This window comes from Clostridium sp. 7_2_43FAA (assembly GCF_000158375.2).
GTDB lineage: Bacteria > Bacillota > Clostridia > Clostridiales > Clostridiaceae > Clostridium > Clostridium tertium.
In genome coordinates this window covers 2,551,742-2,881,660 of record NZ_JH815222.1, presented here as the reverse complement: position 1 = coordinate 2,881,660, position 329,919 = coordinate 2,551,742, and the positions used below count along the sequence as shown (strand labels likewise).

260 protein-coding genes and 7 pseudogenes are annotated in these 329,919 nt (G+C 27.7%); 230 read left to right on the top strand and 37 right to left on the bottom strand.

Annotated features, from left to right (window positions below):
* Positions 1 to 298: 298 nt before the first annotated feature.
* Positions 299 to 868, bottom strand: coding sequence for a hypothetical protein (locus CSBG_RS14745; RefSeq protein ID WP_008680785.1), 570 nt, complete (start codon positions 866 to 868; stop codon positions 299 to 301).
* A 557-nt stretch (positions 869 to 1,425) separates the two neighbouring features.
* Between CSBG_RS14745 and CSBG_RS14740 the strand changes: the two genes are divergently transcribed.
* The 5 genes from CSBG_RS14740 (at position 1,426) to CSBG_RS14720 (ending at position 11,337) form a co-directional block, all read left to right on the top strand.
* A complete protein-coding gene (locus CSBG_RS14740) occupies positions 1,426 to 2,385 on the top strand; it encodes an ABC transporter permease subunit (RefSeq protein WP_008680784.1) in 960 nt (319 codons plus the stop codon).
* 19 nt (positions 2,386 to 2,404) lie between these two features.
* Positions 2,405 to 3,367 carry a carbohydrate ABC transporter permease gene (locus CSBG_RS14735; protein ID WP_008680783.1) on the top strand — a complete coding sequence of 321 codons (963 nt, stop codon included), beginning with the start codon at positions 2,405 to 2,407 and terminating at the stop codon, positions 3,365 to 3,367.
* An 85-nt stretch (positions 3,368 to 3,452) separates the two neighbouring features.
* Positions 3,453 to 6,584: an alpha-mannosidase gene (locus CSBG_RS14730; protein ID WP_008680782.1), complete on the top strand. Its 3,132-nt coding sequence runs from the start codon at positions 3,453 to 3,455 to the stop codon at positions 6,582 to 6,584.
* A 161-nt stretch (positions 6,585 to 6,745) separates the two neighbouring features.
* A complete protein-coding gene (locus tag CSBG_RS14725) occupies positions 6,746 to 9,262 on the top strand; it encodes an FN3 associated domain-containing protein (RefSeq protein WP_008680781.1) in 2,517 nt (838 codons plus the stop codon).
* Between the two features lie 113 nt (positions 9,263 to 9,375).
* Positions 9,376 to 11,337, top strand: a complete 1,962-nt coding sequence (locus CSBG_RS14720; RefSeq protein WP_008680780.1) for a glycoside hydrolase family 20 zincin-like fold domain-containing protein — start codon at positions 9,376 to 9,378, stop codon at positions 11,335 to 11,337.
* Between the two features lie 68 nt (positions 11,338 to 11,405).
* On the opposite strand, the gene CSBG_RS14715 is transcribed toward CSBG_RS14720, so the two are convergent.
* Entirely contained in the window at positions 11,406 to 12,119 is a 714-nt protein-coding gene (locus CSBG_RS14715; RefSeq protein ID WP_008680779.1) for a GntR family transcriptional regulator, read from the bottom strand.
* A 313-nt stretch (positions 12,120 to 12,432) separates the two neighbouring features.
* On the opposite strand from CSBG_RS14715, the gene CSBG_RS14710 reads away from it, so the two are divergent.
* From CSBG_RS14710 to uidA, 8 genes are all read left to right on the top strand, one after another.
* On the top strand, positions 12,433 to 13,851 hold the full coding sequence (locus tag CSBG_RS14710; RefSeq protein WP_008680777.1) for a glycoside hydrolase family 1 protein: 1,419 nt from the start codon (positions 12,433 to 12,435) through the stop codon (positions 13,849 to 13,851).
* Between the two features lie 55 nt (positions 13,852 to 13,906).
* Complete coding sequence (locus CSBG_RS14705; RefSeq protein ID WP_235840746.1) at positions 13,907 to 14,824, top strand: ROK family protein; 918 nt, start codon at positions 13,907 to 13,909, stop codon at positions 14,822 to 14,824.
* Positions 14,825 to 15,151: 327 nt separating this feature from the next.
* On the top strand, positions 15,152 to 15,697 hold the full coding sequence (locus CSBG_RS17830) for a 3'-5' exonuclease (protein WP_167507312.1): 546 nt from the start codon (positions 15,152 to 15,154) through the stop codon (positions 15,695 to 15,697).
* Between the two features lie 234 nt (positions 15,698 to 15,931).
* Positions 15,932 to 16,120 (top strand): hypothetical protein, encoded by a 189-nt coding sequence (locus tag CSBG_RS17825; RefSeq protein ID WP_051005297.1) that lies wholly within the window; start codon positions 15,932 to 15,934, stop codon positions 16,118 to 16,120.
* Positions 16,121 to 16,288: 168 nt separating this feature from the next.
* Positions 16,289 to 16,672 carry a hypothetical protein gene (locus CSBG_RS17820; RefSeq protein WP_143327213.1) on the top strand — a complete coding sequence of 128 codons (384 nt, stop codon included), beginning with the start codon at positions 16,289 to 16,291 and terminating at the stop codon, positions 16,670 to 16,672.
* 441 nt (positions 16,673 to 17,113) lie between these two features.
* The gene (locus CSBG_RS14695; protein WP_008680775.1) at positions 17,114 to 17,959 is read left to right on the top strand and encodes an HAD family hydrolase; all 846 of its coding nucleotides are present in this window, start codon (positions 17,114 to 17,116) and stop codon (positions 17,957 to 17,959) included.
* Positions 17,960 to 17,995: 36 nt separating this feature from the next.
* A complete protein-coding gene (locus CSBG_RS14690) occupies positions 17,996 to 19,021 on the top strand; it encodes a sugar kinase (RefSeq protein WP_008680774.1) in 1,026 nt (341 codons plus the stop codon).
* 65 nt (positions 19,022 to 19,086) lie between these two features.
* Positions 19,087 to 20,886 carry a beta-glucuronidase gene (gene uidA / locus CSBG_RS14685; RefSeq protein ID WP_008680773.1) on the top strand — a complete coding sequence of 600 codons (1,800 nt, stop codon included), beginning with the start codon at positions 19,087 to 19,089 and terminating at the stop codon, positions 20,884 to 20,886.
* Between the two features lie 81 nt (positions 20,887 to 20,967).
* On the opposite strand, the pseudogene CSBG_RS18125 reads toward uidA, so the two are convergent.
* Positions 20,968 to 22,241 (bottom strand): annotated as a pseudogene (locus CSBG_RS18125) (IS3 family transposase).
* 181 nt (positions 22,242 to 22,422) lie between these two features.
* On the opposite strand from CSBG_RS18125, the gene CSBG_RS14670 reads away from it, so the two are divergent.
* The 17 genes and pseudogenes from CSBG_RS14670 (at position 22,423) to bsh (ending at position 38,378) form a co-directional block, all read left to right on the top strand.
* Positions 22,423 to 23,109 carry a GntR family transcriptional regulator gene (locus CSBG_RS14670; RefSeq protein ID WP_008680769.1) on the top strand — a complete coding sequence of 229 codons (687 nt, stop codon included), beginning with the start codon at positions 22,423 to 22,425 and terminating at the stop codon, positions 23,107 to 23,109.
* A 217-nt stretch (positions 23,110 to 23,326) separates the two neighbouring features.
* Positions 23,327 to 24,178 carry an SDR family oxidoreductase gene (locus CSBG_RS14665; RefSeq protein WP_008680767.1) on the top strand — a complete coding sequence of 284 codons (852 nt, stop codon included), beginning with the start codon at positions 23,327 to 23,329 and terminating at the stop codon, positions 24,176 to 24,178.
* A 14-nt stretch (positions 24,179 to 24,192) separates the two neighbouring features.
* Positions 24,193 to 24,801 carry a bifunctional 4-hydroxy-2-oxoglutarate aldolase/2-dehydro-3-deoxy-phosphogluconate aldolase gene (gene eda, locus CSBG_RS14660; protein ID WP_008680766.1) on the top strand — a complete coding sequence of 203 codons (609 nt, stop codon included), beginning with the start codon at positions 24,193 to 24,195 and terminating at the stop codon, positions 24,799 to 24,801.
* 90 nt (positions 24,802 to 24,891) lie between these two features.
* The gene (gene uxuA / locus CSBG_RS14655; RefSeq protein WP_008680764.1) at positions 24,892 to 25,947 is read left to right on the top strand and encodes a mannonate dehydratase; all 1,056 of its coding nucleotides are present in this window, start codon (positions 24,892 to 24,894) and stop codon (positions 25,945 to 25,947) included.
* Between the two features lie 18 nt (positions 25,948 to 25,965).
* On the top strand, positions 25,966 to 27,366 hold the full coding sequence (uxaC, locus tag CSBG_RS14650; RefSeq protein ID WP_008680763.1) for a glucuronate isomerase: 1,401 nt from the start codon (positions 25,966 to 25,968) through the stop codon (positions 27,364 to 27,366).
* A gap of 124 nt (positions 27,367 to 27,490) precedes the next feature.
* A complete protein-coding gene (locus CSBG_RS14645) occupies positions 27,491 to 28,879 on the top strand; it encodes an MFS transporter (protein ID WP_008680761.1) in 1,389 nt (462 codons plus the stop codon).
* 76 nt (positions 28,880 to 28,955) lie between these two features.
* Positions 28,956 to 30,725 carry a glycoside hydrolase family 3 N-terminal domain-containing protein gene (locus CSBG_RS14640; protein ID WP_008680760.1) on the top strand — a complete coding sequence of 590 codons (1,770 nt, stop codon included), beginning with the start codon at positions 28,956 to 28,958 and terminating at the stop codon, positions 30,723 to 30,725.
* A gap of 1,743 nt (positions 30,726 to 32,468) precedes the next feature.
* Positions 32,469 to 32,795, top strand: a complete 327-nt coding sequence (locus CSBG_RS14635) for a sigma factor-like helix-turn-helix DNA-binding protein (RefSeq protein WP_008680758.1) — start codon at positions 32,469 to 32,471, stop codon at positions 32,793 to 32,795.
* A gap of 307 nt (positions 32,796 to 33,102) precedes the next feature.
* Positions 33,103 to 33,321: a recombinase family protein gene (locus tag CSBG_RS18850; RefSeq protein ID WP_235840747.1), complete on the top strand. Its 219-nt coding sequence runs from the start codon at positions 33,103 to 33,105 to the stop codon at positions 33,319 to 33,321.
* Positions 33,322 to 33,486: 165 nt separating this feature from the next.
* Complete coding sequence (locus CSBG_RS18845) at positions 33,487 to 33,723, top strand: hypothetical protein (RefSeq protein ID WP_235840748.1); 237 nt, start codon at positions 33,487 to 33,489, stop codon at positions 33,721 to 33,723.
* A gap of 106 nt (positions 33,724 to 33,829) precedes the next feature.
* The gene (locus CSBG_RS18840) at positions 33,830 to 34,465 is read left to right on the top strand and encodes a recombinase family protein (RefSeq protein ID WP_235840749.1); all 636 of its coding nucleotides are present in this window, start codon (positions 33,830 to 33,832) and stop codon (positions 34,463 to 34,465) included.
* Between the two features lie 7 nt (positions 34,466 to 34,472).
* Positions 34,473 to 34,745 carry a DUF4368 domain-containing protein gene (locus tag CSBG_RS18835; RefSeq protein WP_235840750.1) on the top strand — a complete coding sequence of 91 codons (273 nt, stop codon included), beginning with the start codon at positions 34,473 to 34,475 and terminating at the stop codon, positions 34,743 to 34,745.
* Between the two features lie 74 nt (positions 34,746 to 34,819).
* A pseudogene (locus tag CSBG_RS14625) lies at positions 34,820 to 35,403 on the top strand (ATP-binding cassette domain-containing protein); the annotation flags it as partial.
* On the top strand, positions 35,403 to 35,669 hold the full coding sequence (locus tag CSBG_RS18830) for a hypothetical protein (protein ID WP_035285473.1): 267 nt from the start codon (positions 35,403 to 35,405) through the stop codon (positions 35,667 to 35,669). The pseudogene CSBG_RS14625 and the gene CSBG_RS18830, both read left to right, overlap by 1 nt.
* Before the next feature lie 311 nt (positions 35,670 to 35,980).
* Complete coding sequence (locus tag CSBG_RS18825; RefSeq protein ID WP_242825283.1) at positions 35,981 to 36,151, top strand: hypothetical protein; 171 nt, start codon at positions 35,981 to 35,983, stop codon at positions 36,149 to 36,151.
* On the top strand, positions 36,148 to 36,879 hold the full coding sequence (locus CSBG_RS14610; protein ID WP_008680756.1) for a lantibiotic immunity ABC transporter MutG family permease subunit: 732 nt from the start codon (positions 36,148 to 36,150) through the stop codon (positions 36,877 to 36,879). Before CSBG_RS18825 ends, CSBG_RS14610 begins: the two co-directional genes overlap by 4 nt.
* Positions 36,880 to 37,385: 506 nt before the next feature.
* On the top strand, positions 37,386 to 38,378 hold the full coding sequence (bsh, locus tag CSBG_RS14605; protein WP_008680754.1) for a choloylglycine hydrolase: 993 nt from the start codon (positions 37,386 to 37,388) through the stop codon (positions 38,376 to 38,378).
* A gap of 578 nt (positions 38,379 to 38,956) precedes the next feature.
* Here bsh and CSBG_RS18820 read toward each other — a convergent pair.
* The gene (locus CSBG_RS18820) at positions 38,957 to 39,586 is read right to left on the bottom strand and encodes a hypothetical protein (RefSeq protein ID WP_008680752.1); all 630 of its coding nucleotides are present in this window, start codon (positions 39,584 to 39,586) and stop codon (positions 38,957 to 38,959) included.
* 850 nt (positions 39,587 to 40,436) lie between these two features.
* Between CSBG_RS18820 and CSBG_RS14595 the strand changes: the two genes are divergently transcribed.
* The 22 genes from CSBG_RS14595 (at position 40,437) to CSBG_RS14485 (ending at position 69,138) form a co-directional block, all read left to right on the top strand.
* Positions 40,437 to 41,819, top strand: coding sequence for an ABC transporter substrate-binding protein (locus CSBG_RS14595; protein ID WP_008680750.1), 1,383 nt, complete (start codon positions 40,437 to 40,439; stop codon positions 41,817 to 41,819).
* A 64-nt stretch (positions 41,820 to 41,883) separates the two neighbouring features.
* A complete protein-coding gene (locus CSBG_RS14590) occupies positions 41,884 to 42,780 on the top strand; it encodes a sugar ABC transporter permease (protein WP_008680748.1) in 897 nt (298 codons plus the stop codon).
* A gap of 22 nt (positions 42,781 to 42,802) precedes the next feature.
* A complete protein-coding gene (locus tag CSBG_RS14585) occupies positions 42,803 to 43,630 on the top strand; it encodes a carbohydrate ABC transporter permease (RefSeq protein WP_008680747.1) in 828 nt (275 codons plus the stop codon).
* Positions 43,631 to 43,644: 14 nt separating this feature from the next.
* Positions 43,645 to 44,730 carry a glycoside hydrolase family 130 protein gene (locus CSBG_RS14580; protein ID WP_008680746.1) on the top strand — a complete coding sequence of 362 codons (1,086 nt, stop codon included), beginning with the start codon at positions 43,645 to 43,647 and terminating at the stop codon, positions 44,728 to 44,730.
* Positions 44,731 to 45,037: 307 nt separating this feature from the next.
* Complete coding sequence (locus CSBG_RS14575; RefSeq protein ID WP_008680745.1) at positions 45,038 to 46,078, top strand: LacI family DNA-binding transcriptional regulator; 1,041 nt, start codon at positions 45,038 to 45,040, stop codon at positions 46,076 to 46,078.
* A gap of 16 nt (positions 46,079 to 46,094) precedes the next feature.
* Positions 46,095 to 46,484, top strand: coding sequence for a cytidine deaminase (locus CSBG_RS14570; protein WP_008680744.1), 390 nt, complete (start codon positions 46,095 to 46,097; stop codon positions 46,482 to 46,484).
* Positions 46,485 to 46,534: 50 nt separating this feature from the next.
* The gene (locus CSBG_RS14565; RefSeq protein WP_008680743.1) at positions 46,535 to 47,452 is read left to right on the top strand and encodes a DUF1861 family protein; all 918 of its coding nucleotides are present in this window, start codon (positions 46,535 to 46,537) and stop codon (positions 47,450 to 47,452) included.
* Between the two features lie 11 nt (positions 47,453 to 47,463).
* Positions 47,464 to 49,050 carry an alpha-glucosidase gene (locus CSBG_RS14560; protein WP_008680741.1) on the top strand — a complete coding sequence of 529 codons (1,587 nt, stop codon included), beginning with the start codon at positions 47,464 to 47,466 and terminating at the stop codon, positions 49,048 to 49,050.
* Positions 49,051 to 49,353: 303 nt separating this feature from the next.
* Positions 49,354 to 50,589, top strand: coding sequence for an MFS transporter (locus CSBG_RS14555; RefSeq protein WP_099345795.1), 1,236 nt, complete (start codon positions 49,354 to 49,356; stop codon positions 50,587 to 50,589).
* A 306-nt stretch (positions 50,590 to 50,895) separates the two neighbouring features.
* On the top strand, positions 50,896 to 51,624 hold the full coding sequence (locus tag CSBG_RS14550) for a LytTR family DNA-binding domain-containing protein (protein ID WP_008680739.1): 729 nt from the start codon (positions 50,896 to 50,898) through the stop codon (positions 51,622 to 51,624).
* Between the two features lie 606 nt (positions 51,625 to 52,230).
* A complete protein-coding gene (locus CSBG_RS18390) occupies positions 52,231 to 52,875 on the top strand; it encodes a hypothetical protein (protein ID WP_143327214.1) in 645 nt (214 codons plus the stop codon).
* A gap of 296 nt (positions 52,876 to 53,171) precedes the next feature.
* The gene (locus tag CSBG_RS17815; RefSeq protein WP_051005295.1) at positions 53,172 to 55,271 is read left to right on the top strand and encodes a hybrid sensor histidine kinase/response regulator; all 2,100 of its coding nucleotides are present in this window, start codon (positions 53,172 to 53,174) and stop codon (positions 55,269 to 55,271) included.
* A 70-nt stretch (positions 55,272 to 55,341) separates the two neighbouring features.
* The gene (locus CSBG_RS14535; protein ID WP_008680736.1) at positions 55,342 to 55,746 is read left to right on the top strand and encodes a hypothetical protein; all 405 of its coding nucleotides are present in this window, start codon (positions 55,342 to 55,344) and stop codon (positions 55,744 to 55,746) included.
* A gap of 10 nt (positions 55,747 to 55,756) precedes the next feature.
* On the top strand, positions 55,757 to 56,617 hold the full coding sequence (locus tag CSBG_RS14530; protein ID WP_147568011.1) for an EAL domain-containing protein: 861 nt from the start codon (positions 55,757 to 55,759) through the stop codon (positions 56,615 to 56,617).
* 521 nt (positions 56,618 to 57,138) lie between these two features.
* Positions 57,139 to 57,942, top strand: a complete 804-nt coding sequence (locus CSBG_RS14525; RefSeq protein ID WP_035285466.1) for an HAD family hydrolase — start codon at positions 57,139 to 57,141, stop codon at positions 57,940 to 57,942.
* Positions 57,943 to 58,128: 186 nt separating this feature from the next.
* On the top strand, positions 58,129 to 59,037 hold the full coding sequence (locus CSBG_RS14520; protein ID WP_008680726.1) for a Gfo/Idh/MocA family oxidoreductase: 909 nt from the start codon (positions 58,129 to 58,131) through the stop codon (positions 59,035 to 59,037).
* Between the two features lie 434 nt (positions 59,038 to 59,471).
* Positions 59,472 to 60,599 (top strand): ABC transporter ATP-binding protein, encoded by a 1,128-nt coding sequence (locus tag CSBG_RS14515; protein ID WP_008680725.1) that lies wholly within the window; start codon positions 59,472 to 59,474, stop codon positions 60,597 to 60,599.
* The gene (locus CSBG_RS14510) at positions 60,599 to 62,182 is read left to right on the top strand and encodes a glycine betaine ABC transporter substrate-binding protein (protein ID WP_008680724.1); all 1,584 of its coding nucleotides are present in this window, start codon (positions 60,599 to 60,601) and stop codon (positions 62,180 to 62,182) included. The genes CSBG_RS14515 and CSBG_RS14510 overlap by 1 nt, the downstream gene beginning before the upstream one ends.
* Before the next feature lie 217 nt (positions 62,183 to 62,399).
* Positions 62,400 to 62,981, top strand: coding sequence for an ATP-binding protein (locus CSBG_RS14505; protein WP_008680723.1), 582 nt, complete (start codon positions 62,400 to 62,402; stop codon positions 62,979 to 62,981).
* Between the two features lie 285 nt (positions 62,982 to 63,266).
* Positions 63,267 to 65,855: a glycoside hydrolase family 3 N-terminal domain-containing protein gene (locus CSBG_RS14495; protein WP_008680722.1), complete on the top strand. Its 2,589-nt coding sequence runs from the start codon at positions 63,267 to 63,269 to the stop codon at positions 65,853 to 65,855.
* A 465-nt stretch (positions 65,856 to 66,320) separates the two neighbouring features.
* Positions 66,321 to 68,183 (top strand): FAD-dependent oxidoreductase, encoded by a 1,863-nt coding sequence (locus CSBG_RS14490; RefSeq protein ID WP_035286022.1) that lies wholly within the window; start codon positions 66,321 to 66,323, stop codon positions 68,181 to 68,183.
* 307 nt (positions 68,184 to 68,490) lie between these two features.
* Positions 68,491 to 69,138: a histidine phosphatase family protein gene (locus CSBG_RS14485; protein ID WP_008680719.1), complete on the top strand. Its 648-nt coding sequence runs from the start codon at positions 68,491 to 68,493 to the stop codon at positions 69,136 to 69,138.
* A 321-nt stretch (positions 69,139 to 69,459) separates the two neighbouring features.
* On the opposite strand, the gene CSBG_RS14480 is transcribed toward CSBG_RS14485, so the two are convergent.
* Complete coding sequence (locus CSBG_RS14480) at positions 69,460 to 70,467, bottom strand: AraC family transcriptional regulator (RefSeq protein WP_008680718.1); 1,008 nt, start codon at positions 70,465 to 70,467, stop codon at positions 69,460 to 69,462.
* A gap of 485 nt (positions 70,468 to 70,952) precedes the next feature.
* Between CSBG_RS14480 and CSBG_RS14475 the strand changes: the two genes are divergently transcribed.
* The 7 genes from CSBG_RS14475 (at position 70,953) to CSBG_RS14445 (ending at position 85,647) form a co-directional block, all read left to right on the top strand.
* Positions 70,953 to 71,900, top strand: coding sequence for an iron-hydroxamate ABC transporter substrate-binding protein (locus CSBG_RS14475; RefSeq protein WP_008680716.1), 948 nt, complete (start codon positions 70,953 to 70,955; stop codon positions 71,898 to 71,900).
* Positions 71,887 to 72,879 (top strand): iron ABC transporter permease, encoded by a 993-nt coding sequence (locus CSBG_RS14470; protein WP_008680714.1) that lies wholly within the window; start codon positions 71,887 to 71,889, stop codon positions 72,877 to 72,879. Before CSBG_RS14475 ends, CSBG_RS14470 begins: the two co-directional genes overlap by 14 nt.
* Complete coding sequence (locus tag CSBG_RS14465; protein WP_008680712.1) at positions 72,879 to 73,886, top strand: iron ABC transporter permease; 1,008 nt, start codon at positions 72,879 to 72,881, stop codon at positions 73,884 to 73,886. The genes CSBG_RS14470 and CSBG_RS14465 overlap by 1 nt, the downstream gene beginning before the upstream one ends.
* A gap of 2 nt (positions 73,887 to 73,888) precedes the next feature.
* Positions 73,889 to 74,689 (top strand): ABC transporter ATP-binding protein, encoded by an 801-nt coding sequence (locus CSBG_RS14460; protein WP_008680711.1) that lies wholly within the window; start codon positions 73,889 to 73,891, stop codon positions 74,687 to 74,689.
* Positions 74,679 to 76,232 carry an MFS transporter gene (locus CSBG_RS14455; protein WP_008680710.1) on the top strand — a complete coding sequence of 518 codons (1,554 nt, stop codon included), beginning with the start codon at positions 74,679 to 74,681 and terminating at the stop codon, positions 76,230 to 76,232. The genes CSBG_RS14460 and CSBG_RS14455 overlap by 11 nt, the downstream gene beginning before the upstream one ends.
* Positions 76,233 to 76,545: 313 nt before the next feature.
* Positions 76,546 to 83,238, top strand: a complete 6,693-nt coding sequence (locus CSBG_RS14450) for an endo-alpha-N-acetylgalactosaminidase family protein (RefSeq protein ID WP_008680709.1) — start codon at positions 76,546 to 76,548, stop codon at positions 83,236 to 83,238.
* An 813-nt stretch (positions 83,239 to 84,051) separates the two neighbouring features.
* The gene (locus tag CSBG_RS14445; protein ID WP_008680708.1) at positions 84,052 to 85,647 is read left to right on the top strand and encodes a peptide chain release factor 3; all 1,596 of its coding nucleotides are present in this window, start codon (positions 84,052 to 84,054) and stop codon (positions 85,645 to 85,647) included.
* A 184-nt stretch (positions 85,648 to 85,831) separates the two neighbouring features.
* On the opposite strand, the gene CSBG_RS14440 is transcribed toward CSBG_RS14445, so the two are convergent.
* Complete coding sequence (locus tag CSBG_RS14440) at positions 85,832 to 86,878, bottom strand: acyltransferase family protein (RefSeq protein ID WP_008680707.1); 1,047 nt, start codon at positions 86,876 to 86,878, stop codon at positions 85,832 to 85,834.
* Between the two features lie 195 nt (positions 86,879 to 87,073).
* Here CSBG_RS14440 and CSBG_RS14435 point away from each other — a divergent pair, with 195 nt between their 5' ends.
* Together CSBG_RS14435 and CSBG_RS14430 are read left to right on the top strand one after the other, a co-directional pair.
* A complete protein-coding gene (locus CSBG_RS14435) occupies positions 87,074 to 90,076 on the top strand; it encodes a cell wall-binding repeat-containing protein (RefSeq protein ID WP_008680706.1) in 3,003 nt (1,000 codons plus the stop codon).
* A 179-nt stretch (positions 90,077 to 90,255) separates the two neighbouring features.
* Positions 90,256 to 91,437, top strand: a complete 1,182-nt coding sequence (locus tag CSBG_RS14430) for a DegT/DnrJ/EryC1/StrS aminotransferase family protein (protein WP_035286018.1) — start codon at positions 90,256 to 90,258, stop codon at positions 91,435 to 91,437.
* Between the two features lie 265 nt (positions 91,438 to 91,702).
* Here the strand turns inward: CSBG_RS14430 and CSBG_RS18620 are convergent, their stop codons facing one another.
* Positions 91,703 to 92,386, bottom strand: a complete 684-nt coding sequence (locus CSBG_RS18620; RefSeq protein WP_167507311.1) for an O-antigen ligase family protein — start codon at positions 92,384 to 92,386, stop codon at positions 91,703 to 91,705.
* Positions 92,387 to 92,450: 64 nt separating this feature from the next.
* Between CSBG_RS18620 and CSBG_RS18615 the strand changes: the two genes are divergently transcribed.
* From CSBG_RS18615 to CSBG_RS14415, 3 genes are all read left to right on the top strand, one after another.
* Positions 92,451 to 92,726, top strand: coding sequence for a hypothetical protein (locus CSBG_RS18615; protein ID WP_167507310.1), 276 nt, complete (start codon positions 92,451 to 92,453; stop codon positions 92,724 to 92,726).
* Between the two features lie 383 nt (positions 92,727 to 93,109).
* Complete coding sequence (locus CSBG_RS14420; protein WP_008680703.1) at positions 93,110 to 94,288, top strand: DegT/DnrJ/EryC1/StrS family aminotransferase; 1,179 nt, start codon at positions 93,110 to 93,112, stop codon at positions 94,286 to 94,288.
* A gap of 148 nt (positions 94,289 to 94,436) precedes the next feature.
* Positions 94,437 to 95,753 (top strand): nucleotide sugar dehydrogenase, encoded by a 1,317-nt coding sequence (locus CSBG_RS14415; RefSeq protein WP_008680701.1) that lies wholly within the window; start codon positions 94,437 to 94,439, stop codon positions 95,751 to 95,753.
* Between the two features lie 58 nt (positions 95,754 to 95,811).
* Here the strand turns inward: CSBG_RS14415 and CSBG_RS14410 are convergent, their stop codons facing one another.
* Complete coding sequence (locus tag CSBG_RS14410) at positions 95,812 to 96,654, bottom strand: Cof-type HAD-IIB family hydrolase (protein WP_008680699.1); 843 nt, start codon at positions 96,652 to 96,654, stop codon at positions 95,812 to 95,814.
* Positions 96,655 to 96,842: 188 nt separating this feature from the next.
* Here CSBG_RS14410 and CSBG_RS14405 point away from each other — a divergent pair, with 188 nt between their 5' ends.
* Positions 96,843 to 97,409: a sigma-70 family RNA polymerase sigma factor gene (locus CSBG_RS14405; RefSeq protein ID WP_008680697.1), complete on the top strand. Its 567-nt coding sequence runs from the start codon at positions 96,843 to 96,845 to the stop codon at positions 97,407 to 97,409.
* Positions 97,410 to 97,683: 274 nt separating this feature from the next.
* Here the strand turns inward: CSBG_RS14405 and CSBG_RS14400 are convergent, their stop codons facing one another.
* On the bottom strand, positions 97,684 to 98,271 hold the full coding sequence (locus CSBG_RS14400) for a sigma-70 family RNA polymerase sigma factor (protein WP_008680695.1): 588 nt from the start codon (positions 98,269 to 98,271) through the stop codon (positions 97,684 to 97,686).
* 277 nt (positions 98,272 to 98,548) lie between these two features.
* Between CSBG_RS14400 and CSBG_RS18115 the strand changes: the two are divergent.
* The 21 genes and pseudogenes from CSBG_RS18115 to CSBG_RS14300 all read left to right on the top strand — a co-directional run.
* Positions 98,549 to 99,085, top strand: a pseudogene (locus CSBG_RS18115) (sugar phosphate nucleotidyltransferase); the annotation flags it as partial.
* Between the two features lie 253 nt (positions 99,086 to 99,338).
* Positions 99,339 to 100,649: an HRDC domain-containing protein gene (locus CSBG_RS18815; protein WP_008680693.1), complete on the top strand. Its 1,311-nt coding sequence runs from the start codon at positions 99,339 to 99,341 to the stop codon at positions 100,647 to 100,649.
* A 412-nt stretch (positions 100,650 to 101,061) separates the two neighbouring features.
* A complete protein-coding gene (locus tag CSBG_RS14390) occupies positions 101,062 to 101,712 on the top strand; it encodes a conserved phage C-terminal domain-containing protein (protein ID WP_008680691.1) in 651 nt (216 codons plus the stop codon).
* Positions 101,713 to 102,186: 474 nt separating this feature from the next.
* Positions 102,187 to 107,037: a discoidin domain-containing protein gene (locus tag CSBG_RS14385; RefSeq protein WP_008680690.1), complete on the top strand. Its 4,851-nt coding sequence runs from the start codon at positions 102,187 to 102,189 to the stop codon at positions 107,035 to 107,037.
* A gap of 561 nt (positions 107,038 to 107,598) precedes the next feature.
* Positions 107,599 to 107,820 (top strand): DUF1659 domain-containing protein, encoded by a 222-nt coding sequence (locus CSBG_RS14380; RefSeq protein ID WP_008680689.1) that lies wholly within the window; start codon positions 107,599 to 107,601, stop codon positions 107,818 to 107,820.
* Positions 107,821 to 107,980: 160 nt separating this feature from the next.
* On the top strand, positions 107,981 to 108,199 hold the full coding sequence (locus CSBG_RS14375; RefSeq protein WP_008680687.1) for a DUF2922 domain-containing protein: 219 nt from the start codon (positions 107,981 to 107,983) through the stop codon (positions 108,197 to 108,199).
* A gap of 609 nt (positions 108,200 to 108,808) precedes the next feature.
* On the top strand, positions 108,809 to 110,101 hold the full coding sequence (locus CSBG_RS14370; protein WP_008680686.1) for a glycosyltransferase family 4 protein: 1,293 nt from the start codon (positions 108,809 to 108,811) through the stop codon (positions 110,099 to 110,101).
* Entirely contained in the window at positions 110,055 to 111,383 is a 1,329-nt protein-coding gene (locus CSBG_RS14365) for a glycosyltransferase (RefSeq protein WP_008680685.1), read from the top strand. The genes CSBG_RS14370 and CSBG_RS14365 overlap by 47 nt, the downstream gene beginning before the upstream one ends.
* A gap of 2 nt (positions 111,384 to 111,385) precedes the next feature.
* On the top strand, positions 111,386 to 112,189 hold the full coding sequence (locus CSBG_RS14360) for an ABC transporter permease (RefSeq protein WP_008680684.1): 804 nt from the start codon (positions 111,386 to 111,388) through the stop codon (positions 112,187 to 112,189).
* A gap of 18 nt (positions 112,190 to 112,207) precedes the next feature.
* On the top strand, positions 112,208 to 114,520 hold the full coding sequence (gene tagH / locus CSBG_RS19050) for a teichoic acids export ABC transporter ATP-binding subunit TagH (protein WP_008680683.1): 2,313 nt from the start codon (positions 112,208 to 112,210) through the stop codon (positions 114,518 to 114,520).
* A 123-nt stretch (positions 114,521 to 114,643) separates the two neighbouring features.
* A complete protein-coding gene (locus CSBG_RS14350) occupies positions 114,644 to 116,071 on the top strand; it encodes a hypothetical protein (protein ID WP_008680682.1) in 1,428 nt (475 codons plus the stop codon).
* A 26-nt stretch (positions 116,072 to 116,097) separates the two neighbouring features.
* On the top strand, positions 116,098 to 117,324 hold the full coding sequence (locus CSBG_RS14345; RefSeq protein WP_008680681.1) for a nucleotide sugar dehydrogenase: 1,227 nt from the start codon (positions 116,098 to 116,100) through the stop codon (positions 117,322 to 117,324).
* Positions 117,325 to 117,407: 83 nt separating this feature from the next.
* Positions 117,408 to 118,133, top strand: coding sequence for a DUF6270 domain-containing protein (locus CSBG_RS14340; RefSeq protein WP_008680680.1), 726 nt, complete (start codon positions 117,408 to 117,410; stop codon positions 118,131 to 118,133).
* A gap of 11 nt (positions 118,134 to 118,144) precedes the next feature.
* Entirely contained in the window at positions 118,145 to 118,411 is a 267-nt protein-coding gene (locus tag CSBG_RS14335) for a hypothetical protein (protein ID WP_008680678.1), read from the top strand.
* Between the two features lie 18 nt (positions 118,412 to 118,429).
* The gene (locus tag CSBG_RS17810; protein WP_008680676.1) at positions 118,430 to 121,846 is read left to right on the top strand and encodes a glycosyltransferase; all 3,417 of its coding nucleotides are present in this window, start codon (positions 118,430 to 118,432) and stop codon (positions 121,844 to 121,846) included.
* Positions 121,847 to 121,858: 12 nt separating this feature from the next.
* Entirely contained in the window at positions 121,859 to 122,827 is a 969-nt protein-coding gene (locus tag CSBG_RS14325; protein ID WP_008680674.1) for a glycosyltransferase, read from the top strand.
* Positions 122,828 to 122,937: 110 nt separating this feature from the next.
* The gene (locus CSBG_RS14320; RefSeq protein WP_008680672.1) at positions 122,938 to 125,619 is read left to right on the top strand and encodes a heparinase II/III family protein; all 2,682 of its coding nucleotides are present in this window, start codon (positions 122,938 to 122,940) and stop codon (positions 125,617 to 125,619) included.
* A gap of 111 nt (positions 125,620 to 125,730) precedes the next feature.
* Positions 125,731 to 127,518 (top strand): hypothetical protein, encoded by a 1,788-nt coding sequence (locus tag CSBG_RS14315; protein ID WP_008680670.1) that lies wholly within the window; start codon positions 125,731 to 125,733, stop codon positions 127,516 to 127,518.
* 258 nt (positions 127,519 to 127,776) lie between these two features.
* Positions 127,777 to 128,898: a UDP-N-acetylglucosamine 2-epimerase (non-hydrolyzing) gene (gene wecB, locus CSBG_RS14310; protein ID WP_008680669.1), complete on the top strand. Its 1,122-nt coding sequence runs from the start codon at positions 127,777 to 127,779 to the stop codon at positions 128,896 to 128,898.
* A 225-nt stretch (positions 128,899 to 129,123) separates the two neighbouring features.
* A complete protein-coding gene (locus tag CSBG_RS14305) occupies positions 129,124 to 129,840 on the top strand; it encodes a hypothetical protein (protein ID WP_008680657.1) in 717 nt (238 codons plus the stop codon).
* A gap of 188 nt (positions 129,841 to 130,028) precedes the next feature.
* On the top strand, positions 130,029 to 130,976 hold the full coding sequence (locus tag CSBG_RS14300) for an LPXTG cell wall anchor domain-containing protein (RefSeq protein WP_008680646.1): 948 nt from the start codon (positions 130,029 to 130,031) through the stop codon (positions 130,974 to 130,976).
* A 250-nt stretch (positions 130,977 to 131,226) separates the two neighbouring features.
* Here the strand turns inward: CSBG_RS14300 and CSBG_RS14295 are convergent, their stop codons facing one another.
* On the bottom strand, positions 131,227 to 132,420 hold the full coding sequence (locus CSBG_RS14295) for an ROK family transcriptional regulator (protein ID WP_008680645.1): 1,194 nt from the start codon (positions 132,418 to 132,420) through the stop codon (positions 131,227 to 131,229).
* A gap of 706 nt (positions 132,421 to 133,126) precedes the next feature.
* Between CSBG_RS14295 and CSBG_RS14290 the strand changes: the two genes are divergently transcribed.
* The 10 genes from CSBG_RS14290 to CSBG_RS14245 all read left to right on the top strand — a co-directional run bounded on the left by CSBG_RS14290 (position 133,127) and on the right by CSBG_RS14245 (position 143,105).
* On the top strand, positions 133,127 to 134,479 hold the full coding sequence (locus CSBG_RS14290) for a PTS sugar transporter subunit IIC (RefSeq protein ID WP_008680644.1): 1,353 nt from the start codon (positions 133,127 to 133,129) through the stop codon (positions 134,477 to 134,479).
* A complete protein-coding gene (locus tag CSBG_RS14285; protein WP_008680643.1) occupies positions 134,480 to 136,261 on the top strand; it encodes a beta-galactosidase family protein in 1,782 nt (593 codons plus the stop codon).
* A 112-nt stretch (positions 136,262 to 136,373) separates the two neighbouring features.
* Complete coding sequence (locus tag CSBG_RS14280) at positions 136,374 to 137,693, top strand: PTS sugar transporter subunit IIC (RefSeq protein ID WP_008680642.1); 1,320 nt, start codon at positions 136,374 to 136,376, stop codon at positions 137,691 to 137,693.
* Positions 137,694 to 137,850: 157 nt separating this feature from the next.
* The gene (locus CSBG_RS14275) at positions 137,851 to 138,750 is read left to right on the top strand and encodes a PEP phosphonomutase (RefSeq protein ID WP_008680641.1); all 900 of its coding nucleotides are present in this window, start codon (positions 137,851 to 137,853) and stop codon (positions 138,748 to 138,750) included.
* 115 nt (positions 138,751 to 138,865) lie between these two features.
* Positions 138,866 to 139,183, top strand: coding sequence for a PTS sugar transporter subunit IIB (locus tag CSBG_RS14270; protein ID WP_008680640.1), 318 nt, complete (start codon positions 138,866 to 138,868; stop codon positions 139,181 to 139,183).
* A 36-nt stretch (positions 139,184 to 139,219) separates the two neighbouring features.
* The gene (locus CSBG_RS14265) at positions 139,220 to 139,540 is read left to right on the top strand and encodes a PTS lactose/cellobiose transporter subunit IIA (RefSeq protein WP_008680639.1); all 321 of its coding nucleotides are present in this window, start codon (positions 139,220 to 139,222) and stop codon (positions 139,538 to 139,540) included.
* 503 nt (positions 139,541 to 140,043) lie between these two features.
* Entirely contained in the window at positions 140,044 to 140,253 is a 210-nt protein-coding gene (locus tag CSBG_RS14260) for a hypothetical protein (protein WP_035285458.1), read from the top strand.
* Positions 140,234 to 140,563 (top strand): PRD domain-containing protein, encoded by a 330-nt coding sequence (locus CSBG_RS14255; protein ID WP_051005294.1) that lies wholly within the window; start codon positions 140,234 to 140,236, stop codon positions 140,561 to 140,563. The genes CSBG_RS14260 and CSBG_RS14255 overlap by 20 nt, the downstream gene beginning before the upstream one ends.
* 223 nt (positions 140,564 to 140,786) lie before the next feature.
* Positions 140,787 to 141,926: a cysteine desulfurase NifS gene (nifS, locus tag CSBG_RS14250; RefSeq protein ID WP_198007874.1), complete on the top strand. Its 1,140-nt coding sequence runs from the start codon at positions 140,787 to 140,789 to the stop codon at positions 141,924 to 141,926.
* Between the two features lie 108 nt (positions 141,927 to 142,034).
* Positions 142,035 to 143,105 (top strand): XdhC/CoxI family protein, encoded by a 1,071-nt coding sequence (locus CSBG_RS14245; RefSeq protein ID WP_008680636.1) that lies wholly within the window; start codon positions 142,035 to 142,037, stop codon positions 143,103 to 143,105.
* Positions 143,106 to 143,320: 215 nt separating this feature from the next.
* Here CSBG_RS14245 and CSBG_RS14240 read toward each other — a convergent pair whose 3' ends face one another.
* From CSBG_RS14240 to CSBG_RS14225, 4 genes are read right to left on the bottom strand one after another with little or no spacing between them, the layout of a single operon-like run.
* Positions 143,321 to 143,779, bottom strand: coding sequence for a YhcH/YjgK/YiaL family protein (locus CSBG_RS14240; protein ID WP_008680635.1), 459 nt, complete (start codon positions 143,777 to 143,779; stop codon positions 143,321 to 143,323).
* Positions 143,769 to 144,743: an ROK family protein gene (locus CSBG_RS14235; protein ID WP_008680634.1), complete on the bottom strand. Its 975-nt coding sequence runs from the start codon at positions 144,741 to 144,743 to the stop codon at positions 143,769 to 143,771. Before CSBG_RS14235 ends, CSBG_RS14240 begins: the two co-directional genes overlap by 11 nt.
* A complete protein-coding gene (locus CSBG_RS14230; RefSeq protein ID WP_008680633.1) occupies positions 144,736 to 145,449 on the bottom strand; it encodes an N-acetylmannosamine-6-phosphate 2-epimerase in 714 nt (237 codons plus the stop codon). The genes CSBG_RS14235 and CSBG_RS14230 overlap by 8 nt, the downstream gene beginning before the upstream one ends.
* A gap of 15 nt (positions 145,450 to 145,464) precedes the next feature.
* A complete protein-coding gene (locus CSBG_RS14225; RefSeq protein ID WP_008680632.1) occupies positions 145,465 to 146,178 on the bottom strand; it encodes a GDSL-type esterase/lipase family protein in 714 nt (237 codons plus the stop codon).
* Positions 146,179 to 146,358: 180 nt separating this feature from the next.
* Here CSBG_RS14225 and CSBG_RS14220 point away from each other — a divergent pair, with 180 nt between their 5' ends.
* From CSBG_RS14220 to CSBG_RS14115, 22 genes are all read left to right on the top strand, one after another.
* Complete coding sequence (locus tag CSBG_RS14220) at positions 146,359 to 147,234, top strand: helix-turn-helix domain-containing protein (protein WP_008680631.1); 876 nt, start codon at positions 146,359 to 146,361, stop codon at positions 147,232 to 147,234.
* A 327-nt stretch (positions 147,235 to 147,561) separates the two neighbouring features.
* Positions 147,562 to 148,899 (top strand): sugar ABC transporter substrate-binding protein, encoded by a 1,338-nt coding sequence (locus CSBG_RS14215; RefSeq protein WP_008680629.1) that lies wholly within the window; start codon positions 147,562 to 147,564, stop codon positions 148,897 to 148,899.
* Between the two features lie 96 nt (positions 148,900 to 148,995).
* Entirely contained in the window at positions 148,996 to 149,883 is an 888-nt protein-coding gene (locus tag CSBG_RS14210) for a sugar ABC transporter permease (protein ID WP_008680627.1), read from the top strand.
* Complete coding sequence (locus tag CSBG_RS14205) at positions 149,883 to 150,716, top strand: carbohydrate ABC transporter permease (protein ID WP_008680625.1); 834 nt, start codon at positions 149,883 to 149,885, stop codon at positions 150,714 to 150,716. Before CSBG_RS14210 ends, CSBG_RS14205 begins: the two co-directional genes overlap by 1 nt.
* Positions 150,717 to 150,741: 25 nt before the next feature.
* The gene (locus CSBG_RS14200; RefSeq protein ID WP_008680622.1) at positions 150,742 to 151,851 is read left to right on the top strand and encodes a Gfo/Idh/MocA family oxidoreductase; all 1,110 of its coding nucleotides are present in this window, start codon (positions 150,742 to 150,744) and stop codon (positions 151,849 to 151,851) included.
* 57 nt (positions 151,852 to 151,908) lie between these two features.
* Positions 151,909 to 154,236, top strand: coding sequence for a sialidase domain-containing protein (locus CSBG_RS14195; RefSeq protein WP_008680620.1), 2,328 nt, complete (start codon positions 151,909 to 151,911; stop codon positions 154,234 to 154,236).
* A 30-nt stretch (positions 154,237 to 154,266) separates the two neighbouring features.
* On the top strand, positions 154,267 to 155,181 hold the full coding sequence (locus CSBG_RS14190) for a dihydrodipicolinate synthase family protein (RefSeq protein WP_008680619.1): 915 nt from the start codon (positions 154,267 to 154,269) through the stop codon (positions 155,179 to 155,181).
* A gap of 202 nt (positions 155,182 to 155,383) precedes the next feature.
* On the top strand, positions 155,384 to 159,469 hold the full coding sequence (locus CSBG_RS14185; protein ID WP_008680617.1) for an immunoglobulin-like domain-containing protein: 4,086 nt from the start codon (positions 155,384 to 155,386) through the stop codon (positions 159,467 to 159,469).
* A 521-nt stretch (positions 159,470 to 159,990) separates the two neighbouring features.
* Entirely contained in the window at positions 159,991 to 162,906 is a 2,916-nt protein-coding gene (locus tag CSBG_RS14180) for a polysaccharide lyase family 8 super-sandwich domain-containing protein (RefSeq protein ID WP_008680615.1), read from the top strand.
* Between the two features lie 84 nt (positions 162,907 to 162,990).
* Positions 162,991 to 163,611 (top strand): bifunctional 4-hydroxy-2-oxoglutarate aldolase/2-dehydro-3-deoxy-phosphogluconate aldolase, encoded by a 621-nt coding sequence (locus tag CSBG_RS14175; protein WP_008680614.1) that lies wholly within the window; start codon positions 162,991 to 162,993, stop codon positions 163,609 to 163,611.
* A gap of 66 nt (positions 163,612 to 163,677) precedes the next feature.
* Positions 163,678 to 164,619: a sugar kinase gene (locus tag CSBG_RS14170; protein ID WP_008680612.1), complete on the top strand. Its 942-nt coding sequence runs from the start codon at positions 163,678 to 163,680 to the stop codon at positions 164,617 to 164,619.
* Between the two features lie 149 nt (positions 164,620 to 164,768).
* A complete protein-coding gene (kduI, locus tag CSBG_RS14165; protein WP_008680611.1) occupies positions 164,769 to 165,599 on the top strand; it encodes a 5-dehydro-4-deoxy-D-glucuronate isomerase in 831 nt (276 codons plus the stop codon).
* Positions 165,600 to 165,619: 20 nt separating this feature from the next.
* Positions 165,620 to 166,417: a gluconate 5-dehydrogenase gene (locus CSBG_RS14160; protein WP_008680610.1), complete on the top strand. Its 798-nt coding sequence runs from the start codon at positions 165,620 to 165,622 to the stop codon at positions 166,415 to 166,417.
* Between the two features lie 91 nt (positions 166,418 to 166,508).
* Positions 166,509 to 167,252 carry a GntR family transcriptional regulator gene (locus tag CSBG_RS14155; protein ID WP_008680609.1) on the top strand — a complete coding sequence of 248 codons (744 nt, stop codon included), beginning with the start codon at positions 166,509 to 166,511 and terminating at the stop codon, positions 167,250 to 167,252.
* Between the two features lie 31 nt (positions 167,253 to 167,283).
* On the top strand, positions 167,284 to 168,471 hold the full coding sequence (locus CSBG_RS14150; RefSeq protein ID WP_008680608.1) for a glycoside hydrolase family 88 protein: 1,188 nt from the start codon (positions 167,284 to 167,286) through the stop codon (positions 168,469 to 168,471).
* Positions 168,472 to 168,509: 38 nt separating this feature from the next.
* Entirely contained in the window at positions 168,510 to 169,010 is a 501-nt protein-coding gene (locus tag CSBG_RS14145; RefSeq protein WP_008680607.1) for a PTS sugar transporter subunit IIB, read from the top strand.
* 16 nt (positions 169,011 to 169,026) lie between these two features.
* Positions 169,027 to 169,833, top strand: coding sequence for a PTS sugar transporter subunit IIC (locus tag CSBG_RS14140; protein WP_008680606.1), 807 nt, complete (start codon positions 169,027 to 169,029; stop codon positions 169,831 to 169,833).
* Positions 169,823 to 170,638, top strand: coding sequence for a PTS system mannose/fructose/sorbose family transporter subunit IID (locus CSBG_RS14135; protein ID WP_008680604.1), 816 nt, complete (start codon positions 169,823 to 169,825; stop codon positions 170,636 to 170,638). The genes CSBG_RS14140 and CSBG_RS14135 overlap by 11 nt, the downstream gene beginning before the upstream one ends.
* Before the next feature lie 11 nt (positions 170,639 to 170,649).
* Positions 170,650 to 171,060 carry a PTS sugar transporter gene (locus CSBG_RS14130; RefSeq protein ID WP_008680602.1) on the top strand — a complete coding sequence of 137 codons (411 nt, stop codon included), beginning with the start codon at positions 170,650 to 170,652 and terminating at the stop codon, positions 171,058 to 171,060.
* Positions 171,061 to 171,062: 2 nt separating this feature from the next.
* Entirely contained in the window at positions 171,063 to 171,335 is a 273-nt protein-coding gene (locus CSBG_RS14125) for a preprotein translocase subunit YajC (RefSeq protein WP_008680600.1), read from the top strand.
* 12 nt (positions 171,336 to 171,347) lie between these two features.
* Complete coding sequence (locus CSBG_RS14120; protein ID WP_008680599.1) at positions 171,348 to 173,333, top strand: heparinase II/III family protein; 1,986 nt, start codon at positions 171,348 to 171,350, stop codon at positions 173,331 to 173,333.
* A gap of 38 nt (positions 173,334 to 173,371) precedes the next feature.
* A complete protein-coding gene (locus CSBG_RS14115) occupies positions 173,372 to 174,166 on the top strand; it encodes a hypothetical protein (RefSeq protein ID WP_008680598.1) in 795 nt (264 codons plus the stop codon).
* Between the two features lie 243 nt (positions 174,167 to 174,409).
* On the opposite strand, the gene CSBG_RS14110 is transcribed toward CSBG_RS14115, so the two are convergent.
* On the bottom strand, positions 174,410 to 174,562 hold the full coding sequence (locus CSBG_RS14110; protein WP_008680595.1) for a zinc-ribbon domain-containing protein: 153 nt from the start codon (positions 174,560 to 174,562) through the stop codon (positions 174,410 to 174,412).
* Between the two features lie 256 nt (positions 174,563 to 174,818).
* Here CSBG_RS14110 and CSBG_RS18105 point away from each other — a divergent pair.
* The 22 genes and pseudogenes from CSBG_RS18105 to CSBG_RS14005 all read left to right on the top strand — a co-directional run.
* A pseudogene (locus CSBG_RS18105) lies at positions 174,819 to 174,977 on the top strand (family 1 glycosylhydrolase); the annotation flags it as partial.
* 693 nt (positions 174,978 to 175,670) lie between these two features.
* The gene (locus CSBG_RS14105; protein ID WP_008680593.1) at positions 175,671 to 180,935 is read left to right on the top strand and encodes a beta-N-acetylglucosaminidase domain-containing protein; all 5,265 of its coding nucleotides are present in this window, start codon (positions 175,671 to 175,673) and stop codon (positions 180,933 to 180,935) included.
* A 469-nt stretch (positions 180,936 to 181,404) separates the two neighbouring features.
* Positions 181,405 to 185,829, top strand: coding sequence for a glycoside hydrolase family 2 TIM barrel-domain containing protein (locus CSBG_RS14100; RefSeq protein ID WP_008680591.1), 4,425 nt, complete (start codon positions 181,405 to 181,407; stop codon positions 185,827 to 185,829).
* Between the two features lie 332 nt (positions 185,830 to 186,161).
* Positions 186,162 to 186,773: a Wzz/FepE/Etk N-terminal domain-containing protein gene (locus tag CSBG_RS14095; RefSeq protein WP_008680589.1), complete on the top strand. Its 612-nt coding sequence runs from the start codon at positions 186,162 to 186,164 to the stop codon at positions 186,771 to 186,773.
* Positions 186,774 to 186,932: 159 nt separating this feature from the next.
* Positions 186,933 to 187,528 (top strand): annotated as a pseudogene (locus CSBG_RS14090) (sugar transferase).
* A gap of 13 nt (positions 187,529 to 187,541) precedes the next feature.
* On the top strand, positions 187,542 to 188,864 hold the full coding sequence (locus CSBG_RS14085; protein WP_008680586.1) for a UDP-glucose/GDP-mannose dehydrogenase family protein: 1,323 nt from the start codon (positions 187,542 to 187,544) through the stop codon (positions 188,862 to 188,864).
* A gap of 46 nt (positions 188,865 to 188,910) precedes the next feature.
* Positions 188,911 to 189,405 (top strand): PssD/Cps14F family polysaccharide biosynthesis glycosyltransferase, encoded by a 495-nt coding sequence (gene pssD / locus CSBG_RS14080; protein ID WP_051005292.1) that lies wholly within the window; start codon positions 188,911 to 188,913, stop codon positions 189,403 to 189,405.
* Positions 189,365 to 190,210: an ATP-grasp fold amidoligase family protein gene (locus CSBG_RS14075; protein WP_008680584.1), complete on the top strand. Its 846-nt coding sequence runs from the start codon at positions 189,365 to 189,367 to the stop codon at positions 190,208 to 190,210. Before pssD ends, CSBG_RS14075 begins: the two co-directional genes overlap by 41 nt.
* 156 nt (positions 190,211 to 190,366) lie before the next feature.
* Positions 190,367 to 191,068, top strand: a complete 702-nt coding sequence (locus CSBG_RS14070) for a glycosyltransferase (RefSeq protein WP_008680583.1) — start codon at positions 190,367 to 190,369, stop codon at positions 191,066 to 191,068.
* Positions 191,069 to 191,080: 12 nt separating this feature from the next.
* Positions 191,081 to 192,052, top strand: coding sequence for a glycosyltransferase (locus CSBG_RS14065; RefSeq protein ID WP_008680581.1), 972 nt, complete (start codon positions 191,081 to 191,083; stop codon positions 192,050 to 192,052).
* A 203-nt stretch (positions 192,053 to 192,255) separates the two neighbouring features.
* Positions 192,256 to 193,713: an oligosaccharide flippase family protein gene (locus CSBG_RS14060; protein ID WP_008680579.1), complete on the top strand. Its 1,458-nt coding sequence runs from the start codon at positions 192,256 to 192,258 to the stop codon at positions 193,711 to 193,713.
* A 36-nt stretch (positions 193,714 to 193,749) separates the two neighbouring features.
* The gene (gene pssE, locus CSBG_RS14055; RefSeq protein ID WP_008680576.1) at positions 193,750 to 194,229 is read left to right on the top strand and encodes a PssE/Cps14G family polysaccharide biosynthesis glycosyltransferase; all 480 of its coding nucleotides are present in this window, start codon (positions 193,750 to 193,752) and stop codon (positions 194,227 to 194,229) included.
* A 55-nt stretch (positions 194,230 to 194,284) separates the two neighbouring features.
* Positions 194,285 to 195,367 carry a glycosyltransferase gene (locus CSBG_RS14050; protein WP_008680574.1) on the top strand — a complete coding sequence of 361 codons (1,083 nt, stop codon included), beginning with the start codon at positions 194,285 to 194,287 and terminating at the stop codon, positions 195,365 to 195,367.
* A 14-nt stretch (positions 195,368 to 195,381) separates the two neighbouring features.
* Positions 195,382 to 196,542 (top strand): hypothetical protein, encoded by a 1,161-nt coding sequence (locus CSBG_RS14045; RefSeq protein WP_008680572.1) that lies wholly within the window; start codon positions 195,382 to 195,384, stop codon positions 196,540 to 196,542.
* 354 nt (positions 196,543 to 196,896) lie between these two features.
* Positions 196,897 to 198,201: an extracellular solute-binding protein gene (locus CSBG_RS14040; RefSeq protein ID WP_008680570.1), complete on the top strand. Its 1,305-nt coding sequence runs from the start codon at positions 196,897 to 196,899 to the stop codon at positions 198,199 to 198,201.
* Positions 198,202 to 198,288: 87 nt separating this feature from the next.
* Positions 198,289 to 199,185 (top strand): sugar ABC transporter permease, encoded by an 897-nt coding sequence (locus CSBG_RS14035; RefSeq protein WP_008680568.1) that lies wholly within the window; start codon positions 198,289 to 198,291, stop codon positions 199,183 to 199,185.
* Entirely contained in the window at positions 199,178 to 200,038 is an 861-nt protein-coding gene (locus CSBG_RS14030) for a carbohydrate ABC transporter permease (protein WP_008680565.1), read from the top strand. Before CSBG_RS14035 ends, CSBG_RS14030 begins: the two co-directional genes overlap by 8 nt.
* 188 nt (positions 200,039 to 200,226) lie before the next feature.
* Entirely contained in the window at positions 200,227 to 203,616 is a 3,390-nt protein-coding gene (locus CSBG_RS14025) for a glycoside hydrolase family 2 TIM barrel-domain containing protein (RefSeq protein ID WP_035285987.1), read from the top strand.
* A gap of 88 nt (positions 203,617 to 203,704) precedes the next feature.
* Positions 203,705 to 205,273: a response regulator gene (locus CSBG_RS14020; protein ID WP_008680562.1), complete on the top strand. Its 1,569-nt coding sequence runs from the start codon at positions 203,705 to 203,707 to the stop codon at positions 205,271 to 205,273.
* Positions 205,248 to 206,999 (top strand): sensor histidine kinase, encoded by a 1,752-nt coding sequence (locus tag CSBG_RS14015; protein WP_008680560.1) that lies wholly within the window; start codon positions 205,248 to 205,250, stop codon positions 206,997 to 206,999. The genes CSBG_RS14020 and CSBG_RS14015 overlap by 26 nt, the downstream gene beginning before the upstream one ends.
* Positions 207,000 to 207,212: 213 nt before the next feature.
* Entirely contained in the window at positions 207,213 to 207,530 is a 318-nt protein-coding gene (locus CSBG_RS14010; protein ID WP_035285446.1) for a nucleotidyltransferase domain-containing protein, read from the top strand.
* 10 nt (positions 207,531 to 207,540) lie between these two features.
* On the top strand, positions 207,541 to 207,912 hold the full coding sequence (locus CSBG_RS14005) for an HI0074 family nucleotidyltransferase substrate-binding subunit (RefSeq protein ID WP_242825282.1): 372 nt from the start codon (positions 207,541 to 207,543) through the stop codon (positions 207,910 to 207,912).
* A gap of 58 nt (positions 207,913 to 207,970) precedes the next feature.
* Here CSBG_RS14005 and CSBG_RS18100 read toward each other — a convergent pair whose 3' ends face one another.
* A complete protein-coding gene (locus tag CSBG_RS18100; RefSeq protein WP_276508069.1) occupies positions 207,971 to 208,165 on the bottom strand; it encodes an NINE protein in 195 nt (64 codons plus the stop codon).
* A gap of 300 nt (positions 208,166 to 208,465) precedes the next feature.
* Between CSBG_RS18100 and CSBG_RS13995 the strand changes: the two genes are divergently transcribed.
* The 15 genes from CSBG_RS13995 (at position 208,466) to CSBG_RS13925 (ending at position 226,592) form a co-directional block, all read left to right on the top strand.
* Complete coding sequence (locus CSBG_RS13995) at positions 208,466 to 210,385, top strand: BglG family transcription antiterminator (RefSeq protein ID WP_008680559.1); 1,920 nt, start codon at positions 208,466 to 208,468, stop codon at positions 210,383 to 210,385.
* Between the two features lie 13 nt (positions 210,386 to 210,398).
* Positions 210,399 to 210,674 carry a PTS sugar transporter subunit IIB gene (locus tag CSBG_RS13990; RefSeq protein WP_008680557.1) on the top strand — a complete coding sequence of 92 codons (276 nt, stop codon included), beginning with the start codon at positions 210,399 to 210,401 and terminating at the stop codon, positions 210,672 to 210,674.
* A 145-nt stretch (positions 210,675 to 210,819) separates the two neighbouring features.
* Entirely contained in the window at positions 210,820 to 211,944 is a 1,125-nt protein-coding gene (locus tag CSBG_RS13985) for a PTS ascorbate transporter subunit IIC (protein WP_242825281.1), read from the top strand.
* 6 nt (positions 211,945 to 211,950) lie between these two features.
* On the top strand, positions 211,951 to 212,691 hold the full coding sequence (locus CSBG_RS13980; protein ID WP_008680554.1) for an SIS domain-containing protein: 741 nt from the start codon (positions 211,951 to 211,953) through the stop codon (positions 212,689 to 212,691).
* Between the two features lie 276 nt (positions 212,692 to 212,967).
* Positions 212,968 to 213,894, top strand: a complete 927-nt coding sequence (gene yhfZ, locus CSBG_RS13975; protein WP_008680552.1) for a GntR family transcriptional regulator YhfZ — start codon at positions 212,968 to 212,970, stop codon at positions 213,892 to 213,894.
* Between the two features lie 50 nt (positions 213,895 to 213,944).
* Entirely contained in the window at positions 213,945 to 214,289 is a 345-nt protein-coding gene (locus CSBG_RS13970) for a PRD domain-containing protein (RefSeq protein WP_008680549.1), read from the top strand.
* A 373-nt stretch (positions 214,290 to 214,662) separates the two neighbouring features.
* On the top strand, positions 214,663 to 215,019 hold the full coding sequence (locus tag CSBG_RS13965; RefSeq protein WP_008680548.1) for a DUF2620 domain-containing protein: 357 nt from the start codon (positions 214,663 to 214,665) through the stop codon (positions 215,017 to 215,019).
* A 291-nt stretch (positions 215,020 to 215,310) separates the two neighbouring features.
* On the top strand, positions 215,311 to 216,597 hold the full coding sequence (locus CSBG_RS13960; protein WP_008680546.1) for a YhfT family protein: 1,287 nt from the start codon (positions 215,311 to 215,313) through the stop codon (positions 216,595 to 216,597).
* Positions 216,598 to 216,913: 316 nt separating this feature from the next.
* On the top strand, positions 216,914 to 217,789 hold the full coding sequence (locus tag CSBG_RS13955) for a TatD family hydrolase (protein ID WP_008680543.1): 876 nt from the start codon (positions 216,914 to 216,916) through the stop codon (positions 217,787 to 217,789).
* An 11-nt stretch (positions 217,790 to 217,800) separates the two neighbouring features.
* Positions 217,801 to 218,910 carry an aminotransferase class V-fold PLP-dependent enzyme gene (locus tag CSBG_RS13950; RefSeq protein WP_008680542.1) on the top strand — a complete coding sequence of 370 codons (1,110 nt, stop codon included), beginning with the start codon at positions 217,801 to 217,803 and terminating at the stop codon, positions 218,908 to 218,910.
* A gap of 12 nt (positions 218,911 to 218,922) precedes the next feature.
* Entirely contained in the window at positions 218,923 to 220,086 is a 1,164-nt protein-coding gene (locus CSBG_RS13945; RefSeq protein ID WP_008680540.1) for a YhfX family PLP-dependent enzyme, read from the top strand.
* Positions 220,087 to 220,468: 382 nt separating this feature from the next.
* Positions 220,469 to 221,677, top strand: a complete 1,209-nt coding sequence (locus tag CSBG_RS13940) for a phosphopentomutase (RefSeq protein WP_008680538.1) — start codon at positions 220,469 to 220,471, stop codon at positions 221,675 to 221,677.
* Positions 221,678 to 221,930: 253 nt separating this feature from the next.
* On the top strand, positions 221,931 to 223,217 hold the full coding sequence (locus tag CSBG_RS13935; protein ID WP_008680534.1) for an amidase family protein: 1,287 nt from the start codon (positions 221,931 to 221,933) through the stop codon (positions 223,215 to 223,217).
* A 302-nt stretch (positions 223,218 to 223,519) separates the two neighbouring features.
* Complete coding sequence (locus tag CSBG_RS13930; protein WP_008680532.1) at positions 223,520 to 224,923, top strand: MBOAT family O-acyltransferase; 1,404 nt, start codon at positions 223,520 to 223,522, stop codon at positions 224,921 to 224,923.
* A gap of 28 nt (positions 224,924 to 224,951) precedes the next feature.
* A complete protein-coding gene (locus CSBG_RS13925; protein ID WP_008680530.1) occupies positions 224,952 to 226,592 on the top strand; it encodes a hypothetical protein in 1,641 nt (546 codons plus the stop codon).
* Positions 226,593 to 226,653: 61 nt separating this feature from the next.
* Here CSBG_RS13925 and CSBG_RS13920 read toward each other — a convergent pair whose 3' ends face one another.
* Positions 226,654 to 227,613 (bottom strand): LCP family protein, encoded by a 960-nt coding sequence (locus tag CSBG_RS13920; RefSeq protein ID WP_008680528.1) that lies wholly within the window; start codon positions 227,611 to 227,613, stop codon positions 226,654 to 226,656.
* A gap of 182 nt (positions 227,614 to 227,795) precedes the next feature.
* On the opposite strand from CSBG_RS13920, the gene CSBG_RS13915 reads away from it, so the two are divergent.
* The 8 genes from CSBG_RS13915 (at position 227,796) to CSBG_RS13880 (ending at position 238,363) form a co-directional block, all read left to right on the top strand.
* Positions 227,796 to 230,102, top strand: coding sequence for a cell wall-binding repeat-containing protein (locus tag CSBG_RS13915; protein ID WP_008680526.1), 2,307 nt, complete (start codon positions 227,796 to 227,798; stop codon positions 230,100 to 230,102).
* A 419-nt stretch (positions 230,103 to 230,521) separates the two neighbouring features.
* A complete protein-coding gene (locus tag CSBG_RS13910; protein WP_242825291.1) occupies positions 230,522 to 231,157 on the top strand; it encodes a sugar transferase in 636 nt (211 codons plus the stop codon).
* Between the two features lie 29 nt (positions 231,158 to 231,186).
* On the top strand, positions 231,187 to 232,227 hold the full coding sequence (locus CSBG_RS13905) for a mannose-1-phosphate guanylyltransferase (protein WP_008680523.1): 1,041 nt from the start codon (positions 231,187 to 231,189) through the stop codon (positions 232,225 to 232,227).
* A 17-nt stretch (positions 232,228 to 232,244) separates the two neighbouring features.
* Positions 232,245 to 233,375, top strand: a complete 1,131-nt coding sequence (locus CSBG_RS13900) for a glycosyltransferase (RefSeq protein WP_008680521.1) — start codon at positions 232,245 to 232,247, stop codon at positions 233,373 to 233,375.
* Between the two features lie 2 nt (positions 233,376 to 233,377).
* Positions 233,378 to 234,478 carry a glycosyltransferase family 1 protein gene (locus CSBG_RS13895; RefSeq protein WP_008680518.1) on the top strand — a complete coding sequence of 367 codons (1,101 nt, stop codon included), beginning with the start codon at positions 233,378 to 233,380 and terminating at the stop codon, positions 234,476 to 234,478.
* Positions 234,479 to 234,513: 35 nt separating this feature from the next.
* Positions 234,514 to 235,842 (top strand): O-antigen polymerase, encoded by a 1,329-nt coding sequence (locus CSBG_RS13890; RefSeq protein WP_008680516.1) that lies wholly within the window; start codon positions 234,514 to 234,516, stop codon positions 235,840 to 235,842.
* A gap of 46 nt (positions 235,843 to 235,888) precedes the next feature.
* Entirely contained in the window at positions 235,889 to 236,884 is a 996-nt protein-coding gene (locus tag CSBG_RS13885) for a glycosyltransferase (RefSeq protein WP_008680514.1), read from the top strand.
* A gap of 24 nt (positions 236,885 to 236,908) precedes the next feature.
* Positions 236,909 to 238,363, top strand: a complete 1,455-nt coding sequence (locus CSBG_RS13880) for a lipopolysaccharide biosynthesis protein (RefSeq protein ID WP_008680512.1) — start codon at positions 236,909 to 236,911, stop codon at positions 238,361 to 238,363.
* A gap of 193 nt (positions 238,364 to 238,556) precedes the next feature.
* Here CSBG_RS13880 and CSBG_RS18810 read toward each other — a convergent pair.
* Positions 238,557 to 238,734, bottom strand: a pseudogene (locus CSBG_RS18810) (IS6 family transposase); the annotation flags it as partial.
* 121 nt (positions 238,735 to 238,855) lie between these two features.
* On the opposite strand from CSBG_RS18810, the gene CSBG_RS13875 reads away from it, so the two are divergent.
* Together CSBG_RS13875 and CSBG_RS13870 are read left to right on the top strand one after the other, a co-directional pair.
* Positions 238,856 to 239,566 carry a WbqC family protein gene (locus CSBG_RS13875; RefSeq protein ID WP_008680511.1) on the top strand — a complete coding sequence of 237 codons (711 nt, stop codon included), beginning with the start codon at positions 238,856 to 238,858 and terminating at the stop codon, positions 239,564 to 239,566.
* Positions 239,566 to 240,519 (top strand): hypothetical protein, encoded by a 954-nt coding sequence (locus tag CSBG_RS13870; RefSeq protein ID WP_008680510.1) that lies wholly within the window; start codon positions 239,566 to 239,568, stop codon positions 240,517 to 240,519. The genes CSBG_RS13875 and CSBG_RS13870 overlap by 1 nt, the downstream gene beginning before the upstream one ends.
* Positions 240,520 to 240,839: 320 nt before the next feature.
* Here CSBG_RS13870 and CSBG_RS18380 read toward each other — a convergent pair.
* Positions 240,840 to 240,935 (bottom strand): annotated as a pseudogene (locus tag CSBG_RS18380) (IS6 family transposase); the annotation flags it as partial.
* 123 nt (positions 240,936 to 241,058) lie between these two features.
* Between CSBG_RS18380 and CSBG_RS13865 the strand changes: the two are divergent.
* Genes CSBG_RS13865 through rfbB form a run of 4 tightly spaced genes read left to right on the top strand, consistent with a single transcriptional unit; the run spans position 241,059 to position 245,108 of the window.
* Positions 241,059 to 242,069 carry an NAD(P)-dependent oxidoreductase gene (locus CSBG_RS13865; RefSeq protein ID WP_008680509.1) on the top strand — a complete coding sequence of 337 codons (1,011 nt, stop codon included), beginning with the start codon at positions 241,059 to 241,061 and terminating at the stop codon, positions 242,067 to 242,069.
* Positions 242,059 to 243,171, top strand: coding sequence for a DegT/DnrJ/EryC1/StrS family aminotransferase (locus CSBG_RS13860; RefSeq protein ID WP_008680508.1), 1,113 nt, complete (start codon positions 242,059 to 242,061; stop codon positions 243,169 to 243,171). The genes CSBG_RS13865 and CSBG_RS13860 overlap by 11 nt, the downstream gene beginning before the upstream one ends.
* 12 nt (positions 243,172 to 243,183) lie before the next feature.
* Positions 243,184 to 244,053: a glucose-1-phosphate thymidylyltransferase RfbA gene (rfbA, locus tag CSBG_RS13855; RefSeq protein ID WP_008680507.1), complete on the top strand. Its 870-nt coding sequence runs from the start codon at positions 243,184 to 243,186 to the stop codon at positions 244,051 to 244,053.
* 5 nt (positions 244,054 to 244,058) lie between these two features.
* Positions 244,059 to 245,108, top strand: a complete 1,050-nt coding sequence (gene rfbB / locus CSBG_RS13850; RefSeq protein ID WP_008680506.1) for a dTDP-glucose 4,6-dehydratase — start codon at positions 244,059 to 244,061, stop codon at positions 245,106 to 245,108.
* 33 nt (positions 245,109 to 245,141) lie between these two features.
* Here rfbB and CSBG_RS13845 read toward each other — a convergent pair whose 3' ends face one another.
* Positions 245,142 to 246,146 carry an LCP family protein gene (locus CSBG_RS13845; RefSeq protein ID WP_008680505.1) on the bottom strand — a complete coding sequence of 335 codons (1,005 nt, stop codon included), beginning with the start codon at positions 246,144 to 246,146 and terminating at the stop codon, positions 245,142 to 245,144.
* 86 nt (positions 246,147 to 246,232) lie between these two features.
* Positions 246,233 to 247,786, bottom strand: coding sequence for a cell wall-binding repeat-containing protein (locus CSBG_RS13840; RefSeq protein ID WP_008680504.1), 1,554 nt, complete (start codon positions 247,784 to 247,786; stop codon positions 246,233 to 246,235).
* 195 nt (positions 247,787 to 247,981) lie between these two features.
* On the opposite strand from CSBG_RS13840, the gene CSBG_RS13835 reads away from it, so the two are divergent.
* Positions 247,982 to 249,850 carry a cell wall-binding repeat-containing protein gene (locus tag CSBG_RS13835; RefSeq protein ID WP_242825280.1) on the top strand — a complete coding sequence of 623 codons (1,869 nt, stop codon included), beginning with the start codon at positions 247,982 to 247,984 and terminating at the stop codon, positions 249,848 to 249,850.
* 170 nt (positions 249,851 to 250,020) lie between these two features.
* On the opposite strand, the gene CSBG_RS13830 is transcribed toward CSBG_RS13835, so the two are convergent.
* Positions 250,021 to 251,007: a hypothetical protein gene (locus tag CSBG_RS13830; RefSeq protein ID WP_008680499.1), complete on the bottom strand. Its 987-nt coding sequence runs from the start codon at positions 251,005 to 251,007 to the stop codon at positions 250,021 to 250,023.
* The gene (locus CSBG_RS13825) at positions 250,955 to 251,797 is read right to left on the bottom strand and encodes a hypothetical protein (protein ID WP_008680496.1); all 843 of its coding nucleotides are present in this window, start codon (positions 251,795 to 251,797) and stop codon (positions 250,955 to 250,957) included. Before CSBG_RS13825 ends, CSBG_RS13830 begins: the two co-directional genes overlap by 53 nt.
* Before the next feature lie 176 nt (positions 251,798 to 251,973).
* Between CSBG_RS13825 and CSBG_RS13820 the strand changes: the two genes are divergently transcribed.
* From CSBG_RS13820 to CSBG_RS13805, 4 genes are all read left to right on the top strand, one after another.
* Positions 251,974 to 253,398, top strand: a complete 1,425-nt coding sequence (locus CSBG_RS13820) for an oligosaccharide flippase family protein (RefSeq protein WP_008680495.1) — start codon at positions 251,974 to 251,976, stop codon at positions 253,396 to 253,398.
* A gap of 111 nt (positions 253,399 to 253,509) precedes the next feature.
* The gene (locus tag CSBG_RS13815; RefSeq protein WP_008680494.1) at positions 253,510 to 255,378 is read left to right on the top strand and encodes a nucleoside-diphosphate sugar epimerase/dehydratase; all 1,869 of its coding nucleotides are present in this window, start codon (positions 253,510 to 253,512) and stop codon (positions 255,376 to 255,378) included.
* A gap of 18 nt (positions 255,379 to 255,396) precedes the next feature.
* Positions 255,397 to 256,002, top strand: coding sequence for a sugar transferase (locus CSBG_RS13810; RefSeq protein ID WP_008680493.1), 606 nt, complete (start codon positions 255,397 to 255,399; stop codon positions 256,000 to 256,002).
* A 14-nt stretch (positions 256,003 to 256,016) separates the two neighbouring features.
* Entirely contained in the window at positions 256,017 to 257,126 is a 1,110-nt protein-coding gene (locus tag CSBG_RS13805) for a Gfo/Idh/MocA family oxidoreductase (protein WP_008680492.1), read from the top strand.
* 94 nt (positions 257,127 to 257,220) lie between these two features.
* Here CSBG_RS13805 and CSBG_RS13800 read toward each other — a convergent pair whose 3' ends face one another.
* A complete protein-coding gene (locus tag CSBG_RS13800) occupies positions 257,221 to 258,633 on the bottom strand; it encodes an O-antigen ligase family protein (protein WP_008680491.1) in 1,413 nt (470 codons plus the stop codon).
* Between the two features lie 363 nt (positions 258,634 to 258,996).
* Here CSBG_RS13800 and CSBG_RS13795 point away from each other — a divergent pair, with 363 nt between their 5' ends.
* Genes CSBG_RS13795 through CSBG_RS13780 form a run of 4 tightly spaced genes read left to right on the top strand, consistent with a single transcriptional unit; the run spans position 258,997 to position 261,887 of the window.
* A complete protein-coding gene (locus CSBG_RS13795) occupies positions 258,997 to 259,578 on the top strand; it encodes a hypothetical protein (RefSeq protein WP_008680490.1) in 582 nt (193 codons plus the stop codon).
* A gap of 21 nt (positions 259,579 to 259,599) precedes the next feature.
* The gene (locus tag CSBG_RS13790; RefSeq protein WP_008680489.1) at positions 259,600 to 259,983 is read left to right on the top strand and encodes a GntR family transcriptional regulator; all 384 of its coding nucleotides are present in this window, start codon (positions 259,600 to 259,602) and stop codon (positions 259,981 to 259,983) included.
* Between the two features lies 1 nt (position 259,984).
* Positions 259,985 to 260,881 (top strand): ABC transporter ATP-binding protein, encoded by an 897-nt coding sequence (locus CSBG_RS13785; protein WP_008680488.1) that lies wholly within the window; start codon positions 259,985 to 259,987, stop codon positions 260,879 to 260,881.
* Positions 260,862 to 261,887, top strand: coding sequence for a hypothetical protein (locus tag CSBG_RS13780; RefSeq protein WP_008680487.1), 1,026 nt, complete (start codon positions 260,862 to 260,864; stop codon positions 261,885 to 261,887). The genes CSBG_RS13785 and CSBG_RS13780 overlap by 20 nt, the downstream gene beginning before the upstream one ends.
* A 124-nt stretch (positions 261,888 to 262,011) precedes the next feature.
* Here the strand turns inward: CSBG_RS13780 and brnQ are convergent, their stop codons facing one another.
* Positions 262,012 to 263,283, bottom strand: coding sequence for a branched-chain amino acid transport system II carrier protein (brnQ, locus tag CSBG_RS13775; protein WP_008680485.1), 1,272 nt, complete (start codon positions 263,281 to 263,283; stop codon positions 262,012 to 262,014).
* Positions 263,284 to 263,701: 418 nt separating this feature from the next.
* Between brnQ and CSBG_RS13770 the strand changes: the two genes are divergently transcribed.
* The 7 genes from CSBG_RS13770 to CSBG_RS13740 all read left to right on the top strand — a co-directional run bounded on the left by CSBG_RS13770 (position 263,702) and on the right by CSBG_RS13740 (position 270,026).
* Positions 263,702 to 264,856, top strand: a complete 1,155-nt coding sequence (locus CSBG_RS13770; RefSeq protein ID WP_008680484.1) for a glycosyltransferase — start codon at positions 263,702 to 263,704, stop codon at positions 264,854 to 264,856.
* 61 nt (positions 264,857 to 264,917) lie between these two features.
* Positions 264,918 to 265,940 (top strand): glycosyltransferase family 2 protein, encoded by a 1,023-nt coding sequence (locus CSBG_RS13765; protein ID WP_008680482.1) that lies wholly within the window; start codon positions 264,918 to 264,920, stop codon positions 265,938 to 265,940.
* Between the two features lie 30 nt (positions 265,941 to 265,970).
* A complete protein-coding gene (locus CSBG_RS13760) occupies positions 265,971 to 267,080 on the top strand; it encodes a glycosyltransferase (RefSeq protein ID WP_008680480.1) in 1,110 nt (369 codons plus the stop codon).
* Positions 267,081 to 267,117: 37 nt separating this feature from the next.
* Positions 267,118 to 268,008, top strand: coding sequence for a UDP-3-O-(3-hydroxymyristoyl)glucosamine N-acyltransferase (locus CSBG_RS13755; RefSeq protein ID WP_008680479.1), 891 nt, complete (start codon positions 267,118 to 267,120; stop codon positions 268,006 to 268,008).
* 179 nt (positions 268,009 to 268,187) lie between these two features.
* Positions 268,188 to 269,057 carry a UTP--glucose-1-phosphate uridylyltransferase GalU gene (gene galU, locus CSBG_RS13750; protein ID WP_008680476.1) on the top strand — a complete coding sequence of 290 codons (870 nt, stop codon included), beginning with the start codon at positions 268,188 to 268,190 and terminating at the stop codon, positions 269,055 to 269,057.
* A gap of 118 nt (positions 269,058 to 269,175) precedes the next feature.
* Complete coding sequence (locus CSBG_RS13745) at positions 269,176 to 269,547, top strand: hypothetical protein (RefSeq protein WP_008680475.1); 372 nt, start codon at positions 269,176 to 269,178, stop codon at positions 269,545 to 269,547.
* 62 nt (positions 269,548 to 269,609) lie between these two features.
* Positions 269,610 to 270,026 carry a hypothetical protein gene (locus CSBG_RS13740; RefSeq protein WP_147568008.1) on the top strand — a complete coding sequence of 139 codons (417 nt, stop codon included), beginning with the start codon at positions 269,610 to 269,612 and terminating at the stop codon, positions 270,024 to 270,026.
* A 114-nt stretch (positions 270,027 to 270,140) separates the two neighbouring features.
* Here the strand turns inward: CSBG_RS13740 and trpS are convergent, their stop codons facing one another.
* From trpS to CSBG_RS13725, 4 genes are all read right to left on the bottom strand, one after another.
* A complete protein-coding gene (gene trpS / locus CSBG_RS13735) occupies positions 270,141 to 271,151 on the bottom strand; it encodes a tryptophan--tRNA ligase (RefSeq protein ID WP_008680469.1) in 1,011 nt (336 codons plus the stop codon).
* A gap of 393 nt (positions 271,152 to 271,544) precedes the next feature.
* Positions 271,545 to 271,691 (bottom strand): hypothetical protein, encoded by a 147-nt coding sequence (locus CSBG_RS18375; protein WP_008680467.1) that lies wholly within the window; start codon positions 271,689 to 271,691, stop codon positions 271,545 to 271,547.
* A 139-nt stretch (positions 271,692 to 271,830) separates the two neighbouring features.
* Positions 271,831 to 271,986: a zinc-ribbon domain-containing protein gene (locus CSBG_RS13730; RefSeq protein ID WP_008680466.1), complete on the bottom strand. Its 156-nt coding sequence runs from the start codon at positions 271,984 to 271,986 to the stop codon at positions 271,831 to 271,833.
* A gap of 169 nt (positions 271,987 to 272,155) precedes the next feature.
* Entirely contained in the window at positions 272,156 to 273,250 is a 1,095-nt protein-coding gene (locus CSBG_RS13725; RefSeq protein ID WP_008680464.1) for an endospore germination permease, read from the bottom strand.
* Positions 273,251 to 273,581: 331 nt separating this feature from the next.
* Between CSBG_RS13725 and CSBG_RS13720 the strand changes: the two genes are divergently transcribed.
* The 5 genes from CSBG_RS13720 (at position 273,582) to tyrS (ending at position 279,545) form a co-directional block, all read left to right on the top strand.
* Positions 273,582 to 274,997 carry a spore germination protein gene (locus CSBG_RS13720; RefSeq protein WP_008680463.1) on the top strand — a complete coding sequence of 472 codons (1,416 nt, stop codon included), beginning with the start codon at positions 273,582 to 273,584 and terminating at the stop codon, positions 274,995 to 274,997.
* Positions 274,994 to 276,112 (top strand): Ger(x)C family spore germination protein, encoded by a 1,119-nt coding sequence (locus CSBG_RS13715; RefSeq protein ID WP_008680461.1) that lies wholly within the window; start codon positions 274,994 to 274,996, stop codon positions 276,110 to 276,112. Before CSBG_RS13720 ends, CSBG_RS13715 begins: the two co-directional genes overlap by 4 nt.
* 127 nt (positions 276,113 to 276,239) lie before the next feature.
* Positions 276,240 to 277,319: a diguanylate cyclase gene (locus CSBG_RS13710; RefSeq protein ID WP_008680459.1), complete on the top strand. Its 1,080-nt coding sequence runs from the start codon at positions 276,240 to 276,242 to the stop codon at positions 277,317 to 277,319.
* 125 nt (positions 277,320 to 277,444) lie between these two features.
* Positions 277,445 to 277,858 carry a hypothetical protein gene (locus CSBG_RS13705; RefSeq protein WP_008680457.1) on the top strand — a complete coding sequence of 138 codons (414 nt, stop codon included), beginning with the start codon at positions 277,445 to 277,447 and terminating at the stop codon, positions 277,856 to 277,858.
* Positions 277,859 to 278,324: 466 nt separating this feature from the next.
* Complete coding sequence (gene tyrS / locus CSBG_RS13700; RefSeq protein WP_008680455.1) at positions 278,325 to 279,545, top strand: tyrosine--tRNA ligase; 1,221 nt, start codon at positions 278,325 to 278,327, stop codon at positions 279,543 to 279,545.
* 108 nt (positions 279,546 to 279,653) lie between these two features.
* Here tyrS and CSBG_RS13695 read toward each other — a convergent pair whose 3' ends face one another.
* The 4 genes from CSBG_RS13695 to CSBG_RS13680 form a co-directional block, all read right to left on the bottom strand.
* Positions 279,654 to 281,105 carry a HAMP domain-containing sensor histidine kinase gene (locus CSBG_RS13695; protein WP_008680453.1) on the bottom strand — a complete coding sequence of 484 codons (1,452 nt, stop codon included), beginning with the start codon at positions 281,103 to 281,105 and terminating at the stop codon, positions 279,654 to 279,656.
* A 2-nt stretch (positions 281,106 to 281,107) separates the two neighbouring features.
* Positions 281,108 to 281,791, bottom strand: coding sequence for a response regulator transcription factor (locus tag CSBG_RS13690; protein ID WP_008680452.1), 684 nt, complete (start codon positions 281,789 to 281,791; stop codon positions 281,108 to 281,110).
* A 276-nt stretch (positions 281,792 to 282,067) separates the two neighbouring features.
* Positions 282,068 to 283,147 carry a tetratricopeptide repeat protein gene (locus CSBG_RS13685; RefSeq protein WP_008680449.1) on the bottom strand — a complete coding sequence of 360 codons (1,080 nt, stop codon included), beginning with the start codon at positions 283,145 to 283,147 and terminating at the stop codon, positions 282,068 to 282,070.
* Between the two features lie 24 nt (positions 283,148 to 283,171).
* The gene (locus CSBG_RS13680; RefSeq protein ID WP_008680447.1) at positions 283,172 to 284,194 is read right to left on the bottom strand and encodes an Ig-like domain-containing protein; all 1,023 of its coding nucleotides are present in this window, start codon (positions 284,192 to 284,194) and stop codon (positions 283,172 to 283,174) included.
* A 189-nt stretch (positions 284,195 to 284,383) separates the two neighbouring features.
* Here CSBG_RS13680 and CSBG_RS13675 point away from each other — a divergent pair, with 189 nt between their 5' ends.
* The 16 genes from CSBG_RS13675 (at position 284,384) to CSBG_RS13600 (ending at position 300,528) form a co-directional block, all read left to right on the top strand.
* Entirely contained in the window at positions 284,384 to 286,420 is a 2,037-nt protein-coding gene (locus tag CSBG_RS13675) for a hypothetical protein (protein ID WP_008680446.1), read from the top strand.
* A 22-nt stretch (positions 286,421 to 286,442) separates the two neighbouring features.
* Positions 286,443 to 286,697, top strand: coding sequence for an EscU/YscU/HrcU family type III secretion system export apparatus switch protein (locus tag CSBG_RS13670; protein WP_008680445.1), 255 nt, complete (start codon positions 286,443 to 286,445; stop codon positions 286,695 to 286,697).
* A gap of 128 nt (positions 286,698 to 286,825) precedes the next feature.
* On the top strand, positions 286,826 to 287,512 hold the full coding sequence (locus tag CSBG_RS13665) for a metallophosphoesterase (protein ID WP_008680444.1): 687 nt from the start codon (positions 286,826 to 286,828) through the stop codon (positions 287,510 to 287,512).
* Between the two features lie 273 nt (positions 287,513 to 287,785).
* A complete protein-coding gene (locus CSBG_RS13660) occupies positions 287,786 to 288,007 on the top strand; it encodes a ferrous iron transport protein A (protein WP_008680443.1) in 222 nt (73 codons plus the stop codon).
* Between the two features lie 12 nt (positions 288,008 to 288,019).
* Positions 288,020 to 289,900, top strand: a complete 1,881-nt coding sequence (feoB, locus tag CSBG_RS13655; RefSeq protein WP_008680441.1) for a ferrous iron transport protein B — start codon at positions 288,020 to 288,022, stop codon at positions 289,898 to 289,900.
* Between the two features lie 209 nt (positions 289,901 to 290,109).
* Positions 290,110 to 290,748, top strand: a complete 639-nt coding sequence (locus tag CSBG_RS13650) for a DUF3793 family protein (RefSeq protein ID WP_008680440.1) — start codon at positions 290,110 to 290,112, stop codon at positions 290,746 to 290,748.
* Between the two features lie 317 nt (positions 290,749 to 291,065).
* Entirely contained in the window at positions 291,066 to 291,344 is a 279-nt protein-coding gene (locus tag CSBG_RS13645; RefSeq protein WP_008680438.1) for a DUF2325 domain-containing protein, read from the top strand.
* Positions 291,345 to 291,468: 124 nt separating this feature from the next.
* Positions 291,469 to 293,223 (top strand): ABC transporter ATP-binding protein/permease, encoded by a 1,755-nt coding sequence (locus CSBG_RS13640; RefSeq protein WP_035285434.1) that lies wholly within the window; start codon positions 291,469 to 291,471, stop codon positions 293,221 to 293,223.
* 2 nt (positions 293,224 to 293,225) lie between these two features.
* Positions 293,226 to 294,896: an ABC transporter ATP-binding protein gene (locus CSBG_RS13635; RefSeq protein ID WP_035285431.1), complete on the top strand. Its 1,671-nt coding sequence runs from the start codon at positions 293,226 to 293,228 to the stop codon at positions 294,894 to 294,896.
* 89 nt (positions 294,897 to 294,985) lie between these two features.
* Positions 294,986 to 295,276 carry a nitrous oxide-stimulated promoter family protein gene (locus CSBG_RS13630; protein WP_008680436.1) on the top strand — a complete coding sequence of 97 codons (291 nt, stop codon included), beginning with the start codon at positions 294,986 to 294,988 and terminating at the stop codon, positions 295,274 to 295,276.
* Positions 295,277 to 295,307: 31 nt separating this feature from the next.
* Positions 295,308 to 295,718, top strand: a complete 411-nt coding sequence (locus CSBG_RS13625) for a YbaN family protein (protein WP_008680434.1) — start codon at positions 295,308 to 295,310, stop codon at positions 295,716 to 295,718.
* An 11-nt stretch (positions 295,719 to 295,729) separates the two neighbouring features.
* Positions 295,730 to 296,053 carry a hypothetical protein gene (locus CSBG_RS13620; RefSeq protein ID WP_008680433.1) on the top strand — a complete coding sequence of 108 codons (324 nt, stop codon included), beginning with the start codon at positions 295,730 to 295,732 and terminating at the stop codon, positions 296,051 to 296,053.
* A 302-nt stretch (positions 296,054 to 296,355) separates the two neighbouring features.
* A complete protein-coding gene (locus CSBG_RS13615; protein ID WP_008680432.1) occupies positions 296,356 to 296,592 on the top strand; it encodes a glutaredoxin domain-containing protein in 237 nt (78 codons plus the stop codon).
* Between the two features lie 192 nt (positions 296,593 to 296,784).
* Positions 296,785 to 297,438, top strand: coding sequence for a Crp/Fnr family transcriptional regulator (locus CSBG_RS13610; RefSeq protein ID WP_008680431.1), 654 nt, complete (start codon positions 296,785 to 296,787; stop codon positions 297,436 to 297,438).
* A 113-nt stretch (positions 297,439 to 297,551) separates the two neighbouring features.
* Positions 297,552 to 297,827: a metalloregulator ArsR/SmtB family transcription factor gene (locus CSBG_RS13605; protein ID WP_008680430.1), complete on the top strand. Its 276-nt coding sequence runs from the start codon at positions 297,552 to 297,554 to the stop codon at positions 297,825 to 297,827.
* Positions 297,828 to 298,056: 229 nt separating this feature from the next.
* Positions 298,057 to 300,528: a CoA-disulfide reductase gene (locus CSBG_RS13600; protein WP_008680429.1), complete on the top strand. Its 2,472-nt coding sequence runs from the start codon at positions 298,057 to 298,059 to the stop codon at positions 300,526 to 300,528.
* Positions 300,529 to 300,714: 186 nt separating this feature from the next.
* On the opposite strand, the gene CSBG_RS13595 is transcribed toward CSBG_RS13600, so the two are convergent.
* Positions 300,715 to 301,689, bottom strand: a complete 975-nt coding sequence (locus CSBG_RS13595; protein ID WP_008680428.1) for a methyl-accepting chemotaxis protein — start codon at positions 301,687 to 301,689, stop codon at positions 300,715 to 300,717.
* A 1-nt stretch (position 301,690) separates the two neighbouring features.
* Positions 301,691 to 302,416: a DUF2225 domain-containing protein gene (locus CSBG_RS13590; RefSeq protein ID WP_008680426.1), complete on the bottom strand. Its 726-nt coding sequence runs from the start codon at positions 302,414 to 302,416 to the stop codon at positions 301,691 to 301,693.
* Positions 302,417 to 302,779: 363 nt separating this feature from the next.
* Between CSBG_RS13590 and CSBG_RS13585 the strand changes: the two genes are divergently transcribed.
* The 18 genes from CSBG_RS13585 (at position 302,780) to CSBG_RS13500 (ending at position 321,389) form a co-directional block, all read left to right on the top strand.
* On the top strand, positions 302,780 to 303,571 hold the full coding sequence (locus CSBG_RS13585) for a GTP pyrophosphokinase family protein (RefSeq protein WP_008680425.1): 792 nt from the start codon (positions 302,780 to 302,782) through the stop codon (positions 303,569 to 303,571).
* Between the two features lie 208 nt (positions 303,572 to 303,779).
* Positions 303,780 to 304,715, top strand: a complete 936-nt coding sequence (locus tag CSBG_RS13580) for an iron chelate uptake ABC transporter family permease subunit (RefSeq protein WP_008680422.1) — start codon at positions 303,780 to 303,782, stop codon at positions 304,713 to 304,715.
* On the top strand, positions 304,715 to 305,668 hold the full coding sequence (locus tag CSBG_RS13575; protein WP_008680420.1) for an iron chelate uptake ABC transporter family permease subunit: 954 nt from the start codon (positions 304,715 to 304,717) through the stop codon (positions 305,666 to 305,668). Before CSBG_RS13580 ends, CSBG_RS13575 begins: the two co-directional genes overlap by 1 nt.
* Positions 305,665 to 306,420, top strand: a complete 756-nt coding sequence (locus CSBG_RS13570; protein ID WP_008680417.1) for an ATP-binding cassette domain-containing protein — start codon at positions 305,665 to 305,667, stop codon at positions 306,418 to 306,420. The genes CSBG_RS13575 and CSBG_RS13570 overlap by 4 nt, the downstream gene beginning before the upstream one ends.
* Before the next feature lie 59 nt (positions 306,421 to 306,479).
* On the top strand, positions 306,480 to 307,433 hold the full coding sequence (locus CSBG_RS13565) for an ABC transporter substrate-binding protein (RefSeq protein WP_008680416.1): 954 nt from the start codon (positions 306,480 to 306,482) through the stop codon (positions 307,431 to 307,433).
* 274 nt (positions 307,434 to 307,707) lie between these two features.
* Positions 307,708 to 308,256, top strand: a complete 549-nt coding sequence (locus tag CSBG_RS13560; RefSeq protein WP_008680413.1) for an NADH peroxidase — start codon at positions 307,708 to 307,710, stop codon at positions 308,254 to 308,256.
* Between the two features lie 249 nt (positions 308,257 to 308,505).
* Entirely contained in the window at positions 308,506 to 309,933 is a 1,428-nt protein-coding gene (cls, locus tag CSBG_RS13555; RefSeq protein ID WP_008680410.1) for a cardiolipin synthase, read from the top strand.
* Between the two features lie 346 nt (positions 309,934 to 310,279).
* The gene (aroF, locus tag CSBG_RS13550) at positions 310,280 to 311,293 is read left to right on the top strand and encodes a 3-deoxy-7-phosphoheptulonate synthase (protein WP_008680408.1); all 1,014 of its coding nucleotides are present in this window, start codon (positions 310,280 to 310,282) and stop codon (positions 311,291 to 311,293) included.
* Positions 311,294 to 311,596: 303 nt separating this feature from the next.
* Complete coding sequence (gene aroB, locus CSBG_RS13545; protein WP_008680405.1) at positions 311,597 to 312,649, top strand: 3-dehydroquinate synthase; 1,053 nt, start codon at positions 311,597 to 311,599, stop codon at positions 312,647 to 312,649.
* 275 nt (positions 312,650 to 312,924) lie between these two features.
* On the top strand, positions 312,925 to 314,220 hold the full coding sequence (gene aroA, locus CSBG_RS13540) for a 3-phosphoshikimate 1-carboxyvinyltransferase (RefSeq protein ID WP_008680403.1): 1,296 nt from the start codon (positions 312,925 to 312,927) through the stop codon (positions 314,218 to 314,220).
* Positions 314,198 to 315,277, top strand: coding sequence for a chorismate synthase (aroC, locus tag CSBG_RS13535; protein ID WP_008680400.1), 1,080 nt, complete (start codon positions 314,198 to 314,200; stop codon positions 315,275 to 315,277). Before aroA ends, aroC begins: the two co-directional genes overlap by 23 nt.
* Before the next feature lie 3 nt (positions 315,278 to 315,280).
* On the top strand, positions 315,281 to 316,408 hold the full coding sequence (gene pheA / locus CSBG_RS13530) for a prephenate dehydratase (RefSeq protein ID WP_008680398.1): 1,128 nt from the start codon (positions 315,281 to 315,283) through the stop codon (positions 316,406 to 316,408).
* Positions 316,409 to 316,817: 409 nt separating this feature from the next.
* The gene (locus CSBG_RS13525; RefSeq protein ID WP_008680397.1) at positions 316,818 to 317,234 is read left to right on the top strand and encodes a GNAT family N-acetyltransferase; all 417 of its coding nucleotides are present in this window, start codon (positions 316,818 to 316,820) and stop codon (positions 317,232 to 317,234) included.
* A gap of 173 nt (positions 317,235 to 317,407) precedes the next feature.
* Positions 317,408 to 318,217 (top strand): shikimate dehydrogenase, encoded by an 810-nt coding sequence (gene aroE, locus CSBG_RS13520; RefSeq protein ID WP_008680395.1) that lies wholly within the window; start codon positions 317,408 to 317,410, stop codon positions 318,215 to 318,217.
* Positions 318,218 to 318,233: 16 nt separating this feature from the next.
* A complete protein-coding gene (locus tag CSBG_RS13515; protein ID WP_008680393.1) occupies positions 318,234 to 318,725 on the top strand; it encodes a shikimate kinase in 492 nt (163 codons plus the stop codon).
* A gap of 26 nt (positions 318,726 to 318,751) precedes the next feature.
* Positions 318,752 to 319,192, top strand: a complete 441-nt coding sequence (aroQ, locus tag CSBG_RS13510) for a type II 3-dehydroquinate dehydratase (protein ID WP_008680391.1) — start codon at positions 318,752 to 318,754, stop codon at positions 319,190 to 319,192.
* Positions 319,193 to 319,399: 207 nt separating this feature from the next.
* On the top strand, positions 319,400 to 320,410 hold the full coding sequence (gene aroF / locus CSBG_RS13505) for a 3-deoxy-7-phosphoheptulonate synthase (protein ID WP_008680389.1): 1,011 nt from the start codon (positions 319,400 to 319,402) through the stop codon (positions 320,408 to 320,410).
* Between the two features lie 145 nt (positions 320,411 to 320,555).
* Positions 320,556 to 321,389, top strand: coding sequence for a prephenate dehydrogenase (locus CSBG_RS13500; protein ID WP_008680387.1), 834 nt, complete (start codon positions 320,556 to 320,558; stop codon positions 321,387 to 321,389).
* Between the two features lie 162 nt (positions 321,390 to 321,551).
* Here CSBG_RS13500 and CSBG_RS13495 read toward each other — a convergent pair whose 3' ends face one another.
* On the bottom strand, positions 321,552 to 322,598 hold the full coding sequence (locus CSBG_RS13495) for an HD-GYP domain-containing protein (protein WP_008680385.1): 1,047 nt from the start codon (positions 322,596 to 322,598) through the stop codon (positions 321,552 to 321,554).
* Positions 322,599 to 322,872: 274 nt separating this feature from the next.
* Here CSBG_RS13495 and CSBG_RS13490 point away from each other — a divergent pair, with 274 nt between their 5' ends.
* Both CSBG_RS13490 and CSBG_RS13485 read left to right on the top strand, forming a co-directional pair.
* Positions 322,873 to 323,433, top strand: a complete 561-nt coding sequence (locus tag CSBG_RS13490) for a CYTH domain-containing protein (protein WP_008680382.1) — start codon at positions 322,873 to 322,875, stop codon at positions 323,431 to 323,433.
* Positions 323,434 to 323,529: 96 nt separating this feature from the next.
* Positions 323,530 to 324,345, top strand: coding sequence for a ZIP family metal transporter (locus CSBG_RS13485; protein WP_008680380.1), 816 nt, complete (start codon positions 323,530 to 323,532; stop codon positions 324,343 to 324,345).
* Between the two features lie 123 nt (positions 324,346 to 324,468).
* Here CSBG_RS13485 and fba read toward each other — a convergent pair whose 3' ends face one another.
* Complete coding sequence (fba, locus tag CSBG_RS13480; protein ID WP_008680378.1) at positions 324,469 to 325,332, bottom strand: class II fructose-1,6-bisphosphate aldolase; 864 nt, start codon at positions 325,330 to 325,332, stop codon at positions 324,469 to 324,471.
* Between the two features lie 334 nt (positions 325,333 to 325,666).
* Here fba and CSBG_RS13475 point away from each other — a divergent pair, with 334 nt between their 5' ends.
* From CSBG_RS13475 to CSBG_RS13460, 4 genes are all read left to right on the top strand, one after another.
* A complete protein-coding gene (locus CSBG_RS13475) occupies positions 325,667 to 326,521 on the top strand; it encodes a MurR/RpiR family transcriptional regulator (RefSeq protein WP_008680376.1) in 855 nt (284 codons plus the stop codon).
* Between the two features lie 34 nt (positions 326,522 to 326,555).
* The gene (gene murQ / locus CSBG_RS13470) at positions 326,556 to 327,458 is read left to right on the top strand and encodes an N-acetylmuramic acid 6-phosphate etherase (protein ID WP_008680373.1); all 903 of its coding nucleotides are present in this window, start codon (positions 326,556 to 326,558) and stop codon (positions 327,456 to 327,458) included.
* Positions 327,459 to 327,475: 17 nt separating this feature from the next.
* On the top strand, positions 327,476 to 328,900 hold the full coding sequence (locus CSBG_RS13465) for a PTS transporter subunit EIIC (protein WP_008680370.1): 1,425 nt from the start codon (positions 327,476 to 327,478) through the stop codon (positions 328,898 to 328,900).
* Positions 328,901 to 328,968: 68 nt separating this feature from the next.
* Positions 328,969 to 329,919 (top strand): serine hydrolase (locus CSBG_RS13460; RefSeq protein WP_008680367.1); only part of this gene is annotated, 951 nt, incomplete at its 3' end.

Genomic DNA, 329,919 nt, shown 5'->3' with positions numbered 1-329,919 from the left:
TAAATAAATGTGTTTACTTAGCAACAATGGAGATATTAGAAAAATGGACCCAACCTATACATAATTGGGGAGCTACGCTAGCGGAGCTTTCAATAGTATTTGAAGATCAATTAAAAGATGAATTAGCTTAGAAGCTTGTACTTTTTATAAATTATATGCATACTATTTGATTTTTTTGAAATACTAAAAAAGGTAATAAGAAACATTATTAGTATTTCTTAAATATAAAAAAATATTACTGGAAATGAAAATTTCCAGTAATATTAAAACAATAAAAATAATAATTACACAGAATTATCTATTCTCTCTCGCATACTAATTTTATAAAAATATTCACTTTATTTTTCTCAATTAGTCTATCTAAGTCTTCTTTTGATAAGAATCCCAGTCTTTCCATGCTTAAACCGCTTCCGCCATCATTGCCATGAAATAAATATACTTCATCCCCTATATCTATTTGTCTATTTCCACTAAAATAATAATTTGTTAATTTAGATATATCTTCTTCTATTTCTAAATTAGTATATGCCCCACCAGACATTAGTTTTATTTTATTTTCTTGTATATTTATTGATAGATTAGTATCTTCTATTTTATCCTCTGTTGGTCCATATGCCATACCAAATATCATTTCTTCTTTTACTTTCTCTTTATTTTTATAAATTTCATATACTATCTTCAGTTCATAGTTTTTATCTTTAGGTAAGTTTTTCAAATCATATTTAAATGCTCTGTTTCCAGTTAGTAATAATATTTCATTTTGTTCATCTGTAAATTCTTTAGATTTAATTGTAAAATAGTTATTTTGGGTGCATCCACTAATAATTAAGGCACTCAAAATCGCAATTAAGACCAATACTTTTTTCATTTTTTCCCACCTCAGTAATTTATGTTTTTTTTAGTTATATTATTTGCAAAAAATTGTTTACTCTTAAATAAAATAAATAGTTTAATATTACTTATTTCTTAGATTAAAAATTCTGTTTCATATTTAAATTTGCATTATAATACAATGATTCTTTACTTTGATTATATTATACTAACATATTTTACAAATTTATTCCAATAAGCATTTTCCAAGCTATATTTTTATATATAAAGTCACACAGCAATTCGCACCTATGTATTCACAGAGATAACAGATTTAATATTTTTTGAAATACATGTGATTTTGGTTGTAATTTTAATTTAATTAACATATTTTGCACCCAGAAAAAGAACCTGTTGGTAAATTTTAATGTCTTTTTTAGTTTTTTATTTAAAAAATGAGTCTGTTGGTTATACACAAGTACATTTTTATTCAGCCGAAAAATAGAAACTTTAATTTATTCACTAAATCTAAAGTATTTCAACTTTAAAGGTAAAAGGCTTGTATGATATATTTTAAGTAGTTAAAGAAACGTTTACAGAAAAGGGGTTGGAGCAATGTCTAAAGTTAAGAAGTTAGATAAAAAGAGAAATAAGTCAATATTTAAAAAGCTAAAAGAGAATGGAGAATTTTTACTTTTAACATTACCAGGGACATTATGGTTTTTAGTATTTGCATATTTGCCTATGATAGGTATAATTATTGCTTTTAAAAATTGGAGAATTAGCGGTGGATTTATAGAAAGTTTAATAAAAAGTGAATGGGTAGGATTTGATAATTTCAAATTTCTATTTAATAGTAGTGATGCTTGGCTAATTACAAGAAATACAGTTTTATATAATATTGTTTTTATAATTTTAGGTATAGTACTTCCTGTTACATTAGCAATTTTATTAAAGGAACTGTTAAATAAAAGATTATCTAAGTTTTATCAAAGCTCTATGTTCTTACCTTACTTTTTATCATGGGTTGTTGTAAGTTACTGTTTATTTGCATTTTTAAGTCCAGAAAAAGGATATGTAAATGGAATTATAACAGCTTTAGGTGGAGAAAAAATATCTTGGTACACTGAGTCTAAATATTGGATTGTAATAATAATATTTATGAGTCAATGGAAGGCTGTTGGATATGGTACAGTTGTATACTTAGCATCTATATGTGGAATAGACAAGTCATATTATGAAGCATCTATGATAGATGGAGCAAGTAAATGGCAACAAATAAAATATATTACCATTCCATCATTAAAACCAGTTTTGATAATAATGTTTATAACAGCAGTAGGAGGAATGTTTAGAGCTGATTTTGGATTGTTCTATCAACTCCCAAAAAATTCTGGAGCTTTATATCCAGTAACAAATGTTATAGATACGTATGTTTATAGAGGTTTAACTAACTTAGGGAATATAGGAATGAGTTCAGCAGCTGCATTATATCAATCCTTTGTAGGACTTATTTTGATATTAGTTACTAATGGAATTGTTAGAAAAGTAGATAATGAAAATGCATTTTTCTAGAGTAAAGGCGGTGTAAAATATGGCATATAAATTTAAAAATATTTTTGATACTAATAAAGAACAAAATGAAGCAGAAGATCATTCGAATAAATTTAACTCAATTTCAAAAAAAACAAATATGATTTTAAATGTATTATTTGGAATCTTAGCAGCATTATGTATAGTACCATTTCTATTTGTTTTAATAATTTCGTTGACTAGTGAGAGCTCCTTACAAGCAAATGGATATAGATTTTGGCCAGAGGAGTGGAGTCTAGAAGCATATAAATATATATTTGAATCTGGAAGCAATATAATTAGAGCCTATGGAGTAACTATTGTAGTCACAATTACTGGAACAATACTTGGATTAATTATAATGACAACTTATGCTTATGCGTTATCAAGAAAGAATTTTGCATATAGAAAGTTTTTTACTAAGTTAATATTTATTCCTATGTTATTTTCAGGTGGTATGGTTTCATCATATTTAGTTGTAACAAGATTTTTAGGACTTAAAAATAATATATTAGCTCTTATACTACCTATTTGTGTCAGTTCATTTCACATTATAATTTTGAGAACATTCTTTAAAACTACTGTACCAGATGCAATTATAGAATCTGCAAAAATAGATGGAGCTTCAGAGTTTTTACTATTCTTAAGAATAGTTTTACCAATATCACTTCCAGCAATAGCAACAATAGCTTTATTTTTAACACTAGGATTTTGGAATGATTGGTTTAATGCAATGCTATATATAGATAAAAATAGTTTAATACCATTGCAATATTTACTTATAAAGTTAGAAACATCAATAGAGTTTCTGGTGAATAATTCTCAATCTATTGGTTTAAATGCAACTGAAGCAGTATCAAAAATGCCAAAAGAAACAGTAAAGATGGCAATAGTTGTTATAACTACTTTACCAATTATTTTTGCTTATCCATTTTTCCAAAAATATTTTGTTAGTGGATTAACGGTTGGAGCAGTAAAGGAGTAAATTTAATGAATGATTGGGTTGTAAAGTTAATAATATAGTAATAAAAGTGTAAGTTAAAATATTTAATATTCATAGGAGAAAAGTTATGTTTTATTTATTAGAAAGAATTGAAAAGACTTGTAATGAAATTGCTAAAAATGTATATAGAAATGAAATAAGCCTTGAAAATTATATGTATATCGATGGAAATTATCATAACATAGATTTAATAAAGGATGCTCCAAAAGAGCGATGGAGAGAGTTTAAAAGTGGAGATTTATGGGGAGGCAAAGATTGTCATGGATGGTTTAAGTGCTCTGTAGAAGTTCCAAATAACTTTGAAGGGAAAGTAATAGCCCTTAACTTTCATACTTTTGATGAAGGATGGGATGCTACAAATCCTCAATTTATCTTATATGTTAATGGAGAAGAAATTCAAGGGTTAGATATAAATCATAGAGAGGTAATTTTAACGCATAATGCAGTTGCAGGCACAAAGTATGATATAGATTTACATGCATATGCAGGAATGCTTGCTGATAAAAAAGCTACATTATATGGAAAGTTAGTAGAAGTAGATATGGATTCTAGAGAGTTATATTGGAATCTAAAAGTCCCTGTTGATGTATGCAAAGAGTTAGATAAAGAAGATAAAAATAGAATAGATATGATAACTGTTTTGAATGAGGCTATCAATTTAATTGATTTAAGAAGACCTAAATCAAAAGAATATGATGAAAGTATTAAGGAAGCAAATAACTTCTTAAATGAAAAGTTTTATGGAGAATTATGTGGACATGAAGATGTAATTGCAACTTGTGTAGGACATACTCATATAGATGTAGCTTGGCTTTGGACTGTTGCACAAACAAGAGAAAAAGTTGCTAGGAGCTTTTCAACAGTATTGAAACTAATGGAAGAGTATCCAGAGTATATATTTATGTCATCTCAACCACAGCTTTATAAGATGTTAAAGGAAGATCATCCTAAAATATATGAAAAAGTAAAGGAAAAAATTAAAGAAGGAGTTTGGGAGCCAGAAGGATCTATGTGGCTTGAAGCAGATTGTAATGTTACATCAGGAGAGTCACTAGTAAGACAAATACTTCATGGTAAAAGATTTTTTAAAGAAGAATTCAACGTAGATAATAAAATATTATGGTTACCAGATGTTTTTGGTTATTCAGCAGCATTACCTCAAATACTTAAGAAATCAAATATAGATTATTTCATGACAACTAAAATAGCATGGAATCAATTTAATAAAATTCCAAATGACACATTTATGTGGAGAGGTATAGATGGAAGTGAAGTACTAACGCATTTTATAACAACTACAGGTCCAGGACAAGATAGAGAATCTCACTTCACAACATATAATGGACATATTCAGCCAGATGCAATAATGGGATCGTGGAGAAGATATCAAAATAAGAATATAAATAACGATGTACTAGTTTCCTTTGGATGGGGAGATGGTGGTGGTGGTGCTACTATCGAAATGCTTGAAAATGGTAGAAGATTAGCAAAGGGGATACCAGGTGCTCCAAGAGTTAAAATGGGAACATCCTTAGATTATTTTAAAAGATTAGAAGAAAAAGTATCAGGAAATAAAGAGTTAAAAAAATGGGTTGGAGAATTATATCTTGAATACCATAGAGGTACTTATACTTCAATGGCGAGAAATAAAAGAGATAATAGAAAATGTGAAAATTTATATACAGCAGCAGAAAAGCTTAATTCTCTATCAATGCTATTAGGTAATGAATATCCTCAAGAAAATATTAATAATTCATGGGAAAAAGTGCTTCTAAATCAATTCCATGATATTATTCCAGGATCATCTATTAAAGAAGTTTATGATGTTACACAAGTTGAGTATAAGGAGTTATTAGAAAATGTAGATAATTTAATAGAAAATAGCATGGATAATATACTTTCAGAAATAAATCTTGAGGAGAGAAGTGTAGTAGTTTCTAATACTTTAGGTTTTGAGAGAAATGATATTGCAACATTTGAAATTCCAAAAGATATAAAAAATCCAGCAGTAATTGATGAAGATGATTTAGAGATTGTGTGTCAAAAAATAGATGGAAATAAAGCAATATTTTTTGCAAAGGCGATTCCTGCAAATGGATATAAATCATTTAGAATTGTAGAAGCAACTAAAGAAACAAATGAATTAGTTAAGCTTTCGAAAGAAGAAGCGGAAAATAAATTTTTCAAGATTATATTTGATAATCAAGGACAAATTACATCATTTATAAATAAAGAAGTAAATAGAGAAATATTAAAAGATGGAGCAATAGGTAATGAACTTCAAGCTTTTGAAGATAAGCCAATGTGCTTTGATAACTGGGATATAGATATATATTATAAAGAAAAAATGTGGAAAATAAATGATGTTCAAAATATTGAAGTTATAGAACAAGGACCAGTAAGAAGCACATTAAAGGTAGAAAGAAAATTCTTAGAATCAAAGATAATTCAAAAGATTCATATTTATAATGATATCGAAAGAATAGATTTTGAAACCTTTGCAGATTGGAAAGAAAAAGATGTATTAGTTAAGGCAGCTTTCCCAGTAGAAATTAATGCTAAGGAAGCTACTTACGAAATTCAATATGGAAATGTAACTAGACCAACACATAACAATACATCTTGGGATGTTGCAGCATTTGAAGTTTGTGGTCATAAATGGGCTGATTTATCAGAAGGTGATTTTGGAGTTTCATTATTAAATGATTCTAAATATGGCCATGACATAAAAGACGGAAACATGAGATTGACATTATTAAAATCAACATGTGATCCAAACCCAGATGCAGATAAGGAAGAGCATTTCTTCACATATTCAATATATCCTCATACTGGAACATGGAAAGAAGCAAAAACAGTTAATCAAGCTTATCAATTAAATACACCTTTATTTACAAAAGTTTGTGAAGAAAATAAAGGAATTTTAGATAATAAATTAAGCTTGGCTAGTGTAAATAAAGATAATGTTATGATTGAAGTTATAAAGAAGGCCGAAGATAGTGATGATTTAATAATTAGACTATATGAATTCCATAACAAGAGAACAAATGTAGATTTAAGTTTCTTTAAAAATATAGAAAGTGCTGTTGAGTGTAACTTATTAGAAGATGATCTATCAAGTGTAAATATAAATGGAAATAGTATTAACTTTATAATAAAGCCTTTTGAAATAAAGACATTAAAAGTTAGGTTGAGATAATTTAAATAAATTCAAAATAATTGAGGTAATATTATATCATGATTTTTATAAAATTAAGATATTTTATTACCTTTAATATTTAACATTACTTATAAAAATAAGGAGAAAGTAATCAGTAGTATAGAGTTTAATATATTCTATCTAGTGAAAAAGTATTAAGTATGAGTTTAACAAGTAAAAAATTAAAGACACCAACAATAGTAAATATATATAACTTTATAAGAAAGACGGTATATCCAAGTGGAGAGTTTGTTGAAGATGATTTTAAAACAATAATATATCAATTAGAAATTTTGAAGCAATACGGATTGCCAGCAACATATGCACTAAAATATGATGCATTAATAGATAAAAGGTTTAGTGATTTGATAAAAGAAAGTATTGATGAATATGACGAAGTTGGTGTTTGGTGGGAAATTGATAAGCAACTAGCAGAAAAAGCAGGAGTTAAATGGAAGGGAAAGACTCCAGTAGATGATCATGTAAATATAGGATATTCATTAGGATATTCAAAAGAAGATAGATTAAAAATGGTAGATGTATATATGGAAGATTTCAAATCAATTTTTGGGTATTATCCCAAATCAGTAGGGTCTTGGGTAATGGATATTATAACTTTAACGTATTTTAAAGAAAAATATAATGTTGAAGCCGCTGCTTTATGCAGAGATCAAATTGGTACAGATGGATTTACACTTTGGGGAGGATATTATAACCAAGGATATTATCCAAGTAAATTAAATGAATATATACCATCTCAAAGTAAGGAGATGCAATTGGATTTACCAATATTTAGAATGCTCGGACCTGATCCAATTTATGCTTTTGAAGATGGATTAAGAAAATCTATAAATGGTGTTTATACTATGGAGCCAGCTTGCGTAATAGGACAAACTAAAGAGTGGATTGAATGGTTATTTGATAGATATATAAATGAACCAGTTTTAGGATTTTCATATATACAAACAGGACAGGAAAATACTTTTTTATGGAATACAATGAAAAAAGGATATGAACTCCAAATTCCATATATAGCAAAGCTTGCAAAAGAGAAAAAAGTAAGAGTTGAAACTTTAAAAGAATCAGGAAAATGGTTTAAGAAAAAATACTTAGTTACACCACCTACTACTATCACAATATCTAAGGACTGGAATAAAGATGATTTAAGAACAGCGTGGTATAATAGTAGATTTTATAGAATAAGTTTTCTTTGGGAAAAAAATAGTCTTTCTATAAGAGACTTGCATTTATTTAATGAAAATTATAAGTCAAGATATTATGAAAGTACTTTGGAAGACAATGAGAGTGTTTTTGATTCACTTCCTATATTAAATGCTCATTATTGGAGCGATAAAAATTTAAGAGCATCAATAGATTTAGTAAAAATAGATAGCAATAATGATATAAATAAAATAATTGGAGAAGAACCAAAGTTTTCAATAATAGATGAATTTTCATATGAAGTAATTTGGGAAACAAGTGAAGGTTCAACAATAAATATAATATGCAAAGATTCAGAAATTGTATTTAGGGAAAATATATTTGAAGAAAATAGATACAAAGAAAATGTATTTAAGAAAAATAGATATAAAGATAATACATTGAAAGAAAATTGCTACAAAGATAATCAGAAAAAATTTGCATTGTACTTTAATAGAATTCCTGTAGTGAAGAATGTATATAAAAAAGAATTAGTGTGTATGCACAATGGTTTTGAGTACTCTTTACATTTATCTAAGGGAGAGTTTATATTAAATGGAAATTCTAAATTAGAGAATTCTGAATTGTTTATTGTTTCAGAAGAAAATGAGATATCTTTATTAATTTCTAAGGATGAAAGAATAATAAATGAAGAAATCTTTACTAAGGATTATTTGAAAAATTCAGATGAAGTTGATAACTATATTCCAAAATATCAAAGAATAAAAAGTAAGTCTAAAATAATGCCAAGAGCATTAAAACCTGAAATTTCACCTAAAAATATTGTGTTAAAGGAACCAATTAATAAAAAAGTTGATATATATAATCCAAATAAAACTGGTGAAATTACATATACATTAGATGGAAGTGAGCCAAATATTCAATCATTATTATATACAGAGCCAATAGTAATAGAGAAGAGTACAACAATTAAAGCAAGGGCTTTTAAGGATGGCTTTAAAGAAAGTGAAGTAGAAGAAGGTAGTCTATATAAATCATTAGGGATTAAGGATATAAAGACATTTACAAATCCAGTAGAAATAGAAAAATATAATAAAAATGGTGTTTATGATTTAATAGATGGGGAAAAGGGAAGTAATGATTATACAGATGGACGTTGGCTTGGATACCATGATGATTTGGATGTAATTATAGATTTAGGAGAAGAAAGAAACATAAGCAAAATAACTGTAGGTTTTTTACAAGATACTAGAGCATGGATTTATTATCCTAGATTTGTAGATTTTAAGTATTCAGTTGATGGAAAAGAATTTAATGATATTGAAAGAATTTATTATAGAAATTCAATACCAAGAAAAGAAGTTGCTGTAGATAATATAAGTTCAATTTTTAATATCGATATAAAGATTAGGTATATAAGAATCTTTGCTAAGAATGAAGAAGTATGTCCTAGTTGGAGCATTATGGCAGGTGAAGGGCCAGCGTTTATGTTTGTTGACGAAATTACTGTGGAGTAATCGGTTTAAAATATATTAATGGTTTCAGAATAGAGTTATGAAATTACTAAGTAATAAATATAAATTTTATTGATTAAAAAGATGTTTATTGACTAAAAAGGGAGATGGTGAAAATGAACTTAATACCAATGCCTAGAAAGATACAATATATTAAAAAAGAATTTAAATTAAAAAAAGAAGTTAATATAATTTTAGATTACAACTGTTCTTTTGATGATTTGAACTCTGCAATATTGTTGCAAGAAGAAATAAATAATACTTTTGGATTTAAAGTAAATATAACAAAGGCTTTAAATTATCATATTTATAATACTTTTATATGTCTAAAGAAAAAGTCTTCAATGGAGGATGAGGAATATAAGTTATCAATAAAAAAAGATAATATTGAAATAAATGCCTCTACTTCTAAAGGATTATTTTATGGAATTCAGACATTAATACAAATAATAAGAGAGTATGGATATAGTTTACCAGGAGTAATAATAGAAGATAAACCTTATTTTAAACATAGAGGATTTTATCATGATGTTACTAGGGGAAAAGTTCCGAAGCTAGAAACTTTAATGAACTTAGTAGATAAAGCATCATTTTATAAGATAAATGAACTTCAGTTGTATATTGAGCACACCTTTGCATTTAAAGGGATGAGCGAAGTTTGGATAGATAAAGATCCATTAACTTCAGAAGAAATAATTTTATTAGATAGGTATTGTAAAAATAAGCATATAGAACTTATACCATCTATATCTACCTTTGGGCATTTATACGAAGTTTTAAGAACTAAATCCTTTAAGAATTTATGCGAATTAACAGAAACAACAAAACCTGAATATTCCTTTGTAGATAGAATGGCTCATCATACATTAAATGTAACTAATGAAGATAGTATAAAATTAGTTGGAAATATGCTAGAACAGTTTATACCTTTATTTTCATCTAATAAGTTTAATATATGTTGTGATGAAACCTTTGATTTAGGGAAAGGGAAAAGTAGTAAGGAGTCTGATAGACTAGGGATTGGAAAGCTTTATGTTGATTTTCTTAATAAAGTTATTTCTATAGTAAAAGAATATGATAAGGAAATAATGTTTTGGGGAGATGTTATATTAAATCACCCAGATTTAATAAATACTATAGATAAAGATGCAATTTGCCTAAATTGGAATTACTGGTGTGGTGTTGAAGAAAAGGATACAAAAATAATTGCAGAAAGTGGAAGGAAACAATATGTATGTCCTGGAGTAGGGGGATGGAGTCACTTAATGAATTTAATGGACAATGCATTTGAAAATATATATAGAATGATTTCATATGGAGTAAAGTATGATGCAATAGGGGTACTTAATACAAATTGGGGAGATTATGGACATATAAATTTATTATCTAGTTCTATTCCAGGAATGATATATGGAGCTGCTTTATCATGGAATCCTAGTATAGAAAAAGATTTTAATAAAATGTATAAAGATATTTCTATTTTAGAATTTGGAGATAGTAGTGGGACACTAGTTTCATTATTAGCAGAACTAAGTAAATGTCAGGAGTTTGGATGGTCTGAGTTAGTAATATGGAAGGAAAAGTTTAATACAAATGAACACATCAAAAATGAACTTATAAGGAAAATGAAAACAGCAAAAATTCATGAACTAAAGGAACAGCAGGAAAAAATATTAAAAATAGAAGAAAAGTTAGAAAATTTATCACATGATACAAAATATACAAAATCAAAGGAAATTATACAAGAGTTTATAGTTGCAGCTAGAGGTATCTTAATAATAAATAAAATAATGATAGTAATAATAAATAATGAAATATACAAGGGTAAGCTTGATGATAATGTGAATAGTATAAATATTAGCATAAATAATAAGATAATAAAGGGGTATAGTGATATAAATAATGATGTAATAAAAGAAAGCATTAGTATGAATAATAACTTTAAACAATTGGCAGAGAGTTTTGAAGAATGGTTTTATGAGTATTCAACTATATGGAGAAAAACAAATAAAGAAAGTGAATTATATAGAATAAGAGATGTAATAAAATATACTTGTAGTTATTTACGGGATATATAGCATAAAAAATTTCTACTTATTTAGGCCCAAGGGGAATTCCCCTTAGGGCTTTTAAAATTGAAGTTAGTTTATACTCTTACTGAAAAAGAGGTGAATTGGAATTTATCATATCTATGCCTAGCAATGGAATATTCAAATGCTTTTCCATTATTTATATAAGCAATTTGCTCAACTTCTAAAACAGGATCATGATTACCTAAATTTAAGTACTTAATATCTTCTTTATTGCTTTTATCTGAACGAATAATTTTATTTGCACTACTTATTTTTAATTTTAAGGTACTTTCTATATAATCATATATTGAATGTTCTAAAATACTATGGTTAATTCCAGTGATTAGTGTAGCATCCATAAAGGTTTTTTCAAGGACTACAGGCTCATTATTAATATATCTCACCCTTAATATTTCATATACAGGAGAGTTTTCATCTATATTTAATTTGTTAGATAAATTAGTATCAGCAAATATTAATTTGAAATCTAAAACTTTTGTTTTTACATTACCATGAGATAGCCTAGTTAATCCATTTAAATCTCTATCAAATATATTTATCTTTGAATTATCAGGTAGTTTATCCATTATAAAAGTTCCGTGTCCACGTTTTCTATATATAATGCCATCTAAAACCAATAAATCTAATGCTTTTTTCATAGTCATTCTACTACAATTAAATTCATTGCAAAGGCTAATTTCATCAGGTATTTGATTATTTTTATCACTGTAGACTCCATTTTCAATTCGAAGTTTAATTTCATCACTTATTTCTTTATATTTAGGCATATTAGATATCCTTTCACTTTTAATTATTATATAAATATATTACTATAAATTATAATTTTATCAAGATAAAACTATAGCCAATAATTTTAATTGTCTAGACAAATGATAAAATTGGCTATATAATTATTATAGGATAAAGTTATAAAATTTAATTTAGATATTAAATTTCAGTATTTATACTGATTTTAAATGAAGTATTAGGAAAATAAAAATAAAGCTTATGAATTTAAGTTTTTAATGAAAACGATAATAAATAATAAAAATTTACTAATAAAAAATAAAGAGTATTTACAGATTTAAGGGAGGCGTTGTAATGAAAAACAAATTTACATTTCCAGAAGGATTTTGGTGGGGATCAGCAACTTCAGGTCCACAAAGCGAAGGGAGCTTTAATAAAAAGCATAAAAGCGTGTTTGATTATTGGTATGAAGTAGAGCCAGAAGCATTTTTTGATAAAGTTGGACCAGAGGTTACATCTAATTTTTATAATAGTTATAAAACAGATTTACAAATGCTTAAGGAAATAGGATTAAATAGTTTTAGAACATCAATTCAATGGACAAGACTTATAAAGGATCTTGAAACTGGAGAACCAGATGAAGACGCAATTAGATTTTATAATGATGTTATAGATGAAACTATAAAAAATGGAATGATACCTGTAATGAACTTACATCATTTTGATTTACCGGTAGAACTTTATGATAAATATGGTGGATGGGAATCAAAGCATGTTGTAGATTTATTTGTAAAGTTTGCAGAAACAGCATTTAAGCTTTTTGCTGATAAGGTAAAGTTTTGGACAACTTTCAATGAACCAATAGTAGTTGTAGAAGGACAATATTTATATAAGTTTCATTATCCTAAAGTTGTTGATGGAAGAAAAGCAATGCAAGTTTTATATAATATAAATTTAGCATCAGCAAAAGCTATAAAATTATTTAAAGACAATAAATATGATAAGAATGGATCTCAAATAGGAGTAATATTAAATTTAACACCATCATATCCAAGAGATATAAATAATCCTGAAGATGTTAAGGCAGCAAAAATAGCAGATGCATTCTTCAATAGATCATTCCTTGATCCAGCAATAAAAGGAGAATTTCCAAGGGATTTAGTAGAAATTCTAAAAAATGATAATGTATTATGGGAGTCTAATGAAGAAGAGCTTAAGATAATAAAGGAAAATACTATAGATTTCCTTGGAGTGAACTATTACTTCCCACGTAGAATAAAATCAAAGGAAAATGTGGAAATTTCTAGTGAATCTGTGGATAAATCATCTGAGTGGATGCCAGATAAATACTTTGATAATTATGAAATGCCAGGAAGAAGAATGAATCCTTATAGAGGATGGGAAATATATCCTAAAGCAATGTATGATATAGCAACTAATATAAGGGACAATTACAATAATATTCCATGGTTTATTTCTGAAAATGGAATGGGAGTAGAAGGTGAAGAAAAGTATATTAATGAAGATGGAGTTATAGAAGATGATTATAGAATAGAATTCTTAAAAGAGCATTTAGAAAATCTTCATAAGGGAATAGAAGAAGGATCAAATTGCTTTGGATATCATACATGGACTCCTATTGATTGTTGGTCTTGGTGTAATGCATATAAAAATAGATATGGATTTATAGCTTTAAATTTAAAAACACAAGAAAAAACAATAAAAAAATCAGGAAGATGGATAAAAGAAGTTTCTGAAAATAATGGATTTTAGATAGCCCCATGGGCATTTCTCCTAAGGTAAGGTAAATAGAAAATATGAAGAGGGTATGAAAGAAATGAAAAATAGTTCAATAAGTAATGATAAATACATAATAGGAATAGACATTGGTGGAACAAATATTAGAGCTGCATTATTAGATGAAGAAAGAAATATTATAGAAAAGATAAAAATAGAAAATCGAGTAAAAAAAGGACCTGAATATAACCTAGATAAGATTATAAATCATATCAATAGTAACTGGAAAGATAGAAATATAAAAGGAATTGGAGTTGGAAGTCCAGGACCTTTAGATATTAAAAATGGAATTATATTAAAAGCGCCTAATTTACAAGGATGGGATAACTTTAATGTAAAGAAATATTTTGAAGAAAAAACATCACTAAAAACAGAAGTAAATAATGATGCTAATGTTGCAGGACTTGCTGAAGCTATGATTGGATCTGCAAAAGGAGCTGAAAGTGTTTTTTATATTACAGTTTCAACAGGTGTTGGTGGTGCTTTAATAATTGATAATAAAATTATAAATGGTGCAAATAGCTTTGCAGGAGAAATATGTAACCTAATAATAAATGAAGATAAATACAGCCATTCAGGACTAGTTCAAGGTGGACTTGAAGGACAATGTAGTGGGCCTAATATATCTAGACAAGCAACTGATTTATTAGGAAAACACATAGATACACCAGAAGTTTTTGAGTTATATAAAAATAATGATAATTCAATAAAAAGCTTAATTAATGGAGTATGTGAAAATTTATCTATAGGAATTTCAAACATAATATCAGTTGTTGATCCAGAAGTTATAGTCCTTGGAGGTTCTGTAATTTTATATAATAAAGAATTACTAGAAGTAATAACTAAAAAAGTTAAAGAAAAAGTAATTAATAAAGATGCTGTAGACATAAGAATAGCAGAAATTGGAGATGATGCTGGACTTAGAGGAGCAGGTTTCTTAATTATCTAATTAAATTTTACTGCAATATAAAGAGATTAATACAAAGAAAGTTAATATAAATATAAGAAAGGTTGTCCGTCAAGGGCAACCTTTTAAACTAATAATTGGCTCTGTTTTAAACTAATGTTGATATTGGACAATAAAAAAATGAACAATTGATTGTCCGTTTTTAATTCGCAGTAATTTAAGATTGTGCATCAGAATCTAATTGTCAGATTGAAATTGTGCTCCCAGCTAAGGGAAATTAGCCTAACAGTGGAAATCCTGGCTGAATAATGTCTAGCCAGCCACAAGTAGCGAGTCTTGAGTTGGCATGTGTTACAGCCTAAGAGAGGTTTGTTTAGTACATATAAAATACAGGTAAATTATGATGAAATTAAGAATTTAAAAAATCGCTATATTGCATTTGATGTCGAAACAACAGGATTAAGTCCAATTAACGATAAAATTATCGAAGTCGGAGCAGTTTTATTTGAAAATGGTGAAATAATTAAAAAGTACAGTTATTTGGTTAATTTGGAAGTTGTTATCCCAGCAAGTGCTACAGCGGTTAACCATATTACAAATGAAATGATACAAGATGCTACTAAAGAAGATACTGTTTATGCTGAATTAGTTAAATTTTTAGACGACGCATTAAAAGAACAAACAGTTATATGTGCACATAATGCTACATTCGATATGAAATTTATTTCTGAAACATTAATGCGCTTGGGTTATGATGGAAAAATTCATTATGTAGATACACTTTCACTTTCGCGTAATTTATTCAAAGGTTTGCATAATTATAAACAAGATACTGTTGCAACGCATTTTGAACTTGTGAATTTTCAATCACATAGAGCTGTTTCAGATGCTGAAATTTGTGGTAGGATTCTTTGAAATTTACTTCAGATAAAAAGAAAAGATGCAAGAAAAAAAGATTAAAGCGTTTGAAAAAAATAAGCCATCTGATGAAGAAATGGAAGTGTGTGCTTACGTTCAAAATTGTATTGAAAAAAAGGGGTGACTCCAAATGGTTAGGATTTTATAAGAATAGCAGTAATTATGTTGATATAAGTTATCTTTATTATGTTTTAAAATTTAAATGTGCAAAGAAATAAAAATAGTCCCTCTATGTTAAATCAATTATCATATACTGATGTAGGTATTTTTGTAGGTATTTTATTGGAATCAGCTAAAAAAAGAAAAAAAGAATCAGATAATACTCATATCAATGAGAGTGTTATATCTTCAAGTAGAGAACCACAAATTGCAATAAAAGATGTTATTATTAACCATATCCATGATAGAGTTCCATTATAAGATATTCTTAATAAAAATAATTTTGACAAAGGTTTTATAGATGGCTATTCATTATGGAAACAAGGTGATAATTTACGAAAAGAAGGAGAATTAGAATCAGCAATTAAATTGTTTGACCTAGCTAGATATAATGGTTATAATGCACCTGCTCTGTATACTTCTTATGCGATGGCATTTCGTAAGCTAAAAGATTATGAAAATGAAATAGATATTTTGAATGAATGTATTGAACATATAAGAAACAATAGTACAAAGGTTAGTAAATTTGAAGTACGACGTGATAAAGTTATTCAATTATTATATAAACAGAAAGAAGCTGAGAAAAGAAAATTAGAGAATGAAAATTTGAAAACTGAAAAATCAATAGTTTTTAGTAATTCTCTTTTAAGATCAAATGGACGTGCAATTTTACAGTTGACTGATGATATGGTTTTGATCAAAATATATGATATGGTAGCTCAAGCTGTAAGAAAAACAGGAGTAAACTCTAAGGGTATCCGAGATGCAGCAAAAGGTGTTCAAAAGCATGCAGGAGGCTATATATGGAAATAAGCGGATTAAGAGTAAGTTTATATAAATAAGAAATACCACATATCTAAGAATTCTTGCAACAGATATGTGGTATTTCTTATTTATAATATTGAATGCTTTTTATGACAAAAAAAGAGGAGTTTAGATCCAAAATGATAATTTGAATGCTAAATGTAGTAGTTGGGAAAGAAGGATATTAACTAAAAAATGACTAGTTGTAAAATGAACCATTATATTTTTTTACAAACAAATGGAGAGGTATTCAAAAATCATTGAAATAAAAATACTAATATGCTAGTATACTAATATGAGGAACTTATTTTTATAAGATTAGCCTATAAGCAAAGTGTTAATTTAAAGAAAAGATAAGCTTAAATAGTTTTTATAAAATATAAATCTACACACAGAGTTATTAAGAAAAGCTATGGACGGTCTTAAAATAATTAATAGTAGGTGAAAGTAATGAGTAGTATTTTAGAAAAATTTAATAAACAAAAGGAGTTTCTTATTTGCATAGATTCTGATGGATGTGCAATAGATACTATGGATATAAAGCATATAAAATGTTTTGGACCTTGTATGATTACAGAGTGGAATCTTGAAGAATGGAGAAAGTCTATATTAGATAGCTGGAATGAAGTTAATCTTTATACGTTAACTAGAGGAATAAATAGATTTAAGGGATTAGCAGTAGCCCTTACGGAAATTAATGATAAATATATAAAAATTGAAGGGTTAGATGAGTTTTTAAAGTGGACAGATGAAACTTTAGAGCTTTCTAATGAGTCTTTAGAAGAAGAACTAAAGAAAACCAATAATACTTGTATAAGAAAAGCTTTAGAATGGTCAAGAGCTGTTAATAAATCAATAGACTTATTAAGTGAAGAGGAAAAATCTCCATTTGAAGGTGTAAAGGAAGCAATAATAGAAGCCAAGAAAATTGCGGATATAGCAATAGTATCATCTGCAAATGAAAAGGCAGTATTAGATGAATGGAGCAATAATGGGCTTTTGGAAAGTGTTGATATAGTTTTAACCCAAAATATTGGACCAAAGGCTTACTGTATAAGTAAGCTTATTGAAAAAGGATATAATAGAAGAAATGTTTTAATGGTGGGTGATGCTTTGGGAGATCTTAAAGCAGCTGAATCAAATGAAGTTTTATATTATCCAATAATGGTTAAAAAGGAAAAGGAGTCTTGGAATAGATTTACTATAGAGGCTTTGAAAAAATTTGTTGATAATTCATATATAGGGGAGTATCAAGAGAAGGTTATAAATGAATTTAAATCAAATTTATCTAAATAAAAATCATATATAATTTAAGTAAAGGGTGGAGTTAAGGTGAAAAACATAGAGTTCAAAAGTAAAAAGATATTAGGTTTTGGAGAAATAATGTTAAGGCTTACTCCTCCTAATAATCAAAAAATAATACAATCAGATTCTTTTGAAGCTGTATATTCTGGAGGAGAAGCAAATGTAATAGCAAGTCTTGCTATACTAGGCCATGATACTAAATTTATAACAAAGCTACCAGATAATTATTTGGGGAAAAAAGTTATAAGTAAGTTTAGAAGTTATAATGTCAATGTAGAGGATATCATAATAGGAGAAGGCAGATTAGGCGTATATTATTCAGAAATTGGACATGGTCTTAGAAGTACTGAAGTTATATATGATAGAAAGTATTCAGCCATTTCTATGGCAAAAAAAGAAGAATTTAATATAAAAAATATGCTAAAAGGTGTTGGATTAGTTCATTTATCAGGAATAACACCAGCTTTAAGTAGTAATTTGAAGGAATTTATAATTGATATTGTGAAGGAGTGTAAAAACCAAGGGATATTGGTTTCTTATGACTCAAATTATAGGTCAAAGCTTTGGTCTATAGATGAAGCAAGGGAAGTATTGGAAGAAATATTACCTTATATAGATTTTGCTTTTTTAGGCTATCTAGATATGATAAATATACTTAAATTTGAGGATGAAAATTTAGAATTTGAAGAAAGATTAAAGTATCACTATGAAAATTTATTTAAAAAGTATCCAAATTTAAGATTTGCATCATGCACTAAGAGAACTGTAAATTCAATAAATAATAATACTTTACAGGGATATTTATTTGATGGAAATAACTTATTTAAATCAAATAAGTATACATTTGATATATTAGACAGAGTTGGTGGTGGAGATGCTTTTACAGCAGGAATACTTCATGGAGTTTTAAATGAAATGGAAAATGAGAGAATCGTTGAATTTGGGACATGTGCAAGTGTGTTAAAGCATTCAATAATAGGAGATATAAATATTATTGATGAAGATACGATTAATTCATTTATTGATAATGGTTTATGCAATGTTAAAAGATAAAAAAATTTTTTATAGCTAATAATAAAAATATAAATAAATTATGATAAATTTTAGGAGGGGTTATTATGTTATATCCAATAATTACAGAATCAAGACAATTAATAGATTTAAATGGTATATGGAGATTCAAATTAGACAAGGGTAACAGTCTTACAAAGGAGTGGAAGAACACGCCTCTAAAAGAAACAATGGAAATGGCTGTTCCAGCATCATACAATGACTTAGTAGAAAGTCAAGAAGTAAGAGACCATGTGGGCTGGGTATGGTATGAAAGAAATTTTATTATTCCTAAATTTTTAATGAATGAAAGAATAGTGCTAAGATTTGGGTCAGTGACTCATGAAGCAAAAGTATATTTAAACGGAGAATTATTAGTTGAGCATAAGGGTGGATTTACTCCTTTTGAAGCAGAAATAAATAATTTACTAATACAAGGTGAAAATAGATTAACTGTTGCTGTAAATAATATAATCGATGAAACTACTTTACCAGTTGGGTTAGTAAAAGAAGTAGAGATTGATGGAAAAAAAGTTATTAAGAATTCAGTTAACTTTGACTTTTTCAATTATGCAGGAATACATAGACCTGTAAAAATATATACAACTCCAAAGAATTATGTAGAAGACATAACTATTGTTACTGATTTTGAAGAAGCAACAGGATATGTTAATTATGAAATTAAAACAGTAGGAGAAGGTAATATTAGTGTATCAATAATTGATGAAGATAATAATGTAGTTTCAGAAGGAACAGGAAAGTGTGGAAAACTAGTTATAGATAATGTTAAGTTATGGGAACCTATGAATTCATATCTATATAAATTAAAAGTTGAGTTATTAAACAATGATTCTATAACTGATACTTACTTAGAAGAGTTTGGTGTAAGAACAGTTGAAGTTAAAGAAGGAAAGTTCTTAATTAACAATAAACCATTCTATTTTAAAGGTTTTGGTAAGCATGAAGATTCCTATATTAATGGAAGAGGAATGAATGAAGCTGTTAATATTAAAGATTTCAATTTAATGAAATGGATTGGGGCGAATTCTTTTAGAACAGCACATTATCCTTATTCAGAAGAAATAATGAGGCTTGCTGATAGAGAAGGTATAGTTGTAATTGATGAAACACCAGCTGTAGGGGTACACTTAAACTTTATGGCTACTGGATTTGGTGGTGATGCAGCTAAAAGAGATACATGGAAAGAAATTAGAACTAAAGAGGCGCATGAACAAGTTTTAAGAGAATTAGTAGCAAGGGACAAAAATCATCCATGTGTTGTGATGTGGTCTGTAGCAAATGAGCCTGATTCTGATTCGGAAGGAGCAAAAGAATATTTTGAGCCATTAATAAAATTAACTAAAGAATTAGATCCTCAAAAGAGACCAGTTACTGTAGTTACGTACTTAATGTCTACTCCAGATAAGTGTAAGGTTGGAGATATAGTAGATGTATTATGTTTAAATAGATATTATGGATGGTATGTTGCAGGTGGAGATTTAGAAGAAGCAAAAAGAATGCTTGATGCTGAATTAAAGGCATGGGAAGAGAGATGTCCTAATACCCCAATCATGTTTACTGAATATGGTGCAGATACTGTTGCAGGTTTACATGATACTGTTCCGGTTATGTTTACTGAAGAATATCAAGTAGAATATTATAAAGCTAACCATGAAGTTGTAGATAAATGCAAAAACTTTGTTGGAGAACAAACATGGAATTTTGCAGATTTTGCTACAAGTCAAGGTATTATAAGAGTTCAAGGTAATAAGAAAGGTATATTTACTAGAGAAAGAAAGCCTAAAATGATAGCTCATGCATTACGTGAAAGATGGACTAATATACCAGAATTTGGTTATAAAAAATAAAATAATATTAGTTTAAAATAAAAAAATAAGTATATTATATAAACTGTACCCTTTGTCAAGGACAGTTTAAAAAAGAGTAGACTAATTTAGAAGATGATTCTTGTATTGAACAGGAGTCATCTTTTTTTTATTCCATTGTTCTCTGAAATTATTATAATATTCTATGTATGCATCTATTTCTTTAACTGAATATTCAAAAGTTTCACACTATTTAATAGATATTTCATCTTTTAAATGTCCCAAAAATTATTCCTGAGGGGCGTTATCCCAACAGTTACCACGTCTAGACATAGATTGACCTAACTTATATTTTTTTACTTTATTTTGAAATATTGGACTTGTATAATGCACTCCTTGATCTGAATGTATAAATGAATCTGCTCTAAGGATATTACTATTATTTTTGATTAGTTTTATTTATTGTATAAATTACTATATCTATTTTAAGGCTTTTTGAAATATTATAGGATAAAACCTCATTAGTAGAAGCATCTAAAATGGTCGATAAATAAGTCTTCTGACCATTTTTGAAAAACAAATAAGATATATCCGTTAGCAAGACTTTGCCATGAGATTCTTGCTTGAATTCTCTACTTAAGAAATTAGGTAAGATGGTGTGTTCTTTTGTAGCTTTCATCATTCTTCTTATACGTTTTAAATTGTAATTAATATTAAAAACATTACTAAGTATCATTTTGATTTTCCTAGCACCCTTTTTACGATTTTTAAAGTTATATGCTTTTAAAATATTTTCTATTCTTTCTAAATCTATAACCTTGTTAGATTTACGTTTTTGCACAGTAACATTTGAGAAGTGCTTATAATACCATGAACGTGAAACTCCTGAAATATTACATAAGTAACTAAGCATATTTTTCAATTTATATTTAGTAATTATGGATTTTATAATTTTGAACTTGCACTTGCAGATACTATTATTTCTTTTGTTTCACACCCATTTCTAACCTTTCTAACTTTTTTAGAAGTTCATTCTCTGCTTGTAAAAGCTTTAGTTTTGCTTGTAGTTTTTCATATTTTTCTTCCAATGATAAGTCTTTTTCAGTAGGACTTCCAGTATTAAATTTCCTAGTATCTTATAGTTGTTCGCTACCATTTCTTCGAAAAGAGGAGAACTATATACTATCTGCTAATTGGATTCTTTTCAAACCAATTACATTAATATCAAACTCACCTTCTGCAAATATATCTCTTGGGAATTTACCTTTTTCATTCTCAGCAATAAATAATCTTTTAAATTCATCAGTATATGTAATTGCTTTTTCATTAACATTTTTAACATATTTATTTTTAGACAGTAATTCTATATCTTTATTTGAAAATAATTTCTTACTCATTCATATTTACTCCTAACATTATAACTTTATTATAAATAGAAAAAAACTATAGGGTAGACTCTTTTTTATTATGTCTAACTTTATAGGAGACATTTTATTATGCACCTAATTTTTTTTATGTTATAATGTAATATACTAGTGTACTAGGTTGAAGATAAATATTATTAGGGGGTAAATTAAATTGATTCTTTATGATAAACTAGATAAAGAAACTGGAAAAGACTATGTGTATAGAGTATTAAAGGATAATATCATGTGTTTAGAGCTAAAGCCTGGTGAACTATTAAGTGAATCCGATTTAGCGAAAAAACTAAATGTGTCAAGAACACCTATAAGGGAAGTATTAATAAAGCTTAAAGCTGAAAAATTAATAGAAGTTAAGCCACAGGCAGGAACTTATGTATCACTAATTGATTGGAATTTAATAGAAGAGGCTATTTTTATTAGATATAATTTAGAAAAAGAAGCATTAAGAGAAGCATGTGAAAATTTTTCAGAAGATACATTAATGGAAATGGAAAAATGCTTATTTGCACAAAATTTAATTGCACAAAAAGGTGATAATTTATTAGAGTTTCATAATTTAGATAAAGAGTTTCATAAGCTATTATTTGTTGGTATAAACAAGACAAATGTATGGGAATCAATTTGTAATATAAGTACTCATTATAATAGAATGAGATTATTAGCTGAAATGAAATTAAATAAAGCATTTTTAGTAGATCAACACATAACGTATTTAGATATTATTAAAAATAAAAACGTTGATATTATTGACAAGGTTGTATCAAAGCATATAAAAGATCCAGTGGAACAATGGGAAAAAATAATAAAAGAAAATTCAGAAATAGCTAGTTATATAGTTTAATATAATAATTTATAAAAAATTTATATAAAAATTTTTAAAATAATAAATTTAGTTGTGAAAATTAGAAATTATAGTATAAGAGAAGGTCGTATATATTGAATTTAATATTATATGACTTTTTTTGTATAAAAAAATTTAAATGTTTTCAAAAATTTATTGCAATTCATATATTAATATGCTAGTATACAAGTATAGTAGTTGCAAGGAGGAATACAAAATGAAATTACCTTTTAATATTGATTTAAAAAATAAAGTTTGTGTTGTAACAGGTGGAACAGGAATTCTTTGCGGAGCAATGGCTGATGCACTTGCAGAGTGTGGCGGGAAAATTGCAATTTTGGCATTAGGTCAAGAGGCTTGTGATAATAAAGCAAAAGAAATAAATGAAAAGGGCGGAACAGCAATTGGTATTGAAGCCAATGTTTTAGATAAAGAAAGTTTAAGAAAGGCACATGAAATAATTCTTAAAGAATTTGGGACAGTTGATATATTAATAAATGGTGCTGGAGGAAATCATCCAAAAGGAACTACAACTAAGGAATACTTAGAAGTTGAAGACTTAGAAAATGAAGATTTAACTACATTCTTTGATTTAGATCCAAAAGGTGTGGAGTTTGTATTTAATTTAAACTTTTTAGGAACATTACTTCCATCACAAGAATTTAGCAAGGATATGATAAATAAGGAAGGTGCTACAATAATTAATATATCATCAATGAATGCATTTACACCACTTACAAAAATCCCAGCTTATTCAGGTGCAAAGGCAGCTGTAAGTAACTTTACTCAATGGCTTGCGGTTCATATGTCTAAAGTTGGAGTTAGAGTTAATGCAATAGCACCAGGCTTCTTTGTAACAGATCAAAATAGAAAATTATTATTTAATGAAGATGGAACAGCAACTCCGAGAACAGAAAAGATATTAAATAGTACACCAATGAGAAGATTTGGTGAAGCTGATGAATTAATAGGAACATTATTATACTTAGTTTCTCAAGAAGCATCAGGATTTGTAAATGGAGTAGTTATTCCAGTAGATGGAGCGTTCTCAGCATATTCAGGAGTATAGGAGGATAAGAGAATATGATTTTAAGTGAATTAAAGGCAAATGGAATTGTAGCTGTAGTTAGAGGTAAAAGCCATGAAGAAGCTAGAGGCTACATGGAAGCTTGCTTAAGAGGAGGAATTAAATCGTTGGAACTTACTTATACAATCCCAAATGTATGTGAACTTATAAAAGAATATAGCTCACATTCAGAAGCATTAATTGGTGTTGGAAGTGTTTTAAATGCTAAGATGGCTTCCGACGCAATTGAAGCAGGGGCTAAGTATGTTGTAAGTCCAGGATATAGTGAAGAAGTTGACAAGGTATGTAAAGAAATGCAAGTTCTTTATTTGCCAGGTTGTATGACCGTAAGTGAAATAATGAAAGCTATGGATGCTGGAAATAAGATGATTAAATTATTCCCAGGAGATGTTTTTGGTGCTAAGTATGTAAAAGCAATTAAAGCACCTATTCCAAATGTTGAAATAATGCCAACAGGAGGAGTTTCAGTTGATAATATTGAAGAGTGGTTTGCAAATGGAGTTTCTTGCGTTGGAGTTGGAAGTTCATTAATTAAAGGATCACTTGAAGATATAGAAAATATAGCAAAAGCTTTTATGAAAAAGATGGACAAAATTAGAGCTTAAATTTTTTTAGCAAAACTGGTATACTAGTATTCGTAAGGTGTGCCAAGAGTTTTAAAAAGTAGTGATTTATTTATTAGAGGAGGAAAAATCATGGAAATGACATTCAGATGGTATGGCAAAGATGATCCAGTTAAAATTGAATACATCAAGCAAATACCAGGAATGAAGGGAATCGTTACGGCTATATATGATATTCCTGTTGGAGAAGTATGGCCGCTTGAAAGAATTTTAGAATTAAAAAATGAAATAGAAAGTAATGGCTTAAAGCTTTCTGTAATAGAAAGTGTACCTGTACATGAAGATATAAAACTTGGGTTACCAACAAGAGATAAATATATAGATAACTATATACAAACAATTAGAAATTTAGCAGAGGCTGGTATAGATACAATATGCTATAACTTTATGCCAGTATTTGATTGGACAAGATCTGATTTAAATTATGAATTAGAAGATGGATCAACATGCCTAATATATGATGAAGAACAAGTTAAAAAGATGGATCCAGCTTTAGGTGAATTAGAGTTACCAGGATGGGATACTTCTTATGGTGAAGGTGGACTTAAAGGTTTATTAGAACAATATAAGGATATAGATGAAGAAATACTATGGAGCAATTTAAATTACTTTATACAAAGAATAATGAAGGTTGCTGATGAAGTAAGAATGAAAATGGCAATACATCCGGATGATCCACCATGGGGAATATTTGGATTACCAAGAATTATAACTAATTTTGAAAACTTAAAGAGATTTATAGATTTATATGATAGTCCTTATCATGGAATTACATTATGTACAGGCTCTTTAGGTTGTACAAAAGTTAATGATATGGTTAAGATGATTAACTATTTTGGTAAGGAAAGAAATAGAATACACTTTACTCATCTTAGAAATGTAAAAATTACTGGAGATAGTAGCTTTAACGAAGTAGCTCATTTATCAGAAGCAGGATCTTTAGATTTCTATGAAATAGTTAAGGCATACTGTGATTATGACTTTACAGGTCCATATAGACCAGACCATGGAAGAATGATTTGGGGAGAAACTGGTAGACCAGGATATGGATTATATGATAGAGCATTAGGTGCAGTGTATATTAACGGATTAATTGAGGCAATTAATAAAAATAAAAAGAATAATTAAATTTAAGGGGATAAAAGAATGAAGAAGTTTATGGATAAAGACTTTTTACTAGAAAATGAAGTATCGAAAGTTTTGTACCATAATTATGCTTCAAAGGTGCCAGTGTTTGATTATCACTGTCACCTAGTTCCTATGGAAATAGCCACAGATCATGAGTTTAAAAATGTAACAGAAATGTGGCTATACCATGACCACTACAAGTGGAGAGCTATGAGAAGCTTTGGTATAGATGAAAAATATATAACTGGAAATGCAAGTGATTATGATAAGTTTTATCAATTTGCAAAGATGATGCCATATTTAATTGGAAATCCTATTTATCATTGGTCACATTTAGAACTTAAGAGATTCTTTGACGTTGAAGAAACATTAAGTGAAAAAACAGCAGATATTATTTGGGAGAAATGTAACAAGGCAATAAAAGAAAATAAATTAACAGCAAAGAAGTTAATTGAAATGGAAAACGTAGTTTATATTGGAACTACAGATGATCCTATAGATGATTTAAAGTACCATAAGCAAATAAAAGAAGATGATAATTTTAAATGTTCAGTTAATCCAAGCTTTAGACCTGAAAAGGCAATGAAGATACAAAACAAAGGATTTAAGGAGTATATAGATAAGTTATCAGAAGTTAGTAATATTGAAATTAAATCATTTAATGATTTGGAAGTGGCTCTAGAAGTTAGATTAGATTATTTTTATGAAAATGGATGTATGATTACTGATCATAGCTTAGAAAGAGTTGTTTTTTATAATTATTCATGTGAAGAAATTAACAAGATTTTTATTAAAGCTTTAAATGGTGAATACATAACGAATGAAGAAGCATCAAAATATTCTATTGCATTGTTAATAGCTTTAGGAAAGATGTATTCAGAAAGAAAGATGATAATGCAACTTCATATAGGAGCATTAAGAAATAATAATACAAGAATGTTTAATAGGATAGGAGTAGATGCAGGATTTGATAGTATTGATGATGGTGAAATAGCATATTCGCTTTCAAGAATACTTGATGAATTAGATAAAGAAGATAAACTTCCAAAGACAATTTTATATTGCTTAAACCCTAAAGATAATGAAGTGATTGGAACGATGATAGGTAATTTCCAAGGCGGTAATATAGCAGGAAAAATCCAATTTGGGTCAGGCTGGTGGTTTAATGACCAAAAAGATGGTATGGAAAGACAGATGATGGCATTATCACAACTTGGTCTTATAAGTCAATTTGTGGGAATGGTAACTGATTCAAGAAGCTTTTTATCATATACAAGACATGAATATTTTAGAAGAATATTATGTAATTACTTAGGTAGTTTAGTTGAGTCTGGTCAATATCCTTATGATGAAGAAATACTAGGTGAAATTGTAGAAAACATTTGTTATAAAAATTCAGCAAAGTATTTTGAAAGATAAATTATTAAGAATATAGAATGGAAAATCTATATAAATTAAATTTCCATTCTATATAAAGAGATTATAAAAGTTTTAATGTAAATGAATTCATGGAGAAGAATTATTTTGGGAGGATGGATTAATTATGATTCTTGATTTGATAAGTAAAAAAGAAGAACAAGTGAAATCGTTTAATATTGGTGATAAGGTTGGATATGCACTTGGTGACTTTGGCTGTGCAGCATTCTTTGCCTTTGTAAGTAGTTATTTAATGGTATTCTATACAGATGTTTTAGGGATTAGTGCAGCAGCTGTTGGAACATTATTTGTTGTAGCTAGAATATGGGATGCTATAAATGATCCTATAATGGGAGTACTAGTAGATAAAGTAGGCACTTCAAAACATGGTAAATTTAGACCATATGTCGTTAAATTTGGTTTCCCTATGGTTATAGTTGGAATATTAGCTTTTACTGCAATTCCAGGATTACCAGAAGCTATGAAATTGCCTTACGCTTATGTAACATATATTTTATTCGGTATGCTATATACAGCAGTTAATATACCTTATGGTTCATTAGCATCAGTAATGAGTAATGATCCAAATGAAAGAACAGCATTATCAACATTTAGAAATATTGGATCTATGGGAGCAAATCTTTTAGTAATGTTCTTTGTTCCAAAGACAATTTTCAATGCTCAAGGTGCAGTAACAGCAGAAGGATTTATGACTTGTGCAGTAGTACTTGCTATAATTTCATCAATATCATTCTTATTAAACTTCAGATTAACAAGAGAAAGAATTGTTCATCAGGCTAGCAAAAGCAAAAAGAATATGGGAGAAACTTTAAAGGGATTAGTAAAAAATAGAGCATTTATGGGGGTAGCCTTAGCTTCATTTGCCATGATGGTAGGGATGTTAACGGTCAATACATTAAACGTTTACTTATTTAAAGATTATTTCAAAGCACCAAACCTAACTGCATTTGGTGGAATGGTTGGTATGCTTGCTAGTTTTGTAGTTATTCCTTTTGCAGGAACTATTGTTAAAAAGATAGGTAAAAAAGAAACTGCAGTTTTAGGGGCTATAATACCAACGGTAATTTATGTAGGAATGTTATTTATACCAAACTTAACAGCTTTACTTTATATAATATTATCTTTTGTAGCTGGATTAGGATCAGGATTAATTAATACAATTATATGGGCATTAGTTGGTGATGCTATTGATTACCAAGAATATATTACTGGTGAAAGAAATGAAGGAACAGTTTATTCATCATATTCATTAGCTAGAAAATTAGCTCAAGCTATATCAGGTGGTATTGGTGGATTTACATTATCTATACTTGGATATCAATCTGGTTCTGTAGAACAAAGTGCTTCAGTTGGATTAGGAATAAAAAACATAGCCATTGGTGGAGCTGCAATCGGGTATGTGGCAACTGCTTTAATCCTGGTATTTATATATAACCTTTCTAAGAAGAAAGTTGAGGAAATGAATAAGGAATTAGAAGAAAGAAGATTAGCTTAATAAAATTAAAAAATAAATAAAAAATAATAAATGTATGTGTACTTAGAAAATTCTGGAATATAGGGAGGAAACTCAAATGGTAAATTTAAAAGTAAAACCTTATAATTTAGATGAAGAATCTATAAGATGGGTAGAAGATACAATTAATAATATGTCTATAGAGGAAAAAATAGGACAACTATTTGTAAATATGGGGGCAAGCCGTGATGAAGAGTATTTAAAAAGTATTTTAGATAACTATCACATTGGAGCTGTTCGTTATAATCCAGGTAAGGCAGAAGAAGTATATGAGCAAAATAGAATATTACAAGAAAATTCTAAAATTCCATTATTAATAGCAGCAAATACAGAGATGGGAGGAAATGGAGCATGTACAGATGGTACTTATGTTGGTAATGAAGTAAAAATTGCTGCAACTCAAGATTCACATTATGCTTATGAATTAGGAAGAATATCAGGGATTGAAGCATCTGCTATAGGATGTAACTGGAGTTTTGCTCCAATCGTTGATATAAATAGAAACTGGAGAAATCCAATAATATCTACTAGAACTTGGTCAGCAGATGTTGAACAAACTTTAGAATTATCTTTACAATATATGAAGGGGATAATGGAATCAGGAATTTTACCAGCAGCTAAACATTTCCCTGGAGATGGTATAGATGAAAGAGATCAACATTTATCATTTGCACCAAATACTTTAACAGTAGAAGAATGGGATAATACTTTTGGAAAAGTATATTCAGGTTTAATTGAAGCTGGTCTTCCATCAATAATGGCAGGACATATTGCTTTACCACAATATGTAAAGAAATTTAATCCAGAAGCTACAATTCAAGAAATGAATATGCCGGCAACTTTAAGTAAGTATGTATTAACAGATTTATTAAAGGGTCAAATGGGATTCAATGGTTTAGTTGTAACAGATGCATCTCATATGGTTGCTATGACTTCAGCTATGAAGCGTAAAGATATGTTACCTACTGCAATTGCAGCTGGTAGTGACTTATTCTTATTCTTCAACGATCCAGATGAAGATTTCCAATGGATGATGGAAGGATACAAAAATGGGGTTATAACTGAAGAAAGACTTAATGATGCATTAAGCAGAATACTAGGGTTAAAAGCTTCTTTAGGATTACATAAGAAAGCAAAAACTGAAATATTACAACCAAAAGAAGAAGCAATGGCTAAGATTGGGTTAGAAGAAAATAAGAAAGCAGCTTTAGAAATAGCTGACAAAGGTATAACTTTAGTTAAAAATAATCAAGAAATATTCCCTATTTCAGCAGATAAGACTAAGAAAGTATTACTTGTAAATGCAAAAGGATTTGAAGGTGGATTTGGTAAGTTTATATCTCTTATGCAAGGAGTTCAAAAAGGACCTATAGATATAATGAAAGAGTTATTAGTAGAAGAAGGATTCGAAGTAGAAATATATGAATCACCAATAGATAAGATTATGAAGTTACCAAAGGAAGAAATGGGTGCAGCACTTGGTAATGTTTATGCTGGTAAACGTCCAATAGCTGAATTAACATCTAAATATGATTTAATAATAAATATAGCTGATGTAGGAGCGAGTGTTGATCAGCGTCTTCAATGGCCACCAAGTAAAGGTACTCCAGATATTCCGTTTTATGTTAATGAAATACCTACTATTTTTGTTTCAGTACAATGTCCATTCCACTTAGCTGATGTACCACAAGTTAAAACTTATATAAATACTTATGATAATAAAGATTATACTCTTAAAGCATTAGTTGATAAGATGGTGGGACGTTCTGAATTTAAGGGTGTAAGTCCAGTAGATGCTTTTTGTGGATTAGAAGATACTAGATATTAAAAATTTTCTTTATTATTTAATTTATAATATAAAGTTATAGGAAAAATATATATACTAAAATTCTATACTTAATCCGTTTGAATACATATGTTCCATTGGGACGTTTCTCCGAAAAAGGACATCTATATGGTGTCCTTTTTTGTTATGTGCGTCCAGCATGGGCGCCTACTAATTGGTGAAAGTCCGCAATGGGGGCTGATAGTGACAACCATATAGCTTAAGACAAGGGTGTCCATAGTGAAGTGGAATATTAAGGAAGTTGGCGGCAAACCTTTGGTCTTAGGTACACAAATCACATTTGAGGTTTGATTCTTTGGGTAAGTTTGAATAACAAAGCGAAGCCCAATAACTATCAGAAAACAGATAAAGTATATATGGCAGATAGGTGAAGGGAAAGTACGCGTTCTTACCTGGGGAAATCTGATGAACACATCAATAGATATATGATAATTCTTAATTCATAACCTATAGTGATATATAACTGAATTATCAGACGTCAGCAGATGTCATAGTATTTCGCTAAACGCGTTAGCGAAGGAAAGACAGAACAGTAGGAGGTTTACAACTTTGGATAAATCAAAGAAACCACAAAGAAAGCAGAAAACTCAATATAGAGACTAAGTAGTGGAAGTAGAAGTGAAACTTCAGGGTAAATCAAAAGTGGCGAGTAATTCTGGGGTTTTAGCAAATAGGGAAACGTAAACGATGAACTGTATAATAAATAAGTGAAGTTTTTACTAAAATTGATTATTTAATATATATATTATAGATAGCTTTATATGAAAAAAATATATATAAAATAAACGTAAAAAGAATAAGAAAGATGCTTAAAGAAAATAGTAATGAAGGTTGTATAGGAGAAAAAGTTTTAAAAATTGATTGAGAGAATATAAAGGTAATAGGTAAGAGTGGAGAAGGGTGTATTTATATTAAATCAATAAAAAATATAATAGAGGATAAAGAGTATCTATTTATATGAATTAATTATCAGCAATTATACTTCCATTAAGAGTATTTAAAATAATGATGAGAAAGAAAAGTTTAAAGAATTATTAAACTAAAATTATATAATTGAGAGTTTATTGATTACTTAAAATATTAAATCGCAATAGTTGAAATTTAATTTTTAAGAAAATGATAGGTTATAAAAGAGATGTAAAAGCTATATTGAAAGCTGGAGCAAAGATATGAGGGATATTATTATATGAATATTGAGCACAATTTCAAGAGAATATTTATGCAATGAAAGAAAGTGATGATCTATAGGTGAAAGAAAAATTTAATAAAAATGTTTTGAAAATAAAATATCAACTCCAGAAGAATATATATAAGCCTACAAAGTATATTTTGAAAAAATCAAAAATAAAATTATAAAATTGTACTGCGAACTGTTACATGTATTAGAGAAGTGCTTTGTGTATAGATAGTAAGTAAATTAAAGGATAATATCAAAATAAGCGGGTACAGAAGAAAAAAATAAATATGCAATAAAAAAGTTTGTACAAGCAGTAAGTTTTGTACGAGCTTTTTTGTTTTTATTTTATTAAAAAAATTTTGAAATTTGTATTCAAATTACACTTTGTTGTTGAGTATTGATGCGTAAAGAGGGATATATACCGATTACGTTAATGGAAGAAAGGAGTGTGATTATGAAACCGGCTTCTTTTAAAACAGTAATACGTTTGCAATTTGATACATTAGCAAAAAGAGTAGTCTATTGTACAGTGAAGAATTGAAAAAGAATTGGGGCGTAGAGCAAAACATGAAATACCTTTTTCAGAAATTTCAGATATCATAGTTGAAACCTTCCCTATGGAAGATGATTATGAAATGATTGAGAAAATCATTTTCAGTGTTTGTGGTATTTCTGTTTCAGTCCAAGAGGGAGAGCTTGCTGAAGCATTAAAAAAACTTCTAGAAATGAAACGGAATGTAATATTGTTGTCCTATTTTGAAGAGTATCCAGACAGTGCGATTGCTAAAATTATGGATATTACAAGAAATGGTGTTTTCAAAAGTAGGCAGACAGCATTAAAACTGATGAAGGAAATATTACAGGAGGAGAAGTAAATGGTTAAAGATGTAGATAAATGTCCAAGTTATCATCTTATTCAGAAGAAGCTATTAAGAAATATCTTAAAAATATAGGTAATCCTTATTGTTTTAAATATGGGAACATCATTGTAGAATTAGAGTTTACACAGAATGGGAAATTCATTGCTCCTTCTCTTGTCAATTACTTTCAAAGTTTAAAAAATTGCTGAAATGATGAAAAAATATGGTGAAATATTTTTGTGAGATAAGGCTTTTCTAGATAGGAGTATATATGCCAAGAATTAGAAAAATCGAAAGCAAGAGAAGCAAGAATGAGCGAGTTGTGTGGAGGGGGATAGCCTATATCCGCTTATCTAAAGATGATGGAAATGACGAAAGTTTAAGTGTTATAAATCGGAAGAAGATTATCCAAGAATATTTGGAAAAGTTCTTTAAAGATGAATATACAATTGTTGATGTTTATGTAGACGATGGAATAAGTGGCAAAACAGATGATAGCAGTGCATCTTTTTTTCGTATGGTTGATGATGTAAAGTTATGACTTGCTAATTGTATTATATGTAAAACACTAGCAAGAACATTTAGAAACTATGCAGACAAAGGATATTATCTGGAAGAGTTTTTCCCTCTTTATAAAACGAGGTTCATCTGTTTAGGAAGTCTAGCATTTGATACTTATAAGAATCCAGAATCTATAACAGATGGTATGGATGTGCTAATTACAGGACTTATGAATGATGGATATGCGGCTAGAACTTCCAATGATGTAAGACGTACATTCAATATGAAGCGTAGTAATGGAGAGTTTATTGGTGCTTTTGCTCCTTATGGATATAAGAAAGACCCAGAAAATAAGAATGCACTTATTATAGATGAAGAGCCAGCGGAGGTTATTCGAAATATTTATCACTGGTATGTAGAAGATGGTATGAGTAAAAAATAGGTATTGTTAAGTATTTAAATGAGCTAGGAATATTTACGTCAACTGATTATAAGCACATAGTAAAGGGGTGAATATTAAAACACCTCAGCAAGCTAAAAATGATGGTATGTGGGGGATTTCAACAATATGCACGATTTTGAAAAATAGAATGTATATTGGTGATATGATACAAGGAAAACAACGTATCATTAGCTATAAGGTGCATAAGTTAATAGCTACACCAGAAGATGAATGGTTTATTGTAGAAAATACACATGAGCCAATTGTGAGTCATGAACTCTTTGAAAAAGCTCAGTTACTATCAAAGCGAGATACTCGTACAGCTCCAAAGCAAAATAAAGTCTATCTATTTTCAGGATTCTTACGTTGTGTAGATTGTGATATAAGTATGACAAAGAAGACTAATCGTAAGAAAGTGGCAGCTGGTACTGTTAAGAGTTATGTATATTATGTATTTAGTACTAATGCCTTTAAAAGTAGGACTATGTGTAGTAGACACAGAATTAGTCTTGGAGATTTGACAGAAGCAGTTCTAAAAACAATACAAATGCAAGTATCGCTGATAGGAAATATGGAAAAGATTATTGATGAAATAAATCAACAGCCAGCTGTTAGCAACAAATCTTTTCATCTTGAAAAACAGTTGAATGATAAGGAGAAAGAGCTGGAAAAAATGATTAATGTGATAGATGGTTTGTATATAGATTGGAAATATGGAGATATAACTAGAACTGAAATATAAGTTTGAATTGAAAGCTAAAGAAATAGAAGTGTTAATCGCTAATTTAAAACTAGAAGTGGATATTGCTTCAAAGGGAGTTGGAAGTAACGCCCCATATTTAAAAAGGTTTTTAAAGTATGAAAATATAAAAGAATTAAATCGTGGAATCTTGGGTGAGTTGATAGATACAATCTATGTTTATGAAAATAAAAAGATTACGGTTAAATTTAATTTTGAAGACCAACATCAAAGAATGTTGGAATTTATAGAAAGTAACAGAATCGAATCTGAAAAAGAATAATGAATATAAATTCTTAATCTTATAACAAATCTACAAAGTCTGTCTAACAGCTTTATCTATATAATTATCTTTCCAATGGTGCAGGGAAATCTACCTTATTAAAGATGATTACAGGAATTGTTAGACCCACATCAGGTGAAATATTATTCAATAATCATGATTGGACACGAAAAGACTTGTTAAATATTAGTTCATTGATTGAATCACCACTACTATATGAGAACTTAACCGCATTTGAAAATTTAAAAGTTCGTGCAATACTTTTAGGTATTCCACTAAAGAAATGTAGTGAAGTTTTAGAAAAAATGGACTTAATGGATACAAAAAATAAAAAAGTATCGGATTTCTCATTAGGAATGAAGCAAAGGTTGGGAATTGCATTAGCACTATTAAATAATCCTAAATTACTTGTTTTAGATGAGCCTACAAATGGACTAGATCCTTTTGAAATTGAAGATTAAGAAAAATGATTCGAAGCTTAGCATACTCAGGAATTTCTATTATTATATCTAGCCATATTTTAAGCGAAATACAACAAGTTGCTGATGATATTGGAATGATATAAGATGGAAGACTAATATATGAAGGTTCAATTGATACAAGTGAAGATTTGGAGCGATTGTTTATGGATATTATCAGAAAGGAGCGTAAAGACTAATGTTACAATCAGATTTAAAAGCAGAAAATTTAAAATTTAAGCACTCACTATTCAGAAAACTAACCATATTAATACCATTAGTTTTAACTTTAATAGCTATGATTTTCATGTTTGTTGGTATTGGTTTAGGAGGCTTTTCAAGTTCTATAGTTTGTAATTGGAGTATGCCCATTGCATCATTATCAATTATATTTTTATGTCATCAAGTGAATAACAAAGAAAAAAACATCAATACAGAACGCTTTATAGTTTACCTATTGATCTAAAGAAAATATTTATTTCAAAGGCGATTTTGATAGCACTTAACATTTTATTAATATCATTTATATCTATTATCTCTGAATTTGTATTATCAGGATTTTCAGTAGCAATTGGGTATATTGGATATTATATTTTAGGATATATTCTATTATGGTTTTCTTTATTATGGCAGATACCCTTATGCTTATTTTTAGATCAAAAAGTAGGTTTTATTGCTTCTATGATATTAAGTTTATTCTTAAGTGCTTTCGGCGGATTATTCTTTGCATTGACTCCTTTATTTTGGATTTTTCCATAGAGCTGGACTGCTAGATTGATGACTACATTATTTGGAGTTTTACCAAACGGATTATTAGTTGAATCAGGTTCAAGATATATTTTAAGTTTAGGACAAAGTTCATTTTTAGTGTTAATTTCTATATTTATTGTAGTTGCATTTACCGTCTTGTTTTCAGTTTGGTATGGAAAGCAGGTGTATCGTAAATGATAATTTTGAGAGAGTTCAGTTCTAATTTTATCAAACTAAAACGAACTCCCCTTCTTTTATTACATTTGTTAACACCTATAGTGATTACATTTTTATTTCTATACTATTACACTATTGCAGGATATCGCATCATTACTGACGTGAGGGTATTTTTTATTATATTACAGATGAGTTATCCAATTTTTATAGGTATTTCTGTATTTGCATTTACTCAATTGGAAAGAAATATAAACGCTATTCAAAATACTCTAGGACTAGTGCAATCACGAATAAGTATGTACCTAGGGAAACTATTATTTATATTATTTCTATCAGCGATAAATTTAATATTGTATGAATTATGTTTTTATATTGGTGTCAATTTATTTTTAGATATGGATGCATTTTCATTGAATTTATATATTGATATATTTCTAATATTCTTACTCAGTAATTTGTCTATATACTCATTACATTTATCAGTTGCTTTTCGATTCGGTTCTACTGTCTCTGTGTTACTAGGAATAGCTGGTACAATTCTAGCAGGTTACTTTCAAACTGCTATCGGAGATAAAATTTGGCCAATCATTCCTTGGGAATTCAGTATCAGATTTTTAGAAAACTATTTTAATTTTTTTAATTCACCTATTATTTCTGGAATTATTTCTATGATTATTTTGACTTCCATTATTCTGATTTTATCAATTTTATGGTTCAACAGATGGGAAGGGAGAATGACACAAGAGTAAAATACAAGTAAAGATTATGTTGAAACAAAGAAAGGGAATGTATATATTTATGAAGAAAAAGTTATATAGAATTGATTTATATTGCATAATATTAAATAAACTTTAAATAGAGACAGGTACTACAGTAAATATAAGATAGCTGTATTACCTGTTTTAATTTTTATATTTTAATAATTAATTTCCTGATAAATTCCTATTTATCAAGTAGTTTGAAATAAACCTAACTCGTCTTATAATACAATTCACAATTAATTCATATTTTTATTATATATTAATTATATGTAATGTTTGCATAAAAATATAAATATAAATATTAATGTTATATTTTTTATTACTTTGAATAATAAATAAACACCTAATTAAAACAGAGCCTAATAATTAAATAAAGTAATAATAAATTAAATTAAGTATTTTAGGGGAATATAAATAAAGCAAAAATAATACAAGTAAAGATAATACAAATAAAAATATAAAAGAAAATCATAGAAGTATATAGGAGGAGCGATATGTGTACAGCTTTAACTTTAGAAACAAAAGAAGGGTATCATTTATTTGGAAGGAATATGGATATAGAGGTTTCTTTTAATCAATCAGTAGCACTTGTTCCAAGAAATTTTACCTATAAAAATAGAGCTACAAATGAAATGGAAAATACTAAATATGCAATGATTGGAATGGGAACTATAATAGATGAACATCCATGTTATGCTGAAGCAATGAATGAAAAAGGATTGGCTTGTGCTGGATTAAACTTTCCTAGATATTCTTATTGGGAAGAAGATGTTGTAGATGGAAAAATAAATATTGTTCCATATGATTTAATATTATGGGCTTTAGGAAACTTTGAATGTATTGAAGATTTAAGGGGACATTTAGAAAATCTAAATTTAGTAGCAAGGCCTGTAAATGAAAATGTACCTTTACCAGCGCTTCACTGGATTATATATGATGCCAAAGGTGAATGTTTAGTTGTAGAAAAGACAAAGGGTGGGCTTAGTATATTTGAAAATAAGATAGGAATTTTAACTAATGCTCCAACCTTTGATTGGCATATGACTAACTTGACCCAATATATGGGTGTATCTTCGCATCAACCATCAGAAATAAAATGGGGAGATGTAGAATTAAAAGCTTTGGGTCAAGGTGCAGGAGGAAGAGGTCTGCCAGGAGATTTTTCATCACCATCAAGATTTGTAAAAGCTACTTTTTTAAGAAGTAATGCAGTAGTTGGAGATGATTATATATCAGCAATTAATGAATTTTTTCATATATTAAATTCAGTAGCAATGGTAAAAGGATCAGTTGTTACTCCACAAAACCTTAACGATATAACACAATATACTTCCTGTATGCTTCAAGAAAAAGGAATCTACTATTATAATACTTATAATAATAGTACAATAAATGCAATTGATATGAATAAAGAAAATTTAGATGCCAAAGAAATAAAGATATTTGAATATAGAGATAAGCCTTTTGTAAATTTTGAAAATAGATAGAATTAATAAATTTAGCTAAAGTTCATGCGAATAATAAAGAAATTCAAAAACTCCATATAGCTACTTGAGTAATAAGTGGGTAAGAAGCAAAAGAAGTAAAAGCTATTGAAAACAAATATATTGTAGAATGTAGTTTATAAATGAGTTATGGCAATCTTAAATTAGCCTTCAACATATTTAAATATAAGAAATTTAAAGTTAGCGTAATATGAATTTATTGTGATCAAGTTATTTTTATACAGTATTTTAATAAGAAAATTTAATATTAGGGAGAGTAGAGGGATTGTGTAGAACAAACCTATCTACTCTCCCTAAATGCTTTATAGAAATAATTATTTCGCTAAATTAAATTTTCAAGATAAAATAGATTGTACATAAATTGATGTTGATAAACTGATTTCCTTTAGAAAAGAATGAAATTTTACATGGATTAATATATAGAAATAAACCAATGGTAAATTCTTAGGAACTCTAATAAACGATTGATTTATTAAAATGTTTACAATGGACTGATAGTAATAAAAAATGGAAGCTGTAAATATTAAAAAGAGCTTAAAAACTAAATAACTAAATAACTCTTAGTCTACTTGTCTTCCACCCCATTCTACAACGGAAAAACCTATTCTTTCAAATTGCTTTAATTCTTGTTTTTTAATTTCTATAGGCTTTTTCAATGGTTTATAAATCATCATAACTCGTAAAATTGAATCTGGTTTTGGAGTTATTTCTAGTTTGGCATAATTAGTATATTCTTCTCCTGCAAAAGATATAAGATTATATTTATTTTGTTGAAGAATAGGAAGCCAATAAACTATAAATTCATTATATTCTTTTGGTGTTAAGCCTATATATTCTAGTTTTTCTTGTAGAAAATCTTTTGTATCCTCATCTTTTACAACAAATCCTTCTGAAATATTTAAGTCTACATTTGGATTTCCTTCCCAAAATAAATAAGAATATTCCTTATTATCTTCTAAGTTAGTTAATGTACCGTCTGGTTTAGCATCAACAGTCCATCCATTGTTGTAAGTAGGATAAGTAGAAGTAAGTTCCCCATCATAGTTTAATTTAACATTAATAGTTTCTTCTTCTGTTGGATATAAGTAAATTACTGGTTTACCGTCAGCTCCATATTCAGAACAGCCAAATAAAAATAGTGTAGAAAATGATAATAAGGCAAGTGATAGAGTTGATTTAAAAGATTGCATAAGAACATCTCCTTAATATAAATTTGATATAAAATAGGTATAATTTGATAATGTAATAAGATTTAACGATAAATTTATCTTTGGTTATTCATTTTTATAAGTTTTCTTATGATAATTGTAGGCATTAATAAAATAGAGAATAGAGGTAACTAGCTTAATGATTATTAGAAATATAGAATCACTTGGATTTCTTATGGCTATATAAAGAATAAAATTTATCATAAAACATAATCCCGATATTAGCCATAGATTTCTTTTTAATTTGAGGTTTTTAATTTTTACCTCCTATAAATTTATATGTAATAAATAAAATTAGGGTTATAGTTAATAATAAGTCAACTATTAATAAAATATATTTAGAGATTATTTATTTTGTTGTGTATTTGATTTTATATATTTATACGAAAGTTTTTAAAGAAAGGGTTTCTTTATACAATTATATAGGAAATAAGTGGAAAAGTATAGTTGTAATATACAAAACTTATGAAAAGATGTTTTGTAATTTTATATTCATTATTTATTTTATTTGATGTAGTTACTGTGTTATTAAAATCAGTAACTAAATTTTCTGATTTTTTAGAAGTATCACTTGAATCACCTTAAATGTATAAAACAAAGGTAATTTAAAAAAATAAGGAAATAAATTTATAAAGTTAGGGAAATTAAAGTAAATTAGCATTGAAATTAAAGTTAAATAAATTTAAAATAATAATTGAAAGGTTTACAAAAAGAGGTTTTACTAAAATTCTAGTAATAATTTTTAGTATTTAAATCAAATTTATAGTTAAACTTAAATATGCATAATTAATAATAAGTTAAATTTAAAGTAAATTAAAGGGAGGATTTTTTTATGAGTAAAATTACTAAGATTATATCAGCACTAGCTTTATCCACTATGATGGTAACTTCATTAGTTGGATGCTCAGGTGGAAATAGTGAGGGAGCTTCATCAGGAGATACTATAACAGTAAACTTCTGGACAGCACCTCAAAAAGTTCAATATGATTTTTGGACAAGTAAAGCAGAAACATTTAATGCTACTAATACCAAGGTAGGAGATAAAGTTGTAAAACTTGAAGTTCAACAAATGCCTGAAACACCATCATCAGAAGCTGGAATACAAAATGCGCTAGCAACAGGAACAGCACCAGCGATTTCAGAAAATATAAACAGGGGATTTGCTACAACATTAGCACAATCAGAAGCAGTTTACTCATTAGAAAATGAAGATTGGTTTAAAGATATAGTGAAAAGCAGAGCATTAGAATCAGTAATGCCAGGTTGGGAAATTGAAGGAAGTCAATATGTAATTCCAATGTATGTTAATCCAATGGTATTACAATGGAATACAAAAGCTTTAAAAGAGTTAGGATTTGATAAAGCACCAGAAACTAAAGCAGAATTTGATAGCGTAATTGCTAAGTTTAATGAAAATAAGGATAAGATGTCAGCTATAGGAGTGACACATGTATTCTATAGAAACTCTTTAATTAGACCAGATCAATGGTGGGACAGATCATCAGATTTCCAAAATATCTACTTAGCATTTAGTGGCGGAAAGTCATGGGTAGAGGGAAATAAGTTAGTTTTAGATAAAGAATTTGCAAAGGAATCATTTGAATTCTTTGGATCATTAGGTAACACACTATTAACATCAGAAGTACCTAATATATGGGCAGAAGAAAATCCACAAGTTTTATTCACAATAGCAGCTCCATGGGAAATTCAAGCTTTAAGAGAAGGCGGAAAAGTTTATGGAGAAAATTATACTTATGGTCCAATGATAGTGAAAAATCAAGGAGATACACCTTATAACTATGCAGATGCAAAGGGACTAGTTTTATATAAAGCAGATAATATCACAGATGAAATTCATCAAGGTGCTATAGAATTTATGAAATGGTTATATAATGAAGAAAATTCAGCAAAAACAGATTTAGAATGGTTAGAAGCTACTACAATGTTACCAGTAAGAGGAGACTTATTAGAAAATGAAGAGTTTTCTAAGTATTTAGCAGAAAATGAAGAGTTAAAGGCTTTAGCTGGACAAGTAGAATATGCTATTCCAGGTATGCCACACGATAAAATGGCACAAATACAAGAAGCGTTAGGTAATAGCTTAGCTGCATACTTAGAAACTACATTATCATCAGATGCTTTAACTGTAACTGATGCTACAAAGTATGTAGATGAAGCATTTGATGCAATGAAACAAGCTGGTGGCTTAGAATAGTTTATTATAATAAAGCAAAGATGAGAAATTTATCTTTGCTTTATTTGTAAAGGAGTGGCACTAAATGAAGAATAAAATAGAAAGTTTAAAAAATAAGGGCGGATTTTTAGGATGGCTATTTAACATACCATATTTGGCATATTCAATTATTTTCTTTTTAATCCCATTAGTATGGGCATTTTGGTTGTCTATGACAGATTGGAACTTAATGTCTAAGAATAAAAATTTCGTAGGGTTAGATAACTTTAAATTATTATTTACTGATCCAAGAATTAAAGCAGCATTTATAAATTCATTTAAATATTTAATACCTATTGTTATTTTTACTGTAGCAATAGCAATTGTTATAGCATTATTAGTTCATAAGTTACCAGATAAGGTTAAAGGAATCACATCAGTATTATTTTTTATACCTTACTTAACTTCAGGTGTTGCGATATCAGTAGTTGTAAGATATTTCTTTAGTTATAATTCAGCATTAAATGTTTTCTTGAGAGAAAAAGGAATTAATATAGATTGGTTCAGAGATCCAAAGTGGGCATTTATAATAGTTGTTGGAATAGTAGTTTGGAAAATGTCAGGTTATTATGCACTATTTATATTATCAGCATTAGAATCTATTTCAGATGATGTACATGATGCATGTAAGATAGATGGAGCAACTGGGATAAGAAAGTTTATAAGTGTGACATTACCAATGATTATACCAACTTTAACAACAGTAGTCGTATTAGCAGCTGGTCTTGCATTTGGTATTTTTACAGAGCCATATTTATTAACAGGTGGAGGACCAAACTTAGCAACAACTACATGGCAACTTGAAATTTATAATACGTCATTTACTAATTTCCAATCAGGATATGGTGCAGCTATTGCAATAGCTAATGCAGTGCATATCTTTGTATCAATTAAGATAATCACATTTATAATGGAAAAGATTAATAAAAAGTATGGTATGTAAATATTAAGTTGGAGGATAAGTTATGAAAAAGAAGTTAAATATAAAAACTATTTTAGTAATAGTAGCAACTATTATAATACTAGGAATTTCATTATTCCCATACTTCTATATGATAATTCAATCACTAGCACCATGGGATCAAACAGATAAAGTATTTATTCCAAGTGGGATTACATTAAAAAGCTATGAATATTTATTAGGGGGAAGCGGTGGAGCAAGCGCAGGTATGTGGATAAAAGCATTACTAAATTCCTTTATAGTTTCTGCTCCTACTGCAATAGTTTCAGTATTAGTAGGATTATTAGTTGGTTATTCAGTTTCTAAGATGAAGAATTTTAGAGGCGAAAAGTTAGTAATGAATTCATTATTATTTCAAATGTTTTTCCCTGTAATAATATTACTTGTTCCTAGATATATGATATCAAAACCATTAACAAACACATATTTAGGAATGATATTACCGTTATCAGTATCAATTTGGGGTATATTTATGTATATAAATTATCTTAAGTCATTACCAGATGCAGTATTTGAAGCTGCTAGAATTGATGGAGCTTCAGAACTGAAAATATTATGGCATATTGCCTTTCCAGTAACAAAATCAGTTACTACTATAGTGTTTTTATCAACATTTATGACAAGATGGTCAGAACTTATGTGGGATATGCTTATATCACCAAAGATAAATATGCAAACATTAAATGTATTGATTTCAACACAATTTAAGCCAATGGGAAATTTACCAGGACCTATGTATGCAGCATCAGTAATATTAACATTACCAATAGTAATCATGTTCTTATGCTTCTCTAAATATTTTAAAGAGGGTATAAACTTTATGTTAAAGTAAAAGGAGAATTAGATATGACAAATAATATAGTAGTTAAAAGAAGTGAAAGAAATCCACTAATAAAGCCTAGTGATGTCAAACCTAGCAGAGAAGATTTTAAGGTTGATGGTGTATTTAATTGTGGAGTATGTAAATATAAAGATGAATATATATTACTTTGTAGAGTAGCAGAGTCAGTTAAAGTAGAAAATGAAGACGATGTTAAGATACCAGTGGTAGTTAATAAAGATGGAAAAGATGTTATAGATATTATTTCATTCAATAAAAAGATAGATACACAATATGACTATTCAGACTCCCGTTCTTTATGGACTTTAAATAGTAAAGGAGCTAAAAAAATAGCTTATTTAACCTCTTTATCTCATATTAGAATAGCTAGATCAAAAGATGGAGAAAATTTTGAAATTGATGATGAAGCATTTATAAAACCAATTGCTTCAGAAGAAGAGTGGGGAATAGAGGATCCAAGAATAACTAAGATAGAAGATACTTATTATATAAATTATACATCGGTTACTAGGAATGGAGCTGCGACATCTTTAGTATCAACAAAAGATTTTGAGAGTTATGAAAGATATGGAATTATATTTGCACCAGAAAATAAGGATGTAACAATATTCCCAGAAAAGATAAATGGAAAGTATATGACATTTAATAGACCAGTACCTTCAGCAATTGGAGGACCTGATATGTGGATTGCTGAGTCATTAGATTTAATACACTGGGGAAAGCAAAAACATTTTTATGGAGTTTCTAATGAAGAATCTTGGGAAAATGGAAGAGTTGGTGGAGGAGCAGTACCTTTCTTAACAGAGAAAGGATGGATAAAGATTTATCATGCAGCAGATAAAAATGATAAATATTGTCTAGGTGCCTTTTTATTAGATAAAAATGATCCAAGCAAAATATTGGGTAAAACAGAAAAAGCAATATTAGAGCCAGAAGCTGACTATGAAAAAGAAGGATTCTTTGGAAATGTAGTATTCACATGTGGATGTATTTATGAAGACGGAATCGTAAAAATTTATTATGGAGCCGCAGATGATAAAGTTTGTAGAGCAGATATAGAAATTGAAGAAATTTTCAAGTTAATTAAATAATACATATTGGCTATTACAAAAAAAGAATAAGTTGTAGTAGCCAATATTTATAAAGAAAAGTAAATTATGATTCCTAATCTTAATCTTTTTAAGTTGTAGTAATATATAGAAATAGTAAAATAAATTATAAATAAGGTAGAAAGTAGCACATATTAATTTATATCTAAAAATATTATAAAAAGTTATTAATATATTAAAAACTAATTAATAAAACATGGGCAAAATGTAGATTTAAATGAAGGATTAATATATCAATATAGAGAATTATTTAATTAGAATCAATAATGAGATTATTAGGAGATTGAGTATGGGAAAAATAACGATGAAGGATATAGCAGAAAGATTAGATATTTCAATAAATGCAGTATCATTAGCATTAAATAGTAAAGCTGGAGTTAGTGAAGAAACTAGAAAACAGGTTTTAGATGTAGCAGAAGAATTAGGATATTTAGATAAATCGCCTAAATTTGTAAAATCATTTGCTAATAAGAATATTTGCGTTATTATAAAGAAATATTATTTTGAGGATAATACATTTTATTCAAAAATAATGATGGGTATTGGAGAAGAATCAAGACGCAAAGGGTACGATATAATTACATGCTTAATAAATGAAACAGAAGAAAGTATTCCAAGCTGTATAGAAAGTAAGAAAGTATGCGGGATAATAGTTATAGGAACTATAGAAGATGAGTATCTAGTAAAATTAAAAAATTATAAGATACCTGTAGTGCTTGTAGATCATACATCACTATTAGAAAGCACAGATAGCATATTAACTGACAATAAGTTAGGAAGTTTTAATATAACAAAGTTACTTATAGAAAAAGGTTATAAAGATATAGGCTTTTTTGGAGACTTAGAGTATTCACTAAGTATTAAGGAAAGATTTTTTGGATATAGAGAGGCTATAAAGAAGTTCTTAAAGTTTAATAATTTTAAAGAAGCAGAAGTGTTTATAGAGGAGCAATCTGTATTATACGATGTTGAGCAAAATATAATAGATAAGAATATTGAAGGAATTAAGGAAAGAATAAATAGAATTAATAAAATTCCAGAAGCTTTTGTATGTTCTAACGATAATGCTGCAATAGCACTAATAACTTCTTTGAAAGAGTTAGGTTATATGGTTCCAAAAGATATAGCTGTAGTTGGTTTTGATGATATAGTATTAAGTTCGCTTATAGAGCCAAAGCTCACGACTGTTAGAGTTGAAAAGGATTTTATGGGAAGAAAAGCAGTAGATAGATTACTTTGGAGAATTGAAAATAAAAAAGATCCAGATGAAAAAACAATACTTAGTGTAGAAGTAATTGAAAGAGATTCAGTTGGAAATAAAAATATTTAATTTGCCGGAGGTAATTATGGATTTTGATAAATTAATTGAATATGCAAAAGAAGTGCTTAAGCCAAGAAGACTTTCAAATTGTGTAGAAGTTGGAGGAGTGGCAGCTGCAATACTAACTACATCAGGTAATTTATACAGAGGTGTTTGTATAGATACAGCTTGTTCAATGGGGTTTTGTGCCGAGCATTCGGCTGCATCAGCAATGATTACTAATGGAGAAAGTGAAATAGAAAAATTAGTAGCAATAAATTGGGATGGAAGTGTTATTCCACCATGTGGAAGATGTAGAGAATTTATAATGCAAATTAATGATAAAAATAAAAATGCAGAGATAATGGTAAAAGAAGATATAGTAGTTAAGCTAAAGGAACTTCTTCCATATGACTGGAGAGAAAGTGCTAATTAAAATCAATAAAAGAAGTTATATAATTAACTACCTAGTGGAGGAGTAAAGATATGAATATTAAGGAAACATGTTCAACACTATTAGAAAAATATTTAAAAAATAATTCAAATATATATAATGTAGAAAAATTAAAATTTATTAATGTAGGGGAAAACGATGTTTATAATATATCAGCTCCTTTTAAAGATAATATGAAAACAATTATTGCAGGTAGAGTAGAAGCTAGAGATAGTGAAGATTCTACTGTTTGTTTTTTTGAAAATATAGGCGATAGTTGGTCACCTGTAGAAGGATACCCAAAATTTAAGCTTCAAGATCCATTTTTTACACGAATAAATGATGAGTTAATATTTGGAGGAGTTGAAGTATTTCCACATCCTGAATTAGAAAATACTTTGAAGTGGAGAACTATTTTTTATAAAGGAAAAGATGTATGTTCACTAGAAAAATTCTTTGTTGGCCCAGATGGAATGAAGGATTTAAGACTAGTTCAAGTAAAGAATAACAAAATTGGAATTCTTACAAGACCACAAGGGGAAAAAGGCGGTAGAGGTAAAATTGGATTTGCTACAATAGATAATTTAGATGATTTAAATATAAATATTATAAATGAAGCTCCTTTACTAGAAGATTTATTCATTGATGAAGAATGGGGAGGAGCTAATGAAGCAAGATCTTTAGATGATTCTACACTAGGAATTCTTGGCCATGTTGCTTGTTTCGATGAGGATGGCAATAGGCATTATTATCCTATGACTTTTAAGCTAAATATAAATACATTGGAAGTAAAGAACCAAAAAATTATAGCAATTAGAAAAAATTTCAAACCAGGTGAAGCAAAACGAGCAGATTTAGAAGATGTAGTTTTCAGTGGTGGATTAGTTTTAAATGGAGATAAAGCAGTTCTTTATGCAGGAATCAGTGATGCAGAAGCTCAATTAATAGAAATAGATAATCCATTTAAGTAAGGAGAATTATCATGAGGAAAATATGGTGGAAAGAAACTGTTTTTTATGAAATTTATATGCCGAGCTTTAAGGATGGCAATAATGATGGAATAGGTGATTTTAAAGGGATAACTTCAAAATTAGATTACCTACATAAACTTGGAGTTAAGGGGATTTGGTTAACTCCGTTTTATCCATCACCTAAGGTTGATAACGGGTATGATATATCGGATTACTATAATATAGATAAAGATTATGGAACTCTAGAAGATTTTAAAGACCTTTTAGAAAAAGCGCATAAATTAGATATTAAAGTAATAGGCGATATAGTACTTAATCATACTTCAAGTGAACATCCTTGGTTTAAGGAGTCAAAAAGCTCAAAGGATAATGAAAAGAGGGACTTTTATATATGGAGAAAAGATAAGCCTAACAATTGGGAATCATTTTTCGGTGAAGATGCATGGGAATATGATAATGTAACTCAAGAATATTATTATCATGCTTTTGCAAAAGAGCAAGTAGATTTAAATTGGGCTAATCCAAAGGTTTATGATGAGATGATAAAGGTTTTAAGATTTTGGTTAGATCTTGGAGTTGATGGATTTAGATTTGATGTAATTAATTTCCTAACTGTTAATGAAGATTTATCAAATAATAATCCTTACGATGAAAAAGGTGAGCAAATTCATAAATTTGATAAGGACCAAAATGGAGTATTGGATATAATTAAAAAGCTTGCAAAAGATATTAAAAGTATAAAGAAAGATGCATTTCTTGTTGGTGAAGTTGGTTCAGAAGATTTAGATGAATTAATAGATTACTCAGGGAAAGATCTTTTAGATGTAGTTTTTAATTTCAATTTAGGAAGCATGGAGAACTTTTCAACAGAAAAAATATATAAGGAAATTATTGGAATGGATAATAGATATTCAGAAGATCAAATTCCAACTATATTTTTCAATAGTCATGATATGGAAAGAAGTATATCAAGATTTAATTCGAATGGAGATAAAGATGGCATAGAGAGAGCTATGGCAGCACTTTTATTAACTTCTTATGGAGTACCTTTTATGTATTTTGGAGAAGAAATTGGAATGAAGAATTTATTTTGTAAAGAAATAAGCAAGATGAATGATATACAAGGAGTTACAAAATACAATATAGAGATAAATAACGGGAAAAGTGAAAAAGAAGCATTGGAAAGCGCAAATAAAAGTTCGAGAGATAAATCTAGAAGTCCTATGCAATGGGATAATAGCAAATATTATGGTTTTTCACAAGTAGAACCTTGGATTAATATTGATGATAAAAAAGATATTGAAACTGTTGAGATGTGCGAAAGTAATGAAAATAGCTTGTTAAAAATATATAGAAAGTTAATTAAGCTTAGGTATGACAATCAATGCTTATTATATGGCAGATATAATAATGTATGTTTAGAAGATGATATAATTTCTTTTGAAAGAAAATTAAATGATGAAGTAATAAAAGTTATAATTAACTTTAGCGAAAATATTTATGAAGAAGATATTAATGGAAACATTTTGTATAGCTTAAGCAAGGAAGTGGACAAGATTTCTTTAGCACCATATGAGTTTGCAATAATAAAGTGTTAAAATAATTCTATAAATCATTAAAGTACAAAAGAATTTCAGAAATAATTAAAGTACTAAAATAATTAGATATAAGTATCTGTATAGAGATAGCAAATATTAAAAATAATAGATTAATTTAACTACTTTATAATGAAAAATGAGAGCACCAAATAAGAGAAATTACGTCTTATTTGGTGCTATTTATTTTTAGAATATAAGAGTAAAATAGTAAATTAAAGTTTGGATAAATAACATCTATTTTTAATTAAGTTATTTAAAGTAACTAGTTATTTAATTAAAGTTATATAGGTAGTAAGCTAATTTATGAAGAGTAAAAAAAGGGAAGGAAGAATTAAAATAATGGAGAACTTATCTAAAAAATTTTCAAATTATCTCCTTATTTCTTCTTTAGGGGGAAATATCCTTGGGAGTATATTTGTTCTTTTCTTAAGTTCCATAAAAGGCTTTAATGCTAAAGAAATAAGCTTAATTGTAGGAACAACACCACTAATAATATTCCCAATATTTTTTTTATGGGGAAGTTTGTTGGACAAATATCAAAGGGTAGTAGGATTTAGTAAATTAGTAAATTTATCAAATATAATAACTATAGGATTATTAATTATAACAAATAATTTTATATTGTTTTTTATCATTAATATAATAAGATCTATTTTACTTCAGCCTAGTGGGACATTAAATGACAAGTACATGTTAAATATCTCTAGTACTAATAAAGGTACTTATGGGAAGATAAGAGTACGTTCAACTATAGGATATGGCTTGGCAGGGATAATATGTCCTATAGCCATAAGAATTGGTGATGTATATTTAGCGATAATAGTTGGAATGATTTTAATTTCTTTTAGTATTATATTATTAAGTAAAGTACCAGAAATAAGTGATAATCATGTATCAATAAATAAAAATATCAAAAATGATAAAGGAAATACTTTTAAGTCTTTATTTGATCTTATAAAAAACAAAATGTATCTTAAATATCTAATAATAATATCTATTATTTGGGGAACGCAAAATGCAGCTTCAGGATATGGAATTCAAATCATGATGATTGATTTAAATGTATCTAAAGTTATTATAGGATTAATTCCTTTTATAATGGTTATTTTTGAAGTTATATTTCTATTAGTATTTGATAAGGTTAGGATTTTAAGAAAAAATGATTTAGCACTATTAATAGCATTAGTAATTTTAGTTTTTAGGTGGAGTATTATGTTCTTTGCTAAATCATATATATTGATATTAATAATTACTATGCTTCATGGGATAGTAACGGGAATAGTATTACAAATTCAGAATAAAATAATTGGCAAGGTTGTCTCATCAAATCAGCACTTTTTAGCATTTATGCTTATAAGTTCTTTATCCACAACAATACTACCAAGTTTATTAAATTTAATAACTGGAGATTTGTATGGTAAGTTTGGGATAAAAGTATTTGGATTTGTATATTTAGTGCTATCATTAATAGCTAGTTTTGTATTAATATATAATGCTTTAAAAAATAGAAAATTAAAATCTTATGAAATAAAAAATTAAAATAAAAATAATAATGGAAAAGACAATTATACAGTGATATATATAAATAAAAAATAGACTGTAAAAACTATTTAACAGTCTATTTTTATTTAACATTATAAGAAGAAAATATATAAAAATGGATATAATTATGTTAAATTATTAATATATATTATGTTTATATAAAGTTAAATAATGTTAAATACTATCATTTTATAATATATATCATCAAATAATATGAGTGAAATAGTTTGAAAAATTTAATAAAAAGTAAGGCTTTACTTGATAGTAGATTAATCTAAATTATATTAAAAGGAGATTGGTAATATGGTGAGGATTGCAATATGTGATGATCAAGATATTTTCCAAGGAACTATAAAAAATAAATTGAATTTGCTATTAAAAAAAGAATGCATTAAAGCACAAATAGATTGCTACGATTCTGGAGATAAATTGATAAAATTTTTAAAAGAAAATAAAGGTATATATGATATTTTATTTTTGGATATATTAATGAGTGATATAAATGGGTTGGACGTAGCAAAAGAAATTAGAACCTTCGACAACAGAATGCAAATAATATTTTTAACTAGTTCTAGTGATTACATATTGCAGGGGTATGATGTCGAAGCACTTGGATATTTAATAAAAGGACAAGAAGATAAAAAACTTGAAGAAGTCTTATTAAAAGCAATAGAGAAGACTGACAAAAATTATGATGACTATATTATGATTAAATCAGGAAGTTTTATAAGAACAATATGCTTGAAAAACATAGAATTTATTGAGGTAAGAAATAGAACAATTACAATTAATACGGATTATGAAACTATAGATTTTAATGGAAAAATGGAAGATATGCAAAATGAATTATTATGTAAAAATTTTATATTAAGCCATAGATCTTATTTGGTTAATGTGAGAAAAATAAAACATATAGGTACAAGCAGTATAGAATTAAAGTCTGGAAAAGAAGTTTTACTAAGTAGGTTAAGGAGTAAAGGGGTAAAAAAAGCATATCTAGATTATATTTTTGAATATAATAAGGAGGAATAAATGGATTTTAAAAATGTATTAATTAATATGTTATTAGGAGTAATAACAAGTATAGTTATAATGAAAGACAACAGTAAACTATATAATTGTCATAAAATTGATAAAAGAAAAATTTTAAAGTTCATATTATTATTTCTTTTTAATTCAATAATTTTTACATTATATAATCTATTTAATAATAAAGTAATTATAGGATTTTATTTAATAATATTAATAGAATCATTAATATTACATAATTACAAATGGAGCATAGCTTATTTATCTAATGGATTATCATATCTAATATTTACAATTATAGAGTTAGTATTATTTTTTATAAAAAAAATTTCAGTTCCTTTTTATACTTATAATTTATATGTTAATAATGATAATATTATAATAAGCAGGATTTTTATATTTTTAATATCCTATATTATTAGTGATATTTTAATAAATAAATATAAATATATAATTATCAAAATATTTAATAATATAAAAAATATTAGACAAATTTTTATATTATTAAGTATATGCTTATCATTAGATATTATAATAAAGATATATTTATATGAGAATTTAATAGATAATGAAGGATTAATTTATATAATATTATTATGCTTATTTATTATGTACATAAATTTATTTAAGTTAAGAGATTTATATAGTATTGCTATATTGGAAGAAAAAAATATGTTATTAGAAACTAATCATTTAATGCAAAAAAAATATTATGAAATATATAAAAATAGATATAAGAAATATAAAGTTTTTAAGCATGACATAAAAAATCATTTATTATCCATAAAGATATTATTTACTAGAAAAGATTATAATAGTATTGAAAAATACATAGAAAATTTAGAAGGAAAGCTAAGTAATATAAATAAGATATATTATACAAATAACTTAGTTATAGATTCTATTTTACATAACATTGAAGAAATATGTAAGGTAAAATCTATTAAATTAGTTTTTGAAGGAAGTATATATAATAGTAATAAAATAATAGATTTAGCTGATTTATTAATGAAGACTATGTATATATGTATTAATTTAATAGAAAATGGAGATTATGAAAAAAAAATAGAGTGTCAATTAAAGAGTGTAGAGAGGCAATATTGTTTTTATATAAAATTATCTACTTTTACTAATGAATATAATGAATTAGAAAGCAAAATAGTAAATGAATTAGATCAAAAAGCAAAAGAATTAAAAGCTATAATAAATTATAACAAGGAAAATTATAAATTTGCAATTAAGTGTATGTTGTAGAAAGGATAAAAAGTATTAAAGCTTTTTATCTTTTTTACATTTCACGTCAAAAAAATATCTTTTTATGTTCTGATTATGTTCTTAAATTATATACATGATATAATTAATCTGTATAGGAGTTGTATAAATTTAATTTCCCTAAAATAAAACAAACCAGTTATTTCATCCATAATAAATATTACAGCTCCTACAAATTCGATTTTAGAAATACTATAATTATTTAATATACTAATTAAGTGATAGGGAAGTTTAATTATATTTAACTGAAGTAAATTATTACTTAAAGGATAATAATGATGAATTTTAAAAAGATAGGAAAAGAATTTTATAAAAAGAATATAATAAAATTTTCAATATTAATAATAATAATAATTTTAATTATACTTATAAGGATTTATATTAATTACATAAAAAGTATATTAATTGAAGATGCGTATAGGTTTGTAAAAACTACATCAGTAAAAGAGTCTAGCTCTATATCTAATTTATTTAATATAAGAAAAGAAATATTAAAATCAATATTAATATCGAATTCAGATATATTAAGTGATTCTAATAATAATAAAGAAGAGCTGGCAGCTTTATTGAAAGATGAAGCCACACTAAGAGGGTTCAAAAGGATAGGTATATCAGATATAGATGGTAACGCAATTACTACAGATGATAAGCGGTATTCTATTAAGGATAGATGGGATTTTAAAGAAGTAATGTCGGGAAAAGGTCCTGTTTACTATAAAACAAGAGATAAAATTGATAATAGCATAGTTGTTATTAGTACAATGCCAATAATTAATAATGGAGCTATAAAAGGTATTTTATTTGCAACAGATAGTATAGAAAATTTAATTAATTTATCTAATATAGAAAATTATTTTGGGCAAGTATCAACATATGTAGTTGATTCTAAGGGAGATATTCTAGTTATAAATAATGATGCTGTGTTTCTTAAAAATGAAAATATGTTTAATATGCTTTTAGAACAAAATAGTATAGATGTGGCTGAGGAAATAATTAGCGATATGGATTATGGAGAAGATGATATAGAAATTGTTAGCCATAAAAATAAAAAATATTATTTGGGATATTCAAAAATAGAAAATTCGATGGATTTATATGTAGTAGTTTCTTTATCTAAAAACTCAGTATTAGCAAACTCAAATAAAATATTAATATCTAGTATATTGTTAGTTGTAGCAATAATGATTGTAACTATATCAGCATTTATTTTATTAATAAGATATAATCAAAAATATGTTCAATTAGAAGAAGCTAATTTAGCTAAAAGAATATTTTTAGCTACTATAAGCCATGAGATTAGGACTCCATTGTATGGAATAATGGGATTGACTTCGGCTACAATAAAATTAAGTGACAGTAATTTAAAGGTTAAAGAATATCTTAAGAAAATAGATGTATTATCAAATCATTTATTAAGTTTACTTAATGATGTTATAGATATTTCTAAGATAGAAGCAAGGGTAATAAGAATAGAAAAACAAAAAGTAAAGATTAATAATATTTTGAGTGATATTAATGTCATTATCAAAGATAAAACAAATGAAAAAAATCAAAATTATAAAATAGTTACAGAGGGGATAGATGATCTAACTATAATAGGAGATGAACTAAAACTTAAACAGATTATATTAAATTTATTAATAAATGCAATTAAATATACTTCAAATGAAGGTACTATATCATTATTCATAAAACTAATAAATAAAGACTTAGATGGAAATGTAAAAATTATGTTTAGGGTAAGTGATAATGGTATTGGTATGAGTGAAGAATTTATGGAGAAAATGTTTTTACCATTTGCGCAAGAAGATAATTCCAATAGCAGACAATTTGGTGGAAGTGGATTAGGGCTATCCATATGCAAGGAGTTTATAGAGGCAATGGGGGGAGAACTGATAGTAGAAAGTAAATTAGGATATGGAAGTATATTTACGTTTAATTTAGAATTTAAGCAATATATGAATGAGCAAGAAGAAGATAATATACAAGATATTGATGAAAAGCTATTAAAAGATAAGAATATTCTATTAGTAGAAGATAATGAGATAAATCGAATGATAACAAAGGAAATTTTGACAGAATTAGGGTTGAATGTGAAGTGTGCTACAAATGGGGAAGAAGCGATAGGAATGTTTTATAAATCAGAAGTTAATTATTATAGCTATATACTAATGGATATTAAAATTCCCATTATTGATGGATATAAGGCAACTAAAATAATAAGAAGTTTTAAAAGAGAAGATTCAAAATCAATAAAAATAATAGCTATGTCTGCTAATGATTTTAAAGAAGATAAAGAAGAAGCCATAAATTCAGGTATGGATTTGTATACTTCAAAACCAATAAATAGAGAAGGCATAATTAAAGCTTTACTATAAATATTCTAGTTTAAGATATTTATTGAAATATATAAATGTATTACAGAAAATTTGTTGTTGGGGTGATAAAATGCATGAGGGAGTTATAATATTTATAATTTCATGTTTATTTATTGTAACATTATTAATAAGTTTAATACTAATTATAATAGAAATTATAATTAAAAGAAAAGTAATAATGAATTATGATGATTTTATTAGAATAATAGATAAAGATATAAAGAAGTTAGATATTAATATAAATCTAAAAGAATTGTTAGACAAATACGAATATGAAAAAGTAAAAGTTTCAAGTGATAATATTAATAAATCAAAAAATTCTAATATAAATCAAATAGAACTATTTGAAAGAAGAAAACAGAAGCAAATGAGTAATTATAAGAATACCTTAGAGATAACTTCATATGAAAATGATATTAATAATAAAAATAATACTGATAAAGAAAAAGGAAAATTTATTGATATAATATTATAGATGAAAAAAGGTGATATGGTTGATTGAATTTGTTATAATCTTCTTGCTAATATTAGTTATATTATTATTCATTAGTTATATTTATAGAGATATTTTTAAAAAATATTATAAAAGGGAAATTTATTTACATAGTGCTTTAAGAAATAATGAATTTGATATATATATTCAACCAAAATATAGTTTAAAAAGTGAATCTATAGTTGGGGCTGAATGTTTAGTTAGAGTGAATAGTAAAAATAAAAGGGTGATTAACACAGAAAGGTTTGTTTACATATTAGAAAAAGATAAGTCCATAATAGAGCTTGATCTTTATATTTTGGAAGAAGCTTGCAAAATTATTAATAGATGGTCAGATAATAAGTTTAAATTAGTTCCTATATCAGTAAATGTATCGAGAGTAACTTTAATTGAAGATGATACCTTCATAACAAAATTAAATGATATTATAAATAATTATAATATAGATACTAGATTTTTAGAAATAGAAGTAACGGAAAGAGTAATGCTCAAAGATACAAACAAGATAATTTCTGTTATAAAAGAAATAAAGGATTTAGGAATAAAGGTATCTTTAGATGATTTTGGATCTGGATACTCATCATTAACTATATTAAAGAATCTTCCAATAGATACAATAAAACTAGATAAATTATTTTTAGATAAGAAAGATATATCAGAAAAAGGGAAAATAGTTATAGAAAGTATTATTAATATGGCCAATAGGTTAGGCTTAGAAGTTGTTGCTGAAGGAGTAGAATACTTTGAGCAAGCACAAGTCCTAAAAAATTTAGGTTGTGAAATTGTACAAGGATATTTGTATGGACGTCCTATAAATATAAGCGATTTTGAGAAGTTAGAAATATTTAATTAGAAAAGAATATGTTAATAAATAACTGATATATGATACATAAATGGAAGTGAAATCTCTAGGATAATACCCTAGGGATTTTTTATTAATATTTTTATAAGTTGCAATAAGTAGGAAAGGTTAGCCATAGCATTAGAGATATCATGTATGATAAGTATTTTATAATAATTAGAAGATAAAGATCTGTAAGAAATATAAGGATTATTATGATAAATTATTAGATTATATAGATATATTAAGCAAGAGATTATATAGATATATTAAGCAAGCGTTAAAAATTAAAATATGTAATAAAATTTAATTTTAGGCATACTTGAGAGCAAATATAAGAAAACTTTTAAAGTAAATAAGTATATGATATTATATACTAAAAAGTTAAGATATAAGTTAATAAAAAATTGAAGAATACGCAAATTGAAATTTAAGTTTTAAATAATATATAGTTACATAGTAAATGAAACAGGACTTTATATAAATTAATAGCTATATAAATTTATTTGGTCACAGAATTACAAGGGGGAAGAATGATGAATAACAAGGGAATAGTTTTTTTTGATGTAGATGGAACTTTAATAGATTGGAGAAAAGGTATATATGCTCCAACAAATGCTACAAAGGAAGCTATAAATAAATTAAAGGCAAATGGTTATTTAACTGTTTTAGCAACAGGAAGACCTAAGAGTTCTATTACTAATGAAATAGTTGATTTAGGTTTAAATGGTTATATAGCATCTAATGGAGCTTATGCAGAAATTGAAAATGAATTAATATTTAATGAATGTATAAATAATAAAAAGCTTGAGGATATACTAAGTTTTCTTGAAGAGAATGATATAGTATACATTTTAGAGGGACAAGAAAATAATTATGTATTAGATATAAATAATGAAAAAGTTAGAGATCTTGTAATTAAAGCTAATCTTGGAATAGAAAACTTTACAGAAGATTGGGAAAAAGATACTGTAAAAACAAGCAAAATAATAGCTATAGGAAAAGATATAAACTCTTATAAGTTAGTTTGTGATAAATACAAAGATGAAGGCCTTGCATTTATGGCAAATCAATTTGGTGATACATTTGAAATATATGTATCAAAATACACAAAAGGTTATGGAGTTGATCATCTACTAGAAAAGCTAGGAATAGATAGAGAAAATGCTTATGCCTTTGGAGATGGAGAAAATGATATAGAAATGTTCCAGGTTGTAAAGCATGGTATAGCTATGGGAGGATATCATAAGGGGTTAGAGGAGCATGCCTTTAATTTTACAGAGGATGTTGAAAATGAAGGTATAGCAAAGGGATTAAAGAAGTTAGAATTAATATAAACAAAATGTATATTATATAGAATTTGATAAATAAGATTAATTATATAGTTATATTATCTAGGCTTAATTATATTACCAATGAAATTATATCAAATATTATTTAGATTTAAGTTATCATAGAAGAATTATAATGTATAATAAATAGTAATATTATACAAATTATTATGCTATATATGGAGGGAGTTTATGAGACTTGCAATAATTGGTTTAGGGGCAATAGCTAAAAAAGCTTATTTACCTATTTTAACAGTAAAAGAAGATGTGGAACTTTTAATTTCCACTAGAAATAAGGCTGTGTTAGAAGAAATATCAAATAAGTATAACATAGATAGAGCATATACTAATATTGAAAATTTATTAAAAGAAGATATAGATGCAGCAATAATTTCAACACATGCAGATGGACACTATGAAATAGCTAAAAAATTAATAAAACAAGGTATTAGTGTATATATAGACAAGCCTATTAGTTTTAATTTTGAAGAAGCTAAAGAGATAGAGAGTTTAGCAAAAGAACGTAATGTTATTGCTATGGTTGGATTCAATAGAAGATTTTGTCCTAAGGTTAAAGAACTTAAGGGCAGAGGAAAAGCAGATATAATTGTAATGCAAAAAAATAGGGAATATCCACCTGGTGATATAAGAAGGTTTATTGTGGAAGATTTTATACATGTTGTGGATACATTAAGATTTTTAATGGATGAAGAAGTTAAAAATATTGATGTTAATTATCTAAAGGATGGAAATGATCTTCACAATGTAGTGGTAACATTAAAAGGTAATGATACAACTGCAGTTGGAATAATGAATAGGACTGCAGGGATAACTGAAGAAAATATTGAATATATGATAAAAGGAAATAAATATATTGTTGAAGATTTAGTTGATACTATAGAAGTGAACAATAGTGGTAGAACAAAGACTAGCTTTGGAGGTTGGGATCCAACATTATATAAAAGAGGCTTTGAAGATATAATAGATCATTTTATAGAATCAGTAAAAAATAAATCTATTCCAAATCCAGCAATAAGTGATTCTGTAAGAACGCATGAAATTTGTGAGAATATAGTTAAGTTTATAACTACTAATGAATAGATAAAACTATTAAAAATGAATATTAAAAGTAAGATAATAGAAGAAATGTATAAGTAGATTTATAAAAAGACTAACTAGAATTTAAATTTTAGTTAGTCTTTTTATAATTTTATTCTTTCGTTTTTTAAGTGAACATATATATGCAAGATTGTATTAATTTTAATGAATATACGGGAGGTGAAATAAGAAAAGTTAAGTACGTTTGCTTATTATATAAAAGTAATATATAGTAAAGAAATATTTGGGGATAAAATATTTTAAATTTAAAGAATCCATTTGCGGTAAACTAGAATATAACTAGCTTTGTATAAGAAATGGATTGATAAAATCAACAATTTAAAAGATACAATAAATACCAAATATTCATAAAATGATTTGACAATCTGACAACTTAGTGTTAGTATAAGGTTGTTACTGAGTTTAGGAGGTAATTTATGATTGAATTTAGAAATGTTAAAAAAAGCTATAAGAATAACGTTATATTAGAAGATTTTAATTTAAATATAGAGGATGGAAATCTAGTAGTTTTAATAGGATCAAGTGGTTGTGGTAAAACTACTTTATTAAAAATGATAAATAGATTAATAGAATCTACTTCAGGAGAAATATTAGTTAATGGGAAAAATATAAAAGAAATGGATCCAATATTACTTAGAAGAAGTATTGGTTATGTAATTCAACAAACAGGTTTATTTCCACACATGACAGTAAAAGAAAATATTGAAATAATACCTAAGCTTATGGGAAAAACTCAAGAGGAAATTGATCAAAAGACAATAGATTTATTAAATATGGTTGGATTAGATCCGGAAAAGTATAGTGATAGATATCCAGTAGAATTAAGTGGTGGACAACAGCAAAGAGTTGGAGTTGCAAGAGCTTTTGCAGCTGATGCTGAAATAATATTAATGGACGAGCCTTTTAGTGCATTGGACCCAATAACAAGAACAGAGCTTCAAGAAGAGTTATTTAATATTCAAAAGGAATATAGAAAGACTATAGTTTTCGTAACTCATGATATGGATGAAGCTATAAACTTAGCAGATAAGATATGTATATTAAAAGAAGGAAAAATACTTCAATATGATACTCCAGAAAATATATTAAAAAATCCAGCAGGAGAATATGTTGAAGAATTTGTTGGTAAAAATAAGATTTGGACAAAACCAGAAATGATTAAAGCGGAAGATGTTATGATATCAAAACCAGTAACAGTTAGTCCAAAGAGAAACTTGCTTCAAGCAAGAGAGATAATGAGAGAAAAGAAAGTAGATAGTTTACTTGTAATAAATAAACTAGGTACATTATTAGGATATATTACATTGGAAAATATTCAAAAGATAGAAGAAAAAAATAAATTAGTTGAAGAAGTTATGAATAAAGAGCCTATATGGGTTTCAGGAGATACTAGCTTACCAGAGTTATTAGAAGTATTCAATAATTTAAAGAAAGGATACTTACCAGTTTGTGATGAAGCTTATAGATTGTTAGGATTAGTAACAAGAAGTAGTTTAATATCAGTTTTAAGTAGTCAATACATTGAGATGGGAGGCGATAATTAATGAGTACTTTTATGGAACAATTAATGACAAAGAAATCGGAAATTCTATCTCTTTTATTAGAGCACGTACAACTTACAGTTATAGCAGTTTTAGTAGCAGTAGTAATTGGTGTACCTTTAGGTATATTTATAACTAAGAATAAAAAGCTAGCTAGTGGCGTAATTGGATTTGCAAATTTAACTCAAGCTATACCAAGTTTAGCTATATTAGGTTTCTTGATACCTGTTATAGGTATAGGATCAGCACCAGCTATAACAATGGTAGTGCTATATTCAATGTTACCTATAATAAAAAATACTTATACAGGTATTACAAATATAAATCCAGATATGCTAGAAGCAGCAAAAGGCTTAGGTATGACTAGTGGACAAACTCTTAAGCTTATAAAGATTCCTCTAGCAATGCCAGTTATGATGGCAGGTATAAGAATGGCAGCAGTTACGGCTGTTGGACTTATGACAATAGCAGCCTTTGTAGGGGCAGGTGGTCTTGGATATTTAGTATTCTCAGGTATCCAAACAGTAGATAATAACCTTATACTATTTGGTGCGATTCCAGCAGCTATTTTAGCTTTAGTAATAGACTGGATAACAGGAAAAATAGAAGCAGCTACAATGCCAAATGGAATTAGAAAATCAGATGGAACTATGAAGGTAAAAAGAAATAGTTCAAATAAAAATAAAAAGAGAAATATAATTATAGCTTCAGTTTTAGCAGTGATTGTTATAGGTGGAGTAATAGGTACAAGTATTATAAATAGAAATGAAAAGAAAATAACAATAGCATCTAAAAATTATACAGAGCAACTTATTGTAGGAAATATATTATCAGAGTTAGTTAAAGCAAATACAGATATAAAAGTAGAAGAAAAGTTTAACTTAGGTGGAAGCCAAGTAACCTTTAATGCATTAAAATCAGGAGCAGCAGATGTATATGTAGAATATTTAGGAACTGGTTATGTAAATATACTTAATATTTCAGAACCAAATTCAAATAGAGAAGAAGTTTATAATATAGTTCAAGAAAGATTTAAGAATGATTATAATATAGAATTATTAAACCCATTAGGTTTTAATAACACATATGCAATGGCAATTACCAAAGAAACAGCAGAAAAGTATAACTTAAAGACAGTTTCAGATTTAGCAAAGGTTGCAGGAGACTTAGTAATAGGGCCAACAATAGAATTCCCTAATAGGGAAGATGGTTTAATAGGTTTAGAAAAGGCTTATAATATGAAGTTCAAGCAAGTTAAACCTGTTGATGGAGGTTTAAGATATACAGCTTTAGTAAATAATGAAACACAAGTTATAGATGCATTTACAACAGATGGTTTAATTGACAAATTTCAATTAGTTGTGTTAGAAGATGATAAAGAATTCTTTCCACCATATGATGCAGTTCCAATTATAAGAGAGGATACTTTAAAGGAGTTTCCAGAATTAAAGAATATATTAGGAAAGCTAGATGGAAAATTAACAGAAGAAAAAATGAGAAAATTAAACTATGAAGTCGATATAAATAAAAGAGACGTAAAAACTGTTGCTATAGAATTCTTAAAATCAGAAGGGCTGATTGAATAGGGAAGAGGTAATAGTGAAAAAGTGAAAGAATTCCGCTTCAAGGTGGGATTCTTTTTTTATAAAAAGATAACGAAATTTAGGTTTCACAATTATTACTAATTATAAAACATGAATATTACCTTCAATATACATTGAAATTTATGTCGATTGTTGATATAATTAAAATCTATTTTGAAAAATTATTTAGTTTTATATAGAAATTTTTGGAGGGTTTGCAATGCCAAAGAGAATTGCCATTTTAGGTGGACCAAGATGTGGGAAAACTACATTAATACAACAACTTTATGTGGATTTGAAAATTAGAGATTTAAATGTAGGTGTAGCAACAGAGTATAGTACAGATTACCTAAGAGATAAAGGTATGATAGAAAACATAGCTGAACAATATGGAATTTATTTAGGACAACTTCATTTAGAAGAGAGCTTAAATGACTTCGATTATGCATTAACAGACTATGCAACATTTGTACCATACATATATGCTAGATTTATGCTTGGTGATAAGAAAAGAACAACAAAAGAAATAGAAATATTAAAAGATCTTTATGTGTTAGCTTTAAGAGATTTACCAAAGTATGATCACATATTCTTTGTGCCAAGAGAATTTGGTTATTCAAAAGATGGAGTAAGATGGCAGGATGAAGAAGTAGCACAAGCAGTGGACAAGGCTATCTTAAGCTTTTTAGAAGCAGAAAATGTTAGGTATACGGAAATAACAGGATCAACAAAAGAAAGAGCAGAAAAAATATTAGATATTGTGGGAATTTCTCAGGAAATAAATCTAGATATGGCGAAGTAAAAGATTCCTCTTAGAGGGATCTTTTTTTGTGCGCAAAAATAATTAGATTATTTGAAAATAGAATTTGAAATATAAGTTTATGAAATGAAAATTCAAGAATATTGTTGTTTAAGGTAATATTTAAAATCTTAGCAAATATACAATATTTTTATGCAATAAAGCTTTTTAATAAAAAAGATGTCGTAAAAACAAATATGAAAACGGTTGAAATGATAAGGGAGATTGGTATAATTTATGTAAAAGGTGAAATGAAATTTCACTTGTTAAGGGGGATGAGAAAGTAGTATGAAAAAGAAAAAAATAGTAGCAATTTTGAGTGCCTTAGCTGTTACAAGCACTTTAGTATTAGGGAATATTAAGATGGTACATGCAAATACTTTAAATTCAAAAGCTGAGGCAGAGAAAATTGTAAGTCAAATGACTTTAGAGGAAAAAATAGGGCAAATGTTAATGCCTGATTTTAGACAATGGAAACAAGAAGGACAAGCCGCGGTTCAAGATCTGACAGAAATGAATGATGAAGTGGCAGAAATTATAGATGAATTTGACCTAGGTGGAGTTATATTATTTGCTCAAAACGTAAAAACAACGGAGCAAACAACTAAATTAATTCATGACATGCAGCAAGTTGCAATAAATGATCAAGATGGGAATCTACCATTATTAACAACAATAGACCAAGAAGGAGGAATTGTTACAAGATTAGGAACAGGAACAAACTTTCCAGGAAACATGGCTATAGGTGCAACTAAAAATGAACAAAGTTCTTATGACACAGGATTAGTAATAGGAAGAGAATTAAATTCATTAGGAATAAATGTTAATTTTGCTCCATCAGTAGATATTAATAATAATCCATTAAATCCTGTTATAGGACTAAGATCATTTTCGAGCAATCCGGATTTAGTTGCAAAGCTTGGAGTTAAAATGATAAAAGGAATTCAAGAAAATGGTGTATCAGTAGCAGCTAAACACTTCCCAGGGCATGGAGATACAGCAACAGATTCTCATTATGGTTTACCAAAAGTTGACAAATCACTTGAAGAATTAAAAGAAGCTGAGTTAAAACCATTTCAAGCCGCTATAGATAATGGTGTTGATATGATAATGACAGCTCATATTCAATTTCCACAAATTGAAAAAGATACCTATACGTCTATAAAGGATGGACAAGAGATACAGATTCCAGCAACTTTATCAGATGACATATTAACAGGATTGCTAAGAGAAGACATGAATTTTGACGGTGTTATCATAACAGATGCTCTGAATATGGCTGCAATTTCAGAAAATTTTGGAGAAGTTGAAACTGTAAAAATTGCATTTGATGCTGGTGTTGATATAGCTTTAATGCCAACTATTTTAAGAAGTAAAGCGGATGTTCCAAAGCTTAGAGCAATAGTTGAAGGAGTTAAGGAAGCTGTTGCTAAAGGAGAAATATCAGAAGAAAGAATAAATGAATCAGCAGCTAGAGTAGTTAAGCTAAAAATAGATAGAGGAATAATTAACGTTGCAAATGATAATAGAACAGCCGAAGAAAAAATTGAAAATGCAAAAAGTGTGGTTGGTTCCAAGGAAAATAGAGATGTTGAAAGACGAGTTTCAGCAGAAGCTATAACTGTAGTTAAAAATGAAAATAATGTGTTACCTCTAAATCCTAAAGAAGGAGAAAAAGTTTTACTTGTAGCTCCATATGATAATGAATTACCAGGTATGAAATTTGGATTAAATAGACTTATGAAAGAAGGAAAAGTTGATTCAGTCGAATTAGATACCTATTGCTATTTGAAAGAGAATGAAATAACAGATGAATTAAAAAGTAAAATTGATGAAGCAGATTACGTAATAGTTTTATCAGAAATGGGAAATTACACACATTTAAATAGTACCCATTGGATAACAGCAATACCAAATGCAGTAACTTCTTATGCAAATGAATTAAATAAAGATTCAGTAGTTGTAAGTATTGGTAAGCCGTATGATGTAGCTGCACATAAAAATGCAAAAGCAGAAGTAATAGCTTATGGATATAAAGGCATGGATCCAACGGAAGCAGATGGAGGATTATCACCAGTACAAGCTTTTGGACCAAATATCCCAGCAGCAATAGAAGTTGTCTTTGGAGGATCAGAAGCAAGAGGAACATTACCAGTTAGTATTCCAACAGTTAATGAAAATGGAGTAGCTAACTTAGATGTAAATGCTTTTGAATATGGATATGGTATAACGAATTTAACATCGGTAGGAACAACTACAATTGAAGCACCAGCAGAAGTTAAATCAGGTGAAGAAATAGAAGTAAAAGTTAATATAAATGAAATAGAAGGCTTAAAATCAGAAAATTACTTGGAAAAAATAAACTTTAATAGTGATGCTTTTGAAGTAGTATCAGTAAAATCAGCTGATGAAAATGTTGAAGTGAAAAATGTAGAAGTAAAAGATTCTGAAATAAATGTATCCTTAAGTGATAAATCTATAGAAAAATCCATTGAGTCACAAACAAGTTTAGTAGTGACATTAAAAGCAATTGCAGAAGAAGGGCAAGATATTAATATTATTCATTCTGTAGAAATTGTAGATTCAAAAGACAGAACATTTAATACAACATTGGAAAATAGATATATTAATATTATAAAAGTAGAAGCTCCAGAAGAAGAAAATAAACCAGGGAATGAAGAAAATAAGCCGGATGATGGCAATAAGCCAGGGAATGAAGAAAAGCCAGGAGATACGAATAAACCAGAAACAAATAATAATAATGGAGGCAAGTTACCAAACACAGGAGCTGTAGTTACACCAATAGCAACAGGGGCTCTAGGTTTAGCAATGACTGCTTTAGGATTTGTTTTGAACAAAAAAAGAAATAAAAAGTAATTAATATAAAATCAAGGCAAAGGACCTAACTAAACGTGAGGTCCTTTACTTTTAATTAAAATACTATATAATAATAAGACAAGCACATGGTAAAAAGGTAACGGACATACTAGAAAATCTAAATTATTATACAAGTAGTATTTATTAAAAAAATATTAACAAGAAAATAAAATTTATAAACCAAAAACTGTTAATAAATAAAAGATAATTGTTGATAATTTTCAGATTTTTCGAATTTATAAAAATGTTTAATGGCTACTTAAATAGTAGTCTTTTTTGTTTATTAAAGTAGATATTAAAACAAAAAGTATTAAACATATTGATTTAAATTGTTAAATAATCTACAATGATTTTGTGCATATAATACGCAAATAACATGTATGTAAACAATTAAATAAAAGTAATGAAAAATTTTTTATCAAATATTGTTAAAAATATAACTTAACGAGGGTTGGTGTGTTAATAATGATGATTTTAGAGCACGGAAAAATTGGGAATTTAACATTAAAGAACAGAATTGTAATGGCTCCAATGGGAATTGATTATGTTGATGAGGATTTCGGATTCTCTGAAAGATCAATTGATTATTATGTAGCTAGAGCAGAAGGTGGGACAGGCTTAATCATGACTGGAGCTACTTTAGTTACAAGTGAATTCCAAAAACCTAATAGTATGTTCTTGTTAGACAATGAGGATAAAATAGATAGAATAAAAAAATTAGCAGATAAAATACATTCTTTTGGTTCAAAACTATGTATTCAACTTTCTTTAGGAGCTGGAAATATAGGATATGTAGGTAAAAATAATCCTCCATTTTCAATAGAAGAAATACATAAGCAAGTAGAAGCTTTTGGAAGAGCAGCAGCTTTAGCTAAAAGAGCTGGAGTGGATGCTATTGAAGTTCATGGGTATGGTGGATATTTAATTGATCAATTCCAAACAGAATTATGGAATTCTAGAGAAGACGAATATGGTGGTAGCTTTGAAGGAAGAATGAGAATATCTCTAGAAATAATTGAAGCAGTTAAAAAAAGTTGTGGAGAAGATTATCCTATAATTTATAAGTTTTCACCAACTCATCTTATAAGAGGAGGAAGAGAACTTGAAGAAGGAGTTAAGATGGCAAAATTCCTTGAAAATTTAGGAGTTTCTGCTCTTCATGTAGATATAGGATGTCATGCTTGCTGGCAAAATGCAATCCCAACAATATATCAAGAACCAGCGTTACATGAAAAATATATACAAGCTGTAAAAGAGGAAGTTAGTATCCCTGTTATTGGACATGGAAAGATGGGATACCCTGAAGTAGCAGAGAGAATAGTATCTAAGGGTATAGCCGATTTTGTAGCATTAGGACATTATTTACTAGCTGATCCTGAGTGGGTAAATAATGTGAAAGAAAACAGATCAGAAGATATTGTGCCATGTATTGGATGTAATGAATGTATGTTTTCAATACTTTCTGGTGAGCCAGTATCCTGTGGTGTTAATCCAAGATGCGGAAGAGAAGGGGAAAAGTTATCTGAAGCTGAAGTTAAAAAATCGGTACTTATTGTTGGAGGCGGTCCAGGAGGATTGGAAGCAGCAATAGTTGCAGCTAAAAGAGGACATAAGGTTACTCTATGGGAAAAAGGAGAAAAACTTGGCGGTAATTTAATACCAGCATCTGTACCAAAATTTAAAGATGACTTAAAGAGATTGATTAGGTATTATGAAATACAAATGGATAAGCTTGGAGTTAATGTAGTTACTGAAAAAAATAGTACCTCTAATGAAATACTTGAAGAAAATCCAGATGTAGTAATCCTTGGAACTGGAAGTACTCCTTTAGTACCAAGACTTCCAGGTATAAATGGTAGCAATGTACATGCAGCTATAGATGTACTTTCAAATAATATTAATCTGGGAGAAAATGTTATTATTGCAGGCGGTGGATTTGTTGGCTGTGAAACTGCTGTACATTTAGCAGAGCAAGGCAAAGAAGTAACTATTATTGAAATGAAAGAGCGTATTTTAGCAGAGCCTATGCCATTTAACAATTTATTAGCTTTAAGCTCAATGGTAGCAGAAAATGGAATTAATATTTTAGCTAGCACAAAATTAGTTGAAATAAAAGACAATGAAGTTATTGTTGAAAAAGTAGATGGCACTATAGAAAATATTGTTTGCGATTCTGTAGTTCTTGCCCTAGGGTTTAAATCTCAAGAAAATATTAAAGCTGAACTTGAAGGAAAAATAAAAGATATAAGAGTTATAGGAGATGCATTAGCACCACGTAAGGTTAAACATGCAGTTAATGAAGGCTTTGAAGTAGCAAGAGTAATATAGATTAATAATACAAATTTATCAGATAGGAGCTAATGAAAAATTAGCTCCTTTACTTTTAATCATATTACTATATAATAGTAAGACAAGCATATAGTAGTAATGGCTAAAGGCCATACTAGAAAAGCTAGAAATTATTGTACAAGTATAAATTATCAAGAAGTTATCAACAGAAAAATAAAAATTATAAACTGAAAATTGTGAGTAAATTAATATTAATTGTTGATAATTTTCAGATTTTTAAGAATAAAGTTAAAATAGAATCAAATTTTTTTATATAAATAAAACTATAAGAATTTATGGAGGGTATATGACTAAACTATATTTAACAAGACATGGAGAAACAGAATGGAATGAAAAAGGAATAATGCAAGGTTGGGGAGATTCCCCTTTAACAGAGCTTGGAATTAAACAAGCTGAATGGCTGAGAGATAGAATTAAGGATACACATATAGATGTTATATATGCTAGCCCAATAGGAAGAGCCTTTAATACTGCAAAAATAGTTAAAGGAGATAGAAATATTCCTTTATCTACTCACGATGGACTTAAAGAAATTAGAATAGGTGGATGGGAAGGCTTAAATCAAGAAGAAATGAAAAGCCTAAGTGAAGAAAACTACTATAACTTTTGGAATGTTCCATCAAAATATATTCCAACAGGAGATGGAGAAAGTTTTTATGAAGTTAAGGAAAGAGCTTTCAAATCAATTAATGAAATATTAGAAAAAGAAAAAGGGAAAAATATCTTAATTGTAACTCATACTATTACCTTAAAGTCTTACTTATGTGAGCTGGAAAAAAGAGACATAGATACATTATGGGATCCGCCATTTATAAAGCAAACAAGTCTTACAGAAATAAATTTCACAGAGGATGGTTATGAAATGCCATTAGTTGCTTGTATGAAACATCATGAATACGCAAAAAAGGAATTTAATGAATTTAAATCTAAATAAATAATTTCACAAACAATCTTTTAAAACAGAAAGATATATTATGAAAATATAATCACCAACACGTTTTTAAAACAGAATAGTATGCAATAAAAATTTAGGAAACTATAATCTTTAAAAAAGAATAAGATAAAATTATATATGATTTAAAAACTTAAATGTAGAGATATACTTAACTTAATACTTGGGTTAAAAAATAAAATGATAATAGTAAGGTTAAGAATATCTTGATGCATTTTCACACATCTCATACAACGAGGATAACAAATGAGGAAGAAAATGAATAATCTTATTTAAGAAGCTAAGAGAGCAATAAATTATAATTTATTGCTCTTTTATTTTTCTAAAGGCCAGTGGTGTTTTCCCATGAACTTTTTTAAACATTTTTACAAAGTTCCCACAGTAGTTATAGCCTATCATTTTAGAGATTTCCTCAATACTTAAATCTGTTGTAGATAATAAGTTTTCGGCAATTGTCATTCTAATTGAGTTAGTGTATTGGCTAATTGACATATGGTATTTTGCTGAAAATCCTGCTTTTAATTTTTGTTCATTTAAAAATACCATCTTACTTAAGCTCTTTATAGTTGGTGGATTGCAAGCTTCCATTGTCAAAATTTCGTAAGCTCTTTGTATTGCATTAGAATCTGAAGCAGTTAGAGTAACTTTTCTATTTTTTCCTATAATGATTTCCCCATAATTTAATTGATTTGTAAAAGCATTTTCTGGAGAAGAGTGAACTTCCTTTGATATTAATGCAATAGATTCTAAAATTTTGCTCTCTAAATATATTGGAGTTAGTTCATCAGCTTGGGATAAGCTTCTTAACTGCTGAATAATGGTTGCAATTTCAAGCGGAAGATATCTATATGTATAATTGAAAATAAAGTTATTAAAATCAATAATATTAGAAAAACTAGGTTTAAGAACTTCATCAAAGTATTTTTTATAAATTGTTATTTCTGCTCCATGAAAGTGTTGGCCTTTCTTCCAAACTTGAGTTCCTTTCAAATTTTTTTCTACAACAAAAAATGAAGATGGAGTAAATGATGAAACGGGATTATTCTCTATTTTGAATTTTGTCACTCCTGTATAAACAGTTCCAAGCCTCATTATCTCATCTTGATGATTAAAAGAAAGAGAAAAATCTTGAGCAATAGTATAATCACCAATTCCAAAGTCATAATATCCTTCACGACTATATTTAATAAAATATCCAAGTTCAGGCCTGTCCTCATTTTTGTATATAGTGTAGTTACTCATAGGGTATGAAGAAAAGGTCATATTATTTAATACCATATTTTGAAATTCATGAGTAGATCTTGATATCATTTGTTTTTCATCCCCCTAGTTATATTTGTACATTTAAAAGTAAATAAATTTTTCATAAAACTTTTTCTTTAGGTAATAATATAAATAAATTTTCAAAGAATTTATTTAGTGAAAAGTTAAAAGTAATTTATAGTTAAAAGCGAAAATTTATAGCAAAAAGTTAAGGGTGTTGTATTCAGTAAAGCTTAAAAGAGTTCATAATTATTATAGCAGAAAATCTGCTTATTTTTATATAAAAATTATTCTATTAGATGATAAAATTATTAAATTAGTTGCAAACCTTGTATTGAGAATGAATCTCATATACAATTGGCAATGTAATAAATAAGATTAATTAATCAAAGCAATCAATAAGACTAATCAAAAAGGTAATAAAAAAGTAATAAAAAGCAATAATAAGATTTACAAAACAAAATAATAATAAGGTTTCTTAAATTATCGTAAGATAATGATTTAATAAATCTTAGAATATATGGAGGTAAGTTATGAAGAAGAATTTATTAAAAACATTAGTAGTTTCTTGTGTTACTGCATTTATGCTTGTAGGATGCGGAAATGGTGCTACAGCTGAAAATAAGTCAGAAGATAAAAAAGTAACAGTAACAGATGTTAGAGGAGAAGTTGAAATTCCGGCAGAACCTCAAAGAATAGTAGATTTAAGTGGAAACAGTGATATTTTATCAATTTTAGGATATAAGGTAATAGGAACTGCAAATAGTGATGCTTATGATTACACTAAGTTCCCTTCATATTTAGAAGAAACATTAAAGGGTGCTGAAATCTTAGGATATAGCATGCAAGATACAATGGATGTTGAAGCTATAATGAACTTAAACCCAGATTTAATAGTTATATCAACAGTTCAAGAAAAAATGTATGATCAATTAAGTGAAATTGCTCCAACAGTTATGATTCAATTAGAAGCATTAAACTGGAAAGATGATGTTAAGGCATTTGCAAAGGTATTTAATAAAGAAGCAGAAGCAAATAAGTGGCTTGCAGATTATGAAGCAAAGGCTAAGGAAGCAGGCGATAAGATTAAAGCAGAATATGGCGAAGATACATCATATCTTTCATTCTTAGCTAGTGGTGGACAGTTCTTCATATTTGATGGTGCAGGATTTGGTAGCGTATTATATGAAGATATGGGACTTAAGAAACCAGAAGGAATGCCAGCACAAAGTGATATAAGCTTACCAGTTGTTACATACGAAGGTTTAGCAGCAATAAAATCAGATTATATATTCTTAATAGCAACAAAAGAAGATTTAGCTCAATTAGAAAGCAATGCTATTTGGAACAACCTACCAGCAGTTAAAGCGGGTAAAGTAGTAGTGTTAGATTCATCACCATACTTTAACCAAGGTTATAGCTCAATAGGTAGAGAATTATTAGTAGATGAGATAGGTGAAATGTTAAATGAAACAAAATAAGAGACATACAGTAATTTTTACAATAATTAGTATGTTACTCTTAGTAATAGGACTGGTTCTAGCTGTAAGGTTAGGATCCGTCCATATTTCCTTTTCAGACATTTGGGATAGTATCTTTAATTATAGTGAAACATTAGAACTTATGTTAGTTAGAGATGTAAGAATTCCAAGAGCATTATCAGTATTATTTACAGGGGGAATATTAGGGGTAACAGGTGCAATGATACAAGGGGTTACTAGAAATCCTATAGCAGAACCATCAATATTAGGTGTAAGCCAAGGAGCAACTTTAGTAATAGCAATTTTCTATGCACTAGGAATAACAATAAGTACAAGAAATGTTATGATAGCATCTTTTATTGGAGCACTTATAACAGGTCTTATAGTTTTAGCTTTTATATCAAAAAAAGCAAATAATAATTCAATTGCAAAGATACTTTTAGCAGGAACAGCCTTAAGCACATTCTTCATTTCATTAACAACAATAGTTGGACTTTTATCTAATCAATCACAAATGATAGGATTTTGGGTATCTGGAGGATTTAGAAATGCAGGATGGGCAGATTTTAAATTAGTATTTTTTGTTGGAGTTATAGGACTTATTATAGCAATTTTATTATCATCAAAGATAAATATTTTAAATCTTGGAGATGATGTTGCAATTGGACTTGGTGAAAATCCAGAAAAAATAAGATTTGCAACACTTATGGTTATGATACCAATGTGTGCAGCAGCAGTTGCAGTAGGAAAAAACATAGCCTTTGTTGGGCTTATAGTTCCTCAAATAGTTAGAAAAATACTAGGAGAGGATTATAGAAAAAACATACCATGCTCATTTTTAGTTGGTGCAGTACTTTTAACATATGCAGATATAGCAGCAAGAATGCTTTTAGATCCTTATGAAACTCCAATTGGAGTATTTACAGCACTTATAGGAATACCATTTTTCATATCATTAGTTAGAAAGGAGAGAGGATAATGAAGAAAAAAAGATTTAAACTAGTTTTAGTAATTTTAATAGCATTATTACTTGTCTCCTTTTTAATTACATTGTGCTGGGGTACATATAAGGTAACTCCATTAGAAGTAATAAATACGATACTTGGTAATGGAACAAAACTTCAAAATACAGCAGTTTTAACTTTAAGACTTCCAAGAATGCTTGTTGGAATATTTGTTGCCATAGGATTATCAACAGCAGGATGTATACTTCAAACAATAACTAAAAATGATTTAGCTGATACTGGAATAATAGGAATAAATGCAGGAGCTGCAGTTGCCGCAGTAATATTTATTTCATTTAAAACAGCAAATTACTATAGTGAACTTGGATCACTTTCTATATTTGTACTTCCATTTATGGCTATAGTTGGAGCTGCAATATCAGCAATTTTACTATATATGCTATCTAGCAAAAATGGAATAAAGCCAAATAGACTTCTTTTAATTGGTATAGGAATGAATGTAGCACTTAATGCATTTATAACTTTCGTTACATTTAGAGGTGGTGCTGGAGATTATAATAGAGTATTAGTTTGGACATCAGGAAGTTTATGGGGTTCAAGCTGGAGTTATGCAAAAGTGATAATTCCAATAATAACAGTGTTATTTATAATAGTTTTATTAAATTATAAAAAGTTAGATGTTTTAAATCTTTCTGATGAGCTATCAATATCACTTGGATTAAACATAGAAAAGGAAAGAAAGAAATTTTTAACTTATGTAGTTATATTAGCAGGAACTGCAACAGCATTTGCAGGAAACATTGGTTTCTTAGGTCTTGTTTCACCTCATATTGCAAGGAAGCTAGTTGGACCATATCATAAGAATTTTATTGCAATATCAGCAATTATAAGTACTATTATAATTCTTCTTGCAGATGCAGTTTCAAGAAATCTATTTTCTCCAATTGAAATTCCAGTTGGGATTACAGTATCAATATTTGGAGTACCATATTTTATTTATTTAATGATGAAGGAGAAATAATTATGGAAGCTATTAGTGTAAAGAACTTAAGTGTTGCATATGAAAGCAATGTAATAATTGAAAATATGAATCTTTGTATCCCAAAAGGAAAAATCAGTATTATAATTGGAGCAAATGGATGTGGAAAATCCACACTTCTAAAAACTATAGCAAGAATAAACAAGCTAAAGAACGGGGATATCTTTATAAACAATAAAAATATAAAGAAGGTAAAAGAAAAAGACATAGCAAGAGAAGTGGCATTTCTTCCTCAAGGACCAGTATGTCCAAGTGGTCTTACAGTAAGAGAACTTGTAGCATATGGAAGATTTCCACATCAAAAAATGATAGGTGGATTAAACTCACATGACAAAGAAGTTATCGACTGGGCAATAGAAGAAACAGGACTTTCAGAATTTGCAGATAGAGAAGTTGAAAACTTATCTGGAGGACAAAGACAAAGAGCATGGATAGCCATGACTTTGGCTCAAGAAACAGAAATTATCATGTTAGATGAGCCAACTACATATTTAGATATGTCATATCAACTTGAGGTATTAGAAGTATTAGAAAAATTAAATAAAGAAAAGCAAATTACAGTAGTAATAGTTCTTCATGAGCTTAACAATGCTTGTAGATTTGCAAATAATATAATTGGTCTTAAAAAAGGAAAAGTTATTTGTGAAGGAAGACCAATAGATGTAATAACAAAAGAATCATTGAAAGAAATATATGGGGTAGAAGCACATCTTCAAGTTAGTGAAAATGGTGAATACCCAATATGTATGGAATATGAACTTCTAAGGGGTGACTATGAAAAATAAAAATTTTATAATAATAGTTATAGGGCAAATTATATCTTTATTTGGTAATGCAATTCAAAGATTTAGTATGTCTCTATATCTACTAGAATTTACAGGTAGTACAGCTACCTTTGCAAATATATTAGCAATATCAACGATACCATATATTTTATTTGCACCTATTGCTGGAATGTTATCAGATCGTGTAAATAAGAAAAAGATAATGGTTTACTTAGATTTTTTCTGCTCATTCTTAATTGGAGGATATGCAATAATACTACTTAATGGTAGAGACCATGAAGTAATTGTTGCTATAGTGATGTTTATGCTATCTATATGTTTTACTTTATATGGACCAGCAGTTACGTCATCAATTCCTCAAATAGTTGAAGAAGATAAGTTAACAAGTGCTAATGGTGTAATAAATCAAGTAGGGTCAATAGTGAACTTTGCAGGACCAATACTTGCAGGTGTTCTTTATGGAATAGTTGGAATAAAAGCAATAGTTATAATAAATGCTATAAGCTTTTTTGCATCTGCAATAATGGAATTATTCTTAGATATTCCAGATTTAGTGGTAAGTGAAGAAGTAGAAATTAATGAAAAAGTAAAAGTAGATGAAGCTGTAGCAGAATCAAAACTAGAATTAAATGATGTAGTTACTTATGAAAAAAATATAGTAACTACAGAATTAGCGACGACTATGTTAGATTCAAGAACTTCAGAATTAGAGGAAAGAGTAGCAGCATCCCTGAGATCCGAAGAAAATGAAGAAGTTACAGTTATATCTGAAAATGCAAAAGATATCATAAAAGGAAACAAAGAAGTGGTAACAGTTTCTGAAGTCATAAAAGAAAATAAAAAAGCAACAATGGTATCTGAAAATATAAAGGGAACTGCAAAGAGGGAAGAAAAGATACTATCAATTGAGTTTATAAAAAATTCATTTATAGATATGGGTAAAACCTTCAAGTATTTATCAAAAGAGAAAAAAGTTGTTCTTGGAATTATAGCTTCATATGCATTATGTAATATATTTTTAGTTCCAGTATTAACAATTCTAGCACCATACTTCATAAACATTTTCTTAGGGCTACCTTCAGAAATATATGGAATAGTAGAAGGTATATGTGTCTTGGGAATGATATTAGGTGGATTCTGGATAAGTGTAAAACCAAATATGTTTAAAATAAAAAAGGTTCACTATACATATTTGCCAATGGTTGCAGGTGTTATATTAATGTCAACATTAGATGGAATAAAAGCAAATAACTACACAATAGCATTCCTATTTGCAATTGGTGGACTTGCAATAATGATGTCACTTTCATTATCAAATGTATTAACACTAACATTTATACAAAAAGAAGTACCACTAGAAATGCTAGGAAGAGTTTCAGCTTTTTCAACAGCAGTAGCAACAATAAGTGTAGCACCAGGACAATTGCTATATGGACAAATAATAGATACTGGAATGCCGATAGGCTTAATATTACTTATAACAGCAATAGCAAATATTGTACTTGTGATGTTTGTTAAGTGGAATGTAAGAGAAATAAATTAAAATAAAGTAATAGATAATTAAAAAATAGCTCTAATTGGACATGAACTTACTTGGTTTATGTTCAATCAGAGCTATTTTTAATGTTAAATAATGAACCAAAGTTCTCAAAATAGATAGATAAATTAGCAAGATACTAATATATATTCATTAAAAACTAATATATAATGGATTTATACTTTATGTAAAAACATACAAATGTAGTATATTTTTACATATTACAAAAATAAAAGAAAAATGTAATGAGGTGGTAAAAATATAAAAAGAAGGGTGAAGAGTAATAATTACAAATTTAATAGAAGGGAAGGGTGTATTTATGGTTAATATCCTAAAAGGAAGTAAGAAAAGACTTTGGGCTGGAGTAATAGCCATTGCTGTATTTTGTACATGTATATTTCCATCTTTACATGTTTTAGCAGCACCAAAAACAATGGCACATATAAAGGCTGGAAGTGGTAATGGTAATGGGCATTTTGGGAGTGCAAACCCAGAATTATTTGTATTATCAGATAAAAAGGACATTAGAGATGAGTCAATTAGCTTTCAGATGAAAGTTGGAAGTGAAAAAAACGATACAAGATTTCGTTTTGTAACAAAATATGTAGATGATAATCATTGGGGATATGTTGCATATGACGGAGCAACTGGATGGTTTATAGAATATAAGAATGGTAATAAAGGAGGATATCCAGGAATTACAGGGCTCCCAGGATTAAATCAAAATGATATCGTAAACATTAGTGCAGTATATGTGGAAAATGGACTTAAATTAAAAGTAGAGAATGAGATAAGTGGTGAGAGTGGAGAAGTACTAATTAATACAGCTGATTTTATTAGTTTAAAAAATGAAGCAGGAAAGATTGGATTTGGTGCAGCTGCATATGGAACTGCTTACACTGATATCTATTTTTCAGATGTAACAGTTGGAAGCGATAAGTATACAAATTACAATGCTTGGACATTATATAAAGATAACCTTACAGGTCAAGTATGGGAACCATCAGTAGTAGTTACAGATAAAGAAGATCCAGAAGAACCATCTGAACAAGGTGAAAAGTGGTTTAAGTTGACAGGTGGATCTAACAATGGCGGTGGACATGCTTATGGTAATCCAGCTGCAGCAGCACCAGTTTTATTACTTAATAATAGTAGAAAAATGGAAGAGGCAGGGGAACTTTCCCTAAAATTAAAACCAAGTAATAACTGGGGAGTATTTTACAGTTATGTAGACGATAACAATTGGCTGTATATAGGACATGATTCAAGTAGTAAGTGGTATTATCAATATAAGTTAAATGGTAGTGAATCTTACCCAAAGATTTCAGGTCTCCCAGAGCCTGTAGAGGGTCAAGAATTACAAATGTCTGTATCCTTAAATCGTGAGACATTATCAGTAACTGTTAATGGAACTACAGTTAGAGTTACTAATCAAGCTTTAATTTCATTTGCTGAAAAGACTTCCGGAAAAGGAAGATTTGGTGTAAAAACAAATGGAGCAACATCAATTTCTTTTGCAGATATGAAATATAATGATACAAACACTATGGAAGATAAGTGGGGATTTGCAGCAGAACGTCAAGGGCAAAAAGTGGAAGAAGAGTATTCAAAGCTTGTGCCTGTATCAGGAACTGTTTTAAATAAAGATGGGAATCCAATCCCTGAAGCAGTTATACGCATAGGAGCAAACTCAGCTAATAGTGATGTAAATGGAAGGTATCAGTTAGATGGCTTAGAAATTGGAGAACATAATATGGCTGTTACAAAGCCAGGTTATGAGGCATATTCTAAAGTTATAAATATTGAAGATAAAAACAATGTAATAGATATTATATTAGAAGAAAAGGCAGGATTGGATTTAACACAATATGATAGTATCGCATCAGAAACAATGAAAGTATATATTGGAAAAACATTCCCAGTTGTGGCTAGATATCAAATTCTTAAAGATGGGGGAGAGGTTAAAGACCAATATTTCCGTGGTAACGAAACTAAACTTAATACTGTAGCAATCAATGGTATAAAAATTGAACCAACTGTTACAGTTGCAGAAGAAGGAAAAGATTTTAGAGTATATTCAATGCATGTTGAAAACACTGAAAACAACATAAATTTAGATATGAAAATCAAAGTAAGTGTAGAAGGAAATAATTTAACATGGGAAGTAACAGAGCTTAATAAGGCTGAAGGATCTGCAAAGATTGCAACTATTGATGTTCCACAATTAAATCTTTTAACAGTAGATGCTGTAGAAGAAGGTGCTAATTTTGCAGGAGCACAAACATCTACAACTACAACATCAAGTGGTGACGTATTTATTGATTTTGAAAATGGATTTGTTCCATCAAAAACAGATTCTTATTTATATGGATTCCTTACAAATAGCAAGTTAAGCGCAGGTCTTTTCAGTAATTCAGAAGCTGAAGGAGATAAGCGTGTTTTAAGAAACAATGGTGCAGATACAATGAGTCTTACAAGTGCACCATGGTACTATGAATTAGGAGATAAAAACGGACAAAAGGCGGCAGCAAAATATGAAGAATATCCAGTAAGTGATTTACCATGTACAAAAGTTGCTATTGCAGCAGATAAAAATGGAGATGGAGATATTGATTGGAATGATGGAGCCCTTGCATTCCGTGATATTATGAATATTCCTTATGGATCAGAAGTAATTAAGGATATGGTTAACTATCGTATTGTTATGAACTTTGCAAGTATGGCATCTAACCCTTACTTAACAACAGCTGATAATATTAAGAAAGTATATCTTGCAACAGATGGACTTCCACAATCAGTTATGTTAAAAGGATATGGAAATGAAGGCCATGATTCTGCCAATTCAGAATATGCAGATATTGCAGAACGTGAAGGTGGAGTAGAAGATTTCCAAGATTTAATTAAAATTGCACACGATTATAACACAGAAATTGGTGTTCACGTTAATGCCCAAGAAATATATCCAGAAGCACCTTCATTTAATGAAAATATGTTACAAAAGCCATTAACAAATGGATGGGGCTGGCTAGATCAGTCTCATGTAATTGATAAGCTTTGGGATTTATCAAGTGAAGCAAGATGGAAACGTCTTGTACAATTCTATGACCGTATAAATGAAACAAGCTTCTATAATAGAGAATGGCCATTAGCAGTAGGAAATTCTGAAGGCGAAGTAACTGCGACTAAAGAAGAAATTAAAGCAGATGCTGAAAGTCGTGAAAATAATATGGACTTCATTTATCTTGATGTATGGTATCAAGATGCATGGGAAACAAGAAATATTGCAAAAGAAATTAATTCTCTTGGCTGGAGATTCACAACAGAATTTAGTGCACAAGGTGAGTATGACTCAACATGGCAACATTGGTCAACAGATGCAGTTTATGGTGGTGCAACTTCAAAAGGATTTAATAGTGATATTATCCGTTTCATCAGAAATGACCATAGAGATTCTCAAGTGTTAAATTATCCTGCATTTGGAGGAACAGCAGATAATCCATTACTTGGAGGTTACAGATTGTATGGATTTGAAGGATGGGGTGGAGATAAAGATTACAACAACTACATCTTACAAACATTTAATCAAAACCTACCTACTAAGTTCTTACAACATTATATTGTAACCGATTGGGAAAATTATGAAAAAGGACAATCACCTGTAGGAAATCATGAAAAAGAAATTAAATTGAGAAATGATGCAGGAGATGAAGTTGTTGTAACAAGAAATGAAGAACAAAGAAGTGATGATAACATTGAGCGTACAATTACTTTAAATGGAAAAGTAGTATTAGATGATGTGACATATTTATTGCCATGGACAGAAGAAGATGGAACAGAAAAATTATATCATTGGAATTTAGATGGAGGAGAAACAACATGGGAACTTCCAAAAGGATGGGAAGGCCTTGGAAATGTTGTAATGTATGAATTATCTGACCAAGGACGTATAAATGAAATAAGTGTTCCTGTAACTAATGGTGCTATAACTTTAGAAGCTAAAGCAGCAACAGCATATGTATTAGTAAAAGGTTCAGAAATTAAAGAACTAAAAAATGATTTTGGTGAAGCAGATTATGTAGTAGATCCAGGATTTAATGGATATGCTGAAGGAGAAAAATTATCTTCTAATGAGTGGTCAGGAGATATTGAAGATGAATCAGTTGTAATAGAAAAGGCAAATACAGGAGATCAAAGACTGGCGTTTAATAATCCTTCTGAAGATGTATCTGTAACTACAACTATTTCAGGATTAAAAAAGAACACAAACTATGTAGCAGAAGTATATGTAGAAAATAACAGTGATGAAAAGGCAACTATAGAAGTAAATACAGGAAAAGAAATAGTTTCTAATTACACTGAACGTTCTATTTTAAATAACTATGTAAAATCTGACCAAAAGAATGGAAGTAAAATGCAACGTATGCAAATTTCATTCACAGCCAAAAATGAGACAGCTGAATTAACTTTAGCTAGAGCAGCTGGAGAAGGCTCTGCTTATATGGATGATATTCGTATAGTAGAAAAAACACTAAATAACTTCCAAAAAGATGGAACATTTAAGCAGGATTTTGAAACAGTAGTACAAGGATTATATCCATTTGTATTAAGTTCTGCACAAGGAATTTCAGATCCAGGAACACATTTATCACAATTAAATGAACCATATACACAAGCTGGATGGAATGGAAGAGTAATTAGTGATGTAATTTCAGGAAACTGGTCACTAAAACATCATAGTGCAAATACAGGAATAATTTATCAAACAATTCCACAAAATTTCCGCTTTGAAGCAGGTAAAGTATACAATGTTGAATTTGATTATCAATCAGGACCAGATAAAGCATATGCTATGGTTATTGGAGATGGAACAAATTATACAGCTCCTTCAGGAGAACAATATCTTGAAGTAGCTCGTGGAGAGACAAAGCATGTAAAAATGCAGGTAATTGGTAATGGAAGTGGACAAACTTGGATTGGTCTTTATCAAAATGCAAGTAAAGCAGGCAGTGGTGCTATGGGACAAACAGATTTTGTTCTAGATAACCTTGTGATTAAAGAAGATAAAGATGCTATTGCAGTTACATTATCAAGTACAAATCTTTATAAGGGTGAGACTGCTACAATATATGGAAGTGGTCTAGATAAAATCGAGTGGAATTCAAGTGATGAAAAAGTAGCAGTTGTAGATAAAGATGCTAATATAGTAAAAGCATTAGCAGCAGGAAATACAACTATTACAGCAACACTTCCAGATGGAAAAGAAGTTGTATTTGAAATGAAAATCATAGACGATGTTGTAATAGATATTCCAAGGGAAGAATTAAGTGGAATAAGCTCTAGTGCAAATACAGAAGAGGCAACAGGAGAACCAGCAGGAAGTGGAGTAGCATCCGCAGCTACAGATGGAAATTCTTCTACTTACTGGCATTCAAATTGGAGTACTACAGGCTTTGTTGTAAATAAAGAAAATCCAGCAATCTTAAATATAGATTTAGGTAATGAAATGAAAATTGGTGGATTTAAATTCCAACAAAGACCAAGTTCAAATAATGGTATTGTACAACAATTCAAATATGAAGTATTAGATTCAGAAGGAAATGTTTTAGAAACTTCAGATTCTATTACTGCTTTAGATTCAGAGATGCAAGGTGGATCATGGATAACTTCTAAGTTTAAAGAAACACATACTGTAAAAACAATTAAGATTTATGTAGAAAAGGGTAGAGGTAACTTTGCAGCTATAGCAGAAGTTGCACCAATTATCTTACAAAAGGTAGCAGATACAGCAACTTTAGAAGATGTAACAATGAATATAGGTGGAAAAGTTACATTAACTCCAAAGCATGCAGAAAATACTGTTTTAAAAGGTATTGTATGGAGCTCTTCTGATGAAAAAATAGTAAAAGTAAATCAAAATGGTCTTTTAACATCATTAAAGTCAGGAACTGCTAAGGTTAAAATAACAAATGCAGCAGGTCTAATGGCAGAGGCTACAGTAACTGTTGAAAAGGAGAAATTAGATTATACTGAATTAGAAAAGGCTATTAAAAATTCAGAAAAGCTTGATTTAACTAAATATCAAGACGGAGCTGAAAAAGATACATTTGTAAAAGTATTAGAAAATGCAAAAGCTTTAGTAGATAATGCAGCTTCACAAGAGGAAATTGATAATGTGGTAAAAGCTCTTACAGAAGCACAATCAGCATTAAAATTACTAGATGTAGAAGATGTAGATAGAAGTGAATTAGGCAATGTGATTGCAGAATACGAAAAGCTTGACCTAAATAAATATAAAGATGGAGCAGAGAAAGATGACTTTATAAATGCATTGAAAGCAGCAAAAGATGCATATGATAAAGCATCAACACAAATAGAAGTAGATAATGCTCTATCAGTATTAAAAACAGCTAAAGGTAATTTAATAGAATTACCAGAAGAAGAAAATATTGATAGAAGCGAATTAGGAATTGCAATTGCAGAATACGAAAAGATTGACTTAGATAAATATAAAGATGGAGCAGAGAAAGATGCCTTTATAAATGCATTGAAAGCAGCAAAAGATGCATATGATAAAGCATCAACACAAATAGAAATAGATAATGCTCTATCAGCATTAAAGACAGCTAAAAATAATCTAGTAGAAGTAGAAACAGAAGAACCAGAAGCTTCTAAGGTGGATAAATCTAAGTTAGAAAAATTCTACAAAGAAATCCTAGAATATTATAAAGAAACAAACCATTCAAAAGAAAACTGGAAAAAATATCAGGATGCATTAAAAATAGCAGATAAAGTTATTAATAATAAAGATGCAACACAAGAAGAAGTAGATAATGCTTTAAATTCTCTTATTAATATTACAAAGTTAATGAATAAGGAGCTTGGTAATCCTTCTGATGTTCCAGAGTTACCTGAAACAGGTTCAAGAGTATCTAGTACAATAATAGTAGTTTTAGCAATAGGAATAGTTGCTATTGGTGGGATTATGTTTTTTAGAAAAAAGAAACAAGTTTAGAAGTATAAAATAAATAAAATCCATGCACTAGACTAATGTCTATGTGTATGGATTTTTTATTTAACTTTAAGAATTTAAATGAGTGCTGTATATAATGTAGTAAAGCATATAGATCTGTTTTAAAAACGTGTTGGTACTATAATTACTAAAAGAAATGTGAAATAATATTAAATTATATGGAATAGGTTTATCAGCATCTGTTTTAAAATAATGTTGGTGACATAATTTTAAAATGAAACACGAAATAATATTATATTATATTATATTATATTATATGTAATAAGATTATCGAAAACTGTTTAAAAACGTGTTGATGAAATGAATTTAATAAAAAGAAAGATGAAATAAGAGTATATTATGTGAAATAATACTATTAGAGTCTGTTTTAAAATAATGTTGGTATAATTTCTAAAAGAAGATAAATATAAATTTAGTTTTATAAATATTTATCTTATAAATATAAGGAATTAATTATTATATGTAGTAGAAAGCTAATAACTAAATTCCACCAACACGTTTTTAAAACACAATAAGATAGCTATTATTAATGAAGAGTGAAAGGGGAAAAAGTAAAAAGTTAATGAAAAAATCCCTAAGGGGTTTTTGAATAGAAAGTGATTAGCACCTATAGTTTAAGTTTTGCATAGCAAAACCACCTCAATTCTTTCATTCTTTAATTTTTCCATTCTTTCATTTGTAAATTGCTTTGCAATTAATAACAAATTTTCATTTTAAATTATTAAACTTTAGGGTATAATGAATAACTAGAGAAATAGAGATAAAACTTAATTTAATTTTAAGGAGGAAGCTACTTTGGCAGATTATATAAATGAAATAGAAAAGAGAAGAACTTTTGCTATTATATCTCACCCAGATGCAGGTAAAACAACTTTAACAGAAAAGTTCTTGTTATATGGAGGAGCAATAAGGCTTGCAGGTTCAGTTAAAGCAAGAAAAGCTTCTACTCATGCAGTATCAGACTGGATGGAAATAGAAAAGCAAAGAGGGATTTCAGTTACTTCCTCAGTAATGCAATTTAACTACAAAGGACATTGTATTAACATATTAGATACACCAGGTCACCAAGATTTCTCAGAAGATACATATAGAACTCTTATGGCAGCAGATAGTGCTGTTATGGTAGTAGATGGAGCAAAAGGTATAGAAGATCAAACAAGAAAGCTATTCCATGTTGCATCTCTTAGAGAAATGCCTATATTTACATTTATTAATAAGATGGATAGAGAATCTAAAGATCCATTTGAACTATTAGAAGAAATAGAAAATGAACTTGGAATAAAGACATATCCAATGAACTGGCCAATAGGTTCTGGTAAGGATTTTAAAGGGGTTTATGAAAGAGATAATAATAGAATCATAGCATTCTCTGCAGGAAATCACGGTCAAAGTGCAGTAGATGCTGTTGAAGGTTCAGTAGATGATCCTAAGTTTAGAGAAATATTAGGAGAAGCTCTACACGATAAGTTAATGGAAGATATAGAACTTTTAGATATAGCTGGAGATGAGCTTGATTTAGAAAAAGTTAAATCTGGAGAATTAACACCTGTATTCTTTGGATCAGCTTTAACAAACTTTGGTGTTGAGCCATTCTTAGAGCATTTCTTAGAAATGACAACAGCACCACTTCCAAGAAACTCAAGCATAGGAGAAATAGATCCATTTGATGATAACTTCTCTGCTTTTGTATTCAAGATTCAAGCAAATATGAATAAGGCTCATAGAGATAGAATTGCATTTATGAGAATTTGTTCTGGTAAATTTGAAAAAGGTGAAGATGTTTATCATATGCAAGGTGGAAAGAAAATTAAGCTTGCTCAACCACAACAATTCATGGCTCAAGATAGAGAAATAGTTGAAGAAGCATATGCAGGAGATATAATTGGGGTATTTGACCCAGGTATATTCTCAATAGGTGATACATTATGTGCACCATCAAAGAAGTTTAAGTTCGAAGGTATTCCAACATTTGCGCCAGAACATTTTGCAAGAGTAAGACCAGTAGATACAATGAAGAGAAAACAATTCGTAAAGGGTGTTACTCAAATAGCTCAAGAAGGAGCAATTCAAGTATTTAGAGAACTATTTATAGGAATGGAAGAAATAATAGTTGGAGTTGTTGGTGTACTTCAATTTGAAGTTCTAGAATATAGATTAAAAAATGAATACAACGTTGATATAAAGATGGATAGACTTCCATTTAGATATGTTAGATGGATAGAAAACAAAGATGTAGATATGGAAAAACTAAACTTAACTTCAGATACAAAGAAAGTTAAGGATTTTAAAGATAGAAATATCCTTATATTTCAAAATGACTGGGGTATTAGTTGGGCATTAGATCATAATAAAGGATTAATATTATCTGGCGTTGGTAAGAGTGATGAATAAGATATAAATAAAAAAGATGGCTAAATGGTTTAGTCATCTTTTTTTTCTTCCTATAAATAATATGAAAATTAATGTAACTATATAAGTAATATAAAATTATAGTAATATAAAAATTTAAGTAATTAATCAAATATTTTATTTAAATATATACTGTAGTATTTTATATAATATATGTTAAAAAGTATCAGATTATATACTTATTTAGTAAGGGGATTTTCTTTATAAAATATGAAATTAGTATGCATACTATAAAAATTATTATTGAAATAATAGGTACTGTAATTATTGGATATTTAATTGAATCTGTTAATATACCTATCTTAGTAAAGAATTTAATAAATAAATCATGCATTAAAAACACACCAAATGAGCATGAAGATAATATTGATATAAATTTGATTTTTCTATCAGTAAACTTAATCTTATCAAATACATCTTTTAAGAATAAGAATATTCCTATGCTATAAAAAAACATATTTATAGTAAATATTCCTTGCCATGAGTCAACTGGCTTTGAATATTTTAATGATGAATATTGTGTCACTACAATAGTAAATAAGAGACCTGAAAAACCTAAAAAGTAGATAAGTTTCTTAGTTGTCTTTTTTAAATCATAATTAGTTAAATAAAAACCTAGCAAGAAATATAATATATAAGCTCTTGGCATAAATATATACATCTTATTTATATTTTCTGAAATAAAGTTAAAGGGAAAATAATTAGATAGTGTTGGTACTACAACTGAAATAATAGCTCCAATTATTAAAAAATACTCTATTTGTTTTTTATTTCCATGTGATGTTATTATCCTCAAAACTGGAGTTATTATATATAAGCCTATTATCATGTAAAGAAACCATAAATGATAATTAGTTTGTCCTTTCAAAATTGAAATTATAATGTACTTGATATTTTCTAAGTTCAAAGGAAAGCTTATTAAATATATGCTACTCCAAAATAAAAGAGCAACTACCATTCTTGGTAAGTATTTAGTATAGATATTTCTAGTTGTAATATTCTTTTTAGGGCTTAATATAAACATACCACTTAACATAATAAATATTTGAACACAACATCTAGCAATAGAATTATAAATGTTTATTATAGCCCAATTGACAGAGTTGATATCTATTATAGTCCATATTAAGCCAGAAACATGTAGTATAACTACTAGAAAAGCAGATGAAATTCTAAGAATATCTGCAGAAATTATTCTATTATTTGTAAACAATTGTACCACCTCAAAACAATATTATTTTAATAAGTAATCAATGTCAATATAAAAAAATACAGTGTAAACTTTTTGTTTTGACATTCAAATATTAAGATATTATTAAAAAAGTATAAAAATGTATATTTATAGAGCAAAAGGTTGAAATAAATAACATAAGTTGATAAGCTATATAAGTGAGGGGGAGGTGAGAAGGTGTCATTTAAAAAAATAAAAAAGATAGTGGCGCAACTAGTTATAGTAGCATTTATAGTCCCAAATATAAGTGCAAAAGCAATAATAAATAATCCAGGTTCAGTTATTGAAGAAAAAAGTAGCAATAAGGAAACTGATTCAATAACTAATAATGCAAAATCTTCTCAAGATAATGAGAAAGAAGATTCAAAGAAGGATAATAGCAATGGAGAAGAGCTTTTAACTGATGAAAAAGATTCAGCTAAAGATAATGAAGCTCAAAATAGTATTTCAAATAATTCTTCAGATGAAAAAACTTCAGTTGAGCAGAGTAAAACTGAAAGTAATAAAAAAGTAGAAGAAATTAAAGAAAATTCTGAGACGTCAAATAAGGAAGATTCTATTAAAGAAGAAGCTAATAAAAAGGAATCTGCTAATACTTTAAAAGGTACTAAATATAAGAAAGTAAAAGTAATAAATCCTGCATTAAGAAGTTACTCTGTAATTTCTTCAGAAAATTTAGAGAGAGAAGAGTTTAAATTAAAGCAAGAGGCTTTAGAGAACTTAGAAGTTTTAGAGCCAATGACTGATAAGAATTACGAGTTAACTATTGCTAATTCTGATGGAAGCTATGAGTTTGTTGAAGCTTATGATGATTTAGATGAAGCTGTTAATGCAGCTAAAAGTCTGGATCCTTCTACAAAAGAAAATCAAGATCCAGCAGTAATAAATTATTCTGGACAAGTTGTTTACTCAACAAATCAAATGGCAAGAGTAATAAAATATAGTAACAATAGTGTGATTTCTGGAACAGTAAATATGTATACAGAACCTAGTTTGCAAAATGAAAATGCATTTACTTATGTAAATCCAGGGTATATGGATGATGCACCAATTTTAGATGTAAGTGGTACATCAGCAAAAGTAATGATAAATGGATATGAAGGTTGGATAAATAACAACAAAGCTTCAGGTACATATGATATGCTTGTAGTGCCTTTAAGCCAAGTAAAAAATCCAAGCTATTATACAGTTCAAAATGGTGAACTAGTTCATTTCATAAGTTATGATTTAACTGGAGTTACAGGATATAATAAGATTTTAGGAAAAGCACCATTTTTCTTAAAAGAAGGTGTTAGATATCTAAGCTACGATGGAAAGTACTTCTATCAATACAATCATAATAGCCAAACTGACATAGCAAATAAACTAGATATTTTAATAAAGGATTATAGATCAGGAATAAGATCTAATTCTATTAATAGTGGAAGTCCATATTATATTTACTATTTAAATTTACCATTTAGAAGTCAAACCGTATATTCAGCAAACGATTTAAATAGATATATAAATGCATTTATTAATGGAGAAATTGATGGCATAAAGAGAGCAGGATCAAAACTTAAAGATTTAGGACAAGTCTTTAAAGATACTGAAAGTACTTATGGAGTAAATGCACTATTAGCATTAGGTGTTTCTATTAATGAATCAGCTTACGGAATGTCAACAATTGCTCAAACTAAAAATAATCTTTTTGGATTAAAAGCATACGATTCAGCTCCAGGAGAATCAGCAGATAGTTTTGCTACTCCAAAAGATTCAGTAATAGACTTTACAAAAAATTATATCTCAAGAGGATATGCAGATCCAGCAGATTGGAGATATTTTGGAGGTTTCTTAGGAAATAAAAATAGAGGAACAAATGTTAAGTATGCTTCAGATCCCTTCTGGGGAGAAAAAGCAACAAGCTTTGCTTATGAAATAGACAAGTATCTTTCAGGTGGAAATAGCAACTTAAAAGATACGAATTCTAAGCAAATTGGTGTTGCAACTTCAAATACTTCAGTAATAAAGAAAGATGGAACATTATTATATAATGTAACTAATGATACTAATCAATATGGTGGTTATATAAATACACCATTTGTAGTATCAAACTTACAACAAGTAACTATAAGTGGTAAAACTTATTATGAAATAAATCCAGAAAGAAATACTCCAATAGGATTGGGTGGACCTGATAATAAATATCATGGAAGCTATAACTGGAACGATAGAGGATATATTTTAGCAAGTAATGTAAGTATGACAAATGAATACTTACCACCTATTGAAGTTAAATCTGGATTAAATAGATACTCAACAGCTGTAGAATTAAGTAAAAGCTCATTTAGTTCAGCAGAGACAATAGTTATTTCAAATGGTTATGCTATACCAGATGGATTAGCAGCTACACCAATTGCTTCATATTATAAAGGACCTTTATTATTAGTTGAAAAGAGTTCAATACCATCAGCAACTCAAAATGAAATAAAGAGACTTAAAGCTAAAAATGTAATAATAGTTGGTGGAACAGGAGTAGTAACTCCAGCTGTTGAAAATCAATTACGTAATTTAGGTATTACTAAAATTACAAGATTAGGTGGAATAAATAGATATGAAACAGCTCTTCAAGTTGCTAAATACATTGATCAAAATCTTTATGATGTAGAAAATGTGGTTATATCAAATGGATATGGAGAAGCAGATTCACTATCAATAGCGCCAGTATCAGGTAGAGATAGGATGCCTATAATATTAGTAGAATCAAATAGTATTCCAAGTAGTGTAAATAGCTGGTTAAAGTCAGAAGAGTTAAATAATGCATACTTAATAGGTGGAACTGGAGTGTTAAGTAATAATGTTTTAAATCAAATAAATTCAATGACTAAACAAGATATTACTGGTAATAGATTAGGCGGAGCAAATAGATATGAAACAAATGCTAAAGTTATAGAAAGATTCTATGGAAATGTACTAAATAAGGTTTATGTTACAGAAGGATTAGAATTAGCAGATGCATTGACTTCTGGTCCGGTTGCAGCAGTTAATGAATCACCAGTAGTAATAGCTGAAGCTCAATTAACTAGTACTCAAAAATCAGTATTAGATAAAAAGACAACTAACACAATTATACAAGTTGGTGGAGTAGTTCCTAAAACAGCTATAAACGAACTTAGAAAACTATTAAGTAGATCACAGTAGCATAAATAAAAATAGATAGTTTTAATTAAAGCAAAAGAAGGTAAGAAGATACAAAAAATTTTCAAGCCTTCTTTTATTATACATAACTTTAAATATATTAGCTTGAACTTTGATACCTATAAATATATAATTTAAACTATACTGATAAAATTGTGAAAGGGTTGAAAACAATGGAAAATATAAAAAAGATACCATTTTCTCCTCCAGATATAACTGAAGCAGAAATTAATGCAGTAGTAGAAGTTTTAAGATCAGGATGGATAACGTCAGGACCAACACTTGCAAAATTTGAAGAAGAATTAGCACAGTATTGTGAAGCAAATAAAGCTGTAGCATTAAATAGTGCAACAGCAGCAATGGAGCTTATATTAAAGGTTTTTGATATAAAGGAAGGAGATGAGATAATAACAACTCCTTACACATATACAGCGACAGCAAGTGTAGCAGTTCATAGAGGTATAAAACCTATATTTTGTGATGTAGCAAAGGATTCTTTCTTTATTGACTATGATAAAATAGGAGATTTAATAACAGAAAAAACAAAAGTCATAATGCCTGTTGATTTCGCAGGAGTACCTTGTGATTATGATAGAATAAAAGAAGTTTTAAAAGAAAAAAATAGAGAAGATATAATAATAATTGTAGATTCAGCTCATGCCTTTGGAGCAAAATATAAAGGTCAAAGAGTTGGAGCACAATGTGATTTCCATACATTCTCTTTTCATGCAGTTAAAAACTTTACAACTGCTGAAGGGGGAGCAATAACATATAATGATAATAACTTCAAAGGAAGGAAAAACTTATTTCAAGACTTTAAATTTACTTCATTACATGGACAATCAAAAGATGCATTATCCAAGATGAAGGCTGGAGCTTGGGAGTATGACATAATTACAGATGGTTTTAAATGCAATATGACAGATATAAATGCAGCCATTGGTAGAGTTCAATTAACAAGATATAAAGATATGCTAAAGTATAGAAAAGAAATTTTTAATACTTATACAAAAATATTAGAAAAAGAAGATTTTTCTATAATTCCAGTTACTGAATATGGTGAAGGTACAGAAAGTTCATATCACATATATCCATTAAGAATAAAAGGATTTAATGAAGAAAAGAGAAATGTACTTATTCAAAGATTAGCAGAAAAGGGAATTTCAACAAACGTTCATTTTAAGCCATTACCAATGTTTACACTTTATAGAAATCTAGGTTATAAAATACAAGATTATCCAAATGCATATGCTCAATATGCAAATGAAATTTCCCTACCTGTTTATAGTACATTAGAATTAAGTGATGTGGAATATATTGCAATTGAATTAATTAAAGAAGTTAAAAACATAACGACTAAGTAATTTTATGATATAAAAATAAAAAGCTAAGCTTTAAAATATAAAATAAATTTATATTTTAAAGTCTTAGCTTTTTTGAACTTAGTATTTTATATGATGAAGCTTTTAAGACGAAGTTTGTAATGATAAAGCTTTATATAACGAAAGTTCTATGACAAAGCGTTTATGACAAAGCGTTTATGACAAAATGTGTAATAAATGTTGTTACTCTCATCTAAAATAGAAATAAGATGTATACTACAAATTATAGTAGAAGGTTATAATAGAGTTATTCCTTATCTAAAATAGCAACAAGATATCCAGTATAAACCCAGAATATTATAGATATAAAACTTATTATATAAATTAAACTACTTTCCATAAGATTAATTACAGGAATTCCAAAAACAAGAGTTAATAAGACAGAGAAAAAATATTTTTCAGTTTTTGAATTTATTTTATCTATCTTTCTAATTAAAAACAAAAAAGTGCAAGATATAAACAAAATAATTAAAGCAGTTGCAACTAGTCCGTTTACAGTAGCAATTTCAATATAAATATTATGAAGTCCACCAGCTTCAACACCCCTTAGTTCATGCTGTTGGTTAGCTATTAATGTAGATATTTTATTTGAATTTCCAATACCCACTAGAGGGAAAAATTTTATTATAGGCCATGCAGCTTGCCATATATACTCTCTGCCAGTAAAGATATAATGTAATGTAGTATTACTCAATTTAAATAAAAATGGTATTATAAGCGTTGGAGAAAATAACATTAATAACCTGATCCATACATTTTTAAATTTTACAAAAATCAATATGAATATTAAAGATAACACTAATAATAAGGCACTTCTTCCTCCAGATATAAGTAATGTTACTAACTGCAATATTGCATTGAAGCAATAAAAAATCTTTATCTTATTTGAGTGAGTACTTAATAAAATATATAAACTTATAATAAAAGACATTCCCGCAGCTATTCCAAGAGAATTTTCATTAGAAAATAGTCCACTAAAACTTATAGTTGTACTAATGCCATTACTAAAGGTTAGAACTCTTTCTATGGATTTATTACTAAATATAATAATTAATGAAATAAAAGATAAAATAAAAGTTATAAATGTGTATAAATATGAAAAAATATTTAATTCCTTAATAAGAACACTTTTACTTTTATATGTATCAATAGAAAAAATACTTGCTAGTATTATTAAGTTTACTAGCCAAATTTTTAGATTTTCAGATGTTGGATACCTAAAAAGATTAAGAGCTAATGTTAATATCAGAAACAAGTATAAAAAAAACTGAAAATAATAAACCTTATTTTTTCTAAAGATAATATCAAATATACTAGTGATAATGAGTAAAAGTCCCCAAGCTAAACAAAGTTTATTTAATAACTTAATTCCATAGAAATCATTTAATACTGTAGAAAAAGATAGGGCTACAAATAAATATAGCATCTTAAAATAAAATTTATTTGATAAAATGTTATAGAACTTATTCAGATAAACCTTCAAAATTTTCAACTCCTTTTACAATTAAAAATATAATAATTTATTATAATTTTAACATTTAGTTACACAATAGTCTAAGAATTTCAATTAAAAAAGTTTGTATCTATAAATAAATGTGGTAAAATATTAATATTAGTTTTATATTTAAATAAAAATATAAAGGAGCGTATAACAATGAATATACCTTTAATAGATTTAAAAGCTCAATATGAATCATTAGCAGAAGATTTAGATAAGGCTGCATTAGGAGTATTATCTTCAGCTAATTACATAATGGGAAAAACAGTAACAGATTTTGAAAAAGAATTTGCAGACTTCATAGGAGTTAAACATGCAATATCAGTAGGAAATGGAACAGATGCTTTAGTATTAGCTCTTAAATCAATGGGAATAGGAGAAGGAGATGAAGTAATAACAACTCCATTTACTTTTTTTGCAACAGCAGAGACTATTTCAGCAGTGGGAGCAACTCCAGTATTTGTAGATGTAGATAAAGAAACTTTTAATATAGATGTAACAAAAATAGAAGAAAAAATAACTTCAAAAACAAAAGCAATAATGCCTGTACATATATTTGGCCAATCTGCTGATATGGATGAAATAAATGAAATTGCTAAAAAACATAATTTATATGTAATAGAAGATGCTTGTCAAGCTGTAGGTGGAAAATATAAAGGAAGAAAGATAGGCACATTAGGGGATGTTGCTTGCTTCTCATTCTTCCCAACAAAGAACTTAGGTTGTGCTGGCGATGGTGGAATGATAGTAACAGATAATGATGAAATAGCTATTATCGCAAGAGCATTAAGAACTCATGGAAGTGGTGAAAATGGTCAAAAGGCATATAATCTTTTAAATAATATAGAAGAAGAAATTAAAACTGCTGAAGGCGCAAATGATACAGTTTATAATCCACTTAAATACTATAACTATTTAATAGGATATAATACAAGATTAGATGCAATTCAAGCAGCGATATTAAGTGTAAAATTAAAAGAAATAGATAGCTGGAATGCAAAAAGAAGAGAAATAGTTCAGCTTTATAATGAAGCTTTACAGAATAGTGATTTAGTAACTCCAGTAGCAAGAGATTACAATGATCATGTATATCATATGTATATCTTACAATCTGAAAACAGAGAAGAAGTTTTAACTAAGTTAAAAGAAGCTGGAATTGCAACAGGAGTATACTATCCAGTGCCATTACACCTTCAAAAGGTTTATAAGAATTTAGAATACAAAGAAGGAGATATGCCTGTATCTGAATACTTATCACATAGAACTTTTGCTATACCTGTATATCCAGAGTTAACAAAAGAACAAATTGATTATATAATTAGCAAAATTAAATAATATGTAAGTTGAAATAAAAAAATTAATTGAAAATGTAGTAAAATATAATAATTAATTAAAATATAGAAACTTATATAATCTAAAAATAAAAATATAACAATTTTATAATATCAATTATCAAGTTTTTAATTGATTAGGAGGAAAAATAATGTCAGTTTTAAAAGATGAATTATTACAAAAAATAAATAATAAAACTGCAAAAGTTGGTGTAGTAGGTCTAGGTTATGTTGGATTACCTTTAGCAGTTGAAAAAGCAAATGCAGGATATCAAACAATAGGGTTTGATGTTCAAGATCAAAAGGTAGAAATGGTTAATAAAGGTCAAAACTATATTGGAGATGTTGTAGATGATGAATTAAAAGAATTAACAGAAAAAGGGCTTTTAAGAGCAACTACAGATTTTAGCTTTATAAGAGATGTAGATACAGTTTGTATTTGTGTACCAACTCCACTTGATTTATATAAGCAACCAGATTTATCATACGTTGTAAACTCAACAAAAGATGTTGCAAAGTATTTACATAAAGGTATGATAGTAATATTAGAAAGTACTACTTATCCAGGAACTACTGAAGAAGTACTTAAGCCAATATTAGAAGAAAGTGGATTAAAGTGTGGAGAAGATTTCTTCTTAGCATTCTCTCCAGAAAGAGTAGACCCAGGTAACAAGAGCTACAATACTAAAAATACTCCAAAAGTAGTTGGTGGATGTACAGCAGAGTGTACAGAAATAGCAGCTGCTTTATATGAAAATGTGTTAGAAGGAGAAATTCATAAAGTTTCTTCACCAGCAGTAGCTGAAATGGAAAAGATATTAGAAAATACATTTAGAAACATAAACATAGGTTTAGCAAATGAAATGGCTATTTTATGTAACAGAATGGGTATAGATGTATGGGAAGTTATAGATGCTGCTAAAACTAAGCCATATGGATTTATGCCATTTTACCCAGGCCCAGGACTTGGTGGACACTGTATTCCATTAGATCCTTTCTACTTAGAATGGAAGGCTAAAGAATATGATTACCACACTAAGCTTATCGAAACATCAGGAATCATCAACGATTCTATGCCAGATTTCGTTTTAGAAAATATCATGAAGATATTAAATAAGCACAAAAAGGCTTTAAATGGATCAAAAGTACTAGTTATGGGGTTAGCATATAAGAATGATATTGATGACTACAGAGAATCACCATCATTTAAAGTTATAGAACTATTAGAAAAGAATGGTGCAGAAGTTATAGTTAACGATCCTTTCTGTGATACTGCTAAATATAAAGGAAAAACTTATTATTCAGTAGATTGGAAAGAAGTTATAGATGAAGCAGATATGGTAGTTATAACAACAGGTCATAGTGTTTATGACTATGAGCAAATAGTTGATAGAGCTAAAGTTGTTTACGATACAAGAAATGCAACTAAAGAGGTTGTTAATAATAGAGAAAAGATTTATAAATTATAATTTAAAATTTTTTAAAAAGCTATGAGAAAACTCATAGCTTTTTATTAAGTTATTAAGTTTATTTTAAGACAAACATTTCAATTGCTTTAGCCACACCATCATTATTATTAGTATCGGTAACAAAATCTGCAATATCTTTTACCATTTGAAGGCCATTTCCCATAGCAACACTAACTCCAGCAAATTTAAGCATTGAAATATCATTTTCAGAATCACCTATACACATAACTTCTTCTGGATTTATATTAAAAGTATCAGCTAAATGCGCAACTGCATTTCCTTTAGAAGTAGTTCCAACCATAACTTCAAAGTTATCAGTTCCAGAACTAACAACATGAAGTCTATCACCAAATGTTTCTTTAAGTTCATCTTTAGCTGCCCATAAGTTATCCTTATTTTCAGCTTCCTCAATAACAATACCTTTAAGAATTTTTCCGTCAAAGTTATTTATTGTTTCAATAACATCACTATTAACTATAAATTTAACTTTTTTATCATCTGGTAAATCCTTATTCATTATAGTATAAGCATGAGTTGCAGGAACTTCATCCTCCCTAATAAGTGTATCCCAACTATTAAAGTTAACAGTTAATCCATGCTTCTTAACGATTTTATAAATTTCAATAGCTATATTTTTAGGAATAGGATTTTCTAAAATAGCTATATCATCATATTTATGTTTTATATATGCTCCATTAGAGCCTATAACTGGAGAATCAATTCCAATTAAATCAGCGTAATATCTTGCAGAACAAAAAAGTCTTCCAGTAGTAATAGCAATCTTAACGCCTAAGCTATTTGCCTTTTTTAGAGCTTCCTTATTTCTTTCACTAATTTCATGTTTGCTATTTAATAAAGTTCCATCCATATCGATGCAAATTAATTTTATATTATGGTTCATATGTATCTCCTTCCAAGAAAATAAATTAAGTAAAAAACAACTCTTTATATCTAGTATAATCTATAATGCAAAAAAATGAAAATTTTATTGAAATAAAATTTCACTGTCAAAAATTGCGATAAGAAATTATAGCATGACGAACGTGCGTTTGATATAATTTAATTATAAATTATTGAGGAGATGAATTTATGAATCAATTAATAGTGAGGGCTAAACATGGGGATAAAAAGTCAATGGAAGAAATATTAAAAAACTTTGAACCACTAGTTTACAAAACTTCAATTAGCTATTATATTTACGGGTATAGTGAAGAGGATATTAAGCAAATAGCGAGGCTTACAATTATTGAATCCGTAGAAAAATTTAATACTGATTTAAGTGATTCTTTTCCTGCTTATGTACAAAAATGCATAAAAAATAAGATGTACAAAGAAATAGAAAAAGCAACTAATAAGTACTATGAGAATAAGCTAAATAGAGAAATAACCAATTCAATAGACATAGAAGAAATCATAGATAAAGATACAGATGTTTTAGAAGAGTGTATTAAAAAGGAGTTGAGTGGCATTCTATTTAAATCCATAGAGAAGCTTAATAAAGAAGAAAAAGCTTTACTTAATACTATTTATGTACAAGGTATAACTTTAAAAGAGTATTCTAAAAGAACAAATATCGAATACCATAAGCTTAGATATATGAAGGATAAAATAATGGAAAAGCTAAGAAATGATTCAAATCTATTAAAAATAAGATAGCATTAAAAAAAGATAGTAGTAAAATATAAAAACTACAAAGGTAACAGGAGACAATGATAAAGCTATGGATAAAACTTTAAAATTCAGCATTAGATATAATATTATTTATAATAAAAAAGCCAATATTAAAAGGTTTGATTATTATTTGAATTTATTTAAGATTAACGTAAACTTTTATAATTTTTTATACAATGAAATATAAAAAGGACTATTGAAAGAAAAATCAATAGTCCTTTTTACTTTATATAATAATAATTATGTTTAAAGATAATTATTAATAAAAATTAAGCATCATATTTTTAAGCTTTTTCAGAGCTCTTTTTTTTAAGCAACAACAATAGTAATAATCCGTTTCTTTTAATGCACAATATCGAGATAGATTAGGTTTATCATTTGATATATACAAAAAGTCAATAAGCTCTCTTTCTTCATAATCAAGCTTTTTTAAAGCTAAATGAAGATTTTCATTTACAGCACTTTTAATAACAGTATCTTCAACATTTATATTTTCATCTATTATACTGTCTCCAAGTTCACTTCCCTCCTCATTAACATTATTTAAACTAAATTCAGAATTATATTTAATTTGACTTCTGCAAAGATACTTATAACCATTTTTTATTGCCCAAAGGGCATAAGATGGAAACTTATCAACATTCTTAGATAAATCAAAAACATCTATAACATGAAGCAAATTTATAACACCGATTTGAACAATATCTTCAAAGGATTTATTCTTTAGATAAATTGTTTTAGCTTCTTTTATAATTAATGGATAATACATCTTTATAATTTCTTCTTTTGAACTAGAGTCATTATTTTTAGCTTTTAATAACAAATCTCTCATTAACAAATCTTCCATAAAATTTTCTCCTCCGCCTTTATAAGTTCTTTCATTAAGTAAATATCTTTGAAAAAGAAAAATTGAGAAAAAAATATAAGAAATTTTTTGCCAAAAAAGTACAAAAAATAAGAATAATTATTTCATTCAAGTTAATTTCATTATAAGATTAATTAAAGGACAATTAAAATATAAAGGGATTTGCTTATTTAAAACCTTAATTTAATATTTGTGTATATATTACATATTACCTATTTATTTACTTATATTGTGTCTAAAAGTGTAGAAGGAAATAGAACATGCTGTTCGATGTGCTAAAACTTTTGTTGGAAATGAGCCTTTTGCAGTACTACTAGGTGATGACATAGTTTATAATGATGAAAATCCATGTTTAAATTAACTTATTAATTGTTATAACGAGTATAAAACATCTGTATTAGGTGTACAAGAAGTTAGCAGTGAAAATGTATCAAAGTATGGAATAGTTGGCGGAATTAATATTGAAGATAGAATTTACAAGTTTAAAGAATTAGTAGAGAAACCAAGTATAGATAAAGCACCATCAAATATTGCTATACTGGGTAGATATATTATAACACCTAAAATATTTGAAATATTAGAAGAAACAAAGCCAGGTAAAGGTGGAGAAATTCAATTAACTGATACTTTATTAAAACTTTTAGAAGAAGAAGCTATATATGCTTACAGCTTTGAGAGAAGAAGATATGATGTTGGCGATAAGCAAGGTCTTTTAGAAGCTAATATTGAATATGCATTAAGAAGTGAGAATTTAAGAGAAGGATTTACGGAATATTTAAGAGCATTAGATTTATAGAAATTTTTGAGTTCTAGGGGAAATACTACTAGGATTAGAAAAGGAAGTTGCTAATAGTTCAAGGGAGTCGCGTTCTGCGACGTCCTTGAACTTTTTTATTGTAAGCATAAAAATAGGTTGAAATAAAGTTATATAAAATTTTTAAATACTAGTAAAAATAAAATTGGTAAAATATTGATTGGGATGTATGAATATATATATTTATAAAGTATAATTTATATATACTTAAATTAATTTTTATGAGAGGTACAAAATGGCTTTATTCAACAAACTAGATAAACCTATATTTTTAAAGGAAGAAAGTGAAGCAAAATATTATATTTCTAAACTACAGGAATTACATAGTAGAGCACCAGAAGGGATAAAGGGAAGAATAGAAAAAGAATTAAAGATTGCAACTCTTGGAGAATTTGGAGAAAAGAATATAGCTTTTGAGCTGGAAAATAGTGGAATACCAATGTGCATATTGCATGATATATGCTTAGAAACTAATGAATTATCTGCACAAATTGATTATATAGTTGTAACAAGAAAAGTCATATTTATAATTGAATGTAAGAACCTTATAGGAAATATAGAAATAAACTCACAAGGAAATTTCATAAGAACTTATAATTTTAATGGTAAGCTTATAAAAGAAGGAATATATTCTCCAATAACTCAAAATGAAAGGCATTTGGAAGTGTTAAAGAGAATAAAGAAAGAGTCTAAAAGTAATTTTATTTCTAAGATGCTTTTTGATAAATATTTTAATGATAATTATAAATCACTAGTAGTACTAGCAAATCCTAAAACTGTTTTAAATTCAAGATATGCTAAGAAGGAAATTAAGGATAAGGTTATTAAAGCAGATCAACTTATTAATTACATTAAAGAGGTTAACTCTAAATCAGATTTAATGTCTTTAAGTGATAAAGAAATGAAAGAGGTTGCAGATAGATTACTAGCATTACATAAATCTAATAAATTAAGTTTCTTGAAAAAGTATCGTGAGTTAACTGAATTAGTTGATAGTTATGATAATAGAGATAACTTTGAAGTTAAGGATATAAGTGAAATAATAATTAATAGTAATGAAATAATAAAAGAAAATATTATTGATAGTGTAAAAGATGATATTATAAATAATATTACAAGCAATAGTACGGGCTGGAATAATAAAAGTAATAAAAAGGATAATAAAAGCATCAACACCATAAGAAATAATATAGATAATAAAAATAATTATGTAAGTAATGATATAAATATAAACACAACTAATATTTATATAAATAATGGTATTTCAAATAATAGCGTGATTAATAGTAGTTCATCTATTAAAAATATTTATAATAATGCTAATTCATTTAATGAAGAAAAACTAATAAAGAAATTAAAAGAATTTAGACTTCAAATGAGTAGAGCAGAAAATACAAAACCATATATTATTTTTAGTGATAAGCAGATGACTAATTTATTAGAAAAGATGCCTAAGACAAAATCAGAACTTAAAGAAGTTTCAGGTTTTGGAGAAGTGAAGGTAGAAAAATACGGTGAAGTTATTTTGAAAATTTTAAATGAATAAATTTAAAAATTTCTCAAAGTCTTAAATGCAGGATGTTTTACCAGCATAAAATTATTCTATTAAATAGACTGTACATGCTTCTTTATCAATTTGTTTACATATTGGAGAGAAGACTATTTAGTGAATTTTTTGAAGGATTTTATTAAAAATTCAAGGACCTAACGTTTCGTTAGGTCCTTTATTAATTAAGAGAAACATGGAATATGGAAATCTATATTTTATACATATGCATATTCAATCTTTTTTTAGTGTAAAAACTTAATTTAAAAATATTTTTATAAATTTTAAAAGTTTTAAAAAAACTGCATATGCAATAAATAAATTATTTTGAAAAATTTTCTCAATTTTATTTTTATCTAGATATTTACTTAATAACAAGTTATTTAAAAGTAATATTTAGGGGGATTTTAATATGCAATATTCATTTTTAGGTTTTTCAGTAAAAAAGATTATGGAGTTTGGTTTAGGTATTAAAGATTTAGCTGTTCTTAGATATTTTGATGATTTTAGAGAAAGTGGAAGAATGAATTATGAAATTATTGAAGGTGAAAAGTATAATGATGATGAGGTTAGCTATAAAAATTACGTAAGGCTATCTACAGAAAAGGATAAGGGGTCAGCATCAAAATGTTCATCAAAGACTAATATACTAAAGGATTCATCTACTATAGATACTAATTTATATAAATATATAAAAGAGGCTAGTGAAATAATTTCATATTTGAATTTAAGCCTTGGAACAAAATATAAGGAAAAGAACAAGGGAACTTTAACTTCAATTAATAAGAGAATTAATGAGGGATATAATGTTGATTACTTTAAATCTGTTATTAGTAAAAAGGTGAAGAAATGGAAATGTACTAAGTTCGAGCAATATTTAAATCAGCAGACTTTATTTGGAGATAAGTTTGAAGTATATCTAAATCAAAATATTATCAAGGAAGAAAAAAGTAATAAAGGTTATGTAGATTACAGAGAGCCTAGAAAGTTAAGGTTTAATAACTTCAAGGGAAGGGATTACGATTACGATGATTTAGAAAAGAAATTATTAGGGTGGGAGTGATATTAATGGTTTGATATAGAAGGGAGAGTGGCGATACAAACTCACAAGAGCTATAGCATGTGATGATATATCAAGATATTGTTAAATTTAGTGTTAAAAATATAAGTTTATTGCTTTTTTACTTTACATATATTTCCAAGAAGGATTTCTTTATGTTATTATTTAAATGATTAATTAGTATAATATTTACATATATAACTTTATATGTTATGTAAATGTTCAGAAAAGCGTGTTACCTTAAGAGGGCATAAGCTAACTTATTCATTATGTGAGTAGGTTAGCTTTTTTTATAAATTTAATGCATTTTATCAAAATAATTTTCAAAGGTAACACATTTAAAATAGTGAAGGGAGGTAGATAAAAATTTCTATTTATCATGGTTGGTTACTATTAATACTATAAGATACTCTGACAGTTAAGTTATTTACTCCTAATGTTTATAAAAATAAAATTTAATCAAGGGGGAAAAGAATAATGAGAAATAAGAGGTATAATATTTCGAAAAGAATATTACCACTATTCATAGCATTTACTATGATGTTTTCTTTTGTACCTGTAAGGGCAGAGGAAAATACTACAGAAGTAAAACGAGAAAATTTAGCTTTAGGGAAAAGTGCTACTGCATCTGGATATGAAGGTGGAAGTACATTTACTGCAGATAAAGTTATCGATGGAAAAGTGGATAGACCAGCTGATATTAATAAAGCAGGAAGCTCAAGATGGGCATCAAATCTTAATGCTGTTAATCCATGGATAACAATTGATTTAAATGAAGTTAAAGCTTTTGACGAAGTTGTAATCGAATGGGAAAGAAGAAATGTAAATTCATACAAAGTAGAAGTATCAAATGATAATATTACTTGGGCTAATATTCATAAGAGCACAACTAAAAATGAGTTAAGAGAAGTTTTAGATGTTGGTTCACAAAAGGCAAGGTATGTAAAGATAACTATAGAAAATTATTCTTCAACACAAGAAGGAAGTAATATTATTTGGAATACAGTAGCTATGTATGAAGTTGAAATATATAATAATAAACCAGAAGAACCGGAAGTACCAGAAGTGCCAGAGGTTATAGTACCAGCAGCTGGAGAAAATGTTGCATTAAGTAAAAATGCAACTTCATCAAGCAATGAGACTAATACACTAACACCTGATAAAGCAGTAGATGGTTTAAAATCAAAGGCTTCCAGATGGGCAAGTGCTGTATCATCAAATCCACAATGGATTACAGTTGATTTAGGTGCTAAGACTCAAATAGAAAATCTAGTTATAGAATGGGAAAGAAAAAATGCTACAGAATATAGAGTACAGGTTTCTGATAATAATGAGAATTGGACTGATATATATGCAGCTAAATCTGCACCAACTAAAAATAGGCAAGAAATTAATTTAGATAAAGCCATTGCTACTAGATATGTAAGAGTTTATGTAGACAAACATATTGCAGATGCTGATGGTGTTAATTGGAATAATGTATCTATATATGAAATTGAAATTTACAATGGTGGAATTCCAAAGGGATTTGATGAAATTACAAATTCCATAAATGTTAGAGAGCTTACAATTGATGATGAAGTATTACCAATGCCAGAAGTACAAGATGGATATGAAATTTCATTTGTTGGAGCTGATTATGAAGAAGTTATTGGTTCTGATATGAAAATAAATAGACCTTTAGTAGATACAAAAGTTCGTGTTAACTTTGAAGTAAAACAAGGAGATAAAAAGGCTTATACTCCTGATATAGAAGTATTAGTACCTGGAGCACATGAAGCTACAGGAAATAATGCTCCAACAGTTATTCCAGAACTTAGAGAGTGGCTTGGGGGATCTGGTAACTTTGAAATTAATAATGGATCAAGAATAGTTATTGCACCTTCTTCAGAAGCAGAATTAATTGAATCTATGAATGTTTTTGCAGAAGACTATAAAGATGTAGTTGGAAGAGAAATTGAAGTAGTAGTTTCAGACTCACCAAAAAATGGTGATTTCTATTTTGAATTAAATAATAAACGTCCAGAGCTTAGAACAGAAGGATATTATATGGAAATTGGGGATTTTGTTAAAGTTGAGTCTAATGAAGCAGAAGCAGCATTCCTTTCAACAAGAACAATATTACAAATATTAAAGCAAAATGGGACAACTATTCCACAAGGAATTACAAGAGATTATCCATTATCAGATGTAAGAGGATTTATGTTAGATGTAGGAAGAAAACCTATTACATTAGATTTCTTATATGATACTGTAAAGCTTATGTCTTGGTATAAAATGAACGATTTCCAAGTTCATTTAAACGATAACTATATTTTCTTAGAAGATTATTCTAAGAATGGAGAAGATCCAATGGATGCCTATGCAGGATTCAGATTAGAATCAGATATTAAAGAAGGTGGAAATAATGGTTTAAATAAAGCAGATTTAACTAGTAAAGACACTTTCTATACTAAAGATGAATTTAGGACTTTTATTAAAGATTCAAGAGAGATTGGAGTAAATATAGTTCCAGAATTCGATACTCCAGCACATTCTTTATCATTTACAAAAGTACGTCCTGATTTGAAAATGGGAAACGTAGGACGTCAAGCAGATCACTTAGATGTTACTAATCCTGGTTCTTTAGAGTTTGTTAAAGGATTATGGGATGAATATTTAGATGGAGAAAATCCAGTATTTGATTCTGAAACTATTGTAAATGTAGGAACAGATGAATATGATGCAAAATATACAGAAGAGTTTAGAAAATTTACAGATGATTTATTAGGATATATGCAAGATGAGAAAGATAGAACAGTTAGATTATGGGGAAGTTTATCAGCAAGACCTGGAAATACACCAGTACGTTCAGAAAATGTTCAAATGAATATTTGGAATAATGGATGGTCAGACCCTTCAGATATGTTTAAAGCAGGCTATGATTTAATTAATACTGAAGATGGCAAGCTATATATAGTTCCAGATGCAGGATATTATTATGACTATTTAAACTCAAGTTATATATATAATAATTATGAAGTTAGCAAATTTGGAAATGGAGATGTAATTCCAGCAGGTTCACCACAAATGATTGGAGGAACATTTGCAGTTTGGAATGATATGGTTGATAAAAAAGCTAATGGAATAGTTGAATTAGATATTTATGATAGAATATTACCTGCCGTTCAAGCTATATCAGAAAAGATGTGGGGATTAGCAGAAGATAAGACTTATGCTGAGTTCCAAGAAGTTGCAGCTAAGGTTTCAAATGCTCCAAATTCTAATCCAAGATATAAAGTAGAATCTAAAACAGAAAAGGTTTTAGATTACAACTTTAAAGGTGCTTCAAAAGGTATAGTACCTGATAATTCTGGAAATGGATATAATTCAGTGGCTCTTAATAACTCAACTATTAAAAATGGAGTATTAAAATTAAATGGAAGCAATAGTTATTTAGAAAATTCTATAGAAAATATAGGACCAAACTATACAGTTTCATTAAGTGTAAAACGTGATGAAAATAGTAATAATGAAGAGCAAGTTCTTTTTGAATCTGAAAAGGGATCTTTTAAGGCAGTTCAAAAAGAAACTGGAAAAGTAGGATTCTCAAGAGAATTCTATGATTACTCATTTGATTATGAACTACCTAAAGGAGAATGGGTAGATATATCAATAGTAGGAAGAATGACTAAAACAGAACTTTATGTTAATGGAGAATATGTTGATGAAGTTAGTAAAACTAGTGAGGCTAGACATAATGGAACCTTTGTATTCCCATTAGAAAAAGTAGGTAGTGAAACAAAGGCGTTTAATGGTGAAATAAAATCATTAAAAGTTTATAATGTTGCTAACAATGTTGCAGATGAAACAGTAATTCCACAAGAAACTATGAAAGCATCAGCAACAAGTGAGCATCCAAATGTAGGTTCAGAAGGATTAGCATCTTTCGCTATCGATGGAAAACCAGGAACTATATGGCACACAAATTATGATACGCCTGTGCAATTACCACAAAGTATAACATTAGATTTAGGAAAAGCTTACACTATTAATAAATTTTCTTATCTTCCAAGAAGTAATGGAGGCAATGGTACAATCACTAAGTATGAGCTTCAAGTAAGCACAAATGGAACTGATTTTACAACAGTTTCAGATGGTTCTTGGGCAAAAGATGCAACTTTAAAAGTAGTTAATTTTGATGAAGTTCCTAATGTAACACATGTAAGATTGGTTGCAAAAGAAGGAGCAGGTGGATTTGCAACAGCTGCTGAGTTAAACGTGCATAAGGTTAAAGAAGTTACTCCAGAACCAAAACCAGAAGTAGATAAAACTGCTTTAAAAACAACTATAGACTATGCTAATGAAGTTGTTGCAGAAGGTTTACTAAATGGGGTAGTACCAGTTGTAGTAAAAGATTTCAATGCTGCATTAGAAGAAGCTAAAGCTATTTATGAAAATGAAGATTCTACAGAAGAAGAAGTAGATGAAGTCTTCAAGAGATTAGTTAATGTTATTTGGATGCTTGAATATAAGCAAGGAAACAAAGAAGCATTGAAAGCACTTGTAGATTCAGCTAAAGGTTTAGTTGAAAAAGTATATACCGCTGATTCTTGGGCTGTTTTACAAGTAGCTATTGAAGCTGCCGATGCAGTGCTTGCAGATGAAAATGCAATGCAAGAAGAAATAGATGAAATTTTAGATTCTTTGAAATCAGCTGTAGATGGTTTAGTTAAAATTGAAGTTAAGAAAGAAGCACTTGAAAACTTAGTAAATAAATTAGAAAAACTAGATAAGAAGGTATATACCGAATCAACTTGGACACCATTTGAGAATGCATTAAAAACAGCTAAAGAAGTTTTAGCTAATACAGATGCAATTCAAGAAGAAGTAGACTCAGCATATAATACATTATTAAAATCTTCTCTAGATTTAAGATTAATACCAGATAAATCTAAACTTGAAGATTTAATAAATAAAGCAAAAGCAGTAGATTTATCAAAATATACAGAGAAAAGTGCTAATGAGTTAAAGATTCAATTAGCAAGGGCGAGTGAAGTTTTTGCTAATGAAGAGGCAACTCAAGAAGAAATAAATAAGGCAACAAGATCATTAGATACAGCTTTAAATGATTTAATAGCTAAGGGTGATGAAAATGGTGGATCTGAAAATAATGGAAACGGAAATGGAAGCGGAACAGAAACACCAAGTGATTCAAACAAAACACCTGATAATGGTGGTAAATTACCAGCTACAGGAGTTGAATCTGGACCTTGGACAATGGTTGCTTTTATAAGCATTATTATAGGATCAGCACTTATTTATAGAAAACGATATAATAGGATTTAAATAACTAATAAGTTAATAAAAATAGAAGCAAGAGATATTATTGAGATGGTCGAAGCTCATCTAATAACAAAAGAGACAAAAAAGTTTTCCTTTAATATCTACTAAAACTCAAGGGGGACGCGTTTTTCGCGAGCCCCTTTATGTTGCACAGAATAAAAGCGGTATAAATATATAAAGTTTTATCAATGTAGCGAAAAATGATATTAAGATTTATAGACCTTAGGAGCATTGTCCTTAGGGATTATTTTTATAGATTTATAAAGTTATCTGCTTTTATTTTATATAAAGTAAAAATAGGAAATGATATTAGTATATTGAGGTTTCTTAAATTCTGAACCCTTCATTAGAGATATTAGTATATTAAAATGCTTTCAAAGCTAACTTCTGTTTCTTAATAAAAATGGAAGTTAGCTTTTTAATTTACAGGTTAAATTTAAATCCTCCTATTATTATGTATGAAGATATTGTTAAATTTTAATATTTATTTAAATAAAATAAATTATAGAAAAATTTTAAAAAATATTAAAAGCCGCATATATAGTAAATGAGGAGGTGATTAGTATGGCAAACTCAGTTTTAGTAGGAAATGCTTTAGAAATTAACTATCAAGTTGGTGTTGATTCTAAAGGAAAAGATGTATTCAATAAGCAAAGCTTTAAGAATGTATCTGTAGATGCAACAGATGATAAATTAGTAGAGTTATCAGATGCAGTTGAAAAGCTTATGGATTACACAGTAAGTACAATTAAGAAGCAACAAACCTTTATGCTAATAAGAAAATAGTTAGATTTGTAACTTAATTATTATTAAGACAAGCTCTCAGTAATGAAATTTGATTTATGAGATTAGTACTAGCTTATGAATGAGGGGTTAGAGGTAAAGTAATTAGAGATAAAGAGAAGTTGCAAAAGTAAGCTTAAAATTGGGGAAAGGGGGATTTAAGATGATAGAAAGAACTGCTAGAATGGCTTTTAAAGATGTTGCAGGCAAAAAAACAAATTTGACTATTAAGGATGTTAAGCAAGATGTTTTAGATGCAGATATTTCAGCTCTTATGAATTCTGTAATAACTAATAAGTTATTACAAACAGAATCAGGAGATCTTATTGAAATGTTAGAAGCACATGTAATAACAAAAGAAACAAAGAAAGTTGATCTTTAATATAGTAAAACTCAAGGGGGTCGCGAAACGCGACCTCCTTTATATTTGCAACAAATAAATAATATTTAAATTTATATTAATTAAATAAAGTAAAATAATATTTTCTTTCTTTATATCAATATTTTTTGTGTAATTAGGTATTAATTTTAGTATTACTTATGATGCTGTTAATAATGAAGTATATAAAAGTTTAAAACAAAATTATATATGATTATAATTTTTGAAATAAAATAATCTTAAAAAGTAATATTGGATAATTTTTTAGAAAAATTTAGAATGTTGTAATTAAAATTTTGTAAAATAGTAGGAAAATTGAATTATTTATATAAAAATAATGATATAAATATGGTATAATATTTTTCATTGAAATAATGTATTAAATGTAGTTAAAAAAAAGAGTATTTTAATTGAAAAAAAATAAGGAATTCTTATATAATAAGAGAAAAATATATTATAAATATCTATTATTTATGGTTAGTTTGTTTCTGTAATTTAATTTATATAATTTAATTTATGTAAAAAGAGTAGGTTCTTTGAGATTTATTATGATAAATGAATATAATAGTTCGTACAAAATTGAATTATATACTTAGGAGTAAAGTTGAGATAATGAATAAAGTAAAAGAAAAAGTTTTAATAATATCTGAAGTCTTTTATCCTGAAATAGGGAGTGGGGCTAATAGGATAACTAATTTAGTAATTGAATTAAAAAAAAATGGGTATATGGTTGATGTAGTAACCTCAGAACCTTCTTATCCTAATAAAGATATTTATAAAGAAGATGGATATAGGGATTTAGAAAAAGAAAATGATATATATACAGGTTCTAATATACATAGAGTTAGGACAAGCAAAGTGAAGAGGACTACTAACTTTTTTATAAGATTATATATATATATTAATTTCTTTTTTAAAAGTATATTTTCAATAATTTTTAGACGGTCAAAATACAACTTAGTTATAGCTACTATACCATCTCCTTTTTCTGGAGTTTTAGGTATAATAGCAAAAATTAGGTTTAGATGTAAGTTTATATTAGACATAAGAGATTTATGGCCAGAATGTATAAAAAATGTAGGATTATTTAGAAAAAATAAATTTTTGTTGAAAATTGCATACGTATTAGAGAAAGTAATTTTTAAATTTACAGATTCAATTGTAATTAATAGCAATGGTTTTAAAGAATATATAAATAAAAATAAGTATAAAAAAAGAGTAGTATTTATTCCAAATGGGTTACAGGTTAGTGAAATTGAGAGATATGAGAAAATAAGAAGGAAAACAAATAAGCATAGGAAATTTACTGTTATATATACAGGGATGATAGGATTACCTCAAAATGTGACATCACTTGTAAGGGTTGCTAGAAATTTGAGACATATTGAAGATATAGAATTTAAAATTATAGGTACAGGAATACAAAGAGAAAAAGTCTTAGAGCTAATAGATCACTATGATTTGAAGAATATAAGGGTATATAATCCAATGCCTAAAAATAAAGTTGTTGAAGAAGTAGCTAAATGTCATATAGGGTTAGCTCACCTGAGAAAAGATAGTGCCTTTGATTTGGTAATACCAGGAAAAATAATTGATTATATGGGAATAGGAATACCTATAGTGGCAGGGGTTGAAGGATATGCTGCAAAAGTTATAAATGATAGTGAATCTGGTTTAGTTGTTGAACCAGATGATTATGTTGGATTATCTAAGGCTATTATGAAAATCTATAATGATAAGAAATCATATGAGTATTATTCAAAAAATGGTATGAATTATTGTTTAAATAATTTTTGTGTTGAAAATAATTTGATTAAATATATAGATTTAATTGAAAGAGTTACAAGGAGAAATGATTATGTCAAAAAAAATAGGGATGTTTGTATGGAATCACTTCACCAATGATGCAAGAGTATTAAGAGAATGTACTGCTTTAGCTGAAAAGGGATATGATGTTAAGCTTATAGCTATTCATGATTCAAAGCAAAAAGATTTAAAGAAAAATGAAAATAGAAATGGCTTTAATATAGTAAGAGTAAATAGATATCCTAAATACATATTGCTGGTTAATAAAGCTATCAGTTTAATTAAGAGAAATAAGATTCTTACATTACCGTTACTAGTTCTTATTGGGTTGATTTTTTATTTTAATCAAATAATTGGACTGGCTGTATTGTTATTTATGGGAATAATGTCTCTTAAAAAGATAAGAGGTTTTTTAATAAAAACACATATATTTCTAGGTATGATAATTGAAGGATTAAAATTTAATGCTGATGTATATCATAGCAATGATTTAAATACCCTTCCTCAAGGGATAATATGTAGTAAGATTTTTAGAAGAAGATACCTAGTGTATGATTCACATGAGGTTCAAAGCTCTAGAACTGGATATGGAAAGCAAGCATATTACATAGAAAAAATATTGATTAAGTTTATTGATAAAATGATTATGACCAATAGAACAAGGGCAGAATATGTTAAGGAATTATATAATATAGAATTGCCGGAGATTGTACATAATTATCCATTTTACACTAAAGATGATTCTATAGAAAATAAATATGATATGTATTCCATGTTAGATATTCCAACTGATAAGCCAATATTACTTTATCAAGGTGGAATTCAAGTTGGAAGAGGCCTTGATAAAATTGTAGAAGCTATAGACAAGTTCAATGATGGAATAACTGTTTTTATAGGAGATGGAAAGTTGAAGCCTGAGATAGTAAAAATGGTAGCAGACAGACAACTCAATGAAAAAGTAAGGTTTGTAGATAAAGTTCCAGTAGATGAATTAAAATATTATACTGCTAATGCTTATTTAGGCTTTCAAGTTTTAAATAATGTTTGCTTTAATCATTACTCTGCATGTTCAAATAAACTTTTTGAATATATGATGAGTAAAGTTCCGGTAGTAGCGTGTAATTTTCCAGAGATAAAAAAGGTAGTTCAAGAAGAACAAATAGGATTAGTTGTGGATTCTCATGATCCAAATGAAATAGCAAATGCTGTGAATGTATTATTAGAAAATAAAGAATTACATTCAATGTTTAGTGAAAACTGCACAAAGGCAAGAGAAAAGTATAATTGGAATAATGAAAAAGAAAATTTTATAAATATATATGATAACTTATTATATAAGAAAAATATAAATATAGAAGAAAATATAAATATAGGTGTATAAATATGAGAGATTTATTATTTATTTTAAGGGAGCATAAGGCTAATTTTTATAAAATTTATAAACTAGCGTTATATGATTTTATAACTCCATTAAGGGATACGTATCTTGGAGCTTTATGGATAATATTGAGCCCATTATCACAAATTGGGGTTTACTGGTTTGTTTTTGGGCTAGGAATAAGAAACGGAAAGCCGATAGATGGACATCCTTTTTTACTTTGGATGCTAGCGGGATTAATACCATGGTTTTATATAAGTGCTTCAATAAGTGCTGGGACATTAGCTATATATTCTAAAGCAGCAATAATAACTAAAATGAAATTTCCAACTAGTATAATACCGACGAATACTATATTAACTCAGTTATTAAATAATATACCTTTGATATTCATAATGATATTGAGTTATGTTTTTAATGGGTATAAGGCAACTATTTATTATATTCAAATACCGTATTATATAATAGCTGCAACATTACTTTTAATAGGAATATCACTTATTACATCAGCATTAGTTATGGCTGTAAGAGACATAAATAGATTAGTAGGAACAGTGTTAAGATTTATGTTTTACTTAACACCTATTTTGTGGACTACTATAAATTTACCACCAATAGGATTAAAAATTATAAGATTAAATCCATTTATATATATAATAGAGGGATTTAGAAATACTTTCTTATACAACAAGTGGTTTTTTGAGGATGTTAAATTTACAGTATATTATTGGTTAGTAACTATAATAACAATTTTAATTGGGGCTATGATTCATATGAAGTTTAGGAATAGATTTTCAGATTTAGTCTAGCATACAAGGGGATAAGATATGGAGGAAAATAAATATTCAATTATAGCTAAAAATATTAGCAAAGGGTATAAAATGTATTCTAGCCCTAAGCAAAAGTTATTAGATTTAATTTTACCAAAAGGAGCAGGAAAAACTTTTTATGCTCTTAAAGATATATCATTTAATGTTGAAAAAGGAGATGTAGTAGGTTTATTAGGTCTTAATGGTTCTGGAAAATCAACATTATCTAATATTCTTGGTGGAGTATCCATGCCAACAAATGGAGAAATTGAAATTAATGGTGAAGCTTCGCTTATAGCAATAGGAATTGGTATGAATAATTTTTTATCAGGAATAGAAAACATAGAATTAAAAGCTCTTATGATGGGATATAAAAAAGATGAGATAGAAGAAATAAAGCAAGAAATTATAGATTTTGCAGATATAGGTGAATTTATAAATCAACCTCTTAGAACATATTCAAGTGGTATGAGAGCAAGACTTGGTTTTGCTATATCAGTTTATACTAATCCAGATATTTTAGTAATAGATGAGGCTTTATCTGTTGGTGACCCTACATTTACACAAAAGTGTTTAGATAAAATGAATGAGTTTAAGAAAAGTGGAAAAACTATATTTTTTGTTAGTCACTCATTGCCTCAAATAAAACAATTTTGTAATAAGGCAATATGGCTTGAATATGGCAGGCTTAGAGAATATGGAGATGTAGATTCTGTATTACCTAAGTATCAGAAATATATAAATGAAATAAATAAAATGAGTGAAGCTCAGAAAGTAGAATACAAAAAGAATGTTTTGAAAAATCAAGAACACTCATTATTAAAGGATTTTAAACTTGTAGATAATAACTTAAAAAAGTTTGTGCCAAAGGGAAAAGTAATAAAAAGTGTTACGCTTATAAATAATGAAAATATTGTTAAAGAAGAATTTTTTAACATAGATTTAAGTACTTTTTCATTTGGGTTTATACCTTCTATTATAAGGAAAAGATATGAAAATGCTATTTTTATCCTAATACTACAAATTCTTAATTTTCTTATAGTATCATTTCCTTATTCAATAATCACTAATTTTATTGTAACTGGAATTGTATCCATATTTACATCAAGGGGATATATAGATTACTTAATAGAAGAGAAAAAATTCATTCCATATAACATATGGGAAAAAATTAATAGTAATGAAGGTAAAAAAGTAAAAAATAAAATTCACAATCAAAATAAAGTGAAGAAATTGATAGCAATAGCCTCTATTTTATTTGTTGCTTTTGCCTCTGTTTTTTCAGTAAGTTATACAATAAAAAAGGATTTTGCTATTTTAAATAGTGAAAAAATTAATGTGAAAGATTATATGATAATAGTAACATCTAATGTAAAAAATGAAGAGACTATTGATAGTTTATTAATTTTAAACTCTAAGGGAAGTGAGAGCTTAAATGGAGTAGTATATCCAGGGAAAATACAAGTTTCTTATAAGAATAATACGGATCAATTGTCTAAATTAGCTAATCTCAAAGATATAGATGGATTGAAAAAAATATTAGAGAATAATTTTAAAGTTAAGGTATCTGATTATATTGTTATAAATAAAGAGGATTTAAGAAATAAAGATGCTAAATATATAGAAATATATGAAGAAATTCTATCAAATATATTAACTTTAGAAGATAAAGATTTTGAAAAGAAAGTTGATGAAATAATAGGGAAATATCCTCAAATTAATAAAGAGTTATTAAATGATTTTTATAATGATTTTAATAATAAACAAGTTAGCATAACTGAAGTAAAATATAAAACTGTATTACTTAGAGATTTAGTAGAAGTGGCTGTTCTACAAGCATTAGATATGACAGATAAAGGGGAATATGAATTTATAACAATAGATACTAGGATTTTACAAAATAACTCTATTATCAAGAATATAAATAAGAAATATGAGGAATATTTAAATGAAAGTCCTAAAGATGAAGTTATAGAAAATGAAGCAACAGATGTTAGAAATGACTTATATGAAGATATAGATGAACCTATTTTGAATAATCAATGGGAAGCACCACCAAGCAATAGTGGAGGAACAACCGAAATACCGCCAAGCAACAGTGGAGGAGAATCAACCGAAGTGCCGCCAAGCAACAATGGAGGAGGAACAACTGAAATCCCGCCAAGTAACAATGGAGGAGAAACAACTGAAACACCGCCAAGTAATAATGGAGAGGGAACAACTGAAACGCCGCCAAGCAACAATGGAGAAGGAACAACTGAAATCCCACCAAGTGGTGATGAGAATGTTGGAGGTGTAGAAATCCCACCAAGTAATAATGAAAATAGCTAGCAAGCAGCAATGAGGGAACTGAAGCTTAGGTAGTGAATCCTAATAATTTAGATTAATACAATAATATTTAACATAATAATAAAATAAGTCAACAATTATTAATATAAAGGAATAGTGTGAATTATGACTATGGTTAGCTATGGAGCCAGAATAGTAGATGATAACTTAAATAATGATATATCATTTTTTATAGATAAATCACTACTTAGTATAATTAGTGATTTTAAAGTTATAAAAGATATATTTGATAATTATAATAAATTTATAACATTAAAAGATATTAATAACATAGAAGGAAAATTAGTTATAAATCTTTTAAATGAGATAAAATACTTATTTAATTATAAAGATATATTTGTATCAGAAGAAGAATATAAAGATTCAGTAAAAAAGAAGAATATTAACTTTAATAAAATTGATCCATTAAAGCTTGATTATAGAATATATGAAGAAGCAATAAAGATAGTAACAAATAAATTTCTTAAAAATATAAATGTTGAAGATATAATACTATTAGATTTTAGATTAGATGAAAAGCAGTATATTAAAGATAATGAAAAAGTAGAGTTGTTGGATAATGAAAGAATTTTAATTGGTAATATTAATAAACACTTGGAAAAAATATCTTATATTTTTAAAGAGATAGTACCAGGAATAAATATTAAAACAATAGATTCTGGATTATATATAAGCGATGTAGATAAAAGAGAAATAGAATTCGAAGAAAATTTATTAAAAGATATTAACAATATTATTAAGGATTTTAAAACCACAAAAAAGGGCTTCAATAATGAAAAAATCCATAATAGTAATTTGGGAATAAGATATTATTTTAAGAAAGCTCTTTTTAATAATAGAGATAAATTGATAATAGTATTTTCAGCTTTTTCTAATGATAAGCCTAAATATAATTATATAAATACATTAAGCACATATGATTGCAATAAGCTTTATATATTGGATAACTACGGTAGCAAGGGGACATATTATCTGGGACTTAATGGTAGTTTGAATATTGAAACAGCTGTAATGTCACTAATATGTAAGATAGTATCTGAAAATAATATAAAGTTCACAAATATAATAAGCGTAGGATCTTCTAAAGGGGGGACATCAGCTCTATATTATGGAATGAAATATAATTTTGGAAACATAATAATTGGAGCACCTCAATACAAAATAGGAACTTATTTATGTGATTTAAGTATTAAAACTTATGCAGATGAGATTTTTGGGGATAGAAGTATTGCAAATAGAATAAAATATGATAATTTGATAAGACTAATTTCTAATAATAAATCAAAGATATATCTATTAACAAGCGATGGAGATAATCAATATGATAGAGTTTTAAAAAGTTTTGAATATGTTTCAGAAGAATTAAAGCTTAATTTAACAATAGATAAATGTGAAATAACTCATCACAATGATATTGCAAAAGAATTTCCAAATTATTTAGAGAGTAAGCTTTCTAAAATGTTAAAAGATAATAAATATAAAAGAATAATTATAGAAAAGATTATAGGAGTATTTAAATTGAAATTTAAATAAATAAACAAGTGGAGGGATTAGTAACTATGAAAAAACTAAATATTATAGGACTAGGATACATAGGATTACCAACAGCATTAATGTTCGCAGCTAATGGAATAGAGGTTGTTGGAACAGATTTAAATGAAAGAATAGTAGATGAATTAAAATCTGGTAATCTTACATTTAAAGAAGATGGTTTAGAAGATCTTTTTAGAAATGCAATTGAAAAAGGAATAGAGTTTTCAAAAGAATATATTAAAACAAACAGATATATAATAACTGTTCCTACACCATACATAGAGGAAACAAAGAAAATAGATCCTAAGTATGTAGTATCTGCTGTTAATACAGTACTAGATGTTTGTGAAAAAGGAACTATATTAGCAATAGAATCTACAATATCACCAGGAACTATTGATAGGTTTGTAAGACCTATTATAGAAGAAAGAGGTTTTAAAATAGGTGAGGACATACATTTAGTACATGCTCCTGAAAGAATAATACCAGGGAAAATGGTATATGAACTAGAAAACAACTCAAGGACTATAGGTGCTGATAATAGAGAAGTTGGTATGATGGTTAGAGAGTGGTATAAAAGCTTCTGTAAAGGTGACATAGTTGTTACTGATATTAAAACTGCTGAAATGAGTAAAGTTGTAGAAAATACTTTTAGAGATATAAATATTGCTTTTGCAAATGAATTAGCTAAGATTTGTAGAAGAGAAAACATGGATGTATATGAACTTATAAAAATAGCAAATAAACACCCAAGAGTAAATATTCTTCAACCAGGTCCAGGCGTAGGTGGACACTGTATATCAGTAGATCCATGGTTTTTAGTTGGTGATTATCCTGATTTAGTTAATGTAATATTATGTGCTAGAGAAGTAAATGATAGTATGCCAGAGTTTGTTATAGATAGAATTAGAGACATAATGAATGAAAATGGAATTACGGATATATCAAAAGTTGGTTTATATGGATTAACATATAAAGAAGATATTGATGATATGAGAGAAAGTCCAACAGTTCAATTAATGGACAAGCTAGAAAGATTCTTTGTAAAAGGAATTAAATTATATGATCCATGGATAGAAGAGAAAAAATATGAAGGTCAATATATGGATTTTGAAAGCTTTGTAAATGATATAGAATTAGTAGTTATTATGGTTGGTCATACCCATATTAAGGAAAATATAAAATCTTTAGAAGATAAATTAGTTTTAGATACAAGAAATATAATAAATTTAGATAAAGTATATAAACTTTAATTTTTCTATTATTTAATAAATTAAAGGGTATTATTAATGTGAATAAGTTAATAGTACCCTTTAGTACTAAAATAGGAGGTAACATGAATATTTCTATATTTGGAAGTTGCGTTAGTAGGGATATTTTTAATTATATTAAGGGTGAGGATGATATAAAATTAATAAAGTATTATGCTAGAAGCTCTATTATTTCAGTAACAAGCAAAACATTGAATAAATCAATACATTCTATAGATTTAAAATCTAAATTTCAAAGAAAGATGGTATATAACGATATTAATAAACTTTTTTGGGGCGAATTAATAGATAATGAAATAGATATTCTATTATTAGATTTTATCGACGAAAGATTAGATGTAATAAAAATATCTGAAGATCAATATTTGACTAGATCTAATGAGTTTAATTCAACAGTAGAGTTTAAGAAGAAATTTAAGGGAAGTATATTAAAGGAAGAAGATAGATTAATTCTTTGGAAGAATAGTATTAATATATTTATAAATAATATAATAAAAAAAATGAATGAAGATAGAATTTTTATAAATGAGTGTTATTATTGTGAAAAATATATAGATGAAAATGGTGAAGAAAAGTATTTTGAAAATCAAGAATATATAAAGAAAAAAAATTATTTATTAAAGTCATACTATGATTATATAAAAAATAGATTTCAAAATATAAATTTCATAAGATTTGAAAAAGTTTATAGAGCTGATGAAAATCATATGTGGGGATTATCACCATTCCATTATGAAAAGCAATATTATTTAGATTTAATAAATAATATAAAGTTATTAAATAGAAATTAGGAGGCGATATATTGAATAAAAAGATAGAAAAATTAATTAATATATATGATCCTTTGGATTTAATTGATGAGATAGATAATATAAATAAAGATTTACTTAAAGAATATAATGCCAGAGAAAAAATATTAATAGAATATGAGAAGTTAAATATTAAATATGAAGAACTGAAAAAAAAATATGAGATTTTAGATAGAAAATATAATAATTTAAAACAATCAAAATTAGGAAAAGTAACTATAAAATATTGGAATACAAAAAAAAGGTTATTTAAAAAATAATATTTGAGAGGAATAATTATGATTAATTATAAGAATGAAATATTAAAATTAGATAGAGATAAAGAAAAAGTATTAATTAGAAATAATAATATAAAAGAAATTAAGAATATACTAAATTCTAAACTTAAAAGTAATAATGAATTCTCTGAAAAGTGGATATTTAAACCAAATAGTAAAATAAAATATAATAATTCACTGGATAAATATTATTATAACAATACTAAAATTCATGAGTGTATATATTATAAAGATATTGATCTAGAAGAAAGTCTATTTGAATTACAAGATAATAAATTAAAGGTGAAGTTTAAAGCAGAGTCTAATATAGATTTAACGTTGCATATATTAGCTTATGATAAAAACAATGAAAATAAATTGAATTTAGTTTTAAAACCTAATGAAGTTAAATATATAAATATGGAATCCAATCTTAAATTTAAAGTTTTCTTAAGAGTTAAGGGATGTGGGTACTTTATAATAAATGGCATAAAAATAAATAATGAATATATATGGGATAAAGTCGAAAAAGAATTAAGTGATAAATTTGATGGATTCTATAAATGGAGTTGCAAAAAAAATTCTAAGATAAAATATGATATTAGAACAGGAGAGTACAAATATAAAAATATTACAAAACATGAGTATATAAACTATATCAATAACGAATTTTCCATTAATCTTAAAAAAGGAACTCATACTTTGGAGTTTTATGCAGAGTCAAATATTGATTTACAATTACATATAATTGGAGAGAAAAATGGAGAAAGAGTTTTATATGAATTCATTAGACAAAATGGAAAGGTAATTTTTACAAATGATATTGATATATCTGCGAAAGTGTTTATAAGAGTAAAGGGTGATGGATACTTTAAAATTAATAATATTCTTTTAGATAATATCACATTGTGGAATTCAAATAAAGATATATTAAATATTATAAATTATTCTAAAAATAGTATAAAAAATGAAAATAGAGTAGTTATTGATAATCCTAATATATATTATAGTATAGATGATAATATATTATTGTCAAAATTGAAAGGTAAACAATTTGCTTATATAAAATTAGAAGAAAAATTAATTAATTGTGTAGAAGAAAAATGCCTCTATGTAAATTTAAATTATAAGTCTACAAAAGATATCTTAGTAAAATTAGTGGCGAAGATAATAAATTATGATGGAACTTATAAAATTGTTGAGTTATCAGAGGTTGATTTAAAGCCAATAAAATTATATAAATATATAGAAAAAATCGAATATTATATTAAAATTTCTGGAGAAGGATATTTATCAATACCAATTTTAGAATTTGATGAGATTAGTTATAAGCCGTCTAATAAAATAGATTTAGAAATAAATGATAATAAGTGGTTCAACAACTATAAGAAAGAGATAGGATTAAAATATGATAAAACATTAAAAGGAAATATAAATATAGGAAAAGGATTAAAGAGATATATTTCATATGTAGAGAGAAATAATGATTATTCTAAAGTTCCTAAAAATCATATAATAGATATAGATGATAAGAAGATATATAAGTTTAAAATTTCAATTGATAATGAGGATACTTTAGATATAAATCCAATGCTTATATTTTATGATAATAATAAAAAAATTGAAGTATTACAATTAGCTAAAAATAAAGAGAATCAGATAATACCACCTATTAATACTAAGTATATTAGAATAGCATTAAGAGCTATTGGATATGGTTGTTTTGATTTAAAGAATATAATTATAGAAGAGTATAATAGAATAGAAGTGGCTGATATTGTTAATTGGAAATATACAAGTGAGTTAAATTATTTTAATTTAGGAGAAAAAAAGTATATTAATGATTTTAAAATGGCAGTAATAATGGATGAATTTACAACTGCTTGTTATGAAGATGAATGTAGATTAATAAAGGTATCACCTAACAACTGGAAGGCTGAATTAATACAAAATAAACCTGATATATTATTTGTTGAATCAGCATGGAAGGGGAATGGAGGACAATGGTTTAAGAAAGTTGGAGATTATGGAAAGGAAAACAATAAGGAATTATATGAATTAGTAAATTGGTGTAAACATAATAATATTCCTACTGTTTTTTGGAATAAAGAGGATCCTGTTCATTTTAATAGATTTGTTAATACTGCTAAAATATTTGATTATATATTTACAACAGATGAAAACTCAGTTAAGAATTATATTGAAATGACTGGAAATAAAAATGTATATTCTTTACCATTTGGAGCTCAACCAAAAAAACATAACCCAATAAAGTTATATGAGGAAAGAATAAATAAAGCATGTTTTGCAGGGTCATATTATAAACTTCATGAAGAAAGAAGAGTTGATATGGAAATGATACTTGATGAAGTCTTAGAATATGGTTTAGATATATATGATAGAAATTATGAGGCTGTAAAAAAAGGAATTATGCCTAACCATGAATTCCCTGAAAGGTTTAAAAACAACATTAGAGGAAGTTTAAAATATTATGAAATAGATAAAGCTTATAAGGGATATAAGTTAATGGTAAATTTAAATACAGTAAAGTATTCTCCAACTATGTTCTCAAGGAGAGTCTTTGAAGGCTTAGCATGTGGAACTCCAGTGATAAGTAGTTATTCTCTAGGAATGCAGGAAATGTTTAAGGATATTGTTTATATAGCAAAAGAAAATGGAGATTTAAAAAAACAAATTCCTAAACTACTTAATAATGAAGAATACTATAATAGAGTTTCTATGAAAGGTATGCGAGAAGTATTAAACAAGCATACTTATGAAGATAGGCTAGCATATATTTTAGATAAATTAGAATTACCATATAAAAGAAAAGAAAAATTCATCTCTGTAATAGGTATTGCAAAGAGTAAAAAAGATTATTATAAGATACTAGATATATATAATAATCAGAAATATAAATATAAAAAATTAATTATATTTATAGAAAAATTTGATGGATATATAGATTTATTTAATGATTATAATTCTAATGGAATTTATACTTATATACTATCATACATGCATAATTATGGTAATGCATCTGAGTTAATAGATACAGAGTATATGGCGTTTATAGATACAAATAACTATTATGGAAGTAATTATTTAAGTGATTTAATAATGAGTACCAAATATGTAGATGTAGATGTAATAGGAAAAGGAATGTATTATACAGTTAATAACAATAAACTGATAAAAAATAATAAAGGTAAAGATTTTGTTTATGTTTCAGATGTAGATTCAACAGCGTGTATATGTAGAACAAAATTATTTATATTAGATAACTTTAATGAATTATTAAATAGTTATAAAGAGATTAAATTTAATAAATATATAGATAGAGGAAAGCAAATATTTAGTTCTGATAGCTTTAATTATATAAAAGATTATTATAAAGAAAATAAAAATTTAACTTTACATGAAGAAATAAGTTTTTAGAGAGGGATAATTATGAAAAAATTATTATTTGCAGGACATGATTTAAAATTTGCAAAATTTTTAATAGATCACTATTCTGATGATAAAAATTTTGAAGTTAGAATAGATAATTGGTCTGGTCATAATTTACACAATGAAGAAAAGAGCAGAAATTTATTGGATTGGGCAGATATTATATTTTGTGAATGGGGTTTAGGAAATGCTGTGTGGTATTCAAATAATAAGAGAGAAAATCAAAAGCTTATTATTAGAATGCATTTGCAAGAAAGAGAAACTGAATTTCCTAATAAAATAAATTATAATAATGTAGACAGAATAATAGCTATATCTCCATATATATATGAGGAATTATACAGAAAATTTAAATTACCAAGAGATAAAATGACTATGATATATAACAATGTGGATTGTAATAAATTTGATTATAAAAAAGATATTAATTATATTTATAATATAGCCATAGTAGGTATATTGCCAAAAAGAAAAAGGTTAGATAAAGCCATTGATATTATAGAGGGATTAAATAAATTTGATAAGAGATATAAGTTGTATATTAAGGGAAAACATCCTAATGATGTGCAATGGTTGATGAATAAAGAAAATGAAAGAATATATTATGAAGACATATTTAAAAGAATAAATTCAAGTATAAGTAAAGAAAATATAATATTTGAAGATCATTCGGATAATATTGGCGAATGGTTTAAAAAAATAGGTTTTGTTCTGTCAACAAGTGATTTTGAAAGTTTTCATTTAGCTCCTATGGAGGGAATGGCTTCTGGAGCATATCCAATAATATTTAATTGGGATGGTTGTGATACCATATATAAAGCTGAATGGATAGTAAATAGTATAGACGAGGCTATTGATAAAATTATAAAATATGAAGCTGAAAATAATTATATTAATTATATGAAGGATTTTGTAAAAAATAACTTTGGAAAAGACGTTATATTAGAAAAATATAAAGAAATAATTTGAAAATAATTTTAATTACTAAATTTAGCTTAAAATTAATTTTTGGTTTTAAGCTAAATTATATATTGGGTAATAACTTTTTATTATATTATCTAATGAATAAAGGAGATTTTATGCAAGAAATATTAAAAGATGATATTACTCTTGAAAAAATAAAAATTTATTTAGTTAAGAGCAGAAGTAAGACTTTTTTAGAAAACTCTAAAAAAATATTAAATGATAGCGAATTTGAACTCTCACCATTTAAATTTAAAATACAAAAAAATAAAGAAATTGAATGGATTAATGATGAGAAACATTCAAGATCTTTACTAAGATTATTAAATGGATTTGTATTCTTAGGAGATTTGATAGAAGCTTATTTAACTACAAATGAGAAGAAATTTATAGATAAGGGGATTGAAATTATATATGATTGGTGTAATTCTATAAGCTATGAATTACATAAGAATACGATGGCCTATCATGATGAAACAACGGCTTTAAGAATGGAATATTTTATTTCATTCTTAATAAACGCTAAGAATGTAATTAGTGATACAAATAAAGAATATATTTTATCTAAATGTCAGTTTATAGCTGACTTGCTAGTAAGAGATGATTTTCATTCTAAAAATACTAATCATGGAATGTTTCAAGATTTAGCTTTATTAAAGTATGGAGTTATAGTAAATAATAATGTCTTTGTGGAAAAGGCGATAAAAAGGTTAAATGATTATTTTGAATTTGTTTATACTAGTGAGGGGATACATAAGGAACATTCCCCAGCATATCATATGATGGTATCATCAAATTTAAAGAGATATGTAAGTTTTTTAAATGAGTTTAGATTGAATAGAAGTATACAGCTTGATGTAAAGGCTATCTTGGAAAAAGCAGAAGAGTTTATTATATATATAACAAGACCAGATGGATGTGTACCGAATATATCAGATACAGAAAAGAGAAAATTAAGATTAATATATCCAAATTTATTTACATCAGATAGATACAGATTTGTACTATCATCTGGTGAGAATGGAGAAGCTCCAACTGAAAATAGTAAAGTTTTTAAGGAAAGTGGATATGCAATTTTTAGAGATGATTGGAATAAGAAAGAAAAAGCATCTCATGTTATATTTACAGCAGCATATCATACTGGTTATCATAAGCACACAGATGATTTAAATGTTTTATTTTATTCTGGTGAGGATATTTTAGTTGAGGCTGGTGCTAATGGATACAATTATAGAGATCCATTTACTAAATATGCTTACTCTGCTCAAGCACATAATACATTAAATGTAATTAATAAGCAATTACCAAGACATGATAACAAAATGGATAAGGTTAAAATGATAGATTATTATATAAATAAAGAATATAGTATGGCTATCGGAAAAAATGAAAGATATGAAAATGTCATTCATACAAGAAAAGTAAAATATTACAATGACTCTAATATATTAGAGGTATCTGATAATATAGAGAGTGTAGAATTAAATGAATATATTTTAAATTGGCATTTTGCTAAAGGGATATCTTTAGAAGTAAGAGATAACAAGGTGATTTTAGTAAAAGATAATAAGAAAATAGGACTAGTAAAGATATTTTCAGATACTAAATATGAGATTAATATTATAAATGGTAAAGATAGAGGAGTGATTCAAGGTTGGTACTTTGAAAAAATGGAATATAAGGAGCCAATAAATAATATAGAGGTTAGATTTAAAGGGAAAAATGCTAAGTTTGTAACTCAAATAATTGTATATACACAAAAAGAAAAAGAATATCAAATAGATATAATAAATAATGAAAAAATTTATTTTAATAAAGAAAATATTAAGTATTTATTAGAAAAAGATAGCTCATCTGATAAGTTATGTATTGTATTTTCCGCAATGGGGGAAAAAAATAAATTTGTTTATAACTATATGAATACTCTAAATGAGTGTAAGATTAATAAGTTATTTATTTTAGATGAATTTGATATTCAAGGGTCTTATTATTTGGGAAAAAATAGAGGATTGGAAATAGAGGATACAGTTATAAGTTTAATTATGTTTGTAGCTAAGGAATTGGATATAAAGTTAAAAGACATAATTCTAGTTGGTAGTTCAAAAGGTGGATATGCAGCATTATATTATGGAATAAAGTATAACTTAGGAAGTGTTATAGTAGGAGCTCCTCAAAGTAAATTAGGTGATTTTTTAATAGATCAAGCAAAACATTTAGAGATAGCTAAATTTGTATCTGGTGGAATAGGGAATGAAGACAAAGAATTCCTAAATAATATATTATATAAGGTTATAGATAATAATAAAAGGATAAATATAAGAATATGTATTCATGTTGGAGAAGGAGATTATCATTATGAACATCATATTTTACCATTAGTAAGTTATTTTGACCAATTAGGAATTGTTTATAATTTAGATATAGCAAATTATGAAGGACACAAAAAGTTAAAACAGTATTTTCCAAAATATCTTTTGGGTGAGATTAATAAAGTAGATGAGAATATAATATCAAAAGAATCAATAAAGAATCTTCAGGTTAGGCATTTTATTGAATATAAAATGTCTATAAAAAATAATAAAGTTCTTATAGATATTTTAAATGCAGATTCAGATAGTAAATTTGCATATTATTTATTTAATGAAATGGAATGTATAGAAAAGACGCAATACTCGAGGGCCGTTAAATATGAAAGTAAAGTTTTAAGTAGTGGGAAGTATAGGGTTAGAATATTTGAATTACTCTTTAATAATGAAAGAAAATCTATTTACACTAATTATGTAGATTTATGTAATTAGAGTATTTATATTTATTACTAAAAATTATAGAAAGTAAAGTTTGTATAAATTATTAGGTATATATTTAAAAATATAACAATTACAAAATGATTTAAATTGCTAGGAGGATGTATGGAGAGAGGTTTTGTTATTATTTATTCAAATAAAAAGTATGAAAGTTTAAGTGATTTTGAAGTATATAACGGATGCTATTATATAGGAAGTGAAAAAGGAACATATATTAATATAAAAAATAATAAATATTATATAGATATGTCCGGTGTAGGCGTAGTTAATAACAGATTTATAGTTAATTCTAAAGATTTGATAAATTATATTGAAAAGGATATTGATACTGAATCCTATTATAAGTTTGGCGAAAACATTAGAGGGGCAGTAGCTATAACTGTTATTGATATTGAAAAACAACAGTTTGTAGTACTTCCAGATCCATTAGGGTATGCAATAACTTTTTATTATAGAGATGATAATATATTTGCTATCTCTAGTGATTTAAAGTCTTTAGTAAAATATATTAGTAAGATTGGAATAAAAATAAATAAATCAATAGAATTTTTAAGTGAGAGTATAGCAACAGCTAGAGGTGGTTTTTTTAGATCAAGTTATGAAGAGGTAAAATCATTAAAATCTTTTCAGTTTGTATTAGGTAAAAAGTCTGATATTAGAATACAAAATTATGATTACAAGTTAGAGATTTTTAAAAATAATGAGGCATATGAAGACCTATTGGAAAAGGCTAGTATTGAAATAATTGAAAATATAAAAGCGGTAAGTGAATATAATAATAAAGGATATAAAATAGCACATTTAACAGGTGGGTTTGATTCTAGATTAGTTTTATCAGCTATTTTAAGTTGTAATTGTGAAAAAGACTTTTTCTTTTATTCTTCAGGAAGACCTGATTTTCCAGATAGAAGTATAGCAGAAAGAATTTGTGGCGATTTTGATTTGATGATGACAGAATATAGTGGGTTAGATAAAAAAGAAGGATATAAAAATATTCAGGAGCATTTATTAGATTCTTTGGATTTTTCGGAAGGTTTATTATCTACAACTTTTAATAGAAAACTTATTAAAAATGATAATATAGTTTTAAGTGGAGGATTAGGAGAATGCTATAGATCATCCTTTGGAAAATTGGTAGAGAATTTTAATTATGATATGTGCATATATGAAATATTAGAAAAGATATGGGGAAAAAATTTATCTTATAAATATGAGGATAGCTTATTTAATAATAATTTCATAGAAAAAGTTGCTAAAATACTAAAAGAAGAAATAGAGAGTGCTAGAGAAGATGGTATAAGGGAAGATGCTATTTTAGATTACATATATATAAAGACTAAGAATAGATATTTTATAGGGCCTATTTCATATAATGCAAGTTTTTGTATAAATAGATTTGATCCTCTATACTCTTTAAGCGGTATAAAATGTTCTATAAATCAAAGCCAAGATATTAGAAGTTCCAATGTTTTAGGATTTGATTTAATGAAAAAACTTAACAATAAATTACCTTTTTTACCTTTTGATGGGCAAAGGTTCGGTTATAATTTTAGTAAATATAGAGGTAAGATTAAGTTAGAAGATTTTAGTGGAAACAAACCTAAATTTTATCTTGAAGAAAAAAATATTAACGTTCAAGAATATAGTGTTGAAATTTCAAAAGAAGATATAGAAAAGGCAAAAAAAATAAAGGGCTCAGTTCAGCAAGTAGCTATGTTACCAATTATACAAAAAGAGTGTTTAAATATTTTAAGTAAAATACCTTCAGATGAAATTTATAAAGTGTTTAATAGAAAGATATTAAATAGATTATTAATAAATGATTTAAATAATAGAGTACATATTAGAAATGTATATAATTTATATTCTTATTTATTATGGTATATTAATTGAATTATTTTAGTCTATTTGTTATCAGATAGATTAAAAATGAGTAATTAAAGAATACTGTACTTAAGGTAAAAAGAATCAATAGTTTAAGTATGAATTGATTTATTATAAAAATTAAATAAATGTAATAATTTTTATTAATAATTTTAGAAGATTTCAAAATTAGAAGATATTTTTTATATTAAAAAGGTGAAACTTATATATAATAAAAAGAAAATTAGTATAAGTTTTAAACTAACGTAAGTATTAAGGAGAAACTTTATGAAAAAAATAAAAGTCTTAAGTGTATTTGGGACAAGACCAGAAGCAATAAAAATGTGTCCTTTAGTAAAGGTATTAGAAAAAGATGATAAAATTGAATCAATAGTATGTGTTACAGCTCAACATAGAGAAATGCTAGATGCAGTTACAGAAATATTTGATGTTAAACCACAATATGATTTAAATATTATGTCTCATGGACAAACTATAATAGATGTTTCGAACAAGGTTTTAAATGGAGTAGACAAAGTTATAAAGGAATGTAATCCAGATATAGTTTTAGTTCATGGAGATACTTCAACTACATTAAATGCGGCATTAGCAGCATTTTATAACAAAGTTCCTGTAGGTCATGTAGAAGCAGGGCTTAGAAGTGGAGATATATATTCTCCATTTCCAGAAGAGGCAAATAGAAAGTTGACAGGAGCAATAACAGCATTACATTTTGCACCAACAAAAAGTAATGAGAATAATTTATTAAAGGAAGGTATAAATAAAGACATCCATATTACTGGTAACACTGTAATAGATGCTTTACTAAGTGTAATTAATAAGGACCATAAGTTTGAAGAAGATATATTAAATGATGTGGATTTCAAAAATAATAAGGTTATATTATTAACAAGTCATAGAAGAGAAAATTGGGGAGAACCAATGAAAGCTATTTTTTCAGCTACAAGAAAATTAGTAGAGGAGAATGATTCAGTAAAAGTAATATTCCCTATGCACAAAAATCCATTAATAAGAGATTTGGCTAAAAAAAGCTTTGACGGAATCGAAGATAAAGTATTATTAATAGAACCACTTGAATATGTTGACTTTGCTAATCTTATGTCAAAATGCTATTTAATAATGACAGATTCAGGTGGAATACAAGAGGAAGCACCAGCTTTAGGAAAGCCAGTGATGGTATTGAGAACAGAAACAGAAAGACCTGAAGCAGTAGAGGCAGGAACTGTGAAATTAGCTGGAATAGAAGAAGAAAAAATTTATAAAATAGCAAATGAATTAATAAATAATGAGGATGAATATAATAAGATGGCACATGCAACTAATCCGTATGGAGATGGAAAATCTTGTGATAGAATTATTAGTATAATAAAATCAAAATTTAATAAATAATTAAATTTGAGTAAGGTAAAATGAAATGCCCAATGTCTAACTGACAAAGGGTATTTTATTTTGCTAGAGAATTTTAATAATTTTTTGATTTTCAAGGTTATATTATATACAAATGAATTTGATTTAAATAGAGATGAAATTATAAATATTTTTGATTTAGTAATACTATCAAAAAACATTAAATTATAAATGAATTATATAACTTAGGATAGGAGATGAATGTAATTGTCAAATAAAAAATTATTATTAACATTAGGAGCAGGATATATTTGTACGCATGTATCAAATGTGAGGAGAACAAAAATTAATGAGAATTTAAAGTGTTATAATAATGAAAATGAAGATTTATCTATATTTATATTAAATAATAATACTTATGAAAATTTATTGATGTTAAATTTCAATAAAGAAAAAAATAAAGTTAAAATAGCTAATTTTTATATGAATAAGAGGGAATTGAGTGAATTTTATAATAAAAATGGTGAGATAGAAACTATAAAGTTACTTAATTTAGAGAATAGTTTATCTATAAATAATTATATTAAATTTGATTATAGGATAATAAAAGAGTATGTAGATAAAATAAATGGATTAAATTTAAGGATAACAGCAAGAGAAGCAAGATTGTTAAAATTAGAAATGAATGAAAGCAATACATATATATTTAATGGTGAAAAAATTATTGAATATTTAACACTTGACTATGTGGGAGCAGATAAATCAAAAAGATTAAAAAGGGTTTTAAAAATATTACTAGATAATGTATTTGAACTTTCAAAGAAAGATTTTATAAATACTATATCTGAAATAATGACTAATATTGAAACTAGTTTATCAATTAAAGATTTAGTTTCTTTGGGAGTCTATTCTTTAAAGTTAAATTCAAGCGATATAGAAGAGTATAATTTCGAGGTGGGAGAGAAACTTTTAGTTGTTCAATAAAAAAGTCCATAAAATTTTTTGAAACTAGGATTTGAAAAACTTTAGAAATATTTGCAGATATAGAAAATGTATCTGAAGGAAATACTATATATGAATTTCTTTGGGCTCCACAGACTCCATTTTACTATAAATTAAGTTATAATGAGAAATTAGGAATATATAAAGTTTCATTTGATATAACAGAAGATATGTTAGGTAGTGAAGTTAAGATATATGAAGTAAGAGTTACTGATAGAGGAAACAATAGGCATTCAGAAACACCTTCAGTTACTTGTATTGTAGATAAAAATGGAGAGATAAGTCCAGAAGAACCTTCAAAGCCAGGAGAGCCATCAACTCCTAAAGTACCTGTTATTAATGAAGGAACCGATATAAAAGAAGTTATTGAAGAAATAAAAGCTTCAGAAGAAAAAGAAATTAAAGTTGAAGTAAATAATAAGGAAAAAATAGTTGATAAAGAAGTATTCAAAGCAATAGCTGGCAGAGATAAAAATATATCTTTTACAGAAGAAGATGGAACAGTTTGGACATTTAGTGGAAAAGATATTAAAACAGATAAATTAGATTCAGTTAAATTATCTGTAAGTAATATACCAACAAAAGAAGATAAAGTTGAAATTGAAAAGTTAACTGATGATGCTGTATTTATAAAGTTTGACCATCATGGAGTTTTACCAGGGAAAGCACCAGTAAAAGTGCAAGTTGATAAGAAAAAGGATCTTGTAGGGAGAAAATTAACTTTCTATCATTATAATGAAGAGACTAAAAAGATAGAAAAAATAAGTTATAATGTTACTGTAGATGAAAATGGATATGTTATTTTAGAAATAGATCACTGTAGTGATTACTTCTTATCAGAAAAATCAGATTTAGCATATGTTGGAGAATATGCTAAATCTCCAGTAGAAGAAGGTAAAGAAGAGAGTAGTAAGCCTTCAACAGGAGTAGATAAAGACGATAATCAAAAACAAAATGATAGTAATTCAAATGAGAAAAATGAAGCAATTAATAATTCTTCACAAGAAGTCTTACCTAAAACAAGTTCAGTGATTTCAAGTAATATATTAGTTGTAGTATCTATCTTAATGGTAGCTACAGGATTAACAGTTTATAAAAAAAGAAAAACTATTATTTAGGCAAATACTAGAAGATATATTCTATAGTAATAGAAGACATTAAATTTTATGAATTCTGTAATATCTAATATAAGTTATTACAAACAGAATCAAGAGTTCTTGTTGAAATGGTGGAAGCTAATGTAATAACAAAAGAAACTAAGAAAGTTAATCTTTAATATAGTAAAACTCAAGGGGGTCGCGAAACACGACTCCCTTTATATTTTCACAAAATACACCATAAAGTAAGACTAATAAGGTACAAACTTTATTAGTCTAGTTTAATTAAAAGTTTTGATACACAAAGAGCAGCAGCAGCTAAAGCACCATTATAATTATTATATTCCTTAAGTAAAATATCTTGTTTTATATTTTTAGAAAGCAAGTTAATATTTTGTTTTAATAATTCTTCTAATAGATTTTTTAATAAATCTTCATTAAACAACTCTCCATGAATTATAATTTTACTTGAATCAATCATCATTGATAAATTATTAATTGTAATTGAAAGATAATTAATTGCAGAGTTAAGTATTTTTATAATTCCTTCATCTCCTAACCTATAAGCTTTTAATATAGTTTCTATGGTAATTTTATTTCTTTCAGATACTAATTGTTTCAAATATGTAGTTTCTGAGTTATCAAAGAGTATTTGAGATTTTTTAATAATCCAAGCTTCACTTCCGTATGTTTGAAGACATCCTCTTTTTCCACATTCACATAATTCACCATTCGGATGAACAACTATATGTCCTATTTCTCCAACAAGAAAATTATCCTTGGCATAGAGTTCACCATTGTACATATATGAGCAAAACATTCCTCTACCAACATGGAAGAATATAAAATTATCATCATTGCCATTAAAACTAAATAATCTTTCTGATAATGTCATACATTTAACATTATTTTCAAAGTAGATTGGTAAATCGAATCTTTCTAATAGTATTGTTATATCAAAATTTTTCCAAAATGAATTATTAGTAATAATTGATTTATTAACTTCATCAAAATGGCCAGGAAGGGCTATACCTATCCCTTTCGGATTATAGTTTGTACAAGAGTCTATAAAACTACTTAATTTATTAATATAAAATTCTTCACTTAAAATTTCTTCTAAATTAGAATTATCTAATTGAATAGTCTTTTCCTTATAAATTTTACCAATATTATCAGTTAAGCAAAAAGATATATATTTAGGTGATAACTCTGTACCTATATAAAAACTATGATTAGGGGATATACCTAATAATATTTTTTTTCTTCCTGACTTATTTTCCTCAGGTATAACTTCTCCAATTTCATGTATAAGGTTTTCTTGAATCATATTACCAGTAATTTCGCTAACTGTTGCAGGTGTAATTCCAGTTTCGTTTGAAATATCAATTCTAGAAATAGGTCCTTTAGCATAAATTTTATCTAAAATTTTAAATCTTAACTTTTGTTGGTTTTTTGTAAGCTTCATATTGTATCTCCTTTCAATAATAATATTATATAACATTAATTATAATTTAAAAATAAATATAATTATTTTTATTATAAATTATTTTGAAGACAATAAAGAGCCTAAAAAAGTATAACTCTATTGATTTAGGCTATATTAACTTTTATATATGATAATATTAACTTAAAAATCTAAAAAATAAAGAGGAAAATTGATTATAAATTATAATTAAAAAAGTTAATAATAACCAATATATGTGTTGACAAATTATTTTTGGTAAATTATACTTTAATCATAATAGATTATAAATTATTATCAATTATATAAAAAAATAGATGAAATGTGTTTAATAAATTATAAATTATAAATTATAAATTGTAATTTATAAGAAAAGGAGGGATTGTTTAAGTAAAAGGTAGTTTGAGTTTTACAAAGGAAGTCCAAATATATTTAGTTGAGAAATAGTTAAATAATTAAATTATATTGTTTATATTAATATAACTATAAATCCTAAGAAAACTATTAAATTGGTTTGTATTATAAATATCTTATACTTAACGATAAAGTAATAATTTATAAATATTATCTACAAAAAAATGTACATTTTATTTAAAAATAGAGAGACATGATTAGGATTTATTTCTATTGTAAGAATTAAGTTTAATCAAATCTATCTGTTTAGAGGTGCTAATTTAAATTGAAAAATTTTAATAACAAGGAGACAAAAATGAATAAGTTGATGGAATCTATTGAAAAATATTTATTACCAATTGCTTCAAAAATAAGTAATCAAAAATTCTTAGTAGCTCTTAGAGACGCTTTTATAGGTACAATGCCTGTTGTTATGACTGGTTCAATTGCTCTTTTACTAAATGCATTTTTAGTAGATGTGCCTGGACAATTTGGAAATACTTCAATCCCACAAACATTTAGTTGGTTTGTAGATGTAAATAATTTAATATTTAAAGGCAGTTTAGCTATAGTATCGCTATTATTTATTTTTTCTTTAGGTGTAAATGTTGCCAAGATTTATAAGACAGATACACTATCCTCAGGTATAGTTGCTCTTTCAGCTTTTATAATAGCTATTAGTAATTCTATAACTAAAAGTATTCAATTACCTAATGCTGATGGACAAGTTTTATCAGAACTTTTTAAAGGTGTTAAGGATATAGCTGTTGAAGGAAATAATCTTTCTGTTACAGTTAGTGGAATTATCCCTGGAGCACAAATTAATTCAAATGGTTATTTTACTGCAATTCTTATTGGTTTTATAGCTTGCATTATCTATAGTAAATTAATGAATAAAAACTGGACAATCAAATTACCTGATACAGTACCACCAGCTATTGCAAAACCTTTTATGTCAATAATTCCTGGTTTTGTTGCATTATATGTTGTAGCTATATTCGTATATGCATTTAATAAAATTACTGGACAATTATTAATTGACTGGATATATAAAGTACTTCAAACTCCATTACTAGGTTTATCACAAAGTTTCATTGCAGTTATACTTATTGCATTCTTAACACAATTATTCTGGTTCTTTGGTATTCATGGTGGAAACGTTATGGCACCAATTATGGAAGGCTTATTTGGAATTACTTTATTAGCAAATATGGAAGCTTTTCAAAATAATCAACCAATTCCATATTTATGGACAAGCGTATCTTATGGAGCATTTGTATGGTATGGAACATTAGGTTTATTAATAGCAATATTATGGAAATCTAGAAATAGTCATTATAAAGAAGTTGCTAAATTAGGTATAGCTCCAGTTTTATTTAATATAGGAGAGCCTGTTATGTATGGACTTCCTACAGTTATGAATCCAATTTTATTTATACCATTCTTATTATCACCTTCATTAATGGCAGCAGTTTCATACTTGGTAACAACTTTAGGTTGGGTAGCACCAGTTACTCAAAATGTTACATGGGTTATGCCACCTGTATTATATGGATTCTTCGCTACAGGATTTGATTGGAGAGCAATTATATTATCATTAGTGAATTTAGCAATTTCAATAGTAGTTTACTTACCTTTTGTTAGAATGGCTGATAAGGAGAACATGTAGATGTCTAAATTTGAAATAAGAGAAGAGTTCTATATAGATGATAATAAATTTAAAATTTTATCTGGAGCTGTTCATTATTTTAGAATACACCCTTCTCAATGGGGAGATACATTATTTAATTTAAAAGCTCTAGGATTTAACACAGTAGAAACATATATTCCTTGGAATATTCATGAACCATATGAAGGGAAATTTGATTTTGAAGGAATCAAAGATATAGAAAAGTTTATAAAAATTTCTGAAAAGTTAGGTTTATATGTTATTTTAAGGCCCACTCCTTATATATGTGCTGAATGGGAGTTTGGTGGACTTCCGGCATGGCTATTAAAGGATAAAGAAATAAAGCTTAGAAGCTCTGATGATAACTTTATTGAAAAGCTAAGAAATTATTATAATGATTTACTACCTAGATTAGTTAAGTATCAAGTAACTAAGGGTGGACCAGTTTTGATGATGCAAGTTGAAAATGAATATGGTTCTTATGGTAATGAAAAGGAATATTTGAGAATTGTAGCATCAATAATGAAAGAAAATGGGGTAGATGTTCCTCTTTTCACATCAGATGGTACATGGATTGAAGCATTAGAGTGTGGATCATTAATTGAAGATGATATTTTCGTATCTGGGAATTTTGGTTCAAAATCAAAAGAGAATTGTGATATGCTTAAAGATTTCATTTTAAAAAATGGAAAAGAGTGGCCTATTATGTGCATGGAATATTGGGATGGATGGTTTAATAGATGGGGAGAAGATATTATCCGTAGAGACTCTATTGACTTAGCAGAAGATGTAAAGGAAATGCTTAAAATAGGAAGTATTAATCTTTATATGTTTAGAGGAGGAACAAACTTTGGATTTATGAATGGTTGTTCTGCAAGAGGAAATAATGATTTACCACAAGTTACCTCATATGATTATGATGCGATATTAACGGAATGGGGTAATCCAAGTGATAAGTATTATGAATTACAAAAGGTTATGAAATCACTATTTCCTAATATAGTACAATTGCCTCCAATAAAAAGAATATTAAAGAATCTTGGCAGCTATAAAGTTGATGGTACAGCTAATCTTATGTCTATTGTTTCGGATATATCGAAAGAAGTTAAAACAGTATATCCTAAAGGCATGGAAGATTTAGATTGCAACTATGGATACATGCTATATAGAAGCAAAATTAAGAATTATCATCATGATGAAAAATTAAAGGTTATAGATGCTTCTGATAGATGCCATGTATATATTGATGAAAAACTTATTGCTACTCAATATAAGGAAGAAATAGGAACAGAGGTTGAGTTTAGTAGTGACAATGAATTTATAAATGTTGATGTATTAGTTGAAAATTTAGGTAGAGTAAACTATGGACATAAATTAAATAGCCCTACTCAAAGAAAAGGGATAAAGGGCGGAGTTATGATAAATAATCATTTCCATAGTGGATGGATTCAATATCCATTATACTTTGATGAAGAGATGATTTCTAAAATTAAATTTGAAGAAAGTATTGTGGATAAAGTAGAAACTCCAATGTTTTATCATTTTACTGTTGAACTAAATAATATTAATGATACTTTTATTGATTGTTCTAAATATGGTAAGGGCTCAGTATTTGTTAATGGCTTTAATATTGGAAGGTATTGGTCTAAGGGACCTATACAATATTTATATCTTCCATCTGGTTTTCTTAAAGAGAAGAATGAGATTATTGTATTTGAAACTGAAAATATCATAATAAGAGAGCTTGAATTTAATGACAAACCTATTTTTTTAGATTTGTAATTAAATAAAAAATTTAAGTTTTAAAGCATATAATCACATAATATTTATTTATTTCTAATGTTTAAATGGTATAAAAATTATTTTGAAAAATATTTAAAAAGGAGAGGTTATTATGAAAAAACTAAATGAGTTTCTTGAAGAAAAAATGTTGCCTATAGCTGCGAAGTTAGGGGCAAACAAAGTATTAATTTCAATACGTGATGGTATAACATTAAGTATGCCACTAATTATTATTGGTTCGTTATTCATGATAATAGCAAGTTTTCCAGTTAAAGCATGGACTGATTGGTTGACAGCGGTAGGAATTGATACTTATTTATGGAAGGGTGTAGATGGGAGCTTCGGATTAATGGGTCTAGTAGCAAGTTTTGGAATTGCAAATAGCTTAGCTCGTCAAAATAAAGTTGATGGAGTTTCAGCCGGTATTATAGCATTATCATCTTTTATCATTGTTACACCTTTTGTAAGTGGGGAGACAGGTACAGGCATTCCAGTTGGCTACATGGGAAGTAAAGGTTTATTTGTAGCTATGATTCTTGGTATTGTTTCAGCTTTAATTTTTAGCTGGTTTATAAAACGTAATATTCAAATTAAATTACCAGATTCTGTTCCACCTGCAGTAGCTAGAAGTTTTAGTGCTTTAATTCCAGGTGCAGCTATTATAACTTTATGGTTAGTTGTTTTTGCGATTCTTGATAGAGTTAATATTGGTAATATTCATGATTTAATGATGATAATTTTAGGAAAACCACTAGGATTACTTGGTAATAACATATTTGGAACAATTATTGCAATTCTATTAAATAGTTTATTCTGGTTCGTTGGTATTCATGGAGGAAACGTTGTAAACAGTATTCTCCAACCTATTTGGTTAATGAACTCAGATGCAAACCGTTTATTATTCCAAGCTGATAGTGCAGCTAATTTACCAAATATTATTACACTACCATTTATAGATAATTTCGTATATATGGGTGGCGGTGGAGCTACAATTGGGTTAGTAATTGTTATTGCGATTATTGCTAGACGTAGAAATGCAAGTAAAATGACTAAAGCTATGGCACCATTAACTTTAACACCGGGGATATTTAATATTAATGAACCTGCTATGTTTGGTTTACCAATAGTAATGAATGTTTCATTAATAATACCATTCATTTTAGCACCAGTAGCAAATGCGATAATATCATATGTGGCAATGGCTTCGGGGTTAGTTGCAAAAACTACAGGTATAACAGTTTCTTGGACAATGCCACCAATTCTTAGTGGATTCCTTACAACTGGAAATCATATAAGCGGAGCTGTATTGCAAATAGTATGTATACTTGTAGACGTAGCAATTTATTGGTTCTTCTATAAAGCAGTTGAAAAGCAAAACTTAGCTTTAGAAGCAGCTGAGGAAGTTGAAGTTAATAATAACATAATGGGTTAATTTATTTATAATAATTAAATGAAAAATATAAAAAATTAGAATTAAATTAGTTATTTAAATAAGTGATAAACGATTTAAATAAAGATCAGTAAATAGTTAAATAAAAACAGTAAATTAAATAAATACAATAATTTAAATGATTTTTGGAGGAGTAATTATGGGTAAAAGATTAATTAGTGCAAATGCTTCGGAGATACTAAATATGACCGCAGCTGAATTAAAACAAAGTATTAAAGCTAGTGAAGGGAGAACCATTCTTTCAGAGAATGTGGCACCAAGAGAATCCTTTATCGGTGATATTACTAACTCTGAAATTGCTAGGGCTTTCGGAGCAGATTTAATTTTACTTAATGGGGTAGATGTTTTGAATCCATATATTTTTGGATTAGATATGAAAGAAGGAAATTTTGTGGATCAATTACATCATTTAGTAGGACGACCAATAGGAGTAAACTTAGAACCAGTAGATTTAGATGCAGATATGGCAGAAGATATTTTAACTATCAGCAAAGGTAGACAAGCTAATTTAGAAACAATTCAAGAAATTGAAAAACTTGGTATGGACTTTGTTTGCTTTACTGGAAATCCTGGTACAGGAGTTACAAATTCACAAATAGAAAAAACAATTCATCTAGCAAAAGAACATTTTTCAGGATTAATTATTGCAGGCAAAATGCATGGAGCTGGTGTTAACGAGCCAGTTGCAGACATAAAGGCAGTAGAAAAGTTTATTGAGGCAGGTGCAGATATTATTTTAGTTCCTGCAGTTGGAACAGTACCAGGATTTGATGATTCAGAATTAAAAGAAGTAGTTAAAGTAGCACATAGTAAAGGTGCGCTTGTATTAACTGCAATAGGTACTAGTCAAGAAAGTTCTGATGAAGATACTATTAAACAAATTGCAATTCGCAATAAAATTTGTGGCGTAGATATTCAGCATATTGGTGATGCAGGTTATGGTGGAGTTGCACCTTTTGAGAATATTTTTGCTATGAGTAAGGCAATTCGAGGTGTTCGTCATACTGTATCTATGATGGCGCGTTCAATTAATCGTTGATTATTTGAAGAAAAAAAATATATATAGAAGGTTAGGTTTAGGTTTAACCTACCTTCTTGTATATTACTAAATTTATAAAGAGTTTTTTTAGAGATTATAAGAGGGGTGTATAAATATGAAAAAGACAATTATGTTAATATGTGCAGCTGGAATGAGTACTAGCTTAATGGTGACTAGAATGCAAAAAGCAGCTGAAGAGAAGGGTATTGAAGCAGATATATTTGCTGTTTCAGCTAGCGAAGCAGATAGTTATTTAAATGAGAAGAAAGTTGATGTATTGCTTTTAGGGCCACAAGTACGTTTTATGAAAAAACAATTTGAAGAAAAGGTTGCACCATTAGGTATTGGATTAGATGTAATACAAATGACAGATTACGGTATGATGAATGGAGAAAAAGTATTGGATCAAGCTATAAGATTAATTAAGAATTAGTTTGTAAACCAATTACTTTTAAAAGGAGTGTTAATTTTGGAAGAACAAGAAAATTTACAAGTAGTTATGGAGTTAATTATGTATGGAGGAGATGCTAAAAGTAATGCTATGGAAGCTATCCAAGCTGCAAAAGATAGAGATTTTGAATTAGCTAAAGCTAAAATTTCTGCTGCAGAAGCTTCATTATTAAAGGCACATCATTCTCAAACAGCAATGTTAGCTAAGGAAGCTCAAGGTAATAAAACTGAAATTACATTATTGATGGTACATGGTCAAGATCACTTAATGACTTCAATGGCATTTACAGATTTAGCAAAGGAATTTGTTGAAGTTTATAAACGTATGAACGAAAAGTAATGTACACGACTAAGAATATATTTTTATATAAAAGCCCATAGTAGAATACTATATTTGTTCTACTATGGGTTTTTATAATTTATAAGTAAAAAATATGTTAAGTATTTTAGATTAATTTAATAGTAGTAAAGGCAGGGCAAAGCTTAAGTTAAAAAGTGTTAAAAATTCCTAATTTTAAAATTTATTAATATATAATTCACTTGTAAGAAGATTAAGGGGGAATTTATAGATGAAACATATACTATAGTTAAATCTCTTGATAAATCTAATGAAGAAGCTATAAAAATTGCTGATAAAGCTGTTATAGGAACAAAAAATGACAATTATAAAGAAGAGGACAAAGAAGTTTTTTAGCAGCTATAAATGAAGCTAAGATGGTACTTTCCTCAGATGATACTAGTCAAACTTAACTATTAATTTATAAATTATGCGTAATTAATTATACTTAGTAGTTTGGAACAAATTGCATCAATAATTATTTATTATCAATTTGGGGGATTGTTATGATAACAGAGGTATTTAAAAGTAATAAGAAGATTAAAAGGCATATTATTGCATCATTTATTATTATTTTGTTCTTTGTGTTCTTATACTTTTTCAATGGAATAGAAAAGGTAAAATTAATTAATTGTGCTGATAAAAGCTATGAAAAGGCTATTGTTGTAGAAATTGTAGAGGATAATATACAAGAAGATGGACATAGATCCAAATAAAATAGAAAAGATATTTACATTAAAAGATGAAAGCGCTAAGAAAAACTATTTTAGTGTTATGGAAGACATGCCAAGTGAGTATATGGATGTTACAAATATGATAATTAAACATTCTGCAAATGAATTGAAATGTAAATTAAATGATAATATTTTTATTTCATTAATTGATCATATATCTTTTGCCATAGAAAGATATAATAAAGGAGTAATCTTACAAAATAGATTGTTATGGGAAGTTAAAAAGTTTTATCCAGAAGAATTTAAAATCAATACAATTTCAATACAATTAATGAATATATATAATGGATAATATTAATTTGAATTAAATACAATATATGCTAAAATAAACTTAGAAGAGCTTACTAAGTTTCAATAATAAATAAAATTTAAAAATCAATTAAATATAGTAAAAATCAAAATACAGAAGTAAGAAAAATATAAATGAATAGCTAAATTTATAGGAGTATTGGGAAGAAAAAAACGTCTTAATAAAAGGGCTTAATAAAAGTAGAGGTGAGTTTTTGGAAGAAAATATGATTGAAAATAAGATGATATATTTAGATCATGCAGCAACAACATCTATTAACGAAGAGGTTCTTAAAGAAATGATGCCGTATTTAACTAATCAGTATGGAAATCCATCTTCCATTTATAGTTTTGGACGGAAAAGTAAAAAAGCAATAGAAAAAGCAAGAGAGCAAATAGCAGCTACTATAAATGCTAAAAAGAGTGAAATTTACTTTACAAGTGGGGGAACAGAAGCTGATAACTGGGCAATTAAGGGTATTGCTGGATATTATAAAAAGAAGGGGAAACACATAATTACTTCTTCTATAGAACATCATGCAGTTATCAATAGTTGTAAACGATTAGAGGGGGAAGGCTTTGAAATAAGCTATTTGCCAGTTGATAAGGATGGAAAAATATCAATTGAGGATTTAAAAAAATCTATAAGAAAAGATACTATTTTAATAAGTATCATGATGGCAAACAATGAAATAGGAACTGTAGAGCCAATTGCAGAAATAGGGAAAATAGCTAGGGAAAAGGGAATAATATTTCATACAGATGCAATACAAGCTGTTGGATGTATTACTATAGATGTTGAAGATTTACAAGTTGATTTATTATCAATATCAGCACATAAATTTTATGGTCCAAAGGGTGTAGGAGCCTTATATATCAGAAAAGGTACAGGCATTGATTCTCTTATGGATGGTGGAGAGCAAGAAAAGGGAAAGCGTGGAAGCACAGAAAATGTTGCATCTATTGTTGGTATTGGAAAGGCTATTGAATTAGCAAATAAAAACTTAATTGAATATCAAAAGAAGTTGTGTTGCTTAAGAGATGAAGCTATAATTCAGATTTTAAAAAACATACCAAATACAAAATTGAATGGACATGCCGTGGATAGATTACCGGGAAATGTTAACATCCTCTTTGAAGGAATGGAGGCAGAAACAATGATACTAAAGCTAGATAAAATGGGATTTGCAGTATCAAGTGGAGCAGCCTGTTCTTCAGGATTAACAGAGCCTTCACATGTACTTAAAGCAATAGGCTTATCTCATGAAAAGGCACAATGTTCACTTAGATTTACATTTGGAGAAGAAAATAATATAAAAGACGTAAAAAAATTAGTTGAAGCGCTAAAGAAAATTTATTTTAACTAAAAACTTATAAATTATTTACAATAAAATGCTGAGAGATATTTTAGTGAAAATCATTTTTTACTCTTTAACTCTTTCACTATTTTGCTCAGCAAAATACAGGGGGATTATATGAGAAATACTTATGGAGAACTTATTAATGAATTGAAGGACAACCATAGCATGGTAATGATGACAAGACTTTCATCTAAAAGGGGAAAGAAAATAGAAAAAATATTATTAGATTTAAATAAAGATTACTTATTAGATATTGATGAAGATATGAAAAATGCAATAAATAAAGCAATAGATAAAAAGACTCCAGAACTTATCATACATAATGATGAAGAGCAAATTTTAATAGAGCCGTTTTTTCCAGAAGCAAGATTAATTATCTTTGGAGGCGGAAATATTTCAGAGCATCTTGTGGATTTAGGAGCTAAAATTGGATTTAAGGTAACAGTTGTAGATGATAGATTATCCTATGCAAATAAAGAAAGGTTTCCATTAGCAACAGAAGTAATTTGTGAAAGTTTTGAAAATGTTTTTGAACAAATAAATGTAAATCAAAACGATTATGTAGCAATTGTTACAAGAGGACACAAATATGATAAAGAATGTCTTAGAGCAGTTTTAAATATAAAACCAGAATATCTAGGAATGATAGGATCTAAGAGAAGAGTTCAAGGAATTAAAGATCAATTTAAAGAAGAAGGATATAGTGCAGAGCTATTAGATAAAATATGTTCGCCAATAGGATTTAGAATTGGGGGAATTACACCATTAGAAATTGCAATATCTATTATTTCTCAGATTATTGCACAAAAAAGGCTAGGTATATCAGATATGATAGCTTGTGCAAATGCTAAAAAAAGAACAAATTATTCTGATATGGATATTAAAGTCTTAGAAAACCTTGCAAAAGAAGATGAAGAAAGAAGAGCAATTGTTACAGTAACATCAACAAAGGGGTCTACACCAAGAGGAGCAGGAGCTAAAATGATTATTTGGCAAAATGGAAAAACACTTGGAAGCATAGGCGGAGGATGTAGTGAAGGAGAGGTAATTCTTGCAGCAAGGGATTTAATAGAGGAAGTTGAAGAAGGAAGCTTTATGACAATGCAAGTTGATATGACAGGAGATGTAGCAGAAGATGAAGGAATGGTTTGTGGTGGGATAATGAATGTACTTATAGAAGTATAATAAATCATTTCTTTACTCTTTATTTTATAATTAATTAAAGTTATATATTATTTCAAAAATTAAGAAATACAAGTGTTTTTTAATTTAAATCGTAGTATAGTCAAAGGATCTAACGAAACGTTAGGTCCTTTGACTATATTATAAGTTTTATAGATTTTTATGTGGTTTTAAAATTAAATACAGTAGATGTTTATTCAATACAAAAGAAACAAATTTTATAAATAATCAACAGAAATTTTAAAAACTATCTTTTTTATTTGAGAAGGTGAGTTTTTCATAATAGCAACTTTATGAGCATCAGTAGGCCAACAAATCATAAAGTCACCAGGATTTAAATAATATGTTCCATCAGCTTCTCCATTATAAAAGGCAATATCTTTTTCATTATTATAAGGAGTTTGAACTTTAAGTTTAGCTATAGAAGAGGTAGAAATACCCTCAATACCTTCTAAAATATAATGTACATCCAGATATTTTTTATGTGCTTCAAATATACATTCATATTCAGGTTTAGATATGAGTGATACTGGGTTATAAAACAGTTTATTTTTTTCATAAACGATAGTTGAAGTAGGTATATTTTCTATATTAAGTTTTGAAAGTTCCTGTAAAGCTTTATAAATTATTGAAAAAGATTTGTAGTTATAGATATTTTTTATATTATCAATTATCATAAATTCCTCCAAAATTATTATCTTTTATTAAATTATAAATAGCTCCAATCAATCCTGCATTATTTCCTAAATTTGCTGAAGTGATTTTTAAATGCCTTTTGAAGCTAGGCATAATCATGTTAAATACTTTGTTACGTAGAGGAGTAATAAAATAAGCTTCTTGACTACTTACTCCGCCACCTATTATTACAAGGTCAGGATTAAAAATATGAATTAATCCTACTAATCCTACAGAAATATCATCTATCCACTTATTTACTATATATGTTATGTCACTGTTACCTAATTTTACTTGTTCAAATATGAATTTTCCATTTATCTTCTCAGTTTTATTAAATGGATAAGATGGAAGGGAGTTTAGTAATTCGTTTACATTATTAACTAAAGTTGTAGTTGATGCATATTGTTCATAGCATCCGAAATTTCCACAAGTACATTTTTTCCCACTTTTATCTATAGAAAAGTGTCCAAGTTCTCCAGCTAATCCTATTTTTCCAGAGAGAATTTTCCCATTACAAATAATTCCGCCGCCTACACCAGTTCCAATGGTAATCATAATTACATTAGAATAGTTTACTGCACTTCCCTTCCAGTATTCACCGATAACAGCACAATTTGCATCATTGGCTACTGAAACTGGTACAGCATATTTATTTTGTACAATATCTTTTATGGGAGTATAAATCCAATTATCTATATGCCCAGCGCTTCCAATTACTGTACCACTATAAGTATCTATTTGACCAGTGGCAGAAATTCCGATACCAATTAGGTTATTTGAATCTAAATTATTGTTTTCTAGGAATATATCTATTGATTTTAATACAGTATCAATAATTGGAGTTTTATAATGATCAAAGTCAACAGAAAAAGCTGTGGATTTAATAAGATTACCATCTGATGTAATTAAACCAATTTTAACATCTGTTCCACCAATATCAACACCTAAATAAATTTTATACATTATTTAGTACCTCAATAGCATTAATAAATCTTTGGGCAATTTCTAATGGCCTAGTAATAGCTCCACCTACTACAACAGCATATGCACCAGATTCTAACATTTGTACAGCTTGTTCTGGATAATGTATTTTACCTTCGGCAATTACAGGTATATCAATTGCTGAAGATAACCTTTTAACTAGATCAATATCTGGAGCATTAATTTTAGGAGAATAGCTTGTATAGCCACTTAAGGTTGTCCCAACAAAATCTACACCACACTTCCAAGCATTTATTCCTTCTTCATAGGTAGAAATATCAGCCATAAGTATAATGTCTGGATATTTATTTTTTATATCGGTTATGAATTCGTTTATAGTGCTACCATCTCCACGTTTACGCATTGTACAATCTAGAGCAATAATATCAGTATCAACTGAGACGAGTTCATCTATTTCTTTCATAGTTGGAGTGATATATGAATCGTATCCTTCATACTCAATTTTAATAATACCTATTACAGGTAGAGAAGTTTCTTCTTTTATTGCTATGATATCACGTATGCTATTTGTGCGGATACAAGGAGAACCAGCTTTTTTAGCAGCACGAGCCATTAGATACATTATAGATTTATCTTCTACGTATAGAGGTTCTGATGGAAGAGCTTGACAAGATATTATTAGCTTACCTTTTATTTTTTCTAATATTTCATATTTTTTATATTTCATAAGTGAAAATCTCCTTTAGATAATTATATTTTGTTTTTTTAATGTATTTTTTAATACTGTAGCCATAATGTTATAACCATTCGCGTTTGGGTGAAGACCATCATATGTAATGCCTTCAAGTAGTAAATTTGTGCCTGGGACTACAGTTGTATGATAATAATCAACATAAATAAGATTTTTTTCTTTGCTATAACTATATAGAAAATCATTAAAGTCACAAATGAATTTTTTACGTTTTGCCTCACATAATGAAATTGGAATATTAATAGGTAATAAAGAAACTATAATAGGCATTGAAGATGTATTATCAAATTGTTCTATGATATCTATATAATTTTCTTTTGCTTTTGTTAAAACATCATTATAGGGGAGACCAGGTAGTTGTTTCCAATAATCACCTTCTAAGTCTAATGAATCATTAATTCCTATACCGATGATGCAGTATTTTGGAGATAATTGTAGAGCATCAGCGAAAAGTCTTTGGGATAAATAGGTAGTAGTGTCTCCACCTATTCCTCGATTAATAATTAGTTGTCCAGGCTTGTTAAAATATGCACTTAATTCCCAGTAATGAGTAATAGAATCCCCTATGAAAAGAAAATCAGGTTTTAATTTATTTTCTATTAGAGTATGATTTTTTATATCAAATTCTTTTCGGCGGGTATCTGCAGATACATTTAATGAAAAATAACCAGGGCTAGCATAATCATGTCCAACTTTCATAACCATAAATCTTTCTCCTTTCAATAGAATTTAATATTTATATTTTGAATTATATTATTAAGAAAAATTTTTATAAATAGGTTAAATGAGTAATTATAGTACAAAACAACTAAATTATAATTGAATTAAGTAAAGTGATATATTATAATTGTTGTAATATTCTGTATAATAAGGTGGAGATTGCTTATGAATAATTCATTTATTAATTCTATAAGATTTAATTTTCTTTATATTGATAGATACTCTTTTGGTAAGTCCTGGGTATATCCTGAAAGTTATTTACCATACGGTATGTTAAGATACGTTATAAAAGGAAATGCTATATTCTTTATTGATGGGAAAGAATTTGAAGTAAAGGAAGGGGATATTGTTTATCTTCCAGTTGGATGTAAATTATCTTGTCATGCGCTTAATGATGAGTTTTCTTTTTATAGCATAAGGTTTGCAACATCAGTAAATTATGATGGAGGAGATTTACTAACAGATTATTTTCATATACCTACAGTAATTCATGATATAAATAATGAGGGTAGAATGTATTTTGAAAAAATGTATAAATGCATAAAGACAGATCATGATTCAAGGATGTTTTGGGTTAGAGGATATCTAGAATTAATTATAGGATATGTTATTGATAAGGGTAAGAGGAACATTGATATTGATAGAAAAGAATTGATTGGAGAAGAAGAATTTTCTTTAGAAAGAATTAAAAAGAGAACAAGAAAATCAGATGTTAGCTTAGATCCAAGAATACAGGTTGTTGTAGATTATATAATTTTACATCCTACAGAGCAGTACACAATTTCAAAAATGAGCAGGATGGCTGAGCTAAGTGAATCACGATTTAGAACATTATTCAAACAGCAAGTTGGAAAAAATCCTTTAGAATATTTAAATGAAATAAGAGTTATGACAGCTGCAAGAAAGTTATTGGTTTCAGGAGATAATATAAGTGATATAGCATATGAAGTAGGATATGAAGATGCAAATTATTTTAGTAGAATATTTAAAAAATATTTTTGTATTACTCCAAAACAATATAGGGATAATGCTAAAGAATAACTATATAATAGTTAATTTATCCTATAAAAAATAGAAATTTATATTGTATCAACTTATGATTAAAAGTATAATTTTGTAGATTTATTTTTAAATATAATATAGATAATGATATAAAGGGCATTTGTATTGATACAAGTGCTTTTTTTTATCCAAATATAAACATAAAGCAATATAAAATAGTACTTGAGTTGAGAGACAAAAAGAGTAATAAAAAAATGTTTTGTGCTAATATTTAATGTTTTGTATGTAGAAAAGTACAAAATGGTAATATATACTAAGTTTAGAAGTAAAGCTTTACAAGAAACTTCATTATCAAGGAGGATAAAAATGAAAAAAAGGTTATTAAGCATTATGTTGACGGTGATTATGGGGGCAACGTTACTTGTAGGGTGCGGAGGAAACTCTTCTAAGGGTAGTGCAGCCGAAGCAGAACCAGGGAAATTAAAGGGAGAGATTACGTTTTGGCATTCTTTTACGCAAGGAGCAAGATTAGAAACTATACAAGCAGTGGCGGATCAATTTATGAAAGATAATCCTGATGTAAAAATTAATATTGAAACTTTTTCTTGGGGAGATTTTTATACAAAGTGGACAACCGGTCTTGCTTCAGGAAATGTACCAGATATGAGTACGGCTCTCCCAGGGCATGTTGTTGAAATGATGGATGCCGAAGCAATTATTCCAGTAGATGATGTTATTGATAATATTGGCCGTGATAAATTTTCTAAATCAGCATTGTCAGAAGGAGAATCAGTTGGAAGCCATTATTCCTTACCTTTATACTCTCATGCACAAGTAATGTGGTATAGAAAAGATTTATTAGAAGCAGTAGGACTTGAAGTTCCTAAGACTTGGAAGGAATTTGCAAACGCTGCTAAGGTTTTAACTACTAATGATGTTTATGGATGTTCATTCCCTACTGGATCTAAAGATTTAATGGGGACAAGATTCTTAAATTTCTATGTACGTAGTGCAGGAGGAAGTCTTTTGACAGATGATTTAAAAGCAGATCTTACAAGTGACTTAGCTATAGATGGTATTAATTATTGGCTTGATATTTATAAGAACTCATCACCAAAAGATTCTGTTAACTATGCAGTTCTTGATCAAGCAACTTTATTCTACCAAGGTAAGACTGCATTTGATTTTAATTCTGGATTTCAAATAAGTGGTGTAGCTACAAACTCACCAGATTTAGTTGATAAAATTGATTGTGCTCCAATTCCAAAAGTTAATGCTAATGATCCTGATTATGGAATTGAAACATCAAATATTCCAATGGTAATTTGGGAAAAATCAGAGCATCCAGAAATATGCAAGGCATTTATTGAAAAGTTATATGAAAAAGAAAATTATATTAAATTCTTAGAAGCAACACCTGTGGGAATGCTACCTGCTATTAAAGGTATATCGGATACTGAAGAATATAAATCAAATGAAACAGTTAAGAAGTTTTCAAATGCTGTAGATGTTATTAGCACAGCTGTTGATAAGGGTACAGCTATAGGATTTGAACATGGACCAAGCGTAGAAGCAGGTTTATTAACATCACAAGGAATTATTGAATCTATGTTCCAAGATATTATTACAAATGGAACAGATGTTAAAAAAGCAGCTCAAACTGCTGAAGATAAATTAAACGAGTTATTTAGTACAGTTAAGTAATATGAATTTTGAATGATGGGGCTGTCGCACAATTAAAAATATAAAATAGGAATATGCGACAGCACCATAATTTAAGAAAGGGTGGAGAGGGTGTTTGTGAAAATAAAAGCAAAAAAAGATTATGCAAGATGGGTATTTGTACTTCCAGCTCTTATTATAGTAGGAGTATTATTGATTTACCCTATATTTTCTAGTTTATATTATAGTTTAACAACAAAGCATTTAATTAAGCAATCATATGATTTTATTGGATTACAAAATTATACATCAGTTTTAAAGGATCCAGAGTTCTTTAAAGCATTTATTATATCTATTATATGGACATTAGTATCATTGATTGGTCAATTATTTATAGGGTTTACAGCCGCTTTGTCAATTAATAGAGTAAAACATTTAAAAGGTGTTTATCGTACAGCATTAATTATTCCATGGGCATTTCCTTCTATAGTAATAGCCTTATCTTGGAAATGGATGCTTAATGGAGTATCAGGATTTATACCTAATATACTTGTGAAATTAGGGTTTACTAGCACTTTACCACAATTTTTAAGTGATGCTAATTTAGTTTTACCAACTTTATTTTTTATAAATATATGGTTTGGGGCACCAATGATAATGGTAAATGTACTTTCAGCATTACAAACAATACCCCAAGACCAGTATGAAGCAGCACAAATTGATGGTGCATCAAAAGGTCAACAATTTAGATTTATTACTATGCCACATATAAAAACAGTAATTGGATTACTTGTAGTATTGCGTACAATTTGGATATTTAATAATTTCGATTTAATTTATTTAATTACAGGTGGTGGACCTGCAAATGCAACAACAACAGTACCAATATATGCTTATAATATGGGCTGGGGTACGAAGTTATTAGGAAAATCATCAGCAATAACTATTTTATTGCTATTATTCTTATTACTTATATGTGCAGCTTATTTTACTATTATAGGAAAATGGGAAAGGGAGGATAAATAATGATAAGTAAAAAAGATAAGTTTGGAAATTTTATGTGTCATATATATCTTATTATTTTAACTATTATAGCTGTTTTCCCATTACTATGGATACTACTTTCTTCTGTTAAAACATCAGGTGAACTAACAGCAAATCCTACAAGTTTTTTACCAAAGAACTTTACTTTAGAGAATTTCATTCATGTAATTAAAGATTTAGGGTTTGCAGTAAATATTAAAAATAGCTTATTAATTTCTCTTATAACTACTTTGATAGCAATTACAATTTCAGCAATGGCAGCTTATGGTATCGTAAGATTTTTCCCTAAGTTTGGAAATGTTATGTCTAAACTATTAGTTACTACATATATGTTTCCACCAATTTTATTAGCAATTCCATATTCATTGGTAATGGCAAAGATTGGTCTTACTAATACAAGGATAGGGTTAGTAATAGTTTATCTTTCATTTAGTGTACCATATGCTGTTTGGATGCTGGTTGGATTTTTTAAGACTGTTCCAATAGGAATAGAAGAGGCAGCTAAAATTGATGGAGCAGACAAGCTACAAACCTTTGTAAGAATAGTTCTTCCATTGGTTATGCCAGGAATAGTAGCTACGGCAATTTATACTTTTATAAATGCATGGAATGAGTTTTTATACTCTTTAATTTTAATAAACAGCACCGATAGAATGACTGTTTCGGTTGCACTTAGATCATTACAAGGAGCGGAAATTCTTTCATGGGGTGATATGATGGCAGCATCAACACTTGTAGTAGTACCATCAATAATTTTCTTTATGTTTATTCAAAGGAAAATTGCAGCTGGAATGACTGATGGATCAGTAAAATAAACAACATAAAAATGGAGGGTGAATTATGAAGAATATAGGTTATGCAATAGTAGGAACAGGATATTTTGGCGCTGAATTAGCGCGTATTATGAAAGATCAAGAAGGAGCTAAGGTTGTAGCAGTACTAGATCCAGAAAATGCAGAAACAATAGCTAAAGAATTAGGATGCGATGTAGAAACTGACTTAGATACTATGTATAGTAGAGAAGATGTAGAGGCTGTTATAGTAGCAACACCAAACTATCTACACAAAGAGCCAGTTATTAAAGCAGCAGAACATGGAATCCATGTATTTTGTGAAAAACCAATAGCTTTAAGTTATGAAGATTGTGATGAAATGGTTGCTATTTGTCAAGAAAAAGGCGTAATATTTATGGCTGGACATGTAATGAATTTTTTTAGAAGTGTAAGACATGCTAAAAAATTAATTAATGAAGGTGTATTAGGAGATGTACTTTATTGCCATTCTGCTAGAAATGGATGGGAAGAGCCTCAATCAAGTATATCATGGAAAAAGATTCGAGAAAAATCAGGTGGACACTTATATCATCATATTCATGAATTAGATTGTATACAATTTATTATGGGGACACCAGAAGAAGTAAGTATGGTAGGTGGAAATGTAGCTCACTCAGGTGAACAATTTGGTGATGAAGATGATATGTTATTTATTACATTACAATTCCCAAATAATAGATATGCTTTATTAGAATATGGATCAGCATTCCACTGGCCAGAACATTATGTATTAATTCAAGGAACAAAAGGTGCCATTAGAATTGATATGAAGGATGTTGCTATGACAGTAAAAACTAAAAATGGAGAAGAAACATATCTTGTTCATGAAACAAAAGAAGAAGATGATGAGCGTACAAGAATTTACCATGGAACAGAAATGGATGGAGCTATAATGTATGGTAAACCAGGAAAGTTACCTCCAAAGTGGTTACATGGAATTATGAAAAATGAAATGAAATATTTTAATGAGATTTTACATGGAAAAGATGCTGATGATGAGTTTAGACCATTATTAACAGGGAAAGCAGCTAGAGCAGCAATCGCTACTGCAGATGCATTAACTAAATCTCGTTATGAAAATAGAAAAGTAAAATTAAATGAGATTGTTTCTAAATAAATAGATATTACAGTGTAGTTGTGGACTGAGAATATAAATAAAATTGAGGAGAAGATTATGTATAGTTTAATAAAAAAATCAATATCTACTATTGCTTTATCAACATTAGCGATTACTTCTTTACCTACTTATAGTGTATCAAGTCAAACTACAGAAGAGTATGGAGCAAGAAAATATTTTATAAATAACAATATAGAAAATATAAAAAATATAGAAAATAAATCTTTTGATTTGGTACAAAATTTAAATACTAAAATATTAGAAAAAGAAAATATAGAGACTCTAAGTGGAACGGTTGTAGATTTTACTAAAGAGGCTACAGTTACATCAAATTCAACTATTCCTAATGGATTAATTATTGAAAAAAGTAATATTAATATTACAGCAGGAAAAGGTTATGACTTGAGTTCTGAAATGGGCTCGGAATATGTAAAAGCTTTAGAAAAAGGAACAATAATTGTTTCTTATAAATCAACAAGTAATAATAGTATACAGTCATTAGTAAGCATTGGAAATAATACTAGCGGGAATAGGGATAGACATTTCCATATTTATATTACTAATACAGGGGAAGTGGGAATGGAACTTAGAAATACTGATAGTGTATTAAAATATACATTAAGTAGGCCAGCGGCTGTAAGATCAATATACAAAAATAATCTTGTATTTAACACAATTGCATTTAAAGCAGATCCAAACAATAAGCAATATAAAATATTTGCCAATGGTGAATTACTTGCAACTTTAAATACCGATGTATATAAGTTTATAAATGATATTACAGGTGTAAATAATGTTATGCTAGGTGGGACCGTTAGAGATGGAGTTATAGCATATCCATTCGGAGGAACAATTGGAAATGTGAAAATTTATAATGAAATTTTAACTGATGAGGCCCTTAAGGCAGAAACTGGAGCAACAACATATGGGAAAAACATTTTTTATGCTGGTGATAGCACTAAATCTAATTATTTTAGAATACCATCATTATTATCTTTAAGTTCAGGAACTGTTGTATCAGCTGCTGATGCAAGATATGGTGGAACACATGACTCTAAAAGTAATATAGATATTGCATTTTCAAAGAGTCTAGATGGAGGTATAACATGGAAAAATCCAACAATACCATTACAATTTAATGATTATGTTGCAAAAAATATTGATTGGCCACGTGATTCTATAGGAAAAAATGTTCAAATTCAAGGAAGTGCATCTTTTATTGATCCAGTATTATTAGAAGATAAGGAAACAAAGAGATTGTTTATTTTTGCAGATGCTATGCCTGCTGGAATAGGAAGTTCTAATGCATCAACGGGATCAGGATATAAGGATATTGCTGGTAAGAAATATATGAAGTTAAGATGGCACCAAGATGGAAGTTCAACTTATAATTATTCCATCCGTGAAAATGGGGTAATATATAATGATGTAACTAACTTACCTACAGAGTATAAAATTGATGGAGATTATAATTTGTATAAAAATGGAATCGCATTATTATGTAAACAATATGACTATAATTTTAGTGGTACAACTCTATTGGAGACAGCCACAAATGTTGATGTTAACATGAACGTATTTTATAAAGATTCTCTATTTAAAGTATTTCCAACAACATATTTAGCAATGAAGTATAGCGATGATGAAGGAGAAACTTGGTCTAATTTGAACATTGTAAGTAGCTTTAAACCGGAAAATTCTAAATTCTTAGTTTTAGGACCAGGTGTTGGAAAACAAATTTCAAAGGGACAGTATAAAGGAAGATTAATTGTACCACTATATTCAAGTTCATATGCTGAGCTTGGCTTTATGTATAGTGATGATCATGGACAAACTTGGAATTATGTAGCAGCAGACAATAGGAACACCGGATCTACAGCAGAAGCACAAATTGTTGAAATGCCTGATGGATCTCTTAAATCATATTTGCGTACTGGGTCTGGAGTTATAGCAGAAGTCACAAGTATCAATGGAGGAGAAACTTGGAGCGATAGAGTAACTGTACCTAATATGCATACTACTTCATATGGAACTCAACTATCAGTTATTAATTATTCAGGGCTGATTGATGGAAAAGAAGCTATTATTCTATCAGCACCAGATTCAAGTAGTGCACGTAGAAATGGAAAGATATGGATAGGTTTAATTAATGATACAGGTGCTTCAGGAATAAATAAATATTCTATTGAATGGAAATATTGTTATTCAGTAGATAGTTCAAATATGGGATATTCATATTCTTGTCTTACAGAATTACCTAATAGAGATATTGGATTACTATATGAGAAGTATGACTCTTGGTCTCGTAATGAATTGCATCTTAAAAATATATTAAAATATGAAACATTTTCAATTAATGAGTTAAAGCAACCTATATCTAACTAAGATTAGTAGAAAATATTAAGGAGAAGATTTATGAGAAATTTAGAAAAGTATAAAGGTATAATACCAGCTTTTTATGCTTGTTATGATGATGAGGGAAAAATAAGTCCAGAACGTACACAGATGTTTACTCAATACTTAATAGATAAAGGAGTAAAAGGCCTTTACGTTTGTGGATCTTCAGGGGAATGTATATATCAAAGTAAAGAAGAAAGAAAAATAACATTAGAAAATGTAATGAAAGTTGCAAAAGGAAAAATTACTATAATAGCTCATGTAGGATGCAACAATACTAGAGATAGTGAAGAACTTGCAGAACATGCAGAAAGTATAGGGGTAGATGCTATAGCATCTATTCCCCCAATTTACTTCCATTTACCTGATTATTCAATTGCTGAATATTGGAATGATATAAGTAATGCTGCACCAAATACTGATTTTATTATATATAATATTCCACAATTAGCGGGAGTTGGTTTAGGAATTAATTTATATAAGCAAATGCTTAAAAATCCAAGAGTAATTGGTGTAAAGAATTCTTCAATGCCAGTACAAGATATTCAAATGTTTAAGGATATATCTGGTGATGAAAGCGTTGTATTTAATGGACCAGATGAGCAATTTGTTGCTGGATGTATAATGGGAGCAGATGGAGGTATTGGCGGAACTTATGCAGTTATGCCAGAATTGTTTCTTGCAGCTGACAAAGCTTTAGGGGAAGGTGATTTAAAAAAAGCTCAAGATATTCAATATAAGATTAATAGAATTATATATGAGATGTGCTCTTGTCATGGAAATCTTTATGGAGTAATGAAAGAAATATTAAAAGAAAAGGGAATTAATATTGGAGGAGTAAGAAAACCTCTTAGTTCAATAGTAGAATCTGATAAAAATAAAATTAAAATATGTAGTAAGTTAATAGATGATGCTATAGGAAGCTTAGATTAGCTTTAAATAATATTCTTTATTATAAATATAGGATTTAAATAGGTTTTTAATAATAATTAGATTTGTTAAATAAATATAATAATAGTTAAAAAAGCTTTACTTTATTTTACAAAACTATGATATTAACTAAATTTTCCACATGATATACTCCAATCAGATGTAATTTTAAAATTAAGAAAAGTTTTATTAAGGGGAGGATATCATGGCTAAGAAAAAACTATACAAAAGCAAATTATTTATTTTAGGATTAACTGCTTTAATTTGTACAAGACCTTTAGAAACTATGGCGTTAAGCACAAAAACATTATTGCTAAAAGCTGATACTACTCAAGAAAATATTAAAGTGGATAAAGCTCAAATACCAGAATTATTAATTACAGAAATATTACCAGATTCTAAAAATATCGATGGAGCAGATGCTTATGAATTTATAGAGGTTTACAATAACTCAAATAGAGAGGTCAATTTAAAGGATTATAAGATATATTACAACTATCCAGATAAGGGTGATTCAAGTGATGTATTATGGGTGGATATTAATGAAGATATTAATGTTAAAAGTGGAGAGGCTATTGTTTTTTGGATTAAGAATGGAAGTAATGACACTTTAACAGCTGCTGATTTTAATAATCATTTTAATAGTCAATTAGAAATGAATGTAAATTTATTTGAGGTATATAGTGCTGGGATGGCTAATAGTGGTGCAAGAGCGCTTAGACTTACTACTAATATAAAGGAAGAAGTAGATTTTGTTTCTTATAATATGAATGGCATAAAAGATACAGCGGAAGATAAATCTATAAAGTATCTTTATGATGAAAATACTAATGAAAGTGTTATGACAAGTAATAAAGCTGTGCCAGATCCAGGGACTGTAAAAGAAGAGGATAAACCCGTGCAATCTAATTCCAATTCTCCGGTGAATAAACCTATAGTAGAAAATATGACAGCAGAAAACTTTACAAATGAAGAGGAAGTAGTATTTAAAGTAAAAGCAAAATCTGATGAAACTAATATCAAAACAGTTAAATTAAGTTATAAAAATGATAAGATGAGTAAATATGAAACATATAACTTATTAAAAGAAGATGGAGATATATTTTCAAAGACAATTTCTAAATATGATTTAATTGGAAAAGCTTATTATGAATATTATTTTGAAGTTAGTGATGGTTTTACAACGATAAAAACTCCTATAGAAAAAACTACCAATGCAGAAGTTGATACATCAGCTATTAGATTTAACATAAGTGAAAATGAATATATATCTGGAACAGATAATTTAATTACAACAGGTGATAAGTTATTAATTGATGGAGTAGATAAAACTTCTGAAACAGTAGAATCTATAGAAAATAATGCTAAGATAGTTTTTGATATTAAGGATACAGATACTTTCTTTAAAAATGCAGTTGCAATTGGAAATACTGTTCTTGGAATATTTAATGAAGGAACTTATGATAATTGGGATACAGTTGCGTATGATGTAGATCCTATTTATTTGACTAAGGGAGAAAAAATTCAAATTGATATTCATGCTGGTAATAAAGCAAATGCATTAGAGCATAACTGGGAAAATAATGATGACTTTGTAGTTAGAAATATCAGATTAGTATTACCTGATGGAAGTATATTACGTCCAGAAGGATTTGAAAATCCTGAAAAAGTTATTAAAATGGGAGATTCAGGCGGAAAAATTGAAATCTTAGAAGCTAAATTTACACCAAGTGATGAATCTTTTAATGCATTAAGATATGAAATAGATACAACAAAATTTAGTGATGGAGAGCATACTATAAGTGGTAGTTTAACTTCATCAAATGAAAGTGAAGATGTTAAATTTATTGTAGATAATACTGCTCCTGAAATAACTACAAATATAAAGGATAATCAAATATATAAAGGAACAAATGAAATAATAGTAGATTCAAATGATGCCCTTTCAGGAGTTAAAGAGTTATCGGTAAAATTAGATGATAAGAAAATTGAATTACCTTATACCTTCAGAGCTTTAGAGTTATCCCCAGGTGAGCATACTTTAACTATTTATGCTGTTGATAATTGTAATAATGAACATAATAAGGAAATTAAGTTTATTATTCCTGAAGAAAATGCAAAGTTAGGACTTGAAATAACTCCAGGGCAAGGAGCAATATTAAATTCTGATCCAACTTTTAAAATAGAAGCAACTGATAGTACTAATGATATAATGACTGTTTCCTTTAAAAAGGGTGAAAGATATGTTTTAGGAGACTATAATATTTCTAAAACAGAGGGGGTTAGCCAAAGTTCAGGAGCTAGTGGACAAGTATTTAGTGAAGATTCTAGCAATGGATTTCCTTATGAAGAATTTGATATTGAATTAAGTGGAGAAGTTAATGAAAATGCAACAATCCAAGTAGATTGGAAGGGAAAATCAAATAATTTAAAAACAAATATGTATGTATATAATTATACAACAAGCTCTTTTGATATAGTTGAAGCTGAAATGAATCAAAATGAAAAAGAAGTAAAATTAACAGGTACAGTTTCATTAAAGGATCATTTGAAAGATAACAAAGTAAAAGTTATGGTTCAAAATGGAGAAGGATATACTCCAACACAATATGAAGCAGGTACTCCAGCTGTTCCTTCAGAAAATACTAATATTACAACAAGTAATGAAAATGATTTAGATAGAAATTCTTATGATTTTACTTTTGCAATTGAAAGTGATACACAATATTATAATGAAGATACATCGGATAATACAAATATTGTTGGTAAGTATGAGCATCAATTAAATATTCATGATTGGTTACTTGCAAATCGTTCAAGGATGAATATTCAATATTTATTCCATGATGGTGATATTGTTGATGATGTAGATATGATTTCTCAATGGGAAAATGCAGATGCAGCTTATAAAAAGCTAGATGAAGCAGGACTGCCTTATGGTGTACTAGCTGGTAATCATGATGTTGGTCATTTAGCTGGAGATTATACTAATTATAGCACTTACTTCGGGGAAGATAGATTTATAAATAATAAATGGTATGGAGAAAGCTATAAAAATAATAGAGCTCACTATGATTTAATATCAGTAGGTGGAATTGATTTTATAATGATGTATGTAGGTTGGGGAATTGGTGATGAAGAAATAGAGTGGATGAATAATATATTAAAGAAATATCCAGAAAGAAAAGCTATTTTAAACTTCCATGAATACCTACTTGCAAGTGGAGGATTTGGTGAAGAACCACAAAGAGTACTTAATGAAGTAGTTTCTAAAAATTCTAATGTATGCATGGTTTTATCAGGTCATTATCATAATGCTCAAACTGTAATAAATGAATTTGATGATGATGGCGATGGAGTAAATGATAGAAAAGTTTATCAAATGTTATTTGACTATCAAGGACTACCAGAAGGTGGTATGGGTTATTTAAGATTGATGCATTTTGATTTAGATGGTAAGAAGGTTTTATTTAAAACTTATTCTCCTTCACTAGATGATTATAATGCAAAGGATACAGTTGCAGGTGGAGATACTATTTTAGGAGAAGAAGATTTTGAAATTTCCTTTGAAGATTTAGGGATTGAGCCAAAACAAAAGACCATCGAAACAACTGACCTGGATGTAAATGTATATACTGATGAAGTTATTGGTACAGTGAATAATGTAACAAATGATACTGAAATTTCTTATACATTAGAAAATGCAGAAAATGGTATGTATGGATGGTATGCAGAAGTTACAGATGAATTTGGTGGACGTTCAAGAACAAATGTAAATTACTTTACTGTAGACAAGGATATTGTAAAACCTGTTATAACATTGCCAGAAAATAATATAGTTGCATTAGGAACTGAATTTAATCCTATGGATGGAGTTATTGCAAAAGATGATAGGGATGGTGATTTAACTTCTAAAGTAGTTGTATCAGGTACTGTTGATATATTTAAAGAAGGAGATTACACAATAACCTATACAGTAGCTGATAATTCTGGTAATACAGAAACAGTATCAAGAGTTATAACAGTAAGGAAAATAGGAAGTTCTACTACTGAAGATGATAATGATATAGTAGATCAAGATAATAGCAGCAATAACGGAAACAACAATAGTAACGATAATAATGATTATGTAGGTGAAGATACTATAGAAGATGATAATATAGAACAAAATGATTCTAGCTTACCACAAACAGGAAATGAATCTGCAATTTCTCTTGCTGTAATAGCATTATCATTAATTGTAGGTGGATTTGCCTTAGCAAAGAAAAAGGTATTAAGATATAGAAAATAATAAAAATATCTTCAATTGTAATATTTATTTAGATAATGATATTAATTGTTAATCTTATAGAATTATAATTACGAAAACTATAAATATGGAATAGTTAAGAAGTTACTATTCCATATTTTTGTATTTAGAATACTCAGTGTTAGATGTGGGATTCAAAAGAGATTATAGCTTTGGTACATATCAGAAGAAGGATATTAAAATTTAAAATATAAATTTAATAATAGAAACTTTGGAGCAAAAGGATATTACTTAAGGTTGATTAAATTAGTAAAGAATAAAAAATACATTCAAGTACAATAGAAACAGGATATAGTTATAGATAAATTAAGCATTAAAAAATATAAAGGCCCTTAGTAGAATATTTAAGATTATTCTACTAAGGCTACTTTTATATATAAGTAACAATCAGGCATTGACAGTAAATACCAAAGAAACGTATAATGTTAATATGTTAACCTATTAATTAGAGATAATTTATTAAGTTTAGCGTTTAGTTAAATATTATGAAGGGGATGTATTTTATGAGAAAAAGTAAGGAAACAACAAAAAAAATAATTGCATCAACATTAGTAGGAACCGTAATTGTTAGCAGTGCACTAACTAATGTCGTAAATGCAGAAACAACTAAAATTAGTACAAGCGGTATAGTTAATATGGAAAATGGAGATGTAGAGGGTATAATTGAATCTATTAGGCGAAAATGCAAGGAAGATTTAATTGGTGGTGAATTAATTGATGTAAATAATGAAACTATAGCTAAGAAGATAGCGGGATATGTAAAACAAACCAAAACATATTTAGAATCCATGAATTTAGATGAAAATAATGATTACTTATGGGAAAATTTAAAAGATTACAAAGATAATCCAGCTAGAATAACATCAATGTTTAATAATATTGTGTCAATGTCTATGGCTTATAGTTTACCTAATGATACTTATTATAAAAATGAGAAGTTGAAAGATAATATAATTTATGCATTAGAATGGATAAATAAAAATGCCTATAATAGTGAAATAGAACAATACGGAAACTGGTGGGACTGGATGATCGGAGTACCTGCTAGATTAAATAATGTTGTTGTGTTGATGTATGATGACTTAACTGAAGATCAAATAACTAGATATATGGATGCAATACAAAAATTTTTACCGAGTATTGAACCAGGAAGCAAATATCATACTGGAGCTAATTTAGCAGATGTATGTTTAAATAAATTACTTCAAGGTGTTAATGAAAGGGATCCAGAAAAAATAAAAGAAGCCTCAGAAGATATATCAGGTGTTTTTGACTATGTAACTAGTGGAGATGGATTTTATCCAGATGGTTCTTATGTTCAACATGGAATTGTTGCCTATACTGGGTCATATGGAAACGTTCTTATAGATAAAATATCAAATGTAATGTTTTTACTAGAGGGGACTCCATGGAAAATTGAGGCTGAAAGTAAAAATAATATATATAATTGGATATTTGAAAGTTTTGATCCGATTATATATAAAGGCTATGTTATGGATATGGTTAGAGGAAGGTCTATATCTAGATATAACGGAAATGGATATATCCAAGCAGCTGGAATTATTGAAGGCATGATTAAAATATCAATGATTTCGGATGAAGATATGGCAAACAAAATACAAGCATTAGTAAAGCAATGGGCTATTGAAGCAGATGATGTAATAGATTTTGGAGAGAAGTTTAAATCAATAAATGTAATAGATAAATACTATGAAATGATGAATGATGAAGTTATTACTCAATCATTACAAGGTGCAGCTCACTATTCTCTAAATATGATGGATAAGACTGTTCATGAAAGAGAGGGGTATGCATTAGCTATTTCAAGAAGCTCAAGCAGAATAAGTAAATATGAATTTATGAACAAGGAAAATTTAAAACCTTGGTTTCAAGGAGATGGGATGACTTATCTTTATAATGATGATTTAACTCAATTCTCAGATGACTTTTGGTCAACAATAGATCCATATAGAATGCCAGGAACAACAATTGATACGAGAAAGAGAGCAGATAAAGAGATTCTTCCAGATATAGATGCAGGTTCACCGCTACAAGATGAAGTTTATTATGAACTAGGAAATAGTAGTTGGTCTGGTGGAACTAAACTAGGTAACTATGGTGTATCAGGTATGCAAATAGATAATAAGTATGACTCTTTGAAAGCAAATAAATCTTGGTTTATGTTTGATGATGAGATTGTTGCATTAGGTTCAGGAATAACTAATCCGGAAGAATTCAATACAGAAACAATAGTTGAAAATAGAAAAATAAGAAAAGATGGAAGTAATAAACTTATTGTTGATGGAGAAGAAAAGGTACAATCCCTAGGAGATAATGATAATGTTAAAAATGCAGAATGGGCATATTTAGAAGGAAATGTAGATGGGACAGGTATTGGGTATTACTTCCCAAATGGAGCTGATATAAATTTATTAAGAGATAATAGAGAAGGCAATTGGTTTAATATAAATGCTTCCAATTCAGCAGCAGATAAAACAGTTACAAACAACTATTTAACTATGTATATAGACCATGGTGCTAATATAGAAAATAAAGGATATAGTTATATATTATTGCCTAATAAATCATCAGAAGAAGTAGAGGATTATGCTAATAATTCAAATATTCAAATAGTAAAAAATGATGAGATTGCTCACGGAGTTAAGCATACGAAATTAAAGATGGAAGGTGCAAACTTTTGGATAGATGGTAAAAATACATCAGGCTCTATAACATCATCAGGAAAAGCATCAGTTATGATAAAAGAAAATGATGATAATACATTAACAATATCAGTTTCTGATCCAACATTTGAAGGAGAAAGCCTATCAATAGAAATTGCAAAATCAGCAACTAAATTAGTAAAATCAGATAGCCAAATTTCGAATGTAAGTTTAAATGATAAAAAGATAGCCTTTGATGTAAATACTTCTGGTGCAATGGGTGCAAGTTTTGAATTAACAGTAGAGTTAGGAGAACCTTTAAATGAGGATGAAGTAGAGGCAGAAGTTATAAATGAAGCTCCTATAATTTATGGAGAAGATGTAAAACTATATATTGGAGATACATGGGATAAAAGTCTTCACAAAATAATGGCATCAGATAAAGAAGACGGGGATTTAAGTGAAGCTATTAAGATTAAAGAAAATAATATTAAGTTAGATGATAGCTTTAAAGCTGTTGAAAAGGGAGAGTATAAAGTAGTATTTGAAGTTACTGATAGCAAGGGTGCTAAAGCAGAAAAGGAATTTACTGTAATAGTAGATGCGAAAAAAGAAGGTTCAAGTAATTCAAATGACGAAAATAATTCAATAAATTTACCTAATACTGGAGCCATTATAGGTGGAACTACCTTAGTAGGAATAGGTGGAGTACTAACATTATTAGGAGCATCAATGTTTAAAAAAAGAAAAAAATAAATTTAAAACTGTGAAAAATACAAAATAATACTAATAGATATATTTTGGATTTTATAAAAAAATATAAATGGAGGATATGAATATATGAATAAGAAAGAAGTAAAAGAATTAATGAAGGGACAATTAATTGCAGTAATTAGGGGGAATGATATAGATGAAGCAAAGCTTATTTGTAAAACTCTTGTAGAATCTGGAATTACATCGTTAGAAATTACATTTAGTCTTCCAAAGGCAGAAAAATTAATTTGTGATTTAAAAAAAGAATTTTCAAATGCACTTATAGGAGCAGGAACAGTATTATCTAAGGAACAAGCAAAACTTGCAATAGATAATGGAGCAGACTTTATAGTATCTCCTTGTATTGTAGAGGAAGTAGGAGCGTATTGTAGAGAAAAAGATATATTTTGTTCAATGGGAGCTGCAACGCCTACAGAAGTTTATAATTCATATTTAGCTGGTAGTGATGTTGTTAAATTATTTCCAGGAGATTGTATTTCAATGAAAATGATTAAGGGAATTAAAGCACCAATGCCATTCATTGAAATGATGCCAACTGGTGGAGTTGATGATATGAACGTAAAAGAGTGGTTTAAAAATGGTGCATATGCTACAGGATTTGGTGGATATTTAACTAAAGGAATAAATGCATCTAATCTTGATATATTAAAAGAACGTTGCGAAAAGTTAATACAAGCTACTAAATAAAAATTTAAGAGAAAAAATTAATAATATAGTTTATATTATTAAGGATATTAGGGAGAAAATTATAATATGAGTAAAGTACTATTATTTGGAGAACCAATGGCACTTTTTACAGCTAAAGTAGAAGGAGACTTAGAGAGTGTAAATTTATTTGAAAAATCAGTAGCAGGTGCAGAACTTAATGTTTGTACAGGTCTTGTAAGGTTAGGGCATACAGCTTCATATATCACAAGATTGGGAGATGATCCATTAGGTTTATATATTAAAAAGTTTATTAATAAAGAGAAAATAGGGACAGAGTTTATAACTTTTGACACCTTAAATAAAACAGGACTGATGTTTAAAAGTAAAGTTTCAAATGGAGATCCTGTAACAGCATATTACAGAAAAGGATCGGCATTTTCAAACATTACTTCAGAAGATATTGATAAGGTAAGTTTTGATGGAGTTGAACTTCTTCATGTAACTGGAATTCCCCCTGCATTATCATTAAGTTGCAGGGAAGCTACATATCGTTTGATGGAAAGAGCAAAAGAAAAAGGGGTTTATATAACCTTTGATCCGAATTTAAGGCCGGCTTTATGGGAAAGTGAAGAAGTTATGGTTAGTGTTATAAATGATTTAGCAAAAAAATGTGATTTAATATTGCCAGGTGTAGCAGAAGGGTTGGTATTAACTGGAAGTGGAGATGTAGAAAAAATAGCTGATTTTTATCAAAATCTTGGCATCAAGGAAGTTATTATTAAAAATGGTAGCAAGGGAGCTTATATTAGAAGTGGAAATGAGAGCTTTGAACAACCTGGATTTAAAGTTGAAAAAGTAGTAGATACCGTAGGGGCAGGAGATGGCTTTGCGGCAGGAGTGTTAAGTGGAAAATTAGAAGGATTGTCAATTAGAGAGTGTGCAATAAGAGGGAATGCAATTGGTGCGATTCAAGTTACATACTCTAGTGATAATGAAGGTTTACCTACACAGGACGAGTTGAAAAAATTTATAGAAAAAAGAATATAAATAAATGAGAAAAAGGGAGATTTGATATCTCCTTTTTTTTTATTTGAGAAAGTTTTCAGAAACTTATTGACTACGGTTACAAATGGTAGTAATATAATATTAACATCTTAATGTGTTAACTGGTTAACACGAAGAAAGGAGTGTTTTAGATGGAAACTAGATATGCACATAGCCCTAAGGATATAGAGCATTATTCAACAGAGGAATTACGTAGTGAATTTTTACAACAAAGAATATTTGTACCTGGTAAAGTTTGCTTAACTTATTTACATTACGATCGTCAAATATTTGGAGGCGTAACACCTGAGGACAAACCTTTGGAAATAGTTCTTTCAAAAGAGCTTGGAGTAGATTATTTCTTAGAACGTCGTGAACTTGGGATTATTAATATAGGTGGTCCTGGAACAATTATCATTGATGGAAAAGAAGAAGAAATGAAAAAACAAGATGGATATTATATTGGAAAGGAAACAAAGCAAGTAATATTTAAATCTAATGATTTAAATAATTTAGCAAAGTTTTATGTTGTATCAACACCTGCACACCATAAATATCCAAATGTGAAAATAGCTATAGATAACATCACGCCAAGGGTCGTTGGTGAAGGTAAAACATTAAATAAGAGAAAAATATTCCAATACATTCATCCAAATATATGTGAAAGTTGTCAATTACAAATGGGATATACAATTCTTGAAGAAGGTAGCGCATGGAATACAATGCCATGTCATACTCATGAAAGACGTATGGAAACATATTTATATTTCGATATGAATGAAGACACAAAAGTTTTCCACCTAATGGGAAAACCAGATGAAACTAAACATATTGTAGTAGGAAATGAAGAAGCTGTTATCTCCCCAAGTTGGTCAATACATTCAGGAGTAGGTACAAGCAATTATACATTCATATGGGCAATGTGTGGAGAAAACATAACATATGATGATATGGATATGGTTTCTATGGATGATTTAAAATAAAACGAGGAGGATTAAGTTTAATGAATGATTTTAAGTTAGATAATTTCTCATTAAAAGGAAAGATAGCTTTAGTAACTGGAGCATCTTATGGAATAGGATATGCAATTGCATCAGGTTTATCAAAAGCAGGCGCTAAAATAGTTTTTAATGATATAAATCAAGAACTAGTTGATAAAGGATTAGCAGCATATAAGGCAGATGGAATAGAAGCAAAAGGATATGTATGCGATGTAACTGATGAAGATGCTGTACAAGCTTTAGTTAAAAGAATAGAAGAAGAAGTTGGAGTTATTGATATCTTAGTTAATAATGCTGGAATAATCAAAAGAATTCCAATGATTGAAATGTCAGCAGCTGACTTTAGAAAAGTTATAGATGTAGATTTAAATGCACCATTTATTGTTTCTAAAGCAGTAATACCATCTATGATTAAAAAAGGTCATGGAAAGATAATTAATATATGTTCCATGATGAGTGAGTTAGGTCGTGAAACTGTTAGTGCATATGCATCAGCAAAAGGTGGATTGAAAATGCTGACAAGAAATATATGTGCAGAATATGGTGAAAATAACATTCAATGTAATGGTATAGGACCTGGATATATTGAAACACCACAAACAGCACCGCTAAGAGTTGAAGGAAATCCATTTAATGATTTCATTATTTCTAAAACACCAGCGGCTCGTTGGGGAAATACAGATGATTTAATTGGACCTACAGTATTCCTAGCATCGGATGCTTCTAACTTTGTAAATGGACATATACTATATGTAGATGGAGGAATACTTGCTTCTATAGGAAAGCAACCAGAAGCATAAAGAAAACAGAAATTATAATTATGTAAACTTGAATGCCGATATAATATGATATATTATATTAACATGTTATATTATTAAGGAGTTAAGAGTTATGATTGCAAAATATGAAATTATAAAACAAGACATTATTCAGATGATTGAAGAGAAAAAATTTAAACCAGGAGATAAAATTTATTCTGAAGGAGAGTTAAAAAAACTATACAACGTAAGTAGTACAACAGTTGTTAGAGCTCTTCAAGATTTGGTTTTGAGTGGATACCTTATTAGAAAACAAGGAGAAGGCACATATGTAAGGAAAAATTTTAAGCATAGACGTGCTTTCTTCGATGAAGGTAGCCCAATAATTGAAGAGGTTAAGAATAAGTATTCTGAGCAAAGTATCGTAGAAAGTAAAAAAATGTTGTTGGTTAGAGAATTAGAAGATAAAGAAATTGCCGCAAAATTAAATGTTAAGTCAAATGAAATTTTAGTTCATTTTTGTCGTGTAAGTTTTATTAATGATACTCCGTGGCAATTTCAAAATAGCTATATTCCAAAGAAATATTTAAAGAATTTTAACTACAAAGGTCTAAGTGAAAAAGATAGGCTGTCTGATGAGTTAAATAAATCATTAGGAATAAATTTGATGACTTTACCAATGAAGCAAAAAATAAAAGTTGAATTTCCAATTAAGGAAAAGAGTGTATGCGAGGCTTTAGCTATTGATGAAAATATACCAGTTTATAAATCAGAAAGAATTACTTATTATCCTGCACAAATACCATTTGAATTTGTAAGAACCTATTTACATTATAAATTTTACTCTATAGAAATTCAAACTGAAGATAATGTCTAAGTAAAAAGTAGACATTAAGGAGTTTTAAAATATGCGAAGTATTATAAAAGAACCGTTGATTCGTAGCGAACGTTATTTTAATTGTGGTTTTTTATCGAAAGAAACTATTGAAGAAGCATTAGATAAATGTATTAAAAAAATAGATAGAAATATAGAAATATTTGGAGAAAACTTTCCAACGCCAGCGACTAAAGATAATGCGTATGGTATTATGGATAATACTGAATGGACCAATGGATTCTGGACAGGAATTTTATGGTTAGCATATGAATATACAAAAGATAATAAATACAGAGAATTAGCAGAAAAAAATGTTGAATCATTTTATAACAGAATTGCAAATAATATTGAAGTCGGTCATCATGACCTAGGATTTCTTTATATACCATCATGTGTTAGTGCTTATAAATTAACAGGAAACAAGATAGCATATGATGCAGCTATTATGGCTGCGGATGCCTTGATTAAACGTTATCAAGAAAAGGGAGAATTTATTCAAGCTTGGGGTGAATTAGGAGCTCGCGATAATTATAGATTAATTGTTGATTGTCTTTTAAATATACCTTTATTATATTGGGCTACAGAGGTAACAGGAGAAGAAAATTACAGTAAAATTGCTAAGAAGCATTTTAAAACAACTATTGCAAATGCAGTAAGAGACAATGCTTCTGCATTCCACACATTTTACTTTGACCCAGTCACTGGAGAGCCTGTTGGAGGTAAGACTAGACAAGGGTATTCAGATGATTCTAGTTGGGCGAGAGGTCAGGCTTGGTTAATATATGGAATAGCATTAAATTATTCCTATGATATTAATGAAGAAAATATAGATATTTTTGAAGCAGTATCAAATTATTTTATAAATAGATTACCAGAAGATTATGTATGCTATTGGGATTTAATTTTTAATGATGGTTCTGGACAATCAAGAGATTCATCTTCGGCAGCTATAGCAGTTTGTGGATTTAATTTAATGGATAAGTTTTTATCAGAAACTAATGAAATGAAAAATGTTTATAGATACATACAACATTCAATATTAGGTAGCTTAATAAAAAATTACACTGATGATTTAACTGAGGGAGCTACAGCATTAATAAATCATGGAGTTTATTCTTGGCATTCAGGTAAAGGTGTAAATGAAGGTAATATCTGGGGGGACTATTTTTATATGGAAGCCTTAATTAGATTCTACAAGGATTGGAAAATGTATTGGTAAAAAATAATATAATAATTTATTAAATGGGGGAGTTTATTATGGAAAATAAACCAAATATAAAAATGGTTCGTATTGATGAAAGATTAATACATGGACAAGGCCAATTATGGATTAAAAGTTTAGGAGTGAATTTAGTTATTGTTGCAAATGATAAGGTATCAACAGATGCAATACAACAAACATTAATGAAAACAGTTATTCCTAAAGAAGTTGCTGTACGTTTTTGGACAATCGATAGAACTAACGAAGTAATTTGGAAGGCTGCTCCGCATCAAAATATATTCGTTGTTGTAAAGGATTGTAAGGATGCATTAAGATTAGCAGAAGGTGGGTTTCCTATTGAAAAATTAAATGTAGGTAATATACATGCTACTGCAGGTAAAGAAAAGGTTTCTCAATTCATTTACTTAGGTGAAGAAGACAAAGAAGCTTTACGTAAATTAAGAGATAAATATAATGTTGAATTTAATACTAAGACATCACCTGTATCAAATGATGGTGTTCAAACAATAGAAGTATTAAATAAGGTATTAGAATAAAAAGGGAGGAATAAAAATGGATATATCATTAACTCAGGCAATTTTAATAGGCTTAATTACTGCATTTTGTTATGCAGGACAATTATTAGGTATTTATACAAATCGTTCAATTGTTATGTCATTTTTAGTTGGACTTGTATTAGGGGATATTCCTACAGCACTAACATTTGGTGCATTAGCTGAATTAGCATTTATGGGATTTGGAGTTGGTGCTGGTGGTACAGTTCCTCCAAACCAATTAGGACCTGGAATCGTTGGAACAATAATGGCTATTACTTTAAAGAATCAAGGAGTTACTCCTGAATCAGCATTATCTTTATCATTCCCATTTGCTGTATTATTCCAATTACTTACTACTGCTGTATATACTGCTTTTTCAGGAACAACAGAAACTTCTAAGAAATTAATAGCTGAAGGCAAATATGAAAAGTATAAGTTAGTTGCTAATGCTACATTTATAGGTTTCTTAGTTGTTGGATTTATTGTAGGTTTTGCTTCAGCTGTAAGTTTACCAGCATTACAAGCATTTGTAGATGTATTACCACAATGGTTAATTAAAGGATTCTCAGTTGCCGGTGGTCTTATCCCTGCAATAGGATTTGCTATGATAATGTCAGTTATGCTTAAGAAGGAATATATTCCATATGTTTTATTAGGTTATATTTGTGTTTCATATTTAGCATTACCAACTATGGCTACTGCGTTAGTTGGAGCAGTATTTGCAATAATAATGTATAACTTAAACACAAAGAATGTAGAGGTTCAAGCATCTAGTGCTTCAAATGTGGTTGTAGAAGAGGAGGATTTTTCAAATGGAATCTAAAAAGCCAGTATTAACAGCAAAGGATTATTTAAACGTTACTTTAAGATCTTATTATTTACAAAATGGATTTAACTATAACTCATATCAAGGAACAGGATATTTATTTGTAATTTTTCCAGCATTAAAGAAAATTTATAAAAATGATCCAGAAAAACTAAAAGAAGTTTCAATGGAAAATATTGAATTCTATAATACTAATCCTCATATGTTACCATTTATAACTAGTATGCATTTAGCAATGTGTGACCATGGTGAAGAGATTGAAGATACTCGTAGCATAAAGATGGCTTTGATGGGACCTTTAGCGGGAATAGGGGATTCAATAGCACAATTTGGTTTAGCACCATTATTCTCAACTATTTTTGCTGGTTTAGCTATGGATGGTTTATCTTTTGCTCCAATGGCTTTCTGGATAACTATGATTGTTTCATTACTAGCAATTAAGTTATTAATGGGACATTTAGGATATAAACTTGGAACTAATGTAATTGCTACTTTAAGTGAAAAGATTGGTCAAATTTCTAATGCAGCAAATATAATAGGTGTTACTGTAATTTCAGCTTTAGCAGTTACATTTGTAAAAGCAAAGATAGGTATTCAATATGCTACTACTCTTGCTTCAGGAGAGGAACAAATAGTTTCTATTCAAACAATTTTAGATAAAATACTTCCAAATATGTTACCTGCAGTTATTACTATTGCTGTATTTACATTAGTAAAGAAATATAAATGGTCAACATATAAATTATTAGCTTTACTATTTGTATTAGGTATAGGACTTTCATATTTCGGAATTCTAGTATAGGGGGACTTTAAATGTATAAATTAGTGGTTGTAGGACATGGTAATTTTCCAAGTGGAGTTTTATCATCAGTATCTTTATTAGTTGGAGAAAATGAAAATATTATTGGACTTGATTTAGATGCAAATGAAACTCATGAAGGTTTTGAAAACAAATTAAAGGAAATATTAGATAACAATGATAAGGTTATAGTTCTTGCCGATTTAACAGGTGGAGCACCTCATCAAATAGCAGCTCGTTTAATTTTAGAATCTTCAAAGTTAAATCAATATATTATTTCAGGAATTAATCTTGCTTTAGTTGTAGATTTAGCAATGAAATGTTGTTTAGGAGAAGTAGAAGATGAGGATATTCAATCTGAATTATCAAACTCCATTAATGAAAGTAAAGATACAACAGTATTAATATCTAATAGGATGATGTAAAAATGAGTACCGAAAAAATAATTTTTATAGTATTAATTATTATAATATTCTTCGTTTATTATATTATCTCATCAATGCTTAAATATAAGGGAATTAGAGAGAATAATGAGAAGCATTCTAAATTTCTTGATGAACTTATTATCGGAGATAAAGTAGTTTTGAGTTCTGGTATTTTTGGAACGTTAAGGGAAAAGAATGAAAGGGGCTACTCCGTTGAAATAAGTAAAGGTATTATAATAAAAGTTCTACCATCTAGTATTATAGGAAGAAGTTGAGGATATTAAATTATGATAGCTTTTGATTTAGTTAATAAATATAGTAATGATTTTTTAGGGGATAATTGGAGAAGGATTGTTAGGGAAAATTGTAAGAAAGAAATAAAAAGAGCAAAGTTTCAAGGCGATTTACTTTGTCGTAACGTAATAATTTATAATGATCCTATGGATATGGAAGCAACATCTGTTCCTTATGTATTTGATGGAGTGGATTGGAACAAAACCGCTAATTTGGACCCGGAATGGATATTTATGCTAAGTCGTAATGGATTTATGGTAGATTTAGCAATTTCATATAGGCTTACTGAAGATAAAAAGTATTTAGAAAAATGGAAGGAATATCTTTTTAGTTTTATAAAGTATAATGGAATTCCTTCAGATTATAATAAAGATACCTGGCGTACTCTAGATACAGGGATAAGATTATCTAATTGGATGAGAAGCCTGATATATTTAGGAAATGATTTAGAGTTATCAAATGAAGAGTTAGAAAAATTTGAAGAGTCATTAAAAATACACTTAGAATTTTTAGATGAAGCTTATAAACCAAAAGAATTGTTAAGTAATTGGGGCGTATTACTTATTACAGGTGTACTTTCAGTATCTATTTTATTCCCTGATTTAGTAGATGAAGAACATAGAAAATGGGCATGGGACCTGTTAGAAGATCAGCTTAATATACAATTTTATCAAGATGGAATACAGTGGGAACAAAGTCCTATGTATCACCATGAAGTTGTATTAAGCATAACATATGTAATGATGCATGCTGAATATACAAAGCAACATATACCGTTAGATATTAGAGAAAAATTAAAGCCTTTAGTTGCTGCATCTCAATTTTATATAAAACATAATGAAAAATTACTTTCTTTAAACGATAGTGATAATGTTGATTTTTCATATGTGTATAGTATATATAGATGCCTTGGATTATCATCTGAGGCTCCTTCTAAAAATGAGAAGGGAATTTTGTTTGTTGGAAGTATGTATGAGAATAAGTATATAGACTCTAAGAATGTTTCGGTTAACGGCTGTTTTAAACAAATAGATAGTGGATTCTTGGCATATAAGGATAATAATCATTTAATAACATTATTTAATGGTAGACATGGAAGTGCTCATGGACATGCATCTCTTGGAAGTATGACTATTACTTTAAATAAGACTGATATAGTAGGGGATCCGGGAAGATTTACTTATAGAAATGACTCCCCACTAAGAACAGGTTTAAAAAAACAATGGATGCATAATACTGTTGATGTTGATGATAAGGAAGATTTTAAGATTAGTGGAGATTCTTCATATGACGAAGTTCAAGATCCAATAGGAAGTATCTATAATCAAAAAGGAAATTATATAGCCTTAGAAGGAATATGGTCAGGGAAGGCTGATATGACAGAAAAAGAAAAGATTGAAAATTCAAAGAAAAACTTATACACAATAAAAAGAACAGTTTTTTTAGAAAATAAAATGAATGTCGTATTAGTATTTACGGAAATTGATTATCCTGGTGAACATAAATGGCGTTCAATTTATAATATTGAACCAACAGCAAGATGTATTTATGAAGAAGAAAAAATGGTGGTTCAATCTGAAAATATGAGCTTTATAGTAGATGTTTTAGAAGGAGAACCTTTTGTAAAGACAAAGAGTATTTTCTCTAATAAATACAATCATCTATGTAATAATGATAAATTAGTATCTAGTTCTTCATTTATAGATAGAGGGGTTAAGGTAGAAGCTTTTTATGAAAAGAATACTATTAATATAAGACCTTTATATGTTCATCAAAATGGTAAATCTGAACAAGCTGAAAAGGACAAGATGATCGGATTTGAAGTAAAGAGTTTAAAGGATGATGAAGAGTTTTCAATATTCTATTGTGGATTTGATACATTCAAAGGAAATAAAATCTATTATAGCGAAAAGGGTCAAGGAATATTCGGTAAGTTAACTATTTTTGATAAGGATAATAAAAGAATTAAACTTTTATAAAAGTAGCTTTAATTCATAGTAAAAAGGAGAATAATAAAATGTTAAAGGTTCAATTGATTTCAGGAAATGGAGAAGTTATTAAAGAAGCATTTAGTGAAGACCGTGTATATTTAGGTTACAAGGGAACTCTAGATGATGGAGCGTCAGTAAAAATTATTAACTCTAATCCCGGAGAATATTTATGGGTTAAGATAAACAAGTGTATTGACAAATCATTAGTTTATTTTAGAGGCACTGAGATGCATTATATATTTCCTTTTACTGAAGAAGCTAAGGTAGCTTATCCAGTTGGAGCGTTTGAAGGCGATAGGCATTATTTTTCAGTTGAAAGACCTACTAAAGAGGAATTAATAAAGTATAGAAATGTAGCATTGAATCCTGCAGATCAAAAGAACGGAACAGGTGTTTATCCTCATGCAATAGCAAATGTTGAAACTAGAAATGAATCGGTATTCTTTGCAAGTAATGCAATAGATGGGATTTGTGTAACTGATGGACATGGAAGATGGCCATATCAATCTTGGGGAATAAATAAACAAAAGGATGCAGAGATAACTGTTGAATTTGGAAAAGAAGTTTTAATAAATAAAATAGGTTTATTCTTGAGAGCTGATTATCCACATGACAGTTATTGGACAAGCGTTAAATTATCATTATCAACTGGTAAAGAAATGATATTAAAAACAACTAATAGTTCAGAGTGTCAGTATTTTGACATTCCACTATCTAAAGTTGAATGGATAAGGTTGTCAGATCTAATAAAAAATGAAGATGAGTCAGAGTTTCCTGCGTTAATCCAAATAGAAGCATGGGGATGGATAGATGAAATCTAAATTGTTTTATTGATGAATATTAATTATATAGTAATTAATAAATAAAATAAATGAAAATTAAAAGTTAACATTGCAAAGGAAAAATAGATTAAAAGGTGCCTAAGTAATTGGGCACTTTTTGTATTATATATAAGTTACTTTAAATAACTTTCAATAAATATATATAAATAAATATAAGTAATGAAGAAGATAATAAAAAATAAAAAAGCTATAGTTTTCACTATAGCTTATAACAATCTAAAATTATCTTCTATTTTGTTCTTTTTTTGCTCTTCTACAAGAAATACATCTTGTTGGTTCGTTATCGAATCCTTTTTCTTTATAGAATTCTTGTTCTCCTACTGAAAAAATGAATTCGCTTCCGCAATCTCTGCATGTTATTGTTTTATCTGACATATATAGTCCTCCTAAAATTAAAGATTCTAATTTGATAATAATCTCTAATTTATGAGAAACTAATTATCGAAATGAAACTTTTTTGTTTTGTTAGCAACTTGCTACTCATTTATAATAACATGGATATAAATATAATGCAATAGTATTTGTAAAAAATATTAATTATTTTTTGAAAATTTTAAAATAATTATATATTATATATAAAATTATTACAAATATGTATGATGTTAAAAAATAAAAGGAAACTTGGGAATGCATTGATCCAATATCATTTACAACTGGAGAAATGAAAAAGAGATATGGTTTCATTTATGTAGATAGAAATAATGATGGTAGTGGATCACTTAAAAGATATAAAAAGAAATCTTTTGACTGGTATAAGAAAGTAATAGAATCTAACGGCGAAGTTTTATAATAATAATGTAATAGTAGACTGAGGAGATTTGAAGCTTTCATCTAGATATTGAGAAAAGAGTAGTATAATTACCACAAGGGAGTCGCGTTTCGCGACCACCTTGTGGATTATTAATTATCAAATGAATAATCAATATTTAATGTGTATTATTTATTATTTTTTATATTATATAGGTATGATTAATTGAAGTAGAAATAAGTACTTTTAAAACCATAGTTTAATTTGGTAGTCATAAGAATGTCAGAATATCTATAACTATTGCTAGTGGTAATAGTGAAAATAATATTGATTTAATACACAAATAATGAAGTTAATTGAAGATGAAAGCTTTATAGAGATTCTTATTAATAGTGATGATTCTCAAAAAGCTTATATTTTGAAAAGATAAAAAAATATAAATATTCAGAAAAAACAAAAAAAAGTGTATTGCCAATTAAGGAAAAAATTAGTATAATATATATGAAAATAATGTAATGTGTTTGTTTTAAGTTAGCGTGTAATCAATTAAGTTTGAGCATTAGCTGAAAAGGATTTATTATCCTTTTCAGCTTTTTTTATGCAATAGTGCTATAAAAAATAATCAAATTATGAAAGAAGCCAAGTCGAAGCACAATTATAGAAGAATCAAACTTAGATATGTCCATTTTGCAAGAGCAAATACATGACAAGAAAAATTTAAGGAGGAAAGAGGTAATGATAAAGAAATCGAAAAGATATTTATCAGCAATGCTTACAGGTGCCATATTATTATCAAATATGTCAGGCACAATTAGTGTATCGGCTGAAACTCTAGCTAATGGAGTGCAAACTGTTGAAGTTACTACATTAGAAAATACTGAGTATGAAATTTATCCATCACCACAAAGTATAGAGTATGAGGAAGGAAGTTTTAGTTTTGACAATGGTGTAAACGTTGTTTATGAATCTGGTATAGATATTTATACTAAAGCTCGTCTTGAAAATGAAATTTTAAAAGCTAATAATATTGGATATGAAGTTTCATCATCTAATGCAGTTATTGATGGAAAAACTAATATTTTAGTAGGTATTGAAGGCTCTGGTGAATTTGTTGATAAGTATGCAGAGAAATACACTTTATCAACAGAGAATCTTTTTAGTAAAATTGATTCTTATTTCTTAGCCGCTGACAATAACATTATTACTGTTCTTGGAAAAGATACAGATGCAGCTTTTTATGGGTTAACAACTTTATATCATGTAGTAAATCAAATAAATAATAATAGAATAAGGAATTTTAAAATTGAAGACTATGCAAATGTAGTTACTAGAGGATTTATAGAAGGGTACTATGGAAATCCATGGTCAGTAGAAGACAGAAGTGATCTTATGACTTATGGTGGATATTATAAGTTAAATGCTTACTTTTATGCTCCTAAAGATGATCCAAAGCATAGAGTTCAGTGGCGTTCTCTTTACACTGAAGATGAGCTTACATGGATTAAACAGTTAGCTGATGCAGGGAATGCTTCTAAGTGTAGGTTTGTATATGGAATTCATCCATTCCCAGGAAATGATCCTTTTGGAATTAATAAAAATGAAGATGGATATCAAAAGGATTTAACTGATTTAAAAGCTAAGCTTAAACAAGTTATAGATCAAGGTGTTAGGCAAGTTGCTATACTTGCAGATGACTTTGCTAATCCAGGTGGAGAACTTGGGCTTAGATTAGTAAATGACATAACTACTTGGTTAGAAACTGAAGTAAAGTCACAATATCCTGATATGAAAACTACATTACCGTACATTCCTTTTGATTATATGGGAAATGGATCAAGTAATGAGTTCACTTCTTTAAAACAAGCTCCAGAAAATGTACAACTTGTTATGACTGGTGGAAGAATTTGGGGGGAAGTAACTCAAAACTTCTCACAAACATTTAAGAATAATACAGGTAGAGCACCATATTATTGGATTAACTGGCCATGTTCAGATAATTCTAAGAAACATTTAATAATGGGGGGGAATGATACATTCTTACATCCAGGAGTAGATCCAACACTAATTGAAGGAATAATGTTAAATCCAATGCAACAATCAGAAGCTAACAAATCAGCGCTATTTGCAGTTGCAGATTACTCTTGGAATATTTGGGAGACTAAAGCAGAGGCAGATCAAAACTGGAATGATTCATTTAAATATATGGATCATAATACAGCTATAGAAACCGAATCTTCAGCTGCTTTACGTGAAATTAGTAAGCACATGATAAATCAAAATATGGATAGTCGTGTTACTGCATTACAAGAATCTATCGAATTAGCTCCAAAATTAACAGCTTTTAAAGAAAAATATGATTCTGGTGCACTTGTTAAAGAAGATGCATTAGCATTAATTGAAGAATTTACAAAACTTAAAGATGCAACAGATTATTATAAAAATAATCCAGGAAATTCAAAGACAAGAGATCAAATAATTTACTGGTTAAATTGCTGGGAAGATACAACAACAGCAGCAATTGGATACTTAAAAGCTATTATTGCAAATGAAGAAGGAAATAATAATGATGTTTGGACAAACTATTCAGAAGCACAAGCTGCATTTGAGAAGTCAAAGTCTTATGGATTCCACTATGTAGATCATACTGAATATGCAGAGGTAGGTGTTCAACATATTGTTCCATTCATAAAAACTATGGAACAAGCTTTAGCTCCAATAGTTTCTGGTATAGTAGATCCATCTAAGGTAGTTGCATCTGTTATAACTAATAGATCAGATGTTCCAGCTGGAAACTTATCAAATGTTTTAGATAACAATCCTTCAACTGAAGTTGTTTATAAGAATCCGAATACTATAGTAGCAGGAACTTATATTGGTGTTAAGTACAATAAAGTAATTAATATTAAAGACATAGAATTTTCATTAGGTGCTATTTCTAATCCAAATGACACAATGCAAGAGGCTAAGCTTCAATATACAGTGGATGGTAGAGAATGGATAGATTTAAATGAAGAAGTTTATACTATGCCAAGTAAAATTACTGTTGATGGTTTAAATCTTGATGCAATGGGAGTTCGTGTGATTGCAACTAAAGATAGATCAAATACATGGTTTGGTGTTAAAGACATAATAATTAATAAAGATGATATTGTAGAAGAAGAACCTGGAATAAATGCTACTATAATAAGAACTCCAGGATGGAAAGGAATTTATAGTGGATCTGAGTCAAACTTATTAGATGGTAATGACTCAAGTGATGTTTGGTATAAAACTCATGCAGGAGATATGAGTTATGCTGGAGATTACATTGGATTAGATTTAGGGTCAGTAATTCCAGTAGGAGATGTTAGATTTGTTGTTGGAAGAAATGGTTCGGGAGATAAGTGGACTAGTTACAAATTAGAATATTCAATAAACAATCAAGATTGGACAACATTTAAAGAATATACAGGAAAAGAGAGTGGACAAGATATAATTGAAGAAAATCTTGAAGGAAAAGAAGCTAGATATGTTAGATTAACTAACAAGGAAGATGCACATAAATGGGTAATCTTCTCAGAAATTAGTGTGAAAAAGCATGGCTCAGAGGTATCAACAAAGAATGTTTATACAAATACTGATTTAGAACTTGCATCAATTTTTGAAAATGAAGAGTTAACAAAGCTAGCTCCAAAAGAAAATATAACTTTACAGGCTAATGAATATATAGGAATTAAGTTAGATAGAATTAAGGACTTAAGTGAAATAGCTTTAGAAGTATCAAATATGGATGGATTAGCATTACAAATATCTATGAATGGATTAGAGTGGACTGATGTTAATTTAGAGTCAAGAAGTAATTTACAAGATGCTAGATATGTTAGATTAATAGCTAATAAAGATGTTACTTTCAATTTAAATAAATTTGAAGTTAAATCTAATGAAATTTATGCTCCATCTATAGTAGAATCATTTGTAAAAATTAATGGTAAAGTAGAAAGCATATTTGATAAAAACTTTAATTCATCAGCATCATTTGATTCTTATCCAAGAAAAGATAGTGGTATAGTATTTGATCTAGGACAAACTATGAATATAAGTAATATTACTTATGCTGTTCTAGATACAGAAATAAATTATCTAAGAGATGCTAAATTCCAAATATCTTTAGATGGAAAAGAATGGACAGATGTAATAACTATTGGTGATGGTATAGAAAATGATGATAGTGATATTAATTCTAAGCCAGTTGATGCTGGATATGATCATGGAGATAGTACTACTATAGTTCCAATTTCTCATGCTTTTGTAAAAGGTGAATTAGATTCAGCTAAAGAAGCAAGATATTTAAGAATACTATTTACTGCAAATTATATGCATAGATGGGTTAAAATAAGCGAAATCTTAATTAACGATGGTGAATATGTTCCAGCTGTAAATGATCCAACTTTTGTTTCTAATCCAATAGAGGTAGAAGGATTTGGCCCACAAAATATTAAGGATGCCGATTTAACTACAGCATATAAACCAAATACTAATAATGGACAAGTAAAATCAGGAAGCTTAACATATCGTTTATCTGAAAATACAGATGTTAAGAAGATAAATATTGTTCAAAGTGGCAATGGTATTTCGAATGCTAAAGTTATGGTTAGAACTGGATATGATGAAGATGGACAAGAACTTTGGAATGAACTTGGAACACTAGATAAGAGTTTAAATGAAATTCTAAATACTAAGTATGATAACATCTATGAAATAAGAATTGATTGGGAAGGGGTAGCTCCTACTATATATGAAATAGTTACAATCAATAATTATGATATACCAAATATAACTGATTTAGAAGAATTAATATCATCTTCTGATGAGTATATAGCAGAAAACTACACATCAGGAAGTTTTGCTATATTTACTGAAGCTTTAGAAACTGCAAAATCTACATTAGATAATTTAGCAAGTGTAAGTCAATCTGATATTGATAAAGCTAAAGAAGATTTAGTAAATGCAATAACTGGATTAGTTGATATTCAAGATTTAAAAGCTGTTATTAATAAAGCAAATGCTATTATAGGTAGTGATGTAGAGTACACAGAAGCAACATTCAATGCTCTTAAGGAAGCTTTAGAAGTTGCAAATACTGTTTTAGCTAATGCTGATGCAACAAAAGATATGGTAACAGAAGCTATAGACAATGTTGATAAAGCTATCGATTCTTTAGTTGTAGTTGAAAATAAACCTGCAAATAAAGAACAATTACAAGCTTTAGTTGATAAAGCAAGTTCAATATCAGAAGAAGATCTTTCAAAAGTTGAAGATGAATCATTAGTTGCTGAATTTAAAGAAGCTTTAGATGAAGCTAAGGCTATATTAGCAGATGAAGAAGCAACACAAGAAGTTATAGATGCATCAGTAGATAGATTAACTAAGGCAATAGAATCTTTATCTTTTGAAAATACAGATAAAGGAGCTTTAACTGATTTAATAGAAGATATAATGAACTTAAATAGTGAAAATTATACAGAAGAATCATGGAATACTTTAAAAGATAAATTAGAAATTGCAAAGGAAGTTCTTTTAAATGAGAATGCAACTGAAGAAGAAGTTTCAAAAGCTTATGATGAATTATTTAAAGCTTTCTCTGAATTAAAAGTAAAACCAAGCCAAGAAAGACTTGAAGCTTTAATCAACAAAGCAGAAGGTTATAAGAAGAAGGATTATACAAAAGAAAGTTTTGAAGTCCTTAGTGAAAAATTAAAAGCAGCTAAAAAAGTATTAAAAGATAAAAATGCTACAGAAGCTGATATATTAAAAGCAGAGCTTGAATTACAAAAAGCAATAGATCAGCTAGTAGTAAGAGACAATAATAATGGCAGCAATAACAACAGCAACAATGGTAATAACAATTCTAATAATGGTAGTGGTAATTTACCTCTAACAGGAGGAACTTCATCACTTGCATTAGTAGGAATTGCAGTAACACTTATTGGTGCTGGAACTGTACTAAGAAGAAGAAAGTAATTTAAATTTTTCTGAGCCCCAGGATGATTTTCCCTTGGGGCTCAATTGTTTATAAATTGAAATTATTAAAATTCTTAGATAAATCTATAAATTTCTAACAGGTTTAGTAAACAATTACATGAGACTGGAAAATAATGATATAATTTGAAATATGTAATAAAATGGATTAAAAGATATTAGGAATATTAAATAAATAAGATTTATATTTGATTAATTATTTTTAAATTATTGTATAAATAAAATGTAGTAAAAAGATTTTAAAGTATATAACGTATATTATTTTGGATGAAACGGTAGAAAAATAAATCATAGTAAGTAAGCTTGGAGATATATAATAATCATTTATTTATTCATTAATATTTTATTTAAATACACTTATAGGGTATTGTTTAATATTATTAAATTTAAATAGTTTTAATAATATTATTCAAATAAATAAAAAAGATATTTTATAAGGGGAGGATTTAAGATGAGACCATTTCAAAAAAAATGTTGTGCTTTATTGGTAGGGATGTCTGTAATGACTAGCTTAGTACCAACAACTAGAACATCTGCAATACCTTTAAATGCTGAAGCTAAGCAAAAACAAAATGCTGAAACAGTGTATGTAGGTTTTATTAAGGATGGAGAAAGATCTACGTTATTTAACCAAGATTGGCGCTTTTACAAAGGTGAGCAAGCAGGTGCAGAAGCTCTTGATTTTAATGATTCATCTTGGCGTTCTTTAAGCTTACCACATGACTGGAGTATTGAAGGAGATTTTACTGTTGAAGGTGAAGCTGAAAGTGGGTTTTTATTAGGAGGTACTGGATGGTATCGTAAACATTTTGTTATTCCAGAAAAATATAAAGGCAAAGAATTTACTATAAACTTTGATGGTGTTTATATGAATGCTGAAGTTTATGTAAATGGTAAGCTAGTAGGTGAACATAACTATGGTTATACAGCATTTGCTTTTGATATTACTGATGAATTGATATGTGATGGAGAAAGTGAAAATGTAATAGCAGTTAAAGTAAAAAATCCAATTCCAAGTAGTAGATGGTATTCAGGAAGTGGAATATATAGAGATGTTACTTTAACAGTTACAGATTCTATCCATGTTTCACATTTAGGAACAACTGTTACTACACCAGAAATACAAACACAGCAAGGCGGAAATGTTGATGTAGTAGTTGAAACAGTTGTAGAAAATGAATCAGAGAACACTAGTGATATTAAACTTAAAACTACTGTTGTAAATTCTGATGGAGAAGAAGTTAGTAATCCAGTAGAAACAACTGAAAATATAGCTGCAAATGGAAACTTTACTTTTAAACAAACAGCAGTAGTAAATAATCCGAATTTATGGTCAGTTGATAACCCAAATATGTATAAAATAAAAAATGAAGTTATAGTAAATGATGAAGTAGTTGATACTTACTATGCAGACTTTGGATTTAGATATTTCAATTTTGATAGAGATACAGGTTTCTCATTGAATGGAGAAAATATGAAGCTTAAGGGTGTTTGTATGCACCATGACCAAGGGGCTTTAGGAGCGGCTTCTTATTATAGATCCGTTGAGCGTCAAATGGAGATAATGAAGGAAATGGGTGTAAATGCAATTCGTGTTACTCATAATCCTGCAAGTGAAATGTTATTAGAAATTTGCGATAGATTAGGGCTTTTAGTTATAAACGAAGCATTTGATACTTGGACAAACTCTAAGAATGGTAATGTAAATGACTTTTCTAAATTTTTCAATACCCCTATAGAAGAAGGCAATCAAATAATTAATGGAGAGCCAGGAATGTCTTGGGGAGAATTTGAAGCTAGAACAATGGTTAAAACTTCAATAAACAATCCATCAGTAATTATGTGGTCAATAGGAAACGAAGTTTTAGAGGGGATAGGTGGAAACTCTTCTAACTATTCTACAATTGCACAAAATATTGTTGAGTGGATTCAAGATGAAGATACAACAAGACCTGTTACTATTGGTGATAACAAGAGTAAGGGGGGACTTGGCAATACTAATGCCGTAGCTATTTCAGATGTCGTTGCTAATAATGGCGGTATAGTAGGGTTTAACTATGCTAATGAAAATCAATTTAACAGTTTAAGAAATAGTAAAGCTAACTGGATACTTTATGGATCAGAAACTAGTAGTGCAGTTCATAGTAGAGGGTATTATAAGGTTAGAAATAAGAATCCTCAAAGTGATGCAGATTTACAAATTCCAGAGTTTGATAATAATTCAAATAAAGTAGGTTGGGGTCATTCTGCAAGTGATGCATGGAAATATACAATAAAATATGATTATAATGCAGGAGAGTTTGTTTGGACAGGATTTGACTATATTGGAGAGCCTACACCATGGAATGGAATTGGAACTGGCAGTGTTTCAGGCAAAGGAGCCGCTCCAAAATCAAGTTATTTTGGGATAGTTGATACTGCTGGATTTGAGAAGGATGTTTATTATTTATATCAAAGTCAATGGAATGATGATGTAAATACATTACATGTATTACCAACGTGGAATAGAGAAGATATTTCAGTTTCTAATGGGAATGTGCAGGTTGATGTATTTACAGATGCTTATAAGGTAGAATTATATGTAAATGATAGGTTAGTTGGAACTAAAACTGCAACTGAACATACTACAGGCATAGGTTATAAATACTATACTTTTGATAACGATTCATTATACCCAAGCTTTACAGTTCCTTATGAAGCAGGAACAATTAAAGCTAAGGGATATGATAAGAGTGGAAATTTATTAACTAATACAGAAGGTAGATCTTCAGTAACAACCTATGGAGAGGTATCTACTGTAGATTTAAGTGCTGATAAGACTACTATAAATGCAGATGGATATGACTTATCTTATATTACTGTTGATTTAGTAGATGAAGATGGAAACATAGCTTCCGGTGCTAATAATAGATTAAATTACACTCTTGAGGGAAATGGTAAAATAGTTGGTTTAGATAATGGAAATGCAGCTGATACAGATAGATATAAGCCAGAAACTGATAAATTAGGAACTAGAAGTGCATTCAGTGGCAAAGCTTTAGTTATAGTACAATCAACTAAAGATGCTGGAGATATAACTTTAACTGTTTCAGGTGAAGGATTAGAATCTAAATCTATAACTATTAATACTGTAAATACAGCAGGTGATGATAAATATATAGAATCGTATGATATAGTTAAAGATTATTATGTATCATTAGAAGAAAAGCCATTATTACCAAAAGAAGTTACAGCTAGATATAGTGATGGCACTACTGAAACTATAAAGGTTGAGTGGAATGAATATGATGAAGTACAATTAAGCACTCCACAAATATTTAAAGTTACTGGTAAATTAGTAGGTACAGATATTGCAGTAGTTGTTAATTTACATGTACTAGGTGATGTAGTTTCAATGGAAAATCTATCAACCTTCGCATATGCAGGAAATAATCCTACACTTCCTAAGACAGTAAAAGGATATTTAGCAAATGGTATTGAATCAGAAGAATTTGTTGTTAATTGGAATTTAGATGGTTTAGATTTTTCAAAAGAAAATACAAATGTTTCTGTTCCCGGAACTGTAGAACTATTAGGTAAAACTTATAATGTTACAGCAAATGTACGTATAGTTCCAGCTTTAAAATCAGCTAGAAATCTTGCAATAAATAAATCAAGTGAAAATGATGATGTTCCAACATTATCTCAAAGTTGTAAAGTAACAGCAGATAACTTAAATTCTATTAATAATGGAATTACAAATGGTGGGGAAAATGTTAATGAACGTTGGACAAACTGGAATGAGCGTAATTTAACTGGAGAAAATGGTGAACCTAAGGGAGCATATGTTCAATTTGATTGGAATAATAAATACGATATAGATCGTCTAGATTTATGGTTATTTACAGATAACTTAAGTGCGAGAATTCCAAAGAAAGTTGAAATTAGCTACAAAAATGAAAATGGAGAATATGTTGTTGCTCCACATACAAATACAACAGAAGTATCACATACAGCTGGTGAAACAACTTATTTCTTAGATGAAGTTATAAATACTGATAGTATTAGAATTTATATGCAACAACCACAACTTGGAAATTGTATTGGATTAACAGAAGTAAAAGTTTATGAATATGTAATGCAAGAAAATGCTAAAACAACAAATACTTTAACAGAAATAAAAATAGATGGTAAAGCATTAGAAAGCTTTGATCCAGATACAAATGAATACTCAATTAATTTAGAAAAATTACCAGAGTTAGTTGAAGCAACTGCAATTGATAATGCATCAGTAACTATATTACCAATCTATAATAATAAATCAACAATTGTTGTTCGTGCGGAAGATGGATCTAAAAATGCTTATACTGTAAATTATGTATTACCAGCACCAAAAGAATATACAGTTACAGTAAATAAAACAGAAGGTGGTGCAGTTGCAGGCGCAGGAAAATATGTGGAAGGTGAAGAAGTTACTTTAATTGCAACAGCAAATGAAGGATACAACTTCATAGGTTGGTTTGAGGAAGAAGGAAAAGAAGTTAGCAAAGATGCAACTTACAGATTTATAATTAATTCTGATGTAGTATTAAATGCTAAATTTGAAAAAGTTCCTGAAGTTGTAGATCCAAGTGAACCAACAAACCCAGAAAATCCTAGCAATCCAGAAAAACCAATAGAGCCAAGTAAGCCTGTAGATCCAAGTAATCCAGGGGATCAAGGCGGTTCAAATGATCAAGGAAATACAAATGACTCAAGCAATTCAACAGGAGATAGTGATACTAAATTGCCTTCAACTGGTTCAGTGGTATCAAGTACTCAAATACTTGTATTAGCCTTAGTACTAGTAGGAGTAGGAACAGTTATATTAAGAAAAAGAAAATACGGATTAAAATAATTTATACTTTTATATGCCTCAAGGGAATTTCTCTTGGGGCATTTTTTATATAAAGAAAATAAAAATAGATTTGTCTATTGCTTCTTTAAAAATAAATTTATATTACCCAATATTTATGTGTAACAAATATTTAATGTAATCATATAATTAAATAAATTGAAAAAGAATGATATTAATTAAGATAAATAGTAAGTTTTTATAAAAAATTATTTTTATAAAAAAAGTACATAAATGGAGTTTTTGACATTATTAATAGAAAATTCGTGAAAAAGAATAAGTTTTATTATGTAGATATTAAAAAATAACTTATGAGCCTGAATGGAGGAGGTAATTTGGAAGATCAGCTAATAAGTATTGAAGAAATTATAAAAATACTGAAGAAAAGGAGAAAAATTATAGTCATAATAACATTATTATCTACATTAGCTTCAGTAGTATTAAGTTTTTTTGTAATTGAGCCTAAATATGAAGCAAGTACAAAGCTTTTTATAGGAAAAGAAACTACAGAAGCAAATCAAAGTTATAGTCAAAGTGATGTAATAATGTATCAGACATTAATGAAAACTTATTGCGAAGTAATAAAAACAAATGACCTTATTTTAAAAGCAGCAAAAGAAGCTAATATTGATTTAAATGCAGAAGAAGTTTTAGAAAACCTAAGTGTGATTACAATTGCTGATACACAAATTTTAGAAGTTAGTTTTAAAAGTGAAAATGCAAAAGAGGCAAGGGATTTAATTGAAGAAATCACAAAAGAATTTATAAAAATATCAAAAGAATTATTTCCAAATGGGAATGTAAAAGTGTTACAACAAGTAAGCCTTCCAGAGAAACCAGTAAGTCCTAATAAAATAATTAATATTTCAATAGCCTTTTTATTAGGATTAATAGTAAGTATTGCATTATCATTTTTACTGGAATTTCTCCGTAAGACAAGGGTTTGATTATATTATTTTAGATACTCCTCCATTTTAAATAGGGTATATAATAATGAAAATAAATACTATTACTAGTAAGGTGTAGGAATAGTAAGCTAATAAATCAATTCTATTAATAAAGGTAAGATAATGGATTATGCAGTATTAATAAAAGTAGGAGGAAGTATGAAAACTATTAGTTACTTAATCCTTAAAAGAATAATAGATATTATTGGATCGATTATAGGTATTGTTTTAGTAAGCCCAGTATTATTAGTAACAGCAGTTTTAATAAAATTAGAATCCAAAGGACGGATATTTTTTTCTCAAACCAGGGTTGGTTTACATGGAAAGGAATTTAAAATTTATAAATTTAGGTCAATGGTAGATGGAGCAGAAGCTCTTAGAAAAAGCATAGAGCATAAAAATGAAATGGCGGGGCCTATGTTTAAAGTGAGGGACGATCCTAGGATTACGAAAATAGGAAGGTTTATAAGAAAAACAAGTATAGATGAATTACCACAGTTAATAAATGTTTTAAAGGGTGAAATGAGTTTGGTTGGACCAAGGCCAAGTCTTCCAAGTGAAGTTGAAAAATTTGAATCTTGGATGCTAAAGAGGGTCTTACTTGCTATTGGCAGGTATCTGGAAGAAATAATATTTGCTTTGAGGATTGGATGAAGCTAGATATCGATTATGTGAATCATAGAAATATGCAGTTAGATATAAAGTTGATATTTAAAACAATTATTTTGCTATTTGGAGATAAGAATGCATATTGATTGGAGGGAATGAATGAATATAGTAGTGGCTGGGACGGGCTATGTTGGGTTAGTTACAGGAGCATGTCTTTCAGAAATAGGGCATAATGTACTATGTGTAGATATTGATGAAAAGAAAGTTGAAGTAATGAAAAGTGGAAAATCTCCAATATATGAGCCGGGATTAGATGAAATAATTAAAAGGAATTTTGATGCTGGTAGATTAGATTTTACTATTGATTATAAAAATGTATATAAAAATGCAACTGTTGTATTTATTGGAGTTGGAACTCCAGAGAGAGAAGATGGTTCAGCTAATTTAGATTATATCTTTGATGTATGTAAACAAATTGCTGAAAACGTAGAAAATGATTGTTTAGTTGTAGTTAAATCTACTGTGCCAATAGGAACTAATGAAAGAATTGAAGAATTCATAAAAGAAAATACAGTTAACAACGTAAATGTTGAGGTAGCATCTAATCCAGAATTTTTATCACAGGGAACAGCTATAGTAGATACGATGCAAGCAAGCAGAATAGTAATTGGAGTAGAATCAAAAAGAGCGGAAAATATATTAATAGAAATATATTGTAAATTTAATAGGCCTATAATTTGCACTGATAGAAGAAGTGCTGAGATGATAAAATATGCTTCAAATGATTTTTTAGCATTAAAGATAAGTTTTATTAATGAAATAGCTAATGTCTGTGAAATTATAAATGCAGATGTAGAAGATGTAGTAAAAGGAATGAGCTATGATAAAAGAATCGGGGACAAGTTTTTAAATGCAGGGGTAGGTTATGGAGGATCATGCTTTCCTAAAGATACTAAGGCACTTCATTGGCTAGCAAATGACCATGGATATGAGATAAAAACTATAAAAGCAGCTATAGAAGTAAATGAAAATCAAAAGCTTAAGTTATTTAGAAAAGCAAAGCAAAGGTTTGGAAGTTTAAAAGGAAAAAGAGTTGCGGTACTTGGATTGACATTTAAAGCTGAAACAGATGATTTAAGGGAAGCTCCATCAATTTTTAATATAAAAAGATTATTGGATGAAGGAGCTGAAATAGTAGCCTTCGACCCAGTAGGAATAGAGAATTTTAAGAAAAAATATCCTACAGAAATAAGTTATGTATCTAATCCAGAAGACGCATTAAAAGATTCAGATATGGTATTTATATTTACCGAATGGAAGGAAATAAAAGCAATAGAAATAAAAAAATATATGGAATTAATGAAAACACCAATAATATTTGATGGCAGAAATTGCTTTAGATTAGAAGAAGTTAAAGAGACTAAAATAGATTATTACTCAATAGGAAGAAGAGAAATTCTTAATTTTAAAATTGAACAATAAAATATGCATATTATATGAAAATATGGAGGTGAAATGGTAGAGTGAAATGAAAAAGATTTGTTTTATAGCTTCCACGGGAGGACATTTTGATCAACTAATGATGCTTAAGCCAATTATGGATAAGTATGATAGTTTTATTATAACTGAAAAAACATCTTATCAAGCTATAAAAGACAATAGAAAAATTTATTATTTAAAACAAGTAAATAGGCATGAAAAGATATTTATATTAAAAATGTTAGTAAATATTATAAATACTTTAAAAATATTTTTAAGGGAAAAGCCAGATGTAGTTATATCAACAGGGGCTCTAGTTACTATACCAATTTGCATAATAGCGAAGATATTTAGAAAAAAGCTTATATTTATTGAATCATTTGCAAAAATTAATAGTCCTACATTAACAGGGAAACTTTTATATAAATTTGCAGATCAGTTTTATGTTCAATGGAAAGATATGCTTAAGATATATCCTAAGGTCATTTATAAGGGGGGATATATTGAAAAAGTTGAGAAAGATATGTGCTTTTTTGCCAACTAAACTTGTTGTATATATAGATAATTTTAGAGCTTATGGGAAGGTATTAAATTTAAATGATCCAAAGTATTATGGAGAAAAAATACAATGGATAAAACTATATGGACAAGTTGAAAAATTTACTTTATTAGTAGATAAATATCAAGTTAGGAGTTATGTTGAAGAAAAAATAGGAAGTGTATATTTACCAGAATTATATAGGATATATGAAAGTGTTTATGAAATAAATTATGATGAATTACCAGAAAAATTTGTTTTGAAGCTGAATAATGGATCTGGTGGAAATATCATATGTACAGATAAGTCATTACTGGATAAAGAGACAACTAATGAAAAGCTTAGAAGGTTAATGAAGGAAAAGTACTATAAATATACAAAAGAACTTCAATATAAAAATATAAAAACAATGATATTATGCGAAGAGTACTTAGAAGATAATAGGGGAGGTTTAATAGAGTATAGCCTGCATTGTTTTAATGGAAAAGTTGAATTTGTTGAGGTTCATACAGATAGGTTCAATGTATATAAGGAAAATTATTATTATCCTGATTGGTCAGAAGCTAAGTTTAGAGGAAAGTCAAAAAATCGTGCCAAGTGTATAGACAAACCAAAAAATCTAGAAAAATTAATTGAGCTTTCAGAAATATTAGCAAGTGATTTTACTTATGTAAGAGTTGATTTCAATGCTGTAGATAATAAATTATATTTTGGAGAGCTTACCTTTACTCCATCTAGTGGGACAGAGGGATTTTATCCTATTGAATATGATTTAGAAATAGCTGAAATGATAGATCTCAGTAAGTATTAAGTAAGTAAAAAGAATAGAAGTTGATAAGGAAAAAATGGGGATTGAGCAGTGACCGTTGAGGTTAATAAATAGAAATAGAAATTAAATAATTAAAGAATTATTGGGGAGCTGTAAAAAAATTGGGGGCTTTAATAGATTTAAAAGGTGGTGAAGTTTATGGATAAAATACCTAAAGTTATACACTACTGCTGGTTTGGGGGAAATGAAAAATCTAAGTTAATAAATAAATGTATGGAAACATGGAAAAGGTATCTTAAGGATTACGAAATAATGGAGTGGAATGAAGAAAACTTTAATATAGATATTTGTAGTTTTACTAAGGAAGCATATGAAGATAAAAAGTGGGCATTTGTATCAGATTATTGCAGACTTTGGGTTCTATACAATTATGGAGGAATATATTTAGATACTGATATTGAAATCTTAAAGCCATTAGATGATTTATTAGATAATAAGTCATTTACAGGAGTTGAAGAGGAAGATCAAATAGCTTTTGGTATATGGGGATGTAGAAGGCAAGATAAGTTTTTAGGAGAGATTTTAGAATATTATAATTTGATAAATTACTCAGAATACAAGGGGAACTTACAAGGATTAGCAATTCCAATTCACATTACAAATATGGCAAAAAAATTAGGGTATATAAAGAATCAAGATAGTATTTCTTATTATGGGGATGATGTGGTTGTATATCCTAAGGATTATTTTTATCCTAAAAGACATGCCTGGGAAGAGCCGAAAATAACAAAAAACACATATACAATTCATCATTATGAAGGAACTTGGAGAAAGCCACATCAAATATTAAGATCAAAAACTAAGGAGCTATTAATGAATGCTATTAGATATTTTCGGTAAAGAGGTGAATTTATGATTAGCTTAATTATACCAGTTTTTAATGTAGAAGAATATTTAAGGCAGTGCTTAGAAAGCATTATAAAACAAAGATTTAGTAATTATGAAGTAATACTTGTTGATGATGGATCTACTGATAAAAGTATGGAGATAATTAGAGAATATGAAAAGAAATTTAAGAGAGTAAAAATATTATCTCAAAGAAATAAGGGAGTTTCAGAGGCAAGAAATTTGGCTTTAAAACATGCTAAAGGAGAATATGTCTTATATATAGATTCAGATGATTTTTTGAAATTTAATATGTTAGAACTAATGGTTAATAAGGCTAATAAAACTAAAGCAGATATAGTCATGTGTAATTACAATCTTTACTATGGAGTTAATAATAAAAATAATAGAGTAGTTAGCTATAATGTTTTGGAGGACAAGATATATTCCTCAAGTGAAGTTATAGATATGATTTTAAATTTTAATATTCAAGGTCAGCTATGGAACAAGTTATTTAAAAGAAGTTTGCTTTTAGAAAATAACTTTGAATTTGAAAGCGGGAGGTATGTTCAAGATATATTTCCAGTTTTTAAAGTGATTAATAAGAGTAATAAAATAGCATTTATAAATGAGTATTTATATTATTATAGGCAAAGAGAAACTTCAACTATTCATAAAAAAAATACTAAGTTAGCAGAAGATTATTATCATGCAATGACTAGTATAATTCAATATATTATTAAAAATAATATTCAAGTAAATTCCAATAGCTTTAAGGTATTTAGAGCAAGTATCTTATCATATTTTATTTATCATTATACTAACACAGATGTTAAGAGTAGCTATAGAGATTTAAAAAAATCTAAATATGCAGATTTAGATGTTAAATTCAAAGATTTTATATTTTTAAAAAGTTTAAATAAAATAGATAAATTAAGATTACTCTTATGGAAACTTAGGATATTTAATTTAATAAAGAAGCTAAAAAATAAAATATAAGAAAATTTTTTTATAGACATTGAAGAAAAATCATGAAAACAAAAAGACAGTTATTGATTTAGATAGAAAAATCGTGAAAGCAAAAAGACAATTACAGATTTAGATAAAAAAATAATTAAAGTGAAAAGACAGTTATGGATTCATGAAAATATAAATTTTATGGAATATGTATGATGTGGATTGCTTAATCGTTAAGGAGAATTATGAGAAGTAAAAGAGTAGTAAAAAATTATTTATACAATATGGGGTATGAAGTTTTAATATTAATTTTACCAATAATAACAGCACCATATATTGCAAGGGTCTTAGGGGCAGATGGTATTGGCATCAGTAATTATACTAGTTCTTTTGCAATTGTATTTTCAGTGTTTGGGAAATTCGGCATAGATAGATATGGAAGTAAGCATATAGCTTATACTAGGGATAATAAGGGAAAAAGAAGTAAATCCTTTTGGAATATATGGTTGCTGCAAGTTATAAGTAGTCTTATATCAATTGTTGCTTATATTATATTTTTTACAATTCAAGGAAACTCATTAAAACTTTTATTCATATTACAATTACCAGTTGTGATATCGTCGTTAATAGATATAAGTTGGTTTTATATAGGGTTAGAAAATTTTAAGAAAATAGTAGTTAGAAATACATTTATAAAGATTATAAGTGTAATATTAATATTTACTTTAGTTAAAAGCTGTAGTGATTTAAACAAATATATTCTTATTAATTCTTTATCAGCTTTACTAGGATGTATTACATTTTGGAATTCTATATTTAAATATGTAAATAAACTTAAAGTTTCTAATATAAATATAAAACCATATTTAAGAGAATCATTTATATATCTTATTCCACAAATATGTATACAATTTTACACAGTTGTAGATCAAATTATTGTAGGAACATTATCAAGTGTTACAGATGTTGGATACTATTCACAAAGCTTAAAGATTCCTAAAATGTCATTAGCCTTTATTACATCTTTAAGTATGGTACTTATGCCAGCAATAGCCAATCTATATGAAAAAGAAGATATAAAAAATATAGAGAAGTATTTAAAAAGTTCATTACAAATAACAATTTGTATTGGTATATTTGGGGCAAGCTCTATGGCAGCAGTAGCTAATAAATTTGTACCTATCTTTTTTGGAGAGGATTTTAATATAATAATTCCATACATGATGGTAAATAGTTTGATAGCAATAATCATACCTATAGGATTAGTTTTTACAAATCAATTTACTATACCAACTAGTAAAAATAGAGAATATGTAATTCCAATAGTTTTAGCCTCTATAGTAAGTATAATTTCTAACTTAATTTTAATACCTATTATAGGAGTAACAGGAGCAGTAATAACAATTATATTAACTGAATTAACATCCACTATTTTGAAAATAGTCTTAATAAGAAAGTATTTAAATATGAAGGAATTGTTTAAAGGCACATATATTTATTTATTATTTGGAAGTGTTAATTTTATTATTGTTTATTTAAGTAGTTTTATTGTTAGAACTAATTGTATATCTTTATTATTTATATGTGGATTATGTTTTTTAGTTTATGGAGCATTAATGTTGATATTTAACAATCCAATTAAGGCAGATCTTCTAAATTTAATAAAAAGCAAAAGAAAAGATAGGAAAAAAATATTTTATTAAGGGTATTAAGTAGCATTTTATAGAAGGGGGACTATAGTGATATTTATAACAGTTGGAACTCAAAAATTCCAATTTAATAGATTGCTTAAAGAAATTGATAGATTAATAGAAGAAGAGAAAATTACAGAAGAGGTATTTGCTCAAATTGGATATAGTGGGTATAAACCTAAAAACTATAATTATAAAGACTTTATAGATAGGGATGAATTTGAAGATATAATAAAAAAATGCAAAATTATAATAACTCATGGAGGGACAGGATCTATTATTTGGGCAGTAAAACAAAGAAAAAAAGTAGTTGCAGTTCCAAGGTTAAAGGAATTTGGTGAGCATGTAGATGATCATCAAATTCAAATAGTTTCAGAGTTTGAAAGTATTGGATTTATAGAAGCTGCTCAAAGTGTTGAAATGCTAGGTAATACTATTGCTAATATAGATAAGTTAGAATTAAAAGAATATATTTCAAATACAGATAACATTATAAAAGAAATAGAAGTATTTATAAGGAAAATATAAAGCTAAAGATACTAAGAGTAAAACTATCTATATAAAAAGAGGAGAGTTTATTGATTTGAATATATTATATTTAAATAACTCTGTACATTTAGGGGGAGACACTAAGTGCATTATAAAGCTTTCCAAGGAGCTTAAGCGTAGTAATAAGATTATAGTGGGAAGTAACGGTGGCAGCTTAGAAATTGAATTTCAAAAAATGGGGATTAAACATTACAAAATAAAGCCTGTAAGTAGTATAAATATTTTCAGTATAATTTTTAATATTATACTGATTATTAAAATAGTAAAAAAAGAAAGTATAGATATTATACATAGTCATCATAGAATGACTACGTTAATGTCAAAGATAGCATCAAAATTTATAAAAGTAAAAGTAGTTCATACTCAGCATTTATGCATTGAAAATAAATTTTATTTAACTAGGCTTTCGCTAAAAAATATAAAGACAATAACTGTGAGCCAAGGAGCTAAGAAAATTTTAAAAAGAAAATGTAAGTTAAATGAAAAAAATATAACAACTATATATAACAGCATAGAAGTAGAATGCAAAAATAAAGAAATAGATCCTAAATTATTAGAATTAAAAGAAAAAGGATTTTTTTTAGTAGCTCAAATAAGTAGGATTATTGATTACAAAGGAGTGTACGATTTTGTAGATGTAGCAAGAAGTACTGTTAAAATTAATAAGGATATAAGATTTCTGTTAATTGGAGAAGGAGAAGAAAGTGAAAATTTAAATAAATATATAAAGCAAGGTAATTTAGAAGAGTATGTATATATGTTAGGAAGCAAGGACAATGTTATTGAACATTTAAAATATATAGATTTAATTTTATTATGTTCTTATATAGAGGGGTTACCATTAGTACCATTAGAAGCATTTTCACAGCAAGTACCTGTTATTGCTACAAATATAGAAGGTACAAAGGAAGAAATAGTAGGTGGAGAAAATGGATTTTTAGTTGAAGAAAAAAACATAGAAAAATTTACTGAAAAGATAAATGAAATCTTTAATAATGAGGACTTGTATAATTCATTAAAAGAAAATGCATATAAAATATTTAAGGAAAAGTTTGACGTAGATAGATATATAGCAGAACATATAGTTTTATATAATGAAGTATTATATGCGAAATAAATAAGGAGATAAGTATGTTGCTGTATAAACCAATAGCACATAAAAAAGAAAAATTAATATTTAGTTTATTTTTTATGATAGTAATAATCAGTCAAGGTATAAGAGGAAGATTAAATAGTATAACAAATACAAGTATATTCAACTATCATTTAATGCCAATAATACTAATTATATTAATGTTCATTAAAAGAAGTAATAAAGTAAGCAAGAAAAATTTTATTTTAATATTTTCAATAATTGGTTTTATAGGAATAGGATTTATAGCTAATAGATATAGTATATCTCAGCTTATAAGAACTACAATTGGATTTATACTTCCATTACTAATGTTATTAATTAATTATAAAGATGTAGATACAAATTATCTTTTACCTAATATATTAAAGACATTTAATATATTTATTAATATTACTTTTTTAATTCAAATAATTATGAGCATAAAGTATGGAAGAACTGGTGGAATAGTAGGACATCCTTTAACTTCAGGATGGTATTATGGGATATTCATAAGTTTAAATTGTATTTATTATAAATATTTTAATAGTAAGAAAGATTTTTTTATAATTAAGGATATACTAATTGCTTTAATAGGAACTGTTTTAGCATCAGGAAGAATTTCACTTATAATAGTGCTTATATTAAGTTTACTATATGCAATTAGTTGTTGTAGAAATAAAGTAATTCCATATGTTATTTTACCTATAATACTCATAGTATTTTTATCGACTTCAATAGTTGATAAATACATATGGGAAAAATTCAGGGCTACAGCTTCTTGGGGAGATATAACTAATGGAAGGTTACTTGGAATAAGAGAAATGAAATTTTTTAATGTATATCCTAAGTTTTTTACTGGAAAAGGTGTAGGGTATTCCAATTATATAAGTCAATACTTATTTGAAGTTGTAAATTTTGAAAACCCAATAATTATGTTTTCTTTTGATTATGGAATTATAACTGCAATAATGTTACTAATTGTTTCATTTATTTACCCAGTACAAAACTTTATAAGAAGTAAAAATATTTTATTAGCTATTAATTTTACTGCCATATTTATAATTCCATTCACATATAACGGATTAGCAGAAACAGTGGGTATATTTATAGTGTTGATATTTATTATTTATATATTTTTAATAATAAATAATGGAATTAAAAAGATTAATAAATTATAAAATAGAAAATCCAAAGGGGCTCGTTTCGTTAGCCCATTTGGATTTTGTATTTTTGTTGTAAATAGAAAGTAAATTAATTGGAGGTAAATGTGTCATAGGGATTGTCACTTCGGACTAGAAAAATAGAAATTCTAAAAATAATCCAAGTATCTAAAAATAATCCATTTCTTATGTAATGAAGGAAATAAAATCTAAAAATATTAAAAGTTTAAATAAAGAATATTCTAAATTAAATTAAATAAGGTGTGATATTATAAATACATAAGATGTAAAGCATTACAAAAGATTGCGATTTTCATCAAAGGTAAAGACCAATAAAATATTATATATGTAATTTAATATGGAGGGGTTTAAATGAGAATTAAAAAACTAACATCAATTTTGTTAGCAGCAACACTAACTTTAGGATTAGTAGCATGTGGAGGAAAGAGTGATAACACAGGCAATACTACAGGAGATAGTAAAGACAATAAGATAACAATATGGGCATGGGATGAAGCTTTCAATATAGTAGCGGCAAATAAAGCTAAAGAAATATATCAAAAGGAAAATCCAGATGCAGAAATTGAAGTTGTAACAATGGCTCAGGATGATATAGTGGCTAAATTAAATACAAGCTTATCTTCTGGATCTTATGAAGGGCTTCCAAATGTTGTATTAATTGAAGATTATAAAATTCAAGGATATTTAACAGCATATCAAGATGAATTTGCAGATTTATCTTCAGCAGCTAAGCGAGAAGACTTTGCAGATTATAAGACAGGTGTTAATTATGTTGATGGTAAATTATATGGAATACCTTTCGATAGTGGAGTAGCAGCAACATTCTATAGAACAGATTTAATAGAGCAAGCTGGATACACTAAGGAAGATATGCAAAACTTAACTTGGGAAAAATATATTGAAATAGGTAAAGCAGTAAAAGAAAAAACAGGAGTTGCAATGTGTACATTAGATCCTAGTGATATAGGACAAATCAGAATGATGTTACAAAGTGCAGGAGCATGGTATACAGATGCTGATGGAAAAGTTTCTATAGCAGATAATCAAGCATTAAAGGATTCTATAAAGATATATAATGATTTAGTGAAATCAGGAATTACAAAACAAGTAGCAGATTGGGATCAATTTGTAGGTGCATTTAATAATGGTGAAGTTGCATCAGTAGTTACTGGTTGCTGGATTGGACCTTCAATTAAAAAGGCTGAAGATCAAAGTGGAAAATGGGCAATAGCAGCATTCCCTAAGATGGCAAGTAATTCTAAATCAGTTAATGCATCTTCAATAGGTGGAGCAGGTTGGTATGTTCTTAAGAATGTTGGAAATACAGATATGGCAGTAGATTTCCTTGGAAAAACATTTGCTTCAAATACAGATTTAATGAATGATTTAGCAGATTCTATAACTTTAGTTAGTACTTTAAATAAAGCTGCTGAAGCTCCAAATTATTCAAAGCCAAGTGAATTTTTCAGTGGACAAGAAATATTTAAAGATTTTGCAGATTGGACAAGTAAAGTACCTTCAGTAAATTATGGTTTACACACTTATGCAATAGAAGATATTATGACTGAAGCTGTTCAAGCTATAGTTAATGGAGCTGATGTTGATTCAACATTAAAATCCTTCCAAAGTCAAATAGAATCAGCAGTAGCACAATAATAAATAGAAAAGAATTATCATAAGGAGAGTAGCCATTTATTAAAATAAAATTAGTAAATGGCTATTTCTTGTATAGGGGGAGTACATTTGAAAAGGAGTAATAAAAATAGAAGTCTAAATTATAAATTAGATAGAAAAGCTTGGTTATTTGTTATACCAAGTATCATACTAGTAACTGTATTTGTGTTTTATCCAATGATACAAGCCTTTATAACATCATTACAAAGTGGAATGGGCAATAATTTAAGCTTTGTTGGAATTGATAACTATAAGAGATTACTTACAGATTCAACATTTAAAAAAGCCTTATTTAATACGGTATTATATTTAATAATTCAAGTGCCAATTATGATTATATTAGCACTTGTTATATCGGCTATACTAAATGATAAGAAATTAAAAGCTAGGGGATTTTTTAGAACAGCAATATTCTTACCATGTGTTACATCTCTTGTAGCATATTCAATTATATTTAAAAGTTTATTTGCAACAGATGGGTTTGTTAATGCATTTTTAATTAATATAAATGTTATATCACAACCAATAGCATGGATTACTCATCCAATATGGGCTAGAGTATTAATTATAATAGCAATAACATGGAGATGGACAGGATATAATATGGTTTTCTATTTAGCAGGAATGCAATCAATTGATGATTCAATATATGAAGCAGCTGAAATTGATGGAGCAAGTGCTTTTATGAGATTTAAATCTATAACACTTCCATTATTAAAGCCGATAATTTTATTTACAACAATAAATTCTACAATAGGAACATTACAATTATTCGATGAAACTGTGAATATAACAAATGGAGGGCCAGCAAACGCAACAATTACTATTTCACAATATATTTATAATTTATTATTTAAATATTCACCAAACTTTGGATATGCAGCAGCAATTTCGTATGTAATAGTTCTTATAATAGTAATACTATCATTTGTTCAATTAAAAGCAGGAGGGGATAAGGATGAGTAGAAAAAATAGTAAGGGTGTAAGTAAGCTAGTAAGTTTTATAAAATATACATTTTTGATTATTTTATCTTTTGTATCAATTTTCCCATTTATTTGGATGATAATAGCTACAACTAATAAGTCTGTTGATGTTACAAGAGGTACTTTGATACCAGGAAGCTATTTTTTTGATAACTTAAAAAATCTTTTAGCATCAGATCTTAAATATACGGTAGCCTTCAAAAATTCTTTGATAATTGCAGTTATCACAACAGCATTAGCTATGTTAGTTTCTTCATTGGCAGGTTATGCATTTGAAATATATAAAACAAAAACCAGAGATAAGATATTTAATTTTATATTATTATCTATGATGGTACCATTTGCAGCATTAATAGTTCCTTTGTTTAGATTATTTAGTAAGATGAATAATATTCCTGGATTAAAAGGAATATCATTAAATACTCATGGTGCAGTAATAATTATTTCAGTTGCAACAGCATTTTTAATTTTCTTCTTTAGACAAAATACAAAGACTTTTCCAAAGGATTTAATGGAAGCAGCAAGGATAGATGGACTTGGAGAATTAGCTATATTCTTTAGAATCTATATGCCAACTATGAAATCAACTTATGCAGCAGCTACAATAGTTACATTTATGGCTAGTTGGAATAGTTATTTATGGCCACTTATCGCATTACAATCACCTGATAAAAGAACCTTACCACTTGTAATATCAGCTTTAGGTTCATCATATACACCAGATTATGGAATGATAATGACTGCTGTTGTAATAGCAACATTACCTACAGCTTTAATATTCTTCTTAATGCAAAAGCACTTTGTTGCAGGTATGACAGGATCAATTAAGGGGTAGTTAAAAGATAATTAAAAGTAAAAGTTTCAAAAGGAAATAAAAAAGAAAGTGGGCAACTGGGGAAATGTAATTGGGATTACTTCGGAGGTTCATTTTCTTTCTTAGTAATAAATGTAGAAAAATATAAGGGATTGGAGAGAATTATATTGGATAAAAAAATAGATTTGCATGAAAAAATAAAAGGTAACATACAGTCAAGAAAATTAGACTTAAAACAAAACTTAAGCCCAAGTTTAGATTGGTTGGAAGATCCAGAAATTTTTAGAATTAATAGAATAGATGCTCACTCAGATCATTTGTTTTATGAGAAGAGGGAAGATTTAAAGTTAGGGTATAATATGCCACTTAAGCAAAGTTTAAATGGTAAATGGAAATTTTCTTATGCTGTTAATCCAAGTAATAGAATTAAGGATTTCTATAAAGAAGATTTTGATTGTAGTAGTTTTGATTATATAAATGTTCCAGGACATATTCAAATGCAAGGATATGATAAGTGTCAATATATAAATACAATGTATCCGTGGGATGGAGTAGAAGAATTAAGACCGCCCCATATTTCAAAAGATTATAACCCAGTTGGAAGTTATGTTAAGTATTTTGAATTAAATGAAGAGTTAAAAGATAAAAATGTTTATATTTCATTCCAAGGAGTTGAAACAGCATTTTATGTATGGATAAATGGAGAATTTATAGGATACAGTGAAGATACTTTCACACCATCAGAATTTGAAATAACGAATTATTTAAACAACGGAGAAAATAAATTAGCAGTTGAGGTTTATAAAAGAAGCAGTGCAAGTTGGATAGAAGATCAAGACTTTTGGCGATTCTCAGGAATATTTAGAGACGTTTATTTATATGCAATTCCAAAGTACCATGTGCAAGATTTATTTGTAAAGGCTGGATTAGATGATACCTATACTAATGGGAAATTAAATATAAAAATGAAATTAACAGGGCTACTTGAATGTGGAGATTTTCAGGTGCAAGCTTATTTGAAAAATAGCAATGGAAAGTTAGTTCATAATTTTAAAGAAAATGAATTTATTATTGATAGTAGTAGAACTATTAATAATAGAAGCAATAATTTCAATGATTGCACAAGCGATGATAATAGTGAGATTAACGATATAAATAATAGTAAAGATATTAATGAGGATATTATTGATAATAATAAATTAGCTTTATATGAGGATAATATTGCTAGAACAAATGATACTTATACAAAAGTAAGAATTAATACAACAATAAATGAAGTTAATCTTTGGAGCGCTGAAGAACCAAATTTATATACTTTATATATTGAAATCTTAGATTCTGAAGGAAATTTAATAGAAATAGTACCTCAAAAAGTTGGATTTAGACGCTTTGAATTAATTAATAATATTATGTGTTTAAATGGAAAAAGAATAGTTTTTAAAGGTGTAAATAGACATGAATTTAGTTCTAAAAATGGACGTGCAATAACAAAAGAAGATATGTTATGGGATATAAATTTCTTAAAGCAAAATAACATAAATGCTGTAAGAACATCACATTATCCTAATCAAAGTTTTTGGTATGATCTTTGTGATGAATATGGAATTTATTTAATAGATGAAGCTAACCTAGAAAGTCATGGATCATGGCAAAAGATGGGGGCTTGTGATCCAGAATGGAATGTGCCAGGCTCAATTCCAGAGTGGAAAGATGTTGTAGTAGATAGAGCAGAGTCAATGCTACAAAGAGATAAAAATCATCCATCAATTTTAATATGGTCATGTGGTAATGAATCTTATGCTGGAAGTAATATTTTAGAAATGACAAAGTATTTTCATAAAAATGATGATAGTAGATTAGTTCATTATGAAGGAGTATTTTGGAATAGAGAATTTGATGAAATAAGTGATATGGAAAGCAGGATGTATGCAAAGCCATTAGATATAGAAAAATATTTAAATAATAATCCTAAAAAGCCATATATAAGTTGTGAATATATGCATGCAATGGGAAATTCCTGTGGAGGAATGAAGTTATATACTGATCTTGAAGATAAATATCAAATGTATCAAGGTGGATTTATATGGGATTATATAGATCAAGCAATAGAAGTAATTAATAAGGATGGCAAAAAGGTATTTGCATATGGTGGAGATTTTGATGATAGGGCAACTGACTATTGTTTCTGTACAGATGGAATTATTTATGCAGATAGAACTATATCTCCAAAAGTTCAAGAGGTTAAAGAACTTTACTCAAATGTAAAACTTATTCCAGATAATAAAGGGGTTACTATAAAAAATAATAACTTATTTATTGGAACAGATAATTATGATTTTATTGCTTATATAGAAAAAGAAGGTAGCAGAGTATTTGAAACAGTTATTAAAGCTGATGTTACACCGGGGACAGAGAAGTATATTTATGTAGAATATCCAAATATTGAAGATTTTGGTGAATATACTTATAATATATCTATGAGATTAAGTGAAGATTCGTTATGGGCAAGTAAGGGATTTGAAATGTCTTTTGGTCAATCAGTTTATATTATTGATGCTAATGGATATAAAAAAGTTGATAAACTAATTAACTTTAGTAATAGCAATGATAAAGCCAATAAAGCTAATAAAGAAAATGAAAATAATGTGGTAAATAATGAAGAAAACAACATAATACATCAAAACTTAGATTTAAGTTCGAACTCTAGCCATAGCAAGGTTTTAGATTTATGCTCTAGGTCAACATTTAGAATAATTCATGGAGATGTGAATATAGGAGTAGTTGGAAAAAACTTTAGAATGATGTTCTCTAAGCAAGAAGCAGGATTAATTTCTCTTTGCTATGAAGGAATTGAATATATAACAAGAGTTCCAAGAACTTCATTTTTTAGAGCAACTACAGATAATGATAGAGGTAATGGACATAATTTTAGAACATCACAATGGCAAATTGCAGGTATGCATCAAAGGTTAGAAAGGTTTGAATGTATAGAAGAAAATGATAAAATAATATTAACCTATACTTTTGAAATGCCAACAAGTGTTAAGACTAACAATGTAGTTAAATATACAGTAACTCCAGATGGAAATATAGAAGTAAATATACACTATAAAGGTGTACAAGGGTTATCAGAGTTGCCTATATTTGCTATAGATTTTAAGCTTAAAAAAGAATTAAGCAATTTTGAATATTATGGGTATGGTCCAGATGAAAATTATATAGATCGTAATAATGGAGCAAGACTTGGAAGATATAAAAATAGTTCTATAAATAATCTTTCAAGATATTTAATTCCACAAGAATGTGGTAATAGAACAGGTGTAAGATGGGCAAATGTAACAAATAACAAAAATGAAGGGCTATGCTTTAAATATGTAGATATGCCATTTGAATTAAGTGTATTGCCATATAGTGCATATGAACTTGAAAATGCTATGCATATAGAAGAACTTCCACAAATTAATTATACTTGGGTGCGTATAATAGCAAAACAAATGGGAATAGGTGGAGATGATAGCTGGGGTGCTTTAGTGCATGATGAATATACAATACCATCTAATGAAGATATAAATTTAAAATTTATTATATGTAAGGCGTAGTATCTAATGTCCCTGGATTTCCAGAAGATTTGGCCCCAGGGGCATTGCTCCTGGGGATTAATTTTTTACAAAATGAGAGGGTGTTATTATGAGTAAAAATTATTGTAAAGTTTTAATAGTAGAAGATGAATTTATTATGAGGCAGGGAATGAAGCATATGCTTGAATGGGAAAAAGAAGGCTTTACAATAGTTGGGGAGGCAACAAATGGGCAAGAAGCTCTAGATTTAATAGAGAAACTAAAGCCTAACATAATAATTTCAGATATAGTTATGCCCATATTAAATGGAGTTGATTTTTCTAAAGTTGTGCAAAAGAGATATCCTGATTTGCAAATTATAATTTTAAGTAGTTATGATAATTTTGAATATGTTAAAGATACTCTTCTAAGTGGAGCTGTAGATTATATATTAAAGCCAACTTTAAACCCAGAACAATTATTAGTAACCTTAAAGAAGGCAGTTGATAGGATACCAGGACTAGAATTAGTTAAAAATGAAGATATATATTATAATAATTTAATTGAAAGATATTTACTTGGATTTGATTCTAAGCTAGATGTTAATAAATATTTAAATTTATTTCCTGATACTTGTTTTAGAATTTTGGGGATAAATTTAAAACAATCATTTGGAAAGAATAAGGAAAGTATAAAGAGAATTAAAAGAAAAGTAGAAGAATTTTTTATTTTGAATAAAAACTATTCTTATCTAAAGCTGATTATTAATGATGAAATACTTCTATATATAATTAATTATAAAGTAAGTAATGATAAAGAAATAGTAGATAAAATTAAAACTCATATCGAAAGAAATATCTTTCCTCAAGAAAATATATTATTTATAATTACACCTAAATTTGATAACATTTGCAAAGTTAAAGATATTTATAATAAAAAATTCATTCCATATCTAGCTCAAAAATTTTACTATAAAAGTGATTTCTTATTAAATACAGAACGTATAGAAATTAGAAGTAAGATAGAAAAATTTGATTCAAATAAATATTCAAATTATATAAAATCAAAAGAATTTAATTCAGCAATTAATATGATAAAGGAATATGTGGATTATGCAATAAATTCAATGATGGATGAGTACAAGCTTAAAAATCTAGTTAAGAACTTATTATACAATGTAGTAGTAAGCTTGGAGTCTTATGATATAGAAACGGATGAACTTAGGCAATTATACTTTAAGAAAATAGACAATGCAGCATATTCACAAGATTTTGCTGAAGAAATAAATCACATAATTTTAGAACTCAAAGATATTATTTCTAAGAATGTAAATATGGAAGAACAAAGAATAAAAGAGATTTTAGAATATATTAATGAGCATTATGATAAGCCTTTAGAGCTTAGCGATATAGCAAAAGCGTTTAATTTTAATTATTACTATCTTTCATTTTACTTTAACAATCACTGTAAAGAAGGATTTTCAGAATATTTAAACAGAATTAGAGTTGAAAAAGCTTGTGAGTTATTGAAAGAAAATAAGGCATATGTATCAGAAATAAGTAGTATAGTTGGATATTCTGATCACAGTTATTTTTGTAGAGTTTTTAAGAAAATAGTAGGATATACTCCAAGCAACTATAGAAGGTTAAATCAGATTAAAGGAGTTTTAATTAATGAAAAAGAATCTGAAAACAAATAGCCTGTTTTTTAAAATATTATGCGTTGTTGTTGCTGGAGTTATTTGTGTATCAGTTTCAATTAGTTATATTATAATAAATATTTCAAAAGGGATTTTTACTGATACCTATAGTGATTCTCAGAAAAAAATATTTGGACAAGTAAATGATAAAATATATGATTTTCATGGTGAACTAGTTAAAGTTATAAACTCTGTAAATTCACATAGAGCTTTTAAAACATATTTTACTGAAGAAAACCTAGAAGTAGAGGAAATGTCTCAAACTATATTTGATCTAAAAAGACAAATGAAATCTGCATTAGCTACTAATACATATGACATAAGTGTATTAATATTAGGGTTGAATGGTTCATCATTTTTAAATAGATCAGAGCTTTTAACTATTAGGCCAAATGAAATATTGAGTATGGATATATCCCAAAATTCATTAGGCAAAAGCGATACTATACTATATCAGTATTTAGAAAATGGTTTTACATCTTCTACAAAGGATGAACCTGTAATAGTTATAACCAAAACTTTGAATTTAAAGGATGGCGAACCATATGGAATTATTTATTTTACTATAAAAGAAAAAGATTTTGAGAAGTTCTATGATTATTTTACTTTAGAAATAAATGATGTAGTTTTGTTAAATGAAAATAATGTTGTTTTATCTTCAAATAAAAAGGAAAACATCGGAGATGTACAGGAGGAATTTAAAGAAAGTATAGAAGAGCTTGTTTCAAAAGAAGAGTTAAGTAAAATTTATAATAGCAATAAAAATACTATCTTGATTCAAAGGCTTCCTTATTGTAATTTAACTATCTGTGGTACTGTTGATAATCATAAGGCATTAGGTAAAATGTATGATATTGGCAATATAATGCTAATTTGCTTCGTGATAACATTGTGTATTTTGATAGGTATATTTTTAATAGTTAGACAAATGACAAAGCCTTTATACTTACTTACTGAAAAGATGTCTAATGTAAGAGATGGAAAATTTGATGAATGTATAGAGGTAAGTGGTCCAGAGGAAGTAAAAGAATTATCAGCTACATTTAATTATATGATAAAGGATTTAAATAAATATATACATGAGCTAGTTAAGGTACAAAAAGAAAAGAGAGCAGCAGAAATACATGCCTTACAGATGCAAATAAATCCACATTATATTTTTAATACTTTATCAAGTATTAAATGGCTCATATGGCAAGGAAATAATGATAAATCAATAAGTGCCTTAGATTCATTTATAAATTTACTAAGAAATACAATTAGTAAGACAGATGAATTTATTACTATAGAAGATGAAATAGAAAATATAAAGAACTACGTATTTATTAATAATATTAGATACGGTGATAGAATAAAAGTTGAATATTTTATAATGCCTGATTGTAATGATTACTTAGTTCCTAAGCTAATATTACAACCATTTATTGAAAACTCATTCTTTCATGGTTTTCCATCAGATGAGGAAGGAAAGATACAAGTTTTCATAAAGGAGCAAGGTGAAAATATAAAAATAGAAATATATGATAATGGTGTGGGAATAGAAGAAGAAACCTTAGAAAAAGTAAAAGAAAAAAAAGAAACAAAAAATGATCACTTTAGTGGAATAGGTGTAAATAATGTTGATAGTAGAATTAAACTTATTTATGGAAATGAATATGGAATAGAAATAAAAAGTAAGCTAAATAAAGGAACAACCGTGACGATTTTATTACCTATGAAGAAGTAGAAATTATGCTTGTTATATCGATATGAGAATATAATAATAGATTATTTAGTTCTTAATTATTATAATAGGAAATTAAATGATTTTAAGAGTGCTATATTTTAAATTGGAAATGAATATAAATATTTAATTTATGGTGAAGTAATTATATAATATTAGATTATAATAAATTATATAAAGCCTAGTATAATTTTAAAATGTGGAAGAGGTGATTGTTTGCTTAATAAAATAGACTATAATTTAGAGGACGATATTATAGAAGAAATAAAAGAAATATCTAGAAAATATCATAATATTAAAAAAGTAGTTTTATTTGGTTCAAGAGCAAGAAAAGATAACTCACCTAGAAGTGATATTGATTTAGCGATATATTTAGATGTTAAATCTTCAGACCTGTTAGAATTTATTGAAGATATAGAAAATAATACAGATACCTTATTAGAATTTGATTTTTCAAATATGAATTCAATAGAGGATGAGATATTTATTGAACAAGTAAATAAAGAAGGGATAGTTATATATGAGAAGCATTGACTTTAAATATATGAATTTAAAAAAAGCTTATTCAAGATTAAAAGAAGTCAGTGATTTATATGATGGGAAAAATGATATAATAAGAGATAGTTTAATACAAAGATTTGAATTTACTTATGAATTAACTCATAAAACCTTAAAGGAATTTATGAAGTATTTAGGAGCTACCCTAGAAAACTCATTTCCACGTACTATTTTTAAGAAGGCATATGTGAATAATTTGATTTCAGATGATAAAGTATGGATAAATTTATTAGAAGATAGAAATTCTACGTTACATATTTATAATGAAAATATGTCTAATGAAATAGCAGATAGAATAGTTAATAAATATGTTGATGCTATTGGTGAGTTAGTAGAGAACTTAGAAAAGCTATTATAAGTTTTTAAAAATAATAAAAGGCCTCAGGGGTACTGCCCCTGAGGCTAAATGTTTTTATTTATAAATATTTTTCAAAAAATTCTTCTTCTGGTGTAAATAAATAGATAAGCCCTTCTAAGAAACTTATTAATTCAATAATTCCTATAATACCTGTAAAACTTAATATAAAATATATTATTCCAATCTTATATTTACCTAAGTAAAATTTCTGAGCACCAAACATTCCAAAGAAAATTGCAAGAAAAGCGGCTATATACTTACTAAAATCACTATTTAATATATCTATATTATAACGTATTTTTAGACGCTATAATATATAAGAAAATATTATTTAATTGAGAAATAAAAGGTATATATTTTCAAGTTAATTGAAATGTTTATATAGAAATTTGTATAAGTTTTATTATTAACGTAAGAAAAATTATCTTTATTAATCTTTATATATAAAGTTTATTATAATTTGCAAATCTAAATGAAAACCTTATAGTATTGTGCAATGATTTGGTATTGTTAATAACAAGCAAAAAAGTGATAATGAAAACGAGGGATGAAGATGAAAGAAAGAGCAAGAAGTATATTAGAATCAATCTTAGAAAAGGGAAGTATAAAATCTAAAACTTTAATTGAAGAATTCAATATATCAAAAAGAACTCTTTATTATGATATTGAAGATATAAACTATTTTATAAAAGACTGTGGCGAAGTAAGAAATATAAATCATGCATTTTCATTTATAGGAGATTACAACTTGCTACATAAAAAGCTTTATATTGAAGAAGATGATTATATAAATATAGAAAATAGAAAAAATTATATTCTATATAAAATACTTAATGAAGAAAAAGTCACAATAGAAGTTTTATCTAACGAAATGATACTTTCTAAAAATACTATAGTTCAAACCTTTGAATATTTAAAGAATGATCTTAGAAATATGGGGTTAACATTAGTTTATAAGAGAGGCTATAAAATAGTTGGTGATGAAACAAAAATAAGGGACCTTTACATACTATTGATGGAAGAAGATAGGGAGTTATTAAAAGATTATAATAAAAAAATACTAGATTTTGATAGTAAGTGTTTTCTTAAACTTACCGATTATTCTTTAACTAATCTTTCAAAGTTTGCAGAGTTTATAAATAGAAGAATAAAAAATGGATATACAATAAATTCTTATAAATTTAAATCTGATGTAAAAGGCTTTGAATATTATAATTTGACTAAAACTCTTTTGAGTGAAGATGCTAATGAAGAAGAAATATCATATTTATGTGCATATATAAGTACACTTCCAAGTCTAAATAATAATGTTTCTGAGGATATAATTGAAAAATATGTTGATAAATTAATAAGAAGATTTGAAGTTAATACAGCTATTCAATTAGAAAATAAAAATGTATTTAAGAAAAATATTAAAAGACATTTATTGTCTTCATATTACAGAATAAGATTTAGATTCCCAATAAGTAATCCTTCATTAGAAGAAATAAAAAGAAAACATGATTCCTTATATAAAATAATTAAATCTATTTTAGAGGATAAAAATGACTTCCCAGATTTTATAGGGATAAGGGAAGAAGAAATAGGTTTTATTGCAGCATACTTTGGAGGATATTTAAGAGGTACTGAAACAGAGGTAGATATACGCAAAAAAGTGTTAGTTGTATGTCCTAATGGATTATTAATATCAAAAAATATTGAAATTCAATTATATAAGTACATTCCTGCTATAGATATTATAGGAGTTATGTCAATAAAAGATATGCAATGTTCTGATATAGATTATGACTACATAGTTTCAACAGTAGAAATCCCCAATAAAGAAAATGTTATAGTAGTAAATCCAATGTTAACTAAGTTAGATATTAAATTATTGATGGATAAATTAGTAACATTTAACCAAAGTAATTTACAATTTAATATTGAGCTAATAATGCAAGCAATAAAAAGGAATGCAAATATAATAAATTACGATAATTTGAAAAATGACTTAATAAAAATAATATATCAAATGGACGAAAAGGAGGCATACCAACCAATGTTAAAAGAATTAATTAATGAGCAAAGAGTAAGAAAAGTATCTAAAGTTAAAGATTGGGAGGAGGCTATCAAAGTTGCAGCAAGACCATTATTAGAAGATGGATCTATAAAAGAAGAATATGTGGAAGCTATGATAGAAAGTATAAAAAAACATGGTCCATATATAGTACTAGCTGATAGGTTTGCTTTACCTCATGCAAATGCAAAAGAAGGAGTTAATAGATTATCGATGTCCTTATTAACTGTAGAAGAAGAAGTAGATCTTTTAGGTAAGCCAGTAAATATATTTATGGTTCTTGCAACAGTTGATAATAATAGTCATATAAAGGCTTTAGCTTCATTATCAGAACTTTTATATGATGAAGAAAACTTAAAGATTTTTAGAGATGGTGATTCAAAAAAAATATTAAAAATTATAAATGATCAAAATTAGGAGGTATTATATTATGAAAATTTTAGCTGTTTGTGGGTTTGGAGTAGGTTCTTCAATGATATTAAAGATGTCAATAGAAAAAGTGTTAAAGGAAATGAATATAAGTGCTGAGGTAAATAATACTGACATAAATGATGCAAGAGGAGCAGATTGTGATGTTATATTAACTAGCGCAGAGCTTCATAGAGAATTAGAAGGTACATGTAATGTTCCTGTTTATCCAGTAAAAAAATATATGGACTTAGTAGAAGTAAGAGAAGTATTAGAGAAATTCTTAAGTGAACGTTAGGAGGAGATTTATATGGACTTTTTAATCAATAATGTGCTACGTAATCCACCACTTTTATTAGGATTAATAGCTGCTTTAGGATTAATATTGCAAAAGAAAAAAATTTGCTGATGTTGTTAAAGGATCATTATTAGCTGCATTTGGAATGGTAATACTAGATCAAGGAACATCAATGCTAGTAAGTGCTATATCCCCTATAAATAATGCATTCCAAGCTCTAAGTGGAGCAGGGGCAGTAGCTGAAGGATTAAATGATGCTACATTTACAGCAAGTTATGGTGGTACAGTAGGATTAGCAATGTTTATTGGACTTGTACTACATTTATTAATAGCTAGATTTACTCCAATAAAAACAATATTCTTAACAGGGCATATGTTATGGTGGTTCCCATTTATATTTGTAGCAGCTGGTGTTGAAGGTGGATTAGATGGTTGGATTCTTATAGCTTTTGCTGCAATTGCTTCAGCTTTATATTGGTCAATTATGCCTTGGTTATTAAGAAAGTATGTCAAGGATGTAACTGGTGATGAATCTTTCACACTTGGACATCCAAGTGGAATGTTAGCTTTAATATCTGGATTTATTGCTAGTAAAGTGGGAAATAAGGAAAAATCATGTGAAGACTTAAAGTTACCAGCAGGACTTTCTTTCTTCAGAGAAATTTCAATTACAGGTGGAATAGTAATATTTATTATGTTCATAGTAGTTGGACTTGCTATACCAGAAGGTCTTGGTGATATACAAGAAAACATATTTATTTATGCAATTAAACAAGGATTTACATTTGGTGCTGGATTAATAGTAATGTTACAAGGCGTAAGAATGTTAATTAATCAAATAGTTCCTGCATTTAAAGGAATATCTGAAAAAGTTGTTCCTAATGCATTACCAGCATTTGATTGTCCTATATTATTCAACTATAAACCAAATGCTGTATTAATTGGATTTATTACAGCTATGATAACTTCAACAATAGTAATATTAATTTGTAATTACTTCAATGTATTTAATATTTTAATAATACCATTAGTTATAACTTCTTTCTTTGAATGTGGAGCAGCAGCGGTTATAGGAGAAGGACAAGGTGGTCTTAGAGGAGCTATAATTGGTACAATGGTTGCAGCAATAGTAATGGTTATTTTAGTAGGTATCTCAGCTGTTGTATATTCAGGAACAATCCAAAATTGGATATTAATATTTGGTGGTAATGACTTATCATTATTTGGAATATTAGGAAAGTTAATTTCATCATTTCTTGGAGGTTTTTAATAAGATATGGCTTTTAAGTATATTGATAAAATAAAAGATTTAATAGATGTAATTGAAAAAGAAGAAAAAGAAAATATGGAAAAAGCTACAGAAATAATTGTTAAAGCTATATTAAACAAAAAAGCTATATTTTCTTTTGGAGCTTCTCATGCAGGAATACTAACAGAAGAACTTTATTATAGAGCTGGAGGTCTTGTAGTTATTAACCCTATATTTGCAAGAAATCTTATGTTAGATACTTCTCCAATTACTATGACTAGTGAAATGGAAAGATTAGAGGGTTATGGAACTACTGTAGCTAATAAAACTAATATCTCTGAAGGTGATGTAGTTATAGTACATTCAGTTTCAGGACGTAATCCAGTAAGTATAGAAATGGCAATTGAGTCTAAGAAAAAAGGTGCAACAGTAATTTGTATTACTAATTTGAGTTATTCTAAAGATGTATCGTCTAGACATTCATCAGGTAAAAATTTATATCAAGTAAGTGATATAGTAATAGATAATCATGGTGAAAAAGGCGATGCATGTGTAGAAATAAGTGGGTTAAATCAAAAAGTTAGTCCTACATCAACTGTGGCTGCAGTTACAATAATGAATTCTATAATTGCAGAAGCAACAGAATTATTAGTTAAAAATGGAATGGATAAGCCACCTATATTCTACAGCGCCAATATAGATGGCGGAGATGAATTAAACAAAAAAATATTTGAAGAATATAGAGATGTAATACATTATCAATATTAATTATAAAAGGATCACATTAAGAGTTAAATTTAATGTGATCCTTTTATAATCCATTTTTAGTAAATTTTATTTTAGTAAAATTGCTTTAGTTTTATTAAGTAGATATGGATGTAATGTTCAATCTTTTGGAGAGAAATAGGCAAATTCCTTTGGGACTAAGAAATTTACAAATATAAAATGTTTTCAAAAAATTTTAAAATATACTTGTAAAGGTAATCAAAAGATGCTATATTATAAATATACAAAATATTGTACATTATATAAGGGAGTGATAAATTGGACGTTCAAAGTAAGCTTATGCAAAAACTTGGAATAGCAATTACTTCTTTAGCAGTTGAATTCTTATCTTTAAATGAAGGGGATAGAATAAAAACTGTAGCAGAGCTTGCTGAAAGTTACGAAAGTGCTCGAGGAACAATACAGTCTGCTTTAAAGTTTTTAAAAGAACATAATGCAATAACCTTAGAATCTAGAGGTCACTTAGGAACATTTGTTAAAGATATAGATTACATAAGACTTTTAGAACTGACAGGAATAAAATCCTTAGTAGGGGTTATGCCATTACCTTATTCTAAAAGGTATGAAGGTTTAGCAACAGGGCTTTGCAAATGCTTAAATGATAGCGGAGTTAATACAAACCTTGCTTTTATGAGAGGTTCTAATCATAGACTAAAGGCCTTAGAAGATGGTAGATACGATTTTGCAGTGACTTCAAGACTAACTGCTGATTTTTATTTAGAAAACAACAAACAAATTCAAATAGTTAAAACCTTTGGAGATTTTAGTTATGTTAATGAACACATTATAGTTGTTTCCAAGGAATTTAACGGTGAATTTAAAAAAGGGACAAGGGTAGGAATAGATAACTCATCTATAGACCAATTTATGTTAAGTAAAATATATTTTGAGGATATAGAAGTTGAATATGTTCCATTAAACTATAGTCAATTCATTACAGCTATAAGAGAAAATAAAATAGATGCTGCAATATGGAATTTAGATGATATTGAAGATAGAAAAGATGATATGAAGTTTATTCCTATGAATAGAGAAAGTAAAAATATTAAAGATACAGAAGCAGTGATAATTGCAAACAAGAAGAATTCTATTGTTCCAGCACTATTTTCCAGAATATTAAATGTGGAAGATGTGAAGGAATATCAAAGATTAGTTATGGAAAAGAAGATAATGCCTCAATATTAGAGGTATTGTTAAAATCAAAATACAAAAAAATGTACGTTGGAGGCTTTGAAATGGAATTAACATTAAGATTAGATATATTAAGAGATGCAGGACAATTATCAAAAGAAAATTACAATAAGATAATACAAGTTATAAATTACTTTGAAGAAAAAAGAGGAGTAAAACTTTTAGAAGATAATGCATCAATGTTTATAACTCATTTATGTTCTGCTTTAGGAAGAATTGAAGAAAATAACTTAGTTAATAAATTAGATGATGTTGTAGCACAATCTTTAAAAGAAAATGAAAACTATGATGAAGCACTTAAAGTAGCAAAGGATTTAGAAGCTGTCTTAGGTGAAATTCCAGATTCAGAACTTGATTTTATAGTGATGCATGTTTGTACATTAATATAATTAGGGTAATCGAAAAACTAATGCGTATTAGACAGATTGTGATAAATAAATATAACTAATTTGTATACGATTTAAAAGTAGGTATATAAGATGTATTTATAATGAAGCATTAAGATAAGTAATTTGTATAGGAATAAACAATAGATATTATGTGAGAAAATAAATATAGTTTGCAGATAATATATGAGAAATATTATGGACAAACAAACTAAAAATATTATATAAAATTAAAAATAAATTTGATACTAAATCTGAAAATGATATTTGAGTACCAAAGATAAGAATTAGAGAAACTTATAAAATCATAAATTAAATTATTAAAACGAAAATTATATTAATATTATAAAATTAATTTTTAGGGGAGGAATAAAAAATGAAAAGAATAGTAATAGGTGGACAAATAGATAAGCAAAGAGTAGCAGATATAACAGCAAAAATAGCAGGAGATAGAGCAAGTATAGAAATTAAAAGTGATATAGAAGCAGCAATGGCAATAAAAACAGGAGCAGCAGATTTTTATTTAGGAGCATGTAACACTGGTGGTGGTGGAGCACTTGCAATGGCAATAGCACTACTTGGAATGGGACAATGCGCAACAGTATCAATGCCAGGAAATATTAAGAGTGAAGCAGAAATAAAAGCAGAAGTAGAAGCAGGAAAAAAAGCATATGGATTTACAGCACAACACGCAGAAGAAGTTATACCAGTAATTCTTAAATATCTACTATAAAAAATCAATATAATTTGAAAAATAACCTTTACTTAAATCACTAAGATTTATTAGGGTTTATGTGATTTAAGTAAAGATATTTTAGCAAGTTATAACTATATGCTTTAATTAATAATATATATCTAATAATCTATATATTTAGTAATTTATATATTGTTAATATATGCTATAAAAACTATTGGCATATGAAATGATAAGTATGCTTGTTTTATGAAATAGCAAAACTTAGAGCATATATAAATTTAGTTATTCAATAAATATCATATTATAAAATTTTAGGAGGTATTATTTATGCAATATTTAGTTGTAGCACTTTTAGGTGCATTAGCAGCAATATTATCAAATGCTGGTATAGCTGTTTTCAATGATGGGTTTAGAGCCATAGTTCCAGAATACTTAGAAGGAAGAATGGACAAAAAGGCTTTAGCAGCAACATCTTTTGCAATTAGCTTTGGATTAGTTATAGGTTTTGGTATTCCAGTATCAATAGCTGCATCCATTATCTTAATTCACAGTATATTATTAGGTACTGATATCATTGGATCTTTTTGTCCAAGTGGCAAAAAGGGATTAGCTATATCAGGAGTAGTAGGAGCTCTTTATGGAGTAGGTATAGTTTATGGATTACAATTTGTAGTTGATTTATTTGCAATGTTACCAGTTAACTTCTTAGATGCATTAAAGCAAGTTGGAACTCCGATAACAGTTGCTTTTGCAGTATTCCCAGCACTTGTTGTTTCTTACCAATTTGGAATTAAAAAAGGGTTCCTTACTGGAATAGTTGCTTTAATAGTAAGACAAATAACTGCAATATATGGAACTTTCACTATAAATGGAGCTAGTGTTAAATTAGATCAAGAAGGTATGGCATTACTTGCAGGTATGATAATTATGATTGCTTTTGCAATGCAAGAAAAACCAGATCCAAATGCTCCACAAATTGATTTAGCAGCAATTTTTGAAGAAAGAGTTAAAAAAATTAAAAAGAACTTACCTTTATTAGCACTAATGGGTGGATTAATATCAGCTGCAACTAGTCTTACTTTAGTAGCTGGAGATCCAATAAGCTTAAATCTTTTAGCTGAAGGAAAAACAACTGAAGCTGCAATGACAGCATTTGCAAGAGGTATAGGATTTATACCACTAGTTGCAACTACAGCAATTTCAACAGGGGTATATGCACCAGCGGGTATGACATTTGTATTCGTAGTTGGATTCTTAATAGGAAACCCAATATTAGCATTTGTTGCAGGAGCTGCAGTTATGGCTTTAGAAATTTACTTCCTAGATGGATTAGCTAAATTAATGGACAAGTTCCCAGGAGTTAGAAAGTGTGGAGATAACATAAGAACAGCTATGAGTAAAGTATTAGAAGTAGCTTTATTAATAGGTGGTATGATGGCTGCACAAGCTATGGCACCAGGACTTGGATTATTCGTAGTAGTTGGTTTATATGTATTAAACAAAACTTCAAAGAAGCCAATAGTAGACATGGCAGTTGGTCCAGTTGGAGCAATTGGAGTTGGTGTTTTAATTAATATACTATACTTAGTTGGGTTATATGTAGTACCTAAGTAGGAATTGGAAAAGTTAAAGAGTGAAAAAGTGAAAGAATTTTGGAAATAACTCAGAAAAGCTGAGTTATGGAAGAATGAAAGAATTGGAGAAATAACTCGGACTGGCTGAGTTATGGAATTGGAAAAATGAAAAAGTTAGAGATATAACTTACACAAGCTGAGTTGTGAAGAAATGAATAATGAAAAGTTGAGGAGATAATTCAGTCGAAGCTGAATTATTAGAAATATAAGTTTCTTAAACTCCTTAGGAGTTTACTCATTAATTTTTTCATTATTCACTCTTTCATTCTTCCCATTAAATTTAAGGTGGTATTTATATGAATAAGGAAATAATTTATGCGCATGAGCACATTACTATAGATTTATCTGGTGTAAAAAAAGATGCAGATTGTTTTTTAAATAATAAGAAGCAAACTATTGAAGAATTTAAGGAGTTAAAAGCTAAAGGTGTTTCTACTATTATAGATGTTACAAATAGAGGAATGGGTAGAAGTACTGAATATGTAGCTGAAGTTATTAATGAAACTGGTCTAAATATTCTTCAATCAACTGGATATTATAAAGAACCATTTCTTCCAGAAGAGGTTTATAAAATAAATGAGAAGAAGATGGCAAATATTTTAGTAGATGAAATAATAAATGGTATAGATGAAACATCAGTAAAGGCTTCTGTAATAGGAGAAATAGGAACTAGTTTAAATAAAATAGAAGAAATGGAAAAGAAGGTTTTTGAAGCTTCATGTATGGCACATCTTGAAACTGGAATTCCAATAATAACACATACAACACTTGGAAAATTAGGACTTGAACAAATTGAGATATTTAAAAACTTCAATGTAGATTTATCTAAGGTTACATTAAGTCATATAGATTTAAGTGGAGACTTAGAATATATGTTTAGATTATTAGATACTGGCGTAAATATAGCATTTGATACAATTGGGAAAAATAATTATCAGCCAGATGAAAAAAGAGCTGAATGGTTAAAGGCTCTTTGTGAAAGAGGATATAGCAATCAAATAGTTATGTCTATGGATATTACGAGAAAATCTCACTTTAGAGAAAATGGTGGACTTGGTTATAGTTATTTAATAGATAGCTTCCTACCAAGATTATATGAAAATGAAATTTCTAGCAAGCATATAGAAAATATGTTAGTTAATAATATAAAAAATATTTATAACCTTAAGTAGGAGGAAGATGTATGAGAACATACCCATTACACTCAATAAGTTTAGATGAAGCAAAAAAACTACAATTTAAAATAATAGATACAATAACAAAGCATTTTGATGGAAGAGAAGTTCTATCTCTAGGTGACTTAGGTGTTGTTAAAGGATTGAATAAACCTACTTATACTAAGAAAGTAGAAAATGTTTTTGCAGAAGTTTTTGATGCAGAAGCTGCAATATTAGTAAGAGGTGCAGGAACAGGTGCTATAAGATGGGGATTGATTAGCTTTATGGAAAGTGGGGATACAATATTGGTTCATGATGCTCCAATATATCCAACTTCAAAAGTTACTATTGAAACTATGGGACTTAAGATTATAAAAGCTAATTTTAATAATTTAAATGATGTAAAAGATGTAGTATTAAAAAATCCACATATAAAAGGGGCATTAGTACAAAATACAAGACAAAAAATTGATGATTCTTATGATTTAGAAGAAGTTATAACTGCAATAAAAGAATCAAATTCTAATATAAAAATAATTACTGATGATAATTATGCAGCTTTAAAAGTAAAGAAAATAGGAAATCAATGTGGAGCTGATCTTGGAAGTTTTTCTTGCTTTAAGATATTAGGCCCAGAAGGTGTTGGAGTATTAATAGGAAATAAGGAACTTGTAGATAAAGTTTATTCACTAAATTACTCAGGAGGGAGCCAAGTTCAAGGTCATGAGGCTATGGAAGCATTAAGAGGTCTTGTATATGCTCCAGTTTCATTAGCAATTCAATCAGAGGTTAATGAAGAACTTGTAAATAGACTAAGAAGTGGTGAAGTTGAAGGAGTAAAAGATGCATTCCTTGCAAATGCTCAATCTAAGGTTTTATTAGTTGAATTAGATGAAAATATAGCAGAAGATGTTTTAGAGCTAACTACAAAATATGGAGCTGCATCACATCCAGTAGGATCAGAATCAAAATATGAATTTGTTCCAATGATGTATAGAGTTTCAGGAACATTTAGAGCTGCTGATCCAACCCTAGAAAAAAGAATGATAAGAGTAAATCCAATGAGAAGTGGTGCAGATACAATAATTAGAATTTTAAAAAGTGCAATTGAGGATGTTAAAAAAGAAATTAAGTAAGGGGGAGTAAAGATGTTTCTTGAAAAGACCATAGAAAGAAATAGGGAGTTAGTTCAAGCTGCATTTAAGCTCCATAAAGAAGGAGTAATAATACCAGATACTTATGTTATTGATTTAGATACTTTAATAGAAAATGCAAAAAAGCTTAAAGATGAAGCAGATAAGTATGGTATAAAGCTTTATTTTATGACAAAACAAATAGGTAGAAATCCTCTTATTTGCAAAGAATTTATGAAGCTTGGATATGACGGAGCAGTAGTAGTAGACTTCAAAGAAGCTGAAGTTATGATAGATAATGGAATAAAGATAGGTCATGTTGGACATTTAGTTCAAATTCCTAAAGCTTTAATTGAAAAAGTCGTTAAATCTAGACCGGATTATATTACAGTTTATTCAATTGAAAAAGCAAAGGAAATTAATGAAGTTTGTGAGAGGCTTAATATAAAACAAAATATAATGCTTAGAGTCTTAGGAGAAAATGATAATTTATATTCAGGACAATATGGTGGATTTAAATTAAATGAACTTAAGAGTATTGGATCAGAATTAGTTAAGCTTAAAAATCTGAACTTGGCAGGTGTAACTTCATTTCCATGTTTCTTGTTTGATGAAGAAAGTAATGAAATTAAAAGAACAAATAATATAGATACAATTAAAGAAGCAAAAGAAATATTAGAAAAAGAATTCAATATAAAAATAGAACAATTAAATATGCCATCAGCAACTTGCGTTAATTCTATAAAGAAAATACATGAAGAAGGTGGAACTCACGGGGAACCAGGACATGGACTAACAGGAAGTACTCCATATCATAAATTTAATGATGGAGATGAACTTCCAGCAATGGTTTATGTAAGCGAAGTATCACACAATTTATTAGATAGAGCTTATTGTTATGGTGGAGGTCATTATAGAAGATCTCACATGGAAAATGCTTTAGTTGGAACAGATGTAGATAATTCAAAAATGATTAAAGTTATTCCACCAACAGATGAAAGTATAGATTATCACTTTGAGCTATCAGAAAACTGTAATGTATCGGATACAGTAATCATGGCATTTAGAACTCAAATATTCGTTACAAGAAGCAATGTGGCTTTAGTAAAAGGAATAAATATTGGTAAACCAGAAATAGTCGGAATTTACGATTCACAAGGAAGAAGAATCAATGGATAATTGAAAATATAAAGGCTACGATAACTAGATATGTTCCATAAGCTAAATAGCTGTTCGAAGAAGTACTAGGCTTATTCCACATATTCTATTTATCTTCGCTAACTTATATTTCTCAATTTAAAATTATTAAATGAAGAATTAGCATAATTAATGATATAAAAATCGGGAAGTTAACTTATATAATTAAATTTGTTTTTCAATTTATAAAACTGAATAAATAATTAGAGGAAAAGAAATGGATGATGAGGATGGGATAATACCACAACCTTGTGCTGAAGTTTCTTTTAATTATAAGTGAAGAAAATGAAAAGTTACTAGTGAAAGAGTTTCGTAAAAGGGAATTAATAAATTGTATTCACAATTTAAAAAGGAGGAAAGTAATATGGGAAAATTCGTAGTGATTGTCCTTGATGGTTTTGGCATTGGAGAAATGGATGACGTTAAAGAAACAAGACCACAGGATATAAATTCAAATACATGTCTTCATATATTAGAAAGAAGAGAAGGTGTAACTTTACCTAATCTTGAAAAGTTAGGTCTTATAAATATATTAGGAACAGAAATAAATGGAATGAAGGGAAATCCTCATGCGACTTTTGGAAAAGGAAAGCTAACTCATTTTGGTGCAGATACCTTCTTTGGTCATCAAGAAATAATGGGAACAAAGCCAAAGATGCCATTTAGAGAACCTATAAAAAATAAAATAGAAGCTATATATAATGCAATTAAAGAAGCAGGATATAAAGTTTATTATAAAGAAGGTAAGAAAGAAAAATATTTAGTAGTTGAAGATGCGCTTACTGTTGCAGATAATATAGAATGTGATTTAGGGCAAGCATTTAACATTACATCAGCTTTAGATTTAATACCATTTAGTAAGGTATTAGAAATTGGGCGTATAGTTAGATCTATTGCAACAGTTCCTAGAGTTATAACTTTTGGAGGTAAAGGAATTACTTTAGAGGATATATTAAATGCAGAAGAAGAAAAAGATGGCGGATATATAGGAATAAATGCACCAAAATCAGGAGTTTATGATAATGGATATGAGTGCATACACCTTGGATATGGAGTTAATCCAAATACTCAAGTATCAACAATATTATCAGAAGAAAATGTTCCTGTTTACTTATTAGGAAAAGTAGCAGATGTAGTTATAAACGAAAAAGGTACAAGCATACCTATGGTGGATACAGAAAAGGTATTGAAAAGGACAATAGAAATATCTAAAGAAGTAAAAGAAGGATTTATATGTTGTAATGTACAAGAAACAGATTTATCAGGACATGCTGAAAATGTTGATAGATATGCAGAAAAGCTTCAAATTGCAGATAAGCTTATAGGTGAGCTTATTAAAACAATAAAAGAAGATGATATATTGCTAGTAATGGCAGATCACGGAAATGATCCAACAATAGGGCATAGCAAGCATACAAGAGAGATGGTTCCACTTATGATTTATGGTGAAAATATCAAAGAGGGATTTGTAGGAATAAGAGAAACTCTTTCAGATGTGGGAGCAACAGTTGCAGATTATTTTAAAGTAAAGGCGCCTGAAAATGGAGAAAGCTTCTTAAGTAAACTATTATAAAATATAAATAAGAAATAAAAATTAAACAACTTAATATAATAGGGAAATTAAAATAATGAAATTTAATGTTAAAGAAAGTTTAATATTTTTGGTTTGTTTTAATTTCTCTTTTTTATTTAGTGTAAATATAGAGTCAAGTGTAAATATAGAGTCATTAGTAGAATTATAAATTAACTATAATTAAATATTGTTACTATAATTAAATTTTGATAATGAAAGAGTTTCTACTATTTATTATAAGGAGGTTAATTCAATGATAGAAAATAAAACAAAGTTACATAAGACTAAAATTCTAGCAGAACAAAATTTATATAGGTCTGTTATTTCTATAAATAAGAATCTAGAGGAAGAGTCAGAAAATAAAGAAAAGGATTATTTAACTTTTGGAGTTAAGAATACTGTGGATATTCCTATAAGTTTGGTGGATAAACTGAGAAAAAATTCTAAATATTTATTTGCGACTATAGATAAGATGTCTCATCTTGGCAGAAGTATAGATACAGATTTAATTAATCCACTAACATATAGATGTATGACAGGATCAAGTAGTGGAACAGCTGTTAATATACTTAAAGGTATTAATGACTTTGGAATAGGAACAGATGGAGGAGGGTCAGTATTAGCTCCAGCACTTAGTACTAACTTATATTCATTTATAGGATCTGGGGTAGGATTAGTCACAGGAAAGGAAGGTTTATCAACAGATAGTATATCTTTTACAGGAGGAATTGGAGTAATATCAAAAAGTTTCTTCATATTAAAAGGCGTAGCTGAAGACATATTAGAAAAGAAAATAAAATATAGTGAAGATAAAATAAGAGTATTGATACCTAAGAATAATTCAATTATATTACCTGATGGAATAGATATGAGGTTAGAAATAGACAAAGTAATTCAGTGTATAAATGAAAATAAGCGTGTATATGAAAATAATGATGTAAAAAATAATAATCAAGATAATGATATTAAGTATAGTACATTTAAGGTAAATGGATATGAGGACAAGCTACTTGATGAGAAAATAAAAAGCAATAAAGAGAATAAGATATTTGATGGGAAAATAACAAGTGATGAGTACAAGCTTTATGAGGATAAAATAAGTAGAGACGAAATTAAGTCAAAATTTGAATTTATAGAATACTCTTTTGATAATATATATGAAAGAAATATTGCTATAAAGGAAATAAAGAATATATTTGATAATGATATCGCAGATATTATTTTAACTTATGAAGGTCCAATAGATGTATATGGTTATGATGAAACTATCCAAAGAAGTTTTAAAGGAAAAGCTGAAAAAGAAATTACATCAAATGGAGGAAAGGGAATAGTTAAAGCAATAAATATGTGTAAATGTACTGGAATTACAATTCCAGGAGAAAAGCTTGCTAGTGGATTTGTAATTTGTGCAAAAGAAGGCATTCAGGGATTAGCTAATGCTTTTACTCTTGGAAAAGTTATAGAGGAAAGTATAGAAAAAAATGAAATGTTTAACAGATATTTTATTGATAGAGAGAAGTTTGTTGATCCAATAGGTTAAGCTAATAGAATGATTGAAAAAGTTAGCCCCAAGGGTATTACTCCTGGGGCTTATAATGTTTGGAAAAAGTAATAAGACATAGAGTTAAGAAATAGTTAAGATAAAATTAAGATTAGCTTAAGAAAAAAGAGAAAAAATGTTGTCTAGTAAAGCTAAATAAAGCTAGTTCGGCAGTTTCATGTAATATATTAGTACAATATAGTTAACTAATATAATATAATACTAAAATAGTATGGTAATACATACTATATGATTTTAAGAAAAAACAAAAGAAAATATTAAATTAAAATAAAGGAGAAAATATGGTATTTAGTTCATCAGTATTTATTTTTATGTTTTTACCACTATCATTAGTTTCATATTATATTTCTGGTAAAAAAATTAAAAATTATATTTTACTTCTTGCAAGTTTATTCTTTTATGCATGGGGAGGAATGAACTACTTAAAGGTATTAATTATTTCTATTTTAATTAATTATATTTTTGGTTTATTGGTAGATAAGACAATTGATAAGAAACATTTAAGAAGGTTTTTTTTAATATTGGGGATAATTTTAAATTTAGCTTTGCTATTTTATTATAAGTATTACGATTTTTTTCTAGAAAATATTAATACTATATTCAATATGAATTTAGAGTTAAAAAAAATAGTATTACCTATAGGAATATCATTTTTTACCTTTCAAGGTATGTCTTATATAATAGATATTTATAGAAATGATGGTAAGGTAAATAAGAATATTTTTTCAGTTGCTTTATATATATCACTTTTTCCTCAATTAGTTGCAGGACCTATAATAAAATATAAGGCGGTAGATGAGCAGATAAGAAACAGAAAAGAATCTATTGATTATTTTAGCTATGGAATAAATAGGTTTGTAATAGGACTTGGAAAGAAGATTATTATTTCAGATATGCTTGGAGCTATATCTGATAATATTTTTCTTTTAGCTAATTCATCAGGAATTGATATGATAACAGCTTGGATAGGAGCAATTTGTTATACACTTCAAATATACTTTGATTTTTCAGGATATTCAGATATGGCAATTGGACTTGGTCACCTATTTGGATTTAAGTTTCCAGAAAACTTTAATTATCCATATATATCAAGGTCAATTACAGAATTTTGGAGAAGATGGCATATATCTTTATCAACGTGGTTTAAGGAATATCTTTATATACCACTAGGTGGAAACAGAAGAGGAAATGTTTATTTTAATTTAGTTGTTGTATTCTTGGTAACAGGCTTATGGCATGGAGCTTCATGGAATTTTGTAATTTGGGGCTTATGGCATGGTTTATTTATGATAATAGAAAGACTTATAAGAGATAAAGCTTGGTATAAAAAAATCCCTTTAATTATAAAAATATTTATTACAATATTTATTGTAATAATAGGTTGGGTTTTATTTAAAGCAACTACTTTAAAAGAAGGGCTACGATATCTATCAATAATGTTTGGATTAGTTAACTTTAGTAATATAACATTTGAGTTTACTTATTTTATAAGTAGAAAATTTATATTATTAATAATTATTGGAATAATAGCATCAACACCAATACCTAAAAATATCTTCAATAGATATAAGGGAATAAAGGCATTTGAATTAATCAAAACAATTTTAATAATTTTATTATTTATTGTATCAATAATATTTATGGTTAATTCAACATACAGTCCTTTTATTTACTTTCAGTTTTAAGTAAATAGAAAAAAGTGAGGTGATGAATATGAGTTTTTTCAAAAAAGATATGAAGTTAAAAAATTTAAATAGCAAAGATGTACAATTTATAAAGATAAATAATTTAATAAAAATAGGAGCATTCTTTTTAGTAATTTTGATACCAATATTATTTATGAACTTTAAAAGAAATCAGGTTTCTAAAATAGATAATAGAATGCTTTTAAATTTTGAAGATATATTCTCAAATAAAGATATATTTAATAATATAGAAAGTTATATAGATGATAGAATTGGGTTTAGAACAGAAATGGTAGATATCTATGCTAAGGTTATGGATAAGGCTTTTAATGAGATAACCCATCCTAAATATGAATATGGAAAAGATGGCTTTATAATGTCTAAGGCAGAAGAAAATGAATTTAATCCAGAGTTTATGGAGACATATTCAGATTTTATAAAGGAATTTCAAGATTATTGCAATGCTAGAGACATAAAGTTTTTATATTCAGTTGAGCCAAGAAAAGAGCTTATATATCCAGAATATATAACTGAAGGATATAATTATGAAAATAGAGATATAGAATACTTCTTGGAGCTTTTAGAGGAAAAGAATATTAATTATCTAAATAATATAGAAACATTAAGTGAAGCTAGGGAAAAAGGAAGTGCTTTAGATATATTAAAGCAAGGATATTGTAACTCTGGAGATACAGAAACAGTAGAGTTTCTAGAAAATGAACTTTTGATAATAGATGAATTTAATGAATTAGATAAATCAAATGTATATTTAGAAAATGAATATAATAAAAATTCAAAAAAAGAAATTGTAGATAGCAGAGGGTTACTTTATGACAAGGAATATGATGCAAGGCACTGGAATGAAACTGGAGCAATAATTGGAATATCTGCAATTTTAGATAGATTAAATCTATTAGACAATAGAGTTGAAACCTTTGATATAAGTAAATATGAGGCAAAGGATTATATAAATGATACTCTTGTTGCATCAAATTTTGAAATAAATGAAATCACAACCAAGTACAATTTAATAGAGGATAATTCTATTTATATAGAAGATCTAGAGGATGAAATAAAAAGACACGAAAGCTTTAGTAATTTTACACATTATAAAAATGAGGCAAATCCAAATGCGCCTAGAATATTAATATTTGCAGGTAGCTATTTTGATGATAAGGAAAAGTTTCTAACAGAAAGCTTTTCAGAACTTATGAAAATTCATAACTATAGAAATGTTTTAGATTATGAATACTATATAAATATATTTAATCCAGATATAGTACTATTTGAATCAACAGAATATACACATTTTGATTTTTACTTCCCTGATGATGAGATGGAAGATAAGATTCATATAAAAAACTTAAAAAATTACAATAACTTAAAAGAGGATAATTTTGTAGTTACTGAGTTAAATAACCTAAGTAACCACATTAATTGTAATAATATAACAAACTTTTCTATTAAAATAGATAGTGAAGATGTATTATTTGCCTATGCGTATATAAATAATAGAATACTAGATTGTAAAATAAATGAAATAGATAATCAAAAATATGTTGAGTTTTCTATTATGGCTTCTGAAATAAAAGATTTAAATGAATTTGATTTATATTTTATTTCGAAAGATGAAGAAAGATATCAGAAAATAAGCTGTAGGTTGAATTAATAAAAGATTGGGTTCCAGAGGCATAACTTTTGGAGCCCAATCTTTTTTATATTAAGTAACCCTATTCTTCTATTGAAAATATGAATTTATGAAGTTCTTTGGTTGTGCCTTCTATATCTATATTAGTATGATACATATCAGTAAAACCTGCACTTATAATATTTTCATCTGAAGGAAATCTTCCTTGTTCTATATTGTTTAATCCCATACCTAAAGCTTTAGTTGAAATTGATATAATTTCAGAGTTTGAAAGATTAGTTGTTACAAGTGGTAAGATATCATTTATAAGACCTGGAGCTTCAGTTAAGTTGATATCTTTAAACTTAACAAATAAAGCATTTAATACATCTCTTTGACGTTCTGTTCTTTTAAAGTCTCTTCCTTCTGTATATCTGATTCTGCAATAAGCAGAAGCTTGTGTACCATTCAAAAGCTGAATACCAGAATTGTAAATATGTTCTGTAGTTGTTCCATTATTTTTATCTATATTATCTATGTAGCTATTAATATATTGAAGCTCGTCAGGCGTTATTTCAATTTCAACTCCACCAAGAGCATCTATTATTTTAGGAAGTCTAGCTAAGTCAACTTGAACAAATTTATCTATTTTTAAATTAAAATTGTAGTTTATAGCTTTAAGTATAGAACTTGGACCTCCATCTAATATTGTATAGTTTAAATTCATTTTTCCACCTTGAGGTAAATCTAGGTAGATATCACGCATTAAAGAGCAAAGTTTTATATTATTATTTTTAGTATCTATAGATAAAATCATAGTAGCATCAGCTGAACTAACGTCATAGTATTCAGAAAAATCACTACCAAACAATGCTATAGTTATGATATCATCAGCTTCTTTAGGGGGTTCCTTTCCTGTATTAGTTACATCACTTCTATCAATATCAACCCTTTCGACTTTGTTAGAAAGATAATATGAATAAGATGCTATTGAACTAATGATTATTAGAATAAAAGCTAGTAGAGAAAGTAGTATAATTTTCTTTTTTGACATTTTTTTCATATATAGTCCTCCAAATCTAAGATATAGGTATATTATAGCAAAATAAAGATAATATTGGAAATAGGTGTATGAATAATACATATGCAAATAACTCTATTTGATATAAAATATAGAAAATGATAAAATTAATGCCAGGTATTAAAAATATATTAATATAAAGCTTATACTTAGGGGGAAGAAGAATGAAGAGATTAATATCTACAATAATAGTTTTACTATTTTTTATACCATCAATTCAGCCTTTAGCAGATAGTAAAACTGAGACTGAAAATATATATAATTATATGATGCAAAATAGTACAAGCCTTGGAGTGGACAATATTAATGGGGAATTAGATACTTCTAATACAGCATTAATGTCTAATGGTGCAACCAAAACAATAAATAATATAGTTGTGCTGATAAGATTTAAAGGTGAAAATGAATTTATGAATGTAGAAAAATCAGAGCAGTTAAATGACTCATATAATATGTTCAATGATTTTAATAATGATAGGTTAGCGGATGAAGGATCAATATCATTAAATTCATACATAAATGATTTAACTTATGGAGAAATAAAGGTAGATAGTTATTTTTATCCTAAGGGAAATAATACATTTTTATCAATCGAAGCGCCACAAACAAGAGAGTATTATGAAAAGTATGTTGCAGGAAGTAAGGAAGAAGAAGTCTTTATAAAATGGGCTTTTGACTCAATAAAAAACAATATAAACTTATCAGCAAATGAATTGGATAAAAATGGTGATGGAGAAATTGATGTAGTAACTTTTTTATGCACTGGAGCTTCAGTAACAAATAATATGCTGTGGCCACATGAAACTAAATTTATAGGAGACTCATCATTAAATGGTAAGAGGTTAGGAAACTATAACTTGATAAATATAGGTACTGATGAAAATAATATGTTTAATAAAAATTTACTTAGAGTAGCAATACATGAATTTTTACATGTATTCAATTATCCAGACTTATACAGGTATTATTATAGAGGAAATCCTGTTGGAGAATGGGATGTTATGGCTAATACAGATGGATATGGGCAATTACCTTTAGTATATACTAGAAACTTTTACAGTAACTTAAATATAAATATTGGAGAAATTAAGAGTGATGGTATATACACTGTTAAATATTCACAAAGTTCTAACAAAAATGATATAGTTGCTTTTAAGATTAAATCACCTTTATCAGAAAAAGAGTATTTTATGGTAGAGTTTAGAAAGAAGTCAGGAAACTGGGACAGCACTTTACCGGGATCAGGACTTATAGTTTATAGAATAAATGAAAATGTTAATCCATATTTGGGAAATAGAAATGGATATCCAGATCATATTTATGTATTTAGGAATGATGATGTTAATAGTACATATGCTTCAGGAAACACTAAAACTGCATTTTTATCACAAGAAATAGGAAGGACAAGCATTGGAAGTAGCGATTTAAAAAGTGGTTTTATTTCCAATAGTTTATACTTTGATAATGGACAAAATAGTGGTATTGTAATTTCTGAAGTAGGAAGTGCAAATGGGAATGAAATAAGTTTTAAAGTTACGTTTCCTAAAGAAAATAATGAAGTAAAATTTACTAGTATTATAGGAAGTGACAGGTATGATACAGCAGCGAAGCTTAGTAGTTCAAACTTTATTTCATCAGATACGGTTGTAATAGTTAATGGATTAGAATTAGCGGATGGACTAGCTGTTACTCCATTAGCTACATACTTAAAAGCACCTATATTATTAGTAGAAAATAATAATATTCCAAGTGAAGTTATAAATGAAATAAAAAGACTTGGAGCAAAGAAAGTTATTATTGCTGGTGGGGAGGGTGTTGTTTCTAAAAATGTACAACTACAACTAAATAAGTTTGGAATAAGTAACATAATTAGGTTAGCAGGAAAAAATAGATATGAAACATCACTACAAATAGCAAAATATATAGATTCCAATTGCTATGATATTGAAAATATAGTATTAGCAAATGGATACGCAGAAGCAGATGCAATGTCAATAGCGGCTGTATCAGGTAGAGATAGAATGCCTATTATATTATCAGAAACAAATATTTTAAATTCTAACACCTATAATTGGTTAAAAAGTAAGGGTTTAAAAAATGCATATATAATTGGAGGAAATGGTGTCATATCAGACAAACTATTGAATGAAATTAATTCAATTACATTATTAGATATTAGAGAAAATAGACTTGGTGGGAAGGATAGATATAAGACTAATGCTATAGTAATTGATAGATTCTATGGAAATGAAATATCAAAGGTTTATGCTTCAAAGGGGTTAGAGCTGGTTGATGCTTTATCTGCTGGACCAATAGTAGCAAATAATAATGGTGCTATAGTTTTATGCGATAGCAACTTGGATATAGATCAAAATATAGTGCTTAAAAAAAGACAAAGTAATGAAATTATACAAATAGGTGGAGGAGTTTCGTTTAATTCAATATATTCCTTAAAATATGTATTAAAATAGAATAAAATGGAAATGCTTATAATGCCTTAATAAAATAGGGTTCATAAGCATTTTTATTTGTTTTTCAAAAAGACGATATATAGCTATTATAAAGATTAAAATAATCCTATCAAATTCGACAATATAATTTTGAATTTATGGAATGAAAAGTCAAAAATAAATAAAGTTTAATGAAATACTAATATTTCAGAAGAATTTTAATTATACTTTTAAAATAATAAAAAACAAACAAAGAAAATTTGAAATTATACTAAGTGCCCATATATTTACAAGTCTTTGTTTTGAGAAATATATATGATATAATGATTTGTGCAAAATATGACTAGGTTTGTAGTATTAGGGATAAATACTTAGAAAGAATATATTAATACTGTAAGGTTTTATTAGGGGGATACGCTTTGAGTAATATTAATTTAGATATTAATGTAGAAGTAGAAAAAAGAGATAATAGATTAATATATAACTTATCAAAAAGGATAATTGATATTATAGGTTCATTGATTGGATTAATATTATTAAGTCCTATATTAATAATAGTTGGGATATTAATAAAGTTTGAATCAAAAGGACCAATTGTATTTACTCAAAAGAGAGTTGGTAAAGATGGAAAAGAGTTTGATATGTACAAACTCAGATCTATGGTAGTGAATGCAGAAGAAATAAAAGAAAAATTAAAAGAGCAAAATGAGATGTCAGGTCCTATGTTTAAGATGAAAGATGATCCAAGAATAACTAAAGTTGGTAAGTTTATAAGAAAGACAAGCATTGATGAATTGCCGCAATTAGTAAATATATTAAAAGGTGATATGAGTCTTGTTGGGCCTAGGCCAAGCCTTCCGAATGAAGTGAAGGAATTTGAGACATGGATGTTAAAAAGGCTTAACGTGAAACCGGGGCTTACTTGCTATTGGCAAGTAATGGGGAGAAATAATATAGATTTTGAAGATTGGATGAAGCTTGATGTTAAGTATGTAAATGAAAGAAGTTTTTGGCTTGATATAAAGCTTATATTTAAGACGGTTTTTGTTTTATTTGGAGATAGAAATGCGGCATAAAACTTGAGTAAAGTATTGGAGGATAGATTATGAATATATGTGCATTAATAATGGCTGGTGGCAAAGGAACAAGATTTTGGCCTTTATCTACGGAAGAGAAGCCAAAACAATTTCTGAATCTAGTTGGAAGTAAAACAATGATACAAATGACTATAGATAGGATATTACCTATAATTCCAATAGAAAGAATATTTGTATGTACTGGGGAAAAATATATAAGTTTGCTTAAGGAACAAATACCCAATTTGCCAGATAGAAATATAATTGTAGAGCCAGAGGGAAGAAATACGGCTCCTTGCATTGCTTTATCAGCGTTAATTATAAAGAGATATTATAAAGATTCTACAATGGTTGTTTTACCATCAGATCATCTTATAAATGATGAAAAAAGATTTAGAGAACTATTGCTTTTAGGAGGTAGATTTCTTGAAAATAACTCTGATGGAATACTGACATTAGGAATGAAACCAGATAGACCAGAAACAGGATATGGATATATACAGTTTGGTGAAGAAGTTGAGTTAGGAATAAAAAAAGTGAATAGATTTGTTGAAAAGCCTAATTTACAACTAGCAAAGCAATATTTGGATAAAGGATCGTATTTATGGAATGGTGGAATGTTCTTGTGGAAAACAGAACATGTACTTAAAGAAATAAAAAAATATATTCCAAATACATATGAAGTATTACATAATATTGAAAGTATTGATGAAAATTCAATTCAGGAGATGATTAATGAAAATTATAATAAAACAGATTCAATATCTATAGATTATGCTGTATTAGAAAAGAGTGATAAAATATTTGTTATTCCAAGTGAAATTGGATGGGATGATATTGGAACCTGGAAATCTGTGGAGAGATATAAAAAAAAGGATGAAGAAAATAATATAATAAATAATAATACATATGTTATTGATTCAACATCAAATATGGTGGTTAATAACAATAAAAAGATAGTTATGATTGGAATTGACAATACTATGGCAATAGAAACAGAAGATACTATTTATATTGTTAATAAAAATTATATGGATAACTTAAGAGACTATCAAGAACAAATATTATAGATTAAGAGAGGTTACTTATGAAGATAGCATTAGTACATGATTGGTTACCTTTTATGGGAGGGGCAGAAAGAGTTCTAATAAATTTTTTAGAGCTATTTCCTGAAGCTCCTATATATACAACTATAGCAAATAAGGATAAATTAGATGAACAATTAAAGAATGCTAATATAATTGTTTCAAGTTTACAAAGAAATAAAAAAAATATAGAAAATCATAGGAAATTTTTCCCTCTTATGCCTACAGCAATGGAAAGTTTTGATTTAAATGATTATGATATTGTTTTAAGTAGCAGTTCAAGCGTTGCAAAGGGGATTATAACTAATCCTAATACAATGCATATTTGTTATTGTCATTCACCAATGAGATATGGCTGGGAATTTTCATACGAATATGCTGGAAAAATGGCTGGAGGAAGCAACATAAAAAAACGAATATTAAAATATTTTTTATCTGCAATAAGATTATGGGATAATGCTTCGTCTGATAGAGTAGATTATTTCATTGCAAATTCTGAAAATGTTGCTAAAAGAATATGGAAACATTATAGAAGAAAGTCTGTTGTCATTCATCCACCTGTACGTTGTAGTTTATTTAAGCCGAGTGAAATTGATGAAGATTATTTTTTGATTTTATCAAGATTACAAGAATATAAAAGAATTGATGTTGCTATAGAGGCATTTAATAAAAATGGATTGCCATTAGTTATAATAGGAGACGGGCCTGATAGAGAAAAATTAGAAAGTATGGCTAATTCTAATATAAAATTTTTAGGAAGGCAGCCTGATGAAGTTATAAAAGATTATTATGCAAAATGTAGGGCTTTTATTTTTCCGGGGGAGGAAGATTTTGGGATAACGCCATTAGAAGCACAAGCAAGTGGACGTCCAGTAATTGCTTATGGAAAAGGAGGAGCTTTAGAAACCGTTGTTGAAAATAAGACAGGAGTCTTTTTTGAAAATCAAACTGCAGAAGATTTGTTAAGTGCTATAGAGAAGTTTGAAAAAATGACGTTTAATAAAGAGGAAATAAGAAATCATGCTGAATTGTTTGATGAATCTATTTTTAAGAAAAAGATTAGTGATTATATGAATGAATGCTACGAAGAGTTTAAAAGTACTAAACACTGGGAAGTTAGTAGAGGTGAATAGTTATGATTATATTTAATGCATTACAAGCAACTCTTAGTGGTGGAATTGGTAGATATTGTTATGAATTAAGTAAAGAACTTTATAAGATAAATAGTGATATCAAGGTTGTAATAAGAGAAGAAGACAGATCACTATTTCAATTTTTAAAAGAAGAAGATATGATTATAATTAAGGGAATTAATTCAGGGGCAAAGAGAAATTTCTTTGAACAGTTTAAGTTACCGTTTATGATACATAAAATGTATCCTAATGCAACTGTACATTATCCTGATTCTATGGCACCGTTATTTTCAAAAAATAAAGTAGTTATTACTATACATGACATTGCTTTTAGGGCATTAAAAGATGTTTTTACTTGGAAAACTAGAGTTTGGAAAAATCTTGTTACGTATTTTTCTATAAAAAAGGCTGCTAGAATTATTGCTATTTCTGAGTATACAAAAGAAGAAATTATAAAATATTATGGTGATAATTTAAGAAAGAGGATTGATGTTGTCTATAATGGATTCAATGATTTTTCTTCAGAGTTAATAGAGTTAGAGGATGTAAGACAAGACATTAGAAGTCTAGAAAAGGATAAATACATATTGACTGTTAGTACAATTTCACCAAGAAAGAATATAAATTGTCTTATTAGAGCATATTTACACAGTAATATGCTAGAAGAGTATAAACTTGTTATAGCAGGTGGAAAAGGTTGGCTATATGAAGAGGTATTTAACTTGGTAGAAAGTTTAAATTTAAAAGATAAAATTATTTTTACTGATAGAATAAATGACGAAGAATTAAAATTTTTATATAAAAATTGTGATGTTTTTACGTATATCTCTTTCTATGAAGGCTTTGGGTTACCTCCTTTAGAAGCAATGAGTTATGGAAAACCTTGTATTGTTTCTAATGTATCATCTATACCAGAAGTAGTAGGTGATTCAGCACTAAAAGTAACTCCTTATGACTATAAAGTTGTTGCGGACGAACTAATAAAATTGTGTAAAAGTAAGGATCAGCAAAAAATATATGCTGATTTAGGAATAAAAAATATTAAAAGATTTTCTTGGGAGAGTTGTGCTAAAGAAAGCAACGATATTTATAACAAATTTTAACATACATTAATTGCATTAAAGAGAAGGAGGTAAAAATGATAGATAACATTAGTTTTTTTGTAAAATGCATTTTTATTATTACTAATATTCTTTTTGTGGGATATATAGTTTATAAATTTTATAAGAGAAAGTACATACTATCTATTTTTAATATAAATGTTTATATATTTGCATTTTCTTTATTATTTTCTTCATACTTTCAGTTTAGTAAAGAGGCATGGAGATTTTTAGGGGTAACGGATCCAAGTAAATATTATCTTTACTTAAATAAAATTATTTTAATAAATTGTATTGGATTTATTATATTTATTATAACAATGTTTATTTCAGAGTTTGATTTAATTAAGAATAAGAGAAAAATAAAATCGTTTGATTTAATATATAATTCTTTAAATAATATTAATAAAAAATATATTTGTACGATATCTATTATTATTATGATAACATGGATTATTTTGATACTTATTGCTGGTCAAATTCCACTATTTGGAGATAGGCTTGTTTTTAATAAAGATCATTTAAGAATATTAAGACCAATTTATCTTTTGATAAACTATATGATTTCAATTGTTGGAAGTTACTTTTCATATAAATTCATAATAAATAAGAACAAAAGTGATGCATTATTTGCAGTGTTAAGTGTTATTATACTGTTACTTACTGGAAACAGAGGACCAGTGATGTTTTTAATACTTAATATTTTCATTGTCTTTGTCTATTATAATTTCAGTGTTAAGAAAGCAACTAACTTTATTATATTATCTGTTATTACTGTATTGATACTTGGGGTTAGTATGAGTTTTATAAGAAATAAATCTTTTAATACGGATACATTAGTTAATGATATTAAAGTTGAAATATTATATGGAAATACTTTTTCGGATATAAGAGATGGGGCATTTGTTTTAAAAGGATATGATAATAAATTTGATGGATATTTATATGGTAAAAATTATTTTGCTGATATAATTTCAATTATTCCTTCTTCGATTTCAAATTATAGGGAAACATGGTCATACGGATCATTTTCTACTAAAACGTTATTTAATATGGAAGATCATTATGGATTAAGAGGCGGATGGTTTCTTGAACCATATATAAACTTTGGATATATTGGAATAATAATAATTGCATTAGTAACAGGAAGAATTTTTGGCCTTTGTGAAAAACGTTTTTGGGATGAAACAATTAATAAAAAAGAAAATAAATTTGCAGAAAAACAAATTTTTATGGGATTCAATATTTTTCTGGCGCAGTCGCTTTTTACCAGTTCAATATTTAATCAATTTTATGCATATTTAGGGATAGTAATTTTATATATTTTTATTTCTTTAATAGATAAAAAGTTAAGATTAAATAAATAGAAAATTTATTTTGGGGAGAATACAATTAAGAGATGGGAGAAAAGATGTGGATGAAATATTAGTTAGTATTGATTGTATTACTTATAATCATGAAAAATATATAGCTCAAGCTATTGAAAGCTTTTTAATGCAAAAAACTAATTTTAAATATGAAATATTAATTCATGATGATTCATCAACGGATGCTACTCAAGAGATAATAAAAGAATATCAGAGAAGATATCCAGATATTATTAAACCAGTTTTACAAAGTGAAAATCAATATTCTAAAGGGATAAAAAGAATTTCTTATACATTTAATATATCTCGAGCAAAGGGAAAATATATTGCTATATGTGAAGGTGATGATTATTGGAGTGATCCATATAAGCTACAAAAACAAGTGGATTATATGGAGAAAAATGATGATTGTGGTATGTGTTTTCACGCTTACAAAGTAGAGAGTAATGGAAAAATAAATAAATGTGTGAGGTCATATAAGAAAAGTAAAATAGCTACTGTAGAAGATATAGTAATAGGGGATGGTGATTTTGTTGCTACAAATTCAATATTATTTAGAAAAGAAGTAATGGAAAATCCACCTGAATTTTACTTTAAGTGTAATGTGGGAGATTATCCTCTTCAAATTTTGACGTCTATGAAAAAATATGCTTATTATATTGATGAACCTATGTCTGTATATAGATATTTTAGTGCGAATTCATGGACTAGACGAATGTTGTCAGGTAGTGATTCTAATAAAAAGGTTATTAGTTTCAGAGAAAATATAATAGAGATGTTAAAAGAAGTGAATAAATTTACTGATAACATATATGCAAATGCTATAAATAAAAAAATATTATTATTCAAAATGGATGTTCTATTATTAAAAAATGACGTAGATTCATTAAAAAATTTGAAAAAACTAAATAAGAGAGAATATAATGCGATTTATAACAATTTGGATTTGAAATCAAGAATTAAGTATAGGGTAAAATTTGGAATGCCTAACTTGTTTATTTTCTTTAAAAATATACAAGTTAGATTAAGAAACAATTTATAATTTTAGTTATGGAGATATATTATTATGGAAATAAAAAGTAATAAAAAAATAGTCATGAGATCCCTTTTATGGAAGCTTATGGAGAGAACAGGGGTGCAAGGTGTTCAATTTATACTTCAAATAATATTGGCAAGACTTCTAACACCAAATGATTATGGGATAATTTCTTTAATAACTATATTTATTGCTTTAGCCAATGTCTTTATACAAAGTGGCTTTAATACAGCACTAATTCAAAAGAAGGATACAACAGAGGAAGATTTTTCATCTGTCTTCTATTTAAGCTTATTGGTAGCGGGAATATTATATATTATTTTATTTATATCATCACCTTATATAGCTAAGTTTTATGGTATAAAAGAATTGATTCTTGTTCTTAGAGTGTTATCTATAATATTATTTTTTGGAGCGATTAATTCAATTCAAAATGCGGTTGTATCAAGAACTATGAATTTTAGAAAATTATTTACTAGTAGCATATTTTCAGCGATTATATCTGGGGTTATTGGAATAATTCTAGCATATTTAGGATTCGGGGTCTGGGCATTAGTAGCTCAACAAATAATTAATCAAATTTCGATAACGATTATACTTTGGTTTACTTTGAAATGGAGACCCAGGTTAGTTTTTTCAATTACTAGGATAGGAAGCTTATTTTCTTATGGATGGAAATTGCTTGTTTCTTCATTGATTGATACTTTATATATGAATTTAAGAAGTCTTATTGTTGGTAAAGTATATACATCTGAAATGTTGGCCTTTTATAATAGAGGAGATCAATTTCCACAAATAATAGTTTCTAATATCAATGGATCTATACAGTCTGTAATGTTGCCAACATTATCTTTGGAACAAGATAATAAAAAAAGAGTAAAAGAACTAGTTAGAAGATCAATAGTTACAAGCTCATTTTTATTATTTCCTTTAATGATCGGACTAGCAGTCATTGCTGAACCATTAATAAAGATTCTTTTAACAGAAAAATGGTTATCATGTGTACCTTTTATGCAAATATTTTGTTTAACTTATGCTTTATGGCCAATACATACAGCAAATTTGCAAGCAATAAATGCTTTAGGGCGTAGTGATATATATTTAAAATTAGAGATAATCAAGAAAATAGTTGGAGCTACAATTTTGATTATTTCAATGTTTTATGGGGTATATGCAATAGCAATAGGAGGATTATTGTCAGGAGTTATTTCATCATTTATAAATTCATACCCTAATCTAAGGTTACTGGATTATAGTTATAAAGAGCAAATAAAAGATATAATACCTTCATTATTATTATCCATTATAATGGGGGGGATAGTTTATAGTATTTTATTTTTTAATCTGTCACCATATTTAACATTAATTATTCAAATTTTGGTGGGAGCTATTGTATATATTAGTTTAGCAAAACTATTTAAGATTGAATGTTACGAATACTTAATAAATACAGTTAAATCGTTGCTAAGAAATAAAAAAATATAGTAAATGGTAATATATTACTTATAAAATTTGTAGAGGAAATCTTATACCTTTCATAGAAAAAAGTATCCAGTTATAGCTTATTTGGACACTGGAGCAATATTGTTGTTATGATGAACAACAATAATATGAGTATACTTTTTATATTACATTTATATCTATTATAGAGTTTATGAGAATGATCTAAGTGAGTTCATTTGCCGAATTTTGGATATCTTGGGTAGTTTTTTTAATAAGGTTACTGATTTTGTCAGGAGCAAATTGTTGATTGCAATTCTGACATTGATATTTTTTTGATTAACCTGCTTGTCTAAATCAAATTTATATAATTTATTTGAATGACAACGAAGGCATTTAATATTTATTTTGTTCATTGTTCTTCTCTCCTTTTCTGGTGGCAATTAGTTCTAGTCAAACTTATTGTATTTTCTATACTTGAGAAGATCAATGTTCATATAAGTTAACAGATCGTAAAATTTTAAGAGGAGAAGTGTAATGAAAATAGGAATAATGCAACCATATTTTTTCCCTTATATAGGATATTGGCAGTTAATTAATGCTGTTGATAAATATGTTATATATGACGATGTTAATTTCATAAAGGGTGGGTGGATAAATAGAAATAGAATTCTTATGAATGGTGAAGCAAAGTTAATAAACTTAAAGATGAATGGTGCTAGTCCAAATAAATTAATTAATGAAATAGAATTGGCTAATGATATTGTATATAATAAGAAACTTTTAAAAACTATAGAAAGTTGTTACAAAAAAGCACCATATTTTGAAAAGGCTTTTCCTATAATAGAAGATATTATTAATAATAGTGAGAGAAATTTATCTAAGAACTTAGAACACTTAATAAAAAAAATTTGCATATATTTATCAATTAATACAGAAATAATACTTTCATCAAATATAGAGAAAAATACCGAATTAAAAGGTCAAGATAAGGTAATTGAAATATGTAGAATTCTAGGTGGGGATGAATACTATAATGCAATTGGTGGGATTGAATTATATTCCCATAATGATTTTATGAATGCTAAATTAAAATTAAAATTTTTGAAAAATAATACTATTGAATATAAACAATTTAATAATGATTTTATAGAGAATTTATCTATTATAGATTTAATGATGTTTAACTCGGTAGAAGATATTAAAAATAAACTAGAAATGTATGAACTTATTGAGGTGAATAATTAATGAAGGAAATTGGAGGTTACTTTTCTTTAGAAGAGCTTGTTAGTAATGAATATTATAAAGATTTAATTGCATTAAATAGCGGAAGAAATGCACTTTTATATTTAATAAAAGCAAAAGATATCAAAAAGCTTTATATACCATTTTACCTTTGTGATTCTATAAGTGATTTGTTAAAGTTACATAACATTAAATTTGAAAAGTACAGAATAGATTCTAATTTTATGCCATTATTTGATAATAAGCTTAATAAGGATGAATATATTTATATAGTTAATTACTATGGGCAATTAAATGATAACGAAGTCATAAAACTAAGGGATAAATTTGATAAAATAATATTAGATAATGCACAAAGTTTTTTTTATAGGCCAATAAAAGGAATAGATACAATATATACATGTAGAAAGTTTTTTGGGGTTCCTGATGGAGCATATTTATTTACTGAAGTAATATTGAACGAGAAATTAGAGGTTGATTTATCTAAAGATAGAATGACACATATACTTGGAAGATATGAGGATGTAGCATGGAAATACTATAGTGATTTTCATAAAAATGAAGAGATTTTTGTGAATGAGCCAATCAAGTATATGTCGAAGTTAACTCGAAATATTCTTGGGGCGATTGATTACACAAAGGTTTGTAAAATAAGAGATGAAAATTATGCTTATTTAGAAAGTAAGCTGTATAAGTATAATAAAAAGAAATTTCAAAAGCCTATTGGACCATTTGTATATCCTTTTTATGTGAAAAAGAATGGTAAATACATTAGAGAGGAATTGGCAAAGCGAAAAATATATGTACCAACTTTATGGCCTAATGTATTAAATGATATATATGAAGAAAGTATAGAGTATGATTATGCATACAATATATTGCCACTTCCATGTGATCAAAGATACAGCAATGAAGAGATGCAATTTATAGTGGATCAATTAATAGATATAATTTAAAATAATTAAATAAATCTAGAATATGTTAGCAAATATGAAAAATAGTTTAATAAATCTTAGAAATTCTCGCTCTTTGAAAATTATATAAGTTTGACTATATTTGAGTAAGGTAAATAGACCTGCAAAAATATATTTTTGCAAGTAGGTTAATCAAAGATATTTATGCGGTTGTAAACTAGTGATTATTAAGTATATTATTCTTAGCAAAGCCAGCCACCTTGGCTTGGAGTATTTTTTTATTTAAGGAGTAATGAGATCTAATAAAGTTATAGAGAAAAATAAGCATAAAAATAAGATTATTAACTGTACGACAATAAATTCTGACATTGATATTTTTGATTAGCCTGCTTGTATAAAACAAACTTATATAGTTTATTTAAGTGACAATGAGGTCATCTAATATTTGTTTTGTTCATTGTTCTTTTCATATTTTCTGAGAGATAATTAGTTCTAGTGAAACTTATTGTATTTCATATAATTGAGAAGAGTAATGTTCATATAAGTTAATAGATTGAATTTATTTATGTGGAGGTTTTATTATGAAAAAAATTATAATTTTTGGAGCTACGGGTAATGTAGGATCGTATTTTACTAAATATTGTACAGAATATTTTGATAAGAATGAATATGAGATTATAGCTGTAGGTAGGAGAAAAACTGGTGTTTTTGACAAAATGGGAATAAAATATTATTCAGTTGACATGACTAGAGAAGAAGATTTTGAAAATCTTCCAAAGGATGATATTCATTCAGTAGTTTTACTAGCTGCACAAATTCCTTCATATATGAATGGATATAAGCCATCTGAATATATTAAATCAAATATTAATGGTGCATTCAATGTTTTAGAATATTGTAGAAAAGTTAAAGCTGATAGAATTTTATACACACAAACTGTGTTTGATATTTCATTATATGATACTAAGAACACAGTTTTAAAGCCAGACTTGCCAAGAAATTTTTCATATACTGGAGATCATGCAGTATATGTTATATCTAAAAATACGGCATTAGAGTTAATCAGGCACTATCATGAGGAATATGGTATTAAGAGTTTTATTTTTAGACTGCCAACAATATATAGTTATAGTCCGTATCAATATTATCATCCGAATGGTGTTAAGAGATTACGTCCTGTATATGAAATGATAAATAGAGCCAAAAACAGTGAGCCAATTGAGTTATGGGGAGATCCTAATTATGCTAAGGATATGGTTCATGTTTATGATTTTAGTCAAATGTTATGCAAAGCTATTGAAGTTAATAGAGATCATGGATTTTATAATATTGGAACAGGAATTCCTGTAACTTTAAAGGAGCAAATAGAATCAATTATTAAAGTATTCTCTCCTAAGGATAATCCATCAAAAATTATTTATCGTCCAGAAAAATCTAGTGGTGGTGGATTTTTAATGGATGTTACAAATGCAAAAGAAGAATTAGGATATGAACCTAAATATGACTGTTTAAAATTATTTGAAGATTATAAGGAAGAGATGGAAATTAATAGATTTATTGAATTGAGAGAGGAAAAAGATAATGTTAGATAATAATCTAATTCAAGTTACTCGTTCATCAATGCCTAATTTCAATGAATATATTGAAGAAATAAAAGATTTATGGGAAAGTCATTGGCTGACTAACATGGGTGCAAAGCATAAGGAATTAGAAGAAAGATTATTAGAATATTTAGGATCTCAGAATATATCACTTTTTACAAATGGGCATTTAGCTTTAGAATGTATAATAGCAGCTTTAAATCTTACAGGAGAAGTAATTACTACTCCTTTTACATTTGCATCAACTACACATGCGATAGTTAGGAATGGTCTAATTCCTGTATTTTGTGATATAAATTCAGAAGATTATACAATTGATGTAACTAAGATAGAGGAACTAATAACAGAAAAAACATCGGCAATAATTCCTGTACACGTCTATGGAAATGTATGCAATGTTAAAGAAATAGAAAGAATAGCGAAAAAGCATAATTTAAAAGTTATCTATGATGCTGCACATACTTTTGGTGTTAAAGTAAATGGTGAGGGTATAGCCAATTTTGGTGATGCTTCAATGTTTAGTTTTCATGCTACAAAGGTTTTTAATACAATAGAGGGGGGAGCAGTCACTTTTAATGATGAATCATTAAAAAAGAAATTAAATGAATTAAAGAATTTTGGAATTACTGGACCAGAATCTGTTGAATACATAGCTGGAAATTCAAAAATGAATGAGTTCCAAGCAGCTATGGGAATTTGCAATCTTAGGCATGTAGATGAAGAAATAAATAAGAGAAGGATAGTTGTAGAAAATTATAATTCTAGATTAGAGAATGTTAAGGGAATAAAAGTGTGGAAACCACAAGAGGGTATAATTAGCAATTATGCATATTATCCAGTAGTTTTTGATAATTACAAATATAATCGTGATGAAGTATTTGAAAAGTTAAAGAGTGGAGGAATAATAGCAAGAAAATATTTCTATCCATTGACTAATTCTTTTAATTGTTATAAAGATAATTTTAAAGTTAGTGAAACCCCAATTGCTAGATCTATATCGGAAAGAGTTCTGACTTTACCACTTTATCCTGACTTATCTTTAGATGATGTTAATAGAATATGTGATATTATTTTGGAAGAGAAATTCATATAGTGGAGGGATAATATGAAAGGTATAATTTTAGCAGGTGGTAGTGGTACTAGGCTATATCCTGTAACAAAAGCTATGTCTAAGCAAATGGTACCAATTTATGATAAACCAATGATTTATTATCCTATGTCGGTATTAATGCTTTCAGCAATTAAAGATATTTTAATAATATCTACACCTAGAGATATTAGAAATTTTAAGGAGTTATTTGGAGATGGATTAAGTCTTGGGCTAAATATTGAATATGCTACACAAGAAAATCCAAACGGACTAGCCGAAGCGTTTATAATTGGGGAACAATTTATTGGAAATGATAGTGTTGCACTTATTCTAGGAGATAATATATTTTATGGACAGGGGTTAGGTGGATATTTAGATAGAGCATCAAAATTAAATAAAGGAGCAATGATATTTGGATATTTTGTTCATGATCCTAGGGCTTTTGGAGTAGTAGAATTTGATGACAGCAAAAATGTTATATCTATTGAAGAAAAGCCGGATTATCCAAAATCTAAATATGCAGTTCCAGGTCTATATTTTTATGATAATACTGTAGTAGAAAAAGCAAAGTTATTAAAACCTTCTAAAAGAGGGGAGTTAGAGATAACAGATTTAAATAGACTTTATATGGAAGAAAAAAGCCTAAAAGTTCAACTGTTTGGTAGAGGTATGGCATGGCTTGATACGGGTACACATGCTTCGATGTTACAAGCTTCTAATTTTGTAGAAGCAATACAAAATACTCAAGGTACATATATAGCTTGTTTAGAAGAAATATCATATAGAAAAGGTTGGATTTCTAAAGAACAAGTTAAAGAACTAGCAGAACCGATGAGTAAGACTGGATATGGTAAATATTTATTGGATATAATAAATGAGGAGTAGATAATATGAAAACTTATTTAGTTACTGGCGGAGCAGGGTTTATAGGCTCAAATTTTGTTTTATACATGCTTAAGAAATATAAAGATATAAGAATTATAAACCTAGATAAATTAACTTATGCAGGAAACTTAGAAAACTTAAAGAGTATTGAAGGAGATTCAAGACATATATTTGTTCAAGGAGATATATGTGATGCAGAATTAGTATTATCATTATTTGAAAAATATGAAATAGATTATGTTGTTCACTTTGCTGCAGAGTCTCATGTGGATAGAAGCATAAAAGAGCCAGAAGTTTTTGCTAAAACCAATGTATTAGGAACAGTAAATTTATTAAGCTGTGCAAAAAATGCTTGGGAAACTGAAGATGGTTGGAGAAAAGGAGTTAAGTTTTTACATGTTTCGACAGATGAAGTATATGGTTCACTTGGAGAAACAGGATATTTCATGGAAACAACTCCATTAGATCCTCATAGTCCATATTCTGCAAGTAAGGCTGGATCTGATATGATGGTTAAAGCATATGGAGATACTTATAAAATGCCAATAAACATAACAAGATGTTCGAATAATTATGGACCATTCCAATTTCCAGAAAAGTTAATACCACTGCTTATTAATAATTGTTTACAATTAAAGGATTTACCTATCTATGGTGATGGATTAAATATAAGAGACTGGTTATATGTAGAAGACCATGCTAAAGCAATTGATATGGTTATAAACAACGGAAGAATTGGAGAGATTTACAATGTTGGTGGACATAATGAAAGAACTAACATTCAAATAGTTGATACAGTTATTAATTATATCAATGAAAATGTAGATAGTAAAGTAACTGAAAACTTAAAGAAATTTGTAGAAGATAGAAAAGGTCATGATAGAAGATATGGAATAGATCCAAGTAAGATAAAAGAGGAGCTTGGCTGGTATCCAGAAACAACTTTTGAAGTTGGAATAGTTAAGACTATTAAGTGGTATTTAGATAATAAAGAATGGATGAATAATGTTACTTCTGGTGATTATCAAAAGTATTATGTTAATATGTATAAATAAAAATGTTAGAGCCGATATCCGGCTCTAACATTTTTATTTTACATCATTAAATATATAATCTCTCATCTGCTTAACAGTAGCTTCTTTATCAAAAGTTAAATAATAAACTCCATCAATCATGGTTCCTTCACCATATCCATCTCGAGGAAATCTATCTTGTTCTAGATTATTTCCTATTCCAAGTACTTTTGTACCTAAAGAGAGAATATCTCCTGCATTTAAGTTTGTTTGAACATATGGTAAAACTTCATTTAATAGTGAATTATATGATGTAACTGATGTGCTTGTTAATTTATTAAACAAAGCATTAAGAACTGTTCTATGTCTTTGTGTTCTTTCATAATCACCACCACTAGTATATCTTATTCTTGAATATGCAAGCGCCTGAGTACCATCTAAATGTTGAACTCCAGCATAACTTATATGTGGAGAATAAGTTCCATCTTTTGCATTAATATCATCAATATACGAATTTATATATTCGAGTTCTTCTTGTGTTATTTCAATATCAATACCACCTAAAATGTTTATAATTGTTGGTAATGATGAGAAGTTAACTGATACAAAGTCTTCTATGTTTAAACCGAAGTTTTCGTTTAAGGTTTTAATTGCTAATTCAGGACCACCAAATGCATAAGCATGATTTATTTTATCTTGTCCATGTCCATCAATATATACATAAGAATCTCTCATAACAGATGTAATTTTTAATTTATTGTGTACAGGATCTAATGTAGCTATCATAATTGAATCTGAACGACCAGTTTCACCATCTGTTGCATCAATTCCGAAAAGAGCTATATTTTTAATTTTATTTACATTTTCATATTCTTTAAATTCATCTTCTACTATTCCTAAGTTATCTTTGTTTAATTTAATATTATCCATCTTATTTAATAGACCTATTACATAGCCACCGCCAACTACAGCAATTGCGAGTATTACACATAAAAAGCCTATAAAAATTTTGAAACCTAAGGATTTTTTCTTCTTCTTTTTATTTCTTTTTTTAGATTTATTATTTTCCATTTGTGACATGGTTACACTTCCTTTCAAGTAGATATTTTATCATAAAGCAATGATGCCTTCAATTTAAGTGTTAAAATGTAATAAATAAGTATAATTTAAAGGCCTGGTTCATGCTGATATGATATATTTAATGGATCAGAGGTAAGTGCATCAAATAAAGATGAAACAGATTTATAACCAATACCTTCTCTAATCATATCTCTATTGTCAAGCTTATATTCAAAACAAGCCTTTAAAATCTTATTTTTTTCGGTTTCATTATCTGAAATACTTTCAATTAATAGTCTATTATTATTTGTAGGAATTAATTCCTTTCGACCAAAGAATTTACAATCTTTTATTTGACCTGATTTATATAAATCGTATATTATGTTACCTGTTTTTAAATGTTGTTCATGTAAATCGTATTTATAACTGTGGGTAACATGCGTAACATTACTAAATTTACTTTCAAAATCTAAAACGGTATTTTTAACTAGGTTTTCATCTAAATTTTTTTCAGATTGATTTAAGAATACTAAATTTTTTTCTAATATACCTAGTTGAGCTGTTGCAGCTCTAAATTCATTATTTCTTAAAGCTGTTTTTTTCTCCAGACTAAGATTACTGTATCTAGGATTATTAAATACTCCACTTTCATCACCATCACTTATAAGAACGACATACACATTTTCAGCTCCAACTGCTTGAATGGCATCTACTATGGCACTTCCTGCAAATATAGTTTCATCGTCTTGATGTTGAGAATAAAATACAACTTTATCAGAGTAAACATACCCTTTAGCTCTATTTATGGCTGTTTGATTAATATCTCCAAAAACAGTTAAGCTTTTAGTACCAGCTATAACTGTTTTATCTGAATTATTATCTATAAGAACTACGGGTTCTTTTAGTGCTGATGATGTTAAGGCATCTATAAGTTCATCTGCTTTGCTTAAATTTAGATGAGTTCTATTAGGAAAAAACTTTTCTATAACATTTTTATTAGTTTCAAACCTATTTTTTCCATTTAATCTTTCTGAGAATTTATCGAAGGATTCATTTAAAACACCAATTCCACCAATTGTATAAGATTTAATGTTTCTTTTATACTCAGTAGTTTTTCCATCAGTTAAAATTACTGGATTGCCTGTGTTTGCAGCTACAGGGGCAATGCTCATAGCATCAGCTTCTCCAATTAGTCCATTTACATAGTAAATTTCCTCTATAGGTTTAATTTTTTCAATTTCATTAGCAACAGAATAAGAAGTTAAAAATCTATCTTTGCCTCCTAGTCTAACAATTGTCTTTCCAAGTTTTTTTAACTTATCTTCTATATTTTTTGATATTACACCTTCGCCACCTACTAAGTATATAGTTTTTACTTTCTCAATTCTTTTTAAGGTAGAGTCTGGAATATTATTTGTTTCAGTAAGTAATATTGGTGCGTCTAAGGTTCCACTTAAGCCACTTGCTGATAAACCATCAACTAAAGATAGTCCATTAACTAATATAGCTGAAGAGTACTGTAATTTATCAGCAATTAATGCTGCTGTTTCGTATCTATTTTTTCCAGCTACATAATTTATGGGGAACGCTTGTACAGAAAAAGTTGAAATAGATATAAAAGATAGTGATAATATTAGCGTCTTTAAAAAATTTTTTTTCATTTTAAAACTCCAATCTAGTAAATAATATAAATTATAACATATTATAATCTAATATTATATAATTTACATAATTCGCATAGTATTTACTTCATTTTATCACCAGGATTTCTTGAAGTATTTATTTCGATAATATATAATTATACTATGTAAAGTTTAATATAAATAAAAAAATGAAGAGAAGAAAGGATGGGGATCTTGGGAAAGAATAAAACTTTAAAGATTATAGGATATATAGTAGTATTTGCACTAATTTTTAATCTTGTTTCACCTTTATTTGACACAAAAACACATGCTTATGAAAATAGTTCTAAAAGGATAGAACAAGAATTAAAGAAAATTGTCTCTAAATATGGAGAAGCAAATGTAGTATTTGATGATGGGATGTATATTTATATTGGTGAGGAAATTGACCTTGTTGATTCTGAGAAGTATCAAGGAGTAATATGGAACTCTGAAAATGAAGAGATTGTCAAAGTAGAAAATAATAAATTAACTGGAATAAAAGAAGGTACGACATTTATTGTTGGTAAAAAGGATGAAACATATTATATAAAAGAAGTATATTCTTCTATGAAAAGTGTAAATGTAAGATCTATAAACAATTTAGAATCAAGAGCAAATTCACAATATGTTGTTTATATTGATCCTGGTCATGGTGGATATGATCCTGGTACTCAAGGTAATGGAATAGTAGAAAAAGATATAGTTTTAAATTATGGTCTTAGACTTAAAGGTAAACTTGAGGCAAATGGAATAAAGGTAATAATGAGTAGAACTTCAGACGTATATGTGTCGCTAGAAGATAGAAGTAAGGGTGCTAATAATGTAAATCCAGATATTTTTATTTCAATACATATAAATTCTGCAGGAGCTACCAGTGCTTCAGGAATAGAAACTTTCTATAAGAAAGACATAGACAAGCCTTTAGCAGAAAGTATTCAAAACAAATTAATTAGTTACACTGGTGCAGTAGATAGAGGAGCTAAATGGGAGGATTTCCATGTAGTTAGAGAAACTAATATGCCAGCAAGCTTAGTTGAATGTGGTTTTTTAACAAATGTAAACGAGGCTAATAATTTAAAAAGTTGGAACTATCAAGAAAAGCTTATAAATGCCATGTTAGATGGAGCGTTAGATTACTTATATAATAGTAATCCATTAGTAGCTAATAGAATATATGGAAGTAATAGATATGAAACATCTTATGAACTGTTTAAAAATGGTTGGAGTAGTTCAGAATATGCTGTTATAGCTCCAGGTTTAGATTATCCAGATGCTTTATGTGCAACCCCCTTAGCTACTAAGTATAATGCACCTATAGTATTAGCTGAAAATACTTCCTTGAAGAATCAACAAACACTTTTAAATTTATTGAAATCTAAGGGTGTAAAGACTGTATTTTTAGTAGGTGGGACTGGAGTTATACCTTCATCATTTGAAAGTGAGCTTTCAGCGCAAGGTATAAGTAGCAAAAGACTTGGTGGGAAAAATAGATATGAAACTTCAGTTGAAATAGCAAAGCAAGTAGGAAATAGTTCTGGTGAGGTTTCAATAGTAAGTGGATTAGACTTTGCTGATGGTTTATCAATATCATCAGTTGCAGCAACAAGAAATATGCCTATATTACTAACAGAAAAAAATCAACTTCCTAGTGAAGTATTGAATTATTTAAATGGATTAAATACAAGTAAGACTTATATTATAGGTTCAAGTGGTGCTGTATCTGATAATGTTGCTAGTAAACTTTCAAAAGTGGAAAGACTTGGTGGGAAAAATAGATACGAAACAAATAAGAATATCTTTAATAAGTTTAAATCTAGCTTAAATCTTAGTAACTTATATATAGCATCCGGATTAGATTTCCCTGATGCGTTATCTGTATCTGCACTTGCAGGAAAGAACTCTGGATTTGTTGTATTATCAAATCTTAATTCTGCAGAGCCAGATGTGAAAGAGCTTATGAAATCAATAAGACCTAATTTAGATAAGGTATATGTTTTAGGAAGTAGAGCTATTATAAGTGATAGTGTATTATATAATTTAGGCATAAATATTATAAAATAGAGGATAATTCTCAAATTTTGAATTGGCTAATTATTTCTGAGGATTATAAAATAAATAACACCTAATAAGAGTATTTATTCTTATTAGGTGTTATTTACTTCATTATAGAACATATAATTTTTGAAATAACAAATTTGTATTTTTAAAATTAATCATTTTAGATAATTTATTTATTTTATATGATTTTTAATAGTAAGTAGTAAGCTGTTTAATGAGTAATAAGGAGTTAATTCTCCGCCAAATTTTCTAAAATATTTTTCAATTGATGGTATCATAGATCCCTCAAAATCAAATACAGGAAGCTGTAGTATATTTTTAGTATATAAAAGGGCTTGCCAAAGTAAATAAGACATTCCAAAGTTATTTTCTCTAGAGATTCCACCCATTATATAATAAGCTCTTTTATTATCATAAGCTAGAACGCATCCACCAATTGCTTTATTGTTTTCATCGAATATAATACCTATAATACAATTATTATTTTTATTTAATTCAGTTAACAATTTTTTAGTAAGCATATTATCAAAGTTATTTATATTTTGACTGCTAAAGCTCTTATCATTTAGTTCAAAATAAGTATCTAAATATTCGCTAAAGCCCCACTTAACTGTTACATTGCTTTTATTTCCTTTATTTATTTTTGTTTTTTCCTGTAAATTACTCCAAAGAATATTTTCATCTACTAAATTTACTCTATATGTGTATCTTACTGAAGTTATATATTTATTCCAGATAAATGGTTGTATGTCTGTATGTTCTGGCGAAAAACTATAGTAAAGTAAATTTTCCTTTTTTAATTCCTTTATAAATATTTCATTTATCTCTTTTATGTTTGAGATTTTTTTAGAAATAGTTAATTTATGAATAATTGGAGATATCATAACGCCTCCAAAAGGTGTCATATGAGGCATAACAATAAAGTTTATTCCAAATTTTTTAGATGTAGGAATATAAAATGCTGCAATCCAATTTTTATTTGTATCTGATAAATAAAAGAATTTATATTCCTGAGCACTTTTAAAGCTTGACCCTATATTATTAAGTAGCCAATAGCTTTTGTGATAAAATGTCCCTTCAGGTGATTCATCAACAAATTTGTTCCATTTATCTAGTAGTTCTAAGTTCTGTATATCTATTTGATTTATCTGTAAGTTCATTTACTACCTCCTGATAGCTAACAAATTCTATTTTTTTACTATTGCAATAAGTAACAAGCCATATATACCAATCTTTCCAATCCTTCCATCCATTTGAGAAGTATTCTTGGTGTAAATTTATGTTAAAAATAATATCTTTATCATAGTTTAAATCTATTATTTTTTTTGTAAAATCTATTGCATATTTTAAGTTATATTTTTGAAGACCATTTTCTTGAAATAAATAACTATCCATTATATGAAAAGGAATTTCAATTAACCCTTCTTCAGTTATGTAAGGTTGTTTTAACTCCTTAGAATATTCTGTTGTATCAAAGGTATATCCTATATCTTTCATATAAGAAAAAGTATTGTTGTCCCTTCTCAGATAATGCATTCTAATTCCAATATCCTTGGTATTATGAAGTAAATTAAAGGTATCATATTCCTTTTTCATTTCATTAAAATTATTATAGGCTATTCCATGTAATCCAACATTTAAATTGTTTTTTAATATATATTGTATAGGTTCTTTAGCTGCTTCTGCTTTATAGGCAAGTGTATTATCATTTGAAGTAGCAAAGAAGTAAGTAGCCTTTGTATTGTATGTTACATCAAATTCAACTAGATTGTCTATATTTGTGAAATTATTTTTAATTATGCAATTTAGTCTAGATAGAAATGTCGATATATTTATTCTAAAGAGAAATAATTCTAGAAATGCACGAATAATCATTTTAATGACTATTAAATCTTTCTTATGTTCCTTTCTAGTTAAATTATCAACATCGTGAGATACAATTACTTTCATATTAAATCCTCCTAAAAAATGGAATGTATATCATGATTAATTATATAGCAAATACATATATTAGTCGATATATGTGAAGAAATCTTAAGAAAAGTATAAGGTTTATTTATTGTTAATTAGACATTATATGCTATAATTATATAAAAATGAAAAAATATAAATTGATAGGTGAATGAATGAATGGATTATTTAAAAAATTTATAGAATTTGCAATAGGAAATGGCTTAGTTATGATTTTAGGACTTGTTTCAACTCCTATTGTTTCAAGAATGCTAGAACCCTATGAAAAGGGAAGAGCCGATATATTCATAACATATACTAGCTTGATGGTTCTTATTTTAACTATGGGTCTAGATCAAGCGTATGTAAGATATTTTAATGAAGAAAATGAAAGAGGAGCCTTATTAAGAAGGGCTATAAAAGTTCCAATATTATTAAACTTTTGTTTAGGAGTAATACTTTTAATATTCTACAAACAAGTTTCAAATTATATGGTTGAAGAAACTTCGTTTTTTTTAGTATTCTTATTTGCGTTTCATAGCTTTGTTAGTATAATAAGTAATTTTGCGATGATTAATGTCAGAATGAAGCAAAAGGCTAAGACATATTCAATGCTTGGTGTTATTAATAAGGTAGCGTTTGTTATTTTTGTTGTATTGCTATTTTATGTGTTTAGAAATAATTACATGACATTAGTTCTTGCAACTGTTTTAGGTAATTTAGTTATGGTAATAATGGCAGTCCTGATAGAAAGAAAAGATTGGTTTAGTTTTGGAAAAGGCGAGGAGTTAAAAACATCTTCTAAAGAGTTAATTAAATATGGTACGCCATTTATTTTTTCAATGGCTATAACTTGGGTGTTTCAATCAATAGATAGGATATCAATACAGCTTTTTAGTGATTATACTCAACTTGGATTATATGGTGGAGCAATGTACATAATTTCTATATTAAATACTGTACAAGGAGCTTTTACTACTTTTTGGGTACCAGTTGCTTATGATAAATATCATACCAATCCTGAAGATAGAAAGTTTTTTAGTAATATTAATGAAATTGTATCATTCTTTATGCTTATTATAGCAATAGGTTTAATAGCTACAAAGGATTTATTAATAATAATACTAGGTAAAAACTATGAAGGAGCTCAATTTATATTTCCTTTCTTAGTATTAATGCCAATTATGTACACTATATCTGAAACAACTGTTTTAGGAATTAATTTTAAAAAGAAAACTAAATATCATATTTACATAGCAGTATCATCTGCAGTTACAAATATAATAGGAAATTTAATTTTAGTTCCTTATTTGGGAGCAAAGGGTGCAGCTATTTCAACAGGATTAGCTTATGTTGTTTTCTTTGTAACTAGATCGTATTTTGGGAATAAGTTATACAAGGTGGAAGTTAAATATGCTAAGTTTTTTATAAGTGTTATTTCTGTTTATGTTTTAGCTACTATATCAAGTATTTATAAATTTAATACAATAATATTAGTAGTTACTATATTAAGTACATTTGTTGTATTGTTTATGTATAAAAATGTTATTAAAGATTTTTTTACTATAATAAAGTCAATGCTTAAAGGGAAAAATAAATAATAAGTTAACGCAATTCCGGTAATATGGACAATATATCTCCATTAGTAGTATAATTGTAGAAGTTAATAGAAGTTTGAAAATTAATTAAATAAATGTTGGGAGAAGAAGAATATGAATAAGCTAAGAACTTTTATATTAGTAATAATAGATATTTTTATGGTAAATATGGCATATTTATTATCAATAAATATTACTTTTTATGAAAGATTTACTGAAATATCTACTATATATCAAAAAGATGTGGTTATTGTTACAATAATATATTTAGTATGCTTTATCTTATTTCAAATGTACAGTTCTCTTTGGCACCTAACAGGAACTGATGAATTTTTATTGGGTGCTGGTGGAGGAATTTTAGCAGGAGCTTTAGTTATATTATATACTAGAAGTATAGGTGCTACTATACCATTAAATGTTTGTGTTATTGGCACTATGCTTACATGTATTTTTGTTCTTGGATATAGGGTATTATATAGAGTTTATAGAAGAACATTATTATATGTTCCGTATAAGTATTCAAAGGATCAACAAAGGGTAATGATTATTGGGGCTGGATCAGCTGGAACTATGATTATTAATGAAATGCTTGCAAGAAGAAATCTTAAACTAAATCCAATTCTTTTAATTGATGATGCAGACTTTAAGCAGGGTAAAAGAATAAGTGGTGTAAGGGTAGAAGGAAAAAGAAAAGATATAATAAGGTTAGCAGAAGAGAGAGAAATAGATACAATAATTATTGCTATCCCATCTATTGATAATGAAAATAAAAGAGAAATTTTAGATATTTGTAAAAAAGCTAATTGTAAAATAAAAATAATACCAGGTATTTATGAAATAATATCTGGAGAAGCCACAGTTAGTAAGATAAAAGATGTAGAACTTGAAGATTTACTTGGAAGAGAGCCTGTTGTTTTAGATAACAAGGGAATTTCTGATTATTTAAATAATAAGGTAGTCTTAGTTACTGGTGCAGGAGGGTCAATAGGATCTGAATTATGCAGACAAATAGCTCAGTTTGGACCAAAACTTTTAATTCTTTTTGATATATACGAAAATACTGTTTATGATATTCAAAATGAATTAAAACACGATTATTCTAATTTAAATATAAAAGTATTGATTGGATCTGTAAGAGATAAGGATAGATTAAGAGAAATATTTGATAGATATAATATAAATGTTGTATTCCATGCAGCAGCCCATAAACATGTTCCGCTAATGGAAGATAGTCCTAAAGAGGCAATTAAGAATAATGTTTTTGGGACATTAAATTTAGTTAATATATCTAATGAAAAGGAAATTGAAAAGTTTGTTCTTATTTCTACTGATAAAGCCGTAAATCCTACTAATATAATGGGAGCGACAAAAAGATTATGTGAGATGATAATACAATCATATAACACAATCAGCAATACTGAATTTGTTGCAGTTAGATTTGGTAATGTATTAGGTAGTAATGGATCTGTAATTCCTTTATTTAAAAATCAAATAAAAAATGGTGGACCAGTTACTGTAACTCATAAGAATATAACAAGATATTTCATGCTTATACCTGAAGCTGCACAACTTGTACTTCAAGCTGGTGGTTTTGCTAAAGGGGGAGAAATCTTTATTTTAGATATGGGAAAGCCTGTTAAGATTTATGATTTAGCAATTGATTTAATAAAGTTATCTGGATTAGAGCCACATAGAGATATAAAAATAAAGGTTACTGGATTAAGACCGGGAGAAAAGTTATATGAAGAATTATTAATGAGTGAAGAAGGACTTTTAAATACAAATCATAGAAAGATATATATAGGAAGACCAACCTTTGATAGCATTGATAATTTAAGAAAGAAGTTATTTGATTTAAAATATATATTAGAAGAAAACGATGAAGAAAAAGTAAAAGAAAAGTTAAAGCAAATAGTGCCAACTTATAAAGAACCCAGTGAAGTGAATGAAGTAGCAATAACTGATAATGAAATAGTTGATTAAAACGTAAAGGGAGAAGAAATGAAAAAGATTAATGAGATTATAAAAAGAATATTTGATTTTTTAGCTTCTTTGTTAGGTATAATAATCCTATCACCAATACTGTTAATAGTAGCAATAGCTATAAAAATAGATTCTAAGGGAGATATTCTTTTTCTACAAAAGAGAATAGGAAAAAATGGAATTCCATTTTATATTTATAAGTTTAGGACAATGGTAAGTGATGCAGAAAAACTTGGAAAGCAAATTACAGTAGGAAAAGATAATAGAATTACTAAAGTAGGAGCTTTTTTAAGAAAATATAAAATAGATGAACTTCCTCAATTATTTAATGTTTTAAAGGGTGATATGAGCTTAGTTGGACCAAGACCAGAGGTTCCTAAATATGTAGAGTTATATACAGAATTAGAAAGAAGAGTTTTGAAAGTTAGACCAGGTATAACGGATTTAGCATCTTTAAGATATAAAGATGAAAATGATATTTTGGGGAAGGTAGATAATCCAGAAGAATATTATATAAATGTAATCATGAAAGATAAGCTTAAGTTAAATTTAGAATATATTGAAAAAAGTAATTTGATTTTTGATATTTCTTTAATTTTTAAGACAATAATAAAATGTTTATAAAGGTGGTTAAATAAATGAAAAAGCTAAAATTTGCAATTATAGGTTGTGGAAGAATTTCATATAAGCATGTAGAAGGTCTAGTTGAAAATAAAGATGTAGCTGAGTTAGTAGCAACATGTGATGTACAGTTTAATCTTGCAGAAGCTAAAAAAGAAGAATACTTAGCTAAGATGAATGATTCAACTTTAAATATTGGAGTTTATGAAGATTATAAAGTAATGCTTGAAAATGAAGATATTGATGTTGTTACAATTGCAACAGAAAGTGGATATCATGCTGAAATTGCTATTTACTGCATGAATAAGGGAAAACATGTAATAGTTGAAAAACCAATGGCAATGTCAATAGATGATGCAAATGAAATGATTGAAGTTGCAAAGAAAAATAACGTTAAGCTTTCAGTAGCTCATCAAAATAGATTTAATAAGCCAATACAAAAGCTTAGAGAGGCTGTAGAAGGAGAAAAGTTAGGAAGAATAATGAATGGTACAGCTAGAATACTTTGGAGAAGAGATGAAAATTATTATAAGCAAGCTCCATGGAGAGGGACTTGGGATTTAGATGGCGGTACTTTAATGAATCAATGTATACATAATATAGATTTATTACAATGGATGATTGGATCAGAGGTTGAAAGAGTATATGCAGAATGCGATACTTTTAGAAATCCTATAGAAGGTGAAGACTTTGGTGCTATAGTTATTAGATTTAAGAATGGAGCTATTGGAATTGTAGAAGGTAGCGCAGTAGTTTATCCAAAGAATTTAGAAGAAACGTTAAGTATATTTGGTACAGAAGGAACAGTTGTAATAGGCGGACTTGCTGTTAATGAACTTAAGACTTGGAGATTTGATGGAGAAGACGAAGAAGCTGTTAAAAAAGATTTACAAGTTCAAATAGATAGCGTATATGGAAAAGGGCACACTCCATTATTTAGAGATGTTGTAGATTCTATAAATGAAGATAGAAAGCCATATATAAGTGGTGAAGATGCTATAGTACCTTTATCAATTATTTTAGCTGCGTATAAATCAAGAAAAACAGGAATGCCAGTAAATTTCCCGTTTAGCAATTTTTCAAGTTCAGATATGAAAATAAAAAAGAAAAAAAGCTTCATATTTTAAGATATGAAGTTTTTTATAGCATTAAACTTTTTTTAATATTTATACTAAAAGAGTAGTATGTTTTTAATACTACTCTTTTGTACTACACATTTATTTATTTTGCCTTATCTAATCTTCTAGAAAGATAGCTTAGATAAATCCATAAAACAGTTGTTATATAACTTTGAGTAAGTAAAATTACATTTTCAAATAATCCATTAACAGCAATTGAGAGTACTAATCCTGTTATAAAGAACAATGGAATATATGAACTTTTATCTGATATAATTTTAGTGCTAAATAGTGAAAATAGTGTATCTTTTACTATAAGAATAATGAATAAAGAAAAAGCTATGAATCCAAGTATTCCATTTGATAAAAGTATTTGCAAATATCCATTATGCATGTTGTTTGTTACCATATATCTGCTTTTATCATTAGGATATATTTTTTGCTTAGCTAATCCTATGTTATCTGGACCATGACCAAATAGAGGATTGAGTTTTAATGTATTTAATCCATAAGTCCATATTTCTACTCTTCCTGTTGAAACATGTCCACTTTCGATATTACGATCTAATTCTATAACCTCGTCATTACTTTCTGTTTCGATTACCCCTACATTACTTTTTTCTGAATTAATTAATTTATCTATTGTTTTAGGAATATGAGCTAATCCTTTTTTTAATGAAGGAATAGAAGTAGTATAAACAAAAGAAATAATACATGTTAATAATAAAGAAATTATTATTGATTTAATATTAGCCATTTTTTTATCTTCTTTAAAGAAAATAAATAATAAATAAAATGATGCGAAAATTATAAAGGCTAATAGTGAAATTACAGCACCTCTAGAGTTACATAATATCAGATATAAAAATTGAACTATTATATTTAAGTAATAATATATTTTTCTTGCTAAGCTAGAATTTTTATCTTTTAAGCTTTTATATAAATATATATTAAATGTTGTGGCTATAATTGAAATAACTGCAACCATACCTCCAGAGTTTGGATTTCCATAAAATCCCCATAAAGCAGGTGAGTTAGGATAAACAAACCCTTGAGGAACATTATTATATGTAAATTGAATAAAAAATATAAAAGTCAGTAATGATGCAAAAGATACAATGGAGCTAATAATTATTATTATGCTATTTATGTTATATAATTCTTTTTGAGTATATCTTTCTTCAAAATCATTTTTGTAAGAATATACAACAAATAGAAAGAATCCAGTGTAGGCAAATGTTTTTATATTGCCAATTAAATTATTTTTGTAATTAATTAATATACCTATAAAAAACATTATCATATAAACTATTAGTATTTTTGAATACCTAGATTTATAATAAGTTTTTTCCTTGAAAAAATCATATACAAAATATAATGCTCCCCATAATAAAATTAATACATTAAACTCAGTTGTAATTGGAGCGATTATAGATATTGTAGATAACATCATTAAGGTAATAAGTGAATAAATTATATTGTTTTTATTTAGTATTTGTCGTTTGATTGCATTCATATAGATTAATCTCCTTTTAAATGATATCTATTAATAGTTTTATTTTTATCTCTTTATTTAAATATATTCAATATTTTAATTATACGTATCAGATTTTCTTATGTCAATTAAGGAGAAGGTTCAAGAGCAATATAAGCGGCCGTATTTAAACATAAAAAAGTATTATTAAGAAAATTTTAAGATTAATCTTTACATATTAAGAAAATATTAATTGTTTAAATACATCATATTCCATATAATACTAAGTGTACTATGTAAAGTAATACACTCAGTATTTTTTATTTTAGTAAAATTAGTAGTTACTTCATATATAAATAAAGTAACTACATATATTATTTATTGATAAAAACAGGGGGATTTTATATGAAAAAATCTACGCTTTTAGCCTTTAGTGGGCTTATTATTATTTTTTTTATAGTTGTATCATTAGGTAATAGAACTAAGGTATATGAAAAGCAAGAAAGATATAATACTCCAGAGGAAGCAATAGTAAATTTTATTGGTTATATTAATAGTTATGAAGAAGTAAAATCAAAAAATACTTATTATCATGTAACTCCAAATGAATTTTTTGAAAGTATATCTAAGAGATATAGATTATATTTGGGAGAAGGTAATGGTAATAGGTATATAAATGATCAAGTACCTGTAGTTCATAGTTATGAGTTAGAAGAAGTAAGTTTAAATGATTTAATAAATTTAAAAGTAAATTATGAAGATTCTTTTAAAGGGATGACGAATTATAAAAATCATAGTGAAGTTAGAGTATATAAGTTAGATGTTTTAGCTTCATACAATCTTAGTGTTGATAAAAATTCTGTAAAAAAAGATGGAACTGTAGATAAAGTTAATGATACTGAAGAAACTCCAGTGGAAATATATTTAGTAGTAGTTGATGAAGGGGAAGGATATGTTGTTGATTATTACAATATAATATATAAATAATCTTTTAGAAGAGGTGAGCTTATGATAATAATTGATTCAAAAAGTAGTACACCTATTTATGAACAAATTACAATTGGAATTAAGGAACTTATATTGAAAAATGTAATAAAATCTGGTGATAAATTACCTTCTGTAAGGGAATTATCTACTATTTTAACTATAAATCCTAATACAGTAAGTAAGGCTTATATGGAACTTGAAAAACAAAATATTGTAGAAAGCATAAAGGGAAAGGGAACCTTTATAACTAGTGACTATAGAAAACCGGTGTCAGAAGAAAAGCTAAGTAAATTAATTTTAGATTTTAAAAGATTAATATTAGAAGCAAATTATTTAGGACTTGAGGAAAATGATTTAATTTTATTATTAGATGAAGGTTTTAAGGAAATAAGAGGAGGAATATGAAATGATAGAATTAAAGAACTATTCCTTAAATTATGGAGATAGTAAGATATTAGATAATATAAGTTTTTCCTTAGATAGGGGAAAGATATTAGGTATTGTTGGACCAAGTGGAGTAGGAAAAACTTCTCTAATTAGAGGAATAGTGGGTATTTATAAAGGTACATCTGGGAGGTTAATTTTCGATGGAGAAGATGTCTATGACAATCCAGAAGTAAAGAGAAAAATAGCATTTGTTCCAGACGAGCATAGTAGCTTTTATTTAATAACATTAAAAGAAATATTAAATTACTATAAAAGTATATATTCAAATTTTGATGAAGATAAGTTTTATAAGATTAATAAAATTTTTAAGATTCCTCTAAATAAAAGATTTTTACAATTATCTAAAGGAATGAAAATGAGAGTAAATTTAATGATTGCTTTTTCATTAAATTGTGATCTATTAGTATTAGATGAACCCACATCAGGATTAGATCCAATACTAAAAGAAAAAGTTCTAAAGATAATAATGAATGAAGTATACAGTAAAGAAAAGTCAGTTATAATAAGTTCACATAATTTAGGAGAACTTGAAAGAATATGTGATGAAATACTTATACTTAATGATGGGAAAATAGAATATCATAATTCTTTAGAAAATATAAAACGCAATATAAGAAAGATACAAGTTGCATTTGATATGCCAGTATATGAAGAGGATTTAAATATAGACGGTATATTTAGTATTTCTCAAGTTGGAAGAGTATTTACTATTATAACAGAAAGCTATGATGATGCTTTAAAAGAAAAGTTGAATAAGTTTAACCCCTTGTTTATAGAGGAAATAGATTTAAGTCTTGAAGAGGTATTTATACATAGGCTAGAAGGGGAGTGTGATTATGAAGAAATATTTGAATAAAAGTTTGTTTTATCAAGGAGATGCAAAAATAATACTTCCGTTGTCTATAGCTTATATAGGAGTAATTTTATTTAGTAAGATTAGTTTAAGTAATTATTTTGATTGGCAAATAAAGCAAAGATTATATGGTTATTATCAGGATTCATTTGTTCTTTCTTTTGATAGTATTGTAATATTACTATTATATTTAATAATAGTATATATAATATCAGTAGGTATTTTTAAAAGAAAAAAGTGGTCTACCCTATTAGCTGGTCCTTTTTCAAGAATGGATATAAGAACTAGAGAATTTATAATAGTAGTCATGTCTGCTATTTTTTATCTATTGTGTTATTTAGTTATAGTTGGACAAGAAACTGTTCAAAATATTGAAATAATAAGTTATATAGGGAATTTTAAGGAAATTGTAATTATTGATGTAATTAGAATAATTAGTATATCTACAATTACTATAGGTGGATTAGCTTTGCTAGATTCTATTTTTTCTAATATGTATTATTTATTTGGATCATTAATATTTATTATAATATATATGATTTCTTTATTAATAAACTTCGAAGTAAGTCGTTATATTTATTTATACAATGGTGATAGAGGGCTTAGATATTTATATAATGGAATAATGGAATATTTAGGGGGATATTCTATTGGAAACGAAATAAGTAATTTACAAATTGCATGTATATCGGTGTTTTTTATAATAACAGGAATAGTATTAATCGTTATAGCTAAAAAGCTAACTAATAAAATGTTAGTAGAATATATGAATGAAGGCATAATTTTTGAGTTTCCTAGAAGAATTGCTAAGTTTATGTTAATAACTTTCCCTGGAATTATATTAGCACCTATATTAAGTAGTTTAATTGATGAATTTTATTTCAATTATACACTGAGTGATTCATATTTGATTTTTATAAGATTGGTAATTGTGATTATAATTACGTTCTTTAGTAATTTAGCATTAAAGAAATTTCAAAATTTAAAAAAAGATAAGTATTATTTTTAAATTAAATATAGAAATAGCTGTATTATTATTAAAAATACAGCTATTTTTTATAATTAAATTACTATTATTAAATATCTTAAAGAATATTATATGTTCTAAAATTATAAGTTTTTCCATTTATTCATTAATCTACTTGAGGAACTTTACTATCTTTAGTAGTAAAGATAGTATAACCTATTGCAATTGAAATTATTGTTGGAATAACCCAACCAAACCCAATACTTGCTAGAGGAATAAAACTTAAATTTATTCCTGGTATTGCAAATAAAATTCCAAAAACTAATGAAGTATAAACGCCAAGTCTTATAGCATTTAAATTTTTTAATACTTTAGATAAAAGAGTAGTTGCAATTAATGTAATTGAAACTGGATACAAAACATTAAGAATTGGTACAGATAAAACTACTATATTATCAACACCTAAAGTAGCAAGTCCTAAACTAACAATAGATAAAACTATTGCATTAACTTTAAATGGTAATTTTCCATTTGATATTTTTTCAAAGAAATTAGCTCCTGCAGTTAATAAACCAATAGAAGTTGTTAAGCAAGCAAGCCCCATAGCAAGTCCAATTATTACAGGTCCAATATTACCTAAAATGCTTTTTGATATTAATATTAAAAGTCCTGTTTTTCCAATATCAGTTGGTGCTAAGTTAACTGTTTGGGCACCTATGTATGTTAAACCACCATAAATAAAAGCAAGGCCTATTACAGCAACAGTACTCGATTTTAAAATCATACTTGGCATTTCTTTTGAGTTATATCCTTTATCTCTTAAAGAAGTAGTTATAATCCCAGCAAATAAAAGTGCAGCTATAGCATCCATAGTTTGATATCCTTCTAATAATGAGGATGAAAATACATTTATTGAATTAGTTTCTACTATAGAGCCTATAGGACTTATAAATCCTTTTACAATAAGGAATACAAGAAGTATCATTAATGCTGGAGTTAAATATTTACCAATTGCATCTATTATTGAGGTACTGCTTAAAACAAAAAATAAATTAATAATAAAGTATACTGCCATAGCTATGAATGGAGATATACTAGGAAAAAATGGGTTTATTGTAAGTTCAAATGTTGTAGCTGCTGTTCTAGGAATAGCAAGCATAGGACCGATTGCTATAAAAAGTATAGCTGTAAAAATTACTGAAAATTTAACTCCTATTTTGCTTGAAAGAGTTTTAAAAGTTCCATCTCCTTTAGAACATGCTAATATTGCTAAAAGTGGTAGACCTACTCCTGTGCATATAAAGCCGATGATTCCAAGAATAAACTCACTTCCTATTTTATTTCCCAGGAAAGCTGGAAATATTAAGTTACCTGCTCCAAAAAACATCGAAAATAGAGCAAAACCAACAACAATCGAATCTTTTGTACTTTTTTTCATTATTTAACTTCCTCCATTTAATTTCAATAGATATGTTTTAATTAATAATTTTAATTAAAGTTATCATGTTATAAATTATAAATAAATTTATTTAATGCTAATATCAAATTTAAAGAATATTACTTAATTGTTAAACAAATTCTTATAAATATTAAAACATTAATTCCTTATTTAATTAATAATTCCATAAAATATAACAAAAGTTAATAAATTAATAAGGAAATAACTATTTTTTTGAATAAACGTTAAATAGTTATGTTTTATATTAACATAATACGACAAAATATTCAATTAAAAGTACATGGTATTTTATAGTTATCTATTTATTAAGAAAATTGTAGCTTTCCTTTATTGTTTTAGCTTATCTATATGTTATAATTATTAATAAATTATATTTATTAATTTTAAGGAGAATTTTATGCATATTTTAATATTACCTTCTGGATATCCTACTAAAGAAGAGCCTTTAAGAAGTATATTTTTTAAAGAACAAGCTCTTGCCTTAAAAGATGGAGGACACAAAGTAGGAGTAATTTATAGTGAAACTAGAAGAATTACTAATATTAATTATAAAAATTTGAAAAGAAATCATTTTCAAATTACATTTAATGATGAAGAGGGTGTAAATACAGTAAGATTACATGGATGGAATATATTAATGATGAGAAATTTCCTTGGTGTAAACTTATGGGTAAAGCAAACACTAAGTTTATATGAAAAGTATGTGAAAATATATGGTAAACCAGATATAATACATGTTCATTGTGGTTTATATGGAGGTTTAGCAGCAAAAGTTATAAAAGATAAATATTCTATTCCATATGTTATAACAGAACATTCATCTACAATATTAAATAATTCTTTAAATGATTATAATAAACAAGTTTTAACTGTAGCTTATAATAGTGCAAATAAATTAATAAGCGTAGGTGAAAAGCTTAAATCCTCAATGAAAAATTATACAAATAATGATATAGTAGTTATACCGAATATTGTTAATACAGATGGATTTAAAGTTGATAAAGAGCATAAAAGAGAAAAGTTTAGATTTGTAACAGTAGCATATTTAAAGAAAAATAAAAGAATAGATCTTGTTATTGAAGCTTTTAATAAGATTAAAGAGAAGTATAAGAATATAGAATTATATATAGGTGGAGATGGTCCGGAAAAAATAAATATACAACAAATGATTGATAAATACAATTTAAAGGATGATGTTCATTTATTGGGAGAAGTTTTAAGAGAAGATTTGCCAGCTGTTATGGGGAATTCTGATTGTTTCGTATTGCCAAGCATGTATGAAACTTTTGGAGTTGTATATATAGAAGCATTAGCATGCGGGGTACCTATTATAGCAACAAAGTGTGGAGGTCCAGAGGATTTCTTTAATGAGAATCTTGGATATATGATTAATGTAGAGAAATTAAATGAACTTTATGATGCTATGGAAAAGATTATAAATAATAATTCGAAATTTAATAGCAATGAAATTTCAGAGTATATTAAAAATAGATTTAGTAGAAAAGTAATAGTTAAAGAGTTAGAAGAGGTTTATAATTTAATTTATAAATAATCTTAGAGATGAAATATTAATATAGTTTATAGAGCTAATAAGTTTGATAGGAGTTGTAATTGTGAAAAAGACGGTATCAATTGTTATCCCATGTAGAAATGAGGAAAATTATATAAAGAAATGTGTAGATTCTTTATTAAATCAAAGTTATCCTAAGGAATTAATTGAAATACTAATAGCTGATGGAATGTCAACAGATAATACAAGAGCTATAATTAGTGAAATAATAAAAGAAAATCCTTCTGTTAGGATTTTAGATAATAAAAAGCTTTCAGCTCCTTCAGGTATGAATCTTGGAATAAAGCAAAGTAAATCTGATATTGTAATAATATTTGGAGCACATGCATATGCAGATAAAGATTTTGTTAAAGAAAATGTTTTGGCACTAGAAAATAAAGAGGTTGGTTGTGCTGGAGGAGTTATAAGCACTATTAATGATAGCATAAAAGGTGAAGCTATTGCAGAAGCAATGAGTTGTCCTTTTGGAGTAGGAAATGCATTGTTTAGATATGCAGATAAGGAAAGTTATGTTGATACTGTAGGATTTGGAGCTTACGATAGAGAGTTTGTCCTTGGTATTGGAGCTTTTGATGAAGAATTAGTAAGAAATCAAGATGATGAATTAAACTTTAGAGTTCAAAAGACTGGTAAAAAGATTTTATTGACTCCAAAGATAAAATCAACTTATTATAGTAGAGGTGATTTTAAAAAGTTATGGAGACAATATTATCAATATGGATTTTGGAAGGTTAGAGTAATACAAAAGCATAAAAAGCCAGCTTCAATTAGACATTTAATACCACTTATGTTCGTGTTATTTTTACTGTTTGGTGGAATTGCTAGTATTTTTTCTAAGTTAATTAGAATAGGTTATTTTGCTACTATTCTTTTATATTTAATTTTAGACTGTTTATTTAGTTTTAAAATGTCCAAGAAGAAAGGCTTTAAGCACTTCCCATATTTACTTGTTACTTTTCCAATATTACATTTATCTTATGGGATTGGATTTATACTAGGTGTATTTAATTTTTATATTTTTAAAAGCAAAACAATAGAGGAAAAAAATAAAAAGATTTCAAGATAAACATTAAATTTATTTTTGAGGAGATAAGTAATGAAAAATAAAATTTGTCATATTTCTACTGCACATAAAGAAAATGATAGTAGAATACTTTTAAAGGAGTGTCAGAGTTTAAGTAAAGCAGGTTATGATGTTTCTTTAATAATAAATTCAGATCATGATAAAACGTTATATGGTACTAAGATAAAAGCTTTAGATCATAGTAATAATGGTAGATTACATAGATTTTTCAAAAAGAGTAAAGTAGCATTAGATAAAGCTATGGAATTAGATGCAGATTTATATCATTTTCATGATCCAGAACTAATAAAATTAGGGATGGCATTAAAGAAAAAAGGAAAGAAAGTAATTTATGATGTTCATGAAGATGTTCCAAAGCAAATTTTAGCTAAAAGCTATTTAGGACCTATGTGGGTAAGAAAAACAATTTCTAGAGCATATAATTTTTATGAAAAAAGTAGAAGTGAAAATTTTGATGCAGTTATAGCAGCGAGTGATGAATTAGCAGCTAAGTTTAATAATACAAATAGCATTTCAGTAAAGAATTTTGCTATTAGAGATGTAATAGAAAATGCGAAACCAATAAAAAGAGAAGATAATGATAAATTTGTTATAATTTATGTAGGGTCTATTACAAAAATTAGAGGAATTAAAGAACTTATACAGGTAACAGAACTTTTCTTAGGAAAGGTTGAACTTTGGATATTAGGAACTTTTGAAAGTGAAGAGTTAAAAGAAGAATGTATGAGTTTGGAAGGATATAAATATTGTAAGTATTTTGGAGCATTGCCTGTAAAAGACGTGTATTCATATATAAAAGCATCTGACTTAGGAATGTGCACATTATATCCTACTGAAAATTATAAAGAAAGTATTCCAATAAAGGTGCTTGAATATATGGCCTGTGAAAAACCATTAGTGTTATCTGACTTTGAATTTTGGAAGAAGTTCTTTGGAAATGTAGGAAAGTATGTAGATCCTTTAGATATCAATAGTATTAAAGAAGGAATTGAGTATTTTTTAACAGATAGAAGTAGGATAGAAAGTATTGGTAAAGATAATAAAGAGAGTTTTATTAACAATTTTTCATGGGATAGAGAAGAAAAGAAGCTGTTGGAATTATATGAAAAATTATTAAAATAAAGGATTGACCAAATAAAGAGTTATGGGAGGATATTATATGTTATTAAGTGAAATTTTAGCTTTAAATAATAATTTTGAACTTTTTAGAGAGGGAGATTTTTCATCTTTAGGCTTAAATATTTCTGAAGCAGATGAAAAATTACTATCATTTATTGAAAGCGAAAAATTTTTAAGTCAATTAAGCAAAAGTATTTCATGTGTTATTACTACAAAGGAAATGGCAAGTAAAATTCCAGAAAATATTGGAGTTATAATTTCAGAAGTTCCAAGAATAGATTTTTTTAATCTACATAATAAGTTGATTAGAAATAAATGTTATAAAAGAGAAGACTTTGAAACTGAAATAGGTGAAAACTGTAGTATTTCTCCGACTGCAATTATTAGTAATAAAAATGTTAAAATTGGTAATAATGTAGTGATTGAAGAGTACGTAATTATTCGTGAACACACTACAATTAAGGATAACTGCATAATTAGAGCTAATACTGTAATTGGTGGAGAGGGTTATGAATTCAAGAGATATGATAATAAAACTATTGGAGTTGATCATATTGGTGGAGTAATAATTGAAGAAAATGCTGAAATTCAATATTCTGCTTGCATAGATAAAGCGATCTATCCTTGGGATAATACTATAATAGGAGAGTATAGTAGAATAGACAATCTTGTTCATATAGCTCATGCTGTAAAAGTCGGTAAGAGATGTTTTATTACATCTAAGACAACAATAGGAGGAAGAACTATAATAGGAGATGATTGTTGGTTTGGTATAGGTGCAACTGTTTCTAATGGACTTATAATTGGAAATAATTCAAGTATTAGTTTAGGAGCTGTTGTTACAAGAAGTTTAAAAGAAAACAGTAAGGTTTCTGGAAACTTTGCAATTGATCATAATAAATATATAGATTTCATAAAAAGTATTAGATAGGATATTATATAATATAGTTAAAAGTTAAATTATAAATAAATTTCTAATATTAATAGCAATATAAGTTAAAATTGTGAAATAGTTCAATTTATATAAGCCATAAATTGAACTGTTTTTATTAATATGCTAAAATTAATATGATTATATTGTGTAAAGATATGTGAATGAGAGGGATAAATATGAAAGTAAGAAAAGCCATTATACCAGCAGCTGGTCTAGGAACTAGATTTTTGCCAGCTACTAAGGCACAACCTAAGGAAATGCTTCCAATAGTTGACAAACCAACTATACAATACATTATTGAAGAAGCTGTAGCTTCAGGAATTGAAGAAATTTTAATTATAACTGGAAGAAATAAAAAATGTATTGAAGACCACTTTGATAAATCAATAGAACTAGAAATGGAACTAGAGAAAAGTCATAAGGAAGAACTTTTAGAACTTGTTAGAGGAATATCAGATATAGCAGATATTCATTATATAAGACAAAAGGAACCTAAGGGATTAGGTCATGCAATATTATGTGCAAGAGCGTTTGTGGGTAATGAACCTTTTGCAGTATTATTAGGTGACGATGTAGTTGATTCAGAAGTTCCATGTTTAAAGCAATTAATGGATTGTTATAAGGAATATAAAACATCTATTTTAGGTGTTCAAACTGTAGCACATGAAGATGTAAATAAATATGGTATAGTAGATGGAATTCATATTGAAGATAGAGTTTATAAAGTTAAAAAATTAGTTGAAAAACCAGCTATAGATGAAGCACCAAGTAATGTTGCTATTTTAGGAAGATATATAATAACTCCTCAAATATTTGAAATATTACAAAGTACAGAGCCTGGTAAGGGGGGAGAAATTCAACTTACAGATGCTCTGCAAACTTTAATTCAAAATGAAGCTATGTATGCATATAATTTTGAAGGAAGAAGATATGATGTAGGAGATAAGCTTGGTTTCTTACAGGCTACTGTTGAGTATGCATTAAAAAGAGAAGAGCTTAGAGAGCCATTTATACAATACTTAACAAATAGAGATTGGAAAAACTAATCAAGATTTTAAGTCAAAAGTTACTGATTTGTATCAGTAACTTTTTTGCTATTGACCACTTAATGCCTTAATAGTAAAATATATACAAGAGATAAAATGGGTATAATGGAGAGGTATTATGTTTAACATAAAATTAAAAAAGTATATTTTAATAATAGTTATTACATTTTTGAGTTTATTTATTTCATTTAATGTCGTAAGTGCAGATAATGGTCCTAAGCCGGAATTAACAATCATAGTTGAAAATCCACCAACTGATGAATATTATTTAGATTTACTTGTTGATTATGAGATTAATTATGGATATACATGGTTACATGAAGAAGAATATGATCAAGAAAAAATAAAAATATTTAAAGATTTTAGAGATGGAAATTGGAGACCTGCATTATTAACTAAGACACGAGCACCTATTACTGGAAGACTTATTGGGGGAGAGAAGGAGATAGGGTTATACATGAATTTGGATATACTTTACCTAATAAATTAAAAATAGCTATATTAGATAGTAATAATAAAATTACAGTTTCTGACGAAATAGCCATAAAAGCGTTGAAAACTACTATTACGTATGACTATAAAAATAATAATATAACTTATAAAAGTAAGATGACATCATTTAAAGACATAATAAGAACTTGTATAGTGACATTACTAATAGAAGGAATCATATTATTATTATTTAGATTCAGTATTAAAAAGAATATTAAATCTTTTATATTAGTCAATGTATTAACTCAAGTATTATTATATGTAGTTTTGAATTTAGTAGTTTATAAATACAATTTTACATCTTTTATACCAACATTTATTACTATGGAGGGAATAATATTAATTATAGAGAGCCTTTTATTTTCAAAATATTTAAAGGAACATACTATAAAAAGGAAAATAGCCTTTAGTGTAGTAGCTAATATTTTTAGCTGTATAAGTGGATTTGTAATATATCTATTTATTTATATAACTTAATAAAATGTTTGTTTTGCGCAAGTATTCTTAGTTATTTAATATAGTCAAATAAAAATTCTATTATAAGTTATATAGAAAAGTTGGATGAAATAAAAATCATCCAACTTTTTTTCATTATCCTCTAGGAATAAATCCAATCTTCTTTTGCATTTTTCTAAGTGTCTTCATTGAAACATAGTTTGCTTTTTCAGCACCTAGTTTGTAGATATCTTCTAATGCTTTTTTATCTTTAAGGATATCTTTAACCTTATTTTGAATTGGTTCTAATTCGTTAACTATAGCATCAGCTACATCTTTCTTTAAATCAGCATAGCCTTTATCCTTATAGTATTCTACAAGTTCTTCTGCTGTTGAACCATTGATTGCTATTAGAAGATCAAGTAAGTTTTTAACACCTGGTTGTTCATCAGAATAATTTATAACTCCAAGGCTATCAGTAACAGCTCTAGATATTTTTTTTCTTATTACTTCAGGTGGATCCATTATTAAGATGTAAGCATTTGGATTATCATCTGATTTAGACATCTTTTTAGTTGGTTCTTGCAGACTCATAACTTTAGCGCCAACCTTTGGAATATAAGGGTCTGGAATCTTAAATGTTGGGCTATAAGTATTATTGAATCTGTTAGCTATATCTCTAGCTATTTCTAAATGTTGTTTTTGATCTTGGCCAACAGGTACTAAATCTGTGTTATATAAAAGAATATCAGCAGCCATTAAAACTGGATAAGTAAATAACCCTGCCCCTATTGAATCACCATATCTTTGTGACTTATCCTTATATTGAGTCATTCTGCTAAGTTCACCCATATAAGTGTTACATGTTAAAAGCCATGCACATTCACTATGAGCAGGAACATGTGACTGAATAAATAAAGTATTCTTTTCAGGTACTATACCTGCAGCTATATATATTGCAAGGACTTCAAGAGTTCTTTGTCTTAAATCCTTAGGTTCTTGTTTAACAGTTATTGCATGTAGATCAACTACACAAAAATAACAATCAAATTCATCTTGAAGAGCAACCCAATTTTTTATTGCCCCTAAATAATTTCCTAAAGTTAATTGTCCTGAAGGTTGAATTCCACTAAAAATAACCTTCTTTTGTTCTGTATTATTTTCCAATTAAAGCACTCCTTTCATTTGTGCATGTTATATATAACGTTTAACTATATCATTAATTATAGATTTGGAAAATTGTCGTGTCAACAAAGAATGAGCTAATATTAGACTTAATAAATTTTATGAATAGTATATGGTAGTTATTTTAAATATTAAGAAAATGTTTTAAAAGATATGATAAAGAATTCTGAGATAGTTTGGATTAATAAACACATATGATAGAATTGAAGTAGCACAGGGGTTTTAAGATTTTACATTTGAAATCAGCAATAATTACAAAAAAAGAAGATTTTGACTTATGTTAAGAATAGATGTATAGAGAGGGAGAAATTAAAAAAGTAAATGATACAAATATTTTAATTAAAGATATAATGTAAAGTTAATATATAATCACTTTTAAGCCTTAACATAAAAAATATCTACTATTAATAGTAAAATTGCTGAAATTAATATTACATCTATAGCCCAAAATGAAAATTTAAATATTAAAGATACTAAAAATAGTAAAGTTAATATTGTAAAAATTATTTTTAATGATTTCATTACACATGCCCTCCTATTAAGTAAATCATTGTATAGATTATTAGTTTATGCAAAATTAATAAAAAAATACTTATCATATAAATAAATCTTATAAAAAACAAAGACTAACCAATTAATTGGTTAGTCTTTAAAACAGAGATTATCTTCTGTTATTTTGAGCTTTTCTAGCTTTTCTACATTCAGGGCATCTTACAGGATCATTATCAAATCCTTTTTCCTTGTAGAATTCTTGTTCTCCAACAGTGAAAATAAATTCCTTTCCACAATCTTTACAAGTTAGTTTCTTATCTTCCATTTTAAAATCCTCCTTAAAATTCATAGGGATAAACTTGATATATTTCTTCGCTTAAGTATATTGAACTTTAAGGAGAGAATTTATCGAGATTAACCTAATCATTTAAATTTTCAAAACAATTATACCATAAAAATAAATAAATTCAATACTTATATAAAGAAAATTTGGATTATTTAGAATCTTTTAATAATTTTTCTTTAGACTTAAATTTAAAGTAGTAAGTAGAAAATACTATAAGAGGTATTAAAATAAAACTAAATAAATTAATTATTTGTAAATACTTTAATACATCATAAAGCACATAGTTATTCATTCCTAAAAAGCTTGATAAAACAAATACTATAAAAGTATATATCCCTATAAAAAGACGTTTATCTTTAATATATTTTCCTAGGATTAATAAGATACTATAAGTAGCTAATACATACTTTATAAAGAAGCCTAAAACTGTTTGGATTATGAAAAATAATTCCCCAAACTCTAAAAATCCTGCTACTTCAATTCTTTGCCCTAATATAAATTCTGGATAAAAAATATTTGCAGATCTTAGTGGACCAAAAGCTGTAATTACTCCAATTATTGAAATAACAACAAATGCAGAAGTTATAACTCCAGCATAAAGAGTATGTTTTCTTATATGTTCAAATTCATTTATATACTTTAAAAATGGTATTGCAATCATAAATGAGGAAAATCCACCTAAAATGAGGAAAAGAGAAACAGTAAAGCCTGAAGATATACCGTTTCCAAGTACAGGTAATAAATTATTTATATCCTTATAACTTTGAGTTAATGCAAAAAATACTATTCCATTTATTATAATTACAAAAACACTTACTAAAACAAATATTAATATAGTACGCAACCTTTTATTAAAAATAAAAAGTGATGGAAGTATAAAAAATATTAATGCATACCAAACTGGAGTTTCAAGAAATAATGTAGAATGTAATACATTAGCCTCAACAGCAGCTGACTCAATAGCATTTATAAATAAAGTAAGTGTAAATATAAGCATTAAAATAACGCTTATGGCTTTTGGCATAGAACGAGCAAAAATATCATTTATATCAAAAGTCTTAGTGGAAACACAAATATTAATTATATAAATTAAAAAGATAACAAATATAATTGATGCAATAAGAGAAGCAAGCCAAGTATCTCTTCCCCCTATATCTATGAATATAGATGGATATGTTTTAACAGATATAAATGCCACCCCAATTATAAATAATATAAAATGTTTACTAGAAATTTTATTCATTATTAACCACCCTTCTAAAGTTAATGGGAAAAGTGAAAGAATGAAAGAGTGAAAAGTTATTGAAATAATTTAGCTTTGCTAAATTAAGAAATATAATTAATAATTCTTTCATTTTCTTATTAATACAATGTAAAAGTATATTAATGAATTAATGAAAGGCTTTCTGAAACAATCTTTATTTCAATAAATTTAAGTTACTAATTTAATAGAAAAACTCCATAGGAGTTTAACCTTGATTTTTCATTCTTTAATTCTTTCATTCTTTCATAGTATTAGCAAAAAAATGAATATTAAACAGTTTTTCAACAAATAATACAATCAGGTGATGTATATGAATAATTTAGAATATGTAAAAGAGAAATTAAAAAACTCTTTTGATGTTAAGTATAGACCGGTTCAAACGGTTATTGGTAAAGCGACAGTAGTATTTATCGATGATTTATGTAATGTAAATATGATAAGTGAATATGTACTTTTACCTTTAAGAGGTTTTGGAAAGATAAAACCAGAGGTAGGAAGTGTTACTTCTATAAAAGAAATAATAGAAAATGTTTTAGATATAGGAGCAACAGATATTGCAAAGGATGTAGATGATGCAATAATGCACATATTATCTGGAGATCCAGCTGTGATTTTTGAAGATTATGAAGAAATCATATTCGTAGAAACTAAGGGATTTCCAGTAAGAGGGGTTGGGACTCCAGAAACAGAATCAGTATTAAAGGGACCAAGGGAAGGATTTAATGAATTAATAGTTAATAATGTTGCATTAATTAGAAGAAGAATTAAAAATCCAGATTTAAAATTTGAAGCTGTAGTTGTTGGAGAAAAATCTCAAACTGCAGTTGCTGTATGTTATTTAGAGGGTGTAGCTCCAAAAGATCTAGTTGAAAATGTTAAAGAAAAGGTAAATGGCTTAGATTTGAGATTTATTCTAGATACTAACTACGTTGAAGATGCCCTAAAAAATCAAAAAAGCTTTTTTGATACAGTAGGATATACCGAAAAACCAGATGAAGTTAGTGCAAAGCTACTAGAAGGAAGAGTAGCTGTAATAGTTGATGGAACACCATTTGTTATTACTGTACCATATTTCTTTTTAGAAAATTTTCAAATGCCAGATGATTATTACTTAAATAAGTACTATACAAATTTTAATCGCATATTAAGATGGTTTGCATTTTTTATAGCAACATTAGTACCAGGATTATATGTAGCAATAATAACATATCATTTTTCTATGATACCATCATTATTTATGTTTAGACTTGCAGTATCAAGGGCAGGAGTTCCGTTTCCTACTTTTCTTGAGGTAATATTAATGATGCTAGCATTTCAATTTATAAAAGAAGCAGGACTTAGACTTCCACAACCAATAGGTGGGGCAATGAGTATAGTTTCAGCTTTAATTTTAGGAGATGCAGCAGTTGGAGCAGGGATAGCATCAAGAATAACAATAATAGTTGTAGCTTTAAGTACGTTATCATACTTCCTAATTCCAAAGCTTTATGGAGCGGTTTCATTTTGGGCAATAGTTCTAGTTGTATTTTCTGCTGCATTTGGTATACCAGGGTTTTTATGCGGAGCTTTATTACTACTAATACAGTTAGCTGAATTAGATTCAATTGGATATCAATTTTTATTTCCAGTTGGAAGTATTAACGAATATAGATTTAAAGATGTGGTACTTAGAGGTAGTTTAGGTAAGATCTCAAAGGATTTTATAAAAAAGGGGGATGAAAAATGAAATTAAAAAGACTAAGTAAGATTTTAGCAGTATTTTTTATTCCTTTATTGTTAGTTGGTTGCTTTAATTATAGAGATATAAATAAAGTTAGTTTTGCAACTAGTATAATTTTTGACACAGATGATTTTGGAAGAGCGATAGTTTATGTTGATTGTGTTAAACCTTATAGAAGTACTAATGAAAGTTCAGATAAAGGAAAAAGAATAATATATAAAGGAATAGGCAAGACAGCATTGGAAGCTTTAAGAGATGTAAATTTAGCTTCAAGTTATGAATTAAATTATTCACAAAATAGAGCATATATATTTACTGAAAAGGCTACAAGAAATGGAATAAAAAGATATGTTGATTTAATCAATAATAATCAAGAATTTCAAATTAAGCCGTATATGTTCATTTATTTTGGAGAAGTTGATGAATTGCTTAAAATTACTTCTAGTGATGAAGAATATTTAGGATTATATTTAGAAGAATTAGTTCATAAGAATAAGAGAAATCAAAGAGCAATGAGAGCAAATATAAATGACTATTTAAGTAATTCCATAACAGCTAGTGATACATATATTGTTGGTGCAATTGAAATAAGAGAAGATGCATTAGATAAAAAGATAGAAATTGGTGGTGGGGCAATAATCAAGGATAATAAATTAGTTGAGAAAATAGATTCTAAAGATGCTATGAGCTATAATTTATTTATGAATAATATTAGAAGAGGAACACTTGAAATGTCTAATCCACAATCACAGCAAGGATTTATTACATTAGATATTTTAGATAATAGTACAGAAAGTAAACTTAAGTATGATGGAGAAAATATTACTTTAGTTAAAAATTTAGAAATGAAGGTTTCAGTCGCAGAAATTCAAGGTAGGCTTATAGTTGATAATGAACTTTTGAAATATATAAAAGATGTTAAAGAAGAAGAAATAGAAAGCTATCTTAGAGATATATTTAATAAGTATAAAGAAAAACAAATAGATGTTTTTGAGGTTGAAAGACTTTTAGATATATATTATCCTAAAGCAGCAGTGTATAATCCGATTGCAAATACTAATTTGGAAGTTAATGTTAATTTAATAGTTGAAGGAACTGGATTAGTAAAAGATAGTCTATAATAAATACTGCAATGAAAATGATTTAGAGGGCAAAAAGTTATTGATATTAAAATGGAAATAAAGTAATATTAAGTTATAGATTATCTGAATTCGATTCATACTATATAAGATGAGATGGGGAGGGAGTATGGACGATTATAAAGCAATGTATCACCAACTTAAGTTAGAGTACGAAGGATATCAGAAAATCACTGAAGAAAAAATACAAGAATTAAGTTCTGTTAATATTCAGCATGAGAAAAATCTTGATATGCTTTCAAATGTAATATTAATTAGTAACTATATAAACTCAAATTTAAGTAGTAAAAATATAATACCTATGATAAATGATATGATAATAGGAATTATAGGTGTAACTCAATCTACAATATATTTGTTAGAAGACTCTAAGTTTGTTATCAAGGCTACTAATGGTACACAAGATAGTATAGCTATTACAGAAGAATGTAAAAATTACATAAGTAAAAATAAGACATTTATCTTAAATTCAAAAGAACCAATTGTAAAAGATGAATTAAATAATATATATATTCATTCAAGGATGGGGGTACCAATAAAAGTTGCTGAAAAATTTATAGGATATATTGTAGCTGACCATACCCATTATAATTTTTTATCAGAGTTTCATGAAATATTCCTAAGTTCAATAGCAAGTCAAATTGCAATAGCTCTAGAAAATTCTATACTATATAAAAAAATAGAAAGGGCAGCTAAGTATGATGCATTAATAGGTATCTATAATAGAAAGACTTTTTATGAAATTATAGAAGAAAGGTTATCTAATGAAGGCGTAGATAAATATGCAATAGTAATGATTGATTTAGATAACTTTAAAAAAGTAAATGATACTTTAGGACATCAATTTGGTGATAAAGTTTTAATAGAAACTGCAAATTTAATTAGGAGTATGTTAGAGCCAAAAGATATAATTGCAAGATATGGTGGGGAAGAAATAATACTATATATAGATTGCAATGGTGATAATGAAGATGTATATATAAGAATAGATAAAATAAGAAATTCAGTATCAAGTAATTTAGTTTCAAATGAAAATAATGAAAGAAGTATTACTGCAAGTTTTGGAGTAGGCTTTTATCCTAATGATGGGAAGACACTTGAAACTGTTATTAATTGTGCAGATAGGTTTCTTTATAAAGCAAAGCACGCAGGAAAAAATAAGGTTATGAGTTCGCATTTTTTTAGATAAAAGATAGAGATTAAGGTATTTTCTCTATCTTTTATTATTTTTTATATTATATTGTAAATAATTTCAATGCTGTAGAATATATATAAATTAAGAGAATAAAAATTCTATAAGAGGAGTGGATTCCAATGATTCAAGTTTTTTGCGCAAAGAGAGGGGCAGGTAAAACTAAAAGATTAATAGAACTTGCAAATGAACATTTAAGCAAAGCAAAAGGGGATTCAGTTTATATTGATGATGATGCTAGACGTATGATGCAACTTAAAGGTAAGATAAGGTTTATAAATACTAATGAGCTTGGCGTAATAGATTGTGATAGCTTTTACGGATTACTTTGTGGAGTTATATCTCAAAATTATGATGTTGAAAATATATATATAGATGCTTTATCAAGTATAGTTACTAAAAATATGTCTGAATCAGCTAAACTGTTTGGAAAGTTAAAGGAATTCTCTCAAAAATTTAATTTAAATTTGTATATAAATTTGAATTGTGAATGTAGTGATGAACTACCAGATTTGATAAGGGAATATGTGGCTTAGAGGAATGGGAAAAGTTAAATAATTATGGAAATAACTCATGCAAGCTGAGTTATTAAAAATGAGAAATGAAAAAGAGAAGTAATGGGAATAATGGGGGATGGTTCGGAAATTCTGATTGGTTGAGAATTTAGAGAGTAGAAGTATAAATGGATAAAGAGGGGTCTGGGAGTCTGGATTATGTGAATTACAAAGTTGTATGAATGAATATTATTTAAAATTTAAATTTGTATTTTAAGTTCAAATTTTGAATAATGAATAAGAGAATTTTAGTTATAATTTGGATTAACAGAATTAATAATAATTAAGTGTCGCAGATTTAGTAATGAGGGGTGATTCTAGTATATTGAATTACTCCTTTTTTATATTCTCAAAATATAACAATAGTATCATTAGTTGTTTTATTGTTGATAATATTTTAATAAAAAGATATACTATAATAAGTAAAATAAATAGGAGGTTACGTAGAATGGCTAATGTTTTAGACGAGTTATTAGATCGTGGATACATAAAGCAATTTACTCATGAGGATGAAACTAGAGAATTGCTAGAAAAGGAGAAAATAACTTTTTATATAGGCTTTGATCCAACAGCAGATAGTTTACATGTTGGACATTTCATTGCGTTAATGTTTATGGCACATATGCAAAAGGCAGGACATAGACCAATAGCACTTCTTGGTGGTGGAACAGCAATGGTAGGAGACCCATCAGGAAAAACTGATATGAGAACTATGCTTACAAAAGAACAAATTCAACATAATGTTGATTCAATAAAGAAGCAAATGGAGAGATTTATAGACTTTTCTGATGATAAAGCAATATTAGTTAATAATGCAGATTGGCTATTAAACTTAAATTATGTAGATTTTTTAAGAGAAGTTGGAGTTCATTTTTCTGTAAATAGAATGCTTACAGCTGAATGTTTTAAACAAAGATTAGAAAAAGGACTTTCTTTCTTAGAATTTAATTATATGTTAATGCAAGGATATGACTTCTACGTATTAAATCAAAAGTATGGTTGTAAAATGCAATTAGGTGGAGATGACCAATGGTCAAACATGATTGCTGGTGTTGAATTAGTTAGAAGAAAGGCTCAAGGTCAAGCTATGGCAATGACTTGTTCTTTATTAACTAATAGCCAAGGACAAAAGATGGGAAAAACAGTAGGAGGAGCTTTATGGCTTGATCCAGAAAAGACTTCACCATTTGATTTCTATCAATACTGGAGAAATGTAGATGATGCAGATGTAGAAAAATGCTTATCATTATTAACATTTGTTCCAATGGATGAAGTTAGAGAAATATGTTCTGTAGAAGGAGCAGCTATAAATGAAGCTAAAAAGCGTCTTGCTTTTGAAGTTACAAAGCTAGTTCATGGAGAAGAAGAAGCAACTAAAGCTAAAAGTGCAGCAGAAGCTTTATTCTCTGGTGGAGTTGATATGAGCAATGTTCCTACAGTAACTATAAGTAAGGAAAAATTAGGATCAACTATTTTAGATATAATGGCTGAAAATAAAATAGTTCCATCTAAAGCAGAAGGAAGAAGATTAATTCAACAAGGTGGATTATCTTTAAATGGAGAAAAAGTAACTGAAGTTACTAGAACTTTAGAAGAATCAGATTTAGAAGATGGTTCAGCATTACTTAAAAGAGGAAAGAAAAACTATAATAAGATAGTTATAGAATAAAAAAACTTAAGGGAGTCGCGTTACGCGACTCCCTTAAGCTTTTGATTAAAAAATACTATTTTTAATCAAATTTAGATAACTACATAATAAGGAATATTTATATATTATTTATGAGAGATTACTATTATTTTCTAATGGTAAAGTTAATTTTACTTTTATTTCATTACCATTAACTATGCTGATTGAACCATTATGATCTTTAATAATTTCGTTACATAAGTATAATCCTAAGCCTGTACTATACTCATCATTAGAAGAATTTGACTTCGTAAATGGTTCAAAAATATGATTATAAACATATTCAGGTATAGGATTTTCAACGAAGTTAGTAATTTCTATAGTATATTTATCATCAGAAGTATAAGAGCTTATAGTAATAATAGAATCTTTACTAGAGTATTTTATTGCATTATCTAATACATTAATTAAAACTTCTTTTATTTTATTTGGTTTAAAGTGTACTGTTTCTTTTGATATATTTGAGTTTATTTTTAAGTTATATTTTTCTGCTTTAATACTTAAATCAGAAATTGTTTGATTAATAATTTCAGAAATGTCTATATCTTCATAAGTATCTTTTATAGATGATAGTCCTTTTGAAATTTTTATTATTTCAAGTACTAATGTATTTAATCTTTCACTTTCTGAGTGAATTCTATCAATGGCACGATATTTAAATTCCTCATCATCTACAACATTTTCTAAAATCATTTCTGAATATCCAATAATTGAGGTCAAAGGTGTCTTAAGTTCATGAGTGACCGTATCGAAAAATATTTTTCTGCTTAAAGCTAATTTTTCAACCTTTTCTTTTTCTTTTTCAATATCTAAGATTTGTTCTTGAATTTTAGATTTCATATTAATAAATTCTCTAGACAATATGGAAATTTCATCATTTTTTTTTGCATTTATATCTATATTTATATCATAATTTCCTTCACTTAATTTTTTGGAAGCTGAAGTTAATTTTTCTATTGGACTAACTATTTTATTTGTTAATCTATAAGAAATAGCAAATATAAAAATGATAAGTGATATTTCAATTAAAGTTAATATGCTTGTAGCTTTCATATAGTCTGAATAAAGATAAGTATAGTCCTTAGTTAAATTGATTATTCCAATGTAAGATTCATTAATTATTATTGGATAGGAAAGCATTCCAATAAGATTGTTGTTGTTATATTTTATATCAACAATAGTTTTACCAGATTTAATATCAGGAATATTTTCAGCGAATTCAGGATTAGCTTTTTCTAAATTAGAAGCAAGCACGTTACCATCTATATCGCATATTTGAAGGTTGCTATCATAGTTAATTGAAATATATTCTATTAAATATTTACTTTCTTGAGATAAAGCTTTATCTTTGTATAGATAATTTCTAACTGACAATGTATATTTAACAGATTCGCGAGTACTTTTCATTATTTCTTTTAATGAAGAGGTAACTGTGCTTTCCATATTATCTTTTAATATTTTTCTAACAGATATATTTAATGAAATTCCTAGTAGTACAATTGTAAGAGTAATAATTAAAGTGAATTTGAATTTAATTTTCATAATTACCTCATCATATATCCAACACCAAAAACTGTTTCAATCACAGATGGGTGTCCATTTGTATCAAGTTTACTTCTAATTCTTCTTATATGAATATCTACAGTTCTTATATCGCCATCATAAGAAAACTCCCAAATATTATCTATAAGTTGTTCTCTAGAAAAAACTTTATTTCTATTTTGAACAAAGAATTCAAGAAGCTCATATTCTTTTGGTTTTAATTGAATAACTTCATCATTTTTTAAAACAGTTCTGTTATTAAAATTAATCTTTATATTTGAATTTATCTTAATGAAATTTTTATTATCTTTAGAAGCAGACTTTTCAATACGTCTAAATACAGCCTTAATTCTACTTGTAACTTCTTTTATATGGAATGGTTTAGTAATATAATCATCAGCTCCAAGCTCAAGTCCAAGAACTTTATCAAATACATCATTTTTAGCTGTAAGAATTATAATAGGAATAGTATATTTAGCATTTATATCTTTACAAAAGTCAAAACCACTTCCATCGGGTAAATTTAAATCTAACAAAATTAAATCGGGTAAAGTGGTATTTAAAAAATCATTAGCTTCTTTTAAAGAAAAGACACTATGAGGTAAATAGCCTTCAGCCTTTAAAGTATGAAATAGTATATCATTTATAGATTTATCATCTTCAACAATAAGTACTTGAGTATTCATTACACATTCTCCTTAATATGGATATTATAATTTAATTATATTAAATATATTTTAAATAATATATAGAAGTATAAAACTATTAGTATTATTTTGCGAAGCAAAATAGTGAAGAGTGAAATAGTTAATAGGGAAAAAGTTAAGGAGAAAATCCTTACAGGATTTTTTTAATAAAAGGTGCTTTGCATTTATAGATTAAATTTTGCGTAGCAAAATATCCTAAGCTTTTCACTATTTCACTTCTAACTTTTCACTAATAAATTGCTTCGCAATTTATAACTAAGGGGTATATTGTCTGTAGATTGAGTAAGCAACTCCATTTTTTAGTTCTATCCAACATAGGGTTTCTCTATGAGTTATAGGTTTTTCATCACTTATATCTAAATTTCCTATATCCATAGGATTTCTTAAATCAATATAATTTATAAAATCATTAAATGAAGCTTCTTCATTTATAGAAGAATTTTTAGGTGGTGGAACATTATATCCTAATGCTAGAAAATCGTGATTTAATAATTGGAAGCTGCAATTACTTGATATCTCATAGGTGGTTAATTTACTATTATTATTTCTTATATAATAACCATCTGGAACATAAGGCTCTCCATTTTCTAGATAAGCAATTTTTTCGTTATCTTTTAATGCTTCTCTTAAAGCAATTTCATTTCCAAAGTAAAATTCAACTAAGTCAACATCTATATAGGTTTTTCCATCAATAGAATAGATATTATTGATACATCCAATTTGTTTATCATAAACATTTTTTAAAACTGTCAAAGTAAATTCTACATGCCTTCCATACTCTTCATTTGTGCCATAATAAGTGAAAGTACCAGCGCTTGAAGTATCAACAGTTGCTACATTCCAAGTTAAAGGAAGTGAAAGCGAGGTTCCATTTATATCAGTAGATACACTTCCAGGAAGGTTATATTCTGATTCCTGATAAATAGAATCTGCAAGCTTAATTACCTCAAATTTAGATGAAATTTCTTTAGCTATTGATTTCATATTTTCAGTATCAACATTATTGGCTAAAGCAGATTTTATTATAAAGTAAGCATCATCATATTTATTAGAATTCATATAAATATCTTTTATTTCTAAATACAAATCCTTATTAGATTTATCTAAAGAAATTGCTTTATTAAAATAGGCTTTTGCCTCATCATATTTATTATCAGTTAGAAGTTTTTTAGCATTGGTAATAGCTTCATCAACTTCATTTTCTTCTACCAAAATTTCTTCTGAAGTATTATTAGAAACTGTTACTTTTTTTGTTGTGTCAGTACAAGAAAAGAGTGAGGAGGTTAATATTAAAAAAAGTGGGATAATAGTTAGTTTTATAAATTTTTTATTCATTGTAAAGTCTCCTTTTAAAATATTTTATGGTAAGTATTGTTCAGAAATTTTATAAACTGAGCCATTCTTTATATCAACCCAAACTAGTAGTATTCTTGCATTATTATTTTTAGTATCATTAAATGATTTAAGGAAATTATCATAAGAAGAATTTACTAGTGTTCCACTAGTTTCATAATTATCGAGTTTTAGAGTAGCTGAGCATAAAGAATACATACAATTGTTATCTATTTGGTATTTAGTAATAGCAGCAGAATTATTTCTTATCCAAACTGGAGCTGGTAAAAAGTATTCACCATTTTCATCAATTCCGGCTTTTCCATCTTTAATAGCTTCTCTAAGTGCTTCTTCTCTTCCTAAATAAAATTCAATTAAATCTAAATCAATATATAATTTTCCATTGTCCATATAAAAATCTTTTACCCATCCAATTTGCTTATCATAAACATTTTCCATAACTGTAATTTCCATTTTAACCTTTCTACCATAATCTTCATTAAAGCCTTCATAAATGAATGTACCTACAGTAGAGGAATCAACTACTTGATTATCCCAAGTTACAGGAATTGATATAGATTCACCTGAAATTACTGCTTTGACTTCATTTGGTAAGGTATAGCTAGTATCTTGATATATGGATAAATTCATGTTTATAGATTCAAATTTAGATGAAATATCCTTTAAAATTAATTTCATATTTTCAATATCTATATTATTAGTTAAAGCTGTTTTTATAATGAAATAGGCATCATCAAATCTATTAAAAGACAAATATATGTCCTTAATTTTTAAATAAATATCTTTATTACTTTTGTCTAATGATATGGCTTTATTAAAGTATTCCTTAGCTTCATTAAAATTATTTTTGGTAAGATATTTCTCACCAGTTTTTATTGCTTCATTTACTTCATTTTCTTCAGTAGAGATTTCATTTTGAGTATCTTCCGATATAGTTATTTTCTTTGAAGTGTTTTGGCATGATACAAATGTAGAAGATATAGTAATAACAGATATAATAATTATTTTATAAAAAAGTTTTTTATTCATTTTTAACCTCCAGTTAAATTCTATATTTATATCATATAAGGTAAAAATTTCTAAAGATTATATAGTTATTTCTAAAATATTTCCAAATGAAAGTTATTTTAATGATAGAGTTTCTAAAGTTATATATGCTAAGGTGTTAGATAAAGTATTCGACATTATAAATAATATAGATGTATATGAGGTGGAGTTATGCCAGGAGTTTTTAATGTAGGTAATTCATACAATACAAATAACAAAAGAATATCTAGTAAGCTAACTTTTGATTCTGGTGAGAAGTTTTCAGGCAAAATAATTAAAAAAGATGATAAAAATGAAGTTACTATAAAGCTAACAGATGGTTGGGAATTTTCTGCACAAATAGACGGAGATATAGAAGGATTAGAAAATGGATTACAAAGATTTCAAGTTGAAGGCTTTGTTGACGGAAAATTAAAGTTAAAAGTTATTGCTAAGAATATCAAAGGTGATGAGTTAGCTCAAGGTGAGTTTAATGATATAATTTCTAGTTCAGGGCTAAGTAAAGAGGATGTTGTTTTATTAAAATCAATGTTAAAGTTTGATATTCCTCTTACTAAGGAAAATATAAGAGAAATTAAGGGACTAATTCAATTTCTAGATAAAATACAAGCAAATCCAAAGGAAATAGATGAATTCATTTCTAAGTATTTAATGGGGAAGGGAATACCTCAAAATAGTGAAGAAGGAATAAAAATTAATAATGTATTAAAAGAGTTTTTAGGCGAGTTTAAAACTTTATCTTATGAGGATATTTTATTGTTCATTGAAAATGATATGGAGTTTAATAAAGAAAATATAAAAGGATATAATAATTTATTTAAAGGGAAAGAAAATTTAATAAAAGTACTTGATAACATTTCTAATTCAATACCTGAACTTAATGATTTTTCAAAGAAGAATATGCTAGAAAATAATTTAAAGCAAAGTATTAAAGGATTAGATACTAGTACTATAATTCCTAAATCCATAGATGTAGATGGACAAAATATAGAAGAACAAAGAATTTCAAAAATATCTCAATATATTAATGGGCAAGAGACAAGTATAAATAATAAATTAGCTAATGATGTGTATCAAAAAAGTGATACTGGTAATTCTAAAGTTAGTATATTGTCACTTCTTAAGTCTATTTCAGGGAAAAGTGAAGATTTACTTAACACATCTTTAAAAGAAATATTAACTAATAGAAGAATGGAGTTCACAAGTAGTGAATTTGATAGAGTCTTCAATTTAATCAATACTATGAAACCAGAAGAATTAATAAATAAGCTTAAAGAAACTATATCTGAGTTTAATGAAATTGGTGCTAAAAATATAGTAGATGATTTTAGTGATTATTTGAATAAAACTAATAATGAAACTTTAGGGGTGAAAGAGGCTTTAGATTTTAGTAAAGGACAATTAGAAAAAGTACTTTCAAGTGTTATGGGAAAAGGTATAACATTAACAGAAGAGGAATTTTTAAAATTAAAAGATGTTATTAATTTAAAGAATCAAGGAATTATAGATAATGAGGTGTCACAAGATCAGATAGGCAATGATTTAGCAAAGGATATACTAACTAAAGATAGTATTATTGGTCTTAATAGTAATAATATTGATAAAGTAAATATAAATGAAAATAATATAATAAATAAAAATCTAACTACAAGTATTCCAACAAAAGAATTGGTAGAAGCTTCTCTAAATAAAGGAGCAGAAGGTAGTAAGGAAATAATTAAAGATTTAATATCTAATTTAAAAAGTGAATCTTTAATATCAGAGAAAATTTTAGATATTATAAAAAATAATATTAGTGATATAAAAGTATTTAATAAAATAAGCTCAGAATATTATTATGCAGATATTCCGGTCAATATAAGGGAAAGAGAATATCCGTGCAAGATAATAGTAAAGGATAATAGAAAAGAAGGTAAAAAGATAGATAGTACAAATGTTAAGATGGTAGTAACAGTAGAAACTAAGAATTTAGGTACAGTAGATGGATATATGCAAGTATTAGATAAAAAAATAAATATAGAATTAAAATGTGAAGAAAAATTTGTTAAAATAATTGATATGACAAAGAGTAAATTAGTTAATAATATAGAAAACATGGGTTTTTTAGTTAATGTGAAAGTATCTAAGAAGGAAAATGAAGTTTCCTTAACAACATGTAGAGATTTTTTTAGTTCAAATGCTGGAATATCACTCGATAGAAGAGTATAAGCTAAACATCTTAGGAGGAAAAATGAAATATAGAAAAAAAGCAGCAGCTTTAAAATATGAGGAAAATTTAATAGCTCCAACTGTTACTGCAAGTGGTATGGGACATATTGCAGATAAAATACTTGAAAAAGCAGAGGAAAATGACGTTCCTATAGTGTATAATAAGGAATTGACAGATCTGCTTTGCAATGTAGATATAGGTGAGTATATACCATCTGATCTTTATGAAGCAGTAGCTCATATTATTGCATATGTGACAGACTTAGATAGTTTGTAGAATTATAAAGGTAAATATAGTTAATATGTTTTGATATGTGAGCTTTCACATTAGTTAAGTAATTAATATTCTATAGATAACTTAATGTGTAATGTAAAGAAATTTATGTCAGAAAGGTGGTAGATTAAATGGCTTTATATGCTATTTCAGATCTTCATCTTGCTTTTACAACAGACAAACCAATGGACATATTTGGAGCAAAGTGGCTTAAGCATGATGAAAAGATAAAAGAAAATTGGATAAAAAAAATCACAGATGAAGATACAGTGCTTATAGCTGGAGATATATCCTGGTCAATGAGATCAGATGAAAGTAAAGTTGATTTAGATTGGATAGATGCGTTACCAGGGAAAAAGATAATTTCTAAAGGAAATCATGATTATTGGTGGGGTGGAATATCAAAGCTTAATAGGATGTATGAAAATACGAAATTTCTTCAAAATAATTTTTATACTTATGAGGATTATGCTATTTGTGGATCAAGAGGATGGATTTTAGAAGGTAGTGATAGATTCACAGAAAAGGATAAAAAAATATTTGATAGAGAAATTATAAGATTAAAACTTTCATTGGATAAGGCTAAAGAAGCAGGATATGAAAACATAGTAGTAATGATACATTATCCACCAATGAATGAAAAAAGAGAAAATTCAGCATTCACTAATTTATTTAAAGAGTATGGAGTAAAAAAAGTAATATATGGACATCTACATGGACCTTCCTTAGCAAATGTGCTTAATGGAGAACATGAAGGAATTGAATATTTAATGACATCATGTGATTTTTTAGATTTTGATCCAAAAAGAATACTATAAGAATAAACTTATCTACACCTTAGTAATAACTGAGGTGTAGATTTTTTTTATTAAAAATATATTAATATTTAAAAAATAAATATTAAGTAATAAGTCTTTTAAAACTTATTACTTAATAGAAGATATTACAAATTATACTCAGATAAATAAATTTATATATTAAAAACTAACAAAATTAAAAAAATCTTTGATATAATTAGTCAAGAGTTATTGACAATCAATATCAATTGATTATAATTATAAATATAGAAAATAATGTAAGGGGGAGATTGCATGACTATTTATAATATGAAAGTAGGTCAAACTGGTACAGTTAGGGATATAATAGGGGATCCAAGACTAGCAAAAAGGTTAAAAGCTTTAGGTTGTGTAAAGGGGACACAAGTAAAGATTAAATTAGTTGCACCACTTGGAGATCCAATATTAATATCTTTTAGAGGATTTGACTTAGCTATTAGAAAAAATGATGCAAAAAATATATATTTAAATGTTTAAGGAGATGGGGAAATGATAAATGTAGCATTAGTAGGTAATCCAAACACAGGAAAAACTACAGTATTTAATGCTTTAACAGGATCAAAACAATATGTAGGCAACTGGCCTGGAGTAACTATCGATAAAAAGTTTGGATTTATAAATAAAGATATGAAGTTAGTTGATTTACCAGGTATATATGCTATGGATACTTATTCGAATGAAGAAAAAATAGCAAGAGCTTTTTTAGAATATGAAGATGTAGATGTTATAATTAACGTAGTAGACTCAATAAATTTAGAAAGAAACTTATATCTCACAACTCAATTAATGCAATTCAATAAACCTATAGTAGTTCTCCTAAATATGATTGATATAGCCAAAAAGAGGGGAATTAACATTGATCATAATAAATTAGCTAAAGAATTAGGAGTTACTATATTACCTATATCTGCAAAGACAAAAGAAGGTCTAGACAATATTGAAAAAACAATAATCGAATCTAAAGAAATTATTCCAAGTTATAATATAAATTTTAAAACGGAAAAAGAAACTTATACGTATATAGATAAAATTATTAATAAAAGCTCAAAAGAAAAAGGTAATTCAAAGTACATAGGAGAAAAAATCGATAAATTAGTACTTAATCCAGTGCTTGCATATCCAATATTTTTATTAGCACTATTTATAATTTTTAAATTTACATTTAGTTGGTTTGGACAACCTTTAGCAGATGGATTAGATGCTTTTGTTGCTGATACTTTTACACCTTTTGTAGAAGGATTAATTGAGAATTCCTCTTTATGGTTTCAATCATTAATAGTTGATGGTATTGTAGCAGGAGTTGGTGGAGTAATAGTATTCTTTCCAATAGTATTTGCACTTTTCCTTGGAATATCATTTTTAGAAGACAGTGGATATATGTCAAGAGTTGCATTTCTTATGGATAAAATAATGAGAAAAATAGGTTTATCAGGAAAAGCATTTATTCCAATAATAATGGGATTTGGATGTTCGGCACCAGCTATTATGGCAACTAGAACATTAGAAAGTGAAAAAGATAGAAAAATGACTGCATTACTAGCTCCATTAGTATCTTGTGGAGCAAGGTTACCAGTATATGCACTATTTGCATCTATATTCTTTAGTAGTAATCAAGAATTAGTTGTAATGGGAATTTACCTTTTAGGAATAATTGTAGCAATTTTAGTTGGATTATTATTCAAAAATACATTATTTAAGAAGGATGAGCAGCCATTTATATTAGAACTACCTGAATATAAACTTCCAAGTTTAAAAAGTATTATATTAAATGCATGGGATAAATCAAAGGGCTTTATAGTTAGAGCTGGTACATTAATTTTTGCAGTATCAATAGTTGTATGGTTCTTAACTTATTTCAATATGAATGGATTTACAGAGGAAATAAGCACAAGTTTCTTCGCTACTCTTGGTGGATTTGTAGCACCAATATTTGAACCATTAGGATTTGGAACATGGGAAGCTGGAGTATCAATATTAACTGGACTTGCAGCTAAAGAGGTTATAATAGGTACTATGGAAATAGTATATGGTGATTTAGCAGTTATTTTACCAATGATGTTTACTACTATAACAGCATTAACATTTTTAATATTTGTTTCATTATATACACCATGCTTTGCAGTTATAGGGGTTATGAGAAAAGAATATGGAAATAAAATGATGTTATTATCAATAGTATATCAATTTATATTAGCATGGATAGTTGCATATTTATTCAAATTTGTAGCCACTTTAGTAACAGGTGGAGTAACATTAAGCTATACTATACAATTTTTAATATTCTTAGTAATAGTAACTTTAGGAATTATGATGTTAGTTAAGTATTTTAATAAAGAAGCAGTAGGAAAAACAGCGCATTTAGCAGAATAAGAGAAAAGTTAAATAGGTTATACGAAAGACGGAAGTATAACCTATTTTTTTATGCATAATTTCTATGTAAATTCCTAAAACTATATATAAGGAATTATAATAATATAAAGTAAATATTGACAAAAATAATATAATATTATAATATTTAATTGATAATGAATATCAATATTAATTAATAAAGAGGATACTTGTAATAGGTGGTGTTATACATGGATAAAATTGAATTTTATAAAGACTTATTTAAAATTGAAGATAAAGAATCTATAAAAAAGTTTTTACTATACAATAGTTCACTTGTTATAGCAGGGGTAAAACCTTCAGCAACTGTAACTGTCAATAAAATGTTGAAAGATTTATACAAAAGTTGGATTAAATACGGAAAAGATTTTTTAGAGTCTATAAATTTAAGCTTTATTAATTTAAGAGAAGATGAAAATGCCTTAATAATATTAATTTATAATAATGATATTCTAAAAACACATATATTTAAAACTGAAAATATAGAGTTTTTAAGAAAACTTGGATATGAACATAATAATAATATTTCTTATTATGTTGAATATTTAAAAGATAGATATGATGAATTTAACTGTCCACATGAACTTGGTATATTTTTAGGAATTCCCATTGATGATGTGAAAAGTTTTATGCAATGTAGTTATAAAAAGTGTCTAGGATGTGGATATTGGAAAGTTTATAGCAATTATGAAAAGGCTATAGAAATATTCAGTATATATGATGATGTACGAGAAAAGACAATGGATAAAATTGTAGAAGGAGAATCTATTGATTCAATAGTAAATAATATAATTTTCAGTAACTACGATAATATTAAAGTATGCATATAATCAAAATTTTATGAATTTAGAATATAGAGGCTATGATAAATAGATATACAAAGAAGTACTAGGCTTTGAAAAAACTACTATGCAAAGAGTTTTAGTTAACTGGCTGTGCTCAAAATAATTAAGCAACACTAAGTACTTCTAATTGCTCACTATATGCTTATTCCACCATCTATTTATCTTCGCCAACTTATATTTTGTCACTTCAAACCATTAAACGAAGAATTAGCCTCATTAATTATATGAAAATCGGAAAGTTAATACATATCATTAATGGTAACTAGCATTATAAAAAAATTAAAAGAAAGAGGGTATCTTAAATGAGTATAGTTGTAATTGGTGGTCATGATAGAATGAGTAGGGATTATTTAGATGTCTGTAAAAAATATAAGTGCAAGGCTAAAATATTTACTCAAATGAAAGCTGGGTTAAATGATAAGATAGGAAGTCCAGATGTAATAATATTATTTACAAATATAGTTTCACATAAGATGGCTAGAAAAGCAAAAAAGGAAGCTGAAAGAAAAAATATAAGAATAATAAATAATCATAATAGTACTGTCAATTCTTTAGAAGAAATTATAAAAAATATATTATAACGATGTTCATAAAGAATTAACAAAAAATATATGTTTCATTATTGAAAATGAGTATCATTTACAGTATACTTTGTACTGTAATTATCAAATGAAATTTAATATCAATGAATGGGGGAGTTATAATATGATGATCAATAAAAGGCTTATAAACCTTTGTAGTGATTCTAAAAAGTATATTGGACTGACGATATTTGTGAATTGGCTTGCTATTATATGCAATATTATAATAATACTACTTATAGGACAGTTCATAAATAATATCTATTCTGGTGAAATAACTAGCATAGCAGACAAATCTATTTTTATGTCTGGGACTATAATAATTTTACTATTATGTATAAGATTTATCTGTAATATTTTATATGCTAAGTTTTCAAATCTAGCATCATCAAAAGCAAGAATGACTTTAAGAGAGCTTGTTTATAAAAAACTATTAAAACTTGGAAATGAATATAGCAATGTAGAAAGTACATCATCCATAGTTCAAGTTATGGTAGAAGGGGTAGAGCAATTAGAAATTTATTTTGGTAAGTACTTATCACAATTTTTCTATTCATTATTAGTACCGATAACATTATTTGTTTTTATGAGTTTTATATCATTTAAAGCAGCTTTAGTATTTATACTTTGTGTACCTCTTATCCCAATATCAATAATTGCAATAATGAAAATTGCAAAGAGAATATTGAAGGATTATTGGAAGAGTTATTCAGATTTAGGTGGAACATTCTTAGAAAATCTTCAAGGATTAACAACTTTAAAAGTTTTTAATATAGATGAAAAAAGACATCAAAAAATGAATACGGAAGCAGAGAAGTTCAGAAAGATAACAATGAAGGTTTTAAGCATGCAGCTAAACTCTATTACAATAATGGATTTAGTAGCATTTGGCGGAGCAGCAGCAGGAACAATAGTTGCATTAATTCAATTTAGTAGGGGGGAGATTGCTCCTGGAAGCCTAATTATAATAATTTTATTATCTTCAGAGTTTTTTATACCGTTAAGACTTCTAGGTTCATACTTCCATATAGCAATGAACGGGATGGCAGCATCTGATAGAATTTTTGGAATACTAGATGCAAAAGAAAGAGAAAAGAACATAGATAATAATGTTAAAGAAATAACTGGTGATATTACAATTAAATTGAATAATGTTAGCTTCAGTTATGATGGAGAAAGAGAAGTTCTTAAGGATATAAATATGGAGATAACTCCAAAAGGTATGGTTGCAATTGTAGGAGAAAGTGGTTCAGGTAAAAGTACAATAGCATCTATAATTTTAAATAACTATAAAGTTAATCAAGGTGAAATATTACTAAATTCAGTTGATATAGAAAATATCGATTTAGATACTATTTACGAAAATATAGCCTTAATATCAACTAATAGTTATATATTTAATGGAACTATTTTAGATAATTTACTTATAGGAAAGAAATATGCAACCGATGAAGAAATAAAAAATGCATTAAAGCTTGCTAGATTAGATAGCTTTGTAGAAAGTTTAAAAGATGGATTAAATACAAATGTAGGTGAAGGTGGAAATGCTTTATCTGGAGGTCAAAAACAAAGGTTAGCACTTGCAAGAGCAATACTTGCAAATAGAAAAATGATAATATTTGATGAAGCAACTTCTAATATAGATGTGGAAAGTGAAGAGGCCATTTGGGAATCAATATATGACCTTTCAATAGAAAAAACAATATTAGTAATATCACATAGATTAGCAAATGTAAGAGGTGCTAAAAATATATATGTTATGAATAAAGGAATATTATGTGAAGAAGGAACTCATAAAGATCTTATGGGGCTTAATGGGTATTATCATAGTATGGTTGAAAAGCAAAATGAATTAGAAGATATTAGGGAGGTTTGTTAGATATGAAAAGAAGATCAGGCTTCCAAATAATGAAAAGGTTAATAGTTGAGTTAAAACCATTAGCTCCTATAATGGTAATTACTATTTTTATGGGGGTATTAGGTTTCCTAGCGGCTATTTCTATAGCTTCTTTTGGAGCAGTAGCATTAGGAGCATATATAGGAGATATAACTTTTATAAGCTTTAAAGGAGCAATTATAGTAATGGCTATTTCTGCACTTCTTAGAGGCTTCTTAAGATATGGCGAACAGCTATCAGGTCATTATATTGCTTTTAAGATACTGTATATATTAAGAGATAAGATATTTACTGTATTAAGAAAACTAGCACCAGCAAAGCTAGAAGGAAAAGAAAAAGGGAATTTAATTGCATTAATAACTTCTGATATAGAATTGCTAGAAGTATTTTATGCTCATACAATTGCACCAATTTCAATTGCTATAATTACAAACTCAATTATATCAATAATTTTATTTAATATAAGACCGATATTTGGTGTACTAGCTGTTATATTCTTTTTAATAGTTGGCTTTGTAATACCTTATGGATCATCAAGCTTTGCAAAAGAGGCAGGAGTAAATTATAGAAATATCTTTGGTGAAAGTAATAATTATGTTTTAGATTCATTAAGAGGTTTAAAAGAAGTATTACTATTTAAAAATGGGAAAGAAAGATTAAATAAGATAAATGAAAATTCAATTAAGCTTAATAAGAGCTTAGATAAAATAAAAGGGCATGAAGGAATCATTAGAGCAACAACAGATATTACAATAATGATTGCTATATTAACTTTTGTAATACTTGGGACAAGTGAATATTTATCAGGAAACATTAGCTTTACAACTGCTATAGTATCAATAGTAATAATAGCTTCATCCTTTGGACCAGTTGTTGCTTTAAGTAATTTATCAAATACATTACTTCAAACTTTTGCTTGTGCAGAAAGAATTTTTGCTCTTTTAGATGAAAAGCCTCAAGTAGAAGAAGTAAGAGGGAAAAATGATATACAAGGAAAAGATATTGAATATAAAAATGTAAGTTTCTCATATCCAAATAGAAAAGAAAGTATATTTAAGAATACATCTTTAAATATAAGGAAGGGAGAAAAGATTGCATTAATAGGGGAAAGTGGAATTGGTAAAAGTACATTTATAAAATTAATAATGAGATTTTGGGATGTAAATAGCGGGGATATAAAATTAGATAATATAGATATAAAAGATGTTAATACGGAATCACTGAGAAATTCTCAAACATTAGTTAGCCAAGAAACATACTTATTTAATGAATCGATAAGAGAAAATATAAAAGTAGGAAATGAAGATGCTTCTGAATCAGACATAATAGAGGCTGCAAAGAAAGCTTCTATTCATGATTTTATATTAAGCCTTCCAAAAGGATATGATACAAAGGTTTCAGAGCTTGGAGGAAATTTATCTTCTGGAGAAAGACAAAGAATTGGATTAGCAAGGGCTTTCCTAAAGGATAGTGAAGTATTAATATTAGACGAACCAACAAGTAATTTAGATGCTTTAAATGAAGGGGAAATATTAAAAGCTATAAATGAAAATTGCAAAGAAAAAACTATTATATTAATTTCTCACAGAAAATCCACAACAGCTATTTGTGATAAGGTATATAAATTAGAAAATAAGCAAATTAAGATAAGTTAAAGTAAGATAAGTTAAATTTTAAGAGGATGTAAAAGTCCTCTTAATTTAAAGGATATACTGATAATGATTATTAAATTCATGGGGGAAGTATGACTAAGATTGAAAGAGAAAAAAGAACAATAGAGCTTATGATAAAAATATATTGCAAAAAGAAGCATAAGGAAAAAGAACTATGTCCAGAGTGTAGTGAATTACTTGAGTATGCTTTAAAAAGACTTACTTATTGCAAATTTGGTGAAGAAAAAAGTACTTGTGGTAAATGTCCAATACATTGTTATAAGAAGGATATGAAGGAAAAAATTAAGAAGGTTATGAGGTTTTCAGGACCGAGACTAATTATATATAATCCGATAGAGTTAATTAGACATATGACTTATTAACTTAAATAATAATTAGAGGGGAGAAATTATTATGAAGTCAATAAAAAAATATATTTATATAACAGTAGGACTAATTTCAGTAGTATTGGGAGCTATAGGGGTAGTATTTCCAATACTTCCAACAACTCCATTTTTATTATTAGCATCATATTGCTTTGCAAAAGGATCAGATAGATTTAATACTTGGTTTATAGGAACTAAGTTATATAAAAAGCATTTAGAATCATTTGTAAAAGAAAGATCTATGACATTAAAAGAAAAAATATGTATTTTAGCTTTTGCAGATTTCATGTTAGCATTTCCGTTAATATTAATAGATAGCTTATTTATGAAAGGTGTTATTGTAGTACTTATACTATGTAAATTCTACTATTTCATTTTTAGAATCAAAACAATAGCACCAGAAGAAAAAGCAATAAAAAAGTTAACACAAGAAAATTAGTTGGAGGAATTATGGAGAGAATATCATCATCATTTTTTATGTTATCACTATTATTTTATTATGTGCCTAAGATATTTAAGATAAAAAAGATAAATTTTATAAAAGTCCATATTTGTCTTGGTAGCATATCTGTATTAGCAATGTGTCTTGCATTAATACAAAAAATAGGACAAGATGACTTTATAAAATATATTGGTTTTGCTGGAATAATGATTGCTATTGGAGTAACAGGATACTTTTCAACTAAAAGGCCTAAGCTATATAAGAAGGCACATCTTATTTGCACAATAGGATTTTTCGCTTACTTATTTACATCCATAGCTATTTTTAAATGATATTAATAAGTATTAAATAATACATTACTTAAGTTTTTAGTATCAAAATAAGTATATTAGCATAAAAATCTAAATAGATTTAAATATTTAGGCTTAAATATGATTGTATTTGTATAACTATATACGCATATAAGGATTAAGTAGAGAAAAAAATATACTTGTAAAAACATACTTTATAGAGATAAAAGTATGTTTTTTTATTATAGAAAAAATTAGTTTTGTGACTTTGTTACAGTCAAATTTGAGAAATAAGAATATACTTATATCATAGAATAAATAATACATTATTGGAGGAAATAGAAATGAATAATATAAGAGTTTACACAACTAATACTTGTCCATGGTGTACAAAGGTAAAAAATTATTTAAAAAGTAAAAATGTAAATTATGAAGAAGTAAATGTAGGATTAAATAGAGTAGCTGCTATGGAGATGGTAAATAAAAGTGGACAAATGGGAGTCCCGGTTTTAGATATAAATGGGAAAATAGTTGTTGGTTTTGATAAGAATAGAATAGATACTTTATTAGGATTACAATAAAAAATAATTATCAAAAGCATTGATAAAGAAAAAAAGTAAAGCTAAAATAAAATTAGTTTTACTTTTTTTGCCTTTCATCTTTGAATTTTCAAGTGGATTTTAATTAGTGAGGGTTAAATCGAGTAAAATTATGAGTAAATTAGCTTACATATAGAGATTTTATATTTTAAAGAATTTTATGAGGTAAAAGGTATGGAATTAAGAAAAGAAATCATAGAAAATTATCCATTTTTAAGTGATTTAGGTGAAGAGGTATTAGAAGAGTTTTTTAAAAGAGTTATTGTAAACAATTATGAAATCGGACAAAGTATGTTTAATAATAAACAAAGTTGTATAGGATTTTCATTTATATTAGATGGGAGAATAAGAATTTATAAACTTGGTGATGATGGAAAAGAGATAACTTTATATAGGTTAGGTAAGGGTGATAATTGTTTTAATACAATATTATGTGCTTTAACTGAATCAGAAGAAACTTCATTTTCAGAGGTAGAAGAAAATGCAGTAATTGCTTTATTGCCAATGGATTTTTTTAAGAGACATTTATTAGATAATAGCAGCTTCTTAAAATATATATTTAAAAATTTATACGATAAGTTTGAAACTGTAGTAGAAGGCTTGGAAAAAGTTACATTTGATAGTATAGAAAATAGAATTATAAATTATTTTAAAGAAAAAATGAGTGATAATAATGGAGGAAAGATAATTTATACAACTCATGAAAAAATTGCAGCAGATATAGGTTCTTCAAGAGAAGTTGTAAGTAGAAGTTTAAAATCATTAGAAAAAAGAGAAATATTAGAGCTTGGAAGAGGAAAAATAAAAATAAAAAACTGGATTTTTTAAATTAGTATTGACATTTTGGTAACAATATCTTAAAATTTGAATATAGTAATATTATTGATAGATAAATAACAATAATATGTGTATTTAATATGCAAATGAGAAGAGGTGATATCTTGGACAGTAATTATAAACAATACGAGGATATAGCAGAATTTTTAAAAGTTTTAGCTCATCCAGTTAGACTTTGTATAGTAAAAAATCTTTTGGAAAAGGGTTCTTGTAATGTAACTAATATGCATAGTTGTTTAGGTATGCCTCAATCTACGATTTCTCAACATCTACAAAAGTTAAAGAGTGTTGGAATAATTAAAGGTGAAAGAAACGGCCTTGAAATAGTATATGAAGTGGTAGATGAAAGAGCTGAAAAAATTATAAAAGATCTTATATAAGAATTATATTTAATTTAAATGGTATTAGTTTTAAATTATGAGTATTTTTAAGTTATTAATATTTAAAGGTTGTTAATTTTGAGCAGCTATAAATTAGCTGTTCTTTAAATTTAAAATTAATATCGTAATATTATAATATAACAATAATTGATTAAATGAATATTATATTAAGTATAGATGCAAAGATTTTTAGAAAGAAAGAATATCACTAAATTTAGGAGGATTTTTAATGAATAAGAAAGTTTTAATAGTTGGAGGAGTTGCCGGTGGAGCATCTGCAGCAGCTAGACTTAGAAGATTAGATGAAAATATAGAGATAATAATGTTTGAAAAAGGTGAGTATATATCTTTTGCAAATTGTGGGCTTCCTTATTATGTTGGTGAAGTAATAAAAGAAAGAGATGCATTACTTCTTCAAACACCAGAAAAAATGAAGGATAGATTTAATATAGATGTAAGAATTAATAGTGAAGTTATACAAATCAATACAGAAGATAAAAAGGTAAAAGTAAAAACAATTAATAATGAAGAATATGAAGAAAGTTATGATTATTTAGTTTTATCACCAGGAGCAAAACCAATAAGACCTAACTTACCAGGGATAGATAGTAAAAAAATATTTACAGTTAGAAATGTCCCAGATACAGATAAAGTAAAAGCTTTTGTAGATGCTAAAGATACTAAATCAGCTGTTGTTATTGGTGGTGGATTTATCGGAATAGAAATGGCAGAGAACTTAAGGGAAAGAGGCATTGAAGTAACTTTAGTGGAAGCAGCACCACATGTTATGGCACCTTTTGATTCAGAATTTTCAAGTTTAATTGAAAAAGAACTGAATTCTAATGATATAAGTATAATGTTAAATGAGAAGGTTAATGGATTTGAAGAAGTAGATAATTTAATAAAGGTTAAGTTAGAAAGTGGAAAAGAAATAGTTGTTGATATGGTTGTTTCAGCAATTGGAGTAACTCCAGATACTACATTTATAAGAGATAGTGGTATAGAACTTGGAGAAAGAGGCCACATAGTAGTAGATGATCATATGAGAACTAATAAAGATGGAGTATATGCAGCAGGAGATGCAGTAGTTGTAAAAGACTATGTAAATGGAAATGAAGCATTTATACCACTAGCAGGGCCTGCAAACAAACAAGGAAGAATAATAGCTGATAATATAGCTGGATTAAATTCAGCATATAAAGGAACTTTAGGAACATCCATAATAAAAATATTTGATATGGTTGCATCATCAACAGGAAATAATGAAAGAACCTTAAATAGATATGGAATTAAATTTAATAAAGTATATCTACATCCAATGAGTCATGCAGGATATTACCCAGATGCTACCCCATTAACAATAAAGGTTATATATGATGTAGAGGGAAAAATATTAGGAGCACAAGCATTAGGATATGAAGGTGTAGATAAATTTATAGATGTAATAGCAACATCAATTAAATTTGGTGGAACAATGGATGATTTAGCAGAACTTGAACTTGCATATGCACCACCATTCTTGTCAGCAAAATCTCCAGCAAATATGGCAGGGTTTATAGCTCAAAACCAAAATAGAGGATTAGTCGATGTTATAAACATAGAAGAGTTAGATAAATTTGATGAATCAAAGCAAATTTTATTAGATACAAGAGATAAGCAAGAAGTAGAACTTGGAAAAATAGAAAATTCAATAAATATATCAGTTAATGATTTAAGAAGTAATTTAGATAAGTTAGATAAAGATAAAGAAATTTTAGTTTATTGTGCAGTAGGAATAAGAGGATATATAGCAGCAAGAATATTAAAGGCTAATGGCTTTAAAGTTAGAAACTTAAATGGTGGATATAAATCATATGTTAACTGGAACTATAGAGCAAAAGTTTTTGAAAGCAATAACAATAATATAAATAACAATGAAAATGGAGATTCTGTAATGAAAGAAGTAGCAGCTGATAAAGTAAGAGAATTAAATGCAACAGGATTATCTTGTCCAGGACCTTTAATGCAAGTAAAAGCAACTATGGATGATATGAGTGATGGAGAAGTTTTAAAAGTAAAGGTATCAGATGAAGGGTTTTGCAAAGATATAGAAGCATGGACTAAGAAAACTAATAATAGACTTATGAATTTAGATAAAAATAAAGGAATTATAGAAGCGACAATTATGAAGTGCTCAGATCAAATTCTATCTGGAACTGAAATTTCTAATACTTGTACTACAGTTCCAAGTAAAAATGGTCAATCTATGGTTGTGTTTAGTGGTGATTTAGACAAGGCAATTGCGTCATTTATAATTGCTAACGGTGCAGCTACAATGGGAAAAAAGGTAACTATGTTCTTTACATTCTGGGGACTAAATGTTCTTAGAAAGCCTGAAAAAATAAAAACACCTAAAAATATAATAGAAAAAGCATTTGGAATGATGATGCCAAGAGGTAGTAAAAAGCTTGGATTATCAAGAATGAACATGGGTGGAATGGGCGCTAAAATGATTAGAGGAGTCATGAAGGATAAAAATATTCAATCATTAGAAGATTTAATGGATGCAGCTATAAAAAATGGAGTAGAAATAGTAGCATGTACAATGTCAATGGATGTTATGGGAATTAAAAAAGAAGAGTTAATAGATGGAATAACTTATGGTGGTGTTGGATATTATCTTGGTGAAGCAGATGATGCTAATGTTAATTTGTTTATATAAGGAAAAGAATATATTTTAGAATAAATAAAGGCTCAGTCTCAGAAATCTATTTAATATAGAATTTATTCAATTTAAAGTAAGCTTTATTTCCTTAAAAAAGTTAATTTCTTATTTTTATAAAGGGTCTCGCGTTTCGCGAGGCCCTTTTAAATCATTTATTTATTGAAATATAGATTCTTTTAGTTACTAAAGTTGATTATTTAATGACGAAATAGTGTCATCAAGCTTTTCTAAACTTGTAGTTTGAAGATCCATATTTGCAGCAATTTCTTCACATAATGCAGAATGCTCTTGAGAAATCGTAGAAACTCTTTCTATTATAGATAAAACATTATCTTTTTCAGAAGAAGCTACAGTTAGATTTTCTATGCAACTATCTATCTCTTGAATTGAATCACCTATTGATGACTTTATGTCTGTAAAGCTACTCTTAGTGCTAAGAAGAGTTTTTTGTTGATTATCAATTGCTGAATTACCAGCTTGCATTGCTTTAGAAGTATCAAGAATATCAGATTTTATATCATCCAATATTTTAGTAATACTTTCAACTGATTGCTTTGAGTTCTCGGCTAGTTTTCTTACTTCGCCAGCAACTACAGAGAATCCTCTACCAGCTTCCCCTGCTCTTGCAGCTTCTATTGCAGCATTTAAAGAAAGTAAATTTGTTTGACTAGCAATTTGGCTTATAGAATCTGTTATAGTATTTACTGATTCTAGCTTTGATACAAGAGAGTTTACTGTTGAACTAACTATTGTGAAAGCATGTTGTAGAGATTTTAATGATTCATCTAAATCAGTAAATGTATTTAAGCCTGCATCTGCAACTTGATCAGTATCTAAAACAGCAATTTGAACATTGGTAACGTTATAAGCTAATTGTTCCATATGATTATTAAAGTTTGCTAATATATTGTTTACATTATTAATTTCTTCTGCTTGAGTAAGAGTTGCAGTTGTTAAGTTAGATAATGAGTTATTAACATCTTGAATTGCATTAGATATACTAGAGCTAGTATCACTTAACATAACCATCTCATTTTTAAAATTCTCATTTGTATTTTCTTTTTCATTAATATTATTGGAAATAAAGTCATCTGAAATTTCTTTAGTAACATCATTCAACGCTACATTTTTTTTCTTTGATTTAGAAAATAAACCCATATTAGTACCTCCTAATTTTATCTTTTCCATCTCGAGCCATTTCTTTTACTTTTTGGGGCGCACCTATAGATGTAATGACTTCAGAAAACCATCTTAAGGCCGATGTATCTTCACCAACTCTTCTATGTAATTCACCTATTAGGAACATAATAGAAAATCTATCCAATCCATACACTGGTAGGTTTTCATTTATAAATGTATCATTAAAGGCTATTAATGCTTGATTTATATAATTTTTTTCATTAATTTCATCCATTAACAACCTATACATCCAAGCAATTTTTAAACAAATCATAGCTTTTGTACTATTTTTACTTTCAATAATGAGTGAGTTAACTAAAGCCAATTTGTATCTTTCAATTGCAATTTTTTCAGTAAAGGGAGTATCATATTCACGATTAACCCATTTAGGAGTAATTTTATCCTTCACAAGTTTTATTTGAAATTCTCTAATTTTATTAAAGTCTGTTTTAAGAGCAGCGTAACCACAGCTTGGACATAACCATACTTCATAAAAATATGGATTTTCTACTGAATATCTTATAAATAAGTCAGAATCCCTAGAAGTAATCCTAGGGGCATTAACTTTTACAGTTGGTGTCCTAAAGGAATTTTTACAAACAGGACAAGTTACTCCTTTAAGAAATAAGTTTTTAGTTGCTTTATTAACATTATCGTCTTTTTTAATTGAATCTTTAGCGTTCGCACCCTTTAAAGAGTTTATCATAAGTTATCACCTCTATATTATACATATACCTAATTATAGCATAATATAGCAGATTTGTAGTTAAAACATTTACAAAAGTGGAAAATGCAACTTGAAAATATACATTTTTAAATAATAAGCTACAAAATTAATAGTATTATGATATAAAATAGTTAATATAATTATTTGAGTACACAATAAAATAGAAATAGTATATATTAATTAAGTGCGAAATATTCTGTAATTAAAGGTTATTAATCAGCTACATTTTTATCTATATGCAATAAAATCTTTATTTTATCGTATATACTTTAATAATTTAATTACACAATTTGATATTTTTGATATAATATTTAGGGTGAAGTTTGAAAAGGGTGATAAGATATGGCGATTCAAGATTGGAAAAGTTTTTTTATGCCTTATGAACAGGCTGTTGATGAACTAAAGGTAAAGCTTAGAAGTATTAGGAAGGAATATAGAAAGAAAAATGAATATTCTCCAATAGAATTTGTTACTGGAAGAGTAAAAGAGATTTCTAGTCTTCTAGAAAAAGCTAATAAATTTAAAATTCCTTTAGATAGGCTTCAATATGAAATTGAAGATATAGCTGGCATTAGAATAATGTGTCAATTTGTAGATGATATAGATAGGGTTGTAGAAATACTAAGAGCAAGAAAAGATATGCAAATTCTTTACGAAAAGGATTATGTTAGAGGAGTAAAGGAAAGTGGATATAGAAGTTATCATGTTATAATTAAATATCCAATAAATATGGCAGAAGGTCAAAAAGAGATACTAGCTGAGTTTCAAATAAGAACTTTAGCAATGAATTTCTGGGCTACAATAGAGCACTCATTAAATTATAAATATAAGAAGCAGCTTCCGGATAATGTAAGAGAAAAGCTAAAAAAAGCAGCTGATGCAGCCTTTGAATTAGATGAGCAAATGCTTGATATTAAAGATGAAATTAAGGATGCTCAAAAGTTATTTGAAATAAAATCAGATATAATTTCGAGTATTATGCATAATATATTAACTCTTATATCACTAGGAAAATTTGCGGAAGCAAGTAGATATGAAAGTTCATTAAACAAGTTAATAGAGGATGGAGAAATATATGAACTTAACAATTTATTGGTGTCTATAAAAAGGGATGTAAATAAATATAGAGATTGAATTTAAGCTAAGAGTATGGTTTTTATTAATTATACTCTTATTTTTTATATTAAAAATAAATTAATATAAAAAATATGAAGAATATGGCTATTATTAATTAATTTATAAAAATATAGATAAATTACCCAAAATGCATTGACAATGATAATCCTTATCAAATATAATAATAATCAGTTGATATAGATTATCAAATAACGGGAGTGAGTATATGACTAAAAAATCTTTATTGGCTATTACTATTGTTCTATCAGTAATATCCATATTTGTTGGAGTATCAAATATAAATATATTTAATATTGGAACTTCAGAAATAGAGGTTCTTATGATAAGTAGATTACCACGTTTAATTAGTATATTAGTTGCTGGAGTGGGCATGAGTATAAGTGGTGTAATAATGCAACAAATAAGTAATAATAAATTTATTTCACCAACTACAGCAGCAACAGTAGACTCTGCAAAGCTTGGAGTTCTATTTTCTATAATAATATTTACATCTGCTAATATATTTCAAAAGATGATTTTATCTTTTATATTTTCTTTGGTAGGAACTTTTATGTTTATGATAATACTAAAGAAAATAAAAATAAAAAATGTAATCTTCATTCCACTTGTAGGAATTATGCTAGGAAATGTAATAGGATCGATAACGGATTTTTTTGCATATAAGTATAATTTGACTCAAAGTATGGGAGCATTTTTACAAGGTAGTTTTTCAACAGTATTAAAAGGAAACTATGAAATACTATATTTAAGCATACCATTAGTAATTATAGCTTTTGTATATGTACATAAGTTTACCTTAGCAGGTATGGGAGAAGAAATGTCGGTAAGTCTTGGATTGAATTATAAAAGAGTTACTAACATAGGAGTTATAATAGTAGCTTTAATTTCATCATTGGTTGTAATAACGGTAGGGAGTATACCTTTTGTAGGATTAATAATCCCCAATATAGTTTCTATATGGAAAGGGGACAATCTGAAAAATAACATGCCTATAGTGGCTTTACTAGGTGCAAGCTTTGTTTTAGCTTGTGATATTATAAGTAGATTAATAATTGCACCATATGAAGTTCCTATAGATTTAACAATTGGAGTTATTGGAGCTGTAATATTCCTTTATTTAATATTTAGGAGGAATAAATAATGAGAAATAATAAGAAAAAAATAATTATAATGCTAATAATTGCAATAACATTTCTAACATTGTTTGTAGTGTGGGGATTAAATGCAAAGAATTATAGATTTAATTTGTCTCTTAGAATTCCCAAAATATTAGGTATATTAATAGCAGGAGGAACAATTTCAGTAGCATCACTATTATTCCAGACAATAACTAATAATAGAATTATAACGCCAAGTATTATAGGCTTAGATTCTTTATACAATTTAGTACAAACTATAGTAGTTTTTATATTTGGATCTACATCAATATTCATGGTTAATAAAACAATTAACTTTTTAGCAGCAGGTACCATAATGGTAGTCTTAGCAATGATTCTATTTAAAGTAGTTCTTAAAAGTGGAAGAAATAATATATTCTTCTTATTATTAGTAGGAACAGTTGTTGGAACATTATTTAGGAGTTTATCATCTTTCATGCAGGTTTTAATAGATCCAAATGAATTTGATGCACTTCAAACAAAGTTATTTGCCTCATTTAGTCTAGTTAATACAAAGATAATACTTATTTCTATTGTAATATTAGCAATAATGGCAATTATCTTATATAAAGATTTTAATAAATTAGATGTTATGTCATTAGGTAGAGAACAAGCTATAAACTTAGGTGTTGATTACGATAAATTTAGTAAAAAAATACTGATGTTTGTTGCTATATTAGTTTCATTATCAACAGCTTTAGTTGGACCTATTACATTCTTAGGAATAATAGTTGTTAATTTAACCTATGAAATAACTAAAACTTATAAGCATTCAGTTCTTCTTATAGTTGGTACACTTATAAGTATAATTGCTTTAGTTGGAGGCCAATTCTTTGTGGAAAGAATATTTAACTTTAATACAACTATAAGTATAATAATTAACTTTATTGGAGGAATTTACTTTATAAATCTATTATTAAGGGAGAGTAAGCTATGATAGAAATAAGAAATATTAGTAAGAGTTATGGAAGTAAGAAAGTTTTAGATGATGTTTCTTTTAACATAGAAGAAGGTAAAATAACTTCGTTTATAGGGCCAAATGGTGCTGGGAAAAGTACTGTTTTATCTATAATATCAAGACTTATGGATTCTGATTCAGGAGAAGTTATTATAGATGGTAAGGAAATAAAAAAGTGGGACTCTAAGGAGTTATCAAAAAAATTATCAATATTAAAGCAAAGTAACAATTTGAATATAAGATTAACTATTAGAGAACTTGTTTCATTTGGAAGATTTCCATATTGTGAAGGAAAATTAAAAAAAGAAGATGAAAAGATTGTTGATAATGCGCTAAATTATATGAAGCTTACTGACATTCAAGAGAAGTATATTGATGAGTTAAGTGGTGGACAAAGACAAAGAGCATATATAGCAATGATAATTGCTCAAGATACAGATTATATACTTCTAGATGAGCCATTAAATAATTTAGATATGAAGCATTCAGCTGAAATGATGAGGATGCTTAGACAAATGGTTAATGATTTAGGAAAAACTATAATAATTGTTATACATGATATTAATTTTGCATCTTGTTATTCAGATACTATTGTTGCATTAAAAGATGGAAAATTAGTTAATCATACTATAACAGAAGAAATGATAACAGAAGATAGTTTAAGTTGTCTTTATGATATGAATTTCAATATTAGAGAAGTAAACAATCAAAAAATATGCATTTATTTCTAAAAAGATTAGTTAGTAAAAAATAAAATTTATATAAAACAAAAAAATGGAGGTATTTTTCAATGAAAAAAAGACTTGCAATCATATTAAGTATGGTTATGTTATTATTAGTAGGAGTAGTAGGGTGTACCTCAGGTGATAAATCAGCTGAAGAGCCAGCACAAGAAGAAAATAAAACAATTGTTGTTACAGATCAAAAAGGTGAAGTAGAAGTTCCTGTTAATCCAAAGAATGTTGTAGTTTTAGATTACGGTTCATTAGATATAATGAGTAAGTTAGGGGTTGAGCCAGTAGCATTACCAAAAGGATCACTACCATCATATTTAGATAAATACAAAGATGACAAATATGTTGATTTAGGTACATTAAAAGAATTTGATTTAGAAAAAATTAATGCAGCAGAACCAGATTTAATTATAATAGAAGGAAGACAAGAATCTTATTATGAAGATTTAAAGAAAATTGCTCCAGTATTATATTTAGGTACAGTTAATAATGATATATTTGCTTCAGCAGAAAATAATGCTAAAATCTTAGGACAAGTATTTAATAAAGAAGAAGGCGTTACAGCTGAATTAGAAAGTATAAATAAGAGACTAGAAGCAGTAAATGCAAAAGTTAAAGAAAATAACTCAACAGCTTTAATGACAATGTTTAATGAAGGTTCATTATCAGTTTATGGTATAGGATCAAGATATGATATGGTTTATAGCAAGTTCGGATTTACTCCAGCAGATACAGAAATAGAAGTATCAAATCATGGACAAAATATTTCATTTGAATATTTAAAAGAAAAGAATCCAGAGTACTTATTTGTTTTAGATAGAGGAGCTATAACTGGAACTCAGGAATCAGTTAAAGAAGCTGTAGAAAATGAATTAATAAAGACAACTAAAGCTTATCAAGATGGACATATAGTATATGTAAATCCACAAGCTTGGTATGTTGGTGGAAGTGGAATAATGGCAATAGATGCTATAATTTCAGATATGGAAGCGGCAGTAGGAATAAAATAATAGAATATATAAATGGAATAAAAGGGAATTTAACTTGTGTTAAATTCCCTTTTTGTTTATAAAATAAAGCTTTATATATTAAATTATTAATTAAATATAAAGGTTTATAGTAAAAATTATAATTTATATATTTTATTTTTAGAGTTTCATAAAAATAAATTTAAATATTTACAATGGATAATAGTTATTATATAATAATAACATCAAAAGAATTTGATAAAAGTTATAGAAGATAAATTATTGAATTAGATATAAATGAGGAGGAGTTTAGATTATGAAGAAATTTGTTTGTACAGTATGTGGATACGTTCATGAAGGGGATACAGCACCAGAAGTATGTCCAGTATGTAAGGTAGGTGCTGATAAGTTCATGGAACAATCAGGAGAGTTAGCTTGGGCAGATGAGCACAGAGTAGGAGTTGCTAAAGATGTAGATCCAAGAGTTATGGAAGGATTACAAGCTAACTTCGTAGGAGAATGTACAGAAGTAGGAATGTACTTAGCAATGTCAAGACAAGCTGATAGAGAAGGATTCCCAGAAGTTGCAGAAGCATATAAGAGAATAGCTTTCGAAGAAGCAGAACACGCTGCAAAATTTGCAGAATTAATTGGAGAAGTAGTTGTTGCTGATACAAAAGCTAACTTACAAGCTAGAGTAAATGCAGAACACGGAGCTTGCCAAGGAAAGAAAGATTTAGCAACATTAGCTAAACAATTAAATTTAGATGCAATCCATGACACAGTTCATGAAATGTGCAAAGATGAAGCTAGACATGGACAAGCATTCAAAGGATTATTAGACAGATATTTCGGACAAAACTAATTTACCTAATTACTTATAGGGTATAGTTTAAAAAGAGTGTTGTATTATTAAGTTAATACAACACTCTTTTTTAAATTAGAAAATGAAAGAGTGAAAAAGTGAAAGAAGCATTGATGATGCTTTACTTTGCAAAATATAATATATCATCTATTTAAATGATTATAAAAAGTGGATATAATTATAATATATAGTGTATAATGAATAATTAACAATGAATTATTCATTAGATATATTATTGGAGGTGATAAGATGAGTGCATCTATTTTAATATTAATAGTCTTTACTATTAATATTTTATCTGCAATATCATTAATATTTATAGAAAGAAAAGAACCAACGACTACATGGGCATGGTTATTAATATTAATAGTTCTTCCAGGGATTGGATTTATAATATATTTAATATTTGGCCAAAATCTAAATAGACAAAAAATATTTAGAGAAAAGAAAGTAACTGATAATAAAAAGGCAAGGGATTTAATTGAAAGATTTAAAGAAGAAAAAAAATCTCAAAGAATATCAAAAGAGTATGTGGATCTTATAATGATGAATTATAATCATTCAGGAGCATTATATACAACTGGAAATAACATTAAGAGTTACATTAATGGAGAAGAAAAGTTCAAGGATTTGATAAATGACATAAGGTCTGCTAAAGATTTCATACATATTGAATATTATATATTTAGATTAGATAGTTTAGGAAAAACTATATTGAATGAATTAAAGAAAAAAGTAGATGAAGGTGTAGAAGTAAGACTTTTAGTTGATGGAATGGGATCTAAGAACATAAGAAATAAACATATAAAGTACATAAGAAGCTTAGGAATAAAATTTGCAGTGTTTTTTCCAGGAATATTACCATATGTTAATATACGTATAAATTATAGAAATCATAGAAAAATTGTTGTAATAGATGGCCAGGTTGGGTATGTAGGTGGATTTAACGTTGGAGATGAATATGTAAATAAAGGTAAGCAATTTGATTTTTGGAGAGATACACATATAAGAGTTCAAGGAGAAGCTGTAAATGAGCTTAATAAAAGGTTTATTCTAGATTGGGATTATGCGTCAGAAGGAGAACTTAAAAGTTATGAAAAATACTTTAATAAACAAAAAAGCTATGGTGATGTTGGAATACAAATAATATCATCAGGGCCTGACCATAAAGAAGAATATATAAAGAATGCATATATGAAAATAATTAATAATGCAAAGAAAAATGTATATATCCAAACTCCTTATTTAGTACCAGATGAACCTATGAAAGAAGCCTTGAAGATTGCAGCGTTATCTGGAGTGGATGTTAGGTTAATGGTTCCAGGCAAACCAGATCACTTCTTTATGGAGTGGATATTAAGCGCTAATATTGGAGAACTCATAGAGTGTGGTGTCAAGATATACAGATATCAAAAAGGTTTTATACATTCAAAAACTATGGTTGCTGATGGAAAGGTATGTAGTATTGGTACTGCAAATCTAGATATAAGAAGCTTTCAATTAAATTTTGAGATAAATGCATTTATATTTGATGATAGATTTACAAAGGAACAAGAAGAAATTTTCTATAAAGATATTGATGATTGTAATTTAGTAACTATAGAAGAATATGATAATAGAGGTAGATGCTTAAGGATAAAAGAGGCGTTAATAAGATTAATTGCTCCAATATTATAATGTTAAAATTATATGAACCTCTTTCGATATATTGACAAAAGGTTTCGGTTTGGTATAATTAGGTAAAGAAATTTGGATTAAATGGAGGACTTTATGAAGAGAATTATAGAAAAACAAGCAAAATTTTATAGCTTTTTTTACTTTATATTCTGGGGCTTTTTCTTTAGCGCTGGCTATTTATTTTGCAAAAAAATTAATAATTCTTTTCAAATGAGTTTATAATAGAAACCAAATATTTTATATAAAGATATTTTGATTATTTAAGAGGGCTCATTTGAGGTCTCTTTTTTAATATAAAAATTTAAATAATTAATTATCAATTATTAATAAAAAGGGGGGCAAATTCATGATAATTATTTTAAAACCCAAAACGGCAGAAGAGGAAATAAGAAAACTTACAGAAGAACTAGAAGTGCAAGGAGTAAAGGTTAATCCTGTTATAGGAACAGAACTAATAATACTAGGACTTGTAGGTGACACAAGTAAAATAGATCCTCTAAAAATTGAAGCAAATAATAATGTAGAAAAGGTAATGCATGTTCAAGAGCCATTTAAAAAAGCTAACAGGTTATTCCATCCAAACAATACGATAGTAAATGTTAATGGTAGTGAAATTGGCGCTAATAAAATTGCTATGATAGCTGGACCTTGTTCAGTAGAAGGTGAAGAGCAAATAACGTTTATTGCAAATGAAGTTAAGAAATTAGGGGCAAATTTTTTAAGAGGTGGAGCATTTAAACCAAGAACTTCACCATATAGTTTCCAAGGATTAGAGTATGATGGTTTAGAATTATTAAAAATAGCAAGAAATCAAACAGGCTTACCTATAGTAACAGAAATAATGTCACCATATGATGTTGAGATATTTGAAAGAGATGTAGATGTAATCCAAGTTGGAGCAAGAAATATGCAAAACTTTGATTTGTTAAAAGAATTAGGAAAAACAAATAAACCAATACTATTAAAAAGAGGTTTATCTGCAACAATAGAAGAGTTCTTAATGAGTGCAGAATATATAATGGCTGGAGGAAATGAAAATGTAATTCTTTGTGAAAGAGGAATAAGGACATTTGAGACTTATACAAGAAACACATTAGATTTAAGCGCGATACCAGCAATTAAAAAATTAAGTCATCTACCAGTTATCGTAGATCCAAGTCATGCAACAGGAAAAAGATTTATGATATCACCTCTTGCAAAAGCAGCAGTTGCAGTAGGTGCAGATGGTCTTATAATAGAAGTGCATAATGATCCAGCAAAAGCTTTATGTGATGGTCCACAATCAATAAAACCAGAAGATTACGGAACATTATTTGATGAATTAAAAGCTATTGCAGCAGCCGTTGGGAGAGAAATATAGAATAGTGAATAATAAAAGAATGAAAAGTGAAAGAGTTAATAAATAAACTCCAAAGGAGTTTAGGATATAATTAAAGGGTGGAGAAGTGAAAAGTCAATGAAATAACCAAGAAGGCTGAGTTATTAATGTAGTAGATGGTTAAACAATGTGAAAGTGAAATATTGAAAGAATTAAAGTAATGAAAGATTAATTAATAATGATTTTTACTGTTTAGCTTTTTAATTCAGCATAGATGAATTATTATCATAACTTTTTCACTATTAACCTTTTAACTTTTCCCATTTCAAACAAGGTGGTGTTTTAATGAAGTTATCTGTAAATTTAATTCATAGTAGCTATGATATTATTATAGAAAAAGGAATAATTAATAAATTAGCAGATGAGATAAAAGGCTTTTTTGAAGGTAATAAGGTTTTTATTTTAACTGATAAAAATGTTGATAAGTATTATGGTGATTTAGTATTAAATAATTTAATTAACAACGGATATAATGCTAAAAAAATAGTACTTGATCCAGGTGAAGAGAGTAAGGCTTTTTTTACTTTACCATTAGTTTATGATGAACTGTTAAATTTTAAGTTTACAAGAAGTGATTTAATTTTAACTTTAGGTGGAGGAGTTATAGGAGATCTAGGTGGCTTTGTTGCTTCTACATATTTAAGAGGGGTACCATTTATACAGTGTCCTACAACTTTATTAGCACAAGTAGATAGTAGTGTAGGTGGAAAAGTTGGAGTAGATTTAGATAAGGGAAAAAACTTAATTGGTAGTTTTTATCATCCAAAGAAAGTTATTATAGATCCAGAAGTTTTAAATACATTAAGTGATAGGGTATTTAATGATGGAATGGCAGAAGTTATTAAGTATGGTTGTATAAAAGATAAAGAATTCTTTGGTAATCTTATTAATTACAGTAATAAAAAGGAAGTTATGCACAATATAGAATATATTATTCACAATTGTTGCAAAATTAAGAAAAGTGTTGTGGAAAAAGATGAAAAGGATACTGGGGAAAGAATGCTTTTAAACTTTGGGCATACAATAGGTCATGCAATTGAGCAGTACTATAAATACAGTAAATATACGCATGGAGAAGCTGTTGCAATTGGAATGTATGAAATAACTAAGTTAAGTGAAGAATTAGGAATAACAAAGAATGGTACAGTGGATATAATTAAAGATATATTAATAAAATATCAATTACCATATGAACTAACGATAGATATTGAAGAGATACTAGAAACTATGAAGCTAGATAAGAAAAATCTAGGGAATAGCTTGAACATAATCTTTTTAAAAGAAATAGGAGAAAGCTTTATATACAAAACAACAAGCAAAATATTCAAGAAAAATTAAAAAATGAAAAAACAGATGAAATAACTCGGTAAGACTAGTTACGAATAGATTAGAATAGAGTGAAAAGGAAAAGTAAGAAAGGATGAAAAGTTAACGAAATAACTCGACGGATTGAGTTATGAATGAATTAGTAAATGTTGAAAAGTATTAAGAGGCAAAAGTGAAAAGTTAATAGTGAGAAATTTTTGTAATAACTCAGCTTGGCTGAATCATATCATTAATTTTTTCATTTTTTCACTTTTTAATTCTTCCAATTACAAACAAGGTGGTGTTTTATGAATAGTTTAAGATTATCAAAATCTAAGTTGAATGGAACTGTGAAGGTTCCACCTTCTAAAAGTATGTCTCATAGAGCTATTATTTGTGCTGCTTTAGGAAGGGGTACTTCTACTATAGAAAATATAGATTACTCAGATGATATTAATGCAACTATAGATGCAATGGTTGCATTGGGAGCAGTTATAAATAAAGAGAGAGATAAAGTAATTATTAGTGGTATATATAGAGAAGATGCGGTTAAAAATGCAGTAAGATACATTGATTGCAACGAATCAGGTTCTACTTTAAGATTTATTATACCAATATCTTTATTATTTGATGGAATGACTAAGTTTATTGGAAAAGGAAACTTAGGAAAGAGACCATTGGACACATATTTTGATATATTTAAAGAACAAGGAATTAAATATAACAATGTTGAAAATGAGTTGAATATGATAGTAAAAGGTATGCTAAAGCCAGGAGAATTTAGCCTGCCAGGTAATATAAGCTCACAATTCATAACAGGGCTTTTATTTTCTCTTCCTTTATTAGATGGCGATTCAAAAATAAATATAAGTACCAATATAGAGTCAAAAGGATATATTGATTTAACTTTAGATTGTATGAAAGACTTTGGAATAGAAATAGAAAATAGAGATTATAAAGAGTTTATAATTAGAGGTAACCAAAAATATATATCTAGAAATTACAGAGTTGAAGGGGATTATTCACAAGCAGCATTTTATCTTGCAGCAGATGCACTTGGTTCAGATGTTGCTATTACTGATTTAAAGAAGAATTCTCTTCAAGGAGATAAAGAAGTAATAGATATATTAGAAAGAATGGGGGCAAAATTTATAGTTGATAAAAATAATATTAAATGCAATGTGGAAGATAAATTAGTATCGACTGTAATAGATGCATCACAATGTCCAGATATAATTCCAGTAATATCTTTAGTTGCAGCACTCGCAAAAGGTAGGACAGAAATAATTAATGCAGGTAGGCTAAGAATTAAAGAATGTGATAGGTTAAAGGCTGTAGCAACTGAACTTAATAAATTAGGAGCTAAAATAGTAGAAAAAGAAGATGGTCTTATTATAGATGGTGTAGATGAGCTTCAAGGTGGAGTAGAGGTTTGGAGCTGGAAGGATCATAGAATAGCCATGACTTTAGCAATAGCATCGACTAGATGCATAAATCCTATAGAATTAACTGATTATGATTGCATAGCAAAATCTTATCCAGGATTTTTTGAAGATTTTAAAATGCTAGGAGGAAATATAGATGAGTGGGGTATGGGGCAATAATATAAAAGTTTCTATATTTGGAGAATCACATGGTAATGCAATAGGAATTAATATAGATGGGTTACCATCTGGTTTTGAAATTGATATGGATAAAGTTCTTTTAGAAATGAATAGAAGAGCACCAGGGAAAAACGCAATGTCAACAGCTAGAAAAGAAAGTGATCTTCCAGAAATATTAAGTGGGTATTTTGAAGGAAAAACTACTGGAACACCTCTTTGTGCAATAATTAGAAATGCTGATACTAGGTCAAAAGATTATAGTAAAACGAAGGACTATATGAGACCTGGGCATGCTGATTATACAGGATATATGAGATATTCTGGATTTAATGACTATAGAGGTGGAGGCCATTTTTCAGGAAGAATAACTGCAAATTTAGTTTTTGCAGGAGCTATATGTAAGCAAATATTAGAAAAAGAAGGCATATATATAGGTGCTCATATATCTTCAATAAAAGATATAAAAGATAAGGATTTTAATAGTACAAATATATTAAAAGATGATATATTGAAATTAAGAAAAATGGAATTACCATTAATTGATGAGTCTTTAGGGGAAAAGATAAAGCATACTATATTACAAGCAAAGTATGATGGAGATTCAGTTGGTGGTAGTATAGAATGTGCTGTAACTGGAATAAGTCCTGGAATAGGCAATCCGTTTTTTGATTCAGTAGAATCTACATTAGCTCATTTAATGTTTTCAGTACCAGCCGTAAAAGGAATAGAGTTTGGTAAGGGCTTTGAAATAACTAATATATTTGGGTCAGAATGTAATGATGAATATTATTATGATGGAGATAAGGTGAAAACAACAACTAATAACAATGGTGGAATACTAGGTGGAATTACAAATGGAATGCCTATATTATTTAAAGTTGCAATAAAGCCTACAGCATCTATTATAAAAGAGCAAAGTACAATAGATATAAAAACAAATGAAAATGTAAAGTTTAGAGTTGAAGGAAGACATGACCCATGTATAGTTCAAAGAGCTGTACCTGTTATAGAAGCTGTAACAGCAATAGGCTTACTTGACTTAATAAAGGGGAGATAATTAATGAGTGAATTAGATGACCATAGAAAAGAAATTGATTCTATAGATAAAGAATTAATAGCTTTATTTGAAAGAAGAATGGATGTTGCAGTTAAGGTTGGTGAATATAAAAAGAAAAATAAATTACCAATTTTTAATGGTAAAAGAGAAGAAGAAGTTATAGAAAAAAATATAAAAATGCTTAATAATAGTTCATATAGTGACATAGGAAGAAGCTTTTTTGAAAATTTAATGGAATTAAGCAGATCTCTTCAAGCAAATATAATACAAGAAAATAATAATGTTCAAAATAACTTAATTGAAGAAAACTCAAATTTTGTAATTGGATATCAAGGTGTTAAAGGATCATTTAGTGAAGAAGCTCTTTTAAAATACTTTAAAACTTGTGATAATACAAAAAGCTATGATGAGTTTGTAGATGTATTTGAAGCTTTAAAAAATAATAAAATCCAATACGCAATTTTACCTATTGAAAATTCATATACAGGAGCAATAACTGAAGTATATGATCTTTTGGTTAAGTATGGATTTTATATTGTTGGAGAAGAATGTATTAAGATAGATCAGCATTTAATAGGAATAAAAGGAACAGATATAAATAGCATACAAGAAATATATTCACATCCTCAAGGATTTGAGCAAAGTAAGAAATTTTTAAGTAGATATCAAGATATAATGTTAATTCCATATCACAATACAGCAATAAGTGCTAAATTAATTTCAGATTTAAAAGATACTAAAAAAGTTGCTATAGCAAGTAAAAGGGCAGCACAAATTTATGGACTAGACATTCTACAAGAAAATATAAATGATAAAAAGGATAATCATACTAAGTTTATAATTATAGGAAAAGAGTTAAAGTATAATAATGAATGTAATAAGATTAGTGTAGTATTTTCTTTAGAAGATAAGGCTGGTACACTTTATAATTTACTAAGATACTTTGCAGAAAATAATATAAATATGATTAAGATAGAATCAAGACCTAATAAGCATGAATCTTGGAAGTATCTACTTTATGTCGATTTTGAAGGAAGCATAGAAAATATGGAAGTTAAAAATGCATTAAATCTTATAGAAAAGAATAGTGGATACTTTAAAATTATTGGAAGCTATAAAGCAAGTTTATAATATATAAACTAATGTTTAATATATTAAGTAAGGATGATAATTGAATATAATTAAAATTAAAAATATAAATCGTACTTTTAATATAGGGGTTACTTTTACAGTACTCCTTTTTATTTATTAGGAATATAAAAATTTAAATATTTATATTAATAAAGAATTTATTATTTATAGTAATATATATAATGAATAAACATATGATTTTAAAGAGTTAAAGTCATAGAGTTAAATCTATAAATGCCTTTATAAATGAAATAATATAAAAAAATATAGTAGCAATTAGAAAATTTTAGGTGTATAATTATAATATAAACAATATTTAGAATTTTCAGAAAAATAAAAACGAGGAAAGGGTTACCTTTCTTTTAAAATTATCATTATTATAAACGTTTATAAAATAGGAGGCATTTTTATGGTGGGTTTTGATGTGAGGGAAATTAAATTAAATGATTATGAGGATATTCATAAGCTTAATTCAAAGCTAGATTATTTAAACATAAAATCCATAGCAGAGGATAAAAGATCCATAACATTGGTGGCACAACTAAATGATGATGTTATAGGGTATGTTGATAGTAATATAAGTGAGGATTTAAATTATAAAAGAAAATTAGATATTAATAGTATGATTGTTGATGAAAAATATAGAGGATTAGGAGTAGGACATCAATTAATTTTAGAGCTTGAAAAAAATGCAAAACAAAATGAAGTAGCCTATATAGTAAATAGTAATAAAGAATATAATGAAGAAGAATTGAAATTTTTTAATAGACAAGGGTTTGAGTTAGATAATAAAAGGCAATTTATAAAAAATGAATATATTCAATAGTTTATAAGCAGTGAAAACATAGTAAGTTTTCACTGCTTTAAATTTTTATTCTTTAGATAATTATAAAAAGCTTATTATGTTACATGTTTTTTTATTATGATATAATCTTTATAATCAAAGAAATTAGGTATATGACATAATATAAATTAAATATAGGAATAGGGGGCAATATTATGGAGTTTTACGGATTGGTAGGAGAAAAGCTTTCTCATAGTTTATCACCAGAAATTCATAGTGAATTACTAAAAGCTATTAATAAAGATGGGGCATATAAATTATTCGAAATAGAAAAAGATAGGCTAGAAGATTTTACGGAAGCTTTAAAATTATTAAAGATAAAGGGAGCAAATGTAACTATACCTTACAAAAAAGATATAATGAAATATATTGATAGTATATCAGAGGAAGCAGAAAAAATAGGAGCAATAAATACAATATCTTTAGAAAATGGAAAGTTATATGGCCATAATACGGATTACTATGGCTTTGGATATATGTTAAAAGTTAATAGTATAAGTATAAAAGGGAAAAGTGCAGTTATTTTAGGTAATGGAGGGGCTTGTAGAGCAGTAGTACATTATTTATTAGATAATAATATATCAGATATTAAGATTGTAAGCAGAAAACCAAATAAAGAAGAATTTAATTTACAAAATGTAGATGTAATAACTTATGAAGAATTAAAAAATATTAGCGGAGACATTTTAATTAATTCTACTCCTGTAGGTATGTATCCTAATATTAATGTGTCACCAGTAACAGAAGATATAATAAGAAATTTTGATGCCTTAGTAGATTTAATATACAATCCTATGGAAACCAAGTTTGTAAATATAGGGAATTCATTATCTAAAAAAACTACTTCTGGATTGTATATGCTTATAGGTCAAGCAGCTAAGGCTCAAGAGATATGGAATGATGTATTAATTGATGAAGAAATAATAAAAGAAATATACGAAAAATTAAAGTTACACTTCATTTAGGTATAGGAGAATACAAATGGATAAGAATATAATTTTATTAATTGGAATGCCTGGATGTGGAAAAAGTACTATAGGTGAAGAACTAGCAAATAAAATAAACTATGATTTTTGTGATATGGATAAATATATAGAAGAAATATCTAATAGTACAGTAAAAGAGTTATTCAATATAAGTGAGGAATATTTTAGAGATTATGAAACACTAGCGTGTAAAGAATTAAGCAATAAGAGTAAGATTATAATTTCTAGCGGCGGTGGTGTTATTAAAAGAAAAAAGAATATAGATTTCTTTAAGGATAAAGGAATAATAATATTTATAGATAGGCCCATAGAAGATATATTAAAAGATATTGATACATCATCAAGACCACTATTATCAGATGGTAAGTCTAAACTTTACAACCTATATTCTGAAAGATATAATTTATATAACAATTATTGTGAGATAAAAATAGTTAATGATACAACTATTGAAGAAACTATAGATAAAATAATTAAAATAATTTAGCAATAAGTATATTTAGGAGGGGTTAGATGAAGGTACTAGTTATAAATGGTCCTAATTTGAATATGTTAGGAGTAAGAGAAAAAGGTATTTATGGAACTAAAGACTTTCAAGATGTTTGTGATTACATCAAAGAAGAGGGGCAAAAAAGAAATATTGATATTAAGTTATTTCAAAGCAATATAGAAGGTGAAATAATTAATGAAATTCATAAGGCGTATTATGAAAAATATGATGGTATAATAATAAATCCTGGGGCATATACACATTATAGCTATGCTATAATGGATGCAATAAAGGCAGTAAATATAAAAACTGTTGAGGTGCATTTATCAAATATACATGCAAGAGAAGAATTTAGGCATAAATCAGTAATAGCACCAGCATGTATAGGACAAATATGTGGGTTTAAAGAATTGGGCTATGCAATGGCAATGGAAGCGATAATGCAGTATACAATGGATAATTAAGAATAAGCTCATTTTAGAGTTTAAGGAAAGGGATTTTTAATACATAATGAGCAATGAATAATTAATGATGAAAGAGTTGAAAAATAAATGAGTAAACTCTTTTAGGAGTTTAGGATTAGTAATATATTTATAGAGGCTTAGGAGAAGTTTTCCCCTAAATTATACATTGTGAATTATTAATTAAAATAAGTAGTATGGAGGGATAGTATGATTATTGTAATGAATCCGAATTGTAGTGAAGATGAAGTATTGAAGGTTAAGGGAGATTTGGAGAGTAAAGGGTTAGGAGTTCATTTATCGCAAGGAGAAACTTTTTGCATCTTGGGCGTAGTTGGAGAAACTAGAGCTATAGATTCTGATAAGCTTCTTAGATTTGTTGGAGTGGATAAAGTTCTAAAAGTTGAAGAGCCTTATAAAAAGGCCAATAGATTATTTAAGCCAGAGGATACAGTAATTGATGTAAATGGTAGTTTAATTGGAGGAAATAGCTTAGCTATTATGGCAGGACCTTGTTCTGTTGAAAGCGAGGAGCAAATAATAGAAATAGCTAAGAGAGTAAAGGAATCAGGTGCAACGTTTTTAAGGGGTGGAGCATTTAAGCCAAGGACTTCTCCATATAGTTTTCAAGGCTTAGAATTAGAGGGGTTAGAACTTCTAAAAAAGGCTAGGAAGGCGACAGGACTTCCAATAGTAACGGAAATAATGTCAACAGATTATATAGATATATTTGCTAGGGATGTAGATGTAATTCAAGTTGGTGCTAGAAATATGCAAAACTTTGATTTATTAAAACAATTAGGAAGAACAAACAAGCCAATTTTATTAAAGAGAGGTTTGTCTGCAACAATAGAAGAATGGTTAATGTCTGCTGAATATATAATGGCAGCTGGAAATGAAAATGTAATCTTATGTGAAAGAGGTATAAGAACATTTGAAACTTATACAAGAAATACATTAGATTTAAGTGCAATTCCAGTAGTGAAAAAGAAATCACATCTACCAGTTATAGTAGATCCAAGTCATGCAGCAGGATACTGGTATCTTGTAGAACCATTAGCTAAAGCGGCAATAAGTGCAGGAGCAGATGGATTAATGATAGAAGTCCACAACAATCCACAATGTGCATTAAGCGATGGACAACAGTCAATAAAACCAGAAGCATTTAAAAAGCTAATGAACAAAGTTAAGATATTAGCAGAAATGGAAGGGAAAAAATAATGAAATAATGAAAGAATGAAAAAGTGAAAAAATTAATGGTAAAATTCCTATGGAATTTTGTAATTCAGAGTTGCTCTGAATAGTTTTTTACAATTTTTTCATTATTAATTCGTTCATTCTTTTAATTATAAATTGGGGTGTTTTTATGAAGATTTTAATAGTAGGGCTTGGTGTTATTGGTGGAAGTTTTGCTATGGCACTTAAAGCAGCAGGATATGAAGATGTTTATGGAATTGATAATAATTTAAGTACTTTGAGCAAGGCAGAAGAATTAGGAATAATTAAGAAGGGGTATGTAGATGCTGGGGAAATAGTAGGAGCGGCTGATTTAATTATTCTTGCAATTTATCCTATGCTTATCAAAAGATTTATTGAGAAAAATAGAAATTTATTTAAATCAGGAGCAATAGTTACAGATACTACAGGGATAAAAAAGCTTTTTATAGATGATATATTAAATATATTACCTCCAGGTATAGATTTTATATTTGGACATCCTATGGCAGGTAGGGAAAAGAGGGGTATTGATTATGCATCTAAGGAAGTCTTTAGAGGGGCAAATTATTTAATAACAGTAACTGATAAAAATAAAGAAGAAAATATAAAGATCTTAGAAGATATTATTTATGATATGGGATTCAAAAGAATTAAAAGGATAGATCCTATATTTCACGATAAAATGATAGGCTTTACAAGTCAGTTACCTCATGCAATAGCAGTTGCATTAATTAACAGTGATGAAGAAGATAGAGATACGGGAAGTTTCATTGGTGATAGCTATAGAGATTTAACTAGAATTGCAAATATAAATGAAGATTTATGGAGTGAATTGTTTATTGGAAATAAAGATAATTTAATAGAATCAATAGATAATTTTATAAATGAGATAAATTATATAAAATCAGCTTTAGTTGAAAGTGATGAGAAAAGATTAAAAGAATTATTTATAAAGTCAAGTAAAAGAAGAGAAAAATTATAAAAGTTAAGATAGCCATATAAAATATATAGTTATTATGTAAAATTAAAAATTAATGAAAAAAACTCCTACTTTAGTTTTTTTCATTAATTTATTTTTTATCAGTTTGCAGAAGATTATATAAATAATTGTATATGTTTAAACCTTAATTATTAACTCTTATTATTAAAGTATCTGTTCAATATATAGGCCAGTAGTTTTGCTTAAGTCAATGAATTCGTCTTCACTTAATAAAAGTGGAGATGAAATGTTATTTAAATCCATTTTTATTATTTTACATTTACTTTTATTATTTAGTAATACGGTTTGTCCAATATAAAAGTTTGCCATTCCTTCTAAGAATGTACAGCATAGACTATAGTCAAGTTTATTTAAGCTTTCGTCCTTTATAATTTTTAGAGCTTCTAGTGGCCTTTTTCTTTTTTTATATGTTCTATTTGAATTAATTGCATCAAAAGTATCAGCTATTGCTATAATTTTAGCAAAATCATGAATTTGATTTCCTTTTAGTCCAAGCGGATATCCTGTGCCATCACATCTCTCATGATGCATTAAAATTGCATAAAGTACTGATTGGCTTATAAATGGAATTTTTTTTATTTCATTATAAGCAATAGTAGGATGAGTTTTTATTATTTCAAAATCTTCTTTAGAAAGAGGTTCTTCTTTTTTTATTACATCTTCATCTAATTTTGTTTTACCAAAATCATGTAGTAAGGAGGCATAAATAAGTGAGTGGAGCTTATTATCGTTTAATCCATGCCATTTTCCAAGTAAATAGCTTAATGATGCTACATTTACAGAATGTCTATATATACAATCTTCATCACTACCATGTAAAACGATATTTTTTAAAACACTGCTACTAAGTTTAAGTTCTTGAGATAATTTTTTTGCATATTCATTTATTTCATTTGTATTTGATGTTTGAAGAGTTTTAGCATTATCAAATATTAACTTAACATCTATAGAAATATTATTAAGCGTTTTTTCAGCTTTTTTTAAAGCTAACTTTTCTTTTGAGTCATCTTTTTCATCAGTATATATTTCAACAATATCAAAAGTACAAATAGAATTTAGCTTATCTAACATTTGTTGATTAAGTGTTATTCCTTTGCCAACAAGAACAGTTCCATTAGATAATATCTCACTGGCTATAACCATACCTATTTTTAAATCTCTTACATTTATAAATTTTTTTTCGATATTCATTAAACTAACCTCTCATAAAAAATTCCATACAGAGCAATTATTTTCTATACAGTTTTATACAGTTAATACAAAATTATGTTTATATGATATATTTCGGACATTAATAATAAAATTTTATACTTATTATGAAAATTTGTCTAAATATACAATATGGATATATGATATTTTTGAACAAATAACTACGGTATAGTAATTTAAAGAGTGAAACAAGTTCTTTGTTTCTATTTTTAATATGATATAATATTTTATATAATTTTTAGAGGAGGGTATTTATATGAAAGAATTAGAAACTAGAATAATTGATATAGATGTTGATGGAATAAGAGAAAAACTTAAATCATTGGGAGCTGAAAAAGTAAAAGAAGAATATCAAACTAATAATATATATGATTTTGAAGATAATAGATTATTAAATGCAAAAGGATATGCAAGAATAAGAATAACAGATGATAGAATGTCAAATAAAGAAGTTGTATATATGACTACAAAAAAAATGCTCAGTCAAGAAACATTTAAAGTTATGGAAGAAAATGAAACAATAGTTGAGGATAAAATAGCGGCAGAAAAAATCTTTCTATCTTTAGGATTAAGTTTAAAACAATCTATAAAAAAATATAGAGAAAGCTATAAATTAAAAGATTCCTTAGTAGAAATAGATATAAATGATAAAAGTTTTTGTCCATTTCCATATTTAGAAATAGAAACTACTTCAGAAGAAAAATTAGAAGAAATATTAGATTTAATTGGTTATACAAAAGAAGATACTACATCAAAAACAATTTATGAACTATTAGAAGAAAAAGGTATAAAATTAAAGGATGAGAAGGGGCTTTAAAATAAAAATGTAGTATTTTGTATTTATATGTAACAATAATTAAACCTTCTTAGTAAGATATAATTAAGGAATCTAAATACTAAGGAGGATATATATATGGACTGGTTTAGTGAATTTAATCCAGTTATTCAAGGATTGCTTGCAACTTTATTTACTTGGTTTATTACAGCTTTAGGTGCTTCATTGGTTTTTTTCTTTAAAAAAGTAGATAAAAAAGTTTTAAATACAATGTTAGGTTTTGGTGCTGGAGTAATGATAGCTGCTAGTTTTTGGTCTTTATTAAATCCAGCAATAGAACTTTGTAATGAACTTGGATATAGTGGATTTGTTATTCCGGCAATAGGATTTCTATTAGGGGGATTATTTTTAATTTTTGCAGATAAATTAATGGATACCTATTCTTATGGTGTAATTACCAATAAAGGAGAAGAAGATCAGCCTAAAACAAGCAAATACAAAAAAAGTATACTTTTAGTTCTCGCAGTAACTCTTCATAACATACCAGAAGGATTAGCGGTAGGTGTTGCATTTGGAGGAGTTGCAGTTGGAATACCAGGTACATCATTAATAGCAGCAATGACTTTAGCATTAGGAATAGGGTTGCAAAACTTTCCAGAAGGAGCAGCTGTATCTTTACCATTAAGAAGAGAAGGTATATCAAGAACAAAAAGTTTTTTATACGGACAAGCTTCGGGGCTAGTAGAACCAATAGCTGGGGTAATAGGAGTAATAGCTGCCTTATCAGTTAGAAGCATATTACCATTTTTATTATCATTTTCAGCAGGAGCCATGATTGCTGTTGTAGGGGCAGAATTATTACCAGAAGCATCAATGGAAAATAAAAAGCTAACAACATTAGGATTGATACTTGGATTTATAGTTATGATGGTTTTAGATGTTGCTTTAGGATAATAGGAATAGTATAAAAATAATTTATAAAGAAGTAAATTTGCCTAAGAATTTAGACTAAGTTAAAATTTTTAGACAAAATTAAAAGGTAGAAAGAAATTCTTTCTACCTTTATATTTAATGAAATTATGCTTGATTAACTGATCCGAATAATTCCATTTTTTCTTTAACTGTAGCTTTTATAGCTTCAACTCCTGGAGCTAAAAGCTTTCTTGGGTCAAAGCCTTTTCCTTGAAGATCTTTTCCAGCTTCGATGTACTTTCTAGTACCTTCAGCAAATGCTAATTGACACTCAGTGTTAACATTGATCTTAGCAACTCCTAAAGAAATAGCTTTTTTGATCATTTCTTCTGGAATTCCAGTACCACCGTGTAATACTAGAGGCACGTTGTTTGTAACATTGCTTATAGCTTCTAAAGCATCAAAGCTTAATCCCTTCCAGTTTTCAGGATATTGTCCGTGAATGTTACCAATACCAGCAGCTAACATAGTTACACCTAAGTCAGCAATTGCTTTACATTCAGCAGCATCAGCAATTTCTCCTGCACCTACAACTCCATCTTCTTCTCCACCGATTGAACCAACTTCTGCTTCTAAAGAAAGTCCTTTTTCAGAAGTTAATTTAACCATTTCCTTTGTTTTAGCTATGTTTTCGTCGATTGGATAGTGAGATCCATCAAACATTATTGAAGAGAATCCAGCTTCTATAGCTTTTAAAGCTCCATCATAGCTACCGTGATCTAAGTGAATTGCAACTGGAACAGTGATGTTTAATTCTTCCATCATTCCATTTACCATTCCAACTATAGTTTTGAAACCACACATATATTTAGCAGCTCCTTCTGAAACTCCTAATATAACAGGTGAATTATTTTCTTGAGCAGTTTGTAAAATAGCTTTAGTCCATTCTAAGTTGTTGATATTGAATTGACCTACAGCGTATTTACCCGCTTTAGCCTTGTTTAACATTTCTTTTGCTGAAACTAACATGGTATAAACCTCCATAACTTTAAATTTTATTACAATATAAGCTGTAAAGCTAAAATATACCAAGAACATATATTCTATATATTTATTCTTGTCAATAGTATTATAACCCAAAATAAATTTAATTGAAACAAAAAAATTAGAAATTAGTTGCCAACTTATAAAAACTATGAATTATTCTACATATTTTTCTATATATATAATTTGAAATATTTATTTAAAATAATGCGAAAATATAAAATTTACCAAAGTATGAAACAAAATTTCAAAAGTATGGTAATATATTGATAAGATAGATTAAAAATTGTAGAATTAATGTATAGATGGAGGTTGTTTTATGAAAAGTGTAGTTGTGAAATTACAAGATTACATCGATAAGTCTAGTGAAACTGAAAAGGGAATAATAGAGTATCTACTGAGGAATCCGGAGTCTGTAGTAGAAAGTAATATATATCAATTATCTGAGAAAACCTTTTCGTCCCCATCTACTATTATAAGGCTTTGTAAAAAAATAGGATTTAAAGGATATAAAGATTTACTTCATTCATTACTATATGAATTGGCAATTAGAAAATCAGCCGATGAAGAAAGATTAAAAAGTATTCATAAAGAAGATAGTTTAGAGAAAATTATAAAAAAAGTTACTCTGAAGAGTGTTTCATCTTTAGAGAAAACAGAAAAGTTAATTGACATTAAGGAATTAGAAGATTGTGTAGAGATTTTAGAGAAATCAAGGAATATTTGCTTATTTGGAGTTGGAGCTTCTTTATTAGTTGCAAAGGATGCTTATTTGAAGTTTTTAAGAATAAATAAAAGTTGCTGTATAAATGATGATTTTCATGCACAACTATTACAATCTATAAATATGGAGAAAAATGATGTAGCCATTATTATAAGTTATTCTGGATTTACAGAAGAAATGATTAAGTGTGCTAATATAGTAAAGAAAATAGGTGCTCCTATTATTGCAATTACACGATCAGAAGAATCTCCTATTGCTAAAATAGCAGATTATAAGTTATTGGTAGCTGCAACAGAACATGTATTTAGAGAAGGGGCAATTTCATCTAGAATAGCCCAATTAAATATAATAGATATATTATATATTGCTTTTGTAAATAGAAATTATGATTCAAATATGAAGCAATTTAATAAAACTCATATACAAAAACCTAATTTAAACTTAAGGTAAACGTTAACTTTAAGATAAAATCAGGAGGACTATTATGGTAGATTTAACTAAGCTAACAACAGAAACTAGAAATAAAAATACTATGAATTTAGATAGAATGACTTCAATAGAAATCGCAATAACAATGAATAAAGAGGATGAAAACGTTATAAACTCAATTAGAGATACTTTACCTAAAATTTCAGAGGTTATAGATATGTGTGCAAAAGCTTTGAAGGGAGGTGGAAGAATAATTTATATGGGTGCAGGTACAAGCGGAAGATTAGGTTTATTAGATGCAGTTGAGTGCCCCCCTACCTTTGGAGTACCAAGCGATTTAGTCATTGGATTAATAGCAGGGGGTGAATCTGCTTTTATAAAAGCTGTAGAAGGTGCTGAAGATAGTAAAACTTTAGGAGTTGATGACTTAAAAAACATCAATTTAACTAACAAAGATGTAGTAATTGGGCTAGCAGCTAGTGGAAGAACACCTTATGTAATCCATGGACTAAAGTATGCAAGAGAAATAGGCTGTAAAACAGCTATAGTTGTTTGCAATAAAGACTCTGAAATGGCAAAGTATTCAGATGTAGCTATTGAAGTTGTAGTTGGACCTGAAGTACTTACAGGATCAACTAGGTTAAAAGCTGGAACTGCACAAAAGATGGTCTTAAATATGATATCTACTGGGAGTATGGTAGCTGTAGGAAAAGCTTATCAAAATCTTATGGTAGATGTAATGCAAACTAATGAAAAGTTAGTAGTAAGAGCAGAAAACATAGTCATTGAAGCAACAGATTGTGATAGAGATACAGCAAGGAGAACTTTAAAGGAAGCGAATGGTAAGGTCAAGACTGCTGTTGTAATGATACTTCTTAATTGTAAGTATGATGAAGCTGAAGAAAGATTAAAAAGGGCTGAAGGGCATGTGAGATTTGCTCTAGAAAATATTAATTAAGGAAAAGAGGGAATTATATGACAAATTTAGAATTAGCAAAGGTAATTGTTGATTTAGTTGGTGGAAAAGGTAATGTTATAAAGGCTGCAAATTGTATGACTAGGCTTAGACTAACAATAAAAGATATAGAACTAGTTAAAATGAAAGAGTTAAAAAATACAGAAGGTGTATTAGGAGTTGTTGAAGCTAATAATTATTTACAGGTAGTTTTAGGACCTGGTAAAGCAAAAAAGGTTACAGATATTTGTATAAGTGAGCTAGGACTTCCAAGAGATGGAGTTGTAACAGAAGATTGGCAAGATAATAAACAAGCAATTAAAGATAATCAAAAGCAAAATAAATTTAAAAAGGTAATCAATGTAATTGCAAATATTTTTATTCCTTTAATACCTGCAATTATTGCAGCTGGTATCTTTAATGGGTTAGGAAGTTTAGTTTCTACATTACAAGGACAAGGGACACTTCCAACAGAAGGATTCTGGCAAGCTACACAATTAATGTTTTCATTAATTGGCGGAGGATTCTTATCATACTTTGCGATTTATACAGGTATTAACGCAGCCAAGCAATTTGGTGCAACAGAAGCTCTTGGTGGTATGATTGGAGCGATATCTATAAGTGGTAATATTGTTGCTTTATCAACTATGCTAGGTTTATATGATGAAGCAGTACCTTTAAATTCTATTTTAACAACAGGAAAAGGTGGTATCATAGGCGTTATTATTGGGGTATATATACTTGCTAAAATAGAAAAATCAATTCGTAATATAGTACCAGATGTATTAGATTTAATACTAACTCCATTACTAACATTACTTATAACAGCAATAATTTTCGTGTTTATTATTATGCCAGTAGCTGGGTATTTATCTGATGGGTTAGTTTCTGCATTAAGCGTGATCATTAATTCTTCAAACCCAGTTGTAAGTGTTATTAGTGGATTCGTATTAGCAGCATTATTCTTACCAATGGTATTACTTGGTTTACATCATGGATTAATTCCAATTTATGCAATTCAATTAGAGGCTATGGGTGGAGTTTCATTATTCCCAGTACTTGCAATGGCTGGAGCGGGACAAGTTGGTGCGGCAATAGCTATTTATTTCATGGCAAGAAAAGTTAAAAATATGAGATTACAAAAAGTAATAACTGGTGCACTTCCAGCAGGATTCTTAGGAGTTGGAGAGCCATTAATATATGGAGTTACTCTTCCTATGTTTAAACCATTTATTACGGCAGGTATAGGAGCTGGTTTTGGGGGAGCTTATGTAATGTTAACACATGTATTAGCAAACTCTTGGGGACCATCTGGACTAGTAGCTATTCCTATAATGAAACCAGAAAGTATGCTTAACTTTTTCATAGGTTTAGTTATTTCTTATATTGCAGGATTTATTATAACTTACTTTGTAATTAAAGAATCAGATGTTAAAAATGCTTAATTTATAATAAGCTTTAATAAAATTAAGAGGATAAAATAATTTTATATGAAAGAGGTAAGGTGGTAAATTTGATATCTAAAAAGAGGTTATGTAGTATTGCTATGGCATTAACATTTATGTCATCTATGGTAGTTGCGCCTACAATAAAAACAAGTGCAAGTAATATTGGTTATGGAAATGTTACTATATCAAACGGATCTATTAATGAATCAGGATTACAAGCTAATATAACTTTTCCTGACTGCTTGAATTATGTAGATGATACTTTAATAGTTAACAACATGTACACTTTTAAAGGGTATAAGGGTCAAGGAAAATTATATATAACATGTACTGATGGTTTAGAGAGTGTTAGAGTATTCGTTAATGGCAAAGAGGTAGATGTTAGTGCAGCTTGTAGTAACAATGGAACAACATATGAAGTAGATATATCATCCTTAACAGTAAATGATAGAAATACAATACAAGTTACAAATTTTGTTCCTGAAACTGGTAAAATAAATATAAAAATACCATATCCAGTAGTACTAGAAGGTAGTGCTGAGGTAGTTGGAATGAATCAAAATACTTTAGATTTAATTGACACTTTAATAAATAATGACGTTAAAAATGGATTTACAAGTGCTCAATTAGCAGTTATTAAAGACGGTGTCATGGTAAAAAACAGCGCTTATGGAACAGTAAATGCTTATAATCAAGATGGAACACCAAAAACTGATTCACCAAAGGTTACAACAGAAACACTATATGACATAGCTTCAAATACAAAGATGTATTCAACTAATTATGCTATTCAAAAGTTAGTAAGTGATGGAACAATAAATTTATCAGATAAAATAACTAAGTTCTTCCCAGAGTTTATAGATGGAGAAAATGATCCAATAAAGGGAAAAGCTAATTTAACAATACAGCATATATTAGAGCATCAAGCTGGATTCCCAGCAGATCCACAATATCATAATAATAAGTTCAATCAAGAAACTCAAAAGCCAGATCAAAATGTGGATAATCCTTTGTAT

Bases quoted from the DNA above. Each gene is read 5' to 3' on its own strand.
- CSBG_RS14745 (WP_008680785.1), bottom strand. From the start codon at position 868: ATGAAAAAAGTATTGGTCTTAATTGCGATTTTGAGTGCCTTAATTATT.
- CSBG_RS14740 (WP_008680784.1), top strand. From the start codon at position 1,426: ATGTCTAAAGTTAAGAAGTTAGATAAAAAGAGAAATAAGTCAATATTT.
- CSBG_RS14735 (WP_008680783.1), top strand. From the start codon at position 2,405: ATGGCATATAAATTTAAAAATATTTTTGATACTAATAAAGAACAAAAT.
- CSBG_RS14730 (WP_008680782.1), top strand. From the start codon at position 3,453: ATGTTTTATTTATTAGAAAGAATTGAAAAGACTTGTAATGAAATTGCT.
- CSBG_RS14725 (WP_008680781.1), top strand. From the start codon at position 6,746: ATGAGTTTAACAAGTAAAAAATTAAAGACACCAACAATAGTAAATATA.
- CSBG_RS14720 (WP_008680780.1), top strand. From the start codon at position 9,376: ATGAACTTAATACCAATGCCTAGAAAGATACAATATATTAAAAAAGAA.
- CSBG_RS14715 (WP_008680779.1), bottom strand. From the start codon at position 12,119: ATGCCTAAATATAAAGAAATAAGTGATGAAATTAAACTTCGAATTGAA.
- CSBG_RS14710 (WP_008680777.1), top strand. From the start codon at position 12,433: ATGAAAAACAAATTTACATTTCCAGAAGGATTTTGGTGGGGATCAGCA.
- CSBG_RS14705 (WP_235840746.1), top strand. From the start codon at position 13,907: ATGAAAGAAATGAAAAATAGTTCAATAAGTAATGATAAATACATAATA.
- CSBG_RS17825 (WP_051005297.1), top strand. From the start codon at position 15,932: ATGTTAAATCAATTATCATATACTGATGTAGGTATTTTTGTAGGTATT.
- CSBG_RS17820 (WP_143327213.1), top strand. From the start codon at position 16,289: ATGGCATTTCGTAAGCTAAAAGATTATGAAAATGAAATAGATATTTTG.
- CSBG_RS14695 (WP_008680775.1), top strand. From the start codon at position 17,114: ATGAGTAGTATTTTAGAAAAATTTAATAAACAAAAGGAGTTTCTTATT.
- uidA (WP_008680773.1), top strand. From the start codon at position 19,087: ATGTTATATCCAATAATTACAGAATCAAGACAATTAATAGATTTAAAT.
- CSBG_RS14665 (WP_008680767.1), top strand. From the start codon at position 23,327: ATGAAATTACCTTTTAATATTGATTTAAAAAATAAAGTTTGTGTTGTA.
- eda (WP_008680766.1), top strand. From the start codon at position 24,193: ATGATTTTAAGTGAATTAAAGGCAAATGGAATTGTAGCTGTAGTTAGA.
- uxuA (WP_008680764.1), top strand. From the start codon at position 24,892: ATGGAAATGACATTCAGATGGTATGGCAAAGATGATCCAGTTAAAATT.
- uxaC (WP_008680763.1), top strand. From the start codon at position 25,966: ATGAAGAAGTTTATGGATAAAGACTTTTTACTAGAAAATGAAGTATCG.
- CSBG_RS14645 (WP_008680761.1), top strand. From the start codon at position 27,491: ATGATTCTTGATTTGATAAGTAAAAAAGAAGAACAAGTGAAATCGTTT.
- CSBG_RS14640 (WP_008680760.1), top strand. From the start codon at position 28,956: ATGGTAAATTTAAAAGTAAAACCTTATAATTTAGATGAAGAATCTATA.
- CSBG_RS18845 (WP_235840748.1), top strand. From the start codon at position 33,487: ATGGATGTGCTAATTACAGGACTTATGAATGATGGATATGCGGCTAGA.
- CSBG_RS18840 (WP_235840749.1), top strand. From the start codon at position 33,830: ATGTGGGGGATTTCAACAATATGCACGATTTTGAAAAATAGAATGTAT.
- CSBG_RS18830 (WP_035285473.1), top strand. From the start codon at position 35,403: ATGTTACAATCAGATTTAAAAGCAGAAAATTTAAAATTTAAGCACTCA.
- CSBG_RS18825 (WP_242825283.1), top strand. From the start codon at position 35,981: ATGACTACATTATTTGGAGTTTTACCAAACGGATTATTAGTTGAATCA.
- CSBG_RS14610 (WP_008680756.1), top strand. From the start codon at position 36,148: ATGATAATTTTGAGAGAGTTCAGTTCTAATTTTATCAAACTAAAACGA.
- bsh (WP_008680754.1), top strand. From the start codon at position 37,386: ATGTGTACAGCTTTAACTTTAGAAACAAAAGAAGGGTATCATTTATTT.
- CSBG_RS18820 (WP_008680752.1), bottom strand. From the start codon at position 39,586: ATGCAATCTTTTAAATCAACTCTATCACTTGCCTTATTATCATTTTCT.
- CSBG_RS14595 (WP_008680750.1), top strand. From the start codon at position 40,437: ATGAGTAAAATTACTAAGATTATATCAGCACTAGCTTTATCCACTATG.
- CSBG_RS14590 (WP_008680748.1), top strand. From the start codon at position 41,884: ATGAAGAATAAAATAGAAAGTTTAAAAAATAAGGGCGGATTTTTAGGA.
- CSBG_RS14585 (WP_008680747.1), top strand. From the start codon at position 42,803: ATGAAAAAGAAGTTAAATATAAAAACTATTTTAGTAATAGTAGCAACT.
- CSBG_RS14580 (WP_008680746.1), top strand. From the start codon at position 43,645: ATGACAAATAATATAGTAGTTAAAAGAAGTGAAAGAAATCCACTAATA.
- CSBG_RS14575 (WP_008680745.1), top strand. From the start codon at position 45,038: ATGGGAAAAATAACGATGAAGGATATAGCAGAAAGATTAGATATTTCA.
- CSBG_RS14570 (WP_008680744.1), top strand. From the start codon at position 46,095: ATGGATTTTGATAAATTAATTGAATATGCAAAAGAAGTGCTTAAGCCA.
- CSBG_RS14565 (WP_008680743.1), top strand. From the start codon at position 46,535: ATGAATATTAAGGAAACATGTTCAACACTATTAGAAAAATATTTAAAA.
- CSBG_RS14560 (WP_008680741.1), top strand. From the start codon at position 47,464: ATGAGGAAAATATGGTGGAAAGAAACTGTTTTTTATGAAATTTATATG.
- CSBG_RS14555 (WP_099345795.1), top strand. From the start codon at position 49,354: ATGAAGAGTAAAAAAAGGGAAGGAAGAATTAAAATAATGGAGAACTTA.
- CSBG_RS14550 (WP_008680739.1), top strand. From the start codon at position 50,896: ATGGTGAGGATTGCAATATGTGATGATCAAGATATTTTCCAAGGAACT.
- CSBG_RS18390 (WP_143327214.1), top strand. From the start codon at position 52,231: ATGTACATAAATTTATTTAAGTTAAGAGATTTATATAGTATTGCTATA.
- CSBG_RS17815 (WP_051005295.1), top strand. From the start codon at position 53,172: ATGAATTTTAAAAAGATAGGAAAAGAATTTTATAAAAAGAATATAATA.
- CSBG_RS14535 (WP_008680736.1), top strand. From the start codon at position 55,342: ATGCATGAGGGAGTTATAATATTTATAATTTCATGTTTATTTATTGTA.
- CSBG_RS14525 (WP_035285466.1), top strand. From the start codon at position 57,139: ATGATGAATAACAAGGGAATAGTTTTTTTTGATGTAGATGGAACTTTA.
- CSBG_RS14520 (WP_008680726.1), top strand. From the start codon at position 58,129: ATGAGACTTGCAATAATTGGTTTAGGGGCAATAGCTAAAAAAGCTTAT.
- CSBG_RS14515 (WP_008680725.1), top strand. From the start codon at position 59,472: ATGATTGAATTTAGAAATGTTAAAAAAAGCTATAAGAATAACGTTATA.
- CSBG_RS14510 (WP_008680724.1), top strand. From the start codon at position 60,599: ATGAGTACTTTTATGGAACAATTAATGACAAAGAAATCGGAAATTCTA.
- CSBG_RS14505 (WP_008680723.1), top strand. From the start codon at position 62,400: ATGCCAAAGAGAATTGCCATTTTAGGTGGACCAAGATGTGGGAAAACT.
- CSBG_RS14495 (WP_008680722.1), top strand. From the start codon at position 63,267: ATGAAAAAGAAAAAAATAGTAGCAATTTTGAGTGCCTTAGCTGTTACA.
- CSBG_RS14490 (WP_035286022.1), top strand. From the start codon at position 66,321: ATGATGATTTTAGAGCACGGAAAAATTGGGAATTTAACATTAAAGAAC.
- CSBG_RS14485 (WP_008680719.1), top strand. From the start codon at position 68,491: ATGACTAAACTATATTTAACAAGACATGGAGAAACAGAATGGAATGAA.
- CSBG_RS14480 (WP_008680718.1), bottom strand. From the start codon at position 70,467: ATGATATCAAGATCTACTCATGAATTTCAAAATATGGTATTAAATAAT.
- CSBG_RS14475 (WP_008680716.1), top strand. From the start codon at position 70,953: ATGAAGAAGAATTTATTAAAAACATTAGTAGTTTCTTGTGTTACTGCA.
- CSBG_RS14470 (WP_008680714.1), top strand. From the start codon at position 71,887: ATGAAACAAAATAAGAGACATACAGTAATTTTTACAATAATTAGTATG.
- CSBG_RS14465 (WP_008680712.1), top strand. From the start codon at position 72,879: ATGAAGAAAAAAAGATTTAAACTAGTTTTAGTAATTTTAATAGCATTA.
- CSBG_RS14460 (WP_008680711.1), top strand. From the start codon at position 73,889: ATGGAAGCTATTAGTGTAAAGAACTTAAGTGTTGCATATGAAAGCAAT.
- CSBG_RS14455 (WP_008680710.1), top strand. From the start codon at position 74,679: ATGAAAAATAAAAATTTTATAATAATAGTTATAGGGCAAATTATATCT.
- CSBG_RS14450 (WP_008680709.1), top strand. From the start codon at position 76,546: ATGGTTAATATCCTAAAAGGAAGTAAGAAAAGACTTTGGGCTGGAGTA.
- CSBG_RS18620 (WP_167507311.1), bottom strand. From the start codon at position 92,386: ATGTCTTTTATTATAAGTTTATATATTTTATTAAGTACTCACTCAAAT.
- CSBG_RS18615 (WP_167507310.1), top strand. From the start codon at position 92,451: ATGCCATTACTAAAGGTTAGAACTCTTTCTATGGATTTATTACTAAAT.
- CSBG_RS14420 (WP_008680703.1), top strand. From the start codon at position 93,110: ATGAATATACCTTTAATAGATTTAAAAGCTCAATATGAATCATTAGCA.
- CSBG_RS14415 (WP_008680701.1), top strand. From the start codon at position 94,437: ATGTCAGTTTTAAAAGATGAATTATTACAAAAAATAAATAATAAAACT.
- CSBG_RS14410 (WP_008680699.1), bottom strand. From the start codon at position 96,654: ATGAACCATAATATAAAATTAATTTGCATCGATATGGATGGAACTTTA.
- CSBG_RS14405 (WP_008680697.1), top strand. From the start codon at position 96,843: ATGAATCAATTAATAGTGAGGGCTAAACATGGGGATAAAAAGTCAATG.
- CSBG_RS14400 (WP_008680695.1), bottom strand. From the start codon at position 98,271: ATGGAAGATTTGTTAATGAGAGATTTGTTATTAAAAGCTAAAAATAAT.
- CSBG_RS18815 (WP_008680693.1), top strand. From the start codon at position 99,339: ATGGCTTTATTCAACAAACTAGATAAACCTATATTTTTAAAGGAAGAA.
- CSBG_RS14390 (WP_008680691.1), top strand. From the start codon at position 101,062: ATGCAATATTCATTTTTAGGTTTTTCAGTAAAAAAGATTATGGAGTTT.
- CSBG_RS14385 (WP_008680690.1), top strand. From the start codon at position 102,187: ATGAGAAATAAGAGGTATAATATTTCGAAAAGAATATTACCACTATTC.
- CSBG_RS14380 (WP_008680689.1), top strand. From the start codon at position 107,599: ATGGCAAACTCAGTTTTAGTAGGAAATGCTTTAGAAATTAACTATCAA.
- CSBG_RS14375 (WP_008680687.1), top strand. From the start codon at position 107,981: ATGATAGAAAGAACTGCTAGAATGGCTTTTAAAGATGTTGCAGGCAAA.
- CSBG_RS14370 (WP_008680686.1), top strand. From the start codon at position 108,809: ATGAATAAAGTAAAAGAAAAAGTTTTAATAATATCTGAAGTCTTTTAT.
- CSBG_RS14365 (WP_008680685.1), top strand. From the start codon at position 110,055: ATGTCAAAAAAAATAGGGATGTTTGTATGGAATCACTTCACCAATGAT.
- CSBG_RS14360 (WP_008680684.1), top strand. From the start codon at position 111,386: ATGAGAGATTTATTATTTATTTTAAGGGAGCATAAGGCTAATTTTTAT.
- tagH (WP_008680683.1), top strand. From the start codon at position 112,208: ATGGAGGAAAATAAATATTCAATTATAGCTAAAAATATTAGCAAAGGG.
- CSBG_RS14350 (WP_008680682.1), top strand. From the start codon at position 114,644: ATGACTATGGTTAGCTATGGAGCCAGAATAGTAGATGATAACTTAAAT.
- CSBG_RS14345 (WP_008680681.1), top strand. From the start codon at position 116,098: ATGAAAAAACTAAATATTATAGGACTAGGATACATAGGATTACCAACA.
- CSBG_RS14340 (WP_008680680.1), top strand. From the start codon at position 117,408: ATGAATATTTCTATATTTGGAAGTTGCGTTAGTAGGGATATTTTTAAT.
- CSBG_RS17810 (WP_008680676.1), top strand. From the start codon at position 118,430: ATGATTAATTATAAGAATGAAATATTAAAATTAGATAGAGATAAAGAA.
- CSBG_RS14325 (WP_008680674.1), top strand. From the start codon at position 121,859: ATGAAAAAATTATTATTTGCAGGACATGATTTAAAATTTGCAAAATTT.
- CSBG_RS14320 (WP_008680672.1), top strand. From the start codon at position 122,938: ATGCAAGAAATATTAAAAGATGATATTACTCTTGAAAAAATAAAAATT.
- CSBG_RS14315 (WP_008680670.1), top strand. From the start codon at position 125,731: ATGGAGAGAGGTTTTGTTATTATTTATTCAAATAAAAAGTATGAAAGT.
- wecB (WP_008680669.1), top strand. From the start codon at position 127,777: ATGAAAAAAATAAAAGTCTTAAGTGTATTTGGGACAAGACCAGAAGCA.
- CSBG_RS14300 (WP_008680646.1), top strand. From the start codon at position 130,029: ATGTTAGGTAGTGAAGTTAAGATATATGAAGTAAGAGTTACTGATAGA.
- CSBG_RS14295 (WP_008680645.1), bottom strand. From the start codon at position 132,420: ATGAAGCTTACAAAAAACCAACAAAAGTTAAGATTTAAAATTTTAGAT.
- CSBG_RS14290 (WP_008680644.1), top strand. From the start codon at position 133,127: ATGAATAAGTTGATGGAATCTATTGAAAAATATTTATTACCAATTGCT.
- CSBG_RS14285 (WP_008680643.1), top strand. From the start codon at position 134,480: ATGTCTAAATTTGAAATAAGAGAAGAGTTCTATATAGATGATAATAAA.
- CSBG_RS14280 (WP_008680642.1), top strand. From the start codon at position 136,374: ATGAAAAAACTAAATGAGTTTCTTGAAGAAAAAATGTTGCCTATAGCT.
- CSBG_RS14275 (WP_008680641.1), top strand. From the start codon at position 137,851: ATGGGTAAAAGATTAATTAGTGCAAATGCTTCGGAGATACTAAATATG.
- CSBG_RS14270 (WP_008680640.1), top strand. From the start codon at position 138,866: ATGAAAAAGACAATTATGTTAATATGTGCAGCTGGAATGAGTACTAGC.
- CSBG_RS14260 (WP_035285458.1), top strand. From the start codon at position 140,044: ATGATAACAGAGGTATTTAAAAGTAATAAGAAGATTAAAAGGCATATT.
- CSBG_RS14255 (WP_051005294.1), top strand. From the start codon at position 140,234: ATGGACATAGATCCAAATAAAATAGAAAAGATATTTACATTAAAAGAT.
- nifS (WP_198007874.1), top strand. From the start codon at position 140,787: ATGATTGAAAATAAGATGATATATTTAGATCATGCAGCAACAACATCT.
- CSBG_RS14245 (WP_008680636.1), top strand. From the start codon at position 142,035: ATGAGAAATACTTATGGAGAACTTATTAATGAATTGAAGGACAACCAT.
- CSBG_RS14240 (WP_008680635.1), bottom strand. From the start codon at position 143,779: ATGATAATTGATAATATAAAAAATATCTATAACTACAAATCTTTTTCA.
- CSBG_RS14235 (WP_008680634.1), bottom strand. From the start codon at position 144,743: ATGTATAAAATTTATTTAGGTGTTGATATTGGTGGAACAGATGTTAAA.
- CSBG_RS14230 (WP_008680633.1), bottom strand. From the start codon at position 145,449: ATGAAATATAAAAAATATGAAATATTAGAAAAAATAAAAGGTAAGCTA.
- CSBG_RS14225 (WP_008680632.1), bottom strand. From the start codon at position 146,178: ATGGTTATGAAAGTTGGACATGATTATGCTAGCCCTGGTTATTTTTCA.
- CSBG_RS14220 (WP_008680631.1), top strand. From the start codon at position 146,359: ATGAATAATTCATTTATTAATTCTATAAGATTTAATTTTCTTTATATT.
- CSBG_RS14215 (WP_008680629.1), top strand. From the start codon at position 147,562: ATGAAAAAAAGGTTATTAAGCATTATGTTGACGGTGATTATGGGGGCA.
- CSBG_RS14205 (WP_008680625.1), top strand. From the start codon at position 149,883: ATGATAAGTAAAAAAGATAAGTTTGGAAATTTTATGTGTCATATATAT.
- CSBG_RS14200 (WP_008680622.1), top strand. From the start codon at position 150,742: ATGAAGAATATAGGTTATGCAATAGTAGGAACAGGATATTTTGGCGCT.
- CSBG_RS14195 (WP_008680620.1), top strand. From the start codon at position 151,909: ATGTATAGTTTAATAAAAAAATCAATATCTACTATTGCTTTATCAACA.
- CSBG_RS14190 (WP_008680619.1), top strand. From the start codon at position 154,267: ATGAGAAATTTAGAAAAGTATAAAGGTATAATACCAGCTTTTTATGCT.
- CSBG_RS14185 (WP_008680617.1), top strand. From the start codon at position 155,384: ATGGCTAAGAAAAAACTATACAAAAGCAAATTATTTATTTTAGGATTA.
- CSBG_RS14180 (WP_008680615.1), top strand. From the start codon at position 159,991: ATGAGAAAAAGTAAGGAAACAACAAAAAAAATAATTGCATCAACATTA.
- CSBG_RS14175 (WP_008680614.1), top strand. From the start codon at position 162,991: ATGAATAAGAAAGAAGTAAAAGAATTAATGAAGGGACAATTAATTGCA.
- CSBG_RS14170 (WP_008680612.1), top strand. From the start codon at position 163,678: ATGAGTAAAGTACTATTATTTGGAGAACCAATGGCACTTTTTACAGCT.
- kduI (WP_008680611.1), top strand. From the start codon at position 164,769: ATGGAAACTAGATATGCACATAGCCCTAAGGATATAGAGCATTATTCA.
- CSBG_RS14160 (WP_008680610.1), top strand. From the start codon at position 165,620: ATGAATGATTTTAAGTTAGATAATTTCTCATTAAAAGGAAAGATAGCT.
- CSBG_RS14155 (WP_008680609.1), top strand. From the start codon at position 166,509: ATGATTGCAAAATATGAAATTATAAAACAAGACATTATTCAGATGATT.
- CSBG_RS14150 (WP_008680608.1), top strand. From the start codon at position 167,284: ATGCGAAGTATTATAAAAGAACCGTTGATTCGTAGCGAACGTTATTTT.
- CSBG_RS14145 (WP_008680607.1), top strand. From the start codon at position 168,510: ATGGAAAATAAACCAAATATAAAAATGGTTCGTATTGATGAAAGATTA.
- CSBG_RS14140 (WP_008680606.1), top strand. From the start codon at position 169,027: ATGGATATATCATTAACTCAGGCAATTTTAATAGGCTTAATTACTGCA.
- CSBG_RS14135 (WP_008680604.1), top strand. From the start codon at position 169,823: ATGGAATCTAAAAAGCCAGTATTAACAGCAAAGGATTATTTAAACGTT.
- CSBG_RS14130 (WP_008680602.1), top strand. From the start codon at position 170,650: ATGTATAAATTAGTGGTTGTAGGACATGGTAATTTTCCAAGTGGAGTT.
- CSBG_RS14125 (WP_008680600.1), top strand. From the start codon at position 171,063: ATGAGTACCGAAAAAATAATTTTTATAGTATTAATTATTATAATATTC.
- CSBG_RS14120 (WP_008680599.1), top strand. From the start codon at position 171,348: ATGATAGCTTTTGATTTAGTTAATAAATATAGTAATGATTTTTTAGGG.
- CSBG_RS14115 (WP_008680598.1), top strand. From the start codon at position 173,372: ATGTTAAAGGTTCAATTGATTTCAGGAAATGGAGAAGTTATTAAAGAA.
- CSBG_RS14110 (WP_008680595.1), bottom strand. From the start codon at position 174,562: ATGTCAGATAAAACAATAACATGCAGAGATTGCGGAAGCGAATTCATT.
- CSBG_RS14105 (WP_008680593.1), top strand. From the start codon at position 175,671: ATGATAAAGAAATCGAAAAGATATTTATCAGCAATGCTTACAGGTGCC.
- CSBG_RS14100 (WP_008680591.1), top strand. From the start codon at position 181,405: ATGAGACCATTTCAAAAAAAATGTTGTGCTTTATTGGTAGGGATGTCT.
- CSBG_RS14085 (WP_008680586.1), top strand. From the start codon at position 187,542: ATGAATATAGTAGTGGCTGGGACGGGCTATGTTGGGTTAGTTACAGGA.
- pssD (WP_051005292.1), top strand. From the start codon at position 188,911: ATGAAAAAGATTTGTTTTATAGCTTCCACGGGAGGACATTTTGATCAA.
- CSBG_RS14070 (WP_008680583.1), top strand. From the start codon at position 190,367: ATGGATAAAATACCTAAAGTTATACACTACTGCTGGTTTGGGGGAAAT.
- CSBG_RS14065 (WP_008680581.1), top strand. From the start codon at position 191,081: ATGATTAGCTTAATTATACCAGTTTTTAATGTAGAAGAATATTTAAGG.
- CSBG_RS14060 (WP_008680579.1), top strand. From the start codon at position 192,256: ATGAGAAGTAAAAGAGTAGTAAAAAATTATTTATACAATATGGGGTAT.
- CSBG_RS14045 (WP_008680572.1), top strand. From the start codon at position 195,382: ATGTTGCTGTATAAACCAATAGCACATAAAAAAGAAAAATTAATATTT.
- CSBG_RS14040 (WP_008680570.1), top strand. From the start codon at position 196,897: ATGAGAATTAAAAAACTAACATCAATTTTGTTAGCAGCAACACTAACT.
- CSBG_RS14030 (WP_008680565.1), top strand. From the start codon at position 199,178: ATGAGTAGAAAAAATAGTAAGGGTGTAAGTAAGCTAGTAAGTTTTATA.
- CSBG_RS14020 (WP_008680562.1), top strand. From the start codon at position 203,705: ATGAGTAAAAATTATTGTAAAGTTTTAATAGTAGAAGATGAATTTATT.
- CSBG_RS14015 (WP_008680560.1), top strand. From the start codon at position 205,248: ATGAAAAAGAATCTGAAAACAAATAGCCTGTTTTTTAAAATATTATGC.
- CSBG_RS14005 (WP_242825282.1), top strand. From the start codon at position 207,541: ATGAATTTAAAAAAAGCTTATTCAAGATTAAAAGAAGTCAGTGATTTA.
- CSBG_RS13995 (WP_008680559.1), top strand. From the start codon at position 208,466: ATGAAAGAAAGAGCAAGAAGTATATTAGAATCAATCTTAGAAAAGGGA.
- CSBG_RS13990 (WP_008680557.1), top strand. From the start codon at position 210,399: ATGAAAATTTTAGCTGTTTGTGGGTTTGGAGTAGGTTCTTCAATGATA.
- CSBG_RS13985 (WP_242825281.1), top strand. From the start codon at position 210,820: ATGGTAATACTAGATCAAGGAACATCAATGCTAGTAAGTGCTATATCC.
- CSBG_RS13980 (WP_008680554.1), top strand. From the start codon at position 211,951: ATGGCTTTTAAGTATATTGATAAAATAAAAGATTTAATAGATGTAATT.
- CSBG_RS13970 (WP_008680549.1), top strand. From the start codon at position 213,945: ATGGAATTAACATTAAGATTAGATATATTAAGAGATGCAGGACAATTA.
- CSBG_RS13965 (WP_008680548.1), top strand. From the start codon at position 214,663: ATGAAAAGAATAGTAATAGGTGGACAAATAGATAAGCAAAGAGTAGCA.
- CSBG_RS13960 (WP_008680546.1), top strand. From the start codon at position 215,311: ATGCAATATTTAGTTGTAGCACTTTTAGGTGCATTAGCAGCAATATTA.
- CSBG_RS13955 (WP_008680543.1), top strand. From the start codon at position 216,914: ATGAATAAGGAAATAATTTATGCGCATGAGCACATTACTATAGATTTA.
- CSBG_RS13950 (WP_008680542.1), top strand. From the start codon at position 217,801: ATGAGAACATACCCATTACACTCAATAAGTTTAGATGAAGCAAAAAAA.
- CSBG_RS13945 (WP_008680540.1), top strand. From the start codon at position 218,923: ATGTTTCTTGAAAAGACCATAGAAAGAAATAGGGAGTTAGTTCAAGCT.
- CSBG_RS13940 (WP_008680538.1), top strand. From the start codon at position 220,469: ATGGGAAAATTCGTAGTGATTGTCCTTGATGGTTTTGGCATTGGAGAA.
- CSBG_RS13935 (WP_008680534.1), top strand. From the start codon at position 221,931: ATGATAGAAAATAAAACAAAGTTACATAAGACTAAAATTCTAGCAGAA.
- CSBG_RS13930 (WP_008680532.1), top strand. From the start codon at position 223,520: ATGGTATTTAGTTCATCAGTATTTATTTTTATGTTTTTACCACTATCA.
- CSBG_RS13925 (WP_008680530.1), top strand. From the start codon at position 224,952: ATGAGTTTTTTCAAAAAAGATATGAAGTTAAAAAATTTAAATAGCAAA.
- CSBG_RS13920 (WP_008680528.1), bottom strand. From the start codon at position 227,613: ATGAAAAAAATGTCAAAAAAGAAAATTATACTACTTTCTCTACTAGCT.
- CSBG_RS13915 (WP_008680526.1), top strand. From the start codon at position 227,796: ATGAAGAGATTAATATCTACAATAATAGTTTTACTATTTTTTATACCA.
- CSBG_RS13905 (WP_008680523.1), top strand. From the start codon at position 231,187: ATGAATATATGTGCATTAATAATGGCTGGTGGCAAAGGAACAAGATTT.
- CSBG_RS13900 (WP_008680521.1), top strand. From the start codon at position 232,245: ATGAAGATAGCATTAGTACATGATTGGTTACCTTTTATGGGAGGGGCA.
- CSBG_RS13895 (WP_008680518.1), top strand. From the start codon at position 233,378: ATGATTATATTTAATGCATTACAAGCAACTCTTAGTGGTGGAATTGGT.
- CSBG_RS13890 (WP_008680516.1), top strand. From the start codon at position 234,514: ATGATAGATAACATTAGTTTTTTTGTAAAATGCATTTTTATTATTACT.
- CSBG_RS13880 (WP_008680512.1), top strand. From the start codon at position 236,909: ATGGAAATAAAAAGTAATAAAAAAATAGTCATGAGATCCCTTTTATGG.
- CSBG_RS13875 (WP_008680511.1), top strand. From the start codon at position 238,856: ATGAAAATAGGAATAATGCAACCATATTTTTTCCCTTATATAGGATAT.
- CSBG_RS13870 (WP_008680510.1), top strand. From the start codon at position 239,566: ATGAAGGAAATTGGAGGTTACTTTTCTTTAGAAGAGCTTGTTAGTAAT.
- CSBG_RS13865 (WP_008680509.1), top strand. From the start codon at position 241,059: ATGAAAAAAATTATAATTTTTGGAGCTACGGGTAATGTAGGATCGTAT.
- CSBG_RS13860 (WP_008680508.1), top strand. From the start codon at position 242,059: ATGTTAGATAATAATCTAATTCAAGTTACTCGTTCATCAATGCCTAAT.
- rfbA (WP_008680507.1), top strand. From the start codon at position 243,184: ATGAAAGGTATAATTTTAGCAGGTGGTAGTGGTACTAGGCTATATCCT.
- rfbB (WP_008680506.1), top strand. From the start codon at position 244,059: ATGAAAACTTATTTAGTTACTGGCGGAGCAGGGTTTATAGGCTCAAAT.
- CSBG_RS13845 (WP_008680505.1), bottom strand. From the start codon at position 246,146: ATGTCACAAATGGAAAATAATAAATCTAAAAAAAGAAATAAAAAGAAG.
- CSBG_RS13840 (WP_008680504.1), bottom strand. From the start codon at position 247,786: ATGAAAAAAAATTTTTTAAAGACGCTAATATTATCACTATCTTTTATA.
- CSBG_RS13830 (WP_008680499.1), bottom strand. From the start codon at position 251,007: ATGAACTTACAGATAAATCAAATAGATATACAGAACTTAGAACTACTA.
- CSBG_RS13825 (WP_008680496.1), bottom strand. From the start codon at position 251,797: ATGAAAGTAATTGTATCTCACGATGTTGATAATTTAACTAGAAAGGAA.
- CSBG_RS13820 (WP_008680495.1), top strand. From the start codon at position 251,974: ATGAATGGATTATTTAAAAAATTTATAGAATTTGCAATAGGAAATGGC.
- CSBG_RS13815 (WP_008680494.1), top strand. From the start codon at position 253,510: ATGAATAAGCTAAGAACTTTTATATTAGTAATAATAGATATTTTTATG.
- CSBG_RS13810 (WP_008680493.1), top strand. From the start codon at position 255,397: ATGAAAAAGATTAATGAGATTATAAAAAGAATATTTGATTTTTTAGCT.
- CSBG_RS13805 (WP_008680492.1), top strand. From the start codon at position 256,017: ATGAAAAAGCTAAAATTTGCAATTATAGGTTGTGGAAGAATTTCATAT.
- CSBG_RS13800 (WP_008680491.1), bottom strand. From the start codon at position 258,633: ATGAATGCAATCAAACGACAAATACTAAATAAAAACAATATAATTTAT.
- CSBG_RS13795 (WP_008680490.1), top strand. From the start codon at position 258,997: ATGAAAAAATCTACGCTTTTAGCCTTTAGTGGGCTTATTATTATTTTT.
- CSBG_RS13790 (WP_008680489.1), top strand. From the start codon at position 259,600: ATGATAATAATTGATTCAAAAAGTAGTACACCTATTTATGAACAAATT.
- CSBG_RS13785 (WP_008680488.1), top strand. From the start codon at position 259,985: ATGATAGAATTAAAGAACTATTCCTTAAATTATGGAGATAGTAAGATA.
- CSBG_RS13780 (WP_008680487.1), top strand. From the start codon at position 260,862: ATGAAGAAATATTTGAATAAAAGTTTGTTTTATCAAGGAGATGCAAAA.
- brnQ (WP_008680485.1), bottom strand. From the start codon at position 263,283: ATGAAAAAAAGTACAAAAGATTCGATTGTTGTTGGTTTTGCTCTATTT.
- CSBG_RS13770 (WP_008680484.1), top strand. From the start codon at position 263,702: ATGCATATTTTAATATTACCTTCTGGATATCCTACTAAAGAAGAGCCT.
- CSBG_RS13760 (WP_008680480.1), top strand. From the start codon at position 265,971: ATGAAAAATAAAATTTGTCATATTTCTACTGCACATAAAGAAAATGAT.
- CSBG_RS13755 (WP_008680479.1), top strand. From the start codon at position 267,118: ATGTTATTAAGTGAAATTTTAGCTTTAAATAATAATTTTGAACTTTTT.
- galU (WP_008680476.1), top strand. From the start codon at position 268,188: ATGAAAGTAAGAAAAGCCATTATACCAGCAGCTGGTCTAGGAACTAGA.
- CSBG_RS13745 (WP_008680475.1), top strand. From the start codon at position 269,176: ATGTTTAACATAAAATTAAAAAAGTATATTTTAATAATAGTTATTACA.
- CSBG_RS18375 (WP_008680467.1), bottom strand. From the start codon at position 271,691: ATGAAATCATTAAAAATAATTTTTACAATATTAACTTTACTATTTTTA.
- CSBG_RS13730 (WP_008680466.1), bottom strand. From the start codon at position 271,986: ATGGAAGATAAGAAACTAACTTGTAAAGATTGTGGAAAGGAATTTATT.
- CSBG_RS13725 (WP_008680464.1), bottom strand. From the start codon at position 273,250: ATGAATAAAATTTCTAGTAAACATTTTATATTATTTATAATTGGGGTG.
- CSBG_RS13720 (WP_008680463.1), top strand. From the start codon at position 273,582: ATGAATAATTTAGAATATGTAAAAGAGAAATTAAAAAACTCTTTTGAT.
- CSBG_RS13715 (WP_008680461.1), top strand. From the start codon at position 274,994: ATGAAATTAAAAAGACTAAGTAAGATTTTAGCAGTATTTTTTATTCCT.
- CSBG_RS13710 (WP_008680459.1), top strand. From the start codon at position 276,240: ATGGACGATTATAAAGCAATGTATCACCAACTTAAGTTAGAGTACGAA.
- CSBG_RS13705 (WP_008680457.1), top strand. From the start codon at position 277,445: ATGATTCAAGTTTTTTGCGCAAAGAGAGGGGCAGGTAAAACTAAAAGA.
- tyrS (WP_008680455.1), top strand. From the start codon at position 278,325: ATGGCTAATGTTTTAGACGAGTTATTAGATCGTGGATACATAAAGCAA.
- CSBG_RS13695 (WP_008680453.1), bottom strand. From the start codon at position 281,105: ATGAAAATTAAATTCAAATTCACTTTAATTATTACTCTTACAATTGTA.
- CSBG_RS13690 (WP_008680452.1), bottom strand. From the start codon at position 281,791: ATGAATACTCAAGTACTTATTGTTGAAGATGATAAATCTATAAATGAT.
- CSBG_RS13685 (WP_008680449.1), bottom strand. From the start codon at position 283,147: ATGAATAAAAAATTTATAAAACTAACTATTATCCCACTTTTTTTAATA.
- CSBG_RS13680 (WP_008680447.1), bottom strand. From the start codon at position 284,194: ATGAATAAAAAACTTTTTTATAAAATAATTATTATATCTGTTATTACT.
- CSBG_RS13675 (WP_008680446.1), top strand. From the start codon at position 284,384: ATGCCAGGAGTTTTTAATGTAGGTAATTCATACAATACAAATAACAAA.
- CSBG_RS13670 (WP_008680445.1), top strand. From the start codon at position 286,443: ATGAAATATAGAAAAAAAGCAGCAGCTTTAAAATATGAGGAAAATTTA.
- CSBG_RS13665 (WP_008680444.1), top strand. From the start codon at position 286,826: ATGGCTTTATATGCTATTTCAGATCTTCATCTTGCTTTTACAACAGAC.
- CSBG_RS13660 (WP_008680443.1), top strand. From the start codon at position 287,786: ATGACTATTTATAATATGAAAGTAGGTCAAACTGGTACAGTTAGGGAT.
- feoB (WP_008680441.1), top strand. From the start codon at position 288,020: ATGATAAATGTAGCATTAGTAGGTAATCCAAACACAGGAAAAACTACA.
- CSBG_RS13650 (WP_008680440.1), top strand. From the start codon at position 290,110: ATGGATAAAATTGAATTTTATAAAGACTTATTTAAAATTGAAGATAAA.
- CSBG_RS13645 (WP_008680438.1), top strand. From the start codon at position 291,066: ATGAGTATAGTTGTAATTGGTGGTCATGATAGAATGAGTAGGGATTAT.
- CSBG_RS13640 (WP_035285434.1), top strand. From the start codon at position 291,469: ATGATGATCAATAAAAGGCTTATAAACCTTTGTAGTGATTCTAAAAAG.
- CSBG_RS13635 (WP_035285431.1), top strand. From the start codon at position 293,226: ATGAAAAGAAGATCAGGCTTCCAAATAATGAAAAGGTTAATAGTTGAG.
- CSBG_RS13630 (WP_008680436.1), top strand. From the start codon at position 294,986: ATGACTAAGATTGAAAGAGAAAAAAGAACAATAGAGCTTATGATAAAA.
- CSBG_RS13625 (WP_008680434.1), top strand. From the start codon at position 295,308: ATGAAGTCAATAAAAAAATATATTTATATAACAGTAGGACTAATTTCA.
- CSBG_RS13620 (WP_008680433.1), top strand. From the start codon at position 295,730: ATGGAGAGAATATCATCATCATTTTTTATGTTATCACTATTATTTTAT.
- CSBG_RS13615 (WP_008680432.1), top strand. From the start codon at position 296,356: ATGAATAATATAAGAGTTTACACAACTAATACTTGTCCATGGTGTACA.
- CSBG_RS13610 (WP_008680431.1), top strand. From the start codon at position 296,785: ATGGAATTAAGAAAAGAAATCATAGAAAATTATCCATTTTTAAGTGAT.
- CSBG_RS13600 (WP_008680429.1), top strand. From the start codon at position 298,057: ATGAATAAGAAAGTTTTAATAGTTGGAGGAGTTGCCGGTGGAGCATCT.
- CSBG_RS13595 (WP_008680428.1), bottom strand. From the start codon at position 301,689: ATGGGTTTATTTTCTAAATCAAAGAAAAAAAATGTAGCGTTGAATGAT.
- CSBG_RS13590 (WP_008680426.1), bottom strand. From the start codon at position 302,416: ATGATAAACTCTTTAAAGGGTGCGAACGCTAAAGATTCAATTAAAAAA.
- CSBG_RS13585 (WP_008680425.1), top strand. From the start codon at position 302,780: ATGGCGATTCAAGATTGGAAAAGTTTTTTTATGCCTTATGAACAGGCT.
- CSBG_RS13580 (WP_008680422.1), top strand. From the start codon at position 303,780: ATGACTAAAAAATCTTTATTGGCTATTACTATTGTTCTATCAGTAATA.
- CSBG_RS13575 (WP_008680420.1), top strand. From the start codon at position 304,715: ATGAGAAATAATAAGAAAAAAATAATTATAATGCTAATAATTGCAATA.
- CSBG_RS13570 (WP_008680417.1), top strand. From the start codon at position 305,665: ATGATAGAAATAAGAAATATTAGTAAGAGTTATGGAAGTAAGAAAGTT.
- CSBG_RS13565 (WP_008680416.1), top strand. From the start codon at position 306,480: ATGAAAAAAAGACTTGCAATCATATTAAGTATGGTTATGTTATTATTA.
- CSBG_RS13560 (WP_008680413.1), top strand. From the start codon at position 307,708: ATGAAGAAATTTGTTTGTACAGTATGTGGATACGTTCATGAAGGGGAT.
- cls (WP_008680410.1), top strand. From the start codon at position 308,506: ATGAGTGCATCTATTTTAATATTAATAGTCTTTACTATTAATATTTTA.
- aroF (WP_008680408.1), top strand. From the start codon at position 310,280: ATGATAATTATTTTAAAACCCAAAACGGCAGAAGAGGAAATAAGAAAA.
- aroB (WP_008680405.1), top strand. From the start codon at position 311,597: ATGAAGTTATCTGTAAATTTAATTCATAGTAGCTATGATATTATTATA.
- aroA (WP_008680403.1), top strand. From the start codon at position 312,925: ATGAATAGTTTAAGATTATCAAAATCTAAGTTGAATGGAACTGTGAAG.
- aroC (WP_008680400.1), top strand. From the start codon at position 314,198: ATGAGTGGGGTATGGGGCAATAATATAAAAGTTTCTATATTTGGAGAA.
- pheA (WP_008680398.1), top strand. From the start codon at position 315,281: ATGAGTGAATTAGATGACCATAGAAAAGAAATTGATTCTATAGATAAA.
- CSBG_RS13525 (WP_008680397.1), top strand. From the start codon at position 316,818: ATGGTGGGTTTTGATGTGAGGGAAATTAAATTAAATGATTATGAGGAT.
- aroE (WP_008680395.1), top strand. From the start codon at position 317,408: ATGGAGTTTTACGGATTGGTAGGAGAAAAGCTTTCTCATAGTTTATCA.
- CSBG_RS13515 (WP_008680393.1), top strand. From the start codon at position 318,234: ATGGATAAGAATATAATTTTATTAATTGGAATGCCTGGATGTGGAAAA.
- aroQ (WP_008680391.1), top strand. From the start codon at position 318,752: ATGAAGGTACTAGTTATAAATGGTCCTAATTTGAATATGTTAGGAGTA.
- aroF (WP_008680389.1), top strand. From the start codon at position 319,400: ATGATTATTGTAATGAATCCGAATTGTAGTGAAGATGAAGTATTGAAG.
- CSBG_RS13500 (WP_008680387.1), top strand. From the start codon at position 320,556: ATGAAGATTTTAATAGTAGGGCTTGGTGTTATTGGTGGAAGTTTTGCT.
- CSBG_RS13495 (WP_008680385.1), bottom strand. From the start codon at position 322,598: ATGAATATCGAAAAAAAATTTATAAATGTAAGAGATTTAAAAATAGGT.
- CSBG_RS13490 (WP_008680382.1), top strand. From the start codon at position 322,873: ATGAAAGAATTAGAAACTAGAATAATTGATATAGATGTTGATGGAATA.
- CSBG_RS13485 (WP_008680380.1), top strand. From the start codon at position 323,530: ATGGACTGGTTTAGTGAATTTAATCCAGTTATTCAAGGATTGCTTGCA.
- fba (WP_008680378.1), bottom strand. From the start codon at position 325,332: ATGTTAGTTTCAGCAAAAGAAATGTTAAACAAGGCTAAAGCGGGTAAA.
- CSBG_RS13475 (WP_008680376.1), top strand. From the start codon at position 325,667: ATGAAAAGTGTAGTTGTGAAATTACAAGATTACATCGATAAGTCTAGT.
- murQ (WP_008680373.1), top strand. From the start codon at position 326,556: ATGGTAGATTTAACTAAGCTAACAACAGAAACTAGAAATAAAAATACT.
- CSBG_RS13465 (WP_008680370.1), top strand. From the start codon at position 327,476: ATGACAAATTTAGAATTAGCAAAGGTAATTGTTGATTTAGTTGGTGGA.